Source organism: Ralstonia sp. UNC404CL21Col (assembly GCF_000620465.1).
Lineage (GTDB): Bacteria > Pseudomonadota > Gammaproteobacteria > Burkholderiales > Burkholderiaceae > Ralstonia > Ralstonia flatus.
The window spans coordinates 313,964-772,744 of record NZ_KK211140.1; the positions used below are offsets into that span (position 1 = coordinate 313,964).

The following is a 458,781-nucleotide window of genomic DNA, read 5'->3' on the forward strand; positions in this document are numbered from 1 at the left end:
CTCGGGCGCGCCTTTCTTTTGCTTACTTTTCTTTGGCAAGACAAAGAAAAGTGAGTCGGTCCCGGCAGGGAACGAAAGGGAGATGGACCACCAAGCCCAACTCCCCATCAAACCAAATCAACGCACCCGCATCCCCGGCACCGCCCCAGAATGCGGCTCAAGAATATAAAGCCCCGGCTGAGCCTTCTCATCAGCAGCCGAAGCCGCCAACACCATCCCTTCCGACATCCCGAACTTCATCTTGCGCGGTGCCAGGTTGGCAACCATCACGGTCAGCTTGCCCACGAGATCTTCCGGCGCATACGCCGACTGGATGCCCGAAAACACATTCCGCGTCTGTCCTTCACCCACATCCAGCGTCAGCTGCAGCAGCTTGTTCGATCCTTCCACGCGCTGGCAGGCGACGATCTTGGCGACACGCAGGTCGATCTTGGCGAAGTCGTCGATGGTGATGGTCTCGGCGATCGGCTCGATGGCGGCAGCACCGTTGGAGGCAGCAGCCGGGGCATCGGCGGTCGCCTGCAGGGACTGACGATTTGCCTCCACCAGCGCATCCACCTGCTTTTTGTCCACCCGCGTCATCAGGTGCGAGTACGGCTGGATCGGCTTGTCCGACGAAAGTTGCGAATCGATCGAGCGCCACGTCAGCGGCTCAACGTTGAGGAACGCCTCGATGCGCTCGACCGTGGTCGGCAGAATCGGCTTGAGGTACACAGCCAGCAGGCGGAACGCTTCCAGCGCGACCGAGCACGCGGCGTGCAGCTTTTCGCGGTTGGCCTCGTCCTTGGCCAGATCCCACGGCTTCTCGGTGTCGACGAAGGCGTTGACGGCGTCGGCCAGTTCCATCACGGCGCGCAGCGCCTTGCTGTACTCGCGCTTTTCGTACAGATCGGCAATCTGCGGGGCGGCTTCGCGCAGTTGCACCATGAGCGGATGACCCAGCGCGGCATCGCTCACGCGGCCCTCGAAGCGCTTGACCAGGAAGCCCGCCGAGCGGCTGGCGATGTTGACGAACTTGCCGACCAGATCACTGTTCACGCGCGCGATGAAATCGTCCAGGTTCAGGTCCAGATCTTCCATCGTCGCGTTCAGCTTGGCGGCGAAGTAGTAGCGCAGCCATTCCGGATTCAGGCCAGTGTCGATGTAGCTCTGTGCGGTGATGAACGTGCCGCGCGACTTGCTCATCTTGGCGCCGTCCACGGTCAGGAAGCCGTGGGCGAACACGTTGGTCGGCGTGCGGTGGCCCGAGAACTTCAGCATCGCCGGCCAGAACAGCGTGTGGAAATACAGGATGTCCTTGCCGATGAAGTGGTACTGCTCGGTGGTGGAGTGTTCGTTGATCCACGCGTCGAAATCGAGACCCCGCTTGGCGCACAGGTTCTTGAAGCTGGCGTAGTAGCCGACCGGCGCATCCAGCCACACATAGAAGTATTTGCCCGGCGCGCCCGGAATCTCGAAGCCGAAGTACGGTGCGTCACGCGAGATGTCCCAGTCCGAGAGCTTGGCCTCGCCTGCCTCGCCGAGCCATTCGCGCATCTTGTTGGTGGCTTCGGGCTGCGCCAGGTCGGCCACCCAGTCGCGCAGGAAATTCTCGCAGCGCGGGTCGGACAGCTTGAAGAAGTAGTGCTCCGACGACTTGCGCACCGGTGTCGCGCCCGACACCACGGAATACGGGTTTTTCAGGTCGGTCGGCTGGTACGTCGCGCCGCAGACTTCACACGAATCGCCGTATTGGTCTTTCGCGCCGCATTTCGGGCATTCGCCCTTGATGAAGCGGTCCGGCAGGAACATCTCCTTGACCGGGTCGTAGAACTGCTCGACCTCGCGCACGTCGATCAGGCCGGCTTCCTTGAGCTTGAGGTAGACGTTCTGGCACAGCTCCTTGTTTTCGTCGGAGTCGGTGCTGTAGTAGTTGTCGAACGAGACGAGGAAGTTGTCGAAGTCGCGTTTGTGCTCCGTCCAGACCCGTTCGATCAGCTGGCGCGGCGTCAGGCCTTCCTTCTCTGCACGTAGCATGACGGGCGTGCCGTGCGTGTCGTCGGCGCCCACGTAATAGGTCTCGTGGCCGCGCATGCGTTGGAAGCGCACCCAGATATCGGTCTGGATGTACTCGACCAGGTGGCCGATGTGAATCGGCCCGTTGGCATAGGGCAGGGCGGAAGTGACGAGGATGCGACGTTCGGACATGGGCAGGCCAGAAAGGTGCGGGCGGGCCGCAAACAGGGCGCGGCGCGCGGAGAAACGCATATTTTAGCGCGCCCGGCGGTATCGGGCCGGGTGCAGACGAATCTGCGGAATGGCGGGTGTGATCGTCCGCTTTGACCCATGCGTCAAGATGCCGCGCATGGCGTGGCCCAAAAAAAAGCGCCGGTCAGCGCCGGCGCAGCTTTCCACAACGGAAAAGGAGGAGAAATCAGGTACCGCCCGGGAGGTCAGCCACGCATCGCGAGCCAGCAACGTGTGGCAAGCGGCACCTGTTTTCTATGACAGGGTTACCCCTGAATTGGTTTCAAATAAATTTCGACGCGGCGATTTTGGGCGCGGCCGGCCTCCGTGGCGTTGTCGGCAACGGGCTGGTTTTGGCCGCGGCCTTCGGCGGACAGGCGATTGCGCGCCACACCTCGGTCGGTCAGGTAGCTCGCCACGCTCTGCGCACGTTTTTGCGACAGCGTCATGTTGTAGTTCGGGTTGCCGGTGCTGTCCGTGTGGCCGACCACATTGGCCGCCAGTTCCGGATGTTGCGTCAGCGTTTGTGCCACGCTATCCAGCGGGCCGCGGAACGACGGCTTGATCACCGCGCTGTCGGTGTCGAACGAGACCTGGCTCGGAATGTTCAGCTTGAGCGAGCCGTCGGGCTGCTCCGAAATTTGCGTGCCCGTGCCGGCCGTATCGCCAGCCAGCTTGGACTTGATGGCGCCCCAGTTGTAGCCGACGGCTGCACCGGTGGCCGCGCCCAGCGCACCGCCAATGGCGGCGCCCTTGCCGTTGCCGACCAGCGCGCCGATGCCAGCGCCCACGGCCGCGCCAACGCCGGTGCCCATGGCGGTCTGGTTCTGCTGCTCGGTGGCGCAGCCGGCGGCCAGCAGGGCGATGAGCGAGACGGAAATAAGCTTGGCTTTCATGGTTTCTCCTACGGGTAACGGGATCGGTTCTTGTGGATTTGCCGATATCCGGCGCATCGGAGGGATATTGGGGGAATCGGACGGAGGATGCGCCGGCAAAATACAATAGCAAAACAGTACGTAGAGTGGCCAGGGCGCCGCAAAGTTCATGCCGCGTCACCGTTGGCCCGTCCCCCATTCGCATTAGATTTGTGGAGCAAATGTTGAGCGTAACCATCGAACAGATCACCGAAGCCCTGCGCGGCGTGGTGGATCCCAATACCGGGCGCGACCTCGTGTCGTCCAAATCGGCGCGCAACATCCGGGTCGATGGCGGCGAGGTATCGCTCGACGTGGAGCTGGGCTATCCGGCCAAGAGCCAGTTCGATCCGATCCGCAAGTTGGTGATCGGGGCGCTGCGCCAGGTGCAAGGTGTCGAAAATGTGAGCGTGCAGGTATCGATGAAGATCGTCGCGCACGCCGTGCAGCGCGGCGTGCATCTGATGCCGAACGTGAAGAACATCATCGCCGTGGCCTCCGGCAAGGGCGGTGTGGGCAAGTCGACGACCGCCGTGAATCTGGCGCTGGCGCTGGCCGCGGAAGGTGCCAACGTCGGCATTCTCGACGCCGATATCTACGGTCCGAGCCAGCCGATGATGCTGGGCATCCAGGGCCAGCCGGAGTCAGCCGACGGCAAGACGATGGAGCCGATGGAGGGCCACGGCCTGCAGGCCAATTCGATCGGTTTCCTGATCGAGCAGGACAACCCGATGGTTTGGCGCGGCCCGATGGTCACCTCGGCGCTGGAGCAACTGCTCAAGCAGACGAACTGGCGCGACCTGGATTACCTCATCGTCGACATGCCGCCGGGCACGGGCGACATCCAGCTCACGCTGTCGCAGAAGGTGCCCGTGACGGGCGCGGTGATCGTCACCACGCCGCAGGACATCGCGCTGCTCGACGCCAAGAAGGGCCTGAAGATGTTCGAGAAGGTGGGGATTCCCATCATCGGCGTGGTCGAGAACATGGCGGTCTACTGCTGCCCGAACTGCGGCCACACCGAACACATTTTCGGTGCCGGCGGCGGCGAGAAGATGTGCGAACAGTACGGCGTGCCGTTCCTGGGCAGCCTGCCGTTGAATCTGTCCATCCGCGAGCAGGCCGATTCAGGCCGTCCGACCGTGGTGGCCGACCCGGACGGCGCCATTGCCGGCGTCTACAAGCAGATCGCGCGCCGCGTCGCCATCGCCGTGGCCGAAAAGGCGAAGGACATGACGAGCAAGTTCCCGTCGATCGTCGTGCAGAACACCTGACGCCATGGAACCCACGTCGCCGCTGCCCGCCGACCGCCCGTCCGTACGGGTGGCGGTGGTGCTGTGCCGCCGCCCGACGGCCAACCGTTGGCAGCCGTATCAGTGGCGGCTGGAAGCGGTCGTGCCCGACCTGGGCGAATACGGCACGGCGCCGCGCTGCCTCGATCGAGCCGACGATGGGACCGGCGAAGAGCGTTGGCTCACGCCAGGCTTCTCCGTTACGCTGTTTCGCGACGAGGCCGAAGGCTATTACTTGAACGTGACCTCCGCCGCGCCCTGCTGGTTTGTGCTGTGGCGCCTGGGCGAGCCGGGCACGGCCGACGAAGGCCGCGCGATTCCGCATACGGTTTCGCTGAGCTACAACGAAGCCGGTCGCTGGCTCGACGGCGGCGAGACGGTCGAAAACGTGCCGTTGGATGCCGCTGCGCTGGAGTGGCTGCAGGCGTACGTGGCTGAAAACTACCGGCCCGAGCCGAAGAGGCGGCGCCGACCGGAGTCGTTTCTGCCGCCGGAAGACCGCGCGAAGTTCTGAGTGAAGCTGCTGTGAGCGAAGAAACTTTCCTCTCGCGCTGGTCGCGCCGCAAGGCTGCCGAGCGGCGGGGCGAACCCGAGCCGGAACCGCAACCGCCAGCGGCCCCGCCCGCCGAGCCTGCGCCGGTGGCCGTGCCCGAAGCGTCGGCGGCCGCGCCCACGCCGGAGGCGCCACCGCCGCTGACGCTGGCAGACGCCGCCAAGCTGACGCCCTCCGATGATTTCGCGCCGTTCGTCGCGCAAGGGGTGGACGAAGCCGTCAAGCGCGCCGCGCTCAAGAAGCTCTTTGCCGATCCGCACTTCAACGTGATGGACGGCCTCGATACCTACATCGACGACTATTCGCAGCCTGACCCAATCCCCCCCGAGATGTTGCGCGAGCTGCGCCATACGGCGGAATTACGGTTGTTCGAGCCGCTTGACGACGATGTGGCGCCGCCGGTAGGAGTCGAACCGGTATCGGACGCTTCGCCCGCTGTGACCGGCGAGACCCCGCCTGAAGCCGCGGATGCCGAGCCGCCCGCCGACGACCCCGCCCAGGCAAGCCCGCATGGCGGCGCTAAGCCACCGTCCGTAGAATAAAAAAAGAGTACCGCCCGGCAACGACCGTGCGGCCATGTCCCCACAGCCTGCGCCATGCACGCAGGCGCTTACGCTCAAATTCATGCCGACGCTGCTCTGCAGTTGCAATCACACCATGCCGCTCGATGCCGATGCGGTGGGCGACGCCCTGCGCGCGTCCGACGCCGCCATCGATGCGCCCGGCAAGACGCACCACCTGCTCTGCCGCCGCGAGATCGGCGCCTTCACGCAGGCGCTGGACGGCACGGAAGACGTCATCGTCGCGTGCACGCAGGAAAAGGCGCTGTTTGCAGAAGTGGCCGCACAGCATGAAGGCGTGACCGCGCCGATCCATTTCGTCAACGTGCGCGAAACGGGCGGGTGGTCGGCCGGGGCCAAGCGCGATGCGCGCGGCCTCCATGCCAAGACAGCGGCGTTGTTGGCCGTGGCAGGGTTGCCGGCGCCCGATCCGGTGCCGGTGGTCGACTATCGCTCCGAGGGCAATGTGCTGATCGTCGGCCCTGCCGAGCGCGCGATGCCCTGGGCGGAGCGCCTGGCCGCCCAGTTGAACGTGACGTTGCTCGTCACCGGACGCGACCGCGCGAAGGGTGCGCTTGTGCCGCCGATGGAGCGTCGCTGGCCCGTACACGCAGGCGAGCTGGCGGAGATGAAGGGCTGGCTCGGCGCGTTCGAGGTGAAGTGGCGCAACCGCAATCCGATCGACCTGGACCGCTGCACGCGCTGCAACGCCTGCATCGATGTCTGCCCGGAAGGCGCCATCGATGCGCTCTACCAGATCGATCTGGATGCCTGCCGCGACCACCGCGCGTGCGTCAAGGCGTGCGGCGACGCAATGGCAATCGATTTCAGCCGCGTGCAGGCACCCCAGGCGCTATCGGGGCAATTCGACCTGATTTTCGATTTGAACGACGCGCCGGCGTTTGCCCAGCACCAGCCGCCGCAGGGCTACTTTCATGCGGGCGCCGACGCGGGCCGCCAGCTGACGGCATCGCTGGCGCTGCTGCAGATGGTGGGCGAGTTCGAGAAGCCAAAGTTCTTCCAATACAAGGAATCGATCTGCGCGCATGGGCGCAACGGCCAGGTCGGTTGCGACGCCTGCGTGCAGGTGTGTTCTGCTTCGGCCATCGCATCGCAATGGAAGGACGGCCGCGGCAGCGTGCAGGTCACGCCCAATCTGTGCGTTGGCTGCGGTGCGTGTACGACCGCGTGCCCGACCGGCGCCATGACGTATGCCTATCCCAATGCGCCGTACCAGGGACGCAAGCTCAAGACGCTGCTGAGCACCTACGCAGCGGCGGGCGGGCGTGATGCCGTGGTTCTGCTGCACAACGGTGAGCGCGGCCGCACGGTGATCGAGCAGCTGGGCCATGCCGCCCGCATCGGCAAGGCGCAGGGCGTGCCGGTGAATGTGCTGCCGGTTGAAGTTTTCCATGCGGCATCGACGGGGTTGGATCTATGGTTTGCCGCCCTGGCTTACGGCGCCGCGCGCATCGCGATTTTGCTGACGGAAGACGACGCACCGCAGTACCGCGCGATGCTCGCCGAGCAGGTTGCCGCGGCACAGGCCATTCTGCACGGGCTAGGCGAGCCGGCGGACGGGGCCGGCGTGGTGCTGATCGACGTGGCCGATGCGGCTGCGCTCGACGCGCATCTGGGCCGCGCTGACGTGTCGGGCCCGCTGCGCGGCTTTCGCCGTGACATGCCGGCTGCCACCTTTGCCGTGGCCGCAGCCAAGCGCGAAACGCTCGATTTCGCCCTCGACCACCTCGCGCGCCACGCCAAGGCCACCGAGGCCGTCATCCCGCTGCCGGCCGGCGCACCGTTTGGCGCCATCACCGTAAACCGCGAACGCTGCACGCTGTGCATGGCGTGTGTTGGCGCGTGCCCGTCGCAGGCGTTGCGCGATCAGGCCGAGCGCCCCGTGCTGGCCATGATCGAGCGCAACTGCGTCCAATGCGGCCTGTGCGAAACGACGTGCCCCGAAAGCGCCATCGCGCTCGTGCCGCGGCTGAATCTGTCGGCCGAAGCGCGCCAGCCGGTCACGCTCAACGAGGCGCAACCGTTCCATTGCATCCGCTGCAGCAAGCCGTTCGGCACCGCGCAGATGGTCACGACGATGCTGGCCAAGCTCGGCGCGCATCCGGCGTTCTCCGGGGCCGCCGCCGAGCGCCTGAAGATGTGCAGCGACTGCCGCGTGATCGACATGATGCAGCACGGCGAACGCCCGGGCGCCCCGCACTGAAAACCGCGTATTGAAGCCGCGCATTGAAGCCGATCCCGATCCCATGACCGACGCCCAGCCCCTGCAATTCCAGCCCGCCGCCACGCCTGCCGACAGCGCCGAGGACCTCGCCCGTGCGGACCTCTACGGCCTGCTGGCCACGCTGTTCTTCCACGCCGCGGACGCCGATTTGCTGCAGCGCATCGCCGCCGCGCCGCTGGGCCCGATAGGCGATGACGATACCGCCCCGGCCGACGCGGAAGCTGCCGCCAGCAGCGCACTCACTCAGGCCTGGCGGAGGCTCGTCGCCCGCGCCGGCAAGACGACCGCCGCGCAGGCTGACGACGAATACACCGAACTGTTCATCGGCGTCGGCAAGCCCGAGGTGTTCCTGTACGGCTCGTACTACCAGGCGGGTTTCATGAACGAAAAGCCGCTCGTCGTGCTGCGGGACGATCTGCGGCGCTTTGGCCTTGAGCGCGCCGAGGGCGTCACGGAAACAGAGGACCACCTCGCCACGCTGTGCGAGGTCATGCGTTATCTCATCGCCGGCGATGACATCCACCTTGTGCGCATCGAAGAGCAGCGCGCATTTTTCCAGCGTCATCTGGCGCCGTGGGTCGATACGGCTTGTGATGCTGTATTGCAGCATCCGCGCGCTGCCTTCTATGCCGATGTGGCGGGATTGGCGAAAGCGTTTTTCGACGTCGAGCGGCTCGCCCTTGAATTGGCGTGACAGCCATCGCCTGGCTGCCTAAAAATTAAGCGCAAGCCGAAGAGCCGCGCCCCGCCCACGTCACGGCGGACCGGTTCAAACCGCACTCATTGAAAAAATTCATCGGTAAATCGTCAGAAAAATCCCAGGAAGAGGGGTTTTGGGCATGGTTTTCCCATGCCGTTGCTCCTAAAATGTGTTCAAAAATTCCTATTACATTCGGTCATCGGTTTGATTGAGCCGGGGAGCATCGAAATGCCAAGTCCGAACACCGTCGTCCCTTACGCGCGCCCAGAAGCGGATTCCGCTGATGCTGCACCCACTCGCCGCCGCTTTCTGATGGGCGCAGCCGTTGCAGCCGCCGCTGCAGGCACAGCCGCCACAGCGGGCCATCTGGTGCAAGCGCCCACCGCTCCGGCTACACCCGCCACTGACGCAGCGGATGACGGCGCCACCGGCTACCGTCTGAGCGAACACATCCGCAAGTACTACAAGACGACGTGGATCTGACGCGGCCGCATGCGCGCCGCTTCCGCTTCATCGTCATTGCACGCACCCCACATCCTCAGGTGACCTCATGCTTCTGACCCGCAAACCGGCGGTACAGGACACCAAAGCCGCTTCGGCGCGACGTTCACGCGGCCAGGGCGCTTCGTCGCTCACTGGCAGTTTGGCCCGCAGCCTGGCCGGCGCATTGCCGACCATGGACCGTCGCACGTTCCTCAAGCGCTCTGGCATCGGCGTCGGCGCAGGGCTGGCCGCAACGCAACTTTCGCTGGTGAAGAAATCTGTGGTGGGCGACGCCCAGGCCGCCGAAGGGAAGGGGGACATCGTCGTACGCCGCACGGTGTGCTCGCACTGCTCGGTCGGATGCTCGGTGGACGCCGTCGTGCAGAACGGCGTGTGGGTGCGCCAGGAGCCGGTGTTCGATTCGCCGATCAACCTCGGCGCGCATTGCGCCAAGGGCGCCGCCCTGCGTGAGCATGGGCACGGCGAATACCGCCTGAAGACGCCGATGAAGCTCGTCGACGGCCGCTACCAGCGCATCAGCTGGGAGCAGGCGTTGAACGAGATCGTCGCCAAGATGCAGAGCATCCGCCAGGAGACCGGACCGGATTCGTTCTTCTTCGTCGGCTCATCCAAGCACAGCAACGAACAGGCGTACCTGCTGCGCAAGTGGGTGTCGTTCTTCGGCACCAACAACTGCGACCACCAGGCACGCATCTGCCACAGCACCACCGTCGCCGGCGTGGCCAACACGTGGGGCTACGGTGCGATGACGAACTCGTACAACGACATGCAGAACGCCAAGTGCGCGTTGTACATCGGTTCGAACGCAGCCGAGGCGCATCCGGTGTCGATGCTGCACCTGCTGCATGCCAAGGAAACGGGCTGCAAGGTCATCGTCGTCGACCCGCGCTATACGCGGACGGCGGCCAAGTCCGATGAATACGTGCGCATCCGCTCGGGCACCGACATCGCGTTCCTGTTCGGCGTGCTGTATCACATCTTCAAGAACGGCTGGGAAGACAAGCAGTACATCCACGACCGCGTCTACGGCATGGACAAGGTGCGCGAGGAAGTGCTCGCCAAGTGGACGCCGGACAAGGTCGAAGAGGTGTGCGGCGTGCCGGAAGCGCAGGTCCACAAGGTCGCCGAGATGATGGCGATGAACCGCCCCAGCACGCTGGTGTGGTGCATGGGCCAGACGCAGCACACCATCGGCAACGCCATCGTGCGCGCATCGTGCATCGTGCAGCTGGCGCTCGGCAATATCGGCAAGTCGGGCGGCGGTGCCAATATCTTCCGCGGCCACGACAACGTGCAGGGCGCGACCGATGTCGGCCCGAACCCCGATTCGTTGCCTGGCTACTACGGCCTGGCTGCCGGGGCGTGGAAGCACTTCGCCAACGTCTGGGGCGTGGATTACGACTGGATCAAGGGCCGCTTTGCTTCGCAGGCCATGATGGAGAAGTCGGGCACCACCGTCTCGCGCTGGGCCGATGCGGTGCTGGAGAAGAACGATCTGATCGATCAGGACAACAACGTCCGCGCGGTCTTCTACTGGGGCCACGCGCCCAACTCGCAAACGCGCGGGATGGACATCAAGCGCGCGCTCGACAAGCTCGACCTGCTGGTCGTGATCGATCCATACCCGTCGGCCACCGCGGCCATGGCCAACATGCCCGCCGCCGACGGCACGCCGCCCAATCCGAACCGCGCCGTCTACCTGTTGCCGGCGGCCACGCAGTTCGAAACGTCCGGCTCGTGCACCGCATCGAACCGCTCGCTGCAATGGCGCGAAAAGGTCATCGACCCGCTGTTCGAGTCGCAGCCGGACCACGTGATCATGCAGGCCTTTGCCGATCGCCTCGGCTTCGGCAAGGAGCTGTCGAAGAACTGCAAGATCACCGAATACAAGCGTGCCGGCATGACATGGCGCGAGCCCGAGATCGAATCGATCCTGCGCGAGATCAATCACGGCAACTGGACGATCGGCTACACGGGCCAATCGCCGGAACGCCTGAAGGCCCACATGCGCAACATGCACCTGTTTGATGTGCGCACGTTGCGCTGCAAGGGTGGCAAGGATGCCGAAACCGGCTACGACCTGACCGGCGACTACTTCGGCCTGCCGTGGCCGTGCTACGGCACGCCGGAACTCAAGCACCCCGGCTCGCCCAACCTGTACGACACCAGCAAGCATGTGATGGAAGGGGGCGGTAACTTCCGCGCCAACTTCGGCGTGGAGCGCGACGGCGTCAACCTGCTGGCCGAAGATGGCTCGTTCTCGCTCGGCTCGGAGTTGACCACCGGCTACCCCGAGTTCGACCACGTCTTCCTCAAGAAACTCGGCTGGTGGGATGACCTGACCGATGCCGAGAAGAAGGCCGCCGAAGGCAAGAACTGGAAGACCGATCTGTCCGGCGGCATCCAGCGCGTGGCGATGAAGCACGGCTGCCATCCGTTCGGCAATGCCAAGGCACGCGCCATCGTGTGGAACTTCCCCGACGGCATTCCGCAGCACCGGGAGCCGCTGTATTCCACGCGGCCCGACATGGTCGCCAAGTACCCGACGCACGACGACAAGAAGGCCTTCTGGCGCCTGCCGACGCTGTACAAGACGGTGCAGCAGCGCAATATCGAAAACAAGGTCTACGAGAAATTCCCGATCATCCTCACGTCCGGCCGCCTTGTCGAATACGAGGGCGGCGGCGAAGAGACGCGCTCCAACCCGTGGCTTGCCGAGCTGCAGCAGGAGAACTTTGTCGAGATCAACCCGAAGGCTGCATCTGACCGCGGCATCCGACACAACGATTTCGTCTGGGTCAAGACGCCGACCGGCGCCCAGATCAAGGTGCGCGCGCTGGTGACGGAGCGTGTGGGGGTCGACCACGCCTTCATCCCGTTCCACTTCTCCGGCTGGTGGCAGGGCAAGGACCTGCTCGATTACTACCCGGAAGGCGCCCACCCGATCGTGCGCGGCGAGGCCGTCAACACGGCCACCACCTACGGCTACGACTCGGTGACGATGATGCAGGAAACGAAAACGACGGTCTGCCAGATCGAGCGGTTCGCATAAGGACGGGGAGATCAACATGGCACGCATGAAATTCATCTGTGACAGCGAGCGCTGCATCGAATGCAACGCCTGCGCCACGGCCTGCAAGAACGAACACGAGGTGCCCTGGGGCGTGAACCGGCGCCGCGTGGTCACCATCAACGACGGCATGATCGGCGCGGAGAAATCCATCTCCGTGGCGTGCATGCATTGCTCCGATGCGCCGTGCATGGCGGTCTGCCCGGTCGACTGCTTCTACCGCACCGAAGACGGCGTGGTGCTGCACGACAAGGACGTCTGCATCGGGTGCGGCTATTGCTCGTATGCGTGCCCGTTCGGTGCGCCTCAGTTCCCGAGCCAGGGCACGTTTGGCGTGCGCGGCAAGATGGACAAGTGCACCTTCTGCGCGGGCGGCCCCGAGAAGAACGGTAGCGAGGAAGAATTCGAAAAGTACGGCCGCAACCGCCTGGCCGAAGGGAAGCTGCCGCTGTGCGCGGAAATGTGCTCGACCAAGGCGCTGCTCGGCGGCGATGGCGACGTGATTTCCGACATCCTGCGTAACCGCGTCATGAAACGCGGGAAGGGCGGGGAGTTGTTCGGATGGGGCACGGCCTACGGCGGCGCGCAGGGCAAGGGCGGTCAGGCGGCACCGGCAACTCCGGCCGCACCGGCCACGCCGGCTTCCGCGCCGGGAGCGCAATCATGATCGCCCGGGCACGATCGACCGGCCTGCTGGTCGCGCTTGGCGCCGTGCTGCTGCTCGGTGCCTGCGGCGAGCGCCCGCAAACCGCGTTCGCTTCGCATCGCAAGGACGACGCGCCTGCCTACAAGGGGGCGGAAGGCGACCCGTTCATGGCCAAGAACTGGACACCCGGTGACCGCACGAGCTGGCAGAACCAGATCCGCGCACGCGGCCAATACCAGAACGAGTACAACAAGACGCCATGACGCGCGCAAGCGGAGGTTCGTCCATGGGCACTTCCTGGAAACATCTTGTGATGGCCGTGTTGCTGGGCAGCGCAGCAGCGTTGGCGAGCGCGCAGCAGCCGGCCAGTGCGCCCGCGGCCGACGCCGCCCCGGTCAATCCGGCCGTACAGCCGGCACAGCCGTTCTCCAACATCGTCTCGGAGAATGTGTTTGATCTGCAGAAGCGTGATCTTTCCAAAGAGGCGCACGACCAGGCCGCGCGCCGCGCCGCGCAACCGGGCAACAATGCGCCCGTCTGGCGTGAAGTGAACTCAGACCAGGCGCATTACGCGAGCATTCCCGGGCTGGAGGCCGGCGTGCTGATTCAGCGCACCGGGCAGAAATGGCGGCTGTTCCGCAATGGCGTGATCACCGTGTGGGGCGGTTGGCTGATGGTGCTCGTGCCGCTGGTCATCCTTGGTTTCTTCCTTTGGCGCGGCATGATCCCGCTGAAGGAAGCGCCCACCGGCCGCAAGATCGAGCGCTTCACCCCCACCGAGCGCTACGTGCACTGGACGATGGCCATCTCGTTCGTCACGCTCGGCGTGTCGGGCATCGTCATGCTGTGGGGCAAGCATTTCCTCTTGCCGATCCTCGGCCACCAGTTGTTCGGCTGGCTGACGTATGTGCTGAAAAACCTGCACAACCTGGTGGGGCCGCTCTTCACGGTCAGCATCATCGTGGCCTTCGTGATGTGGGTGCGGGACAACCTGCCGCGCCAGGGCGATGTGAAATGGCTGCTGAGCCTGGGTGGCATGTTTGCCGGCGAACACGGCGCAGAAGTGCCGTCGCACCGTTTCAACGCCGGCGAGAAACTCTGGTTCTGGGGCGGGCTCGTCGTGTTTGGCCTGATCCTGTCGGCCTCAGGCTGGACGCTCGATCGCATCGTCCCGGGCGTGGATTACTACCGCAGCACGATGCAACTGGCCGAGATCATTCACGCGATTGCGGCGGTTGGCATGATGTGCATGTCGCTCGGCCACATCTACATGGGCACGATCGGCATGGAAGGCGCTTACCGCGCCATGCGCGACGGCTATGTCGACGAGGCCTGGGCGAAGGAGCACCACGAGCTTTGGTACGACGACGTCAAGGCCGGCAAGATTCCGGCGCAACGTTCCCAGCCGCCTGCACCGCCGTCGCCCAGCGAGCAGCCCGTCAAGTCATGACGCCATCGACCGCCACCGATTCGAGGAACCTCTCCATGCATGCATCCGCGCTGACCCGCGCCGCAGGTATGGCGCTTGCTGCCGCCATGCTGAGCCTGACAAGCGGACTGGCCGGCGCCAAGCTGCCGGCGCCGACGGAAGAACAGAAAGCCCAGGCGGACTTGGCGAAAGCCAAAGCGGCCTGGGGCGACAAGGTGGCCGCGTTCCAGACGTGCAAGGCCCAGGACAAGGTGGCGGCGTCTTACCAGGCCGGTGGCAAGGCGGCGCATACGCAGCCGGGTGCGCCGTGCGTTGACCCCGGGCCGTTTGTCGCACCTGTCCCGCCCGCGTCAGGGCCGGCGGCCAAAGGGTGAGCCGTTGCTGCCAATGTTGCTTGTTCATCATCCGGCAGTACAATCGTCCGCTCCCCGAGTGAACCCTGACTGGAGGTGACACATGAAGCAACTCGTGATTGCACTCGCCGCGATCGGCCTGATGGCCGGCTGCGCATCGAACTCAGCGTCGACGGCCAAGGCCGGCAATGCCGGTGACGGCGCCATGGCGGCCTCCGCCGTGCTCGCACCCAAGAGCGGCAGCACCGTGCAAGGCAGCGTGAAGCTCGCACAGCAAGGCGACAATCGGGTTGCCATGGCGGTGGATATTTCCGGCCTGCCGGCCAACGGCATGTTCGGTTTCCACGTGCATGAGAAGGGCGATTGCTCCTCGCCGGACGGCAATAGCGCGGGTGGGCACTTCAACCCGACCGGCCAGCAGCACGGTGATCCGCGTCAAGGCGCGCATCACGCCGGCGACATCCCGATGCTGCAATCCGATGCCAACGGCAAGGCTGTCGGCTCGATCGTTCTTTCCGGCGTGACGCTGTCGCCCGGGCCCACCAGCCTGGTCGGCCACGCGTTGATCGTTCACGCAGGCAAGGACGACTACATGACTCAACCCACCGGCAATTCCGGCGGGCGCGTCGCCTGCGGCGTGATCGTGGCGAACTGATCGCCCGCACGCGGTATCCGCTTTCGGGCGGGTACCGGCGGCACCATGCGCACGCTTGCCGTGCGCATTTTTATTTGAACGAAGACATTGATGCCGCTGCGCCCAGAACTGACCAACGCTTCCGTTCCACTGCTCGACGAGGTTGAAGTGCTCGACGAGCTGGGCCGCGCTCGCCATGTCTACATTCCCGGCGAGCGCCCGCTCACCGTCTACCTCGACAAGCGCGAACTCGTCACGCTGATGACGCTGGGCGGTGCCCCCGAAGCGCTCGTGCTGGGCTATCTGCGTAACCAGCGCCTGGTCGGCAGCATCGAAGACATCGCCTCCATCCAGGTCGACTGGGAAACCGAATCGGCTGCTGTCACCACGCGCGCCGGCATTGCCGACTTGGACGAGAAGACCGCCCGCCGCACCGTGACCACCGGCTGCGGGCAGGGCACCGTGTTCGGCTCGCTGATGGACGAGATCGACGCCATCCATCTACCGCCCGACGCGCGCATGACGCAGACCACGCTGTACCGCGTGGTCGACACCATCCGCCTGCAGCAGTCGATCTACAAGCAGGCGGGCTCGGTGCATGGCTGCGCGTTGTTCGACGCGCAGGGCGAACTGCTGCACTTCATCGAAGACGTCGGTCGCCACAATGCCGTGGATGCCATCGCCGGCCGCATGTGGCTTGAGGGCATGGACGGCGGCGACAAGATCTTCTACACCACCGGCCGTCTTACCTCCGAGATGGTCATCAAGGGCGCGCAGATGGGCATTCCGTTCCTGCTGTCGCGCTCGGGCGTTACGCAGATGGGCCACCAGATGGCCGAGCGCGTCAACCTGACGCTGTTTGCGCGGTGCACTGGGCGGCACTTTCTGCTCTACACGGGGCGCGACCGCTTCGTGGCCGAACCCGAGATGGCGGGCACCGTGGGGCCGCGCGGCGAGTTGCCCCAGGCGGCGGAATCCGGTCGCTGATCCGCTCGGCGGGTTCGATAAGGCCAGCGCAAGCCATCGGCTGCCACGGGGTTTTCCGTCACGGGTTTGGGAGTACAATCCGCGTTCCAAAACCGGGCCAAAGATCGACGGCCTGGCTGGCATGACCAAATGGGGACAGTTTTCGCACCGCGAAGCCTGCCCCCATTTGTTCATCCAAGGTATCTGGACGCTCCATGAGCATCAAATCCGACAAGTGGATCCGCCGCATGGCCGAGCAGCACGGCATGATCGAGCCGTTCGAGCCCGGTCAGGTGCGCGAATCCGAAGGGCGCCGCATCGTTTCCTACGGCACGTCGAGCTACGGCTACGACATCCGCTGCGCCGACGAATTCAAGATCTTCACCAACATCAACAGCACCATCGTCGATCCGAAGAACTTCGACGAGAAGTCGTTTGTCGACTTCAAGGGCGATGTGTGCATCATCCCGCCGAACTCGTTCGCGCTGGCCCGCACGATGGAGTACTTCCGCATCCCGCGCACCGTGCTGACGGTGTGTCTGGGCAAGAGCACGTACGCGCGCTGCGGGATCATCGTCAACGTCACGCCGTTCGAGCCCGAGTGGGAAGGCTACGTGACGCTGGAGTTCTCCAACACTACGCCGCTGCCTGCCAAGATCTACGCCGGCGAAGGCTGCGCGCAGGTGCTGTTCTTCGAGAGCGACGAGGAATGCGAAACCTCGTACAAGGATCGTGGTGGCAAGTACCAGGGCCAGCACGGTGTGACGCTGCCCAAGACCTAGTTTTTGTAGTCCGTTTCCGCGCGTTCAGGCGTATCCGGAGCGGTGCCTTTAGCTTCATCCATAAGGAACCACGATGAAATTCCGTTTTCCCGTCATCATCATTGACGAGGACTTCCGCTCCGAGAACATCTCCGGGTCGGGCATTCGCGCGCTGGCCCAGGCCATCGAAACCGAAGGCATGGAGGTCATCGGCCTCACCAGCTATGGTGACCTGACCTCGTTCGCGCAACAGTCGAGCCGCGCGTCCACCTTCATCGTCTCGATCGACGACGATGAATTCATCAACCCGGACAACGACAAGCCGGAACCGGAGGCGGTCGAAAACCTGCGCGCCTTCGTGGCCGAAGTGCGTCGCCGCAACGCCGACATCCCCATCTTCCTGTACGGTGAAACGCGCACCTCGCGCCATCTGCCGAACGACGTGCTGCGCGAGCTGCACGGCTTCATCCACATGTTCGAGGACACGCCCGAGTTCGTGGCCCGACACATCATTCGTGAAGCGCGCAATTACCTGGATTCGCTGCCGCCGCCGTTCTTCAAGGCGCTGATCGACTACGCGCAGGACAGCTCGTATTCGTGGCATTGCCCGGGGCACTCGGGCGGCGTGGCGTTCCTGAAGAGCCCGGTGGGGCAGGTGTTCCACCAGTTCTTCGGCGAGAACATGCTGCGCGCCGACGTCTGCAACGCCGTGGAAGAACTCGGCCAACTGCTTGACCACACCGGCCCCGTCGCCGCGTCTGAGCGCAACGCTGCGCGCATCTTCGGTTCGGACCACATGTTCTTCGTGACCAACGGTACGTCGACGTCGAACAAGATGGTGTGGCACGCCAACGTGGCGCCCGGCGACATCGTGGTGGTCGACCGCAACTGCCACAAGTCGAATCTGCACGCGATCATGATGACGGGCGCGATTCCCGTGTTCCTGATGCCGACGCGCAACCACTTCGGCATCATCGGCCCGATCCCGAAGAGCGAGTTCGAGCCGGAAACGATTGCCAAGAAGATTGCCGACCATCCGTTTGCCAGCAAGGCCAAGAACAAGAAGCCGCGCATCCTGACCATCACGCAGGGTACGTACGACGGCGTGCTCTACAACGCCGAGATGATCAAGAACATGCTGTCGACCGAAATCGACACGCTGCACTTTGACGAAGCGTGGCTGCCGCACGCATCGTTCCACCCGTTCTACGAGAACATGCACGCGATCGGCCACGGCCGTCCCCGCAGCAAGGACGCGCTGGTCTACGCGACGCAGAGCACGCACAAGCTGCTGGCCGGTCTGTCGCAGGCCTCGCAGATCCTCGTGCAGGATTCCGAGACGCGCAAGCTCGATACGTATCGCTTCAACGAGGCGTATCTGATGCATACCTCGACGAGCCCGCAGTACTCGATCATTGCCTCGTGCGACGTCGCCGCGGCGATGATGGAAGCGCCGGGCGGCACCGCGCTGGTGGAAGAGAGCATTGCCGAGGCGCTGGACTTCCGCCGCGCCATGCGCAAGGTCGAGCACGAATACCTCGGCGCGAATGGCGGCAACGGCCGCGGTGACGACTGGTGGTTCAAGGTCTGGGGCCCGAACGACCTGTCGGACGAAGGCATCGAAGAACGCGCAGCGTGGATGCTCAAGGCCAACGAGCGCTGGCACGGCTTCGGCAACCTGGCCGAAGACTTCAACCTGCTCGATCCGATCAAGGCCACCATCATCACCCCGGGCTTGGATGTGGACGGCAAGTTCAGCGATTCCGGCATCCCGGCCGCCATCGTCACGCGCTACCTGGCCGAGCACGGCATCATCGTCGAGAAGACCGGTCTGTACTCGTTCTTCATCATGTTCACCATCGGCATCACCAAGGGCCGCTGGAATTCGCTCGTGACGGAGCTGCAGCAGTTCAAGGACGATTACGACAACAATCAGCCGCTGTGGCGTGTGCTGCCGGAATTCGTGCGCCAGTATCCGCAATACGAGCGCATCGGCCTGCGTGAACTGTGCGACAGCATCCACAGCGTCTATCAGGCCAACGACGTGGCCCGCGTGACGACCGAGATGTACCTGTCCGACATGGAGCCGGCGATGATTCCGTCGGATGCCTGGGCCAAGATGGCGCACCGAGAGACCGAGCGTGTCGCGATCGACGATCTGGAAGGCCGCATCACCGGTATCCTGCTCACGCCGTATCCGCCGGGCATTCCGCTGCTGATTCCGGGCGAGCGCTTCAACAAGACGATCGTGCAGTATCTGCAGTTCGCACGCGAGTTCAACAAGCTGTTCCCGGGCTTCGAGACCGACATCCACGGGCTGGTCGAGGAAGAGGTCGACGGCAAGATGGGGTACTTCGTCGACTGCGTGCGCTGAGTTTCAGTCGTACCAAAAGAAAGGCCGCGCGAGAGTATCGGGCGGCTTTTTTTTCGTTTGGCGCTTCTGCGATGCGTTCGGCGGTATGAAGTGTTACCGACCGCTGCAAGGCAAAAAAACTTGAGCTATCGGTTCTTCGCCCGGAGGTGTTGCAGCCGCTGCTGCTGCGATGGCTCCAGCGCTCGGGTTGCTTCCCTGAAAGTCAAAGCCGACATCTCGGCAGCATGTCGCTCCACGAAGCCGATCGTTCGCAATGGTGTTTTTTTGCAGGTCGAGCGCAGCACCCATCCGATTGCCTTTCGGATGAAGAACTCCCGCTCCTGCAGCAGCGGAACAGCCCGCCGGTCGAAACGTTCGAAGTCACCTTGGCCGGCTGCGAGTCGGTCATGACTGGCTAACAGCGCACTGCGCCGCACCCAGAAATTCGTATGTGCGGACCATTCGTCCAGGTCCGTCTCGACCGCTGGTATCCGGGTGGCCAGCGCGCCAACCACTTTGATCGCAAGCCAGTCGACATGAGCCCACGTCGTGCTTCGATCGATCAGGCCCTTCAACCATCCGACATCCGATTTGCGGAGCAGGTCGCTCCGCAGTTCGAGCACCGCGATTCCAACAGATCGCAATTCATGGGTGTGTGTATTCCAGAGCGCCTCGACCAGCCCCTTGAGGTCTTCCACAGTAAGGGCGGGGCAGTCGGCGACAAAGGTTCGGGCCACCCGTCGCACAGCTGGCACGGAAGCACCGATGAAGCGGAGGTCGCTCTTCAAGTATTGCTTTTCTTTTTCCGCCCTCTCGGCAGTGGCGTCCCCGGCAAGGGACTCGGCCAGCTGGCCGACAACGGTCGTCTGGTCGTTCAAGGATGGCCCTCCTGTGCGCGTTGGCTTGCAGCATAGCCGTGCTTCGCAAATATCGGCAATTCGCCAGACCGCGCCAGCGTGCGTCACAAACAAAAACGCCGCGCTGATCAACTCAGCGCGGCGTTTTGTTTAGAGCGTGCAGCGGATTATTCAGCCAGCGCAGCGCGCGCAAACGCAATGGCCTGCTTCACCTGCTCCGGCGCTGTCCCGCCGATGTGGTTGCGCGAAGCGACCGAGCCTTCCAGCGTCAGCACGGCGTGCACATCGTCGCTGATCAGATCGGACTTGTCGCCGAGGCCGCAGATGTCACGCAGTTGCGCAACCGACAGGTCTGCCAGGTCGCAACGCAGGTCGTCGCACGCGCGCACGGCGTGGGCCACGGCTTCGTGCGCATCGCGGAAGGGCAAGCCGCGCTTGACCAGGTAGTCGGCCAGGTCGGTGGCGGTGGCGTAGCCCTGCAGCGCGGCGGCACGCATGGCGTCGGCCTTGACGGTGATGCCCGGCACCATGTCGGCAAAGATGCGCAGCGTGTCGACCACCGTATCCACGGTGTCGAACAGCGGTTCCTTGTCTTCCTGGTTGTCCTTGTTGTACGCCAGCGGCTGGCCCTTCATCAGCGTGAGCAGGCCGATCAGGTGGCCGTTGACGCGGCCGGTCTTGCCGCGCGCCAGTTCGGGCACGTCCGGGTTTTTCTTCTGCGGCATGATCGAGCTGCCGGTGCAGAAGCGGTCTGCAATGTCGATAAAGCCCACGCGCGGGCTCATCCACAGCACCAGCTCTTCAGAGAAGCGCGAGATGTGCGTCATGACGAGCGCGGCGGCGGCGCAGAATTCGATGGCGAAGTCGCGGTCGGACACGGCGTCCAGCGAGTTGCGGCATACACCGTCAAAGCCGAGTTGCTGGGCGACGAATTCGCGGTCGATCGGGTAGCTCGTACCGGCCAGCGCGGCGGCGCCCAGCGGCAGGCGGTTGACGCGCTTGCGGGCGTCGAGCATGCGCTCGGTGTCGCGCGTGAACATCTCGACGTAGGCCAGCAGGTGGTGGCCGAACACCACCGGTTGCGCGACCTGCAGGTGCGTGAAGCCCGGGACGATGGTGTTGGTGTGTTGCTCCGCCAAGTCCAGCAGCGCGCTGCGCAGAGCCTTGAGCAGACCGACGATGTTGTCGATCTCGCTGCGCAGCCACAGGCGGATGTCGGTGGCGACCTGGTCGTTGCGCGAGCGGCCCGTGTGCAGACGCTTGCCCGCGTCGCCGGCCATGGCGGTCAGGCGCGCTTCGATGTTCAGGTGGACGTCTTCCAGATCCAGCTTCCACTCGAACGTGCCGGCCTCGATCTCTTGGCGGATCTGCGCCATGCCCTTTTCGATGGCGGCGCGATCGGCTTCGGCGATGATGCCCTGCTTGGCGAGCATGGCAGCGTGCGCCAGCGAGCCCTGGATGTCGAACAGTGCGAGGCGCTTGTCAAAGAACACCGACGCGGTATAGCGCTTGACGAGATCGGACACCGGCTCGTTAAAGCGGGCGGACCACGCTTCGGCCTTCTTGGCGAGTTGGGAGGTCATGGGCGGACAGCAGGAGGAGCGCGGCCGGCGAGGCGCCAGCCGCAAATTCAGGAAACCGCGATTATATCGCCCGCCGGGCCTTCCGGCCCCCGCGCCGGGGTGCCTACAGCGTGCTGTCGATCAGCGCGCCCTTGAAGACCACCGGGCCCGTCGGCCCCTCCGGATTGGGCGAGCCACCACGCGGTTCCACGCTGATGGCGAGCGCCGGCACTTGCCGCAACGGCTGCGCCACCGTCAACCGCACGGCGCGCTGGTGCCCGATCACCCCAAGTGACTGCGGATGCCCGCCGGGCGGCAGCGCCCAGAGCTGCAAGGCCTGTTCGGTATTGAGCGGCGTTGCGTCCAGCCGCTTGAGCGACAGCGTGCCGGTGCGCGCATCCCAGGTGACGAGGACGGCCGCCTGGGCCTGCGCGTCCTGCAGCACGGCCACGGCGTTGGCGACAGGCGCTTCGCGCAATTGCTGCGCCAGCCGCAGGTTCAGGCCGATCGCCACCGCCGCGACCACCGCCGCGACGGCCGTGGCGCTGCGCCAGAAGCCTGCGCCCTGCCAAAGCCGTTGCCAGAGCGCCTTCTGCTGCGGCGCGGGCTCGCGCCAGCCGAGTTGCACTTCGATGCGGCGGAGAATGTCCGCCAACGGTGCCGTGGCCGGCTGAAGCGAGGGCAGGTCGGCCAGATAGCGCTGCCAGCGTTCCACCGTCGCGCGCGTGGCGGCGTCGTGGCGAATGATCTGCTCGAAACGGCGGCGTGCGCCGGCGCGCAGCGTTCCGACCGCGTATTCAGCGGCCAGCTTGTCGACGAGTTCGGGGTGGCGGCGCGGGTCCATCACGGTGCTCCAAGGCATTCGCGCAGGCGGTCCAGCCCCCGCCGCATCCAGGACTTGACGGTGCCCAGCGGCAGCGACAGCGATTGCGCCAGCTCGCTGTGCGACAGGTCACGCAGATACGCGAGCGACACGACCTGGCGCTGCTTCGGGTCGAGCCGCTTGAGGCATTCGGCCAGCGCGCGGGCCTGCTGACCGGCGAGCGCGATGTCCGCAGGGCCCGGGGCGTGGTCGGCCAGGACATCGGCGTAGGCGTCGTCCAGGGGCACGGATTCCTGCACGCGCTCGGCATGCTGCCGGCGCAGGCAATCGAGTGCACGGTTGCGCACGATGGTGGTCATCCACGTCATGGGGGCGGCCAGATGCGGGCGGTAATCGCCGGCATGGCGCCAGATGTTGACGAAACTTTCTTGCAAAACGTCCTCGGCCCAGTCCTTCCTGACCAAGATACGCAGCGCGAGCCCAAACAGTTTCGGTGCGCAGCGCGTATATAGCGTGCGCAGGGCGTCGCGGTCGCCCAGGCTGATGCGTTGCAGCAATGCGGCCAGCTCTTCAGCGTCGGCGCTCGGGGGGCGCGCTGCCGCGGACGTCGCTGGCGGGTCGGCAGGTTGCTCGGCGGGGTCTTCGGCGGAGCGCTGATAGGAGAGCACGTGGGCAGTTTTCTGTGGACGGTTTTGCCCAAAGTGTAGGTAGAAACGGTGCCCGTGGGTGAATTCACGTGAAAGGCGCTGAGGTTTTTTTGCATCCAGTTGGGTACGCCGTTCGTACAAGCGATCAGGCGGTGAATAAACGCCCGCGATTCGGACTTCGTACCGCACGGGTCGCGCTTCCTTCCCACAATGCAAGGAGATCGACGATGGATACAACCCAAGAGATGGATCAGTTGGCGAGCGACAGCCCACGCATCGATGTGCGTCGTCGCGTGCTGCTGCGCGCGCCGGGGCTGATGGCGCTGGGCTCGCTGGCGGCGGTGTCGCTGGGGCAGTCGATGCCGGCCTGGGCGCAGACGCAATCCGGCAGCGTGAAAGACGACGTCAACATCCTGAACGTGGCGCTCGGCCTCGAATATCAGGCCATCGCCGCCTATCAGGTGGGCGCGGAAAGCGGCCTGTTGCAAAAGCCCGTGCTGGCAACCGCGGTGAAGTTCCAGGGCCACCACAAAGCGCATGCGTCGGTGCTGGCAGGCGCGGTGTCCAAGCTGGGCGGCACGCCCGTCATGGAGAAAACGGCGGCGGAATACAACTTTCCGGTCAGCCAGCTGAAGACGCAGGCCGACGTGCTGCGTTTTGCCGCGGGCCTGGAGAAGGGCGCTGCCTCGGCTTACCTGGGCGTGATACCGAGCTTCTACACGCGCGACCTCGCCAAGGCCGCCGCCAGCATCCTGGGCGACGAGACGATGCATTGGGCGGTGCTGCTCTCGGCGCTGGGTGAAGACCCGGTGCCCGTCGCGTTCATCAGCTAAGCGGTTTGTTGGGCCGCCACACCGGCCGCTCGTTACGGTGTGGCGGTTTTTTTTGGCGCGTCGAACGCTTCGACGATGCAATCGAGCAGGGCACGCACGCGCGCGGTCTTGTGCAGATCGGCGTGCGTCACGAGCCAGACGTCCTGCATGCTGCGCCGATTGGGCAACACACGCACAAGTTGCGGATAGACCTGCGCACGCCTGCACACCAGTTCGGTCATGCCAATGCCTGCGGCCACCGCCTCGAACAGCGCCAGCGCCGAGTTGCTCTGCAAGACGACACGCCCGCGCGTAATGGGCTCGCCGCAGAGGTCTTCCCACATCCACGGCACTTCGTTGCGCGGATAAAGCACGAGATCGTGCCCCGCAAAGGCCGTCCCTTCCTCGGGCTCGCCACGCGCGGCCACGTAGCTGCGGCTCGCATAGATACCGGTTTCCATTTGCCCGATGCGCCGCGCGATGAGGTCCGGAGAATCGGGCCGTAGCGTGCGCACGGCCACGTCGGCCTCGCGCTTGGTGAGGTTGGCAATGCTCTTGGACGCCATGCAGACGACCTCAATGCCCGGATGCCGCTGCCGTAGCTGCGCGATGGCCGGCAGCACAAACGTGGCGGCCATGGTGTCGGTCGTGGCCACGCGGATCGTGCCGGCGAGTTGATCGTCGATGCCGGCAACGCGGCGCTCAATGGTGTGCGCCGCCTGCTCCATCGCTTCGGCCGGGCCGATCAGCGCTTCTCCGGCCGGGGTGAGCACCAGCGCGGTCGACGTCCGCAAGAAGAGTTTGGCTGACAGCTCGTCTTCCAGCGCGGTGATGCGGCGGCCCACCGTGGCCTGATCCACGCCCAGACGCTGAGCCGCACCGCGCAGCGTGCCGGTGCGCGCCACGGCCAGGAAAAAGCGTCCGTTATCCCAGTTCACGTCTGGCTCCGAATGTTCGTAGATGGATGATGCAGATTTGCAGTGGTGCGATGCAAAAACGCTGCTTTTTTGCATGCAATCCCCAGCCTACACTGGGCTGCATGAAATTTCCAAACGGTTCCGCGATGTCTTCATGCAACGCCAACTCCATGGGAGCGGCGCCCCGGGCTGACTTGCAACCCAACCTCAGCCGGTGGCGCCGCAACGCCACGCTGGGCATTCTCACGTCGGGCGTGTTCATGGCAGTGCTCGACACCACCGTGGTCAACGTGGCGCTCATCGCCATGCGCGACAGCCTGCACAGCAGCGTCGCAGAACTTGCCTGGATCGTTGACGCCTACACGCTGGCGTTTGCCGCGTTCATCCTCACGGGCGGTTTGCTGAGCGATCGCATTGGCGCGCGCACCGTGTTCATGGCAGGAATGGCGGTCTTCATCGTTGCATCAGCCGGTTGTGGAGTGGCGCCTTCCGTGACCACGCTGATTGCCGCGCGCATCCTGCAAGGCGTGGGCGCGGCGATGTTTCTGCCGAGTTCGCTGTCGCTGATCCGCAGCACGTTTCAGGACCCGCGCGAGCGCGCCTGGGCCATCGGCCTGTGGGGCGCCATCGTCGCGACTGCCGCAGCCGTGGGCCCGGCGTTGGGCGGCGTGCTGGTCGACACATACGGCTGGCGCAGCGCCTTCCTGATCAACGTGCCGCTGGGCGTGGTCGGCATGCTGGGCACGTGGATGATCGTGCGCAACGACACGCCGGCACGGGCCAAGCCGTTCGACTGGGCGGGGCAGGTGACGAGCGCCGTGATGCTCGCGGCGCTGTGTTTTGCTGCCATCGAGTGGCCGGTGCGGGGCGCGCGATCGCCCTGGGTGTGGGGTGCCGCGCTGCTGACGGTGGCGGCCGGTGCGCTGTTCGTTGTGGCCGAACGCCGTGCGCGCGCGCCGCTCGTGCCGCTGGCCTGGCTGGGGCATCGCACGCTGGGCGCGGTCAACGGCGTGGGGTTCCTGCTGAATTTCGGCTATTACGGTGCCCTGTTCGTGCTGAGCCTGCATTTGCAGAACATCGAACATCTCAGCGCACGGCAGACCGGCCTCGTCATGCTACCGATGGCGGTGAGCCTGTCGGCGGGCAACATCTTCGCCGGCAAGCTGATGGCGCATTTTTCAACGCCGACGATGATGCTGAGTGGCCTCTTGATCGGCGCAGCGGGTTTGCTGGCAACGTCGGCTGCGCTGACGGGCCATGCGCACCTGTGGGTGGTGAGCGCAACGATGGTGGCTTACGGCGGCGGTACCGCGCTGGCGATTGCGCCGATGACTTCGACGATCCTGTCTGCGGCGCCGGGCGAGCTGGCCGGCACGGCATCGGGCCTGCTCAACGCCGCCCGGCAGACGGGCAGTTTGCTGGGCGTGGCAGCGGCGGGCGCCGTCGTGACGGTGGTGCCCGAGCTGGCGCACGCCTCGCCGATGGTGTTTGGCCTGATGACGCTGTCGTACGCCGGCGCGATGGCGATGGCGTGGATCAGCCGACGCCCGGCCGCCACCGCGCTGGCAGCCTGATCAGCCGCTATTGCGAAGGCCCGCGGCAATCCCGTTGATCGACAGATGGATGCCGCGCCGCACGCGTGCATCGTCGCTGCCGGCCTTGCCAGAGCGGAAGCGCTTGAGCAGCTCGACCTGCAAATGGTTCAGCGGGTCGAGATACGGGAAGCGGTTCTTGATGGAGCGCGCCAGCAGCGGGTTGTCGGCCAGGCGCTCCGACTGCCCCGTGATGGCGGCCAGCATCTGCTCGGTCAACGTGAACTCCGCCGAGATGCGCGAGAACACCGCGTTACGCAGCTTGCGGTCGTCGCAGAGCTGCGCGTAGCGCGAGGCCACGTTCAGATCCGCCTTGGACAGCACCATGTCCATGTTCGACAGCAGGTTCGCAAAGAACGGCCACTGCTTGTGCATGCGCTTGAGCGTGGTCAGGCGGGCGGCGCGGGCCTTGGCGTTGCCGGCGTCGTCCAACCAGCGCTGGACGGCGCTGCCAAAGCCGAACCAGCCCGGCAGCAGCAGACGGCATTGGCCCCACGAGAAGCCCCACGGAATCGCACGCAGGTCTTCGATGCGGCGGTGCTTCTTGTCCATCAGCTTGCGCGAGGCCGGGCGCGAACCGAGGTTCAGGTCGGCAATCTCGGTGATCGGCGTGGTGGCGAAGAAGTAGTCCTTGAAGCCCGGCGTTTCGTAGACGAGGTTGCGGTACGCGGCAAAGGCGTTGTCCGAAAGCGCCTGCATGGCGGCTTCGAACTCTTCCAGGCCCTCGGGGCGGTTGCGCGTAGGCAGCAGCGTCGCTTCCAGCGTGGCAGCGACGATGGTCTCCAGGTTGCGCCGGCCGATCTCGGGATTGGCGAACTTGCTGGAGATGATTTCGCCTTGTTCGGTCAGACGGATCTGGCCGTTCACGGTGCCTGGCGGCTGCGACAGGATGGCCTGGTAGGTCGGGCCGCCGCCCCGGCCCACCGTGCCGCCGCGGCCGTGGAACAGGCGCAGGCGCACGCCCTTGCGCTCGAACAGCTCCACCAGCGCCAGCTCGGCCTTGTACAGCTCCCAGTTGGAAGTGAGGAAGCCGCCGTCCTTGTTGGAATCGGAATAGCCGAGCATGACTTCCTGCTCGTTGCCTTGCGCGGCCAGCACGGCATCGAAGCCGGGCAGGGCCAGCAGGTCGCCCATGATTTCCGGGGCGTTGCGCAAGTCTTCGATGGTTTCAAACAGGGGGATCACCATGACGTCCAGCGCGGCGCCACCGCTGCCATTGGCGCCCGTGCGGTACATGCCGGCTTCCTTCTGCAGCAGCATCACTTCGAGCAGGTCGGACAGCGTCTCGGTGTGCGAAATGATGTAGTTGCGCACGATGCGGTTGCCGTAGCGGGCACGCACCTCGCGCGCGGCGCGGAAGATGTCGATTTCCGACGTGGTCTGCTCGCTGTACGCGTGGAACGGCAGCGTCAGCACGCGCGGCTGTTGCAGCTCGCGCAGCAGCAGCGTGCGCTTGTCAGCCTCGGACAGCGCCGCATACGCGCCTTCCACACCGGCCACCTTCAGCAGCTCGGCGACGGTCGCTTCGTGCACGTCCGACACTTGCCGCAAATCGATCGATGAAAGATGGAAACCGAACACATCGATCGCGCGCGCCAGCGATGCGAGCCGCGCGTCGGCCAGCACCTCGCCGTGGTGCGCCGCCAGCGAATCGATCACGATCTGGATGTCGGCGCGCAGTTCTTCTGCATTGCTATAAGCCGGAGCGGGCCCGACGGCGTGGCGGCCGGCGTCTTCACCGGTCAGCTCACGGCAGGTGGCGGCCAGTCGCGCATAGACGCCGATCAGCGCCCGGCGGTACGGCTCGTCCGCGCGATGTTCAGAGTGGTCGGGCGAGCGCTCGGCCAGCGCCTGCAGCTCCGCGCTCACGTCCACCAGCGAGGTCGACATCGACAGTTCCGCGCCCAGCGCGTGGATCTCTTCCAGGTACCACGCCAGGATCACGCTTGCCTGCTTTTGTGCCGCGTCGCGCAACGTTGTCGCGGTGACAAACGGATTGCCGTCGCGGTCGCCGCCGATCCACGAGCCCATCTGGAAGAAGGGCGGCAGCGGGGCCGGCTCACCGCGTGCGCCGCGACGCGGGAACACGGTCGCGATGTCTTCTTCCAGCTCACGGTACAGCGCCGGGATTTCGCGCAGGAAGGTGGTCTGGTAATACGACAGCGCGTTTTCGATCTCATCGGCCACCATCAGGCGCGTGGTGCGCAGCATGCGCGTTTGCCACAGCTTGGTGACGTGGGCGCGCAGCAGCGCCGTGTTGCGCTCGCGTTCACGCGTGGTCAGCGGTGCGTCGCGTTCGGCCAGCAAGCGCGCGATTTCGCGTTGCGCATCGAGCGTGCTCTTGCGCTGCACCTCGGTCGGATGCGCGGTCAGCACCGGCACGATCAGCGCGGTCTCGAAGAATCGGCGCAGCACGTCGCCCGACAGGCCTTCGTCTGCGGCAGACAGCAGCGCGCGCATCAGGCTGCCCGGCTGCGGCGGCGATCCGGCCAGCGCATGCACGCGGCGGCGGCGATTGTGATGCTGGTCTTCAGCGATGTTCGCCAGATGCGAGAAGTAGCTGAAGGCGCGCACCACCGACGTGGTCTGGTCGCGCGAGAGCGTTTTCAGCAGCCGGTCGAGATCCTGCTCGGCCTGGCGGTCGCCGTCGCGGCGGAAGCGCACGGCGGTCTGGCGGATGGTCTCGACGGTTTCGAAAACGGTGCCGCCTTCCTGGTCACGCAGCACGTCGCCCAGCAGGCGCCCGAGGAAGCGGATGTCTTCCTTCAGCGGCTGATCCTTGGCCGCGGCGCTGCCCGACGAGCGTCGGGAAGTGGGGCCGAGTGTTGCGCCATTGGCTTCGTCCGCGCCATTGGCCTTGGCCACCGGTTTCGCGGCGGGCTTGGCTGTCTTAATGGCCTTGCTGGTCTTGGCGGGGGCGGCGGAAGCCTTGCGGGCGGTGGTCGCGCGCGAGGAAGCGCGGCGCGCGGCGGGCTGCGTCATGGTGTCTCCTAGGTTGGGTGCTCGAAGGTGCCTGAAGGGCCCTCGTTTCTGTATCACTTCAACGTGATAGCCGGACTGTCGCGAAAAAGCTGCGTGCTACCATTGCCGCATGTCTTCCAACGCCCGTCCGACTCCCGTCGAATCCCAGCTTGCAACGACTCCTGCAGCCCAGGCGCCGACCAAGCTGGTCATTGCCTCGCGCGAAAGCCGGCTCGCCCTCTGGCAAGCCGAACACGTGCGTGCTGCATTGCAAAAATACTATCCCGCGTGCGACGTGTCCATCCTTGGAATGACCACGCGCGGTGACCAGATTCTCGACCGCTCGCTCGCCAAGGTGGGCGGCAAAGGTTTGTTTGTGAAGGAACTGGAAGTCGCGCTGGCCGAGGGTCGTGCCGATCTGGCGGTCCATTCGCTCAAGGATGTGCCGATGGAACTGCCGGAAGGCTTTGCGCTGTCGACCATCCTCGAACGCGAAGATCCGCGCGACGCCTTTGTTTCCAACGACTACGCCGATCTGGCTTCGTTGCCTGCCGGCGCCGTAGTGGGCACGTCGAGCCTGCGCCGCGAGGCTTCGTTGCGGGCGCGGTTTCCGCATCTGGTGATCCAGCCGCTGCGGGGCAACCTCGATACGCGCCTCGGCAAGCTCGATCGCGGCGACTACGCCGCCATCATCCTGGCTGCCGCCGGGCTCAAGCGCCTCGGGTTGGTCGATCGCATTCGCTCCACCATCGCGCCGGAAGAGTCGCTGCCGGCAGCGGGGCAGGGTGCACTCGGCATTGAAATTCGCGCGGATCGTGAGGACGTGCGCGCGTGCCTCGCGCCGCTGCACGATGCACCGACTGCGCTGGCCGTCACCGCTGAGCGCGCTGTTTCGCGCATTCTTGGCGGTTCGTGCCAGGTGCCGCTCGCCTCGTTCGCGCAGTGGTCGGACGCGGGCGCCTTGCGCCTGCGTGCCTTTGTCGCGTCGCAGGACGGCACCCGCAAACTTGCCGCAGATGGCGAAGCCACGCCATCTACGCTGGCCGAAGCTGACGCACTGGGTGTGCGCGTCGCCCAGCAGATGCTGGCCGGCGGTGCACGTGACATCCTCGCCATGCTGGGCGCCGACGCGCCGCCTGCTACCTAACTCCCACGGCCCGCCATGGACGACCACTTGCCACCGCGCTTGTCACCATCGTCGCCCGCATCCAGCACGCCGCCTGTTCAACCGGCACCCCCACCCGTGGTGGTGGTCACGCGGCCGCGCGCGCAGGCGCCCATGCTGGTGGCGGCGCTTGAGCGCCACGGCCTGCGCACGCACCAGTTTCCGCTGCTCGACATTGCGCCGACGCCCAATCTCGACGATTTGCGTGCCGCGCTGAGCGATCCTTCGCGCTATGCGCTGGTCGTGTTCGTGAGCCCCAACGCCGTGCAGCAGGCTTTTGCCGCCATGCCCGAAGGGTTTCGCTGGCCGCAGGAAGTGCCGGTGGCCGTGGTGGGCCCCGCGAGCGCACAGGCGCTTGCCACGCACGGGGTCGCGCCGCCCGCGCACCGTGTGATCAAGCCCGACACGCATGCCGACGATGCGCGCCAGGATTCCGAGGCGTTGTATGAGCGGCTGGATGTGCCTTCGCTCGGCGGTCGTGAAGTGCTGATCGTGCGCGGCAACGGTGGCCGTGAATGGCTGGCCGATCAACTGCGCGAAGCCGGTGCATCGGTCCGCACGGTGGAGGCCTACCGCCGCAGCGTCCCGGTGCCCGATGCTGCTGCGTGGCTCGCGTTGCGAGCGGTGCTGTCGGCCCGCCATGCCTGGACGCTCACCAGTTCGGAAGCCGTGCGCAATCTCGATGAGCTGGCTCGCGCGAATCTGTCGCCGGCCGATCTCGACACGCTGCATGGCGCGCCGTGCTTTGCTTCGCACGCCCGCATCGTCGAACAGGCCAAATCGCTGGGCTTTCGCGACGTGACGCTGACCGGCGCTGGCGACGACCGGCTGCTCGCCAGCGTGCTGGCCTGGGCCGGGCCGGTATCGGCGCCCGAGCATGGGTCGCCGGCGGTGCCGGCTGAATCAACCCCGTCTACTTCTTCTTCCACTGTGACGCAGACTCCCGTTCCCTCGTCCGCTCCCGCTTCGACATCCGCACCGGAATCCGCGCCGGCCGCCGCCACGCCCACGCCGGCCCCCGCGCCTGCAGCGTTTGCGCCCACCATGACGGTCAGCCATGCGCCAGCCCGCGGCGGTTGGTTGATTTGGGTAGTCCTGGTGGCCGTCGTGGCGGCGGTGGCCGCGCTGCAGGTGCGCAACGAGCGCCTTGCACGCGAGATTCGCCAGCACGCCCAAACGAACGAAGCGCTGGCGCAGGAGATGCGCGTGCTGTCCCGCGCGGATCAGGATTCGGTTTCCCAGTTGCAGCAGAAGTTCGGCGCGCTGGATGCCCGTACCGCGGAAACGCGCGATCGCCAGGCTGCGCTGGAGCAGGCCAATCAAGACCTCCTGCGCAACCGCGACGACTGGCAGCGCGCCGAGATCCAGCGTTCGCTGGAAGTCACCGCCGAGCAGCTGCAACTGACGGGCAACGTCGCGGGCGCACTGGCGGCGCTGCAAACGGTCGATGCGCGCCTGGCCACGCTCGACAAACCGCAGTTCAACGCGGTGCGCCGCGCGGTATCGCGCGACATCGCCAAGCTCAAGTCGATGCCGTCGTTAGATCTGGCCGGTGCCGCGCTGCGATTGGACGACGCCATCAACGCGGTCGATACACTGCCGCTCATCTCGTCGGCCCAGCCGCTGGAGGCGGAACAGGCTGCGCAGGCGCCGCCTGCTGTCGCGAAGTCCACGAAAAATGCCAAGGCGCAGGCTGCGTCGGCACCGGCGGCATCCACGCCGCCAAACGCCGGATGGTCTGCTGGCGTACGCGCCTGGTGGGGCCGCTTGTGGAACGACGTGCGAGGCGAACTCGGCCAGATTGTGCAGGTCCGCCGCGTCGATCAGACCGAGGCGCTGCTGCTGTCTTCCGACCAGGCGTGGTTCCTGCGCGAAAACCTCAAGCTGCGCCTGATGAATGCGCGCCTGGCGCTCCTCTCGCGCAATGACGACGTGTTCCGCGCCGATCTCAGTCGCGCCGATACGCTGCTCGCGCGTTACTTCGATACGCAGTCTTCGCGCGTGACCACGGTGCAGAATCAACTGTCGCAAGTGCGCGCGACGGTGGGCACGCTGCAGGTGCCGACGCTGGCTGACAGCCTTGCCGCCGTGCGCGGTTCGGGCAAGGAGTGACCATGCGCTGGGTATTCTGGGTCGCGCTCCTGTTTGCCGCCGCCGTCGGGCTGGCGCTGTTTACTGAACTGAACCTGAGCAACGTCGTGCTGTTCTACCCGCCGTACCGGGTGGAGATGTCGCTGAACTTCGTGCTGGCGGCACTGCTGGCGACGTTCGTGGTGCTGCATCTCGTGATGCGGCTCTTCCACCATGTGGCCGGTATGCCGGCGCGTGCTGCGGCGTATCGCGAGCGAAACCGCATCCTGAAGGCATCCGCCGCGCTGCGCGAAGCGATGGAAAGCCTGTTTGCCGGCCGCTTCGGCCATGCGGAGCGCCAGGCGCGAGAAGCCCAGGCCTGGGAGCCACAGCGCGAGACGGCCGCACTGATCGGCGCGCGTGCCGCACACCGCATGCAGGAAACCGAACGCCGCGACGCGTGGATGGCAGAAGTCGCCTCGCCCGATCGTGAGCAGGCGAAGCTCGTGTCGATGGCGGAATTGCTGGTCGATGCGCGCGATGCCGAAGGCGCGCTGGAAAAAATCGCGCAATTGCAGTCGCAGGGTTCGCGGCAGATTCAGGCGCAGCGCATTGCACTGCGCGCGCATCAGCATCTGAAGAATTGGGGCGAGGTGCTGCGCCTCACGCGCGCACTGGAAAAGCGCAACGCGATCCATTCGGTGTTGGCCGCGCGTCTTAAGCAGATGGCGTGTGAAACGCTGCTGGCCGAGCGCCGCCACGATGCTGATGCCCTCAACGGCTTCTGGCGCGAACTCACCACGGAGGAGCGCCGCTCGCCGCGCATTGCCTCACAGGCGGCGCTGTATTTTGCGCAGCTGGGTCGCACGGATGACGCCAAACGCATCGTCGAGGACGGCTTGAAGGCGCATTGGGATGGCCGTCTGATCCGCCGTTATGCCGATTGCGCCGTGCCGGGCAAGGCACTGCCGCTGATCCAGCAAGCCGAGAAATGGCTGGGCCAGCATCCGGTGGATGCCGACCTGTTCTACACGCTGGGCATGTTGTGCTTCAAGGAGCAGCTCTGGGGCAAGGCGCAGTCGAGCCTGGAATCGGCGCTGAAGTATGCCGATGCAGATCATTCCGGCAACCTGCGCGCCCATGCGCACTTGGCGCTCGCCCAGATGTTCGAGCAGACGGAGCGGATGGAAGACGCCCAGCGACACTATCGGCAAAGCGCCTTGCTTGCCGTGAAATGAAAAAGGCCGGGATGACCCCGGCCTTTTTTCTTGCGCGCGACGGCGCCTATTTGTTCACCATCCGCGCCGGCACGGAAAGCGTGAGGACCGCGCCCAGCACCATCGATGCGGCCAGCATGTACATGCCCGAATCGGTACTCTGCGTCGCGTCTTTCAGCCAGCCGACGGCGTAGGGGCTCAGGAAGCCGGCGAGGTTGCCCAGAGAGTTGATCAGCGCAATGCCCGCCGCAGCGCCGGTACCCGCCAGGAAGGCAGTCGGCAGGCTCCAGAACAGCGGCAATGTGGTCAGGATGCCCATGGTGCCGAGTGTGAGCGCTGCCATGGCCAGCGTGGTATCGGCGTGCCAGACGGCCGACAGCACGAGCCCCACGGCGCCCACCACTGCCGGAATCGCGATGTGCCAGCGGCGCTCGCGCAGGCGATCGGCGCTGCGTGCCACCAAGACCATCGCGACGACGGCCGCGCCGTACGGAATCGCCGTCAGCAAGCCCACTGAGAACGGATCCGCCACGCCGGTCTGCTTGATCAGCGTGGGCAGCCAGAAGCTCACGCCATACAGGCCCATCACGAAGGTGAAGTAAATCAGGCTCATCAGCCATACGCGCGGGCTGGACAGGACGGTGCCGATGGGCGGGTCTTCCTTATCGGCGTCTTCCGCGGCGATGTTGCGGGCGAGCAGCGCCTTCTCTTCGTCGGTCAGCCACTTCGCGTGGGTGATGCGGTCGTCCAGATACGCCAGCACGAAGATGCCGACGATGATCGACGGAATGCCTTCGATCAGGAACATCCACTGCCAGCCGGCCAGGCCGTAGACGCCGGCAAACGCCTTCATCGCCCACCCCGAGATGGGGCCGCCGATCACGCCCGACAGCGCAATCGCCGTCATGAAGAAGGTGGTGGTGCGCCCGCGCCGCTGCGCCGGATACCAGTACGTGAGGTACAGGATGATGCCCGGGAAGAAGCCGGCTTCTGCCAGCCCCAGGAGGAAGCGCATGACGTAGAACATGGCCGGCGTGGTGACGAACATCATGGCCGCCGAGATCACGCCCCACGAGATCATGATCCGCGCGATCCAGATGCGCGCGCCCACCCGGTGCAGGATCACGTTGCTCGGCACTTCAAAGAGGAAGTAGCCGATGAAGAAGATGCCGGCGCCAAGGCCGTAGATGGTCTCGCTGAACTTGAGGTCGTTGAGCATCTGCAGCTTGGCAAAGCCCACGTTGACGCGATCGAGGTACGCGACCACGTAGCACAGCAGCAGGAACGGAACCAGTCGCCACGTCACCTTGCGGTACGTGGCTTCTTCAAACGCGCTGGCGGATTGAGGCGGCAGCGTACCTGCGCCGCCGACCGGTGAGGTGGGTGGGGTGGTGATGGCCATCGGGTCTCCAGAGTTATTGTGAGTTCAGGCCGAGTGCTCCTCGTTACCTACCTCGGCCTGGAAAACCGCCACAGCATTCTGCGCTTCTCGGGCGGGCGCGCCAAGACGCCCGCCGGCAGGGTTTATACGCAGCGCCCGCCGTCCACTTCCAGGCACGTGCCGGTAATGAACTCCGCTTCGTCCGATGCCAGATACAGGCATGCGTTGGCCACATCCTGCGGCGTGGACAGCCGCCCCATCGGGATCGTCGCCAGGAAGCGCGCGCGGTTCTCGGGCGTGTCGGGTACGCCCATGAACTGCTCGATGAGGCCCGTGGCGCCCATCACGGGGTTCACGCAGTTCACGCGGATCTTGTCCGGGCCCAGCTCGGCTGCCATCGCCTTGCTGGCCGTGATGACGGCGCCCTTGCTGGCGTTGTACCAGACCAGTCCCGGTCGCGGCCGGATGCCCGCCGTGGACGCCACATTGACGAACACGCCGCCGCCGCGCTCCCGGAAGTGCGGGACGATGTGATGCGCCGTCCAGTAAATGCTCTTCACGTTGACGGCCATCACGCGGTCGAACTCGTCTTCGGTGATCTGCAGCAGCGGCTTGTTCTTGTGCGTGGTGCCGGCGTTGTTCACGACGATATGCAGATCGCCATAGCGCGCCAGCGTGGCACCGAGCAGCTTGGCAACAGAATCGCCATTCGAGACGTCGGCCTGCACGAAATGGGCATCGCCGCCGGCCACACGAATGGCGCTGGCCACGCGTTCTCCAGCCTCCGCATTCAAGTCGTTGACAACGACGCGCGCGCCTTCGCGGGCAAAGGTGTTGGCGATGCCCTCGCCAAAGCCTGAACCCGCGCCCGTGACGATGGCAATCTTGCCGGCAAGCCGCATGGTGTCTCCTCGTGTTGTGGGTGGAATGCTGCGTGGTGCCTTTAGCCGTGGCGGATGGCGATGGTCTTGAGCGTGGTGAAGCCGTAGAGCGCTTCGAAGCCCTTTTCGCGCCCGTGCCCCGATTGGCCCGTTCCGCCGAAGGGCAGCTCAACGCCGCCGCCCGCGCCGAAGTTGTTGATGAAGACCTGGCCGGCCCTGAGCTTGCGCGCAAGGCGCATCTGGCGGCCGCCGTCGTTTGTCCACACGCCGGCCACCAGGCCGTAAGGCGTGCCGTTGGCCAGGGCCAGCGCTTCGGCTTCGGTGTCGAACGGCATGGCGGCCAGCAGCGGGCCGAACACTTCCTGCTGCGCGAGGCGGTGCGTGTGCGGCACATCGCGCAGCAGCATCGGTGCCTGGTAATAGCCGGTCTCGGGCGCTTCGGGCACCACCTGGCCCTGCGCCATCACCGGAATGTTGGCGTGCTGCGCATCCGAGACGAAATCCCACACGCGCTGCTGCTGCTTGGGGTTGATGAGCGGGCCGCAATCCAGGTCCAGCGACGACGGGCCCACCCTGATGGATTCGAACACCATGGCCAGCCGATCCAGCATCGCCTCATACACGCTGCGCTCGATCAGCACGCGGCTGCCGGCGGAGCACGTCTGCCCGGCGTTCTGGATGATGCCGTTCACCACGGCCGGAATGGCCGCTTCCAGATCGGCGTCGGCAAACACGATCTGCGGAGATTTGCCGCCCAGCTCCAGCGTGACGGGCACGTGGTTTTCCGCCGCGGCGCGAACAATCGCCTTGCCCGTTTCCGGCGAGCCCGTGAACGACACATGGTTGACGCCGGGATGCGCCGCCAGAGCCGCACCGGCTTCGTGGCCATAGCCGGTGACGATGTTGAGTGCGCCATCGGGCAGACCGGCCTCGGCGGCCAGCTCGGCCACGCGCAACACCGACAGGCACGCATCTTCCGCCGGCTTGACCACGCACGCGTTGCCGGCCGCCAATGCAGCGCCCACGCTGCGCCCGAAAATCTGCATCGGGTAGTTCCACGGGATGATGTGCGCGGTCACGCCATGCGGCTCGCGCACGGTCAGCACGGTGGTATCAGCCGGATAGGGGATGGTCTGCCCGTGCAGCTTGTCGGCGGCGCCGGCGTAGAACTCGAAGTAGCGGGCGACGGCGCGGGCATCGGCGCGCGCCTGGCGCATGGGCTTGCCGGTGTCGCGGGCTTCCAGGCGGGCCAACTCTTCTTCGTGGTCGGCCAGGCGCAGGGCTACGCGCATGAGCACGCGGCCGCGCTCGGCCGGCGCCAACTGGCCCCACACGCCTTCGAACGCCCGCCGCGCGGCATGCACGGCCACGTTGATATCGGTGGCGTTGCCGCGCGCAATCTCGGCAAAGGACTGGCCGTCCGACGGATCGAACACCTTGATGCGCATCCCCGAATCGGGCGACATCAGACGGTTGGCGATGAAGTGCTGGGCATGCATGGGGGGTTCCTGCAAAAGATCGGCAACGCGCGATTTTCGCACGCGCGCGCGCCGGGTAGGGCAAGCGGCCGGGTGTGAGGGGCTATAATGCCCGCCGACAGTTTTTTACGCTTCTTTCCAACCATTTGCGTCGCGTTTTTACGCACTTCGCGCATTCCGGAGCATTTTCATGAGCTTCAACAACGTCTCGCCGGGCAAGGACATCCCCAACGACTTCAACGTCATCATCGAGATCCCGGCGCAGAGCGACCCGGTCAAGTACGAAGCCGACAAGGAAACCGGCCTGCTGTTCGTGGACCGCTTCGTTGGTACCGGCATGCGCTATCCGGCGAACTACGGCTTCATCCCGCAGACGCTGTCGGGCGATGGCGACCCGGTGGACGTGCTGGTCGTCACGCCGTTCCCGCTAATCCACGGTTGCGTGGTGCGCTGCCGTGCCCTGGGCATGCTGAAGATGACGGACGAATCCGGCGTGGACGCCAAGCTGGTTGCCGTGCCTGTCAACAAGCTGAGCCCGGCGACGGCCCATGTGACCGACCTGTCGGACATCGGCCAGAACCTGCTGGACCAGATCAAGCACTTCTTCGAGCACTACAAGGCGCTGGAAGCCGGCAAGTGGGTCAAGGTCGAAGGCTGGGGCGGGATTGAAGAAGCCCACAAGGAAATCGCCGACGGCGTTGCCAACTATAAGAAGTAAGCTTTTTTAGGATTTCGCCGTACGGCGTGTCTGACAAATCCCGGTCTTCGGATGGAGCGCCGGGATTTTTTCTTTGCAAAGTCGCGATCGGCCTGATGCGTCTCGGTTGGCCAACTCGCGTCAGATCGCCATCTCCGCGCGGTGTCGGTGTTCTATGTGTTTCATGATCATTTTCATGAGATTCGCATACTTACCGTCCGGTAGTTCTGCTACACAGAGATTTAAGAAACGCTCATTTGCCCACCGGAAACGACGCCTCTAGACTCCCCGTCAAGTTTGACTCCAACCCCTGGTACTGCGATGTTGAACAAGACTGTTGTCGTTCCCGTGCTGTCCGCTGTGGCCATGGCTGCATTCACCGTGTGGGCGTTGCTGGTGGGTCCGCCGGACGCAGCCCACGCTGGCGAGCGTGCCGTCGCCTCGGCCTCCATGGCTGTTGATTCGAACGCCGCACATTGCGTGATTGCTCAGCAGAAACCTGCCGCGCACTAAGCTTCGCCCCCGCGTCCGCCGTTCGTGCGGACGCTGTCTTTTCCCGCCTTCGCTGTTTTCCCGCCGCTAGTCCGATTCCAGCCGTTGCTTGAACGGCGAGCGGTCCGTCAGTTCGTCCAGATACGCTTCCATGCCGGCCGTTTCGCGGTCAAGGAACCTGCCCACTGCATCGGCAAATGCAGGGTGCGCCAGCCAGTGCGCCGACAGCGTTGCCACGGGCTCGAAGCCGCGTGCCATCTTGTGTTCGCCTTGCGCGCCACCTTCGAACGTGCGGATGCCGTGCGCGATGCAGTACGTCAGCGGCTGGTAATACGCCGTCTCGAAGTGCAGGCAGGGGTGATGCTCGATCGCGCCCCAGTAACGGCCGTACATGACCGACGCCTCGGGGCGCATGTCGATCACCAGCAGCGCGCTGGCGATGTCGTTGCCGTCGCGCGAGGCGATCACCAGCAGGAGGTTTTCCGGCATCGTCCGGCCGATCTGGCGGAAAAACTCCAGGTTCAGATACGGCGACGAGTGATGCTCGCGGTAGGTGGTGCGGTAACACCGGTGGAAGAAGCGCCAGTCCGCGTCCGTCGCGGCTGCGCCGGGCACGTGGCGGAAGGTGATGCCTGCGTCGTGCACGCGCCGGCGCTCGGCACGGACGTTCTTGCGCTTCTTCTGTTCCAGCGCGGCCAGAAAGTCGTCGAAGCTGGCAAAGCCCGGATTGCACCAGTGGAACTGCACGCCGTGTCGCAGCAGCATGCCGGCGCCGCGCAGTTGCTCAGCTTCATCAGCGGTGGGAAACAGCACATGCAGCGATGACAACTCGCTCTGCCGCGCCACCGCCAGCATTGTGTCGACCAGCGCCGCGCGCGCAGCCGCATCCCACGCCAGCAAGCGCGCACCCTGCACCGGCGTAAACGGCACAGCGGACAGCCATTTCGGGTAGTACTCCAGCCCGTGCTGCGCATAGGCATTGGCCCACGCCCAGTCGAAGACGTACTCGCCGTAGGAGTGGCCCTTCACGTACAGCGGCACGGCCGCCGCGAGCACTTCGCCGTCGGGGCCGTCTTGCCACAGTGTCAGGTATTGCGGCGACCAGCCGGTGTCGGGCGATGCGCTGCCGCTCTCATGCAGGGCGTGCAGGAAATCGTAGCGCAGAAAAGGCGTCGCTTCGGGCTGCAGGGCAAGCAGGGCATCCCACGCGTCGCGGCCGATGTCGCGCAGATCGGTCACAAGTCGCGTGCGATAATTGGCCAATTCGTGTCGCGAACCAGCGCGCGCTTGAGGCTCGGGAACAAGGGGGCGAGAGGTCATGCCGCCGATTCTAATTCCAGCTTCGACTGGCGCGCTTGCAATCCATATTGCCCCCATGACCGTCTCTGTCGCTCTCGCCCAGATCAACTGCACCGTCGGCGATTTCGCCGGCAATGCCGCCCGCATCGTCGCCGCGGCGCGCGAAGCGCACCAGGCTGGTGCGCGGATTCTCCTCACGCCGGAACTGTCGCTCACGGGCTATCCGCCCGAAGACCTGCTGCTGCGCCCGGCGTTTATTGATGCCAGTGCGCGCGCGCTTGACGCGCTCATCGCCGAACTGGCGGCCTTCCCGGGTTTGCACGTGCTGATCGGGCACCCGCAACTCTCGCTGGAAGCGCCGGCGCCTGGTGTGCTGCCCAAGCCGACCAACAGCGCGACGGTGGCCGTCGACGGCCGCGTGGTCGGCCGGTACAACAAGCTCGAACTGCCCAACAACGAAGTCTTCGACGAGAAGCGCTACTTCCAGCCCGGCACCGAGCCATTTGTGTTCGAAGTGGACGGCACGCGCTTCGGCGTCGTCATCTGCGAAGACGCCTGGTATGCCACCGCGACGGCTTACGCCAAGGCGGCCGGCGCGCAGGTGGTGCTGATCCCCAACGCGTCGCCGTATCACCTCGACAAGGAAGACCTGCGCGAGCGGATCATCGGTGCGCGCGTGAAGGAATCGGGCTTGCCGCATGTGTATGCAAACCTCGTCGGCGGGCAAGACGAGTTGGTGTTCGACGGGGGCTCGTTCGTGCTCGATGCCGAAGGCAACGTCGTCGTGCGGATGGGGCAGTTTGTCGAGGGCGTCGGCTACGTGCAGTTCGACGGTGGACGCGCGTTGCCGGGCACGGTCGTGCCGGAGGCGCCGCTGGAGGCCCAGGTGTATCAGGCGCTCAAGCTGGGCGTGCGCGATTACCTTGGCAAGAACGGCTTCCCGGGCGCGATCATCGGCTTGTCGGGCGGTGTCGATTCAGCGTTGGTGCTGGCGATTGCCGTCGATGCGCTGGGCGCCGACCGTGTGCGCGCAGTGATGATGCCCTCGCGTTACACGGCGGATATCTCGTGGGTCGACGCCCGCGACATGGCGGCCCGCCTGGGCGTGCAGTACGACGAAATCGCCATCAGCCCGATGTTCGACGCATTCAAGGACGCGCTGGCGGAGGAGTTCCGCGGGCTGCCGGAAGATGCGACGGAAGAGAACATCCAGGCGCGCATTCGCGGCACGCTGCTGATGGCGCTGTCGAACAAGAGTGGCCGGATCGTGCTGACGACCGGCAACAAGAGCGAAATGGCCGTGGGCTACTGCACGCTGTACGGCGACATGGCCGGTGGTTTTGCCGTCATCAAGGACATCTTCAAGACGCTGGTCTACCGCCTGTGCCGCTACCGCAATGCGTTGTCGGAAGTGATTCCGGAGCGCATCCTGACGCGCGCGCCGTCGGCCGAGCTGCGTGAAAACCAGACCGACCAGGACAGCCTGCCCGAATACGATGCGCTCGACGCCATCGTGCAGCGTTACATGGAGCAGAACCAGCCGGTGGCCGACATCATCGCGGCCGGCTTTGCCGAGGCCGACGTGCAGAAGATCGTGCGTCTCATCAAGATCAACGAATACAAGCGGCGTCAGGCGCCGGTGGGCATTCGCGTGACGCAGCGGGCGTTCGGGCGCGACTGGCGGTATCCGATCACGTCGCGCTTCAAGGAATAGGCCGCCGCCATGCTCGACTACTACGCCAAACGTGCCCCCGAATACGAGCGCATTTACACGAAGCCCGAGCGGCAGGGCGATTTGGCGTGGTTGAAGGCGCGCGTGCGTGATCTGACGCGCGGCGCGCGGGTGCTGGATCTCGCGTGCGGTACCGGTTTTTGGACCGAGGCGATGACCGACGCGCGCAGCATCGTCGGCGCCGATTACAACGACACCGTCCTGCGCATTGCACGCGGCAAGGGCATCGCCGGGGCGTCGTTCGTGCGCGCAGACAACGATGCGCTGCCGTTCGCGCCCGGCACCTTCGACGTGATGACGGCGGGCTGCTGGTGGTCGCATGTACCGCTGCAGCATTTGCGCCGGCATGTCGAAGGGCTGCATCGCGCCCTGGGGCCCGGCGTGCGCGTGCTGTGGTTCGATAACCAGTATGTGTTTGGCTCCAGCACGCCCATTGCCTACAACGACGAACATGGCAACACGTGGCAGCGCCGCCCCCTGCGTGACGGCAGCCAGCACGACGTGCTGAAGAACTTTCCCGACGATCCGACGCTGCTGCAGACGGTGTCCGGCATCGCCGAAGATGTGCGCATTAACCGGCTCCAGTATTATTGGACGCTTGAATACTTCACCAACTAGTGAGCGAGACACCCATGAAACAGATCACCGCCATCATCAAGCCCTTCAAACTGGACGAAGTGCGCGAGTCGCTCGCCGACGTGGGGGTGACCGGCCTGACCGTCACTGAGGTCAAGGGTTTCGGCCGTCAGAAGGGCCACACCGAGCTGTATCGCGGTGCGGAATACGTGGTCGACTTCCTGCCGAAGATCAAGATCGAGGTGGTGGTGGCCGAAAGCCAGGTCGAAAACGTGATCGACACGATCGTCAAAGCCGCCAAGACCGGCAAGATCGGCGACGGCAAGATCTTCGTGATGCCGGTGGAGCAGGTGATCCGCATCCGCACCGGCGAAAAGGACGAAGCAGCGGTCTGAAGCCGCCGCCTGTGGCCGGCGCGCTCGCGCCGGTCAGCGTTGATCAACGCGGCAGGGTGATGTTCCAGCGCAGCGTCACCAGCCGCCCGACCACGATCGCCAGCGTGGCGATCACCACAGACACGCTCGGCAGCAAGTCCGTGTGTGTCAGCCCGACGTAAAGGAAGCACCCGAGAAACGCGCACGTTGCGTACGGGTGATTGTCCCGCAGCAGCATCGGCACTTCATTGCAGACCACATCGCGCAGCAGGCCGCCGAAGGCCGCCGTGATCACGCCCATCATCACCGACACGAAGACCGGCACACCTGCATCGAGCGCCAGCTGCGTGCCGAGCACGCCAAAGAGCCCCAAGCCGATGGCGTCGGCCACGATCAGCACGCGGTCGGAAACCAGCTGGCTCACCAGCCGGATCACCCAATTGGCAAACAGGCTCATCACGAACAGCGCGAGCAGGTATTGCTCGTGCTCGATCCAGTAGAAGGGCCGCCGATCCAGCAACAGATCGCGCAGCGTGCCGCCGCCGAACGCGGTCAGAAAGGCGACGATGAACGCGCCCACGGCATCGAGGCGGCGCCGTTTGGCCTCGGCCAGCCCTGAGATGGCAAACGAGAAGACCGCGAGGATCTCCACCCAGTGCATCACCAACTGCAGGCGTGTTACGTGCATGCGTGTGCTGTCCGACCGCGCATCAGGAACCGTACGGCTGGCGTAGCAGCACGAGCACGGCGCCCGCGCCGCCCGCCGTGTTGCGCGGCTCGACGAAGGCGATTACCTCTTCCTTCTGCACCAGCCACGAGCGCACCTTGCCCTTGAGCACGGGCGTTTTGTCGGGCGAGCCGAGGCCCTTGCCGTGGATCACGCGCACGCAGCGGATGCCGCGCTGCACGGCACGGCGCAGGAAGGCGGCCAACGCCTCGCGGGCTTCTTCGCGGCGCATGCCGTGCAGGTCGATCTGGTCTTGCGTGGCCCACTCGCCGCGGCGCAGCTTTTTGAGCACGTCGTCACCGATGCCCGGGCGACGGTAGGACAGCGTGTCGTCGGTTTCGAGCAAGTTGTCCACATCAAATTCATCCGACAGGGAATCGCGCAGGACGGTCTGCTCTTCGGCGCGCGAATGCACGGGGTCGGGCGCGGGCGGATTGCGCGGATGTTCAACGCGCTTGTTCTGGCGCAGGGCGCTCACCTCGCCGATGCTGGCGCGGAACACGTTGGCTTCTTCGGCCGCCTTGCGTGCGGCGGCTTCGGCGCGCTGGCGCTCGGCTTCGCGTGCCTCCGTCTCGTGTTTGAGCTGGTCACGCAGGCCGGCCAGGTCGGTCAGGCTGAGCTTGTTGGCGGAGGAAGAAGCGCGTTTCATGGTGAAGGGCGGGCGAGCACGTCGGGTGGAGCGTCTATCGATTATACGAAGGCGCCGCACATGGCAAAACGGCCGATGGTTACCCATCGGCCGCGTTGCTTGCGCCCGGGAAACCCGGGGCGGTGAAGCTTATTCCAGGCTTTCCAGGTAGCGCTGGGCGTCCAGCGCGGCCATGCAGCCCGTGCCGGCGCTGGTGATGGCCTGGCGGTAGATGTGGTCCTGCACGTCGCCGGCGGCGAACACGCCCGGGATGTTGGTGGCCGTGGCCATGCCGTCGAGGCCGCTCTTCGTGCGGATGTAGCCCGTGTCGTTCATGTCGAGCTGGCCGCGGAAGATGTCGGTGTTCGGCTTGTGGCCGATGGCGATGAACACGCCAGCCACCTTGACCTCTTCGACCTTGCCTTCGTTCTCGTTCGTGCCCTTCAGGCGGGCGCCCGTCACGCCGGAGTCGTCGCCCAGGATCTCGTCGAGGACCATGTTGGTCTTGATCTCGATCTTGCCTTTCTTCTCCTGCTCATGCAGGCGGTCGATCAGGATCGGCTCGGCGCGGAACTTGTCGCGGCGGTGGATGAGCGTGACCTTGCTGGCGATGTTGGCCAGGTACAGCGCTTCTTCCACGGCGGTGTTGCCGCCGCCCACCACGGCCACTTCCTGGCCCTTGTAGAAGAAGCCGTCGCACGTTGCGCAGGCGGACACGCCGCGGCCCGCGAAGGTTTCTTCCGACGGCAGCCCCAGATATTGGGCCGAAGCGCCGGTGGAGACGATCAGCGCGTCGCAGGTGTATTCGCCCGAATCGCCTACCAAGCGGATCGGCTTTTCCGTCAGATGCGCGGTGTGAATGTGGTCGAACAGCACTTCGGTCTTGAAACGCTCGGCGTGCTCCAGGAAGCGCTGCATCAATTCGGGGCCTTGCAGGTGTTCCTTGTCAGCGGGCCAGTTTTCCACGTCGGTGGTGGTCATGAGCTGGCCGCCTTGCGCCAGGCCGGTGACGAGCACCGGGTTCAGGTTGGCCCGGGCAGCGTAAATCGCGGCCGTGTAGCCAGCGGGGCCGGAGCCAAGGATCAGCACTTTTGCGTGTTTTGCCATGATGCGTTCTGTGTGTGCGCGGCACGAGGGGTGGAGCGCCGCCGTGCAGGCTAGGTGAGGGTGATGGGCGCCATTATAAAGTGGCACCCCCTCGTCCGCCCGGTTGTAAATTCCAATGGCGGTGATAGGGCCGCGTTACAATCCTCGGCATCGTATTTGTGCTGTCCCAAGCCGCGTGGCCTTGCCCAAGCGGCACATCCGTCTCTCCGCGTCTCCCGCATGGCTCGAGCTTCCACCACTCCGACAACACGCACTGATCCATCCGCACTGCCGTCCCGCATTGGGCGGCTGCTGGGGGAGGTCCGCTGGTTCCTGTTGCTGGCGGTGACCATCGCCTTCCTGATCATCCTTCTGTCATACAACCGGGCCGACCCCGGTTTCACCCACGCCAGCCAGGTCGATGAGATCCGCAACCTGGGCGGCCGCGTGGGCGCGTGGCTGGCCGATCTGCTGCTGTTTGTCTTTGGCGCGTCCGCCTACTGGTGGGCGGTGCTGCTGGTGCGCAAGGTCTGGCGCGGCTGGCGCGAGCTGATGTCGGACGAACGCCTGCCGCGCACGGCCATGCCGCGCGTTGACGCCAGTGTCACGTGGATCGGCTTTGCGCTGATCCTCGCTTCCAGCATGGGTTTGGAAGCCATTCGCATGTACTCGCTGCACATGAAGCTGCCGCGCGCGCCTGGGGGCGTGCTGGGCGATGTGATCGGCGGGGCGGTGCAGCATTCGCTGGGCTTTACCGGCGGCACGCTGGCGCTGCTGTTTGCGTTCCTGGTGGGGCTGTCGCTGTTCTTCCATTTCTCGTGGCTGAACCTGGCCGAGCAGATTGGCGCAGGCGTCGAGATGCTGTTCGTCGGCTTCAAGACACGCCGCGAGAGCAAGCAGGACCGCGCCATCGGCGAGGCGGCCAAGGTTGAGCGCGAAGAGGTGGTTGAAACCCGCCGCGTGCGCATTGAAGAATCGCCGCCGGTGCAGATCGTGCGCCCGACGGCCGTGGTCAAGAGCGAGCGCGTGGAGCGCGAGAAGCAGCAGCCGCTGTTTGTCGACATCCACGATTCCGACCTGCCGCCGCTGGCGCTGCTTGATCCGATCCCGCCGGTCGTTGAAACCGTCAGCGCCGAGACGCTGGAATTTACCTCGCGCCTGATCGAGAAGAAGCTCAAGGATTTCGGCGTGGAAGTGCAAGTGGTGGCGGCCTACCCGGGCCCGGTCATCACGCGCTACGAAATCGAGCCTGCTACAGGCGTGAAGGGCAGCCAGATCGTCAACCTGGCGAAGGACCTGGCGCGTTCGCTGTCGTTGGTGTCGATCCGCGTGGTGGAGACGATTCCGGGCAAGAATTACATGGGCCTGGAGCTGCCGAACCCCAAGCGCCAGGCCGTGCGCCTGTCGGAGATTCTCGGCTCGCAGGTCTACAACGAGAGCGCATCGCAGCTCACGCTGGCGCTGGGCAAGGACATCGCCGGCAAGCCGGTGGTGGCAGACCTCGCCAAGATGCCGCACTGCATGGTGGCCGGCACCACGGGTTCCGGTAAGTCGGTCGGCATCAACGCGATGATCCTGTCGTTGCTGTACAAGGCCAAGGCCGACGCAGTGCGCCTGATCCTGATCGACCCGAAGATGCTGGAGCTGAGCATCTACGAAGGCATTCCGCACCTGCTGTGCCCGGTCGTGACGGACATGCGCCAGGCCGGCCATGCGCTCAATTGGGCCGTGGGCGAAATGGAGCGCCGCTACAAGCTCATGAGCAAGATGGGCGTGCGCAACCTGGCCGGCTTCAACAAGAAGATCGAAGAAGCCGCCGCGCGCGAAGAAAAGATTCCCAACCCGTTCAGCCTCACGCCCGACGCGCCGGAGCCGCTCGACAAGCTGCCGATGATCGTCATCGTGATCGACGAACTGGCCGACCTGATGATGGTGGTCGGCAAGAAGGTCGAAGAGCTGATCGCGCGGATTGCGCAGAAGGCGCGTGCGGCCGGCATCCACCTGGTGCTGGCGACGCAGCGTCCGTCGGTGGACGTGATCACGGGCCTGATCAAGGCCAACGTGCCGACGCGGATTGCGTTCCAAGTCAGCAGCAAGATCGACTCGCGCACGATTCTCGACCAGCAGGGCGCCGAAGCGCTGCTCGGCATGGGCGACATGCTGTACCTGGCGCCCGGCACCGGCTTGCCGGTGCGCGTGCACGGCGCGTTCGTGTCGGACGACGAAGTGCATCGCGTGGTCGACAACCTCAAGGCGCAGGGCGAGCCGAACTACATCGAAGGCATTCTCGAAGGCGGCGTGGCCGATGGCGAGAGCGGCGGCGATGGTTTTGGCGGCGGCGCTGGCCTTGTCGGTGCGGGCGGCGGCGAGGCCGATCCGTTGTACGACCAGGCGGTCGACGTGGTGCTCAAGAACCGCCGCGCGTCGATCTCGCTGGTGCAGCGTCACCTGCGCATCGGCTACAACCGCGCTGCTCGCCTGCTCGAAGATATGGAAAAGGCGGGGCTTGTGTCCGCCATGTCGGGCAACGGCAACCGCGAAATCCTGGCGCCCAACCGCAACGGCAACGTCGTCGAAGAGGAATGACGCTGCCCGCATGGCGCGCGCATTTGCCCGCATTTTGCAGTTACATCGCGTTACCGCGCGGGCGGAATGTTCCGGCGCGGCCGGCCACTAACAACAAGATCAACTGAAACCGGGATTCCTATGTTTGTGTTGAAAGCACGTCACCTGATGGCCGCCGGGCTGGTCTCGCTGGCGGCATGGTCTGCCGGCGCCTATGCAGGTGCGGTCGAACAGCTCAACGCCTTCGTGAGCAATGTCAGCACCGCGCGCGGCGAGTTCGTGCAGCGGCAAGTGAAGGGCGGCACCAACGGCAGCCCGCTGCGCGTGGCCGGGACGTCCAACGGCGATTTCGTTTTCTCGCGGCCGGGCCGCTTTGTCTGGCGCTATGTGAAGCCTTACGAACAGCAGCTCTCGGCCGACGGCCAGACGCTCTACATCTTCGACAAGGACCTGAACCAGATCACGGAGCGCAAGCTCGATGCGTCGCTGGGCTCCAGCCCGGCCGCCATCCTGTTCGGCAGCAACGATCTGGCGAAGAATTTCACGCTCAAGGAAGGTGGTACCAAGGACGGCATCGACTGGGCCGAACTCACGCCCAAAGCGAAGGACACCCAGTTCGAGCGCATCGCCATCGGCTTTCGCAGCGGCGAGCTGCAGGGGATGGAGCTGCGTGACGCCTTCGGGAACACCACCCTGCTGACGTTCTCGAACATCCAGAAGAATCCGCAACTGCCGGCCAACGTGTTCCGCTTTACGCCGCCCAAAGGGGCCGACGTCATCAAGCAATGACGCGTGGAGGCCGGCGCCGTTGCTGTCCTAGACCAGGAGACCGACCATGCCTTTGCCGTTCACCACGTCGCTGCACCGAGCCGCCGCTGTTGTCGCTGCGGCGTCAGCGGCGGTTGTCTTCGCGGGATGCGCCTCCACGGGTGCGTCCCGTTTTGATGTCGATTCGTTCCTCACCGCGCCAGACACGGTGCTGGCCGAGGCCTTGGTCAACAAGGATTTCCTGCATGCGACCGAGCTGCCCAGCGCCGAGTGCAGTGCCTTGGTGAAAGGCCACGCTGGGCAGGTCGTGCCGATCCAGGCGCCGGTTGATCCGCGTCTGCCAGAGGCTTCGGCGCGTCAGCCGTTCGTGATTCAGCCGCCAGCCAGCGAGAACGTGTGGCTGCTGCTGCGCGCGGCCAACGGCACGCAGTCGTGCCATGGGCCGCTTCCGGCCAAGGCGTTCATGGGATTGGTGCAGCGCGCGTCGAACTGACGGCGTGCGCGTCTTTTAGGCGTGGGCCGCTTTCATGTCGGCAATGAAGGCGGCCAGCAGATCATTGCGCCGGGCATCGCGGCGCACCACCATGTCGAACGGCACCTCGTAGCGCATGGCAGCGGGTGCCAAGGGCGTCAGCAGGCCCTGCGCCACATAGGGCGCCGCAAAGTGCTCCGGCAGGTAACCCAGGTGCCGGCCGGACAGCACCAGCATTGCCACCGCTTCCATGTTGTCTGCCACCGCAGTCACCGGCCGCTCGGCCGGCGACCCCGCCGCTTCCGGCAGCGGATAGCTGCGCCACGCCCACGCGTGCGCCAGCGCCTGCGCGGGCGTCACGTCCCCAGCCTTGCTGAACAGCGGATGGCCGCGCCCCGCATACGCCAGCTGCGTCTCGTGGAAGATCGTCGTGTAGTCCAGCGCCGGCACGCGGTGCCAGAAATAGCCGATCGCCATATGGATCTTGTTGTCGAGCAGCAGTCCTTCCAGCTCCCCGGGCGGGCGTACCGAGACCGTGAAATGCACGGATTCATCGCGTTGCCGAAAGCGCTCGATGGCCTGGCTGATGCGCGCATTCGCGTTGACGGGCGCATGGCCGATCAAGCCGAGATTCAATGTGCCGACCAGCGTGCGGCCCACCTTGCGCGTCTCGGCGCTGAAGACGTCGAGTGCGCCCAGCAGCTTGCGTGCGGAATCGACGAAGCGTTCGCCGCGCGCGGTGAGCCGGAAGCCGCTGCGGCCGCGCTCGCATAGCCGGTAGCCCAGTCGCGTCTCCAGCGTGGACAGCTGCGTGCTAATGGTGGATTGCCCCACGTTCAGCGTTGCCTGGGCAGGGGTGATGCCACCCGCGTCGACCACGGCGAGAAATACGCGGATCAGTCGCAGATCAAGATCGGAAGCTTGTCCCAGCACGGTGGTCGATACATCGATTTATATCGATGTTTGATTCGGAGATTTCGCATTCTACGTGCGAAATCCATCAGCAAGAATGCAGTGTATTGACACTCCTTACATCGGCTCGGGCCGATGTGACCATGCGACTGCCATGAACGACCGCGCCGACCTCTTCCAGCCCGCTTCGGGCAACGCCATGCCCCGCTTTGGCGGCATTGCCACCATGATGCGGCTGCCTGCCGCCACGTCTGCTGCCGGGCTGGACGCCTGCTTTGTCGGCGTGCCGTTCGACCTTGGCACGTCCAACCGCAACGGCGCGAGGCTCGGCCCCCGGCAGATCCGCGCAGAATCCGTCCTCCTGCGGCCGTACAACATGGCCACACGCGCGGCGCCGTTCGACTCGCTGCGCGTGGCCGACATCGGCGACGTGCCGACCAACCCATACAACCTGCATGACTCGATCGCGCGCATCGAGGCCGCATACCGGGAGATCATCGCTGGCGGCTGCCGCCCGATCGGCCTGGGCGGCGACCACACCGTCACGCTGCCCATCCTGCGCGCGATGCATGGGAAGTACGGCCGCATCGGCCTCATCCACGTGGACGCGCATGCCGACGTCAACGACACGATGTTCGGCGAGAAGATCGCGCACGGCACGCCATTTCGCCGCGCGGTGGAAGAGGGCTTGCTCGATTGCAACCGTGTCGTGCAGATCGGCCTGCGCGGCACGGGCTACGCGGCCGAGGATTTCGACTGGTGCCGTGAACAGGGCTTTCGCGTGGTGACCGCGGAGGAGTGCTGGCACCGATCGCTCGCGCCGCTCATGGAAGAGGTGCGCGCTCGCGTGCAGGGCGGGCCGGTCTACATCAGCTTCGACATCGACGGGATCGACCCGGCCTATGCGCCGGGTACCGGCACGCCGGAGATTGGCGGCCTGACCGTGCCGCAGGCGCTGGAGATCGTGCGCGGCGCACGCGGTCTCGACATCGTCGGGGCGGATCTGGTCGAAGTGTCCCCGCCATACGACCCGTTCGGGACGACGGCGTTGCTCGGCGCCAACCTCGCGTTCGAGATGCTGTGCGTGCTGCCCGGCGTCGAATACCGCGCCTGACGCGACACCCATAAGAACAGAGAGGAGACCCCATGCAAGCAGCGCAGTCGATCGCTCAGCCACGCCGTGCGGCGATGGCATCGTTCATCGGCACCACCATCGAGTGGTACGACTTCTACAGCTACGCCACGGCGGCGGCGCTTGTCTTCGGGCCGCTGTTCTTCCCGGGAGAGAACCGCTTGCTGGGGCTGCTGGCTTCGTTCGGGTCGTTCGCCATCGGATTTCTCGCGCGGCCCATCGGCGGCGTGCTGTTCGGCCGCATCGGCGACAAGCTCGGCCGCAAACGCGCGCTCATGGGCACGCTCACGCTCATGGCCGTTGCCACCGTGCTGATCGGTTGTCTGCCCACCTATGCGCAGGCCGGATGGATTGCGCCGGTCGCGCTGGTGGCGTTGCGTGTGGTGCAAGGCATTGCCGTGGGTGGCGAGTGGGGCGGCGCGGTCCTGCTGGCCGGCGAGCATGCGCCGAAAGGCCGGCGTACGTTCTTCGCCTCGTTCGCGCAGCTTGGCAGCGCCGGTGGCTTGATCCTCTCGATGCTGGCCTTTTCCGCCGTCAGCCGGCTTGAGCCGGAGGCCTTCATGGCGTGGGGCTGGCGCTTGCCCTTCCTGGCGAGCGCGGTGCTGCTGGCCGTGGGTTTTGTGATCCGCATGTCGGTCAACGAATCGCCGGAATTCGAGGCGATGCAGGCCTCCGGCGACGTGGCGAAGCAGCCGCTGGCGGAGGCGTTCAAGGCGTGGCCGCTGATCGCGCTGGCCATCGGCGCCAACGTGTACGGCATCGCGGGCGTGTACTTCAGCAATATCTTCATGATTTCGTATGCCACGCAGTACCTGCAGCTCGATCGCGCGATGATTCTCGACTGCATGTTCTGGGTCGCCGTGCTGCAGTTCTTCGTGCAGCTTGGTGCGGCCACGCTGGCCGACCGTTTCGGAACACGCCGCATGCTGGTCATCCTCGCGGCCTTCGCGGTGGTCGTGCCGTTCATCATGCTCCCGCTGGTCCGCATGGGCGAGGCGCATACCGTGTTTGCAGGAGTGGCCATCGCAACGCTGGCCGAGTCCGGCTACTACGCGATCATCGCGGGCTTTGTCAGCGCCATGTTTGCGGCGCGCATCCGCTACACGGCGATCTCGTTGTCGTATCAGGTGTGCGGCGCATTTGCGGGTGGCCTGACACCGCTGCTTGCGACGGTGCTGGCTGATCGCTTTTTCCCGCTGTGGTGGCCGATGGCGATCTTCTATGCCGGTTTTGCGGCGCTGTCGCTGGTCTGCGTGCTTTTGATCGGCCGGAGCAGGCTGGCCGCAGAGGCGCCGGCGCTGGACGCACGCGCCGCCTGAGGTTGCCGGGGAAGCGGCCGGCGGGCGGATTCTGCGACAATCTCCGCATGAACGCTTCCGCATCTCTCTTCCCGGACGCGCCCGCCCACATGCCGCTGGCCGAGCGCCTCCGCCCCCATTCCGCCGACGATGTGATCGGCCAGCAGCATCTGCTGGGGCCGGGCAAGCCGCTGCGCGTCGCCTTCGCGTCCGGCGAACCGCATTCGATGATCCTCTGGGGGCCGCCCGGCGTCGGGAAGACCACGCTGGCGCGGCTGATGGCCAATGCGTTTGACGCAGAATTCATCGCGCTGTCCGCCGTGCTCTCGGGCGTCAAGGACATCCGCGAGGCCGTGGAGCGTGCGGAGCAGTTTCGCGCCAATGGCCGACGCACGCTCGTCTTCGTCGACGAGGTCCATCGCTTCAACAAAAGCCAGCAGGATGCCTTTCTGCCGCACGTGGAAAGCGGGCTGTTCACCTTTATCGGCGCGACGACGGAAAACCCCTCGTTCGAAGTGAACGGCGCATTGCTGTCGCGTGCCGCGGTGTACGTGCTCAAGAGCCTGTCGGACGACGAGCTGAAGCAGCTTGCCGAACGCGCACGCCAGGAGCTGGGCGGGCTGGAGTGGACGCCCGCCGCACTCGACGCCATCGTCGCGTCGGCCGACGGCGATGGCCGCAAGCTGCTCAACAACGTGGAAATCGTCACCCGCGCCGCGCGTGCGCAGGCCGAGGGCGATACCGTTCCGGTGATCGACGAGGCGCTGCTGGCCTCCGCGCTGTCGGAAAACCTGCGCCGCTTCGACAAGGGCGGGGACGCCTTCTACGACCAGATCAGCGCGCTGCACAAGTCCGTGCGCGGCTCCGATCCGGACGGCGCGCTGTACTGGTTCTGCCGCATGCTCGATGGCGGCGCAGACCCGCGCTATCTCGCGCGCCGCATCGTGCGCATGGCGTGGGAAGACATCGGCCTGGCCGACCCGCGCGCCGGCCGCATCACGCTCGACGCCGCGGAAACGTACGAACGCCTGGGCTCGCCGGAAGGGGAGCTGGCGCTGGCTCAGGCGGTGATCTACCTGGCCATCGCGCCCAAGTCGAACGCCGGCTATAACGCCTACAACGCGGCGCGCGCCTTCGTCAGTCAGGACAAGTCGCGCAACGTGCCCGTGCATCTGCGCAATGCGCCCACCAAGCTGATGAAGGAACTCGGCTACGGCCATGCCTACCGCTACGCGCATGACGAGCCCGAGGCCTACGCTGCCGGCGAAACCTACTTTCCCGACGATCTGTCGCCGCAGAACTGGTACGTGCCGACGCCGCGCGGCCTGGAAGGCAAGATTGGCGAGAAGCTGCGGCACCTCCGCGAGCTGGATGCGCAGTGGCACGCCCAGCAGGACAAATCCTCTCGTAACAAATAGGCCCCACGGCCGGTACGATAAAATCGGCGTTTTCGATCGTTCAGATCGCTCGCAATCTTCGGTTTCCTTTTTCCCACCATGCTTGATATCCAACTGCTGCGCAAAGACATCGACGCCGTCGCCGCGCGCCTCAAAGATCGCGGCTACGTGCTCGACGTGGCCGGCTTTGCCGCGCTCGAAGCGGAACGCAAGGCCATCCAGACCCGCACCGAAGAGCTGCAGGCCCGCCGCAACAGCCTCTCCAAGCAGATTGGCATGCTCAAGGGCAAGGGCGAGGACGCATCGGGTGTGATGGCCGAGGTGTCGGGCATCGGCGACGAGCTGAAGGCGTCTGCCGCGCAACTCGACGTGGTGCAGGCCAAGTTGCAGGAGCTGATGCTGTCGATCCCGAACCTGCCGCACGAAAGCGTGCCGGCCGGCCGTGACGAGACGCAAAACGTGGAGGTGCGCCGCGAAGGCACGCCGCGCACGTTCGACTTCCCCGTCAAGGATCACGTGGACCTGGGCGCCGCGCTGGGCCTGGATTTCGATGCGGGCGCCAAGCTGTCGGGCGCGCGATTCACCGTCCTGAAAGGGCAGGTGGCGCGTCTGCATCGCGCACTCGCGCAATTCATGCTGGACACGCACACGCTTGAGCACGGCTACACCGAAGCGTACGTGCCGTACATCGTCAACGCTGCGTCGATGCGCGGCACGGGCCAGTTGCCGAAGTTCGAGGAAGACCTGTTCCGCGTGCCGCGCAAGATGGGGCACAGCGCCGAAGGCGAAGACGGCGAGCGCGTCGAGAATTTCTACCTGATCCCGACCGCCGAAGTGCCGCTCACGAACCTCGTGCGCGATGAGATCGTGGCCGCCGATGCGCTGCCGATGATGTTCGCGGCGCATTCGCCGTGCTTCCGTTCCGAAGCCGGCTCGTACGGCAAGGACACGCGCGGCATGATTCGCCAGCATCAATTCGACAAGGTCGAGATGGTGCAGATCGTGCAGCCCCACACGTCGTTCGACGCGCTGGAAGCCATGACGAACGCCGCGGAGAACATCCTGCGCAAGCTGGAACTGCCGTTCCGTACCGTCGTGCTCTGCACCGGCGACATGGGTTTCGGCAGCACCAAGACGTACGACATCGAGGTGTGGATCCCGGCGCAGAACACGTACCGCGAAATCAGTTCGTGCTCGAACATGGGCGACTTCCAGGCGCGCCGCATGCAAGCGCGTTTCCGCAACGCGCAGGGCAAGCCGGAACTGGTCCACACGCTCAACGGCTCGGGCCTCGCCGTGGGCCGTACCCTGGTGGCCGTGCTGGAGAACTACCAGAACGCGGATGGCTCGGTCACGGTGCCGACGGTGCTGCGTCCGTATCTGGGCGGCCAGGAAGTGCTGAAACCGGCAGTTTGATGAGGTGTGCCGACCCTCTTGATCAGGTCGGAAAAATTTTGTTATACTCGCGGTTTCGCGATTCAGCGACCCAGTTACCGGAGAGGTGGCAGAGTGGTCGAATGTACCTGACTCGAAATCAGGCGTACCGGCGACGGTACCGTGGGTTCGAATCCCACCCTCTCCGCCAGCAGTAGCAAAAGCCCCTTGGTTTTACGACCAAGGGGCTTTTTGTTTGGCGCCTAGATTTGGTCTGGCGAAAAAACATCGGCACCGGTGGTCACGCTGCGCCGCTGGCCCGCCCGCGCCAGCATGTTCTCAATCTGCTGATCTTTCTCCTCCCACAGTTGGGCAAGCCAGCGGTGGAAATCGCTGCGGAAGGCGGCGTCGGTGCTGTAGTCGTGCGTGCAGAAATCCGGCGGAATCGGCAGTTCGCGAATATGCACCATCACGCGGCCGGCTTGGCCGCAGGCCAGTTGCCAGAAGCTCGGCGTGCCGTCCGGATAGGCGATGCTGATATCGAGCAGCGACTGGAACCGCTGGCCCATGGCGTTGAGCGTCAGGGCCAGCGCGCCGGCCTTCGGCTTGAGCAGATGGCGATAGGGGGACGACTGCCTCCGGTGCTTTGCCGGCGTGTACCGCGTGCCTTCGGCAAAGTTCATGACGTTGGTCGGCACGTGGGCGAACTTGGCGCAGGCGCGCCGCGTGGTTTCGCGGTCTTGATTGCGCAGCTCGGGGTGCTTGCGCAACGCGGCTTTGGAGTGCCGCCGCATGAACGGAAAATCCAGCGCCCACCACGCCAGGCCGATGACCGGCACGTAGATCAGCTGTTGCTTGAGAAAGAACTTCAGCAGCGGGATGCGCCGGTTCAACACCCGCTGCAGCACGAAGATGTCCACCCAAGACCGATGGTTGCAATTGACCAGGTACCAGCCCGCGTAACGCAGGTTGTCGGCGCCTTCCACGCTCCAGGGCTCGCGTTGCAGCACGCCGATCCAGGCGTTGTTACAGCCGATCCAGCACGTGGCGACCCAATTGAGCATCGGGTCGATCCGGCGGCGGACGGCTACTGCCGGCACCAGCAGCTTGAACGCCGACAGCGTGAACAGCGGCACACTCCAGAACAAGGTGTTCAAGGCCAGCAGGATGAGGCTGAGCGTGCCGAGGACAAAGGCAGGCAGGACGCGAATCAAGGCACCTCCAATGAGCGCCCGCCGCGTGGGTGCGGCAGGCAGGAATCGTGACGTTGAGAATATTTCAGCGTAGCGCGGATCGCCTGTCCAGACCATGCGCTGCGTCAGGATTCCTCCTTCATATCCCGAGGCCCAAAAAAAAACCCTTGGCGTTGGCCAAGGGCTTTTCTTACTGCTTGGGTGCCGCTCAGAACGAATGCTTCAGCCCGACGCCTGCGAGTACGGTCTTCGCGCCCGGCGCCGTGCCGCCCGCAACGATCGACGTCTTGAGGCTTTCCAGCGGATCCGCCGTACCCACTGCGCCTGCACTCACGTACACGAGTTGCGCGTACAGCGTGGTGCGCTTGGAGAACGCGTAGTCGTTGCTCAGCACGATCGATTTGGTGGAGCTGTCGTGCGTGCTGCTTTCGTACTTGCTGTAGTAGCCGGCCAGCGTGGCGGTATTGGCAGGGCTCCACTTGTAGTCGAGCCCGACGCCGATCGATTTGACGTCTGACACACGTTGCCCGGTCGGCGCATTGTTGGTGACGCCGATGTAGTTGACCCGGCCCGTGAAGGCATCGAACGGCACGGCGACGCCTGCGCTCCACAAGCGGCTGAGGGTCTCGCCTGTGCCGCTGTCCGCCGTCGATTGATAGCCGAGACCGACGGCGACCGGGCCGGTGTATGTGGCCCCCAGCGACAGCTCGTTGCCGCGCTTGAAGCTGCCGGCGGTCTCTCCGAATGAATAGGCAACGCCCAGCCACACGGGGCCGAAGTTGTTGGAGTACTGCAGTGCGTTGCCGATGAACACGCCCACGTCGTTGCCGGGGTTCGTGCCTGCGCCCATCGCGTTGCCCGGGGCGGGGAGCTGGTTGTAGGCCCAGCCGTACAGGTTCGAGAACTGCTCCTTGAAGCCGCGCGCTTCCGTGCCGATCGTGCCGATGAGGGCTGGGCTGTACTGGCGCCCCAGCGTGATCGCCCCCCAGTTGCCGCTCAGGCCGACGTTGGCTTGCCGGCGGAACAACTCTGAGCTGAAGCCCGGGCCGGTGGTAAGCGTGCCGGTGTCGCTGCTGAAATGCCCTTCGAGGTTGAAGTTGGCTTTCAGCCCGCTGCCCAGGTCTTCCGAGCCCTTGAGGCCCCAGATGCTGGGGCTGATGCCGCCCGAATGCATTTCGGTGATGCTGCCGCCGGCCGCACTGCGGTTTTGATACTGGAGTCCGGCATCGACGGTGCCGTAGATCGTGACCGACGATTGTGCGATGGCGCCACCCGCTGCACAGCCGAGGGCGGTTGCGATGGCGGTCAGGACGCCGGGTCGAAGGCGTGAGTTCTGCATGTTGTCTCCGTATTGTCGTTGTCTGATGCGTCCATTGAATGGGCTCGGACGCATGCGGTGTTGGCGCCAAACACGCGGGGGCGCGCTCAACGCCGGCGGGACTTTGCAATATGCGTACCACGGCGTTCGCAGTGGATTGCAAGGAGTTGCATGCCGTTGATTAACGTTTGCGACACGCGTGCCGATGGGGGCGATGTGGCGTGGCGGGACAGTCGGCGCAACACCTGTCCGCGGTCTGTTCCGCAATGGAGCAGCCGCGGTCAGGCGCTCGGCGCGCTTTGCATCCAGCGATCTTCAAGCTCGCGCCATGCACGTCCGACGTTCAGCGCATGGCGAGGGTGGAAGTTGCGCCAGTCGCGGTAGGTGTCGCCCGGGACGTAGTCGAGTGCGCGGGCCGCGTCGCCGCCGGCTTCAATGGCGCGCGTGATGGTGCTTGCGAGCATGTCGAGATACGACAAGGTCGGGCGCAGCATCTGCGCAGGCGTGCCGATGCTGGTGCCGACGACGATGTGGGCGGGCAGTTGCTCCAGCCCATGCAGCGCGCGTTGCCACCCAACCAGCGAGCCGTCCTGCAGGTCTGGGACGCGCTGCCGATATGCCAGCCCACCTGTGCACAGCACCCCGCGCTGCGGCGCGTACAGCACCGTATCGGATGCGCTGTGTGCTGCTGTGTAGACGTGCACCTGCCACGCCGTCTTGCCGGTGTGCAGCCAATCGCCATCGCGCAGTGCCGGTTCCGGATACACGATCTGCGTTTCATGCATGACGCGCGCACCGAGCAGGGTGGTCAGCCGCGCCAAACAGGTTTCGCAACGCTGCCGCATGAGGTCAGCCGTGGCGGCGGATGCCAGGAAGGCCGGGCGCGGCTGCAGTTGTGCGAAGGCGGCGTTGGCCAGCACATGCTCGGGATGCGCGTGCGTGTTGACGACCCAGCGAATGGGCTCGGCCGTGATGTGCCGGATGGCCGCGATCAGTTGGTGTCCCCATCGCGCGTGCGGGCCAGGGTCGACCACGAGTACGCCGTTGCCTGTGGTGTGTACCAGCGTGGGCACGACTTCTCCGGCATTCGCGCGTGAGGCTTCTGCGTTGGCAGCGCGCGCGGCGTAGAGGCCGTCCTGCAGGCGCAGCAGCGTGACACGTGCGGGTGCCGCAGATACGGTCGGCGCCGGGGTGATCAAGGTCGCGAGCATGATGCGCATCCAGCGTCGCCGGGCGGGGTCTGGCGCCATGTCAGGGCGCCAGGGCGGCGTGCTCGTAGCCGGGGTAGAAGCGGGTCACGTTGCGCGTGTACTCCGCGGGCATGCCACCCCACTGCGCGTAGGGCGCGTCTACCGGCATCGCAATCACCTCGGCCAGGTCGCGTCCTTCGGTTGCCGCGCGGCGCATGCGGGCATCGAGCCACTGCAGGTACTGGCGTGTCTGGGCGATGGCGTCTGCGTTGCCCAGGGCGGGCCCGTGGCTCGGGATCAACACGCGCGCGCCGCTGTCGGCAACGATCTTCTGCAGCCGATCGAGGCTCGCCAGCCAATGCGCAATGTTGGCGTGCGGCGTGGTGGGAATCCGGTCGCGAAAGGCAATGCCGCCAGCGAAGACCACACCGCTCGTCCGGTCCACAACTACGAGGTCGTCATCGGTATGTCCGTCGAGGCGGATGAGGTCGATGCGATGGCGCCCCATGGTGCGAGCTCCCGGGCTCAATGGCGTGCCGGGCGGTGTCGATACCGTGTTCTGCATCCACGCACCGCAGATGCGGTAGAGATTGTCGGCATAGGCCGCGCCCTCGCGTTGCGCACCGGCGATGGTGCCGGGTAGCGCTTGCGCGCCGACATCCGCATAGGCCTGGTTGCCGAAGAAATAGTCGGGGTGCAGGTTCAGGTTGAATACCCAGCGCACCGGGGCCGATGTGACCGTGCGAATGGCTTCGCGCTGCTGCTCGCCGTACTGCAGCGACGGCCCGGTATTGATGACGAGCACGCCATCGCCGGTATCAATGAAGCCGGTGTTGATGATGTTGCAGCCGTTGCGCGCAGAAAAATCCGCGTTGGCGCCTTCCAGCACCCAGACGTCCGGCGCAACCGCGCGCGGTACGAGGTGGTAGTCGGGGCCCGCCGCACGTGCCAGGGCACTCAACATTGCAAGACACAGCAGGAGGCCCAACCATGGGTGGCGTCGGCTCATCGTGTCACCTGTGCGCGGATGCGGTTGCCGTTGTTGTCGACGCCGGCGACGCTGATGCCGCGTTCAACGGGGCCATCTATATCGAACGAGAAGATCGGGTTCTCGGCGACGGGCTCGTACAGCGCGAGTTCAAGCATGGGCTGGCGCTTGGCATCGAGCAGGTTGAGCTGCTCGATATGGAACGACGGAATGCCCGCCACCAGGCCGGTGTCCATCGGATGCATCACGCGCACGCGGATGCGGCTGCCTGCGCCGTTGAAGCCCGGAAACACGCGCGACTCGACCTGGTTCAGCGTGGTGCTCCAGGTGGCGTTCTGGCGCGTGGCGCCCGGCAGCGTGCAGCCGCCGCCGGTGGCGTCCACCTGCAACGTACCGACATGCCAGACACCGTCCTGCGTACGCGCCGCCACGCGCAGTGCAGACGCTTCCTGCAGCTTGAACCGGAACGACAGCGCCGGCCGCGCACGCATCGGCGTGAATTCCAGCACCTTGCGGATCGGGTTGCGATCCACCACGACGATGATGCGCTCCACCTTGCCGAGCGCCGACGCATCAAACGCAATCGGCACCTGCATCGGATCTTCCGCAAATGCCGGCCCGGTGATCCTGATGCGGTTGTCGAACGTCGTCCGCGCTGGGCCAAACACTTCCTGACGAATCGTCGGCCACAGCGGCGAGCCTGCAGGGTCGACGTTCGTATCGGCGCAGGCCTGCGATGACAGACACGCCACGGCCAGCGCGGCAGCGGCAGCAGCATGAAGGGGAGCCGTTCTCATGGTGTGGCGTGGAAGTTCGGATGAAAGGCTCGCATCGCGAAAGTCGTGCCATGCGTGCAGCGTGTTCGCACGCGGGGCCGCCCGTTGTTCAGGCGATGGGGCGTTGCGCTTTGCAACACCTGCTGTTCCATTCTGGAGCAGTCCGGCAAGCCGGCCGAGGTGAACTGCCGATCTGGAGAGGACGCCACATCCGCTTCAGGGGATGGCCCGGGTTTTGCAGATGACGACCGGACACAGCGCAGACAACGACGCTGCGGTCATCACTCAAACATCAGGAGACAACCCATGCGTTACGCTCATCCCGGCACTCCCGGCGCCATCGTTTCGTTCAAGCCGCGCTATGGCAATTTCATCGGTGGCGAGTTCGTGTCGCCGGTCAAGGGCCAATATTTCACCAACACGACTCCGGTGACGGGCGAGGTGATCGGTGAATTCCCGCGCTCGACTGCTGAAGACATCGACCGCGCGCTCGACGCCGCGCATGCTGCCGCTGACGCCTGGGGCCGCACCTCGGTGCAGGACCGCTCGCTGATCCTGCTGAAGATCGCCGACCGCATCGAACAGAACCTCGAACTGCTGGCCGTGACCGAAACGTGGGACAACGGCAAGCCCGTGCGTGAAACGCTGAACGCCGACATCCCGCTGGCCGTGGACCATTTCCGCTACTTCGCCGGCTGCATCCGCGCGCAGGAAGGCTCCGCTGCCGAGATCAACGAGTACACCGTGGCGTATCACATCCACGAGCCCCTGGGCGTGGTCGGCCAGATCATCCCGTGGAACTTCCCGCTGCTGATGGCCGCATGGAAGCTGGCGCCCGCACTGGCTGCCGGCAACTGCGTGGTGCTCAAGCCGGCCGAGCAGACACCGCTGGGCATCTGCGTGCTGATGGAGCTGATTGGCGACCTGCTGCCGGCTGGCGTGCTCAACGTTGTGCACGGCTACGGCAAGGAAGCCGGCGAGGCACTGGCCACCAGCAAGCGCATCGCCAAGATCGCCTTTACGGGCTCGACGCCGGTGGGTTCGCACATCATGAAGTGCGCGGCCGAAAACATCATCCCGTCGACGGTGGAGCTGGGCGGCAAGTCGCCCAACATCTACTTCGAAGACATCATGCAGGCCGAGCCGACCTTCATCGAGAAGGCGGCCGAAGGCCTGGTGCTGGGCTTCTTCAACCAGGGCGAGGTGTGCACGTGCCCGTCGCGCGCGCTGGTGCAGGAATCCATCTACAGCCGCTTCATGGATGCGGTGATGACCAAGGTGGCCGCCATCAAGCGCGGTGACCCGCTCGACACCGAGACCATGGTTGGCGCGCAGGCTTCGGAGCAGCAGTTCTACAAGATCCGCAGCTACCTGGAGATCGCGCAGGAAGAAGGTGCCGAATGCCTGGTCGGGGGCGATGTGGAAGTGCTGCCCGGCAATCTGTCGAAGGGCTACTACATCAAGCCGACGCTGCTCAAGGGCGACAACAGCATGCGCGTGTTCCAGGAAGAGATCTTCGGCCCGGTGATTGCCGTAACGACGTTCAAGGACGAAGCACAGGCGCTGCAGATTGCCAACGACACCGACTTCGGCCTGGGCGCCGGTCTGTGGACGCGCGACATCAACCGCGCGTATCGCGTGGGCCGTGCCATCAAGGCAGGGCGCGTGTGGACGAACTGCTACCACCTGTATCCGGCGCACGCAGCGTTCGGTGGCTACAAGAAGTCGGGCGTGGGCCGCGAGACCCACAAGATGATGCTCGACCACTACCAGCAGACCAAGAACCTGCTGGTGAGCTACGACACCCAGCCGCTGGGCTTCTTCTGATGGTGTAGCAGGACGGCTGGCGCACGGTCATCGACACCCGCGCGCCAGCCGCTGACCGGCGAGGCAACGACCCCGCAGGCAAAAAAAAGAAGAGGAGACATGGCCGTGTGCCAACCATTTGCCCTGCCGCAACGCGCGCAGGTGTCTTCCCCATTGCCGCTGACTCCCTGCCGGGATTAGCCACCGCCACGCCGTTCTCCGGGATGCGTCATCGAGACCCGCGCCCCGAGAACCGCGAGCGAGAACATCAGGGAGACACTTCGTGCATTCGAATACCAGCCGTTCAGGGAAGGGCGCCTGCCGTGCGCGCAATGCCGCGCCGCGCCTTGCTGGCGGGGTGGCTGCGCTCGCTGCCGTGGGGCTTTGCTCGCCCGCGTCGGCCGAAGACCAGATCGTGGCGGTGGCATTGCCGACCGCGCAGGTCGTGGGCTCCACCCCGATCGACAGCATTGGCGTGCCGCTGTCGCAGTTTCCGGCCAATGCGCAGCGCGTGAGCGCCAAGGATGCGCGCGAGCAACGCAACTCGAACCTGGCCGACCTGCTGAACGACAACCTGGGTCAGGTGAGCATCAGCAACGGGTCGGGCAATCCGTACCAGAACGACATCAACTACCGCGGGTTTCAAGTGTCGTCGCTGCTGGGCGTGCCCATTGGCGTGTCGGTCTACTTTGACGGCGTGCGAATGAACGAGCCCTTCGGCTCCATCGTGAACTGGGACCTCATTCCCATGAACGCGATGTCCAGCGTCAACATCCTGCCGGGCTCCAATCCGATGTTCGGCCTCAACACACTGGGCGGCGCGCTGGTCGTCAACACCAAGAACGGCAAGGACAACGCCGGCACGTCGATCGAGGCGCTGGGCGGGTCGTTTGGCCGCCGTGCGCTGAGCTTTGAGACCGGTATCGTCGACAAGGCACACGGCACCGATTACTTCGTCGCCGGTAACGTCGACCGGCAAGACGGCTTTCGCGATCACTCGGGTTCGAACGTCAAGCAACTGTATGGAAAAGCGCGGTGGCACGGCAACGACGGCGCTACCAAGCTGGAGCTGTCGGCCGCACTTGCAGACACGTCGCTGAGCGGCACGCAGTCGTTGCCGATGGACATGATGGCCAACCGCAGTGCCGCCTATACATGGCCCGACACCATCTCAAACCGGATGGCGCTGCTGAACCTGAAGGGCAGCCATTGGCTGAACGACACCAACCAGCTGGCCGGCAGCGTCTACTACCGCAAGGCCAGCCTTCACAACGTCAACAGCAATGCGCAGCTCGACGACGGCTGTTTCAACGACGACGGCTCCCTGGCAACGACCACCGCTGACGGCCTCACCACGTACAAGTGCGCGAACAAGGCGCCCAATGGCACGGCAGTGAATGCCGTGACGGGCGCGAATGCGCTGGCGCTCGGCTACGGCCGTTGGACCAACGCCATCAACACGAGTGTCGTCGATTCCGCCACGCATGAAGACACGGTGGGTACGTCCCTGCAGTGGTCGAATTTCAGCCAACTGGCGGGACGCAACAATACGTTCACCTTCGGCGGTGCGTTCGACCATTCCCGCATCACGTACGACCAGACCACATCTCTGGCACGGTTGATCAACTATCAGGCGGTGGTGACGCCCAATCAGGCGTACGGATTCACCGCGAATGGATCGGCACCTTCGGCGTCGAATCCGGCATCGTTCACAGGCAGCAACGTCATCGGCGCGGTCAACCTGTCGTCCAACGTCAACAACTTCAGCCTGTACTTCACCGATACGTTGAGCGTGACGGAAAAGCTGAGCGTGACCGCATCCGGCAGCTTCAACTACACCACGCTCAACCAGGGCGGCGCCAACAACCGGTACCTGAACGAAGACGGCGGCTATTCCTGGACAGACGAAGTCTCGGGTGTGTCGTACTACAACCCCGGTTACGCCAACGCGTATCGGTATTCGAACGCGGGATCGGGCGCAGCAGCGGCTCCGAACGGTGTCCCGCCCGGGGCGGTGGCCGGACCGGAAACCAACAGCCTGGCCGGCTCGCACCGCTATCACCGGTTCAACCCGGCGCTCGGTTTCAACTACGACCTGGGGGCGGGGCAGGGCATCTTCGGCAGCTACAGCGAATCGATGCGAGCACCGACATCGATCGAGTTGTCGTGCGCCGATCCGAACAGCCCGTGCTCGCTTCCCACGGGGTTCAACGGCGATCCGGACCTGAAGGCCGTGGTGGCCAAGACCATCGAGTTCGGCGGCCGCGGCAAGCTGGGCAAGTCCACCTACTGGAGCGCGTCGGTCTACGACTCGCGCCTCAGCAATGACATCCAGTTCATCGCCACATCAAACACGTACGGCTACTTCGCGAATGTCGGCAAGACGGAGCGGCGCGGCTTTGAACTGGGCGCGAGCACGAAGATCGACAAGTGGTCGCTGTCGGCCAACTTCGGTTATGTCGACGCGATCTACAAGTCGGCATTCACCACGGCCAGCGGCCAGAACGTCGTCAGCGGCAACAAGATCCCGGGCATCCCCGCGAAGACGCTCAAGCTCGGCGCCTCGTACGCCTTCAGCCCGAACCTGTCGATGGGCGGGAACGTGATCCTCGTCAGCAAGCAGATCGCGCACGGCAACGAAAGCAATGCCGACCCGAACGGCGAGGTGCCGGGCTACGGCCTCGTCAATCTGAACCTGCATTACAAGCCGACGAAACATCTCGAGATTTCAGCGTACATCAGCAACCTGTTCAACAAGCGCTATTCCACGTACGGCCTGTCGGGCATGCGGAGCATCTACACGCTCGCGACGCAGCAGTTCATGACGCCGGCATCGCCGCGCGCGATCTGGATTGGCCTGACGTATTCGTTCGGAGGCAAAACCGCGGGTGCCGACGCGGACTGAGCCCCTCAGAAGAGACCACCATGAACGCACTGACCTTTTACCTCCGGATCGCCACGCTGCTGTGCGTGGGCTGGGTATCGACGCTCCAGGCGGTTGCCGTGGTGCCGGACCCCGTCGCCTATGTCACCAATCAGGGCGGTGGCGTCACGGTGCTGAACGCACACACGCTCAAACGGCTCGACGAGATTGCCGTGGGCAAGGACCCGCGCGGCCTTGCTGTCACGCCCGACGGCCGCTGGCTGCTGACGGCCAACCAGGGCAGCGCCGATGTGTCCGTGGTCGACACGGCCACGCGCAAGGAGGTCAAGCGCATCGCGGTCGGCAGGAACGTTGAGTTCATGCGTATCTCGCCCGACGGCCGCCGGGCGTTCGTCACGTACGAGCCATCCTCGGAAGGCGGGCCGCCAGGCAAGAACAATCCAGGCAAGAAAGAAGGGGACGATGAGAAGGACGAAGCCCCCGCTGAAGTCGCAATCATCGATCTCAACCAGTGGGCGGTCGTCGGCCGCATCAAGGCCGCACGCGAGACCGAAGCCATCGAGTTTTCACCGGCCGGCACGTTGCTGCTGGTCGCCAATGAGGGCGACAACACGGTCGGCGTTTACGAGCTGTCGACGCTCAAGCAGATCCGGCGGGTGGATGTTGCACCGTTCGGCAATCGGCCGCGCGGCATCAAGATCGCGCCGGACGGAAAGACCTATGTGGTGACGCTGGAAAATTCGAACAACCTGTTATTGCTGGATGCAGGTTTCAACCCGATCAAGACCGTGCCGACGGGGCAGGGCCCATACGGTGTCGCGTTTGATCGAGAGGGCCGATATCTCTGGGTGGCCGCCAGCCGCGCAGATCAGCTGCAGGTGTTCGATGCCCGCACGTTTGCGCCGGTGGCCACCATCCCGGTCGGCAAGCGTTGCTGGCATTTCAGTTTCACGCCGGGTGACCAGAAGCTGCTGCTTGCCTGCGGCCGCTCGAACACCGTGCAGGTGATCGATCCGCAGAAGCGCGAGGTTGTCGATGCACTGCCGGGCTACAAGCTGCCCTGGGGCGTGGTGACGTATCCAACCTCGGTGGGCAGCCTCGATGCGCCGCGCTGATCCACCCGTCTACGCGGGCCTGCCGATCGCCTTGCATTGGGTGAGCGCCTTGCTGTTAGGCAGCCTGTTCGCGCTGGGCTTCTACATGACCGGTCTGGCCAAGGGCGCGCCGGGGAAGGCGGCCTTGGTGAATCTGCATAAATCGCTCGGGCTGACGGCGGCGCTGGTGATTGCGTGGCGCGTGGTTGTGCGTGTCCGCCGCGCTGCGCCACCGTCCATTCCAGGGCTGCACTGCTGGGAGACGGAGCTGGCGCGCATCACCCACCGCCTGCTCTACATGTGCATGGTCGTCATGCCGGTGTCGGGCTATCTCGGGTCTTCGTTCAATGCATACGGAACGCGTTTCTGGGGTGTGCCGCTGCCGCGCTGGGGCTGGGTCGACAGCGCACTGCAGCACATGTTCTACACGGTGCACAGTACGACGGCCGATCTGTTGCTCTGCCTGATGGCGCTCCACGTTGCCGGGGTGATCAAGCATCAGTGGTTCGATGCGCAGCGCTGCGTGCAGCGCATGTTGCCGGGCCGGCGCACGCGCGCGCTGTAAAGCTGCGCGGGCTGCATGCATTGCGTTGCTCCATTTCGCAACAGAACAAACGATGTGTTGCGGTATGGCACGCAACACCGCGCTGCAAGTCGCCTGAAACCGCGATTTCACGGCGTTTTTCGATGGCACGGGATTTGCCCTGAGTCCGACCGGTGTGACATCACACTGCCGGACCTGGACCATAAAGAGAGGTAGAGGAGACAAGAATGAGGACACTACGAGTGATTGCACTTGCGGCTGCCATGGCGGCAGCAAGTGTTGCCGTGCACGCGGCAACGCCCCCCGTTACCGACGCCATGATCGCGAACGACGCGAAATCGTCGAACGACGTGCTGACCTGGGGCATGGGTACGCAAGGGCAGCGCTTCTCCACGCTCACCAAGATCAACACGAAGAATGTCAGCCAGCTTGTGCCGGCATGGTCGTTTTCGTTTGGCGGTGAGAAGCAGCGTGGGCAGGAAGCCCAGCCGCTGATCTACAACGGCAAGATGTTCGTCACCGCGTCGTACTCGCGCATCTATGCGATCGACCTGAAGACCGGCACGAAGCTGTGGAAGTACGAGCAGCGTCTGCCCGAAGGCATCATGCCGTGCTGCGACGTGGTCAATCGTGGCGCTGCGCTGTATGACAACCTCGTCATCTTCTCCACGCTGGATGCGCAGCTGATCGCGCTCAACCAGGACACCGGCAAGATCGTCTGGAAAGAGAAGATCGATGACTACGCGGCCGGTTATTCGACCACCGCTGCACCGCTGATCGTGAAAGGGATGGTGCTGACTGGCGTGTCGGGCGGCGAGTTTGGCGTGGTGGGTCGTGTGGAGGCGCGCGACGCCAAGACCGGCCAGCTGATCTGGTCGCGGCCGACGGTCGAAGGCCACATGGGCTACAAGTACGACAAGGACGGCAACAAGACCGAGAACGGCATGACGGGCACGCTCAACGCAAGCTGGCCCGGCGAGACGTGGAAGACCGGTGGCGCATCGACGTGGCTGGGCGGCACGTATGACCCGCAGACCAACCTGGTCTACTTCGGCACCGGCAACCCCGGCCCGTGGAACAGCCATCTGCGCAAGGGCGACAACCTGTATTCGTCTTCCACGCTGGCCATCGATCCGGACACCGGCAAGATCGTCTGGCACTACCAGAACACCCCGAACGACGGCTGGGATTTCGACGGCGTGAACGAGTTCGTGACGTTCGACATGGACGGCAAGCGCGTCGGCGGCAAGGCCGACCGCAACGGCTTCTTCTACGTGAACGACGCCAAGACCGGCAAGCTGCTCAACGCGTTCCCCTTCGTGAAGGTCAATTGGGCAACCGGTATCGACCTCAAGACCGGCCGCCCCAACTACGCGTCGGACCACCGCCCCGGCGATCCGGCCGAAGCTGCGGGTGAAGAGAAGAAGGGCAAGTCGGTGTTTGCCGAGCCCGGCTTCCTGGGCGGCAAGAACCAGATGCCGATGGCGTACAGCCCGCAAACCGGCCTGTTCTACGTGCCCGCCAACGAATGGGGCATGGACATCTGGAACGAGCCCGTCAGCTACAAGAAGGGCGCGGCCTACCTGGGTGCCGGCTTCACCATCAAGCCGCTCAATGAGGATTACATCGGCGCACTGCGCGCGATCAACCCGAAGACCGGCAAGATCGAATGGCAGATCAAGAACAACGCGCCGCTGTGGGGCGGTGTGATGACGACTGCCGGCGGCCTGGTGTTCTGGGGCACGCCCGAAGGCTATCTGAAGGCGGCCGATGCCAAGACCGGCAAGGAGCTGTGGCAATTCCAGACCGGCAGCGGCATCGTCGCGCCGCCCGTCACCTGGGAAGACAAGGGCGAGCAGTTCGTGGCCGTGGTGTCGGGTTGGGGTGGTGCAGTGCCGCTGTGGGGCGGTGAAGTGGCCAAGCGCGTGAACTTCCTGGAGCAGGGCGGTTCGGTTTGGGTGTTCAAGCTGCACAAGAACTGACGTGCGTGGTGGAGTGCTGTGCGCCCCGTGCGGCGCGCAGCCTCTCGCACAGCTTCAAGGAGTTTCAGATCGTGATGATGCGTAATGGAGTGTTCTCGCTGCTGGCCGTCGTGTCTGCAGCAATCGGGGCGGCGCCCGCCCACGCTGCGCCCGACATGCAGGCCCTCGCAGACAAGAGCGGTTGCTTTTCGTGCCACAGCATGCATGCCAAGATCGTCGGCCCCGCCTTTGCCGACGTGGCCGCCAAATACAAGGGCGATGCCGATGCGCCAGCCAGACTGGCGCAAAAAGTCCGTGAAGGCGGCAAGGGCGCGTGGGGCCGCATCCCGATGCCCCCGCATCCCAACCTCAAGGAAGACGAAGCAAAGCAACTCGTGACCTGGGTGTTGAGTACGGGCTCCTGAGTTTCTGCGGTGTTCGCCAGGAAAAAAGGGCCGGCATTGACCGGCCCTTTCTCTTTTCCGGGATTGCGTTCTATGGCCGCGTGAGCCGGCGCGAGTTGGCATCCGTGCGAAACACGATGGGGACCTCGCCGGTGCGGGTGTCGCGCATGTGCCCGAACCCGTTCATCGCGGCCATCCGGCCTTGCAGCACCACCGTCTGCAGCGTGCCGCGATCTGCCGATTTGCCACACACCGGGTCGGTGCGCGTCGCGTCGCCCGTCAGCAGATAGGCCTGACACCGGCAGCCGCCTGCGTCTTCCTCGCGCGACTCGCACGACTGGCACGGCTCGGGCATCCAATGCGTGCCGCGAAAGCGCTGAAAGGCGTCGCTGCTTCGCCAGATGTCGCGCAGCGGCTGACTGAGCACGTTGGGCAGTTCCAGCCCGGGCAGCATGCGCGCAGAGTGGCAGGGCAGCGCAACGCCATCCGGCGCGATGCCGAGAAACGTCGTGCCCCAGCCGTTCATGCACTTCTTCGGGCGCTGTTCGAAGTAGTCCGGCACGACGTAGAGCAACTGGCATCGGCCGCCGATGCGGGTGCGGTAGTCGTTCACCACCGCTTCGGCATCGCGCAGTTGCTCGAGGGTCGGCATCAGCGCCAGGCGGTTCTCCCAAGCCCAGCCGTAGTACTGCGTGTTGGCCAGCTCCAGGTATTCAGCGCCGATCTCCAGCGCCATGTCGATGATGGCGCCGATGTGCGGCAGGTTGTGCCGGTGCATCACGCAGTTCATCACCATCGGATAGCCGTGGGCCTTGATCAGGTCCGCCACGCGGCGCTTCAGGTCAAAGGTGCGCGTGCTGGAGAGAAAGTCGTTCAGCTCGCGCGTGGAGTCCTGGAACGACAACTGGATATGGTCGAGCCCCGCCGCGCGCAATGCGCCAAGCCGCGCATCGGTCAGGCCCACCCCCGACGTCACGAGGTTCACGTAGAACCCGAGCGCATGCGCATGCGCGACCAGCGTTTCGAGATCCTTGCGCAACAGCGGTTCGCCGCCCGACAGGCCCAGCTGCACCGCGCCCAGCGCCCGGGCCTGCGTGAATACATCGCACCACTGCTCGGTGGTGAGTTCCTGATCGTGCTGCGTGTAGTCGACCGGGTTGGAGCAGAAGGCGCAATGCAGCGGGCAGCGATAGGTCAGCTCGGCCAGGAGCCAGAGCGGCGGCCCGGGCGTGGGCGTCGCCGCGGGTGCCAGCAGCGATTCGGCGTCAAACGAGCCAGCCGCGTTCGAATGCATGTTTGACAAAGGCGTGGACCTCCGGAGCGATGCCCTGCACGCCAAAGGCGGATTGCAGGTCGTCGATCAGCATGTCGAGGGTATGCGCACCGTCGCAGCGCTGCAGGATTGCGGCGGCGCTGTCATTGAGCGTGACCATGCCCTCGGGATACAGCAGCACCCAGCTTTGCTGCATGTCTTCCCATTGCAGCCGGAAGGTCCGGTGCAGCGTGGGGTGGGCTGGATCAGACAAGGGCGGGTTCATGGGCGTGGGCCTGTTGGATGGCATCGAGCATCGACCAGAGGATGTCGAGCTTGAACTGCAGGATGTCCAGCGCGCGCTGTTGCTGCTCGGGCGTGCGGAAGTAGTCGAGTGTCACGCGCAGGCCGTGCTCCACGTCGCGCGAGGCCAGTGGAATGCGCGAGCGGAAGTACGCCAGCCCGTCAGGCTGCACCCACGGGTAGTGGTCGGGCCAGCCGGCCAGCCGTTCCTTGTGGATGTCCGGCGCGAACATCTCCGTGAGCGAGGAGCACACCGCCTCCTGCCACGGCGCGCGGCGCGCAAAGTTCACATACGCATCCACCGCAAAGCGCACGCCCGGCAGCAGATGCCGGTGAGACCACAGTGCGTCGCGCGTCAGGCCCACGGCAACGCCTAAGCGCAGCCAGCTCTCGATGCCGCCCGGCTGCGCGTCGTCGCCGTCGTGGTCATGGATGCGGACGATCCACTCGCGCCGCGTTGCCCGGTCGGGGCAGTTGGACAGGATGGCTGCATCCTTGAGCGGGATGTTGACCTGGTAGTAGAAACGGTTCGCCACCCAGGTGCGGATTTCCTCTGGCGTGCATTCACCCGCGCGCATGCGCAGGTTGAACGGATGATGAATGTGATAGCCCGCCTGCTTCGCACGCAGCCGTGCTTCGAACTCTTCGGCGGTCCAGGCAACAGGGTGTGTCATAGCGAGATTTCCATGCCGTCGTAAGCCACCTCGATGCCGTGTGCCTCCAGCTCCCGGCGCTGCGGCGACTCTTCATCGAGGATCGGGTTGGTGTTGTTGATGTGGATGAGCACCTTGCGCGTGGCCGGCAACTGGTCGAGCACGTCGATCATGCCGCCGGGGCCGGATTGCGCGAGGTGGCCCATGTCGGCTGCCGTCTTGGTGGAAAAACCGAGGGCGAGCATCTCGTCGTCTTGCCAGCAGGTGCCGTCCACCAGCACCACGTCAGCCGCGCCCATTTCGTCGAACACATGCGGTTCGACGCGCGCGAGACCGGGCGCGTAGAACGCACGCCGGCCGCTCTTGCGATCGACGATGCGCAAACCGATGTTGTCGCCCACGCGGCGCGCGTTGCGGCTGGGCGAGTAGGGCGGCGCCTTGCTCTCCAGCGGGATCGCTGTCAACGCCACGTCGTCGAGTGGCGGCACCGAGAACGCCGTGCCGTCCAGCGCCAGCGCGCGCGTGTCGAGCCCGCAGTAGTGCGACAGCATGCGCGTGAGCGGGAAGGCCGTCGACAGATCGCTGATGACCGCGGCGCTGGCATAGACAGGCAGCGCCTGGCGATGCTCGCGCAGCATCAGCAGACCGGTTACGTGGTCGATCTGTGCATCCATCAGCACCACGCCGACGATGCCCGTATCGCGCGGCGTGCGTGCCGGTTGCAGCGCCGGCGAACTGCGCAGCTGCGCAAGGATGTCCGGCGAGGCATTCACCACGATCCAGTTGTGCTGGCCGTCGCCCAGTGCGATGGAAGACTGCGTGCGCGGGGTGGCGCGCACGGTGCCGCGCCGCACACCGTCGCAGTTGCGACAGTTGCAGTTCCACTGTGGGAAGCCGCCGCCGGCGGCCGAGCCGAGAACCCTGAGTATGGTCATGATGCAAATCCAACGTGTCGGGCGGATTGAGCAAGAAGTCGGCCAGGGGATAGCGCTAATGCACGCGCACAGCGAGCCGAAAAAAAACCCGCCGTGAAGAACCGGCGGGTTCGTGGAGCCTTGCGTGCTCAGCCGTGCAGCATCAGCGGTTGGCGATGTACATGGTGATCTCGAACCCGAGTCGCAGTTCGGTATAGGCGGGCGTCGTCCAGTTCATGTCTCCTCCTTGAGGGTTGGCATAGTTAGTGAGTGCACTGCGGTGTTCAGCGGTGGCGCAGGCGTTTGCCCGGCGCTGCCGCATCGTCATCAAGGCAACATCCATGCCCACTTCCGACTGGCCGGCCACCTCCGTCGGCTTCAACCTGCGCACGCCGGACGGCCACCGCCTGCATGTGCGCCAATGCGGGCCCGACAGCGGTGAACCGTGGCTGGTGCTGCATGGCGGGCCGGGCAGCGGCTGCACGCCGTCAATGGCGGCCTGGTTCGATCCGCTGCGGCATCGCGCGGTGCTGCCGGACCAGCGCGGTGCCGGGCGCTCGCGACCGGCCGGCTCGCTACGGCGCAATACGGTGACGGCGCTGCTGGCGGATCTCGAGCAACTGCGCATTGCGCTCGGCATTGCGCGCTGGGGCGTGGTCGGCGGGTCATGGGGCGCAGCGCTGGCATTGGCCTATGCCGATCGCTTTCCCGATGCTGTATCGGCGCTGGTGCTGCGCGGCGCTTTCCTCACCGGTTTCGACGATGTGCAGGCGCTGTTCAACGCGCGCGGTGCCGGTCGCGGTCTCTTGCGAGGCGTCGGTGCGCGACGCGAGGGTTTTCCCGCGGCCCGCGGTCGCCTTCTCGTTGCAACAGACATGTTGCAGCTTGGTACAACTGTTCAGAAATTGAACATCGCCCGGGCGTGGCAGCGCGCGGAACAGCGGCTGCTGGAATTGCGTCCGCAGGCACGTCGCCAGACGTGGCCGGAGCAGCTGGCGTTGGTGCGCAAGTACCAGCTGCAGGCGCATTACCTGTATCGGCGGGCGGGGCTCGGGAAATCTGCGTTGCTGCTGGCGGCTGCGCGCATCGGTGCGAGGGGATTGCCCGTCACGCTGCTGCATGGGCGCAAAGACAACGTTTGCCGACCCGGCAATGCGCTGCGGGTGTCTGCAGCGAATCCGCATCCGCGGCTGGTGTGGGTGCCCGGCGGGCACCTGGCGGTGGGGGAGATGGCGAAAGCGCTGGCCGCTGCCATCCGTGCGTCGGCGTGGTCAGTCGGTGTCTGAGGGCAGGCCGCCGGCTTCGTCGATCCTGCGGTAGATCGTGTTGCGCGAAATGCCGAGCGCCTTGGCCGCGGCGGAGATGTTGCCGTTATGCGCCTTCACGGCCGCCATGATGGCCATGCTCTCCACGTCGGCCAGCCGCTTGGGCTGCGTGCCGCCAACGGTTTGAGCGACAGGCGGCGCAGCCGCTGCCACCGCGCCTGCCCCTGCCCCAGCCACGTTCGCAGCCGGCTGGTCACCATGCCGCGCCTGCCAGTCTTCAAGAAAATCGTCCGGCAGATGGTCTTCGGTGATCTCCGGCGCGCCTTCCGCCATCAGCCGGGCGGTGCGCAGCAGATTGCCGAGCTGGCGGATGTTGCCGGGCCAGTGATAGCTGCGGAACATCTGCATCACGGCTTCGCTGATGGGCGGCGCGTCGGCCTGTTCGAGTTTCAGCAGCTTGTCGGCCACCACGTCGAGGTCGGTGCGCTCGCGCAATGCGGGCAGCCGCACGACCAGCCCGTTCAGGCGGTAGTACAGGTCTTCGCGGAACTGCCCGCTGGCCACCATTTCCCGCATGTTGCGGTGGGTCGCGCATACGACGGTTACATCCACCTGGATCAGCTTGTTGCTGCCCAGCGGCGACACCGCGCGCTCTTGCAGCGCCCGCAGCAGGCGGGCCTGCAGGTGCAGCGGCATGTCGCCGATCTCGTCGAGGAAGAGCGTGCCGCCATTGGCCAGCACCATCTTGCCGATGCCGCCCTTCTTGCGCGCGCCGGTAAAGGCGCCTTCTTCGTAGCCGAACAGTTCGGATTCAATCAGCGCTTCCGGAATCGACGCGCAATTCACGGCGATGAAGGGGCCGGCGTGGCGCGGGCTGTCGGCGTGGATGGCACGCGCGAGCAGCTCCTTGCCGGTGCCGGTTTCACCGAGGACCATGACCGGGATGTCCTTGCCGATGACCTTGCGCAGCTTGCCGATCACGGTCTGGATCTGCGCGTCGCCGGTGTCCAGCGCTTCGAGGCTGGCGGGCTGCCGGGGCGGCTCGATGTAGGCCCGGCGCGGGGTGCTGTCGCGGTCGGCGGAGAGATCGGCGCCCATCGCGCCGCCCACCATGCGGTTGGCCAGCTGCTTCCATTCCACGCGCGCAAACACCTTCACGCCGCTGGGCAGCTGCAGCTGCACGATGCCTGCTGCGGCGGTGCGTTCGCGGTCGATCAGCTGCGACATCGACAACCCAAACAGCGACGAAAACGTATGGGCATGCAGCGCGCGGATCGACAGGCCGAGCTGGAATTCGCCACTGCGGTTGGCCGACAGGAAGCGCCCCGCCGGCGTGAAGGCTGCAATGCCTTCGACCAGCGTGCCGATGAATTCCGGGCGTGAGTGAAAGTGGATGCAGACCACGTCCTGGAAGGTGTTCGCAAACAACTGGTTCTCGATCATCTGCGCCGACATGCGCACCAGCGCCATGGTGTGCTTGTGGAAGCCACGATGATCGCCCGTCACATCGAGCGCGCCGACGGTGGCGCCGTACGGATCGAAGATCGGCGCACATGAGCAGGTGAGGAACTGGTTGGCCTGCAGGTAATGCTCGGAGCCATGGACCAGCGTGGGTTTGCCGTCGGCCAGCGCCGTGCCGATGGCGTTCGTGCCGCGGCTGGCTTCCGACCACAGCGCGCCCGGCTGCAGCGCCACCTTGCTGGCCTGGGCGAGGAAATCGTCGTCCCCCATCGAATGCAGGATCAGGCCCGAGGTGTCGGTCAGGATCACCATGCTCTGCGTGTTGACGATCTGGCTGTAGAGCGTCTCCATCACGGGCAGCGCGTGCGTGAACAGCGACTGACTGCGCTCGATCTCGGTCTTCAGCTCGCTGTGCAGCACCGGGCAGAAGTCGGGCGACTCGTAGGGCCGCAGGCCGTAGGACTTGGATCGTTCATGGGATTGCGCGATCAGTTCGGGCTGATCGTGCGGTGCGTCACCGAGCGTGGCCGGAGCGTTGTCGGAAGCGCGCGGGCCGGGCGCCGCGTGAGGGGTCATGGTGTGTCTCCTTTAACCTCGCCCGCAATCTGTGTGCGGGTCGCCCGGATCGCCTGACTTCGTCAAGTTACGAACCGGAAGTGTTGCGCCATGAAGCAAGACCCTTGCCAGGGTGTTGCATTCCTGAGCACCTGTGCCAACCCCGGCTTCCGGTCTCTGGAGCGCCTAAGGGACGTTGCCCGGGATTGCCGGCAGGTTTTCGCCTTGGTATGGCTCTTGCAGAAATGCCTCCAAAAGATCGCTTCAACGACAACAAGGAGACACTCTTGAAAACGCCTCGCAACTTGCTCGCGCTGCTTTCTGCCTGCGCACTTCTGGCCGGGGGATTGCCCGCAGCCGCATCCGCTCACGGCGATGTCACACCGCAGGCCGTAGACACGCACACCTTACCGCAACTCGGCGCCGATTGGCGTCAGGACAATCCATACCGGACGGGCCCCGCACACGACGAAGCACTGCGGATCGGTTCGTCTGCGTTCAACCAGAACTGCGCGCGCTGCCATGGGCTGGAGGCCATCTCCGGCGGCATCGCCCCCGACCTGCGCAAGCTCGACACCGACTGCATGTCGCTGGCCGACGCCAAGAAGAAGGAAGCCTGCTACGGCGAGGTCTCGCAGTACTTCACCGCCACGGTCCGCCACGGGCGCACCCGCGACGGCCGCGTCTACATGCCGCCCTTTGACGGCGTGCTCAGCCAGGAAGCGGTCTGGTCGATCAAGACGTATCTGGAATCGCGCCGCGTACAGGAGTAGTAGGTCGGCCTGCCGCTATGGCAGCTTTGCGAGCCGATGCTGTCCCTGCCTTCGTGTGCGTCGGCTCGCGCATTTTTTTCCGCCAGGAGAGGTCTCATGAACGCCCGTTTTCGGTTGGCTGCGGCCCGCGTCTTACGTCGCCTTGCCAGCCTGCTGTTGGCTGCGGCAGCCATGGTGGGCAGTATCGCGCCGGCCCACGCCGACATGGCGAAGATCCGCCAGAGCGGCGCGCTGAAAGTCGCGCTGTACAAGGGTCTGCCGCCGTTCTCCGATAACGTCGGGGGGCAGTTCAGCGGCATCGACGTGGCGCTTGCCAACGCGCTCGGCAAGCAGATGGGGCTGTCGGCGTCGTTGCTGCCGTTTGATGCCGATGACGACGGCATGTCGGGCGACCTGCGCAACATGGTCTGGAAGGGACATTACCTTGGGTATGGTCCGGCCGACGTGATGCTGCATGTGCCGGTCGACCCGAACTTCATTCGCCAGAATGGCCAGGTGCTGATTTTTGCGCCGTACCTGCGCGAAGCCTATGTGCTGGTGTACGACAGCGACCGCGTTGGCAAGGTCAGCAGTTTCGAAGACCTTGCCGGCCAGGCGACTGGCGCCGAGCAGGGATCGGGCGGTGCGAGCGCACTGCTTGCAGGCGCCAACGGCGGCCTGCGGGACAAGGTGAAGATCTATCCGGAGGCCAACGAGGCCCTGCGTGCACTGTTTTCCGGGCAGATTGCCGCGGCAATGGTGACGCGCGCGCAGTATGAAAACGCGCTGAAAACGCAGAGCCAACCTGCCACGCGCTTTGTGGCAACCGAACTCCAGTCGCCGCTGTTGCCGCCACGTGGCTGGGCGATCGGCATGGCCGTCAAGGCGGACCAGCGCGAACTGGCGCAGGCGCTCGAGAGCGCGCTCAACGCGCTGCGTGCGAGCGGCGAACTGCAGCGGATTTTTGCCCAGTACGGCGTGTCGATGGTGGCCCCGTAGGCGCCACCGCTTGCGCACGGAGCCGAACGTGTCGACGCAGCAGAAGGGCGCTCACTGCGGGCTGGCCGCACCGGCCAGCGCACGCGCTACGCCTTTTCCGCCGCGGCGTGCTTGGAGGGCAGCGCACTCACGTTGTCGTCGAACGCCGAATCCACGGGGATCTTCGAGAAGTGGTGGATCTTCGGCGCATGCGAGTCGTCGCCCTGCGCGTCGTGCGGCTCGATGAACGACATTGCCGTGCGGCGCCGGAGCATGTGTGAATCGCGCGATTGCGATTCGCGCCACAGCTCAGCAGTGAACTTGAGCCCGGCGCGCAATGCGTGGGCGCTTTCCTGCTTGCCCTTGCGCTGGTCGGAGACGCGCTCGATGCCCTTCTTGACGACGTCTTCCAGGAACGTGATACGGGCGCGGTAATAGTCCGCGTGCATTTGTGCATCCATCACGCGCTGCTCTGCCTGGTACAGCTCCATGCGCAATTCGCTTAGCGCGCGTTCGGCCTGCTTCTCGGGAGAGGGTGCGTGGCTCAAGGCCCAGTTTGCAATCCACCGCAACATGGTCAAGCCCTCCTGTCTTGCGGTGTCCGCCGCCGGTGGGAAGACACCGTTCACTGCCCGCGCATTGATCGGAAGTGATCGCCGCTTGCGAAACAGACTAGCAAAAAAAGCAGGGCGATTGCGCTAATCCAGGTGCATGCCTGTTGTGAAAAGGAAGCATGGTCCGTTTGGGTGAGAGGCGCGCGGGGCAAGTTCTGGTTTCATGATCGGATTGCCTCGTTCGCACGAGGCGCAAGGCAAACAACCTCCTGCCTGCGCAAGCGATTGCGCACATCGCGGCGCCCGATGCTGGCGGAAATGTCAGCGGAACCGGTACGTGAGCGATGCCATGGCCGTGGTCTGCTGGCGGCGCTGCGTGATCGGGCTGTCTGCCGCATCGCCACGCAGTCGCGCGACGGTGAGCGAGCCATTGGCCGTCCACCGGTCATCGAGCTTGCACGTGACGATGGCGTTGAAGTGGATGTCGCGCAGCCCCGCATGCGTGGCAAATACCGGCAAGCCCGAACGCGCGCTCTGCCCATCGTCCACGCCGAAGAACGTACGCATGTACTGGCCGTTCGTCCACGACACGCCGGTCCCGAGGCTGAACAGCCAGCGGCCGACCGGCGCACTCGCGTAGACATCGGCATTGGCGATCAACCCCTGGCGGTTGCCAAGAATGTCCTGCTCCGCATCGGTGGACAGCGTGAGGAACGACACCGTGTACTGCGCGAACGCCTTCGCGCGCACCGTGGCGTTGACATTGCCGAGGCCATTCAGGCGCGCGTCGTCATGCGCATGGCGCCATGTCGGGTCGAACTGGAAGTTGCCGCCCACCTGCCACGTGTCGTTGTTGGCGAGGTACACGCCGGCAAAGTCCATCCCTTTCGAAAAGAACCGGTGCTTGTATTCGATTTCCTGATCGATCCACGGAAACACGAAGCTCGATTTCGCGCCCGGATACTTTGGCGACGTGTAAATCGCCGGGCCGACAGCGATGCTCCAGTCGCTGGCTTCGGCGGTGTTTTCCGCGTTGGCGGCCGGTGCTGTCTGTGCCCTCGCGGTGGTGCTCAATGCGCCGATGATCATCAGAAGGAAGAACGCAAAGCGGGGCAGGGCACGCGAGGACAGCGGCATGGGAGGGCGGAAATTCGAAAGGAATGTGAGCGACGGAAACGGCGGGCACGCCATTCTAGTGGAACCGTCGGAGCGCTGGACCCCGATCGAAGAGGGGAAGCCTCTGAGGCATCTCTGCATGGATGCAATGGGAAACAGGCAAAAAAAAACGCCGGGAATATCCCGGCGTCTTTCATGGCGCGACTGCCTTATTGCTTGGCGGGCGCGGCGGCCTTCGGTGCCGAAGCGGCGTCGGTCTTGGCTTCCGACTTGGCTGCAGCCTTGTGGGCCTTCTTGTGAGCGTGCTTCTTCTCGTGCTTGGCTTCAGCCTTCGGTGCCGAAGCGGCATCGGTGGTCGTCGCTGCAGCGGTCGCTGCCGGTGCAGGTGCGGCGGCCGGTGCGGAGGCGGTGCCAGCTGCGAACACGGGGGCTGCGAAGGCACCAGCAACGATCAGAGCGGCCAGGGATTGAGCGACTTTCATGTGAGACTCCTTAATCAGATACAAGCGGGATGTTGGGACTCCAGATACATGGATCTCGTCCCATTTGCGATCCATGCCTCCAAAAACGCCTGACATTGCGCACGCGCTGACCGCCGTTTGTAAGCGTTCTGCCCACGGTGTAAGCGCGCGTAACAAAGCACGTTTCTCCGGCTCCGATGTTCGTTGCGATGGGTTGAGACACATCAAGGCGCTGCCCAGCGCGTGGGCGTACTGTCAGGCTTCGGGTGGACAACCGCTGGCGCCTACACCACACTGCGTGGTGATGCGCGGGTCATTCCGATGGGGTCATTCCGATATCGGGCCGCGCATTGCACAGCAGGCGCGGGAGCGCATTGGGTCACGCTCCATCCGATACCGGAACGCGCCACAAACCAGTCTCTTCTATAAGGACAACACGATGAACAAGCTCTTGGCTGCCCTTGTGGCTGCAGTCTTCAGCGCCGGCGCATTCGCGCAGGCATCCGCCCCGGCCGCTCCAGCCCCTGCTGCGCCCGCCGCCGCGCCGGCACCGGCGGCGTCGGCACCGGCCGCAGGCGAGAAGAAGGCACACCATCACAAGAAGAAAAAGAAACGCGACCACCGTCCGAAGCTCCAGGACAAGAGCGCATACGGCGTGGGCGGCTGATCAGCGGCAGCCTGCCGTTTTTTCTGCACACCCAGGCGCCGGCCTCCGAAAAGGGGCCGGCGCTTTGTTTTGGGCGGTCCGGAAGAATTCGCGTAAAGTCGCTTGACTTAGAGTGCGCTCTAACTTCTAAGCTCCGTTCATGACCACATTCCTGACCATCGCCCAAGTTGCAGAAGCCACCGGCCTGTCGACGCATACGTTGCGCTATTACGAGCGCATCGGCCTGCTCGACAGCGTGCAGCGGCGTGACAACGGCCATCGTGTCTTCCGAGCCGAAGACATGACGTGGCTGGAGTTCCTGCTGCGCCTGCGCGATACCGGCATGCCGATCGCGCAGATGCAGGCGTACGCCGCGCTGCGGCGGCAGGGCGACAGTCTGGAGAGTGTGTCGGCGCGCCAACGCCTGCTGGAGTTGCATGCGGCGGCGCTGGAAGCGGAGCTGCGCGCGCGGGCCGAAACGCTGGCCGTGCTGCGCGTCAAACTCGTCGTCTACGACGGCATCCGGGCGCGGATTGAAGCCGCGGAAGGCACGGAGGCCACGGAAGGCGCGAAGGGCTCTGCTTCCTCATCTCTCAAATCGAAGCACAAGCCGAAACGCCAACCGAACGAGGACGCACATGACCCCGACCGCCCACACCGCACAAGCGGCAAACCACGCCAACCTGCAGGACGACCGCTACGCGCGGGGCTGGCAAAAGCTCAAGGAAGTCGATGATGTGGCCGGCGAGCGCGTGGTCGAGGCCATGGCCGACATCGCGCCCGACCTCGGCCGCTACATCGTCGAATTCGGGTTTGGGGATGTCTACTGCCGCCCTGGCCTGACGCTGCGCGAGCGCGAAATCGCCACCATTGCCGCGCTCACGGCGCTGGGCAACGCGGCCCCGCAGCTGAAGGTGCACATTGCGGCAGGGCTCAACGTGGGGCTCACGCGCAAGGAGATCACCGAGACGATCCTGCAGATGGCGCTATACGCGGGCTTCCCGGCGGCGCTCAACGGCATGTTTGCCGCCAAGGAGGTGTTTGCCGCTCACGACGCCGAGGGCACGGTCGCTGCCGGCGGGTCGATGCGCCGCGACACCAGCAACTGATCGATGCGGTGGTTGTCGATGTCGAGCACTTCAATATGCAGCGGCCCGATATCGACGCTTTCGCTCTTCTTGGGAATGCGCTTGAGCGCGTAGATGACCAGCCCGGCAAGCGTTTCGACATGGTGTTCGCCGGGCAGGTCGTCAAGGTCGAAGGCGCGCTTGACGTCGCCCAGCGGCGTGACGCCGTCGATCAGGCAGGAGCCGTCATCGCGGCGCACGATCTGCTCGTCTTCGCCCAGGTACAGGATGTCGCCCATCACCGCGCCGACAATGTCGTCGAGCGTCACCACACCCACCACCAGCCCGTATTCGTTGACCACCGCGCCAAAGCGCTCGTGCATCTCGCGAAAGCGCGTGAGCGCCTGTGACAGGTTGAGCGTATCGGGCAGCACCAGCAGGTTCTTGTCGTAGTGCTTGCTGATGTTGCGGATCACGGAGGAGGATTCCTCCGACAGGATCTGCTGCAGGATGTCCTTGGACGCAATGAAGCCGAGCACCGAGTCGATGTCTTCGCGGCAGACGAGGTATTCCGCGTGCGGCTGCGCAATGATCTTCATCTTGATCGACTCCAGCGGCTCGTCCACCGTGAAGTAGATCACCTCGTCGCGCACGGTCATGACCGAAGTGATGGTGCGCGATTCCAGCTCGAACACGTTCTCGATCACGGCCAGCTCGTGCTTGCGCAGCACGCCGGCCTCGGCACCCGCGCCCACCATGGCGGCGATGTCTTCGGTGGTGATCTGCTCGACGCGGTGCGTCGGCACGCCAAACAGCTTGAGGAACATGTCAGCCGCCCCGTTGAACAGCCACACCACCGGCCGCAGCACGCGCAGGCACGACTGCATCGGCCCGATGATCGACATGGCGCAGCGCTCGGGGTAGAGCACGGCCAGGCGCTTGGGCAGCAGGTCGGCAAAGAGGATGAACAGCGCCGTCACGATGATGAAGCCGGCGATGCTGCCGATCCGTTCGGCGCGGGCAGCCGGCAGCCAGTCGCTCAGCACCGCGGCCAGCGGCACCGAAATCTGGCTGTCGCCGATGACACCGGCCAGGATGGCCACCGCATTCACCCCGATCTGCACCACCGTAAAGAAGTTGCCCGGCATGTCCTTGAGCTGCAGCACGCGCAGGGCGCGGGTGTCGCCGTCGTCGGCCAGGGTTTGCAGACGCGTGCGCCGCGAGGCCGTCAGGGCGATTTCGGAAGCGGAAAAAAAGGCGCTGATCAGGACCAGCAGGGCAAGGAGGAGGGCTGACATGGTGTCGATTGCGGCCGTCGCTGTTGCGCTGCGGAAGAGGATGGTGTGCGTCAATGCGCCGCGCGGCCGCCTGAAATGTGGCTTCGGCTGATCATGGTGCAGCGCCGATCCCTTTGTCAAACCAGCACTTTTGGCACCTACCGCAAACAATTACCTATGTCCACCGTAGGGGGTTGGGCATCCAAAATGTGGTTTGCTGCGTACCCATGGCTTGGGCGATACTTGCACGGGCTGACCATACTGTCCCGATTAGCCTTGCGGGGCCTGCGTTTGCAGGCGGCGATCGAGAGTGAAGACAGATGTTCGGCCGGGCGCAAACGGAGGCGCCGTATGTTCATTGGGGTGCCGGCGCAGATCGGCCTGAAGTGTATGCACGTCGTTGCATAGGAGTGGGTTATGTGGATTCTCTGCCGTTCAGTGCGGCATTCCGGGGGGAAGCGGGGGAATACAGGACCAGCAAGGATCATCGGGCGCTTGGCGGCAGTATTGACGGCCGTGCTTGTATGCATGCCTTGGGCGGCGCGTGCCCAGCAAACGGCTGGCGCATCAGAAAACACATCCTCCGCTGCGGCCAGCGCGCCGAACATCGCGTGGTACTACGGCGACAAACCGCCCGTGGGCCAGTTGCGCGCGTTCGATGCCGTCGTGGTCGAGCCGGACCACGGCTTCGACCCATCCCAGTTCAAGACGCCCAGCACGCAGTGGTTCGCCTACGTGAGCCTGGGCGAGGTCACGCCCGAGCGCCGCTGGTTCAAGGAACTGCCCAAGGCGTGGTTGCTCGGCGACAACGCCGCGTGGGCCTCGCGCGTGGTCGACCAGGCCCAGTCCGAGTGGCCGGCGTTCTATGTCGAACACGTGATCAAGCCGCTGTGGGACAAGGGCTACCGCGGCTTTTTTCTCGATACGCTCGACTCGTACCAGCTCGTTGCCAAGGACGACGCTTCGCGCGCGGCCCAGGAAGCCGGCATGGTGCGCGTGATCCGTGCGATCAAGGCGCGCTACCCCGATGCCAAGCTGATCTTCAACCGCGGCTTCGAGATCCTGCCGCAGGTGCACGACCAGGCGTATGCCGTGGCGTTCGAATCGCTGTATCGCGGCTGGGACCAGGGCGCCAAGCAATACAAGGAAGTGAACGACGCCGACCGCGCGTGGCTGATGGGCCAGGCGCGCAAGATCCGCGACGAATACCACCTGCCGGTCATCTCGATCGACTATTGCCCGCCGGCTGACCGCGCCTGCGCACGCGACACCGCCAAGCGCATCAAGGCGCAGGGGCTGATCCCGTATGTAATCGATCCGGCGCTGTCGACCATCGGCGTGGGTCGCATCGAAGTCCTGCCGCGCAAGGTGCTGATCCTGCAGGAGCGGGCGCCGCGCACGACCATCGAGACCAGCGAGGGTGTGCGCTTTGTCGCCATGCCGCTCAATTTTCTCGGCTACGACGTCGAATACGCCGACATCAATCAACCGCTGCCCGCCGACGTGCCGCCCGACCGCTATGCCGGGGTGGTGGTATGGGTGAATACGAGTCCGGTCAAGCAAGTCGGGGCGCTCAATGCGTGGGTGCGCGCCCGCATGCGCGACGGCGTGCGCATTGCCTTCATGAACCGTTTCGGCCTGCCGGTGGACGGGAGCCTGGCCGACATGCTGCACCTGCAATACGTGCGCGGCATGGCCAATGCCGGTACCAGCAGCGGCGGGCCGGTGTCGGTGGTGTCGCAAGACAGGATCATGGGCTTCGAGATGCCGCCCCGGCCGCTGGCGCGCGAGACGGTGCCCATTCGGGCCGGCGCATCCGCGCAATCGCTGCTGCGCTTGAAGTCCGGCAGTCAGGAGTTTGACGCCGCCGCCATCACCGATTGGGGCGGCTACGTGATGTATCCGTTCGCGGTGTTTGCGCTGGAGACCATCGACCAGGCGCGCTGGGTGGTGCAGCCCATCGAATTCCTGCGCCGCGCGCTGGCGCTGCCTGACATGCCGATCCCCGACCTGACCAGCGAAAACAGCCGCCGCCTGATGCTCGTGCATGTGGACGGCGACGGGTTTGCCTCGCGGGCGGAATTTCCGGGCCCCGAATATTCGGGCGAGGTGCTGTTGCAGGAGGTGTGGGACAAGTACCGCATTCCGACCACGCTTTCCGTCATTGAAGGCGAGGTGGGCCCGACGGGCCTGTACCCGAAGATTTCGCCGCGGCTGGAAGGCATCGCGCGCAGGATGTTCGCGCTGCCGTATGTCGAGCTGGGCTCCCATACGTATTCGCACCCGTTCGACTGGAGCCGCACGGTGCAAAGCCCGACGGCCGGCCCCGGCAAGGACGCGGGCGGCGGCGATACGGCCTTCGCGCTGACCATTCCCGGCTACAAGTTCAGCCTCGACCGCGAGATCGCCGGCTCCATCCGCTACATCGACGAGCGCCTGGCGCCGCCGGGCAAGCGCGTGAAGGTCCTGCAGTGGTCGGGCGACTGCCGGCCGCCCGAAGTGGCCGTGCGCATGGCGTGGCAGGCCGGTGTGGTCAACATCAATGGCGGCGACACCATCATCACGCGCAGCTCGCCGTCGTGGACGGACATTGCCTCCATCGGCATCGACAAGGGCCCCGGCGCTTACCAGGTGTTTGCGCCCAATCAGAACGAAAACGTCTATACCAATGACTGGACCGGGCCGTACTACGGCTTTGAACGCCTGATTGAAACGATGCAGATGACGGACGCGCCGTACCGCTTCAAGCCGATCAACATCTACTACCACATGTATTCGGGTACCAAGCTTGCGTCGCTCAAGGCCCTGAAGAAAGACTACGACTACGCGCTCTCGCAACCGGTGTTTCCCATCTACTCCACGGAATACGTCGCCAAGGTGATGGACTTCCGCGACATGGCCATCGCCCGCGATGACGACAACTGGATCGTCCGCGGCAACGGCGACCTGCGCGAACTGCGCTGGATGGCGCCCGGCACGCCGCGTCTGGCCGATGCCCGCGGCGTGGTCGGCTACGACAAGGCGCCAGGCGGCATCTACATCCACATGGACAACGGCGCGGCACGCTTTGCGGTCACGCCCGCCGCCGAGACCGCCAAGCCGGCCTACATTGCGGAAGCTGCGGCCTTTGTGCGTGACTTCACGCGCAGCGGCAACGGCCTGTCGTTCGAAGCCGGCGGCTATTACAAACCGTTTGTCCGCCTGGCCAACGTTGGCGCGTGCCGCGTGAAGGTCAACGGCGCGCCGGCCCACACCACCCGTGCACAAGGCGATACGGTGCGCGTTGACTTGAACGGCGTTGCCGCCCAATCCGTGACCTACCAACGTATCGATGTGGTCTGCTGACCTGACGCCGCGCGAACGGCTGCTTCCGCCCTGGCTGATCGGCACGCTCGGCGCGCTGATCGGGCTGGCGCTCGCCCTGATGTTCCCGCGCGAGCGGCTGGAAGCGCGCCTGCTGGAAGGCGGCAAGGTGGATGCCCTGTCGGTGGCGTACCTCGAAGCCTGGCTGCGCGTGCGCCCGAACGACGGCGAATTCCTGAGCGTGCTGGCTGCGCAGTACGTGCGCACCGGCCGTCTGGACGAAGCCGAAGCCATGCTCAACCGCATGCGCGCCCTGCACGACAAGTCGCTCGAACGTGAAGCGCTGTTGCTGGAGATTGCGATTCGCGAGCAGCGCGCCTATGCGCTGGCGCCGAACGACCCGCAGCGCGCGTCGATCCTCAATGACTTGCGCGGCCTCCTCAAGCAGGCCTTGGACTACCGCTGGACCGCCGCCGAGCTGGAAATCCTGGCCGGCAAGGCACGTGCCCTGGATCAGGGCGCGATTGCCGTGCAGTTGTACCAGCGCCTGGCCAAGCAGGACGTGGCCCGCGCCGCGCAATGGCAGGCCCGCACGGCAGAGATTGCGCTGGGCGTGGGCGAATACCGTGCGGCCGCCGCCGCCAACTTTGCCGCACAGGCCAGCGCCAAATCGCTCGACGAGCAGCGGCGCTACTTCATCGCCGGGCTCAAGGCGCTGCAGGGCGGCAACCTGCTCGACGACGCCATGACCGAAGCGCAGCGCCGGGCAGGCCCGCTCCTCGACGACACCGAAACGCTGCGCTTCCTCACGCGACTGGCCCTGGCGTGTAACCGGCCCGACCTGGCCGATCAGTACGCGCGCCGGCTGCTGCATCTATCGTGGCGGCAGACGGAAGAGGGCATTGCGCTGGCGGCAGGTGCGGCGCGGCATGACTGGACCTTCGCGGGCCGGCCGGAGCCGTTGCCGTCCCCAACGGATGCGGTGTTCATGGATGGGCCGGAAGGGCTGGCCCGCCGCCAGCGCCACGTTGCGCGCATCCGCCGCGTGGCGGACAAGGTGAGCGATGGCGCAGCCCCTGCCGCTGCTACCGCACAGCCCACCGGCACCGAGGCCATCGCGCGCGGTATCGCGCCGTTCAATGCAGACGATTACGACCTCGCGTACCGCGTCTTCATGAGCAGCGGCAACCTGAACGACGCGATGCGCGTGGCCGAAGCCGCCGTGCGCCAGCGCCCGGACCTGAAGATCTGGACCGAGCGCGCCGCGCAGGTATCGGAGTGGAACCGCCAGCCGATGTCCGCGCTGAAGTACTGGCTGGCCTACGCGCAGTCGACCGGCGACGACGCGGCCTGGCAGAACGTGCTGCGCCTGGCGCCCGCACTGAACGAAGACCACGCCTATCTGGCCGGCCTGCGCTATCAGGCCCGCCGCCAGCCCGGCGACATGAAGCTGCTCGACCAGGTCATTGCCGCGTATGAGCGCTTGGGCGAGCCGGTGGAAGGGCTGGCCTACTTGAACAGCATTGCGCGCGGCCCGCATCGCCAAGCGATCCTGGAGCGCTACGCCATGCTGGCCGAGCGCGCCGGCAAGGACGATCAGGCCTACGACACCTACGTGCGCCTGCAGAAGGAATTCGGCCCGAACGCGCGCTATGCGCTCAAGCTCGCCAACATGCTCTACGTGCGCGCGCAGTTCGAGCAGGCGCTATCCGCCATGGAAGTCGCCAGCAAGGTGGCCTCGCCGACCGACGATCTCTACTGGCGCACGTTCGCGCAGCTCGCACGCCTGAACCAGCGCGACGATCTCTCGCGCGAGGCGTATCGCCAGCTGCTGATCGGCGGCAATGCGCAGCCCGACGACCTGTCGGCCATGATCGATTTCTACGACGCCAGCCCGATCGATGCCGGCCGCCTGGCTGAACTGGCCTTCCACAAGAGCGGCACGATGGCCTCGTTGCAGCAGGCCATCTATTACTACACGCGCGCCCGCGCCTTCCGCCGTATCGACGGGCTGCTGGCCTCGCTCACGCCTGAACAGCGCCGCGCCGCGGAGCAATCGCCCGGCGTGTTGGGCGCCCGCGCCGAGTACTTCCGCCAGAGCGGTCACTGGGATCTCGCCATGCGCGATCTGCGCCGCGCCGTCTCGTTGCCCGATGCCGGCAGCGACGTGAAAGCCGCCTTCCTGTGGGGCCTGCTCGATTCCGGCCAGAACGATGAACTCAAGCGTGCGCTGACCCTGTGGCGTGGCGAAGCCGAAAACGATTCCGCCTACTGGGGCGCCTATGCCGCCGCCGGCCTGCAGCTGTTCGACGCCAACCTCGCGTTGCGCTTCCTGGGCCGCCAGGGCAAGTCGATGCGCAACGATCCGCTCTGGCTGCTGGCCTTTGCCGATGCGCGTGAAATGGCCGGGCAAGCCGACGCCGCCTGGCGCCTGCGCCGCGAGGCGTGGTGGCTGCTGTGGCGTGCCGACGGCGCCAACGGTGCCGGCAGCACTGATCGCGCCGAGAATGCGAACGCCAAGGACAAGGCCCCGGCCAGCCGCCGCGTCGGCACGCGTGTCGTCGTGGGCAGTAACGGGGCAGGCAACGACGCCGTACCGCTTGAAGAGGGCGCCCGCACCGAGCTGCGCGCCCGCCGCATTGCGCTGGCGCAGACGTTTGGCTCGGGCGATCTTGCCCAGCGTCTGCTGATCGAGCTGCTGCGCGATGACCGCCGCGCCACGCGGCAGGCCCGCGAAGGCGGCAGCGCGACCGTGCAGAAATCTGAGCTTGGCGACATCGATACGCTGCCGCCGGAGCCGCCCGAAGACCCGGCAGACAAGCGCAAGAACACCCGCGTGAGCGACCAGCTTGTCTCTGCTGTCGCCAAGGAAGCGGCGCTGGGCTGGGCGCTGTCGCAGGAGGCGAATGATCTGGCGCGTGCGTGGCTGCTGCAGCAGTACACGCGCCGCATGACGCGCCCGGCCTATGCCGAGATCTCCATCGCCCTGGCCGAGCGCGATCTGCAAACGCTCAACCGCCTGCTGGACGACACGCCCGATCGCATCCCGCTCTACAACCGCATCGATGCGAACACGCTTACGGACCGCCTGGGCGAGGCGCAGCGCCTGTCGTTCGAAGGCCTGACGACCGCACCCGACGACGAGCAGATTCACCAGCGCCTGCAGGAAACCCTGCTGACGAACGCGCAGGCGCTGGAGCCGCGCGAAACGTGGTTCAAGCAGGCGCCGCTCACGTACTTTGAAAGCAGCGCGGCTGCCGGCATCCGCCTGACCGATCACTACAGCATGCTGGTGCGCGCCACGCAGCGGAACCAGCGCTCGACCGACGAGACGCAACTGACCGGCGTGCCCGCGCAGGACCGCCGCGTCGACTGGATCTCGCAGTACCAGACGCAAGACAGCCAGTGGAAGGGCACGGTGGGCTGGCGCCAGGGGTTGGCGTCGTTCTATGCGTTCCGGCTGGATGGTTTGCTAGGGCAGACTGGCCCGTTCGGCACCGAGCTGTCGGTGGGGCGCAACCAGCCCGCCGAAGAAACCACGCAACTGCGCGTGGGCGGCGTGAAGGATCTAGTGTCGATCGGGGGCAACTGGCGCCTGACGCAGCGCGAATACATCCGCGCCCGCATCGAAGGCAACCGCTTCTACGGTCAGGACCGTTCGTTCCTGGGCAGTGGCATGGTGTTCGACGCCGAAGCCGGTTACCGCTTCCGGGTGGAATACCCCGACTACACGATCCGCGTGGTGGGCACGCGGGCGAACTACAGCGCTTCGGGCACGCCAAGCGCGTTGCTGGGGCGGCTGTTGCCGGCAGCGGCCACGGCGGATACGGCGCCCGATGCCACTGCCTTCATGCCGCAGTCGTTCACGCAGTTCGGGCTGCTGTTCGGCTTTGGCACGGACTATCTTGATCGCTATACCCGCGCGTGGCGGCCGTTCATGGATGTCGGGCTGCTGCATGACAACCGCGAAGGGTGGGGCACGCAACTCCAGCTGGGGGTGGCGGGCAGCGTGTTCGGCAACGACCATCTGGCGCTGGTGTTCAGCCATGCCTCCATCACGCGCGCCGGTACCTCACCGATGACGGAGATCGGCCTGCGCTACCGCTGGCTCTACTGACGACAAGCAAGAACAAGACAACGGGGAAGAAACGACATGAAGCACACAACGGAAGACTCCAGGGAGAACGCGATGACACCCTTGATCAACACGATGAAAGCCGGCCGCCGGCGCTGGCTGGCGCTGGCAGCAGGCGTTGGTGCAGCGCTGGCGTTGTCCGCCTGCGCGGTGGTCGACAGCGCGCGTGCGCCGGCAACCAGCGCATCCGACGCCTGGGTCGTGCTGCCCATCGTCAACTACACCGAAACGCCGCAGGCCGGCCTGCGTGCCGAGACGATCGCGGCCAGCATCCTGAAGGCGCGTGGGTTCTCCAACCTGAAGCAATATCCGGCCAACCTGAACAGCGAATCGCTGTTCGAGCCGGCCGAGCGCGAGGCCGTATCGCGCGCGCTGGATTGGGCGCGCGGCGAGAAAGCGCGCTACGCGCTGACCGGCGCCGTGGACGAGTGGCGCTATAAGGTCGGCGTGGATGGCGAACCCGCCGTGGGCATCACGCTACAGGTGATTGATGTGCAGACCGGCAACGTGATCTGGAGCGCAGCGGGCAGCCGCACCGGCTGGAGCCGCGATGCCGTGTCGGCGGTGGCGCAGAAGCTGCTGCGCGAACTGCTCTCGCCGCTGGGCCGGGGCTGATGAAGACCGAGTCTGCAGGTTCCGCCCAATCGGCCTCGGCATCGGCGTCGGCGTCGGCAGGCCGCGTCGCCCCCGATGCGGGCGGCCAGGGCGGGCGCAATGAGCGTCGGCGCAACGCGCAGGGCATTGGCGCGTCGACCTGGTATGGGCGGCTGATTGCCCCGGCGGTGTCCAGCCCGAGCGCTGTGCTCGAAACGCTGGGCGCAGTGGTGGCGGCCATCGGCATCGTGTGGCTGTTCGTGCCCGACAACCCGCTGCTGCTCGGCTACGGTTTTCCGTGGATGTGGCTGGTGCCGCTCATCCTGGCGCTGCGCTACGGCACGCTGCTCGGCGCGCTGGCCGCGCTGGTGGTGCTGGGCGCCTGGGCCGTGTTCTACGGACAGACGGCCGCCGCCGGCAGCTTCCCGCGCATGTACTTCCTGGGCGGCCTGATGCTGGTGTTGATTGGCGGGCAGTACGGCGATATCTGGGGCGCACGGCTGTCGCGCGCCCGCACCGTCAACGGCTACCTGAACGACCGGCTGGCGGCGCTCACCAAGAACCACTTCCTGCTGCGCCTGTCGCACGAGCGCCTGGAAAACGACCTGCTGGCCAAGCCGACCACGCTGCGCGACACGCTCACGCAGCTGCGCAATATCGCGCTGGCCGCGCGCGAGCACGGCGCGGGCGACAACGCGCCTGACGTGGCGCAGCTGCCCGGCGCCGAGCCCTTCCTGCAATGGACGGCACAGGCCTGCCAGCTGGAAGTGGCGGCCATGGTGCGTGTAACGGGCAACCGCATCGATACCGAACCGGTCGCCCGCGTCGGCACGCCGTTCGATATCGTTGCCGATGATCCGCTGATCCGCCATTGCATCGACACCCATACGCTCGGCCACCCGCAGGCGCCCGAGCTGCGGAATGTGAACAACCCGGAAGACAGCTCGCGCTACGTGGCGTGCGCGCCCGTGCTGTCGGGTGCGGACGAGCTGATCGGCCTGCTCGTCGTGCACCAGATGCCGTTCCTCTCGCTGTCGTACGAGAACCTGCAGTTCCTGCTGGTGCTGCTCGGCTATTACGCCGACGGCGTGCGCCACCTCACCGTCAGCTCCGAGATCCTGGACCTCGTGCCCGACGCGCCGTACGAGTTCGCGCTCGATCTCGGCCGGCTGGCGCGCCTGCATCGCGATACCGGCATCGACTCGTCGGTGGTGGCGCTCATTTTCGACAAGGACGAGACCAGCGACGCGCTGTTCGAGAGCGTGGTGCGCAGCCGCCGCGCGCTGGATGTGGTGTGGCAGGCCAACGGCAAGAACCGCCGCGCCATCATCACGCTGATGCCGCTGTCGGGCGCGGGGGCCGTGTCGGCCTATCTGGTGCGCATTGAAGACAGCCTGCGCGCGCAGTTCGGCGTCGATTTCGAAGGCGGGCGCATCAGCGTGCAGACCTTGCACGTGACCGGCGAGCATCCGGGCGAAGCGCTGCAGCGCTTCCTCTCGCGCTGCCATCTCGATGCATAGGGGCGCATAGGCATGCGGATCGACCATGTTTAAGCTCACGCTCGGCGGCATCTCGGCCCAGATTGCGGCAGTGGCGATGGCGCTGCATGCCGGCAACAGCCTTGCGCTGCTGCTGTCGTGCCTGATGCTGCAGGGCACTGCCGCGGCGCTGATCGGGCTGGCTGCGTGGCGCTTGCTGCCGCGCCGTTATCGCGTGCCGTTCGTGTGGACGTATGGCTACCTGACGGCGCTGTGCTTTTTCGTACCGGTGGCCGGTGGCCTGCTGGTGCTCGGCAGCCTGCTGCTGGGCAAGTTGTTCCCCAAGCCCGAAGACGACAAGGACATCGCCGAGATCGGCCTGCCGGTTTTTGTGGCCCATTTGATCTCGCGCGTGACGCACGGGGGCGGGGCGCGGCTGCGTGCGCAGCTCAGCAACGAGCGCGCGCCGGTGCAAAGCCGCATGACGGCGCTGGTGGCCATGCAGTCGATGCCCACGCGCACGGCCAGCCCGGTGCTGCGCGACCTGCTGGCCGACCCGGTGGACGATATCCGCCTGCTGGCCTACGGCATGCTCGACAACGCCGAGAAGGTGCTCACGCAGAAGATCCTGGCCGAGCTGCCGCGCCTGGAAGAAGCCACCACGCCCGAGGCGCGCTACGAGATCAACAAGCGCCTGGCCGACCTGTACTGGGAGCTGATCTACCAGAACCTGGTGCAGGGCGACGTGTACCGCTACACCGCCGAGCAGGTCGAACGCTATGCCAGCGCCGCGCTCGACATCCAGCCGGACAACGCCGCCCTGTGGTACATGCGCGGTCGGCTTGCCCTGTCGCGCCGCGAGCCCGATGTGGCCGAGTCCCACCTGCGCCGCGCTGAATCCCTCGGCTTCCCGCGGGACCGCCTGCTGCCGCCGCTGGCCGAAGCCTGCTACCTGCGCCGCGACTATGCCGGCGCGCGCGCCGCGCTGGCACAGTTCTCCAGCCGGTCTCCGCTGCCGTTGCTGCGCCCGCTGTTGCGCTACTGGACATCATGAGTACCGACAACTTTCCTCGTGCCCAGTCCGCCGATGTTGCGCTGCTGCTCGAAGGGACTTTTCCCTACGTGAGCGGCGGGGTGTCGAGCTGGGTCAACCAGATGATCCGGGCGTTTCCGGACATTCGCTTCGCCATCGTCTTCATCGGCAGCCGCCGTGAGGATTACGGCAAGCCCGTCTACTCCATTCCGGACAACGTGGTGCACCTGGAGTGCCACTACCTGTACGACTTTCCGCCGCCGCCGCTGGTGCAGGCCAGTGGTGGCGATACCGCCGCGTTCGAGCGCTCGCGCAAGCTGCACGACGCGCTGCGCAATCCGGCCAACAAGGGCGAGACGGCCGAGCTGATCCGCGCCTCGATCGCCGACCTGCGCGACGATGGGCCGCTGGCGGAGGAACAGTTCCTCTACAGCCACCGCGCGTGGGACATGATGACGGACTACTACCGGCGCTATTGCACCGACCCGTCGTTCACCGACTACTTCTGGACCGTGCGCATCATGCACAAGCCGCTGTGGCAGCTTGTGCGCATTGCAGAAAACCTCATCCCGGTGAAGGTGTTCCACACCATCTCGACCGGCTATGCGGGGTTCCTGGGCGCGCTGCTGCGTTACAGGCGCGGGCGGCCGCTGCTGGTGTCGGAGCACGGCATCTATACCAAGGAACGCAAGATCGACCTGTTCCAGAGCCAGTGGATTCGCGACAACCGCAGCATCTTCGAAAAGGACATCGCGCAGATCAGCTATTTCCGTGACCTGTGGGTGCGGTTTTTCGAGACCATGGGCCGGGTCTGCTATGACGCGGCCGAAGACATCGTCGCGCTGTACGAAGGCAACCGGCAGCGGCAGGTCATCGACGGCGCGCCGGCCGAGAAGACACGCAGCATTCCCAACGGCATCAACCTGCCGCGCCTGGCTGCGCTGCGCGAGAAGCGGCAGGCCAGCGTGCCGCGCGTGATGTGCCTGATCGGGCGGGTGGTGCCCATCAAGGACGTGAAGACGTTCATCCGCGCGATGCTGACCATCACGCGCGAGATGCCCGATGCGGAAGGCTGGATTGCCGGCCCGGAAGACGAAGATCCGGAATACGCGCAGGAATGCCACAGCCTGGCTGAAAGCCTGGGCTTGGGCGACCGCATCAAGTTCCTGGGCTTCCAGAAGATCGACGACATCCTGCCGAAGGTGGGCGTGCTCGTGCTGAGTTCGATCAGCGAGGCGCTGCCGCTCGTGGTGCTGGAAGGGTTTGCCGCGGGCGTGCCGTCCGTCACCACGGATGTGGGTTCGTGCCGGCAGTTGCTGTTCGGGCTGGACGGCGAAGACGCGGCGCTGGGCGCGGCCGGCGCCGTGGTGCGCATTGCCGACCCGGCTGCCCTGGCGGCCGAAGTGCTGACGCTGCTGCGCGATGAAACGCGCTGGCATGCGGCCCAGGCGGCCGGCATCGCCCGGGTGGAGCGCTACTACACGCAAGAGATGATGGTCGGCAGTTACCGCGAGCTGTACACGCGCCTGCAGACCTTGCCCGACCTGAGTACCGAGCACGGCGCCAAGGCCGCCTCTGCCGCTGCGGCGGCCTGCCCGTACCACGCCCAGCAGAACAAGCCACATGAGGGAGCCCGCTGATGGCCGGCATTGGTTTTGAGCTGCGCAAGATGCTCAAGCGCGACAGCCTGCTCGGGCTGCTGCGTGCCTACACCTACGCCGGCATCATCAGTTCCGGGCCGTGGATTCTCTCCATCGTGGGGATTCTGCTGATCGGTATCCTCAGCCTGCCGTTCGTCATTCCCGGCTCGCTCATCACGCAGTTCCAGGTGTCGGTTACCTACCTGATTGCGATCAGCCTGATCCTGACCGGGCCCCTGCAGCTTGCCTTCACGCGGTTCACGTCCGACCGCCTGTTCGAGAAACGCGACGACCTGATCCTGCCCAACTACCACGCCGTGTCGCTTGTGATGACGCTGGTGGCCGGTGGCCTGGGGCTGCTCGTCATCCTCTTTGCGTTTCCGCAGCAATCGGCCATCTACCGGCTGCTGATGCTGGCCGGTTTCGTGGTCATGGCCAACATCTGGATCGCGGTGATCTTCCTGTCGGGCATGAAGCAGTACAAGGCGATCGTGTGGATCTTCCTGATCGGCTACACGCTCACTGTGCTGCTGGCGCTGCTGTTCAACCGGCTCGGGCTGGAAGGGCTGCTGCTGGGCTTCGTCACGGGGCAGCTGTGCCTGCTGATCGGCATGGCCGCGCTCATCTACCGCAATTTCAGCGGCCGGCGCTTCCTGTCGTTCGAGGTGTTCGACCGGCGGTTCGCGTATCCGTCGCTCATGCTGATCGGGCTGCTGTACAACCTTGGCATCTGGCTCGACAAGTTCATGTTCTGGTATGCGCCGGGCACGGGGCAGCAGGTGATCGGCCCGCTGAATGCGTCGGTCATCTATGACATTCCGGTGTTCCTGGCCTACCTCGGCATCATTCCCGGCATGGCCGTGTTCCTGGTGCGCATCGAGACGGATTTCGTCGAGTACTACGACGCCTTCTACGACGCCGTGCGCGGCGGCGCCTCGCTTGAGCACATCGAAGACATGCGCAACACGATGGTGCAGACCATCCGCGCGGGCCTGTACGAGATCGTGAAGATCCAGGCAATGGCCGCGCTGGTGCTGTTTGCCGTCGGCGCCTCGGTGCTGCGCGCGCTGCAGATTTCCGAGCTGTACCTGCCGCTGCTGTATGTCGACACCATTGCCGCGAGCTTGCAGGTGGTGTTCCTGGGCGTGGTGAACATCTTCTTCTACCTCGACCGGCGCCGCGTGGTGCTGGCGCTGACGGCGGCGTTTGTGGTGCTCAACGGCGCGCTGACCTGGATGACGCTGCAGCTTGGCCCCGCCTGGTACGGATACGGATTTGCCGTCTCGCTGCTGTTGGTGGTGATGGCCAGCCTCGTGATCCTGGACCGCAAGCTGGATCGGCTGGAATACGAGACGTTCATGTTGCAGTAAGGGTGCCCGACAGCCTCCGCTGCCGTCCGGAACCCCGCCCGCAACACTTCACCCCCCGTTCACGACCCTTCAAGCCTCGCGCACGGCGCTCCAAGCGCCAGCCGCGAGGCTTTTTGCTCTGCGCGTGCTGCTTTTTGCAGCAACACCATGACGCTTTTTGCTCCGTCATCGGAGCCTGGAGGCTGGCGCGCCGGGCTTTGTGGTCCACGCGTGGGGGTTCGAACTCGGCCATCGGCACTTTTTGCTCGAAAATTTCGAGTTCTGAACTCGGAGGTCGGAGCTTTGCACCCCATGGATGGCGTTTTGAACTCGACAGATGGAGCTCTGAGCTCGACGGTAGGAGCTTTTTGCTCGGCGGATGGAGCTCCGAGCTCGACTGCCCGAGCTTTTTACTCGACGGATGGAGCTCCGAGCTCGGCGGCCTGAGCTTTTTGCTCGGCGAATGGAGCTCTGAGCTCGGCGGCCCGAGCTTTTTGCTCGACGGATGGAGCTCTGAGCTCGACTTGTCGAGCTTTTTGCTCCACGGATGCGGTTCTGAACTCGGCAGCCCGAGCTGCTCGCTGCTTCCTCGCCGCGTAGAGAGCAGCCCTGACGGTAGATGGCGTGCCGTGTCCCCTCCACCGAGCCGACTGGGCGAACACTGCCCGGCAGACGTGGCTTCAGATTCTTCACTTCGATCCGATAGGAAAGAAGGGCCTCTTTGAGGGAATGGTTTCTCGCACCCCTCGTCCCAATCAAGATTTCTTGGCCGATTCGTTTTCTCTATTGCGCATCGCTTGGCTGCCGCTCCGGCGCTGAACTCACCACCCGGACTGCTGTGCAGCTGACGAAGCATCGGCGGAGAGCGTCAGCAGACCAGGGCCACGCGGGTGGCGAAGGGAACGGAACACAATGCAGCTCATCAGGAACATGGGAATCGGCAAGCGTCTTGCCTTCGGATTTGCCGTTGTGCTGGCGTTTTCCGTCGTCATCACCGCCATTGCAATCTGGCGTCTGGACAATGCCGCGACGGCCACGCGGGCCATGATGAATGAGCCGCTGCTCAAGGAGCGTCTGATTGGCGACTGGTATGCCAATCTGGTCGTCGGCATCCGCCGCACCATTGCGGTCGCAAAGAGCGCCGATCCCACGCTGGGGCCGTATTTTGCGCAAGAGGCGGCGGCGTCATCAAAGGCCTCGGGCGAGTACCAGAAGAAGGTGGAAGCGCTGCTGTCCACCGAAGAAGAGAAGACGCTGTTCGCCAAGATCGGTGAGCTGCGCAAAGGCTATCTGAGCGCGCGGGATGCCATCAACGCGGCCAAGGCTTCGGGCAATCCGGACGAAGCCCAGCGGGTGCTCGACCAAGTCTTTGTGCCGGGTGCCAACGCGTACCAGGACATCATGCGTCAACTGCTAGAGGTGCAGCGCCGGTCCATCGACGATATCGCGAAGGACATCGACGCCAGCGCCGCAAAGAGCCGCACGTTGCTGATGGTGCTGGAAGGGCTCATCTTGGCGCTTGGCCTTGTCTTTGCCTATTTCCTGACAGTGAGCATCACCCGGCCATTGCATGTGGCGGTGGGCATTGCAAGCCGTGTCGCGGCAGGGGATCTGTCGAGCGTGGCGGCTGCCAACTCGAAGGACGAGACCGGCAAGCTGTTGCAAGCCCTGGCTGACATGACGCAGCAACTGGTGGGCACGGTTGGAAGCATCCGCGTTGCAACCGAGTCGGTGGCCGGCGCCGCAGGCCAGATTGCAGCGGGCAACATGGATCTGTCCACGCGCACCGAGCAACAGGCGGCTTCGATCGAGGAGACCGCGGCGAGCACGACGGAGCTGACCGAGGCAGTCAAGCGGAACGCCGAGAACGCACGTCAAGCCACGTCGCTCGCAGCCAGTGCGAGAGAGATGACGGAAGCCGGACGCGCTGAAGTGACGGCGATGGTGCAAACGGTGAGCGAGGTCAGCACGGCGTCCAAGAAGATTGCCGAGATCACCGGGCTGATCGAGGGTATTGCGTTCCAGACCAACATCCTGGCACTCAATGCTGCCGTGGAAGCCGCGCGAGCCGGCGAACAGGGCAGGGGATTTGCCGTGGTGGCAGGCGAAGTGCGATCGCTGGCGCAACGTGCATCGGGTGCTGCGAAGGAAGTGAAGGAGCTGATCGAGGCGTCCACCGGAAAAGTGGAACTCAGCTCCGAGCAGGCGTCGGGCGTGAATGCCGCGATGGCCCGCGTGAGTGTGGCCATTGAAGGTGTCTCGAGCATCATCGCCGAAATTGCAGTGGCATCGGACGAGCAAAGCCAAAACCTCGAGCAAGTGAGCCAGGCAATCAGTCAGATCGACCAGGTGACGCAGCAGAATGCCGCGCTGGTGGAAGAGTCTGCGGCGGCGGCGCAAGCGATGCAGGAGCAATCCGGGAACCTGCGCCGCGCAGTCAGCGTCTTCAGGCTCGGGGCAGGCTAGCGGCAAGCAGGTGGCGCGGCGTGACACGCCGCTAACGCACCGAATTTCACCCCCGGCGACCACTCAATCCCCGCATGCGGCGTGCGCTCCCAGCACGCCGACCTCACCCCACCACCGGTTTGGCCTTTGACGTTCCTGCCCTAGATGGCGCCTTGAATTTCTGTTGCAGGGAGGAAAAAGGAAGGGAAACTGTCTGAGCGAAGCGAGTTTTTCCCTTCCCCTCCCTGCGACATAAATTCAAGGAATCGGTCGCCATCTCGGGCGCGCATTTCTTTGCTTACTTTCTTTGGGCAAGACCAAAGAAAGTGAGTCAGCCCCGGCAGGGGATGAAACAAGGGATGGACCACCAGTCCGAAAAGAACCCACCAAAAACCCATAGCCCCACAACATCCCCCCCAACAACTCCGCATTTGCCCAACCACCTCCGGGCTCCTTAAGCTGCACCCGACATTCTCCATCTCGCAGCTTCTTTCATGCACATCGCAGTAGTCGGCGCCGGCATCATCGGCATCAGCACGGCCCATGCGCTGGCTCAGGAAGGCCATCAGGTCACCCTGGTCGAGCGCCATCCGGGTCCGGGCGAGGGCACCAGTTACGCCAACGGCGGCCAGTTGAGCTACAGCTATGTGGCGCCGCTGGCCGGCCCCGGCGTGCTTTCGCACGTACCCGGCTGGTTGCTGCGCCGCGATTCGCCGCTGCGCCTGAAGCCTTCGCTGGACCCGGCGTTGCTGCGTTGGGGGCTGCGCTTCATTGCGGCCTGCAATCGTGACCGGGCCGATCGCACCACGCGCGAGCTGCTCGCGCTGTCGTTCTACAGCCGCGCACGCATGGAAGCGTTGCGGGAGGCGTCGCCGGATTTGGTGTTCAGCTTTGCGCGCCGCGGCAAGCTGGTGGTACATCGCGATGCTGCGGCGTTTGAATCGGCACGCGCACAGGTCGGCTATCAGGCGACGCTCGGCTGCGAGCAGCATGCGCTGTCCGCCGACGAAACGGTCGCCCACGAGCCCGCGCTTGCCGGCGTGCGTGACCGGATCGTCGGCGCCATCTACACGCCCGACGAAGACGTGGCCGATTGCCACCAACTCTGCGTCGGCCTGTTCAACCGGCTGCGCGCGATGCCAAACGTGACGCTGCGCTTCAATACCGGTGTGGATGCGTTGTGGACCGAAGGCCGCCGTGTGCGCGGTCTCAACCTGGCCGGTGGTGAGCAGGTTGCCGCTGATGCCGTGGTGATGGCCGCGGGCGTGACGAGCGCCAGGCTGCTCAGCCCATTGCGCATTGACGCAGGGCTGTATCCGCTGAAGGGTTACAGCATCAGCCTGCCGCTCGGGGAGGGCGATGTTGCCCCGGTGATCAGCGTGACGGATGCCGCGCGCAAGATCGTCTACGCCCGCATTGGGCAGACGTTGCGTGTGGCGGGCATGGCCGATCTGGTGGGCTGGTCGACGGCGCTGGACACGCGCCGCGCCCAGACGCTGTATGACGAAACGCGGGCGCTGTTTCCGGGTGCCATGCGAGCCAATGACGCGGGTGCCGATGCGGCGCCGTGGGCTGGCATGCGGCCTGCAACGCCAACGGGCGTGCCCGTGGTCGGGGCGTCGCCGGTGGAAGGCTTGTGGTTGAACGTGGGTCACGGAGCGCTGGGTTTTACGCTGGCGCTCGGCAGCGCAGGCTTGCTGACCGACCTGATTGCCGGCCGCAAGCCCGCGATTTCCCCAGTGCCGTATGCGCTGGCCGCGTGACACAAGAACGAGATACGAGATTCAGAACGAGATTCAAAGACCGAGCGCGCAGGCTTGACGATGTGCCTCTGGCCCGCGCCCATTGGTAACCAAAGTAGTCTGGAGCGAACACACCCATAGGAGGGGAAGCATGAAGACCTTGCAATCGACCAAACGGATTCTGTGTGGCCTGACGCTGGCTGCGGCCGGTGCGCTGGCGGCGCTGTCGACCGGTGCGCAGGCGCAGTCAACCGACACGCTGGCCAAGATCAAGCAATCGGGCGTGATCTCGGTGGGCTATCGCGAGTCGTCGATTCCGTTCTCGTACCAGGCTGACGCGAACACCATCACCGGCTATTCGCAGGAGATCTCCAACATGATCGTTGCCGGCGTGGAAAAGGCAGTGGGCAAGAAGCTGCAGGTCAAGCTCACGCCGATCACGTCGCAGAACCGCATCTCGCTGCTGCAGAACGGGACGATCGACTTCGAGTGCGGCTCGACCACCAACAACCTCGAGCGTCAGAAGCAGGTCGCGTTCTCGAACAACATCTTCATCTACGGCATGTTGATGCTGGTGAAGAAGGATTCGGGCATCAAGGACTTCCCCGACCTGAAGGGCAAGACCGTGGTGACCACCGCCGGCACGACGGAAGACCGCATCCTGCAGAAGATGAATGGCGAAGCGAAGGACGCCGACAAGATGAACCTGATCCTCGCGAAGGATCACGGCCAGGCATTCCTGACGCTGGAATCGGGCCGCGCCGTGGCATTCGTGATGGATGAGCCGCTGTTGTACGGCGAGCGCACGAAGGCCAAGAACCAGGCTGACTGGGTGGTCACGGGCACGCCGCTGCAGACTGAAACCTACGCCTGCATGATGCGCAAGGACGATCCGGCGTTCAAGAAAGTGGCCGACGACGTGATTGCCGACCTGATGAAGTCGGGCAAGGCGAATGACCTGTACAAGAAGTGGTTCCTGTCGCCGATTCCGCCGAAGGGTCTGAACCTGAACTACCCGATGACGGCCGGCATGAAGGAGTTGTACGCACACCCGAACGACAAGGCCATTCAATAAGCCGCGTTGCCGCGCATCCAAAGAAAACGGGGAACAGTGTTCCCCGTTTTTTAATTGGCCGCCCGCTGCGTGAAGGTTCAGGCCGGTTCGCTCCACGGCGAGCGGATGTCCGCCAGGAAGCGCTGCGCACGCGGGTGCTGCGGGCGCTGGAAGAAATCTTCGGGCGTGGCGCGTTCCAGCACCTGACCCTGGTCCATGAACAGGACGCGGTCGGCCACCTCGCGTGCAAAGCCCATTTCGTGCGTGACGCAGACCATGGTCATGCCGTCGCGGGCGAGGTCCTTCATGACCAGCAGCACCTCGTTCACCATCTCCGGGTCCAGCGCGGAGGTCGGCTCGTCGAACAGCATGACTGGCGGCTTCATGGCCAAGGCGCGCGCGATGGCCACGCGCTGCTGCTGGCCGCCCGACAGCTCGCCAGGGTAGGCGCCGGCCTTGTGCGGCAGGCCTACGCGTTCGAGCAGACTCATCGCAAAGTCCTTCGCTTCCTGTGGTGCCATGCGCTTGAGCTGCACCGGCGCCAGCGTGCAGTTCTGCATGACGGTCAGGTGCGGAAACAGGTTGAACTGCTGGAACACGAAGCCGATGCCGCTGCGCAGTACGTTGACGTCGACGCCCGGCGCATGCACTTCGTGTCCGTTCACGACGATGCGGCCTTTCTGAATGGCTTCGAGCCGGTTCAGCGTGCGGATGAGCGTCGACTTGCCGGAGCCCGACGGCCCGCACACGACCACCACTTCGCCCTTGGCAACGGTTTCGTTGATGTCGACCAGCGCGTGGTAATCGCCGTACCACTTGTCGACGTGTTCGATCGTGATCATGTTCATGGTTTGGACGGTGCATGTGCTGCAAGGCGGCGTTCAAGGTAGAACGCCACGCGCGTCAGGCTGAAGCACATGATGAAGTAGCTGATGCCGAGCAGGCCGTACACCTCGGCAGACTTGACCATCACGGCGGTGCTGATCTGCCCGGCCACGAACGACACCTCGGGCAGGCTGATGATGTAACCGAGCGAGGTCTCCTTGATGGTCGACACGAGCTGATTGACGAGCGACGGCAGCATGTTGCGCAGCGCCTGCGGCAGGATCACGCGGCGCATCGCCTGCATGTACGACAGGCCCAGCGAGCGGGCGCTTTCCATTTGCCCGCGCGGCAACGCCTGGATGCCTGCGCGCACGATCTCCGCCAGATATGCGCCGTCGAAGATCACCAGCGCGGTCAGCATGGTGCTGAACTGGTCCGTGCGCTGGCCGGTAACGGACGGCAGCAGGAAATACGCCCAGAAGATCACCATCAGCAGCGGCGTGCCGCGCACGATATAGACGAGCGCGGTGGCGGGCCAGCGCAGCGCGGCAATCGGGCTGACGCGGCACAGGCCCAGCAGGATGCCCACCGGCAGCGCAAGCACGAGGCCCGCGGATGCCAGCAGGAACGTCAGCGCCAACCCGCCCAGCGGCCCATTCGGGTACTGGCCGATCAGGTAGTAGATACCGTAGGTTTGAATGAGATCGAGCATGGCTACAGCGTCCGGACGGGGTAGCGATGCTGATACCAGGCGGAGAACACCGTGATCGCGATCGAGATGGTCAGATAGGCCGCGGTGGCAAACGCAAACGCCTCAAAGCCGCGGAACGTGGCGGACTCCACCTGCTGCGCCTGGTACATCAATTCGGCCACGCCGATCACCATGGCGATGCTGGAGTTTTTCCACAGGTTCAACGTTTGGCTGACCAGCGGCGGGACGGTCACGCGCAGCGATTGCGGCAGCACCACCAGCCGCATGGCCTGCAGGAACGAGAGTCCGAGCGCACGGCTGGCTTCCAGCTGTTCCTTCGGAATCGAGCGGATGCCGCTGCGGATGTCTTCCGCCATGTAAGCAGCCGTGTAGAGCACGAGCGCAATGACGGCGCTCGCGGCCTCGTAGTTCATGCTGTAGAGCCAGTCCCGGATGAACTCCGGCAGGATCTGCGGCGCGCCGAAATACCAGAACAGCATGTGGGCGAGCAGCGGCACGTTGCGGATGGCTTCGACGAAGGCTTGGCCGATGCCGCGCAGCGGTGCAGCCGGCGCCAGGCGCAGCAGCGCCACGACGATGGCAAGCGGCAGCGCCAGCACGAAGGCCAGCACGGAGAGCTTGATCGACAGGAAGAAACCGCTGACGAGCCACTGGTGATACTGCCCCGAGAGCAGCATCGACAAATCAAAATGGGGCATGGAGATTCACCGCCCGGACGCAGTTTGGAAATCCGGTCCGGGCGGCCCGACCTTTAGCGATTAATCGATCTTGTCGGTAGAAATCTTGAAGGTGCGCTGCGGGAAGGCCATCTTCGTATTCGGGCCGAACCACTTGTCGAACAGCTTCTGCGCCTCGCCGCTCTTTTCCATGCCCAGCAGCACGTCGTCAACCTGCTTCTTGAAGGCCGGCTCGCCCTTGCGGATGCCCAGTGCGAGGTGTTCGGTCGACAGGTTTTCCGGCAGCAGCGCGTAGTCCTTGGCCGCCGGGCCCATCTTGGCCATGTTGCCGATCAGCGTGGTTTCGTCGTTCACGTAGGCGACGCCCTTGCCTTGCTGCAGGGCCAGCAGTGCCTGCGGGCTGTTGTCGAACGAGACAACATCGGCGTTCTTGATGGCCTTGGCAATGTTGGCTTCCATGGTCGAACCCTTGACCGTCAGCAGCTTCTTGCCATCCAGCTGGCCGAGCGACGTGATGCCGCTGCTCTTCTTCACCATGGCCTTCTGGCCGGTGATGAACGTCGACACCGAGAAGTCGATCTGCGCCTCGCGCTCCTTGTTGTGCGTGAGCGAGGCGGCCAGCAGGTCCACGCGGCCTTGCTGCAGTTCGGGCAGGCGGGCGGCCACGGCCAGTTGCTTGAGCACGGGCTTGACGCCCAGGCTCTTGGCGATGGCGTCGCACATGTCGACGTCGTAGCCGACGATCTCGCGGCTCATCGGGTCCTTCAGGAAGCTGAACGGCTCGTCGGTGCCGAGCACGCCGCAGACCAGTTCGCCCTTCTTCTTGATGTCGGAAACTTGATCAGCATGCGCGGTGGTGGCGACCAGGGTTGCCGCAGCCAGGATGGCGGCACCCGCAAATTGCGTCAGACGTCGGTTTGTTTTCATCGGATTTCCTCCTTGACGACTTCGGTGGTGAATAGTGTGCGAATCAGAACCGCCCGCGAGCATACCGGCGTAAGCGCCGTTTGCATGCGCGGACTTCGGATAACCATATGACGCCGAGCGAAACGCCCAACTATAGTCCATGCCGGCGTGGCACAGATGGCGGACGGCAAGCAGGGCGGGGTGCGGTGCACAGGCGGGATTGTGGGGATGGCCGGGTTGCGAGCCCGCAGCCTGGTAAGGCTGGCGCGGCAAGGCAGCAGCCCGGCGGACGTTGCATGAAATGAGACGTTGTCTGCCATTAATGACATGGCAGCCGACTGCGCTCCATCAGGGGATTCCCGGGGCGAAGCGCGCGCTTAGAGCGTGCCGCAGATCGATTCGTTGATGGGCACGTCGCCCACCGTCTCGTGGTCGTTGCCGCGATAGCGGTAGACCAGGCTCAGGCCCAGGCGCGTGAGGATGCGCACGTCGCCGTTATTGCAGATGTTCTTCTGCAGGATCGGCACGAAATTCAGCCGAAAGCCCTGCGAGGCGGCCGAGTGCGCCGCGTAGTTGGTCAGCGTGATGACGAAGACGAGATTCTTCTTCTGCGCCAGCGAGCATTGCGCCAGCGCGGTCTCACGGTCGAGCGGGACGGGGGTAAAACGGTTGATTTCGGCGCAGGCCTGGGCGAGGGCGCGGTCTGCATTGCGAGCGGGGCCCGTGAGGGCGGGCACGCCGGCGGCGGCCGTGCTGCGACCCGTGGCGGCGCCCACCAGCATGCGGGCCAGCGGCGTCAATTCCTGCATGGCCGTCGCCAGCGGCGTCGATTGGGCCCAAACAGGGCTAGACAGCAACGGGAGGGCAAGCGCCAGGACGCGCGAAGCACGCACCCGGCGTTGGCAACCTTTCACATCCAGACCGGTGTGAATGGCGGTGTGTTGAGTCACAGACATCCTCTTTGCCCACGGAGCCACAATTTTATTGAAAAAACTGTCGGGATGCGAGGCGCGAAGCGCACTGGCGCTGGCGCTTTCAACTCAGGTCAGGTCCGTACGCGCACCATGGCCGAAATGCGCTCGGCCGCCTGCTGCAGCGGGCCGAGAAACTGCTTCGTCATCTGTTTGCCGGAAGTTCGGTTGGCTTGGCCGCTGATGTTCATGGCCGCGATGATGTCGCCCGCCCGATTGCGGATCGGCGCCGACAGCGAAATCAGCCCCTCTTCAAGCTCCTGGTCAACCAGCGCCCAACCCTGTTGGCGCACGCCGGCAATGACCTCTTTCAATGCGTCGACGTCTGTAATGGTGCGCTGCGTGCGGGCGCGTCGGTCCGATTCACGCAATGCAATGTCGAGCCGATCTTCGGACAGGCCCGACAGCAGCACGCGGCCCATCGATGTGCAGAAGGCCGGCAAGCGGCTGCCGACTGACAGGTTCAGCGCGATGATCTTCTGCGTGGGCACGCGCAGGACGTAGACGATTTCCGTCCCATCCAGTACCGAGGCAGAGCAACTTTCGTGCACTGTCTGCACGAGTTCTTCCATCACCGGCTCGGCGAGGTTCCAGAACGGCATCGACGTGAGATAGGCGAACCCGAGATCGAGGATCTTGGGTGTAAGGCGGAAGAGACGGCCTTCAAAGCTGACATAGCCGAGGCTGACCAGCGTGAGCAGGATGCGGCGGGCGCCGGCGCGGGTCAGGCCCGTGGCCTCGGCGACTTCGGAGAGCGTTTGCTCCGGGCGTTCGGCGTTGAACGCACGGATGACCGACAGCCCCCGTGCAAATGACTGGACGTAGGAATCGCTGGGTTTTTCGGTGGGTAGTTCGGCGGCGGACATGCAAAGACAGGCGAAAGCGGTGCAGTGGACTCAAGACTACTGGCATTGCCTCGGTTTCGCCACTCGAACAGACGATCGGGATGCGTACGCCTTGACACCCTGGCGTGGGCAGGCGTAGATTAGTTCTCGGATCGAACGTTGGTTCGTATATCGAACAAATAAAGCAAAGCAAGCGTGGGCCGGACAGCAAAGGCCTGTGTCGATCCGATCGTCAAACAGGAGACTCGCAGGCCGCTTGATAGCGGCCCGGCCATGTCCGGCCGCGCGATGCTCCGCCCTGCGCCAGCCATCGAGAATGTGCGGCGCCCTTGCCGGAGAATGCACGTGATCAACAAGCTTTGTCCGTCTGTGGAGGCCGCCCTGGCCGATATCCCGGACGGTGCCACCATCATGATCGGCGGGTTCGGTACTGCCGGCATGCCCTCGGAACTCATCGACGGGCTGATCGCGCATGGCGCGCGTGAACTGACCATCATCAACAACAACGCCGGCAATGGCGAGACGGGCCTGGCCGCGCTGCTCAAGGCGCGCCGCGTACGCAAGATCGTCTGCTCGTTTCCGCGTCAGGCCGATTCCTATGTGTTCGATGCGCTCTACCGCGCCGGCGAGATCGAACTGGAGCTGGTGCCGCAAGGCAACCTCGCCGAGCGCATCCGCGCTGCAGGTGCCGGCATTGGTGGTTTTTTCTGCCCGACCGCCTACGGCACGCAATTGGCCGAAGGCAAGGAAACGCGCATCATCGACGGCAAGCCGTACGTGTTCGAGTTGCCGCTGACGGCGGACTACGCCCTCATCAAGGCGTTGCGCGCTGACCGCTGGGGCAATCTCGTCTATCGCAAGACCGCTCGCAACTTCGGGCCGGTGATGGCCATGGCGGCCAAGTGCACCATCGCGCAGGTCAGCGAGACGGTGGAGTTGGGCGAGCTGGACCCGGAACACATCGTCACGCCCGGCATTTTTGTGAAGCGCGTCGTGAAGCTCGGCAACGCTGCGCAAGCCAAGGAGGCCGCATGAGCGCCGAAACCACCACCAAGATTCAACGCTGGACGCGCGATCAGATCGCTACCCGTGTGGCGCGTGATATTCCCGACGGCTCGGTCGTCAACTTGGGCATCGGTCTGCCGACGCTGGTGGCGAACCAGCTGCCGGCCGATCGCGAAATCATTCTGCATACCGAGAACGGTCTGCTCGGCATGGGCCCGGCGCCCGCTCCCGGGCAAGAAGACGAAGACCTCATCAACGCCGGCAAGCAGCCGGTCACGGTCAAGCCTGGCGCATCGTTCTTCCATCACGCCGATTCGTTTGCCATGATGCGGGGCGGCCATCTCGACTATTGCGTGCTCGGCGCCTTCCAGGTATCGGCCACGGGTGACCTGGCCAACTGGCACACCGGAGCACCGGATGCGATTCCCGCCGTGGGCGGCGCGATGGACCTGGCTATTGGTGCCAAGCGCGTCTTCGTCATGATGGAGCACCAGACCAAGCAGGGCGAAAGCAAGATCGTGCCGTCGTGCACGTACCCGCTGACGGGTATCGGCTGTGTCGATACCATCTACACCGACCTTGCCGTGATCGACATCACGCCCGAGGGGCTGGTGGTGCGCGAGATGGCCGACGGCCTCGATTTCGATACGCTGCAGACGATGACGGCGGCGCCGTTGCGTCGTGCCTAGAACCATTGGAGACAAAACCATCATGACCGAAGCCTTTATCTGCGACGCCATCCGGACCCCCATCGGGCGATACGGCGGCAGCCTGTCCGCCGTGCGCGCGGATGATCTGGGCGCAGTGCCGCTCAAGGCGCTGATGGCGCGCAACCCGCAGGTCGACTGGTCGGCCATCGACGACGTGATCTTCGGCTGCGCCAATCAGGCGGGCGAAGACAACCGCAACGTGGCGCGCATGTCGTCGCTGCTGGCCGGGTTGCCCGACAGCGTGCCGGGCTCGACCATCAACCGCCTGTGCGGCTCGGGCATGGACGCCACCGGCACCGCCGCGCGTGCCATTCGCTCGGGAGAAACCGCGCTGATGATCGCGGGCGGCGTGGAAAGCATGAGCCGCGCGCCGTTTGTGATGGGCAAGGCGGCCAGCGCCTTCTCGCGCGATGCTGCCATCTACGACACGACCATCGGCTGGCGCTTCATCAACCCGCTGATGAAGGCGCAATACGGCGTCGACTCGATGCCCGAAACCGCCGAGAACGTCGCCACCGACTACAAGGTCAACCGCGAAGACCAAGACCGCTTCGCGCTGCGCAGCCAGGCGAGCGCCGCACGTGCGCAGGAAGACGGCACGCTCGCGCAGGAAATCACGCCGGTGACGATCCCGCAGAAGAAGGGCGACGCCATCGTTGTCAACCGTGACGAGCATCCGCGTGCGACAACCATGGAAGCCCTCGCCAAGCTCAAAGGCGTGGTGCGTCCGGACGGCACGGTGACGGCCGGCAATGCGTCGGGCGTGAACGACGGCGCCTGCGCGCTCCTCCTTGCCAACGAAGAATCTGCCAAGCGTTTTGGCCTGACGCCGCGTGCGCGCATCGTCGGCATGGCCACGGCCGGCGTGCCGCCGCGCGTGATGGGCATCGGCCCGGCACCGGCGTCGCAAAAGCTGCTGAAGCAGCTGGGCCTGACGATCGATCAGATGGATGTGATCGAGTTGAACGAGGCGTTTGCCGCGCAGGGTTTGGCCGTAACGCGCCAGCTGGGCCTGCGTGACGACGACCCCCGCGTCAACCCGAACGGCGGCGCCATCGCACTGGGCCACCCGCTCGGCATGAGCGGCGCGCGCCTGGTGACGACAGCGATGTATCAGTTGCAACGCACCGGTGGACGCTACGCGCTGTGCACGATGTGCATTGGCGTGGGCCAGGGCATTGCGCTGGTCATCGAACGCGTTTGAGTTTGACACGGCCATGACCAGCGGACTGCTCGATCGCGCCTTCTCCACACCGGCCATGCTGGCGGTGTGGTCCGATGCCGCCACGGTGCGCGCAATGCTCGATGTCGAGGCCGCGCTGGCGCAGGCCGAAGGCGCTGTGGGCGTGATTCCGGCGGAAGCCGTTGCGCCGATTCGCGCGGTGTGTGCCAAGGCGACGTTGGATCTGGACGCGCTCGGCAATGCCGCTGCCAGCGCAGGCAACCTGGCGATCCCGCTGGTCAAGCAACTGACTGCCGCTGTTGCACAGCACGATGAAAACGCTGCGCGCTACGTGCACTGGGGCGCGACCAGCCAGGACATCATCGATACCGGTCTGATGCTGCAGTGGCGGCAATCGACTGCCTTGCTCGAAGCGGATTTGCAAAAGCTGGCCGACGCGCTCGCTGCACTGGCGCAACGTCATCGCAATACGCCGATGGTGGCGCGCACGTGGTTGCAGCAGGCCCTGCCGACGACGTTTGGGCGCAAGGTTGCGGGCTGGCTGGAAGCAGTGCATCGCGCGCAGGATCGTTTTGCCGCGCTGCGCGCGCATGTGCCCGTGCTTCAGTTTGGCGGGGCGGCAGGCACGCTTGCCAGCCTGGGTGAACATGCACGCGCCGTTGCTCAAACGCTGGCGCACGAACTTGATCTGCCGCTGCCAGCACTCTCTTGGCACGGCGAGCAGGATCGAATCGCCGAGATCGGCACGACGCTCGCGCTGCTGACCGGCACATTTGGCCATGTCGCGCGCGATCTCTCGCTGATGATGCAAACAGAGGTGGGCGAAGTTGCGGAGCCGTCCGGTGCCGGCAAGGGCGGTTCTTCCACCATGCCGCATAAGCGCAACCCGGTTGGCTGCGCGACTGTGCTGGCTGCGGCCACGCGCATGCCTGGCCTGGCGAGCACGCTGCTGGCTGCGCTGCCGCAGGAGCACGAACGCGCGCTCGGCGGTTGGCAGGCGCAGTGGGCGCCGTTGCGCGAGATGGCCTGTCTCGCGGCGGGCGCGCTCGATCGGATGTGCGAGATCGTCGGAGGTTTGCAAGTCGACGCTGCTCGCATGCGCGCAAATCTAGACCTTACGCACGGCCTGATTCTTGGTGAAGCCGTGATGCTGGCGCTGGGGGCGGATCTTGGCCGCCTGCAGGCGCACCATGTGGTTGAAGCTGCCAGCCGCAAAGCGGTACAAGAGAACAAGACGCTGCATGACGTACTGGCGCAGGATGCCGACGTCCTTCGTATCTGGGGTGCAACCGCGCCGCAACGGCTGAGCGCGCTGCTCGACCCCACCCATTACCTTGGCGATGCGGGCGCCGCTGTCGACCGCGTGCTTGCGGAACACGCCCGCCGCCACCCCTGAACACGCATTCCACGGAGACACCATGCCCTGGCTTGAACACGACAACGTCCGCCTGTATCACGAATTCGACGATGGGCCCGCCACGGGTAAGCCGGTGCTGGTGCTGTCGAATTCGCTCGGCACCAACCTCGGTATGTGGGAGCCGCAGCTCGACGCGCTGCGCCAGCACTTTCGCCTGTTGCGCTATGACCAGCGCGGCCACGGGCGATCGAGCGTGCCGGACGCGCCGTTTGGCGTCGCGCAACTCGGCAGTGATGTGCTCGCGCTGCTCGACCACTACAACATTGAGCTGGCGCTGTTCTGCGGCCTGTCGATGGGCGGGCTGACCGGCCTGTGGCTGGCCGCGCATCACGGCGAGCGTTTCCCGCGCATGGTCGTGACGAACACCGCCGCGCTGATCGGCACGCAGCAAAGCTGGAATACGCGCATCGCGCAGGTCGAGCAGGGCGGCATGGCAAGCATTACGGAAACGGTGCTGGAGCGCTGGTTCACGCAGGGCTACCGCGATGCCAACGCCAGCCGCGTCGACATCGTCAAGGCGATGTTGCTGTCCACACCGGACGCCGGTTACAACGGCAACTGCGCAGCCATTCGCGATGCGGATCTACGCGCGCAGCTGCCGAACATCCGCGTGCCGATGCTGGTGATTGGCGGCACGCACGATATTTCCACGCCGGCTGCACAGACCAAGCTCATTGCCGACGGCGTGCCAGGCGCCCAGTACATCGAACTGTCTGCCGGCCACCTCGCCAACTGGGAGCAGGCCGACGGCTACACCGCAGCGCTGGTCAGCTTCTTGACGACCGGCGTGGTGCGCGAGGTTGCCCATGGATGATCGCGAACGCTACGCCGCCGGCATGGAAGTGCGCCGCGCCGTGCTGGGCGATGCCCACGTCGACCGTGCCAACGCCGCGCAGACCGATCTGACGGCTCCGTTTCAAGACCTCATCACGCGCTATGCCTGGGGCGAAATCTGGACGCGCCCCGGCTTGCCGCGCCACACCCGCAGCCTGCTGACGATCGCCATGATGGTCGCCCTCGGCCGCGACGGCGAGTTGCGTTTGCATCTGCGCGCCGCCGCCAACAACGGTGTCACGCGCGACGAGATCCAGGAAACGCTGCTGCAGACGGCCATCTACTGCGGCGTGCCGGCTGCCAACCATGCCTTCCACCTCGCGCAGACAGTGTTTGCCGAGATGGATGCGGAGGGCGCTGCGAAGAAGTAACACCGCCGTCTCCGGAGAGACGCCACGCAACACACCGGGCAAACCGGCCGCCGAGCTGGAAAAAAATGCCCAAGGAGGAGACCCATGCTCAGCGCATTGGGTGTGTTGTTCGACGGGCTGGCCTACGGCAGTCTGTTGTTCCTGATCAGCATCGGCCTGTCGGTCACGATGGGCTTGATGAACTTCATCAACCTCGCGCACGGGGCGTTCGCCATGGCGGGCGGCTATGTGTGCGTGGTGCTGATGAACCGCCTCGGTGTGCCGTTTCTGGCAACGCTGCCCATCGTTTTCCTTGTCACCGCAGCTATCGGTTTTGTGCTGGAGCGCACGCTGTACCGGCGGCTCTATCGCGCGAGCCCGCTCGATCAGGTGCTGTTCTCCATCGCGCTCGTTTTCATGGCGATGGCGGGTGCGACTTACGTGTGGGGGCCGTCGCAGCAGCCTGTCGAACTACCGGAGATGCTGCGCGGGCAATGGCGGGTTTTCGATAGCGGATTGGAAGTCGGGCGTTATCGCCTGTTTCTGATTGGCGTCGTGATTGCGCTGACGGCGCTGCTCGCGTGGCTGATCGAGCGCACGCGCTTCGGCGCGCAGGTGAGGGCGTCCGTGGACAACCAGCAGGCATCTGCAGGGCTGGGCATCAACGTGAGCCTGGTGTTTTCCGTCACGTTCGCGCTCGGCTCGGGGTTGGCAGGGCTGGGCGGCGGGTTGGGCATCGACGTGCTCGGGCTCGACCCGGCCTTCCCGATCAAATACATGGTGTACTTCCTGCTCGTGGTGGCAGTTGGCGGCGCCGGTTCCATCAAGGGCACATTGCTGGCGGCGCTTGTGCTCGGCGTGTTCGACGTAGCCGGCAAGTACTACGTGCCCGACGTGGGCGCGTTCGTCATCTACGGGTTGATGGTCGTGCTGCTCGTGTTCTTCCCGAGCGGTTTGCTGGGGAGGCGCGCATGAGTGTGCTGCAGCAGTTGAGGCGGTCAGCCCGGCCTGTTGAGGGCTCCGCCGCACATGGGTTGCCGGAAGCACGGTGGTCACCGTTCGAGATCGCGTTCTGGTGCGTGCCGATTGCGGTGTTCTTTCTTCTTCCCGATTACCTCGTCTTCGGCAGCCAGGTGCTGATCGTCGGGCTGTTTGCGTTGTCGCTCGATCTGGTGCTCGGCTATGCGGGCATCGTGTCGCTAGGGCATGCAGGCTTCTTCGGGCTTGGCGCCTACACCGCCGGACTGCTCGCGGCGCATGGCTGGGGTGAACCGCTCAGCGGTCTGGCTGCTGGCGCTGTCGTGGCTGCGCTGGCCGGCTTCTGTGTGAGTTTTCTCGTCGTGCGCGGCCAGGACCTGACGCGACTGATGGTCACGCTCGGCATCGGCCTGATGCTGTATGAAGCGGCCAACAAGATGGCGTTTCTCACGGGCGGTGTTGATGGCCTTTCCGGTGTGACGATGCGCAACCTGCTCGGCACGTTCGCGTTCGACTTGGAGGGGCGCACGGCTTACGTCTACAGCCTGGTCGTGCTGTTTCTGGCGTTTGTAGGGTTGCGTCGCCTGGTGCGCTCGCCGTTCGGGTTGTCGCTGCGCGGCATTCAGCAGGGGCCGAAGCGCATGCCAGCCATCGGCGCGAATGTTCGCATGCGGCTGGTTGCGGCGTTTACCGTGAGTGCGGCGATTGCCGGTGTCGCAGGCGCCTTGCTCTCGCAGACCACGCAATTTGTCGGACTGGATTCGCTGGGCTTCTCGCGCTCGGCAGAGCTGCTGATCATGCTCGTGCTGGGCGGTGCCGGCCGGTTGTACGGCGCGCTGATCGGCGCAGCGGTGTTCATGATTGCACAGGACGTGTTGGCCGGCATCAATCCTGTCTATTGGCAGTTCTGGATCGGCCTGCTGCTGATGGTGATTGTGCTGTTTGCGCGCGGCGGCATTCTCGGCGGGCTCGAGGCTGCCGTATCCGCAGTCAAGGCGCGTGGTGCTCGCAAGGGAGGTGCGTCGTGACTGCACCGAAGATGCATCCTCCGCCCACATTGAGCACGCGCGGCCTGTCCAGGCGCTGGGGCGGCTTTCACGCCAATTCCGATATTTCGCTGTCTTTTGCGCCAGGCGCGCGCCACGCGTTGATCGGCCCGAACGGCGCGGGCAAGACGACTTTCATCAATCTGCTCACCGGCGCGCTCGCACCCACGGCGGGCCAGGTGCTGTTGGACGGGGAAGACATCACCCGGCTGCCCGCGCACCAGCGCGTCAAGCGCGGCATCACGCGCACATTCCAGATCAACACGTTGTTTCCGGGATTGACGGTGCTGGAATCGGTGATGCTCGCCATCTTCGAGCGCACGGGCGCGTCGTGGCAATGGCACCGTACCGTCGCGTCGCACAAGGATGCCCGCGACGAAGCGATGGCATTGCTGTGCCGCCTGCAACTCGGCGCCGACGCGCTGTCGCCCACGCACGCGCTGCCTTACGGCAAACAGCGTCTGGTGGAAATCGCCCTGGCGCTCGCGATGCATCCGCGCATCCTGCTCCTCGACGAGCCTGCCGCCGGCATCCCGAGCGGACAAAGTACCGAACTGTTCGAGGTCATCGCCAGCTTGCCACGCGACATCACGATCCTCTTCATCGAGCACGACATGAACCTCGTGTTCCGCTTTGCCGAGCGCATCAGCGTGTTGGTCGCCGGGCGCGTGCTGACCGAAGGCACGCCGCAGGAGATCGCCGCCGACCCGCGGGTGCGCGAGGTCTACCTCGGGGAGGCCGAGCATGCGTGACCTGTTGTCGTTCGAACATGTGACCGCCGGCTACGGTAACGCTGTCGTCCTGGACGATGTGTCGTTCGCGTTGGAAACTGGCGGCAGTCTCGCGCTGCTGGGCCGCAACGGTGTGGGCAAGACCACGCTGCTCGCCACGCTGATGGGCTTTACACGCCTGCACGGTGGGCGTATCCGCTGGCAGGGCGCGGATATCGCCAAGGTGCCGCCGCACCGGCGTGCCCGTGCGGGGCTCGGCTGGGTGCCGCAGGAGCGGTGGATGTTTCCGTCGCTGACGGTGGAAGAGCATCTGACCGCCGTGGCGCGACCCGGCGCCTGGGATGTGGCGCGCGTCTACAAGACCTTTCCGCGTTTGCAGGAGCGGCGCCACAATCTCGGCAATCAGCTGTCGGGCGGGGAGCAGCAGATGGTCGCCATCGCCCGCGCGCTTGTGACGAATCCCGCGCTGCTGTTGTTGGATGAACCGATGGAAGGGCTCGCGCCGATCATCGTGCAGGAGCTTGGCCGCGCCATCCGCGCGCTCGTGGAGGAGGGCGGCATGGCGGTGATCCTGGTGGAGCAGCATGCGCGTCTGGCGCTGCAACTCACGCAGCGCGCGCTGGTGCTCGATCGCGGCCGGATCGTGCACGCATCGGCCAGCGCCGATCTGCTGGCCGATGCGCCGTTGCTGCAACGGCTCGTGGCGGTTGCGTAGGATTTATTTGCCTGGGTCCTTCACGTCGGCAAACTTGTCGAACTCGACGTTGTACAGCTCGTTGCCGACTTTCTCCACCTTGCGGATGTAGACGGTCTGCACCACGTCGCGCGTGGCCGGGTCGATGGTGATCGGCCCGCGCGGGCTGTCGATCTTCATGCCCTTGAAGGCGGCCATGGCCTTCTCGCCGTCGATCTTGCCGCCGAGCTTGTTGATCACGTTGTAGATCGCGCCGATGCCGTCATACGCGGCCACCGCCATGAAGTTCGGGCGGCCTGCACCTGGGTTGGCGTCGGCAAAGGCTTTCAGGAAGGTCTTGTTCTGTGCGGAGTCGTGCGCGGCCGAGTAGTGGAACGACGTGATGACACCCAGCGTCGAGTCGCCCATGGCTGGCAGCACGTGGTCGTCGGTCAGATCGCCTGTCGCGATGACCTTGATCCCGGCCTGCGCCAGCCCGCGCTCGCGGAAGCCCTTCATGAACGCCACACCTTGCTCGCCGGCCGGCAGGAAGACGAACACAGCTTGCGGCTTGGTGTCTTTCACGCGCTGGATGAACGGTGCGAATTCAGGATTGCGCAACGGCGCGCGTACGGCTTCCACGACCTGGCCGCCCCCGGCAGTGAACGTCTGCTTGAACGCGTTTTCCGCATCAATGCCCGGCGCGTAATCGGCTACCACCGTGGCCACCTGCTTGATGCCGTTCTTCAGGGCCCACGAGGCGATCGGCGTGGAGATCTGCGGCAACGTCATCGACACACGCGTCACATAATCCGACTTGGTCGTGATGGACGACGATGCCGCATTGAAGATCACCATCGGCTTCTTCGCCTGCTGCGCGATGGGCGCCACGGCCAGCGCTTCCGGCGTGAGGCCGAAGCCGGCCAGGAAGTCCACCTTGTCGCGCACTACCAGTTCCTGCGCGAGCCGCTTGGCGACGTCCGGCACAGGGCCGGTCGTGTCCTTTACGATGATCTGCACTTGCCGCCCGCCGGCGGTCGTGCCGTGCAGCTTCTGGTATGCCTTGATGCCGTCTTCCATCTGCTTGCCATAGTCGGCAAAGGGCCCCGAGAAAGGCGCGATCAGGCCGATCTTGATGGGCTCATCCGCAAAGGCGGGTAGGCCGATCATCAGCGCACCGGCAACGGCAGTCAGCAGCAGCACACGACGTTTCATGAAGGTCTCCAAAGGTTGATCGGCAAGCGTGAGCCGAAAGGCACTGCAACGGCGTCGCCTGCGCGTGCCAGCGATCCTAAAGGCTCCTTGTTCGCAATGCAATCGAGTGTTCGTATCGTGAACATTCGCCGCGGCGCTGCTATTTCGTGTTCTTGCGTTTGGCAGGTCGATGGCCGGGTTCGCGCCATTCGTCCGCCTCATCGTTGAACAGCGATGACACCAGCGCCCGGAACCACTGGCTGCGCGTGTCGTTATGGAACTTGCGATGCCAATGCTGCTTGAGATCGAAGCTTGGCAGTTCCAGAGGCGGCTCCATCACGCGGATGTTGGCGTGCGATTGCATGAACGACAGTCCGACGGCGTGCGGCACCGTCGCAATCAAATCCGTGCGCGCGAGGATGAACGGAATGCTCATGAAATGCGGGGTGAGCAGAGCCGGTGTCCGTCGGATGCGTTTGCGCTCCAGAAAGCGTTCGTACAGTTCCTGGCTGCGACCCTCTGCGCGCACCACGGCGTGGCCGTATTCCAGAAACTGCGCCATCGATAGCTTTGTGTTGCCGCCGCGCGTGACGGGATGATCGGCCCGCACGATGCACGTGAAGTAGTGAGTAAACAACCGCTGCTGGAAGAAGTTGTTCTTTTTCAGGTCGGGGAAGTAACCGACGGCGAGATCGAGCGAACCGGTCTCCAGCGCCCGTTCGAGCTGGGCCGGCGGCAGCGACACGGACTGCACCGACGCCCGAGGCGCCTGCCGCGCCATCGCCTCGACAATGCGCGGCAGGAAGACCATCTCACCCACGTCCGACAACGAGATGGAGAACGTGTGCGTGGTGGTGACCGGATCGAACGCGCCGGTCTCGAGAATGCCTTCCTGCACACGGGCCAGGACGTCGCGCGCCGCAGGAATGATCGCCAGCGCCCGTGGCGTCGGCTCCATGCCGCGCGAGGTGCGCACGAACAGCGGATCGTCGAATGCAGCGCGCAGCTTGCCCAGCGCTGTGCTCACGCCCGGCTGGCTCATGCTGAGCTGTTGCGCGGCCATGCTGACGCTGCGCGCGTCGTGCAGCGCGAGCAGAATCGGCAACAAGTTCAGATCGAAGTCGGGCAGGGTGGACATGGCAATCGCACTATCTGAATTAGCGATAAAGTTTATCGCCAATATTGCATTGTGCGATATCAAGGTGCGCGCCAACAATGGTTGCCAGAACGATTCCAAATTCATCCGGAGACAACCATCATGCGCACCCAGGTCGCCATCATTGGCGCAGGTCCGGCAGGCCTTTTGCTCGGACAGCTTCTGCACCGCAACGGCATCGACGCCGTCATCCTCGAAACCAAGAGCCGCGCGTACGTTGAAGAGCGCATCCGCGCCGGCGTGTTGGAGCAAGGCACGGTCGACGTGCTCAACGAAGCGGGCGTGGGCGAGCGCATGCGGCGCGAGGGGCTTGTGCACCACGGTATCGACTTGCTGTTCGGCGGCAAGCGCCACCGTATCGACCTGACGGCGATGTCGGGCGGCCGCTCGATCACCGTGTATGGGCAGCACGAGGTGGTGAAGGATCTGATTGCCGCACGCGTGGAGCAGGGTGCGCCGCTGTTGTTCGATGTGAGCGATGTGTCGGTGCACGATATCGAGTCGGCCACGCCGTCGGTGCAGTTCGTCCACGACGGCGTGCCGCAGACATTGCAATGCGATTACATCGCCGGATGCGATGGCTTTCACGGCATCTGCCGGCAGGCGATCCCGGCACAGCGGCAAGCAGTGTTCGAGCGCGTCTATCCCTTTGCGTGGCTTGGCATCCTGGCAGAAGCCGAACCGGCGGCGGAAGAGCTGATCTACGCAAACCATGATCGCGGCTTTGCGCTGTTCAGCATGCGCTCACCCAAGATCACGCGGCTTTACCTGCAATGCAAGCCGGACGAGAACCTGGCTGAATGGTCAGATGCGCGCATCTGGGATGAGCTGCACACGCGCCTGGAAAACAACGACGGCTGGCGCCTGAAGGAAGGCCCGATCCTGCAGAAGAGCGTCACGCCGATGCGCAGCTTCGTCTGCGAGACGATGCAGTATGGGCGTCTTTTCCTGGCGGGCGATGCTGCGCACATCGTGCCGCCTACCGGCGCGAAAGGCATGAACCTCGCCGTCGCCGATGTGCGCGTCCTGGCCCAGGCGCTCACGGCACGCTACAAGCAGAACGACATCGCCCAGCTCGCAGGCTACGCCGAACGCTGCCTGCAACGCGTCTGGCGCGCCGAGCATTTCTCGTGGTGGATGACATCGATGCTGCATCGCTTTGACGACCACACGCCGTTCATGCAGAAGCTGCAGCGCGCCGAACTGGACTACGTGACCAGCTCGGCTGCCGGCGCGCGCGTGCTGGCCGAAAACTACGTCGGCCTGCCGTTTGCCGATGCACCGGCCGGTGCGTCGTTGAGCGTGGTCAGTCATTCCAGGGCGGCGTAGTCGTCGGCTTGGACAGCGCAATGCGCGAGACCAGCGGGCGGAAGCCTTGCCCGCGCGACGCCGTGTAGACCTTCTGCGCGTTGGCGGTCTTCAACGCGTAGTCGATTGTGAAAACGGGCACGTTGCCGGCGCAGTATTTCTGCAACTGCTCGATCGTCCATTGCGTGTCCACAGCGCTTGCAGCCTTGTCGCCACCGGAGGTGCTGCTCCATGCGGCCCCGGCGCTGCCGCCGAACCACGTGTCTTCCTGCGAGATGCCATCGATCGTCGCCAGCAACGTTGATCCACCGCCGTCATCGATCAGCGAAGGTGCGTTTTGCTGGATTACCGCAAACTGGGGGTTGATGGCGCGCCCCGCCGCACGAATCTTGGCGATGAAGTCCACCATGGCCTGGGCCGGGTCGACGCCTGCCGTCTGGGCCGCGTCCACTACCGAAGGCTCGGCATACGCCTCGACCCAATCCAGATAGACGCCATCGAACCCTTCGCGCGCCAGTTGCGCAACGGCACCGTTCGGCCCGAGCCAGAGCGCTTGCCAGCGCGGGTCCCAGAACGCGACGGGGTAGTCGCCCGCCCAGCCATCGGGGTCGGCCTTGATGATGAAGTCAGGAATGCCGGGGCCGCTCGCTGTGGGCGCCTTCCAGCTCGGTGTCCAATAGGTGCGGAAGTCTTCAGCCTCGCCAATGTCGATGTAGGCGAGCACCTTGCGGGCGGAGCCGTCGGGCTTGGTGCGCAGGCGCGCGACCATGTCGACTGTGTTGAAGTTTTCGAGCCCCTTGATGGTGTTGTTGGCATCGATTACCAGCATGTCGTACGGCTGCGCGTCGAGTGCGTCGATTTGCGCGCTCGTCGTCATGCCCTGCAACTGATACATCCACGTCTGCACGCCGGCCAACGGGGAAGTGCCGTTGATGCCGCAAGCGGGGGAGGTACTGGCGGCCGCCGCAGCGGGGGTTTTTGAGGCTGCGTTCTGCGCATTGGAAGCCGTGCTGGCTTGCGGGCTCAATGACGAACCGCCGTCGCCGCCACCGCAGGCAGACAGCATCAGCCCGGCACACGCCAGGGCAATCGGAGAGATCAGGCGCATTGTCATTCTTCAGGGGATTGAGAGTCGGTGCCTTGCTGTGGACGTCGGGCACCGGTTGAATGCCGTGGCAAGCACCAATTCAAGCTAGCACAATCGGATTGCGCCGCACCCTGCCGTGGAGGGGTGACGATGTGAAACTTCTTCAGACCAGCCTTCGCGGTGATGCCGAAGGCGTTGCCACGGCTGGCGGGCGTGTGCTTGTTGCGCTCTGCCCGCAGTCAAACGTTGCCGTCGCTTTCATCGCCATGCAAAACGCACGGGTGTATAGTCAGACAGCACTCGACGTTCAAGAAGGGGGCATTTCAGATGGACACTTCGCCGGCGGGCCAATACAAAGGCTTCGACATTTATCCGTTGGCTTTCCAACATGAACGCACGGCACGCTGGCCCGAGGCCAGGGAAGACCGCAGCTACAACGCGGCCGTGATGATCTGTCGGGCGGGGGAGTCGCCCGAACCCGGACAGACCCAGGTCTTCCGCCTATCGGGGGACCGGCAATTCAGCAATGTGGGCGCTGCGCGCATTGCCGCGCTGCGCTTCGCTGAGAGCATCATCGATGGCGACGTTCCTGAACTGTCGCTTCCTGCTGACGGCGCCTGAAACCGCGGAACCCGCCCGTGGTAGAATAGCGGGCGAATCCGGCTCGCCGCCGCGCCAGTCATGGCCGGCAGCAGCTGAGTCCAGCACCGGGGAATACCCCGCGCCGAGTCGGGCGGCGCGCATCTGCGACCGCCACCCATCCTCGCTCTCGCTTGCACGAAGCGGCGCACGCCATAGGCGGGCCCGATTTGTGTTTCGTGCAACTCGGTACCCCCCAAGCCCGCTGTCCGGGCAGATGATCGCAGCGTACCGCTGCATGCCGTTCCAGGCGTGTGGCGTGGTTCGGGTGGGTCATCACATCATTGCAACCATCGGCGCAGCCGCGTGCTGCATACAAAGGAACGAGTTTGGCCAAGGAAGAACTGATTGAATTTGAAGGGGTGGTGTCTGAAGCACTGCCCGACAATCGTTTTCGCGTGCAGTTGGAAAACGGCGTGGAAATCTGGGCTTACGCATCGGGCAAGATGCAGAAGCACCGGATCCGCATTCTCGCGGGCGACCGCGTGAAGCTGGAAATGTCGCCGTACGACCTCACCAAGGGTCGCATCAACTACCGGCACAAGTAAAAACGGCTGTGTCGCCAAGACGTCCGTCCAGCGGGCGTTTCAAAGAAACCGCGTGTCCTGCAGACCCGCGGTTTTTTTATTATTGTTGCGTAAGCAGCGTTAAATTTCGTTGATCTCCCGGCAACATCCGGTATCATCCCGCTTGGCTGTCGACGGGGGGAACACAGTTGGCAGCCAACTGAAGTGCAGGGCTTGTCATATTTTCAAGCCGCGAGCAGCCTCCGGGCGTGCCCGCGCCAGCTGTACCAGTCCATCAATAAGCGCACGGCCGTTGATCGATCCATCGACTCAGCAGGACCTCTAATCGCGCATCCATTCGCCGACCGGGGCGTCATCTGACGCTCGCACCCGTTCGGTGTTCAGTGTGTCAAAGGAGTCACACCACATCGGGATACCGCACAGGTAGGACGGCGCTTGTCCATCGAAGTACTGGGCGTAAGGTTTTGCGTCCGAGGGAATAGAAAATCACAATGTTGGAAACCAAGAAAGCAGCACAGAGGGCGGCGCGCATGAGCCTGCGCGCTTTGGTAGGTCTGACGGCGGCGGTGACGCTGACAGGCCTGGGAACACAAACCGCCTCGGCGCAGGCCACGCGCCCGAAGGCACCGATTTATGGCGTCACGCTGGATGACGTCAGCAGCATCAACGCGATTGTGGCCTCGCTCACCCACCTGCCGTACAAGCCGACCGTGCGCGTGGTCTTTGATCCGGGTACATCGGCGGCCGACTACTACGCACCGCTGGTCAAGCTTCATCAAGTTGCCTACGTGATGGGCGAGGTGATGGACTCGTACTATTTCCCGACGGATCTGCAGACGTACACCAGCCGCACCAACGAGCTGGTGGGCACGCTGAAGAACGTCGTGGACGTGTGGGAGATCGCTAATGAAATCAACGGCGAATGGCTGCGTCCGAACCCGTCGGGCACCACTGCCCAAGTGACGAGCCAGGAAACTGCCATCGGCAACATGGTGGCTGCGGCCCACGACATCGTGAAGGGTGCAGGTGGTTTGACCGCCGTGACGATGTACTACAACGACGACGGCAAGGGCACGAACTGCTACGAGAAGCCGGCTGACTCCTGGCGCACCTGGGCCCAGACGTTCCTGCCCGCGCGCGTGCGTCAAGGTGCGGACTACGCACTGTTCAGCTACTACCCGTACCAGGACTGCCCCGGTTTGAATCCGACGTGGGCAAACGATTTCAAGTTGCTCGAAAGCATCTTCCCGGTGGCAAAGGTGGGCTTCGGCGAGATCGGCACGTCCAGCACGTCGGCCCCGCTGTCCGTGCAGCAGAACCTGATCAAGTCGTACTACCCGATGGGGACCACCACGATGGCCGCGGACTCGCGCTTCATCGGCGGCTACTTCTGGTGGAACTACGCTGAGCAGATGCTTCCGTACAGCACCAGCTCGTATTGGAGCCTGCTGAACAACACCATCAAGCCGCTGGCAGCACCGCAATAAGAAGAGGCTGCAGCCTCTCGTTGCAAAAGGGTGGGACTCCGCGCCGGACGGACGGGACACGATCCGGCAACAAAAAACCCGCGCTAGCTCACGCTGCGCGGGTTTTTTCTATGGCGACGTGCGCGTTGGGCTCAGCCGCGTGCCGCCAGATACGCGCGGAATTCGTCAGCGACTTCCTTGTGCTTGAGCGCCAATTCCACCGTGGCCTTCAGGTAGCCCAGCTTGCTGCCGCAGTCGTAGCGCACGCCCTTGTAGCGATACGCCAGCACCTGTTCGGCCGACAGCAGCGACTGAATGGCGTCCGTCAGCTGCAGCTCGCCCCCCGCGCCCGGCTTGAGGTTGCGGATGTGATCAAAAATGCGCGGCGTGAGGATGTAGCGGCCGACCACGCCGAGGTTGGACGGTGCATTTTCGGGCGCCGGCTTCTCGATGATGCCCGACATCTTGATCACGCTGCCGTCTTCTTCCCACGGGCGGCCATCGACCACGCCATACGAGCGGCTCTGCTCCGGGTCGATCTCTTCCACGCCGATCACCGAGCAGTTGTAGTGGTCGTACAGGTCCACCATCTGCTTCATGACGGGCGGCTCGCCGTCCAGCAGGTCGTCGGCCAGGATGACGGCAAACGGCGCATCGCCGACGAGCTTTTCGGCGCATTGCACCGCATGGCCCAGGCCCAGCGCTTCCGGCTGGCGCACGTAGAAGCAATCCACATGCGACGGCTTGATCGAACGCACGACTTCGAGCAGCGCGGTCTTCTGCTTGGCTTCGAGTTCGGCTTCCAGCTCGTAGGCCTTGTCGAAGTGATCTTCAATGGCGCGCTTGCTGCGGCCGGTCACGAAGATCATCTCGGTGATGCCGGCAGCCATGGCTTCTTCCACGGCGTACTGGATCAGCGGCTTGTCCACGACCGGCAGCATTTCCTTCGGGCTCGCCTTGGTGGCTGGCAGAAAGCGGGTTCCGAGCCCCGCGACGGGGAAAACGGCTTTAGTGACGCGTTGCATCGTGGTTTCCTTGGTATCGGATGATCGATTGTTCAGGGCGCTCAGGCAGCCTGCACCGGCAGCCGTGCAATCTGGGCTTCCAGCTTGGTCAGCGTGGCTTTGAAATCGGCCACACGCTTTTGTTCCTGTTCCACCACGGCGGCCGGTGCCCGGGCGACGAACGATTCGTTGCCGAGCTTGGCTTCGCACTTGGTGATCTCGCCGCGCAGGCGGTCGATTTCCTTCGACAGGCGCGCATGCTCGGCAGCCACGTCGATTTCGATCTTCAGCAGCAGCTTGTTCTCGCCGACGATCGCGACCGGTGCGCCGGCGCCGTCCTGTTCCATGGCCGCCGCGTCCGTGTAGACCTTCACCTCAGACAGCTTGCCGAGCGCTTGCACGTACGGCGCAGCCACCTGCAGGAACTCGGCGTCGCCGTTGACGTACAGCGGCACGCGTTGGGCGGGGGAGATGTTCATCTCGCCGCGCAGATTGCGGCAGGCATCGACCAACGCTTTCAACTGCTGAACCCACTGCTCGGCCTGCTCGTCGATCTTTGCCAGCGCGGCGCGCGGGTATTCCTGCAGCGCGAGGCTTTCGGTGCCGTCGCCCTTGGCGCGGCCAGCCATCGGCGCAACCTTCTGCCAGAGTTCTTCGGTAATGAACGGAATGATGGGATGCGCCAGGCGCAGCACCGTTTCCAGCACGCGCAACAGCGTGCGGCGCGTGGCGCGCTGCTGCGCCGGCGTGCCGGTCTGGATCTGCACCTTGGCCAGTTCCAGGTACCAGTCGCAGTATTCGTCCCAGACGAACTTGTAGATGGCGTTGGCGATGTTGTCGAAGCGGTAGTCGGCAAAGCCTTTTTCCACTTCGGTTTCCACGCGCTGCAGCAGCGAGACGATCCAGCGGTCGGCCTGCGAGAAGTCCAGATGGCCTTCGGGGCCGCAGTCACCGACGCATTCCTGCATGCCGCAGTCCTGGCCTTCGGTGTTCATCAGCACGAAGCGCGTGGCGTTCCAGAGCTTGTTGCAGAAGTTGCGATAGCCTTCGCAGCGGCTGGGGTCAAAGTTGATGCTGCGGCCGAGCGTGGCGAGCGAGGCGAACGTAAAGCGCAGCGCGTCGGCACCGAATGCCGGAATGCCGTCCGGGAATTCCTTGCGCGTGCGCTTCTCCACCTTCGGCGCGTCCTTCGGGCGGCGCAGGCCTGTTGTGCGCTTGGCCAGCAGCGGTTCCAGCGCGATACCGTCGATCAGGTCGACGGGGTCGAGCGTGTTGCCTTCGGATTTGCTCATCTTCTTGCCTTCCGAATCGCGCACCAGGCCGTGCACGTAGACGGTGTGGAAGGGCACCTCACCGGTGAAGTACAGGGTCATCATGACCATGCGCGCCACCCAGAAGAAGATGATGTCGTAGCCCGTGACCAGCACGGTCGAGGGCAGGAAGTGCTTCAGTTCCGGCGTATCGGCCGGCCAGCCCAGCGACGAGAACGGCACCAGCGCCGACGAGAACCACGTATCCAGCACGTCGTCGTCACGCGTGAGCGCGCCGGTATAGCCCTTGGCGGCTGCTTGCGCTTTGGCTTCTTCTTCCGTGCGGCCGACGTACACATTGCCCGCGTCGTCGTACCACGCCGGAATCTGGTGGCCCCACCACAGTTGGCGCGAGATGCACCAGTCCTGGATGTTGTTCAGCCACTGGTTGTACGTGTTGACCCACTGCTCCGGCACCAGCTTGATCTTGCCGCTCTGCACCGCGTCCAGCGCCACTTCAGCGATGGAGCGGCCCGGGAAGCGCGTGCCTTCCGGCGCCGGCTTGCTCATGGCAACGAACCATTGGTCGGTCAGCATCGGCTCGATGACCACGCCGGTGCGGTCGCCGCGCGGCACCATCAGCGTGTGCTTCTTCACCTCGGCCAGCAGGCCCTGCGCTTCGAGATCCTCGACGATCTTCTTGCGCGCGTCGAAGCGATCCAGGCCGGCATAGGCGGCGGGGGCATCGGCAACGATCTTCGCGTCGAGCGTCAGGATCGACAACTGCGGCAGCTTGTGACGCTGGCCAACCGCGTAATCGTTGAAATCGTGGCCCGGCGTCACCTTGACCACGCCGGTGCCGAATTCGCGGTCGACGTATTCGTCGGCAATCACGGGAATCTTGCGATCGGTCAGCGGCAGGTGGACAAACTTGCCGATGAGGTGCGCGTAACGCTCGTCCTCAGGGTGCACCATCACGGCCGTGTCGCCGAGCATCGTTTCCGGACGGGTGGTGGCCACCGTCAGGTGCGTCAGGCCATGCACGGCGTCCGGTTCGGCCAGCGGATAGCGGATGTGCCACAGCGAGCCTTCTTCTTCCTCGCTCACCACTTCCAGGTCGGACACAGCGGTGCCCAGCACCGGATCCCAGTTGACGAGGCGCTTGCCGCGGTAGATCAGGCCCTGCTCATACAGACGCACGAACACGTCGCTGACGGCGCGCGACATCTTCGGGTCCATCGTGAAGTATTCGCGCTCCCAGTCGATCGAAGCGCCCATGCGGCGCACCTGGCGGGTGATGGTCGAGCCCGATTGCTCCTTCCATTCCCACACCTTTTCGACGAACTTCTCGCGGCCCATGTCGTGGCGCGATACGCCCTGGGCATCCAGCTGGCGTTCGACGACGATCTGCGTGGCGATGCCCGCGTGGTCGGTGCCCGGTACCCACAGCGTGTTGGCGCCCGACATGCGCGCGTGGCGCGTCAGGCCGTCCATGATGGTCTGGTTGAACGCGTGGCCCATGTGCAGCGTGCCCGTCACGTTCGGCGGCGGAAGCTGGATACAGAAGTCGGGCTTGCCGGCTTCGAGCGTCGCGCGGGAGACGCCCATCGCTTCCCACGCCGCGCTCCACTTCTGCTCGATGGTGGCGGGTTCGAAGCTCTTGGCGAGGGACTGGTTTTGATCGGTCATGCTGACAGGGCGCAGTGGGCGCAAAAAGACGTTTGGCCCAGGAAAATGGCGGGCGAAAGCTTGGAATTATACGGCGTGTCGATGTCCGGCACGGGCGAAGCGGCGAATGCGGCCGGTATAATTTGAGGATTCTGCCGAGGCTCCTCCCGCATGTCCGATCTGCTCGCCAATCTGAACCCCGAACAACGCGCTGCCATCACGCTTCCCGATGAATCGGCGCTGATCCTGGCGGGGGCGGGCAGCGGCAAGACGCGCGTGTTGACCACCCGCATCGCGTGGCTGATCCAGAGTGCGCGGGTGTCGCCGTCGGGTGTGTTGGCCGTCACGTTTACCAACAAGGCGGCCAAGGAAATGACGGCGCGCCTGCAGGCCATGCTGCCGATCAACACGCGCGCCATGTGGATCGGCACGTTCCACGGGCTGTGCAACCGGTTGCTGCGCGCGCATTTCCGCGATGCCGGTCTGCCGCAGACATTCCAGATCCTGGATACGCAAGACCAGCTCTCCGCCGTCAAGCGCCTGCTCAAGTCGCTCAATATCGACGACGAGAAATTCCCACCCAAGAACGTCCAGTACTTCATCAACGGGGCCAAGGAGCAGGGCCTGCGCGCGGGCGACCTGGAAATCGCCAACGAGTACGACCGCCGCATGGCCGATCTCTACGCCGCTTACGACGCGCAATGCCAGCGTGAAGGCGTGGTCGATTTTGCCGAGCTGCTGCTGCGCTGCTACGAACTGCTGCGCTACAACGATGCCATCCGTGCGCACTATCAACGGCGCTTCAAGCACATCCTGGTCGACGAGTTCCAGGATACGAACAAGCTGCAATACGCCTGGCTGAAGATCCTCGCCGGGCTGGGCGAGCCCGGTGTCACGCCCAACGCCATCTTTGCCGTGGGCGACGATGACCAGAGCATCTATGCGTTTCGTGGCGCGAACGTCGGAAACATGGTCGACTTCGAGCGCGAATTCCGCGTCGAGCACCGCATCAAGCTGGAGCAGAACTACCGCTCGCACGGCCATATCCTCGATACCGCCAACCATCTGATCTCGCACAACACGCGTCGACTGGGCAAGAACCTGCGCACCGACGCCGGCCATGGCGAGCCGGTGCGCGTCTACCAGGCCGCGACGGATGGGCAGGAGGCCGGTTGGATCGTCGATGAGATCCGCGACCGCATTGCCACCGGCATGTCGCGCTCGGAAATCGCCATCCTGTATCGCAGCAACGCGCAGTCGCGGGTGATCGAGCATGCCCTGTTCTCGGCCGGCATCCCGTACAAGGTGTACGGCGGCCTGCGCTTTTTTGAGCGCGCGGAAATCAAGCATGCGCTTGCGTATCTTCAGCTTCTCGAGAATCCCGACAATGACGCGGCGTTTGGTCGCGTGGTGAATTTCCCGGCGCGTGGCGTCGGGGCGCGTTCGCTGGAGCAGTTGCAGGATGCAGCGCGACTCTATGGCATTTCGCTCGCGGCGGCGGTGCCGTATCTGACGGGCGCGGCGGGCACCAAGTTGTCGGCGTTTGTGCGCCTGATCGAACAGATGCGTGCGGACACGCGTCAGATGACGCTGCCCGAAATCGTCCAGCACGTCATTCACGCCAGCGGCTTGATCACGCATTACCAGGGCGAGAAGGAAGGCCAGGACCGCATCGAGAACTTGCAGGAACTGGTGACCGCCGCCCAAGCCTTCGTCGCTGAAGAAGGCTACGGCGTGGATGCGATTGCGACCGCGCTGCCCGTGCGCCACGACGCCATGCTGCGCATCGAAGGCGGCGAGATCGATACCGCTTCTGAACTCGTCACCGACGAAACGCCTGCAGAGATGACGCCGCTCGTCGCGTTCCTCACGCATGCCTCGCTGGAAGCTGGCGACAACCAGGCCCAGGCGGGCCAGGATGCCGTGCAGATGATGACTGTGCATGCGGCGAAGGGGCTGGAATTCCACGTCGTCTTCATCACCGGGCTGGAAGAGGGGTTGTTCCCCCACGAAAACAGCCAGATGGAAAAGGACGGCCTGGAGGAAGAGCGTCGCCTGATGTACGTGGCGATTACCCGGGCCCGCGAGCGGTTGTATCTGTCGTTCGCGCAAAGCCGCGTGCTGCATGGTCAGATCCGCTACCACATCCGCTCACGCTTCTTTGACGAGTTGCCCGAAGACACCTTGAAGTGGCTGACCCCGCAGCACGCCGGCTACCAGGCTACGCGCCGCGTGCAAGGTGATACCGCGTGGGGCAAGGATTGGTTCAAGCGCCCCGAGCGCGGCGATGACGATGCCTACACCGGCCGCCCGACCGGCGGCATGGACACCGGCAAGAACTACGCCGACGCCAAGCGCGCAGAGGCCACGGGCTTCCGCGTGGGCCAATCGGTGTTCCACAACAAGTTTGGGGAAGGCGTCATCACGACGCTGGAAGGCGAGGGCGCCGAGGCGCGTGCCCAGATCAAATTCAACCGCCACGGGGTGAAGACGCTGGCGCTGGGTATCGCCAAGCTCGACCCGATCAACTGAGCGCTGATCGGGTTGTGGGCCTCGATCAGGCGGTCGTGTCAGTCGTCTGGCCGGCCGCTTGCGTCACGTTGAAGCAGCCGCGGTAGGTGGCGTAGAACGAGCAGTACAGCACGGCCATCACCAGAATCCGATACGGCGTGGCGATGATGGGGGCGATGTTGTTGGCACCGCTCGACGCGAACAACGCATCGATGAACAGCGGCACCGCGATCAGCAGGATTGCCACCAAGACGCCGTACGCGATGAACGCGGCGCGGTTGCGCCAGACGGCCATCCAGCTGAAGAACAGCGCCTTGCCCACGGGAATGCCGTGCCACGCCACCAGCAATGGCGCAAACCAGAACAGCACCGCCACCGGGATATACAGCACCGAGCCCATCACCATGGCGAGGTAGAACTCGCGGATGGCATCCGTGGTGAGCGGCTTGTCAGTGACTACCGTCATCAGCGTGTCGACATCCACCATGGTCATCAGCACGCCGCTGACCACCAGCACCAGCACGCCATAGATGCCGCCAAGCTTGAGCAGAGCGCGCATCGCATCCTTGCCGTACGCACGAAAGCCGGCGATGAGCGACGCGGGCCCGACGCGCTTGCCCGCCACCGTATCGCGGCAGGCCGACATGAAGCCGACGAAGATGGCTGGATTGACGAGCAGGATGGCGAACACACCAATCGGCGGCACCAGCAGCATCAGCAGGTTGACCGCAAACAGGTAGATGAACAGCAGCAGCAAGAATCCGATCGGGTTCTTGCGAAACAGCCACGCACCCTGGCGTAGCCAGACGTAGCCTTGCTTGGCCGGTACTTCAATCAGTTGCATGGTTGGGGAAGATCCAGAGTCAGGCCACCCGCGCCAACCCGTTCGCGCAGCACGCGCTCGAAGTGGGCGGGGTCATGCGGCTTGAGCAGTTCGGCATCGCGCGGGAGATAGAAATCCCACAGGCGCGAGACCCAGAAGCGGTATGCCGCGGCACGCAGCATGTCTTGCCAGTGCCGCGCTTCCGTGTCGGTAAACGGGCGCACTGCGTGATACGCGCCCAGCATCGCACGTGCCCGCTCGGCGTCCAACACGCCGGTGGCCAGGTCGATGCACCAGTCGTTGACGGTGACGGCCACGTCGAAGAGCCACTTGTCGACACCGGCAAAGTAAAAGTCGAAGAAGCCGCCGAGGCGCTCCGGCTGGCCGTCCGCGGCCGGCTCGAACAGCACGTTGTCGCGGAAGAGGTCGCAGTGGCACGGGCCTTCGGGCAGCGCAGCGTAGTCGGCGCTGGCAAAGAAGCGTTGCTGATGTGCGAGTTCGCTTTCGAGCAGCGCGCGCGTGTCGCCGTGCACGAACGGTACGACATCCGGCACGACCTCGTTCCACCACGGGAGGCTGCGCAGATTTGGCTGATGGCGCGGATAGTCGCGTCCGGCCAGATGCATGCGCGCGAGCATGTCGCCGACGATGGCGCATTCCGACACCGTCGGCGCCAGGTTCGACCGGCCCGCCAGACGTGTCACGATGGTCGCGGGCTTGCCGTTGAGGGTGCGCAGGATCTCGCCGTCGCGGCCGGCAATCGGCGCCGGCACGCTGATGTCGTGCTGCGCCAGATGCTGCATCAGATAGAGGTAGAACGGCAGTTGCTCGAGCGTCAGCCGTTCGAACAGGGTGACGACGTATTCGTGCGTCTGCCCGTCCTTTTCCGTGGTCAGGAAGAAATTGGAGTTTTCGATCCCGGAGGGGATGCCGCGAAATGCGCGCACGGCGCCCACATCGTATTGATCCAGCCAGAGAGCAATCTCGGCGTCGGAAACCGGGGTGAAAACAGCCATGCTTCAGGAACGGGAAACGGGTGGAGGGAAATGCAGCCGGCCCACCGTGGAGCCGGCTTGCAGGCGCCGCACTTGCGGCACGGGCTTAGAACTTCAGGACGTTGACCGAGGGCACCCGGTCGATATCGCCGCGCTCGCGGATACGCGGCGAGCTGTCTTCAGGCTTGCTGAGGTTGTAGGACGTGCCCATGCCGGACTTGACATGGATATCCGGCGCCTGGCCCTTCTGGAACCGGTATTCCTCAACCTGCGTACCGTCGTTGTCGCGGTAGTCGAAGCTCGGCTTGACGCGCTCGTTGTGGATCGCGCCGCGGGTCGGCTTGGAAATCGGCTGATTGTTGATCGCCTTGACGTCGGGCAGATCCAGGCCGGCGCTGTCGGAAGTCACCTCGGCGTGCACGGGCAGGGCGAGGCAGAAAACGGCCCCTGCCAGCAGCCCAGCGCGGCACATCAGGCGTGCGGCGCTGGTAAAGCCGGAGTGGGCAGGGGTGGACGGGTGAAGCAGCGAATCCATCATGGACTCCGGCGGGTGATCTGGGACCCTACATTCTAGCAGTCCGGCCTCCCGCCATCGTCCGTTCGTCTGGCGCCGAATGTCACACCCGAGGTTACAGATAGAACATCTCTTCCTTGGGCGGAATCGGCGAGGTGCCTTCGCGCTTTTCGTAGAACTCGTAGACGGCGTCCAGCGCGTCCTTGGGTTCGTCGACGATGCGCATGATGTCGAGGTCGTGTTCCGCAATCAGGCCCATCGGTAGCAGGGTAAAGCGGAACCAGTCCAGCAGACCCTTCCAGAAATGGCTGCCGAACATGACGACCGGCACGCTGCGCGATTTGCCCGTCTGGACCAGTGTCAGCACTTCGGCCAGCTCATCGAGCGTACCGAAACCGCCCGGCATGACGATGAACGCGTCCGAATTCTTCACGAACGTGACCTTGCGCGTGAAGAAATGGCGGAAGCGCATCGAAATGTCCTGATACCGATTGCCTTGCTGCTCGTGCGGCAGTTCGATGTTCAGGCCGACGCTGGCCGACTTGCCGGCGTGCGCGCCTTTGTTGGCCGCTTCCATGATGCCGGGGCCACCGCCGGAGATGACGGCGAAGCCCGCATCCGAGAACAGTCGGGCGATTTCGATGGTGCGTTCGTAGTACGGCGAATCCTCGCGCAGGCGCGCGCTTCCGTAGATCGAGACGGCTGGACGGATCTCCGAGAGGTACTCCGTCGCCTCGATGAACTCTGCCATAATCGTGAACATCTGCCAGGAGGCGCGCGCTTTCTTCGCAGTAGCGCGTTCTTCGTCGGCGAGTGCCCGCAGGCTGGGGATCATCTTGCGATCGGTACGGCCATGTGACACGTCTGCTTTGGGCTCGTGTTCAACGCCCACTGTCACGTTGACGTCCATGTCGGCCGTGGTGGCCTGGCGCGAGGGGCTTACTCCGGTCAGTTCAGCCGCCGACACCTCGGCCGAGGAAGCGCCTGCAGCCTGCTTTGCCACGCCGCCTTCTGCGGAAGCGCCATTATCGGAAACGCCTTTTGGCGTTCCAGTCACTTTAGAGTCCATGGGAATGTCGGAAAGTCAAGAAACGCTGTTGCTCGTCGATGGCTCGAGTTATCTGTACCGTGCCTATCACGCACTGCCCGACTTGCGAAACGGAGAAGGGTTTCCTACGGGGGCCATCTACGGCATCGTGAACATGCTGCGCAAACTGCGCAACGACTACCCGGCCAAGTATAGCGCTTGCATTTTCGACGCCAAAGGCAAGACCTTTCGCGACGACCTCTATCCGGCCTACAAGGAGCACCGCGCGCCCATGCCCGACGACCTGCGCGCGCAGATCGAGCCGATCCACGAAGCCGTGCGGGCATTGGGCTGGCCCATTCTGGTGATCGAAGGTGTCGAGGCCGACGATGTGATCGGCACCCTGGCTGAACGGGCTGCTCGCGAAGGCGTTCGGACCATCGTCTCAACGGGTGATAAGGACCTCGCCCAACTGGTGAATGACCATGTCACGCTGGTCAACACCATGACCAACGAAACGCTCGACCCGGCCGGCGTGCAAGCCAAGTTCGGCGTGCCACCCGAGCGCATCGTCGACTATCTCTCCCTCATTGGCGACACCGTGGACAACGTGCCGGGTGTGCCCAAGGTCGGCCCGAAAACCGCGGTGAAATGGCTGACGGAGTTCGGCTCGCTCGACAACGTCATCGCGCGCGCAGGCGAGATCAAAGGCGTGGTGGGCGACAACCTGCGCAACACGCTCGAGTGGCTGCCCAAGGGCCGCGAACTGCTGACCGTGAAGCTCGACTGCGACCTCAGCAAGGAGGTGCCGACATTCGACGCGCTGATCGACGGCGGCGAAGACAAATCCAAGCTCGTCGATTTTTTCTCGCGTTACGGTTTCAAGACGTGGCTGCGCGAGGCTTCCGGCGATGCGCTGCCCGATACGCGCAGCGTGGGCGCGGCGCGCAGGGCCGCCACGCCCGTGAAGAATTACGCCGGCGAGGCTGCACAACTGCAAGCCCAGGCCAACCTGTTCGACGTTGAGGCGCCGCCCGACGAAATCCAGTATGAGACGGTGACGACCGAGGCGCAGCTCGAATCGTGGATGCAGCGCCTGGACGAAGTGGATCTCGTCTGCATCGACACCGAGACAACGTCCATCGACCCGATGCTCGCGCAATTGGTGGGCATTTCGCTGTCCGTCAAGCCGGGCGAGGCTTGCTACATTCCGGTGGCGCATCGCGGCCCGGATGTGGCGGGGCTCGATGCAGCGGCGCAGCTTTCGCGCGACACGGTGCTCGCGCGCATGAAGCTGTGGCTCGAAGACGAATCGCGCAAGAAGGTCGGACAGCATCTGAAGTACGACGCGCATGTGTTAGCCAATCACGGCATCGCGTTGCGCGGCATCGAGCACGACACGATGCTCGAATCGTATGTGCTGGAATCCCACCGCAATCACGGCATGGATGCACTGGCCGAGCGCGTGCTGCACTTGAAGACGATCACCTACGAATCGGTTTGCGGCAAGGGTGCATCGCAGATCGGCTTTGACGAGGTGCCGCTCGATCGCGCGACCGAATACGCGGCGGAGGACGCCGATATCACGCTGCGTCTGCATCGCACGCTGTTCCCCAAGGTGTCCGAAGACGACAAGCTGCGCTACGTCTACGAGCAGATCGAAATGCCGACGTCCATCGTGCTGCAGAAGATGGAACGCAACGGCGTGCTGATCGACGCCGAGCGGCTGGCCAAGCAGAGCAACGAGCTGGGCTTGCGCCTGATCGATCTGGAAGCCGAGGCGCACAAGCTTGCGGGGCAGCCGTTCAATCTCGGCTCACCCAAGCAGATCGGCGACATCTTCTTCAACCAGATGAAGTTGCCGATCATCAAGAAGACCGCGAGCGGTGCGCCGTCGACCGACGAAGAAGTGCTGCAGAAGCTGGCCGAAGACTACCCGCTGCCGAAGCTGCTGCTCGATTACCGGGGCCTGGCCAAGCTCAAGTCGACCTACACCGACAAGCTGCCGAAGATGGTCAACCCGCGCACTGGCCGCGTCCACACCACCTACGGTCAGGCGACGGCGGTGACGGGGCGTCTGGCCTCGACCGATCCGAACCTGCAGAACATTCCGGTGCGCACGGAAGAAGGGCGGCGCATCCGCGAAGCGTTCATCGCGCCGGAGGGCAGCGTCATCGTATCGGCCGACTACTCGCAAATTGAGCTGCGCATCATGGCGCATCTCTCGCAGGACGAAGGCCTGATGCGCGCATTCCGTGAGGGCCAGGACGTGCACCGCGCCACGGCCGCCGAAGTGTTCAACGTGACGCCGCTGGAAGTCACGCCCGACCAGCGCCGTGTGGCCAAGGTGATCAACTTCGGCCTGATCTACGGCATGAGCGCGTTCGGGCTGGCGAGCAACCTGGGCATTGGGCGCGATGCGGCCAAGCTGTATATCGACCGCTACTTCGCCCGCTACCCCGGCGCCGCGAGCTACATGGACGAAACCCGGCAGAGTGCGCGCGAACGCGGCTACGTGGAGACGGTCTTCGGCCGCCGCCTGTGGCTGCCCGACATCAACGGCGGCAACGGCCCGCGCCGCCAGGCTGCCGAACGCGCCGCCATTAACGCGCCGATGCAAGGCACGGCGGCTGACCTCATCAAGCTGTCGATGCTGGCCGTGCAAGGCTGGCTCGAAGCGGAAGCGATGCGCTCGCGCCTGGTCATGCAGGTGCACGATGAATTGGTGCTGGAAGTCCCGCAGGACGAGCTTGCCGTGGTGCGCGAGCGCCTGCCCGAGTTGATGTGCAGCGTCGCAACGTTGCGCGTGCCGCTGGTGGCAGAAGTTGGCGTCGGCGCCAACTGGGAAGAGGCGCACTGACGCAATCGCTTGCTCCGTGAGCGCCACGCCGTAAACCCAGGCGTGGCGCGGGCTTGCCTGCCGAGGCAGGCTGCGGATTGCGTTGGCATGCGGTTGCCATGATTCGCCATATCCATGCGTCCGGGGTTGCGGCAGGTTTTGCGTTGCAGCAGACTGCACCTGACAGATCGAGTGATCGAAAAGATTCAACGGCTCCAGGAGAGGCACATGGCAGGGCAGACGGATGGCGCAGGCGGAACGAACGGGCCGCGCATTGTGGTGGTCGGCGGAGGTGCCGGCGGGTTGGAACTTGCCACGCGGCTCGGTGACAAGCTCGGCAAGCGCGGCGCGGCCCGGATCGTTCTGGTCGACCGCAACCCCACACACATCTGGAAACCGCTGCTGCATGAAGTTGCTGCCGGCAGCATGGATCCGAATACCCATCAGCTCGAATACGCTGCGCAGGCGCGGTGGCATGGCTTCGAGTTCCAGCAGGGTGAACTGAAGGGCCTCGACCGCGTCGCCAAATCCATCATCGTGTCGGGATGCGTTGATGCGGACGGCACCGAGGTGCTGCCTGAGCGTGCCATTTCGTACGACACGCTCGTGCTGTCCATTGGCAGCGTGACCCATTTCTTTGGCGTGCCGGGCACCGCTGAGCACGCCATTGCACTCGACACCGCATGGCAGGCAGAGCGCTTTCGCCGCAAGCTCATTGCGGCATGCATGCGCGCACAGAATGGCGTGGCCGATGCGCGTCCGCAGGTCGACATCGCCATCGTCGGTGCGGGTGCCACGGGCGTGGAACTGTCGGCGGAACTGCGCAACACCGCCCACGTGCTGGCGGCTTACGGTCTGCATAAGCTGGACCCTCGCCACGACATCCGCATCCACCTGATCGAAGGTGGTCCGCGCATTTTGCCGGTGCTCAAGGAGCGCATTTCGGCGGCCACCACGGAGCTGCTGCACAAGCTCGACGTGGACGTCATCACCAGCGAACGGGTGACGGAAGTCACCGCCAGCGCCGTCAACACGGCCAGCGGCAAATCCATTCCGGCAGACCTGACCGTGTGGGCCGCAGGCATCCGCGCGCCGTCGGTGCTGGGCGAGCTGGGGCTGCCGGTGAACAAGCTGGGGCAGGTGATCGTTTCGCGCACGCTGCAGGTGGAGGGTGACGATTCGATCTACGCCTTTGGCGATTGCGCGAGCTGCCCCTGGCCGGAGGCGTCGTCCAGCGTGCCGCCGCGTGCCCAGGCCGCGCATCAGCAAGCCACGTATCTGTTCGATGCGCTGCGCAAGCGCATGGACGGCAAGCCGGTCCAGCCTTTCGCGTTCAAGGACCTCGGCTCGCTGGTGTCGCTCGGCCATTTCAGCGCAGTCGGCAGCCTGATGGGCGGGCTGATCGGCGGTTCGATGTTCATCGAAGGGCTGATGGCGCGGCTGATGTACACGTCGCTGTATCGCATGCATGTGCTGGCGCTCCATGGTTGGGTGCGCATGTCGGTCGATACGGTCATGCACTGGCTGCGCAGCAAAACGAATCCGCGCGTCAAGCTGCACTAGGCCGGTCCTGGTACTCGGGCCGGATGCCTGGCTCGGCAGCAATACATCTGCTTCGGTAGACTAGCCGCTTCGTTCACCGTAACCGCCCGCGGGGCGCGAGGAGAGTGCGATGCAGCTTGATGCAGAAGTGGAGAGTCTGGTACCCGGCCGCAGCTTTGATCGTCGCGGCTTCATGAAGACGGCGCTGGGCTCGGCCTTTGCGGCGGCGGTGCTGCCGGTGTCGGCGCAGACCGTCCATACCGATTTCAATGGGCTGACGGCGGGCGAAGTGACCGTGCCCGTCGGTGATTTCAAGATGCCGGCCTACCGCGCCCAGCCCGAAGGCAAGACGCAGCTGCCGGTGGTCATCGTCGTCAGCGAGATCTTCGGCGTGCACGAATACATCGCCGATATCTGCCGGCGCTTTGCCAAGCTCGGTTATCTGGCGATCGCGCCTGAGCTGTTTGTGCGACAGGGGGATCCCCAGTCAATCGGCACCATCGCTGAGCTGCAGGAAAAGATCATTTCGAAGGTCCCGGACGCGCAGGTCACGGGCGATCTGGACGCAACGGTGGCGTGGGCCAAGCAGAACGGCGGCGATGCGGCGCGCATCGGTATCACCGGGTTCTGTTGGGGCGGTCGCCAGACGTGGTTGTTTGCCGAGCACAGCCCGGATATCAAAGCCGCTGTCGTGTGGTACGGCCATGTAAAAGGCAATCCGACCGCGCTGCAGCCCGCTTTTCCGATCGATAAAGTGGACGATCTCAAGGCGCCGGTGCTGGGCATGTATGGTGCAAAGGACACTGGCATTACGCAGGATGCCGTCAATGCGATGAAGCAAACCTTGGAAAAATCCAAGAACCCCAAGGCGCACGCGTCGCGCATCATCGTCTACCCGAATTCCGGCCACGCATTTCATGCCGATTACCGCCCCAGCTATGTCAAGGCCGACGCGGAAGACGGCTGGAAGAAGTGCCTCGCCTGGTTCAAGGACCACGGCGTGGTGTAGCAGCGCGACGCGCTCAACGCGAAAGGCTCTGGGGAGTCGCCCCGGGGCCTTTTTCTTTTGTCTGCACTGGCAAAGGTTGATAAAGCGGCATACAATTCGCCCTTCTTGCAACTCTGTTGCGTTTATCGGCTTCCGCTGCGTTACGTCCGCATGACCTTCGATACCACCCTGTTAGGCATTCTCCTAGCCACCGCGCTGTCTGGCATCGGCAGCATGGCAGGCGCTGCCGTGCTGTCGCTGACGGTGTTGTCGCGCATGGTCGATCGGATGGTCAGTTTTTCGGTGGGCGTGCTGCTGGCCACGTCGCTGTTGCATTCGTTGCCCGAGGCATTCGAAGCGCATCGCGGCATCGAACCCAATACGCATGCGCTGTTCGCCACGTTGCTGGCCGGGCTGCTCGGTTTTTTCTTGCTGGAAAAGATCTCGCTGATCCGCCACTCACATCACCACGAGGGCGATGGACACGGCCATCACCACGGCCACGACCGGCAGGAAGCGGGGCGGAGCGGCCTGATGATCCTGGTGGGCGATGGACTGCATAACTTCTCGGACGGCATCGTGATTGCCGCGGCGTTCCTGGCGGACACCAAGGTTGGCATTGTCACGGCGCTGGCGATTGCAGCACACGAGATTCCGCAGGAAATCGGCGATTTCATGGTGCTGCTCAACGCCGGGTTCTCCAAGACGCGCGCCTTCGTCTACAACCTGATCTGCAGCGTCTGCGCGCTGGTGGGTGCGGTGCTGGGTTACTACCTGCTGGACCGTCTGACGTCTTGGATTCCGTACGTGCTCGTGGTGGCGTCGAGCAGCTTCATCTACATCGCGGTGTGCGATCTGATGCCGCAAATGAAACGCCGGCCGCGCTGGCAGGAATCGGCGGTGCAGGTCGCATTGATTGCTGCAGGCATCGCGATGATCTTTTTGCTGACCGAAGGTCTGCACGGCCACGCGCACTGAGGTGCCGCATCGCTAAAAAAAAGCCCGGTCGATGCCGGGCTTTTTGCTGCGCGCTGGATTTGCAGATTACGGGTTCGGCCCCGTCGCCACCGGGCGCGACGGATCGCTGCACCATTCGCTCCATGAGCCGGCGTAGAGCGCGGCGCCCGTGAGGCCAGCGATCTCCATGGCCAATGCGTTGTGGCAGGCGGTCACGCCCGAGCCGCATTGCAGCGTCGCGTCTTGGGGCTTGGCGCCGGCCAGCACGGCCGTAAAGTCGGCGCGCAGTTGGTCTGCCGGCTTGAACGTGCCGTCGGCCTGCAGGTTGTCCCGGAAGAAACGGTTGCGCGCGCCAGGGATGTGGCCGCCCACGGGATCGAGCGTTTCGTTTTCACCGCGATAACGGTCGGGGGCGCGGGCATCGACGACGGGCTTGTCGGCGTGGCCGAGGTATTTCTGCACGATATCCGCCGTCACCATTTGCACGAGCGAGGGTTTGCGCGTGATATTGCCGGGCGTGGCGTTGAGCTGCGGTTCTTCCGGCACGATCTGGTCGACGGGAAAGTGCGCGGCTTCCCACGCCTGCACGCCGCCATCGAGCACCGCCACATCGGCATGACCGACCCAACGCAGCAGCCACCACAGGCGCGCCGCATACATGCTGCCCTGGCGGTCATACGCGACGACCTGCGTGTCGTCATTCACGCCCAGCGCCTGCAGGCGCGCGACGAGTGCCTCTGCGTCGGGCAGCGGGTGCCGGCCATTGGTGCCGGTTTTGGGGCCTGACAGTTCGTTGTCGAGGTGCATGTAGAACGCGCCCGGCACGTGGCTGGCGTGATACGCGTCGCGCCCCGCAGCGGGGTTGGCGAGGTCAAAGCTGCAATCGATGACGACGAGCGCCTCGGGCGCGCTCTGCTGCAGCGCGGCCAGTTGCGGCGCGGTGATGAGGGTGGCGTAGTGAGCGCGTTCGCTCATGGCAGCAATCTCCAGGGTCGATCAAACTTCCGGGTGAATCTCCGCTTCGGGGCCAGATACGGCGGTCTGCGGCGTCGGATGCTCGTTGCCCGACTGGCGGGCGCGCATGACGGTGGTCACGATACCGCTGCCGATGATGAGCGCCATGCCCGCCCACGACAGCGCATTCAGGTGATCATTCCACAGCAACATACCCCAGCCGCTCGCAAAGACGATGCCGGTGTATTGCAGGTTCGCAGTCAGCAGCGTGTTGCCGCGCTTATAGGCGCGCGTCATGGCGGTCTGGCCGAGCGTGGCGAGAAGCCCGACCGCCAGCAGCAGGCCGGCGCTATGCCACGTATGCGACTGGGCGCCGCCAATCAGCATCCACACGCCGCCGGCAATTGCGCTCACCAGAGAAAAATAGAACACGATGCGTGCTTCGTTCTCGCCCAGGTCGCCCAGTTGGCGGACCTCCACATAGGCGAGCGCCGTGAACACGCCGGAGACCAGCCCGACCATGCCGCCGGCCAGTTGCGATGGCCCGCTGCCCACGCTCGGTTGCAGCAGGCACAGCACGCCGACGAACGACATCAGGATCGCGGCCACCATTTTCTTGTCGGCGCCCGCGGCCTTGCCGGCCATTGCTGCACCTGCGCCGATGATCAACGCAATCCACACCGGCGACATGTAGTTCAGCGTCATGGCTGTCGCCAGCGGCAGCAGGCTGATCGACGTGAACCACAGCAGCAGCGACGTCACCCCGAACACGCTGCGCTTGATGTGCGCCGTGAGGTAGGGCGTGCGGATGCCCGCGCCCGTCTTGGCGAGGATGGCGCCCATCACGGTCATGCCGATCACGCTGCGGTAGAAGACGATCTCGCCCGTGCTGTAGTACGCCGAGGCCAGTTTCACGCACACGCCCATCGCCGAGAAGGCGAACGCAGCGAGGATCATCCACAGCGATTGGCGGGAGGAGCTTTCAGCCGTCTGGGTGGCAGTCGGGGCGGCGGTTGCAGTGTGGGCGGGCATGGCGAGGGGGCGGGCGGGCGAAAAAAAACGGTGCGGCCCGTGGGGCTGCACCGTTCCTATTGTGACGCGGAAGGGGGCGGATGCCTACCTTCCGTTGTTGCTTAGTAGTGCATCACGCGTCGATACCACTCGTGGAAGTGCTGCATGCCGTCCTCCATGGGGGACTGGTACGGGCCGACCTCGCTCGTGCCGCGCTTGAGCAGCGCCAGGCGCCCGGCGTCCATGCGCTCGGCGATCTCGTCGTCCTCGATGCACGTTTCCATATAGGCGGCGCGCTCGGCTTCAACGAATTCACGTTCGAACAGCACGATCTCTTCCGGGTAGTAGAACTCGACTACGTTGCGCGTTTTGGTCGGGCTCAGCGGGTGCAGCGTCGAGACCACCAGCACGTTCGGATACCACTCGACCATCACGTTCGGGTAGTACGTGAGCCACACCGCGCCGTACTTCGGCATCTCACCGTTGTTGAAGCGGAGCACGGCGTCGTGCCACTTCTGGTAGGCCGGTGTGCCGGGCTTGCGCAAATTGGCGTGGATGCCGACGGTCTGCACGCTGTGCCACTCGCCAAACTCCCATTCCAGGTCGTCACACGAGACGAACTGGCCGAGGCCTGGGTGGAACGGCACGACGTGGTAGTCCTCGAGGTACACCTCGATGAAGGTCTTCCAGTTGTAGTTGCAGTCGTGCACCTCGACGTGATCCAGCATGTAGCCGGAAAAATCGAGGTCGCGCGCCACGCCCAGGCGGGCGAGGTCTTCGCGTACATCGCGCTTGCCTTCGAACAGCAGGCCGTTCCAGTTCTGCAGCGGCGAGCGCGACAGATGCACGCACGGCTGCCTTTCGAAGTGCGGCGCGCCCAGCAGGTCGCCCTTCAGGTCGTACGTCCAGCGATGCAGCGGGCAAACGATGTTCTGGGCATTGCCGCGCCCATTGAGCATGATGGCCTGCCGATGCCGGCACACGTTGGAAAGCAGTTCGACGCCGTTCGGATTGCGCACCAGCACGCGGCCCTCGGCCTCGGCGGCAAGCGTGTGATAGTCGCCGATTTCCGGAACCATCAGCTCATGGCCGACGTAACCGGGGCCATGTTTGAACAGACGTTCGATTTCAGTTTGATACAGCGCCTCGTCGAAGTAAGCAGAGACGGGCAGCTGGGTTTCAGACGGCACCAGATTCAGTGCGGCGCTGAGATTGGACATTATCCCCACTCCCAATAACGGTGAAAGCAGTGAACAACCCAACCATCGACAAGATCGATTTGGGAAAGGACGCCATCGGCAGGTGGCCTAGGGTCTGTTGAGGTAGGAAACGAGCGCTTGCTGGCCCCCGCTTGGGCCAACGACCATACGTTCAATGGGCCAACAGACCCAAACCATCGTGCGGAGCGGCGTACGCCGGCCCGGCCTTTGGAGGAAAGGGGGGGATTGTACCCCAGGGAAATTGATAAGTCCCTGATTTTCGAACCCTTTCCGCCGCCGGCTATTTGACCGTCAGATGGGCGCTGCCTCGCGTCGCGACCACGAATCGTCATCTCGCACCCTGTGGGATGTGCGCAGAACGCACGCGGAATTGCCGTAAAATGCCGGATTGTCCTTTTCTGATTCGCAACCGGCATGCCCCGTGCCTCAAACGACGCCTCCAGCAGCGCGTCCGCCACGCCCTCCGCTACGCCGGCTTCCTATGAAGCGGCCATGGCCGAACTCGAAACCCTTGTCGCCAGCATGGAATCCGGTGAATTGCCGCTGGAGGCCTCGCTTGCGGCGTATCGACGCGGGGCTGAGCTGGTCAAGTACTGCCAGCAGGTGCTGGAACGTGTCGAGCAGCAAGTGCGTGTGCTGGACGGCGATGCCCTGAAGCCGTTGGGCGACGACTCCAACGCGAACGAGCAGGGCGACGCATGAGCGATTTCGCCCAATGGATGGCGTCCGTGGTCGCGCGGACGGAAAGCGCGCTCGAGCACACGTTGCCAGCCGAAACCGTCGCGCCGCAACGTCTGCATGCCGCCATGCGCTATGCCACGCTCGGGGCGGGAAAGCGCGTGCGTCCGCTGCTGGCCCACGCTGCCGGTGCGCTGGGCGATGCATCGTTGGAGGCGCTTGACGGCGTGAGCTGCGCGGTGGAAATGATCCACGCCTATTCGCTCGTCCACGACGACATGCCTTGCATGGACGACGACGACCTGCGCCGCGGCCGACCGACCGTGCATCGCGCCTATGATGAAGCGACGGCTCTGCTTGTCGGCGACGCCTTGCAGACGCAGGCGTTCATCGTGCTGGCCGAGTTGGGTGCCCTGAGCCCGGCGACGCGGGCCGTGCTGGTCGGTGAATTGGCGCGTGCTTCGGGCTCGCTGGGGATGGCGGGCGGTCAGGCTATCGATCTGCAAAGCGTGGGCATCGCGCTGTCGCAGGACGAGCTGGAGGCGATGCACCGCATGAAGACCGGAGCGTTGCTACGGGCGAGTCTGCGGATGGGCGCGCTGTGTGCTGGCGTGAATGCCGCTGCCTTGGAGCATGTCGATGCATATGCGGGTGCTGTCGGCCTCGCGTTCCAGGTGGTCGACGACATCCTCGACGTGACGGCCGATACTGCAACGCTGGGCAAAACCGCCGGCAAGGACGAGGCCAACGACAAGCCGACTTACGTGTCCATCCTCGGGTTGGACAAGGCCCGGGCGCTGGCCGATGAGCTGCATGCTGCGGCGGGAGCGGCGGTCGCAGAACTGGCCCGCGAACTGGGCAAGGCCCGTACCGTCCGATTGGCCGAGATGGCCGACCTGATCGTGCGGCGTGGCCACTGAACAACATTGCATCGACGTTAGAAGTCTTTGCCAAAACGCCTGAGCGGCGGTCCCACATGACGTACGAACTTCTGAACACCATCGACGATCCGGCCGACCTGCGCCGACTGGACCGCCGCCAGCTCGGGCCGCTGGCCAACGAGTTGCGCGCTTTCGTGCTCGATTCCGTCTCGCAAACGGGCGGTCACCTGTCGTCGAACCTGGGCACGGTCGAACTGACGATCGCACTGCATTACGTTTTCAACACGCCGGAAGACCGCATCGTGTGGGACGTCGGCCACCAGAGCTATCCGCACAAGATTCTGACCGGGCGCCGCGACCAGATGGGCTCGCTGCGCCAGCTGGACGGCATCTCCGGCTTCCCGCGCCGCAGCGAAAGCCCGTACGACACGTTCGGCACCGCACACTCCTCCACGTCGATTTCGGCCGCGCTGGGCATGGCTCTGGGCGCCAAGACCAACGGTGAAGACCGCGTCGCCATTGCCGTGATCGGCGACGGTGCGATGAGCGCCGGCATGGCGTTCGAGGCGATGAACAACGCGGGCGTCTATAAAGACCTGCCGCTGGTGGTGGTGCTGAACGACAACGACATGTCGATCTCGCCGCCGGTGGGAGCGCTGAACCGCTATCTGGCGCGGCTGATGAGCGGCCAGTTCTACGCGGCCACCAAGAAGGGCGTGGAAAAGCTGCTGTCGGTGGCGCCGCCGGTGCTCGAGTTCGCCAAGCGCTTCGAGGAACACACCAAGGGCATGTTCGTGCCGGCCACGATGTTCGAGGAGTTCGGCTTCAACTACATCGGCCCGATCGACGGGCACGATCTTGAATCGCTGGTGCCGACGCTGCAGAACATCCGCCAGCGCGCGCGCGAAGGCGGCGGCCCGCAATTCCTCCATGTCGTCACCAAGAAGGGCCAGGGTTACAAGCTGGCCGAGGCTGATCCGATCCTCTATCACGGCCCGGGCAAGTTCAATCCGCAGGAGGGCATCAAGCCTTCGGGGCGCCCCGCCAAGGTCACGTATACACAGGTGTTCGGCCAGTGGCTGTGCGATATGGCGGCCGCCGACAAGCGCCTGGTGGGTATCACGCCCGCCATGCGCGAAGGCTCCGGGATGGTGGAGTTCGAACAGCGCTTTCCCGACCGCTATTACGACGTCGGCATCGCCGAGCAGCACGCCGTCACCTTTGCCGGCGGCCTGGCATGCGAGGGGCTCAAGCCGGTCGTCGCCATCTATTCGACGTTCCTGCAGCGCGGCTATGACCAGCTGATTCACGACGTGGCGCTGCAGAATCTGCCGGTGGTCTTCGCGCTGGACCGCGCAGGCCTGGTCGGGGCAGACGGCGCCACGCACGCGGGTGCGTACGACATCGCCTACCTGCGCTGCATCCCCAACATGATGGTGATGACGCCGGCCGACGAGAACGAATGCCGCCAACTCCTGAGCACGGCCTTTGCGCAGGATTGCCCGACAGCGGTGCGCTATCCGCGTGGTGCCGGCACGGGCGTGGCGGTGCAGCCGACGCTGGAGCCGCTGCCGTTGGGCAAGGCCGAGGTGCGCCACGCTTCCGCGGCCCCGGCTGGCCAGCGTGTGGCGATTCTTGCGTTTGGCTCGATGGTGGCCCCGGCGTCGGCAGCGGCCGAGCGTTTGGACGCGACCGTCGTCAATATGCGCTTCGTCAAGCCGCTCGACGTGGCCTGCGTGCTGGAAATGGCCCGCACGCACGATTACGTGGTCACCGTAGAAGAAGGCTGCGTGATGGGCGGGGCAGGTAGCGCCTGCCTGGAAGCGCTGGCCGCCGCCGGTATCGCCACGCCGGTGCTGCAGCTGGGCTTGCCTGACCGCTTCGTCGATCACGGCGACCATGCGGCGCTGCTGGCGCAATGTGGTCTGGATGCCAACGGCATCCTGGCCTCCATCCGCGAGCGTTTTGCCGTACAGCCGCGCGCTGCGGCCCCGCGCGTCGCCTGAAGCATGAAGCACTTCTGGCGCTACCTCATAGGCAGAATCAATCACCCGTATTGCGGCTGCGGGTTTGAGTAGTTGACTGCAAAGGTAGGAAATTTCTTTTACACTCCGCCAGTCCTATTTCTGAATTTTGTGTGCGCAGTCGCGGGATGGGCCGATTCGATCACTTGAGGGGTGGTCAGCATCAGCCAGGTTCCGCGGTTTCACACTCGTTGCGTGCCGGCCGACTGCGATGGCCGGGCGACCGTAAAGGAAACCGATCATGAACGATATGAACCCGGCTTTCGCGATGCCGGACGTGCAGTCCAGCCACGATACCCGCCAGATTCCCATTCAGCGTGTTGGCGTGCGTGGCGTGCGTTACCCGATGTCGCTGCAGACGCCTTCGGGCGTGCAGAACACCGTCGGCACCTACAACCTCGACGTGCATCTGCCGGCCGACCAGAAGGGCACGCACATGTCGCGCTTCGTCGCGCTGCTTGAAGAAGAGCGCGAGCCGCTGAACCTGGCGCAGTTCCAGCTGCTGCTGGAAAAGATGCTGGAGAAGCTCGAAGCCGACGCCGGCCGTATCGAAGTCCACTTCCCGTATTTCGTCAGCAAGACGGCCCCGGTGTCGGGCGTGCAGTCGCTGATGGACTATGAAGTGACGATGATGGGCGAAGTGCGCGACGGCCACACGAAGGTCCGCGTCAAGGCGCTGGTGCCGGTGACGAGCCTCTGCCCGTGCTCGAAGAAGATCTCGCAGTACGGCGCGCACAACCAGCGTTCGCACATCACGATCGACGCCGAGCTGGCGGCCGATACGCCGGTCGAATCGCTGATCCGCATGGCCGAAGAAGAAGCCTCGTGCGAACTGTGGGGCCTGCTCAAGCGCCCGGACGAGAAGTTCGTGACCGAGCGTGCGTACGAAAACCCGAAGTTCGTGGAAGACCTGGTGCGCGATATCGCCATGCGCCTGAACCAGGACGACCGCATCGTCGCCTACACGCTGGAAGCGGAAAACTTCGAGTCGATTCACAACCACAGCGCCTATGCGCTGATCGAGCGCGACAAGCGCACCGATAAGTAATCGACGCACCGCTCCAAGAAAAAGCCGCTCAACCGAGCGGCTTTTTTCATGCTTGGTGGATGCGGATGTCTTCGAGGTCCCAACGCGGCGTCACGCCGTAGCCGTAGCCGTCCTGCACTTGGGCGGGGTCAGCCTGCAGCCGCATCGCGCCGGCAAAGGCGATCATGGCGCCGTTGTCGGTGCAGAACTGCAGATCGGGGTAGTAGACGCGCAGGCCACGCTTTTTGCCCTCGGCGTTCAGCCCTTCGCGCAATTGGCGATTGGCGCCCACGCCGCCGGCCACGACGATGCGCTTGAGGCCATGCTCGCGTGCGGCGCGCAGCGTCTTCTTGACGAGCACTTCGACGATGGCGTCGACAAACGCCCGGGCAAGATCCGCGCGCGGCTGGTGGCAGGCCTGGCTGTCGGTCAGGTTGAGCTTGCGCACCTGGGTGAGCACCGCCGTTTTGAGGCCCGCGAACGAGAAATCGAAATTGCCCGAATGCAGCATCGGTCGGGGCAGGTCGAACACGCCCGGGTTACCGAACTCGGCGAGCCGCGAAACAGCAGGGCCGCCCGGATAGCCTAGGCCGAGCAGCTTGGCAGTCTTGTCGAAGGCTTCGCCGGCGGCGTCGTCGAGCGTCTCGCCGAGCAGCGTGTACTGGCCGACGGCATCGACGCGCATCAACTGCGTATGCCCGCCCGAGACGAGCAGCGCCAGAAACGGAAACTCCGGCCGGTCCGCCTCCAGCAGCGGCGAGAGCAGGTGCCCCTCCAGGTGATGCACGCCTACGAGCGGTTTGCCGAGCGCAAACGCCAACGCATTGGCCACCGAAGCGCCAACGAGCAGCGCGCCGGCCAGCCCCGGGCCTTTCGTGTAAGCGATCGCGTCGATGTCCGCGCGCGTCGCACCCGCTTTGGCCAGCACCTCTTCCAGCAGCGGAATCACGCGGCGGATGTGATCGCGCGAGGCCAGCTCGGGCACCACACCGCCGTATTCGCGGTGCATGGCGATCTGCGAATACAGCGCATGCGCGCGCAGACCGGCATGGGTGTCGTACAGGGCGACGCCGGTTTCGTCACAGGAGGATTCGATGCCGAGGACCAGCATGGCAAGCGGGGCGTGAGGAATGTGCAATGGGAAGGCCGCCGAAGATAGCACAAGTTAAAATGCGCGGTTTCTTCAAGAATAGGGCGGCGCAGCGATCATGATGCGGTGCGATGTAGCGGTGATCGGCGCAGGCGCGGCCGGGATGATGTGCGCGGCCGTGGCCGGGCAGCGCGGCGCACGCGTGGTGCTGCTCGACCATGCCACGAAACTGGCCGAGAAGATTCGCATCTCCGGCGGCGGCCGCTGCAATTTCACAAACGTCAACGCGGGTCCCGCCAACTACCTGTCGAACAACCCGCACTTCAGCCGTTCAGCACTGGCGCGGTACACGGCGCAGGACTTCATCAGCCTCGTCTCCAGCTACCGCATTCCGTATCACGAGAAACACAAGGGCCAGCTTTTCTGCGACGACAGCGCGGAAGACATCATCCGCATGCTCGAAACGGAATGCGAGCGCGGCAATGTGATCTGGCGCACCGGCTGCTCCATCGCTGAAATCGGCAAGGACGGCGAGGCCTATCGTCTGTCGACCAGCGCAGGCGAGATCGTCGCCAACAAGGTGGTGATCGCCACGGGCGGCCTGTCGATTCCGAAGATCGGTGCGACGGATTTCGGGTATCGCATTGCGCGGCAGTTCGGCTTGAAGATCGTTGAGACGCACCCGGCATTGGTGCCGCTCACCTTCAATGCTGAGCATTGGGCTCCGTTTTCGGCGTTGTCAGGCGTGTCGATGGAAGTGGACGTGACCGTTGCGCAGCCCCCGGGCAAGGGCGGTCGCAAGGGGAGCGCGACGACGTTCCGCGAAGATCTGCTGCTCACCCATCGCGGGCTGTCGGGTCCGGCGGTGCTGCAAATCTCCAGCTTCTGGAATGCCGGCCAGCCGCTTCTCATCGATCTGCTGCCCGACACCGATGCCGGGCAGTGGCTGTGCGACGAGAAATCCGGCTCGCGCAAGCAACTCGGTACGGTGCTGGCGCAGCGCCTGCCGGAACGCGTCGCGCAGGCCTGGTGCGCCACGCACGGTGCCAACCCGCAGGCCCCGATTGCCGAGTTGCCCGACAAGGTGCTTCGCACCCTTGGCGTGGCGCTGAACCGCTGGGAACTGACTCCGTCGGGCAGCGAAGGGTATCGGAAGGCCGAAGTGACGCGCGGCGGGGTCGATACGCGCGCGCTGTCCTCCGCCACGATGGAAGCCCAATCGGCGCCCGGCCTGTACTTCATCGGCGAGGTGGTCGACGTGACGGGCTGGCTTGGCGGCTACAACTTCCAATGGGCGTGGGCTTCGGCCGTCGCGGCGGGAGAGGCTGCCTCCGCCCGCTGATCCCCCACGGATCGGTTCTGGAACTGTCCAGGTTCTGTGCTACGATCAGTGATCCATTTTTCCAAGTTTGCAACCCGCTGGACCACCGTCCAAGCGGGTTTTGCCGTTTATCGGAGTTCGGAATGTCGCAGTTGTCCCTCAAGGCCCAGATCACGGAAGACATGAAGGCGGCCATGCGCGCCAAGGAAACGGATCGTCTCGGCACGATCCGCCTGCTGCAGGCTGCCATCAAGCAGCGCGAAGTGGATGAGCGCATCGAGCTGGATGACGCTGCCGTGCTGGCCGTGATCGACAAGATGCTCAAGCAGCGCAAGGATTCCATCACCGCATTCCAGCAAGCCGGCCGTGACGACCTCGTTGCCAAGGAAGCGGCAGAAGTGGCTGTGCTGCAGGTCTATATGCCCGCGCAGCTGTCGGAAGCCGAAGTCGACGCGGCGGTGCGTGACGCCGTGGCCAAGGTCGGTGCCTCGGGCCCGCAGGACATGGGCAAGGTGATGGGCGTCCTCAAGCCGGCGCTGGCCGGCCGTGCCGACATGACGCAAGTCTCTGCACGCGTGAAGGCCGCCCTGACCGGCGCCTGAATCCCCTCCACACTCGCCGCATCCACATCCAAGGGGCGCACCCCGCGTGATCCCGCAGCCGTTCATTGACGACCTGCTCAACCGCGTCGATATCGTCGACGTGGTGGGCCGTTACGTGCAGTTGAAGAAGGGCGGCGCCAACTTCATGGGGCTGTGCCCGTTCCATAACGAGAAGTCCCCGTCGTTCTCGGTCTCGCCCACGAAGCAGTTCTATCACTGCTTCGGGTGCGGCGCGCATGGCTCGGCGATCGGCTTCCTGATGGAGTTTTCCGGGCAGTCCTACGTCGAGGCCATCAAGGACCTCGCGCAGTCCGTCGGCATGGTGGTGCCCGAAGAGCGCGGTGGCTTGCCGCCTGCAGCCCGCGCCGAACAGCAAGCCAAGACCGTCGCGCTCGGCGACGTCATGGCCCGCGCCTGCGAGCACTACCGCAAGCAGCTGCGCAGCGCTCCCAATGCCATCCAATACCTCAAGGGCCGCGGCCTGACCGGCGAGATTGCCGCGCACTTCGGTCTCGGCTACGCGCCGGACGACTGGCAATCGCTCGAAGCCGTGTTCGGTCCGTATCGCGAAGACGCCACTGCGGCACCGCTCATTGAAGCCGGGCTCGTCATCGAAAGCGAGAAGACCGGCGCCGATGGCTCGCACCGCCGCTACGACCGCTTTCGCGATCGCATCATGTTCCCGATCCGCAATACCAAGGGCGTGGTGATCGGTTTCGGCGGCCGCGTGCTGGGGCAGGGCGAGCCGAAATATCTGAACTCCCCCGAAACGCCGTTGTTCAGCAAGGGCACAGAACTGTACGGCCTGTTTGAGGCGCGCAACGCCATCCGCGAGTTCGACTACGTGCTCGTCGTAGAAGGTTATATGGACGTCGTCGCGCTGGCGCAGCTGGGGTTTGCCAATGCGGTGGCCACGCTGGGCACGGCCTGTACGCCCGTCCACGTGCAGAAGCTGCTGCGGCAGGTCGACACCGTCATCTTTTCGTTTGACGGCGATAGCGCCGGGCGCCGCGCCGCCCGTCGTGCGCTCGAGGCCTGCCTGCCGCACGCGACCGACAACAAAACGATCAAGTTCCTCTTCCTGCCCTCCGAGCACGATCCCGACAGCTTTGTGCGCGAAGAGGGCACCGAGGCCTTCGCCCGTGAAGTGCACAATGCGATGCCGCTGTCGCGCTTCCTGCTGCAGGCAGTGACCGAAGACCTCGACCTGCGCCAACCCGAGGGCCGTGCGCGCGCCCAATATGAGGCCAAGCCGCTGCTGAACGCCATGCCGGCCGGCGGCCTGCGCCTGCAGATCGTGCGCGGCCTGGCCGAAATGACTGGAACCACGCCCGCCGACATCGAGGCGCTGTGCGGCCTTCGCAGCGACCCTGCGCAAGCGGGGCGGATGACGCAGAAGCGCCCACGCGTGGCCCGCACCGCACCCACGGCGCTTGAGCAGAAGGTGCTGCGGCTGCTGATGCGCTACCCCGCGCTGGCCGCCCGGCTCGATGCCGATGCCCGTACCCAGTTGACAGCGCCCCATTTGCCCCAAGGTGAGGTATTGGCGGCGCTGCTGGCCGAATGCGATGCTGCGGGGCCGGAAGTGCACTTCGGCGCCTTTGTTGAGCGCTTGGGCCAGACGCCCTACGCCGAAGCCTTCGCCGGATTGCGTACGGCTGTGCTCCAGGACGACATCGAACTGGAGCCGGCCATGTCCGAATTCGACGCCGCCGTACAAAAGATGCTCGCCGAGCCGCTGAAGCGCGAGCTGGAGATGTTGCAGCGCAAGATGGAAGCCGGTCATGCCGGCGACGACGACAAGGAGCGCATGCGCTGGCTGGTAGGCGAAATCAGCCGCCGCCGGCAGCTCGTGTAGCGCATGAGCCGCAGAGCCAAGCTCCAAGCGGGGCGGGCAATTGCGGGTAGCCCCTTGATTTTTCAGGCGAAAACCCGATTTTCGTTTAGACCGGCTGGGTCTGGCGTGCTAGAATAGCCGGTTTGGATTGCAAGTCCTTTTTCCCATTTTTGGGGGAGTGAGCGTGCCCATGGTGAAGGTGAAGACCTCCGCGAAGGCCGGTTCCAAGGCCAGTCCTGCTTCTGATTCTGCCAAGCGATCCTCATCGGCGCGCGGCTCGGGAGGAGGAAAGCCACCAGCGGGAACGGCGAAAGTCGCGAATGGTCGGACCCATGTAGGGCAGGCGGGATCGACAGGAGTGAAGGCCACTGCGCCGGCAAAGACGGGGAAAACCCAGCCGCGCCAGACCGCCGATATCACCGTCACCGCCAAGACTGTCAAACCGACAGCGCGCACAAAGGGCGCGATCCAATCTTCAACCTCAGGCAAGGTCTCGACGTCGATGAGCACGAGCGCCAGACCTGGCGGCACAGCCGCTTCCGTCGCACTCAAGGGCAAGACAACCACCGTGGCGAAATCGAAAGTTACCGAAGTCGAGAGCAAGCAGACCACTGCCAGCGCAAGCGCAACCAAGACGGGTACCGCTCGTACCAGCACCGCAGCCAAGCCAGCCAAGGCAACCGCGGAAGACACCAAGCGCACCGCCCAGGCAGGGGCCACCCCCACAACTCCTCCCGCGCCCCGCGCCGAGGTCGCAGCCGAGCCCAAGAAGCGCGGCCGCAAGCCCAAGGCAGAGACGCAGGCAGACGATGACAGCAGCACGGACGTGACTGAAGAATTTGACACCCCCGCCGCTCCGGCACCGAAAACCGAAAAGCTGAAGGCCCGTGACCGCAAGGCCAAGGAAAAAGCCCTGCTCAAGGAATTCGCTGCTTCGCAGCAAGGCGGTTCGGAAGAAGAGCTTGAGGCCCGCCGCCAGAAGCTCAAGGCGCTGATCAAGCTGGGCAAATCGCGCGGCTACCTGACCTACGCTGAAATCAACGACCACCTCCCCGACGACATGGTCGACGTGGAGTCGATGGAAACGTTGGTTGCCACGCTCAACGACATCGGCGTTGCCGTGTACGAGCAGGCTCCGGACGCCGAAACGCTGCTCCTGAACGACAACGCGCCTTCCGTGACCACGGAAGAAGAGGCTGAAGAAGAAGCCGAAGCCGCGCTGTCGACGGTTGACTCCGAATTTGGCCGTACGACTGACCCGGTCCGCATGTACATGCGTGAAATGGGCACGGTCGAGCTGCTCACGCGCGAAGGCGAAATCGAAATCGCCAAGCGCATCGAAGCCGGCCTGAAAGACATGGTCATGGCCATCTCGGCCTGCCCGGTCACCATTTCGGAAATCCTCGCCATGGGCGAGCGCGTGGCCAACGATGAGTCCAAGATCGACGAATTCATCGACGGCCTGATCGACCCGAACGCTGAAGCCGAGGCCGCTGCCGCCGCCGAGGAAGAAGAGGAGTTCGAGGAAGAAGACGCCGAAGAAGAGGGCGACGAAGAGGAAGACGAGGACGACGAAGGTGCCGGCGCTGCCGCAGCTTCGGCCCGTCAACTCGAAGAACTCAAGCAGGCTGCACTGGTCAAGTTTGGTGTGATCGGCGAGCAGTTCGACAAGATGCGCCGTGCGTTCGAGAAGGAAGGCTACAAGTCCAAGCCTTACGTGAAGGCGCAGGAAGCCATCCAGGCCGAACTGATGACGATCCGCTTTACGGCACGCAACGTCGAGCGTCTGTGCGACACGCTGCGCGGCCAGGTGGACGAAGTGCGCAAGCTTGAGCGTGCCATCCTGAACATCGTGGTCGACAAGTGCGGCATGCCGCGCGGCGATTTCGTTGCGCGCTTCCCGGGCAACGAGACGAACCTGAAGTGGATCGAGACCGTGGTGGCTGACGGCAAGCCGTACAGCACCATCGTCGAGCGTAACGTGCCGGCCGTCCACGAACTGCAGCAAAAGCTGATCGACCTGCAGGCGCGCGTGGTGCTGCCGCTGACCGAGCTGAAGGACGTCAACCGCAAGATGTCGGAAGGCGAGCGCCGCGCCCGTGAGGCCAAGCGTGAGATGACCGAGGCCAACCTGCGTCTGGTGATCTCGATCGCCAAGAAGTACACGAACCGCGGTCTGCAGTTCCTCGACCTGATCCAGGAAGGCAACATTGGCCTGATGAAGGCGGTGGACAAGTTCGAATACCGTCGTGGCTACAAGTTCTCGACGTACGCCACGTGGTGGATCCGTCAGGCCATTACGCGTTCGATCGCCGACCAGGCGCGCACCATCCGTATTCCGGTGCACATGATCGAGACGATCAACAAGATGAACCGCATCTCGCGTCAGATCCTGCAGGAAACCGGCAACGAACCGGATCCGGCAACGCTGGCCGAGAAGATGGAGATGCCGGAAGACAAGATCCGCAAGATCATGAAGATCGCGAAGGAGCCGATCTCCATGGAAACGCCGATCGGTGACGACGACGATTCCCATCTGGGCGATTTCATCGAGGATACGAACACGCTGGCCCCGGCCGAAGCAGCGCTGCATGGCTCCATGCGCGGTGTGGTGAAGGACGTGCTCGATTCGCTGACGCCGCGCGAAGCCAAGGTGCTTCGCATGCGCTTCGGTATCGAAATGAGCACCGACCACACGCTGGAAGAAGTCGGTAAGCAGTTCGACGTGACCCGCGAGCGTATCCGTCAGATCGAGGCGAAGGCACTGCGCAAGCTGCGCCATCCGAGCCGCTCCGACAAGCTGAAGAGCTTCCTTGAGGGAAGCTGATTCTAGCGAAGCAGGCGATTTTCCGAGTGGGCTTGCGCCCACTTTCGGGTAAAATCCCGCACCAGGCCCGGCCTAAGCGCCGGGTCTCTTTTTTTCCTGTTTGACAGGGCCGGACGCCGTGCTGGTTGCAGGCAGCGGACTCATAATCCGCCTCCGAAAGGACACCGTGGGTTCGAATCCCACCCGGCCCACCATCCTTTCCCTCCTGCCTTTTTCGCTCCCTTCATCCGCGTTTGCGCGCCATGTTATGTGGCGGCTTTCTCCTGTCTTGCGCGCCTTATTGTTTCGGGAGCGTATTTTGCTACCGCCTTCGCTTTCGGCGAAATATATTCATTTCGACATAATTGAATAACCCGCATTGCACCCACATTCCCCCCAATCGGAGGGGAGGGGTTTAAAACGCTTCAAACGAAACGGTTTCATTCCCTCGTTTGAAAAGTCGCCAAACCGCGCCGTGCCTGCTTGCGCGAGAGATTGCGGGAGTTGTTTTGAATGAAATCTCTATTTACTTCATACTCTGACCGGACCATAGTTTCGGCCATAACGATAAGTAAATAGCCAGTAGCGTACCCTTCGGAGACACAGGATGTTACGCATTCAAAACGGGCCCTTCCAGCATTCCGCTTTTGCGCGTGCCCACGCGCGTCATCGCCATCGTCACCACTGCAGCAGCGGTGGCGAGGTGCGTCCACGCTAGCAGCATTACCTCGATTGTTCTTGGGATCGGCACCTCGCCGATCTGCGTGATACCGGCCGACCGTCGGTAACGCGACCAAAGCACGCCCGTCGTTTTTGACGTTTGCAAGTCGATCTGCCGACGGGGCAGATCGTGCGCTGCCGGCTGTCGTTTGCCGGCAGACGGGGTATTGACCGGCTGTCGCACACATTCGCCGGCCCAAAACACAACAAGTTTCAAAACGTGAGGAGACAACCATGGGTAGTCGACGTCATCTTTTTGTTGTCATGGCAACCAGTTGCATAGTGGCCATGCCGTTTATTGGCGGGTGCGGCGGGGCGGATGATCCCGGCTCGTCGGACGTTGCGCAGTGTTCGGGCAGCTCTTGCCCGCCTAGCGGAGCGGTTACCACGCCCAGCACGCCGACCAGTCTGTGCCCGGCAGCGCTTGACTACACGACGACGTACACGGGCGGCTCGGGTAGCGGCGAGTACATCAAGGTCAAGTTCGACACGAGCAAGAACACGTACCAGATGCAGTTTCTGGAATCGTCGGTGCCGACGTCGGCGGGCCAGGTCAATACGACGCGCAAGGGGTTGACCATCAACGGCACGTTCGTCCATCCGACCAACTTGCCGACGCCGGAGCAGAACCGCTGTGCTTTCGTGCTGCAGTCGGGCAGGACGGCGGACAACAGCTACGCGATCACGGTGAATCCACAAGACCCGCCGATGCTGTTTGTCGGCCAGGGCATTGTGGGGGGCGGCATTCCCGGCGCGACCATCCAGTTCGACGGCATCCAGCCGATTCCGGGGGTCGTGATTGGCGCGGTGCCCTCGCGCACGTTTGATTTCTATCCGTTCCTGGGCTTTTCCGAGACGGTGACGGATTTCTCGCAGGTGGCGGGGCGCTACAACCAGCTCGGTGTGCATGTCACGCCAACGGGTTCGGGCAGCCAGACCTCGGCGCCGCAAGGCTGGCAACCTGATGCCGTCAACTGGACGCAAACGTTGAATGCCGATGGCACGTGTACGGCGGAAGGGATCGACTATTCCTGCCACACGACGGGTACCCCGTGGACGCTGCGTCAGAACGCCGATGGCTCGCAAGACAACGTGTTTGTCAGCAACCCGACCAGCAGCAGCGTGCCGTATCCGTATGTGGGCCAGGTCTCGCCGCTGGTGCTGCTGGCGCCAAGTCAGGCCAAGGGCATTCTGATTGCCGGCAAGCTCAACGGGCAGGTGGTGCCGGTGGTGATCCGTGTCGGCTACTCGCATAGCGATCCGGCGAACCTTCTGGCTTCGGTGGCGGATGATCAGATCGGCATCTCGATCCTCTCGCCCGCAACCGCTATCCCGGCCAACGCACTCAAGGGTGGCTATGTCGGGGCGACCAGCGGCTCGGCATGCGGCGTGGTCACCAACAACGGCCCGAGCGGTGCGCCTGCCAGCGGCAACGGCTTGAACGCGACGATTGATCACCCGGAACTGTCAGGCTCCTATAGCGGTGGCTTCTTCCACGCCAACGCCGGCAACTGCAACGACGGCACGGCTGTATCGACGCTGGCCGCCAACTACACCTCCACGCTGTTCCAGAACGGCACCGCCGCCTTCATCAACCCGCTCACGTCGCGTGTGACGGCGCAGTTCGGGCTCGACTACACGCAAAGCTCGCCAGGCAAGTTGATCGTGACCGCGCAGAACGACTTCAACGCGAAGGGCGCCAGCGGCAACGTTGCGCTGTTCAAGGCCGGCGACACCGGCGTGGCCGTCAAGGTGGGCAACGTGTACGCAATGCTCATGAACAACAACAAGTACAACCCGTTCTTCACGGTCGGCGCATTCGTCCAGTGAGGCGCGCACCAACGAAACCCCATGCGGCGGCGTGCGTGACCTGTGCACGCTGCGCCGCCGCGACGGAACAACAACACGGAGGAAACGCAAATGCAATGGCGTAAATGGTTGGTCGTGCTCGCTTGCGCACCGATGGTGACAGCGTGCGGAGGCGGCGGTGATGATTCGCCCGCTCCGGTGATCCAGCGCCTGTGTCCGCAGGCCATCGACTACAACACCGTCTTCACTGGCGGGTCGGGTTCGGGCGAACTCGTGAAGGTGCAGCTCGACACGACGAAGATGACGTACCAGATCACGTATCTGGCCTCGCCGATTCCGGTCAAGACGGGCACCGTGGCGCCCACCCGCGATACGGCGCCCAATAACGTGCAGACCGGCACGCTCACGCAAGAGACGGCGCTGCCGACCGAGAAACTGAACCAGTGCGCGTTCCGCCTGAATAATGCGAGCCTCGATCCGAGCCGTCCGGCGCGGTTCTTCCTGGGGCAGGGCGTGCTGGGCGGCACGATTCCGGGCGCGACGATCCAGTTCGACGGCATCGTTGGCGTGGGCAGGATTCCGCAAACCACGTTCCCGTATTACCCGTTCATCAGCTTCTCGAACACCGAGACCGATCTGAACAAGATTGCGGGCAACTACAACCAGCTCGGCTATCACCAGGTGCCGTCGCAGAACTTCTCGCAGCAGGCGGTCGATGCGCGGTTCACCATCAATGCGGATGGCACCTACACCGAGTGCGACAACCTCGGCGTGAAGAACGGCGGGGCGTGCCTGACGTCAAGCGCGACGGTCAACCAGAAGCTGACGCTGCGCGGCGATGCGCCGGCCTTCACCACGCTGAACTATCAGCCGCAGGTGCCGGCAACGGTGTCGTCGCTCGACCCGGCCAAGGCGGGCAAGGGCGTGATGATCGTGGGCAAGCTGTATGGCCAGCTCGTGCCGATCTTCATCCGCGTCGGTGCGGCCAATTCCGATCTGACGGCCGGCCCGCCGGTGGCAGATGACGAGTCCGGCATTTCGATCATGGCACCGGTCGGCAACATCGCGCAGGGCTCGCAAGACGGCGAATACACGGGTGTGGACAGCACGTTCAACTACCGTGCCACGGCGCTGGTGGGAGCGCAGGCCACGATGCTCGATCCGTTCAACGCATCGCAGGCAGCGCTGGCGCGACCGCTGAATCTCGACTTCACGCAGAGCGTCCCGGGTGTGATCCGCACCACGCAGACCAGCGCACCGGCCGGCTCAGCCCCGACGGGCAAGCTGATCTTTACCGGCAAGACCTTCGGCTTCCTGGACATGAGCGATACGAAGAACCCGTACTTCACCGTGGGCGCCTTCGTGCAGTGACGTTTCCGGAATAACACGCCACGGGGCGCGGCACAGACCACCGCGCTCCGCTCAGAACAACAGGAGGAAGCATCATGAAGAAACTGACTGTCGCATTGATGGCGGCCTGCGCATCCGCAGGTGCCATGGCGCAGCAGGCCGGTGACAACGTGGCGACGGTGGGCTGGTTCCACATCATGCCGCAGGACTCGAGCAACAACCTGACCACGAGCGTGATCAACGCGCCGATCAATGATCCGCTGCGCTTGCCCGGCAGCTTCACGTCGCCCAACAGCGGGCTGCGTGTGAGCAACGCCAACACGCTGGGCCTGACGCTTACGCATTTCTTTACCGACAACATTGCGCTGACCACGATTGCCGGCGTGCCGCCCGAATTCAAGCTGACCGGGCATGGCGTGATCCGCGCGCCCGGGCCCGCAGGGGCGCTCGGCCACGTCGATCTGGACGACCCGTCCAACCAGCCGGCCGTGCGCAAGGCGCGCCAATGGAGCCCCGGGGTCATTCTGCAGTGGTACTTCGGGCACGCGCAGTCGACGTTCCGTCCGTTCGTGGGCGTGGGTGTCGTCTACAGCTTCTTCACCAACATCGAGCTGAATCCGTACTTTGCGGCGGCCGTGAATCGCGAACTGGGCAGCGTCCTGGCAGCGGGGGCGGGCAAGCCTGGGCCGACGTATGTCGAGGGGAAGTCGTCCTCGTCGTGGGCGCCGATCTTCAACCTCGGGGCGAGCTACGCGATCAACAAGCAATGGGCCTTGACGGCAACGGTGTCGTACCTGCCGCTCAAGACCGAAGCGGCGACCGTCATCAAGGCATCGGACGGCACCACGCTGGCCACTACGAAGACCACGCTCAAGGCCAATCCGATCATCACGTTCGTTGGGGTGTCGTACAAGTTTTAGCCGGGTGTCGGCTGTCTGCGCCTGGCTAATCGGCGCGGCGTGAATCGAGCGGGAACTGGTTTGCGCCGCATTCTTAAGGCGGTTTCTACCGTCAGTTCTAGTGAGGCAATAAATGAGCACACGTAAAGTCGTATCTCTTGCAGTTGCACTCGCACTTGCCACCGTAGCAGCCACACCCGCACTTGCCGTCACCGTTTCGCGTGTCGATGGTCAACCGATGAACCCGAATGGCGAGCCATTCTCGGTCACCGGCCAGACCACGCTGTCCAAAGGCTCCATCAGCGCCAATTGCACAGCGACCTTCACCGGCACGATCACGCCTTCGGGCATCGTCAACATCACGTCCACATCGTTTACCGGCGGCGGGACGTGCGGCCTCATCTCCGGCGCGACCCCGTGGACAGGCCAGGCCGACAGCACCACCCAGCTGTCGATCAACAATGCGGCGGTCAACGTGTTCCTGCTGGGCAGCTGCGGCCCCAGCAAGGTCGTGACCGCCTGGAACGATCCGAACTCGTCGCTCACGTTTACCAACGCACTGCTCACGCCGGACTGCACGGTGAGCGGCACGGTGGTATCGACGCCGAAGTTCCACGTGCAATAAGCACGTACCCGGTTGACGGGCGGTTGCGCAGCCGCCGTCGATTGGTCTGAAGCATGGGCCCGGCATGTCGGGCCTTGTTTCTTTTGGGGCGCGTATTTCTCTCTGGGCAATACCCCTGTCGCCAATGGCGGCAATGCAATGTGCTGCGGCGATGGCATGATCCGGCTTTTGCCGCTGCACCGGGGCAGCGGCCTTTTACGGGAGCCAAGACATGCGTTTGCTTACTTCAGTCGCCGTGGCCGCAGCGATGGTGGCGTCCATCGGATCCGCCTATGCCCAGACGCCAGCATCTGCCGCCGCCGCGCCAACGCAACAACGCACCCAAGTGCCAGGCTATTACCGCATGGCGCTCGGCGACGATGTTGTGACCGCGCTCTACGACGGCTACACCGATCTGCCCGCCAAGACCTTGCTCGGCCTAAACGCGCAATCGGTGCAGAGCCTGCTAGCGCGGATGTTTATAGCAAACACGCCGGGCATGCAGACGGCTGTGAACGGCTTTCTGATCGACACGGGTGCCAAACGCATCCTCGTCGACACGGGTTCGGGCACGTGCTTTGGTCCGACGATGGGCGGTCTGGCCGGCAATGTTCGCGCATCGGGTTATCAGCCCGAGCAGATTGACGCCGTGCTGTTGACGCACCTGCATCCGGACCACGCATGCGGACTGCTGACGCCGCAGGGCCAGCCGGCCTTTCCGAATGCGCAGGTGTATGTGGCCGCCCCGGAAGCCGATTTCTGGCTGAGCGAAACGATCGCCGCTTCCAAGCCGAGCGACATGCAGCCGTTCTTCAAGATGGCGCGCGACTCCGTGGCGCCGTATGCGGCAGCGGGCAAGCTCAAGCAGTTCAAGCCGGGCGATGAGGTGGTGCCGGGCGTGCGCTCGGTCGTCGCCAACGGGCATACGCCGGGGCACAGCGGCTATCTGTTCGCCTCGAAGGGACGCAGCCTGCTGGTGTGGGGCGACCTCGTGCACAGCCATGCCGTGCAGTTCCAGCACCCCGAGGTCGCGTTTGAATACGACGTCGACAAGAAGGCCGCCATCGCCTCGCGCCGCAAGCTGTTTGCGGAAGCAGCGCGCGACAAGCTGTGGGTGGCCGGCGCACATCTGCCGTTCCCGGGCCTGGGCCACGTGCGCCGCGATGGCAATGCCTTCGCCTGGGTGCCCATCGAATACGGCCCGCTGCGCACGGACCGCGCTGATTGATTTTCGGCCTGACCGTTTAAGTGCCGGCCGGCCGCTTCATCTTGCAAGCGGTCGGCAGGTCCAGGTCTTTGGCCGCGGTTGTGCTCTCCGTCTTGTGGCCCCACTGGGTGCCGTCGTAGCCGACCTTGACGGTCTTTCCGTCCACCGGCGCGATCGTCGAGACCACCTGCGGAAGGAGCAACTGGTGGTCGACCTTGCGCATCGTGACGTCGCCGAGAAAGCTCTGCTTCTGCATACCTTCCAGCGCCAGCGCAATCTTCAGCGGATCGGTCGAATTGGCTTTGCGGATGGCGTCCGTGACCAGCTCGACGGACAACACGGTGCGCGGTGCGAAGTGCTCCCCGGCCGGCGTCTGCCGCACGCGCGCATCCATCTGCATCAGTTGGGCGTTGCCGTTACCCGGCGTCCATTCCGACACCCAGGTCACCTTGCCGATCTTGGCCTGCGACACGGCCAGCACCGTTCCCGGCGCGCCCGCGCCGCTGTGGTTCAGATAACGCACGTCGTAGCTCATGTCGCCGGCAGCCTTGATGAGCAGGTTCAGGTCTTGCCCCCAGTTGCCGGTGAGGAGCGTGTCTGCGCCCGTCGCCTTGGCCTTCGAGACGTAAGGCGCGAAGTCCTTCACCTTGCCGATCGGGTGCAGCGTTTCTCCGGTGAACTGCACGTCGGGCCGCGCGGCCGAGATCATCTGCTTGCCCAGCGACGCCCACAGCCGGCCGTGCGCGTAGTCCTGGTTCAGCGAATAGACCTTGCGGATATCGGGCTGCGTCTTCACGAAGTTGGCCAGCGCGCGCATCTTCATCGCGGTATTGGCCTCGGTGGCGAAGTGCCAGAAACTGCAATGCGCGCCGGTCAGGTCAGGGTCGATTGATGCGTAGTTGATGATCAGCACACGGCTGTTCGGATTGCGCTCGTTGTGCTTGGTGGCCGCATCCACCATCGCCGCCACCACTGACGAGCCCGAGCCGCCGGTGAAGACGATCTTCGCCCCGGCGTCGATGGCGCTCTGCAGCGCCGACAGACTGTCTTGCGCCGAGAGCTTGTTGTCGTAGGTCGACAGCTCGTAGCGCGCACCGTTGAGCACGCCTTGCGGCTGCGCATTGGCATCGTCGATACCGAGTTTCAGATTCGCCAGAAACTGCTCGCCCACATTCGAGAGCGGCCCGCTCAGCTGATCAATGAACGCCACCTTGATCGGCGCCGGGTCTGCGGCATGGGCCAGCGGTGCGAACAGCAACGCTGCCGCACAAGCCGATGCGGACAACGGACGGGCAAAGCGGATCACTGCGAGCATGTCTCCTCCTTGTGTGGGTTCTCGGCTACCAGGTGTCGATGAAGCCGCGCGTGGCCGGGTCGCGTGTGTGCCTTGGCGGGGCGGGCGGCGCCGATTGCAACCCGCGCAGCAGCCAGCGGCGCGTATCGGCCGGGTCGATCACGGCGTCGATCTCCAGATAGCTGGCGATGTTGAGCGCGCGGCCTTCCTCGTAGGCGGCGTCGACCATCTTGCGGAACAGGGCCTCGCGTTCTGCCGGGTCTTCCACGGCTTCCAGCTCTTTGCGGTAACCCAGGCGGATGGCGCCTTCGATGCCCATGCCGCCAAACTCGCCGCTCGGCCACGACGCGGTGAACAGCGGCGCGCGAAAACCGCCCGCCGCCATGGCCATCGCCCCAAGGCCATAGCCTTTGCGCAGCACGATGGTGAAGAAAGGCACGCGCAAGTTGCCGGCCGTTACGAACATGCGGCTGACGTGGCGGACGGTCGCGGTCTTTTCCGCCTCCGGCCCGACCATGAAACCCGGTGTGTCGCACAGCGAGACGATGGGCAGGTCGAATGCGTTGCACAGCTGCATGAAGCGCGATGCCTTGTCTGCCGCTGCAGAATCGATGGCGCCGCCCAGATGGCGCGGGTTGTTGGCAATGCAGCCGAAGGCGCGGCCCTCGATGCGGATCAGCGCGGTAATGATGCCCACACCAAAGGCTTGACGCAGTTCCAGAACCGAATCCGTATCGGCCAATGCATCGATTACGGCGCGCATGTCATAGCTGCGCATGCGGTTTTCGGGAATCACGTGGCGCAGGTGGCGCACGTCGCCGGCTTCCCAGTCGGCGAGCGGCCCCTGGAAATAGCTCAGGTAGCGGCGCGCGGCGTCCACGGCTTCGGTTTCGTTTTCGACCAGCACGTCGATCACGCCATTCGGCGCCTGCACGTTGACGGGGCCGACCTCCTCGGGCGCGTAGACGCCAAGACCGCCGCCTTCGATCATGGCGGGGCCGCCCATGCCGATGGTCGCGTCGCGCGTGGCGATGATCACGTCGGCACAGCCCAGCAGTGCGGCGTTGCCTGCGAAGCAGCGGCCCGACACGATGCCGACGGTCGGCACCAGCCCTGAAAGACGCGCGAAGTGGATGAAGGTCGGGCAGTCCAGGCCGCTGACGCCACGCTTTTCAGTGTCGCCCGGCCGACCGCCGCCGCCTTCGGCGAACAGCACAACGGGCATCTTCCATTGCTGCGCCAGCTCCAGTGCACGGTCGGTCTTCTTGTGGTTGAAGGTGCCCTGGGTGCCCGCCAGCACGGTGTAGTCATACGCGAGCACCATGCAGCGCGCGTCCTGATCGGGGAAGTGCGCGCCGTTGACGGTCCCGATGCCGGTGATGATGCCGTCGGCCGGCGTCGAGCGAATCAGGTCGGCGAGTGCGCGGCGCTGGCGTTGCGCTGCGATGGCGAGTGCACCGTATTCGATGAACGAGTCGGCGTCGCACAGGTGTGCGATGTTCTCGCGCGCGGTGCGCTGCCCGGTCTTGCGGCGGCGGGCAACGGCCTCCGGACGGTTCGCGTCGAGACCGAACGCATGGCGCTCGATGACGGCTTGCAGGTCGGGGCGAATGTGGTCGAGGTCGATTTCGGCATTGGCGGCTGCGGTGTCATGTTGTGCGTCGGCGGGATGCAGCACGGCCAGCGGTTGGCCTTCGCGCACTGTGGCGCCCGATTGCGCGCAGACCTGCAGCACACGACCAGCAGCCGGTGCGGTGACGACATGCTCCATCTTCATCGCTTCAATGACGGCCAGCACCTCGCCGCGCGCGACCGCGGCACCGGCTTGCGCGGTGATCTGGATCAGTGCGCCATCCATTGGCGCGGTGAGCACTTCGGCGTCGTCAGGAAGCTCGTCGAGGAATGACGTAGCGGGCGTCAGGTCCGGGGTGGCGACCGACGTGGCGTGCAGTGCGGGATGCGCTTCGCCGTTGCCGGCGGCCAGGTCGGCGAGCTTCGCATCGAGAAACTGCGTGTGCACGGCGTTGGCCTGCACGTCAGCATCGCGCAGCAGGTCTTGCAGCAGCCGCTTGTTGGTGGCGAGCCCTTCGATGCGGAATTCGCACAGCGCGCGGTACGTCTGTGTCAGCGTCTGCGCATACGTGCCGTGCGGCGCGTGGACGATCAGTTTGGCCAGCAGTGAATCGAAGCGCGGGTTCGGACGGTAGCCCGCATAGCCGCAGGTGTCGACGCGCACGCCGGGGCCGTTGGGCGGCTCGAAGGCGGTCAGCATGCCGGTGGACGGGTGCGGCTGACCGCTTGCATCGAGGGTCTCCGCATTGATGCGCACCTGCACGGCGTGGCCGCGCGGCGCGATCGGCTGAGCAAGCCCGACATCTGCGAGCGACGCACCCTGTGCCAGCGCCAGCTGGGTCACGACCAAGTCGATACCCGTCACCATTTCCGTGACCGTGTGTTCGACTTGCACGCGCGGGTTGGCCTCCATGAAGTAGAAGGTGGTGTGCGGCGTGCCTGCCCCTTCCACGAGGAATTCGAAGGTGCCGATGCCGCTGTAGCGTGCCGCCTTGGCCAGCGTGACGGCAGCCTCGGCAATGCGTGCACGCAGCGCATCGTTCAACGCGGGGCTGGGCGCGATCTCGATCAGTTTCTGGTGACGGCGCTGCAGGCTGCATTCACGCTCGCCGAGGTGCGCAACGTGGCCGTGCGCGTCTGCAACGATCTGGATTTCGATATGGCGCGGCGCGGGCACCAGCGCTTCTACGTAGACGTCGCCGCCGCCACCCGCGGCGGTCGCTTCAGATATGCAGCGCGCGTACGCGTCGGCAATCGCCTGCGCATCGTGCACGGCGCGCATGCCGCGTCCGCCGCCGCCGGATACGGCCTTGATCATCATGCCGTGCGAGGGCGGCAGCGTGGCGAAGAAGGCGCGCGCCTCTTCCAGCGTGGTCGCGCCTTGCGTGCCGCTGACGATGGGAATGCCGGCCTCGTGTGCAAGGGCCCGCGCGCGTGCCTTGTCGCCGAAGAGTTCGAGCACGCGCGGCGGTGGCCCGATGAACTGCACGCCGGCCTCTGCGCACTGGCGCGCGAAAGCCGCGCCCTCGCTCAGGAAGCCGTAGCCCGGGTGAACAGCATCGGCACCGACTGCGCGTGCAGCGTCGAGGATGGCCGCACCGTCGAGATACGCGCGCGGGCCGGTTCCAGGCAAGGGCACGGCTTCATCGGCGCGTAGCGGATGCAGCGCGTCGCGATCGTCTTCGGAATAGAGGGCGGCGGAGGGCAAGCCGATCGTGGCGGCTGCGCGGGCAATGCGAATGGCAATCTCGCCGCGATTGGCGATCAGCAGTTTGCGAAACGTCATGGAGCAGGGTGGGTTAGAGCTGTTCAGCGAGTGGAGCGAGATCCTGCTTGCGCACCTTGCCGGTGGCCGTGAGCGGCAGTGCATCGACAATGCGCACGATGGGCACCTTGTAGACGGCCATGTTCTCGCGGCACCAACCGGTGAGCGTGGCGCTGTCCAACGTGCCGACGGCCTCGGGGCGCAGCATCACGAAGGCGACGGGCAGCTGGCCGCGTTGCGCGTCGGCGCGGCCGACCACGGCAGAGCCCAGGATGGCCGGATGCTTGCCGAGCATGGCTTCGATCTCCGCCGGGAATACGCTCATGCCATTGACCTTCAGCATCTCTTTGCGGCGGCCGAGATAGTGCACGTAGCCCTGTTCGTCGATGCAGCCGATGTCGCCGGTGTGGAACCAGCCGTTGCGCAGCGTCTGCGCGGTGGCGTCCGGCTTGTTCCAGTAGCCCTTCAGCAACGTTGGCGTGCGCACGCAGAGTTCGCCTTCGGCGCCGATCGGCATGAGTTCGTGCGTGTCAAAGTCGCAGATCTTGAAATCGGTGCCGGGCACCGGCAGGCCCACGAAAATCGGCTGCGAGCGCAGATCGAAATCATCGTCCTGCATGCCGACCGTGAAGCTGTTGCAGGTCTGCGTTTCCGTCATGCCCCAGGCGCTCTCGGCCATCATCGAGCCGGTCAGTTCGCGCCACGCGCGCCGGTATTCCGGGTTCAGCTTCTTCACGAAAGACGACACGCCCGTGTGCCGCAGCGAACGCAGGTCGTACGCATGCACACGCGGATGCGCCATCACCTCCGCCGCGCTGTCGACCAGCATCGAACCGTTGGTCACGCGGTAGCGCTGCACGCCCGCCATGAAGGCTTCGGCGTCCCAGCGGGCGAGCAACACCAGCGGCACGCCAAGGAAAGCAGGGAAGATCAGCCCGGTGTTCTCGCCCGCAATCCAGAATTGCGGATAGAAGCTGAGCAGGACGGTGTCGGCATCCGCGCGCAGCGACACGGCCGAGAACGCAGCCGCCATGTCGACCATGTCCCCTTGCGTGTGGATGCAGCCCTTCGGTAGCCCCGTCGTGCCGCCGGTGTAGTTGAGCGCGGCAACCGCATCGAGCGAACCCGGCGGCAAGGGGATCGGCGTGGTCTGCGCCAGTGCCGGCAACAAGTCGATGGCGTCTTCGCAGGGCAGGGCCGGCTCGGTCAGCATGGCCGGGAGCGGCAGCGTCGGCTGTGTGGGGAGCACATCTGCGTAACGTGTGACGAACACGTGCTCGATCGATGTTTCGGCGCGCACGTCACGCACCAGCGGCATGAGGCGGTCCAGCGTGACGATGGCGCGTGGTGTTGCGTCGCTCAGCGCATGCATCAGTTCGGCACGCTGTGACAGCGGACTGATCGGCACGTACACGGCGCCCAGCTTGAGAATGCCGAAGAACACTGCATTGAACTGCGGGCAATTCGACAGGAAGACCGCCACCCGGTCGCCTGCGCCAATGCCGTGTTGCGCGAGCAGCGCGGCAAAGCGGTCCGACAGATCGTCAAGCTGGGCGAACGTTGTGTCGTGCCCGTAGAAGTGGATGGCCGGCCTGTCTGGCGTGGTGCGCGCCCAGTGCCGCAGATAGTCGGTGAGGGCAACGCGCCCGATCGGGTAATGCGGCTCACGCGGGGTATCGACCGGCCATGCGCGCGCCCAGAGCGCGCGAACGCGGCCGAGATACTCGGACTCGTCCATCGCCAAAGCTTGTCTCCGTTGGGTTGTGCAGCGCGTGCGCAGCGTGGCGCCGCACTATCTATACTGAGAAGTAACTTTTTATACCAACGGGTAAGAATATAGAAAGCGTTCTTTGATGCGTCAAGCATCGAAGCGAAGATGTCGCCAAGATGCGCGCATGCCACGACGCATCTGCGGGCGACATGCGAAAATATGTGTCATGTCCACCGTCCGCAAATCTGCCGTTTCCGACGTGCACCCGTCTGCTGAAACCGAGGCCGCCGAGGCCCCCGGCGTCACACCGCCGGCCACGCGCCCGCACATCGCCGAGCGGCAGGAGGCCCGCCGCCGGCAGATTCTCGACACGGCCGCGCAGCTCTTCTTCACCAAAGGGTATGCCGGCATGACGATGAGCGACCTGTGCAACGCGCTCGGCGTGACCAAACCGGCGGTGTACTACTACTTCACGGACAAATACGAGATCTTTGACATCCTGTGCCGCGAGGCCGCGCAGATCTGCCTGTCGGCCATCCGGGAAACCGCCGATCCGGCCCTGCCCGTGCGAGAGCGCCTGCAGGCCTGCCTGCTGGAAATGGCGCGCCGGTGCATCGACTGCCACTACGCTGCGGCACTGACGTATCGCGATCGGCAATACCTGCGCCCGGAAACGGTGGAATGGCTGCACGGCATGTCGCGGGCGTATTACCGCGATCTCTATGCGCTGCTCGACGAGGGCAAGCGCGCCGGCGTGTTTGACTTTGGCGATGCGCGCGTCGCGGCGCACTCGATGGGCGGCGTGATGGGGTTCATGTATACGTGGCACGACCCGTCGCGCATCGACGCCGGGGTGCTGGCGCACGAGCTGTCGAGCGCCATGATGAAGATCATCCTGCCGGCTGCCCCGGCTTCTGGCGCTACGCGCGCGTCTTGATCGTTGCGCCGGCTGCCGCCTTCGGCAGGGCGGGCAGGCGGAAGATCTCCGGCGTCATCAGGTCGATGCCGCAGTCGAGCGTCTCGACCCAATCGATGAACCGGTTGACCATGGCTTTGCCGCGAAACGCCTGGCCGTGCTGCGGCACGATCCATTCAATATCGAGCCCCCGCACCATCTGTGCCCACAGCCGGCATACCCGGTTGCCGCTCATGTAGCGACGGTGGAAGGGCGCCATGAGCGGCAGGTGCGCATCAAAATCGCCCACGGGCTTGGCCGCAACGTTGGCATGCACCATCGATGCACCCAGATCGCCCGAGAACAGGATCCGCGACACCGGATCGTAGAACTGGAAATTGCCTTCCGAATGCAGGAAATGCGCGGGCACGGCCAGCAGATGCGACTGCCCCAGCGGAATCGCCATACCCGTATCCGGGATCGGCACGATGCGGCCTTCAGTCTTGCCGACGTTGCAGAAATGCGGCAGGAAGCGCTCCCACACGCGCGAGATCAGGATGTCGCAGCTGGAACTCGTAAGCCAACGTCCCGCCGAGGCGACGATGTCCGGGTCCGCATGCGAGGCCAGCACGTAGTCCAGCTGCTTGGGAGGAAAGTACCGGTTCATCGCCAGAAACAGCGCGTTATAGGTCATCTGACCGCCCGGATCGATCAGTGCGCCGTGGCCGTGATCGACGATGAGGAACTGGTTGGTCTGCACGGGCAGGTCGTCGTGATCGTCGACCAGGTCGGAAAACATCAGGCAAACGTGCTCGGGCGATTCATAGAGCGTGGTGACCATGGGAGAGGGCAGGGCGCAGGTTGGAATGCCTGGATGGTGGCGCAGCGCGTGCCCGGCCCACTTGATCCGTGTCAAGGCAGCTGTGGCGCTGCCGTCGGCTGGTGTGGGCGGATCATCCGTCCCGGGCCGGTTCTCACGTGATAAACTTTTGATTTTTAACGCTTTGCGCGAGCCGCACGCGGGTTTTCCGCCTGGGTTTGGCGCGCCGCCATGCCAACCGGCATGCCGCATCTCCCCCTATGAATACTGCAACGATGTCTGAAGCGTCAGAAGCACCGGCCAATGAATCGGTGACGTTCGACAGCTTCGGCCTGCATCCGGACGTCCTCCGCGCGCTGACCGAAAGCGGTTACACCAAGCCCACGCCCATCCAGGCCGCCGCCATTCCGGTGGTGACCGCCGGCCGCGACGTCATGGGCGCTGCACAAACCGGCACCGGCAAGACCGCCGGTTTCTCGCTGCCGATCATCCATAACCTGCTGCCCGACGCCAATACGAGCGCGTCGCCGGCGCGCCACCCGGTGCGGGCGCTGATCCTCACGCCCACGCGCGAACTGGCCGACCAGGTGTACGACAACGTTGCCAAGTACGCGAAGTACACGGCGTTGCGCAGCGCTGTCGTGTTCGGCGGCGTCGACATGAACCCGCAGACCGAGCAACTCCGCCGCGGCGTCGAAATCCTCGTGGCCACGCCGGGCCGCCTGCTCGACCATGTGCAGCAGCGCAGCGTGAACCTGTCGCAGGTGCGCATGCTGGTGCTCGACGAAGCCGACCGCATGCTCGACATGGGCTTCCTGCCCGACTTGCAGCGCATCATCAACCTGCTGCCGGCACACCGCCAGACGCTGTTGTTCTCGGCGACGTTCTCGCCGGAGATCAAGAAGCTGGCCGCCAGCTACCTGCGTCATCCGCAGACCATTGAAGTGGCCCGCAGCAACGCCACGGCAGAGAATGTCCGCCAGGTCATCTACACCGTGCCGGACAACCACAAGCAGGCGGCGCTCGTACACCTGTTGAAGCAGCGTGCCGAGCAAGGCTTGCCGCGCCAGTGCATCGTGTTCTCCAACAGCAAGATCGGCTGCTCGCGGCTGGCGCGTGCGCTGGAGCGCGAAGGCATCAACGCCAACGCCATTCACGGCGACAAGACGCAGACCGAGCGCATGCAGACGCTCGAAGCGTTCAAGCAAGGTACCGTCGATGTGCTGGTCGCCACCGACGTGGCAGCGCGCGGGCTCGACATCTCGCAGATGCCGTGCGTGATCAACTTCGACCTGCCGTTCAACGCAGAAGATTACGTGCACCGCATTGGCCGCACGGGTCGTGCCGGCGCTTCGGGTGACGCACTGTCGCTGTTCGCCCCGGGCGATGAACGTCTGCTGGCCGATATCGAAAAGCTGATCAAGCGCAATTTGCCGCGCGAGCAACTGGCCGATTTCGATCCGACCGGCGAACAGGCGCGTGACCGTGAACGCCGCGAGCGCGATGAAAAGCGTGCCCGCAGCGAAGTTCGTCGCGCCCGTGAGCGCGATGAGCGTAACGGCGCCCGCGTGCTCGATCACACGATCGTGCGCCCGGCGTTCCGCCCATCGGACGATCCGTTCTTCAACCGCCCGTACGAATCGTCTGTGCCGGCGGAATCGGCGGAGGCCGCCAAGCCGGCACAGCCCGCCGGACACCCGCGCACCGCCAAGCGGCCGATTGCGGCGCTGCTCGGTGGCGTGCCGCGCAAGCGTTAAGTCAGTCGACGGAAAGGGGCGGCGCTCCTGCCGCCCGGGTCAATTGCATCAGGCCAGCTGCGCCAGGCGATTGGCCCATGCCGGGACGGCGTCCCGGTAGAACCCTTCCACATCCCCTGCACGGATTTCCAGCCCGAGGTGCTGTGCCGCTTCGGTGAGCGCCGCTAGCGGTTGACTGCGGTTGATGGCGCGCGCGCCGGTCTGCTTGCTGAGCTTTTCGCCGTCTGGGTTCACGACCACCGGCACGTGCAGGTAGCGCAACGCTGGCAAGCCCAGCAGCTGTTGCAGATAGATCTGGCGGGGCGTCGAGTCGAGCAGGTCGGCGCCGCGCACGACGTCCGTGATGCCTTGCGCGGCATCATCCACCACCACCGCAATCTGGTACGCCCACATGCCGTCGGCACGCTTGAGCACGAAATCGCCGACAGCCTCGGCCAGGTTCTGGCATTGCGTGCCTTGCCAGCGGTCGTCGAAGCAGACCGTGGCCGCGTCGGCGTCTGGCACACGCACGCGCCATGCGCGCGCGGGGCGGCCGTGCAGCCCGTTGCGACACGTGCCGGGATAGATCAACGTCTGGTGACGCACGTGCCCGTTCGCGTCGATGCTGGTGACGGAATCCGCAATTTCGCGGCGCGTGCAGCCGCACGGGTAGAGGCGGCCGACGGCCTGCAACTGCTCAAGCGCCTGTTCAAAGCGCGGAAGGTGCGTGCTCTGCCATTGCGGGGCTTCGTCGGGATTGAGCCCGAGGGCTTCCAGCGTGGCAAGGATGTCGCGATCGGCGCCGGGCACATTGCGCTGGAAGTCGATGTCTTCGATGCGCACGAGCCACGTGCCACCGTGTACGCGCGCATCCAGCCAGCTTGCCAATGCGGTGACCAGCGAGCCGATATGCAGCGGCCCCGTGGGCGAGGGCGCAAAACGGCCACGGTATTGGCCGCGCGACGAGTTGGCGGATTCCGGAAAATCGAGATTGGCTTGGGACAACGCAACGCTCCAGGCGCAGAGGTCGATGGCGCTATTGTGCGCGATTTGGCGGCCAGAGGCGCTTACTGCATCATCAAGGCCTGCCCCAGGCGCGGGTCTTCCAGCTTGTCGACCCACCATTGCAGCGCCTTGCCGCGCATGTTGTTGCGCCACGCCACCTGGAATGTGCCGGCGCGCTTGTCTTCGGTGGTTTCCTTGGCGATCAGCACGCCGGAATCGAGATACGGTTGCGCCAACGGCACCGGCAGCCAGCCGCAGCCCAGGCCGCGAATCTGCGCTTGCACCTTGTCCGCCATCGAGGGCACCACGAGCGTGTCCTGTCCGGCCATCACGCCGATGGTGCGTGCGGGCAGGTTGCGCGACGTATCCCCCACGGCAACGATGCGATGCCGCGTAATGGCAGCGGCAGGCAAGGGCTCTTCCATCTGCGCAAGCGGGTGATGTGCTGCCACCGCAAATACGAAAGGAATGTTGCCCACCGTGCGCGTCTGAATGCCCTGCACCTGCATCACTTGCGCTGGTCCGATCAGCAAATCCGCGCGGCCCGAGAGCAGCGCGTCCCACGTGCCGGCCAGCACCTCACGGCAGAAGCGCAGGCGCGTGGCGGTGTTCTCAGCGTAGAAATCCTGGATGACGGGCATGAGTGCGCGGAAGTGCACGAGATCGTCGACTACGATGGTCAACGTGGCTTCCCATCCGGTGGCGAGGCGTTTGACGCGGCGGGCGAGTTCATCGGCAGCCTGCAGCAGGTGGCGGCCTTCGTCGAGCAGTGCGCGGCCGGCGGGTGTGAGTTCGGCCCGATGGCGGCGTCGGTCGAACAGCAGGACGTCGAGATCGTCTTCCAGCTTGCGCACCACATAGGTGAGCGCGGACGGTACTTTGCCGAGTTCATGCGCCGCGGCGGCAAAGCTGCCCTTGCGTTCGATCGCGTCCAGCACTTCCAAAGATTCCAGCGAGAGCGCCATATTCAGAATTTTTGATGTATTGAATCAAAGCTATACCGCGCAACTATAGCCAATCTGCGTACCATTCACACATCGACGCAGTAATTTGGATAGGAGATTCATCAAAATGATTGAAATCCGCCCCTCTCAAGATCGCGGGTACGCAGACCACGGCTGGCTGAAGTCGTATCACAGCTTCTCGTTCGCCGATTACATGGACCCGGAGCACGTTCAATTCGGGCCGTTGCGCGTCATCAACGAAGACCGCGTCGCCGCCGGCATGGGCTTTGGCACCCACGGCCACCGCGACATGGAAATCATCAGTTACGTGCTGGATGGTGAGTTGGCGCACAAGGACAGCATGGGCAACGGCAGCGTGCTGCGCCGCGGCGACGTGCAGCGCATGACGGCTGGGACAGGCGTGCGTCACTCCGAGTTCAACCACGCGCAGGACCAGACCACGCATTTTCTGCAGATCTGGGTGCTGCCGGCGCAGTTGAACCTGACGCCGGGCTACGAAGAACGCCATTTCGACGAGGCGGCCAAGCGCGGCAAGCTGGCGCTGATCGCCAGCGCCGACGGCCGTGACGGATCGGTGAAAGTGCACCAAGACATGGCGCTCTACGCCGGCAAGTTCGATGGCGCAGAAACTGCGTCCCTGCCGATCGTCGCAGGCCGCCGCGCTTATGTGCATGTCGTGCGCGGCAAGGTGAGCGTTAACGGTCGCACGCTGGTCGGCGGCGACGCAGCCAAGCTGACGCAGGAAGAGACGGTGATGCTCTCCGGCGGCGAAGACAGCGAAGTGCTGGTGTTCGATCTGCCGTAATGTGGGTGGCGCACGCTCTGTGCGCCATTTTTCTTTTCCGTTGTTCCCCGCCGTACCCCTAACCCCAAGAGGATTCCCATGGCACGAGTTGCAGTCGTTTATCACAGCGGTTATGGCCACACCAAGAAGCAGGCCGAGGCCGTATTTGCAGGCATTCAAGGCGCCGGCGCCGAAGCACACCTGATCTCCGTCACGGACGTCAACGACGACACCTGGGCGCTGCTCGCCGGCGTCGACACGATCGTCTTTGGCGCGCCGACCTACATGGGCGGCGTGTCGGGCGACTTCAAGAAGTTTGCCGATGCATCGTCCAAGGCGTGGTTTACCGGTGCATGGAAGGACAAGATCGCTGCGGGGTTCACGAATTCCGCATCGATGAACGGTGACAAGTACGCGTCGATCCAGTATCTGTGGACGCTGTCGCAGCAGCACGGAATGATCTGGGTCGGCACGGGCATGATGCCGGCCAACAGCAAGGCGGCCACGCGCAACGACGTGAACTACCTAGCTGGCTTTGGCGGCGCGCTGGCGCAATCGCCGTCGGACGCGAGCCCGGAAGAAGGTCCGCTGCCCGGCGACCTGGAAACCGCCAAGCTGTTCGGCGAACGTATTGTTGCCATCACGAACCAGTTCGTGCGCGGTCGCCAGTAAAACGGATCGCCCAAAGAAAAACGCCGGCATGTCCGGCGTTTTTTTGCTGGCGCGCTGCGAAAGGTCAGAAGCGCGTGCCGGCTCCGCAGAAGACGCCGCGGTTCGATCCGCCCTCGCAGCTCGCCGCGCAACCGCCCAATGCCGCAAGGCACAGCGCGGTGACGAGGAGGCGGGCGGCGAGGCGCTTCATGCGGCGGCGCGCGTTTGGTTGCCGGCGCAATGTGGGCAGCGCTGGCCGGGGATGTAGTCGGGGGACTGCTGCTCTTCCGGCGTCACCACGGCGCGGCAGGCAAAGCATTGCTTCGGGCCTGCCGGCAGCAATTCGGCATTGAGCGCTGTGCGGTGATCGAACACAAAGCAATCGCCGTCGTAATGCGCGCCGCCGACTTCCTCGAAATACTTCAGGATGCCGCCTTCGAGCTGATAGACGCGCTCGATGCCGATCTCCTGCATGTGAATTGCCGCCTTTTCGCAGCGGATGCCGCCGGTGCAGAACGACACGACGGTCTTGCCGGCAAAGTCGTCCTTGTGCGCGGCAATGGCGGGCGGGAATTCAGTGAACTTCTTGAGGTTGTATTCGACGACGTTCTTGAACGTGCCAACGGCGACTTCATAGTCATTGCGCGTGTCGAGCATCACCACGGGGCGGCCTTCGTCGTCGTGGCCCTGGTCGAGCCAGCGCTTGAGGTCCGGCGGTGCGACCGACGGCGCGCGGCCTTCTTCGGGGCGGATCAGCGGATGGCGCATGGTGATGATTTCTTTTTTCATGCGCACCAGCAGGCGGCGGAACGGCTGGTGGTCGGACAGGCTTTCCTTCGGTGCCAAGTCAGCAAAACGGGGGTCGGCGCGCAGCCAGCCGACGATGCCGTCAATGGCCTCACGCGAGCCGGCCAGGAAGATGTTGATGCCCTCGGGCGCCAGCAGCACGGTGCCCTTCAGCTCGCGCGCCTGGCACTCGGCCAGCAGGGCGGGGCGCAGGGTCTCGCGGTCATTGAGGGTGACGAATTTGTAAGCGGAAATATTGACGATCTGCATGTGCTGCCGCGCCGTTTTCCGGCGCCTTGGGTAACCCGTTGATTCGTAAGCCGAAATTATAGCCGCCCGCGCAGCCGTGCGGGGTTGCTGCAGGTCAATCGGGCACACCCGGAATGCTTTGCGGAAGGTGTCACCCGTTACAATACGCGGATGAATTCGCCGCGCTTCGTCCACCTCCGTCTCCACTCCGAATATTCCGTCGTCGATGGCAACGTCCGTCTCGACGATGCCGTCAAGGCTGCCGCCAAAGATGGCATGGGCGCCTTGGCGCTGACCGATCTCGCCAACGCCTTCGGGCTGGTGCGTTTCTACAAGGAAGCGCGTGGCAAGGGCGTGAAGCCCATCGTCGGGGCCGACGTGTGGATCACCAATCACGACGAGCGCGACAAGCCGACGCGCCTGCTGTTGCTGGTGCGTGACAAGCAGGGTTACCTGAACCTGTGCCAGTTGCTGGCCCGGGCGTGGCTCTCCAACCAGCATCGCGGCCGCGCGGAAATCGCCCCCGAATGGTTCGACGAGCCGGGTGTTGAAAACGCGCCGCTGGCCACCGGTCTGCTGGCGCTCTCGGGCGCGATGGCGGGCGATATCGGCATGGCGCTGGCCAACGGAAACGATGCGCTGGCGCGCAAGCTCGCGACGCATTGGTCGCGCGTGTTTCCGGGCGCTTTCTACATCGAGCTGCAGCGCGCCGGGCACGCCGGCACCGAAGCCTACATTCAGCAGGCCGTGAAGCTGGCGTCGGCCATGCAGTTGCCGGTGGTGGCAACGCATCCGGTGCAGTTCATGACGCCGGACGATTTCACGGCCCACGAAGCGCGCACGTGCATCGCCGAGGGCGAGCTGCTCGCCAATCCGCGCCGCGCCCGTCGTTTCACGACCGAACAGTATTTCAAGACGCAGGACGAGATGTGCGCGCTGTTTGCCGACATCCCGTCTGCGCTGGCCAACGCGGTGCAGATCGCGCAGCGCTGCAACCTCAAGCTGGAACTGGGCAAGCCCAAGCTGCCGCTGTTCCCGACGCCCGATGGCATGTCGCTGGATGACTACCTCGTCCAGCTCGCCAAGGAAGGGCTGGAAAAGCGCATGGAAGTGCTGTTCCCCGACGAGGCCGTGCGCGAATCCAAACGCGCCGAGTACTACGCCCGCCTGGAATTCGAGACCGGCACCATCATCAAGATGGGCTTCCCCGGCTACTTCCTGATCGTTGCAGACTTCATCAACTGGGCCAAGAACAACGGCGTGCCGGTGGGGCCGGGCCGGGGCTCGGGCGCAGGGTCGCTGGTGGCGTATGCGCTGGGCATTACCGATCTGGACCCGCTCAAATACAACCTGCTGTTCGAGCGTTTCCTGAATCCGGAACGTGTGTCGATGCCCGACTTCGACATCGACTTCTGCCAGCACGGCCGTGACCGCGTCATCCAGTACGTGAAGGAAAAGTACGGCAAGGACGCCGTCTCGCAGATCGCCACGTTCGGCACCATGGCCGCCAAGGCTGCGGTGCGCGACGTGGGCCGCGTGCTCGATCTCGGCTACAACTTTGTTGACGGCGTGGCCAAGCTGATCCCGTTCAAGCCGGGCAAGCTCGTCACGCTGGAAGAAGCGAAGAAGGAAGAGCCGCTGCTGGCCGAGCGCGAGGCCAACGAAGAAGAGGTCAAGCAGCTGCTGGAACTTGCCCAGCGCGTCGAAGGTATGACCCGTAACGTCGGCATGCACGCTGGCGGTGTGCTGATCGCCCCTGGCAAATTGACCGACTTCTGCCCGCTCTACACGCAAGGCGGTGAAGACGCCGGCGTCGTCAGTCAGTACGACAAGGACGATGTGGAAGCCGTCGGCCTGGTCAAGTTCGACTTCTTGGGCCTGACCACGCTGACGATCCTCGACTGGGCCGAGCGCTACATCCGCATGCTCGATCCGTCCAAGGCGGATTGGAACTGCAGCCACATTCCGCTGACGGACAAGAAGGCGTTCGACATCCTGAAGACGGCCAACACGGTCGCTGTGTTCCAGCTGGAAAGTCGCGGCATGCAGGGCATGCTGAAGGACGCCAAGCCTGACCGCTTTGAGGACATCATCGCCCTCGTGGCGCTGTATCGCCCCGGCCCGATGGACCTGATCCCCAGCTTCTGCGCACGTAAGCACGGCCGCGAGAAGGTGGAGTACCCCGACCCGCGCGTCGAGCCGGTGCTCAAGGAGACCTACGGCATCATGGTCTACCAGGAGCAGGTGATGCAGATGGCGCAGATCGTGGGCGGTTACTCGCTCGGCGGCGCCGACTTGCTGCGCCGCGCGATGGGTAAGAAGAAGCCCGAAGAGATGGCGCAGCACCGAGAGCTGTTCCGCGCGGGCGCTGCCAAGGACGGGCTCTCCACCGAAAAGGCCGATGAAATCTTCGACCTGATGGAGAAGTTCGCGGGCTACGGCTTCAACAAGTCGCACGCGGCCGCGTATGCGCTGCTGGCGTACTACACGGCGTGGCTCAAGGCGCATCACCCGGCCGAATTCATGGCAGCCAACATGTCGCTCGCCATGGACGACACCGACAAGGTGAAGATCCTTTACGACGATGCCCGAGGCAAGAACGGCCTGACCATCCTGCCGCCGGATATCAACGCCAGCCAGTATCGTTTTGCACCGACCGACGCCAAGACCATCCGCTACGGACTGGGCGGCGTGAAGGGCAGCGGCCAGGGCGCGATCGAAGACATCCTGCGTGCACGCGAAGACGGCCCGTTCAAGGACTTGTTCGACTTCTGCGAACGCGTTGACCGCCGCCAGGTCAATCGCCGCACGATCGAAGCGCTGGTGCGCGCCGGCGCCTTCGACAGCCTCAACGCCAACCGTGCGCAGCTCCTCGCTTCGATCGGCCTGGCCATGGAAGCCGCCGAGCAGAAGGCGGCGGCTGCCAACCAGGTGTCGCTGTTCGACCTGATGAGCGGTGACGATGCCGAGCAGCATCGCCCCGAACTCGTCGACGAACCGGCCTGGACGACCAAGCGCAAGCTGCAGGAAGAAAAGCAGGCGCTGGGTTTCTACCTTTCTGGTCACCTGTTCGATGAATACCGCGACGAGGTGCGCCGCTTTGCACGCACGACGCTGGCCGATCTGGCTCGCGAAGTGACCGACAAGGGCAATGGCGGCGGCTACGGCAACCGCGATGCACGTAACAAGACGGTGGCCGGCGTGATTGTCGGGCAGCGTACGCAGATGACGCAGCGCGGCAAGATGCTGATCGTCATGCTCGACGACGGCTCCGCCAGCGAAGCCACCGAAGTGACGGTTTTCAACGAAGTTTTCGAAGCCAATCGCGCGCTGTTCAAGGAAGACGAAGTGCTGATCGTGCAGGGCAGCGCCCGCCACGACATGTTCACTGGCGGCGTGCGTGTGACGGCCGAATCCGTCATGGACATGACGCAGGCGCGCGCCAAGTTTGCGCGGGCGATTCGGCTGTCGATGAACGGCGATTCGACAGCGGCCAAGCTGCGCGATCTGCTTTCGCCGCATGTGGCGGCAGATGGCAACGGCGTCTCGGTACGCATCAACTACGTTTGCGAGCAGGCCCGCTGCGAAGCCGTGCTTGGCGACGCGTGGCGCATTGTTCCGAGCGAAGCGGCAATCGCCGCGCTGCGTCAGGCGCTGGACGCCGAGAACGTAGCAACGGTGTACGAGTAGTTCGAAGATGGCGCGGGGGGCGCCATTGCCGGGCGGGCGCTCGGCTCGACTGCAGTCTCAATACGATTATTACTAGAGCATCCATGAACGTCGGAATCTCGTGCAACGCGCTGGGCTACAGCGGCGGCAGCGAGCGCTACGCGATGGACCTGGTGCGCGGTCTGCATGAGCGCGCCATCCGTCCTGTGTTCTTCGCCAAGATGGTGGACAAGGCGCTTCCCGAATACCGCCAGGTCAAGGCCGTTGCATTGCCCACGCGCAAGCTGCCCGGCAAATTGAATGACCACGCGTTCGGCTGGCTTGTGCGCTATCTGGCCAAGCGCGAGCACATCGATCTGATGATCGGCTGCAATCGCACGGGCGCTTCGGATATCGCTATTTGTGGCGGTACGCACGTCGGCTATCTGAAGAGCTTTTCAAAAGAGCCAGCCTTCTGGGATCGCCAGCAGATCGCCCTGGAGCGCCGCGACTATGTGCGCTCGCACGTTGTCGTTGCGCACTCGCGACTGATGGCGCAGGAAGTGCTCGACTACTACGACATTCCCGCTGACAAGGTAAAGACGGTGTACCCCCCCGTGAGTGAGACGAAGTTCTCGCCGGTGGATGAAGCGGAGCGTCAGCGCCTGCGCGATGAGCTTGGCTTCGCGAAGGACCGCGTCACGTTTGTGTTCCCGTCGTCGAGTCACAAGCGCAAGGGTTATCCGCTGCTGGAGGCGTTTTTCTCGAAGACGGATTTGCCTGTGCAGCTGGCGGTGATCGGGCGGCCGGTGTCGTCGTCCTCGCCCAACATCCGCTACCTGGGATACCGCAAGGACATCGAGAACGTCTACCGCGCGGCGGATTACACGATCCTGGCTTCGCACTACGAGCCGTTCGGGCTGATTGGCGTGGAGTCCGTGCTGTGCGGCACGCCCGCCGTGCTCGCAGCCAATATTGCCTGCACCGAGGTGATCTCGGAAGACGGGGCGCCTACCTTCGATCTGGATGATCCGGCCACGCTCGGGCGCACGATTGAGGCGGCTGTTGCGCGCGTGCACGCGGGGCAAGCGCGCCTGTCAAATCCGCGTGAGCACCTTCGCTATGACCCGGGCATCACGGCGCACATCGACGCGCTCCTGGCGCTTGCCCCTGGCGCGGGGACATTGCGATGAGCGGCTTGATGCAACGTGGCCGGACGCTGATAGCGAGCGCGCCGGCGGCGCTGGCCGTGTTCGGAATCTCCATCCTCCCGGCCTTCATGCTGTCGGTCCGTGGCGCAGCGTTCCTGTCGTTCTTGCTGCTGCTGGTGGCCGCGTTCTGGTCGATGCTCGCCGCGCCTGCAGAGGTGTTCAGCCGACTGCGGACGATGTGGCGCGAACATCGCTGGCTGATCCTGGCCATGGCCGCCATGCCAACCGCCATGCTGATCAGTGCTCAGTTGAACCCCGCGGCGCCGCGCAGCGTGCCATTTGCCTATGGCCGGCTCTGGCTGTTCGGGCTGGCGCTGTTTGCGCTGTTGCAATTGCGGCCTAAACAGCTGGAGAGCGTGCAGTGGGGATGTGTGGCGGGCGCGCTTGCCTCCGTCGTATGGGCTTATCTCGAATTGCGTATCGGACGGCCAGACAAGATCGGTGCATTCGCCAACACAATCCCGTTCGGCAATCTGTCGTTGCTGATGGGCTTGTTCTCGCTGATTTCCATTGGGTGGTCTAAAGAGGATGGGTGGCCCCTTATTGCGTTGCGTTTGGCAGGCGGGGGCGCTGGGCTCTTTGCCTCATACATGTCGCAGTCGCGCGGCGGCTGGGTTGCGATTCCTGTCCTGCTGCTGATCGCCGTGGCGACACTGCGTCACGTGAGCTGGAAAAAGCGAGTGGCAGCGTTGCTGGTCTTCTTTGCGCTGTTGGCAGCGGTATGCGTGTCGTCGAGTATGGTTCGTGCCCGTTTCGATCAGGCAGTCAGCGATTTGCACGCCTATCAAGCTGGTCAGACCAACACGTCGGTCGGTATCCGCTTCCAACTCTGGAGAGCCGCGACCTTGATGCTGACGCGCCACCCGCTGGCCGGGGTGGGGCGAGGCCAATTCGAGCCCGCTCTCAAGGCAATTCACGCTGAAGGCCTGATCACACGGGAAGCGACTGCCTTCGAGCATGCCCACAACGAGTTTCTATACAATGGCGCCACGCTTGGCGTGCTGGGCATCGGCGCATTGCTGGCGCTGTACCTGGTGCCCGCCGCCTACTTTCTGCGCGCCGCGCTGTGCGACGACCGCATCTTGCGCACGACGGGCGCGATGGGCCTCACGTTGTGTGTCGGCTTTCTACTGTTCGGGCTGACCGAAGTGATGCTGATCATCGCGCAGACGGTCGTGTTCTACAGCGTGATGGTGGCCGTGTTCACCGCGCATATTCACCGGCGCCGGCAGCAGCTTGGTGCCGCTCCTGTTTTCTGAGATTGTTTTCGCATGCCTGCATCCAATCGAGCCACGCTCGCCGTCATCATCGTCGCCAAGAATGAAGCCGCTGATATCGGCGATTGCATCCGCTCGGTACGTGACTGGGCGGACGATGTCATCGTCTTCGACTCGGGCAGCACGGACGGCACGCAGGACATCTGCCGCCAGCTCGGTGCGCGCGTGTTCGAGACCGACTGGCCCGGCTACGGCGAGCAATCCAACCGCGCCTTGCGCGAGGCGCGCACCGACTGGGTGCTTTCGCTGGACGCCGACGAGCGCATCAGCCCCGAATTGCGGGCCGAGATGATCGCCGTACTGGAATCGGGCAGCCCGCACACTGTCTACTCCATGCCGCGCAGCTCCAGTTTTTGCGGCCGCTTCATGAAGCATTCGGGCTGGTGGCCGGACCGCATTCGTCGCTTTTTCAAGCGCGAACAGGTGACGTTCTTCGATGCGCCGGTGCACTCGCACTTGGTCTTCGAGGGTACGGTGGGCGACTTCCGCGCACCGATCATCCACTATTCGATTCCGGATCTGAAGGCTGCGCTGGACAAAGCCAACGATTATTCGACCGCCGGTGCGGCCGCAGCTTATGCCAAGGGCAAGCGCGCGTCGTTGGGCAGCGCCATCGGTCACGGGCTGTGGGCGTTCATCCGTACGTACATCATCCAGCGGGGCTTCCTCGATGGTGCGGAGGGCTTCATGCTGGCCGTGTCGAACGCCGAGGGCACGTATTACCGCTACGTCAAGCTGATGATGCTGCATCGTCATGGCAAGCGCTGAGCCGCCGCGTCGCATCGCCCTCATCGTTACGACGTATAACCGCCCGGACGCGTTGGTTCGCGTACTGGCCGGCTGTGGCGCACAGACCGATCGCGCATTCGATGTCATCGTCGCCGACGATGGTTCGCGCGATGACACACGCGTGGCGGTCGAAGCCGCTGCCAAGACTGCGCCGTATCCGCTGCGTCATGTCTGGCATCGCGACGACGGATTTCGCGCTGGTGAGATCCGCAACCGCGGCGTGCTGGCGACGGACGCCGACTACCTCCTTTTTCTCGATGGCGATTGCGTGCCGCGTCCGGATTTTGTGGCGCGGCATCGCGCGTTGGCCGAGCGGGGGCGCCTGCTGTCTGGCAGTCGCATCCTCCTGAATGAGGCGATGACGCGTGAGGTCGTCACGCAGCAGATCGACATTCACCTGAAGGACCGCGCGTATTGGTTTGCCGCCTGGCGCGCGGGTCGAATCAACAAATTCTTGCCGCTGTTGGTGCCGGGTTTGCCGGTGCCGCGCACTTTCAAGGACACCAGCCTGCGCGGCATCAAGAGCTGCAACCTTGGCGTGTGGCGCAGCGATTTCGAGCGCGTAAACGGCTTCGATCAGAGCTTCGTCGGGTGGGGTCATGAAGACGCTGATCTGGCGGTCCGCCTGTACAACGCTGGTGTGCGGCGCAAACGTGGCTTCTGCGCGACCGAGGTCTTCCACCTATGGCATCGCGAACAATCGCGCGAGCAGGAAAGCCCCAACTATCAACGCATGATGGCTCGGCGCAATACCGACATCATCCGCGCAGACGTTGGGCTTGCAGAGCTGCGAGAGCAGGGCGCCTGAGCGCGCGCCGTCTGCTCACCAAGTCTTCTTCTGCTTAACGATGCCGAGAAACGGCCGCACGAAGATCTGATAGAGGAACTTGCGCACGAAGATCTGGCGGAGATGATGGCCGAGCCCCAGGCGGTCATCGGCTTCGCGGCTTTTGATGGCGCGATCGGCTTCCAGGTTCGAGCCGCTATCGAAGTTCTGCACGCCAATCACATAAGGCACGACCGCACGCATCTGCACGATGCCTTCGCGCTCGAACTTGTACCAGTAGTCTGCGGCCAGCCACACGGGATAGAGCTGCTCGACCATGCGCTTGGCCGCGGCGCGCGTGACGAAATAGCCATGAGCGAGCCACTGGTAGTTGGCGAGTTTGACCGTGCGGTGGTTCGCTGTCAGCGGCCGGGCACTGCGCTTGTAGTAACGGTCGATGTGCGTGAGCAGCGTGACAACGGGCTCGTCGGGTGACACGCTCTTTGCCAGGGCGTCGAGTACGGCAGGCACCTCCGGCCCGAGTTTGGCGTCGTCTTCCAGAATGAGCGCGTAGGGCAGGTCCTGCTCGATCATTGCGCGGTAGACGCCGAGGTGGCTCAGCGCGCAGCCGACTTCGCCGACGGTCAATTCGCGGCTTTGGCTCGTAGCGCGTGCGTGGTCATAGTGGCGCGCAAGTTCGTCGGCGGGAAGTGTCTTGCCGTACACACCGGGGAAGCGGCGATGCGGCAGGCCCAACGCATCGAGTTGTCGCTCCAGGGCCTCGCGGCGCCCGGCGTCGTGGTCGAGATTGATGAAGAACGTGGGAACGCGCGAACTCATTGCGGAAGCGTCAGGTGATCCGCCGGCCAGTCTGGACCGGGCATTGCGCAGCAGGATGGGCCGGGTGGTGGATTGCCGCTAAAATGCCGGGTCGCCCGTCTGTCGGATGACAGCCGCTGCAACGCACTTTATGGCGGCCATGCGATCGCCATGCGACGCAAGCTGCCCACCCTCATTTGAAAACGCCGTGAGTATACAAGCAAAGTCTGACCACCCAGCGCCCGCCAAGCCGATGCTCAAGCGGTTGTGGGGCTACCTTCGCCCCGAATTGACCGCCTTCATCCTGGCAATGGTCGCCATGGGTGTGGTGGCGGCCACGGAGGGGATCATCCCCAAAGTCGTGAAGGATTTGCTGGATCAGGGCTTCGGCGGTGAATACGCCGGCAAGCTGTGGCAGGTGCCGGCCATGCTGGTGGGGATTGCCGTGGTGCGCGGCATTGCGCAATTCGCGTCGACGTATCTGCTGAGCCTCGTCTCGAACAAGGTGCTGCTGAATCTGCGGATGAAGATGTTCGAACGGCTGCTGCAGGCGCCGGCTTCGTACTATCAGCGCAATACGGCAGCGTCGATCATCAACGCGGTCATCTTTGAAGTGAACCAGGTGCTGCAGGTGCTGACCGGTGTGTTCATCACGCTGGTGCGCGACTCGATGACGGTGCTGGCGCTGCTGGTCTTCCTCTTCTATACCAACTGGCGTTTGACGCTGGTAGTGGCGGTGATCCTGCCGATCATCGGGCTGCTGATGTCGCGTATCAACCGTCGCCTGCGCTCGCTCAACCGCGAGAGCCAGAACCTGACCAACCAGGCAGCCTATGTGGTGGAAGAAGCCGTGGGCGGCTACAAGGTCGTCAAGCTGCATGGTGGCGAGGCGTACGAATCGCTGCGCTTCAATGCCATGACGAACCGCCTGCGTGGTTACGCCATGCGCGTGGCCGTGGCGGGCGGCCTGAACCAGCCGGTGACGCAGTTCCTCGCGGCGCTGGCGCTGTCGGTCATCCTGGCCATTGCCATGTTGCAGGCGCAGGCCAACCAGACCACCGTCGGCGGCTTTACCGGCTTTGTGATGGCAATGCTGCTGCTGATCTCGCCGCTCAAGCACCTGACCGACGTGAATCAGCCGCTGCAGCGCGGCCTGACCGCCGCCGAATTCATCTTCGGCCTGATCGACACGCCGATCGAACCGCAAGAGGGCGGCAAGAAGATCGATCGCGCCCGCGGCGATGTCCGCTTCGACAACGTGACGTTCCGCTATGGCGAAGATGGCCGGGCAGCGCTCGACAACGTCAATCTGCACGTCAAGCCGGGCGAGGTCGTTGCGCTGGTCGGGCCGTCGGGTAGCGGCAAGACCACGCTGGTGAACCTGCTGCCGCGCTTCTTCGATCCGACCTCGGGCACGATCTCGCTCGACGGCGATGCGCTGGCGGATCTGGCCCTGCACGACCTGCGCCGGCAGATCGCCTTCGTGAGCCAGGATGTGGTGCTGTTCAACGACACCATCGCAGCCAACGTGGCGTATGGCGCGCGTGACGCCTCCGAGATCGACATGGCGCGCGTGCGCCGCGCGCTCGAAGCGGCCTACCTGACCGATGTGGTCGACAACCTGCCCGAGGGCATCGATACCAATATCGGCGACAACGGCTCGAAGCTGTCCGGCGGACAGCGCCAGCGCCTCGCGATTGCCCGCGCGATCTACAAGGATGCGCCGATCCTGATCCTGGACGAAGCGACGTCCGCACTCGATTCGGAGTCCGAGCGCCAAGTGCAGGCCGCGCTCGAGCGGCTGATGGAGGGCCGTACGACGCTGGTGATCGCGCACCGCCTGTCGACCATCGAAAATGCCGACCGGATCATCGTGCTGGAGCACGGCAAGATTGCCGAAGCCGGCACGCATCGCGAACTCATCGAGCGCGATGGGTTGTATGCTGGACTCCATCGCATCCAGTTCGCCACCCAGTAAGCCCTCCCGCTGGGGCGGCGCGCTCAGGATGCTCAATCAAAGGAGACATCGTGACGATCACCACGCCGCCCATCAGCCGGTTCCCCGTTCCTGAACTGGCCGACATTCCCGAAGACATTCGCGCGCGCATCCTCGAGGTGCAGGAGAAGAGCGGCTTTGTGCCGAACGTCTTCCTGGCGCTGTCGCATCGGCCCGACGAATGCCGTGCCTTCTTCGCGTACCACGACGCGCTGATGCTGCGCGAAGGCAGCAGCCTCACCAAGGGCGAGCGCGAGATGATCGTCGTCGCCACCTCCGCCGCCAACCAGTGCCTGTATTGCGTGGTCGCGCACGGCGCCATCCTGCGCATTTACGAGAAGAATCCGCTGGTGGCCGACCAGGTGGCCGTCAATTATCGGAAGGCCGACATCACGCCGCGCCAGCGGGCCATGCTCGACTTTGCGATGAAGGTCTGCACCGCCTCGCACACCGTCAATGACGCCGACTATGAAGCGCTGCGCGCGCACGGCTTCGATGATGAGGACATCTGGGACATCACCGGCATCACCGCCTTTTTCGGTCTGTCGAACCGCATGGCGAATGTGATTTCGATGCGGCCGAATGACGAGTTTTTCCTGCTCGGCCGCGTGCCGCGCGAAAAGAAGTAGGGTGCAGGCGGCGGCTACGCCGTCAGCTCGCGCAGCGCTTCAAGCAACTTGACGGCGGGGCCGGGCAGGATGCCATGACGCCGCCGGAAGGCAGTGAGCGTGCGGCGCGCTGCCAAGCCCGGAATCGGCAGAGGTTCGATCACGCCGGCGCGGCGCTCGGCGTCGATCATCGGTTCGGCCATCCAGCTCAGGAAACCCGAGCGCGCCACCAGGCTCTTGAGCGCCGTCACCGAGCGCGTTTCCACCACGATGTTCGGCAGACCCAGCCCGGCAGCCTCGAAGACCTGTCGCATGTGCTCGTACGGGCCGGTGCCGCGCGGTGGAACGGCCCACGGCGCCTCCAGCGTATCGGCCAGCATCAGGCCGCGTCGGTGGCGCAGCGGGTGCTCCGGTGATGCGACCACGAAACTCGCATCCTCCCACCGGCAATCCGCGATGGCGATGATGTCCTCGGTATCCGGCATCGCCATGGACAGCGCGAGGTCAATCTCGTGCTTGACGAGTCCCTCGGCCAGCCGGTCCCACACGCCCTCCAATATCTCCACGCGCAGGTTCGGCCAGCGCGCCACCACGTTGCCCACGGCCAGCGGCAGGACGTAGCTTGCGATGCTGCCGACTGCGCCGACGCGAATCGTGCCCTTGGCAAGCCCGCGCATGGCGTCGATCTCTTCCCGTGCGTAGTCCGCTTCGCGCTGCAGCAATGAGGCATGCGGCAGCAACGCCTGCCCGATAGCGGTCAGCTGCATGCCCTTGGAGTGCCGCTCGAACAGCGGCGCACCGACTTCGTCTTCCAGACGCTTGATGATGCGGCTCAGTGCAGGCTGGGTGACGTGCAGGACGTCCGCGGCACGCCCGAGGCTGCCGGCGGAAACGATGGTGGTGAAGGCGCGCAGTTGGCGCAGATCGAAGGCCATGCAAAAAGGTAATGACTTTGACAGAATAATTCAATATCGCGTTAAGAACTACGGATTCCATACTGGCAGCCTGTTCCAAGGAGATGGCCCGTATGACCCGCACCTCGCTCGCGCTGACTACCGTGCGCGACGCCACCATCGAGCTGCTGCGCCGGCTCGGCATGACCCACGTATTCGGCAATCCCGGCTCGACCGAGCTGCCGATGTTTCGCGATTTTCCGGAGGACTTCCGCTACATCCTGGGTTTGCAGGAAGCGGTGGTGGTGGGCATGGCAGACGGCTTTGCGCAGGCAACCGGCAACGCGGCGCTGGTGAACCTGCATTCGGCGGCGGGCGTGGGCAACGCCATGGGCAACATCTTTACGGCCTTCAAGAATCGCACGCCGCTTGTGATTACGGCGGGGCAGCAGGCGCGGTCCATCCTGCCGTTCGATCCATTTCTCGCCTCCAACCAGGCGACGGAGCTGCCCAAGCCGTACGTCAAATGGAGCATCGAGCCGGCGCGCGCCCAAGACGTGCCGCTGGCGCTGGCCCGCGCGTATCACGTCGCGATGCAGGAGCCGCGCGGCCCGGTGCTGGTGTCGATTCCCGTGGATGACTGGGATCAGCCGACGGAGCCCGTCGCCGTGCATGAAGTCGCCTGCGAAGTACGGCCCGATCCGGTCACGCTGGCGCGCATCGGCGACCTGCTCGATGCGGCACAGCGGCCGGCGTTCGTGGTGGGCGCAGCGGTCGATCGGGCTGGCGCCTGGGATGCCGTCGTGCAACTTGCCGAGACCCACAATGCGCGCGTGTTCACCGCACCGATGGCCGGGCGCGGCGCATTCCCTGAAGACCACCGCCTGTTCGCCGGTTTCCTGCCCGCGATGCGCGAGAAGATCGTCAGCCTGCTGCAGGGGCACGACGTGGTGTTTGCACTCGGCGCACCGGCGTTTACATACCACGTGGAAGGGCACGGGCCGCACGCCCCGATTGGCGCGAAGCTCGTGCAGTTGATCGATGATCCGGCGACGGCTGCGTGGACACCCCAAGGCATTTCCGCCGTTGGCAACATCCGCCTGGGCGTGCTCGATTTGCTCGACCGCCCCGCACCGCCAGCGCGACCGGCGCCGCCGCTACGCGCCAAAGCGCCGCGCGCCGAGCCCGGTTGGCCCATGTCGGCAGCCTTCGTGTTGCAAACGCTCGACGCCGTACGCGGCGCGACAGACATCATCGTCGAAGAGGCCCCGAGCGCGCGGCCGGTCATGCAGGCCTATCTGCCGATGCGGCGCCCCGGCGGGTTCTACACGATGGATAGCGGCGGCTTGGGCTACGGCATGCCCGCTGCAGTCGGTGTTGCCTTGGCGACGCCTGGTACGCGCGTGATCGGTTTGATTGGCGATGGGTCGAGCATGTATTCGATCCAAGCGCTCCGGAGCGCGTCGCTGCTTGAACTTCCCATGACATTCGTCATTCTCAACAACCACCGCTATGCGGCTCTGCAGGAGTTCGCCCCGGTGTTCGGCTTTGCCGCCACCGACGTGGTACAGGGGACCGACTTGAACGGTATCGACTTCGTCGGTCTGGCGCGCGCGATGGGCTGCACTGGCGAGCGCGTGAGCGACCCGCATGCGCTGGAAACCGTGCTGCGCACCGCATTGCAATCCGCAGGACCAACCGTGATTGAAGTGGAGATTGCCTGATGACCAATACGAACATTGCCCCGCTGGATGCGGCGCAGAACATCTCGATGCTGATCAACGGCGAGCGTGTGCAGGCGGCCAATGGTGCGGTGTTCGAGCGGCGCAATCCGCTTGACGGCACCGTCGCCACGCGTGCGCCGGCCGCGACTGTGGACGATGCCCGTCGCGCCGTCGACGCTGCCGCCGCAGCGTTCCCCACCTGGGCCGCAATAGGACCGACGGAGCGCCGCGCGCTGCTGATGCGCGCCGCACAAGCGCTTGAAGCCAAGGGCGAGGCATTTGCCACGGCGATGGCTGCCGAAACGGGCGCCTCCGCATTGTGGGCCGGCTTCAACGTGCATCTGGCCGCGAGCGGCTTGCAGGAAGCCGCCGCCATGGTCACGCAGATTGCGGGCGAGATCATTCCGTCTGACGTGCCCGGCAGTCTCGCCATGGGCGTGCGCCAACCGGCCGGCGTCGTGCTGGGCATCGCACCGTGGAATGCGCCGGTCATCCTGGCCGTGCGCGCCATTGCGTTGCCGCTGGCGTGTGGTAACACGGTCGTGCTCAAGGGCTCGGAAGTTTCGCCCGCCACGCACGGGCTCATCATTGAAGCCTTGCAAGAGGCTGGATTGCCAAACGGCGTCGTCAACTTCGTGACGAACGCCCCGGCCGACGCGGGAGCAGTGGTGGAGGCGATGATCGCCCACCCGGCCGTGCGGCGCATCAACTTTACGGGCTCCACGCGCGTGGGCCGTATCATCGCGCAGACGTGCGCGACGTATCTGAAGCCCGCTGTGCTGGAACTTGGCGGCAAGGCACCGTTGCTGGTATTGGCGGATGCGGATATCGATGCTGCTGTCGATGGCGCGGCCTTCGGCGCGTTCGCCAATTCCGGCCAGATCTGCATGTCCACCGAGCGCATCATCGTCGACGACTCCATCGCCGATGCATTCGTCGCCAAGCTGGCTGCCAAGGCAGCAGCGCTGCCGTTGGGCGACCCGCGCAAGGGGCCGGCGGTGCTCGGTTCGGTGGTCGACATGAGCACGGTCGAACGCTGCAATCACCTCATCGACGACGCACTCGCCAAGGGTGCGAAGCTGCTCTGCGGCGGCAAGGCGACCAGCACGCTGATGCCCGCCACGCTGCTCGACCACGTCACGCCCGACATGCTGATCTACGCGGAGGAGTCGTTCGGCCCGGTCAAGGGCATTGTGCGCGTGAGCGGTGACGATGCCGCCATCGCCTGCGCGAATGACAACGCGTACGGCTTGTCGTCGGCCGTGTTCAGCCGCGACGTAGCCCGCGCCATGAACGTCGCGCGCCGCATCGAATCGGGCATCTGCCACATCAACGGGCCGACGGTACATGACGAAGCGCAGATGCCGTTCGGCGGCGTCAAGGCGAGCGGCTTTGGGCGTTTCGGCGGCCGCGCTGGCGTGGCGGAGTTTACGGAGCTGCGCTGGATGACGGTGCAGACCACGCCGCGCCATTACCCGTTCTGAGCCGCGATGCCGATGAAGATCGCAATCCTCGGTGCGGGCGCGATGGGCTCGCTGTTTGGCGGGCTGCTGGCCGAGGCCGACCAGCACGTCACGCTGCTCGACATCAACGACGCGCACTTGCACGCCATCGCTGCACACGGTTTGCGGTTGGAAACCGATCGCGGCGATCGGCACGTGCGCAACCTCCAGGCGCTGCGTCCGGGCGATGCGGCAGAGGTGCCCGATTTGCTGATCGTCTTTACGAAGGCGATGCACACGCGTGCCGCATTGGCGAGCGTGCGTCATCTCATCGGCGCGTCAACGCATGTCCTGACGCTGCAGAATGGGCTCGGCAATGTGGAGGCGCTGGCGTCGACCGTGCCGGCGGAGCGCATCTTCGTCGGCGTGACGACGTGGCCAGCGGATCTTGCCGGGCCGGGCCACGTGCGTTCCCACGGCGCGGGCGTGATCCGCCTGATGACCGCAGACGGTGCGCCGCGTCCGATGTTGGCACGCGTGGTCGATACGCTCTGCGCCGCCGGTCTGAACTGCCAGGCCGATGCCAATGTGTGGGGCGCGGTGTGGGAGAAAGTCGCCTTCAACGCCGCGCTGAATCCGCTGTGCACCGTGCTGAATCAGCCCGTCGACGCGCTGGGCGCGATAGAAGACGGCCCCGCCTTGGCGTTGACCATTGTGGGCGAAGTGCTGGCCGTGGCGCGCGCCAGCGGCGTTACGGTTGACGCCGCCAAGGTGAACGACAACGTGCGGCACGCCATCGTTGCGCATCGCGGGCACAAGCCGTCGATGCTGCAGGACGTGCTGGCCGGGCGGCCCACCGAGATCGAATCCATCAACGGCGCCGTGGTGGCGACGGCGCGCCGGCATGGCGTGCCGGTGCCGCACACCGAAACGTTGATGCAGCTTGTACGGCTGGTGCAGGTACAGGCGCAGGCCGCACACCAGCAGGAGCGTTAGCGGGCCGAGCGATCCAAGCTTTCATTCGATGGCGCGCAGACGCCACCTCAACGGAGACAAACCATGATGAGCAGTTCCACATTGGTGAGCGCGACGCTGGTCTTGCGTTGCGCTTTCGCATGTTCGGCGTCCCAGCGGAGGCCGGCATGAGGCAGAACCCCACCACGGTCGATATCGGCACCGTCCTCGATGACGGGCCGTTTTCTCTCGCGCAGAAGATGGCGGTCCTGCTGGCGGCCTTCGCCATCGTCATGGACGGCTTTGATGGCCAACTGATCGGCTTCGCCATTCCCGTACTCATCAAGGAGTGGGGCATCACGCGTAACGCGTTTGCGCCGGCGGTAGCTGCGGGCCTGATCGGCATGGGGCTGGGCAGCGCGCTGGCGGGCCTGTTTGCCGATCGCTTCGGGCGACGCTGGGCGCTGATCGGCAGCGTGTTTCTGTTCGGCGTGGCGACGTGCTCGATCGGCTTTGCGCCGAACGTTGCGACGATTGCCGCGCTGCGGTTTATCGCAGGCCTTGGCATTGGTGGCGCGCTGCCAAGCTCCACCACGATGACGGCGGAGTTCACGCCTGCGCGTCGTCGCACGCTGGCCGTGACGGCCACCATCGTCTGCGTGCCGCTGGGCGGGATGCTGGCGGGCCTGTTTGCGGGCCACGTGCTGCCGCTCTACGGCTGGCGCGGGCTGTTCTGGATCGGTGGCGCGCTGCCGCTGGTGCTTGGTTTCGTGCTCGTGGCGGCGCTGCCCGAATCGCCGCGCTTCCTGGCGCGCCGCCAATCGCGCTGGCCGCAGCTGGCGCAGTTGCTGTCGAAAATGGAGCGCGATGTGCCCGGCAATGCCGTGTTTGCCGATGTGGCTGGCCAGAAGGTCATTCAACACGCGAGTTTCCGCTCGCTCTTCGCGCCTGGGCAGGCACGCGACACGATGGCGCTCTGGGCAGCGTTCTTCATGTGCCTGCTGGCCGTGTACGCAGCGTTCAGCTGGCTGCCGACGATGTTGACTTCAGAAGGCCTGAGCGTAAGCGTGGCGGGCTCGGGGCTGACGGCGTACAACCTGGGCGGCGTGATCGGTGCGCTGGTCTGCGCGGTGACGATTGCGCGATGGGGTTCGCGTTGGCCGATGGCGCTGTGTTGCGTGGGCGCGGCCGCGAGCGCCTTTGCGCTGCAGGGCGTCGATGCCAAGCTGAACACCAACCTGCTGATCGTCGGCCTGGGGCTGCATGGGCTGTTCGTCAACGCCGTGCAATCGACGATGTACGCGCTGTGCGCCTATGTCTATCCGACGGCGGTGCGCGCCACGGGTACGGCGTTGGCAGTGGCATTCGGGCGGCTCGGCGCCATCCTCAGCGCGTTTGCTGGCGCGCTCGTCATCACCGCTGGCGGCTCGGTGGCCTATCTGGCCATGCTCGGGATCGTGATGCTGGTGGTACTGGCAGCGCTGCTCGCCATGCGCGAGCAGATTCCGCGTCTCGCGGAGCGTGCGAAAGCCCCCATGGCTGCCGTGCCGGTTTCGCAGGGCAGCCCGGTCAAGCCGTAGCTGACGGCCAGGGGGAGCAGCACTACATCAGGATGATGTCGTACTGCTCCTGGCTGGCCGCCGACGATTCCACCTGCAGCGAAATCGGCTTGCCGATGAAGTCGCCCAGCATCGCAAGGTGCTGGCTTTCTTCTTCCAGGAACAGGTCGATCACCGACTGCGACGCAAGGATGCGGAATTCGCGCGGATTGAACTGCCGCGACTCGCGCATGATCTCGCGCAGGATGTCGTAGCACACGGTGCGCGGTGTCTTCACCTGGCCCTTGCCCTGGCATACCGGGCACTGCTCGCACAGCACATGCGCGAGCGATTCGCGCGTGCGTTTGCGCGTCATCTCCACCAGCCCCAGCTGCGAGAAGCTGTTGACCGTGATGCGCGTGCGGTCGCGCGACAGCGCCTTGCGCAGTTCCGCCAGCACCGCATCGCGATGCTCGGCCGACTCCATGTCGATGAAGTCGATGATGATGATGCCGCCCAGGTTGCGCAGCCGAAGTTGCCGCGCGATGGTGTGCGCCGCTTCGAGGTTCGTCTTGAAAATCGTGTCGTCGAAGTTGCGCGCACCCACGTAACCGCCGGTGTTGACGTCGATCGTCGTCATCGCCTCGGTCTGGTCGATCATCAGGTAGCCGCCCGATTTCAGGTCGACCCGGCGCGACAGCGCGCGCTCGACTTCCGCCTCGATGTTGTACAAGTCAAAAATGGGCCGCTCGCCGGTGTAGTGCGTCAGACGCTCGACCACGGCCGGCGTGTATTCCTGTGCAAACTCGATGAGCTTCTGGTGGTTCTCGCGCGAATCGACCTGGATGCTGCGCGTTTCGTCCGTCACGAAATCGCGCAGCACGCGCTGGGCGAGGTTCAGGTCCTGATACAGGATCGACGGCGCGGGCAGGGTCGTCGCGTTGTGACGGATGGTCGCCCAGATCTTGCGCAGGTAAGCGACGTCGTTGGCGAGTTCTTCGTCGGTCGACTCCTCGGCGATCGTGCGCACGATGAAGCCGCCGCGCTCTTCGACGGGCACCATGGCTGTCACGCGCGCACGCAGCGCTTCGCGCTCGGCCTCGTTGCCGATTTTCTGCGAGATGCCGATGTGCGGGTCTTGCGGCAGATACACCAGCGTGCGGCCGGCAATGCTGACCTGCGTTGACAGCCGAGCGCCCTTGGTGCCGATCGGATCCTTGATGACCTGCACCATCAGCGCCTGGCCTTCGAACAGCGTCTTCTCGATGGCGACCTGCGGGGTGGGCGGCGCGTCCTTGGCGTCGCGCGGGTGCCAGATGTCGGCAACGTGCAAGAACGCCGCGCGCTCCAGCCCGATATCGATAAAGGCCGACTGCATGCCGGGCAGCACGCGCACCACCTTGCCAAGGTAAATGTTGCCGACCAGGCCGCGCGTCAGCGTACGCTCGATGTGAAGCTCTTGAACGGCGGCTTGCTGGACGATGGCCACGCGCGTTTCTTGCGGCGTGATATTGACGAGGATGTCTTCGGACATGGAGAGGTACCAGGAGAGCGGGTTTCAGCACCCGCCTCTAGGCTTGATCGTATGCGCCCGAAGCGTGTCTTGAAACCGGCCCTCGCACGCTGTCCGGTGCGTGCTTCAGCGGCCGGTCAGGGGCGAGTTACAGCGTGATGCCCGCCTGTGCGAGCAGTGCTGCGGTCTCGAACAAGGGTAGACCCATGATACCCGAATAGCTTCCCGAGATATGGGCCACAAAGGCGGCTGCGCGGCCCTGGATGCCGTACGCGCCGGCCTTGCCGAAGGGCTCGCCGCTGCCGATGTAGTGGGCGATGTCGTTGTCTGTCAGCACCGCAAAGCGCACGTCGGAAATGGACAGCGCGTGCATCGGCGTGCCGCTGGCGGTGACGACCGTTACGGCGGTCAGCACACGGTGCTCGCGGCCGGACATCGCGCGCAGCATGCGGTGGGCATCGGCGGCGTCAGACGGTTTCCCGAGGATCTCGCCGCCCAGGCATACCGTGGTGTCCGACGTGAGGATCGGCAGGGCGGGCAGGTTGCGTGCGAGGCGGCGGCGCACCGCAGCCTGCGCCTTCAACGCGCAGACTCGCTGGACGTAGTCGTCGGGCGTCTCGCCGGGGAGCACGGCTTCCAGCGCTTCCGCATCTTCCTCGTCGCCGGCCAGCAGCAGCTCGAAGCGCGCGCCGATCTGGCGCAGCAGTTCCTGCCGGCGCGGGCTCTGTGAGGCGAGATAGAGGTGCGGCGCGCCGGGTGCATCCATGGTCATACGCGATGGTACGGGTGGTTCTGCGTGATGCTCCACGCGCGATAGAGCTGCTCGGCCAGCAGCACGCGCACCATGCCGTGCGGCAGCGTCAGGCTCGACAGGCGGATCAGCGTGCGGGCTTTCGCCTTGAGCGCCGGGTCCAGCCCGTCCGCGCCGCCGATGACGAAGGCGATGTCACCGCCTTCCTGTTGCCATCCGGTGAGCGATTCAGCCAGCGCGACGGTGGTGAGGTCCTTGCCTCGCTCGTCCAGCGCGATCATGCGGCAACCCTTGGGCAGCGCGGCTTCAATGCGCGCGGCTTCGAGCTGCATGACGGTGGCGGCGGTGCGGCTGCCCGAGCGCTGCTCGGGCTTGATCTCGCGTAGTTCGATGCGCAGTTCGGGCGGCATGCGCTTGGCATACTCGGAGAAACCGTCCTCGATCCAGGACGGCATCTTGTGCCCGACGGCGACGATCAGCAACTGCATGGCGAGACAGCCTGCCCGACGTTACGCCGCGCGCTTCTTTGCCGGCGCGCGCTTGGCTGCCGTCTTGGTGGCGGTTTTTGCGGCGGTTTTGGTGGCCGTCTTCGTGGCGGTCTTGCCCGTACCAGCCGCGCGCTTGGTGGCGGGCTTCTTGGCAGCCGTCTTGGCAGGCGCCTTCTTGGCCGGCGCTGCAGCCTTGGTCGGGCGCTCGCCTGCCAGCTTCGGCTTGGTGGTCCGGCGCTTGGCGGGCGTGACCTCTTCGGCCTCGTCTTCCTCGTCGTCGTAACCTTCGCTGGCCTTGGGCAGGCCACGCTTGCCCGTGCCGCCGAGTTCGATGCGCACAGGCTTGTCACCCCAGATTTCTTCGAGGTTGTAGTACTGGCGCAGTTGCGGCTGCATGATGTGGACCACGGCGTCGCCGCAGTCGACCAGCACCCATTCGCCCACGTCTTCGCCTTCCACGGCGATGATGTGGCCGCCGGCTTCCTTCACGGCGTCACGCACCGATGCGGCGAGGGCCTTCGTCTGGCGATTGGACGTGCCGCTGGCGATGACCGTGCGGTCAAACAGTTCGGTCAGGTGCGTCGTATTGAAGACCTTGATGTCTTGCGCCTTGACGTCTTCGAGCGCGTCGACGATCACGCGTTGTAGTTTGCGAATATCCATACTGAGTGAGAAGAACGTTTAAAGGGCGAGAAAAAAGGTCAAAAAAGCGCGTGAATGCGGTCAATCACGCGGTCAAGCACTGACTGTGCCATTGGCACGGCGGTACAGCGAATGCGATTGGATCAGGTCGGCCACGCCGGCGGGCAGGTCGGCGTCGCACCGAGCGCCCGTCGCCAACTGCTGGCGCAGGCGGGTGGAAGACAGGTCGACGGCCAGGGTCTGGTCGATCCACATGTGGCCGGCGGGTGCGCATTGTATCAATGCCGTGTCGCCGCGGCGCACATCGAGTTCGCGCTGCACCGGCACATGCAATGCCTGAAGGTCGAAACCCGGGCGTGTGGCGACGCACAGGTGGACGTATTCGAACAGGTCCTGCCAGCCGTGCCAGGTGTCCAGGCCGACGAGCTGGTCGGCCCCCATGAGCCACGCCATGGAGGTATCCGGGCCGTAGACGCCGCGCAAATCGCGCACAGTGTCGATGGTGTAGCTGGGGCCGTGGCGATCTACTTCCATGCTGCTCACGTGGACGCGCGCGCGGCCACCGCGTACCGCTTTGGCTGCCAGTTCCGTCATGGCGAAGCGCAACGGTGCGGGCGTGATGTCGGCGGCTTTCTGCCACGACACGCCGGTGGGAATCCACAGCAGCTCATCCAGGTCGAGGCGGGCGATGCACAGTTCGGCCAGGGCGATGTGGCCGACATGCGGCGGATCGAACGTGCCGCCCAGCAAACCAAGCCGGTAGGGGCGATCGAGATCGGGGTGCACGAATGTGGGAAGCGTCATACCCAATCGCGCGCCGGCAGGAAATCGGTGTACAGGGCGGCTTCCGGCGAACCCGGCTCCGGCTGCCAGTCGTAGCGCCAGTTGGCCACCGGCGGCATCGACATCAGGATCGATTCCGCGCGGCCGCCGCTTTGCAGGCCGAACAGCGTGCCGCGGTCGAATACCAGGTTGAACTCGACATAGCGGCCACGACGATAGGCCTGGAAGGCACGTTCGCGCTCACCGTAGGGCGTGGCGTGGCGTTGCTCGGCGATGGGCAGCCAGGCCGGCAGGAAGGCGTCGCCCACCGAGCGCATCATCTCGAAGCTGCGCTCGAAGCCCAGCTCAGCAAAGTCGTCAAAGAAGATGCCGCCGACGCCGCGCGCTTCCTTGCGGTGCTTCAGATAGAAATAGTCGTCGCACCATTGCTTGAAGCGCGGGTACAGCTCATCGCCGTAAGGGGCCAGCGCGCCTTGGCAGGTGCGGTGGAAATGCGACGCGTCTTCGGTGAAGCCGTAGTAGGGCGTGAGGTCCATGCCGCCGCCGAACCACCAGACGGGCTCCGCGTCCGGGCGCACGGCGACGAAGCAGCGCACGTTCATGTGCACTGTCGGCACGTACGGGTTGCGCGGATGGAAGACCAGCGACACGCCCATCGCCTCGAAACCGCGTCCGGCCAATTCGGGCCGGTTGGCCGTCGCCGACGGGGGCAGGGTGTCGCCCATCACGTGCGAGAAGCCGACGCCGCCGCGCTCAAGCAGCGCGCCGCCTTCCAGGATACGGGTGCGACCGCTGCCGCGCAGGCGCTCGGTGGGCGGCTTCTCCCATGCGTCGGTGATGAACGTGCCGCCGTCCAGCGCGCTGGCGGCAGTGGTGATGCGGTCCTGCAGGTCCAGCAGGTAGGCGCGGACGGCTTGGGTATCCATGCGATCAGAAGGAGGCCGCTCGCAGGGGCGAGTCGGGCCGAGTCATACGGTTGTCACCATTGTAGCGGGCGGGCCGCGCGGGCAAGTTGGGGATCACCCGGGGTGACGGATGCCGCGCCTGCCCCATCGTGGGGCATCGGCGCGGCGGGCGGTCGCTCAATGGCGGATGGCGCGATGTCCGATATCGGTACGGTACTGGGCGCCGTCAAAGTGGATCTGCTCGATGGCGTTGTACGCCGCACGCTGCGCCGCCTTGACGGTATCGGCCAGGCCGACCACGCACAGCACCCGGCCGCCGTTGGTGGTCAGCACGCCGTCCTTGAGCGTGGTGCCAGCGTGGAACGTGACGCTGTCTTCGGTTTCCTTCGGGATGCCGGTGATGACGTCGCCCTTGCGCGGTGTATCCGGGTAGTTATGGGCGGCCATCACCACGCCCAGCGCGGTGCGGCGGTCCCAGTCCAGCTCCATGCCGTCGAGCTTGCCGTCGATGGCGCGGTCGAGCACGTCGTACAGGTCCGTCTTCATGCGCGCCATGATCGGCTGCGTTTCCGGGTCGCCCATGCGGCAGTTGAATTCGAGCGTCTTGGGATTGCCTTCTGCATCGATCATCAGGCCGGCATACAGGAAGCCGGTGTACGGGATGCCGTCCTTCTCCATGCCGCGGATGGTCGGCAGGATGATCTCGCGCAGCGCCCGGGCGTGCAGCGTCGGCGTAACGACTGGCGCAGGCGAGTAGGCGCCCATGCCGCCCGTGTTGGGGCCGGCGTCGCCGTCGAGCAGGCGCTTGTGGTCTTGGCTGGTGGCCAGTGCCACGACGTTCTTGCCGTCGCACACGACGATAAAGCTCGCTTCTTCGCCGGCCAGGAATTCTTCGATCACCACGCGCGCGCCGGCGTCGCCCAGGCGGTTGTCGGCCAGCATCATGTCGATGGCGCTGTGCGCTTCCTCGGCGGTCATCGCCACGACCACGCCCTTGCCGGCGGCCAGGCCATCGGCCTTGATGACGATCGGCGCGCCTTCCTGGTCAACGTACGCATGTGCCTGCGCAGCATCACCGAAGGTCTGGTACTTGGCAGTCGGAATGCCGTGGCGGTGCATGAACGCCTTGGCGAAATCCTTCGACGATTCGAGCTGCGCGGCGGCCTTGGTCGGGCCGAAGATGCGCAGGCCCTTGGCGCGGAACAGGTCGACGATGCCGGCCGCCAGCGGCGCTTCCGGACCGACCACCGTGAAGTGGATGCCTTCGCGCTCGGCAAAGGCGGCCAGCACTTCCGGATCCGTGATCGGGAGGTTCTGCAGGCGCTTGTCGAGCGCCGTGCCACCGTTGCCGGGGGCCACGTACACCACCTGTACCTTGGGCGAGCGTGCCAGCTTCCATGCCAGGGCGTGCTCTCGACCGCCCGAACCGACCACCATCACTTTCATGCTGTACCTACCTGAAATTGCAAATCCGATTCGAAATCTGGAAAACAAAAACGGCGATCGTGAGGTCGATCGCCGTTATGCGCGCGTCCGGGGCTTACTCCCCGATGACCGCGTTGGTGAAGACTTCCTGCACGTCGTCCAGGTTTTCCAGGACGTCGAGCAGCTTCTGCATCTTGACCGCGTCTTCGCCGGTGAACTCGACTTCGGTCTGCGGCTTCATGATGACTTCGGCCAGTTCGGCCTTGAAGCCGGCCGCTTCCAGCGCGGTCTTGACCTTGGCGAAATCGTGCGGCGGGCAGATGACTTCAAGCGAGCCGTCTTCGTGCGTGAGGACGTCGTCGGCGCCGGCTTCGAGCGCGGCGTCCATCAGCTTGTCTTCGGGCGTGCCGGGGGCAAAGATGAACTGGCCGATGTGGTCGAACAGGAACGCGACGGAGCCCGACGTGCCCATGTTGCCGCCGTACTTGTCGAAGCCGTGACGGACTTCGGCCACGGTGCGCGTGCGGTTGTCGGTCAGGCAGTCGACGATCACGGCTGCGCCGTTGATGCCGTAGCCTTCGTAGCGGATTTCTTCGTAGTTCGCGCCTTCCAGGCCGCCCACGCCGCGCTGGATGGCGCGGTTGATGTTGTCCTTGGGCATGTTCGCGTCGGTGGCCTTGTCCATGGCCAGGCGCAGGCGCGGGTTGGAGTCGGCATCGCCGCCGCCCAGACGGGCCGCCACGGTGATTTCCTTGATCAGGCGCGTCCAAATCTTGCCGCGCTTGGCGTCGGCAGCGGCTTTTTTATGCTTGATATTGGCCCATTTGGAATGACCGGCCATGAAACTCTCCGAGCGGAATGCAGTGGAATCTGGCGCTCAGATGGCGGTTTGACGCCACCTGCACGCTCTATAATCGGTCGCAGATTTTAGCATGCTGCACACGCCCGCCGCCCCGTCCATCCGGTCGACTTGCCGGTGTGTCCTCCCCAGATTGATCCTCGTCCAAACGCCATGACCGATCCCATCCTGATTGCCAAGAACGCCAAAGCCGAGCTGGTGCTGCTGCCCCAGCTCGCCAACCGGCATGGCCTGATCACCGGCGCCACCGGCACCGGCAAGACCGTGACCCTCCAAACCATCGCCCAGGGCCTGTCGAAGATTGGCGTACCGGTTTTCCTGGCCGACGTGAAAGGTGATCTGACCGGCATTTCGCAGCCCGGCCAGTCGAACGACAAGCTCAAGGCCCGCCTCCGGGAGCGCGGCCTGGAAGAGCCGCAATGGGCCGGTTGCCCCGTCACGTTGTGGGATGTATACGGCGAGCGCGGCCACCCCGTGCGCGCCACCGTGTCCGACATGGGGCCGCTGATGCTGTCGCGCATGCTGGAGCTGAACGACATCCAGACCGGCGTGCTGAACCTTGTCTTCAAGATTGCGGACGACTCGGGCCTCGCGCTGCTCGACATGAAAGACCTGCGGGCGATGCTCCAGCACGTTGGCGAGCATGCTTCGGACTACACGAACAAGTACGGGAATATCTCGTCGGCCAGCATCGGGGCCATTCAGCGCAACCTGATCGCGCTGGAAGAGCAGGGCGCCGACCAGTTCTTCGGCGAGCCGATGCTCGACATCAACGATCTGATGCAGACCGTGCGCGGCCAGGGCGTGATCAACATCCTGGCGGCCGACAAGCTGCTCAACGCGCCCAAGCTGTACGCGACGTTCCTGCTGTGGATGCTCTCCGAGCTGTTCGAGCATCTGCCCGAGGTGGGCGACGTGGACAAGCCCAAACTCGCTTTCTTCTTTGACGAGGCGCACTTGCTGTTCAACGATGCACCGCCGTCGCTGCTGCAGAAGGTGGAGCAGGTGGTGCGGCTGATCCGCTCCAAGGGCGTGGGCGTGTACTTCGTGACGCAAAATCCCGCCGACGTGCCGGACACGGTGCTCGGCCAGCTCGGCAACCGCGTGCAGCACGCGCTGCGGGCCTTCACGCCGCGTGACCAGAAGGCCGTGAAGGCCGCGGCCACCACGATGCGCGCAAACCCCGAGTTCAGCATCGAAGAGGCCATCGGCGAACTGGCCGTGGGCGAGGCGCTGATCTCCATGCTGGACGAGGGCGGCCGCCCAGAGATCACGCAGCGTGCGTTTGTCGTCCCGCCCGCGTCGCGCATCGGGCCGATCTCGGACGACGAGCGTCGCGCGCTGATGACGAATTCGTTGGTGGCCGGCCGTTACGACACGGCAATCGACCGTGAATCGGCGTACGAAATCCTGAGCGGCCGCGTGGCGAAGGGCGGGGCGGCATCGGCGCCGGCTCCCGGTTCCATCGGCACGGACTTCGGGGCATCGACAGGCTCAGCGCCCGCGCCTGCACCTGCGCCGGCGCAACAGGAGAGCGGCGGCGGTTGGCTGGGCGATGTCGGATCGATCCTCACGAAGGGCACGGGCCGCAGCGGCCGTGGCGATTCGATTGTCGAAACGTTGGCCAAGTCGACGATGCGCACCATCGGTTCGACCGTCGGGCGCGAAATCGTGCGCGGCGTGCTGGGCAGCATTCTGGGCGGGTCGAAGAAGCGCTGAGCGCATCCGAGGCACCAAAGACAACAGCCGGCATTGCCGGCTGTTTTTGTTTGCGCTGAGACCGTGCGCGATCAGTTTTTCGTGCCGAACAGACGATCGCCCGCGTCGCCCAGGCCCGGGATGATGTAGGCGTTTTCATCCAGGTGCGAATCGAGCGATGCCACGAACAGCTTCACGCCCGGATGCGCCTGCTGGAACACCTCCACGCCTTCGGGCGCAGCCACGAGCGCCAGGAAGAGGATGTTCTCGTCGGGCACGCCGCGCTTCTTCATCACGTCGACGGCGTGGACGGCCGAGTAACCGGTGGCGACCATCGGATCGCACAGGATGAAGGTGCGGTCTTCCAGGTCGGGCAGCCGCACGAGGTATTCCACCGGACGGTGTTGGTCATCGCGGTACACGCCGATATGGCCGATACGCGCCGACGGAATCAGCTCCACGAGCCCGTCGCTCATACCCACGCCCGCACGCAGCACCGGCACCACGGCCAGCTTGCGGCCGGCGATGACGGGCGCTTCCATCGGGCCCATCGGCGTGTCGATGTGGCGGCTGGTCAGCGGCAGGTTGCGCGTGATCTCGTAGCCCATCAGCAGCGTGATCTCACGCAGCAGCTCGCGGAACGTGCGCGTGGACGTGTCCTTGTCGCGCATGTGCGTGAGCTTGTGCTGGATCAGCGGGTGATTGAGGATGAACAGGTTCGGAAAGCGCGGATCTTGTTTCATGGCGGCAGGGGATTCTCAGATGGGGCGCATTGTACCGGCGCGCCCCGTGTCGATTTTGGAAGCGCTCAGCGGCGGCCGCGCATCAGGAGCACATACACCACGGCCGAGATCGCCAGGCCCACGAACCACGCATACGTGTACAGCGCTTCGAACACGCCCGGCACGCTGGCGACGAAACCGGCCTGCTTGAAGAAGCCCGGCAGATTGGGCAGCACGCCGATGATGAGCGCGACGATGGCGCGGCCGTTCCAGCCGTTGCCGTAACCGTACGGGCCGTCTACGCGGAACAGTTCTCCGGTCTTCAGCACCGTGCGGCGCACCAGGAAGTAATCGACCATCATGATGCCGGCCACCGGGCCCAGCAGCGCGCCGTAACCAACCAGCCACGTGAAGATGTAACCCTTGGTGGTTTCCAGGATCTTCCACGGCATCATCGCCAGGCCGATGCCCGCCGTGATGTAGCCGCCGATGCGGAACGAAATGCGATGCGGCGCCAGGTTCGAGAAGTCATACGCCGGCGAGACCACGTTGGCGGCGATGTTCGTCATGAGCGTGGCGGTAATCAGCGCCAGCAGCGCGACGATGACCGACGGGCCGGTCATCTTGCCGGCCAGCGTGACCGGATCCCAGATGGCCTGGCCGTAGATGACCACCGTGGAGGACGTGACGAGCACGGCCACCAGCGCCAGCAGCCCCATCGGCAGCGGCAGGCCGATCGCCTGCCCGACCAGCTGATCGCGCTGGCTGCGTGCGAAGCGAGTGAAGTCGGGAATGTTCAGCGCGAGCGTGGCCCAGTAGCCGACCATGGCGGTGAGCGACGGCCAGAAGAAGCCCCAGAACTCGCCGGCGCGCTTGCCGCCTGCAGAAAACGCCGACGGCGCCGACAGCATCGGGCCGAAGCCGCCCGCATGGACATACGCCCACCAGACCAGGCCCAGCGCGGCCAGGATCAGCAGCGGGGTCGCCAGCGCCTGGAAGCGCTTGATCGATTCGAGCCCCTTGGTGATCAGCCAGATGTGCAGCGCCCAGAACAGCAGGAAGCAGAATCCCTGGCCGGGGTTGATGCCCAGCCCCGGAATGTTGCTGCCGACCAGCATGTTGTCGGTGACGACGTTGAGGATCGTGTAGATCGCCTGGCTGCCGAGCCACGTCTGGATGCCGAACCAGCCGCACGCCACGATGGCCCGCAGAATGGCCGGCAACTGCGCGCCGCGCACGCCGAACGACGCCCGCACCAGCACAGGAAAGGGAATGCCGTACTTGGTGCCAGCGTGGCCCACCAGCACCATCGGCACCAGCACGATCAGGTTGCCGAGGAACACCGTCAGCACCGCCTGCCACCAGTTCATGCCCTCGCTCATCAGCCCCGAAGCCAGCATGTAGGCCGGCACCGACACCACCATCGACACCCACAGCGCGGCGTAATTGGTCGCCGTCCAGGTGCGGGCCGCGGGCGGGGTGGGGTTGAGGTCTTCGTTCCAGAGGGTCGGGTCGGGTGCCCCGGCGGCATCCGCGGAGAAGGCGGAAGAGGTGGTTTGGCTCATGTCGATGTGGGATCCGTTGTCGTTGTAGATATTCGGAATGCAGGCGCGATTGTACGGCGCTCCCCGGCGTGCTCAAGCGAAAGCTGTGCCAAGTGCAGCGCACCCCGCGTCGGAACGTTTTGTTGAATTCCAATACAATCGACGACGCTCTCCAACACCGCCCGCGGTTCTTCCGCGTTCCGCTGTGAACACCGCGTCTTCTGCGTCCACCACTCCCGCAAGAACCACCGACACCGGCGGGCTGCTGCTTGCCTCCGCGGGCGCCGTGCTGTTTTCCGCCAAGGCCATCGTCGCCAAGCTGATGTATCGCTACCAGGTGGACGCCGTCATGGTCATCACCCTGCGCATGCTGCTGGCTGCGCCGCTGTTCATGGCGATGGGGTGGTGGCAGTCGCGCCGTGCGGAGCCCCTGACCGTGCCCGACCGCTGGCGCATCGTCGGCTTGGGGCTGATCGGCTATTACCTCTCCAGCTTTCTCGACTTCCTCGGCCTGCAGTACATCACGGCCGGGCTGGAGCGGCTGATCCTGTTCTTGACGCCGTCATTCGTGCTGCTGATCACGTCGACGGTTTTCAAGCGGCGCATTACCGGCTTGCAGTGGGTGTCGCTGGCGCTGGCCTATGCCGGCATCGTGCTGGTGTTTGCGCACGACCTGAATCTGGGCAACAACAACGTCTGGCTGGGCGGCGGGTTGGTGCTCGCCAGCGCCGTCAGCTACGGTATCTATCTGCTGGCCAGCGGTGAGCTGGTCAAGCGCGTGGGTTCGATGCGGCTCGTCGCCTATGCGATGTGCGTGTCGACTGCGGCCTGTATCGTCCAGTTTCTGGTGCTGCGGCCGATGTCGGCACTGGTGTTGCCCTGGCAGGTGTATGGGCTGTCGGCCATCAACTCGGTGTTCTGTACGGTGGCGCCGGTCACGATGACGATGATGGCGGTGGCGCGCGTGGGTGCGCCGGTGGCGTCGCAGGCGGGCATGATCGGGCCGGTGTCGACGCTGCTGTTGGGCTGGTGGCTGCTGGGCGAGCCGATCACGATTTGGCAGATTGCCGGCAGCGCGCTGGTGCTTGCCGGTATGGCGCTGCTGTCACGCCGTCGCGGCTGACGGGCGGCCGATCGAAATAATCCAAATAACAATCACAAGGAGTCAGACAGATGGACTTGGGCCTGAAAGGCAAGCGCGCGCTGGTGTGCGGCGCAAGCAAGGGATTGGGCTTTGCGTGCGCCGACGCGCTGGCTGCCGAAGGCGTGGATGTGGTGATTGTCGCGCGCGGTGCCGAAGCGTTGTCGGCAGCCGCAGAGCGCATCCGCACGGCGCATGGCGTGCGCGTGGAAGCCGTGGCGACCGACATCACCACGCCGGAAGGCCGCGCCGAAGCGCTGCTCGCGTGCGAGCGCCTGGGCGGATCGCCCGACATCCTCGTCAACAACGCAGGCGGGCCGCCGCCGGGCAACTTCCGCGATTGGGACCGCGACGCATGGAATGCCGCGCTCAACGCCAACATGCTCACGCCCATCGACCTCATCAAAGCCACCGTCGACAAGATGATCGAGCGCCGCTGGGGCCGCATCGTCAACATCACCAGCGGTGCGGTCAAGGCGCCGATCGACGTGCTGGGCTTGTCCAACGGCGCGCGGTCCGGCCTGACCGGCTTCGTGGCCGGCCTGGCGCGTGAGGTCGCCAAGCACGGCGTGACCATCAACAATCTGCTGCCGGGCCAGTTCGAGACCGATCGCCTGACCAAGACGCTGGAAGCGGGCGCCAAGGCTGCCGGCATCAGCGCAGAAGAGAATTTCGACCGCAAGCGGCAGGGCAATCCGACGCGACGCTTTGGCCAGCCGGCCGAATTTGGCGCTGTGTGTGCCTTCCTGTGCAGCCAGCACGCCGGCTACCTGAACGCGCAAAACATCCTGCTGGATGGCGGCAGCTTCCCTGGCACCTTTTAAGCCAATCGACATGACTACCCTTACGCCAATTACGCCCGAAAGCGCAGTTCGCAAACGCCGCGTCGCCCTGATCGCACACGACCACAAGAAAGACGACATGGTCGCTTTCGCACAAACGCACCAGGCCTTCCTGTCGCAATGCGACCTGCTGGCGACCGGCACCACCGGCGGCCGCCTGGAGAAGGAAGTCGGCCTGACCGTGCAGCGCATGCTGTCCGGCCCGTGGGGCGGCGACCTGCAGATTGGCGCACAACTGGCCGAAGGCCGTGTCGACGCCGTCATCTTCCTGCGCGACCCGATGACGCCGCAGCCACACGAACCCGACATCAACGCGCTGGTTCGTGCCTGCGACGTCCACAACATTCCCTGCGCCACCAACCTCGCAACCGCCGACCTGGTGATGTCGGCCCTGCAACGGGTGGCGCCCGATCCGAAGGAGATCCACGCATGACACAAGCGAAAGCCATCCGCATCTTCGAGACCGGCGGTCCGGAAGTGATGCAGTACGTCGATGTCGACGTGCCTGCACCCGGCCCCGGCGAGGCCACCATCAAGCAGCACGCCATCGGCCTCAACTACATCGACGTCTATTTCCGCACCGGGCTGTATCCGCAGCCGCTGCCTGGCGGTATCGGCATGGAAGCCTCCGGGGTGGTGGAAGCGGTGGGCGAGGGCGTGACGCATGTCAAGCCCGGCGACCGCGTGGCCTATGCCGGCCGCCCCACCGGCGCTTACGCTGCGGTGCGCACGATGCCGGCCGACATTCTCGTACGCCTGCCGGATGCGATCGACTTTGAAACCGGCGCCGCGATGATGCTGCAGGGCATGACCGCGCAGTACCTGCTTCGCGACAGCTACCGCGTGCAGCCCGGCGATACGGTGCTGTTTCACGCAGCCGCTGGTGGTGTCGGGCTGATTGCGTGCCAGTGGCTGAAGGCGCTCGGCGCCACGGTGATCGGCACCGTCGGCAGCGATGCCAAGGCCGAACTTGCCCGCGCGCACGGCTGCGATCACACCATCGTCTACACGCGCGAGAACTTCACCGAACGCGTGCGTGAAATCACGGGCGGCAAGGGCGTGCCCGTGGTCTACGACGGCATTGGCAAAGACACGTTCACGGGCTCGCTCGATTGCCTCGCGCCGCGCGGGATGATGGTCACGTACGGCAACGCATCGGGCCCCGTGCCGCCGGTTGACCTCAGCGTGCTGAGCGCAAAAGGCTCGCTCAAGATCACGCGACCGACGCTGATGACGTACACGGCGCGGCGCGAGCTGCTGGAGCCGATGGCGGCAGAGTTGTTTGATGTGGTGAGCAGCGGCAAGGTGAAGATCGAGATTCAACAGCGCTACGATCTGCAGAACGCGGCGCAGGCGCACCGCGATCTGGAAGCGCGCAAGACGACCGGTTCGACGATCCTCTTGCCGTAAGTTGAGACGTTACCGCCCGGAGGGCTTCACCCGCCGGGCGGCGGCAAAGCGCGCATCCTCGCGCACGCGGTCGGGCAGGCCGCGCAGCAGCATGTGCAGCGCAAACGGCACCAGCACGATGTCGTCCACCCAGCCGATTACCGGGATGACATCCGGGATGAGGTCGACCGGCGATACCACATACCCCACCAGCAGCAGCGCAGCCGGCGCCAGCCACCACGGCTTGTCGGGATGGCGCAGCGCAAACCACAGCAGGCGCACGTCGTTGCGCACCACGCTCCACAGGCGGAAAAGTCGTCCGAACATCGTGGGCTCCTTGATGAAAAGCCGGCGTCACATGAGGGCGTTTGGCCAGCAAACCATCGTATCAGCTTGGGGAAATGGCCCGGTTTTCAAGATGAAGCCCCATCGTCCATGAAAAAAGCCGGCCCTCTTGCGAGGTGCCGGCTTTTTGCCGCGACGGGTAGAACTCAACCCGGAATCTTGCCTTCCACGCCCTCGACGTAGAACTTGATGCCGTGCAGGAAGCCGTCGTCGGCGACCTTGTCGGCGGGCAGGACTTCCTTGCCGGTGTTGTCCTTGAGCGGACCCTTCCAGATCGGTGCGGAGCCGTCGATGATGCCCTTCTTGCGGGTTTCGATCAGCGTCTTCACGTCTTCCGGCACCACAGCGTTGTAGGCGCCCAGGTCGATGGCGCCTTCCTTCAGGCCCCACCACACGGTTTCCGGCTTCCACTTGTTTTCGAGCACGTCGCCGACGACCTTGGTGTAGTACACGCCCCACTTGTTCATCGAGGCGGCCAGGTGGGCCTTCTCGCCGAACTTGGTCATGTCGCTGTCCCAGCCGATGGCGTAGACGCCTTTTTCCTGGGCCGTTTGCACGACGGCGGCGGAGTCGGTGTTCTGCATCAGCACGTCGACGCCCTGACCGATGAGCGTGGTGGCCGCTTCGCGCTCCTTGCCCGGGTCAAACCACTTGTTGACCCACACCACGCGGGTGGTGGCCTTCGGGTTGACGCTGCGCGCGCCCAGCGTGAACGAATCGATGTTGCGGATCACCTCGGGGATGGGCACCGAACCCACCACGCCCAGCTTGCCCGACTTGCTCATCTTGCCGGCCACCACGCCCGCGAGGTACGCGCCTTCATACGTGCGCACGTCGTACTGGCCGAGGTTGTCGGCAGTCTTGAAACCGGTGGCGTGCTCGAACTTCACGTCCGGGAATTCCTTGGCGACCTTGAGCATCGATTCCATGAAGCCGAAGCTCGTGCCGAAGATGACCTTGTTGCCCTGCGTGGCGAGATCGCGGAACACGCGCTCGGCGTCCGCAGCGCTTTCGGGGACGCTTTCGACGAAGCTGGTCTTGACCTTGTCGCCGAACTTGGCTTCGACCTCCTTGCGGCCGGCGTCGTGGGCGTATGTCCAGCCTGCGTCGCCCACCGGGCCGACGTAGACGAACGCAACCTTCAGCGGCTCATTGGCCGGTGCCGGTGCGGCAGCGGCGGGGGCCGACGATGCGGCCGGCGCGGCATTGCCGCCGGCGTTGTCGTTGGACTTGCCGCAACCCCAGAGGGTCAGGGCAGCGCCGGCGGCCAGGGCGGCCAGCGTGATCCTGCGAGTGACGTTCATCGATTTCTCCTGTTGTGTGGCTCGTTGACTGTGTTGAAGCAAATGAAAGCGGAATGCAGAAGCTGAGGCTGCATGCAGTTTAGGCAGCCCCGGGGCGGAACGGCTTGCCAAGCGATGCGGGCATGTTCAGGCGAATCCAGTCCGGGTTGCGCGAGATGATGGCCAGCACGACGATGGTGGCCGCAAACGGCGCCATCGACAGAATCTGCGACGGCACCGACACGCCCATCCCTTGCAGGTGGAATTGCAGGATCGTCACGCCGCCGAACAGCAGCGCACCGAACAGGATGCGCAGCGGGCGCCAGGTGGCAAACGTGGTCAGCGCGAGGGCAATCCAGCCGCGGCCGGCGACCATGTTCTCGACCCACATCGGCGTGTAGACCAGCGACAGGTACGCGCCGGCCAGCCCGCAGCATGCGCCGCCAAACAACAGCGCGCCAAAGCGGACGGTGCGCACCGGAAAGCCAAGTGCATGCGCCGACTCCGGCGATTCACCGATCGCGCGCAGCGTGAGACCAGCCCGCGTCTTGAACAGGAACCACGCAATCGCGCCGCACAGCAGCAGGCTGAAATAGACCATCCAGTGGTGCGCGAAGAGGGCGGGGCCGACAAACGGGATCGACTCCAGCCCGGGGATGCCGTGCGCCTGCGCCGGCAGCGACATGCCGACAAAGCGCTGGCCCATGAAGGCCGACAGCCCGGTGCCGAAAATCGACAGGGCGAGGCCCGTGGCGACCTGGTTGGTGACGAGTACCAGCGCCAGCCATGCAAACAGCGACGCCATCACCATGCCGGCAATCGCTCCGGCAGCAAAACCCAGCAGGGGAGTCTGCGTCTGGTAGCCGACCATGAAACCGACCACGGCCGCCACCAGCATCATCCCTTCGGCGCCGAGGTTGAGCACGCCGGAGCGCTCGTTCATCAAGAGGCCAAGGGCGGCCAGCAGCAGCGGAGTGCCGGCGTTGATCGACGCGGCGATCAGGGGAGCGAGACTGTCCATATCAGTGGTGCGCGCGCCAGCGCAGGCGGTATTCGATGAGCGTGTCGCAGGCGAGCAGGAAGAACAGCAACATCCCCTGGAACACTCCGGTAATGGCCGACGGCAGCCCCAGGCGCGATTGCGCAAGCTCGCCGCCGATATAGAAGAGCGACATCACGATCGCGCCCAGCACGGTGCCGACCGGATTCAAGCGCCCGACGAACGCCACCACGATGGCGGCAAAGCCGTAGCCGGGGGAAATGGATGGCAGCAGTTGCCCGATCGGCCCGGTCACCTCGAAGGCGCCGGCAATGCCTGCCAGGCCGCCCGACACCAGCAGCGCCGTCCACAGCGCCGCCCGCGACGAGAAACCTGCATAGCGCGCGGCTTGCGGCGCCAGGCCACCGACTTGAAGGCGATAGCCCGCAAAGCTGCGGAAGACGAACAACGTCATCGCCGCCGTCATCACCAGCATGAACAGGAAGCCGACGTGCAGGCGCGTGCCGGCCACGAGCGTCGGCAGAACGAACGCGCTGTCGAACACGATCGATTGCGGGAAGTTCATGCCGTTCGGGTCTTTCAACGGTCCGTTGACCACGTACAGCAGCAGCAACTGCGCCATGTACGTAAGCATGAGCGAGACGAGGATCTCGTTGGCATGAAAGCGATCGCGCAGCAGCGCGGTGATCGCCGCCCACAGCGCGCCGCCGACGAGGCCGGCAACGATGGCCAGCACCAGCGCAAAGCCGCCGGGGATGGCGGGCGTCGGCGTATCGAAGTAGATGATGGTGGCCGCTGCAAAGATGCCGCCCACGATGAGCTGCCCCTCCGCGCCGATGTTCCACACGTTGGCGCGATAGCACACCGACAAGCCCAGCGCGCACAGCACCAGCGGCACGGTCTTGAGCAGCACTTCACCGATCGCCCGCTTGCTGACCAGCGGTTCGACCAGGAACACGCGCAGGCCCGCGACCGGGTCCTTGCCCAGCAGCGCGAACAGCAGCAAGCCGAACACCATCGTCAGCACCAGCGCGATGAGCGGCGAGGCGTAGGCCATGGTGCGCGACGGAATGGCGCGCAGCTCGAGCGAAACCGGCAGCGCCAGACGGCTGCCATGCATGACGTCAGCCATGGGCCACCTCCGAGCTGGCGGCGGCCGGCGCCGATGCTTTGTCCCACATGCCGCTCATCCACAGGCCGATCTGTTCGCGGTCGGTGGCGTGCGTGGGCGTGGAGGGCGAGAGGCGCCCGTTGGCGATCACGTGCAGGCGATCGCACAGCGCAAAGAGTTCGTCGAGTTCTTCCGACACGATAAGGATGGCGCAGCCCCCCGCCTTGAGCGCGAGGATTTCGTTGTGGATCTGGGCAGCGGCGCCCACGTCGACGCCCCAGGTGGGTTGCGCGACGATGAGCACGCGCGGCGCGCATTCGATTTCGCGGCCGACGATGAATTTCTGCAGGTTGCCGCCCGACAGGCTCTTGGCCAGCGCGTCGGGGCCGCCAGCCTTCACGCCAAACCGGCTGATGATGGCGGTAGCCAGCTTGGCGGCGGCCTTTTTGTCGATGAGCCCGCCGCGCACCTGGGGCGCACGCTGATGCGTCAGCAGCGTATTGGCTGCCAGCGACAGCGTTGGCACGGCGCCGCGCCCCAGACGCTCTTCCGGCACGAACGACAGCCCGCGCTTGCGGCGCGCACGCGGGTCCAGCTTGGAGACCGGCTCGTTGCCGATGCTGATGGTCTGTGCCGACGCGCGGGTGTCTTCGCCGGACAGGGCTGCCAGCAGTTCCTGCTGCCCGTTGCCCGATACGCCTGCGATGCCGACGATCTCGCCGCTGCGCAATTGCAGCGCGATGTCACGCAGCTCCGTCGCAAAGGCGTGGGCCTTGGGCAGCGACAGGCCCGCCACCTCCATGCGCACCTCGCCCGGTGTGGTCTGGGGCCGCAATTCGCGCGGAGGCTCGCCGCCGATCATCATGCGCGACAGCGACGCTGCCGTTTCCTGGCGCGGATCGCACACGCCCGTGACCTTGCCCATGCGCATCACCGTGGCGGTGTGGCACAGGGCCTGGATCTCGTCGAGCTTGTGGCTGATGTAGAGGATGCTCGTGCCTTCTGCCGCCAACTGGCGCAGCGTCACGAAGAGCTTTTCGACGGCCTGCGGCGTCAGTACCGAGGTCGGCTCGTCAAGGATCAGCAGACGCGGCTTGGTGAGCAGGGCGCGCACGATTTCCACGCGCTGGCGCTCGCCCACGGAGAGCGTATGCACATGGCGATGCGGCTCCAGCGGCAGGCCGTATTTCTCGCCCGTGCTGCGCACCTGGTCAGCCACGTCGCGCAAATCGGTGCCTGCGGGCAGGCCGAGCAGGATGTTCTCCGCCACCGTGAGCGTGTCGAACAGCGAGAAGTGCTGGAACACCATGGCGATGCCCAGGGCGCGCGCCTGGTGCGGATTGGCGATCTCGACGCGCTGGCCGTCGAGTTGCATCTCGCCGGCGTCAGGCTGCACGGCGCCGAAGATGATCTTCATCAGCGTCGACTTGCCGGCGCCGTTTTCGCCCAGCACGGCGTGGATCTCGCCCGGCGCGACAGTCAGGCTGACGCCGTCGTTGGCGACCACGCTCGGGTAGCGCTTGGTCATGCCCGTCAGCGACAGGCGTGGTGGGAGTGGTGTCACAACAGTTGGCTCGTGGTTTCCGTGCCGCTCACCGTGCGGATACGCATCGGAGGCGGTCTCTTTTTGGGTGTTGACGACACTTCACAACAGGCAACGCCGACGCAGATTCGCGCCGACGCATCGCAGCAAACATCATGGATGGGTGATGCTTTCCATCAGCTTGGAATTATATCGTTCGGCACTGCGCCGAACGGCGATTTCGGCCCGCTTGCGCCTGCCTCGTACGAGGGGTGGCGGAGTGCAAATCCCGTGCCGGGCCCATTGGGGCCATTTGCCGCTTCCAGCTTGTCATGCCGACGTATCCAGGTGGCACGCGCAGCCCTTGGGTGGGGCGCGCACGCCGTCTTGCACCTGCCCGGTGCGCGCACGTGGCGCGCCGCTTTGCGCTACAGTTCTCGGTTTGCTCCGGCGCGGGCCTCCCGTCCGCCGCGTCCCGCTCTGCCTTCATGACTGCTCCCGCTTCCGCACGATCCCGCATGCCCGGCCCGATTCCCGGCTGGCTCCTGCTGCTTGGCGCGCTCACGGCCATCGGCCCGCTGTCGGTCGACATGTACCTGCCCAGCCTGCCGACCATCGCGCGCGACCTGAATACATCGTCGGCTGCGGCGGGGCTCACGCTGACGGTCTTCCTGATCAGCCTGGCGATCGGCCAGCTGATCTACGGCCCGGCCAGCGATCGCTTCGGCCGCAAACCGCCGCTCTACATCGGCCTGGCGATGTACGTCGCAGCCTCCATCGGCTGCGCTTTCGCCACGGATGCCACGATGTTGGCCGTGCTGCGCGGCGTGCAGGGGTTTGGCGGCTGCGCGGGCATGGTCATCGCGCGTGCAGCCGTGCGCGATCGCATGGATCCGGCTGGCGCCGCACAAGCGTATTCGACGCTGATGCTGGTCATGGGCGTGGCGCCCATCCTGGCGCCGATGATTGGCGGCGCAGTGCTGCAGTTCACAACGTGGCGGGTCATCTTCGCCTTGCTGACGGCGTTTGGCGTGCTGTCGCTGGTGGCGGTGCATTACCTGATGCGCGAGTCGCTGGCGCCTGAGCAGGCGCGCAAGCTGGCAGTCGGCCACGTGCTGCGCGATTACTGGGAACTGCTGCGCGATCACCACTACGCCGCCTATATGGGGTGCGGGGCGGTGTTTCTGTCGGGCATGTTCGCGTACATCACCGTGTCGTCGTTCGTGCTGATCGACGGTTATGGGCTGACGCCGTCGCAGTACGCCTGGGTGTTCGGCAGCAACGCGGCCGGAATGATCGCCGCCTCGCGCGTGAATGTGCGGCTGGTGCGCAAGTACTCGCCGGCGCGCGTGCTGCGGCGGGCGCTGTGGGTGCCGGCCATCACCAGCGTGCTGGCCGCCGCCGCCGCCGCGGCCGGCTTTACGCCGCTGCCGCTCGTGCTGGCGGCGCTGTTCTGCTACGTCGCGTCGATCGGCTGCATCTCGCCCAACACCGGCGCGCTGGCAATGGCGGGGCAGGGCGCGCGTGCGGGTACGGGCTCGGCGCTTATGGGCGCCATGCAGTTTGGCCTCGGCATGGTGACCGGCACGGTGGTCGCCGCCATCGGCCAGACCGCGCTGCCGCTGCTGGGCATGATGGCTGTGTGCGCCATCGTCGCGCTCCTTCTGGGTCTGCGCATCACGCGCGAAGAGCCCGCTGCCTGACCCCCACTTCCGGGCTCGGTCTACGCCTCTTGTTCTAGGGGCGTCTTCATCCTTTCATATGACTTTGGCATAACATGCCCGTCACGCTGATCGTGTTCGGCACCTATGATGAGTGCAGCCGGACCGCGTTCAGCAGCGACGTGGCCCTGAATGACTAAGGGTTACTTCTTATACAGAATTTATCGACAATTTATTAACGTATCGCTTTCGTTTTCAAACACGCGTCGTTTTGCCGGGATCTTCCCGCCAACGGCGCAGACGAGACGGGGGTTAAGTTGCAGTGCACGATTCACCGGCTGGGCGAACTCGCGCTGTTGTGCGAAGTGCCGCCACCGGCCACCCTGAATTGCCAGCAGCGCATCTGGGCCATGGCGTCGCGCGCGTCCAACTGGGCGGGCGTGGTCGACGTGGTGCCCGGCATGAACAACCTCACGCTCGTGTTCGGCCCACTGGCCGATGCGCAGCGATTGACCACCCAACTGCGCGAAGCCTGGGAAGAAAGCCAGGCGCTGGTGGCCGACGGCAAACTCGTCGACATCGAAGTCGCCTATGGCGGTGACGAAGGCCCCGACCTGCGCGAAGTCGCCAAGCACACCGGCCTGAGCACGGCCGAAGTCGTGCGCCGTCACACTGCGCCGGAATACATCGTCTATTTCCTGGGCTTCCAACCCGGCTTTGCCTACATGGGCGGGCTCGACAAGTCGCTCGCCACGCCGCGTCGCGCCGAGCCGCGCATGGCCGTGCCGGCCGGTTCGGTCGGCATCGGCGGCGAGCAGACCGGCATCTATCCGGCCGCATCCCCCGGTGGCTGGCAACTGCTAGGCCGCACAGACGCGGCGCTCTTCATACCGCAGCGCAATCCCCCCACGCTGCTGGCGCCCGGAGACCGCATCCGCTTTGTCGCCTCGAAGGTGCGCGCATGAGTTCGAAACCCCAACCCATGATCGAGATCGTGCGGGCCGGCGTGCTGGCGTCTGTGCAGGACCTGGGCCGCACCGGCTATCGCCGCTTTGGCGTGTGCACGTCGGGCGCACTGGATCCGCTGTCGCTGTATGTGGGCAACCGGCTGGTCGGCAACCGCAGTGACGCCGCGGGCATCGAGTTCACGCTGGGCAACGCCACGCTGCGCTTCCACGCCAATGGCCTGATCGCGCTGACGGGCGCCGATTGCCGCGCCACGCTCGACGGCGCGCCGGTGCATGCGTGGCGTGCCATCCCTGTGCAACGCGGGCAGATGCTGACCTTGCGGGTGGCGCAGGGAGGCGTGCGCGCGTATCTCTGCGTGGCCGGCGGCATCGATGTGCCGGAGATGATGGGCTCGCGCAGCACCGATCTGAAAGCCGGCTTCGGCGGCTTCGAGGGGCGCCCGCTCAAGGACGGCGACAGGCTGCCCGTGCTGCCCGCCGATACGACGTACGCTCCCGACATCAGCGGCGACACCGTTGCCGTGAAGGCAGCCCGCTGGACGTTCGACCGCGCGCAGAAGGACACGCCCGTCATGCGCGTGCTGCCCGGTCCTGAATACGACGATTTCGTTGCCGACGCGCAAGCTGCGTTCTGGGAATCGGACTGGACGCTCACGCCCAACAGCAACCGGATGGGCTTTCGCCTCCAGGGGCCGGAACTCCAACGCAAGAAGCAGCGCAGCGGCGATCTGCTCTCGCACGGCGTGGTGCCGGGCGTGATCCAGGTGCCGCCGTCCGGACAGCCCATTGTGCTGATGGCCGATGCGCAAACCACCGGCGGCTATCCGAAGATCGGCTCCGTCATCCTGGCCGACCAATGGCGCCTGGCGCAGATTCCGCTCGGCACGCGCGTGCGCTTCGAGCGTGTGACGCTGGAAGAAGCCGAAGCCGCCCGCGCCGACGTGGCACGGTATCTGCAGCAAATCGAAACCGCGCTGGACTGGCAGCGCCAGGGCATTCTGTCGAGCGCGCATCGCACCGCAAAGACGCGACTGAACGCCTGATGCACCGGAAGACAACATCATGACTGCAATTGATCTGAACGCCGATCTCGGCGAAGGCTGCGATACCGACGAGGCGCTCCTCACCCTGGTGAGTTCCGCCAACATCGCCTGCGGCTGGCACGCCGGCGACGTCAACACGATGCGCCAGACGGTGGGCTGGGCGCTGCGCCAGGGCGTGTCGATCGGCGCGCATCCGAGCTTTCCCGATCGCGAAAACTTTGGCCGCACTGAAATGCACCTCCCGCCGGATGAAATCTACGCGGGCGTGCTGTTCCAGATCGGTGGCCTTTCGGCGATCGTGCGTGCGCAGGGCGGCAAGCTGGCGCACGTGAAGGCGCACGGCGCGCTGTACAACCAGGCTTCGCGCGACCGGCCGCTGGCCATGGCCATCGTGCGCGCGATCCGTGATTTCGATCCGTCGCTGGTGGTGTTTGGCCTGGCGGGCGGTGAGCTGGTCAAGGCCGCGCGTGAACTTGGCCTGCAGGCCAAGGAAGAGGTGTTTGCCGATCGCGGTTACAACCCGGACGGCTCGCTCGTCAAACGCGGTACGCCGGGCGCCCTCATCGACAGCGAAGATGCCGCTCTGGACCAGACGCTGACGATGGTGCGCGAGCAGCGCGTGAAGGCCATCGACGGCACGTGGGTTCCGATCCGCGCGGAAACGGTTTGTCTGCACGGCGACGGCGCGCATGCGCTGGCGTTCGCGCGACGCATTCGGGAACGGCTTGGCAGCGAAGGCATCGCTGTCCGCGCCGGCGCCTGAGCCACGGCCCCGTCCTTCCAGCGGGGCTTTTTATTAACTTGGGGGGAAGCACCACATGGGTACGGCAGTGAATCTATGGCCGCTGATCGGGGTGGTCGTCATCATCGCGGGGTTCATCCTGCGATTCAATCCGATGCTGGTGGTGGCCGTGGCCGCCATCGCCACCGGCTTTGCGGCATCGATGTCCATCGAACAAATCCTGACGGCGATCGGGACGGGCATCATCAAGACGCGGACGTTGCCGCTGATCATCCTGCTGCCGCTCGCGGTGGTGGGCCTGCTCGAGCGCCACGGCTTGCGTGAACACGCGCAGAACTGGATCGCGCGCATTCAATCGGCCACCGTTGGCCGTCTGCTGATCGTCTACCTCGCCGTGCGCGAGCTGACGGCAGCTGCCGGTCTGACGAGCCTCGGCGGTCATCCGCAGATGGTGCGTCCGCTGCTGGCCCCGATGGCCGAAGGCGCCGCAGAGAACCGTTTCGGCAAGCTGCCGGCGCCGGTGCGCGAACGCCTGCTGGCGTTCTGCGCTGCCACCGACAACGTCGGCCTGTTCTTCGGCGAAGACATCTTCGTGGCCTTCGGCGCCATCGCGCTGATGCACACGTTCCTGCTCGGCTCGGGCATCGACGTGGAACCGCTGCATATCGCCGTATGGGGCATCCCGACTGCGGTCTGCGCGTTCCTGATCCACTCGGTGCGCCTCAAGCGCCTGGACGGCTGGCTTGCCCGCGAAATGGGTAACCAGCGGGGCGCCGCCGGCAATACCAACACGGCTGCGGCCAAGCAGGGGTAAGCCATGATTCTGTCGATCAACTATCTGTACTGGCTGGCCGGGATCATCCTGACGATCACCGCGCTGATGACCTTTGCCGACAAGAACCACCCGCGCCGCTGGACCACGGGCCTGTTCTGGGCGATCTTCGCCGTCATCTTCCTTGTTGGCGACAAGCTCCCGCCGATCGTGGTGGGCGTGGGTGCCGTGGTGATGGCACTGCTGGCCGGCACGGGCGGCGTGACGCTGGGCAAGCACGGTGAACTGCCGGCAGAAGAGCGCCGCGCATCCGCCAAGCGCCTGGGCAACCGCCTGTTCATTCCGGCGCTGACCATTCCGCTGGTCACCGTCATCGGCAGCGTGTTCCTGAAGGACGTGAAGATCGGCGGCGATTTGCTGCTCGATCCGAAGAACCAGACCTTCGTCTCGCTGGGCCTGGGCTGCATCATCTCGCTGGCGCTGGCGTGCTGGTTGACGCGTGACACGCCGGTGCAGGCGATGCGTGAGTCGCGTCGGCTGACGGAGTCGCTCGGCTGGGCGCTGGTGCTGCCGCAGATGCTGGCCATGCTGGGTCTCGTCTTTGCCGATGCCGGTGTGGGCAAGGCCGTGGCGCACCTGACCACCGCCTACATCAACATGGACTATCGCCTCGTCGCGGTCATCGTCTATTGCGTGGGCATGGCGTTGTTCACCGTCATCATGGGCAACGGCTTTGCGGCGTTCCCGGTCATGACGGGCGGGGTGGGGGTGCCCATTCTGGTGGGCGTGTTCCATGCCAACCCCGCAGTGATGGCGGCGATCGGCATGTTCTCGGGCTACTGCGGCACGCTGATGACCCCGATGGCGGCGAACTTCAATATCGTGCCCGCCGCGCTGTTGGAGTTGTCCGATAAGAACGCTGTGATCAAAGCGCAAGTCCCGACTGCGCTACTGTTGCTTGCAGCCAATATCGTGCTCTTGTACTTCCTGATGCTCCACTAATCGTGTTTAATGCGACGCGTGCGGTGCGCGTCACGCTGGCGGTTCTCAGCCGGCAGACGCCACCGAGCGCGGTCGCTGCCCGCGAGACAAGGGCACGCGGTCGTAGACCTCGCATCGTGCTCTTCTCCGGGGGGATTCATGAGCAGCCAGATGACGAGCGGCCGTTCCATGTCGGGACGCCGCTTTTTTTGTGTTCTCGCAGCCAGCGCGCTGTCGTTGATTTCCGCCGCGCAAGCCCGTGCGGAAACGCTCCGAGTGGCCACGCCGTATCCGGCCCTCAATTTCCATACGCAAAACCTGCAGGCCTTCGCAAGTGCCGTCAGCAGCGCCACCAATGGCGGGCTCAAGCTTGAGGTCTATCCGAACGGCACGCTGCTCAAGCCGGCCGCCATCTTTGACGGCGTCAAGGAAGGCAAGGCCGAGGCGGGCGAAGTGATGTTGTCGACGCTGGCGCAGCGCGATCCGCTGTTCGGCGTGGATTCGATCCCCTTCGTGGTATCGGGCTACAACGATGCGCGCCTGCTGTGGGATGCCTCGCGCAGCCACATCGAAGCGTTGATGAAGGCCAACGGATTGCGCCTGCTGTACGCCGTGCCCTGGCCGCCGCAGAACCTGTATTCCGAAACACCGATTGCCCGTTTGTCCGACCTGAAGGGACATCGTTTGCGCACGTATAACGCGGCGCAAAAGCGCATTGCCGAGTTGTATGGCGCGCAGGCCGTGCAGGTGGAAGCCGCCGATCTGAGCGCCGCGATTGCCGGTGGCCGCATCGACACCATGGTCACCTCGCCGTCCACCGGTCTGGAGACGAAGGCCGGCCAGCGCATGACGTACTACTACAAGGTCAATGCGTGGATTCCCAAGAATGCCGTGTTCGTGAACGAAGCGCGCTTTGCCAAGCTCCCGCCCGCGATGCAGCAGACGGTGCTCAAGCTCGCCAAGGATTACGAAACGCGCGGTTGGGATTCCAGCCGCCAGACCTACGAGCGCGATGAAGCCGAACTCGCCAAAACCGGCGTGCGCGTGCTCAATCCCGACGTGACCCTGCAGGGCGACATGCGCCGCCTGGGCGAGCGTCTGACGCGTGAATGGCTGCACACCGCGGGCACGGAAGAAGTCGACATCCTGTTGAACTTCGAGAACAAGCGCAGCAAGGCAAACTGACGCCGCAACGCGCTTGGGCATGATGTTCGACGGACGTTTATCATCGTTTTTGTCTTACGCAGCAAGCAGGAGAACGTCATGCCTACCGTCCTCGTCACCGGCTTCGATCCGTTCGAGAACGAACCCATCAATCCGTCGTGGGAAGCCGTGCGCACCCTCGATGGCCAAGGAATCGCAGGCGCCGACATCGTCGCGCGCCAGTTGCCGACCATCTTTGGCGAGTCCAACAAAGTGCTCGGCAAGTTGCTGCAAACGCTGCAGCCGGATGTGGTGATCGCCGTGGGGCAGGCCGGTGGCCGTGCCGAGATGGCTGTCGAGCGCATCGCCATCAATGTCGACGATGCGCGCATTGCCGACAACGCCGGCAAACAGCCGATCGATATCGCCATCGCGAGTGACGGGCCGGCCGCGTATTTTTCAACGCTGCCGATCAAGACCATCGTGCGCGAACTGCGTGCGGGCGGCGTTCCCGCGTCCGTCTCGCAGACGGCGGGCACCTTTGTCTGCAACCACGTCTTCTATGGGTTGATGCATGCCATCGCCCGCCACAAGCTGCCGACGCGTGGCGGCTTCATCCACATCCCGTATCTGCCGTCGCAGGCCGCCAAGCACCCGGGGCAGCCGAGCATGGCGCACGACACCATCGTCACCGGCCTGCGCATCGCCATCGAGACAACGCTGCGCACGCTGCACGACGTACGCGAAACCGGCGGTCAGTTGCACTGAGCCGGCGTGGCGGCACGCGTTATGGTCAATCCGTGAAGCGCGTATGCCGTTGCAGTTCGATACGCACTGGCGTGCCCGGCGCTGCATAGGCTGAGGTGATCGGCGCCGTCGCGGCCGTTTCCCACTCGACTTCGATGGTCGCTGGCGCCTCGTCGTGCAATACGGGCAAGCGCTGCAACTTCGGCGGCGTCGAGGCGGGCACGGCGGCCTGCGCCACGGGGCGCGGTCGCCTCGGTCTCGCCGGCAATTGCGTTACGGCCGGCGCTGCTGCGGCGATGACCGGCGTGGCGACTTCCGTTTCGTCGAACACCACGTCGGGCGTCTGGACAACGTCGGCTGCGGCTACGGCTGTCGGCGCCCCCGCGGACTCCGTGGCTTCATTGGGGTCCGCCGACGCCGCCGGCGTCGCAGCGGAATGCTCAAGCGAAAGGGGCGGTACGGTCTGCGGAGCGATGGCGGCCACGGTTGCTTGATCCCACTCTGCGGCTGGCTGCCGATGCTGCCCGGTCTGCCAGCCAAGCAGCGCGGCCGCCAAAGTACATGCCATGCCAACCGAGAGCGCTGTCATGCGTTGACGCCACTGCCCATGACGGGCTGTACCGGCGTCACCGCACGTGTGGGCTACCGGATCGGACGATGGGCTTACCTGTGTCGCGGGGCTGGGCTGCGCGCTGTCGAGCGCAGGCCCGAAGGGCGGCGGCATGCGCACCAAGCCCGGTAGGCGCAGGTGTCCGTCGATGATGAAGTTGGGGGATTCCAAGTCCGTCTCCGCTGATGGCCGCAGCGGACGTCAAAGCAAAGCCGGCCGCGCAAGCAGGCGCCATGCTAAGCGGCAGATGGACGGTGGTCGATCAGACTGTTCTTAAGGCGATGCGCGTTGCATCGAAGGCGGAGAAGTCGCTGGCCCGCCCATCTTGGGCAGGCCAGGAAGGTGCCGTCAAAGACGTTACGGTGCAGGCGACCAGTGCGGATCGTTGAGCTGCTTTTCCAGCAAGCGGATCTGCTGCTGCAGCGATTCGACCTGGGTCTGGTACGCGCGGCGCTCGATGTCCAGTGCCTTCGTTTCCTGACGCATGGTTTGCTGTTCGGTCAGCATTTTCTGGCGCTGCGCCTGCATGATCCGCACTTCCTGGCTCAGGGATTCGGCGCGCTGCTGGGCTGCCTGGGCTTCGCGCTCCAGTTGGGCCTTCTGCCCGGCCGTGACGGCGCGGCGCAGATCGTCTTCGGCCCACGTACGGGTCTGGCCGGCCAGCGTTTCGTACGCGCCCTCGGCCGGAGCGACCGACGCAAACTTGTATACACGCCACAGTTCTTTGCGATACGACAGCGCGACGTAGGCCGTGGTGTCTTCGTTGACCAGCAGCAGGCTCGTGCCGTAGTCGCCGTTGTAGGTCGTGCGCAGTTCGGTCAGGCGCTTCTGCGCCAGCAATTGCTGCAGTTCAGCGACGGTGCCGCCCGACGCAGCCGTGGACACTGCCGGCGCTTGTGGTGCACTGGCTTGCGCGTGGACGAGGCCGGCGCCCGCAACCGAGGCTGCGGCAACGAACGTGAGGACGGTTCGGCGGAGTACGAGAGACATCGCAAAGTTCAGAAATCGGAGGCGACGCGACTATATCAGCTTTGTGCGCCCGGCCCCGCAGCGAGCGTACCGATTTGACCTTCCGTCGCCTTTGAATCATGGCGGCGTCGCGCCTCGGCCACGATGCACTGCCATTCGCTGAAAGAGACGCGCTCGCGGAACATCTCGATCAGGAAGTCCCCGACGTCCTGATGCCGCTTTGACGTGCCAAGCGCGGCTTTCAAGCGCCGCAGCTCGCTCTGCAAACGCGTGACGCGGGCCCGTGCGTTGGCCTGTTGCAATGAGCCGATGGGGAATGTTCTTACGGATGCTTCGGCCGCTGCCAACGCTCGCACGAGATCGGCGCGTTGCTGCTGAAGCGATTCAAACTCGCGCTGGAGTTCACGGCTGCCGTCTGGGGAGGGGGATTGCGATTGCTCGGGGCGAGCGATGGCATGGCGCACGTTGGGGCCTCCTGCGATGGGTTGGTATCCCGCTCCCTGACGCCAATCAGGGTGGCCGGGCACAAGGTAGAGTTGGCGTACCGGTATCGCAGGCAACCGGCGAGCGCGAGCGCTCCCCCACCAAGGCCCGACCATAGGAGGCGCTTGATGTACGGGCGTAAAAAAACCGCCAACCGGCGGTCATACCCGCCTGCGATATTCCCGGACGCCAATCCGAGGTCACGTTGTGTGCGTGACGGGCGGCAGTATAGCGCAGGGGGCACGCGCTATTTGTGCCAGATGGTGATGCGACGGTGCCGTGATATCGACGGGTGGCCGGGCACAAGATGGAGTTGGCGTACCGGCGATACAGGAAACCGGTGAGCGCAAGTGCTCCTCTACCAAGGCCCGGCCATGAACAAAGCGGGATCAGCGGCTTTGCATCTCTTTGAGCCACAGGCTCATCAGCCCAGCGCGGCCACGCACGCCGAACTTGCGATAGACGCTCGTGATGTAAGAGTGCGTGGTCGATGTGGCCAGACCGAGCTGTTCCGCAATCTGCTTTTCTGCGGCTTCAGTCAATAACAACTGCAATACCCTGGATTCATGAGGCGCGAGACGCGCCTGCAGTTGCGCCAAGGGACTGCGCTCGGCCGCCGTTCTTGTTGCGGTGACGTTACGTGCCACGCCGATGCGGAGCCGATGCTCCACGTTCCACTGTGCGGACCACGACAAATGGACATCGGTGCCAAGCTGGTGCCGATAGCGATTCTCAAATCCGGTGCACTTGATGCCAGCCTGAACGCGACCCGCTTGCTTTTGCGTTCTGTCGCGGTCGTCAGGCGCCACGAGTTCGAGCATGGTTTGCCCAAGCAGGTCGGAGGGGCGGTAACCAAGAATGTCTTCCCACGCAGCATTGGCGTGACGGATCCGCCCACGCTCGTCGACCAGAAAGACGCCATCTGGAAGACTATTGGCCAACGCGATCGCGCTTACATCCTTGAGGACTTCCATGGTCGGCTGCGGTGGGTTGCAATACAAAGAACCGGTAGCCAGGCGCCGGTGAGCATTACCAGGTTCGGCCGCCATCTTCAGGCAGCGACAAGCGGTTGCACAAAGTTGTGATTGCCACGAGTCTGCCCCATTCCCCGCGCGCTGGCTCGCGTGAACGGCGTGCCGGCACGTTCTTACCCTCTAATTAGCAGGGTGCCAGCCAGAATAGCGTCTGTTATCGTTTCCGACAATATTCGGCATCGGCATCACGCCTGATAAAAAAGTTCAGCGCCCGTGCGGTTCCATGGAGCCGACGCAGGCGGGTAACGGGGAAAGCAGCAAGTCGCTTGGCCTAGCCAGGTCAGGCCAGCTTCGAAAGAATGGGGTGAGCGGATTCACCCTGTTTTTTCGAGTTGGCATTCCGGCGATATTGCTTGGCGTTGATGCGCAGGTGATCACCAATCGGATGATTGGTGAAAACCACATAAAAACGAGTCATACCTGCTTCGAAGAACGGGGGAGTGTCTTTACGCGCTCGGCCTGCCTCAAGCCTCTCGGGGCTTGGGGTAGTGCTTGCGTCCCGGCTTTGCCAACGGGGCATGACAGCGCGCCGCCGGGTTATTTCATTCCACAAAAGAATAAGAAATAGAACTATTTTGTTTTAACGCTCGAATCATATGGACTTGATTTGCAAGGTCAGGTTGTACCAAGATCGCGGCAATTATTTTGCGGTGTTGGTGGCGCCGGACGCGATGTGCTCCAGCACCGGGCGAAACGTAGCCGAAGCGTTAGCAAATCTGGGTCGTTCCATGGCGGAGAATCCTCTCCCTCAATCGGTCGATCTCCCCATCAAGCCGAAAGAACGCAAGAAGAGAAGCCCGGCAGGGGGATTGCCGTCGGATCCTCGTGAAGCTTCCCGCGCTGTCCCACTCGTTAAACGCCTCCTTGAAGCGCGCTTCGGCAAGACCACGCTGCGTGGGCTCTCGGAAAAACTGGGTTTGGACGATGTCACGCCGCAATTGCTGTCGTCTTCCATCGCGGGCAATGGAGCGAAGCGCGTTCGCCTCGCCATCGCCCAGGCGCTCGGAGAAGACGCCGATGTGCTGTGGCCCACGGCGCGGCACTGAAAAAGCGGCGCGGGTTGGAAGAGTAGGGGGGGAGAAATCCGGAGCGCCTTGGAACCAAGGGCTGGCGGAAGCGGTGAGATTCGAACTCACGGATGGGTCACCCCATCGGCAGTTTTCAAGACTGCTGCCTTAAACCACTCGGCCACGCTTCCTTCGTACTGCGCTGCTCGTTGCGAGCAAGGGCGCCATTGTAACGGTACCTGGCGCAAGTTGGCACCGGGTACTGTCAGTTTTCGTCGTCGGCCAAGAACAATGCCTGCAAATCGTTGAGGAATCGCTGCCCCAGCTCGGTCGGGCGGATGGCGACATGGTCGCGCGTGAGCAAACCGCGCTGCTCTGCGACATCGAGTTGCCGCTCGATCGAGCGCAGCGGCAGGCCCGTGCGTTCCTGGAACAGCGTGACGGGGAAGCCGTCGGTCAGGCGCAGCGCATTGAGCATGAATTCGAACGGCAGGTCGGCGGCGCCGACTTCGCGCTGCTCCTGCATGACGGCCGCACCGCCGGCGGTCTCGGCCTGACGCAGATACGTGTCCGGATGCTTGTGCCGCATCTCGCGGATGACCCGATGCGGAAAGCTGAGCTTGCCGTGGGCACCGGGGCCGATGCCGAGGTAATCGCCGAATTGCCAGTAGTTCAGATTGTGCTTGCAGCGCTTGCCGGCCTTGGCGTATGCCGACACCTCGTAGTGCTCGTAGCCTGCCGCCGCCAACCGCGCGTGAATCCAGTCCTGCATTGCAAACGCCGCGTCGTCATCCGGCAGCGCGGGCGGGTACTTGGCGAAGTACGTGTTCGGCTCCAGCGTCAGGTGGTACAGCGACACGTGGTTCGTATCGAATGACAACGCGGCCTCCACGTCGGCCTCGCACTCGGCCAGCGTCTGGCCGGGCAGGGCAAACATCAGGTCGACGTTGATGTTGTCGAAGTGCGCGCGGGCGATGTCGATGGCGGCGCGCGCTTCAGCGGCGCTGTGGATGCGGCCCAGCGCCTGCAGGTGCGCGTCGTTGAAGCTCTGGATGCCGATCGACAGGCGGTTCACGCCGCTGGCGCGATAGCTGCGGAAGCGTTCGGCCTCGAAGGTGCCGGGGTTGGCCTCCATCGTGATCTCGGCGTCGGCGTCAACGGGCAGCAGCATGCGGATGTCCGACAGAAGGCGATCCAGCCCCTGCGCTGACAATAAGCTCGGCGTGCCGCCCCCGATGAAGATCGTGTGCACATGCCGGCCCCACACCATCGGCAGCGCGGCTTCCAGGTCTTGCCGCACGGCGGCCAGAAAACGCTCCTCCGGGATGCCCTGTTCCGGCTCCGCATGCGAGTTGAAATCGCAGTACGGACACTTGCGTACGCACCACGGCACGTGCACGTACAACGACAGCGGCGGCGAGGCCGGTAGGCTGATCTTGCCCGGCTGCAGGAAGACGGAGGTGACCTTGTCACCGGTTTCAGCGGCGGTCGCGGAAGGCGTCTTGGCTGCGCCGGCGGGGTGAATCGGAATCATCGGAACGTCACGCGTTTTCAAAGGTGCGCAGCCGTTCGACGAGCTGCGCGAGGGCTTGTGCACGATGGCTCACGCTGTTCTTCTCGGCTTTGGTCAGCTCGGCGGCGGTTTTGCCGAGGTCGGGCAGCAGGAAGTACGGGTCGTAGCCGAAGCCGCCGTCGCCGCGCGGTGTGTCGATCACCTCGCCAAACCAGTTGCCTTCGGCAATGATCGGCTGCGGGTCATCGGCGTGGCGCACGTAGACGAGCACGCAAACATAATGCGCGCCGCGGTCGGCCTTGCCGGCCAGTTCGCGGACGAGACGGGCGTTGTTGGCGGCATCCGATTTCGGCTCGCCCACCAGTTGCGCATAGCGCGCGGAATACACGCCCGGCGCGCCGCCCAAGGCATGCACGCAGATGCCGGAGTCGTCTGCCAGCGCGGGCAAGTCGGACGCACGGCTCGCGTGGCGTGCCTTGGTGAGCGCGTTTTCAACGAAGGTCGCGTAGGGCTCCTCCGCCTCGGGAATGCCGAGGGCGCCTTGCGGCGTCACGTCGAACCCGAGGGTGCCCAGCAGCGCGTTGAATTCGGACAGCTTCCCGGCGTTGTTCGATGCGAGAACGATCTTGCGCATGGCCGTGTCGCTCAGAGGCCCAGCGCCTGCTTCTGCAGGCCGATCAGCGTGCGGATACCTTGGTCGGCCAGGCCCAGCAATGCATCCATTTCAGCGCGCGAGAACGGCGTGCCTTCCGCTGTGCCTTGCACTTCCACAAAGCCGCCGCTGCCCGTCATGACGACGTTCATGTCGGTATCGCAGGCGGAGTCTTCAGGGTAGTCCAGGTCGAGCACCGGTACGCCGTCGACCACGCCCACCGACACGGCGGCCACGAAATCGCGGATCGGGTTGCCCACCAACTGGCCCTTTTCGCGCATGACGGAGACAGCGTCATATGCCGCGACGAACGCGCCGGTAATGCTGGCCGTGCGCGTGCCGCCATCGGCTTGCAGCACGTCGCAGTCGAGGTGCAGCGTGTGCTCGCCCAGCGCCCGCAGATCGAACACCGAGCGCATCGCCCGGCCGATCAGGCGCTGGATTTCCTGCGTGCGGCCGGTCTGCTTGCCGCGTGCGGCCTCGCGGTCGGAGCGCGTGTGCGTCGAGCGCGGCAGCATGCCGTATTCGGCCGTCACCCAGCCCTCGCCGCTGCCTTTCTTGTGCGGCGGCACCTTGGGCAGCACGCTGGCCGTGCAGAGCACTTGCGTGTCGCCAAAGCACACCAGCACCGAGCCTTCGGCGTGGCGCGTGAAGTTGCGGGTGAGGGTGACAGGGCGGAGTTGGTCGGGCTGGCGGCCGCTGGGTCGCATGTGGGGTCTCGCTGAAGAAAACGGATAGCCCGACATGATACCGGCCCGCGCTGCGCTTGGCAGGGCGGGCCGGAGGTGGGAAATGCGAGGACTGCGAGGACTGAGCGACGGCGCTTAGCGCGTCAGATTGCTCGTCTTGTCGATGGCGGCGCGGATTTCCGCGATGGAGCGCTCGATTTCCTCTTCCGACATCAATCCTGATTCACTTTGCGGCGCGTCCAGGATCGACGTCGTGAAGGCGTTCAGGGGCAGGGTGTCGGTCTGCACCGAATCCTGCGTGGTGGTCACGGCGTCCAGCTCCCACATCATGGAGATGGCGGTCGTGTTGTCGGCGGTGTCGCCGGCGTTGCGCAGCGCGCGGGCGATCAGCTCAGGAATCGCCTGCGTGACCGAGAAGCTCGTGCAGGTGTCGATGAGTTCGTCTTCTTGCACGCTGCCCCACAGGCCGTCGGAGCACAGCATGGCCACGTCGCCCGGCTCCAGGTTGACCGGCCCGCCGATGTCGATCAGCGGCAGGTTGGGCGAGCCCAGGCAGTTGTAGATCTTGTTGCGCTCGGGGTGGTGCGCGACCTGCATCGGCAGCACACGGTCCTGTTGCAGCAGGTTCTCGATCTTGGAGTGATCGCGCGTGCGCGTCACCAGTTCGCCCTTGCGCATGAGGTACATGCGCGAATCGCCGGCGTGCGCCCAGTGCAGCGAGCCGCGCTGGGCCAGCGCGCAGACGATGGTCGTGCGCGGCGCATCGGGCAGGCCGTTCGTCTCGGCATAGCGATGGATGTCACGGTGCGCGAGCATGATGCTCTCGTGCAGGAAATCACGCGGATTGCGAATCGACGGACGTGCGTGGCGCTGGAACTGGCGCGCCATGGTCTGCAGCGCCTGCTGGGCCGCGACTTCGCCCAGCGAGTGTCCGCCCAGGCCGTCGCACAGCACCATCAGCATGGCGTCACGCGTGAAGCAGTAGCCCATGCGGTCCTGGTTGACGCGTCGCGCGCCTTTTTTGCTTTCTTGATAAACCGAGAATCGCATTGCGGCTAGATGAATATTCGGTGAGGGAGGCGGTGCAGCGGCAAGTCCCGCCTAGTGTTGCACCATTTTGGAATCATACTCCGCCTGTCAGCGGCAATCGGGCGCTCAACTGTCCCGGCGGCGCAACAGACGGCTCATGAAACGCGTCGTCAACGCCTCTTTTTCTTCTGTCACGGGCCCGCCTTGGGTGACAGCGGTCAGCGCCTGCAATTCGGTCAGCGCGTTGCTTTCTTCGCGCAGCACCTTTTGCAGGCGGAACACGCTCTGCGGGCGTTCTTCGGGCTTCATCTTCAGGCACCAGCCCACCAGGTCGATGAGGCTGGCCGTGTAGACCTTGCGCAGGCGCTCCAGGCCTTCTTCCAGCTTGTCGTCTTTCTCGCGCTGCGTGGCTTCCTGCGGCGGCGTGCCGGCCATGCAGGCATAGATCGTGGCGCCGATGCTGTAGATGTCCGTCCACGGGCCCAGCTCGTTGTGCTTGCGGTACAGCTCCGGCGCGGCAAAGCCCGGCGTGTACATCGGCTGGAAGCGCGAAGCCTCGGCGGTGAGCGTCTGCCGCGCAGCGCCGAAGTCGAGCAGGATCGGCGAAAAGTCTTCGCGCAGGTAAATGTTGCCGGGCTTGATGTCGAGGTGCAGCAGCTTGTGGATGTGGACTTCGCGCAGCCCGCTCATCAGGTCATGGAACACCTGGCGGATGAAGCGCTCGCGCAGCATCTTCAGCTTGCCTTGCTGGCGCGCGGTGAGGATGTGTTCCTGCAGCGTTTTACCCTGCTCATACGTCATCACCATGTAGACCGTGCCATTTTCCCGGAAGAAATTGAGCACGCGCACGATAGCGGGGTGCGAAATCTTGGCCAGCGACCGGCCTTCTTCAAAGAAGTATTTGAGCCCGAGGCGGAATGCGCTCGCGCTTTCTTCCGGCACGACAGGAATCAGTTCGCCCGGCGCCCGACGGGCCAGCGAAGAGGGCAGATATTCCTTTACGGCCACCGGCGTCCCATGCTCGTCGGTCGCAAGATAGACGAAGCTGAACCCCCCGCTGGCCAACTTCTTTACAATACGATAATTGGACAGCAAGGTGCCGACCGGCAACGGGGCACTGCGTGGCTGTCCTGAGCCTTTTGACTCTGTCATGGGTTTGTGTGGCGAAATGGCTGTCGGATTCTCCCTGACCAGTCCACACGTTGTAAAGCGACAAAAGGTGGGGGATTCCCCGCCAATTCCGGGCGTTAAATACCGCCACCGGATTTCCCGATTCGACCAAGAACAACACACCACGATTCCATGATCCACAGCATGACCGGCTACGGCGTTGCCACACGCCAGGCAGCCTTTACCGATGCCCATGGCGCCCCCAGCGGCAGCGTCGCTACCGTCTCGGTCGAATTCCGCACCGTCAACTCCCGCTTTCTCGATCTGCTGTTCCGCGCCCCCGAAGAGTGCCGCGCCTTTGAGCCGGCCCTGCGCGAAATGCTGATGAGCGCACTGTCGCGCGGCAAGCTGGAATGCCGGATCAACCTGCAGCGGCAGGAAGCCGCCAGCGATGTTGCGGCGCTCAATGTGGAACTGCTGCAACAATTGGCCAAGCTGGAGCAGGCGGTCACGCGGTATCTGCCGGCATCGGGTTCGCTGCGCATGGGTGAAATCCTGCGTTGGCCCGGCGTGCTGGCCGAGCCGCAGCTGACACAAGACGCGCTGCGCGACGCCGTAATCGAAGCTGCCAAAGAGGCGCTCAAGCAACTTCTGGAATCGCGCCGTCGCGAAGGCGATGCGCTCAAGGCTGTGCTGCTCGACCGCGCTGATGCAATGCTCGCCATCGTCGACAAGCTCACGCCGATGGTGCCCGTCCTGATCCAGCAGCATCAGGACAAGCTGACCGAACGCCTGCGCGAGGCGTTTGGCCTGGCCGCGCCCGAGGGCACGCCGGCGCTCACGCGCGACGAGCTGTCCGAGCGCATCCGCCAGGAAGCCACCGTCTACGGCATCCGCATCGACATCGCCGAAGAACTCTCGCGCCTCCAGGCGCATCTGCGCGAGACGCGCCACATTCTCGAGAAGGGCGGCCAGATCGGAAAGCGCCTGGACTTCATGATGCAGGAGCTGAACCGCGAGGCGAACACGCTGGGTTCGAAGGCGGCCGCCAAGGAACTGGCCGATGCATCGATGGAACTGAAGCTGCTCATCGAGCAGATGCGCGAGCAGGTCCAGAACCTCGAATAACTTGAAACGCTAGAACGACAACATGCCATCCTCTCAAGCGCACTCTGCCGTCGATACGCCCATCGAGAACCACTTCCCGGGCAGCCTGTTCATGGTCGTGGCACCGTCCGGCGCCGGTAAGTCGACGCTGGTGAATGCGCTGCTGGCGCACGATTCGTCGATTCGCCTGTCGGTTTCGGCCACCACGCGCAAGCCGCGTCCGGGCGAACAGCACGGCCGCGAATACAACTTCATGACCGTCGAGGAATTCAAGGCGTGCCGTGATCGCGGCGAGTTTCTCGAATGGGCCGAGGTGCACGGCAACTACTACGCCACTTCGCGCGTGTGGATCGAAGAACAGATGCGCGCCGGCACTGACGTGCTGCTCGAAATCGACTGGCAGGGCGCGCAGCAGGTCCATCAGCGTTTCGCCAATGCCGTAGAGATCTTCATCCTGCCGCCGTCGCTTACGGCGCTGGAGGATCGTCTGAAGAAGCGCGGTCAGGACGAACCCAACGTGATCGTGCGCCGCCTGCTCGCTGCGGGCTCCGAGATGGCGCACGCGCCCGAGGCCGACTACGTGATCATCAACGAAGTGTTCGACACGGCATTGGCCGAGCTGCGTACCGTGGTGCAGGCCACGCGCCTGCGCTTCGGTGCCCAGAAGGCGCGCCACGGCGAGCTGTTCGTCGAGCTGGGCATTCACTGAGCCAGCAGCGCAATCGCGTTTTTCAGCGCGGTTGTGAAAGTGTGGTAGCGCCTGTGCCCAAGTGCAGTCGGAAGGGAGCGCTGCGCTGCTGCTAAAATATCGAGATCAACAAGATTTGCCACCAGGTGGAGTTTTCATGGCGCGTATTACCGTCGAAGATTGCTTGAAACAGATTCCGAATCGCTTCGAACTGGCATTGGCCGCAACGTACCGCGCCCGTCAGTTGGTACAGGGCCACACGCCCAAGGTCGATGCCAAGGACAAGCCGACCGTGACCGCATTGCGCGAAATCGCATCGGGCCAGGTCGGTATCGAGATGCTCAAGAAGGTTCCGTCCTGAGCTGACACGCGTTACTTGGCATTACCTGGCGTGGTACGCTGCCTCGGTCACTGATCGTTCTTGCGATCTTTCGTGGATGTGAAAGCCGCGAACGCACTAGACCCCGGCATGCCTACCTCGCCCGCTTCTTCTTCGCCCAGGACCCAACATTCCGCCACGCACGAACACAACGTGCCGTCGGTGGAATCGTCCGCGAGGTCGTCCGGTCCTGAGTCGGGCACTTCCACGGTCCCCTCCGGGTCCTCCACCGCTTCCGTCGTTCCCATGCCGTCATCCGCTTCCGGCTCCGGCCCCGCGTCGCCCCGTACGGGCGCGCCGAACTTGCCTGATCCGCGTGGTGCCGACTTGGTGGGGGAGCGGGCAGCCCTGCCGCCCAAATCGCATAAAGGTGCAAGCGCCGACGCGCCCGCGCCGGCTGCCAAGCCGGAGAGCGGCGACACGCTGTTCATCGATGCGGTGCTGGAGCAGACCTATCGGCATTTGTTCGGCCCGACTTCGCAGCCGGCCGCACCGCCGCGCCAGCAGGTCGTCTCCATTTCGGGGCTGACCGAAAAGCTGTCGTATCTGAAGCCGGCCGATCTGAAGCTGGTGAAGGAAGCCTTCCACTTTTCCGACGAGGCGCATCTCGGGCAGTACCGCCAGAGCGGCGAGCCGTACATCACGCATCCCGTGGCCGTGGCAGAGATCTGCGCGGGCTGGAAGCTGGATGTGCAATCGATCATGGCAGCGCTGCTGCACGACGTGATTGAAGACCAGGGTGTGACCAAGAGCGAGCTGGCCGAAAAGTTCGGCCCCAAGGTCGCGGAACTGGTCGACGGCCTGACCAAGTTGGACAAGCTCGAATTCCAGAGCCGCGAGCAGGCGCAAGCCGAGAGCTTCCGCAAGATGCTGCTCGCGATGGCGCGCGATGTGCGCGTGATTCTCGTCAAGCTCGCCGACCGTACGCACAACATGCGCACGCTCGACCACGTGCCGCCGGAAAAGCGGCGCCGCATTGCCGGCGAGACGATGGAGATTTACGCGCCGATCGCGCACCGCCTTGGCCTGAATACGACATATCGGGAACTGCAGGAATTGAGCTTCCGTATCGGTTCGCCGTTCCGGTATGCCACGTTAGAGAAGGCGGTGAAGGCTGCGCGCGGCAATCGGCGCGAAGTCGTGAGCCGCATTCTTGAAACGGCGCAGCGTGCGCTGACCGACGCGGGCATCCCGGCCGAAATGACCGGGCGCGAAAAAACGCTGTACAGCATCTACCGCAAGATGCACGACAAGCAGCTGTCGTTCTCGCAGGTGCTGGATGTGTATGGCTTTCGCGTAGTGGTCGACACGCAGATGCAGTGCTACATGACGATGGGTGCGCTGCACAGCTTGTACAAGCCGATGCCCGGCAAGTTCAAGGATTACATCGCCATCCCCAAGATCAACGGTTATCAGTCGCTGCACACGACGCTGGTGGGGCCGTTCGGCACGCCGGTCGAGTTCCAGATCCGCACGCGCGAGATGAACCAGATTGCGGAAGCCGGCGTGGCCGCGCACTGGATGTACAAGCAGCACCACGACGAGCCTGATCGCGCACAGCAACAAGCGCATCAGTGGCTGCAATCGTTGCTCGACATTCAGAGCCAGACGGGCGACTCGCAGGAGTTTCTTGAGCACGTCAAGATCGACCTGTTCCCCGATGCGGTCTACGTGTTCACCCCGAAGGGCGAGATCCGCGCCCTGCCGCGCGGCGCCACGGCGCTGGACTTTGCGTACGCAGTGCACAGCGATCTGGGCAACCAATGCGTGGCAGTCAAGATCAACAACGAGCTGCTGCCGCTGCGCACGGAGCTGAAAAACGGCGACATCGTCGAGGTGGTGACGGCGCCGTACTCGAAGCCCAACCCGGCGTGGCTCACGTTCGTGCGCACGGGCAAGGCGCGCGCGGCGATCCGGCATTTCCTCAAGACGGCCAAGCTGGACGAGGCGATTCAACTGGGCGAGCGTCTGCTCGAACAGGCGCTGCGGCAGATCGGCATCGACATGAAGGCCGTATCCGCGCAGGTGTGGGATCGCGTCGTGCAGTGGACGGGCAACAAGGCGCGCGAAGACGTTTTTGCGGATCTCGCGCTCGGCCGCCGCGTGGCCGCGGTGGTGGCGCGCCGCCTCGAAATCCTCCTGCAGGAAGGCGGGCACGAGGGCGACGAAGCCTTGATGGCCGCTGTACACACCTTCACCGGCGACGAGGCGCCGGCCGTTACCGTGAGTGGCGACGAAGGCATGGCGATGGTGTTCTCTTCATGCTGCCGCCCGATTCCCGGCGACCCGATCGTCGGCTATATCGGCAAGGGCGAAGGCTTGCAGATCCACGTGCAGGAATGTCGCGTGGCCAAGCGTCTGCATGGCAAGGATCCGGAGCATTGGATTGACGTCATGTGGGCTGAGCACACGACACGCGCCTTCGATGTGTCGATCAAAGTGCTGGTGCGCAATACGAAGGGCATTCTGGCGCGCGTCGCCGCCGACTTGACGTCGGCTGATGCCAACGTGGCACACGTGTCGATGGAGCAGGAGGGCGATCAGGAAGCGACGTACATGACGTTCCTGATCCAGGTGCATGACCGCGTGCACCTGGCCGATGTGATGCGCGCGCTGCGGCGCAACCCGGATGTGATTCGTATTACGCGAGATCGCGGCCTGGATTGAGGCTTCCGGGCGAAAGCAAAAAAAGGCGAGGCCGCGGGGCTTCGCCTTTTTTGTTCATGGTCCGCTTGCCGTACACACAACAGCGCGTTGACGTAGCGCTGCATGCGAGTCCGACGTGGACAAAAGAAAAGGGCTTCCATTTCTGGAAGCCCTTTTCATTCTCGTATTAGGTTGGCGCGGCTGGCAGGATTCGAACCCACGACCCCTTGGTTCGTAGCCAAGTACTCTATCCAACTGAGCTACAGCCGCAACCGAGAAATGAGATTATACAGAGATTTTCTGTCTTGTGAACCCCCTTCTTCACTTTTTCTTCGAGAGGGGCCAACTTTCTATAATGGAGCCTTGATCCACCGTGGCTTCCATCATGAACAAGGCTTTCGTCCGGGAAGATTCCGGCGATGACGAAGACGATCTGCCCGAAGGCGCCGCGCCCTTGCCGCCGGGTTCCAAGAACTACATCACGCCCGCCGGCTACGAGCGTTTGCGCACTGAGCTGATGCACCTGATCGACACCGAGCGGCCCGAAGTGGTCGGCATCGTGTCGTGGGCCGCGTCCAACGGCGATCGCTCTGAAAACGGCGACTACCTTTACGGCAAGAAGCGTCTGCGCGAGATCGATCGCCGCATCCGCTTTCTTACGCGCCGTATCGAGAAGGCCGAGGTTGTCGACGCCAGCTTGCAGGGCGACAACGATCAAATCTTCTTTGGCGCGACCGTCACCTACGCCAACCAGCGCGGTGAAGAGACGACCATCACCATCGTCGGCATGGACGAGGTCGATCTGGACATCGGGCACGTGAGCTGGATCTCGCCGATTGCGCGCGCGCTCATCAAGGCGCGCGAAGGCGATACGGTGCCGCTGCGCACCCCCACGGGTGTCGAGCAGATCGACATCCTTGAAGTCAAATATCCGCCGCGCTCAGCATGAGTTGTGTCCTCACGCCGGGTGGCCGAGGCAGTAGGCACCGAAGGCGATGACGGAGCAGGCCGACAGGCGCCGCGCGGTGAGCGACTCCTTCAGGAAAAGTCGGCCGAGCAGCGCGGCAAATACCACCGACGTTTCGCGCAGGGCCGACACAGGCCCCATCGGCGCGAGCGTCACTGCCCAGATGACGATGCCGTAGGCGATGAGCGAGACCACGCCGCCGCCAAAGGTCTTGAGTGTGTTTGAGTCGCGCAGATCGATGTTCAGCGGGCCTTTCCACACGCGATAGAGCAGCACCATCGGCAGGCCGTCGAGCATGAACAACCATGCCGAGTACGCATTCGCATTGCCGGCGGCCCGTGCGCCGATGCCGTCGCACACCGTGTAGCACGCGATGAATACGCCCGTGCTGAGCGCGGCCAGCGTCGAGCCAAGATCGGCCTTGCGGCCGCGCGCCAGACTGAGAATGCCGCCGCTGACCAGCACCACGCCCGCGAGTGCAATTACGCCCGGCATTTCACCGGCGAAGAGCGAAGCGCCCACCGTGACGAGCAGCGGTGATGAGCCGCGCGCGATCGGGTACACCTGCCCGAACTCCCCAAACCGATACGCGCGTGCGAGAAACACGTTGTAGCCGACATGCAGCACCGCGGACAGCGCCACATAGGGCCATGCAGCCGGTGCCGGCAACGGCAATGCAATCGCCATCGGTATTGCGGCCACGCCCGAGGCCAGCGTCATCAACGTGATGGCGCGCAGTCGGTCGGAGCCGCTTTTCAGCAGTGCGTTCCACGAGGCATGAAGCAGGGCGGCGCAGAGAACCAGGGCGATGACGGCGGGGGTCACGGTGACGATATGCGCGGAGCGCGAAAGTGAAAATCGGGTCGATTTTTCTCACTCGATGCTGGATCGGCGAGAGCAGGAAGGCCACAGCGTAGCGCCGTATAGTGCGCTCAACAATCGATATATACTGACTCGATCTGTGCAAAAAATTCACGCGATATGCGCAAGCTGCCCCCTCTGAATGCCGTGCGCGCCTTTGAATCGGCGGCGCGCCATCTGAGTTTTACGCGCGCAGGCGAAGAACTGAACGTCACGCATGGCGCGATCAGCCGTCAGATCCAGGCGCTGGAGGCGTGGCTGGGTGTGCCGCTGTTTCGTCGGCTGAATCGGCGTGTGGAACTGACCGATGCGGGGCAGCGCTACCTGTCGGAGATTGGCGTGGCGCTCGATCGAATCAGCACGGCAAGCCAAGCGCTGCGTGACTGCGATGCGGTGCGCATCCTGCGCGTGAACAGCATCCCGACGTTCACGATGCGGTGGCTGATTCCGCGGCTCTCCACGTTCCAGATGCGCTTTCCGCGCGTCGAGGTGCGGCTGACCACGTCCATCGAAGAGATTGAGGACCTGCCCGATCATTTCGACGTCATCATCCGCGGCGGGCCGGAGATTCATGCGGGCTTTCAGTCGGGGCGCTTCCTGGACGAGAGCCGTTTTCCGGTGTGCAGCCCGAGGTTGCTGGAGCGCTTGCCGCTCGCGGCCCCGTCGGACTTGCGGCATCACACGCTGCTGCATTCGGACACGTTGCCTTCGGTATGGCCCAGCTGGCTGGTGCTGGCCGGCGTGCCGAACCTGCGCCCCGCGCATGCGCTGACGTTCGAGCATTTCTATCTGTCGATTCAGGCCGCCATTGATGGGTTGGGAGTCGCGATGGGGCCATCGGCGCTGATCACGGAGGACCTAGAGGAGGGGCGTCTGGTAGCGCCCTTTCCCGATCTCGCGTTAGTGGCGCGCAGCTATTACTGGTACAGCCCGGCGCGCAATCTTGGTGACGACGTGGTGCAGGCATTTTGTGCGTGGCTTGGTGAGGAACGCCCCAACACGTCACGCAAACGTGAACACATTTCCGGCCTTCGGTAACGGAGGTAACGCCGCGTAACACCCTAGAGGCGACGGCGAAACCCGATGCTACGATCCACTCAAGTTCGATGGGTTTGAAAAGGAGGTCCCCAATATGAAGAAGAATGCATGGATTCTCGCTTCGTGCCTGGCCGCCGCCGGTGTGGCAAGTGCGATCGCCTTGCCCGCGCAGGCGCAGGTGTCGATCGGTGTGCAGATCGGCCCGACCTACGCGCCGCCGCCGCCTCAATATGAGCCTGTGCCGGTTCTGCAGCCCGGCTACGTATGGGTGCCGGGTTACTGGCAATGGCGCGATGGCCGCTATGTCTGGCGTCGTGGCTATCGTGAACATGGCCGACCGGGTTACCACTGGCGCGAGCCGCGTTGGGAGCAGGGTCCGCATGGCTGGCAAATGCGTGACGGAGGCTGGGACCGCGGAGACGACGGCCGCTGGCGCGGTCGGGATCGCGACTGGGATCACGGTCGCCGCGATCGAGACGACCGTTACCACTGCCCCCCGGGCCATGCGCGCAAGGGCGAATGCTGATGATGCAATGACAGGCCGGTTATGTACCGGCCTGTTTTTTGCGGGCAAGTCTTTCGACGCCGCGATGGCTGCATGAGAGATTGCGGCGCCTTCCGGGAGTCAACATGACAACGGAATCGAACTGGCGCACCGAGCTGTACAAGGACTTCGATGTCTACGTACTGGCCATTCCTCGCGCCGAACGCAAATCGGATAAGAGCGGGCAGGGCCCCGCACAGTGGGATTTTGTCGTGCGCATCTGCGAGTCCGGCGCGGACCCGACGGCCGTCGAAACGCTCGTCGCCCATTCGCATGACGAGCGTCCGCTGCCCACGCGTGAAGCCGCCGAAGACGCCGGGCTCACGCGCGGCTATGGCTTGATCGACGAATTGCTTGGGCGCAACGCCGTGCAGCAGTCGATCGATCTCTGACGTCTGCTTACGCCGCGAGCGCTGTATCGCGAATGTGCCTGCGCGCAAATTGCCACCACAGCCACGTCGCATCGGGCCCCGGCGCGTGGAACGCGTAGCGCGGGTCGCCGCCGCTCCACGCGTGGCCCATGGCGGTGAGTTGGCACAAGCTGACGATGCATTCGCCGTCGCGCATGTCGTTGCGCAGGACATAGCCGTCGCCGCGCGTGGTGTCGCGCGAGACATGGCCGCCATCGCCCAGATGATTCAGTGCGCGGAATTGTGCCGCCAGTTGCGCCTGATTGGCCGGGTTGACGGCCTCGTCACGCAGCCCGTGTAGAAGCATCGTCGGCATGCCGGGGTAGGTCGCTACATCGACCACGCTGGAGAGCGCCTCGACAGCATCGACCCGTGCCCCGCGTCGCATCAGATTCAATGCAGATGCGGGCGAGCGCGCCACGCCCAGCGCCGGGCCCGAATGCAATGCCAGCGCGGCGAACAGCTTCGGATGACGCAGCGCCATCAGGCCGGCCAGTCCCGCGCCGGCAGACAACCCCGCCAGATACACACGCGACGGGTCAGCACCGGTTTGTTCCAGGGTTTGTTCGATCAGTTGAGCAATGCCGTCGGCCTCGCGCGCGCCGGCGTGCTCCGGGTCATACCAGTGCCAGCAGCATTGCGGATGCGCGCGGCGCGGCTGCTCCGGATACAGCACGATAAAGCCTTCGCGGTCGGCCAGTGCGTTCATACGCGTGCCATGCGCCAGCACTTCGGCCGATTGCTTGCAACCATGCAGCATCACCATCAGCGCGGGGGGCTTGCTGCCCCGGAGGGGCGGTGTGTACAGCCAGTATTCCGGCCGGCGCGCTACTACGACAGGCGACTCGGGTTGGTAGATGAATTGCTCGCGGACGAAGGTGCCCTCGGTGGGGGTAGGACGCGCGCGGCGCGGGCCGTCGCGGCGCGCCGTCGGATTGAGCGGCTTCACCGGCTTCGGTGGCCATGACTGGCGGCCGAAGCCTGGCGTGGTCAGGGCGTCGACAAGGCGGGTGATCGATTTCATCCACGAACGGTGCATGGCGGCGGGGAGGGGAACTCCGATGAGGGCGATGGTGCCCGTGCTCTCCGAGGAGTCGCAAGTGGTTTCAACGGTAGTAAGACAGTGTGCCAGCGATTTTGTTGCGATGCAGCATTGAAAGTGGGCGAAGCGCCGCATCAGGGCACAAGTGGAGCGCAAAGTTTGCAATTGAGCGCGACTGTCATGGAGACACCGTTGGTGAGCGGCTACACTGCCGCGACGGGCGGGCCCTGCAACGGCACGCCTTTCCGCTTTCCCGTTCCCCGTTGTGTACTTATGGAGGTCGTTATGGGTTTTTTTGACTTCATCAAAGAGGCTGGCGAGAAGCTCTTCCATGGCGCTGCTGCGGCCGCGCCCGCCGATGCGTCAGCAGATGCCGACGCCGCCAAGGCGGCCGACGATGCAAAAGGCCAAGCCATTCAGGACTACATCGCGCAGCAGGGCCTGAGTGCCACGGCGCTGTCGGTGCAGGTGGAGGGTGATGCTGCCAAGGTGTTTGGCGTCGCGCCCGATCAAGCTACGCGCGAGAAGATCATCCTGTGCTGTGGCAACGTCGAAGGCATTAAGTCGGTCGATGACCAGATGTCGGTCAACACCGAGTCGCAAGAATCGCAATGGCACACGGTGGAGCGCGGCGATACGCTGTCGGCCATCGCCAAGAAGTTCTACGGCGATGCCAACAAGTACCCAGCCATCTTCGAGGCCAACAAGCCGATGCTGTCGAATCCGGACAAGATTTATCCGGGGCAGAAGCTGCGTATTCCGGCGGCGTGATTTGGCTGGCGCAGGTGCATCGAAACAAAGGGCCTTCGGGCTCTTTTCTTTTGCCAACGCAGGACGGTCGGGTGAGACACCTGTCGCATTCGCTGCGACGGTTGTCTCGTTCGGTCGCGCTTTGCCGAGACGTCTCCAGATGTGCCGCAATCTCGCGGTGAATCACCGCAACGCTTTGCCACCTAAGGCCTTTGGAGCATTCTCCATGCATGCGAGCCGCTTGCGTTTGCAGCCGGCACCCCTCTTGCAATCGCCGGTCAGCCGGCCCAGCAGCCGGACACCGATACGAGAGCAAGAGAAGACTTTGCATGGACCCCTACCGCGGCTTCTTCTGCGGATGGCGGCTTCCAGGAAGACGGTTTTGACGCCCTGGAGGGTGAGCAGGTCTGCGGCGTGGTCGTACTTGGTCAACGCGCCATCCGGGTAGAGGGTGACGGTTTCCTTGGGCGAGTGGCTTGGCACGTCGTTGGCGGCCGAGGGAATGGCGCACGGGAGGATGCCGTTGGATGGGTCGCCACTGGGGCAGAGCAGCACGACTTGCTCGCCCTTGGTGGGCGGGTTCCAGGTGCGGGTGGCGCCGGCGGGCGAGTTCTGCGAGGTCCATGCCTGCAGAGTGCGTGCGCGCGCGAGCCATTCACGCGGTGGCTGTTGTAGGGGTATGCTTCATCACAGAGCCGGTTTCTTCACCCGCGCATCCAGACGCAACAGGGGCGAAACCGATTCGGTGGGAGTTTTTCACGGGATCGCGTTTGAACGGATGGAGCACTCCGGGATGCGCCCTTTGGGCGCATTAGTTGCTCTGTCATTGTTGTTGGACCGTGCATCCCTATGAAGACCCGTTTTCGTATTGATGGCCACTTGCTTGAATGTACGTCTGAGCCCTTGGAAGGCACGTACTTTCGAGTCTCTTGGAATCTTCGGGCGGTAGATCGCCCCGTATCCGAAGAGCCGTTGCAAGCCGAGTCGTATGTCTGCCGAGCCGGCACCGAAGCAGAGGCGCAGGACGTCGTGCTGACTCGCGCACGGCTGATGAGCGGGCTCCGCCTAGGCAGCGCCCTGGCGGTCGAGCCGTCTGAGCCTGACCCCACCACCCAGACGAACCCCAATGTGGCTCCTGATGCACCGCTTGTGAGTGGTCGTTAACGCGGCTGCCTACACATTCCCTATACTCCGGGGAGCACCCCCTAATTAGAGGTATGCGTGTCGCCATCGCCGCCGCCATCGTGGGCACTCAACATACTGCGCGACGTCGCCGAAGGCTTTTACGGCAGAGGTAACGTGTTGCTCGCAGATGACCAAGCGGACAAGGTCAGAGCAGCTTACTACGCTTACTGGGACGCCCTGGGTCAGCCGGACAGTGAAGTGCACCGGTGCCTGGCCACCGCGCTCTTTTCCGCAGAGACCATTCGAATTGAGTTTGTTCAGCCCACCGTCGCCGTGATGATCGGTGAAGTCGGGCTCATCGACCCAGTAGATAAAATTTGCACGTCTGGCTCCGGTCACTGCGAATTTTTGCCAAAGGAAGTTGTGCTAGCCCATGCGGGCGATACCAAGGAAGACTGACCGACTGCACCATTACCTCCGTGCCGCTCGCTTTCGAGTGTGCGGCACCCCGGGAGGGGTGTGCCTCCCGTCCCTCGGAAGCCAAGCGTGTCCACGCTTGGCTTTTTTTTCTTGGCGAATGAACGCCCACACGGCGCGTGCCGAGCTGCGGCCGATGGGGCTCGTGTGGCGTGCCATCGAACTTGCAGCCGCCCCTATCGACAACCGCTGAATTGGTATGCACTTTGCTCCCCCCACGATGTGGAGGAAAGTCCTATGACGCGCACATCACGCGTGCACGGGTTCACCGTTCAATGTTCGGCCCACCCTCTTGAAGCACCGTATTTCGAGGTGAGTTGGCAGGCCGTTCGTGAGCAGGAACTCCTGAAGGGCGAGACCTATATCTGCCGCGCGGGTAGCGAGGAGGAGGCAGAAGATGCTGTCGCCAATCGAGCAAAGTGGATTGTCGGACTCCACCTATCACGGGGGCTCTGAAGCGATAACGGTCGGCCGTCTGCACTGCCCCTAGCTCCGCTGTTCCAGCCCGATGACAGAGGTGAAACATGAGCAATTCGAGAGCGCAAAGCGTCTTGGATGAACTGTGCGAGCAGGTCGGTGAACATTACAACCGGAAGCGGTTCATTCTGCGGGGCCGCGAGGCCGAGACCGTCCGTAATTGCTACTACCGATACTGGCTGGCGAGCGGGAAACCGAATTCCAGATTGCACAAGCGCATCGCCCGATCGGTGTTTGCAAGTCGGAACATTCACCTGCGCATCCTCCTGCCGGCACTTGCCCGGTTGAGCGGGCACAACAGCCACGCTGCTCAATAGGGGGCGCTGCTCAGTTTGCGGGGCGCGGGTGAGCAGAGGTGCCGGCCTGGCCGACGCCTCGGGCGGCCAGTCATCTCGCCATGTGTTCAAAGATGAGATCGACAACGCGCTCGCTGTCAGCGTCTTGCAGCCCTAGTAGCTCTCGTGCCGCGTATTTGACGGTAAGCCCGCTCGCGCGTTGACGCGATCCCGCAGCCCAAAGTGATGCACGGCGGCAACGCGTTTCACTTCGTCCCGGAAAGTCACGACCGCCATGTTCGGGCTCGCCTCGATGCGCATGGACTTTGCCATGCGCAGCCTTGTGAACATCCCCCGTCGAATGCCGCCGCGCTTGTGCCGAAGCTGCGGCTTGCGCGGCTCGTACGGCGTGCCATCAGGGTTGCGCTGCGCGGCGATGCGCGATGACTGCCGGGGGCGCAGCTCCACCGAAACCGCGCGGGCCAGCGCCCGCCGCTGCGGGGCTTCCAGCTTGGCAAGCAGGCCGACCAGGTAGGCGTCCAGCTCGTGCAGGTTGCTCACGCAGGCCTCCACGTGGCCGGGTCGTCGTCTGCGTTGATCGGCTCGGGATGGTGTTCGACCTGGTAGCCGCGGCCATCCACCTTGACCGTCACGCTCCCGGAGAGCTGCAGCTTGACCGAGATGTCGACCGTGTCGTGCGGGAGGATCTCTGCTTCGAACTTGAAGGCGTCTTCCCGCTTGTCTGGATTGGTGAATGCGTCGGGTTGGTGGGTGCGCACCCAGGCCAGAACGGGCACGACGATGGTGTCAGAGCTGTCCGGGTAGTCGCCTGACTGGGCGTGAGCGAGCACGCCGGACGGCGCGATACCGGGTCGATTCGCGGATGGCCTTGCCATTCGTCGCCGCTCTGCCCTGGAAAAAGATCACAGCGTGCGGGCGAAATAAGTGCGACGCCTGTCCGCGAATGAGCGTAGATTGGGATCAGACGCTGCCGCAGTCAGCGCACTCGGCAGTTGGTAGGGGTGCTCGACGTTGTCCCTGGCGTTCTTCGCTTCAGGTTGTGCGGGAACGGCGAGCACCGGCGAGATCGCCCCTTGCGTGCCCGTGGACAGTCGACCGAGTGGGCATCTGCTGCATAACCGTAGAGGGGCAAGCATGGATAGAGAACAGGGTGTCGTGAAGTGGTTTGACTCTCGGAGTGGGGTCGGCCTCATCGAGCCCCAACGAGGTGGAGATGACGTCATTGTTATTTTTCCGAGGTCATCTGCACTGGATCCTCCTGCACTCCAACACGGGCAGAAAGTCTCTTTCGTTCGAGGCCTAGGACGCGTGGCGCGTACAGCAACCAAGCTTCTGCTCTTCTAAGCCGCGCTTTCGCGCTCGCGCGCCTACGGCCGGCTTTGTTTCCAAGTAAAGGTCGGATGCTGGCACTGAGAACAATGTGCCCGGGAGGCAATATGTCGACGCGTACCACTGAGTATCGTGGCTTTCAGATTCATGTGGAGCTTGTTCAGACGTCCGAGGACATGTTTGATCTGTGGTTCCGGATCGAAGGGCCGATGGAACCCGCAGGCGTGGTAGCCCTCGGCAAGCGGATCAAGGCTCATGGAGGGCCCTTTTCACGACGATGGGCGCACTTGGTGGGGGAGGTGGCGGGGCGCGCGGCGGTGGATGTGATTCTCGGCCCTGAGGATGTCCCGCCGACGACGCAGGAATGGTGAGCGTGCTAGTAGCTTACCAAGTGCAAATGGCTTGGTCGGTAGCCATTGGCAGATCGGCCTTTGGCTCAGCGCTTGGAAGCGCATGGACCTGGACGTTGGGACATGCGGGTTTGACATCGCCAAAGATCATTGCGATGGGGACTTCAGTGGCATCGCGACCCGTACCGATTCGCAAGAGCCCCATGGGCACCGATGCGTTTGACGGATCGACCAGGTTCCATTGATTGCCCAGGTAAACCTCGACAAATGCGTGGAAGTCCGGCGGGCCGAGAGCGGGATCGGCGCCGTAATCGACGCTCGTCGCAAAGCGGGCCGGGATACTTAGTGCACGACACAACGCGATCATCAAGTGAGCATAGTCCCGACATACGCCCTGCCGATCCACCAACGTGCCCACGGCGGAGGTTCTCTCGTTCGTGGATTGCGGGGTGAACTGTACATACCGGCAGACCCAATCCCGAATCGCAAGGACAAGTGCGTACCCGCGCTGATGCCCGCCAAACTCCCGGCGCGCGAACCCCATGAGGCGGTCTGATTCGCAATACCGGCTGGGGGCCAGGAAGGGAATAACGTCCAGCGGCAAATCTGCCACACCGACCTCAAACAATGATTGCGGCGGTGTGAGCAGGTGATGCAAATCAACCGTCGCTACATAGTTGATCGCGAGGTCGCCGCGCGGCGCCCGCAACCGTAGATGACGATTGCGCAGGCCCGGTTCAGTCTGAAGTTTGGTCGGAACAGCAGGGGTCAGTTGCAACGATTCGGCAACGATTGTCTGACGAGCGGTCTGCGCTGCATGGAAATTGAAAATGAAGTCTGCAGCCTGATCGTGAATCGCATAAGTTAGGCAGATCGAGTATTGCATTCGAACCATGCGAACTCCTGGGGCCCAGCATTGCTTGGGTGTTTGTTCAGACGATGGCGCTTGAAACGCCACCGGGCAAACCTTCCAATTTGGGTCTTACAGGACCCTCTACTCGCCCGCCATGGATTGGCCAGGCACGAGCCCATCGATGATTTCTTCGGCGCCGTGCGTGGCCGCGCGTTTTGCAGCGCCTACGTTGTCCCACGGCTCGCCTCTCAGACGAAAGACACGGGAACGCTCATCGTCCAGGGTCTCACCTTCAAGGCAGATGACGACCGAGACGCTGTACGCGCGGTCGGGGCGTTTTTCGTGCCATTCGCGTGGCGGGTTAAATGGGTAAATCAGGGGGTAAATTGCGAATCCTTTGTAGAAGGATGTCGGGTAGGTATCCATGGCGGATCTCCCATAGGAAAAGCGAGCAGGCCGGGGCTACTGGACGTGCTGCTCTGTAGGCAAGACGAGAATGCCCCGGGGCAAGTGAAGTGCGGGCCGCGCCGGAAAACCGGTTCGGCAAAAGGCAGCGTAGGTGGCTGGATCGAGGTGGGACGTCGGCGACGCGTCGATCAGAGGCGAGGCTAATTTCTCTTGTGCAGGGGCTGATGATTGCCCCGCTGGAATCCGTACCTCACTCTACTCCGATATCGGGATCATGGGCTTGGGTATTTTCGGAAGCGGTGTGAGGCGCGTCGCGCTCGCTACATCTGTGTCTTTTTGCTCACAATGCAAACGATCGTGTCGATGTTAAAGCGGGCGGTGAGAGAGCGGCGTCGCAGACCGTGCGCGCGCCGTTGGGGCCCCGCCTCACCCGCCCGGTTCTTTGAGTTATTTTTCTGCACCAGCATAGGCGCCCTAAACCGGCCCGAAACAAGACATTTCTGGACGGGAAGAATCACTGCCAAAGCGAGGATATCGGAGTGGACAGGCGGACCACATCTCCTGTCCATCGCAATCCTGGTTGCGCTCGGCTCATCTGCAAATCTGGTGGGTTTTCAGAAATTAGCCAAAGAGTGTGCTGCTAAGAAAATCATGTCGTATTGCTCGCTCACGCTTGTTATTAACGGCTTCTTTTGCGGCCAACGCATATCGAGCAGGAACTTTGCTGGCGGCGACTTCCAGGCGATCTCTGGCCTGGGGCGGTGTTAGAGTCCCTAAGGAATCCTTGTTCGCATACCTTTGCTCGATGACCTGTAAAGGCTTGTGCCACAAGGCTTGAGGCCGAAACCGCTTGGGAGGTTACTGAGATTACCTTTTCCCGATGCCGGCCTGGTGTAGAAAGGGGGAGGGTGTGCCGCTCTCCGCGTGCACTACCGGGCCAGCTACCGATGTTGACTGTGACGTGCTGGCAGTACGCCAGATTTACGCCAGAAAAGACAAAACCCAAGCACTGGCTTGGGTTTTGGGTGATGTCCTGGTGCCGCTGACCGGAATCGAACTGGTGACCTTCGCATTACGAATGCGCTGCTCTACCGACTGAGCTACAGCGGCGTCGGAAACAGCGATTCTAACAGAACTTTTTGTCGCTCTGCAAGAACCGCTGAAACAACGGCCCTACATGGCGTCGTTACGCCGTCTTCTTGGCCTCGAGGTGATACTGCGTGACGCGATCCACCTCGTTTTTCGATCCCAGGACCACCGCCACGCGCTGGTGCAGCTTTTCGGGCTGGATATCCAGAATGCGTTGCTCGCCGTTGGTGGCCGCGCCGCCAGCCTGTTCCACCAGGAAGGCCATCGGATTGGCTTCATACATCAGGCGCAGCTTGCCGGCCTTGCCCGGCTCGCGCTTGTCCCACGGATACATGAAGATGCCGCCGCGTGTGAGGATGCGATGCACGTCCGCCACCATCGAGGCGATCCAGCGCATGTTGAAATCCTTGCCACGCGGGCCTTCGGTGCCGGCCAGGCATTCGTCGATGTAGCGGCGCACGGGCGGGGCCCAGTGGCGCATGTTCGACATGTTGATGGCGAATTCCTTCGTGTCGGCCGGAATCTTCACGTCGCGGCTGGTCAGCACGAAGCTGCCGACTTCGCGGTCGAGCGTGAACATGTGCACGCCGTTGCCAACCGTCAGCACTAGCGTGGTTTGCGGGCCGTATACGGCGTAACCGGCGGCCACCTGCTTTGCACCAGGCTGCATGAAGTCGGCCTCGGTCACGGCTTGGCCGGGCTTGGGCATGTGCAGCACCGAGAAGATCGTGCCGATCGACACGTTCACGTCGATGTTGGACGAGCCGTCGAGCGGATCGAACAGTAGCAGGTATTCGCCCTTCGGATAGCGGTGCGGAATCTCGTAGAACGATTCCATTTCTTCCGAGGCCATGGCGGCCAAGTTGCCGCCGTATTCGTTGGCTTCGAGCAGGACTTCGTTGGCGATCACGTCCAGCTTCTGCTGGGTTTCGCCTTGCACGTTGCCGGTGCCAGCCGAGCCGAGCACGCCGGCAAGGGCCCCCTTGTTGACGCTGTGCGAGATCGCCTTGCAGGCGCGCGCCACGACTTCGAGCAGCAGGCGCAGCTCGGCCGGGATGGTGTTGTGCTCGCGCTGCTCTTCGATCAGGTAGCGGGTAAGGTTGATGCGCTTCATGGGTTCTCCTGAGACGGGCGCGATTTTACGATACAAGCGATGACATTCAGGCCAGCGCCTTGCCGACGATCTCCCGCACATCGCGCGAGAGGCTCGGATGTGCCGCCACGCGCTTGAGCGCGTCCTGCATGGCGTCGCGCAAAGTGGGCACGTATTTGCGCCAGCGGTCCAGCGCGCGCGCCAGGCGGGCAGAGACCTGCGGGTTGATGGCGTCGAGCGCCAGCACCTGCTCGGCCCAGAACGCATAGCCGGAACCATCGGCGGCGTGGAACTGCGCGGGGTTGCCCGAGCAGAAGCTGAAGATGAGCGAACGCGCGCGGTTCGGGTTGCGCAGCGTGAAGGCCGGATGGGCCATCAGCGCACGTACGGTGGCGAGCGTCGGCTTGCCTGCGGCGCCCGGTTGCATGGCCTGCAGCGAGAACCACTTGTCGATGACGAGTGCGTCGTCGGCAAAGCGCGTGTAGAAATCGGCCAGTGCTGCCTCGCGGCCGGGGGCATAGCTGTTGACCATCGCGGAGAGGGCACCCATGCGGTCGGTCATGTTGGTGGCACCGGCATATTGCTGTTCGGCCAGGGCCAGCGCCTCAGGGGCTTCCGTTTCTACCAGGTAGCCGAGGGCGATGTTCTTGAGTGCGCGCTTGCCGGCAGACACCGCATCGGGCGAGTAGGGGCCGTCGGTCTGGTTGTCCTGATAGGCGCGCAGCAACTCTGCGTTGAGCTTCTCCGCGAGCGTGCGGCGCAGCCTGCGGCGTGCGGTGTGAATGGAAGCCGGGTCTGCCACGTCCATGCGCTCGGCCAGGTAACTCTCGGCCGGCAGGATCAGCATCTGCTCGCGGAAGGCCGGGTCAAGCGAAGTGTCGGCGACCACGGCGCGCAGGGCTTCGACCAACGCTGGGTCGACCGCCGGTGCGCGGCCGTGCTGGATGTCCGTCACCATGCGCAGCAGGGTGTCGGTGGCCAGGCGCTGGCCGGCTTCCCAGCGATTGAACGGGTCGGAATCGTGCGCGAGCTGGAATGTGAGCTGCTCCGTCGTATAACCGTATTCGACGATAACCGGCGCCGAGAAATTGCGCAGCAACGAGGGCAACGGCGCTTCGGCCACATCTTCGAAGACGAAGGTCTGCTTGGTTTCGGTGAAGTCCAGCACGCGCGTGGTCACGGGCGAGGGCGATGCGGCCTCGCCACGCAAACGCAGCGGCAAGTCGCGGCCGTTCTTGTCGATCAGGCCGATCGCAAACGGAATGTGGAACGGTTGCTTCTGGATGCCGCTGTTCACTTCGATACCGACCGGCTCGCAGCGCTGGCGCAGCGTGAGCGTGTAGGTGTGCGTGGCGGCATCGTGGTGGCCTTCGACTGCCACGACCGGCGTGCCGGCCTGGCTGTACCAGCGGCCGAATTGCGTGAGGTCTCGGCCGTTGGCATCGGCCATGGCGGCGCGGAAATCGTCGCAGGTGACGGCATGGCCGTCGTGACGCTGGAAGTACAGGTCCATGCCCTTGCGGAAACCGTCGCGGCCGAGCAGCGTCTGGTACATGCGGACGACTTCGGCGCCTTTTTCGTACACCGTGACGGTGTAGAAGTTGTTGATTTCTTCGTAGCTGTCGGGCCGCACCGGGTGGGCCATCGGGCCCGCATCTTCGGGAAATTGCGCCTGGCGCAGCAGTCGCACGTCTTCGATGCGCTTGACGGCGCGAGCGCTGGCAGCGGCGGCTTCATTGCCGGCTTGCGCGGCCGCTTGTGCCGCCATGTCGGCGGAGAATTCCTGATCGCGGAACACCGTCAGGCCTTCCTTCAGGCTCAACTGGAACCAGTCGCGGCACGTGACGCGGTTGCCTGTCCAGTTGTGGAAGTATTCGTGGCCGACCACCGATTCGATGTTGGCGAAGTCAACGTCGGTGGCCGTCTCTGCATTGGCCAGCACGTACTTCGTGTTGAAGATGTTCAGGCCTTTGTTCTCCATCGCGCCCATGTTGAAGTCGCCCACGGCGACGATCATGAAACGGTCGAGATCCAGCTCCAGGCCGAAGCGGCGCTCGTCCCAGTGGATGGAGTGGATGAGCGAATCCATCGCGTGGCGGGTCTTGCCCAGATCCTGCGCTTCCACCCAGACCTGCAGCAGCTTCTCTTTGCCCGAGGCGGACTGGATGCGTTCTTCAATGCACTCAAGCTTGCCCGCCACCAGGGCGAACAGGTACGACGGTTTCTTGAACGGGTCGTGCCACACGGCTTCGTGGCGGCCGTCCGGCAGGTCGCGTTCCGACACGAGGTTGCCGTTGGAGAGCAGCACCGGGTAATCCGCCTTCGATGCGCGCAGCGTGACGGTGTAGACGGTCATCACGTCCGGGCGGTCGAGGAAGTAGGTGATCTTGCGGAAGCCCTCTGCCTCGCACTGCGTGAAGAAATTGCCGTTGGAAACGTACAGACCCATCAGCGACGAGTTGGCGGCGGGGTTGCAGTACGTCGTGAGTTCCAGCGTGAAGCTGGCGCCAACATCGGCCGGCACGGCCTCGATGGTGAGCGTGTCGTCGGAAGCCTGCAGGCCGGACAGCGCCTTGCCGTCGACCGTTGCGCCCGCCAGTTCCAGCCCTTCACCCGCCAGCACGAGCGGCTTGCCGGCATCCGTGCGCGTCAGGCGCATGCGGTTGACGACACGGGTGCGCTCGGGCACGAGATCGATCTCCAGGGCCACTTCGTCAATGCGGAAAGCGGGCGCGGTGTAGTCCTTGCGGTAAATCGTGACGGCGGTATCGGTGCGCAACATCGGTAACATCCTCGTAGAGGTACGCAAAAGGCCATTGTACTCAGCCCCTCGGCGGGAATCTTCCGCGTAGGGCGTCACTCTGAGTAACAGACCGCGCGCAGCCTGTTTCCGGGGCCCGCGGCCATCTGTCTGATTGAGAGTAGGGGGATTTTTATGTGGAAATGGATCAAGTCATCGGGCGTCTGGCCGATGGCCGGCGCGTTGATGGCGGCCAGCCTCCTGGCGGGCTGTGCCAGCACGGTCACCAGTCAGGTGACGGCGTTCCGGCAACCCGGCTGGACCGACACCCCGCCGCGCACCTATGCCTTCGAACGCCCCGCAGCGCACCAAAATGACTTGGAACGCCAGACCTACGAGGCCTGGACATCGGACCAACTGGCCGCCCACGGTTTTACCAGCGTACCGCGCGCCAGCGCGCGCTATGTGGTCCGCCTGGACTATTCGACGGCAACGCGCCTCGTGCAGGTGCGCCAGCCCGTGTATCCGGATCCGTACTGGGGCCCCGGGCCTTGGGGGCCGTGGCGCAGTCCCTGGGGGCCCTGGGGCCCGTGGGGTCCGCAATACGTCGACACGAACGTCCAGGTGCCGTTCTACGCCTATCACGTGGAAATTGACGAGGCAGCCACTGGTCAACGTGTTTATCAGGTGACGGCGCAAACGCAGGGTGGGGATGGATCGCTGACGGCTGTGATGCCTTATCTGGTGCGCAGCGCTTTTGCCAATTTCCCGGCGCCGAATGCGCAGCCCATCCTCGTGGAACTGCCGGTTGATCCATCGGTGAAACCGGCGGCGAAACCAGCATCCGGGCCGGCACCTAAGTAGTGCGCCCGGGTGGGTTTTGGCCGGCGGTCTACGTTAGAATGCGGGACCTAATCTGTAGGCCGCCAGCCGTACCCGCTTGAGCGTTGTCACTTCATCCCGTCTCGCGCCGACCGCCACCCTTGGCCGGCGCTGCGTCCGCTCCGTCGCTACCCTCCTGACGGTGCCCCAGAACGCGTGCGGCCTCGCCCCCGGTTTCTCTCTGTTCCCACTGGTTTTTGCCACTTTGTCTCAGGGAGTTTCTGCCTGAGCGCTTGAGCGCCTCTCCGCGGAACTCCCCATCAGGATGCATTGCTATGAACGACAAGCTTCACGACGCCTCGCCGGATTCCCAAGACCAAGGCGCCGAGGCCGAACTGCGCCGCGCGGCGTTTGAATATCATCGCGCTCCGACGCGCGGCAAGATCGAGGTTCGCCCGACCAAGGCGCTGATCAATCAGCGCGACCTCTCGCTGGCGTATTCGCCGGGCGTGGCGTATCCGTGTACCGCGATCGAGCAAGACCCGTCGCTGGCGGCGGAGTACACCTCGCGCGGCAACCTTGTCGGCGTGATCACCAACGGCACCGCGGTGCTGGGTCTGGGCGACATCGGCCCGCTGGCCAGCAAGCCCGTGATGGAAGGCAAGGGCTGCCTGTTCAAGAAATTTGCCGGCGTGGATGTGTTCGATATTGAACTGGCCGAGCGCGACCCGGACAAGCTGGTCGACATCATCGCCTCGCTTGAGCCGACACTGGGCGGGATCAACCTCGAAGACATCAAGGCGCCGGAGTGCTTCTACATCGAGCAGAAGCTGCGTGACCGCCTGAACATTCCCGTCTTCCACGATGACCAGCACGGCACGGCGATCATCTCGTCGGCGGCGCTGCTCAACGGCCTGAAGGTTGTCGGCAAGGACATCGGCAACGTGAAGGTGGCCGTGTCAGGTGCGGGCGCCGCGGCGATCGCCTGCCTGGACGTGATGGTGGGCCTGGGCGTCAAGCGCGAGAACGTCTACGTGGTCGACTCCAAGGGCGTGATCTACGCCGGCCGCGACGCCAAGATGGAGCCGAACAAGGCGCGCTATGCGCAAGACACGTCGGCCCGTACGCTGGCCGACATCGTGCGTGATGCAGACGTGTTCCTGGGTTGCTCGGCGGCCGGCGTGCTGACCGCCGACATGGTCAAGACCATGGCCCCGAAGCCGATCATCCTGGCGCTGGCCAACCCCGAGCCGGAAATCCGCCCGGAAATCGCCAAGGCCGCGCGCCCGGACTGCATCATCGCCACGGGCCGTTCGGACTACCCGAACCAGGTCAACAACGTGCTGTGCTTCCCGTACATCTTCCGCGGTGCGCTCGATTGCGGCGCCACCAAGATCACGGAAGAGATGAAGCTGGCCTGCGTGAAGGCCATTGCCGAGCTGGCCGAAGCCGAAACGAACGATGCCGTGGCGCAGGCTTACGCCGGCCAGGACCTGACTTTCGGCCCGGATTACATCATCCCGAAGCCGTTCGATTCACGCCTGATCGAGAAGATCGCGCCGGCCGTCGCCAAGGCCGCAGAAGAGTCTGGCGTAGCCACGCGCCCGATCAAGGATCTGGACGCCTATCGCGCCCAGCTGAGCGACTTCGTGTACCACACGGGCCTGACCATGCGCCCGGTGTTCTCGGCCGCCAAGGCCAACCCGAAGCGCGTCGTGTACGCCGAAGGTGAAGAAGAGCGCGTGCTGCGCGCGGTGCAGACGGTGGTCGACGAAGGCTTGGCCAAACCGATCCTGATCGGCCGCCCGCACGTGATCGAAATGCGCATCCAAAAGGCCGGCCTGCGCCTGAAGCCAGGCGTGCATTTCGAGCTGGTCGATCCGGAAGACGACCGCCGCTATCACCAGTACCACACCGCTTACCACGAGCTGATGGGCCGCAACGGCGTGACGCCGGACATGGCGAAGTCGGCGCTGCGCCGTTCGAACACGCTGATCGGTGCACTGCTGGTGCGCCTGGGCGATGCCGATGCGCTGCTGTGCGGCACGGTCGGCCGCTTCGACGCCCACCTGGAACACGTGCGCGACGTGATCGGCTTGGCCCCGAACGCCAAGGTGTTTGCCGCCATGAACGGCCTGATGCTGGAGAAGCACACGCTGTTCATCACCGACACGTTCGTCAACGAAATGCCGAGCGCAGAAGAGCTGGCCGACATCACCAAGCTGGCGGCAGAAGAAGTGCGCCGTTTCGGCCAGGAGCCGAAGGTCGCGATGCTGTCGCACTCGATGTTCGGCTCGTCGAAAAATGCATCGGCCCGCCGCATGCGCGCTGCGTATGACCTGCTGAAAGTGGAAGCGCCGGACCTGCAGGTGGAAGGCGAGATCCAGGGTGATGCGGCGCTGTCGGAAGACATCCGCCACCACTTCCTGCCGAAGAGCGCGTTCTCGGGCAGCGCAAACCTGCTGGTGATGCCGTCGCTCGACGCCGCCAACATCGCGTTCAACCTGCTCAAGATCACGGGCGGGCAGGGCGTGACGGTGGGCCCGATCCTGCTGGGCGCGGCCAAGCCGGTGCACATCCTGAACCCGTCGGCCACATCGCGCCGCATCGTCAACATGACGGCGCTGGCGGTGGCGGACGTGTCGGCTACGCGTTGATCGGTTGATCCGACGCTTGGGCCGCAGAAGGTGGGCGGCCCAAAAGAAAACGGCGCCTGGGGAAAGTCCAGGCGCCGTTTTTCTTTGCTGCCGACTGCTTAGAACTTCGCGCGGATGCCCACGCCAAAGGTGTCTGCCGAGCTGAGGTTCGTCACCTTGTCGCGCATGTACGCGGCGTACACATCGGTGCGCTTGGACAGCGAATAGTCGTAACCGACGGCCCACGTGTTGCGCTTCACGTCGGCCGCGCCCGAAGTCTTCGTGTACGCGTACGACGCGAGGATGCTGCCCGGGCCGACCGGCACCGATACCCCCAGCTGCCCGCCGTTGCTCTTCGCATCGCCGGAGTTGATGGCGTTCTTGATGTACTGGTACTGGCCGTAGACCTTGGCCACGCCAAAGTCGTACGTGGCACCCAGCTGCGCCGCGGTCTGGCGCGAGAAGCCTGCCACCAGTGCGTTCAGGTCACCCGGAGCGGAGTCGAAACGCACCTGCTGGAACGCTGCGGTGGCCGCGAAGTTGCCACGGAAGTACAGGACGTTGCCGCCCCACTTGTTCTGGCCGTTGTGACCAGCCTGCTCGCCCGCGCCGTAGATGAAGTTGGCGGTCAGACCATTGAAGTCCGGCGTCGAGTACATGATCGAGTTGTTCCAGCCCGAATCGCCGACGAGCCCCGAGATGCCGCCGGGGCCGCTCAGGCCGTTGCCGAGGTACGTGTGGAACACCATCGGCGAAAACGTGTACGAATCGATGAACGGGTTGAACAGGATCGTCGACACGAAATACGGCGGCGTCAGGCGGCCGAGCTTGATCGAGCCCCAGGTGCTCGATTGCAGACCGACGAACGAGTTGCGGGCGAAGAACGTGTCGCCGTCAAAGCGGCCGTACTTGCCGGTGTCGGGGCGGAAGAACGCTTCCAGCGTGAAGATTGCCTTCAGGCCGTTGCCGAGGTCTTCGCTGCCCTTCATGCCCCAATACGACGTGGACATCCCGCCCGAGTTGACGCCCCAGGCGCGGTCCGATGCGCCCAGGCTCTTGGTGGCGCCCGCCCAGGCATCCACCTGGCCGTACAGCGTGACGGACGATTGCGCCTGCGCACCGGCACTTGCTGCCCCCAGTGCCGATGCCACTGCCAGCGCGGCCATGCCACGCTTGAATTTCGACTGCATTGCTACCTCCTTTGTTGTTGAAGATCACTGCAGGTTGCGCCGCATTCTTTGATGCAGTCACAGGCCGGCTGGTCAGGCTCCATGCCGGACGGTGTCCCATGCCCCATGACACCGCGCCCACAGCGTTGTTTTTTGCTGATGACCCTGAAAAATCAGTTTGCTGAAATCAAATCGGCCAGGCGGAAACCTGCAATGCGATGAATCTGTTCGAGCGACGCACGCAGCTCGGTATCGCGGTCGTTTTCCACGCGCTTGCTGAAGTTGTCGATGATCCCGTGGCGGTCATAGCCGCGCACTGCCAGGATGAACGGGAAGCCGAACTTTTCGTTGTACTGCGCGTTGAGTGCCTGCAGGCGTGCAAACTCTTCCGGCGTGCACTGGTTCAGGCCCGCACCGCTTTGCTCGCGCGTCGACTCGGCGGTCAGTTCACCGCGCACGGCCGCCTTGCCCGCCAGCTCGGGGTGAGCGCGCACGAGCTTGAGTTGCGGCTCAATGCCGGCGGTGTCCACGGCATTGCGCATGGCAGCCGCGAGCGCCTCGGCCGAACCGAACGGGCGCTGCGTGGCGGCCTGTTCGGCAACCCACGGCGAGTGCTCGTAGACGCCCCCGAGGACTTGCACGAACTGCGATGCGTCCATGCCGTTGAGTTGCGAGAGGGTGTAGGTGGTCTGGCTCATGCTGTGGTGCTCAAAACGGGTTGCTTGGCATACGGATGGTTCTGGATCCAGTGCTGCGCGATGTCGATACGGCGGCAGATCCAGACCTTGTCGTGCGATTGCACGTAGTCGAGGAAGCGCTGCAGCGCACGGAAGCGCGCCGGGCGGCCCAGCAGGCGGCAGTGCATGCCGATCGACAGCATCTTCGGCTGCGCGAGGCCGTTCGGATCGCCTTCCTCGTACAGCACGTCGAAGGCGTCCTTCAGGTATTGGTAGAAGTGGTCGGCCGTGTTGAAGCCTTGCGGGCTGGCAAAGCGCATGTCGTTGGTGTCGAGCGTGTACGGCACCACCAGGTGCGGTTTGTGCTCGCCGGACGAGGTTTCGACTTCGGTCCAGAAGGGCAGGTCGTCGCCGTAGTAGTCGGCGTCGTAGGCAAAGCCGCCGTGCTCGACCACGAGGCGGCGCGTGTTGGGGCTGTCGCGGCCGGTGTACCAGCCCAGCGGTGCATTGCCGGTCAGCTCGCGAATGATCTCGACGCCGATGCGCATGTGCTCGCGCTCGGTGGCTTCGTCGACGTTCTGGTAGTGGATCCAGCGCCAGCCGTGGCAGGCGACTTCGTGGCCCAGGTCAACGAAGGCTTGCGTCACGTCCGGATGGCGCTGCAGGGCCATCGACACACCGAAGATCGTCAGCGGCAGGCCGCGCTTTTCAAACTCGCGCAGGATGCGCCATACGCCCGCGCGTGATCCGTATTCGTAGATCCCCTCCATGCTCATATGGCGGGCGGGGTAGGCCGCGGCGCCGATGATTTCCGAGAGGAACTGCTCGGAGCCGGCATCGCCGTGCAGCACGCAGTTCTCACCGCCTTCCTCGTAGTTGAGGACGAACTGCAGGGCGACGCGCGCGCCGCCCGGCCAATTGGCGTTGGGCGGGTTCTTGCCGTAACCGATGAGATCGCGCGGATAGTTATTGTTTGTCATGGTTTTTCATGTCGAGGAGACTTCATACAACACCGGTCAGACAGTGGAATGCGGCTTTCCAAATTCACGACATCACAGCGGCGTCATGAACCAGGCAAGGCGCCATCGCGTCAGGCCGGGACTGCCCGGGCAGCCTGCGCCAGTTCCAGCGCGAGCTTCCGGTGAACCGTGAGATGGGCGTCGAGTTCAAGCGTGGTCAGGCGGCCGTCTTCGACGACCACGCGCCCGTTGATCACGCTGTGCGCCACGTTGGACGGGGCGCAGAACACCAGCGCCGCGACGGGGTCGTGGTCGGCACCGGCAAAGCCGACCTGGTGACGATCGAAGCTGACAAAGTCGGCCGACATGCCGGGTGCGAGCGCGCCGATGTCGTCGCGGTTGAGCACACGTGCGCCGCCGAGCGTGGCGATCTCCAGCGCCTCGCGCGCGCTCATCGCCGCGGGGCCAAAGCCGACGCGTGCGAGCAGCATGGCTTGGCGCGTTTCGCCGAGCATGTGTGCGCCATCGTTCGACGCGCTGCCATCCACGCCCAGCCCGACCGGCACGCCGGCATCGCGCATGGTGCGGATGGGCGCAATGCCCGACGCCAGCCGCATGTTCGAGCACGGGCAATGCGCAACGCCGGTGCCGGTGCGTGCGAACACGTCGATGCCGTGCGCGTCGAGCTTCACGCAGTGCGCATGCCACACGTCGCGGCCAACCCAGCCGAGGTCTTCCGCGTACTCGGCCGGCGTCATGCCGAACTTCTCGCGCGAGTAAGCGATGTCGTTGTCGTTCTCGGCCAGGTGGGTGTGCATCGATACGCCGTAGCTGCGCGCGAGCTTGGCCGACTCGCGCATCAGGTCACGCGAGACGGAGAAGGGCGAGCACGGCGCCACCACCACACGCAGCATCGAATGGCGATCGGCGTTGTGCCATGTTTCGATCAGGCGCTGCGTTTCCTTCAGGATGGCTTCTTCGCCTTCGACGACGCGGTCCGGCGGCAAACCGCCCTGGCTGCGGCCGACGCTCATGCTGCCGCGCGCCGCGTGAAAACGCATGCCGATCTGCTGCGCGGCTTCGATCGAATCGTCGAGCCGGCTGCCGTTCGGATAGAGATACAGATGGTCGCTGGACGTCGTGCAGCCCGAGAGCAGCAGTTCCGCCATAGCGGTAAGCGTAGACACGCGCACCATCTCGGGCGTGAGGCCGGCCCACACCGGATACAGGTTGGTCAGCCAGCCGAACAGTTCAGCATCCTGTGCGGCGGGCAGGGCGCGCGTCAGGCTTTGATACATGTGATGGTGCGTGTTGACGAAACCCGGCGTGACCACGTGGTCGCGCAGTTCCATCACGCGTACGTTGGGTTCACCGATGGCCTCGCGATACTGCGACGGCAGATCGGCCGTGGCGCCAACCCATTCGATCACGCCACCGCGCGCAACCAGGGCGCCGTCGGCGATCTCGCGGCGTTGCGCATCCATGGTGACCAGCACGTCGGCATGACGGGCGATCAGAAGCGGGTCGTTGTGCGCGACAGTGGCGTTCATGCAATTACTCCGTGCCGTGGGTGTTGGCGGCAGCGTCGCGCATTGCGTGTTCGCTCGACTGCATGCCGTTGTAGTACAGGTTCAGGATGACCGCGACCAGCGTGCCCAGCACGATGCCGCTGTGCGTAACAGGCTCCAGCCAATGCGGCAGGTATTGGAAGAAGGTCGGTGCCAGCGTCGGGATCATGCCGAAGCCGATCGAGATCGCCACGATGAACAGGTTGTGGCGGTACTTGTTGAAATCGATCGAGCCGAGAATGCGCACGCCGGTAGCGGCCACCATGCCGAACATCACAATGCCCGCACCGCCCAGCACGAACGAGGGAACCGATGCCACGATGTGCGCCATCTTCGGGAACAGGCCCAGCGCGATGAGAATCACGCCGCCCATGGCCGCCACGAAGCGCGAACGCACACCCGTGACCGTCACCAGCCCGACGTTCTGCGAGAACGATGTGTACGGGAACGTGTTGAACACGCCGCCGATCACGGTGCCAAGACCGTCGGCGCGCAGGCCGCGTGTGAGGTCATCGGTGGACAGTTTCTTGCCGGTGATTTCCGCCAGCGCCAGGAACATGCCCGTCGATTCCACCAGGGTGATCAACATCACGATGCACATCGAGGCGATGGCGCCGAAGTGGAAGGTCGGCATGCCGAAGTGCAGCGGCGTGATGACGGCCACCCAGTCGGCGTCGGTAATGCCGGCAAAGCTGACCTTGCCGAACGCCATGGCGATGAACGTGCCGATCACGATGCCCAGCAGCACGGCAATGTTGCCGATCAGGCCGCGGCCGTACTTCGTCAGCAACAGGATGATGACGAGCACCGCCAGCGCGATGCCAAGGCCGCTCAGGTCGCCGTAGGCCGGGTTGGGCACGGTCTTGAGCACGCCGTCGACCATGGTCTTCATGGTCGGCTGGCCGCCTGCGGCCCAGTTGATGCCCACGCCCATCAGCGACATGCCGATCAGCGTGATGACGGTGCCCGTCACGACCGGCGGGAAGAGCCCGAGCACGCGCCCCATGAGCGGCGCGACGATGATGCCGAACAACCCCGCCGCGATCACGGCGCCGTAGATGCCGAGCAGGCCGATGCTGGGGTCGGTGCCAATGGCGATCATCGGGCCCACCGAGGCGAAGGTCACACCCATCATGACCGGCATGCGAATGCCGAACTTCCAAATGCCGAAGGCCTGGATGAGGGTGGCAAGGCCGGCTGCAAACAGATCCGCGTTGATCAGGAAAGCGAGCTGTTCCTTGGGCAGATGCAGTGCACCGCCCACAATCAGAGGCACTGCCACGGTGCCTGCATACATCACCAATACATGTTGCAGACCCAATGCGAGCAGGCGTCCGTACGCCACGCGCTCATTGGTCAGATCCGCCGTGGGGGCGGCGATGGTGCTGCTTGCCATAAAGGTCTCCTTTGGGTGGTAAGCCGGACGGCGTCCGGCTTGGAGCCTGTCCACATTCCTGCTGCGCGCCCCGGTTCTGGCCTTGTGACACGTGCCGTCCTGATGTCGGGCGGTGTCTCTCGGGCCAACCTTCGGCGGGTCGCTACGGATCGTGGACAGGTTCTTGGGCGGCCGGCCTCTGTCGTGCCAGCTCGCCCAGTACAGCTAAACCGGTCCTAGACTTTGTCCTTCCCGCCGCGCGGGCCCAATACCGAACGCAGATCGAAATCAGCGGGCGCTTCGGGGCGCACGCGATCGGCGCAGCATTGCAAGTGCTGGGCCATGTGGGCCTGGGCAGCGCTGGCGTCGCCACGCTCCAGGGCATTGAGGATGTCGAGGTGTTCGTCGAACGAGCACGCGTTGTTGCCGGGAGCCTCCACGCTGGCGATCATCAGCGTGGTGCGCGACACCAGTCGACGCATCATCTCGACCACCAGCGGATTGCCGGATTGCTCGGCCAGCGCCACGTGAAATTCCGCAGACAGCCGAATCCAGCGCGGACGATCCTGCGTGACAAACGCCTGGCGTTCCTGTTTGACGAGTTCGAGCAGCGGGGCGACGGCTGCCTTGGGATTGCTGCTGCGGCCGACCTTGTCGAGCACCGCACGCTCCAGGATCTGGCGCAGCTCGAACATGGCGTGGGCTTCGTCGATGGAGGGCGCCGCGATGAACGCGCCGCGATTCGGCTCCAGGTCGACCAAGCCGTCAGCGGCCAGTTGGGAGAAGACCTTGCGCACCGTATGACGCGCGGTGGCATAGATTTCGCACAGCGCATGCTCCGTCAGCTTGGTGCGCGGGGGCAGGCGGTGCTCCATGATCGCGTCGTAGATCTCGTGATACATCCGTTCTTCGACCGACATGCGTGTTGCTCCCGATGCCTTGACGCCCGATTTCGACGTCGCTTCCGTGGAGACCAGCTTGAGATTCTTGGACATGGCAGATCCGCCTTTGAGTAACGCGCCGCAGCATAAGCAACTGCGAAAATCTGTTGACAATTATTCGTGGCGGCCTTCAATATTGTCAACAAAATGCGTTCGGGAATCCGACAAACTAGGGAAATCCCTGTTTCAAGCCGAGTCTAGCGACTCGGCAGAAGCAAGGCGTCGGACCCAGGACGAGCGACGGCTTTGCCGGTTTGGCATGCACCCTCCAAACATGGGCGGCAGGCGTAAACCGGCTGGACGCGCGCCGGGATGCGTGCACAGCACGTACCGAGCGGGCCCCGACGCCAGCCCTTGTCACACAAGGGTTTGGCGCGAGGTGCAAGTGGAGGCAGCGGCGCTTCTGAAAATTCGAACTACAGAGGAAGACAAATGGGACGCTTGACCACCCATGTGCTCGACACCGCTGCAGGCACGCCGGGCCAAAACCTGGCGATCGCACTGTTCAAAATTGTCGACAATCAGCGGCAACCGATCAAGTCGGTCCGCACCAATCACGATGGCCGTTGCGATGCGCCGCTGCTTGAAGGCGACGCGCTGCAAACCGGCGTGTACGAGCTGGACTTCGGCGTGGGTGAGTACTACCGCGCCGCCGGCGTCAAACTCCCCGAGCCCGCGTTCCTGGACGTGGTGACGCTGCGCTTCGGCGTGGCCGACACCAGTGCGCACTACCACGTGCCGCTGCTGGTGTCGCCGTGGTCGTATTCGACCTATCGCGGTAGCTAACAGGGCAGGGAGTCATCATGGAAGGCTATATCCTCGACTGGGCCAACTTGCTCTTGCGTTGGCTGCACGTGATCGTCGCGATCGCGTGGATCGGGTCGTCGTTCTACTTCGTCTGGCTCGATAACAGCCTGACCAAGCCGACCGCGCCGGACCTGAAGGACAAGGGCGTCGACGGCGAATTGTGGGCGGTGCACGGCGGCGGGTTCTACAACCCGCAGAAGTACCTGTTGGCGCCGAAGCAACTGCCGGACCATCTGCACTGGTTCTACTGGGAGTCGTATTCGACCTGGATGTCGGGCTTTGCCCTGCTGACGGTGGTGTACCTGTTCAACGCCAACGTCTACATGATCGATCGCAGCGTGTTCGACATGACGGCGACGACGGCCGTGCTGCTGGCGCTGGGCTTCCTGGTGGTCGGCTGGCTCGTGTACGACACGATCTGCCGCGTATTCGGCAAGAACGACCGCGTGGTCGGCATTCTCGTGGCGATCTACGTGGTGATCGCAGCGTTTGCGGCATGCCATCTGTTCTCGGGCCGCGCGGCATTCCTGCTGATCGGCGCGATGATCGCAACGATCATGAGCGCCAACGTGTTCTTCTGGATCATCCCGGGGCAACGGAAGGTGGTCGCCTCGCTCAAGGCTGGAGAAAAACCGGACCCGATCCACGGCAAGCGTGGCAAGCAGCGCAGCGTGCACAACACGTATTTCACGCTGCCGGTGCTGTTCGCGATGCTGTCGAACCACTACAGCATGACGTACGCCGCCAAGTACAACTGGGTTGTGCTGGTGCTGATCATGCTGGCTGGCGTGCTGATCCGTCAGTTCTTCATCCTGAAGCACAAGGGCGTCGTGAACTGGGGCTATCCGGCAGCTGGCGTGGCTGTGCTGTTGGGTGTGGCGGTGTGGCTGGCTCCGGTGTCGCGTCCGGCAGCCCCGGTGGCAGAAGCCCCGGCGGCGACGGCGCCTGTAGCAGCGGCAGAAGGCAGTGCTTCGGCACCGGCTGCAGCAGGCCTGGCCACTGCGGCAGCTGCAGGCGGTTCGGACTTCGCCAAAGTACAGGCAGTCGTTACCGCACGGTGCTACCAATGTCACTCGGCTCATCCTACCCTGATGCCTTCGCCGGCTAAGGGCGTGTTGCTCGATACGCCGGAAGAACTGGGCAAGCATGCACAGCTCGTCTACCAGCAGGTCGTGCAGCAAAAGCTGATGCCGCTGGGCAATGTGACGCAAATCACCGACGACGAGCGCACGATCATCGCCAAGTGGTTCGAAGGCGGCGCCAAGACGAACTGAGGCGCTCGCTGAGCAACAACAGAACGGTTTATCGGAGCATGCCATTCGTTCCCTAGCGGATGGCATGACCGGTGAGGGTTGAACGGGGCTGCGGCCCCGTTTTTTTTCGCCTGAAGCGTCTGCAGTGATGTGTCCGTGGCTGGGCTGAATCGCCGCTGCGTCACCAGCCCCAAGGGGCGCCGACAGGGCAACCCCAGAGCCTCGGATTGGCGACTTATTTCCCGACGCCGAGCAACGCCAGCACGCCCAGCACCAGGAAGATCAGCGCCGCAATCCGATGCACCAGCGTGATCGGCATGCGCGCAGCGAACTTGTTGCCCATCAGTACTGCCGGCACGTTGGCGAGCAGCATGCCGACAGTCGTGCCCGCCACGACAGAGAACACGTCGTGAAAGCGCGCGGCCAGTGCCACGGTCGCGATCTGCGTCTTGTCGCCCATCTCGGCAAAGAAGAACGCAACGATGGTGGTCCCGAGGATGCCCAGGCCGCGCTGCGTCGTCGAGGGCGCTTCGTCGTCGTCGAGCTTGTCCGGAATCAGCATCCACCCCGCCATGGCGATAAAGCCGACGCCCAGGATCCACCGCAGCACGTTCTCGCCGAGCACGTGCGTGATCCAGCCACCGACGGCGCCGGCCAGTGCGTGGTTGACGAGGGTGGAGATGAAGATGCCGAGAATGATCGGCACCGGCTTGCGAAAACGCGCGGCCAGCAGGATCGACAGCAGCTGCGTCTTGTCGCCGATTTCTGCGAGCGCGACGATGCCGGTGGAGACGAGAAAGGCTTCCATGTTGTTGTGGTGTCCGGGCCGTATGCGAACCAATGACGCGCCACTGCCGGCCCTGTCCGCAGTGGGTTGTCATCGGTCTCGCCAGGCGCGTCACCGGGTGCATGGATGGCACCCTGAGTGCGGCTGACCACGCCATAACCACCTGTCGTTGCGACGGCGGTCAAGTCTGTTGACGTGGCCCTCGAAGTGACGACTTCGAGCGGCTACTCCCCAATGGAAGCCGCGATTATAAGTGCATCAAGCGTTGGCGCCAACCGCAAATTTCGCCGGTTCACCCTGCACGTATGTGGCGGATACCGCACGGTCCTCGCCCAGGAGCGCCAACGAGAACAGCAGCTCTTCCAGCGTTTCCGAGCGGGCGTTGCGGCGGGCCAGCAGCGGCGTGGCGGCGGGGTCCAGCACGATGAAGTCGGCTTCGGCGCCCGGTACGAAGCTGCCGATGCGGTCTTCCCAGCCCAGCGCTTCGGCGGCGCCGCGCGTGGCCAGGTAGAACATCCGCAACGCCGTCAGGTGATATCCGCCCATGCGCGCGACCTTATGCGCAGTGCCCATCGTGCGCAGCATCGAGAACGAGCTGCCGCCGCCAACGTCGGTCGCCAGCGTAAGCGCCAGGCGGTACGCGTCGTTCTTGTGGAAGTTGTAGAGGCCGCTGCCCAGGAACAGGTTGGAGGTGGGGCAGTGCGCAACGGCTGCGCCGGATTCGGCCATGCGTTGGCGGTCACCGTCGTCCAGCCAGATGGCGTGGCCGTAGAAGGCGCCTTTGCGCAGCAGCCCGTAGCGGTCGTAGACGTCCAGATAGCTGCGTGCGTTGGGGAACAGGTCGGCCACCCATTTCACTTCGTCGGGGTTTTCTGCGACGTGCGTCTGGATGAAGACGTCCTTGTATTGCTTGGCGAGTTCTGCGCAGGCCTGCAGCTGCGCTTCGCTCGAGGTGGGCGCGAATCGCGGCGTGATGGCGTAGGCCAGACGGTCCTTGCCGTGCCAGCGCGAGATCAGGTCGGCCGTGTCGCGTGCGCCGGATTCGGCCGTGTCGCGCAGGTATTCCGGGCAGTTGCGATCCATCATCACCTTGCCCGTGATCATGCGCATGCCACGTTGCCGGGCTTGCGTGAACAGCGTCTCGGCAGAGCCGCGATGCACGGTGCTCCACACCATCGCGCTGGTCGTGCCGTTGCGCAGCAGTTCGTCGAGGAAGAACGAGGCGACGCCGGCGGCGTACTGCTCGCTTTCGAAGCGGTGCTCTTCCGGGAACGTGTACGTCTCCAGCCAGTGCAGCAGGCCCGGCGACGGCGACGCGATCATGTCCGTCTGCGGGAAGTGGATATGTGTGTCGATGAAGCCCGGGACGATGAGCTTGCCGCTGTAGTCGTGCAGTTGCGTACCGAGGGGCAGGTCTTCGCGCAGCGCGGCATAGTCGCCGGCCTTGACCACCTTGCCGTCCGACACCACGAGCAGGCCGTCCTCCCAGTATTCATAGGCATCGCGCTCGCGATACTGCGGGTCGTGCAGGAAATGCAGCACACGGCCGCGGTAAGCGTGAACGGAATTGGAAGTCGGAGGCATCGTGGTCATCGTCGTCTCGTGGATTTTTAGTGTGCGGCTTTCCAGTGGTCGTCGACCTTGGCAAGCCACAGGGCTTTGTCCTGTTCGGGCAGGAAGGACGCCTCGAAGCTGTTGCGCGCGAGCGCGTGGGCATCGGCCGCAGACAGGTCAAGGGCGTTGAACGTGGCGAGCCAGTTGGTGTTCATGTAGCCGCCAAAGTAGGCCGGATCGTCGGAATGCAGCGTCACGGCGCAGCCGGCGTCCAGCAGTTGCTTGAGCGAGTGGTCGCGCAGGTCGGGGTAGACCTTCAGTTTTTCGTTCGACAGCGGGCAGACCGTCAGCGCGATGCGTTCGGCCGCGAGGCGCTTGACGAGCGCGGCATCGTCGATGGCGCGGACGCCGTGATCGATGCGCTCTACCTTGAGGATGTCGAGGGCGTCGATCACGTATTGCGCCGGGCCTTCTTCACCGGCGTGGGCGACCAGGCGCAGGCCGAGTTCCTTGCAGCGTGCGAATACGCGTGCGAATTTTTCGGGCGGGTTGCCACGCTCGGACGAATCCAGCCCCACGCCGATGATGCGGTTGGCCGGGTCCTGGATATAGGGCAGAGCCGCTTCGAGCGTGTCGAAAGCGTCTTCCTCGCTCAGATGGCGTAGGAAGCAGAGGATCAGCGCGCTGGAGAAACCGTGCTCGCGCTCGGCGTCATCCAACGCGCGGACGATGCCGTGAATGACCACATGCATCGGCACGTTGCGGGCGGTGTGCGTCTGTGGGTCGAAGAAGATCTCGGCGTGGTGGACGTTGTCGGCAAGCGCGCGTGCCACGTACGCGGCCGTCATGTCGTAGAAATCCTGCTCGGTGAGCAGCACGCTCGCGCCGGCGTAGTACAGGTCGAGAAACGATTGCAGATCGTCGAAGGCGTAGGCCGCGCGTACTTCTTCAACGGATGCATACGGCAGCTTTACACCGTTGCGCTCGGCCAGCGCGAACATCAGTTCGGGTTCGAGCGAGCCTTCGATGTGGATGTGCAGTTCAGCTTTCGGGCTGGTGGCGATGCGTTCTGCAAGCGCGGAAGAAATCGGCATGATCAGACAGACGTGGGGACTCGGTAAGGGACCGCCGCGCCGCTGCTGGCGCTGGTGAGCGCTTGTTGTTGCAGCTCTCGCACCTGGAGCAGTTGCGCGACGACGGATACCGCAATGATATCCGGCGCCTTGTCCACAATGCCCGCCACGCCGATCGGGCACACCATTTCCGGCAGGCGCGTAGGGTCCACGCCGTGTTCGACCATGCGATGCTCGAAGCGCGCGCGCTTGGTCTTGGAGCCGATGAGGCCGAAGTAAGCAAAGTCCGTGCGGCGCATGATGCGTTCGCACAGCGCAAGGTCCAGCGCATGGTTGTGCGTCATGACCAGGAAGTAGCTGCCGGCGGGCGCCTGATCGATCACGGCTTCCGGTGTGTCGGTGGATTCGATGACGACGTTCGGCGGCACTTCCGTGGGAAACGGGAACATCGCATCGCGCTCGTCCACCCACGTCACGCGGCACGGCAGATGAGCCAGCGCACGAACGATGGCGTGACCGACATGGCCCGCGCCGCACAGCACGATCGACATGTCGGGCGGCAGCACGGTTTGGGTGAATCCGCTGGCGTCGAGCGTCACGCCGGCTGCGGCGGCATCTCCGATGCTCGCTTGGACAGGCGCTTCCACATTGGCCGGCACAAACCGGCGCAGGCTGCGGCGTTGGCGCATGGCGTCATCCGCAAGGCGGATCCATTCCACATCGCGCGCATCGAGGCGCTCCAACGACAGGCGGACCACGCCGCCGCAGCATTGGCCGAGCGCCGGCCCCAGCGGAATACGCACGAACTGGCGGCGCGCTTCGCCGGTGGCCTCGGGCGCGTCCATCATCGTCTGGGCGATTTCCATCGCGCGCCACTCGAGATGGCCGCCGCCGATGGTGCCGTAGAAACCGTCGGTGCCCACCAGCATGAGCGTGCCCGGTTCGCGCGGCGCCGAGCCCTGCACGTCTGTCACCGTGACCAGCACGCACGGCTGCCCGGCCTGCACGGTGGCAAGCACATCGGCGAAGCGGAATGGGCGCAGTTGCGTGTGGTCCATGGTGTCTCCCAACTCAGGCGGTCAGCGGGGCGCTGCGGATGGCATCCACGGCCTTGAGGATTTCCTCGCTGGTGGCCGGCGCGTTCAGCGGCGGGTTCGTGCGGCCATCGCCAACCGCAGCCACCGCATCGCGAATGGCGAAGAAGACCGAGAACGGCAGCAGCAGCGGCGGCTCACCCAGCGCCTTGGAACGGTGGATGCTGTCTTCCACGTTGGCGTTGTTGAACAGGTTCACACGGAAATCCGGCGGGCAGTCGTTGACCGTCGGGATCTTGTAGGTGGACGGCGCATGCGTCATCAGCTTGCCGTTCTTGTTCCACCACAGCTCTTCGGTCGTCAGCCAGCCCATGCCCTGGATGAACGCGCCTTCGACCTGGCCGATGTCGATAGCCGGGTTGATCGAGCGGCCGGCGTCGTGCAGCACGTCGGCGCGCAGCAGGCGCCATTCACCGGTCAGCGTATCGACCACCACTTCCGACACGGCTGCGCCATAGGCGTAGTAGTAGAACGGACGGCCCTTGAGCTTGGATTGATCCCAGTGCAGCTTGGGCGTGGCGTAGAAGCCGTCGGACCACAATTGCACGCGGGCAACATAGGCCTTGCCGATCAGCTCGTCGAACGGCACGCGGCGCGTACCGATTTCGAGATGGTCGCCCACGATCGCCACCGTCTCGATGGGCGCTTCGTAATGCTCGGCTGCAAACGCGATCAAGCGCTGGCGGATCTGGCGTGCGGCGTCTTGCGCAGCCTTGCCGTTCAGGTCGCTGCCTGTCGATGCCGCCGTGGCGGACGTGTTGGCCACCTTGCTGGTGTCCGTGGCTGTCACGCGGATGCGCGTGAACGACACGCCCAGTTCGTGCGCCACGACCTGCGCGACCTTCGTGTTGAGGCCCTGGCCCATTTCGGTGCCGCCGTGGTTCACGAGGATCGAGCCGTCGTTGTAGACGTGCACCAGCGCGCCAGCCTGGTTGAAGTGCTTCACGTTGAACGAGATGCCGAACTTCACCGGCGTCAGCGCCAGGCCGCGCTTGAGCACCGGGCTGGTCGCGTTGAAGGCGCGAATCGCTTCGCGCCGGGCGCGGTAGTCGGACGTCGCTTCCAGTTCGTCGAGCAACTCATGGATGACGTTGTCTTCCACCGTCTGCCCGTACGGCGTGACGTTGTTCTTGTCTTTGCCGTAAAGATTGGCGCGGCGCACATCGAGCGCATCCTTGCCGACCGAGCGCGCGATGTTGTCCATGATGTATTCGATGGCGAACGCGCCTTGCGGGCCGCCGAAGCCGCGGAATGCGGTGTTCGACTGCGTGTTGGTGCGCGCGCAGAAGCCGTCGATTTCCACCTCGGGCAGCCAGTAGGCGTTGTCGAAGTGGCAGATGGCGCGCGTCATCACCGGGCCTGACAGGTCGGCCGAGAAACCGGCGCGCGACGTCATGTCGACCTTGACGCCCTGGATGCGCCCGTCGTTGTCGTAGCCGGCTTCGTAGGCGAAGCGGAAGTCATGCCGCTTGCCGGTGATCATCATGTCGTCGTCGCGGTCCGGACGCAGCTTGACGGGGCAGGCGAGTTTCCACGCCGCCAGCGAAGCGCAACAGGCAAACAGGCCCGACTGCGATTCCTTCCCGCCGAAACCACCCCCCATGCGGCGGCATTCGACCAGCACTTGGTTCGCGTGCCAGCCCAGCATGTGCGACACCATGTGCTGCATCTCGGTCGGATGCTGCGTCGAGCACCACACGTGCATGCCGTTGTCTTCTTTCGGCACGGCGTACGAGATCTGGCTTTCCAGGTAGAACTGCTCCTGCCCGCCCAACGACATCTTGCCGGCTTCGGAGTGCGGCGCGGCAGCGATGCGCTCGGCCGGTTCGCCCCGCTTGAGGTGCATCGGCGGGAGCACGGACTTGCCGGCGGCGCGCGCTTCTTCGGGCGTCAGCAGCGGGGGCAGCACTTCGTATTCGATGTTGCCCAGACGCGCTGCGCGTCGCGCCGCATCGTGCGACGTGGCCACCACGATGAACATCGGCTGGCCGATGAAGTGCACCGTGTCGGTCGCCAGGATCGGGTCGTCGTGGATGATCGGGCCGCAATCGTTCGTGCCTGGAATGTCGGCCGACGTGAATACCGCCACCACGCCGGGCGCGGCCTTCACGCGATCCAGATCCATGTTCACGATGCGCGCATGCGCTTGCGTGCTCATGCCCAGCGCCGCGTGCAGCGTGCCGGCCAGCTCGGGAATGTCGTCGGTGTATGTGGCGGTGCCCGCAACATGCAGGTGCGCAGATTCGTGCGGGCGCGAAATGCCCACCACAGCGCCGCGCTGGCCGGGCATGGCGGCAGCAATATCGGCTTCCGCCAGCAGGAAGGCTTCGGTTTGCTTGTTCATGTTCTTAGGCTGCCGTGAGGGTATTCAATTCGACCGCGCGCACATTGATCTGTTCGGGCGTGAGCGGCGCATCGACGCGGGTTTCCAGCCAAAAGCGGTACACCGTGTTGGCAGCCGATATGCGACGGTAGTTGTCGGTCGCGCGCATGTCGGTCAGCGGGGTGTAGTCGCGCGACATGGCTGCCATGGCAGCGCGCACGGTCGCTTCGTTCCACGGCTGGCCGACGATGGCGTTTTCCGTCTCTGTCGCGCGCTTGGAGGTCGCCGCCATGCCGCCGTAGGCGATGCGTGCGCTGCGCACGCGGGTTTCGCCATCCTGGCTGTCCAGCTCGATGGCCAGCGCCGCGCACACGGCGGAAATGTCCTCGTCAAAGCGCTTCGAGAGCTTGTACGTACGGAAGCGCAGGGCATCGCGGCCCTCACGTGCGGGGATGCGCAGGCCCGCAACGAATTCGCCTTCTTCCATCGCGTTCTTCTGGTACGCGAGGTAGAGGTCTTCAAGCGGCAACTCGCGGCGGACTTCGCCACGCTGCAGCACGACGCGCGTGCCGATGGCGATGAGCGCGGGTGCCGAGTCACCGATCGGCGAGCCGTTGGCGATGTTGCCGCCCAGCGTGCCGGCATTGCGGATCGGCAGCGAGGCAAAGCGCTTCCACAATTCGGTCACTTCCGGGTAGTCCGCAGCCAGGAATGCGTAGGCCTTTTCCAGGGAGACGGCAGCGCCGATCTCGATCCAGCCATCACGCTTTTCCAGTGCGTAGAGATCAGCCACCTGGCCGATGTACAGGATGTCGCCCAGGTCGCGGAACTGCTTCGTGACCCACAGGCCGACGTCGGTGCTGCCGGCCAGGATGCGGATGTTCGGATGCGCGGCCTTGATGGCGGCAAAGGCGGATGCGGTACGCGGTGCGTAGAAGCGTGGCGCATTCTCGGTGCCGACGGGGGCGTAGCTGAAGGTGTCGTTGCGCTGCAGCTTGCGCAGCGTTTCAGCCAACTGCGTGCGGTCGATGCCTGCCGGCGCCGGGAGTTCGAACATGCGTTCGCCGGCGTCGATGATGGGGCGGTATCCGGTGCAGCGGCACAGGTTGCCGGTCAGCGAATCGCAGATGGTCTGGCGCGACGGAATCGGCGCCTGGTTGCCGGTGTTTTCGTACAGCGCGTAGAGCGACATCACAAAGCCAGGCGTGCAGAAGCCGCACTGCGACCCGTGGCACTCCACCATGGCCTCTTGCACGGGGTGCAGGGTGCCATCCTTGCCGCGCACGTCTTCCACGGTGAACAGCGCCTTGCCGTCCAGCGTGGGCAGGAACTGGATACACGCGTTGACGGCCTTCAGCCCGACGCTGCCGTCTTCCTGCAGTTCGCCGAGCACGACGGTACACGCACCGCAATCGCCCTCGGCGCACCCTTCCTTGGTGCCTGTGCAGTGTGCGTCTTCACGCAGGTATTGAAGCACCGTTCGGGTGATCGGGGCATCCGTAACGGTGCGGACCTGACCGCGGTGGAAGAAGCGGATGGGCTGAGTCTCCATGGGGGTTCTACGCCTGTTTGTGTGTGTAACAGAACCATAGCACCGGCCTAGGAATGCAATATTTGGCCCATGTGATAACCCGCATCGGAAAGCCAAAATCCGGGGTATACCCGCCGGTAGCGGTCTGGCGGCGCGGCGTGCAACTGACATACACTGACAGCGTCCCCAAGCACGTTTTTTTAGAAGGGTCGGCGCAGCCGTTACCCGCCTCCAGATGCACGGCAAAGATCACCTCGATACCTACCTCCTGCGCGTTCTCTACACGCTGCTCACCGAGCAGAGCGTGACCCGTACGGCGGTCAAGCTCGGCCAGTCGCAACCGGCCATCAGCAACACGCTCAAGCGCCTGCGGGAGATCACCGGCGACGCCATCCTGGTCCGTGGCAAGAACGGCATGGTGCCGACCGAGCGCGGCCATGATCTGCTGACGCTGGCCCAGCAGAGCCTGGAGGCAATGGAACGTATCGCCCGCCCGTCTCAGGAGTTCGACCCCGGCAACACCACGCGCACGTTCCACCTGGGGGCACCGGATTACCTTGACGCCTTCTTCCTGCCCAACATCGTCGAGCGTCTGCGCAAGCAGGCGCCGCAAGCCAAGCTGGTGGTGCATCCGCTCAATGCCGGGGTGGATTACCTGGCCGCGCTGGAGCAGGGCGGTATGGACCTGGTGATTGGCAATTGGCTCTCGCCGCCGGAACACCTGCATATCTCGCCGTTGTTCGACGATGAAGTCGTTTGCATGCTGGGTGCGCAGCACCCGCTGGCGCGCAAGGGCATCTCGCTCAAGCACTATGTGGAGATGCCGCATCTTGCGCCGGCCCCGTATGCCGTCATGCAGCGCAGCATGATCGATCAGGCACTTGCCGAGCAGGGACTGAAGCGGCAGATCCAGGTATCGCTGCCGTATTTCGGGCTGGTGCCGTATGTCCTGATGCGCACCGATCTGGTCTTCACCACCGGCCGCCAGTTCGCCGCGCATTGCGCGCAGTATCTGCCGATCCGCATCCTGCCGCCGCCCATGGCGTTTCCAAAGATGCGCTTTTACCAGCTCTGGCACGAGCGCAGCCATGCCGCGCCCGATGTGATGTGGCTACGCCGCATGATCGGCGAAGTGGCGGCCGAGTTGCCGCAGCATTCGCAGCTGGAATCGGCGGTGGCCTAAACCTGCGCCGGGCCGGGCTCACTTTCCGCTTGCGACGGCCTTTCCGTAGTTGGGGAAAAACACCTGCTCCCCGTTGACCTTGAAGTCGGCAATGACCTGCTGGCCCGCCGGTGACGTGATCCATTCGATCAGCTTGGTGGCATCGGCGTAGTTGATGCCCGGATGTTTCTTCGGGTTGACCGCGATGATGCCGTAGGGGTTGAACATGCGCGGGTCTCCGGCCAGCACGATGTCCAGGCCCGTCTTGGCGCGGTAGGCGCCGTAGGTTGCGCGGTCGGAGAGCGTGTAGGCATTCATCTGCGCGGCCATGTTCAACACTTCGCCCATGCCGAGTCCTGCGCTCACGTACCACGGCTTGCCCTTCGGGTCGATGTTGGCGGTCTTCCAGTAGGCCTTTTCCATGACATCGGTGCCGGAGTTGTCTCCGCGCGAGATGAACTTGGCGCCGGCTTTTTCGCCTGCCACAGCGATCGTCTCCATCCCCTGAATGACGTTCTTCTGGCCGCGCACGTGGGCCGGGTCCGTGTCTGGGCCGACGAGGATGAAGTCGTTGTACATCACGTCGCGGCGGTCGATGCCGCCCCCTGAGGCGACGAAGGCATCTTCCAGTTGGCGGGCGTGCACGAGCACCACATCCACATCCCCCGATTCGCCCAGTTTGACCGCCTTGCCCGTGCCAACGGCAATCACCTGCACATGAACGCCGGTGGCCGCCTCAAATTTGGGCAACAGGACCTTCAGCAGACCGGAGTTTTCGGTACTGGTAGTGGTGGCCATGCGGAGATCACCAGCATATGCGGCACTGGCAACCGCGAGCGTCAGACAAATGAGGGCAGGTAGCCGAAGGGCTTTGGACAATCCGGGCATGTTGTGGGGGTTAGCGCGAAGGCGTGGACGCTTTATGTCGGATGCTGCATGATGGCGGCAACGTCGGGGGCAGCCAGCGACCACGAGATGCCCGCCCCGGAATGGGCAGGATTGTTCTCCCGGGCCACGGCGGAAGTAAATAGGAAACCATAAACATAATGACATTCCAGTTCGAGGTATTTCCGGTGGTGGGGCCGGACGACAACCCGCGTGCGAACGGCAAGGTGTTTCAGTTGCTGCGGGCTGTTCGAGAGACGGGGTCCCTGCATCGCGCGGCGAAACAGGTGGGGCTGTCGTACCGGCACGCCTGGGGGGTGATGCGGTCGTGGGAAGAGATGCTCGGCCGCTCCCTGCTGGACATGGAGCGGGGCCGGGGCGCTTCGCTCACGCTTTTCGGTGAGCGCATGCTGCGCGCAGAGATGCGCCTGCGCGAGCAGCTCGATCCGGCACTGCATCAGGCCATGAGCCAATTCCTGTCCGAGCTGGACGACGCCTCGCAGTCGCAGGCGCGCATCCGCTTCTCGGGCAGCCATGACCCGGCCGTGGAACTGCTGGCCGAGACGTTTGCGCGGCAAAGCCACGGCGCCCATATCGACACCGTATTCTGCAGCGCCGTCGAGGGGCTGATCTGCCTGCAGGAAAAGCAATGCGAGGTGGCAGGCTTCTACGTGGCGCCGCAGCAAGGGGCGGGATCGATCGCGCACCAGACCCTGCGCAAGTGGCTGCGGCCCACCGCCGTGCGCCTGATCGCCCTGGCCGATCGCGAGCAGGGGCTGATGATGTCGGCGGAATGGGCGGGACGGGTGCAGTCGCTGGGCGATCTGGCGCGCACGCAGGCGCGCTTCATCAACCGTCAGCGCAGCTCGGGCACGCGCTTGCTGTTCGATCAGTTGCTGGTGGCGGCCGGGCTGTATCCCGACCAGATCAATGGGTATGACGAGCAGGAATTCTCCAGCGACAAGATCGCCGTGGCCGTCCAGGAAGGGCGGGCGGACGTCGGCTTCGGCCTGCGCCCCGGCGCCGAAGCCCACGGCCTGCATTTTGTGCCGCTGACGCGCGAAACGTACTACCTGGCGGTGCGCCGCAATGACGCGCTGTCGCCTTGGGTGCGCGAGCTGATCGAGCGCATCGGGCAGCCGGCCTTCCGCGAAGGCCTGGGCCATCTCGCCGGCTACCGGCCGACCGAGCACGTTTCGCTGCTCACCGCGGAGCAGGCGCTGCCTTGGCACGCTGACGAGGCCCGCGCGCTGGCCCGCTGAAGTCGTGCGAACATGGCGGGGTTTGCGCCATTGCGCGCCTCGTCCATGTTCCGCCCATGTCACGTTTCTCCGTCTGGACCCAAGCCCTGCGCATGCTGCGCCGCGACTGGCGCGCCGGTGAACTGAACCTGTTGCTCGTCGCGCTGGTGCTGGCGGTGGCCGCGCTGGCGTCCGTCAGTTTCCTTGCCGATCGCATGCATGCCGGTCTGGAGCGCGACGCGCGTCAACTGATCGGCGCGGATGTGCTTGTCGTGTCCGACCAACCGCTGCCGCCCGACATCGAAGCGTATGCGCGCGCGAGCGGCCTGCAGGTCACGCACACCGCCACGTTCCCCAGCATGGCGAGCACGTTGACCAAGGGCGCCTCGGGCGAACCTGCTTCGCAACTCGCCGCCATCAAGGCCGTCGACGTGGGCTACCCGCTGCGCGGCACGCTGAAGGTCAGCGATGACGGTCGGGATACCGCCGGTGCGCCCATTCGGGGCATTCCCGCCGCCGGTACAGTGTGGGTGGATGCGCCGCTGCTCGAAGCGCTCGGCCTTCGCGTGGGCGATGCGATACGCCTCGGCACGCGCACCTTCAAGATCGCGCATGTCATCACCCAGGAACTCGATCGCGGCGCGGGCTTCATGAATTTCGCGCCTCGGGTGATGCTGCCGATGTCGGACCTCGGTTCGACGGGCCTCGTCACCTACGGCAGCCGGGTCACGTATCGCCTGCTGGTGGCGGGTCCGGATGCCGCTGCCGGCGCGTTCCACACCTGGGCCGAGAACGAAGCGAAGACGCGCCAGTTGCGTGGCGTGCGCGTGGAATCGTTGCAGAACGGCCAGCCGCAGATGCGCGAAACGCTGGACCGTGCGGAGCGCTTCCTTTCGCTCGTCGCCTTGCTGGCGGCCATGATTGCCGCGGTGGCGATCACCATGGCCGCGCGCCGCTACACCGCGCGGCATACCGATGCGGTGGCCGTCATCAAATGCCTGGGGCTCAAGCAAGGGCAGATTCTCGGCACGTTCGCGCTGGAGTTTTTGCTCATCGGCGTCATTGGTTCAGCGGTGGGCGTGGCGCTGGGTTATGGCGCGCATTGGCTGTTGCTGGCGTCGCTTGGCGACCTGGTCACGGTGACATTGCCCGCGCCATCCATCTGGCCTGCGGTCGTGGGCGTGACGGCAGGACTGGTGCTGCTGATCGGCTTTGCCGTGCCGCCGTTGCTGAGCCTCGTGCGCGTGGCGCCGCTGCGCGTGCTGCGGCGCGATGTAGCCGAGCGCGCGGTTGCCGCATGGATTGGCTATGCGCTGGGTGCTGCTGCGTTCTTTGCGCTGCTGGTCGTGTCTGCGCGTGACGTGAAGCTTGGCGCGCTGACCGCCGCCGGGTTTGCCGGCGCCATCGTCGTGTTTGCGCTGCTGGCAGCAGGCGGGTTGCGCGCGCTGGCGATGTCGCTGGGGCGGGGTCGTGCGCTGAGCGTGGGTTGGCGCTTTGCGCTCGCCGTGCTGGAGCGCCGTCGCGGCGTGAGCGTGCTGCAGACCGTGGCGCTTGCGGTTGGTCTGATGGCGCTGCTGCTGCTCGCCATGACGCGAAACGACCTGATCCGCTCGTGGCATAACGCCACGCCGGCCGATGCGCCCAACCGGTTCATCATCAACATCCAGCCTGACCAGATGCAGGCGGTGGCGCAGGCCCTCGCGCAGGCCGGCGTGGCCGATCCGAAACTCTATCCAATGGTGCGCGGGCGCCTCACGCAGGTGAACGGCCAGGTGATCGATCGCCAGACTTATGCCGAATCGCGCGCCCGCAATCTGGTCGAACGCGAATTCAACCTGTCGTACGCCACCGCGCAGCCGCCTGAAAATCGCATCGTTTCCGGCCAATGGTTCAGTGGACAAAAGCCCGAGGCCTCGGTGGAAGAGGGCATTGCCAAGACGCTCAACCTTCACCTGGGCGATGTGCTGCGCTTCGACGTCGCCGGGCAGACGGTGGATGCGCCCATCACGTCTTTGCGCAAGCTCGATTGGAGTTCGATGCGCGTGAATTTCTTCGTGATCCTGCCGCCCGTGGCGCTGCGCGACATGCCGCAGACCTACGTGACTGCGTTCCGCATTCCCGCCGGGCACGCCGATCTGCCGGCCAAGCTTGTGCGCGAGTTTCCGAACCTGACGGTGGTCGATACCGAGCTGATCCTGCAGCAGGTGCAGGGCGTGCTGGACCAGGTAACGGCGGCGGTGGAATTCCTCTTCGTCTTTACGCTGGCGGCGGGTGTGCTGGTGTTGTACGCGGCGCTCTCCGGCTCGCGCGACGAGCGCCTGCGTGATGCCGGCGTGCTGCGCGCGCTTGGTGCAAGCTCCGGCGTGGTACGTCAGACGCAGTACGCGGAAGTGCTGATCGTGGGTGGCCTCGCCGGGTTGATGGCCGGCGTGGGCGCGATCGCCATCGGCTGGGTGCTGTCGGCGTACGTCTTCGATTTTCCGTATCGTTTCAACCCGGCGATCCTGCCGGTGGGCATCGTGAGCGGCATGGCGTGCGCCTTTATTGGTGGCTGGCTGGGCTTGCGCGACGTGCTGCGTCGCCCCGCCATGGCAACGCTCCGTGACGCATGATGGCGCCCGAATTTTTAGAAGTGACCAACGCTGTATGACTGATGCAACTTCCGGCCAGGAAACCCTGGCGTTTGATCTGATTGGCGGCGAGGCGCGCGTGCGCGAACTCGTTGACCGCTTCTACGACCTGATGGATCTGGAGCCCGAGTTTGCCGTGCTGCGCGCGCTGCATCCGCAAAGCCTCGATGGATCGCGCGACAAGCTGTTCTGGTTTTTGTGCGGCTGGCTTGGCGGCCCGAATCATTTCATCGAGCGCTTTGGCCACCCGCGCCTGCGTGCGCGCCATATGCCGTTCGAGATCGGCACGCAGGAGCGTGATCAGTGGATGCGCTGCATGGCCCTCGCCATGCAAGACATCGGTCTGGACGAAGCCCTGCAGATGCGGTTGATGCAGGCCTTCTGGCAGACCGCCGACTGGATGCGGAACGTGCAGCGCTAAGGTGCCGCGCGAAAGCGCACCCTACAAGAACATATTCGAGGAGACCCTGATGATCGGTTTGCCCACCGCAGACGACGTGCTCGCGTTCTGGTTCGGCACTGCGCCGCTGATTGACGCCCGCCCGGAGTGGTTCACCAAGTCCGATGCGTTCGATGCCGAGATCCGCGCGCGTTTCCTGCCGCTGTGGGAAGCGCTTTCCACGGGCGACGCCGACACCTGGATGGACACGCCGCTCGAGGCCATCGCGCGCATCGTCGTGCTCGACCAGTTCTCGCGCAACATGTTTCGTGGCACTGCGCGCGCCTTTGCCAGCGACGCCGCTGCGTTGCACACCGCGCAGATTGTCGTGGCCGCAGGATGGGATGCGCAATTGCCAACGCGCCATCACCGTGTGTTCTGCTACCTGCCGTTCGAGCACAGCGAGGCGCTGTCGGCGCAGGATGAGTCGATTCGCCTTTACACGCGCCTGCGCGACCAGGAAGGTGATGCGGACCCGCTTATCTGGGCGGAGAAGCACCGCGAGATCGTGGCGCGCTTCGGGCGCTTTCCGCATCGCAACGAAGCGCTCGGGCGCGTTTCCACGCCCGAGGAAGTGGAGTTTCTGAAACAGCCGGGGTCGTCGTTTTAGCCCTGGCGGGGCTTACGTGCGCTCGCGGCGCTCCGACCATTTGTCGACCGTCTCGCGCGGCGCACGGGCCAGCATGTCGATCAGGGCGGCGGGGTCGTCGCTCACGTGCAGCAGGTCAGCGTGGTGACGCTTGAGGAAGCCTTCCTGCACCGCATGGTCGATGAAGGCGAGCAGCTTGTCGTAGAAACCCGCCACGTTCAGCAGGCCGATCGGCTTGTTGTGATAGCCGAGCTGCAGCCACGTGAAGGTCTCGAACAGCTCTTCGTAGGTGCCGACGCCGCCGGGCATGGCGATGAAGGCATCGGCGCGATCGGCCATCATCTGCTTGCGCTGATGCATGCTGTCGACGATGTGCAGTTCGGTCAGCTCCTTATGCCCGACCTCCTTGCGCACCAGCGATTTCGGGATGATGCCGATGACCGGCCTGCCGCCGTGCAGCACTGCGTCGGCCACCACGCCCATCAGGCCGACGTTGCCGCCGCCGTAGACGAGCGTGAGGCCGCGCTTGACCATCTCGTTGCCCAGCGCGATGGCGTTGGCTTTGTATTCCGGGCGCTCGCCCGGGCTGGAACCGCAATAGACGCAGATCGATTTCATTGAGCAGGGGTGTTGTTGCTAGGGGTGCCCGGGGTGCCGATAGGCGGATCGTTGCTGCGGCTCACGGCCAGCAGATCAAACGCCCGCCGCGGCTTGCCGCGCAGGTAAGGCGCGAGGATCGACAGGATGTGGTAGCTCGCGCCGTGCAGGTGATCGCGGATCGCGTTCTGGTCGTTGTACTGCCGCGGGTGCTGCACGAACTGGAACGACAGCCAGTAGGTCGCAATCACCACGATATTGGTGCAAATGACGTCGACCTGCTCGGCCGTGGCTTCCATCTCGCCGTCTTCGATGAACTGGTGACAGATGTCCATGGCGAAGTGGCGCTTCTGCTCGACGATGCGCTTGAAGTTCAGTTCAAGCATGCGGTTGCGCGCGAGCAGATCGTTGATGTCGCGGTACAGGAAGCGGTAGTTCCACAGGAACTCCGACATGTACTGCAGGTAGCCCCAGGTTTCGTCCAGCGTGGCTTTGTGGTCATCCGGCAGCTTCAGGCGACGCGCGATCTCCTGCTCGAACTGCACGAAGATCGAGTTGATGATGTCGTCCTTGTTGCGGAAGTGGTAATACAGGTTGCCCGGGCTGATCTCCAGCTCTTCGGCGATCGTCGTGGTCGTGACGTTGGGCTCGCCCAGTTCGTTGAACAGGCGCAGCGACACTTCGAGAATGCGATCGCGCGTCCGGCGCGGGCCGGTGGAATGCTGCTTGGTTTCCATTGAACTGCCAAGGCCGGTGGCCCTGTCTCCGTGGCGTATTGGTGCCCGGATTATAAGAGATCGTGCTTGTGCAACGATCCCCACATGCTGCGGGGAATTCATAGCCAAACGTTGTCGCAGGCTTTTCGCTGGTGTTCCTAGCGCAACAGCGATGCCGCCCACGGCCAAGCGATCGCCACCCACGTCCCCACACACAGCAGCAGAGCCAGCATGACGGCCGCGCTGCCGAAATCCTTGGCCCGCTTTGACAGCCCGTGCTGCTCCAGCGAGATGCGGTCGACCGCCGCTTCCACGCTCGAATTGAGCAGTTCCACGATCAGCACCAGCACCAGCGTGCCGAGCATCAGAATGCGCTCGACCACGGTGGCGGGAATGACGAACGCGCACGGCAGCAGGATCGCGCACAGCGTCAGCTCCTGGCGGAACGCGCTTTCCTCGTCGATGGCGAAGCGGATGCCGCTGATCGAGTTCTTGAGCGCAAACCACGCGCGCGTGATGCCGCGATTGCCTTTATGCGGGTTGTCGGCCGGCGAGTACGCGCCTGGCGCCGGCGGTGCGGGCGGATTTTCCAGTCGCCGATCCGGCGGGGTGGTGGGCTTCATGGAACGCAAGACTCAGGCACCCGCAGCGGTGGACGGTTCGGCAGCCTTGGTGTTGCCGGCGGAGGCCGCGGGCATCGGACGCAGGTGCGCGAGGAATTGCTCCGAGGCGGCGCGCCACGAGAACTTCTCGGCATGCGCCCGTGCCGTGGCACGGTCAATACGCAGCGCTTCCAGGCAGGCTTCGCGCAGGTCTTCGCGCAACGCGCCGGCCGGGGAATCGCCGAGTACGTCGATCGGGCCCGTCACCGGATATGCGGCAACCGGCAGGCCGCTCGCAAGTGCTTCCAGCAATACCAGGCCGAACGTGTCGGTGCGGCTCGGGAAGACGAACACATCCGCCGAGGCGTACACCTTGGCCAGCTCCGGTTGCTTCAGCACGCCGAGGTAGCTGGCATTCGGGTACTTAGCCTTCAACCCGGCCAGGGCGGGGCCTTCGCCCACCACCCACTTGGAGCCCGGCAGATCGAGTTCCAGGAAGGCTTCAACGTTCTTTTCCACGGCCACACGGCCGACGTACAGGAAGATCGGGTGCGCCGTGTTGAGCACGTTGCTGCGCTGGGCGGTGAAGATGTCCAGATCGACGCCGCGCGTCCACAGCACGCCGTTGGTGATGCCATAGTCGGCAAGGTCTTTCAGCACCACGGGCGTGGGCGCCATCACGGCTTGGGCGGGGCTGTGGAACCAGCGCAGGAAGCGATACGTCCAGGCCAGCGGAATGCCGAAGCGCGCCTGCACGTATTCCGGAAAGCGCGTGTGGTACGCCGTCGTGTAGGGCAACTTGTGGCGCAGCGCATAGGCGCGTGCGGCCAGACCCAGCGGGCCTTCGGTCGCGATGTGCAGGGCTTGCGGGGCGAACTGTTCGATGCGCTCCCGCACGCGCTTGGACGGCAGGATCGACAGGCGGATTTCCGGATATGTCGGGCACGGCACCGTCTTGAATTCCAGCGGCGTGATCATGTCGACGATGTGCCCCATGGCTTCCAGCTCACGACGCGTCTGGGTGAGGGTGCGGACGACGCCGTTGACCTGCGGTTCCCAGGCATCGGTGACGATCATGACTTTCACGGGCTCTCCTTGGGGGGTAGGGTGGGCGGCAGCGGGCTGCACGAGGTCGATGCTGGTGTGGGTCATAGAGGCTTCCATCAGGCGGCGGCCGCAGCGGCACGGCGTGCGCGGCGGGAGGTGCGCGGCGCATCGAGCAGATGCGTCCAGTAGACGATCTGCAGTTCGCCTTCCATGGTTTCGACCAGTGCAGAGAGGCTCTCCACCCAGTCGCCGTCGTTGCAGTAGAGCTGGCCGTCGATCTCGCGGATTTCGGCCTTGTGGATATGCCCGCAGACCACGCCGTCGCAGCCACGGCGGCGCGCTTCGTCCGTCATCACACGCTCGAACGAATTGATGAAGTTGACCGCGTTCTTGACCTGGTGCTTCAGGTATTGCGACAGCGACCAGTACGGAAAACCCAGCCGCACGCGGATGCGGTTGAAGTGCCGGTTCATCGCCAGGATGAACGTGTAGAGCGAGTCGCCGACGTAGGCCAGCCAGCGCGCGTGCTGCATCACGCCGTCGAACAGGTCACCGTGCACGACCCACAGGCGCTTGCCCGTGGCGGTCACGTGCACTGCGTCTTCAGCGACTTCGATATCGCCAAAGTTCAGGCCGTGGAACTGGCGCGCCATCTCGTCGTGGTTGCCCGGGATGAACACGACGCGTGTGCCTTTGCGCGCGCGGCGCAGCACCTTCTGCACCACATCGTTGTGGGCCTGCGGCCAGTACCAGCCCTTGCGCAGTTGCCAGCCGTCGACGATGTCGCCCACGAGGTACAGCGTGTCCGATTCGTGGTGCTTGAGAAAGTCGAGCAGGTAGTCGGCCTGGCAGCCCGGCGTGCCGAGGTGGATGTCCGACAGCCAGATCGTGCGGTAACGCTGGATTTTTTCGGCAGGCGGATCAGTGTCGGTGTCGGCCGATCGATCGGGCGCCAGCGTCGAAGCCGGCGTGGCGACCGGTGCTTCGTGCTCGCGCACATCGCCCCGACCTGCCGGTACAGCCGAGCCCAGCGCACCCGCAGCGGCGAGTCCGGCGGCCATTTGCATCAGCGGCGGTGGAGCGTTCCAGTCGGAACCGGTGAGGGGAGCAGCGCGAAAGCGTTGCGCGAGGCGGCGGAGAAATCCAAGGCGCGATGGCAGATTTGGCAGGACCATGTCGGCAACAGAGGCTGCGTTGGACGGATTTCGCCATCGCCGCATGAAGAAGCCGTGTCAGAAACATGACCGTCACATGACGCAGTTGCCGAGAAAGAGAGAGGTGTGCGCCGAAGAACTGCGCCCAGCGCGCGTTTCAGGCAGAGGCCGTCGCAGCGATGCTCTCAATTCGTGCGAGTTCTGCCAGCACCGCATCGCGCACGCGTGCGTCGCATAGCAGCGACACATGGCCAACGCCCGCGAATGGGACGTGCCGCGCGCCTTCCAGCCAAGACGCACCAGGCGGCCCGACGATGGAGTCGTGCCACGAAAAAATGGAGGTGATGCGCGCGCGAACGGCTGGCGTTTCAGACGCCGCAAGTTGGCGCAGCCACGGGCTCGCCCACGCCATCTGACGAACGTTGCGGCCGCGCGCTGTACGCGCCATTGCCGTGCCCCGATGTGGCGTGCCGAGCGTGATGACATGCGCGACGGGGCACGGCTGCACCTCGCGCAGCAGCGCTCGTGCGGCGAGCCCGCCCATGCTGTGGCAGAGCAAGACGGGCGCGCGGCCGTGCGTGCGTATCAGTCGCGCGACGGCAGCAGCAATGTCCCGGGCGTATTCGTCGATGTCGCCCAGCAACGGCATGAGGTCGATGGCGTCTGTCGGGTGTCCGGCGGCGGCCACATGACGCTGCATCGGCAGCCACACCGCGCGATTGCAGCCATAGCCATGAATCATCAGCACCGGCACGCGCTTGCCCTCATCTGCCGGCGCATCGAACGAAGCATGCGCCCCGAAGGGTTGCAGCACGTTGAACATCCAAGCGACGGAGACACACTCGCGCAACCAACACGCGATAAAGCCCGCGATGCCGATGCGCTGTTCGCGCGGCACGGGCATGCGGTCCCACATGGGGTCGTCCGGTATCGCGGTGCCCAGGCTCTTCAGTGACACCAAGAACGCCCACCCGATCGAAACGAGATACCCGAGCACCAACGCCACGCCCGCGAGCACACCCGCTGCCTGCCAACTCCATCCGCCCCACCGATGTGCCGCCCAGCCAACCGCCAGCGTTGCCGCGCACTGCAGCGCCACGGCAATGCGACGCGCGGTGGCTGCGGTCAGAAAGGCGAAGGGAACGGGGGAGGTGGGCAGATCGGCGCGCGTCATGGTGGGGGTCGCCGCCGAGTGTGCAGCCGATCAGTCGCGCACCAGCCGCGTGCCGGCCAGGCGATCGTGCAGGAACTGGCGCTGCGGATCGAGCCACGCCAACGCGCCCCAAGCCAGCAGGCATGCGAGAGCGACACCGGCACCGGCCCAGCGCGACGCGCCGCTCAGGTGGATTACGCCAACTGCTGTGGCCACCCACACCCACGCCAGCAGATAGCGCGCAACGGCACGACCCAGCGAAATACGTGACCCGTCGGCGTTGACCACGCGCATGCGCCATGTCTGCATCGCCAGCGTCTGGCCGCGCTTGCGCCAGAACCACACGAAGTACAGACCCAGCGCCAGAAAGCCCCATACCTGCAGTCCCACATCGCCGGTCCGGGCAAGGGGTGGGACGATCAGGCGCAGCAGCAGGAAGACAGCCGTTGCGCCAAACATCACGCCAAACAGCAGCAGGCCTTCGTACAGCATGGCGGCAAGACGGCGACGCAACGTGGGTGCTGTGAGCGGATCAGGCGTCGCGACCGGCGAAGTCGAAGAAGCGGAGGTGGCCATCGAACAGGGTGTGAGCGCCGTCAGCGCAGTCCATCATGGGCCCGCGCGGAGGCCGCGCGGCACGTGGTTCGGATTATGCCAAAGGGTGTGCGGGTTTCAGCCGCCCAGCACCGTCGACGGTGGCGGGTTGCCCGAGTCTCCACCCGTGGTCGCAGGCGGTGCCGCGGGGTGCGCGGGCACCGTCGGCGTGCTTGCCGGTGCAGGTGCCGCTGCGGCAGCCGCGGGTGGTGCCGCGGGTGTTGCAGCCGGCGCGGATGCCGTGGCGGTCACGTTGTTCGTCGGCACCGATTTCGTGGTGCCAGGCTTGGTACGCGCACCGTGGTGGAGCGACTTGGCAGCGTCCTTCGCCAGGCCTGTGCCGCCCGGAAGCGCCGTGACGGCAGACGGGTGCTTTTGCGCCTTTGCCGCGGCAGCCAGTGCTTTTTTCTGCTCTTCCGTCAACTGCTGATAGCTTTGCCACGCCTCGCTCTTCTTCTGCACAGGAAGCGACTTGGTGGTCTGAAAATTTTCGCGCGCGCGGTGGCGCTGTTCCGGTGTGAGCTTGACCCAGTCCGCCATGCGCGTTTGCAGGCGCTGCTGCTGGGCGGGCGTGTATTTCGGATACGCCTGGGCAATCTGCAGCCACTTCTTGCGGGCCAATTCCGGCAGGCCATTCCACTCCGGGGCCAGAGGCGCGAAGATGCGCTGCTGGACGATGGTCAGCTCGCCCCAGTTCGGGTGAACGGCGGGTAGGGGGTTGGTGGCAGGCGGCGTCGGCAGATCGACCGGCGCGTTGACTGTCACGCCGGGTGCTACAGCAGGCGCCGAAGCGGCCGGAACCTGCGCGATCGCAAGCCCCGTCGTCAGGCCGATCGCGCCGATCAAGCCAACGATGCCGGCGCGCAGGCGCAGTGTCCGTCCGCCTCGCGGTGGTTGGCCGTGGGTGTGCTGGAAGTTGCTCATCGATCAGCCTTTCACTGATCGTGCTTGAGGTACTGATGGAAGCCTTGATCGGCGTAAGCGGCCAGCGGCAGATCGTCGAGCAGCATTGCGGCATCGACCTCCGCGAGTTCGTCGACGCGTTGCTGCTGCTGCCACTGATAGATGCCCGCGAGCCCAGCCACCAGCGCGATGGTCGGCCACAGCAGGCCGAGGCGGCGCAGGACTGCGGCGGCGCGCTGCAGCGGCGACGGTGCTTCGCCTTCGGTGTCGAAGGACACCGAGCCGAGGCCCGGCATTGCCAAGGCAGGCGAGCGCACCGTGCTCGGCACTTCCGCTTTCTTGTGCGCAAGCGCCGTCCGGCGCGCCGCTGCGAGGCGGTCGCGCACGTCGGGCGGCAACTGTCCTGCCGACTCGTTCAGAGCGGTTCGGACGGCATGCACAAAACGGCGTTCTCGAAGTTCTACCTTGTTCATAGTCGGATCCCTCGCGCCCGCAGCGCTTGGGCCAGGGCGTGTGTCGCCCGCGAGCAGTGCGTCTTTACACTGCCCTCGGAACAGCCCATCGCCTGGGCTGTCTCGGCAACATCCATGTCCTCCCAGTAACGCATCAGGAAGGCCTCCCGTTGACGCGTGGGGAGTTTCTCGATTTCGCGTTCCAGGATTTCCAGCATTTGCGAGCGCTCAACCTTGTCGGCGCTGCTTTCCGCCGCAGTGGTGCCGGCTTCGCTTTCGATCAGCTCCAGCGGGTCGGTGTCGTCGCCCTCGGCGTCCGTGCGGAAGCTGGAAAACAGGCTCACCCATGTGTTGCGCACCTTGGAGCGGCGAAACCAGTCGTGAATCGTGTTCTGCAGAATGCGCTGAAAGAGCAGGGGGAGTTCGGCCCCCGGCTTGTCGCCGTATTTCTCGGCCAGCTTGATCATGGCGTCCTGCACGATATCGAGCGCGGCGTCGTCGTCGCGCACCGCGAAGACCGCCTGCTTGAAGGCGCGTTTCTCGACGCTTAGGAGAAAGGCCGACAGTTCCTGTTCAGAGGCCATACAACGGCGGGTGCGAATCCTGTGAGGCAGCCGCGCGAAAATTCACATTCTCAAGATGTGATGATCACGCCGCGTGGCGTCAACGGCCTTGGCCGTGAAAAATGTTGCGATGCTAGCAAAAATGCGGCTCCGCGGACAGTCCGACTGTCTGGCGGACCGCTTGCTAGCGAGAATCGCGCCGGCGCTGGACCGCTATGCGGCATTGCAGTATCATCCCCGGTTCACAACATCTGTGGTTTGTCTCATCTGGACGCCCATCAGGCGGACCATCCATGCAGACGCGCACCGCTCAAATCCGCGCCACAAGCCCGGTAGAGAGCATCCAAACAATTTTTTGCCGAAAATTGCAAAGGACTGACATGAATATGCCAAGCGCGGAATTTTCCCACGCCAATAGCGGTTCATCTGCCGACATGATGGGGGCTGACATCCTCGTCAATGCGCTCGCGGCAGAGGGCGTCGAGTTCGTCTGGGGTTACCCCGGCGGCGCGGTGCTCTATATCTACGACGCGTTCTACAAGCAAAACAAGATCGAACACATCCTGGTGCGCCATGAACAGGCTGCAGTCCATGCGGCTGACGGCTATGCGCGCGCCACGGGCAAGGTCGGTGTCGCCCTCGTGACGTCCGGCCCGGGCGTGACCAATGCCGTAACGGGCATCGCCACCGCCTACCTGGATTCGATCCCGATGGTGATCATCACCGGTAACGTGCCGACGCACGCCATCGGCCAGGATGCCTTCCAGGAGTGCGACACCGTCGGCATTACCCGCCCGATCGTCAAGCACAACTTCCTGGTCAAGGACGTCCGCAACCTCGCCTCGACCATCAAGAAGGCGTTCTACATCGCCGCAACGGGCCGTCCGGGTCCGGTCGTGGTGGATATCCCCAAGGATGTCTCGCGCGAACTCTGCAAGTACGAGTACCCGAAGACCATCGAGATGCGCTCGTACAGCCCGGTCAACAAGGGCCATTCGGGGCAGATCCGGAAGGCAGTGAGCCTGCTGCTGCAGGCCGAGCGTCCGTATATCTATTCGGGCGGCGGCGTGGTGCTCGCCGAGGCCAGCGAAGAGCTGCGCCAGCTGGCTGCGCTGACCGGTTACCCCGTGACGAACACGCTGATGGGTCTGGGTGCATTCCCGGGCACCAGCAAGCAGTTCGTGGGCATGCTCGGCATGCACGGCACGTACGAAGCCAACATGGCGATGCAGAACTGCGACGTTCTCATTGCCATTGGCGCGCGATTCGATGATCGCGTGATCGGCAGCCCGGCGCACTTCACCTCGCAGCCGCGCAAGATCATCCACATCGACATCGATCCGTCTTCCATTTCGAAGCGGGTGAAGGTCGACATCCCCATCGTCGGCAACGTCAAGGACGTGCTGCAGGAGATGATCGCCCAGATCCAGTCTGGCGAAGCCAAGCCGAACAAGACGGCGCTGGCCAAGTGGTGGGAACAGATCGAACAGTGGCGCAGCGTCGACTGCCTGAAGTACGACCGCACCTCCGAGATCATCAAGCCGCAATACGTGGTCGAGAAGATCTGGGAACTGACCAATGGCGACGCTTTCATCTGCTCCGACGTCGGTCAGCATCAAATGTGGGCCGCGCAGTTCTACAAGTTCAACGAGCCGCGCCGCTGGATCAACTCCGGCGGTCTGGGCACGATGGGTGTCGGCCTGCCGTACGCGATGGGTATCAAGAAGGCGTTCCCGGACAAGGAAGTCGTCACCATTACGGGTGAGGGCTCGATCCAGATGTGCATTCAGGAACTGTCGACCTGCCTGCAGTACGACACGCCCGTGAAGATCTGCTCGCTCAACAACGGTTACCTCGGCATGGTCCGCCAGTGGCAGGAAATCGAGTACGACAACCGCTACTCGCATTCCTACATGCAGGCGCTGCCCGACTTCGTGAAGCTGGCCGAATCGTATGGCCACGTCGGCATGCGCATCGAGAAAACGTCTGACGTCGAGCCCGCACTGCGCGAGGCTTTCCGACTCAAGGATCGCACCGTGTTCCTCGACTTCCAGACCGACCCGACTGAAAACGTCTGGCCGATGGTCCAGGCGGGCAAGGGAATTTCTGAAATGCTGCTCGGCGCGGAGGATCTGTAATGCGCCACATCATTTCTGTCCTGCTTGAAAACGAACCGGGCGCGCTGTCGCGTGTGGTGGGCCTGTTCTCGGCGCGTGGCTACAACATCGAGACGCTGACGGTCGCCCCGACCGAAGACCCCTCGCTGTCACGCATGACGATCGTCACGACTGGTTCGGACGACATCATCGAACAGATCACCAAGCACCTGAACCGCCTGGTGGAAGTCGTCAAGGTCGTCGACCTGACCGAAGGTGCGCACATCGAGCGCGAGCTGATGCTCGTGAAGGTGCGCGCGGTCGGCAAGGAGCGCGAGGAGATGAAACGCACCGCGGACATCTTCCGCGGCCGCATCATCGACGTGACCGAGAAGACCTACACGATCGAGCTGACCGGCAACGGCAGCAAGCTCGACGCGTTTCTCGATGCCATCGATCGCACTGCCATTCTCGAGACCGTTCGCACAGGCGGCTCGGGCATCGGCCGCGGCGAGCGCATTCTGAAGGTTTGAACCGGCGCGTGCACCAGCGTGCAACTGCGGCCGGACCCCATCGATATCGAAGTATTTGAAAATTAGGACATCAACATGAAAGTGTTTTACGACAAGGACGCCGACCTCTCCCTGATCAAGGGCAAGAACGTCACCATCGTTGGCTATGGCTCGCAAGGCCACGCCCACGCCCTGAACCTGAACGACTCGGGCGTGAAGGTGACGGTCGGTCTGCGCAAGAACGGCGCGTCGTGGAACAAGGCCGTCAACGCCGGCCTGCAGGTCAAGGAAGTGGCCGAGGCTGTGAAGGAAGCCGACGTTGTCATGATCCTGCTGCCGGACGAGCAGATCGCCGATGTGTACAAGAACGAAGTGCACAACAACATCAAGCAGGGCGCCGCACTGGCATTCGCCCACGGCTTCAACGTGCACTACGGTGCCGTGATCCCGCGTGCGGATCTGGACGTCATCATGATCGCCCCGAAGGCGCCGGGTCACACCGTGCGCGGCACGTACACGCAAGGTGGCGGCGTGCCGCACCTGATCGCCGTGCACCAGGACAAGTCGGGCGCCGCACGTGATATCGCTCTGTCGTACGCCACCGCCAACGGCGGCGGCCGTGCCGGCATCATCGAGACGAACTTCCGCGAAGAAACCGAAACCGACCTGTTCGGCGAACAAGCCGTCCTGTGCGGCGGTACCGTTGAACTGATCAAGGCTGGTTTCGAGACGCTGGTGGAAGCCGGTTACGCTCCGGAAATGGCTTACTTCGAGTGCCTGCACGAGCTGAAGCTGATCGTCGACCTGATCTATGAAGGCGGCATCGCCAACATGAACTACTCGATCTCGAACAACGCCGAATACGGCGAGTACGTCACCGGCCCGCGCGTCGTGACGGAAGAGACCAAGAAGGCCATGAAGCAGTGCCTGAAGGACATCCAGACCGGCGAATACGCCAAGAGCTTCCTGCTGGAGTACAAGGCCGGCCAGCCGACGCTGATCTCGCGCCGCCGCCTGACCGAAGAGCACCAGATCGAGCAAGTTGGCGCCAAGCTGCGTGCGATGATGCCGTGGATCGCCAAGAACAAGCTGGTCGACCAGTCGAAGAACTGATCGGACGCATCTTGTGCCAGAAAGCCAGCCTTCGGGCTGGCTTTTTTTATGCTGATTCCAGGGCGCCAGACATTGTTTCAAGTGCTGGCGCGGCCCCGTGTCGGCTAGAATGCCGCATTTCCTTCAAGACGCTGTCGAGGTCTGATTTGAACAACACGTATCCGCATCCCATCATCGCCCGCGAGGGTTGGCCGTACCTGGGCGGGATTTTCATCGTCACGCTCATTGTGCAGGCTGCCGCCGGCTTCGGCTGGGCCTGGCCGTTCTGGGTGCTGACGCTGTTTGTCCTGCAGTTTTTCCGCGATCCGGCGCGCGCCGTGCCAACACAGGCCAATGCGATTCTTTCGCCGGCCGACGGCCGCATCGTCGCAGTCGAGCAGGTGCGTGACCCGTATGCGGATCGCGACTCGCTGAAGATCAGCGTGTTCATGAACGTGTTCAACGTGCACTCGAACCGCGCACCGGTCGATGGCACGGTGCAGCAGGTGCAGTACTTCCCGGGCAAGTTCGTCAATGCCGACCTGGACAAGGCGTCGCTCGAAAACGAGCGCAACGCCATCGTGCTGCGCCGCGCTGATGGCCAGCTCGTCACTTCGGTGCAGGTGGCCGGATTGATCGCGCGGCGCATCCTTTGCTATACCAAGGCAGGGGAAGTGCTCACGCGGGGCCAGCGCTATGGCTTCATCCGCTTTGGCTCGCGCGTTGATGTGTATCTGCCGCTGACGGCACGCCCCCGCGTGACCATTGGCGAGAAGGTGTCCGCCACGCTTACGGTGCTTGCTGAGCTGGACTGATCCGGAGGCCGCCATGCCCGCGTTCAACCGACGCAAGAAGCGTTTTACCGCCGGCAACGTGACGCACTTGCGTCCGCTGCGGCACAACCAGCCGAGGCCGGATGACGACGATCTTGAGATCGTGCGTCCGCGCCGCCGCGGCATCTATCTGCTGCCCAACGCGTTTACGACGGCTGCGCTGTTCGCCGGCTTCTTCGCCATTGTGCAGGCGATGAACCTGAACTTCGAGACGGCTGCCATCGCCATCTTCGCGGCGATGGTGCTCGATGGCATGGACGGCCGCGTCGCGCGCATCACCAACACGCAAAGTGCATTCGGCGAGCAATACGATTCGCTGTCGGACATGGTGTCGTTTGGCGTGGCGCCCGCATTGGTCATGTACGAATGGATTCTGCGTGACCTGGGCAAGTGGGGCTGGCTCGCGGCGTTCGTGTATTGCGCTGGTGCTGCACTGCGTCTGGCGCGTTTCAATACGAACATCGGGTCGGTCGACAAGCGCTTCTTCCAGGGCATGCCGAGCCCGGCCGCCGCCGCGCTCATCGCCGGATTTGTCTGGCTGGCGATCGACAATAAGCTGCCCGTCAAAGAGCTGTGGATGCCGTGGGTCGCCTTCGGGCTGACGTTGTATGCCGGGCTCTCGATGGTGTCGAACGCGCCGTTCTACAGCGGCAAAGCGCTGGATGTTCGCCACCGTGTGCCATTCGGCGTGATGGTGCTCGTGCTTGTGTTGTTTGTCGTGATATCGAGCGATCCGCCGGTGGCGTTGTTCGGTCTGTTCGTTGGTTACGCAGTCTCGGGCTACGTGCTTTGGGGCTGGCGCGCGCTGCATGGGCAGCAGGGTAGTCCGCGCCTGCCGAAGCAGGCGTCAGACGACGCGCATGAGTGACCCATGCGCTTCATCAGTGTGCGCTTGCGTCAATTTTTGAATTCGTCTATAGTCGTTCGCATGCTTTCGCGCCCGATTTCCATTCTGATTACGCTAGTCTCGATTGATGGCCTACTAGGTCGTCAGGTCGGGACACGTGCATAGGAAATCGCAAGACAAGGCAAACAGAAACCGCCAAGTTTTCGCGAACCAGAATTCACAGCGCCCCGGCCTGCAACCATGCACGCCGGGGCGTTTTGCATTCTGCGCCGCAAGAAACCATCCAAAACACCACTAAGACCGACGCCAAAAACGTCACCCCACCAAGGAGCCGCCATGAGCGACAAACTCATCATTTTCGATACCACCTTGCGCGACGGCGAGCAGTCCCCCGGGGCGTCGATGACCAAGGAAGAGAAGATCCGCATCGCCAAGCAGCTCGAGCGGCTCAAGGTGGACGTGATCGAAGCCGGCTTCGCAGCCAGCTCCAATGGTGACTTTGAAGCGATCCGCGCGATTGCCCAGTCGGTCAAGGATTCGCGGATTTGCTCGCTGGCCCGTGCGAATGACCGCGACATTTCCCGCGCTGCCGAGGCGCTCAAGCCGGCGGGGCAGTTTCGTATCCACACCTTCATCGCCACATCGGCGCTGCACATGGAAAAGAAGCTGCGCATGTCGCCGGACCAGGTGTACGAGCAGGCGCGCCTGGCGGTGCGCTTCGCGCGCCAGTTCACCGATGACATCGAGTTCTCGCCGGAAGACGGCAGCCGCTCGGATATGGATTTCCTCTGCCGCGTGCTGGAAGGTGTGATCGCCGAAGGCGCGACCACCATCAATCTGCCGGATACGGTGGGCTATGCGGTGCCGGAAGGCTACGCCGCGCTGATCCGCTCGGTGCGTGAGCGCATTCCCAATTCCGATAAGGCGATCTGGTCGGTGCATTGCCATGACGATCTGGGCATGGCTGTTGCCAACTCGCTGACCGCTGTCCAGTTGGGCGGCGCACGCCAGATCGAGTGCACGATCAACGGCCTGGGCGAGCGCGCCGGCAACACCAGCCTCGAAGAGGTCGTGATGGCTGTGAAGACACGTCGCGACTACTTCAACCTCGATGTCGGTGTCGACACCTCGCAGATCGTGCCGGCGTCCAAGCTGGTCTCGCAAATCACCGGTTTCGTCGTGCAGCCGAACAAGGCGGTCGTTGGTGCCAACGCTTTCGCACATGCTTCGGGCATCCACCAGGATGGCGTGCTGAAGGCGCGCGACACGTACGAAATCATGCGGGCCGAAGACGTGGGCTGGACGGCCAACAAGATCGTCCTCGGCAAACTCTCTGGCCGCAACGCGTTCAAGCAGCGTCTGCAGGAGCTGGGCATCGAGCTGGATTCCGAGGCCGAACTGAACGCCGCCTTCACGCGCTTCAAGGAGCTGGCCGATCAGAAGGCCGAGATCTTCGACGAAGACATCGTCGCCATCGTTTCCAACGAGGCGCAGCACAGCGAGGGCGAGCACTTCCGTTTCGTGTCGCTGGCCCAGCGTTCGGAAACCGGCGAGCGGCCGCATGCACGCATCGTCTTCGTGGCAGACGGCAAGGAAGTGACGGGCGAAGCGGAGGGCAACGGCCCGGTCGACGCCACGCTGAATGCGATTGAGAGCAAGGTTGCCAGCGGCGCAGAGCAACTGCTGTATTCCGTCAACGCGATTACGACGGGCACGCAGGCGCAGGGCGAGGTGACGGTGCGGCTGTCCAAGTCGGGCCGCATCGTCAACGGCGTGGGCACCGATCCGGACATCGTTGCGGCTTCGGCCAAGGCTTACCTTGCCGCGCTGAACAAGCTCCAGGACAAGAGCAGCGAAAAACTTAACCCGCAGATCTGATCGCGGGTTTCATCAACACACGCAGGAGTCGGCCCAGACCCCAACACGATCACCACTGAGCGCGCACCCGGTTATCCACCGGAACGCGAAGCGGGTGCGGCGGCACCGGGCACGTCAGGAGCGTGCACCATGCCAGCCGTCTTTGAGAGCGATGTCTGTGCGATCCACGACATGGCCGACCCGAACGTCCACGCCGGGCGATGCGCCTCGCGTGGATGTTGCCGTTCTGGCTTTTGACGCGGGCTCAGCGGCTGGAATCGTGATCGTGGTCGTACATCGGGTCGGGGCTGACCTGCGTGAGCCGCACGATGCCGTCGGGGTCGAAATAGAAGTGCATCAGCGAGGGCCACACGCCTTCATGCTTGAAACGGTAGGACCAAACCTGCCGATCCATCAGCCGGAAATACGCGGTTTCTTCGGGCTTGCCGAACGTCTGCAGCACATCGTTTTGCGTCGCCGTGCCGACGCGGACCTGTGCAAAATCCATCGTGGTCAGAATCTGCCGGAACGAGACGAGCTTGCCGCTCGCATCGAAATCGGCGGCATAAGTGAATTGCCCGTAGGGCTGCGTCGGATAGAGCCAGCGCGTGCCGCCACCGGCGTGCGGATACCGTTCCGGTGGTGTGCCAAATCGTGCTTCCACGGCGGAAGCGGGTTGGCCGACGAGTGCTTCGCCCGTTTGTACGGGCGCCAACACGGTACACGCGCTTGTTGAAGCCAGCGCTACGGCGAGCAGCGCCGCGCACTGCCATGTCGATCGAATGCTCACAATGGGTCCTCCCGATGGCTTCAGTGTAGGCGGCCGCGTGATTTGCGCTGGCTTGTGTCGATACGCGGCGGCGCTTTACCATCCGCGCTTCACGGAGATTTGCCATGATGGTTCGTTGGTTTGTGGCCGCGTTGGCGGCCGTGGGGTTGTGTGGGGCAGCAGGTGCCCAGTCCGAAGCCGCGCCGATCCGGTTGGCGCTGATTGAAGGTCTTTCAGGCCCGTTTGCCAACGCGGGCGAAGCAGTCGAGCGCAATCTGCGCATGGCTATCGAAGGTGTGAATGCGCGCGGTGGTGTGAAGTTGCCCGATGGCAGCCATCCGCTTGCGCTGGTGCGCTTTGATAGCAAGAACACGGTTGATGAGTCGTTGCTGCAGTTGCAAGCCGCTACGGATGCCGGTATCCGCTTTGTGCTGCAGGGCAACAGTTCGGCGGCAGCGGCAGCGTTGTCGACGTCGATCTCGCGCTACAACGAACGTCATCCGGACGCGCGCGTGCTCTTTCTGAACTACGCCGCCGTTGATCCCGCGCTGACCAACGAAGCATGCAGCTTCTGGCATTTCCGCTTTGACGCATCGGCCGACATGCGCATGCACGCGCTCACGGAAGTGATTCGCGCGGACAAGGCCGTCAAAAGGGTCTACCTGATCGGGCAGGACTACACATTCGGCCGCCAGGTAGCGCAACTGGCGCGGCAGCAGTTGAACGAGAAGCGGCCAGACGTCGCAATTGTTGGTGAGGTGTTGCACCCCATCGGCAAGGTGAAGGATTTTGCGCCGTACGTGGCGCGCATTGCCGCGTCCGGTGCGGATACGGTCGTCACCGGCAACTGGGGGAATGATCTGACGCTGCTCGTCAAGGCCGCGCGGGATGCCGGACTGAAGGCGCGGTTCTTTACGTTCTATGGCAACTCGCTGGGAGCGCCAGGTGCGATGGGCGACGCAGGCGTTGGCCGTGTGGTGGCGGTTGCGGAATGGCATCCGAATTTGGGCGGCGCCAAGTCCGACGCGTTCTATAAGGCCTTCCGTGCCCGCTATCCCGCCCCCGCCGACGACTACCCGCTGCTGCGTGACCAGATGATGGTCGACATGCTGGCGGCGGCCATCAAGAAAGCGGGAACCACGGAAGCTGCCGCCGTCGCACGTGCGCTGGAAGGCGCTTCTCTGGACATCGGATTCCACCGCATCACGCTGCGGCCCGAGGATCATCAAGCCATCCAGCCCCTTGTTGTCACGCAGATGGAGCGTGCGGGCACGCCCGGTGCGCCTTTCGATATCGAGGGCTCCGGCTATGGGTTTCGTACGTTGAAAGTGATTCCGGAAGCTCAAGCAGCCCTCCCAACGACGTGCAAGATGGCGCGCCATTGAGGGAAACCAGGTGGGGCTGTCGCTGAAGTGGGGTTCTAGGCTATAATCGCGGTCTTGCTGTCCAGGCCAGACTCGGGCGGGGCGGCAAGATCATTGTTCAACACGGCACCAACGGCGGCTATTCAGGCGCTGCAGTGTCCGCAAGTCAAAGGAATCAAAATGTCCGTCGCTGACATCAAAAAGCAAGACATCGTCAAAGATAACGGCCGCAGCGCCAACGATACGGGTAGCCCGGAAGTGCAAGTTGCACTGCTGACCGCTCGCATCAACGAACTGCAGCCGCACTTCAAGGCGCACATGAAGGATCACCACAGCCGTCGCGGCCTGCTCCGCATGGTGAGCCGTCGTCGCCGTCTGCTGGACTACCTCAAGAGCAAGGACGCTGACCGTTACACCGCCCTGGTTGCGAAGCTGGGTCTGCGTAAGTAATGGTGGGTATCACGCACTGCGCGTGATGAAAAGTGCCTGCGTCAGCGTGCTGATGCAGGCATTTTGTTTTTGGCGGCTGCGTTTGTGGCCGCGCCGGGCAACCGGTGACTGATGGCAGTCGGCCAGTTCAAGATGAAGCGGCTGCCAAGGACCGGGGGCGGCAGGAAGCAGGGCCTTGTGTCATTCCAACGCGGCATTGATGCCAGCGCTGCGTTGGAATGGCATAAAACACACCTCTGCAACCGCACCGTCTTACGGAACGTGTTTGTCGCGGTGAAGCGCAATGAAGCGCGCCGCGAATACCGAACAGGAGATGCTATGACCATGTTCAATAAGGTCGTCAAAGAATTCCAATGGGGCGGCCATAAGGTCCGCATGGAGACGGGTGAGATCGCCCGTCAGGCGAGCGGCGCTGTGCTGCTCGACATGGACGACACCGTCGTGCTCGCCACCGTGGTGGGCGCCAAGAACCCGAAGCCGGGCCAGGACTTCTTCCCGCTGACCGTCGATTACCTCGAGAAGACCTACGCCGCCGGCAAGATCCCGGGTGGCTTCTTCAAGCGCGAAGGCCGTCCGTCGGAAAACGAAACGCTGACCTCGCGTCTGATCGATCGTCCGCTGCGTCCGCTGTTCCCGGAAGGCTTCTACAACGAAGTCCAGGTCGTGATCCACGTGCTGTCGATGAACCCGGAAGTGCCGGCTGACATTCCGGCGCTGGTGGCGGCTTCGGCTGCGCTGGCTGTGTCGGGCCTGCCGTTCAACGGCCCGGTGGGCGCTGCCCGCGTGGGTTACAAGGATGGCCAATACCTGCTGAACCCGAATCGTGCTCAACTCGCGCATTCGGATCTGGACCTGGTTGTGGCCGGTACCGAGCGTGCCGTGCTGATGGTCGAGTCCGAAGCGCAGCAGCTCTCGGAAGAAGTCATGCTGGGCGCCGTGGTGTACGGCCACGAGCAGATGCAGATCGCCATCAACGCGATCCACGAGCTGGTGCGCGACGGCGGTAAGCCCGAGTGGGATTGGCAAGCTGCTCCGAAGAACGAAGCGCTGGTCGCCAAGGTGTCCGAGCTGGGCCTGGCCGATCTGCAAGCCGCTTACCAACTGCGCCAGAAGTCGGCCCGCAGCCAGAAGCTGAAGGAAGTCTACAAGTCGGTTGCGACCAAGCTGGCCGAAGCCGGTGTGGAAGCCGACGGCGTGGAAGTCGACAACATCCTGTTCGAACTCGAATCGAAGATCGTGCGCGGTCAGATCCTGAACGGCGAACCGCGTATCGACGGCCGCGACACCCGCACGGTGCGCCCGATCGAGATCCGTTCGTCGGTACTGCCGCGTGCCCACGGCTCGGCCCTGTTCACGCGCGGTGAAACGCAAGCGCTGGTGGTGGCCACGCTCGGCACCAAGAGCGACGAGCAGATCATCGACGCGCTGCAAGGCGAGTACCGTGACCGCTTCATGCTCCACTACAACATGCCGCCGTTCGCCACGGGCGAAACCGGTCGCGTGGGCAGCCCAAAGCGCCGCGAAGTCGGCCACGGCCGTCTGGCCAAGCGCGCACTGATTCCGGTGCTGCCGAAGGACGACGAATTCGCTTACACGATCCGTCTGGTGTCGGAAATCACCGAGTCGAACGGCTCGTCGTCGATGGCTTCGGTGTGCGGCGGTTCGCTGGCACTGATGGATGCTGGCGTGCCCCTCAAGGCGCACGTGGCCGGCGTGGCCATGGGCCTGATCCTGGAAGACAACAAGTTCGCCGTGCTGACCGACATTCTGGGTGACGAAGATCATCTGGGCGACATGGACTTCAAGGTGGCGGGTACCGACGCAGGTATCACCGCGCTGCAGATGGACATCAAGGTGCAGGGCATCACCAAGGAAATCATGCAGGTGGCGCTGGCGCAAGCCAAGGAAGGTCGCTTGCACATCCTGGGCAAGATGCAGGCTGCCATGGGCGGCGCTCGCACCGAGCTGTCGGAGCACGCCCCGCGCATGATCACCGTCAAGATCAATCCGGAGAAGATCCGCGACGTGATCGGCAAGGGCGGTTCTACCATCCAGGCGCTGACCAAGGAAACCGGTTGCACGATCGACATCCAGGAAGACGGCACGATCACTATCGCGTCGACTTCGTCGGAAGGCATGGCAGAAGCCAAGCGTCGCATCGAAGGCATCACGGCCGAGGCCGAAGTGGGCAAGATCTACAACGGCACGGTTTTGAAGCTGCTGGACTTCGGCGCGATCGTGAACATCCTGCCGGGCAAGGACGGTCTGCTGCACATCTCGGAAATCGCCAACGAGCGCGTGAACCAGGTTTCCGACTATGTGAAGGAAGGCCAGGCCGTGCGCGTGAAGCTGCTGAGCACCGACGAGAAGGGCCGCATGCGTCTGTCGATCAAGGCTGCCAAGGCTGAAGAAGGCGACGTGCCTGCCGCTGCACCGCAAGCCCCGGGTGCTGGCGACGCTGCCTCGCAGCAACAGCAGCAACAACAGCAGTAAGCGAGCGGTTTTCGCCAAGAAAAACGGCTGGACGATGTCCAGCCGTTTTTTTGTTTACACTGCGTCGCGAGTTCCCCTCCCGTTGTCTCTTCGCGCCCCATCATGAGCCGCCTGTTCGAGCAAAACCGCATCGCCATCGTCTGGGATTTCGACAAGACGCTGATCCCGCGCTACATGCAAGTGCCGTTGTTCGACCGTTTCAATATCGCCGAGCAGGGTTTCTGGGACGAAGTGGCCGCGGGCGCGCGCGAAATCGAATCGCGCGGCCAGAAGGTCAACCAGGAAACGTTCTACCTCAACGTGCTGCTGCGCCATGTGCGTGACGGACGCATGGGCGGCCTCGACAATGCCACGCTGCGCGAACTGGGCGCTGAACTCGAATTCTTTCCCGGCGTGACCGATTTCTTCGAGCGCAGCAAAGCGTGGGTGCGCGACAACGCGGCCTATCAGGCGTTCGACATCAAGCTCGAGCACTACATTGTCAGCACGGGTCTGACAGAGATGATCAAGGGTTCGCCCATTGCTCCATACATCGACGGCGTATGGGGCTGTGAATTCCTCGAGGCGCCCGATTCGAGCGCAAACGGGCGACCGGTCATCTCGGAAGTCATCTACGCCATCGACAACACCACCAAGACGCGGGCGCTGTTCGAGATCAACAAGGGCGTCAACAAGCACCCGGAAGCGGTGAGCGTGAATTCGTCGATTGCCGAGGACGAGCGCCGCGTGCCCTTCGCCAACATGATCTACGTGGCCGATGGACCGAGCGATATTCCGGCGTTTTCGGTGGCCCGCAAGGGCGGTGGCCGCACCTATGCGGTCTACAACCCTGAGAGCCCTCGCTCATTCGAACAGGCCGACAACTTGCGTGCGGATGATCGCGTCGACATGCTGGGCCCGGCCGACTATCGCGCTGGCTCGCCGACGGAGATGTGGCTCAAATTGCATATCGGCAAGATCGCCGACGGCATCGTCCACGGAAAACAAGAAATCATGCGCGAGACGACGCGTGGCATTCCGCAGCACTTTGTCGAGCCCAAGCGTAGCGTCTCGTAACTCACGCCCTGCGTCTTAACCTCATTGATCCGATTCCCATGAAAGCGATTGAAATCACGCAATACGGTGGTCCCGAAGTCTTGCAGCTTGGCGAGCGGCCGATGCCGGAAGCCAAGGCCGGCGAGGTGCTGATCCGCGTGCGCGCTGCCGGCGTGAACCGGCCGGATGTATTTCAGCGCACGGGCAACTATCCGGTGCCGCCTGGCGCCTCGGATATTCCGGGGCTGGAAGTTGCCGGCGAGATCGTCAGTGGCGATCTGACGCATGCTGACAATCGCTACGGCTTGAAGGCGGGCGATCGCGTCTGCGCGCTGGTGCAGGGCGGCGGCTACGCGGAGTTCTGCACCGCGCCTCTAGGTCAAGTGCTGCCCGTGCCGGCTGGCCTGTCCGATGTCGAAGCGGCCGCGTTGCCGGAGAACTACTTCACCGTTTGGTCGAACGTGTTCGATCGCGGCTTGCTGGGGCGGGGCGCGCACGGCGCCGAGGAAACATTGCTCGTGCAAGGCGGCTCAAGCGGCATCGGCACGACGGCCATTCAGATCGCCTCCGCATTGGGCCACCGCGTTTTCGCAACGGCGGGGAGCGCCGACAAGTGCGCCGCCTGCGTCGAACTCGGCGCCACGCGCGCCATCAATTACAAGACCGAAGATTTCGTCGAAATCGTCAAGGCCGAAACGGGACGCGGCGCCGACGTGGTGCTCGACATGGTCGGCGGCAGCTATGTCGCGCGCGAAATCGCCTGCACCGCCGACGACGGCCGCATCGTATTGATTGCGCTGCTGGGCGGTGCCAAGGCCGAGGTGCCGCTCGGCGACATCCTGCGTCGGCGCATCACGCTGACGGGCTCGACGCTGCGCCCGCGTCCGGTTGCATTCAAGGCGGCCATCGCCGCCAATCTGTATGAAACCGTCTGGCCGTTGCTGTCGTCGGGGCGTATCAAGCCGGTCGTGCACGAGGTCATGCCGGCCGCACAGGCGGCGCAGGCGCATGCCTTGATGGAATCGAGTGCGCATATCGGCAAGATCATGTTGGTTTGGGATTGACGCCAGGACGCCAAAATTGACCCTGTTTTTGCCGCCGCGGTAGAATGCCGGGTTTATTTGACAGTCGACCGGGCAAAACGTGAACGCAAGACCGAAGCTGGTGGTGGGCAACTGGAAGCTGCATGGCAGTCTGAGCACGAACGCCGCGCTGCTTGAGCAGATCAAAGCCGCAGGCAAAACCGGCGCCGCGCTGGCGGTGTGTGCGCCGTTCCCGTACCTGGCGCAGTGCCAGTCGCTGCTCACCGGTTCTGCGGTGGCCTGGGGCGCGCAGGATGTGTCCGCTGAAGCGCGCGGCGCCTTTACGGGCGAAGTGGCGGCGTCGATGCTGTCGGAATTTGGTTGCGGCTACGTGATCGTTGGCCACTCGGAGCGCCGCTCGTACCACGGCGAAACTGATGCGCAAGTGGCGACCAAGGCCCTGCGTGCGCTGGAACACGGCATCATCCCGATCGTCTGCGTAGGCGAAACGCTGGCGCAACGCGAAGCAGGTGAGACCGAACAAGTGGTCGGCCGGCAATTGGATGCGGTGCTGGAGGCGCTGTCGGTGGAGCAGCTGGGCCGTATCGTCGTGGCCTACGAGCCGGTCTGGGCCATCGGCACCGGCAAAACCGCCACGAGCGAGCAGGCGCAAGCTGTGCATGCGTTCCTGCGGGCGCGCGTTGCTGCCCGTGACGCAGGTGTGGCGCAGCGCCTGGCAATTCTGTATGGCGGCAGCGTCAAGCCGGACAATGCCGGCGAATTGTTTGCTATGGCGGACATCGATGGCGGCCTGATCGGCGGTGCGTCGCTGAAGGCGGAAGATTTCCTGGCGATCGGTCGCGCATAAACGACGAATCGGGTCGCCATGTCCCCATGTGCGGCTGCAACATAATATTGAGAGAAACGAAATGGCAATTCTGAAGACTCTGCTGCTGGTGGCGCAAATTCTGAGTGCGCTCGGCGTGATTGGTTTGGTGCTGCTGCAGCACGGCAAGGGCGCCGACGTCGGGGCGGCGTTTGGCTCGGGCGCGTCGGGTAGCTTGTTTGGTGCCACGGGCTCGGCCAACTTCCTGTCCCGTACGACGGCCGTGCTGGCTACGGTGTTCTTCATTGCCACGCTGGCGCTGACGCTGATCGGCACCAGCAAGGGCAGCGTGTCTGCGGGTGTGATGGGTTCGGTCGCACCTGTTACGTCGACGGCATCGGCGCCGGCAGCCTCGGCTCCCACCGCTGCTCCGGGTGCGGCTTCCTCGCCGGCCGTGCCCAAGTAATTTGATGTAACGATCGCGGCGTACTGTCTGGGTTTTTCAGCGCGCCGCGAAGCATAAGATTTTTCTTTGTGCATTGAACAAAAGCTTCGCTTTGCGGTAGAATGCAAGGCTTGAAACAATACGGAAAACGGGCGGGGGCACTAAGTCTCAACCGGGTTCCTGATAGAGTTTCTTCCCCCAGCCGACGTGGTGAAATTGGTAGACACGCTATCTTGAGGGGGTAGTGGCGAAAGCTGTGCGAGTTCGAGTCTCGCCGTCGGCACCAATCAAATTCGGGGTCTGTTCCACGGGATGTTCCGCGCAGGCCCCTCCGCAAGACGACGCGCAGTCGAGGCGTCGTAAGGCTGCGGACCCGGCGCCTTCGATGGGGCGACAAGGCGCCGCCTGCGGGCAGTGCTGTTGCAACCATTCAAAAAGGCGGGCGTCCCTTGAACCTCGAAGCCTATTTCCCCGTACTGTTGTTCATCGTTGTCGGTGTTGGCCTCGGCCTTGCTCTGATGACCATCGGCCGAGTCCTCGGTCCGAACAATCCCGATCCTGACAAGCTCTCGCCGTACGAGTGCGGCTTCGAAGCATTCGAAGACGCGCGCATGAAGTTCGACGTGCGCTATTACCTCATCGCCATCCTGTTCATCCTGTTCGATCTGGAGACCGCGTTCCTCTTCCCTTGGGGCGTGGCGCTGCGTGAGATCGGCTGGCCGGGGTTCTTCGCGATGGGCGTGTTTCTTCTCGAGTTTCTCGTGGGCTTCGTCTACATCTGGAAAAAAGGCGCGCTCGATTGGGAGTGATGTGAAATGGCGATCGAAGGCGTACTCAACGAAGGCTTTGTCACGACAACCGCTGACAAGCTGATCAACTGGACCCGTACTGGGTCCCTGTGGCCGATGACGTTCGGTCTGGCATGCTGTGCCGTGGAAATGATGCACGCTGGCGCGTCGCGTTACGACCTAGACCGTTTCGGCGTGGTGTTTCGCCCGTCACCGCGTCAGTCTGACGTGATGATCGTGGCCGGCACGCTGTGCAACAAGATGGCGCCCGCGCTGCGCAAGGTGTACGACCAGATGGCTGAGCCTCGCTGGGTCATCTCGATGGGTTCGTGCGCGAACGGTGGCGGCTACTACCACTACTCGTATTCTGTCGTTCGCGGCTGTGATCGCATCGTGCCGGTCGACGTGTACGTGCCCGGCTGCCCGCCGACGGCCGAAGCGCTGATCTACGGCATCATCCAGTTGCAGGCCAAGATCCGCCGCACCAACACCATTGCGCGCAAGGCCTGACATGACCGAGAAGCTTGCCACCCTGAAGGCCGCGCTGGAAAAGGCGCTGGGTAATCGCGTTCAAAGCCTGACCGAGTCGATCGGCGAACTCACTCTCGTAGTGAAGGCTGCCGATTACTACGACGTCATGCACACTCTGCGCGATGATGCCTCGCTCAAATTCGAGCAACTGATCGACCTGTGTGGCGTCGATTATGCCGACTACGGCGACGGTGCCTGGAACGGCCCGCGTTTTGCCGCTGTGGTGCATCTGCTGTCGATCACGCACAACTGGCGTGTCCGCGTACGGGTGTTCGCGCCGGATGATGATCTGCCCGTGGTGCCGTCCGTGACCACGATCTGGAATTCCGCTGACTGGTATGAGCGTGAAGCGTTTGATCTCTATGGCTTGGTGTTTGAAGGCCATCCGGACCTGCGCCGCATCCTGACCGACTACGGCTTCATTGGCCATCCGTTCCGCAAGGACTTCCCCGTGTCGGGTTACGTTGAAATGCGTTACGACCCGGTGCAGCGCCGCGTGGTCTACCAGCCGGTAACCATCGAGCCGCGCGAGATTACGCCGCGTGTGATCCGTGAAGATCAATACGGTGGTCTGAAGCACTGAAGGGCGCCCGATCATGGCAGATATCAAGAACTACACCCTTAACTTCGGTCCGCAACACCCGGCCGCGCACGGCGTGCTGCGCCTTGTGCTTGAGCTGGACGGCGAAGTCATTCAACGTGCCGACCCGCACATCGGTCTGCTGCATCGCGCGACGGAAAAGCTCGCCGAACAGAAGACCTGGATTCAAAGCGTGCCGTACATGGACCGTCTCGACTACGTGTCGATGATGGTCAACGAGCACGCCTACGTGATGGCAATCGAGCGCCTGCTGGGTCTCGAGGTGCCGCTGCGCGCCCAGTACATCCGCGTCATGTTCGACGAGATCACGCGGATCATGAACCACCTGATGTGGATCGGTTCGCACGCGCTGGACGTGGGCGCCATGGCGGTGTTCCTGTACGCCTTCCGCGAGCGCGAAGATCTGTTCGACATGTACGAGGCGGTGTCAGGCGCGCGCATGCACGCGGCCTACTACCGTCCGGGCGGCGTGTATCGCGACCTGCCCGACACGATGCCGCAATACAAGGCATCCAAGGTGCGCAACGAGAAGGCCTTGGCCGCCCTGAACGAAACGCGTTCGGGCTCGCTGCTGGAGTTCATTGAAGACTTCACCAACCGCTTCCCGAAGTACGTTGACGAATACGAAACGCTGCTGACGGACAACCGGATTTGGAAGCAGCGCTTGGTTGGCATCGGCGTGGTAAGTCCGGAGCGCGCACTGAACAAGGGCTTCTCCGGTGCGATGCTGCGTGGTTCGGGCATCGAATGGGATGTGCGTAAGAAGCAGCCGTACGAGGTGTACGACCGCATCGATTTCGATATCCCGGTCGGCGTGAACGGCGATTGCTACGACCGTTATCTGGTGCGCGTGGAAGAGATGCGCCAGAGCAATCGCATCATCCGTCAGTGCATTGAGTGGCTGCGCAAGAACCCGGGTCCGGTGATCACCGATAACCACAAGGTGGCGCCGCCGTCGCGCGTGGACATGAAGACCAACATGGAAGAGCTGATTCACCACTTCAAGCTCTTCACCGAAGGTATGCATGTGCCAGAAGGCGAGGCGTATGCCGCCGTTGAGCACCCGAAGGGCGAGTTCGGCATCTATGCCATCTCCGACGGCGCCAACAAGCCGTACCGTCTGAAGATCCGCGCACCGGGCTTCGTTCATCTGGCCGCGCTCGACGAAATGGCGAAGGGTCACATGATTGCCGATGCCGTCACGATCATCGGTACGCAGGACATCGTGTTTGGCGAGATCGATCGCTGAACCCGCAGGAAACAACGGTTTGACGCGCAGGCAAGCGCGGCTGTGAAACGAGGACGCACGCCGGGGTAAGGCAGTCAGGTAATACGCCCCGCGTCCCGCACCAATCGCAACGAACATGCTATCAGCAGAAGCTCTCAAGGAAATCGACCGGGCGGTCGCGAAATATCCCGCCGACCAGAAGCAGTCCGCCGTGATGGCGGCGCTGGCGGTCGCGCAGAGCGAGAAAGGCTGGGTCTCGCCCGAAGTCATGCAGTTCGTGGCCGAGTACCTCGAAATGCCGCCGGTGTGGGTCGAGGAAGTGGCGACGTTCTACAACATGTATGACACCAAGCCGGTTGGCCGATTCAAGCTGTCGGTGTGCACGAACTTGCCGTGTGCGCTGTCGGGCGGCGAACGTGCTGCCGACTACCTGAAGAAGAAGCTGGGCATCGGTTTCAACGAGACCACCGCCGACGGCAACTTCACGCTGAAGGAAGGCGAGTGCATGGGCGCGTGCGGTGATGCACCGGTCATGATCGTCAACAACACCCACATGTGCAGCTTCATGAGCAACGAGAAGCTCGACGCGCTGATCGCTGACCTCCAGTCGAAGGCGCCGACCAACGGAGCAGGCAAGTAAATGACCTCCCTGCACGATCGACATATCCAGCCGTTGATTCTGGCCGGTCTGAACGGCGACAACTGGCACCTCGAAGATTACGTCAAGCGTGGCGGCTATCAGCAGCTCAAACGCATCCTTACTGAGAAGATCACTCCCGAGCAGGTCATTGCAGACGTGAAGGCCTCGGGCCTCCGCGGCCGTGGCGGTGCAGGCTTTCCGACGGGCCTGAAGTGGAGCTTCATGCCGCGTCAATTCCCGGGCCAGAAGTATCTCGTCTGCAACACGGACGAAGGTGAGCCGGGCACGTTCAAGGATCGCGACATCATCCGGTACAACCCGCACGCGCTGATCGAAGGCATGGCCATCGGCGGCTACGCGATGGGCATCACCGTAGGGTACAACTACATCCACGGCGAGATCTGGAACGAATACAAGATCTTCGAACAGGCACTGGAAGAGGCGCGCGCTGCGGGTTTCCTCGGTGACAACATCCTGGGGTCCGGCTTCAACTTCCAGCTGCATGCGCACCATGGTTATGGTGCCTACATTTGCGGTGAAGAGACCGCACTGCTCGAGTCGCTGGAAGGCAAGAAGGGCCAGCCGCGCTTCAAGCCGCCGTTCCCGGCGAGCTTTGGCCTGTACGGCAAGCCGACGACCATCAACAACACCGAAACCTTTGCCGCGGTGCCGTTCCTGCTGGCCATCGGTCCGGATAACTACTTGAAGATGGGCAAGCCGAACAACGGCGGCTCGAAGATCTTCTCTGTGTCCGGCGACGTGGAGCGTCCGGGCAACTACGAGATTCCGCTGGGCACCCCGTTCTCCAAGCTGCTCGAGCTTGCCGGCGGCATGCGCGGTGGCAAGAAGCTCAAGGCGGTCATCCCGGGTGGATCGTCGGCGCCGGTGGTGCCGGCTGATCTGATGATGGCCTCCGACATGGATTACGACTCGATCGCCAAGGCCGGCTCGATGCTGGGCTCGGGCGCTGTCATCGTGATGGACGAAACGCGCTGCATGGTGAAGTCGCTGCTGCGCCTGTCGTATTTCTATTACGAAGAGTCGTGCGGCCAGTGCACGCCGTGCCGTGAGGGCACCGGCTGGCTGTACCGCGTCGTCGATCGCATCGAGCACGGCAAGGGCCGCCAGGAAGACCTTGACCTGCTGAACAACGTGGCCGAAAACATCATGGGCCGGACCATCTGCGCACTCGGCGATGCCGCTGCGATGCCGGTCCGCGGCATGCTCAAGCACTACTGGGATGAGTTCGCGTATCACGTCGAACACAAGCAGTGCATGGTGCCCACCTACCTTTAAGCGTGGCAGAACATGGTTGAAATCGAAATTGATGGCAAGAAGGTCGAGGTTGCCGAAGGCAGCCTGGTGATGGAGGCGGCCCGCCAGACGGGCACCTACATTCCTCACTTTTGCTATCACCGCAAACTGTCGGTCGCGGCCAACTGCCGGATGTGCTTGGTCGAGGTCGAGAAGGCGCCCAAGGCGCTGCCGGCCTGCGCCACGCCCGTCACCGCGGGCATGAAGGTCTTCACAAATTCCGAGAAGGCAGTGAAGGCGCAGAAGTCCGTGATGGAGTTCCTGCTGATCAACCACCCGCTGGATTGCCCGATCTGTGACCAGGGCGGCGAGTGCCAGTTGCAGGACTTGGCCGTGGGCTACGGCAAGTCTGAATCGCGCTACCAGGAAGAGAAGCGTGTGGTATTCCACAAGAATGTGGGCCCGCTGATCTCCATGGAAGAAATGACGCGCTGCATTCACTGCACGCGTTGCGTCCGTTTCGGCCAGGAAATTGCCGGCGTGATGGAACTGGGCATGCTCAACCGCGGCGAGCATTCTGAGATCACGACGTTTGTCGGTCAGACTGTTGACTCCGAGTTGTCGGGCAACATGATCGACCTGTGCCCCGTTGGCGCGCTGACCAGCAAGCCGTTCCGCTATTCGGCCCGTACGTGGGAACTGGCACGCCGCAAGTCGGTGTCGCCGCACGATGGCCTGGGCGCCAACGTGATCGTCCAGACGAAGAATCAGCGCGTGATGCGGGTTCTGCCGCTGGACAACGAAGCCATCAACGAATGCTGGCTGTCCGATAAGGACCGTTTCGCCTATGAAGGCGTGAACAGCGACGACCGTCTGACCCAGCCGATGCTCAAGCAAGGCGGTCAGTGGAAGGCGGTTGACTGGACCACCGCGCTGGAATACGTGGCCAACGGCCTCAACGAAATCAAGCGCGATCACGGTGCCGAGCAGATCGGTGCATTGGCGAGCCCGCACAGCACGCTGGAAGAGTTGTTCCTGTTGCAAAAGCTGGTGCGCGGCATTGGCAGCGACAACGTCGACTTCCGTCTGCGTCAGTCCGACTTCTCGGTCAAGCCCACGGGCGCTCCGTGGCTTGGCATGCCCATCGCCGACGTGTCGCTGCTGCAGCGTACGCTGGTCGTAGGCTCTTTCCTGCGCAAGGATCACCCGCTGCTGGCCGCGCGTCTGCGTCAGGCAGGCAAGAAGGGTGCCCAACTGAGCGTGATCGGCGCAGGCGGCGAAGATTTGCTGATGCCTGCCACGCAGTTGCTGGGCGCGCCGTCGCAATGGTTGTCGCTGCTGTCGCAAGTTGCCGTGGCGGTGGCGGCTGCCAACAACGTTGCCCGCCCGGGTGGCACCGATAGCATCGAAGCCGGTGACGTTGCCAAGCGCATCGCTGCGAGCCTTGCGTCGGGAGAGCGTAAGGCTGTGTTCCTGGGTAACGCTGCTGTAGCGCATCCGCAGTTCTCGCAACTGCATGCGCTGGCCCAGTGGGTGGCGCAGCAGACCGGCGCGACGCTGGGTTTCCTGACGGAAGCGGCCAACACCGTGGGCGGCTACATTGCAGGTGCGTTGCCGCAAGGTAATGGTCTGGACGCCGCCGCTATGCTCGCGCAACCGCGTCGCGCTTACGTGCTGCTGGGCGCTGAGCCGGAATTCGATACTGCGAACCCCGTGCAAGCCCGTGCCGCACTGGACCAGGCTGACACCGTGATCGTGCTCGCCCCGTTCGCTTCCCGCGCCGCCCTTGAGTACGCGGACGTGCTGCTGCCGACGGCTCCGTTCACGGAAACGTCGGGCACGTTCATCAACTGCGAAGGTTTGCCGCAAAGCTTCAACGGCGTTGTGCGCGGCCTGGGCGATTCGCGTCCGGCGTGGAAAGTTCTGCGCGTGCTGGGCAACCTGCTGAACGTCTCGGGCTTTGAATACGACAGCTCAGAAGTGGTGCGCGACGAAGTGCTGGCCAAGCCGGTCAGCGAGCGTTTGTCGAACGCGACGACCGCACAGACCGCCGCGCCTGCTGCCGCTGCGGCAGGCATCGAACGTCTGGCCGATGTGCCGATCTACCACGCCGACCCGATCGTGCGTCGTGCGGGCTCCCTGCAACTGACGGCTGCAGCACGCGCCGCAGTGCGCGCTGGCGTGCCGGCAGATCTCTATGCACAGCTGGGCCTGGCCAATGGTGATGCCGTGCGCGTGACGCAAGGGCAGACCAGTGTGGTGCTGCCGGCAGTGCTGGACAAGTCGCTGGCTTCCGGCGTGATCCGTGTGCCCGCCGCGACCGAGGCCTCGGCGCAGCTGGGTGCCATGTTCGGTGCGGTAAGCGTTGAGAAGGTTGAATCGTCCGCGCTGGCGGCTACGGTGTAAGGGTCAACATGATCGAGTCGATTACTTCTTTCGGTACCGCCACCTTCGGTGGGTGGTGGCCGCTGATCTGGACGCTGGTCCGTGCGGTCTGCATCATTCTGCCGCTGCTGCTGTGCGTGGCTTACCTGATCCTGTGGGAGCGCAAGCTCATTGGCTGGATGCACGTGCGTCTGGGCCCGAACCGCGTGGGCCCGATGGGCCTGCTGCAGCCGATTGCCGACGTGCTGAAGCTGCTCCTCAAGGAAGTCATGGTGCCGAGCGCGGTCAGCCGTGGCATGTACATCATCGCGCCGCTGATGGTGCTGATGCCCGCCGTGGCGATCTGGGCGGTGATTCCGTTCCAGGCCGAGGCGATGGTGTCGAACATCAACGCCGGCCTGCTGTACGTGATGGCGATCAGTTCGGTCGGCGTGTACGGCGTGATTCTGGCGGGCTGGGCTTCGAACTCGAAGTACGCGTTCCTCGGTGCGATGCGTGCCTCGGCACAGATGATTTCGTACGAAATCGCGATGGGCTTCGCGCTCGTGACGGTGCTGATGGTGACGGGTAGCCTGAACCTGTCGGACATCGTTAACTCGCAGAACCGCGGTTTCTTTGCAGGTCACGGTATCAACATCCTGTCGTGGAACTGGCTGCCGCTGCTGCCGATGTTCGGCGTCTACTTCATCTCGGGTGTGGCTGAAACGAACCGCCACCCGTTCGATGTGGTGGAAGGCGAATCCGAAATCGTGGCCGGCCACATGATCGAGTACTCGGGCATGGCGTTCGCGCTGTTCTTCCTGGCCGAGTACATCAACATGATCGTGATCTCGGCGCTGACGGCGACCCTGTTCCTGGGCGGCTGGGCTTCGCCGATCGACGCACCGGTCCTCAACTGGATTCCGGGCTTCTTCTGGCTGCTGATCAAAGTTTTCCTGCTGCTGTCGGTCTTCATCTGGCTGCGTGCATCGTTCCCGCGTTATCGCTATGACCAGATCATGCGTCTGGGCTGGAAGATCTTCATTCCGCTCACTGTGGGCTGGCTTGTCGTCGTCGCCATCTGGTTGGTGTCGCCGTGGAACATCTGGAAGTAACGGGACAATAGGAAGGCACCATGTTGCTTGCCATTAAGGAATTCTTTAACAGCCTGCTCCTGAAGGAACTCTTCAAGGGACTGGCGCTGACTGGGCGCTACCTGTTTGCGCGCAAGATCACTGTTCTCTTTCCGGAAGAGAAGACGCCGCTGTCGCCGCGCTTTCGCGGTCTGCATGCACTGCGTCGCTATCCGAACGGGGAAGAGCGCTGCATTGCGTGCAAGCTGTGCGAAGCCGTTTGCCCGGCCCTGGCCATTACGATCGAGTCGGATCAGCGCGACGACGGCACCCGTCGCACCACGCGCTATGACATCGACCTGACCAAGTGCATTTTCTGCGGCTTCTGCGAAGAGGCTTGCCCGGTGGACGCCATCGTCGAGACGCACATCCTGGAATACCACGGTGAAAAGCGCGGCGACCTGTATTTCACCAAGGACATGCTGCTGGCCGTGGGTGATCGCTTCGAGCCGGAAATTGCGGCCAACAAGGCGGCCGACGCAAAGTACCGCTGATTCAAGACGTCCGCCGTGCAGCTGGAGTTGGCGGGCGTTGCAGTTGACATCCCGGTTGGACAACGGCTCTTCGAGAGCCAACCAGTTGCGGTGGCGTCATGCCACCGCGGCTTTGGACAAGCGCGTGCCGCAAAACGGCCCGTGCCAGGATCATGGAAATCACGACGATCATCTTCTACTGTTTCGCGCTCGTGCTGGTGCTCGCAGCGCTGAAGGTCATCACCGCGAAGAACCCGGTGCATGCGGCGCTGTTCCTCGTGCTCTCGTTCTTCACCGCGGCGGCGATCTGGATGCTGCTCAAGGCGGAATTTCTCGCCATCACGCTGGTGCTGGTCTACGTTGGGGCGGTGATGGTGCTGTTCCTGTTCGTGGTGATGATGATCGATATCGACATCGAACACCTGCGACGCGATTTCTGGACCTACGTGCCGATGGCAGCCTTTGTGGGCGTCGTCATCATCTTGGAAATGGCTGTGGTGCTGACCAAGACCTTCATGGGCCGTGTGCAGCCCGTGCAAGAGTTGCCGAAGGGCTTTACCGGCCCGAACACGCAGGCGCTCGGGAAGCTCATCTACACCGATTACATCTATGCCTTTGAAGTGGCCGGCGCGGTGCTGCTGCTCGCGATTGTCGCGGCCGTGGCGCTGACCGCACGCCGTCGCAAGGACACTAAGGCACAGAACGTGTCCGATCAGATCCGCGTGAAGCGCAAGGACCGCGTGCGTCTGGTCTCGATGCCGGCGGAAAAGTCGGCTGGCGCAGCTTCGGCTGAATCCAAGAGCTGAGCCCCGGGAGAATCCATATGTCTTCGCTATCCCTTGCCCATTACCTCGTGCTCGGCGCGGTGCTGTTTGCCATCAGCATCGTCGGCATCTTCCTGAACCGCAAGAACGTCATCGTGCTGCTGATGGCGATCGAACTGATGCTGCTGGCGGTCAACCTGAACTTCGTCGCGTTCTCCCATTACCTGGGAGATCTGGCGGGGCAGGTGTTCGTGTTTTTCATCCTGACGGTGGCCGCGGCGGAATCCGCGATCGGTCTCGCCATCCTGGTGGTGCTGTTCCGTAATTTGGACACCATCAACGTCGACGATCTGGACAGCCTCAAGGGCTGACCTCCGCATCCACCTATAAGAAGCGTTCCATGGCTACCACGCTCAATCCCAACCTGCTGCTGGCGATCCCGCTCGCGCCGCTGGCCGGCGCGGCGATCGCCGGGCTGTTCGGCACCAAGTTCTTTGGCGAGAAGATCGGCCGCACGGCATCCCACAGCGTCACCATCCTCGGTGTTGCGATCGCCTTCATTCTGTCGGCGCTGACGCTGTCCGACGTCATCAACGGCGCCGGTTACAACGGCACCGTCTACGAATGGATGACGGTGGGTTCGCTGAAGATGGAAGTCGGCTTCCTCATTGATTCGCTCACGGCGATGATGATGTGCGTGGTGACCTTCGTCTCGTTGATGGTGCACATCTACACCATCGGCTATATGGCGGAAGACGACGGCTACAACCGTTTCTTCGCGTACATCTCGCTGTTCACCTTCTCGATGTTGATGCTCGTGATGAGCAACAACTTCCTGCAGCTGTTCTTCGGCTGGGAAGCTGTGGGTCTGGTGTCTTACCTGCTGATCGGCTTCTGGTTCAAGCGTCCGACGGCCATCTACGCCAACATGAAGGCGTTCCTGGTCAACCGCGTGGGTGACTTCGGCTTCGTGCTCGGTATCGGCCTGCTGCTGGCGTACAGCGGTAGCCTGAGCTACGCTGACGTGTTCGCCGCCCGCGACAACCTGGCCACGATCGGCTTCCCGGGCACGGACTGGCACATGCTGACGGTCGCCTGCATCTGCCTGTTCATCGGCGCAATGGGTAAGTCCGCGCAATTCCCGCTGCATGTGTGGCTGCCGGACTCGATGGAAGGCCCGACCCCGATTTCCGCACTGATTCACGCGGCCACCATGGTGACGGCCGGTATCTTCATGGTCGCACGTATGTCGCCGCTGTTCGAGTTGTCGGACACCGCGCTGTCGTTCGTGCTGATCATCGGCGCTATCACCGCGCTGTTCATGGGCTTCCTGGGCATCATCCAGACCGACATCAAGCGTGTGGTGGCGTACTCCACGCTGTCTCAGCTGGGCTACATGACCGTCGCGCTGGGCGCATCGGCCTACCAAGTGGCCGTGTTCCACCTGATGACACACGCCTTCTTTAAGGCACTGCTGTTCCTGGGTGCCGGCTCGGTCATCATCGGCATGCACCACGATCAGGACATGCGCAACATGGGCGGTCTGCGCAAGTACATGCCGATTACGTGGCTGACGTCGCTGGTGGGTTCGCTGGCGCTGATCGGTACGCCGTTCTTCTCGGGCTTCTATTCGAAGGACTCGATCATCGAAGCGGTGCGTGAATCGCATCTGCCCGGCGCCGGCTTCGCCTACTGGGCCGTGCTGGCGGGCGTGTTCGTGACCGCGTTCTACTCGTTCCGCATGTACTTCCTGGTGTTCCACGGTGAAGAGCGTTTCGGCAAGGCCCACGCCCACCACGACGACCACCATGAAGAGGAAGAGGGCGATCACGATCACCACCACGGTTTGGCCCCCGGCCAGAAGCCGCATGAGTCGCCCTGGGTTGTGACTGTGCCGCTGGTGCTGTTGGCGATCCCGTCGGTCATCATCGGTGCAATGGCGATCCAGCCGATGCTGTTCGGCGAATTCTTCAAGCACGGTGTGGTGTTCTCGGAAGTCATCTTCAACAGCGAAAACCATGAAGCCATGAAGGTGCTGGCCGAAGACTTTCACGGTTGGGTCGCGATGGCGCTGCACGGCTTCACGTCGGCACCGTTCATTCTGCTGGTGTTGGGTGTCGTGCTGTCGTGGTTCTTCTACTTGAAGCGCCCGGATATTCCGGCGGCGATCGCCAAGCGCTTCTCCGGCGTCTACAAGCTGCTGGACAACAAGTACTACATGGACAAGATCAACGAGATCGTCTTTGCCAACGGTGCGGTCAAGTTTGGCCGAGGCCTGTGGAAGGGCGGCGATCAAGGTGTGATCGACGGTGTTGTCGTGAACGGCAGCGCGCGTCTGGTGGGCTGGTTCGCGACGGTCGTGCGCCTGCTCCAGTCCGGCTTCATCTATGACTATGCGTTCGCGATGATCATCGGCACGGTTGGGCTGCTGACGTATTTCGTGTTCCTGGCAGGCAAATAAGGGATTACAAAAATGGTTCTGTCTTTTGCGATCTGGCTGCCGATCTTCTTCGGCGTGCTGGTGCTGGCCTCGGGCTCAGACCGCAATCCCGGTTATGTCCGCTGGATGTCGCTGATCGGCTCGCTGATCAGCTTTGTGATGACGTTGCCGCTCATCACGCGTTTCGACAAGACGACGGCTGCCATGCAGTTCGTCGAGAAGTCGTCGTGGATCGAGCGCTTCCACATCAGCTACTACCTGGGTGTCGACGGCATTTCGATGTGGTTCGTGGTGCTGACTGCGTTCATCACCGTCATCGTCGTCATCGCCGCCTGGGAAGTGATTACCGAGCGCGTGGCGCAGTACATGGCCGCGTTCCTGATCCTGTCGGGTCTGATGATCGGTGTGTTTGCGGCGCTCGACGGTCTGCTGTTCTACGTGTTCTTCGAAGCCACGCTGATCCCGATGTACATCATCATCGGCGTGTGGGGCGGCCCGAATCGCGTCTACGCAGCATTCAAGTTCTTCCTCTACACGCTGCTGGGCTCTTTGCTGACGCTGGTTGCGCTGCTGTACCTGTACTTCCACAGCGGCACGTTCGAAATCCTGCAGTGGCATCAGGTCAAGCTGTCGATGAACGAGCAGATCCTGATTTTCCTGGCGTTCTTCATGGCCTTTGCCGTGAAGGTGCCGATGTGGCCGGTGCACACCTGGCTGCCGGATGCTCACGTGGAAGCGCCGACCGGTGGTTCCGTGGTGCTGGCTGCCATCATGCTGAAGCTGGGCGCCTACGGTTTCTTGCGGTTCTCGCTGCCGATCGCGCCGGATGCCAGCCACAGCCTGTCCGCATTCATCATCGCGATCTCGCTGGTTGCCGTGATCTACATCGGTCTGGTGGCGCTGGTGCAGGCCGACATGAAGAAGCTGGTTGCGTATTCGTCGATCGCGCACATGGGCTTCGTCACGCTGGGCTTCTTCATCTTCAACGAGATCGGTGTGGAGGGCGGTATCGTCCAGATGATCTCGCACGGCTTCATCTCGGGCGCGATGTTCCTGTGCATTGGCGTGTTGTATGACCGGGTGCACTCGCGTCAGATTGCCGATTACGGCGGTGTGGTGAACACGATGCCGAAGTTCGCGGCGCTGTCGGTCTTCTTTGCGATGGCCAACTGCGGCCTGCCGGCAACCTCGGGTTTCGTCGGCGAGTTCATGGTGATCCTGGGTTCCGTGAAGTTCAACTTCTGGATTGGCCTGTTGGCTGCGACGGCACTGATCTTTGGCGCAGCGTATTCGCTGTGGATGGTCAAGCGCGTGATCTTCGGTGATGTGACGCACAAGCATGTGGCTGAGCTGAAGGACCTGAATTGCCGCGAGTTCTTCATGCTGGGCGTGCTCGCGATCGCCACCCTGTACATGGGCCTGTATCCGAAGCCCTTCACCGATGTCATGCATGCGTCCGTGGTCAATCTGCTGACCCACGTGGCTCAGTCGAAGCTGTAAGCAGCGAGAAGAAACTATGCAATCGTCCTCCTCTATTGCGGCTTTTGCCCCAATCGTTTTTCTCGCGCTGGGCATTGGTGCCGTCAACTGGATTGACTTGGCACGCGGCCAGAAACGAAGCAGCGTGGCCTATCCGGTTTCGCTGGTGATTACGCTGGTGCTGGCGGTGTGGTTCGCGCTGAATGCTGCGAACGGTGAGACGCACTACGTCTTCGGCAACATGGCCGTGATCGATCCGATGGCCAACGTGCTGGCGTCGTTCTGTGCGCTGACGCTGTTTGCCACGCTGGTATACACGCGCCGCTATCTGGCCGACCGTGACATGTACGCGGGCGAGTTCTACATGTTCGCCCTGTTCACACTGGGCGGTCAGGTGGTGATGATCACCGGCAACAACTTCCTCGTGCTCTATCTGGGCCTGGAACTGCTGTCGCTGGCGTCGTACACGCTGGTAGCGCTGCGTCGCCGTTCGAACGTGTCGTCCGAATCCGCCATGAAGTATTTCATCCTGGGCGCGCTGGCATCCGGCCTGTTGCTGTACGGCATGTCGATGCTGTACGGTGCGACCGGCTCGCTGGAACTCGGCAAGGAGTTTGACGCCATTAAGAACGGCGAGATCAACAAGACGATCCTCGTGTTTGGCGTGGTGTTCATTGTTGCTGGCCTGGGCTTCAAGCTTGGTGTGGCGCCGTTCCACATGTGGGTGCCCGACGTGTACCAAGGCTCGCCGACGGCCGTGACGCTGCTGATTGCCGGTGCGCCGAAAGTGGCCGCCTTCGCAATGACGCTGCGTATTCTGGTGGAAGGCCTGCTGCCGCTGGCATTCGACTGGCAGAACATGCTGATCGTGCTGGCTGTCGTGTCGCTGGCCATCGGCAATATCACGGGCGTTGTGCAGACCAACTTCAAGCGTCTGCTGGGCTATTCGACCGTCTCGCACATGGGCTTTCTGCTGCTGGGCCTGGTATCGGGCGTCAGCTCCGGCAAGCCCGATTTGACGGCGCAGGCCTACAGCGCGTCGATGTTCTATGCCATCACCTACGTGCTGACCGCGCTAGGCGCGTTCGGCGTCATCCTGCTGCTGTCGCGCAAGGGGTACGAGGCGGAAGACATCGCCGACCTGAAAGGCCTGTCGAAGAAGAGCCCGTGGTTCGCGCTGCTGATGCTGTTCATCATGATGTCGCTGGCGGGCCTGCCGCCGACGGTCGGCTTCTACGCCAAGCTGTCGGTCCTGGGCGCAGTCGTCGATGCTGGCATGTCGTGGCTGGCCGTTGTGGCGGTGCTGTTCTCGCTGGTGGGTGCGTTCTACTACCTGCGCGTCATCAAGGTCATGTACTTCGACGTGCCGGCTGACGAAGGCCCTGTGGAAGCCACCTTTGGTCTGCGCTCGCTGCTGTCGATCAATGGCTTGCTGGTGTTGTTGCTCGGTATCTTTCCGGCCGGCCTGATGGCCGTGTGCTATCAGGCGATCCGCCTGACGCTGGCTTCGTAATACGCCGAGCGTCATGAGCACGTCGACGGGCGGCCTGTTTGTCATCGTGTTGGCACTGATCTGTGCCAACCTGCCGTTCGTCAACCAACGCGTGCTGGCACTGGTGCCGGCACGCTGGCCGCGCAAGCCGTTCTGGCTGCGCGGCACCGAGCTGATTGCCATGTATGTTGTGGTTGGGCTGATCGGCTTCGGTATTGAATCGAGCCAGGGCAATGCGTTTGCGCAAGGCTGGCAGTTCTACGCGATCACCGCATGCCTGATGCTGGTGTTCGCGTTTCCGGGCTTTACGTGGCAATACCTGGTTCGCCATCCCCGCGATTCCCGTTAAATCCCGCCGGGCAGGTTCCCGCTGTCTCGGCATGAGAGAGCGCCATGTCCGATCACACCCCGCTGAACGAAACCTCTGAGACTGCGCAGGACTCGGACGCCGGCCTGCGCGAGACGCAGGTGGCCTCTGCGCTGATGCACCAGGGTAAATTCCTCACGCTCAAGCAGGACATCGTCCGGCTGCCGGACGGCCGAAATGCCAGCCGCGAATACCTGGTTCATCCGGGTGCAGTGATGATGATTCCGCTGTTCGACGATGGCACCGTGCTCATGGAGCGCCAGTTTCGCTATCCAGTCGACAGGGTGATGATCGAGTTTCCAGCCGGCAAGCTCGACCCGCAGGAAGGCGCGCTGGCATGCGGCAAGCGCGAACTGCGGGAGGAAACCGGCTACACGGCCGAGCGCTGGGACTACCTCACACGCATTCATCCGGTCATTTCGTATTCCACCGAATTCATCGACATTTATCTTGCCCGGGATCTGAAGCAAGGCGAGGCGATGCTCGATGAAGGCGAATTTCTCGAGACTTTCATCACGTCGGCTGGCCAGCTCATCGATTGGGTGCGCGATGGCAAAATTTCGGACGTGAAGACCATCATCGGGACGTTCTGGCTTGAGAAGATCCTGTCCGGAGCCTGGACCCCAGGTGCAGCCTGAGCCGCTTGCTGCCGTCGCTTGATCGCACGATTTTGCTGTCTTCGCTACCATGGCGAACGGTCGTGCGAAAAAATTAGCACGACCGTTCACAAATTTTTGAATCGGGGATACACTCATCCCCATGCGCTGGACCGATCATGAAAGTGCTGGACCTCCGCTGTGCCAATGACCACCGCTTCGAAGGCTGGTTCGGCTCCGATGCCGACCTGCAATCGCAGCAAGAACGCGGGCTGTTGACGTGTCCTGTCTGCGGTCACAACGAGGTTGAGCGCTTGCCGAGTGCGCCGCGCCTGAATCTGTCGTCGTCACGAACGGAGGCCGCCCAAAAGGGCGCTGCCGCCAAGACAGCCGAAGGCGAGGGCGGTGTATCCGCAGCCCTGCAACAGCTCTATCTGAAAGCCGTGCGCCATGTCCTTGCCAATACCGAGGACGTCGGCGAGCGGTTTGCAGAAGAGGCGCGCCGCATGCACTACAACGAGGCGCCGGAGCGAGGCATTCGCGGGACGACGTCTCGGGAGGAAGCGCAGGAACTGGCGGAGGAAGGCATCGACGTGATGCCGCTGCTGGTGCCCGACGCGCTGAAGCAGCCCGTGCACTAGCAGCCCCGATTCAGGTCCGCGCCGGTCCGACAGAACGTTCTCCGCCGATTTGCCACGGTGGGGAGCCAACCACAGGAGACAGGCATGGATCTGAACTACTCGGCGGCCGACGATGCGTTCCGCCAGGAAGTCCGCGGCTGGCTGGAAGCCAATCTGCCCAAGGACATCCAGGACAAGGTGTTGAACCACCGCCGCCTGAGCCGCGACGATTTCGTCCGCTGGCACAAGGCGCTCGCAGCGAAGGGCTGGTCGGTACCGCACTGGCCGGTCGAGTGGGGCGGCACCGGCTGGTCCCCCATCCAAAAACACATCTGGGACGAAGAGTGCGCGCAGGTCGGCGCACCTGGCGTGCTGCCGTTCGGCGTCAGCATGGTCGCGCCCGTGATCATGAAGTACGGCAATGAAGCGCAGAAGCGCTACTTCCTGCCGCGCATTGTTGATTGCACCGACTGGTGGTGCCAGGGCTATTCGGAGCCGGGTTCCGGGTCCGATCTGGCTTCCGTGAAGACACGCGCCGTGCGCGAAGGCGATCACTACATCGTCAACGGCCAGAAGACGTGGACGACGCTCGGCCAGCACGCCGACATGATTTTCTGCCTGGTTCGCACCGACCCCGATGCGAAGAAGCAAGAAGGCATCTCGTTCCTGCTGATCGACATGAAGACGCCGGGCATTACCGTGCGCCCGATCATCATGCTGGACGAAGAGCACGAGGTGAACGAGGTCTTCTTCGACAACGTCAAGGTGCCCGTCCAGAACCTGATCGGTGATGAGAACCGCGGGTGGACGTACGCCAAATACCTGCTCGGCCACGAGCGTACGGGCATTGCACGTGTGGGCAATTCCAAGCGCGAATTGGCGTTCCTCAAGCGCGTTGCCAAGCAACACCAGAAGAACGGCAAGCCGCTGCTGCAGGACCCGGTATTCGGTGCCAAGGTGGCGTCGCTGGAAATCGAACTACTGGCGCTGGAGATGACGGTGCTGCGCGTGGTGTCGAGCGAGAATGCAGGCAAGGGCCCGGGGCCCGAGGCGTCGCTGCTCAAGATCAAGGGCACGCAGATCCAGCAGATGCTGACCGAGCTGATGGTGGAGGCCGTGGGGCCATACGCCCAGCCGTTCGACCCGAGTTACCTTGAAGGCGACACCTCGCAGGCCGCGACGGGCGACAACGATGCCGCGCCGCTTGCGCCGTACTACTTCAACTATCGCAAGACCTCGATCTACGGCGGGTCGAACGAAATCCAGCGCAACATCATCTCGCAGATGATCCTTGGCGTCTGAGCAGAACGGCGACAGAACACATAGCGGAGACAAACATGGATTTCTCGTTCACCGACGAACAGAAGCAACTGGCCGACGCGGTGCGCCGCTTCATCGAGAAGGACTACAGCTTTGAGGCGCGCAACAAGGTCGTGTATTCGCCGGAAGGTGTGTCGCAGGGCCACTGGGATGCACTGGCCGAACTGGGCCTGACCGCGCTGCCTGTGCCCGAAGCACAAGGCGGTTTCGACGGCCGCGCGATGGACCTGCTGGTGGTGATGCAGGAACTCGGTCGCGGCCTGGTCGTGGAACCGTATCAGGCCACCGTGCTCGGCGCCCAGGCGCTGAAGCTTGCGGGCGGCCAAGAGGCATTGCTGGAAGAAGTTGCTGGCGGCGCCGTGAAGCTGGCCATTGCATTCGGCGAGCGCCAATCGCGTTACGAGCTGTTCAACGTCACCACGCGCGCTACGCAGCAGGGCGGCGGTTGGACGCTGACCGGCGAGAAGGCGGTTGTGGTGCATGGTGCGCAGGCAGACAAGCTGATCGTCTCGGCGCGTACCGGTGGTGAAGCGCGTGATACGTCGGGCCTGTCGCTCTTCGTGGTCGACCGCGATGCGGCTGGCGTGACGGTCAAGGACTACCGCACGATCGACAACCTGCACGCCGCGGACATCCGCTTCGACAACGCGCCGGCAACGCTGCTCGGCAAGGCCGGCGAAGCGTGGGAGACCATCGACGCCGTCGCCGATCTCGGCTGCGTGCTGTTGTGCGCTGAAGCGATCGGTCTGATCGATGCGCTGAACGCCGCCACGCTGGAGTACACCAAGACCCGCCAGCAATTTGGCGTGCCCATCGCGCGCTTCCAGGCGCTGCAGCACCGCATGGTCGACATGTTCATCCATGGCGAGCAGGCGCGTTCGATCACGTATCTTGCGGCTGCCCACTTTGAAGATGGCGATGTCGAGGCGCGCCGCCGCTATGTGTCGGCGGCCAAGGCGCGTGTCGGCCAGGCAGCGCGTGATGTTGGCCAGGAAGCGGTGCAGTTGCACGGCGGCATGGGCGTGACGAACGAACTGCCGGCCGCACACATGTTCAAGCGGCTGACGATGATCAACACGACGTTGGGTGACGTGGATCATCACCTGGCACGCTTCGCATCGCTGCCCGGCTTCCAGCAGGCGGCGTAACGGCAAACCTGAACGCCCCGCATTCGTGCGGGGCGTTGTCATTTGGAGGAGACGACATGGTGGAAAACGAAAACGCAGCGGCGACACGATCGTACGAGTTCTACTTCGACGATTTCGAGGTCGGCCGCACGCTGCAGATGGGTACCTACACCGTCACCGAAGAAGAGATCCTGACCTTCGCGCGGCAGTACGATCCGCAGCCATTCCACATCGATGCAGAGGCCGCCAAGCACAGCATCTACGGCGGCATTATTTCGAGCGGCTGGATGACCTGTTCGATCATGATGCGGCTGATGGTGACCGGCTTCCTGGGCAAGGCAGCCAGCATGGGCTCGCCGGGCGTGGATGAAATCCGCTGGATGAAGCCGGTGTATCCGGGCGACACGCTGTCGGTGTCGAGCACGTGCATGGAAGTGCGTCCCTCGCAGTCGAAGCCGGACCGCGGTGTGGCGGTCAACCGCTGGGAGGCCCGCAACCAGCGCGGCGAACTTGTCTGCACGGTCACGGGCATGGGCTTGTTTGGTCGACGCCCGAAGGCTTGATGACACCTCATCGCATCACAACAAGGAGACAACCCAGATGCGCATCATCGAATCGCTCGACGAGCTGAAAGGTTTGATCGGCCAGGAAGTCGCCGTGAGCGACTGGACCGAGATCACGCAGCAGCAGGTGAACCTCTTTGCCGAGGCCACGGGCGATCACCAGTGGATTCACGTGGATGTGGAGCGCGCCAAGCGTGAGTCGCCGTTTGGCGCACCGGTGGCGCACGGTTTTCTGACGCTGTCGCTGCTGCCGATGCTGATGGCCAATGCGATCGAGATGTCCGACGTGAAGATGGGCGTGAACTACGGCCTGAACAAGGTCCGTTTTACGGCGCCGGTGCCGGTCGGCAGCCGCGTGCGCGCGCGCGTGAAGCTGGTCGAAATGGACGCGCTGCCGCCGCTGCCCAATGCCCCCGCGTTGACCGGCGCACAGATGACCTGGGCCGTGACCATCGAGCGTGAGGGGCAGGAGCGCCCCGTGTGCGTGGCCGAATCGATTTCGCGCCGCTATTCCTGAGTCCCGTTTTTCGCAAGGCTCCGAGGCCGGCGCAATGCCGGCCTTTCTTTTTGCATCGGCTTGCCCTTGCGCCCCGCTTGTTTTGTGCTTGTCTTCTTGCGCCCCAAGCATGCGCATTCCAACGGACAAATGCGCTGACTTGGCGCCGTTTTGGCACCGTTTTGGCGCGAATTTCCCTTCGAATGAGCCAAATGCGATGGCACGGTAGTTGCACTTTTGGGCCCCGGGGAGTCGTTCTCGCCACCAATAAACCCAAGGAGCCGCAATGAAACGTCGTGAGCTGTTGAAGCTGTCTGCCGTCGCCGCCGCAACGCTGTTGTCCGTGTCGAGCCTCGCGTTTGCTCAGGCAAAAGAACCGATCAAGGTCGGCGTCCTGCATTCGCTGTCGGGCACGATGGCCATCTCCGAGACGTCGCTGAAAGACGTTGCGCTGATGACGATCGACGAGATCAACAAGAGTGGTGGCGTGCTGGGCCGCAAGCTGGAGCCGGTGGTGGTGGACCCGGCATCGAACTGGCCGCTGTTTGCCGAGAAGGCGCGCGGGCTGCTGACGCAGGACAAGGTGGCTGTGACGTTCGGCTGCTGGACGTCGGTGTCGCGCAAGTCGGTGCTGCCGGTCTATGAAGAGCTGAACGGCCTGCTGTTCTACCCGGTGCAGTACGAAGGCGAAGAGATGTCGAAGAACGTCTTCTACACCGGTGCTGCGCCCAACCAGCAGGCCATTCCGGCCGTGGAATACCTGATGAGCAAGGAAGGCGGCGGTGCCAAGCGCTTCTTCCTGCTCGGTACCGATTACGTCTATCCGCGCACGACCAACAAGATCCTGCGCGCCTTCCTGCACAGCAAGGGCGTGAAGGACAGCGACATCGAAGAGGTCTACACCCCGTTCGGTCACTCCGACTATCAGACCATCGTTGCCAACATCAAGAAGTTCTCGCAAGGCGGCAAGACGGCCGTGGTGTCGACCATCAACGGCGACTCGAACGTGCCGTTCTACAAGGAACTCGGCAACGCCGGCCTGAAGGCCAAGGACGTGCCGGTGGTGGCCTTCTCGGTGGGTGAAGAAGAACTGCGCGGTATCGACACCAAGCCGCTGGTGGGCCACCTGGCGGCATGGAACTACTTCATGTCGGTCAAGAACCCGGTCAACGACGACTTCAAGAAGAAGTGGGCCGCATGGGTCAAGGCCAACAACCTGCCCGGCGGCGACAAGCGCGTCACCAACGACCCGATGGAAGCCACCTACGTCGGCATCATGATGTGGAAGCAGGCCGTCGAGAAGGCCGGCTCCACCGACGTGGACAAGGTCCGCAAGGCGATGTACGGCCAGCAGTTCAAGGCACCGTCGGGCTTCACGCTGGTGATGAACAACAACCATCACCTGAGCAAGCCCGTGATGATTGGCGAGGTGCGCGGCGACGGCCAGTTCAACGTCGTGTGGAAGACGCCGACGGTGATCCGCGCCAAGCCGTGGAGCCCGTACATCCCGGGCAACGAGGGCAAGCCTGACGAAGTGAAGTAATCAGGCGGACCGGCGGCGCATGCAGCGCGGCCGGTCCTTTGAACGACGCTGCACGACGTGGCGGACGGCCCAACACCGGCCGCCACGCATCGGATTGCCATGATGCGCTTGTCCCGCTGGTTGTTTCATTCCCTTGCCGCACTGCTGTGCGCTTTCTGTCTGGCTGCGACGCCCCAGGGCTCTGCGTGGGCCGCCGGACAACCCCTGACCCAGGCCGATCTCAAGCCGCTGGCCGAAGACGACTTCGATGCCAAGGTCAAGGCGCTCAATGCGCTGACCGCTGCGCCCGCCGAACAAGCCGGGCCGATCCTGCAAGCCTTGCAGAATGACGCGCTGTTCTTCGCGCCCGCCGCCGGCATGGTGCGTCAGGACGGCGAGAAGTACCTGGACGCGATCACTGGCCAACCCGTCACCGTCAAGGCCGACGATCTGCAGTCCCTCACACTGAACAATGCCCTGCGTGCGCAAGTGGACAGCGCGGCGAGTGGCTTCGTGCTGCAATCGCCGGACCGTGCGGTGCGCGCGCAGGCCGTCGATACGTTGCTTGCGCATCCCGAGACGGCGTCGCGCCCCATTGTCGACGCGGCGCGCAAGCATGAAACCGATCCGGAGTTGCGCAGCAAGCTGCATGTGCTCTGGGCCAATCTCGCGCTCGACGACGGCACGCATGCCGAGAAGCTCGAAGCGCTCAAGCTGCTTGCGGGCGATACCAACCCGCAGACGCGCCAGCGCATCGCCCCGTTGCTTGCCAAGGACAGCGGTGCCGACGATGAACTGCGCGCCGCGGCCCAACAGGCGCTCGACGGCCTCGCCGCGCAGCAACGCAAGGCCGAGCTGGTCGGCAACCTGTTTGCGGGGCTGAGCCTCGGTTCGGTGCTGCTGCTGGCGGCGCTTGGGCTGGCCATCACCTACGGGCTCATCGGCGTCATCAACATGGCGCACGGTGAGTTCCTGATGATCGGTGCGTACGCCACCTACGTGGTGCAGACGATTTTCCGCAACTACTTTCCGAACGCGTTCGACTGGTATCTGCCCGCGGCGCTGCCTGCTGCGTTCCTGGCGGCGGCCGTCGTCGGCTTTGCGCTGGAGCGGCTGGTGCTGCGTCACCTGTATGGCCGTCCGCTCGAAACGCTGCTCGCCACGTTCGGGATCAGCCTGCTGCTGATGCAGGCCGTGCGTTCGATCTTCGGTGCGCAGAACGTGGAGGTGGCGAACCCGAGCTGGATGAGCGGCGGCATTGCGCTGTATCCGGGCCTCGTGCTGCCTTACAACCGGCTCGTCATCCTGCTGTTTGCGCTGGCCGTGGTGGCGATTGCGTGGGCGGTGCTCAACCGCACGCGCCTGGGCCTGTTCGTGCGGGCCACCACGCAGAACCGCACGATGGCGGCCTGCGTTGGCGTGCGCACGTGGAAGGTCGACAGCTACGCGTTTGCATTCGGTGCCGGTATTGCCGGCCTGGGCGGCTGCGCGCTCTCGCAGATCGGCAACGTCGGGCCGGACCTCGGTCAGAGCTACATCATCGATTCGTTCATGGCCGTGGTGCTGGGCGGGGTGGGGCAACTGGCGGGCACGATCATCGGCGCGTTCGGGCTGGGCCTCATCAACAAATTCATCGAGCCGTTCTATGGCGCGGTGCTGGCAAAGATCATCGTGCTGGTGCTGATCGTGCTGTTCATCCAGAAGCGTCCGCAGGGCCTGTTCGCCCTCAAGGGCCGCAGCGCCGAGGCCTGATATGACGACCACCAAGTTTTCTCTCGATATCCCGGCGCGCATGCCGCTGCTGTCGCGGCGCGGGTGGTCTGCGCTGGTGCTCGTGTCGCTCATCGTGTGCATTGGCGCGCCGGTGTGCGCGCTGCTGGTGCCGGAGGGTAGCCCGCTGCATCTGTCGGCGTATGCACTCACGCTCATCGGCAAGATCATGTGCTACGCGCTCGCGGCGCTGGCGCTCGATCTGGTGTGGGGCTATTGCGGCATCCTGAGCCTCGGGCACGGGCTGTTCTTCGCGCTCGGCGGCTATGGCATGGGCATGTACCTGATGCGCTCCATCGGCCGCGAAGGCGTGTACAAAAGCGATCTGCCGGACTTCATGGTCTTCCTCGACTGGAAGGAGCTGCCGTGGTTCTGGCACGGCACCGAGCATTTCGCCTGGGCCATGCTGCTGGTGATTCTGGTGCCCGGCGTGCTGGCGTGGCTGTTCGGCTTCTTTGCCTTCCGATCGCGCGTCAAAGGCGTCTACCTGTCGATCATCACGCAGGCGATGACGTACGCGGCCATGCTGCTGTTCTTCCGTAACGAAACGGGCTTTGGCGGCAACAACGGCTTTACGGATTTCAAACGCATCCTCGGCTTCCCGATCTCCGCATTGCCGACGCGCACCGTGCTGTTCGTGGCGACGTTCGTGGCGCTCGTGCTGGCGTTCATCGCCTGCCGCGCCATCGTCACGTCCAAGTTCGGCCGCGTGGTCACCGCCATTCGCGATGCCGAAGCGCGCGTGATGTTCTCCGGCTACAACCCGCTCGGCTACAAGCTGTTCGTGTGGACGTTCTCCGCCGTGCTGTGCGGCATTGCGGGCGCGCTCTACGTGCCGCAGGTCGGCATCATCAACCCAGGCGAGATGTCGCCGGGCAACTCCATCGAGATGGCCGTGTGGGTGGCCGTGGGTGGGCGCGGCACGTTGATCGGCCCGATCATCGGCGCGTTCCTCGTCAACGGCGCCAAGACGTTGCTCACCGCATGGGTGCCGGAGTACTGGCTGTTTGTGCTCGGCGCGATCTTCGTGCTGGTGACGCTGTATCTGCCGAACGGCGTGCTGGGGCTGCTGGGCAAGCTGCGCATGAAAAAGCGCGCGCCCACGCCAGCCGAGGCGCATGAAGCCGCGACCGTCACCGGAGACCACGCATGAGCACGTTCACCGAACTCCCCGACCGCGCGGAGACCGGCACCGCCACCGGCATGGGCCATCTGGTCGAGCCGGATACGATCGACGTCTCGCACGGCGCCATCCTGTATCTCGAAGACGTGACCGTGCGCTTCGGCGGCTTTCGCGCACTGAACGCGCTCACGCTGTCGATCGACCACGGCGAACTGCGCTGCATCATCGGCCCCAACGGCGCGGGCAAGACCACGATGATGGACGTGATTACCGGCAAGACCGGGCCGCGCAATGCAGACGTGACCGGCCGTGTCTTCCTTGGCCAGACCATCGACCTGCTGCGCCTGACTGAGCCGCGCATCGCCCAGATCGGCATCGGCCGCAAGTTCCAGAAGCCGACCGTGTTCGAGCAGCACACCGTGTGGGAAAACCTGGAACTGGCCATGAAGGCCGACAAGCGCTGGTGGGTCTCGCTGCGCGCGCGCCTGCTGAACGACGGCCGCCAGCGCATCGAAGAAACGCTCGGCCGCATCCACCTGGAAGCGGAGGCCTATCGGCCTGCCGGGCTGCTCTCACACGGGCAGAAACAGCGGCTGGAGATCGGCATGCTGCTGATGCAGCAACCGCAACTGCTGCTGCTCGACGAACCAGTCGCCGGCATGACGGATGAAGAGACGATGCAGCTTGCAACGTTGCTCAACGGCCTGCGTGGCACGTGCTCGATCATGGTCGTGGAACACGACATGGAATTTGTCGCCGCGCTGGCGGGGGCAGAAGGGCGCGTGACCGTGCTGGCTGAGGGCAGCGTCCTGGCCGAAGGCACGCTCGACGCCGTCAAGCGCGATGAGCGAGTGATCGAATCCTATCTGGGGCGTTAGAAGGCTCCGCAAAACTACTGCGCGTCCCGATCTTGCCCCTGTGATGCTCGCCGTACCCGTGTACGGCTGCGCTTCTCGGGCCAACATCGGACCGCTCGCTACGTTTTTCAGAGCCTTCTCAAGGCAAAAGGAAAGAACGCGATGTTGCAGGTCCAACAACTGAACCAGTACTACGGCGGCAGCCACATCCTGCGCAACGTTAGCTTTGACGTCCCTACGGGCAAGCTGACCACGCTGCTTGGCCGTAACGGCGTGGGCAAGACGACGCTGCTCAAATGCTTGATGGGGGTGGTGCCCACCGCCAGCGGCGCGATCGATTGGGAAGGGCGCACCATCCAGAAGCTGCCCGCGTATGAGCGTGTCTCGCAGGGGCTCGCTTATGTGCCGCAGGGGCGCGAGATCTTCCCGCGCCTGACGGTGGAAGAGAACCTGCTGATTGGCGCGGCCGCCAAGCGTGCGCCGTCCAAGGTGCCCGATTCCATCTACGAGCTGTTTCCAGTGCTCAAGGAGATGAAGGGCCGGCGCGGCGGCGATCTGTCTGGCGGCCAGCAGCAGCAACTCGCCATCGGCCGCGCGCTGATGAGCGAGCCGCGCCTGCTGATCCTGGACGAGCCGACCGAAGGCATCCAGCCGTCGATCATCCAGGAGATCGGCCGCACGCTGCGGCGCCTGGTGGATGAGTTCGGCATGTCGGTGCTGCTGGTCGAGCAGTACTACGACTTTGCGCGCAGCATTGCCGACCGCTACGTCGTCATGAGCCGCGGCGAGGTCATCGCCCAGGGCGACGGCGCCAATATGGAAGCCGATGGCGTGCGTGATCTGGTCGCCGTTTGATGCCCCGGCTGATGCCCCGGCATTCGACGGAAAAAGTCGAATGCCAAATCTGTGGCATCTGGCTATGATGAGAAAATTCCTAGCCGCCGTGCTGCCTTCCTGATGCGCCATCCCGATTTTCCTGTCCCGCCGCAGACCGATTCGTTCGCGTCCTGGGAAGCCTCGCTGCACCTGGCGTTTGCACGGCGCGGTGAGCGCACCGTGCTGGCCACCTGCCGGCATCAGGGGCCGCTGCGGGTGCAGAAGGCGCTGTATCCGGAAGGCGAGGGCGTGTGCCATGCCGTCATGCTGCATCCGCCTGCAGGCATTGCCGGCGGCGATGTGCTCGATATCGACATCGAACTCGGTGCCGATGCGCATGCCGTGCTGACCACGCCCGGCGCCACCAAGTGGTACAAGTCGCTCGGCCGCACGGCCACGCAGCGCGTTGCCATCCGGGCGGAGGCGGGGGCGCGGCTCGACTGGCTGCCGCAAGAGAACATCGTTTTCAACCAGGCCCGCCCGATCATCGACCTGACGCTGGACCTGGCACCCGGCGCCACCGCTATCGGTTGGGACACCACCATGCTCGGTCGCCACGCCGCCGGTGAATCGTGGGCCGAAGGCCGCATCGCCATGCGCACCGCCTTGCGTTGCAACGGTCAACCGCTGTGGATTGAATCGGCGGCGTTCGACGCGCAATCGCCCGTGCTGAATGCGACGATGGGCATGGCCGGCTTCCACGTCGTTGGCACGCTGTGGGCCGTGGGCGAAGGCGCCACCGAAGCCCTCGCCGAATCGATGGCCGAGCACCTGCCGTACAACGCCGACCTGCGCGCGGGCGTCACGTGTCTCACGCAAGACGCGCCCGGCCTGCCAAACGTTTTGTTGCTGCGCGTGCTCGCACGCCGGCCCGAAGATGCGCGCGCGTTGCTGTCACAGACGTGGCTCGCGCTGCGCGAACCGATGCATGGCGTGGCGGGCCGTCCGCTGCGCCTCTGGTCTACATGACGGCCACATGATGGCGACGTGACCTCGCATCGCCCGATCTGCACTGAACTGAATTGACCCTCACTGAAGAGAGCCCCTCGTGGAACTGACCCCGCGCGAAAAAGACAAGCTGCTGATCTTCACCGCCGCCTTGCTGGCCGAGCGCCGCAAGGGCCGCGGCCTCAAGCTCAACTACCCGGAAGCCGTCGCCTTCATCAGCGCCGCCATCATGGAAGGCGCACGCGACGGCAAGACGGTCGCCGACCTCATGCACTACGGCACCACGCTCCTCACGCGCAATGACGTGATGGACGGCGTGGCCGAGATGATTCCCGACATCCAGGTCGAAGCCACGTTTCCGGACGGCACGAAGCTCGTCACCGTCCACCATCCGATTGTTTGAATTTCGAAGTTTGAAGCCCGCACGCCACTCACCACTACGAGTCCTGCCATGACGCCTACCCTGTCTCGCTTCGTCCGGCCCGCTGCGGCCATCGCGCTTACGTTTGGCGCCTCCATCGCGTTTGCCCACCCTGGGCACCCGGGCCATACCGCTGAAGGCAGCCTGCTCGCCGGGTTCCTGCATCCGCTCACGGGTGCAGACCATTTGCTGGCGATGGTGGCCGTGGGCGTGTGGAGCGCACTGGCCTCGCGTTCGGTGCGCGATGCGCTGTGGGCGCCCGTCGCCTTTGTCGCGTTGATGATCCTGGGTGCGTTGCTGGGCGCCGGCGGTGTGGCGGTGCCGATGGCCGAGCCGATGATCGCCGCATCGCTGCTGGTGTTCGGCCTGCTGATTGCAGCGCGCGCGCAATTGCCGACGTGGGGCGGTGCGCTGCTGTGCGGCGCGTTCGCGCTGTTCCACGGCTATGCGCACGGCACGGAATTCCCCGCAGGGGCGCAGGCCATGTTCCCGTATTTCGTCGGAGGCTTTGCCGTGGCGACGGCGCTGCTGCACACCGCCGGCATCGGCGCGGGCTTTGCGCTGAAGCCGCGTCTGGCATGGCTGGCGCGTCTGTCGGGCGTGGGCGTGGCGCTGTACGGCGCAGGCCTGCTCGTCACGGCCATCTGAGGGGGCTTGCACCATGATCCCCGGCGAACTCCTGCCGCAAGACGGCGATCTCGAACTCAATGCAGGCCGCGCGACAGTGACGGTCACGGTGGCCAATACCGGTGATCGCCCCGTGCAGATCGGCTCGCATTACCACTTCTATGAAGTGAATGACGCGCTGCGCTTTGACCGCGAAGCCGCGCGCGGGTATCGGCTCAATATCGCCGCCGGCACCGCCGTGCGCTTCGAGCCGGGGCAGGAGCGCACGGTCGAACTCGTGGCGCTGGCCGGTGACCGCGTGGTCTACGGCTTTGCCGGCCGCGTGATGGGCAAGCTTTGAGCGAGACACGGACATGACATTGAAGATCAATCGCCGCGCGTATGCGGAAATGTTCGGCCCCACGACCGGCGACCGCGTCCGCCTGGCCGACACCGAACTCATCGTCGAAGTCGAACGCGACTTCACCCTCTACGGCGAGGAAGTGAAATTCGGCGGCGGCAAGGTCATCCGCGACGGCATGGGCCAGAGCCAGCGCGAATCGAAAGACTGCGCCGACACCGTCATCACCAACGCGCTGATCATCGACCACTGGGGCATCGTCAAGGCCGACATCGGCCTGAAGCACGGCCGCATCTCGGCGATCGGCAAGGCGGGCAATCCGGACATCCAGCCCGGCGTGACGATCGTCATCGGCCCCGGCACCGAGATCATCGCGGGCGAGGGCATGATCGTCACCGCCGGCGGCGTCGACTCGCACATCCACTTCATCTGCCCGCAGCAGATCGACGAGGCGCTCAACAGCGGCGTGACGACGATGATCGGCGGCGGCACCGGCCCCGCCACCGGCACCTACGCCACCACTTGCACGCCGGGCCCGTGGTACATGCAGCGCATGCTGCAAGCCGCGGATGCGTATCCGATGAACATCGGCTTCCTGGGCAAGGGCAACGGCAGCCTGCCGGGCGCGCTGCGCGAGCAGATCGACGCAGGCGCCATCGGCCTGAAGCTGCACGAAGACTGGGGCTCCACGCCCGCCGCCATCGACTGCTGCCTGGGTGTGGCCGACGACACCGACACGCAGGTCGCCATCCACACCGATACGTTGAACGAATCGGGCTTTGTTGAAGCGACCGTCGCGGCATTCAAAGGCCGCACGATCCACACGTATCACACCGAAGGCGCGGGCGGCGGGCACGCGCCCGACATCATCCGCGTGTGCGGTGAATCGAACGTACTGCCGTCGTCGACCAACCCGACGCGGCCGTTCACCGTCAACACGCTGGACGAGCACCTCGACATGCTGATGGTGTGCCATCACCTCGATGCGTCCATCGCCGAAGACATCGCCTTTGCCGAGAGCCGCATCCGCCGCGAGACGATTGCCGCTGAAGACATCCTGCACGACCTCGGCGCGTTCTCGATGATCTCCAGCGACTCGCAGGCCATGGGCCGCGTGGGCGAAGTCGTACTGCGTACGTGGCAGACCGCCCACAAGATGAAGGTGCAGCGCGGCAAGCTGGCCGGTGATCCGAACGATGCGCGCGGCGGGCATGACAATTTCCGCGTCAAGCGGTACGTGGCCAAGTACACGATCAACCCCGCGCTCACGCATGGCATCGCGCACGAAGTCGGCTCGGTTGAAGTCGGCAAGTGGGCAGACCTCGTGCTATGGAAGCCGGCGTTCTTTGGTGTGAAGCCGAGCCTGATCCTGAAGGGCGGGATGATTGCTTCCGCGGCGATGGGCGATGCGAATGCGTCGATCCCGACGCCGCAGCCGGTGCACTATCGGCCGATGTTTGGGTCGGCGGGCGGGGCGCGGGGGCGGACGTCGTTGACGTTTCTGTCGCAATCAGCTGCTGCGGCTGGCGTGGCGGAGCAGTATGGGTTGGCTAAGACGACAGCGGTGGTCAAGGGCACGCGTACTGTGAGCAAGGCGGACATGATTCATAACGACTGGCGGCCTGACATTACTGTGGACCCGGAGACGTATCAGGTGGTGGCGGATGGGACGGTGTTGACTTGTGAGCCGGCGGAGGTGTTGCCGATGGCGCAGAGGTATTTTTTGTTCTAGCTGGTGGGGATGGGCTTGGGCTTTTTGTTGTTAGTTCATCCCTGTTTCGTACCCTGCCGGGCACGACTCACTTTTCTTTGTCTTGCCAAAGAAAAGTAAGCAAAAGAAAGGCGCGCCCGAGATGGCGAAAGACTCCTTGGATTTGTGTCGCGGGGAGGGAAGGGAGGCAAACTCGCTGCGCTCAGACAGGCCTCCCTTCTTGATCCTCCCCGCAACAAAAATTCAAGGCGCCATCTAGGGCAGGAACGTCAACGGCCACACCGGCGGGGAACTGAGGTGGGCGCCGGGATCGGTGAGTGCGAGTGCGAGTGCGAGTGCGAGTGCGAGTGCGAGTGCGAGTGCGAGTGCGAGTGCGAGTGCGAGTGCAAGTGCAAGTGCAAGTGCAAGTGCAAGTGCGTGCGATGGTCCCAGTCGTACAACGGAGTGGCGCACGGACAGAAGATTGTGTGCTTTACCCCTGCCCTAGATGGCGCCTTGAATTTTCGTAAGCGGGCGGAAAAAGACGGGAAACTGTCTGAGCGCAGCGAGTTTTTCCCGTCTCCGCCCGGTTACGAAAATTCAAGGGATGGGTCGCCATCTCGGGCGCGCCTTTCTTTGCTTACTTTCTTTGGCAAGACAAAGAAAGTGAGTCGCCCCCGGCAGGGGGTGAAATGAGAAATGCGCTGCCACGCCGAGATCAAAACTCCACGCTTGGGGATCAGAACTCGGCGTTTGGAGACCAGAACTCGACACGTGAAGTTCCGAACCCGATGCGTGGGGTCTCTGAACCCAAAGCTTGGAGTTCAGAACGCGACGCTTGAGGTTCCGAACTCAACCTTTGAAGTTCAGAACCCCACGCTTGAAGTTCCGAACCCGGCGCTTGCAGTTCAGAACTCGACGCCTGGAGTTCCGAACCCGGTGCTTGCAGTTCAGAACTCAGCGCGTGGAGTTCAGAACTTCGAGCTTCATAGTTGGATGACGAATCAGGTCGTAAAGATGCTTTCCATCAACAAACACCTCCCCGCGCCACATGGCCTGGCCTCCGTTCTGGTCAAGCGTGCGCCCAAGCTGGTGCTCCCCTTCCTGGAGCGCAGCCGCAGCCGCCTGCGCGCCACCCTCGACGATGGCCGTGAAGTGGCCGTCGTGCTGCCGCGCGGCACCGTCATGCGCGGCGGCGATGTGCTGGTCGCTGAAGACGGCACGCTGGTGGAAGTGCAGGCCGCACCGGAGCAGGTCCTGCGCGTGAGCAGCGACAACCGTCTTGCACTGATGCGCGCTGCCTACCACCTCGGCAATCGCCACACGCCCGTGCAGGTCAGCGCCGATGCGCTGCAGCTCGAGGCCGATCCGGTGCTTGAAGACATGCTGGTCCGCCTCGGCGTGACCGTCGCGCATGTGGAAGCGCCGTTCGAGCCCGAGGCGGGCGCCTATGGCGGCGGCCATCGTCACGGCCACGATGCGACGTTCGAAGAGGACTACGCGGCCGCACAGGCGCTCTACCACGAGCACCACGGGCACGATCATGGCCACAGTCACGCGCATGACCACGACCATGGTCACTCGCATAGCCACGATCACGCGCACGGTCACGGTCACGATCATGACCACGGCCATGTGCATGGCCCCGGCTGCGGCCATCACCACCATCACCATGACTAACGCGGCGCAGCTCACCGCCTTGCTGCATCTCGCGTCCCCGGCGCTGCCGGTGGGTGCGTTCAGCTATTCGCAGGGGCTGGAGGCGGGGGTGGATGTGCGGCACGTGACCGATGAAGGGTCGGCTGCGGCGTGGATTGCCGAGGGGCTCGACGTGCTGGCCGCCTGCGAGGCGCCGCTGTGGCTGCTGCAGTTTGCGAACTGGCAGGCAGGCCGCTTCGATGCCGTGGCCGAGCGCGATGCGTGGTTCCTCGCGACCCGCGAGACACGCGAGCTGCGGCTCGAAACGTCGCAGATGGGCTGGTCGCTCAGTCGACTCATCCAGCTGATGGCGTGGGGCGACGAAGCACTGCGCAGCGCATTGGCCGCGCGCGCTTCAGTGACGTTTCCGACCGCCTTTGCCGCCGCCGCTGCCGCACTGAATGTCGACCCGCGCGACGGCGTGACGGCGTACTGCTTTGCCTGGGTGGAAAACCAGATGGCGGCGGCAGTGAAGGCCGTGCCGCTCGGGCAGGCTGCGGGGCAACGGATTCTCTTTGGCCTGCACGCAGCGGTGGCGCGTGCGGTGGAAGAAGCCACGCGCCGTGCGGCCTGTCATCCGCCTGAACTGTCTACGTTTTCGCCCGGGCTGGGCGTGTTGTCTGCCCGGCATGAAACGCAATACTCACGACTCTTTCGATCCTGAACCTGATCAACATGCGAACCAAGAAACTTCCTGCCCTGCGCGTTGGCGTGGGCGGCCCGGTGGGCTCCGGCAAGACCACGCTGCTCGAAATGCTCTGCAAGGCCATGCGCGAGCGCTACGACCTCGTGGCGATCACCAACGACATCTATACGAAGGAAGATCAGCGCCTGCTGACCATCTCCGGCGCGCTGCCGGCCGAACGCATCATGGGCGTCGAAACCGGCGGGTGCCCGCACACCGCCATCCGCGAAGATGCATCGATCAACCTCGAAGCGGTGGATCGCATGCTGTCCAAGTTTCCGGATGCGGACGTGGTTTTCATTGAGTCGGGTGGGGACAACCTCGCGGCAACGTTCAGCCCCGAGCTGTCGGACCTGACCATCTATGTGATCGACGTGGCGGGCGGCGAGAAAATCCCCCGCAAGGGCGGCCCGGGCATCACCAAGTCGGACCTACTCATCATCAACAAGACGGACCTGGCGCCGTATGTCGGGGCATCGCTGGAGGTGATGGAGAGCGACACGCGCAAGATGCGCGGCGATCGGCCGTTCGTGATGTGCAATCTGCGGGCGCAGGGTGGGTTGGATGAGGTGATTCGGTTTATTGAGAAGCAGGGGATGTTGGTGGGGGGCTAGTTTTTTGGGTGGTGTGTTTCCTGCGGTGGGCGCTTGTGGTCCATCCCTGTTTCGTACCCTGCCGGGCACGACTTACTTTTCTTTGTCTTGCCAAAGAAAAGTAAGCAAAAGAAAGGCGCGCCCGAGATGGCGACTTCCCCTTGAATTTATGTCGCAGAGAGGGGAAGGGAAAAACTCGCTTCGCTCAAACAGTTTCCCTTCCTTTTTCCTCTCTGCAACAGAAATTCAAGGCGCCATCTAGGGCAGGAACGTCAACGGCCAAACCATCGACCACCAGTGCAGTAGGAACCAGCAGCACAACGCGACGCAAAGCGAGCAACACCGCAACAAACAAGAGCCACCTAGGACAGCACACAGATTGTGTGGCCGTACCTTGCCCTTGATGGCGCCTTGAATTTCTGTAAGCGGGCGGATAAAGGAAGGAGGCCTGTTTGAGCGAAGCGAGTTTGCCTCCTTCCCCGCCCGGTTACAGAAATTCAAGGAGTCTTTCGCCATCTCGGGCGCGCCTTTCTTTGCTTACTTTCTTTGGCAAGACAAAGAAAGTGAGTCGCCCCCGGCAGGGGGTGAAATAGAGATGCACCACAAGCGCCAGCCCCCGCAGGGGAACAAAACAAAACCCAACCTCAAAAACAAAAAAGGCCGCCAAACAAGGCAGCCCCCTCCAGCAAAGGAAAACGCCGAATCAACGCCGCTGATACTGCGTAGCCCCAAACAAAATCTCCTTCGCCTTGTCGTCCTGCACCGCAGGCCGTTCCTGGGCCAGCACCTTCACCGCGCGCTGCACGGCCGGGCGTTCTTCAATGGCCTCAAACCACCGCTGCAGCTTCGGATAATCCGACAGCTCGATCCCCTGGTTCTTCCAGCTGCGCAGCCACGGCCACGTCGCAATGTCGGCGATGGAGTAATCCGCGCCGCCGAGGAATTTCGATTCGCCCAGGCGCTTGTCGATCACGCCGTACAGACGCTTGGCTTCGTTGCTGTAGCGGTTGACCGCGTACTCGATCTTCTCGGGCGCGTAGATGCGGAAGTGATGCGCCTGGCCGAGCATCGGGCCGACGCCGCCCATCTGGAACATCAGCCACTGCAGCACTTCGTATTTGCCGCGCACGTCGTCGGGCAGGAACTTGCCCGTCTTGCCGGCGAGGTACAGCAGGATCGCGCCCGATTCGAACAGCGAGATGGGTTTGCCGTCCGGGCCATCTTGATCGACGATGGCCGGGATCTTGTTGTTGGGACTGATCTTGAGGAAGTCGGGTTTGAACTGGTCGCCGGCGCCGATGTTGATGCCGTGAACGCGGTAAGGCAGCTCGCATTCTTCCAGCATGATGTGCACTTTGTGCCCGTTGGGCGTGGCCCAGCTATAGACGTCGATCATCGAGTTGGCTCCTTGGCTTCTGGCCGGGAAGAGAGGTGCGGGCCACCAGCAGCCCGCAAAGTGTTCCATTCCAGCACAGAACGCAGAAACGCGCAGACGCCGGGCAGCGGGCAAAAAAATCCCCGCTCAAGGCGGGGTTAAGGAGTGAACGGTACGGCCGTGCGGCGTATCAGGCGCCGCGCGTGACCGGCATGTCGACAACGTCCTTCAGGTGCAGATGCTTGGCCAGTTCCAGCTTGGCGATGGCGGCGCGGTGCACTTCGTCCGGGCCGTCGGCCAGGCGCAGCGTGCGCTGGTGCGCGTAGGCCGAGGCCAGCGGGAAGTCGCCCGACACGCCGCCGCCGCCGTGTGCCTGGATCGCCCAGTCGACGATCTGGCAAGCGATGTTCGGGGCCACGACCTTGATCATCGCGATCTCGGCCTTGGCGACCTTGTTGCCGACGGTGTCCATCATGTACGCGGCCTTGAGCGTCAGCAGGCGGGCCTGTTCGATCATGCAGCGGGCTTCGGCAATGCGCTCGTGCCAGACGCTGTGCTGCGCGATGGCCTTGCCGAACGCGATGCGCGAACTCAAGCGCTTGCACATCAGCTCCAACGCACGCTCGGCCACGCCGATGCTGCGCATGCAGTGGTGGATGCGGCCCGGGCCGAGGCGGCCCTGCGCGATCTCGAAGCCGCGGCCTTCACCGAGCAGGATGTTGCCCACCGGCACGCGCACGTCTTTGAGGTCGACTTCCATGTGGCCGTGCGGCGCATCGTCGTAACCGAACACGCTCAGCGGACGCATGACGGTGATGCCCGGCGCGTTGGCCGGCACCACGATCATCGATTGCTGCTCGTGGCGGCCGGCATCGGGGTTGGTCTTGCCCATGACGATGTAGACGGCGCAGCGCGGGTCGCCGGCGCCCGACGACCACCACTTGCGGCCGTTGATGACGTACTCGTCGCCTTGGCGTTCGATGCGGCATTCGATGTTGGTGGCGTCCGACGAGGCCACGGCCGGCTCGGTCATCAGGAAGGCCGAGCGGATCTCGCCGCGCAGCAGCGGCTCCAGCCAGCGGTCTTTCAGTTCTTCGGACGCGTAGCGCTCCAGCGTTTCCATGTTGCCGGTGTCGGGCGCGGAGCAGTTGAACACTTCCGGCGCCCAGGGCACCCGGCCCATGATTTCGCACAGCGGCGCGTATTCGAGGTTCGACAGCCCTTCGGGCGCGCGCGGCGAACGCGGCAGGAACAGGTTCCACAGCCCGGCCTTGCGTGCCAGCGGCTTGAGTTCTTCGATGACCTTGGTCGGAATCCACGCGTTGCCGGCACGGCGGTTGGCCTCGATTTCTTCGTGGAAGCGGTGCTCGTTCGGGTAGATGTGCTGGTCGAAGAATTCAAGCAGGCGTGCCTGCATTTCCTTGACCTTGGGCGTGTAATCGAAATTCATGGTGTCTCCTCAGTACATCGAACAAGCGCCTCGAACGGGCAGCCATCAATCAGTTCAGACCCGGCGCGCGCGGCCATGCGTCAAACACGCCCGCCGAGCACGGCAAACACGGCACTCGCGCGCGCAATCAACCGGTCGCCGCGATGGAAGAGGGCCTGCGCAAAGGCCAGCTTGCTGCCGGTGCGCAACCCTTCCGGGGTGATCTCGATCCAATCGCCTTCTCCGGCAGAGGCGATGAAATCCACCGTCAGGCTGGCGGTCGACATGGCCAGCGCGCCGCCGGTGCCTTCGCCAGGCTCAGCCAGGCAATAACCGAGCGCCGCATCGGCCAGCGATGCCACCACGCCGCCATGCACGATGCCGCGCCGGTTCAGGTGGTGATGCTGTACGTGAAAACCCATCACCATCGACGCGCCCATCCCCTTGGCATACACCGGCCCCAGCATCGTCAGAAAGGGGCTCGGCTTGTTCAGCAGTTCAAAGCCCGTCGGTACGGCGAGATTGGGGGTTGTGGTCATGGCACGCGGCGCAACTCACAAGTGGTGTCCGCAGAATAAGCCTTCGCCTACAATAAGAGAAATGAATTTCGTAGATTGCAGTCCATCAATGTCATGCATATATCGCGCGTCGATCTGAACCTGTTTGTCGTTTTCGATGCCATCTATACGGAAGGCGGGATTACGGCGGCCGCCCGCACGCTCAATCTGACGCAGCCGGCCGTGAGCCACGCCCTGGGGCGGCTGCGTGAGTTGTTTGACGACCCGCTGTTCGAACGGCGCGGGCAGGGCATGGTGCCGACGCCGCTGGCGCGCACGCTGATCGCCGAAGTCCGCACAGCGTTGCAGGGCTTCGAGCGCACCCTGCGCGAGGGCACGCGCTTCGACCCTGCCACGAGTGAGCGCCGCTTCACGCTGTCGATGCGCGATGCGCTGGAAGCGACGTTGCTGCCACCGCTCATGGCCGCCATCGCCAAGGAAGCGCCGCGCATCGACGTGACGACCGTGCGCGGAGACCGCCGCCAGCTTGAAACCGAGTTGCTGGCCGGGACCATCGACGCGGCAGCGGACATTCTGCTGCCGGCATCCCCGGCCATCCGGCATGCGCCGCTGCTGACCGACCCGATGGTGGTGCTGGCGCGCCCCGGCCATCCCATCGCCAATGAACCGCTGACGCTGGAGCGCTACCTCGCGTGCGAGCACGTACATGTGTCGTCGCGGCGCCGTGGGCCCGGGCTGGAAGACGTGGAGTTGCGCCGCCTGGGGCACGAGCGGCGCGTGCGGCTGCGTTGCCAGCATTACCCGGCCGCCTGCCGCGTGGTGAGCTGCACGGATCTGCTCGCCACGTTGCCGATCCGCTACGCGCGCATCGCCAACGAGCCGTATGGCAACGTGATGCTGCCGCTGCCGTTCAACGTGCAGCCGCTGGAGCTGTATCTGTACTGGCACACCAACAGCGACCAGGATGCCGCCAGCCGTTGGCTGCGGGACCACGTATTCGCCGCGATGGCAGAGGTGGCCCTGGACGACGCCGTGGCGGCATTCGCAGACGGGCGTTGACGAACGCAAGGGCGGACGCAATCATCGGGGCTGCGCGGCGCAAATGGCGTAACCACGCCGGTTTATGACAGATTGATGGCATTCGGTGTGCCGCTGTCCAGCGCCTGCGCCTCCCGGCAAACCGTCTTCTCTTCCGATGTATGACTGCGACTGCGTCCGCGATCAGTTTCCAATCTGACAACACCGGTTTCATCTGCGGCTTTCGCTTTGAACCGGGCAAGCCCGGCGTGGCGCTGGATTCGTCCGAGATTGCGGATGCGCTCCAGCATGCAGAGAGCGAGGATGCCGCCGACGCATTCATCTGGCTGCATTTCAACCTGTCGCGCGCGGGCTGCATGCGGTGGCTGCAGGGCCATCTCGATCTGCCCGAATCGTTTCTTGAGTTGCTGGGCGAGGAGGCGCACTCCACGCGCATCGAGCAGCAGGACGGAGCGCTCGTCGCGGTCTTCAATGATGTGATCTTCGATTTCGAGCGCACGCCCACGCAGGTGGCAACGCAGTGGGTGTACGCACACCGGCGCCTGCTGGTGACGTTGCGCCGCAAGCCATTGCATTCGGTCGACCGCCTGCGCGAGTGCGTGCGCAGCGGGGAGACGTTTCGCTCGCCGGCCGCCCTGCTGGGCCATTTGATGTGCGATCAGGCTGATCTGATGACGCAGATCGTCCGCACCACCGGCATCGACATCGACCGCATCGAAGACCGTTTCCTTGCGTCAAAGATCACGTCAGGGCGGCAGGAGCTTGCGGGTACCCGCCGCGTGCTGGTACGCCTGCAGCGCATGCTGGCACCGGAGCCCGGTTCGGTCTTTCGCCTGCTGGCCCGGCCGCCGGCGTGGCTGCATCCGGAAGATGTGCAGCAATTGCGCGAATCGACCGAGGAGTTCTCCGTCGTCTTGCGCGACATGAGCGGACTGATCGAGCGCATCAAGCTGCTGCAGGAAGAGGTGATTGCGCGCCTGGACGAGCAGAACAACAGGACGCTGTTCACGCTGACGCTGGTGACCGTGCTGGCCCTGCCGATCAATATCGTCGCAGGGCTCTTCGGCATGAATGTGGGTGGCGTGCCGCTGGCCGACAACCATCACGGCTTCTGGCTGATGGTGGGGCTGGTGGCGGCGTTCACCTGCGTCGTTGCGTGGTGGGTGGTTCGCCGCCGCAACAACCAGTAAGAACGTCTACGTATTCACGGTGACGGCCGACTTGGCTTTGGCGGGTTTGGGCGATGCCGTTGCCGCCTTTGCCGTCTTTGCAGCCGGGAACGGGTAACGCGCGCTGAACTCCGCAAAGCGCGCGGCAAGAAAATCCGCGCACGCCGTCAGCCGTGCGGGCCGATGGCGGCGTGCTAGCGCCACGAGCTGCAGCGGCGTGGGGGCATGGCTCCATGCCGGCAAGGCCACCTCCAGCCGTCCCGCGCTCACGTCTTGCGCGACATCCAGCCACGACTTGAAGGCCAGGCCGCGCCCGGCGATCGCCCAGTCGCGCACCACGGCGCCGTCGTCGCACTGGAAATCGCCGCGTACGTCGATCGGGGCAGGGCCGCTGGCGTGCGTGAGTTGCCAGCGGGTGACGGGCTCGCCGTTGCGCAGGAGGATCAGGCAGCGGTGGTCGGCCAGGTCGCTCGGGTGGGCAGGCCGGCCGTGCTGCTTGAAATACGACGGCGCGCCTACGATCACACGCGGATGCGACGCAAGCGGCCGCCGCACCAGCGCCGAATCTTGCAGATGCCCATAGCGCAGCGCGAAGTCGAGGTCTTCGCGCATCAGGTCGGCCAGCCGGTCGCCGAGCACCAGCGTGATCCGCACGCCGGGATGCTCGTCGCAGAAGGCATCGAGCCACGGGCGCAGGATGTGCCGCCCCAGGTCGGATGTGGCCGCAATGCGGATGGGACCCGACAGCTCGGTGCGATCCTGCCCCAGGCTTTCGGCGCCTTCGTCCAGCGCTTCCAGCGCCTGTCTTGCATACCCCAGATAACGCTGGCCGGCTTCGGTCGGACGCATGCTGCGTGTGGTGCGCTCGAACAGGCGGGCGCCGAGTTCGGTCTCCACGCGTTTGAGCGCTGCGCTGGCAGTGGCTGGCAGCCAGCCGAGCTGACGCGCGGCGGCGGAAAGGTTGCCGGCGTCGGCAATGCGCACCAGCAGGCGGAGGTCGTCGAGGGCGATCATTGTCAAAGCAGATTTGGAGAATCATCAAAGCATAGCCAGATTATCTTGCTTTTGTTTGATGAAAGAATGGCCCCAGTCGATTGACGGTTTTTTCTTTCTCTTCTCAAAGGAGCATTGGCATGACTTCGAAGACCTTGCAGGACCAGTCTGTGGTGGTGTTGGGCGGTACGGCCGGTATTGGCCAGGCGGTTGCACGCGCGGCGGCAGCCGAGGGCGCGCGCGTGACGGTGCTGGGGCGCTCGGCCAAAGCGACGGACGGCACGCACGGCATTGCTGTCGACGCGAACGATACGGCGTCGCTGGCGGGCGCGTTGGCGCAGGCAGCCGAGTTGTCGCCCAGTGGCAAGATCGATCACCTTGTCATCACCATCGGCTCGCGCACGAGCCCGCCGCCGTTTGCCTCGCTGCAACGTGCCGATCTTGAGCAGGCCTTCGGCACCAAGTTGTTTGCGGCGCTGATGGCGGTGCAGGCAGCGTTGCCGTATCTGACAGAACGCGCATCGATTACGCTCACCTCGGGCCTGCTCTCGCGCAAGGCGACGGCAACCGGCTTGCTGCGTGGCTCGATCAATGCTGCAGTGGAAGCCGCCGCCAAGAACCTGGCGAAGGAACTCGCACCGCGCCGCGTCAACGTGATCAGCCCCGGCGTGGTGGATACGGAAGTGTGGGGCGCGCCGGCCGATCGGCAGGCCATGCTCGCGCGCATCGGCAGCGGCTTGCCGGTGGGCCGTGTCGGCACGCCGGACGACCTCGCCCAAGGCTACTTGCTGGCGATGAATAACGGCTTCATGACCGGCGCCATCATCGACATTGAGGGAGGCGGTTTGCTATGACGACTGACAGCGATTGGACCTTCGACCACGTGAACTTTCACGTGGCAGGAGAGGCGCCCATCCTGAAATTCTTCGCTGATGTGCTCGGCTGGAAACCGGGGCCGCGCCCGGCATTTCCGTTTCCCGGCACGTGGCTGTACCAGAACGACGATGCGCTGGTCCATCTCGTGACGCAGGCGGGCGATACGCCGGAACTGGTGTTCTCGCATATCGCGTTCCGCACCGGGAAGGATGCGGCCGATGTGCTGGCCGCCGTGCGCGAAAGCGGCGTGCCGCACCAGGTCAGAAAACACCCCGCGCGGCCTGCCGCACAGATCTTCGTGCAGTTGCCGGGCGGGGTGGTGCTGGAGTTGGAGGCGCCGCTGTCCGGTCCGCTGGAAGCGGCGCGCGAGTACGAGAAGCCGGTTACGGAGTGAGGCGCAACATCATGCGCCGGCCTGCTGGGCGTACTTCCAGCCCAGTTCGGCCATCGGGCGGGCGCGCTTGCCTGCTTCCATCGCCTGCGCCGACGACGCCGTGCCATCCACCACGCGCTTCATGATCCCCTGCAGGATGCCGGCAATGCGGAACATGTTGTAGGCGAGGTAGAAGTTCCAGTCGCCCGTGATACGGCGGCCGGTGCGTTGTTCGTATTGGCGGATGTACTCGGCTTCTGTGGGGATGCCCAACGCGGCGAAGTCTAGGCCGGCGACTCCGCGGAACTGTCCCGGCTCGATGTGCCAGCTCATGCAGTGGTAGCTGAAATCGGCAAGCGGGTGGCCGAGCGTCGACAGCTCCCAATCGAGGATGGCCAGCACGCGCGGCTCGGTCGGATGGAAGATCAGGTTGTCGAGCCGGTAGTCGCCGTGAACGATGCTGGTGATTTCCTCGGCTTCCTGCGGCACGTGCTTGGGCAGCCATTCGATCAGGTTGTCCATGGCCGGAATCGACTCGGTTTCCGACAGCTTGTACTGCTTGCTCCAGCGCTCGATCTGACGCGCGAAATAGTTGCCAGGTTTGCCGTAATCGGTCAGGCCGATGGCGGCGTAGTCCACCGTGTGCAACGCAGAGATGACGCGGTTCATCTCGTCATAGATCGCGGTGCGTTCGGCGGGCGCCATGCCGGGCAGGGCCTGATCCCACAGCACGCGGCCCTGTACGAACTCCATGATGTAGAAGGCGCGACCTATCACGGCTTCGTCTTCGCACAGTGCATACATCTTCGCGACGGGCACGTCGGTCTTGGCGAGAGCATCCATCACGCGATATTCGCGTTCGATGGCGTGTGCGGACGGCAGCAGCTTCGCCTTCGGGCCGGGCTTCGCGCGCATCACGTACGTGCGCGACGGGGTCATCAGCTTGAACGTCGGGTTCGACTGGCCGCCCTTGAACTGCTCAACCGTGAGCGGGCCGGCAAAGCCATCCACGTGTTCGCGCATCCACGCTTCCAGCGCGCCGATGTCGAACTTCTGCTGCTCCGCTACCGGGCGCGTGCCCTCAAAGGCCGAGAAATCCTGCTGGTCCGTTTGTGCCATGGGTGTGTCTCCGAATCTTGTTGTGTATCGAGGAAAGTTCAGGTCGGTTGGCGATGGCGAAGGTACTGCTGCAGCAGTACTTCCATCGTCGTCAGCCGCGAGCCGACATGCGCGGGCGACGGCGCCGAAAAATTGCTCATGCGCAGCACCCAGTCGGTCGGGGCCTCGCCAACATCGAGCACGTTGATGCAGCCGGCGGTCTGCGCGAGGCTGCCGAAGAACACGCGCTCGCCGCCGGTGATGGCATGCGAGAGGATCGCGCGGTTGGTGCCGCCATGCAGCACGAGCAGCACGGTGTCCCAGTCCGTTTGCGCGCGCAGCCGGGCGATGGCCGGAATCACGCGGTCAAGAAATTCGCCGATGCTCTCGCCGTTGAGGAAACGCCGGTCTTCGGACACCGTGCCTTCAAACGCGCCGATGAAGGCTTGCGCGAGTTCGTGCTCGGGAATTTCCGCCAGCTTGCCGCCGCGGATTTCCTGCAGCTCGGGCCAGTGCTCAAGCGCGATGCCGCGTTCCTGCATTGCGGGCATCTCGGCCAGCACGCGCTGCGCGGTTTCTACCGTGCGCGGCAGGCCGCTGACGATCACGCGGTCGAAGACGATGTTCTCGGCCGCAAAGATCTTGCCGGCGGCGGTGGTCTGGCTGCGGCCCAGTTCGTTGAGCGGCACGGCTTCGGGCGACGGAACGGGCCGGCCGGTTTCGTCGAAGTACGTCACCGCGCCATGACGCATCAGGTAGACGCGTCGGCGGTTGGGTGTCGGAAAGGGAACCATGCGAGCCGGAAATTAGCGGTATTGGGGTTTGCGCTTTTGCAGGAAGGCGGAAATGCCTTCGTTGCCATCGGCGTGATGCAGCGCTTCGACAAAGCTGTGCTGCTCGGCCTTGAGGTGATCGTGCAGCGAGGCGCCTTCGGCGTGCGCGATCAGGCCCTTGATGCGGCCCACCGCGTGCGGCGATTGCGCAGCGAGTTTTTCCGCCAGTGCCAGCGCCTGGTCCAGCGCCTCGCCGGGTTTGACCACCTCATTGATGAGGCCGAAGTGCGCGAGCCGCTCCGCGCTGACAGGCTTGCCGAGCATGATGATTTCGCTCGCCAGCGGGCGCGGCAGGAAGCGCGCGATGTGCCATGAGCCACCGCCGTCCGGCGTCAGCGCGACGTTCACATACGCCATCACGAACTTCGCATCCGACGCGGCAATCGCAAAGTCGCACGCCAGCACCAGCGAGAAGCCCGCGCCGGCCGCTGGACCTTCCACCGCCGCAATCACGGGCTTGGGAAACGTGCGGATCGTCTCGATCCAATGGTTCAGCGCGTCGATGCCGTCTTCCTGAACGCTCCTCGGCTTGCTTCGGTTTTCTAGCAGGCGGTTCAGGTTGCCGCCCGCACAGAACGCATTGCCGTCGCCCGTGAAGATGATGGCGCGAATTTCGTTGTCGTTGGCGGCGCGGTCCAGCGCTTCCATCGACGCGGTGTACATCACCGGGTCCAACGCGTTGCGCGCGTCAGGGTTGGACAGCGTCAGCACCAGCGTCGAGCCGATGCGTTTGGAGAGCAATTGCGCGGTCATGGCGGCCTCGTCAGGGTAAGCGGCAATCAGGCGTCAGGCGTATCAGGCATCAGGCGTGAGCAGCGACATGCCGAGACGGGCACGGCGCAGCAGCCACGGGCTCGGGCGATAACGCGGATCGCCATACAGCACGTAGAGGTTCTGCAGGATTTCAAGGATGGCGTTCGTCCCCAGCGTATCGCCGAGTGCCAGCGGCCCTTTGGGATAACCGAGCCCCAGCGTGACAGCGAGGTCGATGTCGGTGGGCGTGGCAATGCGCTGCTGGGCGATGTCGCACGCGATGTTGACGATGCACGCGACGATGCGCTGCGCCACAAAGCCACCCGAATCGCGGATCACCGTGACGGGCACGCCGTCGGAGGCCAGCAAGCCGTGGGCGGCATCGCGATAGGCCGCATCGGTGGCGGGCGTGGTCATCAGCGTGCGGCGCTTGGTGGCGGCAAACGGATAGAGCGTGTCGAGCGCGACGGTGCGGCGTGCGTCGAGCCCCTCGGCGGCCACGCAGGCCGTGGCATCCAGCCCGCGCGGCGTCACGATGATCAATGCATCGGCGGACGGTTTGGAACCGGCTTCGGGCGTGATGCCCAGATCGAGCAACAGGCGCTGCGCTGCGGCGTGGCCGGCGTCATGCGCGCGGCTGATCCACACCGAAGACGGGCGCGCGGACGGGGCAGGCGTTTCCGCCGGCACCTGTTTCTGTCCTTCCGGATAGCGGTAGAAACCTTCGCCCGTCTTGCGGCCCAGAATGCCGCCGGCAAAGCGCACCGCCGTGATCTGCGACGGACGGTAGCGCGGCTCGTCATAAAACTGGCGGTAGACCGATTCCATCACCGGGTGCGAAACGTCCAGCCCCGTGAGGTCCATCAACTCGAACGGTCCCATGCGGAAGCCGGCTTGCTCGCGCATGATCGCGTCGATGTCCGCATAGGCCGCCACACTTTCCTGCGCCACGCGCAGGCCTTCGGTATTCATGCCGCGTCCGGCGTGGTTGACGATGAAGCCCGGCATGTCGATGCAGCGCACGGCGGTGTGACCCATGCGCTTGGCCAGTGCGGCCAAGGCATCACCGGTGGCGGGCGCGCTGCGCAGGCCGTCGATGACTTCGACCACCTTCATCAGCGGCACCGGGTTGAAGAAGTGGAAGCCAGCAACGCGTTCCGGGTGCTTGCATGTGGCGGCAATCGCGGTGATCGACAGCGATGAGGTATTCGACGCCAGGATGGCATCCGCGCGGACGATGTCTTCGAGCTGGCGGAAGAGGTCGCGCTTGACGTCCAGTTTTTCGACGATGGCCTCGACCACGAGATCGCAGTCGGCCAGATCGGCGAGCGCGCCCGCAGGAATGAGCCGCGCGACGGTGGCGTCGGCTTCCTCCGCCGTCATCTTGCCCTTGGCGGCCAACTTGGCGAGCGTATCGGCCAGTGCAGTGCGCGCCGCTTCCACGGCTTGCGAGTTGGCGTCGAACAGTTTGACGCGCAAACCTGCCTGGGCCGCGATCTGCGCAATGCCGCGCCCCATGGCGCCCGTGCCCACAATCCCGATAGTCTGCATATGAAATCCGCTGCGATCGAAAGAAGTCTGGCTAAAATAGCACGAGCGTGCGATTTCTGGCATCCGCACCGACCATAACCAGCGGCCAAATTACCAAGGAGACGCGTTCATGCTGACGCTTTACGGCTTTTCTGCGAGCAACTACTACAACAAGGTCAAGCTCGCCCTGCTGGAAAAGGGCATCCCTTTTGAGGAATCACTGTGCTGGCCGGAGCAGACCGACGGCGAAATCTCGCCGCTGCACAAGGTGCCGTATCTGAAAGATGGCGATCGCGGCATGTGCGAATCGCAGGTCATTGTCGACTACTTGGAAGCGCGCTATCCGGAACATCCGCTGATTCCGGCCGATCCGTTCCAGGCGGCCAAGGTGCGCGAGGTGGTGACCTTCCTGGAGCTGCACCTGGAGTTGGTGGCGCGCCAGCTGTTTCCCGAAGCGTTTTTTGGCGGCAAGATCAGCGACAACCTGAAGGTCAAGGTGCGCGAGCAACTGCAGAAGAACATCCCGGCGGCGGCCAAGCTGTTCAAGTTCTCGCCTTACGTTGCGGGCGACACGTTCACCATTGCGGACTGCGCGGCCATCGTGCACTTCCCGCTGGTCAGCCAGGCCACCAAGATCATCTACGGTGAAGACCTGCTGGCGCAGGTGGAGGGCGTCAAGCCTTACCTGGCCCAGATGGCGGAAAACCCGAACGTGCAGAAGGTTCGGGCAGACAGCAAGGCCAATCTGGAAAAGATGCTGGCGCACTACGCCAGCAAGCGCTGATCGGCCTCAGCTTTACGGTCTTACACCTTCGACAAGCGCTCCAGGGCAACCTGGAGCGTTTCGTCTTTCTTGGCGAAGCAAAAGCGCACCACGCCCGATTCGTGCGGCTGGGAATAGAACGCCGATACGGGGATTGCCGCCACGCCAATCTCGCTCGTCAGCCACTTGGCGAACTCGGCCTCGGGCAGATCGGAGATGGCGCTGTAATCCACGCACTGGAAGTACGTGCCCTGGCAGGGCAGCAGCTTGAAGCGCGTTCTCTCCAGCCCGGCGCGGAACAGGTCGCGCTTGTGCTGATAGAACGCCGGCAACTCCAGATACGGACGCGGATCCGCCATGTAGTTCGCGAGGCCGTGCTGCACCGGCGTGTTGACGGTGAACACGTTGAACTGGTGCACCTTGCGGAATTCCGCCATCAGCGCGGCGGGGGCCGCCACGTAGCCGACCTTCCAGCCCGTCACGTGATACGTCTTGCCGAAACTCGACACCACGAAAGCGCGCCGCGCCAGTTCCGGAATGCGCGCCACCGATGCATGGGGCACGCCGTCGTACACCATGTGCTCGTACACCTCGTCGGAGAGCAGCAGCACGTTGGTCGGCGCCAGGATCTCCGCGAGCTTGCGCATGTCGTCCGCATGCCAGACCGTGCCGGTCGGGTTGTGCGGCGTGTTGAGCATGATCAGACGCGTGCGCGGTGTGATGGCCGCCGCCAGCGTGTCGAACGGGATGCGGAAGTCCGGCGCGTTCAGCGTGATCGGCACGACCTTGCCGCCCGCCAGTTCAATCGACGGAATGTAGCTGTCGTACGTCGGCTCGAAGACGATGACTTCATCGCCCGGATGCACGCAGCACAGCACGGTTGTCAGCAGCGCCTGCGTGGCGCCGGCGGTGATGGTGATCTCGCGATCGGCATCGTAAATGTGGCCGTACAGATTGGCGATCTTCGCGGCGATGGCCTGGCGCAGCGCAGGCACGCCCGTCATCGGCGGGTATTGGTTCAGGCCGGCGCGCATGGCGTCGGACACTGCATCGACGATGCGCGGATCGCAATCAAAATCCGGAAAGCCCTGGCCCAGGTTGACGGCCTGCTTTTCCACGGCCAGCGCAGACATCACGGTGAAGATGGTGGTGCCGACATTCGGTAGCCGCGACGGCGGCGGGGCGATGGGTGCGAGCGATTCAACAGTGGTCATGACCAGACGGCTTCAGGCTTGATTCGGGATGGCAGCTAGTGGCGTGTTTTCCAGCTGGACCAGCGCGACGAACTGCTTGGGCGGCAGCACCGCCACGTCGCAATACTTCGCCATGCGGCGCTTGAGCTTGAGCACGGCACGGTCCTTGGAAACGAGATAGGCAACGTTGGCGGCATCGGCCAGCGCGAGAAATTTCTGGTCGTCGCGATCCTTGCAGCGCGGGACGAACGCTTCGCCTTGCACGCGGGCCGCGTCTTCAGGATCGGCGACGGACCGGGTCACGCGATCGACCCATGCGAGTGCGGCCTGCGCGTCGACGGCGTAGCGCGCGAATTGCGGATAGTCGAGCACGCGGCGCAGTTCTTCGCGGCAGGCGGGGCTGATGATGGCGTCCAGCCGGCCGGCTTCCAGCGCGGCGCGGATGGGGCGCGCAACCGCATCGTCGAAGATCAGGATGTCGACCCAGATGTTGGAGTCCAGCACCACGCGCGGGGCCGGAGCCTGGGTGGAGTGGGCGAGGGCGGCAGCGTCTGCCATTCGATACAATTCCAGACTTGTGAACCGCGATTCTGACATGATCATCGTCCTCTCGCCGGCCAAGTCGCTCGACTACGACACGCCGCCGCGCACCAAGACCCACACGCTGCCCGATTTCATCGCGCGCTCCGCAGAACTCATCGAAGTGCTTCGCAAGCTGTCGCCGGCCCAGATCGGCACGCTCATGCACATTTCCGATCCGTTGGCGGCGCTCAATGCCACGCGCTACGCCGATTGGTCGCCCGAATTCACGGCCGAGAACAGCAAGCAAGCCGCGCTCGCCTTCGACGGCGACGTCTACGGCGGACTCGACGTCAATTCGCTGGCGGTCGACGATCTGCAGTTCGCGCAGAAGCATCTGCGGATTCTGTCGGGGCTGTACGGCATGCTGCGCCCGCTCGATTGGATGCAGCCGTATCGGCTGGAAATGGGCACGCGCCTTGCCAATCCGCGCGGCAAAGACCTGTACGCCTTCTGGGGCGACGAGGTGACGCTGGCGCTCAACAAGCTCTTCAAGCAGGACGACGATCCCGTGCTCGTCAATCTCGCATCGGAAGAGTATTTCAAGGTGGTGCGGCCCAAGGTGCTCAAGGCGCGCATCGTCGCGCCGGTGTTTGAAGACTGGAAGAACGGCCAGTACAAGATCATTTCGTTCTATGCGAAGCGTGCGCGTGGTCTGATGGCGCGCTACGCGATCGAGCATCGCATTACCGATCCGCGCAAGCTCAAGGCGTTCGATGTCGACGGCTATGCCTTTGCCGCTGCCGATTCCGACGACGAGCGCTGGGTCTTCCGCCGCAAGCTCACCTGATGACAGGATCCGACATGACAGCCAATCAACCGCACATTTCCAGCGCATTCGACAGCGGCGCCATCGAAATCGTCGATGTTGTCCGCGCCGATGCCATCCGCCTGCGCATTCGCCGCGATTCGCACGCAGATTTCACGCAATGGTTCCACTTCCGCCTGCAAGGCGTGCGGGGCCAGGCCTGCAAGCTCGCACTGGAAAACGCCGGCGAATGCACTTACGCCGCCGGCTGGAAGGACTACCGCGCCGTCGCCTCGTACGACCGCGAGCATTGGTTCCGTGTGCCGACCCGCTACGACGGCAAGACGTTGACAATCGAGGTGACGCCCGAGCACGACAGCATCTGGTTTGCCTATTTCGAGCCGTATTCGGACGAGCGCCACCTTTCGCTCGTGGCCGCTGCGCAAACGAAACCCGGCGTGCGCACGCAGCGCTTGGGGCAAACGGTGCAGGGCCGCGACATGACCAGCATCACCGTCGGCGAACCCGGCCCCGGCAAGAAAAACGTGTGGATCATCGCGCGCCAGCATCCGGGCGAGACGATGGCCGAGTGGTTCGTCGAGGGCCTGCTCGCGCGTCTGACGCGCCAAGGTGTCTGGAGCGGCGATCCCGTCGGCCGTGTGCTTGCCGAGCGCGCCGTCTTCCATATCGTGCCGAACATGAATCCGGACGGCTCATCGCTGGGCAACCTGCGCACCAATGCCGCGGGCGCGAACCTGAACCGCGAGTGGATGGAACCCGACGCGCAGCGCAGCCCGGAAGTGCTGGCGGTGCGCCAGGCCATCGAGCAAACCGGCGTCGATCTGTTCTTCGATATCCACGGCGACGAGGCGCTGCCTTATGTGTTCGTGGCCGGCAGTGAAATGCTGCCCGGCTTTACCGATGCACAGCGCGCCGACCAGGACCGCTTTGTGGCGGCGTTCCTGCGAGCATCACCGGATTTTCAGACGCGATACGGCTACGAGGCCAGCAAGTACAACGAAGACGCGCTCAAGCTCGCCTCCAAGTACATCGGCCACACGTATGGCTGCCTGTCGTTGACGCTGGAAATGCCGTTCAAGGACAACGCCGACCTGCCCGACGCACGCGTGGGTTGGGACGGCGCCCGCAGCGCCGCATTGGGCGCGGCCATGCTGCAGGCGATCCTGGAGTATCTCGGCTGAAGATAAACGCCGCGCCGCCGGGGTCGGCGGCGCGTTGCGCTTAGTTGGAGGACGACTTCTTCGTCGTCTTCTTTGCCGTCGACTTGGCGGTGGATTTGCTTCCCGTGGTCGACTTGGTCTTGGCGGTGCCGCTGCCCTTGGCTGACTTGGCCGTCGCTTTTGCCGAGGCCTTGCCCTTGGCGGTGGTCTTGCCGTGTGCCGCCGCATTGGTCGTGCAGCGATGACCGCGGCGGCAGTGCGTGCGCGCTGTCGACGACGAAGGCGCAGCGGCCGGCGCGGCGAATGGCTGACCGTTGGCGTCGAGCAGTTCATACGCCAGCATCATCCCTTCGTCATACCCGCAGCGCACGCGCACGGGTTCCCACTGGTCATTGCCCGTGCCGCGCTTGTGCACGGCGGCATTGAAGGTGATCACGCTCGACACCTTGATCGCACCTTGCTTGCTGGACGAGAAGCGCGAGTCCCATGGCTCGACCTTGGCCTGGTCGTTGGAAAGCGCACCCGTCGGCAGGCGGAACTGATCGAAATTGGTCGAGCGCGGAATGATCCAGCTCGCATGCGCAGCGCAGTCGGCCACGTCGGGGCGGGCACCTTCCGATTGAATCAGGCGGTCACGGGTTTGTGCGCGGTACTCGGACAAGCTCATCTTGTCCTTGGACGGCAGGTTGACCGTGGTGGTGCCGCTGCTGTCGGTCGAGCCGAAGACGATGGGCGGCGTGGTCGGGGCGGGCGGGGTGGCCGGCTTGGCTTGCGCTGCCGGAGTGCTCGGCGTGGCGTTGGTGGCCTGGGCCGACGCATCGGTCGGCTCAGTCTGCAAGTTGGAGCAGGCGGCCAGCAAAGCGACGACGCCGAGACAGAGTAGTTTGGGTCGCAACATCACGAGTGTTACAGGGTGTCGGCGTGGAAATCGCCATGATAGAGGAAAGCTCAGGACGAAAGTTCCTGCTAGTTACCCCAATGCGGCACATCAGGCCAATTTGCTGTAACAGCGCGTTACGGCACGGTGTTCGTTACCAACCCATCATTATTGCTTGGTGAACAACCAGGCAAGCGACCATTCGTCGGTCCGGGCCTCGTAGCGAATGCCCTTGCGCATGGCCCACGTGGCGAGCTGGTGATGCGATGGGATGATCGCGTAGTCGGTCTGCGCAAAGCGCGCCGCGGTCTTGGCGGCCTGCTCGTGTGCCTGTTCGCTCGACACCGTCGAGAGCGACGTCTGTACCAGCTTGTCCAGCTCCGGATTGCTGTAGCGGCCCCAGTTCCACGAACCGTAGCCGGTTTGCGCGTTGGGCGTACCGAGAATGCTGCGCAGCGCCACATCCGCCGCCACCGAGCCCCAGCCGAGCATCATGAACGAGAACTCGCCCTGACGTGCGCGCGAGAAATAGGCTGCCACGGGCAACGTTTCCACCTTCGTCTGGATGCCGATGCGCGTGAGCAGCTGCGCAGTAGTCTGCGCGACCTGCGCGTCGTTCAGATACCGATTGTTCGTGGCGTGCAGCGTGAGCCCGAAACCGTCCGGGTAACCGGCCTCGGCAAGCAGTTTCTTGGCGCGCGCCGGGTCATATGCGATCGGCTTGCCGCCCGGATGCCCGAAGATTTGCGGCGACACGATGCTCGATGCCACGACGCCCTGGCCCTCCAGCACGCGGCTGACAATGGCATCGCGGTTGATGGCCAGCGCGATGGCCTCGCGCACGCGATGGTCCTTGAGCGGATTCTTGGCGAGGGGCTTGCCGGCCTTGTCGGTCACGAACGGCGAAGCATCGCGGCTCTGATCCATCTGCCAGAAAATCGTGCGCCACGACACCTGCTGTTCGAGGTGGAATTTGGGGTCTTGCTTGATGCGCGGCACGTCCGCAGCCGGTACGGCCTCGACGACATCCACATCGCCCGAGAGCAGCGCGGCTGTGCGCGCCGCATTGTCCGTGATGATCTTGAAGGTCACCTTGTCCCACTGCGGCGCGCGGCCCCAGTAGTGCGGATTCTTCTTCAGGACGATTTCCTGCCCGCGCGTGAAGTGGTCGAACAGGAATGGACCGGTGCCGATCATGGCGCGGCCCGCATCGAAGTCCGCCTGCGCCGCATCGGCCACCTTTTTCGGGATGATGGGCAGGCTGTTCAGATCGTTGGGAATGCTCGCGTAATTCGGTGTCGACAGTTTCAAGCGCACCGTCAGCGGATCGACGATCTGTACTTCGGTGATCGACTTCGTATAGCTCGTGAACGGGCCCGGGCTGTTGGTCAGGCGCGCCGGCCGCTCGATCGATGCCTTCACGTCTTCGCCGGTGAACGCCGTGCCGTCGCTCCACTTCACGTTGGGGCGGAGCTTGATCTCCCAGGTGTTGGCGTCGACGGGCTTCCAAGAGGTGGCCAAGCCAGGCGTGTAGCGGCCGTTCTTGTCGAGAAAGACCAGCGACTCGAAGATGTGCAGCGCCATGGCGTTGTTGGGGCCGGCGTTGTTCCACTGCGGGTCCATCGACGTGACGTCGGCGGACAGGCCGATGCGCAGGTCGTCGGCGTGCGCGGCGAACGGCGCCGCGGCAGCCGCTGCCAGCGCACAGGCTGCGAGGTTGCGGATCAGGGCGCGGATGGGAACACACAAGAGGGCACGGGTTGTCATCGGGAGGCTCCTGGGGTTCGGCGGTGATGCCATGTGGCGGAAGACCGTCATTGTGCCGCAGCCCGGCAGGGCGCGTGCGACGCAAACCGACAATCAATATGAACGATCGCGGAGCAATAAAAAAGCCACCCGAAGGTGGCTTTGATCACGCGCGTCGCCCGTCAGTGGAACAGCGGCTGCTGCGTCGGCGCGTCTTCCGGCATTTCTGCGTGGACGATTTCGGCCGAGCGGTCTGCATAGAGCGGGGCGCCGCAGTCTTCGCAGTACTCGGGTTCGAAGAGCTGGCCGTGGCGGAAGATGTCTTCGATGCCGCAGGCACGCAATTCATCGCAAATCTGCTCCAGTGGGCTGCCCGGTTCGCCTTCCGCGGTGACATCCGTGGCGCCGCCGTCGCGGCCGTAGACGGGCCAGACAATGCCGTAGATGAGGTCTTTCTCGCCGCGCACCGTGAAGGCCACGCGGTATTCCTCGATCTGTTCTTCACCGAACGCGCCGATGATGGCGCCGAAGCGGTTGGCCGGCATATCGAGCGCGCCCTGCAGGTAATTGACGGCAGCGCGCACGGTCAGCGGGCGGATCTGCTTGTCGGACTCGCGGCAGGACAGGAAGAAGGCGTCCGGCAGCAGCAGGTCGAACTCGCAGCCAGGCATCAGCGTGGAGATGGTCGGCGTGACCTGTTCGCGCCATTGCTCCAGGCAGGCGGAGCGCTCTGCGTGGTGCTCCTTGGCGTCTTCCTGCCAGCGGAACAGCGCCTGGCCGTGCTGCGCCACGACGATCGCCACCAGGTAGCGAGGGTCGGCCAGGATCGGCGCCGTTTCCGGCATGTCGCGCAGTTCAACCTTGGCTGGCTGGCCCGACAGCGCATACGCGGCCAGCTTGTGCGTGAGCGCAAAGGTGTCGGAATGCGTGCGCGGCAGCTGATCGATGCTGTACAGGTAAGGGGCCAGCGCCACACGGGCGTTGGAAGCCATCACATGCGCCTGCAGGTGTACCTGCAGCGTTTGCGCCATCTCGGGCTTGATGGTGCCCGAGGGGATCATGTAGCGGGTGTGCGCCAGGATGGGCGCCGCGATCAGCAGCGCGTCATATTCGACGCCGCCCGAGCTGAGGATGGCGGATTCTGCGAGCGTCTCGGCCTGCTCGGCGAGCACGTCGGAGGCTTCCTCGTTGTGCTTGAAAAGATGGTCTAGCGCGGCGTCGAGCGCGGTCTGGCTGCCGTTCTTGAGCAGCCGGGAAAGACGTTCGGACAGCCTTTGTTCCCAATAGACGTCTTCGATGCGGCTGCCCGACGCGTCGAGCGCCAGCGCATCGGCCACCAGCCGTTCTGCATCGGGGGAAAGACGTTGGGGAGCCTTGGAGCGGAATCCTGCCATGCTGTGCCGTACCGTTCGTTGGAAGAATGAAGGGGCGTTATTTTACCCTTGTACGCTGCTGCGCGACGCCCGTTGCGAAACCTGTCAGGCGAAAACCTTAAGGCTTGGCCGCAGGCGCCGACGCTGCGGAGGCCGCGCTGCTTGCGCTCGCAGGTGCGGAAGCCGCTGCGGGTTCGGATGCAGCCGGCGCGCTGGCCGGTGCCGGATGCGTCTCGGCAACCGGCGCGGAAGCTGCCATTGGCGGAGGCGGGGGCACAGGCGCCGCTGCTACGGCGGGCGTTGCCGGGGCTGGCGCCTGGGCGTCGGTCTGCGGTGCCTTGAACAGGATGTAGAACACGGCAGCCGCCACGACGATGAAGGCAAGTACCACTTGGGCCATGGGTGCGGGACTCCAGCAATGAAACGGTCAGGCGAGGCCGGGCGGCGAGCGTGCCGCCAACGGGGCGGGCACATCACACGGCCGATTCGGCACACTGTACCAAAGCCTGCTTGCCGATTGGGGCATCGTCACCTTGTTTGATTTGGCAGGCAATAAAAAACCGGCTCCGAAGAGCCGGCTTTCGATCTGCGCCTTCGCGGCGTGGTGGCTTGAAACTTAAGCCGCCAGCAGCTGGCGCAGCACGAACGGCAGGATGCCGCCGTGCTTGTAGTAATCCACTTCGATCGGCGTGTCGATGCGCAGCAGCACTTGCGCACGCGTGGTCTCGCCGTTGGCGCGATGGATGACCAGGGTGACGTCCTGTTGCGGCTTGATTTCGCCGTCGAGGCCTTCGATGTCGAAGGTCTCGTCGCCCACGATGCCGAGCGATTGCGCCGAGTCGCTGCCCTTGAACTGCAGCGGCAGCACGCCCATGCCCACCAGGTTCGAGCGATGGATACGTTCGAAGCTGCGTGCGATCACGGCCTTCACGCCCAGCAGCTGCGTGCCCTTGGCCGCCCAGTCGCGCGAGCTGCCCGTGCCGTACTCTTCGCCACCGAACACGACCGTCGGCGTGCCTTCGGCGATGTACTTCATGGCGGCGTCGTAGATCGACATTTGTTCGCCGCTCGGCTGGAACAGCGTCTCGCCGCCTTCCACGCGCGAACCGTCGGCCTTGGCGGGGATCATCAGGTTCTTGATACGCACGTTGGCGAACGTGCCGCGCATCATCACCTCATGGTTGCCGCGGCGCGAACCGTAGCTGTTGAAGTCGGCCTTGAGCACGCCGTTGGCCAGCAGGTATTTGCCGGCGGGCGACGTTTCCTTGATCGAACCGGCCGGGGAGATGTGGTCGGTCGTCACGGAATCGCCGAACACGCCCAGTGCGCGGGCGCCCTTGACCGATGCCGAAGCAGCCGCCGGCGTCATGTCAAAGCCTTCGAAGAACGGCGGCTCGGCGATATACGTCGACTTCGGCCAGTCGTAGACCTGGCCCTTCGTGCCCTTGACGTTGGCCCACAGCTTGGACGGCTTCTTGACCTGCTCGTAGTTCGTGCGGAACGTGTCGGCGTTCATCGCGAACTTCATCAGCTTGGCGATCTCGTCCGAGCTTGGCCAAATGTCGCCCAGATACACGTCCTTGCCATTCTTGCCCTTGCCGACCGGCTCGGTCATGAGGTCGCGCGTCACGTTGCCGGCGATCGCGTAGGCCACGACCAGCGGCGGAGAAGCTAGGAAGTTGGCGCGGATGTTCGGGTGGATGCGCGCTTCAAAGTTGCGGTTGCCCGACAGCACGGCGGCCGCAACGATGTCGTTCTTCACGATGGCTTCGTTGAGTTCCGGCGTCAGGTCGCCGGCGTTGCCGATACAGGTCGTACAGCCGTAGGCTGTCACGCCAAAGCCGAGCTTTTCCAGATACGGCAGCAAGCCGGCGGCTTCCAGATACTTCGTCACCACGCGGCTTCCCGGGGCGAGCGACGTCTTGATGTGCGGCGCCACTTCCAAACCGGCTTCGACGGCCTTCTTGGCCAGCAGGCCCGCTGCCAGCAGCACGCTCGGGTTCGACGTGTTCGTGCACGAGGTGATGGCCGCGATCAGCACGTCGCCGCTCTTCACGTCGACGCCGTTGGTGGTCGTGAAGGTCTTGTCGAGGTCTTCCGCTTTCTTGTTGAAGCCGTTCTCCGCAACCGGCTTCGAGAACAGCGACGAGAACGTCGACTTCACGTTGCCGATTTCGATGCGGTCCTGCGGGCGCTTCGGACCGGCCAGCGACGGGGCCACCGTGCCGAGGTCCAGCGTCAGCGTCTTGGTGTAGTCGATTTCGCCGGCCTTCGGCACGCCGAACAGCTTCTGCGCCTTGAAGTAGCCTTCGAACGCAGCGATTTCTTCCTGCGTGCGGCCCGTGCCCTTGAAGTAATCGATGGTCTTTTCGTCGACCGGGAAGAAGCCCATCGTGGCGCCGTATTCCGGAGCCATGTTGCCGATGGTTGCGCGGTCCGGCAGCGACAGGCTGGCCGTGCCTTCGCCGAAGAATTCGACGAACTTGCCGACGACCTTCTCCTTGCGCAGCATTTCGGTGATCGTGAGCACCAGGTCGGTGGCGGTGCAGCCTTCACGCAGGCGGCCCTTCAGCTCAACGCCGACGACGTCCGGCGTCAGGAAATACACCGGCTGGCCCAGCATGCCGGCTTCCGCCTCGATGCCACCCACGCCCCAGCCCACCACGCCGATACCGTTGATCATGGTGGTGTGGCTGTCAGTGCCGACCAGCGTATCCGGGTAGAACACGCCGTCCTTCTTGTGCACGCCGCGCGCCAAGTATTCCAGGTTGACCTGGTGGACGATGCCGAAGCCCGGCTGCACCACGCCAAACGTGTCGAATGCCTGCATGCCCCATTTCATGAACTGGTAGCGCTCGTTGTTGCGCGAGAACTCCAGTTGCATGTTCAAGTCCAGCGCCTTCTTCTCGCGGAAGTGGTCGATCTGCACCGAGTGATCCACGACCAGGTCGACCGGCACCAGCGGCTCGATCTTCTTGGGGTTCTTGCCCATGCGCTCGGCCACGTTGCGCATGGCGGCCAGGTCGGCCAGCAACGGCACGCCGGTAAAGTCCTGCAGCACCACGCGGGCGACCACGAAGGGGATTTCGTCGACGCGCTCGGCGGTCGGCTTCCAGTTGGCCAGTTGCGCGACGTGCTCTTCGGTCACCTTCTTGCCGTCGCAGTTGCGCAGGACGGATTCCAGCACGATGCGGATCGACACCGGCAGGCGCTCGATCGCCACGCCCAGTTCCTTGCCCAATTGCGGCAGGGAGTAGAACTTGCCGGTCTGGCCGCCGTTGATCTTAAATTCCTTGAGTGTTTTTTTCAGATTGTGGGGCATGGCATGACTCCAAGGCTTGAGGATTGCGCGGGGTGCCGGGGCGCCCCGTGCGGATACATCAAATCGACAAAATCAATCACATACAAACCGGCAAATGCATTGACCGGCATGGCTGCTGGCCGGTCGGGTACTGCGCCACGACGCCGCTGAACGTCTTGCCGCCGTGGATGCGGGCGGGGATGCCATGGGCAATCGAACGCTTCTTGGCGTCGAGGTCATTCGTGGTGAAACGCTTGTCGCCAACGCGGGCAATTTTCATGCGCAGCGCATGGGTGCGTTGGCCGCGGGCGACGGTATCTTGGTGCGCCTCGATTGCCCGAGGGACGGCGAGGGCGGTGCCTGGAGCCATCGTGCCATGTGGCTCGACGGCTCCAGCTGCGGCCGGCCCAAGGCGCCCGGCGCATCCATGCAAGGTCACGTCGTCGACGATGACCTTGTCCGGATGCGGGCGGATGTTCGCAACGGGTGCGGACATGGGCGGTTCCTGTGGGCCTGTTGCGTGATAGCGCGTTATTGCTGGGCCGGTTGGGCGGTGCCCGGTGCCGGAGCGGGGGCCGGGGCGGGAGCCGCGCTGTCCGGCGTCATCAGCGGCAGGCCGGCCGGAGCGCGCAGGGCGCCGGCTTGCGTCGGGGCCGGTGCGCCGGCAGCCATTTCGGCGGTCTGGCACTCATCGGCCAGGCGGTGGCCTTCGTTGCGGTCGAACAGCATGGCCTTGGCCGGGATCACCACCAGGTCGAAGCCGGTCTTCTGGTCGAAGTAGCGGTCAGCGCCGGTGCGCGTCAGCTGGCGCGGCAGGTCGTAGTTCTTGCCCTTCCAGTGCAGCTTGATGATCTGGTCACGCGTCATGTCGCCTGCAATGTAGAGTTCGTTGCCGAGTTCGCACTTCCATTGCACGCCTTCAGGCTTGGCGGCGACAACAGGCGCTGCCTTCTTGGTGACCTTCTTCTTGGCCGGAGCCTTCTTGGCGGCCGGCTTTGCGGGCGCGGTCTGGGCGGTTGCGTACTGCGATGCAGCCAGCGAAAGAACGCCGGCACAGGCGCCCACGATGAATTTGTTCATAGGGTTTCCTTCGGTAATTCGGTAAGACAGAGTAGGGAGGCGGCAGCCAGGTCACGGATGCCACGGCATTTCGCACACCGGCCGGTATTTTGACCGATTTGCACGCCGTGCCCAACGTTCTGTTACATGCGGGTCCGACATCTCCGCCAAACGGGGGTGTCGTGCCGGCATCAGCATCGTTTTTGGGGCGTTCCCGGGCAATTTACCCCGCCACTTTTGCCTTCCGTTCTCCTTGCTTGCGTTGGGATGGATGCTGGCCGGCTCAGCCGCGGTTCTGTGCGAAGAGCGCGTCCAGCTTGGCTTCGTAATCGTGGTAACCGATGCTGTCGTAGAGTTCCATGCGCGTCTGCATGGTGTCGACGACGTTCTGTTGCGTGCCATCGCGGCGAATGGCTGCGTACACGTTCTCCGCAGCCTTGTTCATCGCGCGGAATGCCGACAGGGGATACAGGATCATCGACACGCCGGCGGAGGCCAGCTCGTCGCGCGTGAACAGCGGCGTCTGTCCGAATTCAGTGATGTTGGCCAGCACCGGCACCTTCACCGCGTCGACGAACTTGCGGTACATCGACAGTTCCGTCATCGCCTCGGGAAAGATCGCATCCGCGCCGGCTTCCACACAGGCCACGGCGCGTTCCAGGGCGCGGTCGAACCCTTCGACGGCCAGCGCATCGGTGCGGGCCATGACGACAAAGTTGGCGTCGGTGCGGGCATCGACGGCTGCCTTGATGCGATCGACCATCTCGTCCTTCGAGACGATCTCTTTGTTGGGCCGATGGCCGCACCGCTTGGCGCCGACCTGATCTTCGATATGCATGGCCGCGGCGCCAAACTTGATGAGCGACTTGGTCGTGCGCGCCACGTTGAATGCGGAAGCGCCAAAGCCCGTGTCAACGTCCACCAGCAGTGGGACGTCACACACATCGGTGATGCGGCGGACGTCGGTCAGAACGTCGTCCAGGCCAGATATGCCGAGGTCAGGCAAGCCCAGCGAGCCTGCCGCCACACCGCCGCCCGACAGATAAATCGCGCGATAGCCGGCGCGCTTGGCCAGCAGCGCATGGTTGGCGTTGATGGTGCCGACAATCTGCAGCGGCGATTCTTCGACCAACGCCTGGCGGAAGCGGGCGCCTGCGCTGGTTTGGGTGTTTGCCGTCATGGCGAATCTCCTCTCTATGCTCGTCACGCGAAGAAGCGCGCAACGGCGTCGGCGGGCATTTCCACGCCGGTGGTATGCGCGCGTTGCAGCACGGCCCACCAATAGCGATAGCTCGCGCGGTCGTGCAGCCGGCCTTCATGCTGGATCGGGCCCCACGCGGCATCCTGCGCAGCCGCAAGAATGGCGCTCGCGTGTGTCACTTCTTCGTGCGACGGGCGGAACGCCGAAACGATCGGCGCGATCTGGTCCGGGTGGATGCTCCACTTGCGCAGATAGCCAAACTCGTTGCGAGCACGGGCGGCATCGGCGCCGGCGCGGTCCGGATGCTTGATATCGGTGCTGACGTTGTGCGACGGCACCTTGCCGTGCGCGTGGCAGGCGGCCGAAATCTCGGCAAGCGCGCGGCGGATCAGCGGATGCTCGAACTGCTCGGGCGAGTCCATCGCCGCGCCGGGAATCGCACCGTTGTGTGCGGAAACGAAATCCATCAGGCCGAAACTCAGGCATTCGACCTGTACCAGCGACGCAATATCGAACACCTGCGTCAGCGCGCCATGCGTTTCGATCAAGACGTGGATCGGCAGGTGCCGTGCAATGCCCGCCGCCTTGGCGGCCTGGTTGATGCGATCGGTCACGCGCGCTACTTCCACCACGTCACGCACCTTCGGCACGGTCACGTAGGCGAGGCGGCTGCCGGCAAGGCCGACGAGGATGTCGACGTCTTGCGTCCACGCGTCGTGGTTCGGATCGTGGATGCGCACGCCGACGCGGTTGAAGCGGTTGTCGTCGCTGTTGATGAGCGCGGCGGCCAGTTCGGCGTGCGCGCGCTCATGACCGACGGCGGCGCCGTCTTCGCAGTCAAACGTGATATCGAAAACGGGGCCAAGGGCTTGTTGCAGGGCGAGCGACTTGCGCATCAGCTTTTCTGCGCCCGCGTAGTGGTCGCAGACCGGCAACTGGGCCGGCAGGGCATCGTCCTGGAACAAAACCTCGGTGGGGTGCACGGGGTGGTATCGGTTGGGCGGCGTGGTAACGCCTGCGTTTTGTTCGAAATGCAGGTGTAAAAAAACCGGAGGGGTCGCTGCCGATCCGCTCCGGTTTCTTCTTTTAGATCATGCGGATCACAGCAGATGCTGCACGCCTGCACGCTCGCCTTCCAGCTCGTCGAGCGTGATCTTGATCTTGCCTTGGCTGTACTCGTCGATTTCCAGGCCTTCGACGATCTTGTACTTGCCGTTTTCCGTGGTGACCGGGAAGCCGAACATCACGTCCTTCGGAATGCCGTATTCGCCGTTCGACGGGATGCCCATCGTGACGATCTTGCCGTTGCTGCCGAGCACCCAGTCACGCACGTGGTCGATGGCGGCGTTGGCAGCCGAAGCAGCCGACGACAGGCCGCGCGCTTCGATGATGGCGGCGCCGCGCTTGCCAACGGTCGGCAGGAACACGTCGTTGTTCCACACCGGGTCGTTGATCATGTCCTTGACGCTCTTGCCGTCGATCGTGGCGTAGCGGTAGTCGGCGTACATCGTCGGGCTGTGGTTGCCCCACACGAACAGCTTTTCGATGCTCGACACCGGCTTGCCGGTCTTGGCGGCGATCTGCGACAGGGCACGGTTGTGGTCCAGGCGCAGCATGGCGGTGAAGTTTTCGCGCGGCAGGTCCGGCGCCGACTTCATGGCGATGTAGGCGTTGGTGTTGGCCGGGTTGCCGACCACCAGCACCTTCACGTTGCGCGAGGCAACGGCGTTCAGGGCCTTGCCTTGTGCCGTGAAGATTTGAGCGTTGGCCGACAGCAGGTCAGCACGCTCCATGCCCGGGCCGCGGGGGCGGGCGCCCACCAGCAGGGCCACGTCGACGTCCTTGAACGCGGTCATCGGGTCGGAATGCGCTTCCATGCCAGCCAGCAGCGGGAATGCGCAGTCTTCGATCTCCATCATCACGCCCTTGAGCGCCTTCTGGGCCTTCTCATCGGGGATTTCCAGCAGTTGCAGGATGACGGGCTGATCCTTGCCCAGCATTTCGCCGGCGGCGATGCGGAACAGCAGGGCGTAACCGATCTGTCCAGCAGCGCCGGTCACTGCGACGCGCATGGGTGCTTTTGCCATGAGAACTCTCCAAACGGTAGTGAAAGCGGATCGCACTGCGCGCGGCCGGCATCCCGGCAGGATGTCGGTGCAGCCTCGCAGGCATTGCCGGCAACGGTCGGCGCCTCGTGGGCGGTCGGCTCAGAATCGGCAAGAGCCTCGCAGTTTACTGCGTCCGCATGACGATGTGGAAACACACTTGCGATTGACCGTGAGGCCGTCGTGGCGTGTGTGTGGGCCGTCGCCCGGAACAGGCGCGAGTGTAGGTCCGGCCTTGCTCGAAAGTCAATTAATCTTCTGTCTTATATAAGACATAAGACATTCTATAAACGGGCTGGACGCCTTTGTCGCTTTTGTGGTGAAATCGGCAGTTATGTCGAGCACACCCAGCCCTCTATCTGCTGCGATGCCGCCCTCGGGCGGCGAAGGCGGCGCGTCGCCTGCGTCTGCTGGCGGCGCGGGCGGCTCTCCCACCTTCAGCCCGCTGTATCAGCAGATCAAGACGCTGATCCTGCAAAGCTTGCAAGCCGGCGAATGGAAGCCCGGCGAGATGATCCCCAGCGAGATGGAATTGGCGGCCCGCTACAAGGTCAGCCAGGGGACCGTGCGCAAGGCGATCGACGAATTGGCCGCCGAAAACCTGGTCGCGCGGCGCCAGGGCAAGGGCACCTTCGTGACCACGCATTACGAAGAAGGCGTGCAGTTCCGCTTCTTGCGTCTGATGCCGGAGCAGGGCGAGCAGCATTACCCGAGCAGCCGCGTACTCGAGTGCAAGCGCATGCGGGCGCCGGCCGAGATCGCCAGGCTGCTCGAACTGAAGGCCGGCGACAGCGTCGTGCAGATCCGCCGCATCCTGTTCTTTTCGGGCGAGCCGACGGTGCTGGAGGAGATCTGGCTGCCGGGCGCGAGCTTCAAGGGCCTCACGGCCGAAAAGCTGACGGAGTGGAAGGGGCCGATGTACGCGTTCTTCGAGGCGGAGTTCGGCGTGCGCATGTTGCGTGCCACGGAGCGCATCCGCGCTGTGGCAGCGGACGCTGCTACGGCCGAGTTACTGTCGGTGGCGGTTGCCTCGCCGCTGCTCTCGGTGGAGCGCGTCTCGCACACGTTCGGCGACAAACCCGTGGAAATACGCCGTGGCCTGTACGTCACGACGCGGCATTACTACCAGAACGAGCTGAGTTGACGGTGCGTCCTCAGGCGCGATTCGTGCGGCTGAGCCAACTCAATGGCGTTTCACCTTGTGCGTCGCGCAACAGCGCATTGCGCGTCATGAGGGCAAGGTAAAGAGGACAATCTGCCCCCGTATCACGCCGCTGGCAGGCGAGGGCACGAAGCACAAAAGTGGAGCGCGTCGCATGGAATTATTGGTGCGCTGCGCAACAAAAGCGCGCTAGAATCTCGCGGATTTGTGCAAAGCTGTTTTGTTTGTTGATTAGCCAATTGGGGTCTGACCATGGCAGAAGCCATCAAGAAAGCCAGGCCGGTCTACAGGAACATCGGTTTGGGCGATATCGCCCGCTACCGCTTGCCCTGGGCCGGTAAGGTGTCCATCCTGCACCGTGCCAGCGGTGCGCTGATGTTCCTTCTTCTTCCGTTCGTGCTGTACTTGTTTGAGCAAAGTCTCACGTCGGAAATCAGTTTCGCCAAGTTCTCGGCGCTTCTGTCCAACGGCTTCGCCAAGGTTGTCGTCCTAGCGCTCATCTGGGCTTATCTGCACCATTTCTGCGCAGGTATCCGTTACCTGATCCTCGATCTGCATATCGGCATCGACAAGACCTCGGCCTCCAAGTCGGCTGTGAGCGTGCTCATCGTCAGCCTGCTGCTGACGGTGGTGTTCGGCGCCAAGCTGTTCGGCCTGTTCTGAGGAGTCCCTGATGGCAAATAACAATATCGGTCCCAAGCGCCTCGTTGTCGGCGCGCACTACGGCCTGAAGGACTTCCTCGCGCAGCGCGTCACCGCCGTGATCATGGCGGTCTACACGATCGTGTTGCTGGCTGCATTCCTGCTCTCGAAAGACACGTCGTACCAAAGCTGGGCCGGCCTGTTCTCGAACCAGTGGATGAAGATGCTGACGTTCCTGGCGTTCGTGTCGCTCACGTATCACGCCTGGATCGGTGTCCGTGATATCTGGATGGACTACGTGAAGCCCGTGGCAGTGCGTTTGACGCTGCAAGTGTTGACGATTCTGTGGCTCGTCGGTTGTGCGGGCTACGCAGCTCAGATTCTCTGGAGGGTTTAAGACATGGTCGCAGTCAAGACTGGGCTGCCGCGCCGCAAATTCGACGTCGTGATCGTCGGTGCGGGCGGTTCGGGCATGCGCGCATCGCTGCAGCTGGCAGAAGCCGGCCTCTCCGTGGCCGTGCTGTCCAAGGTGTTCCCCACCCGCTCGCACACCGTTGCGGCGCAGGGTGGTATCGGTGCTTCGCTGGGTAACATGAGCGAAGACAATTGGCACTATCACTTCTACGACACCGTCAAGGGTTCCGACTGGCTCGGCGACCAGGACGCGATCGAATTCATGTGCCGCCAGGCCCCGAACGTGGTCTATGAACTGGAACACTTCGGCATGCCGTTCGACCGCAACGCCGACGGCACGATCTACCAGCGTCCGTTCGGCGGTCACACGTCGAACTACGGCGAGAAGCCCGTGCAGCGTGCCTGCGCCGCGGCTGACCGTACCGGCCACGCGCTGCTGCACACGCTGTATCAGCGTAACGTGCGGGCCAAGACCCACTTCTTCGTCGAATGGATGGCGCTGGATCTGATCCGCGATCAGGACGGCGACGTGCTGGGCGTGACCGCGCTGGAAATGGAAACCGGCGAGGTGTACATCCTCGAAGCCAAGACGACGCTGTTCGCTACGGGCGGTGCAGGCCGGATCTACGCGGCTTCCACCAATGCCTTCATCAATACCGGTGACGGCCTGGGGATGGCAGCGCGCGCAGGCGTTCCGCTGGAAGACATGGAATTCTGGCAGTTCCACCCGACCGGCGTGGCCGGCGCGGGCGTGCTGATCACAGAAGGCGTGCGCGGCGAGGGCGGCATCCTGCGTAACAAGGATGGTGAGCGCTTCATGGAGCGCTATGCTCCGACGCTGAAGGACTTGGCGCCGCGTGACTTCGTGTCGCGCTCGATGGATCAGGAAATCAAGGAAGGTCGCGGCTGCGGCCCGAACGGCGACTACGTGCTGCTCGACCTGACGCACGTCGGTGCCGAGACGATCATGAAGCGCCTGCCGTCGATTCGCGAGATCGGCCTGAAGTTCGCCAACGTCGACGCCATCAAGGAACCGATTCCCGTGGTGCCGACCATCCACTACCAGATGGGTGGCATTCCGACGAACTATCACGGTCAGGTCGTGGTGCCGAAGAACGGCAACCCGAACGAGGTTATCAACGGCTTCTACGCGATCGGCGAATGCTCGTGCGTATCCGTGCACGGCGCCAACCGCCTGGGCACGAACTCGCTGCTCGACCTGGTGGTGTTCGGCCGTTCGGCGGGCAACCATATCATTGCGCAGAACCTGAAGAACCGCGAGCACAAGCCGCTGCCGGCCGACGCTGCAGACCGTGCGCTGTCGCGCCTGGCGAAGCTCGATTCGTCCAGCTCGGGCGAGTATGCGCAGGACGTCGCCAACGACATCCGCCGCAACATGCAGTCGCACGCTGGCGTGTTCCGTACGCAGAAGCTGATGGATGAAGGCGTCGAGCGCATCCTGGAAGTGGCGGAACGCGCTGGCAACATCCACCTGAAGGACAAGTCCAAGGTGTTCAACACCGCGCGCGTTGAAGCGCTGGAAGTGGCCAACCTGGTGGAAGTGGCGAAGGCAACGATGGTGTCGGCTGCCGCCCGCAAGGAGTCGCGCGGTGCACACGCCCACAGCGACTTCCCGAACCGCGATGACGAAAACTGGATGAAGCACTCGCTGTGGTATTCCGAAGGCAACCGCCTGGACTACAAGCCGGTGCAGTTGAAGCCGCTGTCGGTGGAAACCGTGCCGCCCAAGGCGCGTACGTTCTAACGGATAAGAAGGACCCACAAAAATGAAGCGTATTTTTGAAGTCTATCGCTACGATCCGGACAAGGACGCAGCGCCCCGCATGCAGACCTACGAGGTTGAACTCGACGGTCACGAGCGCATGCTGCTCGACGCGCTTGTCAAGCTGAAGAAGCTGGACGAGTCGATCGCGTTCCGTCGTTCGTGCCGCGAAGGCGTGTGCGGCTCCGACGCCATGAACATCAACGGCAAGAATGGTCTGGCCTGCCTGACCAACATGCGTGAACTGCCCGAGAAGATCGTGCTGCGTCCGCTGCCGGGGCTGCCCGTGGTGCGCGACCTGATCGTCGACATGACTCAGTTCTTCAATCAGTACCACTCGATCAAGCCGTACCTGATCAACGACGAGCCGCCGCCCGAGAAGGAGCGTCTGCAGTCGCCGGAAGAGCGTGAAGAGCTTGACGGCCTGTACGAATGCATTCTGTGCGCGAGCTGCTCGACGTCGTGCCCGTCGTTCTGGTGGAATCCGGACAAGTTCGTCGGCCCGGCGGGTCTGCTGCAGGCGTATCGTTTCATCGCTGACAGCCGTGATCAGGCCACCAGCGAGCGCCTGGACAACCTGGAAGATCCGTACCGCCTGTTCCGCTGCCACACCATCATGAACTGCGTCGATGTGTGCCCGAAGGGTCTGAACCCGACGAAGGCCATCGGCAAGATCAAGGAATTGATGGTGCGTCGCGCTGTGTAAGGCGCGAGTCAGGGCACTTTGGCATTGTGTGTCGCCGGAGCGGTTTCTCCGGCGACACATTTCTAGAAAGTATGGTTGCTGTGAACACTCCGACGTTCTCCCATCAGTCCGATCCGCACAAGCGTGCCCGTTTGCGCTGGCGTGCCCGACGCGGCCTGCTTGAGAACGACATCATCGTCGAGCGCTTCTTCAACCGCTATGAGACGGAACTGTCGGACGACGACGTTGCCGCACTCTCGCAGTTGTTTGAGCTACCCGACAACGACCTGATGGATCTCCTGCTTGCACGCAAGGAGCCGGAGGGCGAACTCGACGTGCCCCACATTCAGCACGTCCTGACCTTGCTGCGCTCGGTCTGAACCGGCGCGCGAGAGGTTGCCGCAAGACGAATCGATCCAGCCGCCCCCGGCCGGCGCCCCTTGATCCGTCTGGCGGGAGTCTCCCGACTTCATTTTTATAAACAGCAGAGAAGGAAACCGACATGACGCCGTCCGAAGTGAAAGCCACCCTATCGTTTTCCGATGGCTCGCCCAGCGTCGAGCTGCCGATCTACAAGGGCACGGTTGGCCCGGACGTGATCGACATCCGCAAGCTGTACGGTCAGACGGGCAAGTTCACGTACGACCCCGGCTTCATGTCGACTGCGTCGTGCAATTCCAAGATCACCTATATCGATGGTGACAAAGGTGAGCTGCTGTACCGCGGCTACGCCATCGACGATCTGGCCAGCAAGTGCGATTTCATGGAAATCTGCTATCTGCTGCTCAAGGGCGAGCTGCCCAACGCCAAGCAGAAGGAAGAGTTCAACCATGTGGTGACGAATCACACCATGGTCCATGAGCAGATGCAGTTCTTCCTGCGCGGTTTCCGCCGTGACGCCCACCCGATGGCCGTGCTGACGGGCTTGGTCGGTGCCATGAGCGCGTTCTATCCGGACGCTGCCAACATCAATGACCCGCGCGAGCGTGAAATCTCGCAGATTCGCCTGATCGCCAAGCTGCCGACGCTGGTGGCCATGGCATACAAGTACAACATCGGCCAGCCGCTCATCTATCCGCAGAACAACCTGTCGTACACGGGTAACTTCATGCGCATGATGTTTGCGACGCCGTGCGAAGACTACAAGGTGAACCCGGTGCTGGAGAAGGCACTGGACCGCATCTTCATCCTGCACGCAGACCACGAGCAGAACGCCTCGACGTCGACGGTGCGTCTGGCGGGCTCGTCGGGCACCAACCCGATCGCTGCCATCGCTGCCGGTATCGCCTGCCTGTGGGGCCCCGCGCACGGCGGCGCGAACGAAGCTGCGCTGAACATGCTGGAAGAAATCGGTACCGTGGACAAGGTGCCCGAGTTCATCAAGCAGGTGAAGGACAAGAACAGCGGCGTGCGCCTGATGGGCTTCGGCCACCGCGTGTACAAGAACTACGACCCGCGCGCCAAGCTGATGCGCGAAACGTGCCACGAAGTGCTGAACGAGCTGGGCCTGCATAACGACCCGCTGTTCAAGCTGGCGATGGAGCTGGAAAAGATCGCCCTGGAAGACGAATACTTCGTCAGCCGCAAGCTGTACCCGAACGTCGACTTCTACTCGGGCATCGTGCAACGCGCGCTGGGCATCCCGACCTCGATGTTCACCTGTATCTTCGCGCTGGCCCGCTCGGTGGGCTGGATTTCGCAATGGGAAGAGATGATCACCGATCCGGAATACAAGATCGGCCGTCCGCGCCAGCTGTTCAACGGCGCAGCGACCCGCGAAGTGCCGTCGATCGACAAGCGCTAAGCGAAGCTGTTCGCCTTGCAGAAACCCCGCCCGGGAAACCGGCGGGGTTTTTTGTTGCGCGCCGTTTGAGGTGCCCGGAAAGGGCCTTCGCGAAATGGCGAAACCCCCTTTCGCCAGTCACGTCCGGTGCCCAATGCACCGAGTGGCATAATCGATCACTCCCCACGAAACAGCTCGCGCAGCGGCCCTGAATTTCCAAAAAGGGCACGTTGTGTACGGATCGCATCATGGCCAAGACGCTCTACGACAAACTTTGGGACGATCACGTCGTTCATACCGAAGAAGACGGCACGACCGTCCTCTACATCGATCGTCAACTGCTGCACGAAGTGACGAGCCCGCAGGCGTTCGAGGGCCTGAAGATGGCCGAGCGTCCTGTGTGGCGCATCAGCGCCAACCTGGCTGTGTCGGATCACAACGTGCCGACCACCGACCGCTCGCACGGCATTGCCGATCCGGTTTCCAAGCTGCAGGTCGACACGCTCGATGCCAACTGCGACAGCTACGGCATCACGCAATTCAAGATGAACGACAAGCGTCAGGGCATCGTGCACGTGATCGGGCCGGAGCAGGGCGCGACGCTGCCGGGCATGACGGTGGTCTGCGGCGATTCGCACACCAGCACGCACGGCGCATTCGGCGCGCTCGCGCACGGCATCGGCACGTCGGAAGTCGAGCATGTACTGGCCACGCAAACGCTGCTCGCCAAGAAGAGCAAGAACATGCTCGTGAAGGTGGAAGGCACGCTGCCGCGTGGCTGCACGGCCAAGGACATCGTGCTCGCCATCATCGGCAAGATCGGTACGGCCGGCGGCACGGGCTACGCCATGGAGTTCGGCGGTTCGGCCATCCGCGCGCTGTCGATGGAAGGTCGCATGACGGTGTGCAACATGGCCATCGAGGCAGGCGCCCGCGCCGGCATGGTCGCCGTGGACGATGTCACGCTGGAGTACGTCAAGGGCCGCCCGTTCGCGCCGCAAGGCGTGGAGTGGGAGCAGGCCGTCGCCTACTGGCGCACACTGCATTCTGACGAGGGTGCGCATTTCGATCAGGTGGTCGAGCTGCGTGCGGAAGAGATTCGCCCGCAGGTGAGCTGGGGCACGTCGCCTGAAATGGTGGTCAGCATTGAAGACCGTGTGCCGGATCCCGACAAAGAGAAAGACCCGAACAAGCGCAATGCCATGGAGCGCGCGCTCGAATACATGGGCCTGCAGCCGAACGTTGCCATCAGCGACATCAACATCGACAAGGTCTTCATCGGCTCGTGCACCAACAGCCGGATCGAAGACATGCGCGCCGCAGCGTGGGTCGTGCAGAAGCTGGGCAAGCGCATTGCGTCGAACGTGAAGCTGGCGATGGTCGTGCCGGGCTCGGGCCTCGTGAAGGAGCAAGCCGAGCGCGAAGGGCTCGACAAGATTTTCAAGGCGGCAGGTTTTGAGTGGCGCGAGCCGGGTTGCTCGATGTGTCTCGCCATGAACGCGGACCGCCTCGAGCCGGGCGAGCGCTGCGCATCCACGTCCAACCGCAACTTCGAAGGCCGCCAGGGCGCGGGTGGCCGCACCCATCTGGTAAGCCCGGCGATGGCCGCTGCGGCCGCGCTGGAAGGCCACTTCGTCGACGTGCGCAAGCTCGCTTGAGCGGCAGGATAGAGAGAGCAATCATGGAACAATTCACCATCCACACCGGCCTCGTGGCCCCGCTCGACCGCGAGAACGTCGACACCGACGCGATCATTCCGAAGCAGTTCCTCAAGTCGATTAAGCGCACCGGCTTCGGCCCGAACCTGTTCGACGAGTGGCGCTACAAGGACGTGGGCGAGCCCGGCCAGGACAACAGCAAGCGACCGCTCAACCCCGACTTCGTGCTGAACCAGCCGCGTTACAAGGGCGCCTCGGTGTTGCTGGCGCGCAAGAACTTCGGCTGCGGCAGCTCGCGTGAGCACGCACCGTGGGCGCTGCAGCAGTACGGCTTCCGCGCCATCATCGCGCCGAGCTTTGCCGACATCTTCTTCAACAACTGCTTCAAGAACGGCCTGCTGCCGATCGTGCTGACGGAGTCGCAAGTCGACCATCTGTTCAACGAGACGCAAGCCTTTACGGGCTACCAGCTGACCGTCGATCTGGACAAGCAGGTCGTCGTCACGCCGGGCGGTACGGCCTATCCGTTCGACATCACGGCGTTCCGCAAATATTGCCTGCTCAACGGCTTCGACGACATCGGCCTGACCTTGCGCTACGCCGACCAGATCAAGGCTTACGAAGCACAGCGCCTGGCCAAGATGCCGTGGCTCGCCCACAAGCTCGTCGGCTGAGCGGATACCAGAACAACAAGGACAACCACATGACCAAGATTGCAGTGTTGCCGGGTGACGGCATTGGCAAGGAAATCGTCGCCGAGGCCGTGAAGGTGCTCAAGGTGCTGGGCGAGTCGTTCGAGATGGAATTCGCCCCGGTGGGCGGCGCCGGCTACGAGGCCAAGGGCCATCCGCTGCCAGAAGACACGCTCAAGCTCGCCAAGGAAGCCGACGCGATCCTGTTCGGCGCCGTGGGCGACTGGAAGTACGACACGCTGGCGCGCGAACTGCGCCCGGAGCAGGCCATTCTGGGCCTGCGCAAGCACCTGCAGCTGTTCGCCAATTTCCGTCCGGCGATCTGCTATCCCGAACTGGCCGGCGCATCGAGCCTGAAGCCGGAGATCGTGTCCGGTCTCGATATCCTGATCGTGCGCGAACTGACCGGCGACATCTACTTCGGCCAGCCGCGGGGCGTGCGTGCCGCACCGGACGGTGTGTTCGCCGGCGCGCGCGAAGGCTTCGACACCATGCGCTACGCCGAGCCGGAAATCCGCCGCATCGCGCACGTCGCCTTCCAGGCTGCCGCCAAGCGCGGCAAGAAGCTGTGCAGCGTCGACAAGGCCAACGTGCTCGAGACGTTCCAGTTCTGGAAGGACATCGTCACCGACGTGCACAAGGAGTATCCGGAAGTCGAGCTGTCGCACATGTACGTCGACAACGCGGCCATGCAGCTCGTCAAGGCGCCGAAGAACTTCGACGTGATCGTCACCGGCAACATGTTCGGCGACATCCTCTCGGATGAGGCGGCCATGCTGACCGGCTCGATCGGCATGCTGCCGTCGGCGTCGCTCGACGCGAACAACAAGGGCTTGTATGAGCCGTCGCACGGCTCCGCGCCGGACATCGCGGGCAAGGGCGTTGCCAACCCGCTGGCGACGATCCTGTCCGCCGCGATGATGCTGCGCTACTCGCTGAACAAGGCCGAGCAGGCCGATCGCATCGAAAACGCCGTCAAGAAGGTGCTCGCCCAGGGCTATCGCACGGGTGACATCCTGACGCCGGGCTGCAAGCAGGTCGGTACGGTGGAGATGGGCGACGCGGTGGTCGCTGCCCTGTAAACGCAACGCGCGTTGCGGTGCCGTCACATCCGGCGCCGCAATCGTCGTTTTTTCGGTGGACACATGTTGCAGTGCATTGTGTGGCCGCCAAATCGTGTATATTTTTGCAGATGATCTCGATCGCGCTCCCCGTCCTCGTACTGGGCATTCTGGGCACCCTGGCTATCGCCGCCAAGGGCACTGCCGCGCGCGCTCGCATGACGCCTGTCGAGATTCGCACGACCACCAAAATCATTACCAAAAAAACGATCTCGTAGATCGTCCGTCGTGCCCGTTCGCCTTCCCCGCGCGGTCACGCCGGGCGACCGAGGCGGGGAAAATCACTAGAGGTTCACAATCATGAAGGTAGGTCTCGTCGGTTGGCGCGGCATGGTCGGCAGCGTGCTGATGCAGCGCATGCAGGAAGAAAAGGATTTCGACCTGATCGACACCGTGTTTTTCAGCACCAGCAACGCCGGCGGCAAGGCGCCCGCATTCGCCAAGACGGATGCGCCCCTGGCCGACGCCAACGACATCGAAGCACTGAAGGCCTGCGACACGATCATCACGTGCCAGGGCGGTGACTACACGACCGAAGTCTTCCCGAAGCTGCGCGCTGCCGGCTGGAAGGGCTACTGGATCGACGCCGCCTCGACGCTGCGCATGGAAGACGACGCCGTGATCGTGCTGGACCCGGTCAACCTGTCGCTCATTAAGAACGCGGTGGCGGCTGGCACCAAGAACTTCATCGGCGGCAACTGCACCAACTCCATCCTGCTGATGGGCGTGGGCGGCCTGTTCCGCGAAGGCCTGGTCGAATGGGTCAGCTCGATGACCTACCAGGCGGCTTCGGGCGGTGGTGCGAACCACATGCGCGAACTGCTCAAGGGCATGGGCGTGATCCACGGTGCTGTCGCCGATGAGCTGGCCAATCCGGCTTCCGCCATCCTGGACATCGACCGCAAGGTTGCCAAGACCATCCGCGAAGATGTGCCGACCGAATTCTTCCCGGCGCCGCTGGCCGGTGGCCTGATTCCGTGGATCGACAAGCAGCTCGACAACGGTCAGTCGAAGGAAGAGTGGAAGGGGCAGGCTGAGGTCAACAAGATCCTGGGCACGGCGCAGACGATTCCGGTCGATGGCCTGTGTGTGCGGATCGGCGCAATGCGCTGCCACAGCCTGGGCCTGACGCTCAAGCTCAAGCGCGACCTGCCGCTCGACGAAATCGAGCAGATCATCCGCTCGGGCAACCCGTGGGTGAAGTGGGTCCCGAACGATCGCAGCATCACCGAGAAGGAACTGACGCCGGCATCCATCACTGGTGGCCTGGAAATCGGTGTGGGTCGCGTGCGCAAGCTCAACATGGGGCCGGAATATGTGAGCGCCTTCGTGATCGGTGACCAGCTTCTGTGGGGCGCCGCCGAGCCGCTGCGTCGTACGCTCCGTATCCTACTGGGCAAGTGATTCAGGCTTTGCTTTCGTTGTCGGACCGTGCATCGGAGGCCGTCGTTGCGGCCTGACAACAGAAAGTGTGCTTTTTCAACCAACGCCGCGCGGCCTGCGCGGCGTTGTGCCATCTGGATGCCCACGGCTTGTAACGTTGGTACACAATAGCGGCCGGAACGCCGTCCGCCCATTCGTGGGGTGGACGGAGCACGGGGAAGGGTTAGCGCCACATGAAGCACGCGCATTCCGGGGGGTACGTCGGGTGCTTCAGAATCTCGCCAATTGTGTCGTTTTCATAAAAATTGACGGCGGTTCTTATCCAGCATTTCACGTTTTGGGTGAACTTGCTGCGCTAACTCGTTGATGTTAAGTTCGTTTGCACATTAAAAGATAACGGAGTCGAAGGTGAGGGTGAGCCAATACCGCCGGAGAGAATCGTCCCATCGCAGTCCTCGCTGGTCGGCCGTCGCGTTTGCTGCGGCGAGCCTGCTGCTGATCCAGCCCGCTGCGCAAGCGGCGGGTTTCGGCGCGCTGCATGTGCGTTCCAGCCTCGGCCAGCCGCTGCAGGCCGAAATCGATCTGACCGGCGTGACGCCCGAAGAGGCGCAAAACCTGGTCGCCAAGCTGGCTGCACCGGATGCCTATTCGCGTGCCGGGCTGACCTACAACCCGATCGTCTCCTCGCTGCGTGCCTCGTTGGAACGCCAGTCGAACGGCAATTACGTGGTGCGCCTGCGCTCGACGCAGCCCGTCGCGGAGCCGTTCGTCGATGTTCTGGTTGACCTGAACTGGGCGAGCGGCCACGTTTCGCGCGCCTATACGTTCCTGCTGGACCCGGTTGGCTCCAGCAATACCGCACAGAATTTCGCGCCGACGCCGGTTGTGCAGGCCACGACGCCTGGCGCGGCTGAACCGACACCGTCTGCTTCGACTGCTCAACCGCAAGCGGCGGCCCCGGCTGCCGCCTCGCCGGCACCGACGCGGCAGCCCCGTGCTGCTCGTCAGGCGGCACGTCCGCAGCAAGCGGCGCCTGCTGCCACCGCGCCGGATGCTACGCCGGGTGGTTCGTATACGGTGCAGCGCGGCGATAGCCTGTACGACGTGGCATCGACGGCCGCGCAAGGTCAGGACGCCGTTTCGCTCGACCAGATGCTGTTGGCGCTGTATCGCAACAATCCCAACGCTTTCATTGGCGGCAACATCAACCGTCTGCGTACCGGCTCGGTACTGAAGGTGCCGTCGCAGGCCGAAGCGCAGAAAACGCCGGCGCGCGAAGCACGCCGCGAAGTCATTGCGCAGACGTCCGGCTTTGGCGGGTATCGCAACCGCCTCGCCACGGCGGCTGAAGCCAACGCCGCCACGGATACCGACTCCGCCCGCCAGCAGAGCGGCAGCGTGTCGGCCCGCGTGCAGGATCAAGCCACGCCGGCTGCCAGCGGCCGCGACGAACTGCGTCTCTCCAAGGCAGACCGTACCGGCAAGGCGGGTGCGGCAGCCGCCCGCGATGAGGAACTCGTCGCCAAGGAGCGTGCGCTCAAGGAAATGGAATCGCGCGTTGCGCAGTTGGAGAAGAATCTCTCCGACATGCAGCGCCTGGTCGAATTGAAGAACGCCGAACTGGCCAAGGCGGCCAGCGCCGCCAAGCCTGCCGCTGGTGCTGCGCCGTCGACGGCCGCGCCTGCTGTGGCCGCGGCCAATGCCCCGGCACCCGCACCGGCCGCTGCTGCTTCGTCAGCGCCGGCTCCTGCTGCCGCTGCACCTGCAGAAACGGCCGCTGCTGCACCGGCATCCTCCGCGACGGCTGCGACGGCAGCTTCCGCGCCGGAAGCGGCATCGGCGCCGGTAGCGGCAGCTTCGGCACCGCAGGCGGCCAGCGCCCCGGTGGCAGCTGCCTCCGCGCCCGCCGCCGCGCCGAAGAAGGCACCGGTGGTTGTGGCCCCGCCGCCCCCGATTCAAGAGGAATCGTTCCTCTCGTCGTTGCTGGGCAACCCGATGGCCCTGGGCCTGGGTGGCTTGGTCGTCGCGCTGCTGGGCGGTCTGGTGGTGTATCGCCGTCGACAGCAGAAGCCTGAGCAGGCACATGGCTTCCAGGACAGCTTGCTGTCACAGGAAAGCACCGTGATGGCGGGAGCCAACTCGCTGTTCGGCGCGGCCGGCGGTCAAAGCGTCGACACCTCGCAGCACAGCGTGTTCGGTGCGGATTTCCGTATCGGCGGCGGCAACGAGAGCAACGAGGTCGATCCGATCGCCGAAGCCGATGTCTACATCGCCTACGGCCGCGACGTGCAAGCCGAAGAAATCCTGCGCGAGGCATTGGAGCAGCATCCGGAGCGCCAAGCCATTCGCCTGAAGTTGATGGAAATTTACGCCAATCGCCAGGATGCCCACGGCTTCCAGACCATTGCTGAAGAGATGCTGGCGCAAGTTGGCGCGTCCTCGCCGGAATGGGCGGAGGCTGCCGCAATGGGCCGCAAGTTCGATCCGGCCAACCCGCTGTATCTGACGGTGCAGGGCGACGGAAGCCATCCGGGTGCCGAAGCGCACGCAGAGCCCAGCCATGCAGGTGCCGCGGTTGCAGGCGCCGCTGCGCTGGCAGGTGTGGGCGCCGCAGTGGCCGCCGAAGCCTTCAGCCCGACGGTGACGGGGCAGACCACCCGTCGCGGTGATGACTGGACGACGTTGTCCCCGGATCTGGATCCGTCCGCGCCGTCGACCAAGGCACCGCAACTGGCCGATTTCGATCTGCCGCTGGAGTCGTTCCCGGTGCCGGCAGCGGGCGAGCCGATCACCGCGCCGGAAGAGGCCTCGGATATCTTCAAGGTGCATGCCGAACCCCAGGCCGATCTGCCGCAGTTCAACGCGCACGCTGGCGAGGCCTATCAGCCCGTCGCTGCGCCGCCGCTGCACATGGATCTGTCGGACCTGTCGCTCGACCTGAACCCGACGCCGCCCGCCGCAGAAACGGCGGCTCCGGCAGCATCGGTCGCTGCCGAGGAAAGCCTGCCGAGCTGGGCGCAGCCGGCGGATCTGTCGCAGGCCCCGATGCACTTCGAATCCGAGCCGCATCATGCGGAGCACGCCGAGGTTGCCAACGACGAGCCGCAATCGGCGATCCGTCTGGACACCAACTTGCCGCACACGCTGTCGGGCGAGCACGGTGCCGATGGTGTGCGCGATCTGCAGATCAAGTTCGATCTGGCCAAGGCCTACATCGAGATTGGCGACAAGGAAGGCGCTCGCGAACTGCTGCAGGAAGTGCTGGACCTGGGCGATCCGTCGTTCCACGCCGAGGCGCAAGCCTTGATGCGCCAGATCGGCTGACGCACCGCGTTCCACGCCATCGACAGCGCCGGCAGGGTGGTATCCTGCCGGCGTTTTTCTTTCCGCATGAGGATTCACACGGCATGACGCGCATCGCGCTTGGCATCCAGTACGACGGTGCCGCGTTTTCGGGTTGGCAATCGCAACCGCACGGCAACACCGTGCAGGACGCGCTGGAGGCGGCGCTGCGGCAGTTTGCTGGCGTGGCATTGCCGACCACGGTGGCCGGCCGCACCGATGCCGGTGTGCATGCGCTGGGCCAAGTGGTCCATCTGGACACTGACCTCGTGCGCGAACCGTTCTCCTGGGTGCGCGGAACCAACGCCTTTCTGCCGCCGACGGTGGCCGTGCGATGGGCGCAGGAGATGCCGGACGATTTCCACGCGCGTTTCTCCGCGCATCGCCGCACCTATTACTACGCACTGACCTTTGGTCCGACGCGGGCTCCGCTGCTCGAAGACAAGGCCGGCTACGTGATGCTGCCGCCCGGCCAATCCCTTGACGTGGCAGCCATGAACGAGGCGGCCCAGGTGCTGGTTGGCGAGCACGATTTCTCGTCGTTTCGCGCGGCCGAATGCCAAGCCAAGTCGCCCGTCAAAACGATGTACTCGATCGAGGTGCGAGGCGAGGGCGAATGGGTGTTCGTGCGCATTCGCGGCAGCGCGTTCCTGCACCACATGGTGCGCAACATCATGGGCTGCCTCGTGGCGATCGGGCGCGGCCGCCAGCCGGTGTCCTGGATGGGCGATGTGCTGGCCGCCCGCAGCCGCGTGGCCGCCGCGCCAACTTTCATGCCTGACGGCCTGTATCTGGCCGAGGTCGGCTATCCTGATGCTTTCTCGTTGCCGGCATCTCCGGCATCGTCCAGCCTGTTTCGCGGCGTGTTCGACGAGCACGCCGGCCTGTGAATCCCGCTTCCGCCATGCCGTTGCACCGTACCCGTATCAAGCTGTGCGGCCTGACCCAGCCGGCCGACGTCGACCACGCAGTCGCGCTCGGCGCCGACGCGATCGGTCTGGTGTTCTATCCGCCCAGCCCGCGTTACGTCGCCATCGAGCGCGCGGCTGAGTTGGCGCGCCGCGCGGGTCCGTTCGTCACTGTGACGGGCCTGTTCGTCAACGCCACCGCGGATGACGTGGCGCGCGTGCTCGACCAAGTGCCGCTGACGTTGCTTCAGTTCCACGGTGATGAGCCCGCAGAGCTGTGCGCCGAGATTGCCGGGCAGGTCGGGCTGCCGTGGCTGCGCGCCCTGCGTGTTCAGCCTGGGGCCGATTTGGTAGAATTCGCGGATCGGTATGCCGCTGCCCAAGGCCTGCTGCTCGACGCATTTGTCGAGGGGTATGGCGGCGGCGGCCACGTCTTCGACTGGACCCTCATTCCTCCGCAATGGCTCCCGCAATCGCCATCCTTGCCAACCACAAGCGCCGCTCCTCGGCTCGTTTTGAGTGGTGGGTTGAGCGCGCAAAACGTCGCTGGCGCGATTGAACGCGTGCGGCCTTACGCTGTTGACGTCAGCAGCGGAATCGAAGCCGCACGGGGCGTGAAAGATCACGCCCGGATGACCGCATTTGTGCGTGCGGTCCGCGAGGCCGATGCAGCCCTGGGCGCATCGGTGCAGGCCTGAGCCGATCCGGCAGGTCTTTCGCGACGCACGCCTTCCTGAATATCTCCGCCGACGGGGCTGCTCCCTGACCTCGGCGGACGCCTCGAGAGATTGCCATGTACAACCTGCCCGACGCCCACGGCCATTTCGGTCCCTACGGCGGCACCTTCGTTGCGGAAACGCTGTCCCACGCGCTCGATGAACTGCGCGACGCCTATGCGCGTTACCAGCACGATCCCGAGTTCATCAAGGAATACGAATACGAGCTGAAGCACTTCGTCGGCCGGCCGTCGCCGATCTATCACGCACGCCGCCTGACCGAACACTGCGGCGGCGCACAGATCTATCTCAAGCGCGAAGACCTGAACCACACCGGCGCGCACAAGGTGAACAACGTGATCGGCCAGGCGCTGCTGGCGCGGCGCATGGGCAAGCCGCGCGTGATTGCGGAAACGGGCGCGGGCCAGCACGGCGTTGCCACCGCCACGATTGCGGCCCGCTACGGCATGGAATGCGTCGTCTACATGGGCAGCGAAGACGTGCGCCGCCAGGCCGCCAACGTCTACCGCATGAAGCTGCTGGGCGCGACCGTGGTGCCAGTGGAATCGGGCTCGCGCACGCTCAAGGACGCGCTGAACGAAGCCATGCGCGACTGGGTGACCAACGTGGCCGACACCTTCTACATCATCGGCACGGTGGCGGGCCCGCACCCGTATCCGATGATGGTGCGCGACTTCCAGGCCGTGATCGGCGAGGAATGCAAGGTGCAGATGCCCGAGATGGCCGGGCGCCAGCCGGACGCCGTGATCGCCTGCGTGGGCGGCGGCTCCAACGCCATGGGCATCTTCTATCCGTACATCGACCATGCCGACGTCAAGCTGATCGGCGTGGAGGCGGCGGGCGAGGGCATCGAGACCGGCCGCCACGCCGCGTCGCTCACGGGCGGCTCGCCCGGCGTGCTTCACGGCAACCGCACCTATCTGCTGCAGGATGAAGACGGCCAGATCATCGAGACGCATTCGATTTCGGCGGGGCTCGATTACCCGGGCGTCGGTCCGGAGCACGCCTGGTTGAAGGACGTGCAGCGCGCCGAATACGTCGGCATTACCGACAAGGAAGCGCTGCAGGCTTTCCATGACTTGTGCCGCATGGAGGGCATCATCCCTGCGCTGGAATCGAGCCACGCGCTGGCGTATGCGTGCAAGCTGGCGCCGACGCTCCCGAAGGATAAGGTCCTGCTGGTGAACCTGTCGGGCCGCGGCGACAAGGATATGCATACCGTCGCCGAATTCTCCGGCATCAAGCTCTGACGGACGCCGCATGACCGAGCGCGCCATCGATGGCATCTTCAACGAGGACTGCATTACCGGGGTCGGGCATCTGGCCGACGGTAGCGTCGACCTCGTCATCGCCGATCCGCCGTACGGCCTGGGCAAGGATTACGGCAACGATTCCGACAAGCTGTCGGGTGATGCCTATCTCGCCTGGTCCGAACGCTGGATCGATGCGGTGCGGCCCAAGCTGGCGCGCAGCGGATCGCTCTACCTGTTCTGCACGTGGCAATACGCGCCGGAACTGTTCGTGATGCTCAAGCGACGCCTCACGATGGTCAACGAGATCATCTGGGACCGCCGCGTGCCGAGCATGGGCGGCAGCACGCGCAAGTTCTCGTCGGTGCACGACAACATCGGCTTTTTTGCCGCTTCACGCGATTACTACTTCGATGTCGACGCCGTGCGCATTCCGTACGACGCCGAAACGAAGAAGGCGCGCAGCCGCAAGCGTTTCGAGGGCAAGAAGTGGCTGGAAGTCGGCTACAACCCGAAGGACGTGTGGAGCGTGTCGCGCCTGCACCGGCAAGACCCCGAGCGCGCAGAGCATCCGACGCAGAAGCCGCTGGAACTGGTGGAGCGCATGATCCTGGCAAGCTGCCCGCCGGGCGGCCTGGTGCTGGACCCGTTCCTGGGCAGCGGCACCACGGCGGCCGCGTGTGCAAGGCTTGGCCGCCGTTTCGCCGGCTTCGAGATCAACGCCGACTATTGCCGCGTGGCGCGCGAACGGGTGGCTGCTGTGCATGCCGCCGCTGACGCCAACGCGCAACCGACTGAATCGCAGGCGCCTGAGACCATCAAGGTCGCCTGAAACCTGATCCCCCTATGTCCCGCATCGCTCAAACCTTCTCACAACTGTCTGCGCAGGGCCGCAAGGGCCTGATTCCGTTCATCACGGCCGGCGATCCGTATCCCGAGATGACCGTCGACCTGATGCACGCGCTGGTCAAGGGCGGCTCCAACGTCATCGAACTGGGCGTGCCGTTTTCCGACCCGATGGCCGATGGTCCGGTGATCCAACGTGCGTCCGAGCGCGCATTGGCCAAGAAGGTGGGCCTGCGCACGGTGCTGGAGTATGTGCGTGTTTTTCGCACCACCGACTCGACGACGCCCGTGGTGCTCATGGGCTACGCCAACCCGATCGAGCGGATGGGCGTCGAAGCCTTTGCCAAGGCGGCATCCGAAGCGGGCGTGGACGGTGTCCTCGTGGTCGACTACCCGCCGGAAGAATGCGAGGCCTTTGCCAAGACCATGCGCGCCGCCGGCATCGATCCGATCTTCCTGTTGGCGCCCACCTCCACCGAAGCACGCATCGCGCAGATTGCCCGTGTGGCCAGCGGCTACATCTATTACGTCTCGCTCAAAGGCGTGACGGGCGCCGCCACCATCGACCTGGACGCGGTGGCTGAACGCATTCCGCAGATCCGCCAGCACGCGCGGCTGCCCGTGGGCGTCGGTTTCGGCATCCGTGATGCGGCAACTGCTCGTGCGATCGGCGGTGTTGCGGATGCGGTGGTCATCGGATCCCGCATTGTGCAATTGTTGGAGGAAGCTCCTCGCGAACAAGCGGTACAATACTTGACTGATTTCATCGCGGAGATCCGCCAGGCGCTGGACGCCTGATCTGCGCGACACCGCATTCAAGGAGCACGCATGAGCTGGCTGGACAAACTGCTTCCGCCCAAGATCCAACAGACCGACCCGTCGCAGCGCAAGGGCATTCCCGAAGGCCTGTGGGTCAAATGCCCGGCTTGCGAGTCGGTGCTGTATCGGACCGACGTCGAGGCCAACCTGCACGTTTGCCCGAAGTGCGATCACCATATGCGCATCGGCGCCCGCGCCCGCCTGGACGCACTGCTGGACGCCGAAGGCCGCTATGAGCTGGGCCAGGAGATCCTCCCGGTCGACGCGCTCAAGTTCAAGGACACGAAGAAGTACCCCGACCGCATTAAGGCGGCGATGGACGACACGGGTGAAACCGACGCCATGGTCGTGATGGGCGGCGCCATTCACGCGCTGCCGGTCGTCGTGGCGTGCTTCGAGTTCGAATTCATGGGCGGCTCGATGGGCTCCGTGGTGGGCGAGCGTTTCACGCGCGGCGCACAGACGGCGCTGGAGCAAAAGGTACCGTTCATCTGCGTGTCGGCCACCGGTGGCGCGCGCATGCAGGAAAGCCTGCTGTCGCTCATGCAGATGGCGAAGACGACGTCGATGATCCAGAAGCTGGCTGAAGCCAAGCTGCCGTTCATCAGCGTGCTGACCGATCCGACCATGGGCGGCGTGTCCGCCAGCTTCGCCTTCATGGGCGACGTGGTGATCGCCGAACCGAAGGCGCTGATCGGCTTTGCCGGCCCGCGCGTGATCGAACAAACCGTTCGCGAGAAGCTGCCGGAAGGCTTCCAGCGCGCCGAGTTCCTGCTGCAGAAGGGTGCCATCGACATGATCGTCGATCGCCGCAACATGCGCCGCGAGATCGCCGAGCTTCTGGCGCTCCTGCAGAAGCAGCCGGCCGACGCACTGGCCTGATGCCGCACATCTGTTGAACCGAAGCGCGGGCGAGAGTCCGCGCTTCTTGTTTTTGCGCGGCCCGATTCGCTGACGCCGCGCCACCTATTTCGCATGCCTACATTCGACACGCTGCCCGACTGGCTCGCTCACCTGGAAACCGCACACCCGGTCGGCATCGACATGGGCCTGGCGCGCATCAGTCGCGTGCGCGATGCGCTCGGGCTGGAGTTCAAATCAGTCGTCTTCACGGTGGGCGGTACCAATGGCAAGGGCTCGACTTGCGCGATGCTGGAGGCGATCCTCCTGGCCGCTGGCTACAAGGTGGGTTGCCATACCTCGCCGCACCTGATCGATTTCAACGAGCGTGCACGCGTGAATGGCGAGATCGCCACCGACGCGATGCTGCTGCCGCACTTTGAGGCGGTGGAACGCGCGCGCTGCAGCTTTTCCGAGCCCGTCGGCCTGACGTACTTCGAATTCACCACGCTGGCGATCATGCATCTGTTCGCCAACGCGGGTCTCGATGCGGTGATCCTGGAAGTCGGCCTGGGCGGTCGGCTGGATGCGGTCAACATTGTCGATACCGATTGCGCCGTCATCACCAGTGTCGATCTCGACCACATGGCGTACCTGGGGGACACCCGCGAGGCCATCGGCTTTGAGAAAGCCGGCATCTTCCGCGCAGGCAAGCCGGCGATCTGTTCTGACCCGGTGCCGCCCATCTCCCTGGTCAAACACGCTGAAGCGATCGGCGCAGACCTCTGGCTGATCGGCCGCGATTTCAACTTCCAGGGCGACAAGCAGCAGTGGGGTTTCAGCGGGCGCGGGCGTCGTTGGCCTAGCCTCGGCTACCCGGCATTGCGCGGGGCGAACCAACTGCTGAATGCATCGGCCGCGCTGGCAGCGTTGGAGTCGGTGCGCGACCGGTTGCCGATCTCGGCGCAGGACGTGCGTCTTGGGCTGTCGCAGGTGGTGCTGCCGGGGCGTTTCCAGGTGCTTCCGGGGCGTCCTTCCGTCGTGCTGGACGTCGCGCACAACCCGCACGCGTCGGCCGCGCTAGGTCAGAACCTGGAGAACATGGGCTTCTACCGTTACACCTACGCGGTGTTCGGTGCGATGCAGGACAAGGACGTCGCCGGTGTGCTGGGCCACATGCTCGACAAGGTCGACCACTGGTGCCTGACCGATTTGCCCACGCCGCGTGCGGCGAGCGCCGCGAGCTTGGCGCAGGCGCTGGCCGACGCCGGTTTCCGCGCAGGGAAGGAGTCCAGCGTGAGCACATTCAGCGATCCCGCCACAGCCTATCGCAACGCCATGGAGCGGGCGACCGAGGATGATAGAATCGTGGTCTTCGGATCGTTCTACACCGTTGCCGGCGTGCTGGCGGAGCGCAAGAGTCGCGCGCACTAAACCCGGGGCCCTCATGGGACTGTTTTCCATCTTCTCCTCCCGCAAGAACGCTGAAGGCGAACGCACACGCGGCGCAACCGCCGGCAGTGCTGCCGATGTGGCCCGTGATGCGGTGCGCGGCTCTCGCGCATCGTCGAATGCCCGCAGCCGGGCCTCGCGTCGCACCGACGATGACGACGACGGCCTTGATCCCGAACTCCCGCAAAAACAACGCGCTCGCCGCCGGCTGATCGGCGCCGTGGTGCTCGTGGGCGCCGCCGTGATCGTGCTGCCGCTCATCTTCGACGCCAAGCCGCGCCCCGTGGCGGATGCCGTGGCCGTGCAGATCCAGGATCAGCCGGTCGATCGTGGGGCAAAGCCGTCGACCGACGAGCCGAAGGTCGCCAGCCGGCGCTCCGCCTCGCGTCCTGCAAATTCGTCGAACGATCAGGCTCAGGCGCTTGATCAGGGCGAAGAGGTCGTGGCCAACAATGAAGCGCCGGCAGCTCAAGACGCACCGGCTTCGGCTAAGCCGGCGACGTCGCCCAAGCCGGTTGCCAGCGTGACGCCACCCGCCGAGCCCAAGCCAGCGACGAAACCCGCCCAACCCGCCGCCCAGCCCGCACAGCAAGCGGCTGCACCGAGCACCGATGCCAACGGCGGCAAGTTCATCCTGCTGATCGGCGCCTTCGCTTCCGAAGACCGCGCCCGCAATTGGCTGGGCAAGCTCAAGGGCGAAAAGATTCCCGGTTACATCGAACACAAGAAGGTGCCTGAAAAGGGCGATCTGGCGCTGCTGCGTGCGGGCCCGTTCAACGATCGTGCGTCCGCCGAAGCGGCGCAGAAACGTGCCGAGCAGATCGGCCTGACGCCCAAGCTCGTACAGCAATGACGATGCGGCCGACCGTGTATTCAGCGCACGCCGCATTCCGCCACCGTCAATGCAAGCCGCTGCGTGATGCAACCGACTTTTTTTGACTACGGTGTGCTGTTCATCATCGTCACGTCGGCGCTGATCGGGTTGTTTCGCGGGCTGATTCGCGAAGTGCTGGCGCTGCTCGGGTGGTTGTTTGCCGCGTGGGTGGCGTACACGTTTTCGGGTGTAGCGGCGGGCTGGATGCCAGAATCGCTGCCTGGCGGCCCGGTCGCACGCACCATTCTCGGTTTCGTCCTACTGTTTATCGTGACGGTGATTGCGACTTCGTCGGTGGGTGCCTTGCTTTCAGCGGCGCTGGCAAGCGCAGGCCTCAAGCCGGCAGATCGCGGCCTGGGGATGGTGTTCGGATTGGCACGCGGTGGCGTGATCATCCTCGTGTTGATGACGGTGGCCGGCTTTACCAGTCTGCCCGAGCAACCATTTTGGCGCGACGCGATCACGCGGCCCTATGCGGAGCAGGCGGCACAAGCAGCCAAGCCGTTGTTGCCGCCGGATGTCGCAAAGTATGTTCACTATTGATCTGGAGCGTCTGGCCACAAGCTAGGCGATCCGGGAAGCTTTTTCGGTGCCCGCAACGGGTGTGGGCGCCATCAAATACGTTCTCGCTGGAGTTCGACATGTGCGGTATCGTTGGGGTGGTCTCCGCCACGCCCGTCAATCAGCTGATCTACGACAGCCTGTTGCTTCTGCAACACCGGGGGCAGGACGCGGCGGGCATCGCCACCGCATCAGGCAGCACTTTCCACATGCACAAGGCCAACGGCATGGTGCGCGACGTATTCCGCACCCGCAACATGCGCGGCCTGCCGGGCACGAGCGGCATCGGCCAAGTGCGTTATCCGACCGCGGGCTCGTCCAGCGAGGAAGAGGCCCAGCCGTTCTATGTCAACGCGCCGTTCGGCATCGTGCTGGCGCACAACGGCAACCTGACGAACTCCGATCAGCTTCGCGAAGAGATGTTCCGGCGCGACCGCCGCCACATCAACACGCAGTCTGACTCTGAAGTGCTGCTCAACGTGCTGGCCGACGAATTGCAACGCGCCAGCAACGATATTCCGCTGAACCGCGATTCCATCTTCACCGCGGTGGAAGGCCTGCACCGCCGCGTGCGCGGTTCGTACGCCATCGCTGCCGAGATTTCGGGCTACGGCGTGCTGGCTGTGCGCGATCCGTTTGGCATCCGCCCGCTCGCACTCGGTAGCCAGGAAACGCCGGAAGGCCACATCGAATATATGGTCGCGTCGGAGTCGGTGGCGCTGGAAGGCATCGGCTTCAAGTTCGAGCGTGACGTCGCGCCGGGCGAAGCCATCTTCATCGACCTCGAGGGCAAGCTGCACACCAAGCAGTGCGCCGCCAACCCGGTGCTTTCGCCGTGCATCTTTGAATACGTGTACCTGGCCCGTCCGGATTCCCGCATGGACGGTGTGTCGGTGTACGACGCCCGCCTGCGCATGGGCGATTACCTGGCAGAGAAGATCAAGCGCGAGGTGACCGACAGGATCGACGTGGTGATGCCGATTCCGGATTCGTCCCGCCCGGCTGCCATGCAGGTGGCCAATCACCTGGGCGTGCCGTACCGCGAAGGTTTCTTCAAGAACCGCTACGTGGGTCGCACCTTCATCATGCCGGGCCAGGCGGTGCGCAAGAAGTCCGTGCGCCAGAAGCTCAACGCCATGGCGATCGAGTTCAAGGACAAGAACGTGCTGATCGTCGACGACTCCATCGTGCGTGGCACGACGTCGTCGGAGATCGTGCAGATGGCGCGCGATGCCGGTGCCAAGAAGGTGATCTTCGCTTCGGCCGCGCCGCCGGTGAAGTTCCCGAATGTGTACGGTATCGACATGCCGACGCGCGGTGAACTGGTGGCTTACGGCCGCACGCACGAAGAGATCGCCAAGATCATCGGCGCAGATCAGCTCGTGTACCAGGACGTGGAAGACATGAAGCGCGCCGTGCGCGACGTCAATCCGGCACTGAAGGATTTCGACGCCTCGTGCTTTGACGGCAAGTACGTGACGGGCGACATTGATGAGGCGTACCTCGATCGCCTGGAGGCTGCGCGGAACAATTCGGCCAAGGCGGATCGTGAGAATGCGCAGAACGATGATCCGCGCACGCAACTGCACCTGCAGCGCTCTGCCGTGAACGAGTAAATCTCGAACGCAGCAAACGAAAAGCCCGTCATTGCGACGGGCTTTTTTGTTGGGCGTTGCGATCGTGCCTTACTTGAGCATGCGACGACGCAGCAGCCACAGGCACAGCAGCAGCGCGGCCACGGCGTACAGCAGCAAGACGCCGAGGTGCAGCGCGATGTTGTCAGGCGTGCGCCCGAGCATCAGGGGTCGGATCAAGTCCACCGCATGCGGCAATGGCAGGACGCTTGTCGCCGCGCGCACAGGCGCCGGCAGCTGCGACAGCGGGAAGAACACGCCCGAGAGCAGCATCATCGGCGTGATCACCAGCGTCTGGTAGAACATGAAGAAGTCGTAGTTGGGCGCAAGCGCCGTCATGTTCATCGCCAGGCAGGCGAACGTGAATCCGGTCAGCACGATGACGGGCAGGGCAAGCAGCGCCTGCGGCATCGACGCATAACCAAGGGCGCCCGCGACGAGCATGATCGCCAGGCCAGAGAGCACCGACTTGCTGGCCGCCCAGAACAGCTCGCCGAGGACCACGTCGCCCAGGCTCAGCGGCGCGTACAGGATCGCCTCCCACGTACGTTGCACGTGCATGCGCGAAAACGCCGAATACATCGCTTCGAAGCTCGCCGACATCATCGTGCTGGACGCCACGGTGCCGGCCGCCAGGAAGGCGATATACGACACGCCGTCAACGCGCCCGACGAGCAGGCCGAGCCCGAGGCCGAGACCGAACAGGTAGATCATCGGGTCGGCCAGGTTGCCTGCCATCGACGGAATGGCCAGCTTGCGCCACACCATGAAATTGCGCAGCCAGACGTATTGCCAGTTGCGGAAGTTGAGCGGCAGCAGCGGCTGCGGAAAGGCCTGCTGCTGTGGCGGAGTGAGTGCGGTTTCAGTAGACATGTGCGGTTCTCTCAGTCACGCATTTCGCGGCCGGTCAGGCGCAGGAACACATCTTCGAGATTGGCCGGGCGGTGCAGGTAGCGCAGGCCGGGCATGGTGTGCGTTTCCGCCTGTGTGCGCAGCGCGGCCACGAGCGGCTGCGGATCGCGCGCGTAGCAGAAGAGCGTCTCGCCGCTGATTTCGACGCGCTCCGCCAGTGGCGTGAGCAGTGTGCGAAGGGCGTTGAGATCGTCGCCGTAGACTTCAACCACGTCGCAGCCGATTTCGCGAGCGATGAGTTCCTGCGGCTTGCCTTGCGCGATCTTGCGGCCGTTGTCGATCACGCAGAGTTCGTCGCACAGGCGCTCGGCTTCTTCCATGAAATGCGTGGTCAGCAGGATGGTCTTGCCGGCAGCGAGCAACGAGCGCAGGCGTTCCCAGATCAGGTGCCGCGCCTGCGGGTCGAGGCCCGTGGTGGGCTCGTCCATGACGAGGATGTCCGGATCGTTGATCAACGCGCGTGCGACCGTCAGCCGCCGCTTCATGCCACCCGAGAGCGCGCGCACGGGCGCATCGGCCTTCTGTTCAAGCCGCGCAAATTCCAGCAAGGTTGGGATGCGCTCGCGAATGGTCGCCGCCGACAGGCCAAAGTAGCGGCCGAAGATGCGCAGGTTTTCCGAGACGGAGAAATCAGGGTCGAGATTGTCGAACTGCGGCACCACGCCTACGCGCATGCGAGCGCGGTGCGCGGCTTCGGGAACCGGCTCGTCGCACAGCCTCAGGCTGCCCGCATCGGGCATCGTCATCCCGAGCAGCATGCGCAGCGTGGTGGTCTTGCCGGCGCCGTTGGGGCCGAGCAGCCCGAAGCACTGGCCGCGCCGGACGCTGAAGCTGAGGTTGTCGACCACCGTCTGGTCACCGTAACGTTTGCGCAGGCCTTCGACGCTCAGGATCGGTGTGCTGCTCACGCCAAAACCCTCTTGCTCGTATCGCACATTGCCTCCGTTGCAAAACGCCGATTATGCGCCGGCATTTGCATATGCGTATGAGGGGAATGTGCGATGGCGTGGTGTTGCTCTCAGGCAATAAAAAGGGCCAGGCGACATGGCCTGGCCCGAGCTTGCAGCGCGCGCATCGCAGCGCGCTTGGCGGGGTTACTTGGTGACGGCGTTACCGACCACGCCACCCAGCGCAGCGCCGCCGAGCGTCGCGCCCGGGCCGCCCCAGATGGCCGCCCCGGCGACACCACCTGCGGCTGCGCCCAACGCGGTATTACGCTGCTTTGGCGTCATGTCCGCGCATCCGCTGACGGATGCCAATGCGGCCGCCAGAACCAAGGATACGAAGGCACGCATAACAAACTCCTTTTGTCGTTTGTGTGCCTCTATTGAAGGTCGTGCGCGCCATGATGTGCAGGTGACGTTGCCTGAAAGGCGTGTCAGCCGATTCCCACACATCGCGCACGGCTTCTGATGGCAAAGCTCCGCCGGTCGTCAGGCCTTGGCAGGCTTCTCCTGCCGTTCGTATTTGAATTCCGGCAGTGCCTTGATGGCGTCTTTGGTTGCGCCAGGAAGCACGATCTTGCCTTGGTCGTACTTGAATTGATTCACAGGGATCGCAACGTCGTGGCGCCCCACGCCCACAAAGCCACCCGCACCCACGATGGCGAACGAGACGGCGTTTTCGGGCGTCACGATCAGATCCTGCACATTGCCAACCTTCTCGTTGGCCTCGTTGTAGATGGTCTTGCCCAGCACTTGTTTCTTCACACTCACGCCCTTGATGACCGCATCGAGTTCGGTCACGGATACACCGAGCGCGGCGTGGCCCGCGACTTGCGCGAAAGCTTGCGGCGCGGCGGCAATGGAGGCGGTAGCGATCAGGGCAGCAGCGAGACGTTTCATCGTGACTCCGTGGTCTGGTGAAGGATGCGATCGACTCTAACGCGCACATGGCTGCCGGCGCAGGCGAGCGCGTCCGAAACACCTGTAGGACAAACGGGTGATGTCGCGGAAATCGGCTTCGCACGCAACTACACTGAAACGCCCGGCACCTGCTGGCCGTAATCATCGATCTCACGAGGGAGCAACCGACATGATGACTCTGGAGCAACTCGGCGTTCTGCAACGATCACAACTTGAAACCTGGATGGCCGTCACTGAAGAGGCGGTGAGCGGTGTCAATCGCCTGATCGGGCTTAATCTGCAGGCCATCAAGGCGGGTCTTGGCGAGACGGAACATTGCCTGCAAGACGCCGCTGGCGCACAGGACGCAGGCGAATGGTGGAATGCGCAAGCGCGCTATCTGCAACCCGCCGGCGAACGCGTCTCCGGCTACACACGCAACTTTGTAGAGATTGGCGTGGAGACCCAAAACGGCATTGCCCGCGCCTTGCAACGCCACGGCGATGAAGTGCGTCGCCAATGGGGTTTCGTTGCCGAGAATCTTGCGGACGCGGCGCCTCCTGGGGCCGAGGCGGCAGTGAATTTTTTCAAGGCGTCCGTGGGTCTGGAAGTGGCCGCCGCAGAAGCGGCTGAGGATGCCGGCGGGAGCCGGATTCTGGTGCCAAGTGACGTGGCCGCCAGGGACGGCACTGCACGCTGAACCTCCTCTATACGGGTGAGAAGCGTCGGCGTGGGCCGACAGTCGTTTCGGTACAGTCCTACAAAACAGCACGGGCGGAGGTCGACAGTCCGCCCGTGCGCGCATCTCTACACTTCCTACATGCCTATCAACATGTAGGAGGTCGTCATGTCCTATCTCGTTGCGTGGCTCTTGGGTGTTCCCGCGATTGTGTTGCTGGTGATCTGGCTGTTCGTGCATTGACACGCAGCCTGGCTTATCCAATACGACACGGAGGACGCATGACTTTCCGAGACGACTGCAAAATCGAGGTATCTGCCTATGAACTCTCGCCGCAAGCGTGGCGCGCCGAAGTCAGTATCCTGCGCGTCAGCGATGGCGAGACCCTGTTAGCCCGTACGACGGTGCGCGCATCGGCCAACACGTATCCGAGCGCTTCAAGCGCCATGGAGGCGGCGCGCGCATATGCCGAAGCGATGATCGCTTCCGGCGAGCTTGACTGCAGCCCCGCGCTGGATTGATGTCAGCGATTTTGATGATGCTGGCGTCGCGGCGCGGCGTTACGTTCTGTTACCAATTCGCCAGCGCCGTATCACCTGTGTCAGCGGCCCTGAATACAATACAAATACCGTATTCCGCGCCGGCTACGGATTTGCCCGGCGCTCCAAGCCGCAGGTGATGAAGATGATTCGACGCAATGTGCTGTGGATTGCAGGTGCAGCCGCACTGGCAGCGCTGGCTGTGCCGCAGATGGCGTCGGCGCACGTGAGCGTCGGCATCGGATTTGGCGTACCGGTAGCGCCTGTGTATGTGGCACCGGCGCCGGTGTATTACCCGCCGCCGCCCCCGGCTTACTACGCGCCGCCTCCGCCGCCTCCGGCGTATTACGCCCCGGCGCCGGTCTACTACGGTCCGCCTGCCTATGGTCCGGCACCTGTGGTGGTGGGCGCGGGCTGGTACCGTTGGGGCCCGCGTTACCGCTGGTACGACGGCCGTCACTGGGGGCACTGGCGTTAAGCCCTCTGCCGACAACAAAGGCTCCTGCGGAAGCCTTTTTCTTTATCGGCGTGCGCGGGCGTGGCACAGGAACTGCGTCGATTTGCACGACGGATAGGCGCCCACCTGCACCGCGACAAAGGAGCGCGGGGCAGAACCGGCGGTCTGCCTACCCGGTCGATATGACGTCCGCATGAATGATGCGGGCACGTGTGCCGCAGCGGTGCACGTCATGTTCGCAGTGTCATGACCGAAGGAGTTCCTATGCAAGTCACCACGCAACGCATTGCAACGCGCACCCTGATTGCCGCCGCAAGCGGCTTGGCCTTGGCGCTGGGCGCAGCGGTCGCGCACGCCGGCTCGCTTGATCCGTATCAGCCCGCCCAAAAGGTCAGCCGCGCCGACCCTTACACAGACGGCGCCAAGGCCGGCCGTGCCGATCCTTACACCGATGGCGCGAAGATGGGCCGCGCCGACCCCTATACCGACGGGGCCAAGACGGGTCGTGCCGATCCGTACACGGACGGTGCGTGCAACGATCATCAGAAATAAGGGAAGAGCGGCAGAGGCGCTGCCGCATCGCAACATCAAGCCCGGGCGATACCCGGGCTTTTTCTTTGTGCATCTTTCTGATGCAGGGCGCGTGCTAACGTCGGCCCGCAACGTTCCGCGAAACACTGGCGTACGGCGCAAGCGGAACGATCCTCAACCATACTGAAGCGCAGGAATGTATCGGCTCTTTTGCGTCATTGGTTCAGGAAGAGTCGTGGAAGCGGTCGATGCCAGTGGCATACTTTTGCCTGATACGGGCTCTACGCAGCCCTTGCGCCATTGCACTACAACCACCAAGGAGAACGTCATGAAAACGAAACCGTGCCTGTGCCAGGACGATGTCACCAAGATCCTGGATGCCGCCGAGAAAGAAGCGCGCGCGCACCAATGGAACGTGACGATTGCCGTGGTGGACGATGGCGGCCATCTGATGGGCCTGCGCCGCATGGACGGCTGCGCCACCATCTCGGCGTACATCGCCCCGGAAAAGGCGCGTACCGCAGCGCTGGGCCGCCGTGAATCGAAGATCTACGAAGACATCATCAACAATGGCCGCATCTCGTTCCTGTCGGCGCCGCATCTGCAGGGCATGCTCGAAGGCGGCGTGCCGGTGATGGTGGAAGGCGTCTGCGCCGGCGCGGTAGGTGTGTCGGGCGTGAAGTCGACCGAGGATGTCGTGATCGCCAAGGCGGGTATCGCCGCCGTGAACGTGATCTGCTGATACGCGATCACGCAACAGATTCAAAGGGAAGGGCGCGGCGGAGGTCGCGCTCTTTTTCTTTGGGCGCGGTGGGGCAGAAAGAAGGGCTTGGCTGGCGGTCGTCCGGCAATGCGAAATGACGACGGCTGGCTACGGCCGAATGTCTCCTGAGAGAGACGTCCCCACAAAAGTCGGTGCGTGTTGCGGCGTTACTTGGTCAGGATCAGTTTGCCGAAGCGCGTCACGCGCAGCGTGTAGACCGCGCCGTTGTGACGGATGGCCACCGCGTTCTGCCCGGCAAAGAGTTGTTCGGAGGTCATCGTCCGGGTGTCGCCGATGGTGGCGACTGGCATATCGCGAACGGTGTCGGCCGCGGACGTTGCCGCAGTGGCGTGCAGCTCGGCAGGTTGCTTGCGGGCCACGATGACGTGGCGACGGCGGGTCACGGTACGTCCTGCGTCTTGGTGTTCGGAAGCGTTCATGGCGATGTCCTGGCGGGCGGAAACATGGGCTGAGACGTTGGCTGGCAAAGGGTTTCCAGCGAATGCCAAATAGATTAAATGAGAATCGTTATCATTACAAGTGTGGACTGACGATGTGCTGATCCATGCCTGAAAAAACAAAACCGGGCGCGAGGCCCGGTCGTGTAGATGTGCTGTGAGTCAGCCGTGCCGCGACGCCGGACGTTCTGCGAGAACGGCGCTCGGGCAACGTGGTGATGCCGCCTTAGTGCTGCGGCTCCGTTACAAAGCCGATGCGTGAGAGGCCGCCGCGCTGGATGGACGCCATGACCTGCGCCACGCGCTCGTAGCGCACGTTGCGGTCTGCGCGCAGGTGCATCTCAGGTTGCGGCTGCTGCTGCGCGGCCTGGGCGATGTCGGCTTGCAGTGTCGCCTCGTCGACCGGCTGGTTGTTCCAGAACACCTGGCCCTGTGCGTCGATTTCAACGTTCACGCTTTGTGGTTTGGCGTCGTCGGGTTTGTTGGACGCGCGCGGCAGGTCGATCTTTACCGCGTGGTTGATCACCGGAATGGTGATGATGAAGATGATCAGCAGCACCAGCATGACGTCGACCAGCGGCGTCATGTTGATCTCGCTCATCACCTCGTCATCGCTGTCGAAAGATCCGAAGGACATGGCCCCTCCTTACTGCTGCTTGACCGCAGCGAGGCGCACGCCAGCCTCGTCGCGCGGGGCGCCCGGGCGCAGGCGCGCGCCGGTCACGAAGTAGGCATGCAGGTCGTGCGCAAAGCGGTTGAGCTTGGCGATGATGGCCTTGTTACCGCGCGTCAGGGCGTTGTAGCCGAGCACCGCCGGAATGGCCACGGCCAGACCGAAGGCCGTCATGATGAGCGATTCACCCACAGGGCCGGCCACCTTGTCGATGGTGGGCACGCCCACGGCGCCGATCCCGAGCAGGGCGTGATAGATGCCCCACACCGTGCCGAACAGGCCGACGAACGGTGCGGTGGAGCCGACCGATGCCAGCACGGCCAGGCCCGACTGCATCTGACCCACTGACTCATCGATGGCGCTCTTGAGCGAACGCGTGATCCAGTCGGAAATGTCCATCACATCATGCAGCTGCGGCTGGCTGGCGCGGTGATGCTGCGCGGCCTCGCGACCCGTTTGCGCGAGCGTGTGGAACGGGTTGTCCTTGGGCGAGCCCAGCGTCTGCATGGCGTGATCGAAATCGTCCGAGTGCCAGAAACGCTTTTCAGCGCCTTGCGCCATCGACTTCAGACGCACGATGTCCCACGCCTTGGTCAAGATGACGATCCACGAGGCGAGCGACATGATGAGCAGCAGAATCGCCGTCGCGCGGGTGACGATGTCGCCTTGTGTCCAGAGGTGGGAAAGACCGAGTTCCTGCATGATGAATGTCCTGAATTGAGCGAAAGGCTAAGCGAGAAACGGAATCGATTAGTTATCGAGCTTGAACACGAACGGCTTGCTGGCCACCACGGGCACGGCGCGGCCGTTCTGCTTGTAGGGGCTGCATTTGATGGCGCGCGCGGCATCGGTGGCGGCGCGGTCCAGGCGCGGCGAGCCGGACGACGACGTCACCGCCACGTTGGTGACTTCACCGGCCGTGCCGATGGAGATCTTCACCATGGCGCGGCCTTCCTCGCCCATTTTCTGCGACATGCTGGGATAGACCAGCGGCGGCTCGCTGCACTGGATATCGTTGATGCCGATGCTGATGGGGCCAGACGGCGCAGGTGCCGGCGCGGGCGCGGGTTCTGGAGCCGGTGCCGGCGGCGCGGGCGGGGCGGCGGGCACCACGGGGGCGGTATCCGACGGCGGCAGCGCGGGCGTCGGCATCGGCGTGGGTTTGGGTTGCGCGACCGGCTTGACGATGTTGACGGGCTTGGGCGCCTCTTGCTTGACCGGTTGCTGCTTGGGCGGCTCCGGTTGCTTGATCGGCTGAGGCGCGGCGGGAATGATGTGCGCCTGGATTTCCAGCGGTTCTTCGACGGTCGGGCGCGGCGCGATCAGGCCCAGCTGAATCAACATCAGCACGCCCGCGTGCAGCAACAGCACGACCACCAGAATCTTGAGAGTACGAGGGTGAATCATCAACGACCGGGAATCGAAAGCAGAAAAAAGGAATGCGATGCGATGGTGGTGGGATGAACAACGAAAGCGGCGCAGCGTCAGCGCTTGCCGAAGACGATCAGTGAAATCCCAATGCTGATGAGCAGACTCAGGAGCAATTCCATGGCGCCTAGCGTTGAAGCCGGCGGGGTCGCCGCCAGCGTGACAGATATTGTAGGCCCGCAACTGCAACAGTGTTGCGACAACCGAGCACGGTTTGCGTTCAGCCTATTGTGTCGATAGGCGAAGTATAAACGATAATGATTCCTATTTGCGCGGAAATTCCCTGTCTTTCGTGGGGTGGGAATCACGTCCAGACGGCTGATGGCGCGAAACTGCCTGTGCAGGCGGTTGGCGATTCCGGGCGCTGTTGGCGCGTAACTTGCAAAGACACGGGTCGACCCGGGGTACGCTGTGTGCGCAAACGCGCTAGGATGAAAATCATTCAAACACGGTGACCGGCCGGCCAACCGTGAAACGGGGAAGAAGGGGGCGACCATGGATGAAGCCAACCTCAACATGGACGACGCTGACGACGATGGCACGTTCGTCCCCACGGGCGGAAGGCAGCCGCAGGCGCCGATATTGTCCTCGCTCGATTCCATGTGCGCACAGTTTGCTCTGCGCACGGTGTGTGCGATGGGCTTGCGCTTCAACCTGCGGACCAATATCAACGACATCCTCACCGTTTGCGCGCCGGAGCTGATCTGGCCGGTGACGGTCATCCAGCGCCTGCAACGCTTTCTCTCTGCGCGCTGCGCCGACATGCCGGGCTGGCGCGCCGTCGGCAAGCTTGACCTGCCTACGTTCATGGATCGGCACGGCCAGTGGAGCAGCGCCTTCGATGAAGGCTCGCTGTTCTATTACCTGGACGAATACGTCAAACATCACGCCAAGGACATGTTCACCGTGTTCGGCGCGTCGTGCGATGCCCTGGGTGAGCGGCTCTCCGGCGAGCGCGTCTTGCTGGTCGGCAACATCGACATGCTGGCCCGCGTGCTCGGCCTGCCGCCGCACGAACGCGCGTTGCTGCTGTTCGCCTCCCTCGTGAAATACAAGCGCGACCTGCGCGCCGTGATGGTCGACTGCAAGGTTGCGCACAGCCAGGAAGCTTTCCAGTTGCTCGCCAATCTGGCGGGTGCAAGTACGGCCGAGGTCGCCGCGTCATTGCGGCCGGGTTCTCGGCTCGAGACGCTGGGGCTGATCGAGCCGCCGCTGCCCGAGAACAGCGTCACCGATCTGGGCGATCTGATGCGCATCTCCGACCGCCTGTTGCACGTCTTGCTGGGTGACTACACCAGCGAAGCGGACATGATGGCCGTCTTCACGCGCCCCGCGCCGGCGACCATGCTGTCGCAGTCCGACTACCCGCATGTGGAAACCGATGCACGCTACCTTACGGCGCTGTTGGAGAACGCCTCACAGCAGCGCGCGGCCGGCGTGAACATCCTGCTGTATGGCGCCCCCGGCACCGGCAAGACCGAACTCGCCCGCGTGCTGGCGCGCGATGCCGGTTGCGAGCTGTACGAAGTGGATTGCCTCGACAAGGACGGCAACAGCCTCACGGGCAAAGACCGCTATCGCTCGCTGCAGGTGTCGCAGGCATTTCTGCGCGGACGGCCCGGCGCAGTGCTCCTGTTCGACGAGGTGGAAGACGTCTTTCCCGGCCCGACGCGCGAACTGATGAGCCTGTTCGGCCACGAGGAGCCGCGTGGCTCCGTCAACGGCAAGGCGTGGGTGAACCAGACGCTGGAGCAGAACCCCGTGCCGGTGATCTGGGTGTCGAATTCCATTCGCCAGATCGACCCGGCGTATCTGCGCCGCTTCCAGTTCCACCTCGAGCTGAAGGTGCCGCCGCCGACGGTGCGCGAAAGCATCATCCGCAAGCATCTGGAAGGGCTGGAGGTGTCGGACGCCTTCATGGCGAAGCTGGCGGCGCGCAAGACGCTCACGCCGGCGCAGATCGACTCTGCCGCACGCTTTGCGCGCCTGACGCAGCCGGCAATGGAAGAGTCTGCTGAATCGCTGATCGAGCGTCAGCTCGACCACGCCGATCAGGCGATGGGCTTGCGCCCGGAAGTGCAGGCGCATCGCGTCGTGACTGAATACAAGCTGGATTACCTGAACCTGGAAACCCGGTTTTCTGTGGAGCGGATCATCGAGGCGCTGCGTGCGCGGCGACGCGGAACGCTGTGCTTTTACGGACCGCCGGGCACCGGCAAGACGGTGCTGGCCGAGCATATCGCCGCGCAACTCGACATGCCGTTGATGATTCGCCGCGCGTCAGACTTGATGAGCAAGTACGTCGGCGAAACCGAGCAGCAGATTGCGGCGATGTTCGCGCGCGCCGAAGAGGAACGCGCACTGCTGTTGCTCGACGAGGCGGACAGCTTCATGCAGAGCCGCCAGGGCGCGGTGCGCAATTACGAGGTGTCGGAAGTCAACGAGATGCTGCAAGGCATGGAGCGCTTTGACGGCATCTTCGTCTGCACCACCAATTTGTTTGATCGGATTGACGAGGCGGCGCTGCGGCGGTTCGCATTCAAGATCCGCTTCAAGCCGCTGGTGCGTGCGCAGCGCGAGCAGATGTTCATTGCCGAGGCCCTGGGCGGCAAGGCCGAAGCGCTCAAGCCTGTGTGGCGCGAGATGTTGGCGTCGCTGGACATGCTCACACCCGGCGATTTCGCGGTGGTCAAGCAGCAGTCTGTGCTGCTGGGCGAGACGCTCGATCCGGAGGCCTTCCTCGCACAATTGCGGCAGGAGCATTCCATCAAGCCCGAGTTGCGCGAGCGGCGCTCCATTGGATTCACGCCGCGTTGACGGTGCGGTTGTAGACGGTACGAACGGATGCCGGCCGCAGCGACTGAGGCCCGGCTCGGCCGCGCGTGCCGGTCAGTCAACGATAAACAGCCGGGCCCCTGTTTTCGTGTGGGACTGATGGGCCTCGGCATCGTCGCCTACCTGATAGCTCATGCCCGGCGTGAGCGTGAACTTCCGGCCGTCTTCCAGCGTGGTTTCCAGCTCGCCCTCCAGGCAGAAGAGGATGTGGCCTTTCTTGCACCAGTGATCCGCCAGGTAGCCGGGGGTGTACTCGACCAGGCGCACGCGGATGCGATTCGATTCGTCGCCAAAGTAGCGCGTGCGCCAGATCGCCATGCCGGTCTCACCGGTGTGTTCGGTGGGCTCGATGGTCGACCAGTCGGTCGTGCCAAAGGCGAAGGGCGCCATTTTCATCGCGGGACTCCGGTGGGTGAGCTGAATCCAGGATGGTATCAGCGGCCGGCGTGATGCAGGCTCCGCATTTTGAGTGCTGTCAGCGGCGCTTGTTGGTACGCCCCGACGGTATTGCGTGGCGCTCAATAATCCACTTACAACGCGGGATTCCGCTGCCCGTGCGGCCTTGCAGCAGGGAGCCGATGGCGTCATTTCAATGTATGCAGAAATTGCATGGTGCTATGCAACATCGACATAACGATCGCCATGCGCTTCTCTAATATCGTCGCTTTTTACAAAGCGTGACGAACTTGGGCCGGCCCTTGGCCCCATGAGATCCGCGTCTGTCGCGCGCCGTCCCTCCGGCCACGATATTCCTTGGAGAAAGTCTTGAACACCAAACGTCTGACCTCCCACATCGGGCTGGCAATGCTGCTGGGCATTGCCGTCGGCTGGGGTTGCCACGAATACGCCAAGGACGCCGCGGCGGCCAAGGACATCGCTTCGTACTTCAGCATCATCACCGACATCTTCCTGCGCATGATCAAGATGATCATTGCGCCGCTGGTGTTCTCGACGCTGGTGACGGGGCTGGCGAGCATGAGCGGTGGCCGCTCCGTTGGCCGCGTCGGCTTGCGCGCGATGATCTGGTTTGTGTGCGCGTCGGCCACGTCGCTGGCGCTGGGCATGCTGCTGGTCAACTTCTTCCAGCCGGGCGTGCACATGAACCTGGCGCTGCCGGATGTGTCGGCCACGTCGGGTCTGAAGACGGGTGACTTCACGCTCAAGGCATTCATCACGCACGTGTTCCCGCGCAGCATCGTGGAGGCCATGGCCACCAACGAAATCCTGCAGATCCTGGTGTTCTCGCTGTTCTTCGGCGCGGCGCTGTCGACGATGAAGAACCCGATGGACACCGTGATCGGCCGCGGCCTGGAAGAGCTGACCAAGCTGATGTTCCGCATTACCGACTACGTGATGCGGTTTGCACCGCTGGGCGTGTTTGCCGCCATGGCCGCTGCCATCACGGTGGAAGGCGTCGGCGTGCTGCTGACCTACGGCAAGCTGATCGGCGAGTTCTACCTGGGCCTGGCGCTGCTGTGGGCGATTCTCTTCTTCGTCGGTTATGTGCTGCTGGGCCGGTCGCTGGGCCGTCTGCTGGGCTTGATCCGTGAGCCGACCATGCTTGCGTTTGCCACGGCGAGCAGCGAATCGGCGTATCCCAAGACGATGGAAGCGCTGGAAAAGTTTGGCGTGCCCAAGCGCGTGGCCAGCTTCGTACTGCCGCTGGGGTATTCGTTCAACCTCGATGGCTCGATGATGTATCAGGCGTTTGCGGTGATGTTCATCGCACAGGCCTACAACATCCAGATGAGCTTTACGCAGCAAGTCACGCTGCTGCTCGTGCTGATGCTCACGAGCAAGGGCATGGCCGGCGTGGCGCGCGCCTCGCTGGTGGTGGTGGCGGCCACGCTGCCGATGTTCCATCTGCCGGAAGCGGGTCTGCTGCTGATCATCGGCATCGACCAGTTCTTCGACATGGGCCGCACGGCCACCAACGTGATCGGCAACAGCCTGGCCACGGCCGTGGTGGCGAAGTACGAACCGGCTGAAGAAGAAAGCGAGGCTGAAGTCGCCGCGCAGCCGAACCTCGGCTAAGGCCCAAAGTAAAAACGCCACCTACCCAGGTGGCGTTTTTTTTATTCAGCTTGCGAAGCGAGGGAGGTCGCTGCAGGGGTGAGCGGCGCATCGCCAATGTCGACGCGCTGCGCCATGGGTGCCTCTCCGAGCAATGCAGCCACCATGGCTTGCAGCGGAAGCACGTCGCCGGTGCTCATGAAGCGCGGCGAAGCAGCCTGGCCTGACGCGTGCAATCCCGCCGCCGCCAGCGTGCGGCCGAGATGGCGCGCGACGGCATGTCCGGTGTCGATCAATGTCAGCCGGTCGCCCGCAATCTCGCGGATGGCATCTTCCAGGAATGGGTAGTGCGTGCAGCCGAGCACCAGCGTGTCGGCATTCGCATCGAGCATCGGTTGCAGATAGGCCTGCAGCAGTTCCAGCACCGCGGGCGAGTGGGTATCGCCGCGTTCAATCAGCGGGACGAGCCCGTAGCCGGGTTGGCTCAGCACCTTGCAATCACCGGAGGCAGCGGCCAGCAGGCGCGCGAATTTCTCGCTGCGCAGGGTGCTTTCCGTCGCCAGAACGCCGACCACACGGCTCCTCGACGTGGCAACCGCCGGCTTCAAGCCCGGCTCCACGCCAATCACCGGCACCGCGAGTTTTTCGCGCAGCACGTGCACGGCCTGCGCCGTGGCGGTGTTGCAGGCGATCACCAAAGCCTTGCAGCCTTGATCGACGAGCCATTCGCACACACGCAACGTGCGGTCGGCGATGTATTGGGGGGATTTTTCCCCGTACGGGGCATGGCGGGAATCCGCCAGGTAGAGAAGCGATTCGGCCGGCAGTTCGGCGCGAATCGCGCGCAGGACGGAGAGCCCTCCGAGGCCGGAATCAAAGACCCCGACCGGTGCCTGCGCGCGTGTCGTCATATGAATGTGAGTGAACGGATCAGCCTGCCGCGACCGGAATCTTGCCGATCTTGGCCTGCCATTCCGCCGGGCCGGTCTTGTGGACCGACGTGCCTGAGCTGTCCACGGCGACGGTGACCGGCATGTCCTTCACATCGAATTCGTAGATGGCTTCCATGCCCAGGTCTTCGAACGCCAGCACCTTCGAGCCGCGGATGGCCTTCGACACCAGGTACGCCGCGCCGCCCACGGCCATCAGGTAAGCCGACTTGTGCTTCTTGATGGATTCGATGGCGACCGGGCCGCGCTCGGCCTTGCCCACCATGGCGATCAGGCCCGTCTGGGCGAGCATCGTCTCGGTGAACTTGTCCATGCGCGTGGCCGTGGTCGGGCCTGCCGGGCCGACGACTTCATCGCGCACCGGGTCGACCGGGCCGACGTAATAGATCACGCGGTTGGTGAAGTCGATCGGCAGCTTCTCGCCCTTGGCGAGCATGTCGGCGATGCGCTTGTGTGCGGCGTCGCGACCGGTCAGCATCTTCCCGTTGAGCAGCAGCGTCTGGCCCGGCTTCCACGAGGCGACTTCTTCCGGCGTGAGCGCGTTCAGGTCGACGCGCTTAGACGTTTCCGTGTTCGGTGCCCACTCGACCTTCGGCCATTGCGACAGGTCCGGCGCTTCCAGCTTGGCAACGCCGCTGCCGTCCAGCGTGAAGTGCGCGTGACGCGTGGCGGCGCAGTTCGGGATCATGGCGACCGGCAGATTGGCTGCGTGGGTCGGGTAGTCCAGGATCTTCACGTCGAGCACGGTGGCCAGGCCGCCCAGGCCCTGCGCGCCAATGCCCAGCGCGTTGACCTTCTCATACAGCTCGATGCGCAGTTCTTCTGCGCGGTTGCTCGGGCCGCGGGCGATCAGGTCTTGAATGTCGATCGGCTCCATCAGGGCTTCCTTGGCCAGCAGCATGGCCTTTTCAGCCGTGCCGCCAATGCCGATGCCCAGCATGCCCGGCGGGCACCAGCCGGCGCCCATGGTCGGCACGGTCTTGAGCACCCAGTCGACGATCGAATCCGACGGATTCAGCATCACGAACTTCGACTTGGCTTCCGAGCCGCCGCCCTTGGCCGCGACGATCACGTCCACCGTGTCGCCCGGCACGATCGACATGTTGATCACGGCCGGGGTGTTGTCTTTCGTGTTGGTGCGCTTGCCGGCCGGATCAGCCAGCACGCTTGCGCGCAGCTTGTTGTCGACGTCGTTGTACGCGCGGCGCACGCCTTCGTTGACCATGTCTTCCAGGCTCATCGTGGCGCCGTCCCAGCGCACGTTCATGCCGACCTTCAGGAACACGGTGACGATGCCGGTGTCCTGGCAGATCGGGCGCTTGCCTTCGGCGCACATGCGGCTGTTGGTCAGGATCTGCGCGATGGCATCCTTGGCCGCCGGGCTCTGCTCCTGCTCATAGGCGCGGCCCAGAGCAGTGATGTAGTCCATCGGGTGGTAATAGCTGATGTACTGCAGCGCGTCGGCGACGCTCTGGATGAGGTCTTCTTGACGAATGACGGTCATGGTGGGGGACCAACGTATAGGAATGAAAAGCCGGTGCGGCAGGGCAGTGGTCGGTGACTTTCACTCCCTGCCCGTGACCTGGACGGCGGGCGCCGCAGGCTCAGAACAGCCTGAGATCATACACCCAATGTCGGGCGCGGATTGTCCGAGCGCGTTCGTCGGAATCGCCGCGCCAACAAGGGCACAGCGTCAATGTGCGTCGGCAGCCTCGCCGTGCGGATGCGCGTGCGAAACGATGCGGTCCACCCACGCCATCACCAGCGCAGACACCAGGAACGCCACGTGGATCGCCACCTGCCACAGGATCGTGTGCGTGTCTTTCTGCGCCGCATCGATGAACGTCTTGAGCAGGTGGATCGACGAGATGCTGATCAGCGCCATCGACAGCTTCACCTTGAGCACGCCCGCGTTGACGTGGTCCAGCCATTCGGGCTCGTCTTCGTGGCCCTCGATGCCGAGCTTGGACACGAAGATGTCGTACCCGCCGATGATCACCATGATCAGCAGGTTGGAGATCATCACCACGTCGATCAGGCCCAGCACGGCCAGCATGATCTTGGTTTCGTCCATGTCGCCCAGGTGCGAAACCAGGTGCCACACCTCGACGACGAAGAGGTACACATACGCTGCCTGGGCGATGATCAGCCCCAGGTAAAGCGGCAGTTGCAGCCAGCGGGAAAAGAAAATCAGGCGCGGAATTGGGCGCAGCGGAGCGATGGGCGACTTCATGGGCAGGACAGGCGAGTGGTCGAAAAACCGCGTGATTGTAACGGTCCGTGATTGCGGAATCGCTTACCGGAAAACGCGAGTGACGCGCTTCATTCCCGGTCCAGCGACGGATCCAGCGGGTCCAGCGGATCGGCCGCGCGACCGCGCTGGCGCCCCCGCTGTATCGGCTGGCGTGGCCGCGCCGGCCAGCTCGCCACGAGAATGCCCGCCACCACGCATGCCAGCGCGATGCCGTGCGGCCACCCCGGCGTTTCTTCCAGTGCGACGATGCCGTACGTGGCAGCCGCAATCGGCAGCACGGAGGTGAACACGCCTGCAAGGTGAGCGGGCACGTGGCGAATGCCCTTCATCCACAGCCAGAACGAGAAGATGCTGGCCGACAGCGCATACCAAAGCACCAGGCCCCAGATCGGCAACGGCACGCCGGACAGATCGAAGGTGAGCAGCGGCACCAATCCCAGCGGCAGCATCAGCAGGCCGCCGATCAGGTGCGTGTACGCGCAGATCTCGATGGCGGGCAACGTTTGCGTCAGGCGCCGCGACAGGATCACGTAGATCGACTCGCATAGCACCGCGCCCATCACCAGCGCATTGCCCAGCAACGCCTGCGCGGCATCGGCGGGCGCAGCGCCCGAAGATTCGCCGCCGCGGTAGGCGTTGAGGATCGCGACGCCGGCCACCGCCAGCACCACCGACGCCAGCGTCCGCCCCGAAGGCTTTTCACGCAGCACCAGCCACGACAGCAGCGCCACCGCGGCTGGAATCGTGCTGGTGATGATGCCCGCGGCCAGCGCCGAGGTCAGCCGCACGCCGTTCAGCATCAGCAGCGTGAAACCGAACGTACCGAAGAAGGCCTGGAGGAACAGGTTGGTCCACTCGCCGCGCGTCACGCGGCGCATGCGCGCGGGCTTGTACCAGGGCGCCATGCAGACGATGGCAATCAGGAAACGCAGCAACGCAAACAGCATCACCGGCATGACGGCGACGATCGATTTACCGAAACCGACGTTGCTGCCGACCAATGCCATGGCAGCAATCAGGAAAAGGGCGTGGATGGGCACGATGAGAATTCAGTGGAAACCGGCACGGGACGCGGCTCTTTGGCCGGTTATGTTGCGTTGCGATGCGTGCCGTAACAAGAAGTGACGCATTATAGTAATGCCCTTCACGTCGGTTTGCGGCGTAGAAATGCGTAAGGCTGGAGTCAGGTCAGCCCCTTAGATTCGCCGCAAAACGACTACAGACATCGCTATCAGGAGACACCATGGCTGGCATTGAATCTGTCCTGCAGGAAACGCGCGTTTTCAACCCGCCCGAATCCTTCGTCAAACAGGCAAACATCGCCGGCATGGATGCGTACCGTGCCCTGTGCGCCGAAGCCGAGAAAGATTACGAAGGCTTCTGGGCGCGCCTCGCCCACGAGCACCTGCTGTGGCACAAGCCCTTCAGCAAGGTGCTGGACGAATCCAACGCACCGTTCTACAAGTGGTTTGAAGACGGCGAACTCAACGCGTCTTACAACTGCCTCGAGCGCAACCTTGAGAACGGCAACGCCGACAAGGTTGCCATCATTTTCGAAACCGATGACGGCAATGTCTCGCGCATTACGTATCGCGAACTCCACGCGCGCGTCTGCCGCTTCGCCAACGGCCTGAAGGCCCTGGGCATCAAGAAGGGCGACCGCGTGGTGATCTACATGCCGATGTCGGTGGAAGGCATCGTCGCCATGCAGGCGTGCGCGCGCATCGGTGCGACGCACTCGGTGGTGTTCGGCGGGTTCTCGGCCAAGTCGCTGCAGGAACGCATCGTCGACGTGGGCGCCGTGGCGCTCATCACCGCCGATGAACAGATGCGCGGCGGCAAGGCGCTGCCGCTCAAGGCCATCGCTGACGAAGCGCTCGCCATGGAAGGCACGGACGCCGTCAAGCACGTGATCGTCTATCGCCGCACCAACGGCAACGTGAACTGGGTGGAAGGCCGCGACCGCGCGATGGACGAGGTCGAAGCCGGCCAGCCGGACACCTGCGAAGTCACGCCGGTGAGTGCGGAACACCCGCTGTTCATCCTCTACACCTCGGGCTCGACCGGCAAGCCGAAGGGCGTGCAGCACAGCACGGGCGGCTACCTGCTGTGGGCGCTGCTCACGATGCAGTGGACGTTCGACCTGAAACCCGACGACATCTTCTGGTGCACCGCCGATATCGGCTGGGTGACGGGGCACAGCTACATCGCGTACGGCCCGCTCGCGGCCGGCGCCACGCAGGTCGTGTTCGAAGGTGTGCCGACGTATCCGAACGCCGGCCGCTTCTGGGACATGATCCAGCGTCACAAGGTCAACACGTTCTACACCGCGCCGACGGCGATCCGCTCTCTGATCAAGGCCGCCGAGGCGGACGAGAAGGTCCACCCGAAACAGTACGACCTCTCCAGCCTGCGCCTGCTGGGCACTGTGGGCGAGCCGATCAACCCGGAAGCCTGGATGTGGTACCACACGAACATCGGCGGCGGCCGTTGCCCGATCGTCGATACGTTCTGGCAGACCGAAACCGGCGGCCACATGATGACGCCGCTGCCGGGCGCCACGCCGCTGGTGCCGGGTTCGTGCACGCTGCCGCTGCCGGGCATCATGGCCGCCGTTGTCGATGAAACCGGGCACGACGTGCCGAACGGGCAGGGCGGCATCCTCGTCGTCAAGCGTCCGTGGCCCTCGATGATCCGCACAATCTGGGGCGACCCGGAGCGCTTCAAGAAGAGCTACTTCCCGGAAGAACTGGGCGGCAAGCTGTATCTGGCCGGCGATGGTTCGATCCGTGACAAGGAGACCGGCTACTTCACCATCATGGGCCGCATTGACGACGTGCTGAACGTCTCGGGCCACCGCATGGGCACGATGGAAATCGAATCGGCGCTGGTGGCGAACCCGATCGTGGCCGAGGCCGCCGTGGTGGGCCGCCCCGATGACATGACCGGCGAGGCCATCTGCGCGTTCGTGGTGCTCAAGCGTTCGCGCCCCGATGGCGACGAAGCCAAGCAGATCGCCAACGAGCTGCGCAACTGGGTCGGCAAGGAAATCGGGCCGATCGCCAAGCCGAAGGACATCCGCTTTGGCGACAACCTGCCCAAGACGCGCTCGGGCAAGATCATGCGCCGCCTGTTGCGCTCGCTGGCCAAGGGCGAGGACATCACGCAAGACACGTCCACGCTTGAAAACCCAGCCATCCTCGATCAACTGAAGGAAACGCGCTAACTGCCAGCGCTGGCCGCCGATCTTGGCCATCGACACCCAACAAGACAGCCGCTTCCGCAAGCGGCTGTTTCTGTATTACGGGCTCTATACCGCGGGGCTGCTGCTCTTCATCGTGATGATGGGCGCGATCGAGCACGTGCGCGGGCCCGGCGTGTGGCTTGGCTATGTGTTCCTGTTTGTCACCATCGCCATCTATGCATGCATCGGGCTGATCTGCCGCACGGCCGATCTCACCGAATATTACGTGGCGGGGCGCCGCGTGCCGGCGTTTTTCAACGGCATGGCGACTGCAGCCGACTGGATGAGTGCTGCCTCGTTCATCGGCCTGGCGGGCATCGTGTTTGCCTCAGGCTATGAGGGGCTCGCCTACGTAATGGGCTGGACGGGCGGCTACTGCCTCGTCGCTTTCCTGCTGGCGCCTTACCTGCGCAAGTTCGGTGGTTACACGGTGCCGGATTTCCTGGCCAACCGCTATGGCAACGGAGAGCGCGGCGGCAGCTCGGTCGTGCGCGGCATCGCGGTGCTGGGCGCGACGCTGTGTTCCTTCGTCTACCTTGTCGCGCAGATCCAGGGTGTCGGGCTGGTCGTCACGCGCTTTATCGGCGTCGAGTTTTCGGTGGGCGTGTTCTTCGGGCTGGCGGGCATTCTGGTGTGCTCGTTCCTGGGTGGCATGCGCGCCGTGACGTGGACCCAGGTGGCACAGTACATCATCATGATCGTGTCGTTCCTGGGCGTCGTGGGGATCATCGGCTGGCATCGGTATCACGATCCGGTGCCGCAGTTGTCGACGGGCCGCCTGCTGGTGCAGATCGAGAAAGAGGAGCGGCGCATCGCGCACGACCCTGCCGAGCAGCACGTGCGCGATCACTTTCTGAACGAAGCCCAGGCGCTGCAGGAGCGAATCTCGCAGTTGCCGCAGTCGTTCGACCATGCGCGTGAAGCGCTGAATGCGCAGCTCAAACTGGCACGCGAACGCAATGCGCCGCTGCGTGAGATCAAGGCGCTGGAGCGCGAGCGCGAAGAGTTTCCGCCCGATGCAGCCACCGCGTCGATCCTGTGGAACCAGCAACGAGAAGACGCACTGGCGCGCAGCCGCATGGCACCGCCATCCACCGAGCCGTTTCCGTCTGCATCAGAAAACGAGCGCGGCACCGAACGGCTGAACTTCGTGCTGCTAGTGTTCTGCCTGATGGTCGGCACGGCCAGCCTGCCGCACATCCTCACGCGCTTTCACACCACGCCGTCGGTGCGTGAGACACGCAACTCAGTGAGCTGGACGCTCGTCTTCGTGGCGCTGCTGTATGTGTCGGCGCCGGCGCTGGCGGCGCTCGTCAAGCTTGATCTGCTGCAGCACCTGGTGGGTGCGCCGTTTGCCGACCTCCCGCAGTGGATCGTGCCTTGGCGCAAGGTCGACCCGCCTGTGTTTGCGCTGCATGACATCAACGGCGACGGCATCGTGCAATGGGCCGAGGTGATGATGCAGCCCGACATGATCGTGCTGGCCGCCCCGGAGATTGCGGGGCTGCCCTACGTGCTGTCCGGGTTGATTGCGGCCGGTGCGCTGGCCGCGGCACTGTCGACGGCCGACGGCCTGCTGCTGACCATTGCCAACGCGCTGTCGCACGACGTGTACTTCCACATGATCGACAACACGGCGAGCCACCAGCGGCGTGTCACGAGCGCGAAGGTCGTGCTGCTGGGCGTGGCATTGCTGGCGGCCTATGTGACGTCATTGAAGCCGGGCAACATCCTCTTCCTGGTCGGCGCGGCCTTCTCATTGGCGGCGTCGTGCTTCTTCCCGGTACTGGTGCTGGGCGTGTTCTGGAAGCGCACCAACCGCGCCGGCGCCATCGCGGGCATGCTCACAGGGCTTGCCGTGAGCGTGTACTACATCATCGCCAACTACCCGTTCTTCACGCGCATGACTGGCGTGCTGGGCCAGCCGTGGTTTGGCGTGGATCCGATCGCCTCCGGGGCGTTCGGCGTACCGGCCGGGTTTGTGGCGGCGATTGTCGTGAGCCTGCTGACCAAGCCGAACCGGCCGGTGGTCGACAAACTCGTCGGCTACATTCGCGACCCGCTGTAAAAAAACCGGCTCCCGACGAGCCGGCAAAGGGCAGGGCCGAAGTGTGGGGCTCCGGCCCTTGGGGCTGACCTCTCCCGCCAGCCCGCATCGCGAGTCCGGGCGGCGCGGCGAAGTGGCGCGCGCTCAGTCCGGTAACGGATGGATCTGCGGCTTGTCGTTCGAGAGCGTCTGGATGGCCCGCTCGAGCGGCGCGGCACTGACGCTGACTTCGCCCGCAAACGGCCGGTCCACGGCCAGCACAAAAAAGAACGCCAGGCCCAGCGTGGTGGCCCACACCGCCACCAGCGCCATGTGAAAGCGCGTGGCCGGCAGCGCATAGAGCAGCACGAGCGACAAGCCGCTGGCGATCAACATCACGCCCCACAGCGTGGCGGGCATGGCGGCTTCCAGGTTCTGCAATCGTTTCTCCCGATGCTTCACCATCTCGTTGACGCGAGCGAGCACTTCGATCAGCAGCACGCGCTCGCGGTCGTCGCGCGGTGTGATGCGGTTGGCCGTGGCGAACATGCTGTTGAATGCGACCTCCGTGTCGGCATCCGGGCGCGCTTGCTGCTGCATGCTCGGCCATTCGTCATGGACGACGCGTTCCAGATACACGATCAGCTCGCGTCGCGCGGCAGCGGCGCTCGGGTGCGAGAACGCCGAGAGATCGCGGGCAAGTTCCGTGGCGCACGCAGCTTCGGCGGCCACGATGTCCGCGGCGGCTTGATAGGCGCCCCATACCGAGATGGCCGAAAACGCGACCAGCAACGAGTTGATGGTGGTGACGGCCGTCATCATGGCGAGGGTCATGTTGCGCTGTTCGGCATCGAGCGTGACCGGAAAAATGCATCGGAATAGCGCGTAGCCCGCCAACGCTACGAAGAGCGTCGCGAAGACGATGACCGCGCCCATTGCCCATGCGGGGATGTTGTAGAGGAACAGCATGAGGTCACTCCTTGGAAGGGCTGCCGGCCGTGAGAGACGGCGATGGGGCCGCCGCCGGGTCGCTGGCGGCGAGCATGGCGCGCGTGAAGTCGGCCAGGCGCTTGCGCATCGCCTCGGGAGAGGCGGTGCCGTCAAACGACTGCTGCAGATCGATCAGGTTGGCGGCGAGTTCGCTTTGCCACTGCGTGCGCTCGCTGGCGGCACGGGCCCGGTAGGCCTGCATGGCGGCGTCGGCATCGGCGGAGCGATCGCCGCGCACGAGCGTTTCCAACGCATCCACCAGCCGCTGCAGCAGCCGGTGCACCGCCGTGGCAGAGAAGCCGCCCAGCATCGCCAGCGCCGGTTTGCCGAAGCTGTGCATGCTGCCCCGGTCAAACAATTGTGCGGGCAGCATCTCCACCAGGATCAATCCGGCAATCACCCCGAGGATCAACCGCGCGCAGTAGGAGGCGTCGTACTTCGGGTCGTACGTGGACGCGGCCACGTAGCGATGTGCCTGGAACAGCGTGGCAAACGACGCGCCCAGCCCCGCGCAGAACAGCAGGAACAGCGTGTTCCATAGCAGGGGCGCGCCGTCCGAATCCAGAAAGCCCCGGTCGATGTTCGCGCTCGATACATCGGGCGACATGCCCGTGGCAATCACGGCGATCAGGAAGACGATCGCGGCGCTGGTTAGCAGCCGGATCAACGGCACCGGGCCGAGCCACGGGAACGGATGATCGCTGCGATGCTGCGCGTCGAGCAGCGTGACGGCCTGCGGCGTGGCCGGTGCAATGGCGGCGGCAAGCTTGCGGTGGATGGCAGCCAGCGCGTGATGCGGTGTGGCATGCGCCGGCATCTGGCCGTCGATGAGCGCACCGAGCTGAGCGATGAGATCCGGCGCCACGGGCAGCCCGTGGTGCAGGGCGTAGCGCGCCATGGCCTCGCACTCTTCACGCAGTTGTTCAGCGAGGGCCGGACTGGGTTGGGGCCGCGTTTGTGGCTGCGGCTTTTGCACCGCGCGCAGCCGCAGCCACTGCGTGAGGGCGAGCGGGATCATACGGGCCTCCCGTGGCTGGCTGGCGTGTACGGCATGGCAGCGCCGAACGCGCTGCGCCGCAAGTCTGAGGTCTTGGCTTGCATGGTGACCTTCGTCGGCAGGGCGGGCCGTGCGCGGCCCGAGCTTGCTCCGTCAAGGGTGTTGGACGGGGCAAGTTCACTGTGCGTCGCGCGGGCAAGTCCGCCAATGCAGCGGAAGTCACGAACGACGGCCTAACGAAAGACACAGAACACAAAAAGAAAAAGCCCGCGGCCTTCCGGCGGCGGGCATAAGGACAACTTGGAGATGACGGCTACTACGGTAACTGTGCCCCGGTCAGGCGTGTACGGCGTGCGGATCGACGCGGAAGAACGACATCGTCGCGTTCAACTCCTGCCCCTGGTCCTGCAGCGATTGCGATGCGGCGGCGGCTTCTTCCACCAGCGCCGCATTGCGCTGCGTGACTTCATCCATTTGCGAGATCGCCTGGTTGACCTGTTCGATGCCGCGCTTCTGCTCAACCGATGCGGCGGCAATCTCTTCCATGATGTGCGTGACGCGGGCCACCGCTTGTGTGACCTCCGTCATCGTCTCGCCGGCCTCGCCCGCCAGCGTGGAGCCGTCGTGAATGCGTTCCACCGACGAGGCGATCAGTTCCTTGATCTCCTTGGCCGCCGTTGACGAACGCTGCGCCAGGCTGCGCACTTCGCTGGCGACGACCGCAAAGCCGCGGCCTTGCTCGCCCGCACGTGCGGCCTCCACGGCGGCGTTCAACGCGAGGATGTTGGTCTGAAACGCAATGCCTTCGATGATGCCGGTGATGTCTGCAATCTTGCTCGAGCGCTCGCTGATGTCGTGCATGGTCGATACGACTTGACCAACGACCGTGCTGCCCTTGAGCGCTACTTCCGACGCGGTGGAGGCGAGCGCGGTGGCGTGCTGTGCATTCTCGGCGTTCTGCTTCACGGTGGACGTCAGCTCTTCCATGCTGGCCGCCGTTTCCTGCAGCGACGAGGCCTGCGCTTCGGTGCGCTGGCTCAGGTCGGCATTGCCGGCGGCAATCTGTTTGGCGGCGCCCGCGACGCTGCTGCTGCTGTCGCGCACCTTGTCGACGATCTCGGTCAGGCGGCCGTTCATGTCGCGCAGGGCGGAAAGCAGGTGGCTCGTTTCATCCTTGCCGCGCACGTCGATGCGGCTGCTCAGGTCACCACGCGCCACCGTCCGGGCGACATCGACCGCCGTGCGGATCGGCTGCGTGATCGAACGCGTGATGACCATGCCGGCAATCACGGCCAGCAGCACCGCGCCGATCGACAAGCCGGTCAGCAGATTGCGCTGCGCGACGTACTGCGCGTCATACGCCTGCACGAGCTGCTCCTGACGTTCGTGCGTGTAGGTGGCATACGCGTCGGTGGTCTTGATGAGCGCTGCCAGCAGCGGGCGGCATTCGTTGTCCATCTTCTGGACGGCCTCGTCGCGTTTGCCGGCCAGTGCCAGCCCGAGGATGTCGGTGGCTACGGGGCCGTACTGCGCTTCCACGCGATTGATGTCTTGTACCAGCGAGCGCCCGCGGTCAGTTGCGTCCTTGGCGCTCGCGATCATGTCGTTGAGTTGCTTGAGCTTGTTCTTCACATCGTCGTGCGCGCGCAGGACTTCTGCCTTTTCCAGGTCCAGGTCTTTTTGCGTCACCACGAGAACCAGGTTGCGCGCGGCAATGGCGCGGCGGTCGACCGCCGTGCGCACGTCGTTGGCGACATCTGCGCGGGCGCTGATGCCGTGCACATAGCTCGAGAATCCTTCGGTCGACTCGGACAGGGCCCGCAACGACATGCCCGATACCACGACAACAATGGCTGCCAGCACGCCAAAGCCCGTGGTGAGCTTGGCCTTGATGGTCATCTGGGAAAGGTTCACAGCGTCCTCCGGTTTGCTGAATGAATTGAGATGAGGTCGCGCACCGGAGCGGCTCGAAAAGGACGGTCGACGACCACGTTTGTTATAGGCAAGGTGCTGCGCACTTGAGGAAGATGCAGGTTATGTCATGGTGTGACCGAATCATCCTTGTCCGATTTTCCGGTCTCCACGGGGTTATCGGCATTCAAAAGAAAATCCTGAATAACTTTCTCATGCGCGTTTTTACTTAATGCATGCGGGGGGATTGTTTTGCCGGTGAAACCTTGTGTGGCAAGGGCTGGCTTTCCATCATTTCGAATCGTGCGATGGATTATGCGGACCGGGTGACGCCAACGTTTTCCTACCGTATTCAAGTTATTTAATGTCAGTTATCCGTGTTTATCTTCGCATCACTTGCTGTGCGTAGTTTTACGTATGGAATTAGCCCGCTAGGTAATTTGGTGGTGTCGGGTGTGTAAAGAAAACGGCCCGCCGAAGCGGGCCGTGTGATTGCCTGAAGCGGCTTTTGCTACAGCGCAGTGGCGGGCACCACGGGCAGAACCACCTTGGACGGGTGGGCCGCATCGCTATAGACGGTCAGCACGCCGATCAACGAGTTGAGCAGCGTAGGCAACGGCGGCACGCCCTGCGGCAGGTTGCTTGCGCCCACCGCTACGCGCAGCTTGTGGCCTTTGGCGATGAGGGCACTGGTCGGGAACACCTCCACCGGCACCATGACGGCCTGGCCCGGCACGAGCGGCTGGACGGAGCCGGGCGTGAACGGATGCCATGGCTGGATCATCAGGCCGTTCATCGTGCGCGAGCGGCCTGCGTCCACCGCGCGCAACGAAGCCGTCTGGAGGCCATCAGTGAGCGGCGTGACGTTGCCAGCGGCGTCCACGTCGTCAATGCGTACCGAGACGCCGGCGTCCAGTGCGGTGGTCGAGATCCATACATCCGCTTCGATCGGGCCGTTGAGATAGACGTCGGCCGGCATGGGCGGCGTTTCGAACTTCACGTCGGCGGCTTCGGCAAGCGTGTCGTCCGTCTGGCACGCCAGCGGGATGAAGCCCGTCAGGCCTGCCGTCCATTGCGACAGGCTGATCGAACACGCCCCGTTCAGCGGCTGCTGCGCGACCTTGTTTGACGCTTCGTTGGCGGCTGGCGCGGTGGTCGACAGGCTCTTGTCGCCGCGCAGGAAGAGCTGCTGTGCCTGCACTTGCGGATGGGGCCAGTCCGTGGCGGTGGCGTAGTGGCCGAGGCCGGTCACGTACTGCGTCACGTTGGGCAGCGCATCGGCACCCACCTTCATGCCTTTGACGTACTGGTCGAACCATTGCAACTGAATGTGGTTCAGCGGCGGCACGCCATCGACCGGCAAGCCGCTGCCCAACGCGGCCTGCAGATGCGTCCACGGGCCGATCAATAACTTGGCCGGCGCCTGCGTCTTGATGCTCTCGTACGTGAGCGGCTCGCTGCGCTGGAAAAGATCGTGCAGGCCGCCCACCACGAAGGTCGGCACCTTGATCTTGCCGTCGTTCTCCAGCGGCGAGCGCGTCGCCCAGAACGCGCCGTCATAGGCCGTGGCGGTGCTGCCCAGCAGCGCTTGCAACATGGTCGGCAACTGGAACGTCGTGACCGCTGACACCAGATGCTGCAGCACGGCCGGCAGACCGATCGTCGGGTCTGTCACCAGCGTCGGGTCGGTCAGGCTCAGCACCGACACCAGCCCGAACCACGCCGGGATGAAGGTCAGATTGGTCTGCCCGCCTGTGAAGACGATGTCGCGGTAGCCGTCGCCGATCGGCACGATGGGGAAGGCCGCCTTGACTGCCGGATGGTTCTGCGCCGCCGTGATGACCGTCGTGATGCCGAGGTACGACACGCCGTACAGGCCGATGGCACCGTTGCTCCACGGTTGCTGCGTCACCCAGTCGACCACGTGGCCGTAGTCGCTCTGCTCATCGGCGCCAAAGGCGTCCCACGTGCCTTGCGACTGGCCGGTGCCGCGCACATCCACCACCACCGTCGCGTAGCCGTGCTGGACGATGTACGGATCCGCCGCGCCCAGCGCTGCGCCAATCGATGCTTCGTATTGCGCGTTCCCGCCGTTGTACGAGGTCTGCACGAGCACCGTCGGGAAAGTGCCGGTCGCTGCTTTGCCGGATGCGTCGGCGGGCAGCGTCACGTATGCCGCCAGCTTTGTACCGTCGGGCATCGTGATGTACTGCGTGGCTTGCTTCGCAACGCCTGCGTAGAGCGCGGGCGGATTGTAGTCGGCCCACTTGGCGCCGGCGTTGCTGGTGATGGACGTTCCTGGTTGCGCCGGCGTGGTGCGCGTGCCAAGCGTGGTCCAGTTGACAGCGGCAGGCTGTGCCGGCTGCGTGGGCTGCGTTGGTTGCGTGGTGGTGTTTGAATCGGCGGGTGTGCTGTTGGCGACGGTGGAACCGTCACCGCCGCCGCAGCCCGACAGCGAAAGCGCCGCGCACAGCAGCGCCGACATGAGCATGCGGCCGTGCCGCACGCGTGGGTTGCCCATCTGCATGGGGGTCTCCTCTTGAATGCTCTTGTTGTGTTTGTGTGGGGGGATGGCCGGCGCGCCGAGGGTGGCGGCACGCGGCCGATCGCTCCGGGTGGGGAAGCGAAGCAAGCGAAGAGGCCGGCGCAGAAGAGGGGTGGGTGACACGACCGACCGCGCGCCAGCGGGCTTGGGCGCACGGGTGAAGCACCAAGCATGCCTGTGTACGCGTTCCCCGCAGATGGCGTGGTGCCGCCGTGCGAGGCGCGTGATTGGGTTGTGGAACGCCCCGCGCGTTACGTAACGTTCCGCGTAACGCGCCGGCCGGCGGGGCCGTGTTCAGATGAGAATTCCGCACCCCACCAACGTAGGGATGCTGTCCGCCAACCCGCGTCAACAGGGCGTTTCAAACAGATCAAAACGACAACGCATGCATGCACAAACTGCCAATGGAGCGGCCGCCGTGTATTGGCATGGACGTTGCATAGTCAGGCTGCACGCCCGGCACAGGGCACCGCGAACAGATCGCAAAAACAGCACAGACCGCAAGGGGGCCATCATGAATCGCACCGTTCAAGACATCGAGATTGCCGCTGCCATTGACTCGGACCTGCTTCGCCGCCGCGAGCAGTTTGCCGGTCAGCCCTCCGCGTGGCGCGTGTGGTCCGAGGCTGCGCACGTTGCCACGCTGAATGAGCGCGCACGCAACGCGTTTATCGAACACGTGGCAAACAGCCGTGGTGCCGATATCGCCTTGCGCCTGCTGCTGAAAGCCCAATCGATTCGCGATCAGGTTACGCAGACGCTGCTGACGAGCGAGACGCCCGCCACGCTGCATTGAGTTACGCGAGGGGATGCCGACCGCGCAGACGCGTCGGCGGTGGGATGCAAAAGGCCTTGTCGGGAGACTGGGCCTTTTGTTTTTGGGCGATGGAGGGTGCCGCAGAAATGAAAATGCCCGCTAGCGCGGGCATTTGTGTTCTGGCGGAGAGAGGGGGATTCGAACCCCCGATAGGCTATTAACCTATACACGCTTTCCAGGCGTGCGACTTAAACCACTCATCCATCTCTCCGGAAGCCCGCGATTGTAGCACACCGGGCGAGCTAGCCAACCCCTGCTGCCCTGGTCTGGACGAGGTTGTCGGTTCTCCGGCGCAGCAAGCAACCGAGGGTGACCACTATTGCCGCTCCCAGCCGTTTGAACGTACGCTTTGCCAGCATAAAAAATCACAAGGACTAGGAGACCACCGCCCCATGGATCTGGACGTCAACCACAAGCCGGTCAGCGTTGATTGCGACCCGGCCACGCCCCTGCTGTGGGTGCTGCGTGATCACCTGAACCTGACGGGTACGAAGTTCGGCTGCGGCGTGGCGGCGTGCGGCGCATGCACCGTACACGTTGACGGCGCAGCTGTGCGGTCCTGCGTGCTGCCGGTGGCCGCTGTGGCCGGCAAGCACATCACCACCATCGAAGGCCTGGCCGGCGGCGAAGGGAAGCGCCACGCGCTGCAGCAAGCCTGGGTGGATGAGCAGGTGCCCCAGTGCGGCTACTGCCAGTCCGGCATGCTGATGGCCGCGGCGGACTTGCTGGCCCAACATCCCGATCCGACTGATGCCGACATCGACGCGGCCATGACCAACATCTGCCGCTGCGGCACGTATCCGCGCATGCGTACCGCCATCAAGCGCGCTGCCAAAGCGCTGCGGGAGGGCCGCGCATGAACGCGAAGGCAACGAAACCGCGCAGCGGACGCCGCCGTTTCCTGCTGGGTGCGCTTGGCATTGGCGGCGCACTGGTGGTGGGTTGGGGCGTGATGCCGCCGCGCAGCCGCGTGGGCGATCCGGGCATCTTCCCCGAGCACAACGGCGAGATTGCGCTGAACGGCTGGATCAAGATCACGCCAGAAGGCAACGTCGTGCTTGCCATGCCGCGTGTGGAGATGGGCCAGGGCATCCACACCGCGCTGTCGATGCTGGCGGCCGAAGAGCTGGACATTCCGCTCTCGCGCGTGGGCATCGAAAGCGCACCGGTGGAGCGCATCTACGGCAACGTCGTCGCCATGGGCGACAGTTCGCTGCCGCTGCATCCCGACAGCGCTGACAAGACGTGGGCCCGCGCACTGCACTGGATCATGGCCAAGAGCGCGCGCGAGATCGGCCTCATCATCACCGGCGGCAGCAGCAGCACCGCCGACGGCTGGCAGCCGGTGCGCGAAGCCGCCGCCACGGCGCGTGCAGCGCTGGTGGAAGCGGCAGCGCGCGCATGGAACGTGCCGGCTGCCGACGTCAGCATCCGCGAAGGCCTGCTGATCGGCCCCGGCGGCAAGCAGTCCACGTTTGGCGAGATGGCCAAGTCGGCGCGTGGTATTTCTGCGCCGTCCAGCGTGACGCTCAAGCCGGCCTCGCAATTCCAGTTGATCGGCAAACCGGCGCCGCGCAACGACCTCGCCGCGAAGACGGATGGCAGCGCGCGCTTCTCCATCGACACGCGCCTGCCGGGCATGCTGTATGCCGCCGTCGTCATGTGTCCGGTGTTTGGCGGCAAGCTCAAGACGTTCCAGTCGAAAGCGGCGCTTGGCATGCCGGGCGTGCGTTACGTGGTGCCGTTCGAGGGCACGGGCGGTGGTGCACCGGGCGTGGCCGTGGTGGCAGACCATTACTGGCAGGCCCGGCAGGCGCTGGCAACGCTTGAGCCCGTGTGGGACAACGGCCCGCATGCCAAGCTCGATTCCGCAGGCATCCGGCAGCAGCTTGTCAGCGCGCTCGACAGCGACAAGGGCGGCTTCACGTACCGGTCGATGGGCGATGGCCTGAAAGCCTTCGACAAGGCCGATGGCGCCACCCTCGTCGAGGCCGAATACAGCGCGCCCTATCTCGCGCACGCGACGATGGAGCCGATCAACTGCACCGCGCAGGTAACGGCAGACGGCGTGCATCTCTGGGCGCCCACGCAGGTCGCCACGCTGGCGCAGCTGGTAGCGGCGCGCGCGGCCGGGGTGAGCGGCGACAAGGTCCACATCGACATCCCGCTCATCGGCGGCGGTTTCGGGCGACGGCTGGAATCGGACTTCATCGGCCAGGCCGTGACCATCGCCACCAAGACCGAAGGCAAGCCGGTGCAGGTGATCTGGTCGCGCGAAGAAGACGTCCGCCACGACTTCTATCGCCCGCACGCCATCGCCCGGCTCAAGGCGCGCGTCGAAAACGGCAAGGTCACCGCGATTGCCTCGCGCAGCGCCGGACAATCGATTCTTGCGGGCGAGCTGGATCGACTGTTCGGTGCGCCATCAGCAGGCATCGATCGCTACACCGCCGAAGGCCTGTTCGACCTGCCGTATGAAATCGAGCACGAGCACATCGCGCATCTGGCGGTCGATTTGCCGGTTCCCGTGGGCTTCTGGCGCAGCGTGGGGCACTCGTACAACGGGTTCTTCATGGAGGGCTTTCTCAACGAGGTGGCGACCCAGGCCAAGCTTGATCCGCTGGCGATGCGGCGCGAGTTGTTGAAGGACCATCCGCGCGAGTTGAAGGTGTTGGACACGGCGGCGCAGGCTGCCGGTTGGGGGCAGCCGCTGGCACCCGCCGCTGACGGCGCACCGCGTGCCCGCGGCATTGCGTTGCATCCGAGCTTCGGCTCCGTGGTCGCGCAAGTGGTGGAGGTGTCGATGAAGGATGGCAAGCCGCGCGTGCATCGCGTTGTGTGCGCGGTGGATTGCGGCACGGTGGTCAACCCGGGCATCGTTGCGCAGCAGATGGAAAGCGCGGTCATCTTCGGCCTGACGGCGGCGCTGTACGGCCGGATCGACATCAAGGACGGCCAGGTCGTGCAGTCGAACTTCCCCGACTACCCGGCGCTCAAGATGGCGGAGACACCCGTCATCGAAACACACTTCGTGCCGAGTACCGCGGAGCCCAGCGGCATGGGCGAGGTGGGGGTGCCGCCGATCGCGCCCGCCGTGGCGCATGCCGTGGCGCAGTTGACGGGCAAGCCGGTACGGCAGTTGCCAATGGTGTGACGCTGCTGCGTTGAAACACAAAAGCCGCAGGCGCACACCTGCGGCTTTTTTCTTGGGAGCGATGCCGCCCGTCTCAGGCCGCGTCCGGAAACACGGGTTCGCCCAGATTCAGCATCAGCCGATTCGCCCACGCAAAGATGGCCACGGCGTGTATCAGGTCGAGAATCTCCGCGTCGGTCAGGCCAGCGGCCTTGAGGGGCTGCAAGTCTTCGCCGCGTACATCGCCCGGGCGCATCGTCAGGTCGATCGAGAACAGCACGATGGCTCGCTCGCGCGCGTTCGTGCCGGCGATGTGCGGGTCTTCAAAGACCTGCTTGATCACGTCGTTGCGCTTGGCCAGCTGCTCGAAGCGCTGTGCGTGGACGGATGCGCAATACACGCAGCCGTTGACGCGCGAGACCACCGCGCTGGCGAGTTCGCGCTCGGCACGCGACAGGCCGCCCGGCGCATACATGATCGCGTTGAATGCCGCCGACCGCTGACGCAGGATCTCGGGCTGGTGAACGAGAAACCGGTAGTAGTCCGACGTTTTCGCCTTCGGATGGCTTTCTTCCAGCACGGCGATCTGCTCGGGCGTGGCGCGGTCGAGGTCGACCACATCCAGCCACGCTTGCCATTCAAGCGATTCGTTGGTGAAGCCGTGGGCGCGGATGATCTCGGTCATGCTGCGGTCTCCGTGGAGGCGGTGGCGCTGCCGCTGCCGGCGGCTTCGCGGAGGGCGCGCAAGCCGGCGACGAGCCGCGTCTGATACGACAGGAAAGCGATGAGTTGCGCGAGCGTCACGACGTCGGCCGTGGCGAGGCCCGCTGCGGGCAAGCGCAACAGCGCATCGCGGTCGCCCTCGATGGGGCGTTCGACGAGTGTGCGCGTGAAGGCGAGGATGGCGCGCAGGCGGGCGTCGGTCAGCGTGTCGATATCGCCGTGGTTGACGGCTTGCAACGCATCTGCGTCGACCGGCGTATTCGCGAGGCGTGCGCGGTAGTGTTCGGCCAGTTCAGCCGCCGGTGTCAGGCGGCAGGCGTACAGCGCGACGAGCAGGCGTTCGCCCAACGTCAGCCCGGGCAGGCCTGCGTCGAACAATGCGTCGTAGCTGCCCTGCGTGGCCGTGGCGACCTTTTCGCGGGCATGGCGCAGCGCGTGCGTGGCGCTGCCGTCTTCCAGGCCGGCAACCTGGTCGACCACATCTTGTGCGGGCGTGAAATCCATCGATGAAAGACTCCGGGAATCGGGTACGGACGCCCCGCGCGCGGCCACCGCGCTGGCCAGGAAGCGAAGCACTGCTGACCACGATTGGGCGTCGGCGCGGGCATTGGCACGCGGCTCGCCGCCGCCGGTGCTGATGCGGCCCGACACCGGGTGCGCATAGACGAGCTGCGTGGTCGGCACGTATGGGAAGACGATGGCGTGACCCGCGCCTTCGTAATCGAAATGTTGGACGGGGTAGGGGTGGCGTACCTCGGCCAGTTTGGTGGTCACCATGCGCGAGTAGTCGCTCGAGGGCCACGAGCCGTCATCGGCGGCGGAGAGCAGCAGCACCGGACCGCGCGCGCGCTCAATGCGGATGCGCGCGCGTGCCACGGCATCGGCATCCTGCAGCGCGGTGCGGATGGCGCGCTCGTGGCGATGCGGCGCGGGGCCTTCGTCGAACGGTGCCCAGGTCGCGGTGCGGTTGCCTTCCCACAGATGCGGCAACGGCTGACCGCGATACAGCCACGTCGGGCCTTCGCGGCCGACGGCAGGGTCCGCGGCGTTCTGTCCGCTGTGCACGACGGCGCCCGGCACGTAGCCAATGACCGCAGACACGGCTTCCGGGAATGTCGCGCCCAGCAGCAATGCCAGTTCACCCCCGCGCGACTGGCCGCTCACGGCAACGAAGTCGTGCAGCGGCGCCACGCGTTTGCGCAGCCAGGCAAGCGCGCGCTCGAAATATTCCAGCGGCGTATTCGAGATGTAGTCCGACAGCCCCGGCGCCTTGAAGTAGGCCAGCGCAAACGCCGCATAGCCGTGCGAAGCAAACAGCGCCGCGCGTGGCTCGTTGATGCCGCCACCCGAGCCGTTGAGGATGAGCACCGCAGGGCGCGGCCCCGGGTGCGCATACGGATCGGGCAGGTACAGCGTACCGACCAGACCATCGTCGCGCACATCGTGGCGCGTCACACCCGGCGCGGCCAGCCGTTGCACGAAGCTCGCGTGGACCGACTCGCCGTTGGCCGTGGCCGTCAGCGTGGTCGTCAACGGCTCCGTGACTGGCTGTGGAAACACCTCGCGTGCCTTGCCGTCTTCCGGGCGCTGGCTCCAGACGATGCCCATCGCGCTGACGCCGGCGTAGTCCCCGGAGATGGGCGCGTCGCGCGTCAGGTCCACGGTGCCGTGTGCATCGGCAACGAACGCGGCGCGGCTGTGCCACAGCACGCCATTGCCACGGCTCGTTTGCGCGACGATACCGACCTGGGCGCCGGGCGCGAGCCCCGTCACGACGATGCCGCGCGATACGTCGATCAGGTCATCCGCCGGCGTCACGCTGACCGCGAACGTTCCCATGGCGCTTACTTGCCGTCCTTGGTGACCATTTGCGCCGCCGTGCGATCGCTCGTCATCGGCGTCACCTTCAGGCCTTTCTTGGCGGCCCACACGTTCTGGTAGTGGTACAGCGGCATCACGCCAACATCATCCGAGACCAGCTTGACGGAGTGGCGAAGAATCGCCGCGCGCTTTTCCACGTTGAATTCCTCGGTGGAGGCGTTCAACGCGTTGTCGACAGCCGCGTTGCTGTAGTGGCCCCAGTTGGATGCGCCCAGACCCTTCTTGGTGTCGACGGTGGCCAGCACGTTGACCAGCGCGTAGCTTGCTTCGCCCGTGCCGTTGCCCCAGGCCAGCATGCTCATCGCATATTCATTCTTGTTGGCGCGGCCCGAGTAGACCGACCAGGGCACCACTTCCACGCGCGCCTTCACGCCGATGCGCGTCCAGAACTGCGCCACCGCCTGCGCCGTTTCGGGGCCTTGCGGATAGCGGTCATTCGGCACGTGCATCACGAGGTTGAAGCCCTGCGGAAAGCCTGCGTCGGCCAGCAGCTTCTTGGCCTGCGCCGGGTCGTAAGCGATGTCCTTCACGTCGGGGTTATAGCCGTACGTGTCCGACGGCATCCACTGGTTCGCGACGGTGGCGGCGCCTTGCAGAATGCGGTCGACGATGGCCTTGCGGTCGATGGCGAGCGACAGCGCGCGGCGCACGCGCACATCCAGCAGCGGATTGTTCGGCAGCGGCTTGCCGTCGTTGCCGGTGATGTAATCGTTCGGCCCCTTGCGGAAGCTCGGTTGCAGCAGCATCACGCGCAGGCCCGGATAGGCGAACACCTTCACGTTGGGCGACTGGCGCAGGCGCGCCAGGTCAGACACCGACACCTTGTCGATGACGTCCACCTCGCCTGAGAGCAGGTTGGCCGTACGCGCGGCAGCATTGTTGATGTAACGGTAGTTGACCTTCTCCCAGAGCTGCTTGCCGCCCCAGTAGTTGTCGTTGCGCGCCATCACCACGCGGTCGCCCGGCACATACGAGACGAACTTGTAGGGGCCCGTGCCCACCACGGCACGGCCGGCGTTGTAGTCCTCGGTGGACGATTTCTCGCCCACATGCTTGCTGACGATGTGCACGGATGCGAGGTTCAGCGGCAGGTCCGGGTTCGGGATGTTCGTCTTGATGATCAGCGTCAGCGGGTCTTTGGCCGTGACGGACTCCACCGTGCGCAGATAGCCCGCGAACGTTGCCACGCTGCCCGGCACGCTGCGCGCGCGCTGGTACGAGAAGATGACGTCATCGGCCGTGAACGGCTGGCCGTCGTGCCATTTCACGTTCGGGCGCAGCTTGAATTCCCACGTCTTCGGATCCAGCGTCTTCCACGACAGCGCCAGGCCGGGCTGCAGCTTGTTCCACTTGTTTTCGACCAGCAGGTCCCAGAAATGCACATCGACGGAGCGGTCGCCGGCGTGGTTGTTCAACTGCGGGTCGAGCGACGACAGCGGATCGGCAAAGGCGATGTTCAGCGTCTGCGCGCTGACAGCGCCGGCAGCGGCAAACAGCGCTACAGCAAGCGACGAGGCTAGGAGGCGTTTCACGTGGGTTCCCTTTTCCTGTTTTTGGAATCGTTGGCTTATTGAATATCGTTCAGGTCGCGTCGTTCAGATGGCACGCGCTGACGTGGTTGACCGCAATGCCGCGCAGCGTCGGCGTCTCGGTCTTGCAGCGGGGCATGGCGTGCGGGCAGCGCGGGTGGAAATGGCAGCCGGTCGGCGGGTGCAGCGGGCTCGGCATCTCGCCTTGAATGGCGGTAAACGTCTTGTGCCGGGCCGACAGGCGCGGGATTTCCGCCAGCAAGGTCTGCGTGTAAGGATGGTTCGGGCGGCGGAAGACTTCCTCCGCCGGGGCCGATTCCACCACGCGGCCGAGGTACATGATCACCACCCTGTCCGACAGGTGTTCCACCACGCCCAGGTCGTGGCTGATGAACAGGTAGGTCAGGTTGAGCTGCTCGCGCAGGTCCATGAACAGGTTCAGGATCTGCGCCTGGATCGACACGTCGAGCGCGGCCACCGCCTCGTCGCAGACGAGCATCGACGGCTGCACCGCCAGCGCGCGCGCAATGCCGATGCGCTGGCGCTGGCCGCCGCTGAACTGATGCGGATAGCGGTCGCGCAGGGCGGGGTCGAGGCCGGCGCGCTGCATCTGCGCAGCCACGTAATCGGCAAAGTTGGCGCGGTCGGTCAGGCCGTGCACGCGCGCTGCCTCGCCGACGATCTCTTCCACGCGCAGGCGCGGGTTGAGGCTCGCATACGGGTCCTGGAAGATCATCTGGATCTTCAGGCGGGCCGCGCGGGCTTCCTCGGCGGAGAGTGTGTCGACAGCCTTGCCCTCCACGCGCACCTCGCCGGCCGAGGGCGGCATCAGGCCCGCAGCAATCCGGCCGAGCGTGGATTTGCCGCAGCCCGATTCGCCGACGAGGCCGACGACTTCACCGGGCTGGATCGCGAGGTCGACACCGTCGACCGCACGAACGATCGCAGGCGGATGCGCCAGGCCGGCGCGCTGCAGAACGCGATCGGCCACGCCGACTTTGCGATCGCCAAAGCGTTTGCTGACCTGCTTGAGTTCGACGAGCGGCGTGCTCATGCGACCTCCTGCGAGGAAGCGTGCTGCGCGCCCGGGTGGAAGCAACGCACGAGGCGGTCGGGTATTGGCTGCGTGATGTCGGGGCGTACGCCGCAGACCTCGGTGGCACGCGGGCAGCGTGCCGCAAACGCGCAGCCCGCGGGCAGCGACAGCAGGTTCGGTGTCATGCCGGGAATCTGGCGCAGGCGCTGGCCGCGACGGTTCTCGCTGGGCAGGCTGTCGATCAGGCCCATGGTGTAGGGGTGCAGCGGGGCATCGAGCACCGCATCAACCGGGCCGTGTTCGACGATGCGGCCGGCGTACATCACGGCCACCTCGTCGGCCAGCCCGGCCACGACAGACAGGTCATGCGTGATCCAGATCAGCGCCGTGCCGTGCATGCGCGCGAGCTTCTGCACTTCGGACAGGATCTGCGCCTGGATGGTCACGTCCAGCGCCGTGGTCGGTTCGTCGGCAATGATCAGGTCCGGCCGATGCAGCATCGCAATGGCAATCGCCACGCGCTGGCGCATGCCGCCCGAAAGCTGATGCGGATAGGCGCGCAGCCGTTCTTCGGGGCTGGGAATGCCCATCAGACCGAGCGTGTCCCGCGCGTGGTCCCACGCCTGTTTGTGGCTCATGCTGCTGTGCGCGCGCACGGCCTCGATCATCTGGGCATCGATGCGCAGCACAGGGTTGAGCGTCATCATCGGGTCCTGGAAGACCATGGCGATGCGGTTGCCCTGCAGCTTGCGCAATTCACGCGGGGGCAGCTTGGTGAGGTCGCGGCCCTGGTAGAGGATCTCGCCGCCGACGACGCGGCCGGGCGGGTCCACCAGACCCATGATCGAGAACCCGGTGACGGACTTGCCTGAGCCGGATTCGCCCACCAGCCCGAGGATGCGCCCGCGCGCGAGCGAGAACGACACGTCGTCCACGGCCGGCAGCACGCCTTCGCGCGTGAAGAAATGCGTGCGGAGGTTGCGGACTTCGAGGGTGGTCGCGTTGGTGGACGCCGTCATCGTTGCGTCCTCGGGTTCAGCACTTCGCGCAGGCGGTCTCCCACCAGGTTGATGGCCACCAGCGCCAGCAACAGCGCGATGCCCGGATAGAAACTGATCCAGTACTGGCCAGACAGCATGTATTGGTATCCGTTGGAAATCAGCAGGCCAAGAGACGGCTCGGTAATCGGCACGCCCAGGCCCAGGAACGACAGCGTTGCCTCCAGCGTGATCGCGCGCGCGACCTGCAGCGTGCCCACGACGATCAGCGGCGGCAGGCAGTTCGGCAGGATGTGCCTGAGCGCAATGCGCCAGCCGGGCAGGGCGAGCGAGCGCGCGGCTTCCACGTACTCGCGCCGACGCTCGACGAGGGCCTGACCGCGCACCGTGCGCGCGTAATACGCCCACTCCAGCAGCACGAGGGTCAGCACGACATTCGTGATGCTCTTGCCGAGATAAGCGAGGATCATCATCGCCACCAGCACCGATGGGAACGACAGCAGCAGATCGACCGTGCGCATGATGATGCTGTCGACGCGGCCGCCGGCATACGCGGCAATCAGACCGAGCAGCGTGCCGATCACCGCCGCCACGGCTGCCGAACCGATCCCCACGCCCAGGCTGATGCGCAGGCCATAGAGGATGCCGGAATACAGATCACGCCCCTGGCCATCGGTGCCGAGCCAGTACGTGAACGTCCCCAAGCCATTCGGCGAACCTGGCGGCAGGCGCGAGTCCAGCACGTCGAGCTGCATCAGGTCGTATGGGTTCTGCGGCGTGATCCACGGTGCGGCCAGCGCGGCGAGCATGAGGATCACGACCACCACGAGCCCAAAGACGGCGGTCTTGGATGCCAGAAAATCGGACACCACGCGGCGCCACGGCGATTGCTTGCGCGGGGCGGCAACCGCCGCTGCGGTGGTGGGTTGCGGAGTGGTATTCATCATGCAGCCTCCGCGCTGTCCGCCGCACGCACGCGCGGGTCCAGCAGCCGATACAGGATGTCGACGATCAGGTTGAGCGACACGAACAGGCACACCACGACGATGAGGTAGGAAACGATGACCGGCCGGTCCAGCGAGTTGATGCTATCGAGGATCAACTTGCCCGCGCCGGGCCACGCGAAGATGCTTTCCGTCACCACCGCAAAGGCGATGGTCGAGCCCAGCTCCAGGCCCAGCACCGTCACCAGCGGGATCAGCGTGTTGCGCAGCACGTGCGCGAGCACCACGCGCAGCGGCGACAGGCCCTTTGCACGCGCGAACTTCACAAAGTCCTGCGGCAGCACCTCGCGCACGCCCGCAGACGTCAGCCGCAGCACCAGCGAGAGCTTGAACAGTGACAGGTTGACCGCCGGCAGCACGAGATGCCGCAGGCCATCGACCGTCAGCCACGACCATTCGATGCCGAACAGGCGCGCCGTTTCGCCGCGTCCGCTTGCGGGCAGCCAGCCGAGGCTCACGCTGAACGCCATGATCAGCATCAGGCCCACCCAGAACGTCGGCAATGAGAATCCCACCACGCTGCCCGTCATGAGCAGGCGCGACACCGGATGGCGCGGATACAGCCCAGCGAACAGTCCCAGCGGCACGCCGACCACCACCGCGATGATCAGCGCGGAAAACGCCAGCTCTAGGGTGGCCGGCAGGCGTTGCAGGATCAGCTGGATGGCCGGTTCGTTGTAGACGAAGCTCTTGCCGAGATTGCCGTGCAGCGCGCCGTTCAGAAAGGCGAGGTACTGCTCCCACAGCGGCTTGTCCAGACCCAGCTCGGCAATGATGCGGGCGCGGTCGATCTGGTCCACGTCCTGGCCGATCAGGATGTCGACCGGGTTGCCGATGGCGTGCAGGCCGATGAAGACGATGACCGTCATCACCAGCACGACCAGCAGCGCCTGGCCGATGCGTCGGATTAACCAACCTGTCATCGTGCAGCCTCCTGGCCGGAAGTGGCATTCGCTTCCACGCCGGGCGGCGGGGCGGGCGTCCATTCATCGCCAAAGATCTCGGGCTCGGCATAGGCCTGGATGGCGGCGTAGTGCGCGTCCATGTCTTCCTGGTACAGCATGCCGGCAATGCCTTGCGCGAGCCGCTTCGCACCTTCGCTGATGGCCGGGATGTCGCCCGAGACGCTGCCGTGGGTGACCGACGCCGGATAGCAGAAGCAATGCACGCGCGACAGGCCGGGCAGCGTGCCGGGCGTTTTCTCGCGAAATTCGAACGCGTGGCCGAGGTCGGGTGAATCGGCCAGTTCTGCATCTTCCTCGCCGGGGCGCGGTGTGTAGCGGTCGCGCCATTGGCGAATGTGCGGTGCCAGTGCGCTGAACTCTGGGCGCGAGGCCCAGTCGGTGCGAAAGCCCGTCGAGAAGATCAGGAAGTCCAACTGGAAGACGCCCTTGGTCGTGGCCACGTGCAGCACACCGTCGTGCTCGTCCACGCCCAGGATGCCGCAACCCAGGTTGAAGCGCGCATTCGGATGCCGCGACACACGCAGCGTGCTGCCGCGCGGCGGGGGCACCTGCTCGACATTGATGTAATGGCGGATGCGCCATTTCCATGCGTCGGGCAGGTGCAGATGACCATGCACGAGGCCCGGGCTGCCGGCCCCTTTGCCCTTGTTCACGCGCGGCAGGTCGGGGCGGCGGATCAGCATGTCGACGCTGGCGGCACCGGCTTCCAGCGCCGTCGCGGCCGAATCCATCGCCGATGCGCCTGCGCCGATCACGCCCACGCGCTTGCCGGCCAGCGTGCCGTAGTCCATCTCGTCAGACGAATGCGCCCACCAGCGGCGCGGCAGCCGATGCGCGAAGTCGGGCACGGATGGGCCGCCAAGCCCATCACGGCCGGTGGCCAGCACCACGCGGCGCGCAAACACGCGCTGCGTCGGTTGACCCGGCGCGTCGATCAGCAATTCAACGGCGCCATCCACGCGCGGGTGGATCGCCTTCACGTGGTGTTCGTTGCGCACGTCGAGCTGCAGCACGCGGCGGTACCAGCGCAGGTAGTCCATCCATTGCAGGCGCGGGATCTTGTCGAGCACCTCCCACGCATCGGTACCGAACTGCGCTTCAAACCAGGCGCGGAACGTCAACGCCGGCAGGCCGAGCGCAGGGCCGGTCAGTTGCTTGGGCGAGCGCAGCGTTTCCATGCGCGCCGTCGTTGCCCACGGGCCTTCGAAGCCGGCGGGCGAGCGGTCGAATATCACCGCGCCGATGCCAAGATGCTTGAGCGATGCCGCCGCCGCCATGCCCGCCATGCCGCCCCCGATGACGGCCACGTCCAGCACGGGTTGCCCTTCTAACGTGTGGGGCAGCGTCCAGTTTTTTGCGGGGAGTTCGAGCCAGGACAAGTCCTGGTGCAAACGGGCTTCCAGCGCTGCAAGCCCGGTGACTTGCAGCGCGTTGTCTTGTTGTGCAGCGGTCATGCGGACGCGCCTTCGGTTTCGTTGATGGGTTCGCCATACAGCACCTGCAGCATGCTGGCATGGCGTGCCGGGTCGTGCAGCTTGCAGTCCGGCAGCAGGCGCTGCGCTGCCTGCGCGAGCGCGTCGGTCAGGGAAGTCACCGCCGCCGATGGCCGCTTGGCCTCGGGGGTGATCACACCAAAGAAGAAGGGAATGTCGGCGTCGATTGGGCGCACGGTGACGCCGTCGATCGGCACGCCGTAGGCCGTCACGGGCTCCAGCAACGCGACGCCCAGGCCTGCACGCACGGCGGTCAGCGCGTTCAACGAGGCATTCGTCTCGATGAGGGAGTTCGGTTCCACGCCGGCCTTCGCCAATGCCTGGTCCAGACGGCGGCGCAAGCGATAGGGGTTGTGCATCGTGATGATGCGCTGCCCGGCGCAATCGGCCAACGCCACGCGCTGGCCTGCAGCGAGCGGGTCGTCTGCCTGCACAGCGGCCACGCACGCCGCTTCGCCGATCCAATGCACAGTCACGCCGCGATGCTCCAGCGGCAGGCTGCTGAGGCCAAGGTCGGCCGCGCCGGTCAGCACGGCGTGCACCACCTGCTCGGGCGAGGCGCTGCGAATCTGGACGTGTTGCGCGAGTTCCGGCTCGTCGGCCAAGGCGGCGGGCAACAAACCGGCCGCCAATGCCGACGTGGCCGCGAGGCGCAGCGGGCGGGCCTCGCCGCGCGCAATTTCTTCGGCACGGGTGCGGATCTGACGTAAGCTGATCAGCGTATGCTCAACGTCTTCGTACAGCAGGAAACCCTGCTCCGTGGGCGAGACGCGCGGCCCCGCGCGCGTGAACAGGGCGTAGCCGATTTCGGCTTCCAGATCCTGGATGAGCCGGCTGATGGCAGGCTGGGAGCGTCCCAGCAGCTTGCCTGCCGCAGTGACGCTGCCGGTCGACATGACCGCGGCAAAGGCTTCGAGTTGTCGGAGTTCCATCCGCCTGATTGATCCCAGTCATGCATGTGGTTCATGCATTCTGGTAGAGGCAGTATGCGAATTCCAAATAGTATTTTCTTATGTACTCATGCGTTTTGCGCTGGCAACCGCTATTTCGTGCGGTGCAGCCACTGCCCAGGCAGCGCCGCGCCACCGCCGCCTGTTTCTATTTGACGAACGTGCCGTTCGGCCCGATGACCGTCAGTTCGACGTAGTTCGATCCTTTGCGCAGGTTGGGGCCGTAGCGAACCTCCAGCCCGCCGAGGTCGATCGTGCCGGCCGACTCCAGCCCCGCGACAAAGCTGGCGCGCGTGGGCGACTTGCCGGCGCGCTTGAGCCCTTCGACCAGCACGCGCGCCGCTGCATAGCCTTCCATCATGGCGTAAGACGGCGCCACGCCGGCAGACTTTGCGCCGGACGCCAGTTCCCGACCCAGCAATGAAGTCGATCGCACCGGCGAGGGCATCACCTGCGAGATCACCACACCGCGCCCCAGCGCGCCGAGCGATTTCGCAAACGCCAGGCCGGCGTTGTTGGACAGCGCGGCAATCTGCGTCACCGTGCCTTGCTTGTTGAGCGCCTCGATCATGGCGCGCGCGGTCGTGCCGGGGCAGGCCAGGATGACCGCTTGCGGGGCGAACTTGCCCACGTCTGCCGTGGCCTTGGCGATATCCGGTTTCAGGCGGTCGACGGTGAAGATGCTGTGCGCGTCGGGCGGCAGCTTTTTCGTGGCGTTGCTGAAGCCGATCTCGGTGTCCTTGCCGAAGGTGTCATTCACGTTGACGAGCGCCAGACGGCGCAAACCGAGCGTGTCGAAGTAATGCACCAGCTCGGCAATCTCCGCCTGGTATTTCGCGCGCACCACGAAGAGCAGCGGGTCGGGCTGATCGAAGAAGGTTGACGCCCCGGTGGACGGCGCCACCACCGGCGCGCCGAGCGGACGCGCCTCCGTCATGATCGCTTCGGTGTTGGGCGTGCCGCGCGGCAGGAAGAGGGCGAAGACCTGCTTGTCGACCAGCAGCGCATGTGCGTGCTTTTTTGAGGCGCTGGCATCAAAGCCGTCGTCCTCCGAGATCAGTTCGATCTTGCGGCCGTTCACGCCGCCGGCGCGGTTCACCGCATCGAGGTAGAGCTTGGCGCCTTGCGTCATCTCCTGGACTTGCTCGCCGGCGGGCCCGGTGAAGCCGGCGGTCTGTCCGATGACGATCTTGCCATCGGTGACGCCCGGCTCGGCCATCGCCGGCCCCGACGCCAGCAACAGCCCCGACAGCCATGCGCACGCGATGGCGCGCTGCAAGGCGGCATTGCAACCTGTCATGTCTCCCCCCTTTTTCTGGGTGATTGTTTTTTGTGTGCCGAGACGGCGATACGCATCGCAACCTCGGTATCGCAAACTCGGCGGGACGATGCTAGCGGAGAAGCCGTGTGGCGCCGCCTCCGGATTTCCCTAGGGCTGCGACATTGCCGCAACGGCTTATCCGATTTCGCGCAAAAAAAAACCGCCGTACGAGACGGCGGTATTGGCAACCAGCGATGCGCAGATCAGTTGTTCTGCTTCGTGATCTTGGTGCCTTCGATCGACGCGCCGGCCATCAGGCCTGCGTTGGTCAGGTTGAAGCCGATGATCGGCTGCTGGGCGGTGTTGGTATCGACCGCGCCGTTCGCGCCGATCTTTGCCAGTGCGACGGTGGCATCCACGCCGGCCGTCCAGCCCTGGCTGGCCTGGAATTTCTGCAGCGCTTCGTCCGTCATGAACAGAATGATGAGCGCACGCGATTGCGCGCCGGCCTGGAAGCCCACCGACGCCGACGCGATGTTGTAGTAGCCCAGCGGACGGCCGCCGCCGGTGCGCAGCACGCCTTCGCCGTACTGGCCGCCCACCACGAAGCCTGCGTTCAGCACCGACGGGAACACCAGGACGCCCTTGGCGCGTCCCACCAGTTCACGCGAGCCGTTGGCGGTGGTGTACAGGCGCGAGAGCACGGAATCCGCCTGCGAGTTGGTGGTCGCGTGCTTGTTGGTCGACGACATCACGTCGGAGCCCTGCGCATTCGGGCTGGTCGTGGTACACGCGGCGAGCTGGGTACCGAGCAGTGCGACAGCAGCAAGCGCGGCGGCGCGGGTGACGATGGTCTGGCGGCTAATGAGGTTCTTTTTCATGGCGATTGATCTCACTGTCTTTGTTGTTGACGAGGGACACAGGCACACGCGTCCCCGCTCTGACTCGGTCCCATGCAACGAGCAAGGGTTGTCGAAGGAAGGTGGAGCAAGCGGCGTGCCCGCCATATCGCATAAGCGCCGGAGCGCTCAATTCCTGACATTAGGCGAGATTTGTGGCTGATGTGGCGCTTTTCCTTCACTGCTTTGTAAAAACGCAAGCCGACCGCAATGTGCGTAGCTTTTTCACGCGCAACAAAAACCGGCGCTTCAGGCCGGTTTCTTGTGCGATGCGGGACGAGGTTCAGCGCTCAGATCCAGATGATCAGCGCTGCCACGCCAATGATCAGACCGAACTTCACCACGTAGTAGACCTTGCGGTTCCACGCCTTGAACCGGCGGCGGTACTGGCCCATCACCCACACATAGCGGAACAGCTTGTTGATGCCGCCGGTCTGGTCACCGTCGTCGTTGGGCGAGCTGGCGGCGGTCATGACCTTGCGGCCCAGCCATTTGTTGACGCGCTGCGCCCAGCCGAATTTCATCGGGCGTTCGATATCGCAGAAGAGAATCAGGCGGTCCTTGTCGGAGGCGTTTTCGGCCCAGTGCAGATAGGTTTCGTCAAAGACGACGCCCTGGCCGTCGCGCCAGCTGTGGCGCTGGCCGTCGACTTCGATGAAGCATCGGTCGTCGTTGGGCGTAGACAGACCCAGGTGATAGCGCAGCGAGCCGGCAAACGGATCGCGGTGCGGGTTCAGCTTGCCGCCCGGCGGCAGCTCGGCAAACATCGCCGCCTTCACGCTGGGCAGATCGCGCAGCAGCGCGACGGTCTGCGGGCAAAGCTGTTCAGCCGACGGATGATGTGCCTCATACCACTTCAGGTAGAACCGCTTCCAGCCGTTCTTGAAGAACGAGTTGAAGCCGGCATCGTCGTTCTTCTCGGCGGCCTTGATCTTGCGCAGGTTGATGAGCGCCAGGCCTTCGTCGCGAATCTGCGGCCACGCGGCCTGCAGCTTTTCCAGATCCGGGAAGCGCTCGACCGGCACATACGGCGTCTGCGGCACGCCCGAAAACGCGTACATAAAGCAATTGACCGGTGCCACGACGGCCGAGTGGTCGAACATCTGGCGCCAGAATTTCAGACGCACCTTGCCGCGAAAGTGCACGTACAGAATGGAGCCCAGATAGAGGGCCACGATAATCCACTTGATCAAGGCGATTTCCTTGCCGCGCGAAGGCGGTCAGCAATTGAGTGCATGCGCTGTCAGCGCAATCCGGCATTTTACCCGTGGCGGAGCCGCGCCGCGTGGACAGCCGCCAACAGTGCAGCGTGGTTTGTGACGCCACGTTATCGTTTGCGCGGTCTTTGCAATAAGGAACGTCTGTGTCGATTTGTCGCGAAATGTGCGTCGCGTTCTACAATTCTGTTTTCGTCCGCCAGGCACGCTGGTCACGGACGATCACCGGAGGGAGCGATGGACGTCAAAAAACGCGACGAAGAATCCAGCGACATGCCGACCACCATTGGCGTGGGCCTGGGCAATGCGGAATCGCTTGAAGCGTCCATGCGCCGAGCGCAGGAAGCGCTGTCTGCAGTGTCGGCGCGGCTGGCAAACCGGCCACCGATGCCGCGACCAGACCCGGCTACCGAGCGCTTCGTCGAAACGGACGAGGCCATGTCACCCGCGCAAGCGCGTGCGCTGGCCGAACGTTGCATCGCCGGCGAGGCCGCAGAGCCGGCGAGCCTCGCGCGCGCGTTTTCTGCGTTGCTCGGACAAATCGATGGATTGGAAGCCGACCATGCCGGCCGGCGCCGCGTGCTGCGGCAGTGGATGGTGAGCCAACTCACCTACAAGATGCTGTATCTGCACCACACCGGTCAGGATTCGACCGTGCCGCCGCGTGCGTTGCGCGCTCAGAAAGAGCGGGTGAAGGCGCAGGTTTCGGCCTTGCTCGATGCCGGGCGTTCCTACGCCGATGTGCGCCTGACCGACCTGCGCTTTGCCGAGGATGGCGGCGCCGCCGGTCAGGGCTGAATGATCACGCGATCAAGCGATTGGCTCAATCGTCCTCGTCGTCGTCCGGTTCGGAGTCGAGAAAATCGCGGCGGGTGAGCCAGTCGGCGATGGCCTGGTCGCAGGCGTTCTTCAGCTTGGACTTGTTATCCACCTTGTCGAACAGGGTGAAGTTCATCAGGGCCAGGCCCAGATCGGTGATGTAGAACATCCGCTTCGGGTTGTCGAAGTGGACGATGCGGCCGTCGATGTCGCCTTCGTCTTCGGGCTCGGCAGGCGCGTCTTCGAGTTCGACCACGCGGCAAGTGAAGCGGGGTGTGCGGGTGTGCGTCAGATATTCGAATTCATCGTGCGACACTTCGCCGGACGGTGTGACGGCAATGGCGAAGCCCCAAATAAAGCGCGGGGTCGGCAGATCCGACAGCTCGTCGATTTCATCCATCCTTGTTTCTCCAGTCTGATGACGGCTTGTATTAACGGCGCATTATCGCGCGACCCGTGCTGCACGGAAAGCACAATGCACGCCCGACATTGTGGGGCGCCGGCATGACGGACTCGCGCATCCAGCGCATCCGGGACGGTCTGGCGGCCCGGCAGGCGTTCGACGCCGACGCGCTGATCCCGTGGGTTGTTGCCGGACAACGCGTCGGCTGGCTGAGCCGCGAGCGCGCGTCGCTGCTTGCGCGCTGGCCGCAGTGGTTCGACGTGTCGGCGAAGCGGGTCGATTTGCGGGAGACGCTCGCCAACGAGGCCGCCCGCACCGCAGCGCTGGCCGAAGTCATCGCGCGCCTTGCCGAAGATGGCCACGTGCGGGGTTGGCGCGACGAGCGTTTCGCCGTCAACACCGGCTGGGGCACGCCCACGCTGGCGCTGATCGAGCGCGCCGCCGCGCGTTTCTTCGGCATTCGGACCTATGCCGCGCACATGAACGGCCTGATTGCCGGCGCGGATGACGTCGGGCCGGCACTCTGGCTGGCCCGCCGCGCCGAAACCAAACCGATCGACCCCGGCATGTGGGACAACCTCGTCGCCGGCGGCATCGGTCATGGCTTCGATGCACGCGGCGCGCTGGAGAAGGAATGCTGGGAAGAGGCGGGCATCGGCGCCGAGCTGGCAGCGCGGCTGGTGCCGTGCGGCACGCTGGACGTGCTTCGCGAAGTGCCCGAAGGCATCCAGTGCGAAACGCTGTTCGCCTTTGACCTGACGCTGCCGGCCAGCTTCGTCCCAGCCAATCAGGACGGGGAGGTCGCCGGCCACTTGCGTGCCAGCCCCGACGCGGCGCTTGATATCATGGCGGACTTCGCGATGACGGTCGACGCGACGCTCGTCACCCTCGACGCCCTGGCGCGGCTGGGCTCGTCCCCTACGCCACAGCGGTTTGCGCCCGACAACAATACATAAAACGCTTCATGAGTCACTCCGGTTTCATTCTTACCTTGTCGTGCCCGGACCAGCCCGGCATCGTCCACGCCGTGTCGGGCCTGCTGTTCGAGCAAGGCTGCAATATTCTCGATTCCGACCAGTTCGGTGACGAATTCACGGGCCGTTTCTTCATGCGCGTGCATTTTGTGCCCCAAGGCCAGCCGCTGGACCTTGGCGCCCTGCGTGACCGTTTTGCGCCCATCGGCGAACGTTTCTCCATGCAGTGGGGCATGTTCGACGCGGCCATCAAGCCGCGCGTGATGATCCTGGTCTCGAAGATCGGCCATTGCCTGAACGACCTCCTGTTCCGTGCACGCGCAGGCCAGCTGCCGATCGAGATTGCGGCCATCGTGTCGAACCACCGCGATTTTTACCAACTCGCTGCGTCGTACGACGTGCCGTTCATGCATCTGCCCCTGCTGCAGGCGACGGACGCGCAGAAGGCCCAGCAGGAAGCCCGTATCTGGGAAATCGCGCAGGAGCAGCAGATCGACCTCGTCGTGCTCGCGCGCTATATGCAGATTCTTTCCGACGATCTGTGCCGCAAGCTGGAAGGCCGCGCTATCAACATCCACCATTCGTTCCTGCCGAGCTTCAAGGGCGCCAAGCCGTATTACCAGGCGCACGAGCGTGGTGTGAAGCTGATCGGTGCAACAGCCCATTACGTGACGGCGGATCTGGACGAAGGCCCGATCATCGAGCAGGAAATCGAGCGCGTGGACCACAGCATGGACCCGGAACAGCTCACCGCCGTGGGCCGCGACGTGGAATGCGTGGCGCTGGCCCGTGCCGTGAAGTGGCATGCGGAACACCGCATCCTGCTCAATGGCCACAAGACCGTCGTCTTCAAGTAATCCAGTCAGAGTAGGGGAGCGCGCGATGCGACAGATCATTCTCGATACCGAAACCACCGGCCTGAATGCCGCCACCGGCGACCGCGTGATCGAAATCGGCTGCGTGGAGATGGTCAACCGCCGCCTGACCGGCCGCAACCTGCACTTCTACATCAACCCCGAGCGCGAGATCGACGCGGGCGCGATGGCCGTGCACGGCATCACCAACGAGTTCGTGGCCGACAAGCCGAAGTTTGCCGAGATCGTCGACGAGATCCGCGACTACGTGCAGGGCGCCGAGGCGATCATCCACAACGCCGCGTTCGACTTGGGCTTCCTGGACATGGAATTCCAGCGCCTGGGCCTGCCGCCCTTCCGCGAGCACCTGTCGGGCCACATCGACACGCTGCGCGAGGCGCGCCAGATGTTCCCCGGCAAGCGCAACTCGCTGGATGCGCTGTGCGACCGTCTGGGCGTCAGCAACGCGCACCGTACGCTGCACGGCGCATTGCTGGATGCGGAACTGCTGGCCGAGGTCTACCTCGCTATGACGCGCGGCCAGAACACGCTGGTGATCGACATGCTGGAGTCCGGCGAGGGCGCGTCGGACGAAGCCGTCGCCGTCGACCTGAGCGCGCTGCAACTGCCGGTGCTGCTGGCCACCGAAGCCGAGGCCGAGGCGCACGCCGGCGTCCTGAAGGAAATCGACAAGGCCAGCGGCGGCAAAACGGTCTGGACGCGCGAGGCTGTGGAAGCTGCGCCGGCTGCCTGATCAAAAAAATGTGCGGCCAGGGTATTTACACGGCCGCGCCTTTTCGCCATAATCTCGTTTTCACCGCATTCGGGTGGTTAGCTCAGCGGTAGAGCACTGCCTTCACACGGCAGGGGTCACAGGTTCAATCCCTGTACCACCCACCAAACTGGCGAGAAATCGCTTAAAAGGCCCTCAGGCAAACGCCGAGGGCCTTTTTCTTTGTCCGCGTTCCCTGTGCGGGCTTTCCCGTACGCTCGTCCGAAGTGTCCGGCAAAACTTTTCCTGTGGCGCAAAAAAGAGACATCGTCTGTCGATCCGTTCCCTCCTTCCCTCGGGCGGGGGTGCCGGACCTGAAACGCATTTCGCCCAATACTTTGCACAATGCGTTGTTGCGTCACGGCGAGAAAAGCTGCCGCTACAAACGTACCGCCCCGGGGCTGGTGCCATGCGCAATCTCTGCGTTATCACAGTTGGCAACGCGCTGAAATGCAGGGATATCCCCCTCCTGTATTCAGCGTGCGTGCGGGAACTCCCGCAGATCGGTTACGTACCAACCTGCGAGCGCGGCGGATGTCATGGGTACGCTTTCTGCTGTGCTCGGGGGCAGCCGATCGTCGTGGTGCATGCATGGGCTGATGCATCGTGCAAGGTGCGTTTAGCACTTGATGCAGTCGAGCGCTAACGCAATTACGACGAGTTGTGCACCGTTCCAGGTCGTCAACCGTTCTTGTGCTCATCGGTGATTCGTCTACAGTGGAATCAGCAACGCACGCAAGAACTAGCCTGGCTCTCGCTTGTTGGTGTGGAGTAGGGAAGAAATCTACGGGGGAGATATGGATATTTTCCGCCACTACGCAACGCGTTTTGAAGCTCGCAAAGAGGACGAGTACAGCATCCAGGAGTATCTGGATATCTGCAAAAAAGACTCGACCGCCTATGCGACTGCCGCCGAGCGCATGCTCACCGCGATTGGTCAGCCGGAACTGGTGGACACCCACCACGATCCGCGGCTGTCACGATTGTTCTTCAACAAGGTCATCAAGATCTACCCGGCCTTCCGGGAGTTCTACGGCATGGAAGACACGATCGAGCAGATCGTCTCCTTCTTCAAACATGCCGCGCAGGGCCTTGAGGAACGCAAACAGATCCTTTACCTGCTCGGGCCTCCGGGCGGCGGCAAATCCTCGCTTGCCGAGAAGTTGAAGTCGTTGATGGAGCAGATCCCCATCTACGCACTGAAGGGCTCGCCGATACACGAGTCCCCGCTCGGGCTGTTCTCGCCCGAGGAAGACGGCAAGATTCTGGAGGAAGACTACGGTATCCCGAGGCGCTATCTGAACTCGATTGCTTCGCCGTGGGCGGTCAAGCGGCTGCACGAGTTCAATGGCGATATCACGCGTTTCCGCGTGGTGAAGCTGCATCCGTCGGTGTTGTCGCAAATTGCGATCTCCAAGACCGAGCCGGGCGACGAAAACAATCAGGATATTTCGTCGCTGGTCGGCAAGGTCGACATCCGCAAGCTGGAGGACTATCCGCAAGACGATCCGGATGCGTATTCGTATTCGGGCGGGCTGTGCCTGGCCAACCGCGGGCTGCTCGAGTTCGTCGAGATGTTCAAGGCGCCGATCAAGGTGTTGCACCCGCTGCTGACGGCCACGCAGGAAGGCAACTACAAGGGCACGGAGGGCTTTGGCGCAATCCCCTTCGATGGCGTCATCCTTGCCCACTCGAACGAGGCGGAGTGGCAAAGCTTCAAGTCTGATCGCAACAACGAGGCGTTCCTTGATCGGATCTACATCGTCAAGGTGCCGTACTGCCTGCGCGTGTCGGACGAGGTGAAGATCTACGACAAGCTGCTGCGTAACAGCTCGCTCGCGGCGGCGCCCTGCGCGCCGAACACGCTGAAGATGATGGCGCAGTTCGCGGTGCTCACGCGCATCAAGGAGCCCGAGAATTCCAACATCTTCTCGAAGATGCGCGTGTACGACGGCGAGAGCCTGAAGGATGTCGACCCGAAAGCGAAGTCGTATCAGGAGTACCGCGACTTTGCCGGCATCGACGAGGGCATGACGGGCTTGTCGACGCGCTTTGCGTTCAAGGTGCTCTCGAAGGTCTTCAACTTCGATGGGACAGAGGTGGCCGCCAATCCGGTGCACTTGCTGTACGTGCTCGAGCAGCAGATCGAGCGCGAGCAATTCCCACCGGAGACGGAATCCAAGCTGATGTCCTACATCAAGGAGTACCTCACGTCGCCGTACGTGGAGTTCATCGGCAAGGAGATTCAGACCTCGTATCTGGAGTCGTATTCGGAGTACGGGCAGAACATCTTCGACCGCTACGTGGTGTTTGCCGACCTGTGGATCCAGGACCAGGAATATCGCGATCCGAACACCGGCGAGATTCTTGATCGCAGTGCGTTGAACGACGAGCTGGAAAAGGTGGAAAAACCGGCGGGCATTTCCAACCCGAAGGACTTCCGCAACGAGATCGTCAATTTCGTGCTGCGGGCGCGGGCCAAGAACGGCGGCAAGAACCCGGTCTGGACGAGCTACGAGAAGTTGCGCGCGGTGATCGAGAAGCGGATGTTCTCCACCACGGAGGATCTGCTGCCCGTGATCTCGTTCAATGCCAAGTCGTCGCATGACGACAAGGAAAAGCACGAGAACTTCGTCAATCGCATGGTGGAGAAGGGCTACACCCAGAAGCAGGTCCGCTTGCTGGTGGAGTGGTATCTGCGTGTCAGGAAGTCATCTTAAGGAGACCAGAAGAGGGCAAGGACACCCAGCAGACTTCCAATCGAGGGCAGTTACATGGGCACGATCATTGATCGGCGGGAGAACGGTGGCGGCAAGAGCACCGTCAACAAGCAACGCTTCATCAAGCGTTACCGAGACCAGATCCGCCGCGCGGTGGCCAAGGCCGTGACGGGCCGCAAGATCATGGACATCGAGCAGAGCGGGCAGGTGTCCATTCCCGTGAAGGACATCTCCGAGCCCATGTTCCATCACGGCTCGGGCGGGCGCCGCGAGGGCGTCCACCCGGGCAACAAAGAGTTCATTCGCGGCGACAGCTTTGACCGCCCGCAGCAGGGCAGCGGCGGCTCAGGCTCGCAGGCCAGCGACTCGGGCGAGGGCGAAGACGATTTCATCTTCACGCTCTCGCGCGAGGACTTCCTTAACTTCTTCTTCGAAGACATGGCGTTGCCCGATCTTGCCAAGCGCAGCCTTGCCAAGATCGCCGAGGTGCGCAAGGTACGCGCGGGTTTCTCGCTCGATGGCACACCGTCCAACCTGTCGATTCTGCGCACGATGCGCAGCTCGCTCGGTCGCCGTATCGCGTTGTCCAGCCCGTACCAGCGCCGCCTGCACGAGTTGGAGCGCGAGTACAACGAAGAACTGGAAAACGACGGGCCCTACAGCGTACGCGCGCAAGAGCTGATGAAGGAAATGCGCCATCTGCGCTCGTGCCTGGATCGCGTCCCGTTCATCGAAAAGCTTGACCTGCGCTACAACAACCGCGTGATGCGCAAGCGCCCGCAGGCGCAGGCGGTGATGTTCTGCGTGATGGACGTGTCCGGCTCGATGGATGAATCGCGCAAGGATTTGGCCAAGCGCTTCTTCATGCTGCTTTATCTGTTCCTGAAGCGGAACTACGAACGCATCGACGTCGTCTTCATCCGTCACCACACTGTGGCCAAGGAGGTGGATGAAGAGGATTTCTTCCACTCGCGCGAGTCGGGCGGCACTGTCGTGTCGAGCGCACTCAAGCTGATGGCGGAAGTGATGCAGGAGCGCTATTCGCCAAGCCAATGGAACATCTATTGCGCACAGGCTTCGGATGGCGACAACTGGGCAGGCGATTCGGAACTGTGCGCAAAGCTGCTGCGCGAAACGATCTTGCCCCTGACGCAGTATTACGCCTATGTCGAGGTGGTCTCCACGGAGCCCCAGAACCTGTGGGAGGAGTATCTTACGTTGAAGGCGGGGCACGAAAACTTCGCGATGCAGCGCATTCTCAAGGCGGATGAAATCTATCCGGTCTTGCACGAGCTGTTTCAGAAGCGCGCCGCCTGATCGCTGATCGGGCAGCAGCAGCTTGCTCCGGCCCGGCACCGCTGTGCAGTGGCAGCGCGAGCCATGGCGAGCACGCCACCTGTGACCCTGTGTGATGGACCAACGGGAACGAGCATGGCCTACCTATCTACGGGCTCGGAGTGGACCTTCGAGCTGATCAGGCGCTACGACCAAAGCATCGCCCAGATTGCCGCAGACTTCGGTCTGGACACCTATCCGAACCAGATCGAGATCATCACCGCCGAGCAGATGCTCGACGCCTACGCGTCGTCCGGCTTGCCGCTGGGCTACAACCATTGGTCGTACGGCAAGCACTTCCTGGCATCCGAACGCGGCTACCAGCGCGGCCTGATGGGGCTGGCTTACGAAATCGTCATCAATTCGAACCCCTGCATCGCCTACCTGATGGAGGAGAACACGATGCCGATGCAGGCGCTGACGATCGCGCATGCCTGCTATGGCCACAACTCCTTCTTCAAGGGCAACTACCTGTTCCGCACGTGGACGAACGCCGACGCCATCGTCGACTACCTGCTCTTCGCCAAGAACTACGTGGCCGAATGCGAGCAGCGATATGGCGAGCAGGAGGTGGAACTACTGCTCGACTCCTGTCACGCATTGCAGAACTACGGGGTCGATCGTTATCGGCGGCCCAAGAAGCTGTCGATCAACGAAGAGCAGGCGCGTCAGGCGGAGCGCGAGAAATACCTGGAAGCGCAGGTGAACGACCTGTGGCGCACGCTGCCGACGCACCGCGCGCGCGCTCTGGCAACTGCGGACGACATACCCGAACCCGATCCGCAATTCCCGCCGGAACCTGAAGAAAACCTGCTGTACTTCATCGAGAAGAACGCGCCCAAGTTGCAGCCTTGGCAGCGAGAGATCGTGCGCATCGTGCGCAAGATTGCGCAGTACTTCTACCCGCAGCGGCAGACCAAGGTGATGAACGAGGGCTGGGCGACCTTCTGGCATTACACGATCCTGCACAAGCTGTACGACGAAAAGCTTGTCAACGACGCCTTCATGCTCGAGCTGTTGCAGGCGCATACCAACGTGATCTACCAGCCGCCGTTCAACAGCCCGTACTACAGCGGTCTGAACCCGTACACGCTCGGTTTCCTGATGTTCCAGGACATCCGCCGCATTTGCGAATCCCCGGACGAAGAGGACTACCGCTGGGCGCCGGAGATTGCCGGCAGCGACTGGCAAAAGACGCTCGACTTCGCCATGCGCAATTTCAAGGACGAGAGCTTCCTGCTGCAGTTCCTCTCGCCGCGTGTGATCCGTGAGTTGAAGCTGTTCTCCGTGCTCGATGACGACCGCGACGCGAGGCTGCGCGTCACCGCCATCCACGATGACGATGGCTATCGCAAGATCCGCGAGTTGCTGGCAGGGCAGTACGATCTGTCGAACATCGAGCCCAACATCCAGGTGACCAACGTCGACGTGGGCGGGGATCGCTCATTGACGCTGCGCCACCTGCAAAGCAACCGCCGCCCGATTGGGCCGAACTACGAAGAGATGCTGCGGCACGTCGTGCGCCTTTGGGGCTTTACCTGCCGGCTGGAGGTGGTCTATGAAGACGGCCGACGCGAGATGAAGCACGAGTGCAAGCCTGATTAGCCCGCGCCTGCTTCCACAAGGCCAGCCTTGCGCTGGCCTTCTTCTTGTCTGCCGCCGACACGGATGTCGACCATGCTGCTCACAGTGCAGCTACATGCCGAAGCGGAAATGGCCGCTGCGCAGCACGATGTTGTGTGAGTCCGTCAGCTTGAACAGCGACCGCGCCATGTCTTCAATGGTGCCGCGATGCGATTCCATTGCTTGCAGCAGATCTTCCTGCCGCCACGAGCGCGCGCCGAAATGCTCCTCGAGCGCTTCCGCCGTCACCGCGTAGCAGGCCGGGACGCCGTCGACGCTTGCCGTGCAGGTGAGCGTGAGGTCCGCGGCGCAATAGCGTGGCGGGCTGGCGTGGAATTCGATGGTTTCCATGGGCGGCCTCCATGAAAAGACGGCGATGCACCGTGCGCCGCCTTCCAACCAGTGTATGGCGTGGTCGCGTGAATGCAATGTCGCCGCTCAGTGTTTTCACCGGCGGCGTAACCCTGGCCCGCAACGTCCGACCAGGGCAGGGGCCACGGGCGAGGCGGGCGGCGCTACATCGCACACATCTGCAGACGGGCAAGGCTCGCCTTGCAACGCGACAGCCACAGCGCTGCTTCCGTCCGATTGTTGACGCCGATCTGCCGGAACAGTGCGTACAGATGGTTCTTGATCGTGCCTTCAGCCACGTTCAGCACGCGACAGATCTGCTTGTTAGATTTGCCCTCTGCAAGCAGTTGCAGCACCTCATGCTGTCGCGGCGTGAGCCGTCGCCAAAGTTCGGCCGGGCTTTCTCCCGATGTTTGGCGCGGATCGTCGGGGTAGAGATTGCTGATGGGCGGCAGGTACACCGCGCCGGAGGTAATGCGCTGCAGGGCTTCTAGCAGAACGTCGGCCGTGGCCTGCCGGTCGACCACACCGGCGGCACCGAAGCGCAGCGCGTCGCCCACCACGTGCCGCCCGACCGCTTGCACCGTCAGCAACACGGGCACTTCGGGCAGCACCGCTTTCAACTCCGATAAACGTTGTCGTGCGTCGTCGTCTTCTGCGCTCCATTCCATGACGACGGCGCTGGGTTCGGCTTGCCTGCAAGCCGGTCCGATTTGCGCCGTGTAGTGCGTATCGATAAACACACCCTGTGCGTCGAGTGCATTCAATACATTGGACACACCTGCCGCAAAAAGCGGCAAGCTATCGATTACCAGAATATTCATCGACCCCTCGTACTTCAGTTAATTGTTTTCAGCGAAACCGATTATTTTGTAGAGCGGGATCGATCCGGATGCATTGAAACGGAAGTTCAGTGCCGAAAGTCACGGGCTGGCTATCGCCATGTACTGGGCCGCTGTTCCGTGGCCTTGGCTGGGACTTTCGAGGCATCGAACCCAGCAGGAAAAACTCTTACTTTGGATTCGGGCGCACAAACCTGCGCGTCCGAATAATTCAATGTGAGGAGTTTTAAATGGACAACGGACTTATCGGGTCGGTTATCAATGCGCTGCCGATCGACAAGATGATCTCTGCGCCGCTGCAGGCCATGATCGCAGCGCAAACCTCGGCGGCAAAATCCTATGCGGATTTTCTGTTGCAGGTCTGTATTCAGAACGGCAAAGCCGTTGCGGTGCAATTTGACTACGACGAAACCATCGTCGACGAGAAGGGCGTGTCGCAGGGCACGATCCAGAAGACGATGCGCATTCCGCTGCTGTGCGCGGTCGTGCATCCGGTGATCGCCATCGAGGAAGGCACGATCGACTTCGAGCTGGAGATTTCGCAGTCGGAGAAATCGTCGTCCACCACCGAGGCGGAAGGGTCGTTCCAGGCCAAGCTGGGCTGGGGCCCGTTCAGCGTGTCGGTGTCGGGCCGCGCTTCGCACAAGTCGGAGCAGACGCGCAGCACCGATACGCGCGCCAAGTACTCCTTCCACACCCAGGTCAAGCGCCAGAACCCGCCGGAAGCGCTGATGCGTGTGATGGAGTTCTTGACTGACGCGGCAACCAAGCCGGTGGTCGTCAAGGGCAAGGAGAACGACGTCAAGCCGCTGCCGGCCACGCCGACCGACGGCACGATGGTTGGCGAAAAGGTGCCGGCTGGCGGCAACGCTCCGGCGCCGGCTCCGGCAACGCCGTAAGCCGCCGCGGCGATGGACGCCGACCGGCCTCCCCACGGTCGGTGTCCTGATCGGTGCGCGCCTGCGCGCCGCCCATTGATCTGTTCGATTCGACCGACCCGACACCATGTTCAAACTCTTCAGCCGCCGCGGGCGTGACGATGGCCGTGCATCGTCAACGCCCGCCACACCGCCAGCGCCCGCCGCCAGCGCGCCACCCACGCCACCTGTCTCTTCCGATGCCGCGCCGCTTCCCGAGGCGGCGTCCGATGCGTCTCCGCCGTCGCCACCGGGTTCGGTTCCGCCTGGCGGTGGCAGCGGCGGCGGAAGCAACAGCAATAGCAATAGCCACGGTCATCCGGGCTTGAATGGCCTGACGCTGGACGACATCACGCGCGGCATGCAGCACGCCGCAGCCTCCGCCAACCAGATGCTCGCGCAGCAGTACACCACGCTGCTCGACCAGTTTTTCGACGCCGACGAGGGCGGCACGCTGGTCGCCCGCGAGGTGGAACTTGCGCTCGACAGTCAGCACCGGCTGGCGCTGCCGCTGGTGTCGCTGGCGATGCCGCGCGGTCTCGCACTCGACGAAATGACGGTGAACATGACCGTGCGCAGCGACCTCGCCGAGGCCTTGCCCTTGCACGGCGCAGCCACCGGCGGTGTAGGTCGGTTCTACGTCTCGCTTGCGCCGCATTCCCAGCGTGAGACCGGCCGCGACAGCGAGCACATCGACATCGAAATGAAGTTCACCGCGCTGCAGCCGCCGGAAGCCGTGATGCGCGTGATCGACGAATACACGAATCGGCTCGTGCCACGGCCCCTGGAGCCCAATGCCGCGGGTTCCGACGGCCCCGGCACACCCAGCACGCCCCAGGAGAAAAACGATGAGCACTGAGCACAACCCACGCACCACAGGCGAGCGAGGCCTCGCGCTGATCAAGGAATCGGAGGGGCTGCGTCTGTCGACGTATCTGGACGCGGTCGGCAAACCGACCATCGGCTACGGCCACCTGATCCGGCCCGGGGAGACCTTCAATGGGCCGATCTCTCAGCAACAGGCCGAAGCGCTGCTGCGCAAGGACCTTGCCGACACCGAGCAGGGCATTGCGAAGGCCGTGCGCGTGTCGATCACGCAAGGGCAGTTCGACGCGCTGGCGTCGTTCGTCTTCAACCTGGGGGCAGGGCGGCTGCGCTCGTCGACGCTGCTGCGCAAGCTCAACGCGGGCGACTACGCCGGCGCGGCCAACCAGTTCCTGCTGTGGGACAAGGCCGGCGGCAAGCCGCTCAAAGGGCTGACGAAGCGTCGTCAGGCCGAACGCAAGCTGTTCCTGTCCTGATTCACCACCACGTTAGTTCAACGGAGAAGCTCACATGCATACCGAACCGATGTCCGTGATTCCCACCACCCGCCCACGCCGCCTGTATCGCGTATTGACGTGGCTTGCCGCCGCGGCGGTTGCGATCGGCATGTCCTACGCCCGCGCGGCAGACAATGCTGCGCCGACATGCGCCGCCGAAGCGGAGCGCATCCGCAACGAACTCGGCAAGCAGGATCTTCCGACGTTCAACGAGCAAGCCGGGGGCTACCTGACCGACACGCTGAATCAGCTCTACGCCTACGGCACGCTGCCTAACCGCTACGTGCCGGAGCGCCAGGCCAACTGGGAGCCGGGCGCGAATCGCCCCGTCATGATGCAGAAGCGCAGCATCGGCGGTGATGCATGGGCGCAGACCGGTCTGCTGCAGGCGGATATCGACGATGGCCTTTCCAAGCGCGGCCCGCTGCGGCTCGTCTATGCGCAGGACGGCAAGCCGCAGTACGTCACGACCACCGCTGCAAATGCGCCGCAGATCCCGACGCAGCGCTGCGCGGGCAAGTGAGCGTGTGCGCGGCCGCGTCAGGCTTTTGCCTGACGCGCCATTTCGACGCCCTTGTTGGCCAGCGCATCAGCGCGCTCGTTGCCGGGGTGGCCGGCATGGCCCTTGACCCAGTGCCAGCTCACCTCATGTCCGGCGACGAGTTCGTCCAGCGTGCGCCAGAGATCGTCGTTCTTGACCGGCTTCTTGTCGGCCGTCTTCCAGCCGCGCGCCTTCCAGCCGGCCAGCCATTCGCTGATGCCTTTCTGAACGTACTGCGAATCGGTATAAACCTGCACCCGGCATGGCCGCTTCAGCGCGCGAAACGCCTCGATCACGGCCATCAATTCCATGCGGTTGTTGGTGGTCAGCGCTTCGCCGCCAAAGAGTTCTTTTTCGTGGCTGCCCGAGACGAGCACGGTGCCCCAGCCGCCAAGGCCGGGGTTGCCCTTGCACGCGCCATCGGAATAAACGGTGACTTCCTGCATTGAGAAACGATGGGTGATCAGTGAGTGGAACGGGCGTGCTCAGACGCCCGATTTGCCGTCACGCGCGGTGGCCGATGGCGTCTTGCTCGAATGCGAGCCCGAAGGTGTCGCGACCGGCGTACCAGCCGGCACCAGCGCCGGCGATTTGCGCGTCTTCCATGCCGGGCCGACCAGGCGCATGGTGCGCACGCGCTTGACGGCCTGCAGCATGTACACCGCGCCGAAGATCGGCCACCAGCGGTCGCCGGCCTTTTCCATGAAGGCGGTGCGCTGCAGCCATTTGTCCGAGCGATTGGGCGGGCAGTAGCAGCCGAAACGGCCGCGCACGATATCAAATCCAAGCAGCTTGAGCCAGTCCTTCAGGCGCGTGAACGCAATCATCTGGCTCTGCGCAGGCAGAAACGATTCCGTGCCCAGGCGCCGCATGCCCTGTCGCATGCCCCATAGGCTGAGCGGGTTGAAACCGGTGATGACGAGACGCCCCTCCGGCATCAGCACGCGCGCCACTTCGCGCAGCACTTCGTGCGGATCGTCAGTAAATTCCAGCACGTGGGGCAGGGCGACGAGATCGATGCTCTGCGAAGCAAAGGGCAGTTCGTCATAGCGGCAGATCACACGGGGCGTGGCTTGGCGCTGCGGCGTGTTGGTGTCCGGGTCTGCGTCGGCGGCATCGGCGGATTCTGCCGGGTTGCCGTCCATCGGGTCGAGCGTTTCGATGGGGGCTGTCGGATCGATGTCATCCACCACGCGGGCGATCAGCGGGATGCGGTTCTCGCGCAGCGCCCCAAAACCCGGGTGGCCCAACTGCAGCGCGTGATAACCGAACATGTCGGCCACCGTGCGATCGAATTGAGCCTGCTCCCAGCGCAGGACATATTGCCCGGGCGGCGAAGCCAGCCAGTGGTGCCAATCTATAATGCGACGATCGTTAGAGGAGTCGGACATGGTCCAGGGTGGTGTGCCGCGTGGTGTAGCGCTTGAGGTGGAGGCGATCGCTGCGTTTACCGACAATTATATTTGGGCACTACACGATGGCCGTGTGGCTGCTGTCGTCGACCCGGGCGACGCGCAACCGGTGCTGCGCTTCCTGAAGGAGCGCGGGCTCGCGCTCGGTGCCATTGTAATCACACATCATCATGGCGATCACGTCGGTGGGGTGCGCGAACTGCTCGCGGCGTATCCGGAGAATCCCGAGGGAGCGCCGCTGCCCGTCATCGGCCCAGCCAACGAATCGATCCCGTGCCGCACGCAGGCCGTGCGCGAAGGCGATGTCGTCACGCTCGCGCAGCCGGCCGCCACCTTCCGGGTGCTCGATGTGCCCGGGCATACCAGCGGTCATGTCGCCTATGTGGGACACCTTCAGGGTAATGCCGCATCGGCGAGCCTGTTTTGTGGCGATACACTCTTCGCCACCGGTTGCGGCCGGCTTTTTGAAGGGACGCCCGCGCAGATGCGCGCGTCGCTGGCCAAGCTGGCGGCGCTGGCACCCGATACGCGTGTCTATTGCGCGCATGAATACACTGCATCGAATGTGCGCTTTGCGCGCGCAGTCGAACCTGGCAACGCCGACTTGGCCGCCTGGGAGGATGAGGTAACGGCGTTGCGGGCCGAGGGCCGCTCGACTGTACCCACGACCGTTGGCCACGAGCGGGCGACCAATCCCTTCATGCGATCGGATGACGCCAATGTGACGCAGGCCGTGGCAGGCCATGCGGGTATCGACGCCGATGATCCGGTTGCGATATTCGCTGCGTTGCGCCAGTGGAAGAACGATTTCCGTTGAGAAACCTTGGCGCGCGGTGATGGCGCGGCCAGATGTGATGCATCCAGCAGGCGCCCCGCCGGGTGAACGCGGGTTGACGCGGTCGGATGCGTTTCTTACTATCTGGGGCAATTTTTAGCCCTAACCCCACAGAACTTGATGCGATCCGTGCGACTTCTTGCGGCAACTGTGCTCAGTCTGCTCCTCGCGGCCTGTGCAACGGCCCCCGGGCCGAATGCCGACACGGCCAGCACCAGCGCCTCCACCGTCTCCGGCCAAGCGTCTGCGCCGGTCGTCAATATCGATCAGCAGCCCGTCGCGTCCCTGAAAGGGCCGGCCAAGGACCTCTGGGCGCGCATTCGCCAAGGTTTTTCCATGCCCGATCTGCAAAGCTCGGCCGTGGATGATCGTACCGACTGGTATGCGCAGCGCCCGGACGCCTTCCGCCGCATGGTGGACCGCTCCAACCGGTACCTGTATCACATTGTCGAAGAGCTGGAGCGGCGCAACATGCCCACCGAGCTGGCGCTGCTGCCGTTCGTGGAAAGCGCGTTCAATCCGCAGGCGGTGTCGAGCGCCAAGGCCGCCGGAATGTGGCAGTTCATCCCGAGCACCGGCAGAACGTACAACCTCAAGCAGAACGTTTTCCAGGACGAGCGCCGCGATGTGCTGGCCTCGACCGACGCCGCGCTCGACTATCTTTCCAAGCTGCACGACCAGTTTGGCGACTGGCAACTCGCGCTGGCCGCCTACAACTGGGGTGAAGGCGCGGTGGCGCGGGCGATTGCGCGCAACCAGGCCGCCGGCCTGTCGACCGATTACGTCAACCTGAACATGCCCGCCGAGACGCGCATGTACGTGCCCAAGCTCCAGGCGGTGAAGAACATCATCGCCAACCCGGAGCGCTATGGCGTCACGCTGCCCGAGATTCCGAACCATCCCTATTTCGTCACCGTTACCACGTCACGCGATATTGATGTGACGCTGGCGGCCAAGCTGGCGAATCTGCCGATGGATGAGTTCAAGGCACTGAACCCGTCGTTCAACCGGCCGGTGATCCTCGGCGCGTCGAACCCGCAGATTCTTCTGCCGTACGACAACGCGGAAACGTTCCAATACAACCTCAACACCTATCGCGGCGGCCTTTCGAGCTGGACGGCCGTGACGGTCGGCAACCGCGAGCGTGTGGAAGCGCTGGCGGCCCGGCTCAAGGTCGACCCCGACACCATTCGCGAGATCAACCGCATTCCGAAGGGCATGCGCTTGAAGGCGGGCTCCACCGTGGTGGTGCCGCGAGTGGACGGCGCGCAGGAGAACGCACCCGACATCAGCCCCGAGCTGGCCGAGAACGCCACCATGGCGGTCGAGCCGGACATGCCCGACCTCAGGAAGGTGGTGGTGCGCGCGGGCAAGCGCGACACGGTGGCGGGTCTGTCGCGGCGTTACGGCGTATCGGTTGCCCAGATTCGTGCGTGGAACCAGTTGCCTGGCGACGCCATCCCGAAAGGGCACAGCGTCGTGCTGATGCTGCCGCAGGCGCGCGGTGGCAGTCGTGGCGGGCACGTGCGTGTCGTGCGCGTATCGGCCGCAACGTCGCGCGCCGCAACGGCAACCCCGCGCGTGCCGACCGCGAAGGTGGCCGGCAAGCCGGTGGTCAAGGCGAAACCGGTGGCCACCTCATCCAGTTCGGTCAAGCGCAAGAAGCGCTGAGGCTGGCAACAAACGGCGTCCTGCGGGGCGCCGTTTTGTTTTTGAGGGCGGCGGTAAGACCTGCGTAAGTTGGCCGCCGCACAGTAGGCGCATCCAGCACATCCAAGATCGAGCCATCGCACACGATGGCCAGGAGACAACGTCATGCCCATGTCCGCCGCATACCGCGCGCTGTATCAGCGTTCCATTGACGATCCCGCAGGCTTCTGGGGCGAGCAGGCCCAGCGCATCGACTGGCAGACGCCGTATTCCGCAGTCCTCGACGATTCGCGCCTGCCGTTTGCCAAGTGGTTTGTGGGCGGACGCACCAATCTATGTCACAACGCCGTCGATCGGCATCTCGCCACGCGCGGCGAACAGGCGGCGCTGGTTTATGTCTCTTCCGAAACCGGTGTCGAGACGATGTACACGTATCGCCAGCTCCATCGCGAGGTCAACCGCATGGGGGCGAGCCTGCAGGCGCTGGGTGTCAAGCGCGGCGACCGCGTGCTGATTTACCTGCCGATGATCCCCGAAGCCGCATTTGCCATGCTCGCTTGTGCACGCATCGGCGCGATCCATTCGGTGGTGTTCGGCGGTTTTGCCTCCAACAGTCTCGCCACGCGCATCGACGACGCCACGCCGCGCGTGATCGTCAGTGCGGATGCGGGCTCGCGCGCGGGCAAGGTGGTCGAGTACAAGCCGTTGCTCGACGCTGCGATTGAGCTGGCAGCGCACAAGCCGGAGCGCGTGCTGCTCGTCGACCGCAAACTCGCGCCCATGCAGCACAACGCGCGCGACGTCGATTACGCAACGCTCGCTGCGCAGCATGCCAATGCCGATGTGCCGTGCGAATGGATGGAATCCAGCGAGCCCTCATACATCCTCTACACCTCCGGTACCACCGGCAAACCGAAAGGCGTGCAGCGTGATACCGGCGGCTATGCCGTCGCGCTGGCGGCGTCGATACCGCTCATTTTTGGCGCGCAGCCTGGCGACACGATGTTCACCGCATCCGATGTGGGCTGGGTGGTGGGGCACAGTTACATCGTCTATGCGCCGCTGCTCGGGGGCCTGACGACGGTCATGTACGAAGGCACACCAATCCGCCCGGACGGCGCGGTCTGGTGGCGCATCGTCGAGCAATACCGCGTCAACGTGATGTTCACCGCGCCGACCGCCATTCGTGTGCTCAAGAAGCAGGATCCCGCGCTGCTGCAGCGGCACGACCTATCGAGCCTGCGCCGCCTGTTCCTTGCCGGCGAGCCGCTGGACGAGCCCACCGCAAGCTGGATCGGCGAGGCGCTGCAAAAGCCCATCGTCGACAACTACTGGCAGACCGAGACGGGCTGGCCGATGCTGGCGATTCCGCAAGGTGTCGAGCCTTCCGTGCAAAAGCTCGGCTCGCCGGGCTTCCCGGTCTATGGCTACAAGCTTGACATCCTGGATGAGGCCACTGGCGAGCCGTGCGCCCCGGGCGAGAAAGGGCTCCTCGCCGTTGCGGCGCCCCTGCCACCGGGCTGCATGACCACCGTCTGGGGCGACGACGCCCGCTTCCTGAAGACGTACTGGTCCGCGTTTCTTGGTCGGCACATTTATTCCAGCTTCGACTGGGGCGTGCGGGACGAGGAGGGCTATGTGACCATCCTCGGCCGCACCGACGATGTCATCAACGTGGCCGGCCACCGCCTCGGAACGCGCGAGATCGAAGAAAGCCTGTCGTCGCATCCCGCCATCGCCGAGGTGGCGGTGGTGGGCGTGGCGGACCAGCTCAAAGGGCAGGTGGCGATGGGGTTTGCCATCGTGCGTGACGCTTCGCGCATTGCCGAGCCCGCAGGGCGCCTGGCCCTCGAAGGCGAACTGATGCGCACGGTGGAGGCGCAGCTTGGCGCCGTGGCGCGGCCCTCGCGGGTGTTTTTTGTCGGCGCGCTGCCCAAAACGCGCTCCGGCAAACTGCTACGCCGCGCAATGCAGGCGGTGGCGGAAGGGCGCGACCCCGGAGACCTCACCACCATCGAAGATCCCACGGCGCTGGCCCAGGTCCAAGCTGCTCTGCGAGGCGAATGAGGAGCAGGGTGGGAAGTGACGTTCTCGTCAGCTCTGAGCAGCCCTTGCCGGCTTCGCGAGACGCCCGAATTCGGAGGCTGCACGCCGTTAAGTCCTTCCTTTCATTGAGTTTTTTGCGGCGTCGGGGTATACTCGTCGGGTTTGAGTTCAGAAACCCATCACCCTAGCGCCAACCGCTTCCTACCTCCCGCCTACCGCCCCGTCTGCCTCGCTTCTCGGTGATTTCTGGTGAGTTCTGTCCCAGCCCCGACTCGACGCGCAAACGGTCAGGATTCCGCGCAGCCGGAATACCGCTTTGGCGCCAAGGTGATCAGGTCGGCACAGGGTGAATCCAGCAGGAGCTACCCGTGTTGCCGTCTTTCCCGCCCGCCATTCTCGCGCTTGCAGACGGCACGGTCTTTCGTGGCTATTCCATCGGTGCGGCCGGTCATACGATCGGCGAAGTGGTGTTCAACACCGCGATCACCGGCTATCAGGAAATCCTTACCGATCCGAGCTACTCGCGCCAGATCGTCACGCTCACGTACCCGCATATCGGTAACGTCGGTGTGAACCGTGAGGATGTCGAAGCCACGAAAGTCCATGCCGCCGGTCTCATCATCAAGGATCTGCCGATCCTGGCGTCGAACTTCCGCAAGGAGCACTCGCTCTCGCACTACCTCAAGGGTGAGAAGGTCGTCGCCATTGCCGCCATCGATACCCGCAAGCTGACCCGAATCCTGCGGGAGAAGGGCGCCCAGAACGGCTGCATTCTCGCGGGCGAAGACAACGTGCAGAAGGCCATCGACCTGGCGCGCTCGTTCCCGGGCCTGTCGGGTATGGATCTGGCGAAGGTCGTGTCCGTGACCGAACCGTACGAGTGGACCCAGACCGAATGGGCGCTGGGCCGCGGCTACGGCAAGCAGGAAGCCCCGAAGTACCACGTGGTCGCGTACGACTTTGGCGTCAAGTTCAACATCCTGCGCATGCTGGCCGAGCGCGGCTGCCGCGTGACGGTGGTGCCGGCGCAAACCAGCGCAGCCGACGTGCTGGCGCATAACCCGGATGGTGTCTTCCTCTCCAACGGCCCCGGCGATCCGGAACCGTGCGACTACGCCATTGCCGCTGCCAAGGAGTTCCTGGAGCGCCGCCTGCCGACGTTCGGCATCTGCCTGGGTCACCAGATCATGGGCCTGGCTGTCGGTGCCAAGACGCTCAAGATGAAGACCGGCCACCACGGCGCCAACCACCCGGTCAAGGATCTGCAGGACGGCCGCGTGGTTATCACTTCGCAGAACCACGGCTTTGCAGTCGACCCGGAATCGCTGCCGGCCAACGCACGCGTGACGCATGTTTCGCTGTTTGACGGCACGCTGCAGGGTTTCGAACTGACGGACCGTCCGGCATTCTGCTTCCAGGGTCACCCGGAAGCGTCGCCCGGTCCGCACGACATCGCGTATCTGTTCGACCGCTTCACCGCGGCGATGGACGCAGCCAAGCAGTAAAGCAACGAGAGCGCATCCGTCATGAACGCCTTCATGCTCGCCCACTTCGGCATCACCGAGTTCTGGACCTTTCTGCTCGGCACGATCTTCATCGTGCTGCTGCCCGGGCCGAACTCGATGTACGTGCTGTCGGTGGCGGCCCGCCGCGGTGTGCGCGCGGGCTACCAGGGCGCGTGCGGCGTGTTTCTGGGCGATGCCATCCTGATGGTGTTGTCGGCAGCGGGCGTGGCTTCGCTGTTGAAGGCGAGTCCGGCGCTGTTCTACGTCGTGAAGTACATCGGTGCGGCCTACCTGGCGTGGATCGGCCTGCAGATGCTGCGTGGCGCGGTGCGCAATTGGCGCGTGCGCCAGGCCGGCGAGTCCGTCGCACAAGACGCGGCGCCGGCTGACGAGTCGCACCCGTTCAAGAAGGCGCTGATCATCAGCCTGCTGAACCCGAAGGCGATCCTGTTCTTCATCTCGTTCTTCATCCAGTTCGTCGATCCGCACTACGCGCTGCCGGTGGTGTCGTTCGTCGTGCTGGGGTTGGTCTGCCAGATCTGTAGCTTCCTGTACCTGACCACCATCATCTTCGTGGGCGCGCGGCTGGCCGCGGCGTTCCGCGCGCGACGACGTTTGTCTGCCGGTATGAGCAGCGGCGTCGGCGCCATGTTTATCGGCTTTTCCGCCAAGCTGGCGACGGCCACACTGAATTAATCGAATCGAGCGGGTTATGCCAAAACGTACAGATATCAAAACCATCCTGATCATCGGCGCGGGTCCGATCATCATCGGCCAGGCGTGTGAATTCGATTACTCCGGCGCGCAGGCTTGCAAGGCGCTCCGTGAAGAAGGCTTCAAGGTGGTCCTGGTCAACAGTAACCCGGCCACCATCATGACCGACCCCAACACGGCCGACGTGACCTACATCGAGCCGATCACCTGGGAAGTCGTCGAGCGCATCATCGCCAAGGAACGCCCCGACGCGATCCTGCCGACGATGGGCGGCCAGACCGCGCTGAACTGCGCGCTGGACCTGCATCGCCACGGCGTGCTGAAGAAGTACAACGTTGAGCTGATCGGCGCATCGCCCGAAGCCATCGACAAGGCGGAAGACCGCCAGAAGTTCAAGGACGCGATGACCAAGATCGGTCTCGGTTCGGCCAAGTCGGGCATCGCACATTCGATGGACGAAGCCGTGGCTGTGCAGTCGCAGATCGCCAAGGAAACCGGCACGAGCGGCTACCCGATCGTGATCCGCCCGTCGTTCACGCTGGGCGGCACGGGCGGCGGCATCGCCTACAACCGCGAAGAATTCGAAGAGATCTGCAAACGCGGTCTCGACCTCTCGCCGACCAACGAGCTGCTGATCGAAGAATCGCTGCTCGGCTGGAAGGAATACGAGATGGAAGTCGTGCGCGACAAGGCCGACAACTGCATCATCGTCTGCTCGATCGAGAACTTGGACCCGATGGGCATCCACACCGGTGATTCCATCACCGTGGCCCCGGCGCAGACGCTGACCGATAAGGAATACCAGATCCTGCGTAACGCCTCGCTGGCCGTGCTGCGCGAGATCGGCGTGGATACCGGCGGCTCGAACGTGCAGTTCTCGATCAATCCGAAGGATGGTCGGATGATCGTGATCGAAATGAACCCGCGTGTGTCGCGTTCGTCGGCGCTGGCGTCGAAGGCCACCGGTTTCCCGATCGCCAAGGTCGCTGCCAAGCTGGCCGTGGGCTACACGCTGGACGAGCTGAAGAACGAAATCACCGGTGGCGCGACCCCGGCGTCGTTCGAGCCGTCGATCGACTACGTGGTCACCAAGGTGCCGCGTTTCGCGTTCGAAAAATTCCCGCAGGCCGACAGCCACCTGACCACGCAGATGAAATCGGTCGGTGAGGTGATGGCCATGGGCCGGACCTTCCAGGAATCGTTCCAGAAGGCACTGCGCGGCCTGGAAGTCGGCGTGGACGGCCTGGACGAAAAGTCTACCGACCGCGACGAGATCATCGAAGAGATCGGCGAAGCCGGTCCGGATCGCATCTGGTATCTGGGCGACGCATTCCGCCTGGGCCTGTCGATCGACGAGGTCTACGCCGAAACGTCCGTTGATCCGTGGTTCCTGGCGCAGATCGAAGACATCGTCAAGACGGAAGCACTGGTAAAGGCCCGCACGCTGGAAAGCCTGTCGGCCGCCGAGCTGCGTCTGCTCAAGCAGAAGGGTTTCTCCGACCGCCGCCTCGCCAAGCTGACCAAGACGACCGCCAAGGCCGTGCGCGAGAAGCGTATCGCCGAGAAGGTGCGTCCGGTCTACAAGCGCGTCGACACCTGCGCTGCTGAATTCGCGACCAACACGGCGTACCTGTACTCGACGTACGAAGCCGAGCATGGCGAGTGCGAAGCCGAACCGACCAGCAACAAGAAGATCATGGTCCTGGGCGGTGGCCCGAACCGGATCGGCCAGGGTATCGAGTTCGACTACTGCTGCGTGCACGCCGCGCTCGCACTGCGCGAAGACGGGTACGAGACCATCATGGTCAACTGCAACCCGGAAACCGTCTCGACCGATTACGACACGTCCGATCGCCTGTACTTCGAACCGGTGACGCTGGAAGACGTGCTCGAAATCGTCGACAAGGAAAAGCCGGTCGGCGTGATCGTGCAATACGGCGGCCAGACGCCGCTGAAGCTGGCGCTGGACCTGGAGGCCAATGGCGTTCCCATCATCGGTACGTCGCCGGACATGATCGACGCGGCTGAAGACCGTGAGCGCTTCCAAAAGCTGCTGCACGAGCTGGGCCTGCGTCAGCCGCCCAACCGCACCGCGCGCGCTGAAGACGAAGCCCTCAAGCTAGCCGAAGAAATCGGCTACCCGCTGGTGGTGCGTCCGTCGTATGTGCTGGGCGGCCGCGCGATGGAAATCGTGCACGAGCCGCGCGATCTCGAGCGTTACATGCGCGAAGCCGTGAAGGTGTCGAACGACAGCCCTGTGCTGCTCGACCGCTTCCTGAACGACGCCATCGAATGCGACGTGGATTGCCTCTCCGACGGCAAGCGCGTCTTCATCGGCGGCGTGATGGAGCACATCGAGCAGGCCGGCGTGCACTCGGGCGACTCGGCTTGCTCGCTGCCGCCGTATTCGCTGTCGCAGGCGACCGTCGACGAACTAAAGCGCCAGACCGCCGCGATGGCCAAGGCGCTGAACGTGGTCGGTCTGATGAACGTGCAGTTCGCCATCCAGCAGAAGGGCGGCGAAGACATCGTCTACGTGCTGGAAGTGAACCCGCGTGCTTCGCGTACGGTGCCGTACGTTTCGAAGGCGACCGGTGTTTCGTTGGCCAAGGTTGCAGCCCGCTGCATGGCGGGTCAGTCGCTGGATTCGCAGGGCGTCGAGACAGAAGTCGTGCCGGCGTACTACAGCGTCAAGGAAGCGGTGTTCCCGTTCAACAAGTTCCCGGGTGTCGATCCGGTGCTCGGACCGGAAATGCGCTCGACTGGCGAAGTCATGGGCGTCGGCAAGACGTTTGGCGAGGCTCTCTTCAAGAGCCAGCTCGCCGCCGGTTCGCGCCTGCCCGAGAAGGGCACCGTGCTGATGACCGTCAAGGACAGCGACAAGCCGCAAGCCGTGGAAGTTGCCCGCGCGCTGCATACGCTGGGCTACCCGATCGTGGCGACGCGCGGTACCGCCTCGGCCATCGAAGCCGCCGGCATTCCGGTGCGCGTGGTCAACAAGGTGAAGGACGGCCGTCCGCACATTGTCGACATGATCAAGAACAGCGAGATCGCGCTCGTCTTCACGACCGTCGACGAGACGCGTGCCGCGATTGCCGACTCGCGTTCCATCCGCCAGGCTGCATTGGCGCAGCGTGTCACGTACTACACGACCATCGCCGGTGCGCGCGCCGCGGTGGAAGGTCTGAAGCACATGCAGCACCTGGATGTGTATGACCTGCAGGGCCTGCACGCCACCCTGTAAGCCCATCGTCAGGGCCCGCGACGCGGCATAGCGTCGCGGTGAACCGCCCGGAGAGGAGCAGTTGCCGCCTCCGGACGGTTCGCCTAAACTAGAGCGTCCGTGTCAAAACAACGACAGCCGCCGTCAGGCGGGTGTGCGCTACGCGCCCTCCCGCTTCGCAGCGGCTGATTTTTTTGTGATTTCGAATTACTTACGATGAGCACCATTCCGATTACCAAGCGCGGTGCCGAGATGCTGAAAGAGGAGCTTCAACGTCTGAAGACCAAGGAGCGTCCGGCCGTCGTCAACGCCATCGCCGAGGCACGTGCCCAGGGCGATCTGTCCGAAAACGCCGACTATGATGCCGCCAAGGAGCGCCAGGGCTTCATCGAAGGCCGCATCCAGGAAATCGAGGGCAAGCTGTCTGCCGCGCAGATCATTGATCCGGCTTCGCTGGACGCCGACGGTCGCGTGGTTTTTGGCGCCACGATCGACCTGGAAGATCTGGACTCGGGCAAGCCCGTCACGTATCAGATCGTCGGCG

The 458,781-nt window shown here is 64.2% G+C and carries 417 protein-coding genes, 8 tRNA genes and 1 riboswitch (1 of these 426 running past the window's edge); of the genes, 249 read left to right on the forward strand and 176 right to left on the reverse strand.

Annotated elements, in window-relative coordinates:
- Positions 1 to 117: 117 nt before the first annotated feature.
- Positions 118 to 2,187: a methionine--tRNA ligase gene (metG, locus tag N511_RS0119420; RefSeq protein ID WP_027680794.1), complete on the reverse strand. Its 2,070-nt coding sequence runs from the start codon at positions 2,185 to 2,187 to the stop codon at positions 118 to 120.
- Between the two features lie 305 nt (positions 2,188 to 2,492).
- Positions 2,493 to 3,122, reverse strand: a complete 630-nt coding sequence (locus tag N511_RS0119425; RefSeq protein ID WP_012762565.1) for an OmpA family protein — start codon at positions 3,120 to 3,122, stop codon at positions 2,493 to 2,495.
- Between the two features lie 203 nt (positions 3,123 to 3,325).
- On the opposite strand from N511_RS0119425, the gene apbC reads away from it, so the two are divergent.
- From apbC to N511_RS0119500, 15 genes are all read left to right on the forward strand, one after another.
- Entirely contained in the window at positions 3,326 to 4,414 is a 1,089-nt protein-coding gene (apbC, locus tag N511_RS0119430; protein WP_027680795.1) for an iron-sulfur cluster carrier protein ApbC, read from the forward strand.
- Positions 4,415 to 4,418: 4 nt separating this feature from the next.
- On the forward strand, positions 4,419 to 4,946 hold the full coding sequence (locus tag N511_RS0119435) for a DUF3305 domain-containing protein (RefSeq protein ID WP_027680796.1): 528 nt from the start codon (positions 4,419 to 4,421) through the stop codon (positions 4,944 to 4,946).
- A gap of 11 nt (positions 4,947 to 4,957) precedes the next feature.
- Positions 4,958 to 5,527, forward strand: a complete 570-nt coding sequence (locus tag N511_RS0119440) for a DUF3306 domain-containing protein (protein WP_027680797.1) — start codon at positions 4,958 to 4,960, stop codon at positions 5,525 to 5,527.
- A gap of 82 nt (positions 5,528 to 5,609) precedes the next feature.
- Positions 5,610 to 7,769, forward strand: coding sequence for a 4Fe-4S binding protein (locus N511_RS0119445; RefSeq protein WP_027680798.1), 2,160 nt, complete (start codon positions 5,610 to 5,612; stop codon positions 7,767 to 7,769).
- Between the two features lie 43 nt (positions 7,770 to 7,812).
- A complete protein-coding gene (locus tag N511_RS0119450; RefSeq protein ID WP_027680799.1) occupies positions 7,813 to 8,484 on the forward strand; it encodes a TorD/DmsD family molecular chaperone in 672 nt (223 codons plus the stop codon).
- A 234-nt stretch (positions 8,485 to 8,718) separates the two neighbouring features.
- Positions 8,719 to 8,973 (forward strand): twin-arginine translocation signal domain-containing protein, encoded by a 255-nt coding sequence (locus N511_RS0119455; RefSeq protein ID WP_027680800.1) that lies wholly within the window; start codon positions 8,719 to 8,721, stop codon positions 8,971 to 8,973.
- Positions 8,974 to 9,040: 67 nt separating this feature from the next.
- Positions 9,041 to 12,046, forward strand: a complete 3,006-nt coding sequence (locus tag N511_RS0119460; RefSeq protein WP_027680801.1) for a molybdopterin-dependent oxidoreductase — start codon at positions 9,041 to 9,043, stop codon at positions 12,044 to 12,046.
- A 16-nt stretch (positions 12,047 to 12,062) separates the two neighbouring features.
- Positions 12,063 to 12,731: a formate dehydrogenase FDH3 subunit beta gene (gene fdh3B / locus N511_RS0119465; RefSeq protein ID WP_027680802.1), complete on the forward strand. Its 669-nt coding sequence runs from the start codon at positions 12,063 to 12,065 to the stop codon at positions 12,729 to 12,731.
- Complete coding sequence (locus N511_RS0119470; protein WP_027680803.1) at positions 12,728 to 12,973, forward strand: hypothetical protein; 246 nt, start codon at positions 12,728 to 12,730, stop codon at positions 12,971 to 12,973. Before fdh3B ends, N511_RS0119470 begins: the two co-directional genes overlap by 4 nt.
- Before the next feature lie 23 nt (positions 12,974 to 12,996).
- Complete coding sequence (locus N511_RS0119475; RefSeq protein WP_027680804.1) at positions 12,997 to 14,160, forward strand: formate dehydrogenase subunit gamma; 1,164 nt, start codon at positions 12,997 to 12,999, stop codon at positions 14,158 to 14,160.
- Positions 14,161 to 14,195: 35 nt separating this feature from the next.
- Positions 14,196 to 14,513 (forward strand): hypothetical protein, encoded by a 318-nt coding sequence (locus tag N511_RS0119480; protein WP_027680805.1) that lies wholly within the window; start codon positions 14,196 to 14,198, stop codon positions 14,511 to 14,513.
- Between the two features lie 82 nt (positions 14,514 to 14,595).
- Positions 14,596 to 15,147: a superoxide dismutase family protein gene (locus N511_RS0119485; RefSeq protein WP_027680806.1), complete on the forward strand. Its 552-nt coding sequence runs from the start codon at positions 14,596 to 14,598 to the stop codon at positions 15,145 to 15,147.
- 90 nt (positions 15,148 to 15,237) lie between these two features.
- The gene (locus tag N511_RS0119490) at positions 15,238 to 16,113 is read left to right on the forward strand and encodes a formate dehydrogenase accessory sulfurtransferase FdhD (RefSeq protein WP_027680807.1); all 876 of its coding nucleotides are present in this window, start codon (positions 15,238 to 15,240) and stop codon (positions 16,111 to 16,113) included.
- Between the two features lie 194 nt (positions 16,114 to 16,307).
- The gene (gene dcd / locus N511_RS0119495) at positions 16,308 to 16,874 is read left to right on the forward strand and encodes a dCTP deaminase (RefSeq protein ID WP_012762552.1); all 567 of its coding nucleotides are present in this window, start codon (positions 16,308 to 16,310) and stop codon (positions 16,872 to 16,874) included.
- Between the two features lie 73 nt (positions 16,875 to 16,947).
- A complete protein-coding gene (locus tag N511_RS0119500; RefSeq protein ID WP_027680808.1) occupies positions 16,948 to 19,227 on the forward strand; it encodes an arginine/lysine/ornithine decarboxylase in 2,280 nt (759 codons plus the stop codon).
- Positions 19,228 to 19,352: 125 nt separating this feature from the next.
- Here the strand turns inward: N511_RS0119500 and N511_RS24370 are convergent, their stop codons facing one another.
- The 4 genes from N511_RS24370 to N511_RS0119520 all read right to left on the reverse strand — a co-directional run bounded on the left by N511_RS24370 (position 19,353) and on the right by N511_RS0119520 (position 23,116).
- Positions 19,353 to 20,084, reverse strand: a complete 732-nt coding sequence (locus N511_RS24370; protein WP_037027156.1) for a DNA alkylation repair protein — start codon at positions 20,082 to 20,084, stop codon at positions 19,353 to 19,355.
- A gap of 146 nt (positions 20,085 to 20,230) precedes the next feature.
- Positions 20,231 to 21,646 carry an argininosuccinate lyase gene (gene argH, locus N511_RS0119510; RefSeq protein ID WP_027680809.1) on the reverse strand — a complete coding sequence of 472 codons (1,416 nt, stop codon included), beginning with the start codon at positions 21,644 to 21,646 and terminating at the stop codon, positions 20,231 to 20,233.
- Between the two features lie 103 nt (positions 21,647 to 21,749).
- Positions 21,750 to 22,469 carry an anti-sigma factor gene (locus N511_RS0119515; RefSeq protein ID WP_027680810.1) on the reverse strand — a complete coding sequence of 240 codons (720 nt, stop codon included), beginning with the start codon at positions 22,467 to 22,469 and terminating at the stop codon, positions 21,750 to 21,752.
- Positions 22,469 to 23,116 (reverse strand): RNA polymerase sigma factor, encoded by a 648-nt coding sequence (locus tag N511_RS0119520; RefSeq protein ID WP_027680811.1) that lies wholly within the window; start codon positions 23,114 to 23,116, stop codon positions 22,469 to 22,471. The genes N511_RS0119515 and N511_RS0119520 overlap by 1 nt, the downstream gene beginning before the upstream one ends.
- A gap of 206 nt (positions 23,117 to 23,322) precedes the next feature.
- On the opposite strand from N511_RS0119520, the gene N511_RS0119525 reads away from it, so the two are divergent.
- Entirely contained in the window at positions 23,323 to 23,928 is a 606-nt protein-coding gene (locus tag N511_RS0119525) for a ferritin-like domain-containing protein (RefSeq protein WP_027680812.1), read from the forward strand.
- 32 nt (positions 23,929 to 23,960) lie between these two features.
- Here the strand turns inward: N511_RS0119525 and N511_RS0119530 are convergent, their stop codons facing one another.
- Positions 23,961 to 24,845, reverse strand: a complete 885-nt coding sequence (locus N511_RS0119530; RefSeq protein WP_027680813.1) for a LysR family transcriptional regulator — start codon at positions 24,843 to 24,845, stop codon at positions 23,961 to 23,963.
- A gap of 125 nt (positions 24,846 to 24,970) precedes the next feature.
- On the opposite strand from N511_RS0119530, the gene N511_RS0119535 reads away from it, so the two are divergent.
- Entirely contained in the window at positions 24,971 to 26,398 is a 1,428-nt protein-coding gene (locus tag N511_RS0119535; protein WP_027680814.1) for an MFS transporter, read from the forward strand.
- Here the strand turns inward: N511_RS0119535 and ppc are convergent, their stop codons facing one another.
- Complete coding sequence (gene ppc, locus N511_RS0119540; RefSeq protein ID WP_027680815.1) at positions 26,399 to 29,398, reverse strand: phosphoenolpyruvate carboxylase; 3,000 nt, start codon at positions 29,396 to 29,398, stop codon at positions 26,399 to 26,401.
- Positions 29,399 to 29,507: 109 nt separating this feature from the next.
- Between ppc and hemC the strand changes: the two genes are divergently transcribed.
- Genes hemC through N511_RS0119555 form a run of 3 tightly spaced genes read left to right on the forward strand, consistent with a single transcriptional unit; the run spans position 29,508 to position 33,850 of the window.
- Positions 29,508 to 30,524 carry a hydroxymethylbilane synthase gene (gene hemC, locus N511_RS0119545; RefSeq protein WP_027680816.1) on the forward strand — a complete coding sequence of 339 codons (1,017 nt, stop codon included), beginning with the start codon at positions 29,508 to 29,510 and terminating at the stop codon, positions 30,522 to 30,524.
- Between the two features lie 15 nt (positions 30,525 to 30,539).
- Complete coding sequence (gene hemDX, locus N511_RS0119550) at positions 30,540 to 32,654, forward strand: fused uroporphyrinogen-III synthase HemD/membrane protein HemX (protein WP_027680817.1); 2,115 nt, start codon at positions 30,540 to 30,542, stop codon at positions 32,652 to 32,654.
- Positions 32,655 to 32,656: 2 nt separating this feature from the next.
- The gene (locus N511_RS0119555; protein ID WP_027680818.1) at positions 32,657 to 33,850 is read left to right on the forward strand and encodes a heme biosynthesis protein HemY; all 1,194 of its coding nucleotides are present in this window, start codon (positions 32,657 to 32,659) and stop codon (positions 33,848 to 33,850) included.
- Positions 33,851 to 33,896: 46 nt separating this feature from the next.
- Here the strand turns inward: N511_RS0119555 and N511_RS0119560 are convergent, their stop codons facing one another.
- The 3 genes from N511_RS0119560 to N511_RS0119570 all read right to left on the reverse strand — a co-directional run bounded on the left by N511_RS0119560 (position 33,897) and on the right by N511_RS0119570 (position 37,590).
- Positions 33,897 to 35,231 (reverse strand): MFS transporter, encoded by a 1,335-nt coding sequence (locus N511_RS0119560; RefSeq protein ID WP_027680819.1) that lies wholly within the window; start codon positions 35,229 to 35,231, stop codon positions 33,897 to 33,899.
- Positions 35,232 to 35,353: 122 nt separating this feature from the next.
- A complete protein-coding gene (locus tag N511_RS0119565; protein WP_027680820.1) occupies positions 35,354 to 36,112 on the reverse strand; it encodes an SDR family oxidoreductase in 759 nt (252 codons plus the stop codon).
- A 41-nt stretch (positions 36,113 to 36,153) separates the two neighbouring features.
- Positions 36,154 to 37,590, reverse strand: coding sequence for an aldehyde dehydrogenase family protein (locus tag N511_RS0119570; protein WP_027680821.1), 1,437 nt, complete (start codon positions 37,588 to 37,590; stop codon positions 36,154 to 36,156).
- Between the two features lie 169 nt (positions 37,591 to 37,759).
- Here N511_RS0119570 and ppa point away from each other — a divergent pair, with 169 nt between their 5' ends.
- Both ppa and N511_RS0119580 read left to right on the forward strand, forming a co-directional pair.
- Positions 37,760 to 38,287 carry an inorganic diphosphatase gene (ppa, locus tag N511_RS0119575; protein ID WP_009241241.1) on the forward strand — a complete coding sequence of 176 codons (528 nt, stop codon included), beginning with the start codon at positions 37,760 to 37,762 and terminating at the stop codon, positions 38,285 to 38,287.
- Between the two features lie 300 nt (positions 38,288 to 38,587).
- Positions 38,588 to 38,779 (forward strand): hypothetical protein, encoded by a 192-nt coding sequence (locus tag N511_RS0119580; protein WP_027680822.1) that lies wholly within the window; start codon positions 38,588 to 38,590, stop codon positions 38,777 to 38,779.
- Between the two features lie 66 nt (positions 38,780 to 38,845).
- On the opposite strand, the gene N511_RS0119585 is transcribed toward N511_RS0119580, so the two are convergent.
- Positions 38,846 to 40,078 (reverse strand): GNAT family N-acetyltransferase, encoded by a 1,233-nt coding sequence (locus N511_RS0119585; protein WP_027680823.1) that lies wholly within the window; start codon positions 40,076 to 40,078, stop codon positions 38,846 to 38,848.
- 55 nt (positions 40,079 to 40,133) lie between these two features.
- On the opposite strand from N511_RS0119585, the gene N511_RS0119590 reads away from it, so the two are divergent.
- The 3 genes from N511_RS0119590 to N511_RS0119600 are packed head-to-tail and all read left to right on the forward strand — an operon-like array spanning position 40,134 to position 42,760.
- Positions 40,134 to 41,771 (forward strand): NAD+ synthase, encoded by a 1,638-nt coding sequence (locus N511_RS0119590; RefSeq protein WP_027680824.1) that lies wholly within the window; start codon positions 40,134 to 40,136, stop codon positions 41,769 to 41,771.
- Positions 41,772 to 41,780: 9 nt separating this feature from the next.
- On the forward strand, positions 41,781 to 42,407 hold the full coding sequence (locus tag N511_RS0119595) for a class I SAM-dependent methyltransferase (protein ID WP_027680825.1): 627 nt from the start codon (positions 41,781 to 41,783) through the stop codon (positions 42,405 to 42,407).
- 14 nt (positions 42,408 to 42,421) lie between these two features.
- Positions 42,422 to 42,760 carry a P-II family nitrogen regulator gene (locus N511_RS0119600; protein WP_004631293.1) on the forward strand — a complete coding sequence of 113 codons (339 nt, stop codon included), beginning with the start codon at positions 42,422 to 42,424 and terminating at the stop codon, positions 42,758 to 42,760.
- A 43-nt stretch (positions 42,761 to 42,803) separates the two neighbouring features.
- Here the strand turns inward: N511_RS0119600 and N511_RS0119605 are convergent, their stop codons facing one another.
- The 3 genes from N511_RS0119605 to trxB all read right to left on the reverse strand — a co-directional run bounded on the left by N511_RS0119605 (position 42,804) and on the right by trxB (position 45,201).
- Positions 42,804 to 43,427: a trimeric intracellular cation channel family protein gene (locus N511_RS0119605; RefSeq protein WP_027680826.1), complete on the reverse strand. Its 624-nt coding sequence runs from the start codon at positions 43,425 to 43,427 to the stop codon at positions 42,804 to 42,806.
- A 22-nt stretch (positions 43,428 to 43,449) separates the two neighbouring features.
- A complete protein-coding gene (locus N511_RS0119610) occupies positions 43,450 to 44,115 on the reverse strand; it encodes a Smr/MutS family protein (RefSeq protein WP_027680827.1) in 666 nt (221 codons plus the stop codon).
- Positions 44,116 to 44,244: 129 nt separating this feature from the next.
- Positions 44,245 to 45,201, reverse strand: coding sequence for a thioredoxin-disulfide reductase (trxB, locus tag N511_RS0119615; protein ID WP_027680828.1), 957 nt, complete (start codon positions 45,199 to 45,201; stop codon positions 44,245 to 44,247).
- Between the two features lie 219 nt (positions 45,202 to 45,420).
- Here trxB and N511_RS0119620 point away from each other — a divergent pair, with 219 nt between their 5' ends.
- From N511_RS0119620 to N511_RS0119630, 3 genes are all read left to right on the forward strand, one after another.
- Positions 45,421 to 47,766 carry a DNA translocase FtsK gene (locus tag N511_RS0119620; RefSeq protein WP_027680829.1) on the forward strand — a complete coding sequence of 782 codons (2,346 nt, stop codon included), beginning with the start codon at positions 45,421 to 45,423 and terminating at the stop codon, positions 47,764 to 47,766.
- Between the two features lie 120 nt (positions 47,767 to 47,886).
- A complete protein-coding gene (gene lolA / locus N511_RS0119625) occupies positions 47,887 to 48,534 on the forward strand; it encodes an outer membrane lipoprotein chaperone LolA (RefSeq protein ID WP_012762530.1) in 648 nt (215 codons plus the stop codon).
- A 46-nt stretch (positions 48,535 to 48,580) separates the two neighbouring features.
- A complete protein-coding gene (locus tag N511_RS0119630; protein WP_027680830.1) occupies positions 48,581 to 49,006 on the forward strand; it encodes a hypothetical protein in 426 nt (141 codons plus the stop codon).
- Between the two features lie 15 nt (positions 49,007 to 49,021).
- Here the strand turns inward: N511_RS0119630 and N511_RS0119635 are convergent, their stop codons facing one another.
- Entirely contained in the window at positions 49,022 to 49,918 is an 897-nt protein-coding gene (locus tag N511_RS0119635; RefSeq protein ID WP_027680831.1) for a LysR family transcriptional regulator, read from the reverse strand.
- Positions 49,919 to 50,051: 133 nt separating this feature from the next.
- Between N511_RS0119635 and speB the strand changes: the two genes are divergently transcribed.
- From speB to N511_RS0119660, 5 genes are all read left to right on the forward strand, one after another.
- Positions 50,052 to 51,011 (forward strand): agmatinase, encoded by a 960-nt coding sequence (speB, locus tag N511_RS0119640; protein WP_027680832.1) that lies wholly within the window; start codon positions 50,052 to 50,054, stop codon positions 51,009 to 51,011.
- Between the two features lie 32 nt (positions 51,012 to 51,043).
- Complete coding sequence (locus tag N511_RS0119645; protein ID WP_027680833.1) at positions 51,044 to 52,348, forward strand: MFS transporter; 1,305 nt, start codon at positions 51,044 to 51,046, stop codon at positions 52,346 to 52,348.
- A gap of 89 nt (positions 52,349 to 52,437) precedes the next feature.
- Positions 52,438 to 53,745, forward strand: a complete 1,308-nt coding sequence (locus N511_RS0119650) for a replication-associated recombination protein A (protein WP_027680834.1) — start codon at positions 52,438 to 52,440, stop codon at positions 53,743 to 53,745.
- A gap of 78 nt (positions 53,746 to 53,823) precedes the next feature.
- A complete protein-coding gene (gene serS / locus N511_RS0119655; protein ID WP_027680835.1) occupies positions 53,824 to 55,140 on the forward strand; it encodes a serine--tRNA ligase in 1,317 nt (438 codons plus the stop codon).
- A gap of 79 nt (positions 55,141 to 55,219) precedes the next feature.
- Positions 55,220 to 55,309 (forward strand) — tRNA-Ser (locus N511_RS0119660).
- Between the two features lie 52 nt (positions 55,310 to 55,361).
- Here the strand turns inward: N511_RS0119660 and N511_RS24375 are convergent.
- From N511_RS24375 to N511_RS0119685, 5 genes are all read right to left on the reverse strand, one after another.
- Positions 55,362 to 56,312, reverse strand: coding sequence for an acyltransferase (locus N511_RS24375; protein WP_051530968.1), 951 nt, complete (start codon positions 56,310 to 56,312; stop codon positions 55,362 to 55,364).
- Between the two features lie 187 nt (positions 56,313 to 56,499).
- Entirely contained in the window at positions 56,500 to 57,630 is a 1,131-nt protein-coding gene (locus tag N511_RS0119670; protein ID WP_027680836.1) for a porin, read from the reverse strand.
- A 260-nt stretch (positions 57,631 to 57,890) separates the two neighbouring features.
- On the reverse strand, positions 57,891 to 58,820 hold the full coding sequence (locus N511_RS0119675; RefSeq protein ID WP_027680837.1) for an MBL fold metallo-hydrolase: 930 nt from the start codon (positions 58,818 to 58,820) through the stop codon (positions 57,891 to 57,893).
- A gap of 40 nt (positions 58,821 to 58,860) precedes the next feature.
- Positions 58,861 to 59,808: a quinoprotein relay system zinc metallohydrolase 1 gene (locus N511_RS0119680; protein WP_027680838.1), complete on the reverse strand. Its 948-nt coding sequence runs from the start codon at positions 59,806 to 59,808 to the stop codon at positions 58,861 to 58,863.
- Positions 59,805 to 60,584, reverse strand: coding sequence for a quinoprotein dehydrogenase-associated SoxYZ-like carrier (locus N511_RS0119685; RefSeq protein ID WP_027680839.1), 780 nt, complete (start codon positions 60,582 to 60,584; stop codon positions 59,805 to 59,807). The genes N511_RS0119680 and N511_RS0119685 overlap by 4 nt, the downstream gene beginning before the upstream one ends.
- A gap of 285 nt (positions 60,585 to 60,869) precedes the next feature.
- Between N511_RS0119685 and exaC the strand changes: the two genes are divergently transcribed.
- The 6 genes from exaC to N511_RS0119715 all read left to right on the forward strand — a co-directional run bounded on the left by exaC (position 60,870) and on the right by N511_RS0119715 (position 69,277).
- Positions 60,870 to 62,390, forward strand: a complete 1,521-nt coding sequence (gene exaC, locus N511_RS0119690; RefSeq protein ID WP_027680840.1) for an acetaldehyde dehydrogenase ExaC — start codon at positions 60,870 to 60,872, stop codon at positions 62,388 to 62,390.
- Between the two features lie 262 nt (positions 62,391 to 62,652).
- Positions 62,653 to 65,274: a TonB-dependent receptor domain-containing protein gene (locus N511_RS0119695; protein WP_027680841.1), complete on the forward strand. Its 2,622-nt coding sequence runs from the start codon at positions 62,653 to 62,655 to the stop codon at positions 65,272 to 65,274.
- Between the two features lie 20 nt (positions 65,275 to 65,294).
- Entirely contained in the window at positions 65,295 to 66,368 is a 1,074-nt protein-coding gene (locus N511_RS0119700) for a beta-propeller fold lactonase family protein (RefSeq protein ID WP_027680842.1), read from the forward strand.
- Positions 66,355 to 66,912 (forward strand): cytochrome b, encoded by a 558-nt coding sequence (locus N511_RS0119705; RefSeq protein ID WP_027680843.1) that lies wholly within the window; start codon positions 66,355 to 66,357, stop codon positions 66,910 to 66,912. Before N511_RS0119700 ends, N511_RS0119705 begins: the two co-directional genes overlap by 14 nt.
- Before the next feature lie 206 nt (positions 66,913 to 67,118).
- On the forward strand, positions 67,119 to 68,873 hold the full coding sequence (locus N511_RS0119710) for a PQQ-dependent methanol/ethanol family dehydrogenase (RefSeq protein WP_027680844.1): 1,755 nt from the start codon (positions 67,119 to 67,121) through the stop codon (positions 68,871 to 68,873).
- A gap of 71 nt (positions 68,874 to 68,944) precedes the next feature.
- Positions 68,945 to 69,277, forward strand: coding sequence for a c-type cytochrome (locus tag N511_RS0119715; protein ID WP_027680845.1), 333 nt, complete (start codon positions 68,945 to 68,947; stop codon positions 69,275 to 69,277).
- A 70-nt stretch (positions 69,278 to 69,347) separates the two neighbouring features.
- On the opposite strand, the gene pqqE is transcribed toward N511_RS0119715, so the two are convergent.
- The 5 genes from pqqE to pqqA form a co-directional block, all read right to left on the reverse strand.
- Positions 69,348 to 70,550, reverse strand: coding sequence for a pyrroloquinoline quinone biosynthesis protein PqqE (gene pqqE, locus N511_RS0119720; RefSeq protein ID WP_027680846.1), 1,203 nt, complete (start codon positions 70,548 to 70,550; stop codon positions 69,348 to 69,350).
- Positions 70,522 to 70,794, reverse strand: a complete 273-nt coding sequence (gene pqqD, locus N511_RS0119725; protein ID WP_027680847.1) for a pyrroloquinoline quinone biosynthesis peptide chaperone PqqD — start codon at positions 70,792 to 70,794, stop codon at positions 70,522 to 70,524. Before pqqD ends, pqqE begins: the two co-directional genes overlap by 29 nt.
- A complete protein-coding gene (gene pqqC, locus N511_RS0119730; RefSeq protein ID WP_027680848.1) occupies positions 70,775 to 71,485 on the reverse strand; it encodes a pyrroloquinoline-quinone synthase PqqC in 711 nt (236 codons plus the stop codon). The genes pqqD and pqqC overlap by 20 nt, the downstream gene beginning before the upstream one ends.
- A complete protein-coding gene (gene pqqB, locus N511_RS0119735; RefSeq protein WP_027680849.1) occupies positions 71,482 to 72,399 on the reverse strand; it encodes a pyrroloquinoline quinone biosynthesis protein PqqB in 918 nt (305 codons plus the stop codon). The genes pqqC and pqqB overlap by 4 nt, the downstream gene beginning before the upstream one ends.
- Before the next feature lie 142 nt (positions 72,400 to 72,541).
- A complete protein-coding gene (gene pqqA / locus N511_RS25615) occupies positions 72,542 to 72,616 on the reverse strand; it encodes a pyrroloquinoline quinone precursor peptide PqqA (protein WP_009277446.1) in 75 nt (24 codons plus the stop codon).
- A 103-nt stretch (positions 72,617 to 72,719) separates the two neighbouring features.
- Between pqqA and N511_RS0119745 the strand changes: the two genes are divergently transcribed.
- Positions 72,720 to 73,664 carry an alpha/beta fold hydrolase gene (locus tag N511_RS0119745; protein WP_027680850.1) on the forward strand — a complete coding sequence of 315 codons (945 nt, stop codon included), beginning with the start codon at positions 72,720 to 72,722 and terminating at the stop codon, positions 73,662 to 73,664.
- Here the strand turns inward: N511_RS0119745 and N511_RS0119750 are convergent.
- Entirely contained in the window at positions 73,650 to 75,680 is a 2,031-nt protein-coding gene (locus tag N511_RS0119750; RefSeq protein ID WP_027680851.1) for a sigma-54-dependent Fis family transcriptional regulator, read from the reverse strand. The genes N511_RS0119745 and N511_RS0119750 overlap by 15 nt on opposite strands.
- Before the next feature lie 266 nt (positions 75,681 to 75,946).
- On the opposite strand from N511_RS0119750, the gene pedF reads away from it, so the two are divergent.
- The gene (gene pedF / locus N511_RS0119755; RefSeq protein ID WP_027680852.1) at positions 75,947 to 76,432 is read left to right on the forward strand and encodes a cytochrome c-550 PedF; all 486 of its coding nucleotides are present in this window, start codon (positions 75,947 to 75,949) and stop codon (positions 76,430 to 76,432) included.
- Between the two features lie 96 nt (positions 76,433 to 76,528).
- Positions 76,529 to 77,410: a substrate-binding periplasmic protein gene (locus tag N511_RS0119760; protein ID WP_027680853.1), complete on the forward strand. Its 882-nt coding sequence runs from the start codon at positions 76,529 to 76,531 to the stop codon at positions 77,408 to 77,410.
- Between the two features lie 86 nt (positions 77,411 to 77,496).
- Here the strand turns inward: N511_RS0119760 and N511_RS0119765 are convergent, their stop codons facing one another.
- From N511_RS0119765 to N511_RS0119775, 3 genes are all read right to left on the reverse strand, one after another.
- On the reverse strand, positions 77,497 to 77,937 hold the full coding sequence (locus N511_RS0119765) for a hypothetical protein (protein WP_231479648.1): 441 nt from the start codon (positions 77,935 to 77,937) through the stop codon (positions 77,497 to 77,499).
- 327 nt (positions 77,938 to 78,264) lie between these two features.
- Positions 78,265 to 79,080 (reverse strand): MipA/OmpV family protein, encoded by an 816-nt coding sequence (locus N511_RS0119770; RefSeq protein ID WP_027680855.1) that lies wholly within the window; start codon positions 79,078 to 79,080, stop codon positions 78,265 to 78,267.
- 188 nt (positions 79,081 to 79,268) lie between these two features.
- A complete protein-coding gene (locus tag N511_RS0119775) occupies positions 79,269 to 79,541 on the reverse strand; it encodes a hypothetical protein (RefSeq protein WP_004631175.1) in 273 nt (90 codons plus the stop codon).
- Between the two features lie 418 nt (positions 79,542 to 79,959).
- Between N511_RS0119775 and N511_RS0119780 the strand changes: the two genes are divergently transcribed.
- From N511_RS0119780 to N511_RS0119790, 3 genes are all read left to right on the forward strand, one after another.
- A complete protein-coding gene (locus tag N511_RS0119780; RefSeq protein ID WP_027680856.1) occupies positions 79,960 to 80,187 on the forward strand; it encodes a hypothetical protein in 228 nt (75 codons plus the stop codon).
- A 139-nt stretch (positions 80,188 to 80,326) separates the two neighbouring features.
- Positions 80,327 to 80,902 carry a MerR family transcriptional regulator gene (locus tag N511_RS24385; RefSeq protein WP_037027158.1) on the forward strand — a complete coding sequence of 192 codons (576 nt, stop codon included), beginning with the start codon at positions 80,327 to 80,329 and terminating at the stop codon, positions 80,900 to 80,902.
- Positions 80,805 to 81,275 carry a carboxymuconolactone decarboxylase family protein gene (locus tag N511_RS0119790; protein ID WP_027680857.1) on the forward strand — a complete coding sequence of 157 codons (471 nt, stop codon included), beginning with the start codon at positions 80,805 to 80,807 and terminating at the stop codon, positions 81,273 to 81,275. The genes N511_RS24385 and N511_RS0119790 overlap by 98 nt, the downstream gene beginning before the upstream one ends.
- Here the strand turns inward: N511_RS0119790 and N511_RS0119795 are convergent.
- Positions 81,215 to 82,531 carry a hemolysin family protein gene (locus tag N511_RS0119795; RefSeq protein WP_027680858.1) on the reverse strand — a complete coding sequence of 439 codons (1,317 nt, stop codon included), beginning with the start codon at positions 82,529 to 82,531 and terminating at the stop codon, positions 81,215 to 81,217. The genes N511_RS0119790 and N511_RS0119795 overlap by 61 nt on opposite strands.
- Before the next feature lie 507 nt (positions 82,532 to 83,038).
- Here N511_RS0119795 and N511_RS0119800 point away from each other — a divergent pair.
- From N511_RS0119800 to N511_RS0119845, 10 genes are all read left to right on the forward strand, one after another.
- A complete protein-coding gene (locus N511_RS0119800) occupies positions 83,039 to 85,855 on the forward strand; it encodes a bifunctional glycoside hydrolase 114/ polysaccharide deacetylase family protein (RefSeq protein ID WP_051530984.1) in 2,817 nt (938 codons plus the stop codon).
- Positions 85,842 to 89,930 carry a tetratricopeptide repeat protein gene (locus N511_RS0119805; protein WP_027680860.1) on the forward strand — a complete coding sequence of 1,363 codons (4,089 nt, stop codon included), beginning with the start codon at positions 85,842 to 85,844 and terminating at the stop codon, positions 89,928 to 89,930. The genes N511_RS0119800 and N511_RS0119805 overlap by 14 nt, the downstream gene beginning before the upstream one ends.
- A 72-nt stretch (positions 89,931 to 90,002) precedes the next feature.
- Entirely contained in the window at positions 90,003 to 90,563 is a 561-nt protein-coding gene (locus N511_RS0119810) for a hypothetical protein (RefSeq protein ID WP_027680861.1), read from the forward strand.
- On the forward strand, positions 90,563 to 92,062 hold the full coding sequence (locus N511_RS0119815; protein WP_027680862.1) for a PelD GGDEF domain-containing protein: 1,500 nt from the start codon (positions 90,563 to 90,565) through the stop codon (positions 92,060 to 92,062). Before N511_RS0119810 ends, N511_RS0119815 begins: the two co-directional genes overlap by 1 nt.
- A gap of 25 nt (positions 92,063 to 92,087) precedes the next feature.
- A complete protein-coding gene (locus N511_RS0119820; protein ID WP_027680863.1) occupies positions 92,088 to 93,074 on the forward strand; it encodes a tetratricopeptide repeat protein in 987 nt (328 codons plus the stop codon).
- Entirely contained in the window at positions 93,071 to 94,693 is a 1,623-nt protein-coding gene (pelF, locus tag N511_RS0119825) for a GT4 family glycosyltransferase PelF (protein WP_027680864.1), read from the forward strand. The genes N511_RS0119820 and pelF overlap by 4 nt, the downstream gene beginning before the upstream one ends.
- Entirely contained in the window at positions 94,693 to 96,063 is a 1,371-nt protein-coding gene (gene pelG / locus N511_RS0119830) for an exopolysaccharide Pel transporter PelG (protein ID WP_027680865.1), read from the forward strand. The genes pelF and pelG overlap by 1 nt, the downstream gene beginning before the upstream one ends.
- 909 nt (positions 96,064 to 96,972) lie before the next feature.
- The gene (locus N511_RS24390) at positions 96,973 to 98,508 is read left to right on the forward strand and encodes a methyl-accepting chemotaxis protein (protein ID WP_051530969.1); all 1,536 of its coding nucleotides are present in this window, start codon (positions 96,973 to 96,975) and stop codon (positions 98,506 to 98,508) included.
- Positions 98,509 to 98,981: 473 nt separating this feature from the next.
- Complete coding sequence (locus N511_RS0119840) at positions 98,982 to 100,250, forward strand: D-amino acid dehydrogenase (protein WP_027680866.1); 1,269 nt, start codon at positions 98,982 to 98,984, stop codon at positions 100,248 to 100,250.
- 130 nt (positions 100,251 to 100,380) lie between these two features.
- Positions 100,381 to 101,304 carry a glutamate/aspartate ABC transporter substrate-binding protein gene (locus N511_RS0119845; RefSeq protein WP_027680867.1) on the forward strand — a complete coding sequence of 308 codons (924 nt, stop codon included), beginning with the start codon at positions 100,381 to 100,383 and terminating at the stop codon, positions 101,302 to 101,304.
- 77 nt (positions 101,305 to 101,381) lie between these two features.
- Here N511_RS0119845 and N511_RS0119850 read toward each other — a convergent pair whose 3' ends face one another.
- From N511_RS0119850 to N511_RS0119875, 6 genes are all read right to left on the reverse strand, one after another.
- Positions 101,382 to 102,131: an amino acid ABC transporter ATP-binding protein gene (locus tag N511_RS0119850; RefSeq protein ID WP_027680868.1), complete on the reverse strand. Its 750-nt coding sequence runs from the start codon at positions 102,129 to 102,131 to the stop codon at positions 101,382 to 101,384.
- Positions 102,128 to 102,820, reverse strand: a complete 693-nt coding sequence (locus N511_RS0119855; RefSeq protein WP_027680869.1) for an amino acid ABC transporter permease — start codon at positions 102,818 to 102,820, stop codon at positions 102,128 to 102,130. The genes N511_RS0119850 and N511_RS0119855 overlap by 4 nt, the downstream gene beginning before the upstream one ends.
- 2 nt (positions 102,821 to 102,822) lie before the next feature.
- The gene (locus N511_RS0119860) at positions 102,823 to 103,518 is read right to left on the reverse strand and encodes an amino acid ABC transporter permease (protein ID WP_027680870.1); all 696 of its coding nucleotides are present in this window, start codon (positions 103,516 to 103,518) and stop codon (positions 102,823 to 102,825) included.
- Between the two features lie 60 nt (positions 103,519 to 103,578).
- A complete protein-coding gene (locus N511_RS0119865) occupies positions 103,579 to 104,424 on the reverse strand; it encodes an ABC transporter substrate-binding protein (protein WP_027680871.1) in 846 nt (281 codons plus the stop codon).
- 356 nt (positions 104,425 to 104,780) lie between these two features.
- The gene (locus tag N511_RS0119870) at positions 104,781 to 105,359 is read right to left on the reverse strand and encodes a hypothetical protein (protein WP_037027160.1); all 579 of its coding nucleotides are present in this window, start codon (positions 105,357 to 105,359) and stop codon (positions 104,781 to 104,783) included.
- Between the two features lie 89 nt (positions 105,360 to 105,448).
- On the reverse strand, positions 105,449 to 106,240 hold the full coding sequence (locus tag N511_RS0119875) for an IclR family transcriptional regulator (protein ID WP_027680873.1): 792 nt from the start codon (positions 106,238 to 106,240) through the stop codon (positions 105,449 to 105,451).
- 324 nt (positions 106,241 to 106,564) lie between these two features.
- On the opposite strand from N511_RS0119875, the gene N511_RS0119880 reads away from it, so the two are divergent.
- The 10 genes from N511_RS0119880 (at position 106,565) to N511_RS0119925 (ending at position 115,188) form a co-directional block, all read left to right on the forward strand.
- Positions 106,565 to 107,254 carry a 3-oxoacid CoA-transferase subunit A gene (locus N511_RS0119880; RefSeq protein ID WP_027680874.1) on the forward strand — a complete coding sequence of 230 codons (690 nt, stop codon included), beginning with the start codon at positions 106,565 to 106,567 and terminating at the stop codon, positions 107,252 to 107,254.
- A complete protein-coding gene (locus N511_RS0119885) occupies positions 107,251 to 107,913 on the forward strand; it encodes a CoA transferase subunit B (RefSeq protein WP_037027162.1) in 663 nt (220 codons plus the stop codon). The genes N511_RS0119880 and N511_RS0119885 overlap by 4 nt, the downstream gene beginning before the upstream one ends.
- Before the next feature lie 22 nt (positions 107,914 to 107,935).
- Positions 107,936 to 109,138, forward strand: coding sequence for a 3-oxoadipyl-CoA thiolase (pcaF, locus tag N511_RS0119890; protein WP_027680876.1), 1,203 nt, complete (start codon positions 107,936 to 107,938; stop codon positions 109,136 to 109,138).
- 13 nt (positions 109,139 to 109,151) lie between these two features.
- Positions 109,152 to 110,513, forward strand: a complete 1,362-nt coding sequence (locus tag N511_RS0119895) for a 3-carboxy-cis,cis-muconate cycloisomerase (protein ID WP_027680877.1) — start codon at positions 109,152 to 109,154, stop codon at positions 110,511 to 110,513.
- Between the two features lie 22 nt (positions 110,514 to 110,535).
- The gene (gene pcaD / locus N511_RS0119900) at positions 110,536 to 111,348 is read left to right on the forward strand and encodes a 3-oxoadipate enol-lactonase (RefSeq protein ID WP_027680878.1); all 813 of its coding nucleotides are present in this window, start codon (positions 110,536 to 110,538) and stop codon (positions 111,346 to 111,348) included.
- Positions 111,341 to 111,739: a 4-carboxymuconolactone decarboxylase gene (gene pcaC / locus N511_RS0119905; protein WP_027680879.1), complete on the forward strand. Its 399-nt coding sequence runs from the start codon at positions 111,341 to 111,343 to the stop codon at positions 111,737 to 111,739. Before pcaD ends, pcaC begins: the two co-directional genes overlap by 8 nt.
- An 84-nt stretch (positions 111,740 to 111,823) precedes the next feature.
- Positions 111,824 to 112,693: a branched-chain amino acid ABC transporter permease gene (locus N511_RS0119910; RefSeq protein ID WP_027680880.1), complete on the forward strand. Its 870-nt coding sequence runs from the start codon at positions 111,824 to 111,826 to the stop codon at positions 112,691 to 112,693.
- The gene (locus N511_RS0119915) at positions 112,690 to 113,724 is read left to right on the forward strand and encodes a branched-chain amino acid ABC transporter permease (protein WP_027680881.1); all 1,035 of its coding nucleotides are present in this window, start codon (positions 112,690 to 112,692) and stop codon (positions 113,722 to 113,724) included. The genes N511_RS0119910 and N511_RS0119915 overlap by 4 nt, the downstream gene beginning before the upstream one ends.
- The gene (locus N511_RS0119920; RefSeq protein ID WP_027680882.1) at positions 113,721 to 114,494 is read left to right on the forward strand and encodes an ABC transporter ATP-binding protein; all 774 of its coding nucleotides are present in this window, start codon (positions 113,721 to 113,723) and stop codon (positions 114,492 to 114,494) included. Before N511_RS0119915 ends, N511_RS0119920 begins: the two co-directional genes overlap by 4 nt.
- On the forward strand, positions 114,487 to 115,188 hold the full coding sequence (locus tag N511_RS0119925) for an ABC transporter ATP-binding protein (RefSeq protein WP_027680883.1): 702 nt from the start codon (positions 114,487 to 114,489) through the stop codon (positions 115,186 to 115,188). The genes N511_RS0119920 and N511_RS0119925 overlap by 8 nt, the downstream gene beginning before the upstream one ends.
- A gap of 3 nt (positions 115,189 to 115,191) precedes the next feature.
- Here N511_RS0119925 and N511_RS0119930 read toward each other — a convergent pair whose 3' ends face one another.
- On the reverse strand, positions 115,192 to 116,361 hold the full coding sequence (locus N511_RS0119930; RefSeq protein WP_027680884.1) for an ABC transporter substrate-binding protein: 1,170 nt from the start codon (positions 116,359 to 116,361) through the stop codon (positions 115,192 to 115,194).
- Positions 116,362 to 116,500: 139 nt separating this feature from the next.
- Entirely contained in the window at positions 116,501 to 117,478 is a 978-nt protein-coding gene (locus tag N511_RS0119935; RefSeq protein ID WP_027680885.1) for a LysR family transcriptional regulator, read from the reverse strand.
- 120 nt (positions 117,479 to 117,598) lie between these two features.
- Here N511_RS0119935 and pobA point away from each other — a divergent pair, with 120 nt between their 5' ends.
- The gene (gene pobA / locus N511_RS0119940; protein WP_027680886.1) at positions 117,599 to 118,825 is read left to right on the forward strand and encodes a 4-hydroxybenzoate 3-monooxygenase; all 1,227 of its coding nucleotides are present in this window, start codon (positions 117,599 to 117,601) and stop codon (positions 118,823 to 118,825) included.
- On the opposite strand, the gene N511_RS0119945 is transcribed toward pobA, so the two are convergent.
- Positions 118,803 to 119,912: an endo alpha-1,4 polygalactosaminidase gene (locus N511_RS0119945; RefSeq protein ID WP_027680887.1), complete on the reverse strand. Its 1,110-nt coding sequence runs from the start codon at positions 119,910 to 119,912 to the stop codon at positions 118,803 to 118,805. The genes pobA and N511_RS0119945 overlap by 23 nt on opposite strands.
- A gap of 306 nt (positions 119,913 to 120,218) precedes the next feature.
- Between N511_RS0119945 and N511_RS0119950 the strand changes: the two genes are divergently transcribed.
- From N511_RS0119950 to N511_RS0119960, 3 genes are all read left to right on the forward strand, one after another.
- On the forward strand, positions 120,219 to 120,512 hold the full coding sequence (locus N511_RS0119950) for a hypothetical protein (protein ID WP_004631110.1): 294 nt from the start codon (positions 120,219 to 120,221) through the stop codon (positions 120,510 to 120,512).
- A gap of 347 nt (positions 120,513 to 120,859) precedes the next feature.
- The gene (gene infA / locus N511_RS0119955) at positions 120,860 to 121,078 is read left to right on the forward strand and encodes a translation initiation factor IF-1 (protein ID WP_004631109.1); all 219 of its coding nucleotides are present in this window, start codon (positions 120,860 to 120,862) and stop codon (positions 121,076 to 121,078) included.
- 470 nt (positions 121,079 to 121,548) lie between these two features.
- Entirely contained in the window at positions 121,549 to 122,544 is a 996-nt protein-coding gene (locus N511_RS0119960) for a hypothetical protein (RefSeq protein WP_027680888.1), read from the forward strand.
- 131 nt (positions 122,545 to 122,675) lie between these two features.
- On the opposite strand, the gene galU is transcribed toward N511_RS0119960, so the two are convergent.
- Together galU and N511_RS0119970 are read right to left on the reverse strand one after the other, a co-directional pair.
- On the reverse strand, positions 122,676 to 123,548 hold the full coding sequence (galU, locus tag N511_RS0119965) for a UTP--glucose-1-phosphate uridylyltransferase GalU (RefSeq protein WP_027680889.1): 873 nt from the start codon (positions 123,546 to 123,548) through the stop codon (positions 122,676 to 122,678).
- Between the two features lie 41 nt (positions 123,549 to 123,589).
- Entirely contained in the window at positions 123,590 to 126,466 is a 2,877-nt protein-coding gene (locus N511_RS0119970; protein WP_027680890.1) for a valine--tRNA ligase, read from the reverse strand.
- A gap of 150 nt (positions 126,467 to 126,616) precedes the next feature.
- Between N511_RS0119970 and N511_RS0119975 the strand changes: the two genes are divergently transcribed.
- Entirely contained in the window at positions 126,617 to 128,977 is a 2,361-nt protein-coding gene (locus tag N511_RS0119975; RefSeq protein ID WP_027680891.1) for a UvrD-helicase domain-containing protein, read from the forward strand.
- Positions 128,978 to 129,002: 25 nt separating this feature from the next.
- On the opposite strand, the gene N511_RS0119980 is transcribed toward N511_RS0119975, so the two are convergent.
- The 4 genes from N511_RS0119980 to N511_RS0119995 all read right to left on the reverse strand — a co-directional run bounded on the left by N511_RS0119980 (position 129,003) and on the right by N511_RS0119995 (position 132,357).
- The gene (locus N511_RS0119980; RefSeq protein ID WP_027680892.1) at positions 129,003 to 129,800 is read right to left on the reverse strand and encodes a BPSS1780 family membrane protein; all 798 of its coding nucleotides are present in this window, start codon (positions 129,798 to 129,800) and stop codon (positions 129,003 to 129,005) included.
- Positions 129,791 to 130,795: a homoserine kinase gene (locus tag N511_RS0119985; protein WP_027680893.1), complete on the reverse strand. Its 1,005-nt coding sequence runs from the start codon at positions 130,793 to 130,795 to the stop codon at positions 129,791 to 129,793. The genes N511_RS0119980 and N511_RS0119985 overlap by 10 nt, the downstream gene beginning before the upstream one ends.
- Before the next feature lie 85 nt (positions 130,796 to 130,880).
- A complete protein-coding gene (locus N511_RS0119990) occupies positions 130,881 to 131,309 on the reverse strand; it encodes a hypothetical protein (RefSeq protein WP_027680894.1) in 429 nt (142 codons plus the stop codon).
- Positions 131,310 to 131,403: 94 nt separating this feature from the next.
- The gene (locus tag N511_RS0119995; protein WP_027680895.1) at positions 131,404 to 132,357 is read right to left on the reverse strand and encodes a TIGR00730 family Rossman fold protein; all 954 of its coding nucleotides are present in this window, start codon (positions 132,355 to 132,357) and stop codon (positions 131,404 to 131,406) included.
- 4 nt (positions 132,358 to 132,361) lie between these two features.
- Between N511_RS0119995 and polA the strand changes: the two genes are divergently transcribed.
- From polA to N511_RS0120015, 4 genes are all read left to right on the forward strand, one after another.
- Positions 132,362 to 135,175 carry a DNA polymerase I gene (gene polA / locus N511_RS0120000; protein ID WP_027680896.1) on the forward strand — a complete coding sequence of 938 codons (2,814 nt, stop codon included), beginning with the start codon at positions 132,362 to 132,364 and terminating at the stop codon, positions 135,173 to 135,175.
- A 207-nt stretch (positions 135,176 to 135,382) separates the two neighbouring features.
- Complete coding sequence (locus N511_RS0120005; protein ID WP_027680897.1) at positions 135,383 to 136,717, forward strand: NAD(P)/FAD-dependent oxidoreductase; 1,335 nt, start codon at positions 135,383 to 135,385, stop codon at positions 136,715 to 136,717.
- 109 nt (positions 136,718 to 136,826) lie between these two features.
- The gene (locus tag N511_RS0120010) at positions 136,827 to 137,705 is read left to right on the forward strand and encodes a dienelactone hydrolase family protein (RefSeq protein ID WP_027680898.1); all 879 of its coding nucleotides are present in this window, start codon (positions 136,827 to 136,829) and stop codon (positions 137,703 to 137,705) included.
- 150 nt (positions 137,706 to 137,855) lie between these two features.
- Positions 137,856 to 138,662: a ZIP family metal transporter gene (locus N511_RS0120015; RefSeq protein ID WP_027680899.1), complete on the forward strand. Its 807-nt coding sequence runs from the start codon at positions 137,856 to 137,858 to the stop codon at positions 138,660 to 138,662.
- 66 nt (positions 138,663 to 138,728) lie between these two features.
- On the opposite strand, the gene N511_RS0120020 is transcribed toward N511_RS0120015, so the two are convergent.
- From N511_RS0120020 to N511_RS0120030, 3 genes are all read right to left on the reverse strand, one after another.
- On the reverse strand, positions 138,729 to 139,616 hold the full coding sequence (locus N511_RS0120020; protein ID WP_027680900.1) for a sulfurtransferase: 888 nt from the start codon (positions 139,614 to 139,616) through the stop codon (positions 138,729 to 138,731).
- A 21-nt stretch (positions 139,617 to 139,637) separates the two neighbouring features.
- Entirely contained in the window at positions 139,638 to 140,627 is a 990-nt protein-coding gene (locus N511_RS0120025) for a DMT family transporter (RefSeq protein ID WP_027680901.1), read from the reverse strand.
- 101 nt (positions 140,628 to 140,728) lie between these two features.
- The gene (locus N511_RS0120030; RefSeq protein WP_027680902.1) at positions 140,729 to 141,826 is read right to left on the reverse strand and encodes an aromatic ring-hydroxylating oxygenase subunit alpha; all 1,098 of its coding nucleotides are present in this window, start codon (positions 141,824 to 141,826) and stop codon (positions 140,729 to 140,731) included.
- 414 nt (positions 141,827 to 142,240) lie between these two features.
- Between N511_RS0120030 and N511_RS0120035 the strand changes: the two genes are divergently transcribed.
- From N511_RS0120035 to folE2, 4 genes are all read left to right on the forward strand, one after another.
- A complete protein-coding gene (locus N511_RS0120035) occupies positions 142,241 to 142,528 on the forward strand; it encodes an exodeoxyribonuclease VII small subunit (protein ID WP_027680903.1) in 288 nt (95 codons plus the stop codon).
- Entirely contained in the window at positions 142,525 to 143,424 is a 900-nt protein-coding gene (locus N511_RS0120040; RefSeq protein WP_027680904.1) for a polyprenyl synthetase family protein, read from the forward strand. The genes N511_RS0120035 and N511_RS0120040 overlap by 4 nt, the downstream gene beginning before the upstream one ends.
- Positions 143,425 to 143,480: 56 nt before the next feature.
- Entirely contained in the window at positions 143,481 to 145,391 is a 1,911-nt protein-coding gene (gene dxs / locus N511_RS0120045; protein ID WP_027680905.1) for a 1-deoxy-D-xylulose-5-phosphate synthase, read from the forward strand.
- A 259-nt stretch (positions 145,392 to 145,650) separates the two neighbouring features.
- Complete coding sequence (folE2, locus tag N511_RS0120050; protein ID WP_027680906.1) at positions 145,651 to 146,457, forward strand: GTP cyclohydrolase FolE2; 807 nt, start codon at positions 145,651 to 145,653, stop codon at positions 146,455 to 146,457.
- Between the two features lie 46 nt (positions 146,458 to 146,503).
- Here folE2 and tsaD read toward each other — a convergent pair whose 3' ends face one another.
- Positions 146,504 to 147,547 (reverse strand): tRNA (adenosine(37)-N6)-threonylcarbamoyltransferase complex transferase subunit TsaD, encoded by a 1,044-nt coding sequence (gene tsaD, locus N511_RS0120055; protein WP_027680907.1) that lies wholly within the window; start codon positions 147,545 to 147,547, stop codon positions 146,504 to 146,506.
- Positions 147,548 to 147,644: 97 nt separating this feature from the next.
- Between tsaD and N511_RS0120060 the strand changes: the two genes are divergently transcribed.
- From N511_RS0120060 to dnaG, 3 genes are all read left to right on the forward strand, one after another.
- Entirely contained in the window at positions 147,645 to 148,868 is a 1,224-nt protein-coding gene (locus tag N511_RS0120060) for an NAD(P)/FAD-dependent oxidoreductase (RefSeq protein WP_027680908.1), read from the forward strand.
- A gap of 131 nt (positions 148,869 to 148,999) precedes the next feature.
- On the forward strand, positions 149,000 to 149,449 hold the full coding sequence (locus tag N511_RS0120065; RefSeq protein WP_027680909.1) for a GatB/YqeY domain-containing protein: 450 nt from the start codon (positions 149,000 to 149,002) through the stop codon (positions 149,447 to 149,449).
- Between the two features lie 46 nt (positions 149,450 to 149,495).
- A complete protein-coding gene (dnaG, locus tag N511_RS0120070; RefSeq protein ID WP_027680910.1) occupies positions 149,496 to 151,307 on the forward strand; it encodes a DNA primase in 1,812 nt (603 codons plus the stop codon).
- 108 nt (positions 151,308 to 151,415) lie between these two features.
- Here dnaG and N511_RS25545 read toward each other — a convergent pair whose 3' ends face one another.
- On the reverse strand, positions 151,416 to 151,796 hold the full coding sequence (locus N511_RS25545; protein WP_231479649.1) for a hypothetical protein: 381 nt from the start codon (positions 151,794 to 151,796) through the stop codon (positions 151,416 to 151,418).
- Here N511_RS25545 and rpoD point away from each other — a divergent pair.
- The 7 genes from rpoD to N511_RS0120110 all read left to right on the forward strand — a co-directional run bounded on the left by rpoD (position 151,789) and on the right by N511_RS0120110 (position 160,702).
- A complete protein-coding gene (rpoD, locus tag N511_RS0120075) occupies positions 151,789 to 154,113 on the forward strand; it encodes an RNA polymerase sigma factor RpoD (RefSeq protein ID WP_231479650.1) in 2,325 nt (774 codons plus the stop codon). The two genes, N511_RS25545 and rpoD, sit on opposite strands and share 8 nt — an antisense overlap.
- A gap of 106 nt (positions 154,114 to 154,219) precedes the next feature.
- Positions 154,220 to 154,307 (forward strand) — tRNA-Ile (locus tag N511_RS0120080).
- 739 nt (positions 154,308 to 155,046) lie between these two features.
- Positions 155,047 to 156,642, forward strand: a complete 1,596-nt coding sequence (locus N511_RS0120090; protein WP_027680912.1) for a DUF2957 domain-containing protein — start codon at positions 155,047 to 155,049, stop codon at positions 156,640 to 156,642.
- A gap of 90 nt (positions 156,643 to 156,732) precedes the next feature.
- Positions 156,733 to 157,992, forward strand: a complete 1,260-nt coding sequence (locus N511_RS0120095; protein WP_027680913.1) for a DUF2957 domain-containing protein — start codon at positions 156,733 to 156,735, stop codon at positions 157,990 to 157,992.
- A 74-nt stretch (positions 157,993 to 158,066) separates the two neighbouring features.
- Positions 158,067 to 158,891, forward strand: coding sequence for an OmpW/AlkL family protein (locus N511_RS0120100; protein ID WP_004631054.1), 825 nt, complete (start codon positions 158,067 to 158,069; stop codon positions 158,889 to 158,891).
- Positions 158,892 to 159,003: 112 nt separating this feature from the next.
- Complete coding sequence (locus N511_RS0120105) at positions 159,004 to 159,495, forward strand: hypothetical protein (protein ID WP_027680914.1); 492 nt, start codon at positions 159,004 to 159,006, stop codon at positions 159,493 to 159,495.
- 211 nt (positions 159,496 to 159,706) lie between these two features.
- Entirely contained in the window at positions 159,707 to 160,702 is a 996-nt protein-coding gene (locus tag N511_RS0120110) for an MBL fold metallo-hydrolase (RefSeq protein ID WP_027680915.1), read from the forward strand.
- A gap of 16 nt (positions 160,703 to 160,718) precedes the next feature.
- Here the strand turns inward: N511_RS0120110 and N511_RS0120115 are convergent, their stop codons facing one another.
- The 3 genes from N511_RS0120115 to N511_RS0120125 are packed head-to-tail and all read right to left on the reverse strand — an operon-like array spanning position 160,719 to position 167,050.
- The gene (locus N511_RS0120115) at positions 160,719 to 161,996 is read right to left on the reverse strand and encodes a branched-chain amino acid ABC transporter substrate-binding protein (protein ID WP_027680916.1); all 1,278 of its coding nucleotides are present in this window, start codon (positions 161,994 to 161,996) and stop codon (positions 160,719 to 160,721) included.
- Between the two features lie 25 nt (positions 161,997 to 162,021).
- Complete coding sequence (locus N511_RS0120120; protein ID WP_027680917.1) at positions 162,022 to 165,333, reverse strand: carboxyl transferase domain-containing protein; 3,312 nt, start codon at positions 165,331 to 165,333, stop codon at positions 162,022 to 162,024.
- A 13-nt stretch (positions 165,334 to 165,346) separates the two neighbouring features.
- Entirely contained in the window at positions 165,347 to 167,050 is a 1,704-nt protein-coding gene (locus N511_RS0120125; protein WP_027680918.1) for an AMP-binding protein, read from the reverse strand.
- 199 nt (positions 167,051 to 167,249) lie between these two features.
- Between N511_RS0120125 and N511_RS0120130 the strand changes: the two genes are divergently transcribed.
- Positions 167,250 to 167,960 (forward strand): TetR/AcrR family transcriptional regulator, encoded by a 711-nt coding sequence (locus tag N511_RS0120130; RefSeq protein WP_027680919.1) that lies wholly within the window; start codon positions 167,250 to 167,252, stop codon positions 167,958 to 167,960.
- Here N511_RS0120130 and N511_RS0120135 read toward each other — a convergent pair.
- Entirely contained in the window at positions 167,944 to 168,759 is an 816-nt protein-coding gene (locus N511_RS0120135) for an MBL fold metallo-hydrolase (protein ID WP_027680920.1), read from the reverse strand. The genes N511_RS0120130 and N511_RS0120135 overlap by 17 nt on opposite strands.
- 254 nt (positions 168,760 to 169,013) lie before the next feature.
- On the opposite strand from N511_RS0120135, the gene N511_RS0120140 reads away from it, so the two are divergent.
- Positions 169,014 to 170,495: a DEAD/DEAH box helicase gene (locus N511_RS0120140; RefSeq protein WP_410003873.1), complete on the forward strand. Its 1,482-nt coding sequence runs from the start codon at positions 169,014 to 169,016 to the stop codon at positions 170,493 to 170,495.
- 48 nt (positions 170,496 to 170,543) lie between these two features.
- Here the strand turns inward: N511_RS0120140 and gluQRS are convergent, their stop codons facing one another.
- Complete coding sequence (gluQRS, locus tag N511_RS0120145; RefSeq protein WP_027680922.1) at positions 170,544 to 171,479, reverse strand: tRNA glutamyl-Q(34) synthetase GluQRS; 936 nt, start codon at positions 171,477 to 171,479, stop codon at positions 170,544 to 170,546.
- 62 nt (positions 171,480 to 171,541) lie between these two features.
- Positions 171,542 to 172,444 (reverse strand): LysR substrate-binding domain-containing protein, encoded by a 903-nt coding sequence (locus N511_RS0120150; protein ID WP_027680923.1) that lies wholly within the window; start codon positions 172,442 to 172,444, stop codon positions 171,542 to 171,544.
- A 106-nt stretch (positions 172,445 to 172,550) separates the two neighbouring features.
- Between N511_RS0120150 and N511_RS0120155 the strand changes: the two genes are divergently transcribed.
- Positions 172,551 to 173,249 carry a pirin family protein gene (locus N511_RS0120155; protein WP_027680924.1) on the forward strand — a complete coding sequence of 233 codons (699 nt, stop codon included), beginning with the start codon at positions 172,551 to 172,553 and terminating at the stop codon, positions 173,247 to 173,249.
- 78 nt (positions 173,250 to 173,327) lie between these two features.
- Positions 173,328 to 173,900 (forward strand): flavodoxin family protein, encoded by a 573-nt coding sequence (locus N511_RS0120160; RefSeq protein ID WP_027680925.1) that lies wholly within the window; start codon positions 173,328 to 173,330, stop codon positions 173,898 to 173,900.
- A 64-nt stretch (positions 173,901 to 173,964) separates the two neighbouring features.
- On the opposite strand, the gene N511_RS25620 is transcribed toward N511_RS0120160, so the two are convergent.
- Positions 173,965 to 174,090 (reverse strand): hypothetical protein, encoded by a 126-nt coding sequence (locus N511_RS25620; protein WP_269321399.1) that lies wholly within the window; start codon positions 174,088 to 174,090, stop codon positions 173,965 to 173,967.
- Positions 174,087 to 174,935, reverse strand: a complete 849-nt coding sequence (locus N511_RS0120165; RefSeq protein WP_027680926.1) for a sulfurtransferase — start codon at positions 174,933 to 174,935, stop codon at positions 174,087 to 174,089. Before N511_RS0120165 ends, N511_RS25620 begins: the two co-directional genes overlap by 4 nt.
- A 150-nt stretch (positions 174,936 to 175,085) precedes the next feature.
- Here N511_RS0120165 and dnaE point away from each other — a divergent pair, with 150 nt between their 5' ends.
- The 5 genes from dnaE (at position 175,086) to N511_RS0120190 (ending at position 182,647) form a co-directional block, all read left to right on the forward strand.
- Positions 175,086 to 178,604: a DNA polymerase III subunit alpha gene (gene dnaE, locus N511_RS0120170; RefSeq protein WP_027680927.1), complete on the forward strand. Its 3,519-nt coding sequence runs from the start codon at positions 175,086 to 175,088 to the stop codon at positions 178,602 to 178,604.
- 83 nt (positions 178,605 to 178,687) lie between these two features.
- A complete protein-coding gene (locus tag N511_RS0120175; protein WP_027680928.1) occupies positions 178,688 to 179,755 on the forward strand; it encodes a glycosyltransferase in 1,068 nt (355 codons plus the stop codon).
- On the forward strand, positions 179,752 to 181,032 hold the full coding sequence (locus tag N511_RS0120180) for an O-antigen ligase family protein (RefSeq protein ID WP_027680929.1): 1,281 nt from the start codon (positions 179,752 to 179,754) through the stop codon (positions 181,030 to 181,032). Before N511_RS0120175 ends, N511_RS0120180 begins: the two co-directional genes overlap by 4 nt.
- 12 nt (positions 181,033 to 181,044) lie before the next feature.
- Positions 181,045 to 181,818 (forward strand): glycosyltransferase family 2 protein, encoded by a 774-nt coding sequence (locus N511_RS0120185; protein ID WP_012762406.1) that lies wholly within the window; start codon positions 181,045 to 181,047, stop codon positions 181,816 to 181,818.
- Entirely contained in the window at positions 181,805 to 182,647 is an 843-nt protein-coding gene (locus tag N511_RS0120190; protein WP_027680930.1) for a glycosyltransferase family 2 protein, read from the forward strand. Before N511_RS0120185 ends, N511_RS0120190 begins: the two co-directional genes overlap by 14 nt.
- Before the next feature lie 15 nt (positions 182,648 to 182,662).
- On the opposite strand, the gene N511_RS0120195 is transcribed toward N511_RS0120190, so the two are convergent.
- Entirely contained in the window at positions 182,663 to 183,445 is a 783-nt protein-coding gene (locus tag N511_RS0120195) for a glycosyltransferase family 25 protein (protein WP_027680931.1), read from the reverse strand.
- A 232-nt stretch (positions 183,446 to 183,677) separates the two neighbouring features.
- Between N511_RS0120195 and msbA the strand changes: the two genes are divergently transcribed.
- Both msbA and N511_RS0120205 read left to right on the forward strand, forming a co-directional pair.
- Positions 183,678 to 185,402: a lipid A export permease/ATP-binding protein MsbA gene (msbA, locus tag N511_RS0120200; RefSeq protein ID WP_037027171.1), complete on the forward strand. Its 1,725-nt coding sequence runs from the start codon at positions 183,678 to 183,680 to the stop codon at positions 185,400 to 185,402.
- 50 nt (positions 185,403 to 185,452) lie between these two features.
- On the forward strand, positions 185,453 to 186,049 hold the full coding sequence (locus N511_RS0120205) for a peroxidase-related enzyme (RefSeq protein ID WP_027680933.1): 597 nt from the start codon (positions 185,453 to 185,455) through the stop codon (positions 186,047 to 186,049).
- Positions 186,050 to 186,063: 14 nt separating this feature from the next.
- Here N511_RS0120205 and N511_RS0120210 read toward each other — a convergent pair whose 3' ends face one another.
- Complete coding sequence (locus tag N511_RS0120210; protein ID WP_027680934.1) at positions 186,064 to 186,963, reverse strand: LysR family transcriptional regulator; 900 nt, start codon at positions 186,961 to 186,963, stop codon at positions 186,064 to 186,066.
- Between the two features lie 92 nt (positions 186,964 to 187,055).
- Between N511_RS0120210 and mdlC the strand changes: the two genes are divergently transcribed.
- The 4 genes from mdlC to N511_RS0120230 all read left to right on the forward strand — a co-directional run bounded on the left by mdlC (position 187,056) and on the right by N511_RS0120230 (position 192,621).
- On the forward strand, positions 187,056 to 188,645 hold the full coding sequence (mdlC, locus tag N511_RS0120215) for a benzoylformate decarboxylase (protein WP_155954071.1): 1,590 nt from the start codon (positions 187,056 to 187,058) through the stop codon (positions 188,643 to 188,645).
- Complete coding sequence (locus N511_RS0120220; RefSeq protein ID WP_051530970.1) at positions 188,645 to 190,129, forward strand: aldehyde dehydrogenase; 1,485 nt, start codon at positions 188,645 to 188,647, stop codon at positions 190,127 to 190,129. Before mdlC ends, N511_RS0120220 begins: the two co-directional genes overlap by 1 nt.
- Positions 190,130 to 190,141: 12 nt before the next feature.
- A complete protein-coding gene (locus N511_RS0120225) occupies positions 190,142 to 191,083 on the forward strand; it encodes a ketopantoate reductase family protein (protein ID WP_027680937.1) in 942 nt (313 codons plus the stop codon).
- A gap of 146 nt (positions 191,084 to 191,229) precedes the next feature.
- Positions 191,230 to 192,621: an MFS transporter gene (locus N511_RS0120230; RefSeq protein WP_231479651.1), complete on the forward strand. Its 1,392-nt coding sequence runs from the start codon at positions 191,230 to 191,232 to the stop codon at positions 192,619 to 192,621.
- Positions 192,622 to 192,643: 22 nt separating this feature from the next.
- Here N511_RS0120230 and rng read toward each other — a convergent pair whose 3' ends face one another.
- The 8 genes from rng to N511_RS0120270 form a co-directional block, all read right to left on the reverse strand.
- Complete coding sequence (gene rng, locus N511_RS0120235; protein ID WP_027680939.1) at positions 192,644 to 194,113, reverse strand: ribonuclease G; 1,470 nt, start codon at positions 194,111 to 194,113, stop codon at positions 192,644 to 192,646.
- A 127-nt stretch (positions 194,114 to 194,240) separates the two neighbouring features.
- Positions 194,241 to 194,864 (reverse strand): Maf family protein, encoded by a 624-nt coding sequence (locus N511_RS0120240; RefSeq protein ID WP_027680940.1) that lies wholly within the window; start codon positions 194,862 to 194,864, stop codon positions 194,241 to 194,243.
- Positions 194,861 to 195,331: a 23S rRNA (pseudouridine(1915)-N(3))-methyltransferase RlmH gene (rlmH, locus tag N511_RS0120245; protein WP_027680941.1), complete on the reverse strand. Its 471-nt coding sequence runs from the start codon at positions 195,329 to 195,331 to the stop codon at positions 194,861 to 194,863. Before rlmH ends, N511_RS0120240 begins: the two co-directional genes overlap by 4 nt.
- Before the next feature lie 21 nt (positions 195,332 to 195,352).
- Positions 195,353 to 195,994, reverse strand: a complete 642-nt coding sequence (gene rsfS, locus N511_RS0120250) for a ribosome silencing factor (RefSeq protein ID WP_027680942.1) — start codon at positions 195,992 to 195,994, stop codon at positions 195,353 to 195,355.
- A 72-nt stretch (positions 195,995 to 196,066) separates the two neighbouring features.
- Complete coding sequence (locus N511_RS0120255; RefSeq protein WP_027680943.1) at positions 196,067 to 196,777, reverse strand: nicotinate-nucleotide adenylyltransferase; 711 nt, start codon at positions 196,775 to 196,777, stop codon at positions 196,067 to 196,069.
- A complete protein-coding gene (gene hemF / locus N511_RS0120260) occupies positions 196,774 to 197,682 on the reverse strand; it encodes an oxygen-dependent coproporphyrinogen oxidase (protein ID WP_027680944.1) in 909 nt (302 codons plus the stop codon). Before hemF ends, N511_RS0120255 begins: the two co-directional genes overlap by 4 nt.
- A 156-nt stretch (positions 197,683 to 197,838) precedes the next feature.
- Positions 197,839 to 199,107, reverse strand: coding sequence for a phosphoribosylamine--glycine ligase (gene purD, locus N511_RS0120265; protein WP_027680945.1), 1,269 nt, complete (start codon positions 199,105 to 199,107; stop codon positions 197,839 to 197,841).
- 94 nt (positions 199,108 to 199,201) lie between these two features.
- Positions 199,202 to 199,927 (reverse strand): YebC/PmpR family DNA-binding transcriptional regulator, encoded by a 726-nt coding sequence (locus N511_RS0120270; protein WP_027680946.1) that lies wholly within the window; start codon positions 199,925 to 199,927, stop codon positions 199,202 to 199,204.
- A gap of 171 nt (positions 199,928 to 200,098) precedes the next feature.
- Between N511_RS0120270 and N511_RS0120275 the strand changes: the two genes are divergently transcribed.
- A complete protein-coding gene (locus N511_RS0120275; protein ID WP_027680947.1) occupies positions 200,099 to 201,664 on the forward strand; it encodes a helicase HerA-like C-terminal domain-containing protein in 1,566 nt (521 codons plus the stop codon).
- 71 nt (positions 201,665 to 201,735) lie between these two features.
- Here N511_RS0120275 and upp read toward each other — a convergent pair whose 3' ends face one another.
- Together upp and N511_RS0120285 are read right to left on the reverse strand one after the other, a co-directional pair.
- Positions 201,736 to 202,386: a uracil phosphoribosyltransferase gene (gene upp / locus N511_RS0120280; protein ID WP_027680948.1), complete on the reverse strand. Its 651-nt coding sequence runs from the start codon at positions 202,384 to 202,386 to the stop codon at positions 201,736 to 201,738.
- Positions 202,387 to 202,451: 65 nt separating this feature from the next.
- Complete coding sequence (locus N511_RS0120285; protein ID WP_027680949.1) at positions 202,452 to 203,930, reverse strand: NCS1 family nucleobase:cation symporter-1; 1,479 nt, start codon at positions 203,928 to 203,930, stop codon at positions 202,452 to 202,454.
- A gap of 184 nt (positions 203,931 to 204,114) precedes the next feature.
- Here N511_RS0120285 and N511_RS0120290 point away from each other — a divergent pair, with 184 nt between their 5' ends.
- The 4 genes from N511_RS0120290 to N511_RS0120305 are packed head-to-tail and all read left to right on the forward strand — an operon-like array spanning position 204,115 to position 207,302.
- The gene (locus N511_RS0120290; protein WP_027680950.1) at positions 204,115 to 205,032 is read left to right on the forward strand and encodes a DMT family transporter; all 918 of its coding nucleotides are present in this window, start codon (positions 204,115 to 204,117) and stop codon (positions 205,030 to 205,032) included.
- Between the two features lie 50 nt (positions 205,033 to 205,082).
- Positions 205,083 to 205,874 (forward strand): SDR family oxidoreductase, encoded by a 792-nt coding sequence (locus tag N511_RS0120295; protein WP_027680951.1) that lies wholly within the window; start codon positions 205,083 to 205,085, stop codon positions 205,872 to 205,874.
- 10 nt (positions 205,875 to 205,884) lie between these two features.
- Positions 205,885 to 206,325: a methylglyoxal synthase gene (locus N511_RS0120300; RefSeq protein WP_037027174.1), complete on the forward strand. Its 441-nt coding sequence runs from the start codon at positions 205,885 to 205,887 to the stop codon at positions 206,323 to 206,325.
- The gene (locus N511_RS0120305; RefSeq protein ID WP_027680953.1) at positions 206,322 to 207,302 is read left to right on the forward strand and encodes a quinone oxidoreductase family protein; all 981 of its coding nucleotides are present in this window, start codon (positions 206,322 to 206,324) and stop codon (positions 207,300 to 207,302) included. The genes N511_RS0120300 and N511_RS0120305 overlap by 4 nt, the downstream gene beginning before the upstream one ends.
- Before the next feature lie 9 nt (positions 207,303 to 207,311).
- Here N511_RS0120305 and N511_RS0120310 read toward each other — a convergent pair whose 3' ends face one another.
- The 5 genes from N511_RS0120310 to N511_RS0120330 all read right to left on the reverse strand — a co-directional run bounded on the left by N511_RS0120310 (position 207,312) and on the right by N511_RS0120330 (position 212,548).
- Positions 207,312 to 207,608 (reverse strand): YkvA family protein, encoded by a 297-nt coding sequence (locus tag N511_RS0120310; RefSeq protein ID WP_009241129.1) that lies wholly within the window; start codon positions 207,606 to 207,608, stop codon positions 207,312 to 207,314.
- Between the two features lie 164 nt (positions 207,609 to 207,772).
- Positions 207,773 to 208,930 carry a BMP family ABC transporter substrate-binding protein gene (locus tag N511_RS0120315; protein ID WP_027680954.1) on the reverse strand — a complete coding sequence of 386 codons (1,158 nt, stop codon included), beginning with the start codon at positions 208,928 to 208,930 and terminating at the stop codon, positions 207,773 to 207,775.
- Between the two features lie 79 nt (positions 208,931 to 209,009).
- The gene (locus N511_RS0120320) at positions 209,010 to 209,930 is read right to left on the reverse strand and encodes an ABC transporter permease (protein ID WP_027680955.1); all 921 of its coding nucleotides are present in this window, start codon (positions 209,928 to 209,930) and stop codon (positions 209,010 to 209,012) included.
- 1 nt (position 209,931) lies between these two features.
- Positions 209,932 to 211,041 carry an ABC transporter permease gene (locus tag N511_RS0120325; protein ID WP_027680956.1) on the reverse strand — a complete coding sequence of 370 codons (1,110 nt, stop codon included), beginning with the start codon at positions 211,039 to 211,041 and terminating at the stop codon, positions 209,932 to 209,934.
- Positions 211,034 to 212,548: an ABC transporter ATP-binding protein gene (locus N511_RS0120330; protein ID WP_027680957.1), complete on the reverse strand. Its 1,515-nt coding sequence runs from the start codon at positions 212,546 to 212,548 to the stop codon at positions 211,034 to 211,036. Before N511_RS0120330 ends, N511_RS0120325 begins: the two co-directional genes overlap by 8 nt.
- Positions 212,549 to 213,030: 482 nt before the next feature.
- On the opposite strand from N511_RS0120330, the gene N511_RS0120335 reads away from it, so the two are divergent.
- From N511_RS0120335 to pcp, 8 genes are all read left to right on the forward strand, one after another.
- Positions 213,031 to 214,245: a multidrug effflux MFS transporter gene (locus N511_RS0120335; RefSeq protein ID WP_027680958.1), complete on the forward strand. Its 1,215-nt coding sequence runs from the start codon at positions 213,031 to 213,033 to the stop codon at positions 214,243 to 214,245.
- A gap of 275 nt (positions 214,246 to 214,520) precedes the next feature.
- Positions 214,521 to 215,168: a 5-oxoprolinase subunit PxpB gene (gene pxpB / locus N511_RS0120345; protein ID WP_027680959.1), complete on the forward strand. Its 648-nt coding sequence runs from the start codon at positions 214,521 to 214,523 to the stop codon at positions 215,166 to 215,168.
- Positions 215,165 to 216,214, forward strand: coding sequence for a biotin-dependent carboxyltransferase family protein (locus tag N511_RS0120350; RefSeq protein WP_081785403.1), 1,050 nt, complete (start codon positions 215,165 to 215,167; stop codon positions 216,212 to 216,214). The genes pxpB and N511_RS0120350 overlap by 4 nt, the downstream gene beginning before the upstream one ends.
- Positions 216,215 to 216,233: 19 nt before the next feature.
- Complete coding sequence (gene pxpA, locus N511_RS0120355; protein WP_027680961.1) at positions 216,234 to 216,977, forward strand: 5-oxoprolinase subunit PxpA; 744 nt, start codon at positions 216,234 to 216,236, stop codon at positions 216,975 to 216,977.
- Between the two features lie 55 nt (positions 216,978 to 217,032).
- Positions 217,033 to 217,770, forward strand: coding sequence for a DUF969 domain-containing protein (locus tag N511_RS0120360; RefSeq protein ID WP_027680962.1), 738 nt, complete (start codon positions 217,033 to 217,035; stop codon positions 217,768 to 217,770).
- A gap of 3 nt (positions 217,771 to 217,773) precedes the next feature.
- Positions 217,774 to 218,730 carry a DUF979 domain-containing protein gene (locus N511_RS0120365; protein ID WP_027680963.1) on the forward strand — a complete coding sequence of 319 codons (957 nt, stop codon included), beginning with the start codon at positions 217,774 to 217,776 and terminating at the stop codon, positions 218,728 to 218,730.
- Between the two features lie 138 nt (positions 218,731 to 218,868).
- Complete coding sequence (locus N511_RS0120370) at positions 218,869 to 219,894, forward strand: TRAP transporter substrate-binding protein (RefSeq protein ID WP_027680964.1); 1,026 nt, start codon at positions 218,869 to 218,871, stop codon at positions 219,892 to 219,894.
- Between the two features lie 78 nt (positions 219,895 to 219,972).
- The gene (gene pcp / locus N511_RS0120375; RefSeq protein ID WP_027680965.1) at positions 219,973 to 220,620 is read left to right on the forward strand and encodes a pyroglutamyl-peptidase I; all 648 of its coding nucleotides are present in this window, start codon (positions 219,973 to 219,975) and stop codon (positions 220,618 to 220,620) included.
- Between the two features lie 25 nt (positions 220,621 to 220,645).
- Here pcp and N511_RS0120380 read toward each other — a convergent pair whose 3' ends face one another.
- From N511_RS0120380 to N511_RS24395, 4 genes are all read right to left on the reverse strand, one after another.
- Positions 220,646 to 221,380, reverse strand: coding sequence for a ribonuclease E (locus N511_RS0120380; protein ID WP_231479652.1), 735 nt, complete (start codon positions 221,378 to 221,380; stop codon positions 220,646 to 220,648).
- A gap of 186 nt (positions 221,381 to 221,566) precedes the next feature.
- The gene (locus N511_RS0120385; protein WP_027680967.1) at positions 221,567 to 222,199 is read right to left on the reverse strand and encodes a DUF2968 domain-containing protein; all 633 of its coding nucleotides are present in this window, start codon (positions 222,197 to 222,199) and stop codon (positions 221,567 to 221,569) included.
- A 35-nt stretch (positions 222,200 to 222,234) separates the two neighbouring features.
- A complete protein-coding gene (locus tag N511_RS0120390) occupies positions 222,235 to 222,642 on the reverse strand; it encodes a hypothetical protein (protein ID WP_027680968.1) in 408 nt (135 codons plus the stop codon).
- Positions 222,643 to 223,050: 408 nt separating this feature from the next.
- Complete coding sequence (locus tag N511_RS24395; RefSeq protein WP_037027175.1) at positions 223,051 to 223,635, reverse strand: PAS domain S-box protein; 585 nt, start codon at positions 223,633 to 223,635, stop codon at positions 223,051 to 223,053.
- A gap of 283 nt (positions 223,636 to 223,918) precedes the next feature.
- Here N511_RS24395 and N511_RS25550 point away from each other — a divergent pair, with 283 nt between their 5' ends.
- Together N511_RS25550 and N511_RS0120405 are read left to right on the forward strand one after the other, a co-directional pair.
- Positions 223,919 to 224,263, forward strand: coding sequence for a hypothetical protein (locus N511_RS25550; protein WP_231479653.1), 345 nt, complete (start codon positions 223,919 to 223,921; stop codon positions 224,261 to 224,263).
- Positions 224,264 to 224,291: 28 nt separating this feature from the next.
- Positions 224,292 to 224,741 (forward strand): helix-turn-helix domain-containing protein, encoded by a 450-nt coding sequence (locus N511_RS0120405; protein WP_231479654.1) that lies wholly within the window; start codon positions 224,292 to 224,294, stop codon positions 224,739 to 224,741.
- A 62-nt stretch (positions 224,742 to 224,803) separates the two neighbouring features.
- Here the strand turns inward: N511_RS0120405 and N511_RS0120410 are convergent.
- The 6 genes from N511_RS0120410 to N511_RS0120435 form a co-directional block, all read right to left on the reverse strand.
- Positions 224,804 to 224,893 (reverse strand) — tRNA-Ser (locus tag N511_RS0120410).
- A 74-nt stretch (positions 224,894 to 224,967) separates the two neighbouring features.
- Complete coding sequence (gene hemW, locus N511_RS0120415; RefSeq protein ID WP_027680971.1) at positions 224,968 to 226,236, reverse strand: radical SAM family heme chaperone HemW; 1,269 nt, start codon at positions 226,234 to 226,236, stop codon at positions 224,968 to 224,970.
- 7 nt (positions 226,237 to 226,243) lie between these two features.
- Positions 226,244 to 226,849, reverse strand: coding sequence for an RdgB/HAM1 family non-canonical purine NTP pyrophosphatase (gene rdgB / locus N511_RS0120420; RefSeq protein WP_027680972.1), 606 nt, complete (start codon positions 226,847 to 226,849; stop codon positions 226,244 to 226,246).
- 11 nt (positions 226,850 to 226,860) lie between these two features.
- Positions 226,861 to 227,577, reverse strand: coding sequence for a ribonuclease PH (gene rph / locus N511_RS0120425; RefSeq protein WP_012762362.1), 717 nt, complete (start codon positions 227,575 to 227,577; stop codon positions 226,861 to 226,863).
- Between the two features lie 114 nt (positions 227,578 to 227,691).
- The gene (locus N511_RS0120430) at positions 227,692 to 228,606 is read right to left on the reverse strand and encodes a PP2C family protein-serine/threonine phosphatase (RefSeq protein WP_027680973.1); all 915 of its coding nucleotides are present in this window, start codon (positions 228,604 to 228,606) and stop codon (positions 227,692 to 227,694) included.
- A gap of 105 nt (positions 228,607 to 228,711) precedes the next feature.
- On the reverse strand, positions 228,712 to 229,737 hold the full coding sequence (locus N511_RS0120435) for a serine/threonine-protein kinase (protein ID WP_027680974.1): 1,026 nt from the start codon (positions 229,735 to 229,737) through the stop codon (positions 228,712 to 228,714).
- A gap of 150 nt (positions 229,738 to 229,887) precedes the next feature.
- Between N511_RS0120435 and N511_RS0120440 the strand changes: the two genes are divergently transcribed.
- From N511_RS0120440 to N511_RS0120460, 4 genes are all read left to right on the forward strand, one after another.
- Positions 229,888 to 230,823, forward strand: coding sequence for a YicC/YloC family endoribonuclease (locus tag N511_RS0120440; protein ID WP_027680975.1), 936 nt, complete (start codon positions 229,888 to 229,890; stop codon positions 230,821 to 230,823).
- A 22-nt stretch (positions 230,824 to 230,845) separates the two neighbouring features.
- Positions 230,846 to 231,511 (forward strand): guanylate kinase, encoded by a 666-nt coding sequence (gmk, locus tag N511_RS0120445; protein WP_027680976.1) that lies wholly within the window; start codon positions 230,846 to 230,848, stop codon positions 231,509 to 231,511.
- Between the two features lie 136 nt (positions 231,512 to 231,647).
- The gene (gene rpoZ / locus N511_RS0120450; RefSeq protein ID WP_004630929.1) at positions 231,648 to 231,851 is read left to right on the forward strand and encodes a DNA-directed RNA polymerase subunit omega; all 204 of its coding nucleotides are present in this window, start codon (positions 231,648 to 231,650) and stop codon (positions 231,849 to 231,851) included.
- 264 nt (positions 231,852 to 232,115) lie between these two features.
- Positions 232,116 to 234,536: a RelA/SpoT family protein gene (locus N511_RS0120460; RefSeq protein ID WP_027680978.1), complete on the forward strand. Its 2,421-nt coding sequence runs from the start codon at positions 232,116 to 232,118 to the stop codon at positions 234,534 to 234,536.
- Positions 234,537 to 234,708: 172 nt separating this feature from the next.
- Here N511_RS0120460 and N511_RS0120465 read toward each other — a convergent pair.
- A tRNA-Arg gene (locus tag N511_RS0120465) sits at positions 234,709 to 234,785 on the reverse strand.
- Positions 234,786 to 234,900: 115 nt separating this feature from the next.
- On the opposite strand from N511_RS0120465, the gene greB reads away from it, so the two are divergent.
- On the forward strand, positions 234,901 to 235,464 hold the full coding sequence (greB, locus tag N511_RS0120470; protein ID WP_027680979.1) for a transcription elongation factor GreB: 564 nt from the start codon (positions 234,901 to 234,903) through the stop codon (positions 235,462 to 235,464).
- 9 nt (positions 235,465 to 235,473) lie between these two features.
- Here the strand turns inward: greB and N511_RS0120475 are convergent, their stop codons facing one another.
- Positions 235,474 to 236,307 (reverse strand): DMT family transporter, encoded by an 834-nt coding sequence (locus N511_RS0120475; protein WP_027680980.1) that lies wholly within the window; start codon positions 236,305 to 236,307, stop codon positions 235,474 to 235,476.
- A 156-nt stretch (positions 236,308 to 236,463) separates the two neighbouring features.
- Here N511_RS0120475 and gcvA point away from each other — a divergent pair, with 156 nt between their 5' ends.
- From gcvA to N511_RS0120490, 3 genes are all read left to right on the forward strand, one after another.
- Positions 236,464 to 237,381 (forward strand): transcriptional regulator GcvA, encoded by a 918-nt coding sequence (gene gcvA / locus N511_RS24400; RefSeq protein WP_051530972.1) that lies wholly within the window; start codon positions 236,464 to 236,466, stop codon positions 237,379 to 237,381.
- A gap of 94 nt (positions 237,382 to 237,475) precedes the next feature.
- Positions 237,476 to 237,907: a YXWGXW repeat-containing protein gene (locus N511_RS25075; RefSeq protein WP_081785404.1), complete on the forward strand. Its 432-nt coding sequence runs from the start codon at positions 237,476 to 237,478 to the stop codon at positions 237,905 to 237,907.
- Positions 237,908 to 238,011: 104 nt separating this feature from the next.
- Complete coding sequence (locus N511_RS0120490; protein ID WP_027680982.1) at positions 238,012 to 238,317, forward strand: hypothetical protein; 306 nt, start codon at positions 238,012 to 238,014, stop codon at positions 238,315 to 238,317.
- 7 nt (positions 238,318 to 238,324) lie between these two features.
- Here the strand turns inward: N511_RS0120490 and N511_RS0120495 are convergent, their stop codons facing one another.
- Positions 238,325 to 239,359 carry an extracellular catalytic domain type 1 short-chain-length polyhydroxyalkanoate depolymerase gene (locus N511_RS0120495; RefSeq protein ID WP_027680983.1) on the reverse strand — a complete coding sequence of 345 codons (1,035 nt, stop codon included), beginning with the start codon at positions 239,357 to 239,359 and terminating at the stop codon, positions 238,325 to 238,327.
- A gap of 303 nt (positions 239,360 to 239,662) precedes the next feature.
- Here N511_RS0120495 and lysM point away from each other — a divergent pair, with 303 nt between their 5' ends.
- Positions 239,663 to 240,148, forward strand: a complete 486-nt coding sequence (lysM, locus tag N511_RS0120500) for a peptidoglycan-binding protein LysM (RefSeq protein ID WP_027680984.1) — start codon at positions 239,663 to 239,665, stop codon at positions 240,146 to 240,148.
- 162 nt (positions 240,149 to 240,310) lie between these two features.
- On the opposite strand, the gene N511_RS25080 is transcribed toward lysM, so the two are convergent.
- A complete protein-coding gene (locus N511_RS25080) occupies positions 240,311 to 240,808 on the reverse strand; it encodes a phage baseplate assembly protein V (RefSeq protein ID WP_081785405.1) in 498 nt (165 codons plus the stop codon).
- A gap of 540 nt (positions 240,809 to 241,348) precedes the next feature.
- Between N511_RS25080 and N511_RS0120505 the strand changes: the two genes are divergently transcribed.
- Positions 241,349 to 241,711: a hypothetical protein gene (locus N511_RS0120505; protein ID WP_155954074.1), complete on the forward strand. Its 363-nt coding sequence runs from the start codon at positions 241,349 to 241,351 to the stop codon at positions 241,709 to 241,711.
- A gap of 542 nt (positions 241,712 to 242,253) precedes the next feature.
- A complete protein-coding gene (locus tag N511_RS25295; protein ID WP_155954075.1) occupies positions 242,254 to 242,523 on the forward strand; it encodes a hypothetical protein in 270 nt (89 codons plus the stop codon).
- Between the two features lie 132 nt (positions 242,524 to 242,655).
- On the opposite strand, the gene N511_RS24405 is transcribed toward N511_RS25295, so the two are convergent.
- Positions 242,656 to 243,042, reverse strand: coding sequence for a phage virion morphogenesis protein (locus tag N511_RS24405; RefSeq protein WP_366228000.1), 387 nt, complete (start codon positions 243,040 to 243,042; stop codon positions 242,656 to 242,658).
- Complete coding sequence (locus N511_RS24410) at positions 243,039 to 243,332, reverse strand: phage tail protein (protein ID WP_231479655.1); 294 nt, start codon at positions 243,330 to 243,332, stop codon at positions 243,039 to 243,041. Before N511_RS24410 ends, N511_RS24405 begins: the two co-directional genes overlap by 4 nt.
- Before the next feature lie 304 nt (positions 243,333 to 243,636).
- Here N511_RS24410 and N511_RS25680 point away from each other — a divergent pair, with 304 nt between their 5' ends.
- Together N511_RS25680 and N511_RS0120530 are read left to right on the forward strand one after the other, a co-directional pair.
- Positions 243,637 to 243,846 carry a cold shock domain-containing protein gene (locus tag N511_RS25680; protein ID WP_081785407.1) on the forward strand — a complete coding sequence of 70 codons (210 nt, stop codon included), beginning with the start codon at positions 243,637 to 243,639 and terminating at the stop codon, positions 243,844 to 243,846.
- Between the two features lie 92 nt (positions 243,847 to 243,938).
- Positions 243,939 to 244,202 (forward strand): hypothetical protein, encoded by a 264-nt coding sequence (locus N511_RS0120530; RefSeq protein WP_027680987.1) that lies wholly within the window; start codon positions 243,939 to 243,941, stop codon positions 244,200 to 244,202.
- Between the two features lie 13 nt (positions 244,203 to 244,215).
- Here the strand turns inward: N511_RS0120530 and N511_RS0120535 are convergent, their stop codons facing one another.
- From N511_RS0120535 to pepN, 5 genes are all read right to left on the reverse strand, one after another.
- Positions 244,216 to 245,076, reverse strand: coding sequence for a transglutaminase-like domain-containing protein (locus N511_RS0120535; protein WP_027680988.1), 861 nt, complete (start codon positions 245,074 to 245,076; stop codon positions 244,216 to 244,218).
- 99 nt (positions 245,077 to 245,175) lie between these two features.
- Positions 245,176 to 245,460, reverse strand: coding sequence for a hypothetical protein (locus N511_RS0120540; RefSeq protein WP_027680989.1), 285 nt, complete (start codon positions 245,458 to 245,460; stop codon positions 245,176 to 245,178).
- A 1,016-nt stretch (positions 245,461 to 246,476) separates the two neighbouring features.
- Positions 246,477 to 246,552 (reverse strand) — tRNA-Thr (locus N511_RS0120545).
- 76 nt (positions 246,553 to 246,628) lie between these two features.
- Positions 246,629 to 247,645, reverse strand: coding sequence for a class 1 fructose-bisphosphatase (locus tag N511_RS0120550; RefSeq protein WP_027680990.1), 1,017 nt, complete (start codon positions 247,643 to 247,645; stop codon positions 246,629 to 246,631).
- A gap of 46 nt (positions 247,646 to 247,691) precedes the next feature.
- Positions 247,692 to 250,406 (reverse strand): aminopeptidase N, encoded by a 2,715-nt coding sequence (gene pepN / locus N511_RS0120555; RefSeq protein WP_027680991.1) that lies wholly within the window; start codon positions 250,404 to 250,406, stop codon positions 247,692 to 247,694.
- Positions 250,407 to 250,559: 153 nt separating this feature from the next.
- On the opposite strand from pepN, the gene N511_RS0120560 reads away from it, so the two are divergent.
- Positions 250,560 to 251,228, forward strand: coding sequence for a DUF4136 domain-containing protein (locus N511_RS0120560; RefSeq protein ID WP_027680992.1), 669 nt, complete (start codon positions 250,560 to 250,562; stop codon positions 251,226 to 251,228).
- A 293-nt stretch (positions 251,229 to 251,521) separates the two neighbouring features.
- Positions 251,522 to 253,843, forward strand: coding sequence for an NADP-dependent malic enzyme (locus N511_RS0120565; protein ID WP_027680993.1), 2,322 nt, complete (start codon positions 251,522 to 251,524; stop codon positions 253,841 to 253,843).
- Positions 253,844 to 253,941: 98 nt separating this feature from the next.
- Here N511_RS0120565 and N511_RS0120570 read toward each other — a convergent pair whose 3' ends face one another.
- From N511_RS0120570 to N511_RS0120595, 6 genes are all read right to left on the reverse strand, one after another.
- On the reverse strand, positions 253,942 to 255,012 hold the full coding sequence (locus N511_RS0120570; protein ID WP_027680994.1) for a porin: 1,071 nt from the start codon (positions 255,010 to 255,012) through the stop codon (positions 253,942 to 253,944).
- A gap of 152 nt (positions 255,013 to 255,164) precedes the next feature.
- Positions 255,165 to 255,689 carry a 2-oxo-4-hydroxy-4-carboxy-5-ureidoimidazoline decarboxylase gene (gene uraD / locus N511_RS0120575; RefSeq protein ID WP_027680995.1) on the reverse strand — a complete coding sequence of 175 codons (525 nt, stop codon included), beginning with the start codon at positions 255,687 to 255,689 and terminating at the stop codon, positions 255,165 to 255,167.
- Entirely contained in the window at positions 255,686 to 256,648 is a 963-nt protein-coding gene (puuE, locus tag N511_RS0120580) for an allantoinase PuuE (protein ID WP_027680996.1), read from the reverse strand. Before puuE ends, uraD begins: the two co-directional genes overlap by 4 nt.
- Positions 256,649 to 256,758: 110 nt before the next feature.
- Positions 256,759 to 258,177, reverse strand: a complete 1,419-nt coding sequence (locus N511_RS0120585; protein WP_027680997.1) for an 8-oxoguanine deaminase — start codon at positions 258,175 to 258,177, stop codon at positions 256,759 to 256,761.
- Positions 258,178 to 258,181: 4 nt separating this feature from the next.
- A complete protein-coding gene (locus tag N511_RS0120590; protein WP_027680998.1) occupies positions 258,182 to 259,591 on the reverse strand; it encodes a nucleobase:cation symporter-2 family protein in 1,410 nt (469 codons plus the stop codon).
- A 215-nt stretch (positions 259,592 to 259,806) separates the two neighbouring features.
- A complete protein-coding gene (locus N511_RS0120595) occupies positions 259,807 to 260,565 on the reverse strand; it encodes a GntR family transcriptional regulator (RefSeq protein WP_027680999.1) in 759 nt (252 codons plus the stop codon).
- 378 nt (positions 260,566 to 260,943) lie between these two features.
- On the opposite strand from N511_RS0120595, the gene uraH reads away from it, so the two are divergent.
- A complete protein-coding gene (uraH, locus tag N511_RS0120600) occupies positions 260,944 to 261,297 on the forward strand; it encodes a hydroxyisourate hydrolase (protein WP_027681000.1) in 354 nt (117 codons plus the stop codon).
- Between the two features lie 17 nt (positions 261,298 to 261,314).
- The gene (locus tag N511_RS0120605; protein ID WP_027681001.1) at positions 261,315 to 262,592 is read left to right on the forward strand and encodes a urate hydroxylase PuuD; all 1,278 of its coding nucleotides are present in this window, start codon (positions 261,315 to 261,317) and stop codon (positions 262,590 to 262,592) included.
- Between the two features lie 214 nt (positions 262,593 to 262,806).
- Here N511_RS0120605 and N511_RS0120610 read toward each other — a convergent pair whose 3' ends face one another.
- The 6 genes from N511_RS0120610 to xdhA all read right to left on the reverse strand — a co-directional run bounded on the left by N511_RS0120610 (position 262,807) and on the right by xdhA (position 270,954).
- Positions 262,807 to 263,379, reverse strand: a complete 573-nt coding sequence (locus N511_RS0120610; protein WP_027681002.1) for a TMEM165/GDT1 family protein — start codon at positions 263,377 to 263,379, stop codon at positions 262,807 to 262,809.
- Positions 263,380 to 263,433: 54 nt separating this feature from the next.
- Positions 263,434 to 263,603, reverse strand: a riboswitch (yybP-ykoY riboswitch).
- A gap of 13 nt (positions 263,604 to 263,616) precedes the next feature.
- Positions 263,617 to 264,951, reverse strand: coding sequence for a guanine deaminase (gene guaD / locus N511_RS0120615; protein ID WP_027681003.1), 1,335 nt, complete (start codon positions 264,949 to 264,951; stop codon positions 263,617 to 263,619).
- 17 nt (positions 264,952 to 264,968) lie between these two features.
- Complete coding sequence (locus tag N511_RS0120620; RefSeq protein WP_012436085.1) at positions 264,969 to 266,006, reverse strand: adenosine deaminase; 1,038 nt, start codon at positions 266,004 to 266,006, stop codon at positions 264,969 to 264,971.
- Positions 266,007 to 266,008: 2 nt separating this feature from the next.
- Positions 266,009 to 267,043, reverse strand: a complete 1,035-nt coding sequence (gene xdhC / locus N511_RS0120625) for a xanthine dehydrogenase accessory protein XdhC (protein ID WP_027681004.1) — start codon at positions 267,041 to 267,043, stop codon at positions 266,009 to 266,011.
- A gap of 13 nt (positions 267,044 to 267,056) precedes the next feature.
- On the reverse strand, positions 267,057 to 269,423 hold the full coding sequence (xdhB, locus tag N511_RS0120630) for a xanthine dehydrogenase molybdopterin binding subunit (protein WP_027681005.1): 2,367 nt from the start codon (positions 269,421 to 269,423) through the stop codon (positions 267,057 to 267,059).
- A gap of 4 nt (positions 269,424 to 269,427) precedes the next feature.
- Complete coding sequence (gene xdhA, locus N511_RS0120635) at positions 269,428 to 270,954, reverse strand: xanthine dehydrogenase small subunit (RefSeq protein WP_027681006.1); 1,527 nt, start codon at positions 270,952 to 270,954, stop codon at positions 269,428 to 269,430.
- Between the two features lie 214 nt (positions 270,955 to 271,168).
- On the opposite strand from xdhA, the gene N511_RS0120640 reads away from it, so the two are divergent.
- Positions 271,169 to 272,116 (forward strand): LysR substrate-binding domain-containing protein, encoded by a 948-nt coding sequence (locus N511_RS0120640; protein ID WP_027681007.1) that lies wholly within the window; start codon positions 271,169 to 271,171, stop codon positions 272,114 to 272,116.
- Between the two features lie 18 nt (positions 272,117 to 272,134).
- Here the strand turns inward: N511_RS0120640 and N511_RS0120645 are convergent, their stop codons facing one another.
- A complete protein-coding gene (locus tag N511_RS0120645; RefSeq protein WP_027681008.1) occupies positions 272,135 to 272,983 on the reverse strand; it encodes a substrate-binding domain-containing protein in 849 nt (282 codons plus the stop codon).
- A gap of 158 nt (positions 272,984 to 273,141) precedes the next feature.
- On the opposite strand from N511_RS0120645, the gene N511_RS0120650 reads away from it, so the two are divergent.
- Genes N511_RS0120650 through N511_RS0120665 form a run of 4 tightly spaced genes read left to right on the forward strand, consistent with a single transcriptional unit; the run spans position 273,142 to position 277,900 of the window.
- Positions 273,142 to 274,242 carry a substrate-binding domain-containing protein gene (locus N511_RS0120650; RefSeq protein WP_027681009.1) on the forward strand — a complete coding sequence of 367 codons (1,101 nt, stop codon included), beginning with the start codon at positions 273,142 to 273,144 and terminating at the stop codon, positions 274,240 to 274,242.
- Positions 274,243 to 274,298: 56 nt separating this feature from the next.
- Positions 274,299 to 276,833, forward strand: a complete 2,535-nt coding sequence (locus N511_RS0120655; protein ID WP_027681010.1) for an ABC transporter permease — start codon at positions 274,299 to 274,301, stop codon at positions 276,831 to 276,833.
- 34 nt (positions 276,834 to 276,867) lie between these two features.
- Entirely contained in the window at positions 276,868 to 277,272 is a 405-nt protein-coding gene (locus N511_RS0120660; protein ID WP_027681011.1) for a group II truncated hemoglobin, read from the forward strand.
- Positions 277,273 to 277,321: 49 nt separating this feature from the next.
- Complete coding sequence (locus N511_RS0120665; protein ID WP_027681012.1) at positions 277,322 to 277,900, forward strand: DUF924 family protein; 579 nt, start codon at positions 277,322 to 277,324, stop codon at positions 277,898 to 277,900.
- A 12-nt stretch (positions 277,901 to 277,912) separates the two neighbouring features.
- Here N511_RS0120665 and N511_RS0120670 read toward each other — a convergent pair whose 3' ends face one another.
- From N511_RS0120670 to N511_RS0120715, 10 genes are all read right to left on the reverse strand, one after another.
- A complete protein-coding gene (locus N511_RS0120670) occupies positions 277,913 to 278,497 on the reverse strand; it encodes a TIGR00730 family Rossman fold protein (protein WP_027681013.1) in 585 nt (194 codons plus the stop codon).
- A complete protein-coding gene (locus N511_RS0120675) occupies positions 278,494 to 279,213 on the reverse strand; it encodes a TetR/AcrR family transcriptional regulator (protein WP_027681014.1) in 720 nt (239 codons plus the stop codon). The genes N511_RS0120670 and N511_RS0120675 overlap by 4 nt, the downstream gene beginning before the upstream one ends.
- 137 nt (positions 279,214 to 279,350) lie before the next feature.
- Complete coding sequence (locus N511_RS24415; RefSeq protein ID WP_051530973.1) at positions 279,351 to 279,815, reverse strand: diacylglycerol kinase; 465 nt, start codon at positions 279,813 to 279,815, stop codon at positions 279,351 to 279,353.
- A 12-nt stretch (positions 279,816 to 279,827) separates the two neighbouring features.
- The gene (locus N511_RS0120685; RefSeq protein ID WP_027681015.1) at positions 279,828 to 280,871 is read right to left on the reverse strand and encodes a glycosyltransferase family 4 protein; all 1,044 of its coding nucleotides are present in this window, start codon (positions 280,869 to 280,871) and stop codon (positions 279,828 to 279,830) included.
- An 86-nt stretch (positions 280,872 to 280,957) separates the two neighbouring features.
- The gene (locus N511_RS0120690) at positions 280,958 to 281,908 is read right to left on the reverse strand and encodes a UDP-2,3-diacylglucosamine diphosphatase (protein WP_027681016.1); all 951 of its coding nucleotides are present in this window, start codon (positions 281,906 to 281,908) and stop codon (positions 280,958 to 280,960) included.
- A 244-nt stretch (positions 281,909 to 282,152) separates the two neighbouring features.
- Positions 282,153 to 283,169, reverse strand: a complete 1,017-nt coding sequence (locus N511_RS0120695) for an esterase/lipase family protein (protein ID WP_027681017.1) — start codon at positions 283,167 to 283,169, stop codon at positions 282,153 to 282,155.
- A gap of 30 nt (positions 283,170 to 283,199) precedes the next feature.
- Positions 283,200 to 283,724 (reverse strand): RDD family protein, encoded by a 525-nt coding sequence (locus N511_RS0120700; RefSeq protein WP_027681018.1) that lies wholly within the window; start codon positions 283,722 to 283,724, stop codon positions 283,200 to 283,202.
- Positions 283,725 to 283,820: 96 nt separating this feature from the next.
- Positions 283,821 to 284,666 (reverse strand): DUF3106 domain-containing protein, encoded by an 846-nt coding sequence (locus tag N511_RS0120705; protein ID WP_027681019.1) that lies wholly within the window; start codon positions 284,664 to 284,666, stop codon positions 283,821 to 283,823.
- 11 nt (positions 284,667 to 284,677) lie between these two features.
- Entirely contained in the window at positions 284,678 to 285,118 is a 441-nt protein-coding gene (locus N511_RS0120710; RefSeq protein ID WP_027681020.1) for a DUF3619 family protein, read from the reverse strand.
- Entirely contained in the window at positions 285,115 to 285,681 is a 567-nt protein-coding gene (locus N511_RS0120715) for an RNA polymerase sigma factor (RefSeq protein WP_012762315.1), read from the reverse strand. Before N511_RS0120715 ends, N511_RS0120710 begins: the two co-directional genes overlap by 4 nt.
- A gap of 359 nt (positions 285,682 to 286,040) precedes the next feature.
- On the opposite strand from N511_RS0120715, the gene N511_RS0120720 reads away from it, so the two are divergent.
- The 6 genes from N511_RS0120720 (at position 286,041) to N511_RS0120745 (ending at position 292,918) form a co-directional block, all read left to right on the forward strand.
- Positions 286,041 to 287,798, forward strand: a complete 1,758-nt coding sequence (locus tag N511_RS0120720; RefSeq protein ID WP_027681021.1) for an acetolactate synthase 3 catalytic subunit — start codon at positions 286,041 to 286,043, stop codon at positions 287,796 to 287,798.
- Positions 287,798 to 288,289: an acetolactate synthase small subunit gene (gene ilvN / locus N511_RS0120725; RefSeq protein ID WP_027681022.1), complete on the forward strand. Its 492-nt coding sequence runs from the start codon at positions 287,798 to 287,800 to the stop codon at positions 288,287 to 288,289. The genes N511_RS0120720 and ilvN overlap by 1 nt, the downstream gene beginning before the upstream one ends.
- A 75-nt stretch (positions 288,290 to 288,364) precedes the next feature.
- Positions 288,365 to 289,381, forward strand: coding sequence for a ketol-acid reductoisomerase (gene ilvC, locus N511_RS0120730; protein WP_009241074.1), 1,017 nt, complete (start codon positions 288,365 to 288,367; stop codon positions 289,379 to 289,381).
- A 146-nt stretch (positions 289,382 to 289,527) separates the two neighbouring features.
- Positions 289,528 to 290,175 (forward strand): phosphatidylserine decarboxylase, encoded by a 648-nt coding sequence (locus N511_RS0120735; protein WP_004630830.1) that lies wholly within the window; start codon positions 289,528 to 289,530, stop codon positions 290,173 to 290,175.
- A 13-nt stretch (positions 290,176 to 290,188) separates the two neighbouring features.
- Positions 290,189 to 291,061 (forward strand): CDP-diacylglycerol--serine O-phosphatidyltransferase, encoded by an 873-nt coding sequence (pssA, locus tag N511_RS0120740; RefSeq protein ID WP_027681023.1) that lies wholly within the window; start codon positions 290,189 to 290,191, stop codon positions 291,059 to 291,061.
- Between the two features lie 315 nt (positions 291,062 to 291,376).
- Complete coding sequence (locus tag N511_RS0120745) at positions 291,377 to 292,918, forward strand: 2-isopropylmalate synthase (RefSeq protein ID WP_027681024.1); 1,542 nt, start codon at positions 291,377 to 291,379, stop codon at positions 292,916 to 292,918.
- 244 nt (positions 292,919 to 293,162) lie between these two features.
- Here the strand turns inward: N511_RS0120745 and N511_RS0120750 are convergent, their stop codons facing one another.
- Entirely contained in the window at positions 293,163 to 293,681 is a 519-nt protein-coding gene (locus N511_RS0120750) for a hypothetical protein (RefSeq protein WP_027681025.1), read from the reverse strand.
- A 113-nt stretch (positions 293,682 to 293,794) separates the two neighbouring features.
- On the opposite strand from N511_RS0120750, the gene N511_RS0120755 reads away from it, so the two are divergent.
- From N511_RS0120755 to ureG, 42 genes are all read left to right on the forward strand, one after another.
- Positions 293,795 to 295,051, forward strand: coding sequence for a branched-chain amino acid ABC transporter substrate-binding protein (locus tag N511_RS0120755; protein WP_027681026.1), 1,257 nt, complete (start codon positions 293,795 to 293,797; stop codon positions 295,049 to 295,051).
- 159 nt (positions 295,052 to 295,210) lie between these two features.
- The gene (gene rpsO, locus N511_RS0120760; RefSeq protein WP_012436069.1) at positions 295,211 to 295,480 is read left to right on the forward strand and encodes a 30S ribosomal protein S15; all 270 of its coding nucleotides are present in this window, start codon (positions 295,211 to 295,213) and stop codon (positions 295,478 to 295,480) included.
- A gap of 318 nt (positions 295,481 to 295,798) precedes the next feature.
- Positions 295,799 to 297,973, forward strand: coding sequence for a polyribonucleotide nucleotidyltransferase (gene pnp / locus N511_RS0120765; protein WP_037027177.1), 2,175 nt, complete (start codon positions 295,799 to 295,801; stop codon positions 297,971 to 297,973).
- Between the two features lie 102 nt (positions 297,974 to 298,075).
- Entirely contained in the window at positions 298,076 to 299,029 is a 954-nt protein-coding gene (locus N511_RS0120770; protein WP_027681028.1) for an HAD family hydrolase, read from the forward strand.
- Between the two features lie 38 nt (positions 299,030 to 299,067).
- The gene (locus N511_RS0120775) at positions 299,068 to 300,072 is read left to right on the forward strand and encodes an NAD(P)H-quinone oxidoreductase (RefSeq protein ID WP_027681029.1); all 1,005 of its coding nucleotides are present in this window, start codon (positions 299,068 to 299,070) and stop codon (positions 300,070 to 300,072) included.
- A gap of 79 nt (positions 300,073 to 300,151) precedes the next feature.
- Positions 300,152 to 300,898: a triose-phosphate isomerase gene (gene tpiA, locus N511_RS0120780; protein ID WP_027681030.1), complete on the forward strand. Its 747-nt coding sequence runs from the start codon at positions 300,152 to 300,154 to the stop codon at positions 300,896 to 300,898.
- A 61-nt stretch (positions 300,899 to 300,959) separates the two neighbouring features.
- Positions 300,960 to 301,322 carry a preprotein translocase subunit SecG gene (secG, locus tag N511_RS0120785; protein WP_027681031.1) on the forward strand — a complete coding sequence of 121 codons (363 nt, stop codon included), beginning with the start codon at positions 300,960 to 300,962 and terminating at the stop codon, positions 301,320 to 301,322.
- Between the two features lie 180 nt (positions 301,323 to 301,502).
- Positions 301,503 to 301,587: transfer RNA gene (locus tag N511_RS0120790), tRNA-Leu, on the forward strand.
- 163 nt (positions 301,588 to 301,750) lie between these two features.
- Entirely contained in the window at positions 301,751 to 302,110 is a 360-nt protein-coding gene (locus N511_RS0120795; RefSeq protein ID WP_004630810.1) for an NADH-quinone oxidoreductase subunit A, read from the forward strand.
- A 6-nt stretch (positions 302,111 to 302,116) separates the two neighbouring features.
- Entirely contained in the window at positions 302,117 to 302,599 is a 483-nt protein-coding gene (locus tag N511_RS0120800) for a NuoB/complex I 20 kDa subunit family protein (RefSeq protein WP_004630808.1), read from the forward strand.
- Between the two features lies 1 nt (position 302,600).
- Positions 302,601 to 303,203 (forward strand): NADH-quinone oxidoreductase subunit C, encoded by a 603-nt coding sequence (locus N511_RS0120805; protein ID WP_027681032.1) that lies wholly within the window; start codon positions 302,601 to 302,603, stop codon positions 303,201 to 303,203.
- A gap of 13 nt (positions 303,204 to 303,216) precedes the next feature.
- Positions 303,217 to 304,470: an NADH-quinone oxidoreductase subunit D gene (locus N511_RS0120810; RefSeq protein ID WP_027681033.1), complete on the forward strand. Its 1,254-nt coding sequence runs from the start codon at positions 303,217 to 303,219 to the stop codon at positions 304,468 to 304,470.
- Positions 304,471 to 304,585: 115 nt separating this feature from the next.
- Positions 304,586 to 305,089 (forward strand): NADH-quinone oxidoreductase subunit NuoE, encoded by a 504-nt coding sequence (nuoE, locus tag N511_RS0120815; protein WP_004630801.1) that lies wholly within the window; start codon positions 304,586 to 304,588, stop codon positions 305,087 to 305,089.
- Entirely contained in the window at positions 305,090 to 306,385 is a 1,296-nt protein-coding gene (gene nuoF / locus N511_RS0120820) for an NADH-quinone oxidoreductase subunit NuoF (protein ID WP_009241061.1), read from the forward strand.
- A gap of 12 nt (positions 306,386 to 306,397) precedes the next feature.
- Positions 306,398 to 308,749 carry an NADH-quinone oxidoreductase subunit NuoG gene (gene nuoG / locus N511_RS0120825; protein ID WP_027681034.1) on the forward strand — a complete coding sequence of 784 codons (2,352 nt, stop codon included), beginning with the start codon at positions 306,398 to 306,400 and terminating at the stop codon, positions 308,747 to 308,749.
- A gap of 8 nt (positions 308,750 to 308,757) precedes the next feature.
- The gene (gene nuoH, locus N511_RS0120830; RefSeq protein WP_009241059.1) at positions 308,758 to 309,822 is read left to right on the forward strand and encodes an NADH-quinone oxidoreductase subunit NuoH; all 1,065 of its coding nucleotides are present in this window, start codon (positions 308,758 to 308,760) and stop codon (positions 309,820 to 309,822) included.
- 20 nt (positions 309,823 to 309,842) lie between these two features.
- Positions 309,843 to 310,334: an NADH-quinone oxidoreductase subunit NuoI gene (gene nuoI / locus N511_RS0120835; protein ID WP_003261939.1), complete on the forward strand. Its 492-nt coding sequence runs from the start codon at positions 309,843 to 309,845 to the stop codon at positions 310,332 to 310,334.
- Positions 310,335 to 310,486: 152 nt separating this feature from the next.
- Positions 310,487 to 311,119, forward strand: coding sequence for an NADH-quinone oxidoreductase subunit J (locus N511_RS0120840; protein WP_027681035.1), 633 nt, complete (start codon positions 310,487 to 310,489; stop codon positions 311,117 to 311,119).
- A gap of 17 nt (positions 311,120 to 311,136) precedes the next feature.
- Complete coding sequence (gene nuoK, locus N511_RS0120845; protein ID WP_004630788.1) at positions 311,137 to 311,448, forward strand: NADH-quinone oxidoreductase subunit NuoK; 312 nt, start codon at positions 311,137 to 311,139, stop codon at positions 311,446 to 311,448.
- Positions 311,449 to 311,477: 29 nt separating this feature from the next.
- Positions 311,478 to 313,538, forward strand: coding sequence for an NADH-quinone oxidoreductase subunit L (gene nuoL, locus N511_RS0120850; protein ID WP_027681036.1), 2,061 nt, complete (start codon positions 311,478 to 311,480; stop codon positions 313,536 to 313,538).
- Positions 313,539 to 313,550: 12 nt separating this feature from the next.
- Positions 313,551 to 315,017, forward strand: coding sequence for an NADH-quinone oxidoreductase subunit M (locus tag N511_RS0120855; protein WP_027681037.1), 1,467 nt, complete (start codon positions 313,551 to 313,553; stop codon positions 315,015 to 315,017).
- Positions 315,018 to 315,033: 16 nt separating this feature from the next.
- The gene (gene nuoN, locus N511_RS0120860; RefSeq protein ID WP_027681038.1) at positions 315,034 to 316,509 is read left to right on the forward strand and encodes an NADH-quinone oxidoreductase subunit NuoN; all 1,476 of its coding nucleotides are present in this window, start codon (positions 315,034 to 315,036) and stop codon (positions 316,507 to 316,509) included.
- 13 nt (positions 316,510 to 316,522) lie between these two features.
- Entirely contained in the window at positions 316,523 to 316,837 is a 315-nt protein-coding gene (locus tag N511_RS0120865) for a DUF2818 family protein (RefSeq protein WP_027681039.1), read from the forward strand.
- Between the two features lie 44 nt (positions 316,838 to 316,881).
- Positions 316,882 to 317,493 (forward strand): NUDIX domain-containing protein, encoded by a 612-nt coding sequence (locus N511_RS0120870; RefSeq protein WP_027681040.1) that lies wholly within the window; start codon positions 316,882 to 316,884, stop codon positions 317,491 to 317,493.
- Positions 317,494 to 317,630: 137 nt separating this feature from the next.
- Positions 317,631 to 318,092 carry a DUF1178 family protein gene (locus N511_RS0120875; protein WP_027681041.1) on the forward strand — a complete coding sequence of 154 codons (462 nt, stop codon included), beginning with the start codon at positions 317,631 to 317,633 and terminating at the stop codon, positions 318,090 to 318,092.
- Positions 318,093 to 318,176: 84 nt separating this feature from the next.
- On the forward strand, positions 318,177 to 319,373 hold the full coding sequence (locus N511_RS0120880; protein ID WP_027681042.1) for an acyl-CoA dehydrogenase family protein: 1,197 nt from the start codon (positions 318,177 to 318,179) through the stop codon (positions 319,371 to 319,373).
- A gap of 35 nt (positions 319,374 to 319,408) precedes the next feature.
- Positions 319,409 to 320,539: an acyl-CoA dehydrogenase family protein gene (locus N511_RS0120885; protein WP_027681043.1), complete on the forward strand. Its 1,131-nt coding sequence runs from the start codon at positions 319,409 to 319,411 to the stop codon at positions 320,537 to 320,539.
- A 56-nt stretch (positions 320,540 to 320,595) separates the two neighbouring features.
- Positions 320,596 to 321,081, forward strand: a complete 486-nt coding sequence (locus N511_RS0120890; RefSeq protein ID WP_027681044.1) for a MaoC family dehydratase — start codon at positions 320,596 to 320,598, stop codon at positions 321,079 to 321,081.
- Between the two features lie 37 nt (positions 321,082 to 321,118).
- Positions 321,119 to 321,598, forward strand: a complete 480-nt coding sequence (locus N511_RS0120895) for a MaoC family dehydratase (protein WP_027681045.1) — start codon at positions 321,119 to 321,121, stop codon at positions 321,596 to 321,598.
- A gap of 265 nt (positions 321,599 to 321,863) precedes the next feature.
- Complete coding sequence (gene urtA / locus N511_RS0120900; protein WP_027681046.1) at positions 321,864 to 323,120, forward strand: urea ABC transporter substrate-binding protein; 1,257 nt, start codon at positions 321,864 to 321,866, stop codon at positions 323,118 to 323,120.
- A 99-nt stretch (positions 323,121 to 323,219) separates the two neighbouring features.
- On the forward strand, positions 323,220 to 324,851 hold the full coding sequence (gene urtB / locus N511_RS0120905; RefSeq protein ID WP_027681047.1) for an urea ABC transporter permease subunit UrtB: 1,632 nt from the start codon (positions 323,220 to 323,222) through the stop codon (positions 324,849 to 324,851).
- Position 324,852: 1 nt separating this feature from the next.
- Complete coding sequence (urtC, locus tag N511_RS0120910; RefSeq protein WP_027681048.1) at positions 324,853 to 326,022, forward strand: urea ABC transporter permease subunit UrtC; 1,170 nt, start codon at positions 324,853 to 324,855, stop codon at positions 326,020 to 326,022.
- Positions 326,019 to 326,870: an urea ABC transporter ATP-binding protein UrtD gene (urtD, locus tag N511_RS0120915; protein ID WP_009241045.1), complete on the forward strand. Its 852-nt coding sequence runs from the start codon at positions 326,019 to 326,021 to the stop codon at positions 326,868 to 326,870. The genes urtC and urtD overlap by 4 nt, the downstream gene beginning before the upstream one ends.
- Positions 326,871 to 327,011: 141 nt before the next feature.
- The gene (urtE, locus tag N511_RS0120920; RefSeq protein WP_004630761.1) at positions 327,012 to 327,704 is read left to right on the forward strand and encodes an urea ABC transporter ATP-binding subunit UrtE; all 693 of its coding nucleotides are present in this window, start codon (positions 327,012 to 327,014) and stop codon (positions 327,702 to 327,704) included.
- Between the two features lie 102 nt (positions 327,705 to 327,806).
- Positions 327,807 to 328,694 carry an urease accessory protein UreD gene (locus N511_RS0120925; protein ID WP_027681049.1) on the forward strand — a complete coding sequence of 296 codons (888 nt, stop codon included), beginning with the start codon at positions 327,807 to 327,809 and terminating at the stop codon, positions 328,692 to 328,694.
- A 79-nt stretch (positions 328,695 to 328,773) separates the two neighbouring features.
- Entirely contained in the window at positions 328,774 to 329,076 is a 303-nt protein-coding gene (locus N511_RS0120930) for an urease subunit gamma (protein ID WP_004630759.1), read from the forward strand.
- A gap of 48 nt (positions 329,077 to 329,124) precedes the next feature.
- Positions 329,125 to 329,742: a HupE/UreJ family protein gene (locus tag N511_RS0120935; RefSeq protein ID WP_027681050.1), complete on the forward strand. Its 618-nt coding sequence runs from the start codon at positions 329,125 to 329,127 to the stop codon at positions 329,740 to 329,742.
- A gap of 13 nt (positions 329,743 to 329,755) precedes the next feature.
- Complete coding sequence (locus tag N511_RS0120940; RefSeq protein WP_012762288.1) at positions 329,756 to 330,061, forward strand: urease subunit beta; 306 nt, start codon at positions 329,756 to 329,758, stop codon at positions 330,059 to 330,061.
- Positions 330,062 to 330,074: 13 nt separating this feature from the next.
- On the forward strand, positions 330,075 to 331,793 hold the full coding sequence (gene ureC / locus N511_RS0120945) for an urease subunit alpha (RefSeq protein WP_027681051.1): 1,719 nt from the start codon (positions 330,075 to 330,077) through the stop codon (positions 331,791 to 331,793).
- Positions 331,794 to 332,768: 975 nt separating this feature from the next.
- On the forward strand, positions 332,769 to 333,431 hold the full coding sequence (ureE, locus tag N511_RS0120950; protein WP_027681052.1) for an urease accessory protein UreE: 663 nt from the start codon (positions 332,769 to 332,771) through the stop codon (positions 333,429 to 333,431).
- Positions 333,424 to 334,113: an urease accessory protein UreF gene (locus N511_RS0120955; protein ID WP_027681053.1), complete on the forward strand. Its 690-nt coding sequence runs from the start codon at positions 333,424 to 333,426 to the stop codon at positions 334,111 to 334,113. The genes ureE and N511_RS0120955 overlap by 8 nt, the downstream gene beginning before the upstream one ends.
- Positions 334,114 to 334,124: 11 nt before the next feature.
- A complete protein-coding gene (gene ureG, locus N511_RS0120960) occupies positions 334,125 to 334,748 on the forward strand; it encodes an urease accessory protein UreG (RefSeq protein WP_027681054.1) in 624 nt (207 codons plus the stop codon).
- A gap of 682 nt (positions 334,749 to 335,430) precedes the next feature.
- On the opposite strand, the gene N511_RS0120965 is transcribed toward ureG, so the two are convergent.
- The 3 genes from N511_RS0120965 to N511_RS0120975 all read right to left on the reverse strand — a co-directional run bounded on the left by N511_RS0120965 (position 335,431) and on the right by N511_RS0120975 (position 338,070).
- Positions 335,431 to 336,123 (reverse strand): glutathione binding-like protein, encoded by a 693-nt coding sequence (locus N511_RS0120965; protein ID WP_027681055.1) that lies wholly within the window; start codon positions 336,121 to 336,123, stop codon positions 335,431 to 335,433.
- 169 nt (positions 336,124 to 336,292) lie between these two features.
- Positions 336,293 to 337,552 (reverse strand): acyl-CoA dehydrogenase family protein, encoded by a 1,260-nt coding sequence (locus N511_RS0120970; protein WP_012762281.1) that lies wholly within the window; start codon positions 337,550 to 337,552, stop codon positions 336,293 to 336,295.
- Between the two features lie 80 nt (positions 337,553 to 337,632).
- On the reverse strand, positions 337,633 to 338,070 hold the full coding sequence (locus N511_RS0120975; protein ID WP_027681056.1) for a PaaI family thioesterase: 438 nt from the start codon (positions 338,068 to 338,070) through the stop codon (positions 337,633 to 337,635).
- A 93-nt stretch (positions 338,071 to 338,163) separates the two neighbouring features.
- Between N511_RS0120975 and N511_RS0120980 the strand changes: the two genes are divergently transcribed.
- Positions 338,164 to 339,108, forward strand: a complete 945-nt coding sequence (locus N511_RS0120980; protein ID WP_027681057.1) for a LysR family transcriptional regulator — start codon at positions 338,164 to 338,166, stop codon at positions 339,106 to 339,108.
- Between the two features lie 140 nt (positions 339,109 to 339,248).
- Complete coding sequence (locus N511_RS0120985) at positions 339,249 to 340,277, forward strand: transporter (RefSeq protein ID WP_027681058.1); 1,029 nt, start codon at positions 339,249 to 339,251, stop codon at positions 340,275 to 340,277.
- A gap of 6 nt (positions 340,278 to 340,283) precedes the next feature.
- Here the strand turns inward: N511_RS0120985 and N511_RS0120990 are convergent, their stop codons facing one another.
- Positions 340,284 to 341,270 carry a LysR family transcriptional regulator gene (locus N511_RS0120990; protein WP_027681059.1) on the reverse strand — a complete coding sequence of 329 codons (987 nt, stop codon included), beginning with the start codon at positions 341,268 to 341,270 and terminating at the stop codon, positions 340,284 to 340,286.
- Positions 341,271 to 341,389: 119 nt separating this feature from the next.
- On the opposite strand from N511_RS0120990, the gene N511_RS0120995 reads away from it, so the two are divergent.
- Both N511_RS0120995 and N511_RS0121000 read left to right on the forward strand, forming a co-directional pair.
- Positions 341,390 to 342,103: an SDR family oxidoreductase gene (locus N511_RS0120995; RefSeq protein ID WP_027681060.1), complete on the forward strand. Its 714-nt coding sequence runs from the start codon at positions 341,390 to 341,392 to the stop codon at positions 342,101 to 342,103.
- Complete coding sequence (locus tag N511_RS0121000) at positions 342,100 to 342,519, forward strand: glyoxalase (protein WP_027681061.1); 420 nt, start codon at positions 342,100 to 342,102, stop codon at positions 342,517 to 342,519. Before N511_RS0120995 ends, N511_RS0121000 begins: the two co-directional genes overlap by 4 nt.
- Before the next feature lie 9 nt (positions 342,520 to 342,528).
- Here N511_RS0121000 and N511_RS0121005 read toward each other — a convergent pair whose 3' ends face one another.
- The 4 genes from N511_RS0121005 to N511_RS0121020 are packed head-to-tail and all read right to left on the reverse strand — an operon-like array spanning position 342,529 to position 346,796.
- Positions 342,529 to 343,617: a phosphotransferase gene (locus tag N511_RS0121005; RefSeq protein ID WP_027681062.1), complete on the reverse strand. Its 1,089-nt coding sequence runs from the start codon at positions 343,615 to 343,617 to the stop codon at positions 342,529 to 342,531.
- A gap of 38 nt (positions 343,618 to 343,655) precedes the next feature.
- On the reverse strand, positions 343,656 to 344,390 hold the full coding sequence (locus N511_RS0121010; protein ID WP_027681063.1) for a histidine phosphatase family protein: 735 nt from the start codon (positions 344,388 to 344,390) through the stop codon (positions 343,656 to 343,658).
- Between the two features lie 12 nt (positions 344,391 to 344,402).
- A complete protein-coding gene (locus N511_RS0121015) occupies positions 344,403 to 345,182 on the reverse strand; it encodes an oxepin-CoA hydrolase, alternative type (protein ID WP_027681064.1) in 780 nt (259 codons plus the stop codon).
- Positions 345,183 to 345,224: 42 nt separating this feature from the next.
- Complete coding sequence (locus tag N511_RS0121020; RefSeq protein WP_197032067.1) at positions 345,225 to 346,796, reverse strand: 3-hydroxyacyl-CoA dehydrogenase; 1,572 nt, start codon at positions 346,794 to 346,796, stop codon at positions 345,225 to 345,227.
- Between the two features lie 46 nt (positions 346,797 to 346,842).
- Here N511_RS0121020 and N511_RS0121025 point away from each other — a divergent pair, with 46 nt between their 5' ends.
- Positions 346,843 to 347,496, forward strand: a complete 654-nt coding sequence (locus N511_RS0121025; RefSeq protein WP_027681066.1) for a glutathione S-transferase — start codon at positions 346,843 to 346,845, stop codon at positions 347,494 to 347,496.
- Between the two features lie 20 nt (positions 347,497 to 347,516).
- Here the strand turns inward: N511_RS0121025 and N511_RS0121030 are convergent, their stop codons facing one another.
- Complete coding sequence (locus tag N511_RS0121030; RefSeq protein WP_027681067.1) at positions 347,517 to 348,689, reverse strand: pyridoxal phosphate-dependent aminotransferase; 1,173 nt, start codon at positions 348,687 to 348,689, stop codon at positions 347,517 to 347,519.
- 12 nt (positions 348,690 to 348,701) lie between these two features.
- Entirely contained in the window at positions 348,702 to 349,226 is a 525-nt protein-coding gene (locus tag N511_RS0121035; protein WP_027681068.1) for a putative toxin-antitoxin system toxin component, PIN family, read from the reverse strand.
- 37 nt (positions 349,227 to 349,263) lie between these two features.
- On the opposite strand from N511_RS0121035, the gene yaaA reads away from it, so the two are divergent.
- Together yaaA and N511_RS0121045 are read left to right on the forward strand one after the other, a co-directional pair.
- Positions 349,264 to 350,037 (forward strand): peroxide stress protein YaaA, encoded by a 774-nt coding sequence (gene yaaA, locus N511_RS0121040; protein WP_027681069.1) that lies wholly within the window; start codon positions 349,264 to 349,266, stop codon positions 350,035 to 350,037.
- Positions 350,038 to 350,051: 14 nt separating this feature from the next.
- The gene (locus N511_RS0121045) at positions 350,052 to 351,197 is read left to right on the forward strand and encodes a M14 family metallopeptidase (RefSeq protein ID WP_027681070.1); all 1,146 of its coding nucleotides are present in this window, start codon (positions 350,052 to 350,054) and stop codon (positions 351,195 to 351,197) included.
- A gap of 40 nt (positions 351,198 to 351,237) precedes the next feature.
- Here N511_RS0121045 and N511_RS0121050 read toward each other — a convergent pair whose 3' ends face one another.
- From N511_RS0121050 to N511_RS0121095, 10 genes are all read right to left on the reverse strand, one after another.
- A complete protein-coding gene (locus tag N511_RS0121050) occupies positions 351,238 to 352,074 on the reverse strand; it encodes a BspC domain-containing protein (protein WP_027681071.1) in 837 nt (278 codons plus the stop codon).
- A gap of 147 nt (positions 352,075 to 352,221) precedes the next feature.
- Complete coding sequence (locus N511_RS0121055; RefSeq protein WP_027681072.1) at positions 352,222 to 353,820, reverse strand: ABC transporter substrate-binding protein; 1,599 nt, start codon at positions 353,818 to 353,820, stop codon at positions 352,222 to 352,224.
- Positions 353,821 to 353,981: 161 nt separating this feature from the next.
- Complete coding sequence (locus tag N511_RS0121060) at positions 353,982 to 355,193, reverse strand: DUF2863 family protein (RefSeq protein ID WP_024975336.1); 1,212 nt, start codon at positions 355,191 to 355,193, stop codon at positions 353,982 to 353,984.
- A 97-nt stretch (positions 355,194 to 355,290) separates the two neighbouring features.
- Entirely contained in the window at positions 355,291 to 355,572 is a 282-nt protein-coding gene (locus N511_RS0121065) for a hypothetical protein (protein ID WP_027681073.1), read from the reverse strand.
- A gap of 216 nt (positions 355,573 to 355,788) precedes the next feature.
- Positions 355,789 to 358,494 (reverse strand): aconitate hydratase AcnA, encoded by a 2,706-nt coding sequence (acnA, locus tag N511_RS0121070; RefSeq protein WP_027681074.1) that lies wholly within the window; start codon positions 358,492 to 358,494, stop codon positions 355,789 to 355,791.
- A 76-nt stretch (positions 358,495 to 358,570) separates the two neighbouring features.
- Positions 358,571 to 358,969, reverse strand: coding sequence for a 2-methylcitrate dehydratase (locus N511_RS0121075; protein ID WP_027681075.1), 399 nt, complete (start codon positions 358,967 to 358,969; stop codon positions 358,571 to 358,573).
- Between the two features lie 35 nt (positions 358,970 to 359,004).
- Entirely contained in the window at positions 359,005 to 359,553 is a 549-nt protein-coding gene (locus N511_RS0121080) for a hypothetical protein (protein ID WP_027681076.1), read from the reverse strand.
- Between the two features lie 262 nt (positions 359,554 to 359,815).
- The gene (gene prpB / locus N511_RS0121085; RefSeq protein WP_027681077.1) at positions 359,816 to 360,712 is read right to left on the reverse strand and encodes a methylisocitrate lyase; all 897 of its coding nucleotides are present in this window, start codon (positions 360,710 to 360,712) and stop codon (positions 359,816 to 359,818) included.
- Between the two features lie 23 nt (positions 360,713 to 360,735).
- Positions 360,736 to 361,716, reverse strand: coding sequence for an HpcH/HpaI aldolase/citrate lyase family protein (locus N511_RS0121090; RefSeq protein ID WP_027681078.1), 981 nt, complete (start codon positions 361,714 to 361,716; stop codon positions 360,736 to 360,738).
- Positions 361,717 to 361,833: 117 nt separating this feature from the next.
- Positions 361,834 to 362,820, reverse strand: a complete 987-nt coding sequence (locus tag N511_RS0121095) for a malate dehydrogenase (RefSeq protein WP_027681079.1) — start codon at positions 362,818 to 362,820, stop codon at positions 361,834 to 361,836.
- 352 nt (positions 362,821 to 363,172) lie between these two features.
- On the opposite strand from N511_RS0121095, the gene N511_RS0121100 reads away from it, so the two are divergent.
- The 23 genes from N511_RS0121100 (at position 363,173) to purF (ending at position 387,406) form a co-directional block, all read left to right on the forward strand.
- Positions 363,173 to 363,982, forward strand: coding sequence for a GntR family transcriptional regulator (locus N511_RS0121100; RefSeq protein WP_027681080.1), 810 nt, complete (start codon positions 363,173 to 363,175; stop codon positions 363,980 to 363,982).
- Positions 363,983 to 364,252: 270 nt separating this feature from the next.
- Positions 364,253 to 364,663: a succinate dehydrogenase, cytochrome b556 subunit gene (gene sdhC / locus N511_RS0121105; RefSeq protein ID WP_027681081.1), complete on the forward strand. Its 411-nt coding sequence runs from the start codon at positions 364,253 to 364,255 to the stop codon at positions 364,661 to 364,663.
- A 10-nt stretch (positions 364,664 to 364,673) separates the two neighbouring features.
- On the forward strand, positions 364,674 to 365,039 hold the full coding sequence (sdhD, locus tag N511_RS0121110; RefSeq protein WP_012762259.1) for a succinate dehydrogenase, hydrophobic membrane anchor protein: 366 nt from the start codon (positions 364,674 to 364,676) through the stop codon (positions 365,037 to 365,039).
- 3 nt (positions 365,040 to 365,042) lie between these two features.
- Entirely contained in the window at positions 365,043 to 366,821 is a 1,779-nt protein-coding gene (sdhA, locus tag N511_RS0121115; protein WP_027681082.1) for a succinate dehydrogenase flavoprotein subunit, read from the forward strand.
- A gap of 22 nt (positions 366,822 to 366,843) precedes the next feature.
- Entirely contained in the window at positions 366,844 to 367,545 is a 702-nt protein-coding gene (locus N511_RS0121120; RefSeq protein ID WP_009241007.1) for a succinate dehydrogenase iron-sulfur subunit, read from the forward strand.
- Positions 367,546 to 367,616: 71 nt separating this feature from the next.
- The gene (locus N511_RS0121125; protein ID WP_009241006.1) at positions 367,617 to 367,904 is read left to right on the forward strand and encodes an FAD assembly factor SdhE; all 288 of its coding nucleotides are present in this window, start codon (positions 367,617 to 367,619) and stop codon (positions 367,902 to 367,904) included.
- Positions 367,905 to 368,026: 122 nt separating this feature from the next.
- Complete coding sequence (gltA, locus tag N511_RS0121130; RefSeq protein WP_004634431.1) at positions 368,027 to 369,328, forward strand: citrate synthase; 1,302 nt, start codon at positions 368,027 to 368,029, stop codon at positions 369,326 to 369,328.
- A 227-nt stretch (positions 369,329 to 369,555) separates the two neighbouring features.
- Entirely contained in the window at positions 369,556 to 370,965 is a 1,410-nt protein-coding gene (gene leuC, locus N511_RS0121135; RefSeq protein ID WP_027681083.1) for a 3-isopropylmalate dehydratase large subunit, read from the forward strand.
- 23 nt (positions 370,966 to 370,988) lie between these two features.
- A complete protein-coding gene (gene leuD / locus N511_RS0121140; RefSeq protein ID WP_027681084.1) occupies positions 370,989 to 371,639 on the forward strand; it encodes a 3-isopropylmalate dehydratase small subunit in 651 nt (216 codons plus the stop codon).
- 29 nt (positions 371,640 to 371,668) lie between these two features.
- Entirely contained in the window at positions 371,669 to 372,739 is a 1,071-nt protein-coding gene (gene leuB, locus N511_RS0121145) for a 3-isopropylmalate dehydrogenase (RefSeq protein ID WP_027681085.1), read from the forward strand.
- Positions 372,740 to 372,819: 80 nt separating this feature from the next.
- Complete coding sequence (locus N511_RS25300) at positions 372,820 to 372,996, forward strand: hypothetical protein (protein ID WP_155954077.1); 177 nt, start codon at positions 372,820 to 372,822, stop codon at positions 372,994 to 372,996.
- 82 nt (positions 372,997 to 373,078) lie between these two features.
- The gene (gene asd / locus N511_RS0121155) at positions 373,079 to 374,182 is read left to right on the forward strand and encodes an aspartate-semialdehyde dehydrogenase (protein ID WP_027681086.1); all 1,104 of its coding nucleotides are present in this window, start codon (positions 373,079 to 373,081) and stop codon (positions 374,180 to 374,182) included.
- A gap of 387 nt (positions 374,183 to 374,569) precedes the next feature.
- On the forward strand, positions 374,570 to 377,485 hold the full coding sequence (gene tapV / locus N511_RS0121160) for a FimV/HubP family polar landmark-like protein TapV (protein ID WP_027681087.1): 2,916 nt from the start codon (positions 374,570 to 374,572) through the stop codon (positions 377,483 to 377,485).
- A gap of 83 nt (positions 377,486 to 377,568) precedes the next feature.
- Positions 377,569 to 378,393, forward strand: a complete 825-nt coding sequence (gene truA / locus N511_RS0121165; protein WP_027681088.1) for a tRNA pseudouridine(38-40) synthase TruA — start codon at positions 377,569 to 377,571, stop codon at positions 378,391 to 378,393.
- Between the two features lie 14 nt (positions 378,394 to 378,407).
- Positions 378,408 to 379,109, forward strand: coding sequence for a phosphoribosylanthranilate isomerase (locus N511_RS0121170; protein ID WP_027681089.1), 702 nt, complete (start codon positions 378,408 to 378,410; stop codon positions 379,107 to 379,109).
- 95 nt (positions 379,110 to 379,204) lie between these two features.
- Positions 379,205 to 380,398, forward strand: coding sequence for a tryptophan synthase subunit beta (trpB, locus tag N511_RS0121175; protein ID WP_027681090.1), 1,194 nt, complete (start codon positions 379,205 to 379,207; stop codon positions 380,396 to 380,398).
- 10 nt (positions 380,399 to 380,408) lie between these two features.
- Positions 380,409 to 381,230 carry a DNA-methyltransferase gene (locus N511_RS0121180; RefSeq protein WP_027681091.1) on the forward strand — a complete coding sequence of 274 codons (822 nt, stop codon included), beginning with the start codon at positions 380,409 to 380,411 and terminating at the stop codon, positions 381,228 to 381,230.
- A gap of 14 nt (positions 381,231 to 381,244) precedes the next feature.
- Positions 381,245 to 382,042: a tryptophan synthase subunit alpha gene (trpA, locus tag N511_RS0121185; protein ID WP_027681092.1), complete on the forward strand. Its 798-nt coding sequence runs from the start codon at positions 381,245 to 381,247 to the stop codon at positions 382,040 to 382,042.
- A 30-nt stretch (positions 382,043 to 382,072) separates the two neighbouring features.
- Positions 382,073 to 382,945, forward strand: coding sequence for an acetyl-CoA carboxylase, carboxyltransferase subunit beta (gene accD, locus N511_RS0121190; protein ID WP_027681093.1), 873 nt, complete (start codon positions 382,073 to 382,075; stop codon positions 382,943 to 382,945).
- Positions 382,946 to 383,038: 93 nt separating this feature from the next.
- Positions 383,039 to 384,337 (forward strand): bifunctional tetrahydrofolate synthase/dihydrofolate synthase, encoded by a 1,299-nt coding sequence (folC, locus tag N511_RS0121195; protein ID WP_027681094.1) that lies wholly within the window; start codon positions 383,039 to 383,041, stop codon positions 384,335 to 384,337.
- A gap of 13 nt (positions 384,338 to 384,350) precedes the next feature.
- Positions 384,351 to 385,208 carry an SPOR domain-containing protein gene (locus tag N511_RS0121200; protein ID WP_027681095.1) on the forward strand — a complete coding sequence of 286 codons (858 nt, stop codon included), beginning with the start codon at positions 384,351 to 384,353 and terminating at the stop codon, positions 385,206 to 385,208.
- 66 nt (positions 385,209 to 385,274) lie between these two features.
- A complete protein-coding gene (locus tag N511_RS0121205) occupies positions 385,275 to 385,772 on the forward strand; it encodes a CvpA family protein (protein WP_027681096.1) in 498 nt (165 codons plus the stop codon).
- Positions 385,773 to 385,870: 98 nt separating this feature from the next.
- Positions 385,871 to 387,406, forward strand: a complete 1,536-nt coding sequence (gene purF, locus N511_RS0121210; RefSeq protein ID WP_027681097.1) for an amidophosphoribosyltransferase — start codon at positions 385,871 to 385,873, stop codon at positions 387,404 to 387,406.
- 69 nt (positions 387,407 to 387,475) lie between these two features.
- Here purF and N511_RS0121215 read toward each other — a convergent pair whose 3' ends face one another.
- From N511_RS0121215 to N511_RS0121230, 4 genes are all read right to left on the reverse strand, one after another.
- Positions 387,476 to 388,297, reverse strand: coding sequence for an ABC transporter permease (locus N511_RS0121215; RefSeq protein ID WP_012762247.1), 822 nt, complete (start codon positions 388,295 to 388,297; stop codon positions 387,476 to 387,478).
- Between the two features lie 11 nt (positions 388,298 to 388,308).
- Entirely contained in the window at positions 388,309 to 389,271 is a 963-nt protein-coding gene (gene nodI / locus N511_RS0121220; protein WP_027681098.1) for a nodulation factor ABC transporter ATP-binding protein NodI, read from the reverse strand.
- A 159-nt stretch (positions 389,272 to 389,430) separates the two neighbouring features.
- On the reverse strand, positions 389,431 to 389,631 hold the full coding sequence (locus N511_RS0121225; protein ID WP_027681099.1) for a glycine zipper 2TM domain-containing protein: 201 nt from the start codon (positions 389,629 to 389,631) through the stop codon (positions 389,431 to 389,433).
- A 138-nt stretch (positions 389,632 to 389,769) separates the two neighbouring features.
- Complete coding sequence (locus tag N511_RS0121230) at positions 389,770 to 390,180, reverse strand: PRC-barrel domain-containing protein (protein ID WP_027681100.1); 411 nt, start codon at positions 390,178 to 390,180, stop codon at positions 389,770 to 389,772.
- A 190-nt stretch (positions 390,181 to 390,370) separates the two neighbouring features.
- Between N511_RS0121230 and N511_RS0121235 the strand changes: the two genes are divergently transcribed.
- The 5 genes from N511_RS0121235 (at position 390,371) to N511_RS0121255 (ending at position 393,128) form a co-directional block, all read left to right on the forward strand.
- On the forward strand, positions 390,371 to 390,880 hold the full coding sequence (locus tag N511_RS0121235) for a phasin family protein (protein ID WP_027681101.1): 510 nt from the start codon (positions 390,371 to 390,373) through the stop codon (positions 390,878 to 390,880).
- A 260-nt stretch (positions 390,881 to 391,140) separates the two neighbouring features.
- Entirely contained in the window at positions 391,141 to 391,380 is a 240-nt protein-coding gene (locus tag N511_RS0121240; RefSeq protein WP_027681102.1) for a hypothetical protein, read from the forward strand.
- 157 nt (positions 391,381 to 391,537) lie between these two features.
- The gene (locus N511_RS0121245) at positions 391,538 to 391,876 is read left to right on the forward strand and encodes a hypothetical protein (protein WP_027681103.1); all 339 of its coding nucleotides are present in this window, start codon (positions 391,538 to 391,540) and stop codon (positions 391,874 to 391,876) included.
- A gap of 243 nt (positions 391,877 to 392,119) precedes the next feature.
- Positions 392,120 to 392,407, forward strand: a complete 288-nt coding sequence (locus tag N511_RS0121250) for a hypothetical protein (protein ID WP_027681104.1) — start codon at positions 392,120 to 392,122, stop codon at positions 392,405 to 392,407.
- A gap of 307 nt (positions 392,408 to 392,714) precedes the next feature.
- Entirely contained in the window at positions 392,715 to 393,128 is a 414-nt protein-coding gene (locus N511_RS0121255) for a GlcG/HbpS family heme-binding protein (RefSeq protein ID WP_024972523.1), read from the forward strand.
- A gap of 188 nt (positions 393,129 to 393,316) precedes the next feature.
- Here the strand turns inward: N511_RS0121255 and hemP are convergent, their stop codons facing one another.
- From hemP to N511_RS0121275, 4 genes are all read right to left on the reverse strand, one after another.
- Positions 393,317 to 393,589 carry a hemin uptake protein HemP gene (gene hemP, locus N511_RS0121260; protein ID WP_027681105.1) on the reverse strand — a complete coding sequence of 91 codons (273 nt, stop codon included), beginning with the start codon at positions 393,587 to 393,589 and terminating at the stop codon, positions 393,317 to 393,319.
- Positions 393,590 to 393,833: 244 nt separating this feature from the next.
- Positions 393,834 to 394,244 carry an ExbD/TolR family protein gene (locus N511_RS0121265; RefSeq protein ID WP_027681106.1) on the reverse strand — a complete coding sequence of 137 codons (411 nt, stop codon included), beginning with the start codon at positions 394,242 to 394,244 and terminating at the stop codon, positions 393,834 to 393,836.
- Positions 394,245 to 394,253: 9 nt separating this feature from the next.
- Entirely contained in the window at positions 394,254 to 394,982 is a 729-nt protein-coding gene (locus tag N511_RS0121270; protein WP_027681107.1) for a MotA/TolQ/ExbB proton channel family protein, read from the reverse strand.
- Between the two features lie 48 nt (positions 394,983 to 395,030).
- A complete protein-coding gene (locus N511_RS0121275) occupies positions 395,031 to 395,687 on the reverse strand; it encodes an energy transducer TonB (RefSeq protein ID WP_027681108.1) in 657 nt (218 codons plus the stop codon).
- 516 nt (positions 395,688 to 396,203) lie between these two features.
- Here N511_RS0121275 and N511_RS0121280 point away from each other — a divergent pair.
- Positions 396,204 to 398,525 carry an AAA family ATPase gene (locus N511_RS0121280; protein WP_027681109.1) on the forward strand — a complete coding sequence of 774 codons (2,322 nt, stop codon included), beginning with the start codon at positions 396,204 to 396,206 and terminating at the stop codon, positions 398,523 to 398,525.
- A gap of 72 nt (positions 398,526 to 398,597) precedes the next feature.
- Here the strand turns inward: N511_RS0121280 and N511_RS0121285 are convergent, their stop codons facing one another.
- The gene (locus N511_RS0121285) at positions 398,598 to 398,939 is read right to left on the reverse strand and encodes a DHCW motif cupin fold protein (protein WP_027681110.1); all 342 of its coding nucleotides are present in this window, start codon (positions 398,937 to 398,939) and stop codon (positions 398,598 to 398,600) included.
- A gap of 369 nt (positions 398,940 to 399,308) precedes the next feature.
- On the opposite strand from N511_RS0121285, the gene N511_RS0121290 reads away from it, so the two are divergent.
- A complete protein-coding gene (locus N511_RS0121290) occupies positions 399,309 to 400,577 on the forward strand; it encodes a dicarboxylate/amino acid:cation symporter (protein WP_027681111.1) in 1,269 nt (422 codons plus the stop codon).
- A gap of 41 nt (positions 400,578 to 400,618) precedes the next feature.
- Here the strand turns inward: N511_RS0121290 and murI are convergent, their stop codons facing one another.
- The 4 genes from murI to N511_RS0121310 form a co-directional block, all read right to left on the reverse strand.
- Complete coding sequence (gene murI, locus N511_RS0121295; RefSeq protein WP_027681112.1) at positions 400,619 to 401,467, reverse strand: glutamate racemase; 849 nt, start codon at positions 401,465 to 401,467, stop codon at positions 400,619 to 400,621.
- 19 nt (positions 401,468 to 401,486) lie between these two features.
- Positions 401,487 to 403,010 carry a fumarate hydratase gene (locus tag N511_RS0121300; protein WP_027681113.1) on the reverse strand — a complete coding sequence of 508 codons (1,524 nt, stop codon included), beginning with the start codon at positions 403,008 to 403,010 and terminating at the stop codon, positions 401,487 to 401,489.
- 189 nt (positions 403,011 to 403,199) lie between these two features.
- Positions 403,200 to 403,739: a TIGR00645 family protein gene (locus tag N511_RS0121305; protein WP_027681114.1), complete on the reverse strand. Its 540-nt coding sequence runs from the start codon at positions 403,737 to 403,739 to the stop codon at positions 403,200 to 403,202.
- A gap of 89 nt (positions 403,740 to 403,828) precedes the next feature.
- Positions 403,829 to 404,800, reverse strand: a complete 972-nt coding sequence (locus N511_RS0121310) for a DMT family transporter (protein WP_081785409.1) — start codon at positions 404,798 to 404,800, stop codon at positions 403,829 to 403,831.
- Positions 404,801 to 405,003: 203 nt separating this feature from the next.
- Between N511_RS0121310 and acs the strand changes: the two genes are divergently transcribed.
- Both acs and N511_RS0121320 read left to right on the forward strand, forming a co-directional pair.
- Positions 405,004 to 406,986 (forward strand): acetate--CoA ligase, encoded by a 1,983-nt coding sequence (acs, locus tag N511_RS0121315; protein WP_027681116.1) that lies wholly within the window; start codon positions 405,004 to 405,006, stop codon positions 406,984 to 406,986.
- Between the two features lie 22 nt (positions 406,987 to 407,008).
- Positions 407,009 to 409,072 carry a sodium:solute symporter family protein gene (locus tag N511_RS0121320; RefSeq protein WP_027681117.1) on the forward strand — a complete coding sequence of 688 codons (2,064 nt, stop codon included), beginning with the start codon at positions 407,009 to 407,011 and terminating at the stop codon, positions 409,070 to 409,072.
- Positions 409,073 to 409,195: 123 nt separating this feature from the next.
- Here the strand turns inward: N511_RS0121320 and N511_RS0121325 are convergent, their stop codons facing one another.
- From N511_RS0121325 to N511_RS0121340, 4 genes are all read right to left on the reverse strand, one after another.
- Entirely contained in the window at positions 409,196 to 409,999 is an 804-nt protein-coding gene (locus N511_RS0121325) for a bestrophin-like domain (RefSeq protein ID WP_027681118.1), read from the reverse strand.
- 4 nt (positions 410,000 to 410,003) lie between these two features.
- Positions 410,004 to 411,038, reverse strand: coding sequence for a hypothetical protein (locus tag N511_RS0121330; protein WP_027681119.1), 1,035 nt, complete (start codon positions 411,036 to 411,038; stop codon positions 410,004 to 410,006).
- A gap of 315 nt (positions 411,039 to 411,353) precedes the next feature.
- The gene (locus tag N511_RS0121335; protein ID WP_027681120.1) at positions 411,354 to 412,916 is read right to left on the reverse strand and encodes a methyl-accepting chemotaxis protein; all 1,563 of its coding nucleotides are present in this window, start codon (positions 412,914 to 412,916) and stop codon (positions 411,354 to 411,356) included.
- Positions 412,917 to 413,439: 523 nt separating this feature from the next.
- Entirely contained in the window at positions 413,440 to 415,455 is a 2,016-nt protein-coding gene (locus tag N511_RS0121340) for a CocE/NonD family hydrolase (RefSeq protein ID WP_027681121.1), read from the reverse strand.
- Between the two features lie 532 nt (positions 415,456 to 415,987).
- Between N511_RS0121340 and N511_RS0121345 the strand changes: the two genes are divergently transcribed.
- Positions 415,988 to 416,269, forward strand: coding sequence for a DUF7696 family protein (locus N511_RS0121345; RefSeq protein ID WP_037027186.1), 282 nt, complete (start codon positions 415,988 to 415,990; stop codon positions 416,267 to 416,269).
- A 141-nt stretch (positions 416,270 to 416,410) separates the two neighbouring features.
- Here N511_RS0121345 and N511_RS0121350 read toward each other — a convergent pair.
- A tRNA-Ser gene (locus N511_RS0121350) sits at positions 416,411 to 416,501 on the reverse strand.
- A 181-nt stretch (positions 416,502 to 416,682) separates the two neighbouring features.
- Between N511_RS0121350 and N511_RS0121355 the strand changes: the two genes are divergently transcribed.
- Positions 416,683 to 417,150: a (2Fe-2S)-binding protein gene (locus N511_RS0121355; RefSeq protein WP_027681123.1), complete on the forward strand. Its 468-nt coding sequence runs from the start codon at positions 416,683 to 416,685 to the stop codon at positions 417,148 to 417,150.
- Complete coding sequence (locus N511_RS0121360) at positions 417,147 to 419,444, forward strand: xanthine dehydrogenase family protein molybdopterin-binding subunit (RefSeq protein ID WP_027681124.1); 2,298 nt, start codon at positions 417,147 to 417,149, stop codon at positions 419,442 to 419,444. Before N511_RS0121355 ends, N511_RS0121360 begins: the two co-directional genes overlap by 4 nt.
- Before the next feature lie 73 nt (positions 419,445 to 419,517).
- Here the strand turns inward: N511_RS0121360 and N511_RS0121365 are convergent, their stop codons facing one another.
- The 12 genes from N511_RS0121365 to lpxO all read right to left on the reverse strand — a co-directional run bounded on the left by N511_RS0121365 (position 419,518) and on the right by lpxO (position 433,355).
- Complete coding sequence (locus tag N511_RS0121365) at positions 419,518 to 420,108, reverse strand: peroxidase-related enzyme (RefSeq protein WP_027681125.1); 591 nt, start codon at positions 420,106 to 420,108, stop codon at positions 419,518 to 419,520.
- Complete coding sequence (locus N511_RS0121370; RefSeq protein WP_027681126.1) at positions 420,105 to 421,985, reverse strand: acyl-CoA thioester hydrolase/BAAT C-terminal domain-containing protein; 1,881 nt, start codon at positions 421,983 to 421,985, stop codon at positions 420,105 to 420,107. Before N511_RS0121370 ends, N511_RS0121365 begins: the two co-directional genes overlap by 4 nt.
- A gap of 5 nt (positions 421,986 to 421,990) precedes the next feature.
- Positions 421,991 to 423,559, reverse strand: a complete 1,569-nt coding sequence (locus N511_RS0121375) for an ABC transporter substrate-binding protein (RefSeq protein ID WP_027681127.1) — start codon at positions 423,557 to 423,559, stop codon at positions 421,991 to 421,993.
- A 49-nt stretch (positions 423,560 to 423,608) separates the two neighbouring features.
- Positions 423,609 to 424,610, reverse strand: a complete 1,002-nt coding sequence (locus N511_RS0121380) for an ABC transporter ATP-binding protein (RefSeq protein WP_027681128.1) — start codon at positions 424,608 to 424,610, stop codon at positions 423,609 to 423,611.
- On the reverse strand, positions 424,607 to 425,611 hold the full coding sequence (locus N511_RS0121385) for an ABC transporter ATP-binding protein (protein WP_027681129.1): 1,005 nt from the start codon (positions 425,609 to 425,611) through the stop codon (positions 424,607 to 424,609). The genes N511_RS0121380 and N511_RS0121385 overlap by 4 nt, the downstream gene beginning before the upstream one ends.
- On the reverse strand, positions 425,608 to 426,537 hold the full coding sequence (locus N511_RS0121390) for an ABC transporter permease (RefSeq protein ID WP_037027188.1): 930 nt from the start codon (positions 426,535 to 426,537) through the stop codon (positions 425,608 to 425,610). Before N511_RS0121390 ends, N511_RS0121385 begins: the two co-directional genes overlap by 4 nt.
- Positions 426,534 to 427,517 (reverse strand): ABC transporter permease, encoded by a 984-nt coding sequence (locus tag N511_RS0121395; RefSeq protein ID WP_027681131.1) that lies wholly within the window; start codon positions 427,515 to 427,517, stop codon positions 426,534 to 426,536. The genes N511_RS0121390 and N511_RS0121395 overlap by 4 nt, the downstream gene beginning before the upstream one ends.
- Complete coding sequence (locus N511_RS0121400; protein ID WP_027681132.1) at positions 427,514 to 429,013, reverse strand: flavin-containing monooxygenase; 1,500 nt, start codon at positions 429,011 to 429,013, stop codon at positions 427,514 to 427,516. The genes N511_RS0121395 and N511_RS0121400 overlap by 4 nt, the downstream gene beginning before the upstream one ends.
- A complete protein-coding gene (locus N511_RS0121405; RefSeq protein ID WP_027681133.1) occupies positions 429,010 to 429,984 on the reverse strand; it encodes a LysR family transcriptional regulator in 975 nt (324 codons plus the stop codon). Before N511_RS0121405 ends, N511_RS0121400 begins: the two co-directional genes overlap by 4 nt.
- Positions 429,985 to 430,150: 166 nt before the next feature.
- Positions 430,151 to 431,302, reverse strand: a complete 1,152-nt coding sequence (locus N511_RS0121410) for an ABC transporter substrate-binding protein (RefSeq protein WP_027681134.1) — start codon at positions 431,300 to 431,302, stop codon at positions 430,151 to 430,153.
- Positions 431,303 to 431,526: 224 nt separating this feature from the next.
- Positions 431,527 to 432,144, reverse strand: a complete 618-nt coding sequence (locus N511_RS0121415) for a BPSL1445 family SYLF domain-containing lipoprotein (protein WP_027681135.1) — start codon at positions 432,142 to 432,144, stop codon at positions 431,527 to 431,529.
- A 308-nt stretch (positions 432,145 to 432,452) separates the two neighbouring features.
- Positions 432,453 to 433,355, reverse strand: coding sequence for a lipid A hydroxylase LpxO (gene lpxO / locus N511_RS0121420; protein WP_027681136.1), 903 nt, complete (start codon positions 433,353 to 433,355; stop codon positions 432,453 to 432,455).
- Positions 433,356 to 433,616: 261 nt separating this feature from the next.
- On the opposite strand from lpxO, the gene N511_RS0121425 reads away from it, so the two are divergent.
- Positions 433,617 to 434,177: a hypothetical protein gene (locus tag N511_RS0121425; protein WP_027681137.1), complete on the forward strand. Its 561-nt coding sequence runs from the start codon at positions 433,617 to 433,619 to the stop codon at positions 434,175 to 434,177.
- A gap of 25 nt (positions 434,178 to 434,202) precedes the next feature.
- On the opposite strand, the gene N511_RS0121430 is transcribed toward N511_RS0121425, so the two are convergent.
- Positions 434,203 to 434,598 carry a hypothetical protein gene (locus N511_RS0121430; RefSeq protein ID WP_027681138.1) on the reverse strand — a complete coding sequence of 132 codons (396 nt, stop codon included), beginning with the start codon at positions 434,596 to 434,598 and terminating at the stop codon, positions 434,203 to 434,205.
- 104 nt (positions 434,599 to 434,702) lie between these two features.
- On the opposite strand from N511_RS0121430, the gene N511_RS0121435 reads away from it, so the two are divergent.
- From N511_RS0121435 to N511_RS0121465, 7 genes are all read left to right on the forward strand, one after another.
- A complete protein-coding gene (locus N511_RS0121435) occupies positions 434,703 to 435,557 on the forward strand; it encodes an NUDIX hydrolase (RefSeq protein WP_027681139.1) in 855 nt (284 codons plus the stop codon).
- A gap of 8 nt (positions 435,558 to 435,565) precedes the next feature.
- Complete coding sequence (gene purU / locus N511_RS0121440; protein WP_027681140.1) at positions 435,566 to 436,432, forward strand: formyltetrahydrofolate deformylase; 867 nt, start codon at positions 435,566 to 435,568, stop codon at positions 436,430 to 436,432.
- A gap of 25 nt (positions 436,433 to 436,457) precedes the next feature.
- Positions 436,458 to 437,183, forward strand: coding sequence for a DNA polymerase III subunit epsilon (gene dnaQ, locus N511_RS0121445; protein ID WP_027681141.1), 726 nt, complete (start codon positions 436,458 to 436,460; stop codon positions 437,181 to 437,183).
- 71 nt (positions 437,184 to 437,254) lie between these two features.
- A tRNA-Val gene (locus tag N511_RS0121450) sits at positions 437,255 to 437,329 on the forward strand.
- 669 nt (positions 437,330 to 437,998) lie between these two features.
- Positions 437,999 to 439,921: a PrkA family serine protein kinase gene (locus tag N511_RS0121455; protein WP_004634293.1), complete on the forward strand. Its 1,923-nt coding sequence runs from the start codon at positions 437,999 to 438,001 to the stop codon at positions 439,919 to 439,921.
- 54 nt (positions 439,922 to 439,975) lie between these two features.
- Positions 439,976 to 441,238 carry a YeaH/YhbH family protein gene (locus N511_RS0121460; RefSeq protein WP_027681142.1) on the forward strand — a complete coding sequence of 421 codons (1,263 nt, stop codon included), beginning with the start codon at positions 439,976 to 439,978 and terminating at the stop codon, positions 441,236 to 441,238.
- 114 nt (positions 441,239 to 441,352) lie between these two features.
- Positions 441,353 to 442,861: a SpoVR family protein gene (locus N511_RS0121465; protein WP_027681143.1), complete on the forward strand. Its 1,509-nt coding sequence runs from the start codon at positions 441,353 to 441,355 to the stop codon at positions 442,859 to 442,861.
- 90 nt (positions 442,862 to 442,951) lie between these two features.
- Here the strand turns inward: N511_RS0121465 and N511_RS0121470 are convergent, their stop codons facing one another.
- Both N511_RS0121470 and N511_RS0121475 read right to left on the reverse strand, forming a co-directional pair.
- Positions 442,952 to 443,230 carry a DUF1488 domain-containing protein gene (locus N511_RS0121470; protein ID WP_027681144.1) on the reverse strand — a complete coding sequence of 93 codons (279 nt, stop codon included), beginning with the start codon at positions 443,228 to 443,230 and terminating at the stop codon, positions 442,952 to 442,954.
- A 164-nt stretch (positions 443,231 to 443,394) separates the two neighbouring features.
- On the reverse strand, positions 443,395 to 444,054 hold the full coding sequence (locus N511_RS0121475; protein ID WP_027681145.1) for a response regulator transcription factor: 660 nt from the start codon (positions 444,052 to 444,054) through the stop codon (positions 443,395 to 443,397).
- A gap of 248 nt (positions 444,055 to 444,302) precedes the next feature.
- On the opposite strand from N511_RS0121475, the gene N511_RS0121480 reads away from it, so the two are divergent.
- From N511_RS0121480 to N511_RS0121495, 4 genes are all read left to right on the forward strand, one after another.
- Positions 444,303 to 444,971, forward strand: a complete 669-nt coding sequence (locus N511_RS0121480) for a DUF2589 domain-containing protein (RefSeq protein ID WP_027681146.1) — start codon at positions 444,303 to 444,305, stop codon at positions 444,969 to 444,971.
- A 106-nt stretch (positions 444,972 to 445,077) separates the two neighbouring features.
- Positions 445,078 to 445,848, forward strand: coding sequence for a DUF2589 domain-containing protein (locus N511_RS0121485; RefSeq protein WP_027681147.1), 771 nt, complete (start codon positions 445,078 to 445,080; stop codon positions 445,846 to 445,848).
- Positions 445,838 to 446,290, forward strand: coding sequence for a lysozyme (locus N511_RS0121490; protein WP_012762196.1), 453 nt, complete (start codon positions 445,838 to 445,840; stop codon positions 446,288 to 446,290). The genes N511_RS0121485 and N511_RS0121490 overlap by 11 nt, the downstream gene beginning before the upstream one ends.
- A gap of 34 nt (positions 446,291 to 446,324) precedes the next feature.
- Positions 446,325 to 446,834, forward strand: coding sequence for a hypothetical protein (locus N511_RS0121495; RefSeq protein ID WP_027681148.1), 510 nt, complete (start codon positions 446,325 to 446,327; stop codon positions 446,832 to 446,834).
- A 17-nt stretch (positions 446,835 to 446,851) separates the two neighbouring features.
- Here the strand turns inward: N511_RS0121495 and rnhA are convergent, their stop codons facing one another.
- Positions 446,852 to 447,298 (reverse strand): ribonuclease HI, encoded by a 447-nt coding sequence (gene rnhA, locus N511_RS0121500; RefSeq protein WP_009240904.1) that lies wholly within the window; start codon positions 447,296 to 447,298, stop codon positions 446,852 to 446,854.
- A 39-nt stretch (positions 447,299 to 447,337) separates the two neighbouring features.
- A complete protein-coding gene (locus N511_RS0121505) occupies positions 447,338 to 448,243 on the reverse strand; it encodes a class I SAM-dependent methyltransferase (protein ID WP_197032068.1) in 906 nt (301 codons plus the stop codon).
- On the opposite strand from N511_RS0121505, the gene gloB reads away from it, so the two are divergent.
- The 7 genes from gloB to greA form a co-directional block, all read left to right on the forward strand.
- Entirely contained in the window at positions 448,242 to 449,081 is an 840-nt protein-coding gene (gene gloB, locus N511_RS0121510) for a hydroxyacylglutathione hydrolase (protein ID WP_027681150.1), read from the forward strand. The two genes, N511_RS0121505 and gloB, sit on opposite strands and share 2 nt — an antisense overlap.
- Before the next feature lie 138 nt (positions 449,082 to 449,219).
- The gene (locus N511_RS0121515) at positions 449,220 to 450,770 is read left to right on the forward strand and encodes a transglycosylase SLT domain-containing protein (protein WP_027681151.1); all 1,551 of its coding nucleotides are present in this window, start codon (positions 449,220 to 449,222) and stop codon (positions 450,768 to 450,770) included.
- A 144-nt stretch (positions 450,771 to 450,914) separates the two neighbouring features.
- On the forward strand, positions 450,915 to 452,816 hold the full coding sequence (gene prpE / locus N511_RS0121520) for a propionate--CoA ligase (protein ID WP_027681152.1): 1,902 nt from the start codon (positions 450,915 to 450,917) through the stop codon (positions 452,814 to 452,816).
- Positions 452,817 to 453,163: 347 nt separating this feature from the next.
- On the forward strand, positions 453,164 to 454,300 hold the full coding sequence (gene carA / locus N511_RS0121525; protein WP_027681153.1) for a glutamine-hydrolyzing carbamoyl-phosphate synthase small subunit: 1,137 nt from the start codon (positions 453,164 to 453,166) through the stop codon (positions 454,298 to 454,300).
- Between the two features lie 21 nt (positions 454,301 to 454,321).
- Positions 454,322 to 454,996, forward strand: a complete 675-nt coding sequence (leuE, locus tag N511_RS0121530; RefSeq protein ID WP_027681154.1) for a leucine efflux protein LeuE — start codon at positions 454,322 to 454,324, stop codon at positions 454,994 to 454,996.
- Positions 454,997 to 455,012: 16 nt separating this feature from the next.
- Entirely contained in the window at positions 455,013 to 458,258 is a 3,246-nt protein-coding gene (carB, locus tag N511_RS0121535; RefSeq protein ID WP_027681155.1) for a carbamoyl-phosphate synthase large subunit, read from the forward strand.
- 195 nt (positions 458,259 to 458,453) lie between these two features.
- On the forward strand, positions 458,454 to 458,781 hold the 5' portion of the coding sequence (gene greA / locus N511_RS0121540) for a transcription elongation factor GreA (RefSeq protein WP_027681156.1). 149 nt of this gene lie beyond the right edge of the window; 328 of the gene's 477 nt are visible here — the first part of the coding sequence; its start codon is at positions 458,454 to 458,456; its stop codon lies off the right edge, out of view.

Bases quoted from the DNA above. Each gene is read 5' to 3' on its own strand.
- N511_RS0119850 (WP_027680868.1), bottom strand. From the start codon at position 102,131: ATGAACATGATCACGATCGAACACGTCGACAAGTGGTACGGCGATTAC.
- purF (WP_027681097.1), top strand. From the start codon at position 385,871: ATGTGCGGTATCGTTGGGGTGGTCTCCGCCACGCCCGTCAATCAGCTG.
- N511_RS25620 (WP_269321399.1), bottom strand. From the start codon at position 174,090: ATGAAGCGCCTCGCCGCCCGCCTCCTCGTCACCGCGCTGTGCCTTGCG.
- N511_RS0121060 (WP_024975336.1), bottom strand. From the start codon at position 355,193: ATGGCAGGATTCCGCTCCAAGGCTCCCCAACGTCTTTCCCCCGATGCA.
- N511_RS0120895 (WP_027681045.1), top strand. From the start codon at position 321,119: ATGCGCATCATCGAATCGCTCGACGAGCTGAAAGGTTTGATCGGCCAG.
- N511_RS0121340 (WP_027681121.1), bottom strand. From the start codon at position 415,455: ATGCAGATGGGCAACCCACGCGTGCGGCACGGCCGCATGCTCATGTCG.
- N511_RS0119685 (WP_027680839.1), bottom strand. From the start codon at position 60,584: ATGAGAACGGCTCCCCTTCATGCTGCTGCCGCTGCCGCGCTGGCCGTG.
- N511_RS0120165 (WP_027680926.1), bottom strand. From the start codon at position 174,935: ATGCAGATCGTCAATATTTCCGCTTACAAATTCGTCACCCTCAATGAC.
- N511_RS0120040 (WP_027680904.1), top strand. From the start codon at position 142,525: ATGAGCGATTTCGCCCAATGGATGGCGTCCGTGGTCGCGCGGACGGAA.
- N511_RS0121480 (WP_027681146.1), top strand. From the start codon at position 444,303: ATGGACAACGGACTTATCGGGTCGGTTATCAATGCGCTGCCGATCGAC.
- xdhB (WP_027681005.1), bottom strand. From the start codon at position 269,423: ATGAACAAGCAAACCGAAGCCTTCCTGCTGGCGGAAGCCGATATTGCT.
- hemP (WP_027681105.1), bottom strand. From the start codon at position 393,589: ATGAACGCTTCCGAACACCAAGACGCAGGACGTACCGTGACCCGCCGT.
- greB (WP_027680979.1), top strand. From the start codon at position 234,901: ATGAACAAGGCTTTCGTCCGGGAAGATTCCGGCGATGACGAAGACGAT.
- nuoI (WP_003261939.1), top strand. From the start codon at position 309,843: ATGTTGCTTGCCATTAAGGAATTCTTTAACAGCCTGCTCCTGAAGGAA.
- N511_RS0119460 (WP_027680801.1), top strand. From the start codon at position 9,041: ATGCTTCTGACCCGCAAACCGGCGGTACAGGACACCAAAGCCGCTTCG.
- carB (WP_027681155.1), top strand. From the start codon at position 455,013: ATGCCAAAACGTACAGATATCAAAACCATCCTGATCATCGGCGCGGGT.
- ppa (WP_009241241.1), top strand. From the start codon at position 37,760: ATGAGCTTCAACAACGTCTCGCCGGGCAAGGACATCCCCAACGACTTC.
- N511_RS0119710 (WP_027680844.1), top strand. From the start codon at position 67,119: ATGAGGACACTACGAGTGATTGCACTTGCGGCTGCCATGGCGGCAGCA.
- N511_RS0120435 (WP_027680974.1), bottom strand. From the start codon at position 229,737: ATGACAGAGTCAAAAGGCTCAGGACAGCCACGCAGTGCCCCGTTGCCG.
- N511_RS0120285 (WP_027680949.1), bottom strand. From the start codon at position 203,930: ATGAGCCAAACCACCTCTTCCGCCTTCTCCGCGGATGCCGCCGGGGCA.
- N511_RS0119705 (WP_027680843.1), top strand. From the start codon at position 66,355: ATGCGCCGCGCTGATCCACCCGTCTACGCGGGCCTGCCGATCGCCTTG.
- N511_RS0119815 (WP_027680862.1), top strand. From the start codon at position 90,563: ATGAAGACCGAGTCTGCAGGTTCCGCCCAATCGGCCTCGGCATCGGCG.
- N511_RS0120300 (WP_037027174.1), top strand. From the start codon at position 205,885: ATGACTACCCTTACGCCAATTACGCCCGAAAGCGCAGTTCGCAAACGC.
- N511_RS0119840 (WP_027680866.1), top strand. From the start codon at position 98,982: ATGCACATCGCAGTAGTCGGCGCCGGCATCATCGGCATCAGCACGGCC.
- truA (WP_027681088.1), top strand. From the start codon at position 377,569: ATGACGCGCATCGCGCTTGGCATCCAGTACGACGGTGCCGCGTTTTCG.
- N511_RS0120460 (WP_027680978.1), top strand. From the start codon at position 232,116: ATGCCGTCATCCGCTTCCGGCTCCGGCCCCGCGTCGCCCCGTACGGGC.
- urtD (WP_009241045.1), top strand. From the start codon at position 326,019: ATGAGCACGTTCACCGAACTCCCCGACCGCGCGGAGACCGGCACCGCC.
- pnp (WP_037027177.1), top strand. From the start codon at position 295,799: ATGACCATGTTCAATAAGGTCGTCAAAGAATTCCAATGGGGCGGCCAT.
- N511_RS0120745 (WP_027681024.1), top strand. From the start codon at position 291,377: ATGAGCGACAAACTCATCATTTTCGATACCACCTTGCGCGACGGCGAG.
- N511_RS0120095 (WP_027680913.1), top strand. From the start codon at position 156,733: ATGCAATGGCGTAAATGGTTGGTCGTGCTCGCTTGCGCACCGATGGTG.
- N511_RS0121225 (WP_027681099.1), bottom strand. From the start codon at position 389,631: ATGCGTGCCTTCGTATCCTTGGTTCTGGCGGCCGCATTGGCATCCGTC.
- asd (WP_027681086.1), top strand. From the start codon at position 373,079: ATGAAGGTAGGTCTCGTCGGTTGGCGCGGCATGGTCGGCAGCGTGCTG.
- N511_RS0120535 (WP_027680988.1), bottom strand. From the start codon at position 245,076: ATGGTTCGAATGCAATACTCGATCTGCCTAACTTATGCGATTCACGAT.
- N511_RS0120125 (WP_027680918.1), bottom strand. From the start codon at position 167,050: ATGGACGAGTCCGAGTATCTCGGCCGCGTTCGCGCGCTCTGGGCGCGC.
- rpoZ (WP_004630929.1), top strand. From the start codon at position 231,648: ATGGCGCGTATTACCGTCGAAGATTGCTTGAAACAGATTCCGAATCGC.
- N511_RS0120855 (WP_027681037.1), top strand. From the start codon at position 313,551: ATGGTTCTGTCTTTTGCGATCTGGCTGCCGATCTTCTTCGGCGTGCTG.
- acnA (WP_027681074.1), bottom strand. From the start codon at position 358,494: ATGCCCCACAATCTGAAAAAAACACTCAAGGAATTTAAGATCAACGGC.
- N511_RS0121405 (WP_027681133.1), bottom strand. From the start codon at position 429,984: ATGGAACTCCGACAACTCGAAGCCTTTGCCGCGGTCATGTCGACCGGC.
- N511_RS0121395 (WP_027681131.1), bottom strand. From the start codon at position 427,517: ATGACAGGTTGGTTAATCCGACGCATCGGCCAGGCGCTGCTGGTCGTG.
- N511_RS0120755 (WP_027681026.1), top strand. From the start codon at position 293,795: ATGGTTCGTTGGTTTGTGGCCGCGTTGGCGGCCGTGGGGTTGTGTGGG.
- N511_RS0120720 (WP_027681021.1), top strand. From the start codon at position 286,041: ATGAATATGCCAAGCGCGGAATTTTCCCACGCCAATAGCGGTTCATCT.
- N511_RS25550 (WP_231479653.1), top strand. From the start codon at position 223,919: ATGGAGCCGACGCAGGCGGGTAACGGGGAAAGCAGCAAGTCGCTTGGC.
- N511_RS0121335 (WP_027681120.1), bottom strand. From the start codon at position 412,916: ATGACCATCAAGGCCAAGCTCACCACGGGCTTTGGCGTGCTGGCAGCC.
- N511_RS0121365 (WP_027681125.1), bottom strand. From the start codon at position 420,108: ATGACCGAGATCATCCGCGCCCACGGCTTCACCAACGAATCGCTTGAA.
- N511_RS0121010 (WP_027681063.1), bottom strand. From the start codon at position 344,390: ATGGTTCCCTTTCCGACACCCAACCGCCGACGCGTCTACCTGATGCGT.
- uraD (WP_027680995.1), bottom strand. From the start codon at position 255,689: ATGAGCCAGACCACCTACACCCTCTCGCAACTCAACGGCATGGACGCA.
- N511_RS0120885 (WP_027681043.1), top strand. From the start codon at position 319,409: ATGGATTTCTCGTTCACCGACGAACAGAAGCAACTGGCCGACGCGGTG.
- N511_RS0119595 (WP_027680825.1), top strand. From the start codon at position 41,781: ATGCTCGACTACTACGCCAAACGTGCCCCCGAATACGAGCGCATTTAC.
- N511_RS0119820 (WP_027680863.1), top strand. From the start codon at position 92,088: ATGTTTAAGCTCACGCTCGGCGGCATCTCGGCCCAGATTGCGGCAGTG.
- N511_RS0119580 (WP_027680822.1), top strand. From the start codon at position 38,588: ATGTTGAACAAGACTGTTGTCGTTCCCGTGCTGTCCGCTGTGGCCATG.
- yaaA (WP_027681069.1), top strand. From the start codon at position 349,264: ATGATCATCGTCCTCTCGCCGGCCAAGTCGCTCGACTACGACACGCCG.
- N511_RS0119570 (WP_027680821.1), bottom strand. From the start codon at position 37,590: ATGCATGCCCAGCACTTCATCGCCAACCGTCTGATGTCGCCCGATTCG.
- N511_RS0121045 (WP_027681070.1), top strand. From the start codon at position 350,052: ATGACAGCCAATCAACCGCACATTTCCAGCGCATTCGACAGCGGCGCC.
- rpsO (WP_012436069.1), top strand. From the start codon at position 295,211: ATGTCCGTCGCTGACATCAAAAAGCAAGACATCGTCAAAGATAACGGC.
- folE2 (WP_027680906.1), top strand. From the start codon at position 145,651: ATGAACGATATGAACCCGGCTTTCGCGATGCCGGACGTGCAGTCCAGC.
- N511_RS0120490 (WP_027680982.1), top strand. From the start codon at position 238,012: ATGACAACGGAATCGAACTGGCGCACCGAGCTGTACAAGGACTTCGAT.
- N511_RS0120105 (WP_027680914.1), top strand. From the start codon at position 159,004: ATGAGCACACGTAAAGTCGTATCTCTTGCAGTTGCACTCGCACTTGCC.
- leuE (WP_027681154.1), top strand. From the start codon at position 454,322: ATGAACGCCTTCATGCTCGCCCACTTCGGCATCACCGAGTTCTGGACC.
- N511_RS0121275 (WP_027681108.1), bottom strand. From the start codon at position 395,687: ATGATTCACCCTCGTACTCTCAAGATTCTGGTGGTCGTGCTGTTGCTG.
- N511_RS0119435 (WP_027680796.1), top strand. From the start codon at position 4,419: ATGGAACCCACGTCGCCGCTGCCCGCCGACCGCCCGTCCGTACGGGTG.
- N511_RS0120935 (WP_027681050.1), top strand. From the start codon at position 329,125: ATGACGCCTACCCTGTCTCGCTTCGTCCGGCCCGCTGCGGCCATCGCG.
- N511_RS0119760 (WP_027680853.1), top strand. From the start codon at position 76,529: ATGAACGCCCGTTTTCGGTTGGCTGCGGCCCGCGTCTTACGTCGCCTT.
- rng (WP_027680939.1), bottom strand. From the start codon at position 194,113: ATGTCCGAAGACATCCTCGTCAATATCACGCCGCAAGAAACGCGCGTG.
- N511_RS0120320 (WP_027680955.1), bottom strand. From the start codon at position 209,930: ATGGACAGTCTCGCTCCCCTGATCGCCGCGTCGATCAACGCCGGCACT.
- ppc (WP_027680815.1), bottom strand. From the start codon at position 29,398: ATGACGCAGCCCGCCGCGCGCCGCGCTTCCTCGCGCGCGACCACCGCC.
- N511_RS0119995 (WP_027680895.1), bottom strand. From the start codon at position 132,357: ATGGACTCTAAAGTGACTGGAACGCCAAAAGGCGTTTCCGATAATGGC.
- N511_RS0121120 (WP_009241007.1), top strand. From the start codon at position 366,844: ATGAAGCGTATTTTTGAAGTCTATCGCTACGATCCGGACAAGGACGCA.
- N511_RS0119775 (WP_004631175.1), bottom strand. From the start codon at position 79,541: ATGAAAGTCGCTCAATCCCTGGCCGCTCTGATCGTTGCTGGTGCCTTC.
- N511_RS0120315 (WP_027680954.1), bottom strand. From the start codon at position 208,930: ATGAACGTCACTCGCAGGATCACGCTGGCCGCCCTGGCCGCCGGCGCT.
- nuoK (WP_004630788.1), top strand. From the start codon at position 311,137: ATGTCTTCGCTATCCCTTGCCCATTACCTCGTGCTCGGCGCGGTGCTG.
- N511_RS0120230 (WP_231479651.1), top strand. From the start codon at position 191,230: ATGAGGCAGAACCCCACCACGGTCGATATCGGCACCGTCCTCGATGAC.
- N511_RS0119480 (WP_027680805.1), top strand. From the start codon at position 14,196: ATGCATGCATCCGCGCTGACCCGCGCCGCAGGTATGGCGCTTGCTGCC.
- pcp (WP_027680965.1), top strand. From the start codon at position 219,973: ATGCCTACCGTCCTCGTCACCGGCTTCGATCCGTTCGAGAACGAACCC.
- N511_RS0121005 (WP_027681062.1), bottom strand. From the start codon at position 343,617: ATGGCACAAACGGACCAGCAGGATTTCTCGGCCTTTGAGGGCACGCGC.
- N511_RS0121515 (WP_027681151.1), top strand. From the start codon at position 449,220: ATGCGATCCGTGCGACTTCTTGCGGCAACTGTGCTCAGTCTGCTCCTC.
- N511_RS0120150 (WP_027680923.1), bottom strand. From the start codon at position 172,444: ATGGCGCTCTCGCTGGAATCTTTGGAAGTGCTGGACGCGATCGAACGC.
- N511_RS0120530 (WP_027680987.1), top strand. From the start codon at position 243,939: ATGTCGACGCGTACCACTGAGTATCGTGGCTTTCAGATTCATGTGGAG.
- urtA (WP_027681046.1), top strand. From the start codon at position 321,864: ATGAAACGTCGTGAGCTGTTGAAGCTGTCTGCCGTCGCCGCCGCAACG.
- pcaD (WP_027680878.1), top strand. From the start codon at position 110,536: ATGCCCTGGCTTGAACACGACAACGTCCGCCTGTATCACGAATTCGAC.
- nuoE (WP_004630801.1), top strand. From the start codon at position 304,586: ATGCTATCAGCAGAAGCTCTCAAGGAAATCGACCGGGCGGTCGCGAAA.
- N511_RS0120255 (WP_027680943.1), bottom strand. From the start codon at position 196,777: ATGACGCTTCCCACATTCGTGCACCCCGATCTCGATCGCCCCTACCGG.
- dxs (WP_027680905.1), top strand. From the start codon at position 143,481: ATGACGTACGAACTTCTGAACACCATCGACGATCCGGCCGACCTGCGC.
- N511_RS0121235 (WP_027681101.1), top strand. From the start codon at position 390,371: ATGATGACTCTGGAGCAACTCGGCGTTCTGCAACGATCACAACTTGAA.
- N511_RS0119750 (WP_027680851.1), bottom strand. From the start codon at position 75,680: ATGACCCCTCACGCGGCGCCCGGCCCGCGCGCTTCCGACAACGCTCCG.
- N511_RS0119985 (WP_027680893.1), bottom strand. From the start codon at position 130,795: ATGGCTGTTTTCACCCCGGTTTCCGACGCCGAGATTGCTCTCTGGCTG.
- galU (WP_027680889.1), bottom strand. From the start codon at position 123,548: ATGCAACGCGTCACTAAAGCCGTTTTCCCCGTCGCGGGGCTCGGAACC.
- argH (WP_027680809.1), bottom strand. From the start codon at position 21,646: ATGACCTCCCAACTCGCCAAGAAGGCCGAAGCGTGGTCCGCCCGCTTT.
- N511_RS0120975 (WP_027681056.1), bottom strand. From the start codon at position 338,070: ATGACCACAACCCCCAATCTCGCCGTACCGACGGGCTTTGAACTGCTG.
- N511_RS0119565 (WP_027680820.1), bottom strand. From the start codon at position 36,112: ATGCGGCTTGCCGGCAAGATTGCCATCGTCACGGGCGCGGGTTCAGGC.
- N511_RS0121425 (WP_027681137.1), top strand. From the start codon at position 433,617: ATGGACGTCAAAAAACGCGACGAAGAATCCAGCGACATGCCGACCACC.
- N511_RS0120305 (WP_027680953.1), top strand. From the start codon at position 206,322: ATGACACAAGCGAAAGCCATCCGCATCTTCGAGACCGGCGGTCCGGAA.
- guaD (WP_027681003.1), bottom strand. From the start codon at position 264,951: ATGACCACGATGCCTCCGACTTCCAATTCCGTTCACGCTTACCGCGGC.
- urtB (WP_027681047.1), top strand. From the start codon at position 323,220: ATGATGCGCTTGTCCCGCTGGTTGTTTCATTCCCTTGCCGCACTGCTG.
- N511_RS0119950 (WP_004631110.1), top strand. From the start codon at position 120,219: ATGGACACTTCGCCGGCGGGCCAATACAAAGGCTTCGACATTTATCCG.
- N511_RS0119455 (WP_027680800.1), top strand. From the start codon at position 8,719: ATGCCAAGTCCGAACACCGTCGTCCCTTACGCGCGCCCAGAAGCGGAT.
- rlmH (WP_027680941.1), bottom strand. From the start codon at position 195,331: ATGCAGTTGCTGATCGTCGCCGTCGGGCACAAGATGCCGTCCTGGATC.
- ilvC (WP_009241074.1), top strand. From the start codon at position 288,365: ATGAAAGTGTTTTACGACAAGGACGCCGACCTCTCCCTGATCAAGGGC.
- N511_RS0120030 (WP_027680902.1), bottom strand. From the start codon at position 141,826: ATGTCCAATCTCAGCGCCGCACTGAATCTGGTGCCGTCTGAAACCCAG.
- N511_RS0120220 (WP_051530970.1), top strand. From the start codon at position 188,645: ATGACCAATACGAACATTGCCCCGCTGGATGCGGCGCAGAACATCTCG.
- serS (WP_027680835.1), top strand. From the start codon at position 53,824: ATGCTTGATATCCAACTGCTGCGCAAAGACATCGACGCCGTCGCCGCG.
- N511_RS0120940 (WP_012762288.1), top strand. From the start codon at position 329,756: ATGATCCCCGGCGAACTCCTGCCGCAAGACGGCGATCTCGAACTCAAT.
- N511_RS0121280 (WP_027681109.1), top strand. From the start codon at position 396,204: ATGGATGAAGCCAACCTCAACATGGACGACGCTGACGACGATGGCACG.
- N511_RS0120880 (WP_027681042.1), top strand. From the start codon at position 318,177: ATGGATCTGAACTACTCGGCGGCCGACGATGCGTTCCGCCAGGAAGTC.
- pqqC (WP_027680848.1), bottom strand. From the start codon at position 71,485: ATGACACACCCTGTTGCCTGGACCGCCGAAGAGTTCGAAGCACGGCTG.
- secG (WP_027681031.1), top strand. From the start codon at position 300,960: ATGGCAATTCTGAAGACTCTGCTGCTGGTGGCGCAAATTCTGAGTGCG.
- N511_RS0120705 (WP_027681019.1), bottom strand. From the start codon at position 284,666: ATGAGCAACTTCCAGCACACCCACGGCCAACCACCGCGAGGCGGACGG.
- N511_RS0120890 (WP_027681044.1), top strand. From the start codon at position 320,596: ATGGTGGAAAACGAAAACGCAGCGGCGACACGATCGTACGAGTTCTAC.
- N511_RS0119885 (WP_037027162.1), top strand. From the start codon at position 107,251: ATGAGCGCCGAAACCACCACCAAGATTCAACGCTGGACGCGCGATCAG.
- N511_RS0120365 (WP_027680963.1), top strand. From the start codon at position 217,774: ATGATTCTGTCGATCAACTATCTGTACTGGCTGGCCGGGATCATCCTG.
- accD (WP_027681093.1), top strand. From the start codon at position 382,073: ATGAGCTGGCTGGACAAACTGCTTCCGCCCAAGATCCAACAGACCGAC.
- N511_RS0119515 (WP_027680810.1), bottom strand. From the start codon at position 22,469: ATGGACCCGCGCCGCCACCCCGAACTCGTCGACAAGCTGGCCGCTGAA.
- N511_RS0120640 (WP_027681007.1), top strand. From the start codon at position 271,169: ATGCACGGCAAAGATCACCTCGATACCTACCTCCTGCGCGTTCTCTAC.
- pxpA (WP_027680961.1), top strand. From the start codon at position 216,234: ATGACTGCAATTGATCTGAACGCCGATCTCGGCGAAGGCTGCGATACC.
- N511_RS0121435 (WP_027681139.1), top strand. From the start codon at position 434,703: ATGACGGACTCGCGCATCCAGCGCATCCGGGACGGTCTGGCGGCCCGG.
- N511_RS0120025 (WP_027680901.1), bottom strand. From the start codon at position 140,627: ATGCCCGCCCACACTGCAACCGCCGCCCCGACTGCCACCCAGACGGCT.
- xdhC (WP_027681004.1), bottom strand. From the start codon at position 267,043: ATGGACCACACGCAACTGCGCCCATTCCGCTTCGCCGATGTGCTTGCC.
- N511_RS0120090 (WP_027680912.1), top strand. From the start codon at position 155,047: ATGGGTAGTCGACGTCATCTTTTTGTTGTCATGGCAACCAGTTGCATA.
- rdgB (WP_027680972.1), bottom strand. From the start codon at position 226,849: ATGCGCAAGATCGTTCTCGCATCGAACAACGCCGGGAAGCTGTCCGAA.
- ureC (WP_027681051.1), top strand. From the start codon at position 330,075: ATGACATTGAAGATCAATCGCCGCGCGTATGCGGAAATGTTCGGCCCC.
- N511_RS0119980 (WP_027680892.1), bottom strand. From the start codon at position 129,800: ATGCAACTGATTGAAGTACCGGCCAAGCAAGGCTACGTCTGGCTACGC.
- N511_RS0120005 (WP_027680897.1), top strand. From the start codon at position 135,383: ATGGCAGGGCAGACGGATGGCGCAGGCGGAACGAACGGGCCGCGCATT.
- leuC (WP_027681083.1), top strand. From the start codon at position 369,556: ATGGCCAAGACGCTCTACGACAAACTTTGGGACGATCACGTCGTTCAT.
- N511_RS0119770 (WP_027680855.1), bottom strand. From the start codon at position 79,080: ATGCCGCTGTCCTCGCGTGCCCTGCCCCGCTTTGCGTTCTTCCTTCTG.
- N511_RS0121125 (WP_009241006.1), top strand. From the start codon at position 367,617: ATGGTTGCTGTGAACACTCCGACGTTCTCCCATCAGTCCGATCCGCAC.
- N511_RS0119975 (WP_027680891.1), top strand. From the start codon at position 126,617: ATGTCCGATCTGCTCGCCAATCTGAACCCCGAACAACGCGCTGCCATC.
- N511_RS0120060 (WP_027680908.1), top strand. From the start codon at position 147,645: ATGATGCGGTGCGATGTAGCGGTGATCGGCGCAGGCGCGGCCGGGATG.
- N511_RS0119610 (WP_027680827.1), bottom strand. From the start codon at position 44,115: ATGAAACGCGCTTCTTCCTCCGCCAACAAGCTCAGCCTGACCGACCTG.
- nuoN (WP_027681038.1), top strand. From the start codon at position 315,034: ATGCAATCGTCCTCCTCTATTGCGGCTTTTGCCCCAATCGTTTTTCTC.
- N511_RS0119855 (WP_027680869.1), bottom strand. From the start codon at position 102,820: ATGCTCGATCTCATTCAAACCTACGGTATCTACTACCTGATCGGCCAG.
- N511_RS24385 (WP_037027158.1), top strand. From the start codon at position 80,327: ATGACCACATTCCTGACCATCGCCCAAGTTGCAGAAGCCACCGGCCTG.
- hemF (WP_027680944.1), bottom strand. From the start codon at position 197,682: ATGGATACCCAAGCCGTCCGCGCCTACCTGCTGGACCTGCAGGACCGC.
- N511_RS0120840 (WP_027681035.1), top strand. From the start codon at position 310,487: ATGGAAATCACGACGATCATCTTCTACTGTTTCGCGCTCGTGCTGGTG.
- rpoD (WP_231479650.1), top strand. From the start codon at position 151,789: ATGAGCACGAGCGCCAGACCTGGCGGCACAGCCGCTTCCGTCGCACTC.
- N511_RS25075 (WP_081785404.1), top strand. From the start codon at position 237,476: ATGAAGAAGAATGCATGGATTCTCGCTTCGTGCCTGGCCGCCGCCGGT.
- pepN (WP_027680991.1), bottom strand. From the start codon at position 250,406: ATGTTGCGCACCGATACCGCCGTCACGATTTACCGCAAGGACTACACC.
- N511_RS0121455 (WP_004634293.1), top strand. From the start codon at position 437,999: ATGGATATTTTCCGCCACTACGCAACGCGTTTTGAAGCTCGCAAAGAG.
- N511_RS0121390 (WP_037027188.1), bottom strand. From the start codon at position 426,537: ATGATGAATACCACTCCGCAACCCACCACCGCAGCGGCGGTTGCCGCC.
- N511_RS0119970 (WP_027680890.1), bottom strand. From the start codon at position 126,466: ATGACCGATCAAAACCAGTCCCTCGCCAAGAGCTTCGAACCCGCCACC.
- N511_RS0119670 (WP_027680836.1), bottom strand. From the start codon at position 57,630: ATGCAGAACTCACGCCTTCGACCCGGCGTCCTGACCGCCATCGCAACC.
- N511_RS0120925 (WP_027681049.1), top strand. From the start codon at position 327,807: ATGCGCCATCCCGATTTTCCTGTCCCGCCGCAGACCGATTCGTTCGCG.
- N511_RS0121300 (WP_027681113.1), bottom strand. From the start codon at position 403,010: ATGACCGTCATTCGTCAAGAAGACCTCATCCAGAGCGTCGCCGACGCG.
- N511_RS0119470 (WP_027680803.1), top strand. From the start codon at position 12,728: ATGATCGCCCGGGCACGATCGACCGGCCTGCTGGTCGCGCTTGGCGCC.
- N511_RS0119945 (WP_027680887.1), bottom strand. From the start codon at position 119,912: ATGCGCCTGATCTCTCCGATTGCCCTGGCGTGTGCCGGGCTGATGCTG.
- N511_RS0120140 (WP_410003873.1), top strand. From the start codon at position 169,014: ATGTCTGAAGCGTCAGAAGCACCGGCCAATGAATCGGTGACGTTCGAC.
- metG (WP_027680794.1), bottom strand. From the start codon at position 2,187: ATGTCCGAACGTCGCATCCTCGTCACTTCCGCCCTGCCCTATGCCAAC.
- N511_RS0120685 (WP_027681015.1), bottom strand. From the start codon at position 280,871: ATGATCGTCACCGATGCCTGGGAACCGCAGGTCAACGGCGTCGTCCGC.
- N511_RS0120185 (WP_012762406.1), top strand. From the start codon at position 181,045: ATGCCTGCATCCAATCGAGCCACGCTCGCCGTCATCATCGTCGCCAAG.
- N511_RS0120440 (WP_027680975.1), top strand. From the start codon at position 229,888: ATGATCCACAGCATGACCGGCTACGGCGTTGCCACACGCCAGGCAGCC.
- N511_RS0121475 (WP_027681145.1), bottom strand. From the start codon at position 444,054: ATGAATATTCTGGTAATCGATAGCTTGCCGCTTTTTGCGGCAGGTGTG.
- N511_RS0120695 (WP_027681017.1), bottom strand. From the start codon at position 283,169: ATGACGCGCGCCGATCTGCCCACCTCCCCCGTTCCCTTCGCCTTTCTG.
- N511_RS0121170 (WP_027681089.1), top strand. From the start codon at position 378,408: ATGCCGTTGCACCGTACCCGTATCAAGCTGTGCGGCCTGACCCAGCCG.
- N511_RS0121025 (WP_027681066.1), top strand. From the start codon at position 346,843: ATGCTGACGCTTTACGGCTTTTCTGCGAGCAACTACTACAACAAGGTC.
- N511_RS0120560 (WP_027680992.1), top strand. From the start codon at position 250,560: ATGTGGAAATGGATCAAGTCATCGGGCGTCTGGCCGATGGCCGGCGCG.
- murI (WP_027681112.1), bottom strand. From the start codon at position 401,467: ATGACGACACGCGCGCAGGCACCGGTCGGGGTCTTTGATTCCGGCCTC.
- N511_RS0120175 (WP_027680928.1), top strand. From the start codon at position 178,688: ATGAACGTCGGAATCTCGTGCAACGCGCTGGGCTACAGCGGCGGCAGC.
- N511_RS0119525 (WP_027680812.1), top strand. From the start codon at position 23,323: ATGGATACAACCCAAGAGATGGATCAGTTGGCGAGCGACAGCCCACGC.
- N511_RS25295 (WP_155954075.1), top strand. From the start codon at position 242,254: ATGAGCAATTCGAGAGCGCAAAGCGTCTTGGATGAACTGTGCGAGCAG.
- nuoL (WP_027681036.1), top strand. From the start codon at position 311,478: ATGGCTACCACGCTCAATCCCAACCTGCTGCTGGCGATCCCGCTCGCG.
- gcvA (WP_051530972.1), top strand. From the start codon at position 236,464: ATGCGCAAGCTGCCCCCTCTGAATGCCGTGCGCGCCTTTGAATCGGCG.
- dcd (WP_012762552.1), top strand. From the start codon at position 16,308: ATGAGCATCAAATCCGACAAGTGGATCCGCCGCATGGCCGAGCAGCAC.
- N511_RS0120350 (WP_081785403.1), top strand. From the start codon at position 215,165: ATGAGTTCGAAACCCCAACCCATGATCGAGATCGTGCGGGCCGGCGTG.
- N511_RS0121470 (WP_027681144.1), bottom strand. From the start codon at position 443,230: ATGGAAACCATCGAATTCCACGCCAGCCCGCCACGCTATTGCGCCGCG.
- N511_RS0119500 (WP_027680808.1), top strand. From the start codon at position 16,948: ATGAAATTCCGTTTTCCCGTCATCATCATTGACGAGGACTTCCGCTCC.
- N511_RS0120690 (WP_027681016.1), bottom strand. From the start codon at position 281,908: ATGCAAATGGCCGCCGGACTCGCCGCTGCGGGTGCGCTGGGCTCGGCT.
- purU (WP_027681140.1), top strand. From the start codon at position 435,566: ATGAGTCACTCCGGTTTCATTCTTACCTTGTCGTGCCCGGACCAGCCC.
- N511_RS0120865 (WP_027681039.1), top strand. From the start codon at position 316,523: ATGAGCACGTCGACGGGCGGCCTGTTTGTCATCGTGTTGGCACTGATC.
- N511_RS0121325 (WP_027681118.1), bottom strand. From the start codon at position 409,999: ATGCTGTTCCTCTACAACATCCCCGCATGGGCAATGGGCGCGGTCATC.
- N511_RS0119910 (WP_027680880.1), top strand. From the start codon at position 111,824: ATGCTCAGCGCATTGGGTGTGTTGTTCGACGGGCTGGCCTACGGCAGT.
- N511_RS0120010 (WP_027680898.1), top strand. From the start codon at position 136,827: ATGCAGCTTGATGCAGAAGTGGAGAGTCTGGTACCCGGCCGCAGCTTT.
- N511_RS0121200 (WP_027681095.1), top strand. From the start codon at position 384,351: ATGGGACTGTTTTCCATCTTCTCCTCCCGCAAGAACGCTGAAGGCGAA.
- N511_RS0121215 (WP_012762247.1), bottom strand. From the start codon at position 388,297: ATGTCTACTGAAACCGCACTCACTCCGCCACAGCAGCAGGCCTTTCCG.
- rph (WP_012762362.1), bottom strand. From the start codon at position 227,577: ATGCGACCCAGCGGCCGCCAGCCCGACCAACTCCGCCCTGTCACCCTC.
- N511_RS0120240 (WP_027680940.1), bottom strand. From the start codon at position 194,864: ATGACCATGGATGCACCCGGCGCGCCGCACCTCTATCTCGCCTCACAG.
- N511_RS0119895 (WP_027680877.1), top strand. From the start codon at position 109,152: ATGACCAGCGGACTGCTCGATCGCGCCTTCTCCACACCGGCCATGCTG.
- hemC (WP_027680816.1), top strand. From the start codon at position 29,508: ATGTCTTCCAACGCCCGTCCGACTCCCGTCGAATCCCAGCTTGCAACG.
- N511_RS25680 (WP_081785407.1), top strand. From the start codon at position 243,637: ATGGATAGAGAACAGGGTGTCGTGAAGTGGTTTGACTCTCGGAGTGGG.
- mdlC (WP_155954071.1), top strand. From the start codon at position 187,056: ATGACCCGCACCTCGCTCGCGCTGACTACCGTGCGCGACGCCACCATC.
- N511_RS0119600 (WP_004631293.1), top strand. From the start codon at position 42,422: ATGAAACAGATCACCGCCATCATCAAGCCCTTCAAACTGGACGAAGTG.
- trpB (WP_027681090.1), top strand. From the start codon at position 379,205: ATGTACAACCTGCCCGACGCCCACGGCCATTTCGGTCCCTACGGCGGC.
- N511_RS0120195 (WP_027680931.1), bottom strand. From the start codon at position 183,445: ATGAGTTCGCGCGTTCCCACGTTCTTCATCAATCTCGACCACGACGCC.
- N511_RS0120870 (WP_027681040.1), top strand. From the start codon at position 316,882: ATGTCCGATCACACCCCGCTGAACGAAACCTCTGAGACTGCGCAGGAC.
- N511_RS0121485 (WP_027681147.1), top strand. From the start codon at position 445,078: ATGTTCAAACTCTTCAGCCGCCGCGGGCGTGACGATGGCCGTGCATCG.
- N511_RS0119805 (WP_027680860.1), top strand. From the start codon at position 85,842: ATGTGGTCTGCTGACCTGACGCCGCGCGAACGGCTGCTTCCGCCCTGG.
- N511_RS0121270 (WP_027681107.1), bottom strand. From the start codon at position 394,982: ATGCAGGAACTCGGTCTTTCCCACCTCTGGACACAAGGCGACATCGTC.
- pqqE (WP_027680846.1), bottom strand. From the start codon at position 70,550: ATGCATTCGAACGCGGCTGGCTCGTTTGACGCCGAATCGCTGCTGGCA.
- N511_RS0121100 (WP_027681080.1), top strand. From the start codon at position 363,173: ATGTCGAGCACACCCAGCCCTCTATCTGCTGCGATGCCGCCCTCGGGC.
- N511_RS0121255 (WP_024972523.1), top strand. From the start codon at position 392,715: ATGAAAACGAAACCGTGCCTGTGCCAGGACGATGTCACCAAGATCCTG.
- N511_RS0120675 (WP_027681014.1), bottom strand. From the start codon at position 279,213: ATGGAAACCAAGCAGCATTCCACCGGCCCGCGCCGGACGCGCGATCGC.
- N511_RS0121385 (WP_027681129.1), bottom strand. From the start codon at position 425,611: ATGACGGCGTCCACCAACGCGACCACCCTCGAAGTCCGCAACCTCCGC.
- N511_RS0120995 (WP_027681060.1), top strand. From the start codon at position 341,390: ATGACTTCGAAGACCTTGCAGGACCAGTCTGTGGTGGTGTTGGGCGGT.
- N511_RS0120980 (WP_027681057.1), top strand. From the start codon at position 338,164: ATGCATATATCGCGCGTCGATCTGAACCTGTTTGTCGTTTTCGATGCC.
- nuoF (WP_009241061.1), top strand. From the start codon at position 305,090: ATGACCTCCCTGCACGATCGACATATCCAGCCGTTGATTCTGGCCGGT.
- N511_RS0120275 (WP_027680947.1), top strand. From the start codon at position 200,099: ATGACCGATCCCATCCTGATTGCCAAGAACGCCAAAGCCGAGCTGGTG.
- N511_RS0121230 (WP_027681100.1), bottom strand. From the start codon at position 390,180: ATGAAACGTCTCGCTGCTGCCCTGATCGCTACCGCCTCCATTGCCGCC.
- N511_RS0121505 (WP_197032068.1), bottom strand. From the start codon at position 448,243: ATGTCCGACTCCTCTAACGATCGTCGCATTATAGATTGGCACCACTGG.
- pelF (WP_027680864.1), top strand. From the start codon at position 93,071: ATGAGTACCGACAACTTTCCTCGTGCCCAGTCCGCCGATGTTGCGCTG.
- N511_RS0119585 (WP_027680823.1), bottom strand. From the start codon at position 40,078: ATGACCTCTCGCCCCCTTGTTCCCGAGCCTCAAGCGCGCGCTGGTTCG.
- N511_RS0121415 (WP_027681135.1), bottom strand. From the start codon at position 432,144: ATGAAAAAGAACCTCATTAGCCGCCAGACCATCGTCACCCGCGCCGCC.
- N511_RS0121245 (WP_027681103.1), top strand. From the start codon at position 391,538: ATGAAGATGATTCGACGCAATGTGCTGTGGATTGCAGGTGCAGCCGCA.
- N511_RS0119680 (WP_027680838.1), bottom strand. From the start codon at position 59,808: ATGAGCCGACGCCACCCATGGTTGGGCCTCCTGCTGTGTCTTGCAATG.
- N511_RS0119800 (WP_051530984.1), top strand. From the start codon at position 83,039: ATGCCTTGGGCGGCGCGTGCCCAGCAAACGGCTGGCGCATCAGAAAAC.
- N511_RS0120710 (WP_027681020.1), bottom strand. From the start codon at position 285,118: ATGAACAAGGTAGAACTTCGAGAACGCCGTTTTGTGCATGCCGTCCGA.
- N511_RS0121495 (WP_027681148.1), top strand. From the start codon at position 446,325: ATGCATACCGAACCGATGTCCGTGATTCCCACCACCCGCCCACGCCGC.
- exaC (WP_027680840.1), top strand. From the start codon at position 60,870: ATGCGTTACGCTCATCCCGGCACTCCCGGCGCCATCGTTTCGTTCAAG.
- N511_RS0119445 (WP_027680798.1), top strand. From the start codon at position 5,610: ATGCCGACGCTGCTCTGCAGTTGCAATCACACCATGCCGCTCGATGCC.
- prpB (WP_027681077.1), bottom strand. From the start codon at position 360,712: ATGACGGCAAACACCCAAACCAGCGCAGGCGCCCGCTTCCGCCAGGCG.
- N511_RS0121490 (WP_012762196.1), top strand. From the start codon at position 445,838: ATGAGCACTGAGCACAACCCACGCACCACAGGCGAGCGAGGCCTCGCG.
- N511_RS0119605 (WP_027680826.1), bottom strand. From the start codon at position 43,427: ATGCACGTAACACGCCTGCAGTTGGTGATGCACTGGGTGGAGATCCTC.
- N511_RS0119790 (WP_027680857.1), top strand. From the start codon at position 80,805: ATGACCCCGACCGCCCACACCGCACAAGCGGCAAACCACGCCAACCTG.
- N511_RS0120990 (WP_027681059.1), bottom strand. From the start codon at position 341,270: ATGATCGCCCTCGACGACCTCCGCCTGCTGGTGCGCATTGCCGACGCC.
- N511_RS0120405 (WP_231479654.1), top strand. From the start codon at position 224,292: ATGGACTTGATTTGCAAGGTCAGGTTGTACCAAGATCGCGGCAATTAT.
- N511_RS0119875 (WP_027680873.1), bottom strand. From the start codon at position 106,240: ATGTCCGCCGCCGAACTACCCACCGAAAAACCCAGCGATTCCTACGTC.
- N511_RS0121355 (WP_027681123.1), top strand. From the start codon at position 416,683: ATGGATCTGGACGTCAACCACAAGCCGGTCAGCGTTGATTGCGACCCG.
- speB (WP_027680832.1), top strand. From the start codon at position 50,052: ATGAACGACCGCGCCGACCTCTTCCAGCCCGCTTCGGGCAACGCCATG.
- N511_RS24395 (WP_037027175.1), bottom strand. From the start codon at position 223,635: ATGGAAGTCCTCAAGGATGTAAGCGCGATCGCGTTGGCCAATAGTCTT.
- tsaD (WP_027680907.1), bottom strand. From the start codon at position 147,547: ATGCTGGTCCTCGGCATCGAATCCTCCTGTGACGAAACCGGCGTCGCC.
- N511_RS0119780 (WP_027680856.1), top strand. From the start codon at position 79,960: ATGAACAAGCTCTTGGCTGCCCTTGTGGCTGCAGTCTTCAGCGCCGGC.
- N511_RS0120955 (WP_027681053.1), top strand. From the start codon at position 333,424: ATGACTAACGCGGCGCAGCTCACCGCCTTGCTGCATCTCGCGTCCCCG.
- N511_RS0120715 (WP_012762315.1), bottom strand. From the start codon at position 285,681: ATGGCCTCTGAACAGGAACTGTCGGCCTTTCTCCTAAGCGTCGAGAAA.
- prpE (WP_027681152.1), top strand. From the start codon at position 450,915: ATGCCCATGTCCGCCGCATACCGCGCGCTGTATCAGCGTTCCATTGAC.
- N511_RS0121095 (WP_027681079.1), bottom strand. From the start codon at position 362,820: ATGGCAAAAGCACCCATGCGCGTCGCAGTGACCGGCGCTGCTGGACAG.
- purD (WP_027680945.1), bottom strand. From the start codon at position 199,107: ATGAAAGTGATGGTGGTCGGTTCGGGCGGTCGAGAGCACGCCCTGGCA.
- gloB (WP_027681150.1), top strand. From the start codon at position 448,242: ATGGTCCAGGGTGGTGTGCCGCGTGGTGTAGCGCTTGAGGTGGAGGCG.
- N511_RS0119745 (WP_027680850.1), top strand. From the start codon at position 72,720: ATGCCCACTTCCGACTGGCCGGCCACCTCCGTCGGCTTCAACCTGCGC.
- N511_RS0121075 (WP_027681075.1), bottom strand. From the start codon at position 358,969: ATGTCCGCACCCGTTGCGAACATCCGCCCGCATCCGGACAAGGTCATC.
- N511_RS0119555 (WP_027680818.1), top strand. From the start codon at position 32,657: ATGCGCTGGGTATTCTGGGTCGCGCTCCTGTTTGCCGCCGCCGTCGGG.
- N511_RS0120335 (WP_027680958.1), top strand. From the start codon at position 213,031: ATGACTGCTCCCGCTTCCGCACGATCCCGCATGCCCGGCCCGATTCCC.
- N511_RS0119960 (WP_027680888.1), top strand. From the start codon at position 121,549: ATGTTGGAAACCAAGAAAGCAGCACAGAGGGCGGCGCGCATGAGCCTG.
- N511_RS0120570 (WP_027680994.1), bottom strand. From the start codon at position 255,012: ATGCAGTCGAAATTCAAGCGTGGCATGGCCGCGCTGGCAGTGGCATCG.
- N511_RS0120605 (WP_027681001.1), top strand. From the start codon at position 261,315: ATGGAAGGCTATATCCTCGACTGGGCCAACTTGCTCTTGCGTTGGCTG.
- N511_RS0120120 (WP_027680917.1), bottom strand. From the start codon at position 165,333: ATGACGTTTCGCAAACTGCTGATCGCCAATCGCGGCGAGATTGCCATT.
- lysM (WP_027680984.1), top strand. From the start codon at position 239,663: ATGGGTTTTTTTGACTTCATCAAAGAGGCTGGCGAGAAGCTCTTCCAT.
- puuE (WP_027680996.1), bottom strand. From the start codon at position 256,648: ATGACAAACAATAACTATCCGCGCGATCTCATCGGTTACGGCAAGAAC.
- N511_RS0121285 (WP_027681110.1), bottom strand. From the start codon at position 398,939: ATGAAAATGGCGCCCTTCGCCTTTGGCACGACCGACTGGTCGACCATC.
- N511_RS0120360 (WP_027680962.1), top strand. From the start codon at position 217,033: ATGGGTACGGCAGTGAATCTATGGCCGCTGATCGGGGTGGTCGTCATC.
- N511_RS0120210 (WP_027680934.1), bottom strand. From the start codon at position 186,963: ATGGCCTTCGATCTGCGCCAACTGCGCGCCTTCACCACCATCGTTTCC.
- N511_RS0121065 (WP_027681073.1), bottom strand. From the start codon at position 355,572: ATGGCCCAAGTGGTACTTGCCTTCATCGTCGTGGCGGCTGCCGTGTTC.
- N511_RS0121305 (WP_027681114.1), bottom strand. From the start codon at position 403,739: ATGAAGTCGCCCATCGCTCCGCTGCGCCCAATTCCGCGCCTGATTTTC.
- N511_RS0120800 (WP_004630808.1), top strand. From the start codon at position 302,117: ATGGCGATCGAAGGCGTACTCAACGAAGGCTTTGTCACGACAACCGCT.
- N511_RS0121015 (WP_027681064.1), bottom strand. From the start codon at position 345,182: ATGACCGCGCAATTGCTCTCCAAACGCATCGGCTCGACGCTGGTGCTG.
- N511_RS0121050 (WP_027681071.1), bottom strand. From the start codon at position 352,074: ATGTTGCGACCCAAACTACTCTGTCTCGGCGTCGTCGCTTTGCTGGCC.
- N511_RS0120650 (WP_027681009.1), top strand. From the start codon at position 273,142: ATGACATTCCAGTTCGAGGTATTTCCGGTGGTGGGGCCGGACGACAAC.
- N511_RS0120875 (WP_027681041.1), top strand. From the start codon at position 317,631: ATGAAAGTGCTGGACCTCCGCTGTGCCAATGACCACCGCTTCGAAGGC.
- sdhC (WP_027681081.1), top strand. From the start codon at position 364,253: ATGGCAGAAGCCATCAAGAAAGCCAGGCCGGTCTACAGGAACATCGGT.
- N511_RS0121430 (WP_027681138.1), bottom strand. From the start codon at position 434,598: ATGGATGAAATCGACGAGCTGTCGGATCTGCCGACCCCGCGCTTTATT.
- N511_RS0120965 (WP_027681055.1), bottom strand. From the start codon at position 336,123: ATGATCGACGTCTATAGCTGGGCCACGCCCAACGGGCACAAAGTGCAC.
- N511_RS0120325 (WP_027680956.1), bottom strand. From the start codon at position 211,041: ATGGCTGACGTCATGCATGGCAGCCGTCTGGCGCTGCCGGTTTCGCTC.
- N511_RS0120270 (WP_027680946.1), bottom strand. From the start codon at position 199,927: ATGGCCGGTCATTCCAAATGGGCCAATATCAAGCATAAAAAAGCCGCT.
- N511_RS0121360 (WP_027681124.1), top strand. From the start codon at position 417,147: ATGAACGCGAAGGCAACGAAACCGCGCAGCGGACGCCGCCGTTTCCTG.
- rnhA (WP_009240904.1), bottom strand. From the start codon at position 447,298: ATGCAGGAAGTCACCGTTTATTCCGATGGCGCGTGCAAGGGCAACCCC.
- N511_RS0121400 (WP_027681132.1), bottom strand. From the start codon at position 429,013: ATGACCGCTGCACAACAAGACAACGCGCTGCAAGTCACCGGGCTTGCA.
- N511_RS0120660 (WP_027681011.1), top strand. From the start codon at position 276,868: ATGACTGATGCAACTTCCGGCCAGGAAACCCTGGCGTTTGATCTGATT.
- N511_RS0120385 (WP_027680967.1), bottom strand. From the start codon at position 222,199: ATGTCTCTCGTACTCCGCCGAACCGTCCTCACGTTCGTTGCCGCAGCC.
- N511_RS24415 (WP_051530973.1), bottom strand. From the start codon at position 279,815: ATGAAGCCCACCACCCCGCCGGATCGGCGACTGGAAAATCCGCCCGCA.
- ureE (WP_027681052.1), top strand. From the start codon at position 332,769: ATGCTTTCCATCAACAAACACCTCCCCGCGCCACATGGCCTGGCCTCC.
- N511_RS0121240 (WP_027681102.1), top strand. From the start codon at position 391,141: ATGACTTTCCGAGACGACTGCAAAATCGAGGTATCTGCCTATGAACTC.
- N511_RS0121080 (WP_027681076.1), bottom strand. From the start codon at position 359,553: ATGAACAAATTCATCGTGGGCGCCTGTGCCGGCGTTCTTTCGCTGGCT.
- N511_RS0120775 (WP_027681029.1), top strand. From the start codon at position 299,068: ATGAAAGCGATTGAAATCACGCAATACGGTGGTCCCGAAGTCTTGCAG.
- N511_RS0119620 (WP_027680829.1), top strand. From the start codon at position 45,421: ATGGCTCGAGCTTCCACCACTCCGACAACACGCACTGATCCATCCGCA.
- N511_RS0119645 (WP_027680833.1), top strand. From the start codon at position 51,044: ATGCAAGCAGCGCAGTCGATCGCTCAGCCACGCCGTGCGGCGATGGCA.
- N511_RS0121250 (WP_027681104.1), top strand. From the start codon at position 392,120: ATGCAAGTCACCACGCAACGCATTGCAACGCGCACCCTGATTGCCGCC.
- N511_RS0120115 (WP_027680916.1), bottom strand. From the start codon at position 161,996: ATGCTCGCAGTGATCCGCTTTGCCCGTCCGTTGTCCGCATCGGCTTGT.
- N511_RS0121330 (WP_027681119.1), bottom strand. From the start codon at position 411,038: ATGATCCCGCTCGCCCTCACGCAGTGGCTGCGGCTGCGCGCGGTGCAA.
- ureG (WP_027681054.1), top strand. From the start codon at position 334,125: ATGCGAACCAAGAAACTTCCTGCCCTGCGCGTTGGCGTGGGCGGCCCG.
- N511_RS0120190 (WP_027680930.1), top strand. From the start codon at position 181,805: ATGGCAAGCGCTGAGCCGCCGCGTCGCATCGCCCTCATCGTTACGACG.
- N511_RS0119490 (WP_027680807.1), top strand. From the start codon at position 15,238: ATGCCGCTGCGCCCAGAACTGACCAACGCTTCCGTTCCACTGCTCGAC.
- N511_RS0120020 (WP_027680900.1), bottom strand. From the start codon at position 139,616: ATGAGCGAACGCGCTCACTACGCCACCCTCATCACCGCGCCGCAACTG.
- gltA (WP_004634431.1), top strand. From the start codon at position 368,027: ATGACGCCGTCCGAAGTGAAAGCCACCCTATCGTTTTCCGATGGCTCG.
- pelG (WP_027680865.1), top strand. From the start codon at position 94,693: ATGGCCGGCATTGGTTTTGAGCTGCGCAAGATGCTCAAGCGCGACAGC.
- N511_RS0119630 (WP_027680830.1), top strand. From the start codon at position 48,581: ATGCCTTTGCCGTTCACCACGTCGCTGCACCGAGCCGCCGCTGTTGTC.
- N511_RS0121030 (WP_027681067.1), bottom strand. From the start codon at position 348,689: ATGACCACTGTTGAATCGCTCGCACCCATCGCCCCGCCGCCGTCGCGG.
- xdhA (WP_027681006.1), bottom strand. From the start codon at position 270,954: ATGGAGACTCAGCCCATCCGCTTCTTCCACCGCGGTCAGGTCCGCACC.
- N511_RS0120130 (WP_027680919.1), top strand. From the start codon at position 167,250: ATGTCCACCGTCCGCAAATCTGCCGTTTCCGACGTGCACCCGTCTGCT.
- N511_RS24390 (WP_051530969.1), top strand. From the start codon at position 96,973: ATGGGAATCGGCAAGCGTCTTGCCTTCGGATTTGCCGTTGTGCTGGCG.
- N511_RS0120135 (WP_027680920.1), bottom strand. From the start codon at position 168,759: ATGGTCACCACGCTCTATGAATCGCCCGAGCACGTTTGCCTGATGTTT.
- urtE (WP_004630761.1), top strand. From the start codon at position 327,012: ATGTTGCAGGTCCAACAACTGAACCAGTACTACGGCGGCAGCCACATC.
- urtC (WP_027681048.1), top strand. From the start codon at position 324,853: ATGACGACCACCAAGTTTTCTCTCGATATCCCGGCGCGCATGCCGCTG.
- N511_RS0120805 (WP_027681032.1), top strand. From the start codon at position 302,601: ATGACCGAGAAGCTTGCCACCCTGAAGGCCGCGCTGGAAAAGGCGCTG.
- N511_RS0120665 (WP_027681012.1), top strand. From the start codon at position 277,322: ATGATCGGTTTGCCCACCGCAGACGACGTGCTCGCGTTCTGGTTCGGC.
- sdhA (WP_027681082.1), top strand. From the start codon at position 365,043: ATGGTCGCAGTCAAGACTGGGCTGCCGCGCCGCAAATTCGACGTCGTG.
- leuB (WP_027681085.1), top strand. From the start codon at position 371,669: ATGACCAAGATTGCAGTGTTGCCGGGTGACGGCATTGGCAAGGAAATC.
- N511_RS0120970 (WP_012762281.1), bottom strand. From the start codon at position 337,552: ATGAATTTCGATTACACGCCCAAGGTCAAGGAAATGCAGGCACGCCTG.
- rsfS (WP_027680942.1), bottom strand. From the start codon at position 195,994: ATGGATATTCGCAAACTACAACGCGTGATCGTCGACGCGCTCGAAGAC.
- N511_RS0120225 (WP_027680937.1), top strand. From the start codon at position 190,142: ATGAAGATCGCAATCCTCGGTGCGGGCGCGATGGGCTCGCTGTTTGGC.
- N511_RS0120585 (WP_027680997.1), bottom strand. From the start codon at position 258,177: ATGAACGCCACTGTCGCGCACAACGACCCGCTTCTGATCGCCCGTCAT.
- N511_RS0119865 (WP_027680871.1), bottom strand. From the start codon at position 104,424: ATGAAAACAAACCGACGTCTGACGCAATTTGCGGGTGCCGCCATCCTG.
- leuD (WP_027681084.1), top strand. From the start codon at position 370,989: ATGGAACAATTCACCATCCACACCGGCCTCGTGGCCCCGCTCGACCGC.
- hemW (WP_027680971.1), bottom strand. From the start codon at position 226,236: ATGATTCCGATTCACCCCGCCGGCGCAGCCAAGACGCCTTCCGCGACC.
- upp (WP_027680948.1), bottom strand. From the start codon at position 202,386: ATGAAACAAGATCCGCGCTTTCCGAACCTGTTCATCCTCAATCACCCG.
- N511_RS0120610 (WP_027681002.1), bottom strand. From the start codon at position 263,379: ATGGAAGCCTTTCTCGTCTCCACCGGCATCGTCGCGCTCGCAGAAATC.
- N511_RS0120985 (WP_027681058.1), top strand. From the start codon at position 339,249: ATGACTGCGACTGCGTCCGCGATCAGTTTCCAATCTGACAACACCGGT.
- N511_RS0120370 (WP_027680964.1), top strand. From the start codon at position 218,869: ATGAGCAGCCAGATGACGAGCGGCCGTTCCATGTCGGGACGCCGCTTT.
- dnaQ (WP_027681141.1), top strand. From the start codon at position 436,458: ATGCGACAGATCATTCTCGATACCGAAACCACCGGCCTGAATGCCGCC.
- trxB (WP_027680828.1), bottom strand. From the start codon at position 45,201: ATGGCAAAACACGCAAAAGTGCTGATCCTTGGCTCCGGCCCCGCTGGC.
- N511_RS0119990 (WP_027680894.1), bottom strand. From the start codon at position 131,309: ATGGATTCGCTGCTTCACCCGTCCACCCCTGCCCACTCCGGCTTTACC.
- N511_RS0119870 (WP_037027160.1), bottom strand. From the start codon at position 105,359: ATGTCTGTGACTCAACACACCGCCATTCACACCGGTCTGGATGTGAAA.
- acs (WP_027681116.1), top strand. From the start codon at position 405,004: ATGGCTGGCATTGAATCTGTCCTGCAGGAAACGCGCGTTTTCAACCCG.
- N511_RS0121055 (WP_027681072.1), bottom strand. From the start codon at position 353,820: ATGACAACCCGTGCCCTCTTGTGTGTTCCCATCCGCGCCCTGATCCGC.
- N511_RS0119915 (WP_027680881.1), top strand. From the start codon at position 112,690: ATGAGTGTGCTGCAGCAGTTGAGGCGGTCAGCCCGGCCTGTTGAGGGC.
- dnaE (WP_027680927.1), top strand. From the start codon at position 175,086: ATGAATTCGCCGCGCTTCGTCCACCTCCGTCTCCACTCCGAATATTCC.
- N511_RS0119845 (WP_027680867.1), top strand. From the start codon at position 100,381: ATGAAGACCTTGCAATCGACCAAACGGATTCTGTGTGGCCTGACGCTG.
- N511_RS0120565 (WP_027680993.1), top strand. From the start codon at position 251,522: ATGAACGACAAGCTTCACGACGCCTCGCCGGATTCCCAAGACCAAGGC.
- N511_RS0119560 (WP_027680819.1), bottom strand. From the start codon at position 35,231: ATGGCCATCACCACCCCACCCACCTCACCGGTCGGCGGCGCAGGTACG.
- N511_RS0121265 (WP_027681106.1), bottom strand. From the start codon at position 394,244: ATGTCCTTCGGATCTTTCGACAGCGATGACGAGGTGATGAGCGAGATC.
- N511_RS0119930 (WP_027680884.1), bottom strand. From the start codon at position 116,361: ATGAAACGTCGTGTGCTGCTGCTGACTGCCGTTGCCGGTGCGCTGATG.
- N511_RS0120110 (WP_027680915.1), top strand. From the start codon at position 159,707: ATGCGTTTGCTTACTTCAGTCGCCGTGGCCGCAGCGATGGTGGCGTCC.
- N511_RS0120155 (WP_027680924.1), top strand. From the start codon at position 172,551: ATGATTGAAATCCGCCCCTCTCAAGATCGCGGGTACGCAGACCACGGC.
- N511_RS0121380 (WP_027681128.1), bottom strand. From the start codon at position 424,610: ATGAGCACGCCGCTCGTCGAACTCAAGCAGGTCAGCAAACGCTTTGGC.
- N511_RS0119935 (WP_027680885.1), bottom strand. From the start codon at position 117,478: ATGTCCACCCTGCCCGACTTCGATCTGAACTTGTTGCCGATTCTGCTC.
- nuoG (WP_027681034.1), top strand. From the start codon at position 306,398: ATGGTTGAAATCGAAATTGATGGCAAGAAGGTCGAGGTTGCCGAAGGC.
- N511_RS0119590 (WP_027680824.1), top strand. From the start codon at position 40,134: ATGACCGTCTCTGTCGCTCTCGCCCAGATCAACTGCACCGTCGGCGAT.
- N511_RS0120590 (WP_027680998.1), bottom strand. From the start codon at position 259,591: ATGGCAAGCAGCACCATCGCCGCCCCCACGGCGGATCTGACCAATGAG.
- N511_RS0120540 (WP_027680989.1), bottom strand. From the start codon at position 245,460: ATGGATACCTACCCGACATCCTTCTACAAAGGATTCGCAATTTACCCC.
- N511_RS0121205 (WP_027681096.1), top strand. From the start codon at position 385,275: ATGCAACCGACTTTTTTTGACTACGGTGTGCTGTTCATCATCGTCACG.
- N511_RS0119485 (WP_027680806.1), top strand. From the start codon at position 14,596: ATGAAGCAACTCGTGATTGCACTCGCCGCGATCGGCCTGATGGCCGGC.
- msbA (WP_037027171.1), top strand. From the start codon at position 183,678: ATGCTCAAGCGGTTGTGGGGCTACCTTCGCCCCGAATTGACCGCCTTC.
- N511_RS0121020 (WP_197032067.1), bottom strand. From the start codon at position 346,796: ATGCCAGAAATCGCACGCTCGTGCTATTTTAGCCAGACTTCTTTCGAT.
- trpA (WP_027681092.1), top strand. From the start codon at position 381,245: ATGTCCCGCATCGCTCAAACCTTCTCACAACTGTCTGCGCAGGGCCGC.
- pobA (WP_027680886.1), top strand. From the start codon at position 117,599: ATGCGCACCCAGGTCGCCATCATTGGCGCAGGTCCGGCAGGCCTTTTG.
- N511_RS0120310 (WP_009241129.1), bottom strand. From the start codon at position 207,608: ATGTTCGGACGACTTTTCCGCCTGTGGAGCGTGGTGCGCAACGACGTG.
- N511_RS0119925 (WP_027680883.1), top strand. From the start codon at position 114,487: ATGCGTGACCTGTTGTCGTTCGAACATGTGACCGCCGGCTACGGTAAC.
- fdh3B (WP_027680802.1), top strand. From the start codon at position 12,063: ATGGCACGCATGAAATTCATCTGTGACAGCGAGCGCTGCATCGAATGC.
- N511_RS0119675 (WP_027680837.1), bottom strand. From the start codon at position 58,820: ATGCTCGCGACCTTGATCACCCCGGCGCCGACCGTATCTGCGGCACCC.
- N511_RS0120295 (WP_027680951.1), top strand. From the start codon at position 205,083: ATGGACTTGGGCCTGAAAGGCAAGCGCGCGCTGGTGTGCGGCGCAAGC.
- N511_RS0120180 (WP_027680929.1), top strand. From the start codon at position 179,752: ATGAGCGGCTTGATGCAACGTGGCCGGACGCTGATAGCGAGCGCGCCG.
- N511_RS0121410 (WP_027681134.1), bottom strand. From the start codon at position 431,302: ATGACAGGTTGCAATGCCGCCTTGCAGCGCGCCATCGCGTGCGCATGG.
- N511_RS0120655 (WP_027681010.1), top strand. From the start codon at position 274,299: ATGTCACGTTTCTCCGTCTGGACCCAAGCCCTGCGCATGCTGCGCCGC.
- N511_RS0119650 (WP_027680834.1), top strand. From the start codon at position 52,438: ATGCCGCTGGCCGAGCGCCTCCGCCCCCATTCCGCCGACGATGTGATC.
- N511_RS0121345 (WP_037027186.1), top strand. From the start codon at position 415,988: ATGAATCGCACCGTTCAAGACATCGAGATTGCCGCTGCCATTGACTCG.
- ilvN (WP_027681022.1), top strand. From the start codon at position 287,798: ATGCGCCACATCATTTCTGTCCTGCTTGAAAACGAACCGGGCGCGCTG.
- nuoH (WP_009241059.1), top strand. From the start codon at position 308,758: ATGATCGAGTCGATTACTTCTTTCGGTACCGCCACCTTCGGTGGGTGG.
- N511_RS0121460 (WP_027681142.1), top strand. From the start codon at position 439,976: ATGGGCACGATCATTGATCGGCGGGAGAACGGTGGCGGCAAGAGCACC.
- N511_RS0120700 (WP_027681018.1), bottom strand. From the start codon at position 283,724: ATGGCCACCTCCGCTTCTTCGACTTCGCCGGTCGCGACGCCTGATCCG.
- N511_RS0120595 (WP_027680999.1), bottom strand. From the start codon at position 260,565: ATGTCCAAGAATCTCAAGCTGGTCTCCACGGAAGCGACGTCGAAATCG.
- polA (WP_027680896.1), top strand. From the start codon at position 132,362: ATGTCGGAAAGTCAAGAAACGCTGTTGCTCGTCGATGGCTCGAGTTAT.
- sdhD (WP_012762259.1), top strand. From the start codon at position 364,674: ATGGCAAATAACAATATCGGTCCCAAGCGCCTCGTTGTCGGCGCGCAC.
- hemDX (WP_027680817.1), top strand. From the start codon at position 30,540: ATGGACGACCACTTGCCACCGCGCTTGTCACCATCGTCGCCCGCATCC.
- N511_RS0120035 (WP_027680903.1), top strand. From the start codon at position 142,241: ATGCCCCGTGCCTCAAACGACGCCTCCAGCAGCGCGTCCGCCACGCCC.
- N511_RS0120670 (WP_027681013.1), bottom strand. From the start codon at position 278,497: ATGAAATCGATCTGCGTCTATTGCGGTTCCAGCCCGGGCGAGCGCCCG.
- N511_RS0119450 (WP_027680799.1), top strand. From the start codon at position 7,813: ATGACCGACGCCCAGCCCCTGCAATTCCAGCCCGCCGCCACGCCTGCC.
- N511_RS0121000 (WP_027681061.1), top strand. From the start codon at position 342,100: ATGACGACTGACAGCGATTGGACCTTCGACCACGTGAACTTTCACGTG.
- N511_RS0121035 (WP_027681068.1), bottom strand. From the start codon at position 349,226: ATGGCAGACGCTGCCGCCCTCGCCCACTCCACCCAGGCTCCGGCCCCG.
- N511_RS0120430 (WP_027680973.1), bottom strand. From the start codon at position 228,606: ATGCGATTCTCGGTTTATCAAGAAAGCAAAAAAGGCGCGCGACGCGTC.
- N511_RS0120495 (WP_027680983.1), bottom strand. From the start codon at position 239,359: ATGAAATCGATCACCCGCCTTGTCGACGCCCTGACCACGCCAGGCTTC.
- N511_RS0119810 (WP_027680861.1), top strand. From the start codon at position 90,003: ATGACACCCTTGATCAACACGATGAAAGCCGGCCGCCGGCGCTGGCTG.
- N511_RS0120100 (WP_004631054.1), top strand. From the start codon at position 158,067: ATGAAGAAACTGACTGTCGCATTGATGGCGGCCTGCGCATCCGCAGGT.
- N511_RS0120330 (WP_027680957.1), bottom strand. From the start codon at position 212,548: ATGACCAAGCGCTACCCGAGCGTGGTCGCCAACGACGGCGTCAGCCTG.
- N511_RS0119700 (WP_027680842.1), top strand. From the start codon at position 65,295: ATGAACGCACTGACCTTTTACCTCCGGATCGCCACGCTGCTGTGCGTG.
- N511_RS0121465 (WP_027681143.1), top strand. From the start codon at position 441,353: ATGGCCTACCTATCTACGGGCTCGGAGTGGACCTTCGAGCTGATCAGG.
- N511_RS0120645 (WP_027681008.1), bottom strand. From the start codon at position 272,983: ATGCCCGGATTGTCCAAAGCCCTTCGGCTACCTGCCCTCATTTGTCTG.
- pqqD (WP_027680847.1), bottom strand. From the start codon at position 70,794: ATGAACCCGCCCTTGTCTGATCCAGCCCACCCCACGCTGCACCGGACC.
- pssA (WP_027681023.1), top strand. From the start codon at position 290,189: ATGCCCGCGTTCAACCGACGCAAGAAGCGTTTTACCGCCGGCAACGTG.
- pqqB (WP_027680849.1), bottom strand. From the start codon at position 72,399: ATGACCATACTCAGGGTTCTCGGCTCGGCCGCCGGCGGCGGCTTCCCA.
- N511_RS0119535 (WP_027680814.1), top strand. From the start codon at position 24,971: ATGTCTTCATGCAACGCCAACTCCATGGGAGCGGCGCCCCGGGCTGAC.
- uraH (WP_027681000.1), top strand. From the start codon at position 260,944: ATGGGACGCTTGACCACCCATGTGCTCGACACCGCTGCAGGCACGCCG.
- N511_RS0119425 (WP_012762565.1), bottom strand. From the start codon at position 3,122: ATGAAAGCCAAGCTTATTTCCGTCTCGCTCATCGCCCTGCTGGCCGCC.
- folC (WP_027681094.1), top strand. From the start codon at position 383,039: ATGCCTACATTCGACACGCTGCCCGACTGGCTCGCTCACCTGGAAACC.
- N511_RS0120015 (WP_027680899.1), top strand. From the start codon at position 137,856: ATGACCTTCGATACCACCCTGTTAGGCATTCTCCTAGCCACCGCGCTG.
- N511_RS0120770 (WP_027681028.1), top strand. From the start codon at position 298,076: ATGAGCCGCCTGTTCGAGCAAAACCGCATCGCCATCGTCTGGGATTTC.
- N511_RS0120810 (WP_027681033.1), top strand. From the start codon at position 303,217: ATGGCAGATATCAAGAACTACACCCTTAACTTCGGTCCGCAACACCCG.
- N511_RS0119475 (WP_027680804.1), top strand. From the start codon at position 12,997: ATGGGCACTTCCTGGAAACATCTTGTGATGGCCGTGTTGCTGGGCAGC.
- N511_RS0120550 (WP_027680990.1), bottom strand. From the start codon at position 247,645: ATGAAGCGCATCAACCTTACCCGCTACCTGATCGAAGAGCAGCGCGAG.
- gmk (WP_027680976.1), top strand. From the start codon at position 230,846: ATGCCATCCTCTCAAGCGCACTCTGCCGTCGATACGCCCATCGAGAAC.
- lolA (WP_012762530.1), top strand. From the start codon at position 47,887: ATGTTTGTGTTGAAAGCACGTCACCTGATGGCCGCCGGGCTGGTCTCG.
- pcaF (WP_027680876.1), top strand. From the start codon at position 107,936: ATGACCGAAGCCTTTATCTGCGACGCCATCCGGACCCCCATCGGGCGA.
- N511_RS0121370 (WP_027681126.1), bottom strand. From the start codon at position 421,985: ATGGGAACGTTCGCGGTCAGCGTGACGCCGGCGGATGACCTGATCGAC.
- pcaC (WP_027680879.1), top strand. From the start codon at position 111,341: ATGGATGATCGCGAACGCTACGCCGCCGGCATGGAAGTGCGCCGCGCC.
- N511_RS0120160 (WP_027680925.1), top strand. From the start codon at position 173,328: ATGGCACGAGTTGCAGTCGTTTATCACAGCGGTTATGGCCACACCAAG.
- N511_RS0119795 (WP_027680858.1), bottom strand. From the start codon at position 82,531: ATGTCAGCCCTCCTCCTTGCCCTGCTGGTCCTGATCAGCGCCTTTTTT.
- N511_RS0121180 (WP_027681091.1), top strand. From the start codon at position 380,409: ATGACCGAGCGCGCCATCGATGGCATCTTCAACGAGGACTGCATTACC.
- N511_RS0120620 (WP_012436085.1), bottom strand. From the start codon at position 266,006: ATGCCGATTTCTTCCGCGCTTGCAGAACGCATCGCCACCAGCCCGAAA.
- N511_RS0119860 (WP_027680870.1), bottom strand. From the start codon at position 103,518: ATGCCCCATTTTGATTTGTCGATGCTGCTCTCGGGGCAGTATCACCAG.